Source organism: Metabacillus sp. RB-C-LZQ-3-1 (assembly GCF_058315175.1).
Map to the genome: position 1 here is coordinate 1 of NZ_JBZFLI010000001.1, position 461,373 is coordinate 461,373.

A 461,373-nucleotide genomic window follows, 5' to 3' on the forward strand; every position below is an offset into this window, starting at 1 on the left:
AGAGGCTGTGGTTTTTTATTTCCAAGATTACAATGTAACTATGGGGAAGATGTTAGGAAAAAGGAGAGGTTGACGCAACGAAAAGAGGAATTGACGCGACCAAAGGAGAAAGACGCAATAAAAAGAGGAAATGACGCGACCAAAGGAGGAACCGACGCAACAAGGGACAAAATTGACGCAACCAAAGGAGAAAGACGCAATGAAAAGAGGAAATGACGCGACCAAAGGGGGAACCCGACGCAACAAGGGACAAAATTGACGCAACCAAGGGAGAAAGACGCAATGAAAAGAGGAATTGATGCGACCAAGGGGGAACCCGACGCAACAAGGGACAAAATTGACGCAACAAAGGTCAAAAATAGATGGAATAAACACTAATTTTAATTTTGAAGTAATATTTTATAATTTCTTATATATTAGAGGATTACGAAACACCACTATTGAAATAGTAAGGAAAAAGTAAAGGAGATAAATTACCATGATCGTGAAAGAAAAACAGCTACCAATTAAAATCAATAAGTTAGAGGCTTTGCTGAGAAGGATATCAGAACATCATCCTAATCGTTCAAAAATAGAAAGTGAGTATATAAAAAGAATGGCTGGATATAAAGGGGAAAAGTCACTTGAATATTACCTGAGTTTTCTCGATGAAGACTATTATATCTTTCATGATTTGAGATTGAAGGGTAAGAAGCATTTTTTTCAGATTGACGTTCTCATCTTAACTTCGAAATATATACTCATAATTGAATCAAAGAATATTACAGGTACTCTTATATTTGATCAGGAATTTAGCCAGCTTATTAGAGTATTAAATGGAATAGAAGAGGGCTTTCAAGATCCTATCAATCAGGTAAAGCATCAAGAATACCAATTAAAGAAATGGCTTTTCGATCAAGCTCAACTCGAACCCGAAATCGAGTCTTTTGTCGTTATTACCAATCCGAATACAATAATTAAAGGAGTAAATGGAGATTTAGCAACTAAGTTAAAGATCATTAAAGGGTCAAATTTAATATTTGAAATAGAAAAATTAAATAAGATCAACAAGCTGAATAAAAAGATGACTCATAAACAATTATGTCTTCTATCAAAATTGCTTGTTCAACAGGACATTCCAAATAACCAAAATATTCTTAGAGAATTTAATATTGACCCAAAAGATATCTTAACAGGTATATACTGTGATAGATGCAAGAAGATGTCTATGAGTAGAACAAATGGTAAATGGTGTTGTGCACATTGTCAAAAGACATCAAAGTACGCTCATCTTCAAGCGATAAAAGACTACTATTATTTAATTGGTCCTTCAATTACGAATAAAAAATTCAGAATGTTTACTAACCTCAAATCAAGAACAACCTCATACAAACTACTATCTTCACTAAACTTTAAATCCTCTGGGACTACTAGTAGTACCATATATCATATTGAAATTTAAAACCGACTCAAAAATTTCTTCCAACCCTTGTATATTTTCCCTCCTACTGGAAAAAATGGAATGTATAAAGAATGGAGGGCTTATGAAATGAAACGAGTGATATCGTGTTTAACGTTTATAACAATGCTTCTTTCTGTAACACCTATGGCTTTAGCTAAAGAATCAACAACTGTCGAGCTTGCAGATAAAGCGAAGTCTGCTGTTTTAATTGAACGGGATACCGGAACCATTTTGTATGATAAAAACAGTGATGAAAAACTTCCTCCAGCAAGTATGACAAAGATTATGACAATGCTTCTAATTATGGAAGCGCTAGATAAAGAACAAATTAAATGGGATGAAAAAGTTCGTACAAGTGAGTATGCTGCTTCAATGGGAGGATCACAAATCTTCCTAGAGCCTGGTGAAGAAATGACTGTTGAGCAAATGCTAAAAGGAATTGCAATTGGATCAGGAAATGATGCATCTGTTGCAATGGCTGAAAAAATAGCTGGATCTGCTGAGGAATTCGTTAACATGATGAATAAAAAAGCAGATGAATTAGGCCTGAAAAATACACATTTCAAAAATCCAACAGGATTACCGGAACAAGATCATTACAGCTCTGCCCATGATATGGCCTTAATGGCAAAAGAACTATTAAAATACGAAGAAATTACGAATTTTACTGGAAAATATGAAGACTATTTACGTGAAGGAACTGATAAAAAGTTTTGGCTAGTAAATACAAATCGACTCGTCAAGTTTTATCCGGGAGTAGATGGTGTAAAAACTGGCTTTACAAATGAAGCGAAATATTGTTTAACGGCAACAGCTAAAAAAGACAATATGCGTGTTATCGCTGTTGTTTTTGGAGCAGATACACCTAAAGACCGTAATGCACAGGTTACCAAAATGCTAGATTATGCATTTAGTCAATATCAAACACATCCTTTATTTGAAAAGGATCATGTCTTATCTCAAGTAGAAGTAAGTAAGGGCAGTGAAAAAAAAGTAAGCCTAATGACATCAGAGCCAATATCAGTTCTTACGAAAAAGGGTGAAAAGGTTGATGATGTCACACAAGAGGTATTAATGAAAAAGGATATAAAGGCCCCTGTTAATAAAGGGGATGAGCTTGGGACTCTTCAATTAAAGAAAGATGGCAAAGTAATTGCAGAGAGCAGACTTGTTGCTGAGAAAGATATTGATGAAGCAAGCTGGTGGACGATGTTTAAGCGAGTTATGAGCAATTTTTCAAAGGCTGGCTAATGATGACGAAATACCACTAGTTTTGTCATTGGGCAGGAAATTAACAGCTAGATCAAGAATAGACTCTTATCCAGAATTTAAGGAGGGGTAAAACCTTGAGTCTAGCGATTGAACTTGATGTAAAAGAATCTGTACTATGTATACGACTCTCAGGTGAGCTTGATCATCATGCAGCAGAAGAATTACGCTCAAAGGTGACTGAAACTTTAGCAGCAAATCAAATTCAACATATTGTACTTAATCTTGGAGAATTATCATTTATGGATAGTTCAGGATTGGGAGTCATCTTAGGAAGATATAAGCAAATTAAAGCAACAGGTGGAGAAATGGTTGTATGTTCGATTTCTCCATCAGTCAAGCGATTATTTGATATGTCAGGTTTATTTAAGATCATTCGATTAGAAGAAGATGAGCTTAAAGCGCTTCAGACTTTGGGGGTGGCATCATGAAAAACGAAATGAACCTTCAGTTTTCAGCGCTAAGTCAAAATGAATCGTTTGCAAGGGTAACGGTAGCTGCTTTTATTGCACAATTAGATCCAACAATGGATGAGTTAACCGAGATTAAAACAGTAGTGTCAGAGGCTGTTACGAATGCAATCATCCATGGATATGATAATGATCCAAATGGTATTGTCTATATTTCAGCTACTCTAGAGGATGGAATTGTTCAATTAACGATCCGTGATGAAGGGGTAGGTATTGTGGATGTGGAAGAGGCGAGACAACCTCTTTATACGACAAAACCTGAGCTTGAAAGATCAGGAATGGGCTTTACGATTATGGAGAATTTTATGGATGAAATAACAGTCGAATCATCTGAAGCAAAAGGAACGACAGTTAGATTGATAAAACACTTATCGAAAAGTAAAGCGCTATGCAATTAAAGGGAGACTTGCTATGGATGTGGAGGTCAAGAACGATCAATCGAATACACAGTTAAAGGATCATGAAGTTAAGGAGTTAATTCGTCGCAGTCAAGAAGGGGACCAAGAAGCACGAGACTTAATTATTCAAAAAAACATGAGGTTAGTGTGGTCTGTTGTCCAGCGTTTTTTAAATCGTGGATATGAACCTGATGACTTGTTTCAAATTGGGAGCATTGGATTACTAAAATCTGTTGATAAATTTGATTTATCTTATGATGTTAGATTTTCGACCTATGCAGTACCAATGATTATCGGTGAAATCCAACGATTTATTCGTGATGACGGTACAGTGAAAGTAAGCCGTTCTTTGAAGGAATTAGGAAATAAAATCAGACGAGCACGAGATGAATTGTCAAAAACAATGGGAAAAGTACCAACAGTTGCTGAAATTGCCTCCTATTTAGATATTGCTCCTGAGGATGTTGTACTAGCACAGGAAGCCGTTAGAGCACCTTCATCAATCCATGAAACTGTCTATGAAAATGATGGAGATCCCATTACATTGCTCGATCAAATTGCTGACAATACGGAAACAAAGTGGTTTGATAAAATTGTCTTGAAAGATGCCATTCGGGACTTAGACGAACGAGAGAGACTCATTGTTTTTCTCCGTTATTATAAAGATCAAACTCAGTCAGAGGTAGCCGACCGGCTCGGTATTTCTCAAGTACAAGTTTCAAGACTTGAGAAAAAGATATTACAGCAAATGAAAGAAAAAATGAATCAATTATAAAGTGAAATTTCTATCAGTGGGGGTCTTACTGCCCTCTAAGAGTGGGATAAAAAAGAAGAATTAATGATTATCACTCCTTAAAATTTCAAGGAGGATAATGTTTATTCTTCTTTTTTTTGTGTTCTATTTCTCCGCTTTGTCTACTACCCCTTCGTATTTTACTACGATCAACCAATGGTAATTGTTGGACTTTCTTACAGGATTGCATGATTAAAATTAAGGCAAAGCATACTACATATACAATCACAAATTTTACTTGATGCAAAGAGGTAAAAATGCTTCATCTATTACAATCATTAGGAAGTGAATCTTGATGGATAAGACGGTATATATTAGACTTCGTCACCGAATTCAAGTACATCCTAACGATGTCATCACGATTGATAAAGTTGCACTTATAGTCGGCGATAAGGAGTTGACAGAAAAGCTAAAAAAGATTGTGATTCATAAAGTCCAGCTAAGTGATAAAAATATGGTCGTCATTGATGTTATGCAGGTCATAAAAGCAATACAAAAACATGACAGCCAAATAGAAATCCAAGCATTAGGATCGAACCAAACAATTGTAGAAATCCTGTACAAAAAAAAGAGGCTATCCCCTCTTTTGTTTTGTATCGTATGGCTTTTGCTTTTTATTGGAGCAGGGTTGGCGATAATGAACTTTCACGAGGATGTAAGTATGCAGGCTGTTCATCAACGTATATACAAAATTGTGACGGGAAGAGAGAATGATCAGCCGCTCATTTTACAGATACCTTATTCAATAGGTCTAGGATTAGGAATGATTTTGTTTTTTAATCACTTATTCAAAAAAAGAATTAATGAAGAACCAAGTCCCTTAGAGGTAGAAATTTTTAATTATCAACTTGATTTAGACCAATACGTAGCGATGAACGAAAATAAAGAAAATATAAACAAGAATGATGATGATGTTAAGTAGCCTTATTCTTATAATTATCGGATTATCCGGGGGGCTTGTTGTTGGTTCAGGTTTTGTCGCATTTTTAGCCGTATTAGGAATTATTCCTAGGCTTACACAATTAACAAAAACATATCAGTTTATCCACGTTTATGAGTGGGCGATTATATTAGGTACGGTATTAGTAGGGTGGGCTAGCTTAAGGAATAGCATGCTATTTCAATCTGAGATTTGGCTTATTCCAATCGGTCTCTTTTGTGGAACTTTTATAGGAATGTTAGCGGCAGCCCTAACAGAAGTACTTAACGTTTTCCCTATTTTAGCTAAGAGAATTGGGTTAGGAGAAAAAATTATTGTTTTGTTAATGGCGATTGTCCTTGGGAAAATTATTGGTTCATTATTTCATTGGATGTATTTTGTGAATCATTAAGGAGGTAAGAGCATGGTAAAAATGAAAGAGGATTATAAGAATAAAATTAGAGATTATCAGCCAAAACCACCATATTTTATGAATTGCTTTAAGGCATTTCTAATTGGTGGATTAATTTGTTTATGTGGCCAGGGAATACAAAATTTTTATATGAACGTTTTTCACTTTTCAGAAAAAGATGCAGGAAATCCAACAGTTGCAACACTTATTTTAATATCAGCTTTACTAACAGGTTTTGGTGTTTACGATAAGATTGGGCAATTTGCAGGTGCGGGCTCAGCGGTACCTGTTACAGGGTTTGCTAACTCTATGACAAGTGCAGCAATTGAGCATAGAAGTGAAGGTCTTGTGTTAGGGGTTGCAACCAATATGTTTAAGTTAGCTGGAAGTGTGATTGTTTTTGGTGTTGTAGCTGCCTATATAGTCGGAATGATTCGTTATTTCTATGGACTAGCATTTTAAGATGGGGTGAAGAAATTGAAACTAACTGGAAAACAAACATGGCAATTTGAGAACCCATTATTTATTCATTCAAGTGGGACGGCAGTTGGTCCTAAAGAAGCGGAAGGACCACTTGGGCAATATTTTGACATAAAACATAAAGAACTTCACTGTGGAGAGGATAACTGGGAACTAGCAGAGCGAAGATTAATGGAACAAGCAGTTGAGCAATGTCTTACAAAAGGGAATAAAACAAAAGATGATATCGATTTATTTTTAGCGGGAGATTTGCTAAATCAGAACGTTACAGCTAATTATGTAGCGAGACATCTTAGTCTGCCTTTTCTCTGTATGTTCGGTGCTTGCTCAACTTCTATGGAAACAGTAGCAATTGGCGCAGCGTTAATAGATGGAGGGTTTGCTAGTCAAGTAATTGCTGCAACCAGTAGCCATAATGCAACAGCAGAGAGACAGTTCCGTTATCCGACAGAATATGGGGGACAAAAACCTGATACTGCCACCTTTACAGTAACTGGTTCAGGTGCAGTTTTGATAAACAAAGAAGTAAGTAATATTAAAATCACCTCTGCGACGATAGGGAAAGTAGCAGACTTAGGAATAAAGGATCCATTTGATATGGGTTCCGCAATGGCACCTGCAGCTGCTGATACGATTGCACAACATCTTAAAGACTTAAACAGAACCCCTGATGATTACGATCTTTTTTTAACAGGAGATTTGTCCGGTGTTGGGAGTCCAATTGTAAAAGAACTTCTAAAGGAAGAAGGCTATGATGTTCATGATAAGCATAATGATTGTGGATTAATGGTCTATCGGCCAGATCAACAAGTTTTTGCAGGTGGTAGTGGATGTGGATGTTCGGCTGTCGTGACATACGCTCATATCTTTAACGAACTAAAGGCAGGAAATTTAAAACGAGTTTTTGTTGTAGCAACAGGTGCATTGCTGAGTCCAACAATGATTCAGCAAAAAGAATCAATTCCAACAATAGCACATGGAGTTGTTTTTGAAAGAGCTGATGGGGGAGTGAGCAGCTAATGGAATATTTGTTAGCATTTGTTGTTGGAGGAGCTATTTGTGTTATTGGTCAAATATTATTAGATGTATTTAAGCTAACCCCAGCACATGTCATGAGCTCATTTGTCGTTTCAGGGGCAATATTAGATGGATTTGGTCTTTATGATAAATTAATAAAATTTGCTGGTGCTGGAGCAACAGTACCTATCACAAGTTTTGGTCACTCTCTCCTTCATGGAGCAATGGAACAAGCTAAAGAGCATGGCTTTATTGGTATAGGTATTGGTATATTTGAATTAACTTCAGCGGGTATATCGGCAGCGATTTTGTTTGCGTTCATTATGGCACTTATCTTTAAACCGAAAGGATAGGTCAACATTGTCAGAAAAAAGAAGGGTCATCATAGTTACTGATGGAGACGAATATGCTGCAAGAACAATTGAATATGTGGCAGCCAAAATAGGTGGGCGAACCATTTCCAAATCCCAAGGGAATCCTACTACTTTAAGTGGCTCCGAAATAATTGAGCTTATTCTTCAGGCTAAAAATGATCCTGTCTTTGTCATGTTTGATGATTGCGGTTTATTAGGAGAGGGGGCTGGTGAAGTGGCATTAAAATATGTTGTTGAACATCCCCGGATTGAGGTGCTGGGAATAATTGCAGTAGCGTCGAAAACACATCAGACAGAGTGGACGAGAGTTGATGTTAGCATTGACAGGTTTGGTGAATTAACCGAATACGGAGTAGATAAAAGTGGACTAAAGGACCTTGAACTTGGAAGAATAAGCGGTGATACAGTCTATTGTTTAGACCAATTAAAGGTGCCGATAGTTGTTGGAATTGGAGATATTGGAAAAATGGCAAGAAAGGACAGTGTGAAAATTGGATCTCCGGTCACAATGAAAGCTGTTGAGCTTATACTAGAAAGGAGCGGATATGATGTCAAAAACGGAAGCTAAACAGTATCCTATCTCGACAAACTTAGCGGAAAATGAACGATTTTTTACAGAACACGTTGGACTGAATACGAGCTTTGATTTAGGTGTTCGAAAATTAACTATTTTAGACTTTCAAGTAAATATGTATTATTTGAATGGACTTTGCGATACGAATTACATTACGCAAATTTTAAAGAATGTCACGTTAATTAATGATAGAGAAGTAAATCACACCAAATTCAAGGATATTTTAGAAAATAGAATTGTTAACCAATCAGTTCAAAAAATAAAAACCTTAGATGAAGCTGTTGATCAAGTTCTATCTGGGCTGATTGTTTTTCTTTTCGAAGGATCTGACTATGGATTAGTCATTGATGTAAGGAGTTATCCTGGCAGACAACCTCAAGAACCAGATACGGAGAAAATTGTTCGTGGAGCAAGGGATGGTTTTGTTGAAAATATTATTGTTAACACAGGCTTAATTCGCAGAAGGATTAGAGATGAGCGTTTGCGATATGAAATGATGAAAATTGGTGAACGTTCAAAAACAGATGTTTGTCTTGCTTACGTTAAAGATGTCGCAGATCCCGGGCTAGTTAAAACCATAAAAAAAGAGCTTGAAACAATCAAAATTGATGGAATTACGATGGCTGATAAAACCATTGAAGAATTCTTAGTTCGACAGGGCTATAATCCGTATCCTTTAGTAAGGTATACAGAAAGACCGGATGTAGCGGCTAATCACTTATTAGAGGGACATGTATTAATCATTGTGGATACATCGCCAAGTGTTATAATCACACCAACTACTTTGTTCCATCATGTCCAGCATGCTGAAGAATATCGCCAGGCTCCTGCAGTTGGAACCTTTCTTAGATGGGTTCGTTTTTTGGGAATAGTGGCATCAATATTTCTTTTACCATTATGGTTTCTATTTGTTTTAGAACCTTCATTATTACCTAAAGAAATCGCTTATATCGGTCCAAATGAAGAAAAAAATATTCCGGTCGTTATCCAAATATTTTTGGCTGATTTTGGTATTGAGTTTTTAAGAATGGCTGCAATACATACACCAACCTCACTTTCCACTGCAATGGGTTTAATAGCTGCGGCGTTGATTGGTCAAATTGCCATTGATGTTGGACTGTTTGTTCCGGAAGTTATCTTATATGTAGCAATTGCAGCAATCGGTACATTTTCAACACCAAGCTATGAATTAAGTGTGGCAAATAAAATGGCAAGGTTATGTCTGTTGATTGCAGTTGCAGCCTTTAAGTTAGAGGGCTTTGTTATTGGATGTACACTTTTTATCCTTTTACTTGCAAGAATACGATCACTAAATACTCCCTATCTATGGCCGTTTCTGCCATTTAATGCGAAGGCCTTCTGGCAAATTATCATCAGAACATCTGTACCAGGTGCTAAGCTAAGACCAAGCATTGTCCATCCTCAAAACGTAAAAAAACAACCAGATTAGGGAAAAGTGACATTGAAAGAACCCCTCTTTTATGATATTGTATGTTTAATTTCATACAGAATTTTCATAACAGACAGTTAATAGCCAGCTGGTGTTAACTGTCTTTTTCCTTGTACTATCAGAAAGTTAAATTAGGCTTTTGCCCTGGCGACAAGCCAAATTTTTCTTCGCTATACCGCTAATCGTGACTTAAATGATTGGTAAGCAAAATATATAAACGTAATAGCCTAGTTGTAGAAAGAGGGGATACATTTTGTTCTTACATGGTACTAGCAATATAAATGAAAAAGGACATTTAGAAATAGGCGGAGTTGATACCATTCAATTAGCGAAAGAGTATGGTACACCTCTTTATATTTACGATGTAGCATTAATAAGAGAACGTGCTCGAAGCTTTAAAGAGGCGTTTGAAAAAATGGGTGTTAAAGCACAAGTTGCATATGCTAGTAAAGCATTTTCATCAATTGCCATGTTTCAACTAATTGCTGAAGAAGGCTTATCATTAGATGTTGTTTCCGGCGGAGAATTATACACAGCAATTGCTTCTGGATTTCCTGCATCAAGAATTCACTTGCACGGAAACAATAAAAGCAGAGCAGAGCTTAAAATGGCATTGGACCATCAGGTAGGCTGCATCGTTGTAGATAATTTCTATGAGATCGAATTATTAGAAGAATTAGCTGCAGCATCCGATCAAAAGGTAGCTGTCCTGCTCCGTGTAACTCCTGGTGTTGAAGCACATACACATGATTATATTACAACAGGACAAGAAGATTCAAAATTTGGATTTGGTTTGTTAAATGGACAAATTGAAAAAGCAATTGAAACAGTATTGAAATCTAGTCAAATTCAATTATTGGGAATTCATTGCCATATTGGTTCCCAAATATTTGATACAGCTGGATTTGTTCTTGCAGCAGAAAGAGTTTTTGAGAAAATCAAGGAATGGAAAAACCAATTTTCTTTTGTCCCAGAAGTTGTTAATCTAGGGGGAGGCTTTGGTATTCGCTATACAGCTGAAGATGAGCCGCTTCCAGCTACTTATTATGTTGAAAAAATCGTTGAAGCTGTAAAAACACAAGTTAGCGATATGGGGATTGCAATGCCTGAAATATGGATTGAACCAGGTCGCTCACTTGTAGGAGATGCGGGAACAACATTATATACAACAGGATCTACGAAATCAGTTCCTAACATTAGAGACTATGTCGCTATTGATGGTGGAATGAGTGATAATATTCGTCCAGCATTATATCAAGCAAAATATGAAGCAGTTTTAGCGAATCGTGCGTTAGAAAAGCATGATGTCCCAGTTTCAATCGCTGGAAAATGCTGTGAAAGTGGAGATATGTTAATTTGGGACTTACCATTACCAGAGGTAAAGCCAAATGATATTTTAGCTGTATTCTGTACAGGTGCATATGGCTATTCAATGGCTAATAACTATAACAGAATCCCACGACCGGCAGTAGTATTTGTTGAAAATGGTGAGGCACAACTTGTAGTGAAAAGAGAGAGTTTTGAAGATCTGATTGTTAATGACCTTCCATTACAATCAAAAGTGATCAATAAATAATGAAAAACGAGAGTAGTGGAATCCACTACTCTCGTTTAATTTTGTGCGTATTTTTGGTGTCTAGCTCCAGGCGATAGGCAGGCGCTTTGCGATTTTCTTATTAAGCTGATTGCTCATTATTCGTAAAGATGGAGATAATCGCATTCCACAAAGCTATGAAAAACTCTTTTACTTGCTCTAAGAAGGTTTGACCTTCTTCTGAATTAAGAAAATTTGAAATTTTATCTCTTGCCTGATCAAGCTGGTCACCAACTTGGTTCCAGTCAATATTAATATCCTTCATTTTATTAAATAGCTCAATTAAACTATTAATATCTTCCTCAGATAGTGTAATTCCTAATTCATTTGCTGCATTTTCAATCATTGTTCTTATTTCTGCATCTGTTTCAGGCATGCCATTTTGAGCTATCTCATCTTTGATTTTTGCCATTAGTGCGGAAGCATTTTCAGCGCCAACTTCATCACCAAGTTTTGCTGTTGTGACAAGTTCTTCATTTGCAACCTGTTTTACATCTTCTGGTATAGCTTCCTCAGAAGAAATTTCATAGGCTTTAATTAGGCCAGTTAAAGCAGCAGTACCCGATACTTCAAAAGGAGCAGTAACATAAATGGCTGCATCTTTAACACCGGCTGTCATAAGTGCATTTAAATACATTTCATCTGTTACCCAGTTGATATTTTTAGTTTTGACCTCAAGACCCGAACCTGCTTCTTCAATCGTAATGCTTGTTGATGAAATAGCTTTTGTCCCGATCGTAGCCTTAGGGATATAATCTCCTAAATATTGATGCTCTTCTTCATTAGAAACTGTAATTATTTGATCATCTTCTGTTGCATTCATTTCCTTTAAAATCGTTTGTTTTTGTTCTTCTGTTAAGTTTTCACCGAGGGTGATGATCATATCCCCAACTACCGCATCCGCATAAGTTAAGGATGGAAAAGCAATTAACAGAAAAGCAATGAAACTAAATATATATTTCTTCAATTTAATGCCTCCTTAAACAATAAAACAATGAACTCTTCACATCTATTATAGAGCTTTTTGCTAAATGTCAATACATACTAAACAGAATTTAAGAATATCTTAAGATAATTTATTTGCGATCTATTTGGTATTCCTCCCTTGAGTATAGTAGAATAGTTAAGTATTCATGTCTATTAGACGTACAAAACGTATTGGAGGTTTCATACATATGAAAAAAGCGCAAATTACAATGGAAAACGGAGATGTTATGACTTTCGAACTTTTCCAAAACGAAGCACCTGGAACAGTTGCTAACTTTGAAAAGCTTGCCAATGAAGGGTTTTATAATGGTTTGACTTTTCATCGAGTTATTCCCGGTTTCGTAGCACAAGGTGGTTGTCCACATGGAACAGGAACTGGTGGTCCTGGCTACACAATTAAATGCGAAACTCAAGGTAACCCGCATAAGCATGAAGCAGGATCACTTTCAATGGCACATGCTGGTAAGGATACAGGTGGTAGTCAATTCTTTATTGTTCACGAACCACAACCTCACTTAAACGGAGTTCATACTGTTTTTGGTAAAGTTACTGATAATCTAGAAGCGGTTTATAAAATTAAACCAAATGATGTGATGAAAGAAGTAAAAGTTTTTGAAGAATAAAATCTGATAAATAAGGACTGTCCTCGAAATGGGCGGTTCTTTTTATTTAGCGTTTGTAACGGGTTTGTTGAGTTAGAATCTTTTTATTAATAAAAAAAGTACATAAAGATTGCAACATTCACATTATACGGATAAAATATAATTTATAATTTCATATTTCGTTTTACATTCTTCGGGGCAGGGTGGAATTCCCTACCGGCGGTGATGAAGGGAAGAACCTTCTTAGTCCGTGACCCGTTAACATTGTTGTTAACGGTGGATCTAGTGAAAATCTAGAGCCGACAGTGAAAGTCTGGATGGGAGAAGAATTGCGTGAATTTTTTTTGCGGTGTATCTACGTCTTTTTTTTAAAAAAATAGACATATGGATACTCTTATTTGACATACTCAAATATCAATTTCTGACAATAACCAAGCCCCTAGTCTCTTTGACAGCGGGCTTTTTTGCTTTGCATAAAACATGCAAAGCAATGTAAACGTAAATATGACAACAATCTATTAGGAAGGAGGAATAATTTTGTTTACAGGAATCATCGAAGAGATAGGCACGATTGAAGGTGTACAAAGCTCAAAAGAAGCAATTGTTTTTACAATAGGAGCGAAGCAAATTCTTAAAGATGTCTCCCTAGGAGATAGTATCTCAGTTAATGGAGTATGCTTAACAGTCACGCAATATACAGCATCTTCCTTTTCGGTTGATGTGATGCCAGAGACGGTTAGAAGTACATCATTGTCACAATTAAAAAAAGGTTCCCCGGTAAACTTAGAAAGAGCAATGGCTGCGAATGGAAGGTTTGGGGGTCATTTTGTTTCCGGTCATGTTGATGGTATAGGAAAAATCATAAAAAAACAGCAAGTGTCCAATGCAGTTTATTATGAAATTCAAGTTTCAGAAGAATTAACAAGTACATTGATTCATAAAGGTTCTATTACAGTGGATGGAATAAGTCTTACAATTTTTGGGCTGGAGGATCAAAAAGTTGTGATTTCGATTATTCCTCACACTTTAGGGGAGACCATATTAGGTACAAAAGGTGTTGGCGATATCGTTAACATTGAATGTGATTTGGTTGGGAAATATATCAAAAAATTTGTTTCTCAACAAGAAAGTCCCAAAGGCTCTTCATTGAGTAAATCGTTTTTAGAAGAAAATGGCTTCGCTTAATGTGAAAACTAGATCGTTTTCTTTGAACTATAACTGATGTATCTAAACTAATAGCCTTGAAATGAAACATATATGAAGGGAGTTATATCATGTTCCATACAATTGAAGAGGCGATAACAGATTTAAGAGAAGGTAAAGTAGTCATTGTTGTTGATGATGAGGACCGCGAAAATGAAGGGGATTTTGTTTCACTAGCAGATAGAGTGACTCCAGAAGCGATTAATTTTATGATAAAGCACGGTAGAGGGCTTGTATGCGTCCCGATAACTGAAAAGCAGGCGGCTAAATTAGATCTCTCTCCAATGGTCACTCATAATACTGATCCACATGGTACAGCTTTTACAGTTAGTGTTGATTACAAAACAAATGCAACTGGAATCAGTGCCTTTGAACGTGCAGACACAGTAAGAGCACTTTTATCTGAAGACTCAAAGCCATCAGATTTCAAGAGACCAGGTCATACTTTTCCATTAGTTGCAAAAGAAGGCGGGGTTCTCCGTCGTGCAGGTCATACTGAAGCAGCTGTAGATTTGTCTCGCCTATGTGGTGCAAAGCCTGGTGGAGTTATTTGTGAGATTATAAAAGAAGATGGCACGATGGCAAGGGTACCAGACCTGCTTGTCCTTGCTAAAGAGCTTGACTTGAAGATCATTACGATTAAAGACTTAATCAAATACCGGAATCGTAGAGAAAAATTGGTCAAAAAAGAGGTTGAAATTGATTTACCAACTGAATTTGGTTCATTTAGAGCAATTGGTTATTCGAATGCATTAGATGAAAAAGAACATATTGCTTTTGTAAAAGGAGATATTAATCCTGATGAAGAGACTTTAGTAAGAGTCCATTCAGAATGCTTAACAGGAGATGTCTTTGGATCTTACAGATGTGATTGCGGTCCTCAATTACATGCTGCTCTTTCTCAAATTGAGAAAGAGGGTAAGGGTGTGTTACTCTACATGAGACAAGAAGGTAGAGGTATTGGTCTTATTAATAAAATGAGAGCTTATAAGCTTCAAGAACAAGGGTATGATACCGTTGTAGCAAACGAAAAATTAGGTTTCGCTCCAGATTTGAGGGATTATGGCATTGGTGCGCAGATTCTAAAGGACTTAGGAATTGAAAAAATGAAGCTGCTAACGAATAACCCGCGAAAAATTGCTGGACTTGAAGGATATGGCCTGACAATTGTCGACAGAGTGCCGATTGAAATGCCAGCAAGAGAAGAAAATGAGCATTACTTAAGAACAAAATATGAAAAATTAGGTCATTACCTACATTTTTAATAGAAACTTGGAGGAATAAAAGATGAAAACATTTGAAGGTCATTTAATTGGAAGTGGATTGAAAGTTGCAATCGTTGTAGCACGTTTTAATGAGTTTATTACATCTAAACTATTAGGCGGAGCTGAAGATGCGTTAAAAAGACATGGTGTTGAAGAATCAGATGTAACAGTTGCTTGGGTTCCTGGTGCATTTGAATTACCGCTTGTTGCAAAAAAATTAGCAGAATCCGGTAAGTACGATGCGGTTATCACTTTAGGTACTGTCATTCGTGGTGCAACAACACACTATGATTATGTTTGCAATGAAGCAGCAAAAGGAGTTTCACAAGCTTCATTAACAACAGGTGTGCCTGTGATCTTTGGTGTACTAACAACTGAATCAATTGAACAAGCAATTGAAAGAGCTGGAACTAAAGCTGGTAATAAAGGTTATGAAGCTGCAGTAACAGCGATAGAAATGGGAAATTTATTAAAGACTCTTGAATAATTTTCCTAAAAAAGTGTTTAAAATCGTCAAAAAACTGTATATAATGATTGAGTAGCAAAGGATAAATTTGAATCATATTTATAGTTGTAATACTTAAATTTTTGGCTAGGTCAAGTTTAATTAAAGCCAAGTTTTTTGTACGGTTTCAAACACTTTTGCTTTCGTCTTGAAAGCTATTTCGTTAATGAGGGGTATCTATGTTAATTCGCTTTAAAAAAAGTTTTGAAAAAATTGCGATGGGTCTTCTTTCTTTTATGCCGGCTGAAAAGGACTTAAAGCAATTACAACAAACAATAAAACAATATGAAACATTAGATGAGTGGCAATTGTTTTTATGGAAGCAAGACGAAGATATCATTGGTGCTATTGGTGTCGTTTTTAAAGGAGAAGACACTGTTGAAGTACAACATATTAGCGTAAATCCTTCTCACCGGCAACAAGGAATTGGTAAGCAAATGGTACATGCGGTAACAGATCTCTATAAAAACAAAACAGTTGTTCCAAATAACGAAACGGAATCATTTTTTGAAAAATGTAAAGAATGTTAAAAGTAGTCGCTAATTTGTAATGGGCAGGCTTACAATGCCCTATCCTATGTTCAGTTAATTTTTGAAGATAAGATAGGGTGCGTAAGTCTGCCTTTTCTAATAGTTAGGATTCAAGTTTATTTGTTTTTACAGACCGATTTTTTTTTCTTTTTTCTAATTGATACAAACGTTCATTAATGACGTCAGTCCGATTACGTCTTATATGTTTATGAATTAATTCTTTATTTGTTAAATTGCTTTCTACTCCCCATTCCAACCCTTTTCTATTACATAACATTATGCACTCGTCCATTAACTCTTTATTTACTATTGGAAGGTTGATACTTAAATAAGGCAGATGATTTTGTATTTCATTTTTTCTTTTTTGTAGTAATTGGATTAGGTGATCATTATGTAATCCTAACTTTTCAATTTGTTCCTGTTCATTTTCCAGAATGGCAATGGCACTAGAAATCATTTTTAATGCTCCGTTAAAATTTCCTCTTCTGTGATGATAAAGAGCAACGGCTATTTGAATCAACCCGACCCAGTACTTCTTTCTATCTTGTGGAGCATCTTTTTTCCAATGCTCTTCAAGTACTTCATGGCATTCAAAGTAATCCCGATCACAATGAAAATGCAGTAAGTAATCAATATAAGCACGTTCAAACATTCTAATATAACCCCCACATGTTAATTAATTCATAATGTTAGTTTATCATAATACTCCCCACAGATTTGGTTATGCGCAGACAAAAAGAGGTTGCTGATTCATCAGCAACCTTTTTTCCTATTACAACCAAGCAGCACCTACGATAATTAATAAAATGAACAGTACAACAATTAACGCAAATCCTGCGCCATAGTTAAAACCATGATCACCCATGTTGTTATTCCTCCTTCAAGTTTAGCTTTTATACACTTGTAATATATGAGTGAAATCGTAAAATGTATGGGCTGGTGTCTATCTTCTGAAGTGTTTTTAGGTAATCTTTGGATGGAAACTGACACTGTACAAGGTTACACGGCAGAAATAACTATTGGATATGATGAAAATTTACTCTATACTATATGGTGGCTAGTAGTAAGAATGGTGGGATAGAAATTGCAATATCACGTAAAAATAGACGCATTTGAAGGACCTTTAGATTTATTACTTCATTTAATAAACCGACTAGAAATTGATATTTACGATATTCCTGTTTCAGAAATAACTGAGCAATATATGTTATATATTCATACAATGCAGGAGCTTCAACTTGATATTGCCTCCGAATATTTAGTTATGGCAGCTACGTTGCTTTCAATAAAAAGTAGGATGTTGTTACCAAAGCAAGAAGAAGAACTATTCGAGGATGAATATGGAGAAGAACCTGAAGAAGATCCACGTGATGAGTTAATGAGGAGATTAATTGAGTACCGTAAATATAAAGAAGCGGCAGAGGATCTAAGATCTCTTGAAGAAGATCGTTCTCAGGTTTATACGAAAGCACCAAGTGATTTAAGTGAATTTGTTACAGAATCACAAGCACATATAGATTCTTTAAATGTATCCATTTATGATATGCTAGGTGCTTTTCAGAAAATGTTACGAAGACAGAAAATTCAAAAGCCAGTTCAGACCAAAATTGCGCGCCAAGAGATTCCAATTGAAAAAAGAATGGAAGAAATATTAGTTGACTTACGATCAAAACCTGGTAGAAGGAAATTTCAAGAATTATTTCCTTCAAATAGTAAAGAACATTTGGTTGTAACGTTTTTGGCAATCTTAGAACTGATGAAAACACATTCAATTGTAATAGAACAAGAAAATAATTTCTCAGACATTTATATCATGGGGAGTGAGTCTTAAATGACCTTAGGTGTGATTGAGTGGAATTCAATCGTTGAAGCGTTACTATTTGCTTCAGGTGACGAGGGTCTTTCCCTTAAACAATTAGCGATGGTTTTAGAGTTGGAAGAGCAAGAAGTAGTTGATATCATGACAGAGCTTGCAGAGAATTATAAGCAAAAGGATCGAGGAATTGAGCTTGTGGAGGTTGCGGGGCATTATCAACTTACTACAAAAAAGGAACATGCTATGTACTTAAAGAAGTTAGTCGAATCTCCTGGAAATGGATCTCTTTCACAAGCTGCATTAGAAACATTAGCCATTGTGGCATATAAACAGCCAATCACTAGGGCGGAGATCGAAGAAATTCGTGGAGTTAAAACAGAAAGACCCATTCAAACTTTAGTTTCGAAAATTCTTATAAAGGAAATTGGACGAGCAGAAGGAACGGGACGTGCAATATTGTATGGAACAACTAAGGAGTTTCTTGAATATTTTGGTTTAAAATCTATAGATGAACTCCCGCCGCTACCAGAAAAAGCTGATAATGAATTTGAGCAAGAAGAAGCAGATCTTTTCTTTGAAAAGTTTAACGAAACGTTAGAAGACTTAAACTAAACACTGTCAATATTTATATGCTAAACATGCAAAAAAGGCTGACTTAGAAAAATATTTTTCAGGTCAGTCTTTTTCTGTGAATCGACAATATGATGTAATTGTAAAAAGCTTTATTGTCATGAAAAAAGTAATTCGTCCTAATGTGAATTTCGTTTTATAACTAAATCCAAAGAGGTGTAGATGCATGACAATGACAGTGTTGAGAGTTGAAACGGAAAGAGTGGCATTTTTTTTAGAAAGCATTGTTAAACAGCTAACAGAATATGTAAACTCCATTACGATCCATTATTTAGAAAAAGAAGGGAAATTTGATAAGTCGTATCTATTAGAGTTATTAAAAACAACCCGAAGGCTGCTAGTTTTTTGTGAAGAAGGTCTTGATGCATGCTATAGCATACTTAAAAGAGCCACTATTGATGAAGATTATATGAAACAGGTACTGGAGAAAATATATTTTCAATGTATTGAAAGGTTTTTTCACCCAAAGAATGATGTCTGGTATGAAAATAGTCGAAGTGCCTATTCTAACGATCACTGTATTATGTTTAGAAAAGCAGTTCCTTATTCGTATGCTGAGTTTATTTTTTCGCTAGAGTCAGATTTTCAAATGATTCGAGACGAAATGGAACACAGGGTCCTTTCACAATTTTAATTTTTCATTCATAAGCTTTGTCCACGTGCATAAACTTGTACAAAACGAACGAGTAAGGGACGTGGATGCTTTATGCTGCACATGAAGAAAGTGACAACTGGGATCATCATCACGATTTTATTATTAGGCATTTTACCTCAACAGTCCTCTGCTATTGGTGTAAGTGCTCAAGCGGCCATTTTAATAGATCAAGAATCAGGTAGGGTGTTATATGAGAAACAAGCCCATCAAAAGATGAGGATAGCAAGTATTACAAAAATAATGACCGCAATCCTTGCGATTGAATCTGGAAAATTAAATGAAATGGTGACAGTAAGTGAAAGAGCACTTCAAGCAGAAGGCTCATCCATTTATTTGCAAAAGGGTGAAAAGATAAAGCTAGAGGATTTAGTGTATGGGCTTATGCTGAGGTCTGGAAATGATGCTGCTGTAGCCATTGCAGAACATGTTGGAGGTAGTCTGGAAGGATTTGTCTTAATGATGAATCAAAAAGCAGAAGAAATTGGAATGACAAACACGATGTTTGCAAATCCTCATGGATTAGATGATCATGAAAATCATTATTCAACAGCGTATGATATGGCGATATTAACTAAGTATGCTATGGAAAATGAAACCTACCAAAAGATCTCAGGAACAGAAACACACCGGGCACCAAATCCTAACGAAAAATGGGATAGAGTTTGGCACAACAAGAATAAACTTCTAACAACACTCTATGAGTACAGCACTGGTGGAAAAACAGGATATACTGTTAGAGCAAAAAGAACATTAGTTTCAACAGCTTCAAAGGATGGCTTTGACACCATTGTTGTTACGTTAAATGATCCAGATGATTGGGAAGATCATATGAATCTACATAATTATGCATTTAATAATTATGAACTTGTCAAACTAAAGAATGAAGGAACGCTTGATGGGATTGAAAACGAGTTTTATAAAAAGAATGTATTCATTGACCGGAATGTTCTTTATCCACTCACAAAAGAGGAACAAGAAAAAGTAAGAATAGATATTTCTTTGCAAAAACCCCAAAAAGAGTGGAAAGATAGTGAAAAGGTACCGAATGTTGTAGGTGAAATGAACATTAAGGTTGAAGAAAAATCCATTGCCAACATTCCAATTTACTTTGATAACGGAAATGTAGAAAAACCAAAAGGGTCATTTTGGAACATTTTTAGAAATATCTTTTTTGCATCAGTGGGGGTAAATCATTATGGTTAATATCATTTGGGTGATGTTAACTGTTATAGGTATTGTATTCGCGATGTTTAATGGAACAATGGATGAAGTAAATGAAGCAATATTTAAAGGTGGAAAAGAAGCCGTTACGATTGCTATCGGGTTTATAAGTGTTTTAGTTTTTTGGCTCGGGTTGATGAAGGTTGCAGAACAAGCTGGTTTGCTGGAGAAATTGGGTAATTTATTTAAGCCGATTGTAACAAGGTTATTTCCAGAGGTACCACCTGAACATCCAGCTATGGGGTACATGCTATCAAATATGATGGCAAATCTTTTTGGGTTGGGAAATGCCGCTACTCCTCTTGGTATTAAAGCGATGGAACAGTTAAAGGTGTTAAATGGTGGATCTGATAAAGCGAGTAGGTCAATGATCACTTTCTTAGCTATTAATACATCAAGTTTAACGTTAATTCCTACTACGGTCATTGCAATCATGATGACCTATGGATCTTCATCACCTACTAGTATTGTTGGGCCTACATTAATTGCAACATTTTTGTCAACATTAGGAGCTATTTTAATAGATCGTTTCTTTTATTATAGGCGAAAGAGAAAAGGGTGATCGAATATGGGGCTCATCGGCGTTATATCATTATGGATTATACCAGTTATCATCGGTTTTATCCTGATTTATGGCACCATAAAAAAAGTGCCAACATATGAAGCATTTGTAGAAGGCGGTAAGGAAGGAATTAATATTTCGTTTTCCATCATTCCTTATTTAGTAGGTATGTTAGTAGCGATTTCCGTTTTCCGTGCATCAGGTGCGTTAGAGTTTTTAATGGATTTTATGAAACCAGCTCTTGAGGTATTAAATATTCCTGCAGAGATTGTGCCGTTAGCATTTATACGGCCGATATCGGGGACTGCTGCATTAGGATTGACATCTGACATTATTGCAACGTATGGACCAGATTCGTTTATCGGCATGCTTGCTGCGACAATGCAGGGTAGTACAGATACAACGTTATATGTCTTAACAGTATATTTTGGAGCTGTTGGAATAAGGAAAATGGGGGATGCACTAAAGGTAGGGTTGTTAGCTGATCTGGTAGGGATTATTGCAGCGATTGTCATCGTAACAATTATGTTTTCATAGAAGTTTTATTAAAACTTGGCAGAAGCCAGGTTTTTTTATTTTATAAAAAAGAGGAATTGTATAACTATCATGATGTAAATTACAACATCCTAAAAAATTATGGTATGATGGTTAAGCACATTTTGACAGATGAAAAAATGACAATTTTATTGTCGATACTTGTGAAAAAAAATAGAAAGCAGTAATATGTTATCGAGGTGAACGAGATGGAACGCTTACAGAAAGTAATTGCTCATGCTGGGATAGCTTCAAGAAGAAAAGCAGAGGAATTAATTTTAGATGGAAAAGTAAAAGTGAACGGAAAAGTTGTAAAAGAACTAGGTATAAAAGTAACCGATCAAGATCGAGTTGAGGTGGAGGGAATCCCCCTTGAAAGAGAAGAACCTGTTTATTTGCTTCTATATAAACCAACAGGTGTTATTTCTGCTGTAAAGGATGATAAGGGCAGAAAGGTTGTTACAGACTTTTTTCCATATATTAAGCAAAGAATTTATCCGATTGGAAGACTAGATTATGATACATCTGGCATTTTGTTATTAACAAATGATGGGGAATTTGCGAATATTCTTATGCATCCTCGTTATGAAGTAGAAAAATCATATGTTGCAAAAGTAAAGGGAATTCCATCTAGAGAGAAGATTAAACAGTTGGAACGAGGAATTCAACTTGAAGATGGGAAAACAGCTCCTGCACAAGTAAAGGTTTTGTCAGTTGATAAAAGGAAACAAACAAGCATCATTGAATTGAAGATTCATGAAGGGCGCAATCGCCAGGTTAGACGTATGCTAGAAGCAATCGGCCACCAAGTAGTAAAACTAAAACGAGAAAAATTCGCATTCCTTAATTTAAATGGACTAGCAACAGGGGATTCTAGAGAACTTACACCACATGAAGTAAAACAGCTAAGAGCACTTGCTCAACATGGGAAACAATCACAGTAATTTTCACATAAACTTCAAAATATGAATTATTCCAAGTATTTGGATAGTGTTATAATGACCTAGAATGTTCAAGGAGTAGGGGAGTATGTAAATGAAGAAAAAACGTTTACTTATGCGCTCTATCATATTAATTTTATTAATTGGTGCATTGGGATATACGCTATATTCAAACTTTTTTGTTAGTAAGGAAAAGGTGAAAGAAGGGTCAAAAGCTCCTGATTTTGTCTTAACAGATTTAGAAGGAAATGAACATCAGCTTTCTGATTATAAAGGTAAAGGTGTTTTCTTAAATTTTTGGGGAACTTGGTGTAAACCGTGTGAACGTGAAATGCCTTATATGGACAATCAATACGAATATTATAAAAATCAAGGTGTTGAGGTTTTGGCTGTAAATATTGCCGAATCGAATATTGCAGTCCAAAGCTTCGTAAACAAACATGATTTAACTTTTCCAATATTGCTTGATAAGGACCGCCAAGTTTTAAACGCTTACGGAGTCGGTCCATTACCGACGACCTTTTTAATCAATCCAGAAGGTGAGGTTGTTGATATTACGTCGGGAACTTTAACAGAGAGAATGATTAGAGATTATATGGAACAGATTAAACCTTAAAATGGGGAGTTTTTAAAGGCATGAATAAGGTCAATTGTGAGTGTGGTCATGTAAATCCTGAAGGAACAATTTTATGTGAATCATGTGGAAAGCCAGTAGGTGATAAAGAGATAAAAGAATCAAAGCACTTATTGGATATGAGATATGAAGGATCGGCTAGACGCTCTCAAACGTATAAAAAAACCTTCATCGATAAAATATGGAATTTCTTTTCATCAGTAAAAGTCGGTGTTTGGTTGATCTTTTTAACATTACTTGCTTCTGCATTAGGGACTGTATTTCCACAGGAGTTTTATATTCCTCCCTCTGTGACTGCAAGTCAATTTTATAAGGATGAATATGGCATACTTGGACAACTATATTACGAGTTAGGTTTTCATAATCTATACGGCTCATGGTGGTATATGATACTAGTTGCATCAATTGGTATTTCTCTTGTGATTGCCAGTTTGGATCGATTTGTACCTTTACATAGAGCATTGAAAAAACAAGGTGTGACAAGACACCATACTTTTATGAGGCGGCAACGCTTATTCAGCTCAACGAAAACAAATGAGTATGATCTTGAATTACTAAAAAAACGTCTTGTATCTCGCCGCTATCATGTTCGTGAAGAGAATGGAAATCTATTAGCTGAAAAAGGTCGATTTTCCAGGTGGGGTCCATATGTGAATCACTGTGGTCTTATAATTTTTTTAATTGGAGCCATGTTAAGGTTCGTACCAGGTATGTATGTTGATGAGGTGCTTTGGGTTAGAGAAGGTGAAACAGCCGTTATCCCAGGTACGGAAGGGCGATACTATCTAGAAAACAAAGACTTCATTATGGAAGTATATGAGAAAGATAAAGAAGATGAAGTGTTTGAAGATGCGATTTCGCGTGTAGGTGATGGAAGTGTTGTGAAAAATTTCCAATCAAATGTTGTTCTCTATGAAAGAGAAGGAGAAATTGTTCACGGGGCTGAGCCAAAGTTAAACAAAGTAAAAGAAGAAGAGATTAGGGTAAATGAACCATTAAAATTTGACTCCTTTTCTCTTTATCAAGTTGACTATAAATTAAATGAATTAAATAAAATGACGTTTAGTTTAATAGATAAGGAAACAGAGAAAAGCTTTGGTCAAATTGAGGTAGATCTTTTAGACCCGCAAAAAGAATATGATCTTGGTAATGGATATAAAGTGGAAATATCTACATACTTACCAGATTTTTATTTTGACGAGGAAGGGGTACCGGCTACCAAAACCCGAATTCCGGATAATCCAGCTTTTGTTTTCAAAATGTTTACACCTGAGACCCCTGAGGGAGAATCAAGCTTCGTTGCGATTCAGCAAACCATAGAACCTTCAGGTGAAAATAAATATAAGATGAAGTTTGAAGGGATCGAAACTAAGGATTTAACAGCTTTAACAGTGAGAAAAGATTTAACTTTATGGGTTCTTGCTTTAGGTGGAGCTATATTTATGATAGGTGTGATTCAAGGAATGTATTGGAATCACCGACGTATTTGGATCAAGCGACATGAAGATGAAATTTTAATTGCCGGCCATACAAATAAAAATTGGTATGGATTATCAAAAGAGATGGAACTAGTAGTTGAAGGTACTTCACTAACGATTCCAAAAGATCAAAAAGAAAAAGAATAGGTTAAAGGAGGGAAAATTTTGGCAACACTGAGTAGTACATTTCTTGAAATTGCCTTTATCATCTATTTAATTGCCATTTTCTTATTTGGTGGTTCAATCCGGGATAAACGTAGTAAATCTAAAAAAATAAGCAAATGGACAAATGTTGCAATGGCAACTACTATATTAGGGTTTGTATCACAACTTGCCTACTTTATTACAAGATGGATTGCATCCGGGCATGCACCAGTTAGTAATTTGTTTGAATTTACAACAGCGTTCGGGATGATGCTTGTTCTTGCTTTTATTATCTTGTTCTTTATCTATAAAGTATCGATTTTAGGTTTATTCACTCTCCCTATAGTTGTTTTAATTATTGCTTATGGTAGTATGTTTCCTACTGATATAAGTCCGTTAATCCCATCTTTACAAAGTCATTGGTTGTATATCCATGTAACAACCGCTGCATTAGGACAAGCCATCTTAGCAATTAGTGCGATTGCTGGAATTATCCATTTAGTGACGGTTGTTGACCAGACTAAATCATCAAAGAAGACATTTTGGCTAGAATTTATTATGTATATTTTAGTTGTAACATTAGGATTTATTATTGTGACAAGCACGTTTAGAGGTATGGATTATCAAGCTGATTTTAACTGGATTGATAAAAATGAACAAGAGGCAGTAATGACATTTAATTTACCAGCCTTAGTTGGCCCGCATAAAGGGGAACTAATCACGGAAGGGAAATTTGAACCATTGGCCGAAATGCCTGCCATTATCTCTGCAAGAAAGCTAAACACAGTAATATGGTCAATTATTGTCGGTTCTATATTATATGGTCTTCTACGTTTAACTTTACGTAAGCGATTGGCTGCAGTTATTAAGCCATTTACGAAAAATGTAAATCTTGACCTCGTTGATGAAATAGGCTATCGCTCGGTAGCAATAGGCTTTCCTGTTTTTACTCTTGGAGCCTTAATTTTTGCGATGATTTGGGCGCAGATTGCATGGACAAGATTTTGGGGTTGGGATCCGAAAGAAGTATGGGCACTGATCACTTGGTTATTTTATGCAGCTTATTTACATCTCCGCTTATCTAAGGGCTGGCATGGAGAAAAATCTGCATGGCTGGCCGTAGTTGGATTTGCCATCATTATGTTTAATCTTATCTTTGTTAACTTAGTGATTGCTGGCTTGCATTCCTATGCATAAAATGTGGAAATCTAATTCCTAGTTTAAGAGTAGATAAAAATGTGTGACTAGCGTACAATTAGTATGACACTGCTATCAAAGCCTTCACTCTATGCAGTGAAGGCTTTTTGTGTTTATCTAATGCATTTATTTGTATACCGATTGTACAAACTCTATTGGAATTGTAGAAAAAGGACCATACAAATCAAAACAGGATCGCTGATAAGTAAATAGAACATGACTTTACATAATACATACTGAAGCTACCTTAGAAAAACTTAATTATTAAGGAGGGTTCTTATTATGGAAGAGAACCAATTTGCAAGAATTTTAGTTGTAGATGATGAGGACCGAATTCGTCGTCTATTAAGAATGTATCTTGAAAGAGAAAATTATGAAATTGAGGAAGCAGAGAATGGTGATGAAGCTATAGAGCTTGCTCTAAAAAATGAATATGATTTAATCATGTTAGATGTCATGATGCCAGGAATTGATGGGGTAGAAGTTTGCAAACAATTACGCGAAAAGAAAGCAACGCCTATTATTATGCTGACAGCAAAGGGTGAAGAAGCAAATCGAGTTCAAGGTTTTGAGGCTGGTGTTGATGATTATATTGTGAAGCCATTTAGTCCTAGAGAAGTTGTTCTACGAGTAAAGGCATTACTCCGTAGGTCTTCACAAACATCTTTTTTAAAAACAGAAACAAAAGCCAAGAATGTCATTGTATTTCCTCATTTATCTATTGATCATGATGCACACCGTGTAACAGCTGACGGAACGGAGGTAAGCTTAACTCCTAAGGAGTACGAGCTTTTATATTTCTTAGCTAAAACTCCTGATAAGGTGTATGATCGTGAAAAACTTTTAAAAGAAGTGTGGCAATATGAATTTTTTGGGGATTTACGAACAGTTGATACTCATGTAAAGCGATTGAGAGAAAAATTAAGCAAAGTTTCACCTGAAGCTGCCAAAATGATCGTAACAGTTTGGGGAGTTGGCTATAAGTTTGAGGTAAGCCATACATGATATTATGGAGAAGTGTAGTGGGTAAGTTATGGGGAACGATTATTTTGCTCGTTTCCTTTGTTTTATTTGTGTTAACAATTTTAATGCTTGAATTTATTGAAAATTATCATGTAGGGAAAGCAGAGGATGAGCTTACACAACTTGCTACAAAAGTATCATTGATTATCGAAAGTCATGAGGACCAAGAACTTGCAAGATCGATTTCATGGGAATTAACTGATAATCTTACCCATATTATTATTGTAGAAAATGAAACAAATTATTGGATTTCACCAATTAAAGATGAAGAGCTTCCACATTTAACGATGGAAGATATCGAAAAGGATGCTGAGCTGTCAATTCCATTAACAGAGCAGCAAAAAGTTAGCAAACGAACAAATCTCGAACAGCCAAATGATGTTTTTGCGAATGGTGAAGATGAAGTTCTAATCGTAGGGGTCCCTTATAAGGTTTCAGAAACTGAGGATGGAGCTGTGTTTATTTCTCAATCTCTTAAAGCTGTTCATGAGACAACAAAGGAAACAACAAAGTATATTATTCTTGCAGCAGGGATTGCAATTATTTTAACAACAATCTTTGCATTTTTCTTATCCACGAGGATTACATATCCATTAAGGAAAATGAAACAGGTTGCACAGGAGTTAGCAAGAGGAAAATTTGAATCGAAAGTTCCTATTATGTCTAACGATGAAATTGGAGAATTAGGTATAGCTTTTAATCAAATGGGGAAGCAGCTTAAATTTCATATAAATGCTCTAAGTCAGGAAAAAGAACATTTAACCAATATTTTAAGCAGTATGGCTGATGGTGTTATTACATTAAATATTGATGGAACCATTCTAGTGACAAATCCACCAGCAGAAAGGTTCTTAAAAGCGTGGTATTATGAACAAGGTTTAAACGTAGAAATAGGTGGTGAGCTTCCTTCTGAGACGAAAGAGTTATTCCAAAGAGTTGTGAATACAGAAAAAGAACAAATGCTTGAAATCACCATTCAAGGGAGAAGCTGGGTTATATTAATGACACCATTATATAATCAATCACATGTTCGTGGGGCTGTAGCGGTACTTCGTGATATGACAGAGGAGAGAAGATTAGACAAACTCCGTAAAGATTTTATTGCTAATGTTAGCCATGAACTAAGAACGCCTATCTCAATGCTCCAAGGCTATAGTGAAGCGATTGTTGATGATATTGCAAGCACAGAAGAGGAAAAAAAGGACATTGCAAAGGTTATTCATGATGAATCTTTACGTATGGGAAGGTTGGTCAATGACTTATTGGATTTAGCAAGGATGGAAGCTGGGCATATAACGCTAAACTTGGAAGAAATTACATTAGGTGATTTTGTTGAAAAAGTGAGTAGAAAGTTTCAAGGTCTTGCAAAAGAAAAAGATATTTCTCTTCAAACAAATGTACAAATTAGTGAACCCTTTCATGTTATAGACCCAGATCGGATTGAGCAAGTTCTAACCAATTTAATCGATAATGCAATACGTCATACAAGTGAAAATGGTTCAGTTACAATTGAGGTCAAAGACCATTCGAATGGTGTGGTGATTGATGTGAAAGATTCAGGATCAGGAATCCCGGAAGAAGATCTGCCATTTGTCTTTGAACGGTTCTATAAAGCTGATAAGGCAAGAACTAGAGGAAGAGCTGGTACAGGGCTAGGTCTTGCGATTGTAAAAAATATAGTTGAAGCACATAAAGGAAAAATCAGTGTTCACAGCAAATTAGACGAAGGAACGACATTTAGCTTCTTTTTACCTCGAAAAAACCTAGAATCTGAATAATATTGACGAACAATCTTGTTCCATGCGAAACAAAATTTGAATGAAAAATTGAAAGCTTATTATCAGAAGTTCTTTATTGATAATAAGCTTTTATAAAATCTGAGCTTCATTTTCTAAAAGATTAAATCCTTGCAGCAATTATTTATGATTAAAATTATGGAGTGTGATCCAAATGAATTTGTATACCCGAACTGGTGATAGTGGAAAGACAAGTATTATTGGAGGACGTGTAGATAAGGATCATTTACGTGTAGAAGCATATGGGACGATTGATGAGGCGAATAGTTTTATTGGTCATGCTATGACGTTACTGACAGAACCGATTTTTCAAGATATCTATCAAGAACTTGAAAAAATTCAACATGAATTATTTGATTGTGGGGGAGATTTAGCTGTTGTAAAGGAAAAGTATCCTTATAAAGCAACAGAAGAGATTATTGGCTTCTTAGAAGAGCGTATTGACCACTACGTAAAAGAGGCTCCACCGCTGGAAAAATTCATTTTACCTGGTGGAAGCAGTGCTGCTGCAGCTATCCATATCGCAAGAACTGTCACAAGAAGAGCAGAAAGATGTACAGTTTCTCTTCAAAAAGAAATGGAAATAAATGAAGTTGTACTTAAATATTTAAACAGATTATCAGACTATCTATTTGCTATTGCTAGAGTGGTTAATCATCGTCTAGGAGTATATGATGTTGAATATGAGCGTAGTGCTCTTGTTTTTAAAACAAAGCCAAAAAAAGATTAGCAGTAATAAATTGCCTTTGATTTTCTTCTTCAAACGTTATATGATAATGAAAATCGTTAGAACCTTGCTAGTAAATGGTTCTAGCGATTTTTTAAGTATGAGAATTAAAAATTTATAGATAGTTGTATAAGTTTTTTATATAAATTAATCTAATAGATTTACCAACAATATGGTAAAGTAGAAGTTGGTTGTTAGTGATTGTTACATAAATATTTCAAATATATTTCAACATTATGAAAGTGCAACTTTACGATTTTCTTTTCGACTAAATTAATGAACGGAGGGTTATCATGGAGGATACCTTTCACCGACTTTATGAGAAATATCATCACGATCTTTTTCAGTTTTTGTTTTATATGGTGAAGAATCGTGAACAGGCTGAAGATCTAGTTCAAGAGGTTTATATCCGTGTTTTGAAATCATATGATCGTTTTGAAGGAAGAAGTAGTGAAAAAACCTGGCTTATCTCAATCGCAAGGCACGTAGCAATCGATTGGTTTCGGAAGCAGAAAACGATTCGGCAAAGGATATTAGAACGGTTTGAATGGGATAATCATCAAATTGAAGATGATGGACAGCCACTTCCTGAAGAAATAGCCATACAAAATGAACAGGTTCAATGGATATATCGTGCTTTGAATGTCTGCTCGATTGATCAACGCGCAGTTGTAATTTTACGATACATTCAGGAGATGTCAATCACCGAAACAGCGGAAATTTTAGGCTGGACTGTAAGCAAAGTTAAAACTACTCAACATCGTGCTATTAAGCAATTACAAAAACATATGATCGATTTTTCAGAAAAGGAGGGACTTTCGATTGAAAAAACGGGAGTGGAATGAGGAGCAACTTGAGCAATTATTACAACAATTACCCTCTGTTAAAGACAAGCAAAATCAAAGCGATCTTTATCAAAGCGTCTATTATAAATATCAAAGCAGAAAAAAACGACGTACTTGGATTGCTCCTACAGTTGCCACGGTTGCTGCGTTATTTATTTTTGCGTTGATATCTCCATTTCTTTTTCAAGGGGTAACAAACAAGAGTGAAGAAAGTGCAATGGATATGGCATCGACTTCCTCTTCAGATTCATCAAAAGCTGAAAACGATTCTCAGACAGAAATGAGGGTCACTGAATCATCTATAGCTGAAGATAAAAGTAATGAAAATGTTGGCCTTCACCAAAAACTTATTGAAAATGAACAAGAAACCTTTGTAACTGATGCTGACGATTCGGAGAAAATTATAACAGTTGGACTTACAGATGAAGATTCACAGAATATTATTCCGATTAGTTTTGAGGAAGAAGCAGGTAAAGAAGAACTTGATCAAATAAAAGCTTTCAAACCTGAAAAATTTGTTGCACAATTTGGGCCACTAGTTTTAGGCTTGAAGAATACAGATCTAGAGGAAGAAAATAATGAAGAAATAATTATTAATTATAAAGCTGATAAAGGTAGTATTACAGGATCTGGTTCTGAAATTGCTTATAGAGAGTCAATTATTGAAACATTTAGGTGGCTTGGCTATAAAAAGGCAAATTTGTTTACAAATGGAGTAGAAGGTATTGAGTTTAGTAATTATGGTCAAGAAACTGAATTAGAAATAACAGAAACGAGAAATAAAGCTTATCTTGTTTATCAGTACGATGACTCAAAAGCAAAATTATTAGTCCCATCACGAGAATCATTGCAATCTATAGAAGAGGCAATTAGCATCATGAAGAAGGGAATCGATGAGCAAGAACTAAAACCATCTATTCAAAATAATATTGGTGAAATAGTAATTACCGAAGATGGTGAGCATTTAGAAGTTTGGTTTACAGAAAATGCCAATATCGAAAATAATGAAGAAAGCATTATTATGCTTGAATCCATTTTATTAACAGCAAAAGATTTCGGTTATGAAACGGTTCAATTCAATGGCACAAAAGCAAAAGAAATAGGTGTTATGGATGTTACAAAACCACTAGAGGTGCCTTTTTCACCTAATCCAGTTAAAGAAGACGAATAAAAAGAGACTCGGGTCTCTTTTTTTATTTTACACATTTTTTCGTATAGTAAAAAAATAAAGTAATATACTACACATGTTCTTTTTAAACAATTTCTCTATCTAGTAACCCTAAGTAAATATTAGAGTTATGTTGAGTTTGTTCCTAAATCCAACGAACTATTCAAGAAAAATATTGTATATGCTCAACTAAAATGGTAAATCCTTAATTTTGTACTTGAATTTACCAACTTGATTTCTTAGTTAATCAGAAAACAGCCAAAAAACGAAAATGGGGGAAAAAGAATGCTAGGGAATAAAAAAAAGTTCATGTGGATGCTAGGCATATTATTTGGTTTGACATTAGTTGGTAGTCATAGTGTAAAGGCAGAATCAGATGTGGAAGAACTGGAGAAAACTTGGATTGAACCTGTTGAAGGAATAATAACAGATACATTCGGAACACGTAATGGAAAACATAAGGGAATTGATATTGCTGCACCTGAAGGAGAACAAATTGTCTCTGTGTCAGATGGTGAGGTAGTGAAATCTTATTATTCAAATACATATGGGAATGTAGTCTTTATTAGGCATCCAGAGGGATATGAAACAGTTTATGCCCATTTAAGTAAAAGAAACGTCAACAATGGAGATAAAGTAGAAAAGGGACAAGCTATCGGTATTATTGGAAATACAGGAGTTTCAACAGGTACACATTTACACTTTGAATTACATAAAGGGGAATGGACATTTGAGAAAGAGTATGCATTAGACCCTTTATTTGTTTTTGAAGAAGAGGAAGGATCGACGGCTTATTCTGACCAACAACAAAAAGATCATCTTAACGAATCAATTGAAACGAATGCACAAGCTAATTCGTCAAAGGCTTCAACCAAAAATAACAGAAATAATCTCCGAAAAAGAGTGATAACAGTAGCGAAAGGTGATACCTTATGGGGGTTATCAAATGCATTTAAAGTTTCCGTTACGTCCATAAAAAAATGGAATAATCTTAGTGATGATGTGATCTATCCACATCAGGAACTAACAATTTATATAAACAATAGTGAAAATTACGTTGTACAGCCTGGGGATACAATACAATCAATTGCTACAGAATTTAGTACCAGCCCCGAGGCCATTAAGAAGATTAATGAAATGACTACCGAATTAATTTATCCTGAGCAGGTATTAGTGATTAGTAAGAAATAATTAGATATGATCAAGAAAAAAGATGGCTTGGAACCGATCCCATATCCTCATTATACAGACTACATGTTTCTGTATAATGAGGAAAGTGAAATCAGTTCTTAAACAGCCATCTTTTTACATATCGTTATTCAAATTTAAGAGCATCCCCATCAAATTTCTCGTCAGAAATTTTAATAGAATCAGTTGGACAACCCTCAAAAGCATCCATCATATCCTCTTCAAGGGCTTCAGGTACTTCAACAATCCCTTGATTATCGTCTAACGTTACAAATGCGATCCCTTCATCATCATAATCATAAATATCCGGTGCTGCAGCCCCACAAGCACCACATGCAATGCATGTATCCTTATCAACAATCGTATATTTTGCCATTACACAAACCTCCTGAAAAAATCATACCATATTTTTATTATATGGTAGTACTGATTAAATGAGTGAATTCCTATTGAAAATCATCATTCTCTCTTTGCCCTACATGTTATTGTAAATCGGATTTTTCGACTTTTCAATAAAAAACTCTTCAGATATCTCTTTGAAGACTTTAATTTCCACAACTATTTGACAAAACAATCGCAAATAGATTAGTGATAACGAGTAAATTTGCTGATCGAATGTCTAAAAATTTGTTAAAATAATACTTGTAATCGAATATTGTCAAACATTGTAGGGTGGTATAATGAAGCTAGATTATTTTCATACGGTATTGCTTATTTGTATAAACCAACTTAATGGAGAAAGAACTGCCTCCGCTATTTATCATTTACTTAAAGGGAAAAAATCTTCACAAACGATACAAGATGGCAAACTTTTTAATCTGTCCCATCTGTTTGGATTATTCCCCAAACTCTCTAGAAAACAAACAGATACCGCATGGGAAATACTCAATCAAAAAGAACTTATTGACATGTTACCCGGTAATCTTTGCTTCATAACACCCAAAGGGAAAGAAGTTCTTATGAAAAATCTTAAAGAGACACCAATACCTTCTTCCCTAAATGGGTGGAAATATGGTGATTTAAGCAGAGTATTTTGGCGGCGATTATCTATACTTGTTCAAGTAGTCTCAAACTTGTCTTATGGAAGGAAAGGGTATTTGCCAATAACAAAAAATCATGAGGACTTACAGTGGGTAAAAGAATTTTTAAGGCAGACCAGTGTATCGAAGGAAGAATTAGCAACAAAACTTTATGATGAATTAAAACAGGTTTTGCAATTACATTCAGCAAAAGAAGCAACAATTTTTGTTCAAAGATTAACATCCTCAATGAAAATTGGGCTAACATTTGAACAAATAGCATATAAGCATGATGAGGATCCAATTTATACGTACTTATTGTTTTGGAATGTCATTCATACCATTTTACAATTATTGCAGCACAGTCAGGAGAGCCGTTTTGACATTCTGAATCAAATAATAATGGATAAAGCTAACACGGACGCATTGACGACATCTACTAAGGTGACAAGGGCATATGTTTTGCAAGGGAAGACAATCTCTGAAATTGCCTCTATAAGAAATTTGAAGCAAAGTACGATTGAAGACCACATTGTCGAATTGACCTTACATGATCCACTTTATTCTCCAGCGTTTTTTTTACAAGACAATGACTTTAGAAAAATAATGGAAGCAATTGATAAGTTACAAACACATCAGTTAAAAAAAGTAAAAGAATATTTAAATCATAAATATAGCTATTTTCAAATTAGGCTAGCGTTTGCACTAAGTGGGAGGGGAAAATGATTCACCAACTAGATAACATACTTTTTTCAAATTTTCATCACAAGCATTTTCGCACAGGACAGCGAGAGATCATTGAAGCCGTATTGAAAGGAAAAGATGTTGTTGCAATGCTTCCCACTGGTGGCGGAAAATCACTCTGTTATCAACTGCCAGGTTATGTATTACAAAGACCAATTCTTATCATTTCTCCATTACTGTCTTTAATGGAGGATCAGGTAGAGCAAATAAAGCAGAGAGGTGAAAAAAACGTTGTAGCTTTAAATAGTACAATTTCTGCTTACAAAAGAAAACAAATTCTAAAACAATTAAAAAAGTATAGGTATATCTATGCTTCTCCGGAAATTCTTCAATTTGATTATGTGATAGAGGCATTAGTAAAAGCGAATATTGCGCTATTTGTTGTTGATGAAGCTCATTGCATTTCACAGTGGGGCCATGATTTTAGACCGGATTATTCTAAATTGGGGGAGCTAAGGGTAAAGCTTAATCATCCTCCTTGCTTAGCATTAACAGCAACAGCAACAAAGCAGGTTTTAGATGACATCCACCAAATCCTTCGATTAAATCGTGATGTTGAAACATTTATTTACTCAATTAATCGTCCTAATATTGCAATCTCTATAGAAAAGCATCACTCAATAGACGATAAAATAAATCGGCTACAACAATTGGTTCACACCTTTAAAGGTCCAGGTATCATTTATTGCTCAAGTAGAATATGGACAGAAAGACTTGCACAAATTCTTATCGATTCGGGGATCGACCAGGTGGCATACTATCACGGTGGAATGGAGCAGGAACAACGAATTCTGATACAACAGCAATTTTTGTTTGATCAATTAAAAATCGTATGTTGCACAAATGCTTTTGGGATGGGAATAAACAAAGGGAATATTCGGTATGTCATTCATTTTCATTTTCCTTCTCAGCTCGAATCCTACATGCAAGAAATAGGAAGAGCGGGACGTGATGGTCAAAAGAGTGTTGCAATCACTTTAATAACAGATGCAGATTATGAAATACCAAAAACGTTAGTTGAATCTGAGTTTCCGTCATTCGAAGACTTAAGCAGAACGATCCATTATTTGCAAAATAAGCACGAACCTTCCTTTGAATTCATCCAACAGTGGTGTGGATTAACAGAAACACAATGGAGATATGTTGAACATGTTTATGACAAGCTTTTAGATAGATCCATGACTGCAGAGCAGATGGTTTCAACGATTTGGGAGGAAATAGAAAATAGAATCGCGATGAAACATCTTAAGTTGACTGAAATGTGTATGTGGTTAAATACTAAAGGTTGCAAACGGAAAAAACTGCTTGCCTATTTCGATGAAAACTATGTTGATCATATTGACAATTGTTGTGATGCTTGTGGGATTGATTTTGACTGGTATTATGAAGAACAGAAAAGTAATGAAAATGGGCAAGCAATAAATTGGCAAGAAGAATTAAAGTTGATTTTTGGCAAGGCGAGTGATTAGAAGTTGTTAAAAAAACAAAATGAGTTAATTAAACAATTAACAGATAAGCAAATTGTTCAAAATTTATATTTCACCCAATTTTTACTAATTGTTATTTCTATTATCATAGGGATATTTTTATTTCGAGATGTACAAGATTTCTTACACCTTTTTCATTTACGTGATTTTCGTTTTATTTATTTTGGAACAGGTACTGCTTTATTGGTCATTATTGTAGATTTTATCATCTTTAAATTAGCACCAAAGGATCTTGTTGATGACGGCGGAATAAATGAAAAGCTTTTTGAGAAAAGGTCTATTCCACATATTACTTTTTTAACAGCATTAATTGCCGTGTCAGAGGAGATTTTGTTTAGAGGTGTGATTCAATCTCATTTTGGAATTTGGATTGCTAGTCTCGTTTTTGCCGTATTACATTTTCGATATCTTTCAAGATGGCTCTTATTTTTCATGGTAATGTCAATTAGTTTTCTATTAGGTGTTGTATATGAGATGACAGAAAACCTCTATTCAACGATTTTAGCTCATTTTTTGATTGATTTAGTCTTTGCCATTCAAATAAGGGTGCAATATGTAAGAGGGGTGAAAAATAATGGGTGATGCTGAAAAACGTCCAGATCAAGCCGAGGGCTTAAGAACAAGAATGATTGATGAATACAAACAAGAGTATGGAAAATATCCTCCTCGAAGTGAGATTCATAAAGGTTCAGACAAAAAGAAAAAGTTAAAAATGAAATACCCGATTATTAGTATTTTGGCTTTGTTTTTTATCCTCCTTCCCGTGTTTTTCTTATCAATGAATCTTTATTATGGCTCAAAAGAAGATCAAAGTTCGGGTGAAGAAACGATTGTTGGTGAAGAAAGAGTGTATATTTCAAAAAATCAACAATCTAATGATCAATCGTTAGAAACAACTGAGCGACAGAATAGCACTGTGGATGTTGAAATAGATTCAGAGGAAAACACTGAGGAAACTAATGTTGACGTAGAATTAGAGGAATCCTCATCAAATTTAGAAACAACTCAGAAGCAAAATGATGCAAAAGTTGTAAACTCATCAAGTTCTTCCAATGAATCAATTCAAACGGAAGGTAAAGATCAGGCAGATCAGTATAAAGAAATTAAAACACATAGAGTGGCAGCTGGAGAAACGCTGTTTAGCATTGCGATTAAATACTATAATAGTCGATCAGGAGAAGACATAATTAGAGAATATAACCAATTTGCCGGGAATGAGATTTTTGAAGGTCAAATTTTAAAAATTCCAATTAAATAAACAAACGTACTTAATGAAATAGTTCATAACTATATGGACGACCTCATACAATGATAATACATAAAGTATCGTTGTACGAGGGGAAGTGAGCATGATCGAACCAAGTATCCAACTTCTAAAAAACCATACTGATGAGCCTACAAAACAAATGCTCGATCATTTAGTTGACCGCAAACGAAAATATGAAAAATATAAAAACAAATGTTTTAATGCTCAATTTTTTACGTTCGTTTTAATAATGGCCTATATCGTTTATCTTTACGCTTTTATTATTAAACCAACCGGCGGTCAAATTGATGTTGTTTTTTATATGATTTTTGATAATGAAATTCATATTTTTTTTATATTGCTTATTGTAGGCGGTTATGCAACTGCTCAGTATTTTAAGAAAAAAGAAGATAAAGCTGAATCAGAATATCATAATCTAAGGTGTGAAGTGATTAGAAAAAGTACAGATCTTTGGCCTCAGCCAGCGCAATGGAAAAATAGACATGAGGTCTTTACCATGATGAAAAGAGAGTTTGATATCAATTTATTTCATGAAAGTAAGTAGGTACCTTGTTACATCCCTTCTTTCCATTTGTAGAAAAGGAGGGAATTTTTGTATATAATAGTCCTAATGCTTTTTAAAGGAAGAAAAGAGGTGATGGTGCTGGGAACAATAATCCAGGTCTTGTTTGTTATCGCATTGGGATTCGCGCTTGTGATGTTAATCATCATGCTTTTGAAAGCAAAAGAAAATCGTGTATCGATTCACCATATAGAATTTGATAATTTTCCGATTCATATAGATTCTCTAAAGATCTTTTTTATATCTGATATTCATAGAAGAACTGTGACAGATCAATTATTAGAAAAAATACCTGATAAAGTTGATGTTGTCATGATTGGTGGCGATTTTACAGAATCAGGTGTTCCGTTTTCTAGAGTTGAGCAAAATATACGGGCTCTAAGAAGTCTTGCACCTGTCTATTTTGTATATGGAAACAATGATTATGAAGTTGACCAAAAAAGCTTTGAGGATATTTTAGAAAAAAATAATGTACATATACTAAAAAACTCATATAAAGAGCTGTCATCATCACATAGCGGCAGAATTGTGTTATTAGGTATTGAAGATATCAGCAATGAGAGAGATCGATTAGATCTAGCCTTACATGACCCAAATCAAGTAGAAACTGATTTTAAAATATTATTAAGTCATAATCCGGATATTTATCACAAGATTAATCAAAATGATCGTATTTCTCTAGTGCTAAGTGGGCATACTCATGGTGGACAAATCCGCTTTCTTGGTTGGGGATTTTATAAAAAAGGAAGCTTCCAATCACTAAGAAAAGCAAAGCTATTAGTTAGCAACGGGTATGGAACAACTGCTTTACCATTAAGGTTAGGTGCTCCTGCAGAAGCTCACTTTCTTCATTTATCGCGAAAAAAATCATTATAAGTAGTTTTATCCATGCTTTGTTATACGACAATTACCATGCTAACTTTAGCATGGTTTATTCAATTGTTATACAAAGTTTACGCAAAATAAAACTTTCGTTATAATTTTTATATAGTGTTAGGGGGGCGAATCATGTCAAAGCACGAAGGAAAATACAATATAAAGGCCGTTTCAAAGTTGCTTGGCATCCAAGCTGGAACATTAAGAGCCTGGGAAAGAAGATATAACATGATTGCACCCATTAGAAATGAATCAGGTCACCGCTTATACACTGACGAACATATCAAAATACTTAAATGGTTGATAAGTAAAGTAAATAAAGGTTTCACAATTAGTCAAGCTGTAAATTTACTTGAAACAAATCAAGTTCATTTATATGAAAGTTCTGAGATAAATGTAGAAGGCGCCTTAATAGATCGATCATTGAGCTTAGTGGACGAGCTATTCCATGCTCTTTTTCAATTTGATGAAAATAAAGCGCATGACCTTTTAAATAAAGCATTTAGTCTTTATTCAGTTGATAAAGTTGTGATTGAAATATTAGGTACATTATTAGTGAAAATTGGGGACAAGTGGGAGTCTGGGGAAATGACAACTGCCCATGAACATTTTGCATCTTCTTTTATACGATCACGGATAGGAATGATTTTACACACATTACCAGTAGATGGTTTCTTGCCTAGAGTGATTGCTGTTTGCGGTCCTAATGAAACCCATGAATTAGGCTTATTAATTTTCACTTTATTTTTAAGAAGAAAAGGTTTTAAAGTCATTTATCTAGGTGGAAGCATTGCAGAAGGGGATATTGACATCGTATTAAAGGAAGTAAAGCCTGAATTCTTATTTTTATCATGTACATTGGTTAAAAATTTAAAAAAGACATTAGAACTTGTCGATTATCTCTCAGTCACATTTAATCAATTAAAAATAGGGTTAGGTGGTAAGGCATTTGGTAAAGAAACCTCTTCAATAGTTGAACCATATGAGAGTTATTTAGTAGGTGATGACAAAGGGCAATGGGAAATGTGGCTCAAGGAAAAATTGGGAGTTTAAACAAGTGGAAAAATATCCATGTACATTGAAGAAAAATTTTGAACCATCTCATATAAAAATCATACTATGATCAATATAGAGCGGTCTCACGGCAGGAGGGTATGGGATGCGGCTAGAGCGGCTGAACTATGATAAAATAAAAATCTTTTTAACGACAGATGACTTACGAGACAGAGGATTAACAAAAGAAGATCTATGGAAAGACTCATTAAAGGTTCACCAATTATTCAGGGACATGATGAACGAAGCAAGTGTTGAATTAGGGTTTGAGGCACATGGTCCTATCGCTGTTGAGGTTTATTCACTTCATGCTCAAGGGATGGTAATCATTGTCACAAATAGCCAAGAAACCGAAGAATCTGAAGATGATTTTTCGGATGAATATATTGAGATGCAGGTAAAGGTTGATGAAAGCTTTGATATCATTTTTGAATTTGAATCTTTCGAAGCATTAATTCAACTTTCACGTTACACCTATCACCACAACATTCATGATGGCGTGGTCATTTATTACCAAGATCGATATTACTTATTATTAAATGATGAACAGCCGGTTAATATTGATGATCTTGTTTCGATATTAGCTGAATATGGCAGTCCCTCTACTTTAACAGTCCATAGATTAAAGGAATACGGAAAAATTCTTTTAAAGGAAAACGCAATGGCCGAAATATATCATTATTTTTTGGAAAAGTAAAAATTACTTGGGTGGGTTTAACCTTTTGTCTTCATTATTAAAGAGACTTAATATCTGGTTAAATTCACCTTTTTTTACTACCAGAAAGGATAAAAGTTTTATGGATGATAGGATAAGATAAAATAAAGGACTGATAACAAGTGAAGCTTTTCTAATCTATATGATAATCAATGAATTGTTTTCAAGATTAGATTAAAACCTATATCCAAATTATGAGTTTCGTAAAACGTTTTTATGTTTTATGAAATTGTGATAATTATCGTTTTTCTGCTTTGCATAAGAGCCTTGAAAGTGTATACTATGTCATGAAAGGTGGACATTCTTTCATTTACTGATTAGATTTAGGAGGTTAACTTTAATGGTAGCCGAGAAAAACACCGATGCACAAAATGATAAATTAGATGTGTTAAAATCAACCCAAACGGTGATACATAATGCCCTTGATAAACTAGGGTATCCTGAAGAAGTATATGAATTATTAAAAGAACCGATTAGATTAATGACAGTGAAAATACCAGTTCGTATGGATGACGGATCTGTGAAAATTTTCACAGGTTACCGTGCTCAACACAATGATGCTGTTGGTCCTACAAAAGGTGGAATAAGATTTCATCCTAATGTAACAGAAAAGGAGGTAAAAGCACTTTCTATTTGGATGAGTTTAAAATGTGGAATCGTTGATCTTCCATATGGTGGAGGTAAAGGTGGAATTGTTTGCGACCCGAGAGACATGTCCTTTAGAGAGCTGGAACGTTTAAGTCGTGGCTATGTCCGTGCGATTAGTCAAATTGTTGGTCCAACAAAAGATATTCCTGCTCCTGACGTCTTTACTAACTCACAGATTATGGCTTGGATGATGGATGAATACAGCCGTATTGATGAATTTAATTCCCCAGGGTTTATCACTGGTAAACCGCTTGTATTAGGAGGATCACATGGCCGTGAGTCTGCTACAGCAAAGGGTGTAACGATATGTATTCGGGAAGCTGCAAAGAAAAAGGGAATTAATCTTGAAGGTGCAAGGGTTGTTGTACAAGGTTTTGGAAACGCTGGAAGCTATCTTTCAAAATTTATGCATGATGCAGGGGCTAAAATCGTTGGGATATCAGATGCATATGGCGGTCTGCATGACCCGAATGGCTTAGATATTGATTATCTATTAGACCGTCGTGACAGCTTTGGTACAGTAACAAAGCTCTTCAACGATACAATTACGAATAAAGAATTACTTGAGCTCGACTGTGATATTTTAGTACCTGCAGCAATTGAGAATCAAATTACAGAGGAAAATGCTGCAAATATTCGTGCAAGTATCGTTGTAGAAGCAGCAAACGGTCCTACAACCCTTGAAGCAACAAGAATTTTATCAGATCGTGGAATATTGTTAGTTCCAGATGTCTTAGCAAGTGCTGGTGGTGTAACCGTTTCTTATTTTGAGTGGGTTCAGAACAATCAAGGTTACTATTGGACCGAAGAAGAAGTAGATGAAAAGCTTGAACAAGTGATGGTTAAATCATTTAATAATATTTATGAAACAAGTCAAAATCGCAGGATTGATATGCGTTTAGCTGCCTATATGGTAGGAGTTCGAAAAATGGCTGAAGCGTCAAGATTTAGAGGCTGGATTTAAAGCTATGTTAAAGAATAAGAGACGGTGACTTTAGTGTGTCTAGCTAATTTATTCAATTTTAGTTCTGTAAAAAGTACTAAGAAATTGTTTAATGGCTTGATGTTACTAAGAGTCAGTCTCTTTTTTGTTTTGATAAGATGAAACACCCATCATTGGAGGACTTCCTGCCCGTTAGAGTGGGATAAAAGAAATGCTACTTACATAAACCTATAAATTTTACAAAAATCGGGTATTGGAGTGAATGGACTTGATTAAAGAGGAAACAATTATTGTTGGGGGCGGTCCCTGTGGTTTATCAGCTGCAATTGCCCTTTCAAAGTTAGGAAATAAGCCATTAGTTATTGAAAAGGGAAATATTGTAAATGCGATCTATCATTATCCAACACATCAAACGTTCTTTAGTTCGAGTGAAAAATTAGAAATTGGTGATGTCCCATTTATTACTGAAAATCGGAAGCCTGTTCGAAATCAAGCATTGGCATATTACCGGGAAGTTGTTAGAAGGAAAGAATTAAGAATTCATGCTTTTGAAAAGGTTAATAAGGTCGATAAAAAAGCTGATCAACAGTTTGTTGTGACAACAAATAAAGAAGTTTATGAGGCGAAACAAGTTGTTATTGCAACAGGGTACTATGATCATCCAAACTTATTACATATACCTGGTGAGAGTTTGCCAAAGGTATTTCATTATTTCAAAGAAGCCCATCCATATTTTGATAAAGATGTAGTTGTGATTGGTGGTAAAAATTCCAGTGTTGATGCAGCTTTGGAGCTAGTAAAAGCAGGTGCAAGAGTAACGGTTTTATACCGTGGCAGTGAGTATTCTCCAAGTATTAAACCATGGATCTTACCGGAGTTTGAATCACTAGTTAGAAATGGAACAATTACAATGGAATTCCAAGCCAACCTTCTTGAAATATTTGAGGATTCAGTTGTATATAATGTAAATGGAGAAACAAAAACAATTAAAAATGATTTTGTCTTTGCGATGACTGGATATCATCCTGATCATGAATTTCTAAAGAAAATGGGTGTTAAAATAGATCCAGAAACAGGAAGGCCAGCTTTTAGTCCGGAAACAATGGAGACGAATATAAAAGGGATTTTTATTGCAGGTGTTATTGCAGCGGGGAACAATGCAAATGAAATCTTTATTGAAAATGGCCGTTTTCATGGGGAATTAATTTTTGAGGCTTTACGTAATAATAGATAATGATAGAGAGAGATACCAGCATCTCTCTCTAATCATTATGTTGAAAAAATCGATTCGAGCTCATCTCTTTCAGTTGTCGTTTCAAGGGCAATCATTAATTTAATTCTTGCTTTTTGGCCATTTAAACCATTGCTGAAGATTAAGCCCATTTCTTTTAATTGTCTTCCCCCACCTTCATAACCATAAACATCTTGAGCAATCCCATTAAAGCATCTGGAAACAAGAACAATTGGTATGTTGTTTCCTAAAAGGCTTTTTAAGCCAGGTAACATCATTGGAGGGAGATTTCCTTGTCCTAAAGCTTCAATAACTAAACCATCTGGATTTAATTGCTCAATCCCCTTTAAAAGACTGCTATCCATTCCAGCAAATGCTTTAATCAAAAATACATTTTTATTTAAGGTAGATACATGTAATGCTTTATTCGAAATAGGTGTGTGGTGAAAGAATACACCTGCTTTATTGACTATGCCAATTGGGCCGTATTGTGGACTTTGAAATGTTGCTATATTGCTAGTATGAGTTTTTGTCACATTTTTTGCAGTATGAATTTCATCATTCATGACAACAAGAACTCCCATGGAATTGGCATGATCTGACACTGCTACTTTAATGGCTGAGAGTAAATTATAAAGTCCATCAGAACCAATTTCATTGCTGGACCTCATTGCACCTGTTAAGACAACTGGTATTGTTGATGAAAGTGTTACATCAAGAAAATAAGCGGTCTCTTCTAATGTATCAGTTCCGTGCGTAATTACGACTCCATCTAAGAGTTTGGTTTTGCTCTCTTCTTCTATAAACGTTTTTAGATGAAGCATGTTTTCTGGTGTTATATGTGGTGAAGGTAAATGAAATAATTCTGTCGTTATGAGATTGATATCTGGTAATTCTTTAAGGTGATCCATGAGGGGATTCGTTTTCCCCGGCTTTACTTCTCCAGTTATATGGTCCTCTTTCATTGAAATTGTACCGCCTGTATGAATAAGTAATATGTTTTTTTTCATGATGCCAAGCTCCTTCAAAAAATAGTAAAATTCTTGTATTTACGACATTCTGACATTTTCAATTTTACGATATCGTGATACGATAAATAAAGTGAATTCTATCATATTATTAATTTTGTATAAATAGTAAATAATAGGATCATAAAGTTATTAATGGAAAAGAGGCCTGTGAATGATTGCAATTATTTCTGCGGGCATTGCCCCAGGTCTTGCCTTATTAAGTTATTTTTATTTGAAAGATCAGTACGAATCTGAGCCTGTACCTTTAGTACTGCGCTCATTTATTTTTGGGGCTTTGCTCGTTTTTCCAATTATGTTTATCCAATATGTGTTGGATGTTGAAGCTGTCTTTGATTCACAGTTTTTATATACCTTGGTTGCTGTTGGTTTTTTAGAGGAATTTTTTAAGTGGTTTATATTATTTTTTACCATTTATCAACATATCCATTTTAATGAACATTATGATGGTATTGTTTATGGGGTGGCAGTATCTTTAGGATTTGCTAGTTTAGAAAACATTTTATATTTATTTGCAAATGGTGTTCAGCATGCATTAGGACGTGCAATATTACCTGTTTCAAGTCATGCTCTATTTGGTGTTATTATGGGCTATTATTTAGGGAAAGGTAAGTTTACTGTTCGGAAGCATCGTCCTAAATGGATAGTAATGTCATGTACAATTCCAATTTTATTGCATTCTATTTATGATTCAATCCTTTTAAGTTATCTAAACTGGGAATATACTATGGTCCCATTTATGTTATTTCTTTGGTGGTTTGCTCTTCACAAAGCAAAAAAAGCAAGAATTAAATTAATTGATAATAAGCTACCCTAGGGTAGCTTATTTTTTGTTACAAAGTATGAGTACTAGAAAAATTAAGGTTTACTTTACAGGCTAAGTGGCAATCAAGTATTTCCTATGATCTTTGAAAATGGTTAATCGTTTTTAGATGAATAAAATACCAAAGACTACAAAAAATACATTTAAGCAACTACATCTACTTGAGGAGGCAGCAACATGAAAAACATGCGCATAATGATGATGGTTGTCGTCATGACGTTTACTACAATCACATATCAGTTTTTTTCAGAACATATCCCTGCGGCACATGCTTTTTCAGAACAAATCATACAAAGAGGTGCAACGGGTAGTGATGTAATCGAATTACAAGCAAGATTACAGTATAACGGGTATTATCATGGACCAATTGATGGAGTTTATGGATGGAGTACGTATTGGGCGGTAAAAAACTTTCAAGATATGTTTGGTTTAGAGGAAATTGATGGATTAGTTGGTCAGAAAACGAAGGATATGTTAGCTAGATCAACAAAATTCTATCGTGATTTTGTCTACAAACAGATTAACCAAGGGAGAAAATTTACTCACTATGGTGGAGTCCCATTAGATATTCAATCAGCACCAACAGAACAAGAAATACAGAAAGCTAGACAAATTGCAGAGCAAAGAAGATTAGAGCAAGAAAAGCAATACAAAGCTCAGGCAAATAATCAACAACAACTAAAACAACAAGAGCAGCAAAAGCAACAACAAAATCAGCAACAACAACAGCAACAACAACAGCAAGAACAGCAACAACAACAGCAAGAACAGCAACAACAACAGCAAGAACAGCAAAAGCAACAACAAAATCAGCAACAACAACAGCAAGAACAGCAAAAGCAACAACAAAATCAGCAACAACAACAGCAAGAGCAGCAAAAGCAACAACAAAATCAGCAACAACAACAGCAAGAACAGCAAAAGCAACAACAGAATCAGCAACAACAACAAGAGCAACAAAGACAACAGCAAACCAATCAAAATGAGCAAGCTCAACAGCCCGCACAACAAGAAAATGAAGCCAATCAGCAACAAAAGGATTCTACAGCCGTTAACATGCCAGGTGGATTTTCTCAAAATGACATACAACTAATGGCAAATGCGGTTTATGGAGAAGCAAGAGGTGAACCATATATCGGTCAGGTCGCTGTCGCTGCGGTTATTCTTAATCGTGTAAATAGTCCAACATTCCCTAATACAGTTTCAGGAGTAATCTTTGAACCTCTCGCATTCACTGCGGTTGCTGATGGACAAATTTGGTTAACACCAAATGAACAGGCAAAGAAAGCCGTCCTTGACGCAATAAATGGATTTGATCCTACTGAAAGTGCTCTCTATTATTTCAATCCAAATACAGCGACAAGTTCTTGGATTTGGGGAAGACCACAAATTAAACAAATAGGGAAACACATTTTTTGCAAATAGAAGGGGTGACGACTTATGATACGTGGAATATTAATAGGTGTTTTATCAATAGCAGTTATCGGTTCCGCATATTGGGGATATAAAGAACATCAAGAGAAGAATGCGGTCCTCATTCAAGCAGAAAACAATTACCAGCGAGCATTTCATGATTTATCGTATCGAGTTGATCAGCTACATGATAAGATTGGTGCTACGCTAGCGATGAATACAAGACAGTCTTTATCTCCAGCACTTGCAGATGTCTGGAGAATAACATCAGAAGCACAATCTGATGTTGGTCAACTTCCATTAGCATTAATGCCTTTTAATAAAACAGAAGAGTTTTTAGCAGGAATAAGTGACTTTAGTTATCGAGCAGCTGTTCGTGACCTTGAAAAAGATCCATTAACAGCAAAAGAATATGATACCCTTAAATCCATGTATTCAAGAGCAGCAGATATACAGAAAGAACTCCGTAATGTTCAGAACCTTGTATTGAATAATAATTTAAGGTGGATGGATGTTGAGCTCGCTTTAGCATCAGGCCAGAAACAGGCAGACAATACGATTATTGACGGTTTAAAAACAGTAGAAGAAAATGTGAAAGGCTATTCTGAAACTGATTTTGGGGCAACAAAAACATCGACAAATACCAAAGCGGGTTTTGATAAGTTAGAAGGTAAGGAAATAAGTAAAAAAGAGGCTGCAACGGTAGCAAAGAAATTTGCTGAAAACGATGTAGCTGATATCAAAGTAACCGAAAACGGTGAAGGATCTGATTTTGGTTTTTATAGTGTGTCAATGGATGACAAGGAGCAGAAAGTCGATATTAATATGGATATTACTAAAAAAGGTGGACATCCAATTTACTTAGTTCAAAATAGAGAAATTAAAAATAAAAAAATCAGTCTTAATCAGGCTACAGAACATGCAAGTGACTTTCTAAAAAAACATGGTTTTAAAGATTTAGATCTTTTCGAAAGTGCGCAATATGATAATATTGGTGTTTTCTCATTTGTATCAGTTATAGACGGTGTAAGAATTTATCCAGATGCCATTCGAATGAAAGTAGCTTTAGATAATGGTGAGGTGATTGGTTTTTCAGCGAGAGACTATCTTGCCGCACACAAACAGAGGGAAATTCCAAGTCCTAAGATTTCAAAAGAAGAGGCTTCAAAAATGCTAAATCCAAGTCTAGATGTTCAAGAAGATCGATTAGCAATCATTCCAAATGAATTTGGTGAGGAAGTTCTCTGTTATGAATTTCTAGGAACGATTGAAAATGATACGTATCGAATATTTATAAATGCTGAAAATAGTAGAGAAGAAAAAGTGGAGATGTTAAAAAATCCAGAACCGATTTTCCAGGAAATTTAAGTAATCAAAAAGGATACCCATTCAAGAAAATAGGGTATCCTTTTTGATTTAAACGAAATTAGAAGTTATTTCATTAATTTTTTTATGACCGCATTTTTCGGTATATATAATATCGATTTGTCTCTTGCACATCGGATTTGTCCATGCTTTAATAAGTAAGAGAGTACTTAGAGAGAGTGATAATGTGCTGAAAATTGGGGATGTCATTTCTTTAGAAACCAAAGGTGAAAAATTAGAAAAATTAAGATGTAAACTTGTTGAAAGAAAAGGTAATAAGCTTTTTATTGATTATCCCATTAATGTAGATACAGGCCGTACAGCTTTTTTAATCATTGGAACTGAATTGAACGCTTCATTTGTTTTAAAAGATAATGTCTATCGATTTCAAACCGAAGTAACTGGTCGTTCCAAAGAAGATATTCCAATGATTTCCTTGACTTATCCTGGTGATGATCAGTTAGTAAGGATACAAAGAAGGCAGTTTGTCAGAATTAATACGAACTTGGATATTGCGGTACATCCTATAGAGAATGAGTTTCAAGCTTTTACTGCGGTTACATCAGATATAAGTGCTGGAGGTACAGCTCTCCTTCTTCCAAAATCGACAAGCCTAAAAAAAGGTCAAGAAATTTTGATTTGGTTTGCTCTGCCTTTTCAAAAAGATCAAATGGAGTACATAAAGGTAAAAGGGAAGATTATTCGATTTATCCCGGCAGATCACGAGGTATACGTGAAAGCTCCTATCCAATTTTTAAATATTAATGAAGAAACGAGACAAACCTTACTTCAATTTTGTTTTAATCAACAAATTCAATTACGTAGAAAAGGTCTAATAAAAGAATAAAAATCGGTATTCTTATCCATACTAGTAAGAAAATACCGGAGTTGAATCGTAATGGAACGAGTTGAGCGTATATTAATTAAATTAATAGTTATACAATTCATTGCATTAGTTTGTTCACAGCTTTTAATTCAAAATACGAATGTTCAACCTTATCTATCTCGTGTTGTTCAGTATGAGGGTGTTAATAAAATTACGATAACTGAATGGCTAGAAACATTTAGTCAATAACATGATGCAGGTGTCTTTTTAGCCTGCTTCATTTGTTTGTCTATTATTATAAAAGGCTTTGTTAATTCTTGTTGTTTTTGGACACGTTACAATGATTGAAAGTACTTGAAGAGAATTTAACAGACATAATTTAACTGTTAATATTAAAATGTTATAAGGTAGGTAGCCAAATATGTTCTCATTATACGAACAAGGGAAAACTACTAGACTAAAAACCTATTTGGAGGAAATATGAAATTGAAAAAAATATCAGTTGCAATTGATGGACCTGCTGCAGCAGGAAAAAGTACAGTTGCTAAAATAATTGCAGAGGATTATTCATATATATACATAGATACTGGTGCAATGTATCGTGCACTAACGTATAAAGCAATCCAAGAAGGTGTGGACTTAAAAAATGAAAATCAAGTTGCCGATGTGCTTTCACGCATAACAATTGAGCTTTTTCCTTCTGATGATGGACAAATTGTCATGGTTAATGGTGAGGATGTTACCGGTGTAATACGTACAAACGAAGTAACAAACAATGTATCCTATGTTGCCATGCATCCATTGGTTAGAGAAGAAATGTTAAAGCGACAACGCCAGCTGGCTTCAGAAGGTGGCGTAGTAATGGATGGACGAGACATTGGTACACATGTATTACCAGATGCAGAACTGAAAATCTTTTTACGTGCTTCTGTCGAAGAAAGAGCAAAAAGACGACATGATGAAAATGTGAAAAAGGGATTTGCTTCAGATCTCGAACTGCTTAAACAAGAAATTGCTAATCGAGATAAACTTGATTCGGAAAGAGAGGTTGCACCTCTAAGAAAGGCAGAGGATGCGATAGAACTTGACACCACTGCTTTGTCTATCCAACAAGTCGTAAAAAAAATAGAAGACTATATAGAAGAAAGGCTTTGATAACGTGTCATTATATCCTTTTGCAAGGTCAGTAGTTGCAGGTATTTTAAAATCAACATACCGAATAAAAGTTGAGGGATTGGAGCATTTCCCTAAAGATGGCGGGGTGTTGTTATGTACGAATCATATTAGTAATTTTGATCCTCCTGTAGTAGGAGTAACAGCGCCAAGAAAAGTATTGTTTATGGCAAAAGATGAACTTTTTAAAGTTCCAGTATTAAAACAATTATTAAATAATTTTGGGACATTTCCTGTAAAACGTGGTGGAGGAGATCGCGAAGCGCTTCGAGCAGGACTTAAGGTGCTAAAGGATGGAAATGTATTAGGTTTATTTCCAGAGGGGACAAGAAGTAAAGACGGAAAGTTGGGAAAAGGACAACCAGGTGCAGGATTCTTTGCACTTCGTTCTACTGCTGCTGTTGTTCCATGTGCTATAATAGGACCATATAAATCATTTCGTACACTTCGGGTTGTCTATGGTAAACCTATAAACATGGAAGAGTATCGAGGGAAAAAAATTAGCGCAGAAGAAATGACGAATATCATCATGGAGGAGATAAACAACCTATTGCAAAAATAAAAGAAAACGGAGACTTCTTGCTTGACAAAAAGTAACATTTATTAGAAGTTTAAAATGAAGGATTTTTTCATTTTATTTTAGGGGAAGTAAAACTCTTATATTTTTTAATAAAATGAAATCTTACATATAGTTAATCAAAAGTCGCGCAGGTTTTGACAAGGAGGTAATTGAGATGGTAGAAGAATTAAACAGTGTTCAAGTTGAAACACCTGAAGTTGGTGATGTCGTGAAAGGAATCGTGACAAAGGTAGAGGAAAAACAGGTAATTGTAGAAATTGAAAATTGTAAGCATTCTGGTATCATTCCAATCAGTGAGCTTTCAAGCCTACATGTTGAAAAAGCTTCTGATGTCATAAGCGAAAATGATGAACTTGAATTAAAAGTCTTAAAAGTTGAGGAAGAAGCTTTAGTTTTATCAAAAAGAGCTATTGATGCAGAAAAAGCATGGGATGAATTAGTAAAAAAATATGAAACGAAAGAAATATTTCATGCTGAGGTAAAAGATGTCGTAAAAGGCGGACTTGTTGTTGACCTGGGCGTGAGAGGTTTTATTCCGGCATCATTAGTGGAAGCACACTTTGTAGAAGATTTCTCAGAGTATATGGGTAAAACTCTCTCTCTTATCGTAGTAGAATTAGATAAAGAGAAAAATCGTGTGATTTTATCACATCGAGCTGTTATTGAAAAAGAGCAAAATGAAAAAAAATCTGAGCTTTTAGATTCTATAAAAGTCGGATCTACAATTGAAGGAACTGTCCAACGCATAACTGATTTTGGAGCATTTGTAGATATCGGTGGTATAGACGGACTGGTTCATATATCACAGCTATCACATCAGCATATAGATAAACCATCTGATGTAGTGCAAGAAGGACAAAAAGTTTCTGTTAAGATACTTGCTGTCGACCGTGATAATGAAAGAATTTCTTTATCAATCAAAGAAACATTACCTGGACCTTGGGCTAACATTAAAGAAAAAGTTCAAGTTGGTGATGTTGTTGATGGTGTTGTGAAGCGTCTAGTTTCTTTTGGAGCGTTTGTTGAAATTCTTCCTGGTGTCGAAGGGCTTGTTCATATTTCACAAATATCCAACAAGCATATCGGAACTCCACATGAAGTATTAGAAGAAAATCAACAAGTTAAAGTAAAAGTTTTAGACATAAATGAATCTGAACAAAGAATTTCATTAAGCATCCGTGAGCTTGAAGAAACAACTAAGGCTACAGATGAAGATGTTAGCCAATATCAAGCCCAGGAAGATACAACTTCCGGTTTCCAATTAGGGGAAATGATTGGTGATCAATTAAAAAAATTAAAATAAACGGTGATAAAGGTGAGTAAAAGAGCACAAAGGAAGATTGAGCATATTCAACATGCCTTGTCTACTGGACAACAACTTACGAATGGACTTGATGATATAACCTTTGTTCATCAAAGCTTACCAAACATGTCTGTTAATGATATCGATTTATCCTCTAAAGTTGGCGAACTTTTTCTAAGTTCGCCTCTTTTAATAAATGCGATGACAGGCGGCGGTGGTGACGATACAAGGATCATCAATGAAGCACTATCGAAGGCTGCAGGTGAGACGAAAATTGCCGTAGCTGTTGGTTCTCAAATGTCTGCTATAAAAGATAAGAGTGAGATACCCTCATATGAAATTATGAGAAAGGTTAATCCTAAAGGAATAATCTTTGCAAATCTAGGAAGCGAGGCAACTGTTGAGCAAGCAAAAACGGCAGTAGACATGCTTGAAGCAAATGCATTACAAATACATTTAAATGTCGTTCAAGAGCTTGTCATGCCTGAAGGAGATCGGGATTTTACAAATGCCCTTAAAAGAATTGAAAACATAACAGAAAGTATTTCTGTACCAGTTATTGTAAAAGAAGTTGGGTATGGGATAAATCGAGAGATGGCATCTAAGTTGCTTGAAGTTGGAATTTCTGCCATAGATGTTGGTGGTTATGGAGGCACAAATTTTTCGAAAATAGAAAACCTTCGCAGGCAACGGGTTCTTTCTTATTTTAATCAATGGGGTATTTCAACAGCGGCTTCTATTGCTGAAGTACGTAGTTTAAATCAAGACATACCGATCATCGGTTCAGGCGGTATTCAAAATGCTCTTGATGTAGCTAAAGCAATAGCATTGGGTTCATCAATGGTTGGTGTTGCAGGATATTTTTTGAAAATCTTTATTGAAAAAGGCTATGAAGATTTAGTACAAGAAATTAAGTATATGTTAGAAGGTCTAGCCATCATTATGACAGCACTAGGTGTAAAAAATATTCAGGATCTTCAACATGCACCACTGGTTATAAGTGGACAAACACACCATTGGTTAACCGAAAGAGGGATAGATACCAGTAAATATAGCAGAAAATAATACAGACGAAAGAGGAGAACCTTTTCCATATTGGTTCTCTTCTTTATTTTTAAATACAATTAATTTGGCTCTAATATACATTTCTTTATGAATTATTTATTTCGTTTTCTTGCTGCTTCTGGGCCTTCCAATGTGGTTGCTCCTGGATAATTTAATGATTGATCTCGATCTGACTCAACTCGCTTGCTTTCCCTTAACTTTTTCTCCTGTCGGTCTTTGCCCATTGATTTTACCCCCTTTTATGTTTATATTTCATTTTTTGTTTATTTTCTTCTATTCATGACTACTATTTTTTACTAATTTTCGATTAAAGCTAATGAGAACTAGCCATAATGGGAATAGTAGGAGGAGTGAGATGGAAGGAATTATTTTTTATTGGATCGCGTGGTTGGCCTGGATTGTTACAACATTTATGATGGACAAAAAAAAGAAGCGATTGAAAATTAGTATCTTTATTTTAGTCTCCATTTTGTTGAGTAAATGGCTTTTAGTTGTTTCAACTTATTCTATTAATGTGACATTGTTGCTTTTCTTGCTTTTAGGGTATTATCTCGCAGTGAATGAAAAGAAATTTAAAGTGATTTCTTTTTATATAACTAGTTTAACAATTACATTTGCTTATGCAGGGATCATGCTTTTTAGAGTTTATGATCCAGTATGGTTTATCATAGATTTTCGCATTATTATTAGCGGGATCATAGGAGTATTAGCTATTTATTTAGGCCGTACAACTGTTCAACAATTTTCTCTGTACTTTATCGCCATTTGCCAAGGAGAATTCCTCTATTGGATCGTACTTAGTCAATTTCATGAGGTGATAACGTTTGGGACAGAAGCATTTTTAGATATGTTGTCAATTGGCTGTTTCGTGATCTATTTATGGTCGGTTATACAACATCTCATACTAGTTATTGAAAACACAATATCAAAGTTGCAAAAACCAGCAAAGGAGAAACAAGGATAAAATGAATGAATATACATTTCCAGTATTATTCGGCGTGATTGTCGGTGTTCTTACAAGGTTGCATATGTTAAGAACCGATTATCGGCAATATCCAACATATTTACATGGGAAAATAATTCATGTTGCCCTGGGGTTTATCGCGGCTGGTTTAGGAACGGTTGCTGTACCGTCGATTATGGAGGAAGATTTTACAGCGATTACTTTTTTAACTCTTGCCGCTTCACAATTTCGTGATGTTAGAAATATGGAGAGAAATACATTGACAGTGTTAGATGATTATGAGTTAGTGCCAAGAGGTAATACATATATTGAAGGAATAGCCATTGCATTTGAAAGTAGAAACTATCTTGTTATTTTCACTTCATTATTTACTACTTTTGCCTATCTGGTCATTAATGTGTATGTATCAATAATCGTTGGAATTATTTGTTTTTTAATATGCCGTAAATTAATGTCAGGCAGTAGAATAAAGGATCTTGTAGATATTGAATTTGTAGAACCTCATTTTGAAGGTGCAGGTTTGTATGTAGGTAATATTTATATTATGAATATTGGAATACCAGATAAACAAAAAGCAGTTTTAAAATATGGAATGGGATTTGTATTAACACCCAAAAATGAAAATGCCCGAACAACAATTGCCAATCTAGGTCAACGTCAAGCAATCCTACATGATGTTTCAACAGCATTGGGGGTCGTGCGTGATTCTGGTGAACCTTCATTGGTTCCTTTGGCCAAAAGGGATTTAGGAGATGGGCGCCTCGGGGTGTTTGTTCTTCCACAAGACCGTGATGTTGATAAAGCTATGAGAGTTATAGGAGAAGTACCTACTCTTGAAAATGCTATTAGAATGCCATCTGAAGCGAAAGCTAATCGTCGAGGAGGGGTATAAGTGAGTGAGTTGGAAAAATATATATTGGCCATTATAACAACAGATGCAACAAAGGCTGCAGGAGGGACAGCAATCTTTATTTGTAAGACAAAAGAAGAAATGAATTTTTATGCGAAAAACCTTGAGGCAATATTAGACGGTATAGCACATGGTATCGGAGATGATATGTATGTCATCGTTAAACACTAAGTTGTTAAATTGAGGAATGTTTGATAATATATAAAAGTTAAGCCCTTCTTGTTTAAAATAGAAGGGTTTCTTTTATACTATCAGTCGATATAAAATTTAATGGATTTGATGATAGGATAAGAAAAACTAACTCTTTTGCCATTAGGAACATGCAGACAAGTCAAGTTTTTCTTATAAGAGATTATTTTTTTGCATTGAAGTGATAGTTGTTTATTATTCGTGAAATAAGCTAATGACTACATATATGGAGTTTCGTTAAACGTTATTTGGTATTGATATATGTCTCAAGCTAAACGGTAAGAATCAATTCAAATCCTCTAGTAAAGGAACATCACCATAATGTTGCTCTTATTTGTGCAAAATGAGTTTATATAGTCAGGGAAGGTGTATTGTATGGCAAAACCAGTAATTGCAATTGTAGGAAGACCGAATGTAGGGAAATCAACCATTTTTAACCGAATTGTCGGTGAACGTATTTCGATCGTTGAGGATATCCCTGGTGTCACAAGAGATAGAATTTATAGTTCCGGAGAATGGTTAAATTACCAATTCAATATTATTGATACAGGCGGAATAGATGTCGGAGATGAACCTTTCTTAGCTCAAATACGTCATCAAGCTGAAATCGCCATTGAAGAAGCAGATGTCATTGTATTTTTAACAAATGTAAGAGAAGGCGTTACAGCAGCAGATGAAGAGGTTGCAAAGATATTATATCGCTCAAATAAACCAGTTGTTCTAGCTGTTAATAAAGTCGATAATCCAGAAATGCGCGCAAATATCTATGACTTCTATTCATTAGGTTTTGGAGAGCCATTTCCTATCTCAGGTTCACATGGTCTAGGGTTAGGGGATTTGTTAGATGAAGTGGCAAAGCATTTCAAAAACATGGGTTCAGAGGATTATGATGATTCAACCATTAAATTTTCTCTAATCGGACGTCCTAATGTCGGGAAATCATCACTTGTTAATGCAATTTTAGGCGAAGATCGAGTAATAGTTAGTGATATAGCAGGAACGACCAGAGATGCAATAGATACAGTTTATAAATATGAAGGACAAGAATTTGTAATCATTGATACAGCTGGTATGAGGAAAAAAGGGAAAGTTTATGAAACAACAGAAAAATATAGTGTTTTACGTGCATTAAAAGCTATAGATCGTTCAGATGTTATATTAGTTGTGATTAATGGAGAAGAAGGCATTATTGAACAAGATAAACATATAGCTGGATATGCTCATGAAGCAGGTAAGGCAGTTGTTATTGTAGTCAATAAATGGGATGCTGTTGAAAAAGATGAAAAAACAATGAAGGAATTTGAGGCAAATATTCGTGATCATTTTAAATTTTTAGATTACGCACCTATTGTTTTCTTATCGGCAAAAACCAAGAAAAGAATTCATACCCTAATGCCACACATTATTCTAGCTAGTGAAAATCACTCAAGACGTGTCCAAACAAATGTGTTAAATGACGTAGTGATGGATGCTGTCGCAATGAATCCAACACCTACACATAAAGGAAAACGACTAAAGATTTTCTATACTGCGCAAGTAGCAGTAAAACCGCCTACTTTTGTTGTTTTTGTCAATGATCCTGAGTTAATGCACTTTTCATATGAACGATTTTTAGAAAATAGAATTAGAGCAGCTTTTGAGTTTGATGGCACGCCAATTAAGATCTTTGCCAGAGAAAGAAAATAAACATTTAAATTAATGATGAAGAAACTGACATAGTGAATATAATTATGTTCTGTATGTTAACATACGCACTATGTCTTTAGATTGAGCCATCTTATTTATAGATAAAGGGCGTGAGTTTATGGAGCAAATAACTATATTAGGTGCAGGGAGCTGGGGAACAGCACTTGCTATTGTATTAGCTGATAATGGACACCATGTCAAACTTTGGGGCCATCGTCCTGAATTAATTCAAGAGATAAATGCTACGAAAAAGAATGAAAAGTATTTACCAGGTGTAGAACTTCCATCTAATATTGAAGGATATTCAAATTTTAAAGAAAGCTTGATGGATGTTAGAACAGTTGTGTTAGCAGTACCAACGAAAGCAATCAGAGATGTATTGAAAGATATGCAAAAAGTTTTAAAGAAGCCTGTCACAATTGTTCATGTAAGTAAAGGGATTGAGCCGGATACTTTAATGCGTATTTCCGAAATTATTGAATCGGAAATGCCTGGGGAGCTATTAAAAGATGTCGTAGTCCTTTCTGGACCAAGTCACGCTGAAGAAGTTAGTCAAAGGCATATTACAACAGTAACATCTTCTTCAAAAAATATGAAAGCGGCTGAATACATACAAGATCTTTTTATAAATCAAAACTTCAGAGTCTATACTAACCCTGATATTATTGGGGTTGAAATTGGTGGAGCCCTTAAAAATATTATTGCATTGGCTGCAGGAATAACAGACGGACTTGGTTATGGGGATAATGCAAAAGCGGCGCTTATTACTCGTGGTTTAGCAGAAATTGCGCGTTTAGGCAGCAAAATGGGTGGAAATCCTCTAACATTTTCTGGACTAACTGGGATTGGGGACTTAATCGTTACTTGTACAAGTGTTCACTCAAGAAACTGGCGTGCAGGTAATTTGCTTGGAAAAGGACATAACCTAGATGAAGTTTTACAAAACATGGGAATGGTTGTTGAAGGTGTCAGAACAACAAAGGCTGCCTATCAATTAGCCAAAAAATATGAAGTGAAAATGCCGATTACTGAGGCTTTATATGAAGTGTTATTCAATGGGAAACCTCCAAAGGAAGCTGTGGATGCCTTAATGGCTCGAGTAAAAACTCATGAAATGGAAGACCTTGTGAATATTATGGAGAATCGTTAAATGATGTGACATTCCTCAGTGTTATTGCATAAAATAACAAGAACTAAAAACATAGGAACACTATATCCTATAAGGTATTTTCTGCTTGCATAAAGTGGTTGGTAGTTTGTAACCTCATAAACCTAAAAGCCAGTTCATTAACCGGCAATACTAAAGTTTAATGGCGATAATAGGCATTAGAGGATACAAAACCTTCTTCTACCGCATAAAATGCATCGTAGTCAAATAAGAGTTGTTCTTATTGTTGGGTACTATTTAGTCGGTTACCTTTAGCTGAAGTAAAGTTCGTCCCCTCTTTACTTCAGTTTTTTTATATTTTATCCTGGGGTTATGTTATGGATTTTGTTAGGGATCCTCCGATTTTGGACAAGCCTATAGATTTGTAATATAATCAACGATGAGATTAAGAAAACTGCCAATTTGCTAAAATAAAAGCGTTTTAGTTCTTCGTATTAAACTACATATTGTTATAAAATATGAACGGACCGAAAAGATGCAGTCGTTTAAGAAAGACGTTGCGATAAGAGTTGTCTATGAGGAGGAATGGTGATGAGTCCGGCGTTAATGAAGATGTGGATTTCATTTGCATCAATGGGATTTATGTTTATCTCAATCATACTCATCTATTTAAGTCGTTTTAAGCTGAAAGGTGTTTTGAAAGCTATTGTGACAATTTTAGCCTACATCTTTATGATTCTAGCAGGAATTATTATTGTATTTGTTGTGTTTACTGGACCTGTTTCAGAATAAATATATGATAAAAGGAAGTTATTTTCTATGAAATTGTCAAATGTACTCGTGATCATGCTAAGCTGTATCTTATTATCTGGATGTTTATATCCTGAAGAAAAGCTTAAAAAAAATACTATACCTTATAATGATCAAATTCAAGCAGTACAAACCTCAGTTGATCAATATCAAAAAGACTCAAATGGGTTATTACCTATAAAAACAAGAGATATGTCAACACCTATTTATCAAAAATACCCGATAGATTTTTCTGCATTAACTCCAAAATATATGGCAGAGCCACCTGGCACGGCCTATGAAAGTGGAGGTATTTATCAGTATGTCTTAGTGGATGTAGAAGAGGACCCAACTGTTAAATTGATTGATTTAAGGATGGCTGAAGAAATTCATGAGCTAACTGTTAAACTGAATGTTTATCGTCAGGCAAATGGCTATCCCCCTTTTAAGGATGTTATTACAGATGATATTTATACATTAGATTATGAAAAGCTTGGCTATAAGGAAGATCCAATGGTTGAGAGCCCTTATTCAGGTGAATTATTACCCCTCATTATTGATAAAAATGCCCAGATTTATGTGGATTATCGTATTGACTTAAATCGAGCTATTAAAGAGCATGAACATAGTTTTAAACCAGGTGATGATATACTTGAAATTCTAGTTGATCAATACCAATTTGTACCTGCTTACTCCCTTCCGTATACGATAGATGAAAAGGGAGAGCCTGTTTTTCAAACGAAGGAACATTAATTTAAAAATTTTAGTCATGAACCCTTCTTTAGAGAATAAACTCTAAAAGAAGGGTTTTCTTTTTCGCTTTTTTATTATCTATTCCCAATAAGGCGATACTCGAAAAAAATTTCGAAACAAAGTCATAAATAAATAGGACAATGTCATACATATATAGTGTCCTATAAGAAAACGGATAAGCTTTATCCCAATATTGTATGATCGGGAGGGGATCACTTGGAAAAAGTAGATATTTTCAAGGATATCGCTGAACGAACTGGTGGCGATATATATTTAGGAGTAGTTGGTGCAGTACGAACAGGTAAATCTACTTTTATTAAAAAATTCATGGAATTAGTCGTACTACCTAACATTGACAATGAATCTGACAAAGCAAGAGCTCAAGATGAGTTACCGCAAAGTGCTGCTGGTAAGACCATCATGACTACTGAGCCCAAATTTGTCCCTAATCAAGCTGTTTCCATCCATGTTGATGAAGGACTTGATGTCAATATTAGATTAGTAGATTGTGTAGGCTACACGGTACCGGGAGCTAAGGGTTATGAGGACGAAAATGGACCTCGTATGATTAATACACCATGGTATGAAGAGCCAATACCTTTTCATGAAGCAGCAGAAATTGGAACTCGTAAGGTCATTCAAGAGCATTCTACACTAGGATGTGTTATCACAACTGATGGATCGATTGGTGACATTCCTCGTAAAGATTACTTAGAAGCTGAAGCAAGAGTTATTGAAGAGTTAAAAGAAGTCGGAAAACCCTTTATTATGATTATTAATACGGTACACCCGCATCATCCTGAAACAGAAGCCCTTCGTCAAGAGTTAAACGAAAAGTACGATATTCCTGTTTTGGCCATGAGCGTTGAAAGCATGAGAGAAACAGATGTTATCAATGTTCTAAGAGAATCTTTATACGAGTTTCCAGTATTAGAGGTAAATGTGAATTTACCGAGCTGGGTTATGGTATTAAGAGAAGATCATTGGTTAAGACAGAGCTATCAAGAAGCTGTTAAGGATACTGTGAAAGATATTAAAAGATTAAGAGATGTTGATCGAGTTGTTGGGCAATTTAGTGAGTATGACTTCATTAACCGAGCAAGTTTAGCGGGAATTGAGATGGGGCAAGGTATTGCTGAAATTGATTTATATGCTCCAGATGATTTATATGATCAAATTTTAAAAGAAGTTGTAGGAGTCGAAATTCGTGGGAAAGATCATTTACTTCAATTAATGCAGGACTTTGCATATGCGAAGGCTGAATATGATCAAGTGTCTGATGCGCTGCGAATGGTGAAGCAAACAGGTTATGGTATCGCAGCTCCAGCACTAGCTGATATGAGCTTAGATGAGCCTGAAATCATTCGCCAAGGTTCTAGGTTTGGAGTTAGATTAAAAGCTGTTGCACCATCTATTCATATGATCAAAGTTGATGTAGAATCTGAATTTGCTCCAATTATCGGAACAGAAAAACAATCAGAAGAGCTTGTTCGATATTTAATGCAGGATTTTGAAGATAATCCACTATCAATTTGGAATTCAGATATTTTCGGCCGAAGCTTGAGTTCAATTGTCCGAGAAGGTATTCAAGCAAAACTATCGTTAATGCCAGAGAATGCACGCTATAAGTTAAAAGAAACTCTTGAAAGAATAATCAATGAAGGCTCCGGTGGATTAATTGCGATCATCTTATAATGATTAGACCTCTGAATAAGGGGTCTTTTTTTATATACTTCCAAAAACATAAAAAAATTATAGGTACTATTGGAAAATGAAAAATTTCTATAATTGGGCTTGCACAAGCAGTTTTTTTATTGAAAAAACTATGGTTTTTTGGAAAAATAAGAACGAATGATCGCTATAAATGAGGTAAGCCTTGATATCATTGGTTTTTTTATTTTGTTACCTCTTGATTCACCTGAATGATTATGTTAATCTTTTTACAGAAATTCTTTTCTCTATTGGTCGATTCTTCCTAAATATCCAATCTTCATGATGAAAATGATTGAATTATGTAGGAAAATCGTTTAAGATAAGCGTGTTGCTAATAAAATCATGTTTTATCATGTATACAATTGATGAAAACTGTGAAGAAATGAAGACTAATAAGAGTTCCATCCCTTTGGGAGGAGGTGAAAGGCATGAATAAAACAGAACTTATCAACGCAGTAGCAGAAGCTAGTGAGTTATCTAAAAAAGACGCAACTAAAGCAGTTGATGCTGTTTTCGATACAATTTTAGATGCACTAAAAGATGGTGATAAAGTACAACTTATCGGTTTCGGTAACTTTGAAGTTCGTGAGCGTGCGGCTCGTAAAGGTCGTAATCCACAAACTGGTGAAGAAATTGAAATTGCTGCAAGCAAGGTGCCTGCTTTCAAACCAGGTAAAGCACTTAAAGATGCTGTTGCAGGAAAATAAGTTTGATTTGTCATGTAATAACTATTACATACAAGCTTCTTTTCAAAAGCCCCTTTTTTAAGGGGCTTTTCATTTGGGTGAATATACCTTAACTATCTTATTCTAAGTGGGATTGTTCTTCTATTCTTTATCAAAACAGTCCTTTTCTAACCAAAGTACTGAACTCCTCGTTTCAATACCTGCTTTGCTTTTCATATGATGAATATGCTAGAATCTGTATCAAATAAATGTCAGGAGGATGACAATGGCGGAAGTAGATCATGGCAAAATTGAACAAGCTGTTAAATTAATTCTTGAAGCAATTGGTGAAGATCCGTCCAGAGAAGGTTTAGTCGATACTCCAAAAAGAGTAGCTAAAATGTATGCTGAGGTATTTAGTGGCCTAAATGAAGACCCTGCGGAACATTTTAAAACTATTTTTGGAGAAGATCATGAAGAACTTGTGTTAGTAAAAGATATCCCATTTTACTCAATGTGTGAACATCACTTAGTCCCTTTTTATGGAAAGGCACATATTGCATATATCCCTAAAGGCGGGAAGGTAACTGGATTAAGTAAACTTGCCCGAGCAGTAGAAGCTGTAGCAAAAAGGCCACAACTTCAAGAAAGAATAACCTCTACAATAGCAGACTCTATTATGAATTCACTAGAACCACACGGAGTCATGGTAATTGTTGAAGCTGAGCATATGTGTATGACGATGAGAGGTGTGAAGAAACCGGGATCAAAGACAGTTACATCTGCAGTAAGAGGGATATTCCGGAAAGATGAAGCATCTAGATCAGAGGTTCTATCACTTATTAAAGGATCATAAAGTGCCGATATCATATCTATTATACGAACTTTTTTATAGGCTTTCTCTATTAGAAAATGGTATGATGTATAAGAGAATACATATCGTTAATCTGTAAAAACAGGCAGGTGTTAGGATGAATCAAAAAAATGATTTTGTTGTCATTAAAGCAATTGAAGATGGTGTCCATGTTATCGGCTTAACAAGGGGATCCGATACGAGATTTCATCATTCAGAGAAACTTGATAAAGGTGAAGTAATGATCGCCCAATTCACAGAACATACTTCGGCTATTAAAATAAGAGGTAAAGCCCAAATTCAAACGGGTATTGGTGAATTGGAAAGTGATTCACGCAAATAAGTTTGTCTTTCTATACATGCCTTTTTAGGGGAAAGGTAAACAATGGTGACTGTTTAAAAACGCTTGACTTCAATTAGATGGGGAAACATAAAATATTCAATAATAACAGAGTGGTTAATAAAAATTTGAGCGTGTAAGTGAAAGCAAGCGTTTTGCACAGTCTATAATAGGATATTTGATGATAAGATAAAGGAATAAACGTATTTAAAATACCAATTAATCTTGATTATGGTATAATGGAATATGTTTATATTTACGCAATCATACATATTTTAAAATCAAGTGCTAATACCATATAAGAAAAGTGGAGTAGAGGTCATTGGAAAATAGTTGAAAATATGTCTCCTTTTCCACATATGGCAGGTTTTTACTAGTAAATAAATCTCTTTAGAAACAAAGAGCAGGCTAGTGATAGTAGAATAGAGATAGAATGTTAAATTGGGGACAAGGGTGATATATTTGCAGGACTTAGAAATACACTTAGCAAAATTGAAGAAAGAACTAGAAGAGAAGCTCGAACATCCTTTTTTAGTCAAGCATTTACCTTCACCCAATATAGATGAAGATAAATTGCTACTCTTGTATGCGATTTTTGATGAGATAGACCTTTCAAAAGAATTAAAGAAGAGCTATATTTTGACGGCTATGCTTGTTCAAATTGCCCTTGATACACATGATGCTGTTACAACCAATCATAATATTAAATCCGACGAGTTCGTACAAAGACAGTTAACAGTATTAGCTGGTGATTACTTTAGTGGTTTATATTATTTATTGCTTTCTGAGGTAAAAGACATCAAGATGGTTCGTACGTTAGCAATGGCCATTAAGGAGATTAACGAGCATAAAATTAAATTGTATCATGATCCTCACCAAAAATTAACATCTGTGATGGATAGTCTTCAAGTTGTTGAAACAAGCCTATTTCAGCATGTTGCCGATCATTTTAAGCTTAATTCTCATAAGGTTTTTAGTATTGAGTTTTTAACCTATAAAAGACTATCTCATGAAAAATTTCAACAGGTTAATGGTTGTATAGAAAGAAGCCACTTTTCGTTGAGTTATTTAACAGATGCTTGTAATGTGTATTTTGAAAAGACTATTTCACTTCTTAATACAGGATTTTTAAGAGGACCTGTTATTAGGGATCTTTTATTAGATCGTCTTCATTCAATCCGTTTTCACGATGCATTACTACACGAGAAAAAGACAGTGGAAGAAGGTTTATAATATGGGTCAGTCAAAAGAAGAAAGAGTCCATGGAGTTTTTGAGAAAATTTATGAAAACTATGACCAAATGAATTCGGTTATTAGTTTCCAACGTCACAAAGCTTGGCGAAAAGAAACAATGAAACGAATGAATGTAAAAAAGGGACAATCAGCATTAGATGTATGTTGTGGTACGGCAGACTGGAGTATTGCCCTAGCGGAAGCTGTCGGTCCAGATGGAAATGTTATTGGCCTGGATTTTAGTCAAAATATGCTGAAGGTAGGTCAACAAAAGGTAGAACAACTAGGGTTGAAAAATATAAATTTGATACATGGAAATGCAATGCAGCTGCCTTTTGAAGATCATAGTTTTGATTTTGTTACAATTGGATTTGGGCTCCGAAATGTTCCTGATTATATGCAAGTATTAAAAGAAATGAATCGAGTATTAAAACCAGGCGGAAAAGCGGTTTGCTTAGAAACATCACAACCAAATCTGCCGGTATTTAAACAATTTTTCCATCTGTATTTTCGCTATATCATGCCGCTTTTTGGAAAAGTTTTTGCAAAAAGTTATAATGAATACTCATGGTTGCAGGAATCCGCACGCGACTTTCCAGGAATGACAGAACTAGCTAATATGTTCAAAGACGCAGGCTTCACCGATATTCAAGTAAAGGCCTTTACTGGCGGTGTAGCAGCCATGCACCTAGGAGTAAAAGCAAATGAAGAAAATAGGTAAAATGAGGGGTATGACCACTTTTGTATAAAAGAGTTTAAAGTGATACACATCAACAAACTCTTTTTTTGTAGTGGTCATTCATCTTTATATGGTCCTCTTTACATAACAATTAATCGGAGTTTAAGGTGAATAGTATGAAATTAAAAGCAATGTACTCTTTTTTAAATAATGACCTTAATATAATTGAACAAGAACTAGAGAAAACAGCTATTTCAGAATATCCATTATTGCGGGAAGCGAATTTAGAATTACTAAAAGCAGGTGGTAAACGAATTCGACCAGTTTTTGTTTTACTGTCTGCTATGTTCGGAAACTATGATATTAACAGAGTTAAACATGTAGCCGTTGCGTTAGAAACAATACATATGGCTTCACTTGTTCATGACGATGTTATTGATGATGCGGAATTACGAAGAGGTCAGCCTACGGTAAAATCAAGATGGGATAATCGAATCGCAATGTATACAGGTGATTTTCTTCTAGCAAGGTCATTAGAAGTGATGACAAATATAGATAATACTGAAGCACATAAAATCCTATCTAAGGCAATTGTTGATGTTTGCTTGGGGGAAATTGAACAAATAAAAGACAAGTATCGTTTTGATCAATCACTTCGCACATATTTAAGACGGATTAAACGAAAAACAGCTCTTTTAATTGCGGTTAGCTGTCAATTAGGAGCCATTTCCTCAGGTGCATCAGAGGAGATACATCGGAAATTATATTGGTTTGGGTACTATGTGGGCATGTCATTTCAAATTACAGACGACATTTTAGATTTTACTTCTACTGCCGAGGAACTCGGAAAGCCTGTTGGAAGTGATCTTTTGCAGGGGAATATAACATTACCAGTTTTATTTGCTCTTGAAGATCCATCTATTAAAAAGGAAGTAGAAAAAATATCAATGGATACGACTCCAAATGAAATTGAACCAATACTAGAAATGATATTATCTTCTGGAGTCATAGAAAAATCTGCTCAAATAAGTGATCGTTACCTCCAGAAAGCCTTTCATATATTAGAAGAGCTTCCAAAAAATCGTGCAAGGTCTACTTTATATAGCATTGCAAAATATATTGGAAAAAGAAAATTTTAAATTGTTTGTTCAATATCTCCTCCCCATCATTGCAATCTTATACCTTACATGATATTATTTTCTTGGGTATGAAAGCCTATACATAATTTTCTATGGGGTGGAGAATATATTATGGAAAAAACATTTTTAATGGTAAAGCCTGATGGGGTTCAACGCCATCTAATTGGGGAGATTGTAAGCAGGTTTGAAAGAAAGGGCTTACAGTTAGTTGGAGCAAAGTTGATGACAATTCCTGTTGAGCTAGCAGAACAGCACTATGGAGAACATAAAGGTAAACCATTTTATGATGATTTAGTACAATTTATCACATCTGGACCGGTTTTTGCTATGGTCTGGGAAGGTGAAAATGTTGTGGAATTAACTCGTAAAATGATGGGGAAAACCAATCCTAAGGATGCAGAACCTGGAACAATACGCGGTGACTACTGCATGTATGTAAGCAAAAATATCATTCATGGATCAGATTCTAAGGAAAGTGCTGAAAGAGAAATAAGCTTATTCTTTAATGAAAATGAACTTGTAAGTTATGATAAAGCATTAAATAGTTGGATTTACTAGCAAATAGGATTAGAGAAACCTGGCTTATCGCCAAACCTAATGGTGAAAGCCATAGTTTTTCTGATACTATCATCCATAAAAATTCTATACTTTCTGATAGTGTAAAAAGAGGGGTTCGAATGATAAAATTCGAATCCCTTTTTCTTTTTCAAACAAGTTTCGCCCTTTTTCTTTAAAAATTGAGCAAATTCAAACAAATTTGAGCTATACTATATTGTATTATTAAATTATGATTTTTGGGCAAGTATTAGGAGAGTAGGAAATGATTGACCAAGATTATGAATTATTCATAAAGAATATCAAAAGAAAATCGGGAATTGATCTTTCGCTTTATAAAGAAGCACAAATGAAAAGAAGACTACAATCACTATATGAAAAGAGAGGATTTACAAGTTTTAATGATTTTTTTGAGGGGATGTCTAAAAATAGTGAATTATACTATGAATTCTTAGATCGAATGACAATTAATGTTTCAGAGTTTTTTCGAAACTATAAAAGATGGCAAGTTCTTGAGGAGAACATTCTGCCAGCTCTTTTTGAAAAAAACGGTAATATAAAGGTTTGGAGTGCTGCCTGTTCAACGGGTGAGGAACCTTATACAATTGCTATGATATTATCAAAGTTTATGCCCATTTCAAAAGTAAAGGTTCTGGCAACCGACATCGATGAAAATGTTATTGCCAGAGCAAAGCTTGGAGTTTATCCTGAGCGTTCCCTAAATGAAGTACCTGAAGATATGAAAAAGAAATATTTCAAAAAAGAAGGCACTAATTACGTGGTTAGTGAAGACATTAGGAAAACAGTACAATTTAAAAAACAAAATCTACTATCAGACCCTTTTGATTCTAATTTTGATTTAATCGTTTGTCGCAATGTTTTAATTTACTTTACAGAAGATGCTAAAGAGATATTGTACAAAAAATTCAGTCAAGCATTAAAAAGGGATGGCATCTTTTTTGTTGGTAGTACCGAGCAAATTTTTAATGCTGATCGTTTTGGTTTTAAATCTGCAGATACATTTTTTTATCAAAAGAAGTAAAAACTTGCTATTTTATTTAATAAAGTTATGTTATATTTATACTTAAAAGCGTTAGTGCGTTGAAGGGAGAGAGAACAATGAGATATTTAACAGCTGGAGAATCTCACGGGCCTCAATTAACTGCAATTGTAGAAGGTGTACCGTCAGGACTAAATTTAACAGCAGAAGCGATAAATATTGATTTAGCAAGAAGACAAAAGGGTTATGGTCGTGGAAGAAGGATGCAAATTGAAAAAGACCAAGTCCAAATTTTAGGTGGCGTAAGACATGGAAAGGCACTAGGTTCTCCAATTTCTTTAGTTGTTGAAAATAACGATTGGAAACATTGGACAAAAATTATGGGAGCTGAGCCAATTTCTGCAGAGGAAGAGAAAGAAGTAAAACGCCAAATTACTCGTCCGCGTCCTGGACATGCAGACCTAGTCGGAGCGATGAAATATGGTCACCGTGATATGCGTAATGTACTTGAGCGCTCTTCAGCACGTGAAACGACTGTCAGGGTAGCGGTAGGAGCATTAGCAAAACAAATTCTAGCAGAGCTAAACATTAAAATTGCTGGTCATGTGCTTGAAATTGGCGGAGTCCGCGCTGAAAATACAAATTATCGTAATATTGATGATTTAATGGCGGTAACGGAAGAATCTCCTGTAAGATGCTATGACCGTGAAGCAGAAACAAAAATGATGGAAGCAATTGATAATGCAAAGGCAAATGGTGACTCTATTGGTGGAGTTGTCGAGGTTGTCGTGGAAGGTTTACCTGCTGGAATTGGAAGTTACGTACATTATGATCGTAAGCTTGATAGTAAAATAGCTGGCGCTATTGTTAGTATTAATGCATTTAAAGGTGTTGAATTTGGAATCGGATTTGAAGCAGCTCGAAAATTTGGCAGCCAAGTTCACGATGAAATCATCTGGTCTGAAGAAGAGGGTTATACGAGAAAAACAAACCGTCTAGGTGGTTTTGAGGGAGGCATGACAACTGGAATGCCTGTTGTTGTCAGAGGTGTAATGAAGCCAATTCCAACACTTTATAAGCCGCTGCAAAGTGTAGATATTGAAACAAAAGAACCATTTTCAGCAAGTATTGAACGTTCAGACAGTTGTGCAGTACCAGCAGCAAGTGTAGTGGCTGAAGCTGTTGTAGCTTGGGAAATCGCGAATGCAATCGTTGAACAATTTGGTGTTGATCGTATGGATGTAATTAAAGAAAACGTTGAAGCAATGAGAAAACATACGAGGGATTTCTAATGAAATCAGTTAACATTAAAACAACAGATTCGGAGTACCCTGTACTTGTTGGGGAAAATGTAATAGATGAAATTACGTCCATCCTTAACGATTTAGCACCATCAAAGGTAATGATTGTAACGGACACAAATGTTGATAAGCTATATGGCGAGGATCTGTTTAACAAGATTGATCCTCTTTTCCCAACCTATAAATATGTTATGAAAAGTGGTGAAGAGGCTAAATCTTTTGATGTGTTTTACGAGCTTCACACTTTTGCATTAAAACAGCAGTTAGATCGTAAATCTGTCATTCTGGCATTCGGTGGCGGCGTTGTTGGTGATTTAACAGGATTTGTTGCAGCAACTTTTATGAGGGGAGTACCTTATATACAAATCCCCACAACCCTTTTAGCACATGATAGTGCTGTTGGAGGGAAGGTTGCTATTAACCATCCAGAAGGGAAAAATATGATTGGTGCATTTTATCAGCCTAAAGCTGTTGTTTATGACAGTCGGTTCCTGCAAAGCTTGCCAGCTGAAGAATTGAGATCTGGCTTTGCTGAGGTAATCAAACATGCATTAATTCGAAGTGAATCATTATTTCAATTTTTAAGAAAAGAAATACATGATTTAAGTGATGTGAATAATGAGAGACTAGAGAAAATGATTCTTGATGGTATTAAAATTAAGGCAGATGTCGTTTCAAAGGATGAAAAAGAATTAGGGCTTAGGGAAATTTTAAACTTTGGCCATACTTTGGGTCATGCAATTGAGGCTGAAGCTGGTTATGGAAAATTATCTCATGGAGACTGTGTTGCAACTGGAATGTTATTTGCTACTTGGCTTAGTATGAAATCGTTAAATGTTTCATTGCCATATACAGAATTGAAAACTTGGTTTAAGCAAATAGGCTTTCCGACGACAATACCGGATTCTCAAAAGACCGAAAATTTAATCAAGAGAATGGTCAAAGATAAGAAAACTAAGGCTAATCAAATTAAAATGATATTGCTTCATAAAATTGGGGAAACGACAACCTTGACATTTGCAAATGAAGAACTTCATTCGTTGGTAAATGAATGGAGATCGATCGAATAGGAGGAAGACGCTTGATTAGGGGGATAAGAGGAGCTATCACTGTAACCGAAGATAATGAGCAGCAGATTCTACAAGCAACTGACAAGTTGTTAAAGGAAATGATCAATAAAAATAAGATTCAACCGGAAAATGTGGCACAGGTTTTAATAACGGTAACAGAGGATCTTATATCAACTTTTCCTGCAAAGGCATTAAGAAATCTTGAAGGATGGACATATGTCCCAGTTATGTGTATGCAAGAGATTCCAGTTGAAGGAAGTTTAAAATTGTGTATTAGAGTCATGATGACTGTAAACACAGAGATTAAGCAAGATAAAATCAATCATATATATCTAGAGGGTGCAACAGTCCTTCGACCAGATTTGTCTGTTTCCTCTTGATAATTATTTGAAAATTTGAAACAGTATAATATCAATCTTGACAGGTTAGTAAGTTTTGTAATAACATGTTGGAGAAGATTGATTAGTAGATGAGTAGAGAAGTTATGAGATTAGGGTAGCTGAGAATGAGTGAGTTTAGCTGAGGTTTTATTAAAAGGCACAAGTCTACCCAAAAACCATTCGTGTTTTTGGGTTTTATTTATATTTTTCATTTGTAACTATTTGAAAATAATAAATATTGTGCAAACACAATCTTCAAAGTACATAACCTCCTAAATGCTCGTTCTCCAAAAATTATTGGAGGAGTGAGTTATATTGAATTTTTCTTCTTTTTCCACATTTTGTGAAGATAGCAAGCATTATCGTACAATCCCCATTGTGAAAAAATATATTGTGGACACCTTCACACCAATTCAATTATTTCAGTTATTTAAGGAAGAAGCGGTTTATTTGCTTGAAAGTAAAGATGCTGAATCAGATTGGTCCAGATATTCTTTTATTGGCTTAAACCCTTTTCTATTTATCGAAGAAACTCATGGAGAATTTTCATTATTAAATGAACAACGAAAGACGATCGCAAAGTCTAATTCCATTACTCAAACGTTTAAGGAGCTTCAAAAGCAATTGTCTATTAAATTACCAGAATTAGACATCCCTTTTGTTGGCGGTGCAGTTGGCTATATCGGTTATGACACAGTTTCCATCCTAGAAAAGGTTGAAAAGCATAGTATCGATGATTTGAATCAACAAAATTGTATGTTCTTTGTATGTGAAACAGTTATAGCCTTTGATCATCAAGAGAAACAGCTCTATTTTATCCACTATGAGCGAGTTAATGGAACCGAAACTGAGGACCATTTAAAGGCTACTTACGAACTAGCAGAAGCAAAGCTAAATAAATATGTGAGCATGCTCAAGCAAAAGCCTCAAATAGAAAAAATGCCGCAAGCTGTTTCGGAACAATATGATCTGAACTTTGATGAGATTAAATCAAACTATGAGAAATCAAAGTTCTTACAAGATGTAGAAAAAGTAAAAGAATACATCCGAGCTGGTGATATTTTTCAAGGAGTGCTTTCACAAAGATTTGAAATTCCAATTTCAACAGATGGTTTTTCTCTATATAGAATATTGCGGATCGTGAATCCATCTCCTTATCTTTTCTATATTAGAATCAATGATACAGAGCTAGTTGGAAGCTCACCTGAACGATTAATCTATATTCAAAACAAGCATTTGGAAATTCATCCAATAGCAGGTACAAGAAGGCGAGGGAAAACTGTTGAAGAAGATTTGTACTTTGAGGATGAACTTAAAAATGATGAAAAGGAAAAGGCAGAACATTATATGCTAGTTGATTTAGCTAGAAATGATCTTGGCAGAGTTGCAGAATACGGTTCTGTAAACACGCCAACATTAATGGAAGTTGGCCGCTTTTCTCATGTTATGCACTTAATCTCAAAGGTAACAGCTCAACTTAGGGATGATATACACCCAATGGATGCACTTCTATCATCTTTTCCAGCTGGAACCGTTTCTGGTGCACCTAAAATACGGGCTATGCAGATTATCCAGGAGCTTGAACCGACTGCAAGAGGCAGTTATGCTGGCTGTGTAGCATATGTAGGTTTTGATGGGAATGTTGATTCATGTATTACGATTAGAACGATAACTGTGAAAAATAATGTTGCCTATGTTCAAGCAGGTGCCGGTATTGTTGCAGACAGCGTGCCAGAGCTTGAATGGAAGGAAACATGTAATAAAGCAAGTGCGATGTTAAAGGCTATACAATTAGCTGAAAAAGTCTTTTCTAATGAGGGGGAGAATCGTGATGAAAGAGCTGCTAGCAAAATGTATTGAGGGAAAGACATTAACCGAAAGACAAGCTGAAGATGTAATGGACTTAATTATGACAGGAGAGGCAACCCCAAGTCAGATTGCTAGTTTAGTATCTGTTATGCGACTAAGAGGGGAAACAGTTGATGAGTTGGTAGGTTTTACAAAATCAATGAAAAAACATATGTCTCCCTTATCGTATAAAAGTGAAGTCATCGACACATGTGGAACCGGAGGAGACGGAGCTTCTACTTTCAATATTTCTACTGCTGCTGCTATTGTTGTATCTTCCTTAAAGGTGAAGGTAGCAAAACATGGAAACAGAGCAGTTTCTTCTAAAAGCGGAAGTGCTGACGTTCTTGAAAAATTAGGAATAAATATTCAAACATCAAAAGAGGAAGCAATACAAAGCTTAGATGAACGACATATGAGCTTTCTCTTTGCACCAATGTTTCATTCCTCAATGAAGCACGCGGTAGCTCCAAGACAAGAACTTGGGTTTCGGACGGTATTTAATTTATTGGGGCCTCTTTCAAATCCTGCAAATGCTAAACGCCAAGTTATAGGAGTATTTTCGACTGAATATGCTGAGAAAATGGCAGAAGCATTAAAACGATTAGGTGCAGAGCACGTATTGCTAGTTACAGGAAGAGATGGATTAGATGAAATTTCAATTACAGCCCCAACAGATATAGTAGAACTGAAAAATGGCGAGATTACGCGATATGTTCTTCAACCAGAGGATATGGGCTTGAATACTGGTTTTTTAGAAGAAATCCAAGTAGCTAATTCAGATGAGAGTGCAAAGTTAATTGAAGAAATCCTAAAGGGAAATGGACCTGTAAGTGCAGAGAATATCGTAGTATTAAATGCTGGTGCAGCTTTATATGTAGCCAATCAAGTTCCTACATTAGATATGGGTGTGATTTTAGCGAAGGAAGCTATTAAAAATGGATCAGCTTACAATCAATTAAGATCATTACGTCATCAGCAGGAGGAGCACTATGCTTGAACAAATTCTTAATACAAAAAAAGAAGAAGTAAAATCATTAATCATACCAAAAAACGAAGAATTACCTTCTCGTTCTTTTCTAGAAGCATTAAAAAATCCAAATCGCCGGCTGGCATTAATCGCTGAAGTGAAAAAAGCATCACCTTCTAAAGGATTAATTAAAGCGGATTTCCATCCAGTTAGCATTGCAAAAGCATATGAACAAGGGGGAGCGGATTGTTTATCCGTTCTTACCGATTCACCGTATTTTCAAGGGAAAAAGGAATACCTTACAGAAGTGAAAAAAGCTGTGAATTTACCTGTTTTAAGGAAGGACTTTATTATTGACTCTAAACAAATCATTGAAGCGAAGCATATTGGAGCAGATGCTGTATTGTTAATAGGAGAAGCGCTTGAGCCATCCTTATTAAAGGAATTGTACATTCATGCAGAAGAATTGGGATTAGATGTACTTGTTGAAGTGCATGATCAATATCATCTTGAACAGGTGTTAAATGTAATAACTCCGAAAATTCTCGGAGTAAATAATCGGAACCTGAAAACCTTTGAAACGAATATTCAGCAATTGAGCGGGATGGTTTCATCTATTCCAAATGGGACTCTTCTAGTCAGTGAAAGTGGAATCTACACGAACGATGATTTAGACCTAGTCCATCAATTTGGGGCAAAGGCTGTTCTAGTGGGAGAATCCCTAATGAGAAAAGATAACCAAACGAACGCAATCAAGGAATTATTTGGGGAACAGATTTATGGATAAACCAGTTATTAAGTTTTGCGGTGTTCAAAGTTTTAGGGATCTTACTGTTGTTTGTCATTCAATAGCTGATTATATCGGATTTATTTTTGCTGAAAGTAAACGAAAGGTAGATCCGGAATCTGTAGCGGAGTGGTTAAAAGAAGTAGAAACAACAAAGAAGGTTGTTGCTGTCTTTGTTAATCCAACTGATGAAGAGATAGACAACGTTTTGAAGCATGTTCCAGTTGATGTAATTCAATTTCATGGTAATGAATCAGTTGATCAAATCACAAGAATTCGTCATTCCTTCAATGGCTTACTATGGAAGGCGCTTCATCATCATGACAAAACAATTGAAGACATGGAAAAATATCAACCGGTTGTAGATGGGTTTGTCATTGATTCCAGAATCAAGGGTCAATGGGGAGGAACTGGTGTAAGTTTTGATTGGAAGGCAGTACCGACCTACATTGACTTTGCAGAGCTATATAACAAACTTTGTTTGATTGCTGGTGGTGTGAATGAAAGAAATATTAGTGAGTTATTATTACTTCAACCTCAAGGAATTGACCTATCGAGTGGAATTGAAATAGACCAAAAGAAGAGCAGCGAAAAGATCCAACTGATTGAAGAAAGGGTGTTAAAGTATGTCAATATATCCAGATAAAAATGGTCGATATGGGGATTTCGGTGGACGTTTTGTTCCTGAAACCTTAATGACACCATTAGCAGAAATCGAACAAGCGCATAGAGACGCAATGAATGACCCTGCTTTTTTAGAAGAATATCATCATTTACTAAAAGAGTATTCTGGTAGACCAACCTCCATTACTTTTGCTGGAAACGTAACGGAAAAATTAGGTGGAGCAAAAATCTATTTAAAACGCGAAGATTTGAACCATACTGGAGCACATAAAATTAATAATGCAATTGGTCAGGTTTTATTAGCGAAACGAATGGGAAAAACAAAAGTTATTGCTGAAACAGGAGCAGGACAACATGGTGTTGCTACGGCAACTGTTGCTGCAAAATTTGGCATGGAATGTAAAGTATTTATGGGGGAAGAAGATGTAAGGAGACAAGAGTTAAATGTTTTTAGAATGCAGCTTCTGGGTGCTGAGGTAATCCCGGTAACAAGTGGTAATAAAACATTAAAAGATGCTACAAATGAAGCGATGCGCTACTGGGTACAACATTGTTCAGATCATTTTTATATTATCGGTTCTGTTGTAGGACCGCATCCTTATCCATATATCGTCCGAGAATTTCAGCGTGTGATTGGAGATGAAGCAAAGGAGCAATTTTATAGCATTGAAGGATCACTACCAACAAAGGTAGTCGCATGTGTTGGTGGCGGGAGTAATGCAATTGGAATGTTTGCCGCTTTCTTACCAGAAGAAGTTGAATTAGTGGGAGCTGAAGCAGCAGGTAAAGGCGTTAATACTGATTTACATGCGGCAACAATCACGATGGGAACAAGAGGAGTTCTACACGGCTCATTAACGTATCTTCTTCAAGATGAATTTGGTCAAATAATAGAACCATATTCCATATCAGCAGGATTAGATTATCCTGGAATAGGACCTGAACATGCCCATTTGGCAAGTACAGGCCGTGTGAAATACGAGAGTGTTACAGACCAGGAGGCATTAGATGCATTGGAGCTTTTAGCGAAAGAAGAAGGGATATTAGCAGCAATAGAATCAGCTCATGCCCTATCAACTGCCTTTAGCCATGCAAAGCAACTGAATAAAGACGAAAGTATTCTTATCTGTTTATCAGGAAGAGGAGATAAGGATGTTCATACGTTAATGGCTCATTATAAGGAGGTAGGAAAAGAATGACCCTTTTTAAACAGTCGGTAAATGGTCAATTATTTATTCCATTTATTACTGCAGGTGACCCACATTCTGAAGTGACTGTCGATTTAGCGATCGCTCTTCAGGATGCTGGAGCATCTGCGATTGAATTAGGTATCCCATATTCTGATCCTGTTGCAGATGGACCAGTTATTCAAAAAGCATCTAGTCGTGCTTTGAAAAATGGGATGAACATTATAGAAGCAATGAAGCTAGTGCCCAAAATGAGAAAAAAAGGCTTAAACATCCCAATTATACTCTTTACGTATTACAATCCTGTGTTACAATTAAATCAGGAATCCTTTTTCGCTTTACTGCGGGAAAACACAATAGACGGTCTATTAATTCCTGATATCCCATTTGAAGAAAGTGAAGAACTAAGACGAAAATGTAAGGAACACTCTATTTCTTTTATTTCTTTAGTAGCCCCTACATCATCAAGTAGAATCAAAATGATAGCAGAGGCAGCAGAAGGTTTTATTTATTGCGTATCATCTTTAGGAGTAACTGGTGTTAGAAAAAACTTTGATGAATCAATAACATCATTCCTGGAAGAAGTAAAAAGCTATAGTTCTGTTCCAGTTGTCGTTGGTTTTGGTGTATCTTCAAGAGAACAAGTAGACCAACTTTCAAGTATTTGTGATGGAGTTGTTGTCGGAAGTGCTTTAGTGCGAGAAATTGAACGTCTTCAAACAACTCTATTAGAAGATAGCAGTCGTCAACAAGCAATTGAAGAATTTAAAGAGTTTGCCAAGACATTTGTGTTGGTAAATTAGTGAAATTGCTTAAATTGAAATGAAACTTTATGATAGTAAGCAATAGCGTGTCCTACATATCTATTAAAATGGTGCGCGAATATTTGTTTACTTATTTAAATGAGGTGTTTACATTGCATGTAAAAAAACAGTTATTAAATTTAAAACCTTATCAGCCAGGTAAGCCAATCGAAGAAGTGAAAAAAGAATTCAACTTATCAAACGTTGTAAAATTGGCCTCAAATGAAAATCCTTATGGTTGTTCACTAAAAGCTAAACAAGCAATTGTAGATGAGCTTGAGCAGTTAGCGATATATCCTGATGGATATAGTGCTCTTCTTCGGACGAAGTTAGCAAACCATTTAGGTGTGAAAGAGGAAGAATTGATTTTTGGAAATGGGTCTGATGAAGTTGTTCAAATTATTTCCCGTGCTTTGCTTAACCAAGAAACGAACACAGTAATGGCAACACCAACATTTCCGCAATATAAACATAATGCTGTGATTGAAGGGGCTCAAATAAAAGAGGTTCCTTTAATTGACGGTCATCATGATTTAGATGCAATGCTAAAACAAATCGATGAAAATACAACAGTTGTTTGGGTATGTACTCCTAATAATCCTACGGGTACATATATAAATCGTGAAAGTTTACTAGATTTCATAAACAAGGTGCCAAAACATGTATTAATTGTTGTTGATGAAGCCTATTATGAATACGTAGTAGCAGAGGATTACCCGCAAACAACGGAGTGGATCCATGATTATCCTAATCTTATGATCCTTCGCACATTCTCAAAAGCATACGGGCTTGCAGCATTACGCGTCGGTTATGGTATTGGGAATGCAGAATTAATACGCAAAATTGAACCTGCTAGAGAACCTTTCAATACAAGCAGAGTTGCACAGGCAGCTGCTATAGCAGCATTAGATGATGCAGAATTTGTAGCTGAATGTCGTGTGAAAAATAAAAAAGGCTTAAAGCAATTTTATGATTTCTGTGAAGAGCTAGGGCTTGAATACTACCAATCGGAAGGGAATTTTATTTTAATCAATTTTAATCGAGATTCTGACGAGGTGTTTCAAGCTTTACTGAAAAAAGGATATATCGTTCGATCAGGCAATGCTCTCGGTTTTCCTACACATTTACGTATAACAGTTGGAAATACCCAGCAAAATGAAGAAATCATTGATGCATTAAAAGAATTTGTTCAATAATGATGAAGAGGGTGCTAGTCCAAAATGGCGTATGCTAAATAGTACCCTCTTTTTCTAGAATTTAAATATTTTACGAATAGCCTCAATGATGACAGCCCGAAAAAAGGTGATTACAAAAATGGTTAAAAAAGTTTATTTAATAGGTCTTGGATTAATCGGAGGCTCAATTGCATTATCCATTAAACAAAAAGATCCATTTATCCATATTATTGGTTTTGATATTAATATAGAACAAGCTAACCTAGCAAAAAGAATAGGTGCCATTGATGAAGTAGCTACAGAGCTATTTCCTGACCTTTCAGCTGTTGATATGATTTTCCTTTCTACACCTGTTCAACAAACAATCAATATTATTGAACAGCTTAAATCACAGGACTTAAAAAAAGATGTTATTGTGACAGATGTAGGTAGTACAAAGGTGAAAATTGTAGAGAGTGCAAATAAACATTTGAATGGGAAAATAAAGTTTATCGGAGGGCATCCAATGGCTGGCTCTCATAAATCAGGAATTTTAGCAGCAAAACCACATTTATTCGAAAATGCATTTTACATATTAACTCCTTCTAAATATGTAACCCCCAATGATGTACAAAGCTTAAAAAATGTCCTAGATGGAACAAAAGCTAATTTTATTGAAATGACGCCTGAGGAACATGATGAAGTAACGGGAATTATTAGTCATTTTCCTCATATTGTTGCGGCTAGTTTAGTGTATCAGGCAAAGAATCATGAGGAAGAATTTCCGCTTGTAAAGAGATTAGCTGCTGGTGGATTTCGTGATATTACAAGAATAGCATCAAGTAATCCTTCAATGTGGCGTGATATTTTACTTCATAATAAAGGTCCCTTATTAAACCTATTCGATGAGTGGATTTTAGAAATGAAGAGGATCAAAGATTATGTTGCGAAAGAAGAGGCTGAAAATCTATTTACTTATTTTCAAAAGGCAAAACAATACCGTGACGGGCTCCCGGAAAAGCAAAAAGGGGCTATTCCTTCCTTTTATGATTTATATGTGGATGTACCAGATTACCCGGGGATTATATCAGAGATAACTGGATATTTAGCGAAGGAAGAAATTAGCTTAACAAATATCCGGATTATTGAAACACGTGAAGAAATATATGGTGTTTTAAGGTTAAGCTTTCAAACCGAAAAGGACCGCGAGCGCGCCATTGATTGTATTAATAAATATTCTTCTTATGAAACCTTTATGACCTAATGATAATAAGCAGTAAAAATATTTCATATGAAAATGATCCAATAAGATTTTTTAAAATGAGGTGGAATCATGGCAGATGTAAAAAAACTATCGAAGATCAATCAATTAACAGGTACAATCGAGATTCCAGGTGATAAATCTATTTCTCACCGTGCTGTTATGTTTGGATCGATCGCGAATGGGAAAACTGAGATTTCGAATTTTTTAATGGGAGCAGATTGCCTTAGTACTGTGTCTTGTTTTCGAAAAATGGGTGTAGCAATCGATATTCAAGAAGGCCATGTTACCGTTGAAGGAAATGGCTTTGCGGGTTTAAAAGAACCAACTGACATATTAGATGTTGGTAACTCTGGCACAACGACTAGGTTAATGATGGGTATACTGGCTGGAGCACCTTTTCATTCTTGCATTATTGGTGACGAGTCTATTGCCAAAAGGCCAATGTCTCGTGTAACAAACCCATTAAGAATGATGGGAGCAATAATTGATGGAAGACAAGATGGACAGTATACACCATTATCTATTAGAGGTGGAAGTTTACAAGGAATTAACTACACCTCACCAGTTGCAAGTGCACAAGTAAAATCAGCCATTCTTCTAGCGGGGTTAAATACAAATAATGAAGAAACAAAGGTTACTGAACCTCATAAATCAAGAGACCATACTGAAAGAATGCTAAGAGCATTTGGGGTTGAAGTAAAAGAAGACGAAAATTCTGCTTCTATTACAGGTGGACAAACCTTACAAGCGACAAATATTTTCGTACCAGGAGATATTTCTTCTGCTGCATTTTTCCTTGTTGCAGGAGCTATTGTTCCTAATAGTGAAATTTTATTAAAAAATGTTGGAATCAATCCAACAAGAACCGGTATTCTAGACGTTTTAGAGAAAATGGGAGCTACAATTGAAATGACTCCTAAAGAAGGTCACACATTTGAACCTGTAGCAGATATCCTTATCAAAACCTCTTCATTAAAAGGTACAACAATTAGCGGAGATCTTATTCCAAAATTGATTGATGAAATTCCTGTTATTGCTCTGTTAGCTACACAAGCTGAAGGACAAACAATTATAAAAGATGCTAGTGAATTAAAAGTTAAAGAAACAAATCGTATTGATACAGTTGTTGGTGAATTGAAAAAAATTGGGGCATCAATTGAAGCAACTGACGATGGTATGATTATTACAGGCAAAACAAATTTAACAGGTAACGCTACAGTATCCAGCCATGGTGATCATCGAATTGGAATGATGCTTGCAGTTGCTTCATGTATAACTGAAGAGCCAATTGAACTTGAAAATATTGGAGCAATCGATGTTTCCTATCCTACATTCTTTGAACATTTAGATTTATTAGCGAAATGATTTGATAAGGCCTTTCACATTCTAAGTGAAGGGCCTTTTTATTATTATTTCAGATGCAAATTTTTAAAGCATATCGTTCTCTATCATGACATAAATATTCGTTTTTCATCATAGCTTGTCTTTAAGAGGATGAAAGGAGGGGCGAATAAATGTGTTATATTATGGACAGAGTTGGAATATTAAAGAAAGGTCGAATTGAACAGGCCACACTGCTAGTAAATCATAATAAAATAGAATTTATCCGCCAGTCGATGGATAATATCAAGTTTATGAGGATGGACTTAAGTTCGTATTTGATCACCCCTGGCTATGTAATGCTCGATTTTTCTCTTCATTCATTACTTCCTTTTCAAGACTTCAAGCAAAGTATTACACAATATTTAAAAAAAGGGTGTACATCGCTTTTAACAGTGGTTGATGTTCATTATGAAAAAGAGTTAGTTTCAAGTGTAAAGCAAAGAAGACATTTAATGATTAATTCGCCTATTGATTATTATATGGGCATTAAGCTTTCTTTAAAGACCTTAAACCAGTCAGTCTTGAGAAAATGTAAACAGCAACAGATATCAATCGTTTTTATTGAGATTAATAAGGATGATAGACTAGATGCGAAATCTTGGGGGTGGATACGAGATGCGATGTTTTCTAACCCGATCACACTTATTCCCTATACGAGGGACAAAACATTGTCTCCCCTTAAAAAACATAGACTCTTACAGGATTGGAATCGTATCATGAGAGAACACCGTCTTTCTTCTTTGGATGAATTTTTAGAAGAAGGATCACCTCTTTCAAAAGACGTATTAATGAAATTAGGGATCTATCCAGTGAAAGGGGATATTCGAGTAGGGAGTAAATTAAATTATAATTTGTACAGACTAGATGAACTTAAATTCCATACTAATGGGAAACCGATTATAAATCAAAATGAAATCTTACCAACCTTCACTTCCCATAATGGTAAGCTTATTAACATTAATGGTGATATTTCTTTTCTCCCAGGAAAAGGTGAAGAATGTTTTATTTCCATTTCAGGTCGTTTTATGCCACAATCAGCCTCGTTTTGATGTATGATATAGACATAATATAATATATTTGCAAAAGAAACATAAAACCAGCTTTGGTTAAGAAAGGATCGTTTATGTTTAATCAAGTATTAAATGAAGCAATTAACCTCGTAAATAAAGGAGAAACAGAAGAAGGTCTGACTCTTTTAGAAAACATAACACCTACATTACATGATGAAGAAAAGCTTCAATTAGCAGATCAGTATTATCAATGGGGCATAATTGATAAAGCACATGAAATGATTGAAGAACTTCATTTTTTATATCCTGATGAGGTTCAAATTACTTTGTTTTTAGCAGAGCTAAAAATTGACCTTGAAAATGAAGAAGAAGCCATTGAACTTCTCAATAGGATTTCTAAAGATCATGAATCTTACCCCCATGCTTTACTCCTGTTAGCAGACTTATATCAAATGCAAGGACTTCCTGAGGTTAGTGAGCAAAAATTAAAAGAGGCAAAAGATATATTGCCGCAGGAACCAGTGCTTGATTTTGCATTAGGGGAGCTTTATTTTCATCAAGGACAATATAAGCATGCTATTCCATACTATCAAGAGCTTTTAGCAGAACATAACATCATATCAGGTGTTAATTTACATCAAAGATTAGCTGAGTGCTTAAGTGCAATTGGCCAGTTTGAAGAGGCACTTGACCATTATAAAAAAACAGTAGAAGATCAAGAAGATGCAGATACACTCTTTGGTTATGGTTTTACTGCTTATCAAGGAGGATTCTACAAAACAGCAATACAGCAATTATTAGCCTTAAAAGAAGCGGATCCACATTATTCATCACTCTATTTATATTTAGCAAAAGCTTATGAGCACGAGGGTTTACTTGAAGAAAGTCTTGATGTGGTTCAAGAAGGTATAAAAGTTGATGAATACAACAAAGACTTATACTTATTTGGTGGAAAAGTAGCGATAAAAGTTGGACAAATTCAAACTGCAGAAAGTCTGTTACGTGAATCCCTGGCAATCGACCCTGGTCATATTGAAGCAGCGATCACATTATCCCATATCTTCTTGCAGGATGAACGCTATGATGATGTCATTGAACTTATCACCGAAATCAGAAAGTTCGATGAAGATGATCCTCAATTTGAATGGAATTTAGCCCGAGCTTATCATCAAAAAGAAGAATATACACAGGCATTAAAACATTATGAAGTTGCATATACTTTTTTCAAGGATCAACGAGATTTCTTACAGGAATATGGCTATTTCTTGTTAGAAGAAGGAAGAAGAGAGCAAGCGAAGGTGATTTTTCAAGAAATCCTAAAACAGGACCCTTCGAATGTCGAAATCGGTGAGATTTTGCTACAATTAGAAGATGAGTTTTAAGGGAAAAGAGAAGGATTTTATTTTTATTTTGTGGAATTATCAAAGTAAGAATAAACTAAAGCTGCAGAGGAGGGAATAGTATGGTGGCCCCTGTATCTGTCCATGAAAAGAAAGACTTCATCAGGTGGTTTCTAAACCATTATCAACTTAAAAGAAGAGAATGCGTGTGGATTTTAAATTATTTAATGAGCCATGATACTCTAATGGAAAAGGTTCATTTTGTTGAGCAAGCTCAATATTGTCCAAGAGGAATTATCATGTCAACGCATTGTGTTGAAGAAGTTCCATTCCGCTTTTATAAAGAAAATGTCATGACAACTGATGCTGAAAAATCCTTTCATGATATAAGACTCAATAAAGAGGAAGAGCTTTTTATTCAGCTTAATTTCAGATCTGCTTATCAGTCACCACAATACGCAGCAGTCCTTGAATCAAATCCGTTTATGCCAGAGCATCTAAATGAAAATGAAAAAGATAAAGAAATAGCAGAAAAGATACTCGAACATTCGATTCAACGATTTCAAAAAGAAAAGCTTCTTCAGTTAATTGATGAAGCACTTGATCAACAAGATAAAGAAACTTTTCAATTGTTAACACATCAATTAAATCAATTAAAAAATAAATAGCGTATTATAAGGGTAACTTGCAAGAAGTTGTCACTTAGGTAATAGATAAGATAGATGTGCCTATGCTGATCAACTTCCTATGAGTTACCTTTAATTTTGCTTTTTTAAAAGTTCTTATAACCCAAAACTATTTTGCACGATTGAAAGGACGGGGTGTTCTTATGCGGCGATGTTCGTGAGGCCGCCCCCCCCCTCGGTAAAGGAGCAACTTGGAGCCGAAATCAACCATTGGTAATATTGATTACTTTTTTCGAAAAGGTTTACAAAAAAGAAAGGAGCAATTTTTTACACTCTTACTTTTCTAACAAATTTAACAATTTTTCGTACAAGCTTTATAATAAGAATGTAAAAGGATTACAATAGGGAGTTGAAGAGAATGAAATGGGTTTCTAATGATGTAGATTTATATAATCAAGCTAAGGAATATGTCGATACGGCAATTGTTCCGTTAATGGCAGTTTCAATCGAGTCGGATTTTAAGAACATTGTTTCAAAAGGAGAATTTATTAGTCTGGTTAGTACAGATCTTGAAAGACAGTTAAAGGGAAGAGTATTTCTGTTTCCAACGTATTCTTATTTAAAAAAATCAGAAAATGTGATTGAAAATTTGATAGAGTGGAAAACTGAATTACAACACCAATTTAAACATGTTTTCTTTTTAACAAGTGATGAGAAATTAAAAGAAGTTAAGAATACACAAATGGAGGGAGAAATAATATGGCTTCCATCAATGCCTCTTGAACATATGGATGAAAATCTAAAAAGAAAGCTGTTACAAGATCAAGTCGAACAAATTTTGAACATTTTATTACAATCTTGGAACAAATCATAAAAACCTTTTCATTTCCAGATTTAGAAATCAGGATTTTATTGACCTCATGAGAAGATTGATATATCATGAGTATGTCCTAGTTTTATATATCATTTCCGTATGTCCGTAACGGACAGAGCTTAAGATAGAGGGGGGAAAATGATGAGCGAGAAAAAACATCGAGTTTCTAGACGTCAATTCTTAAACTATACGCTTACTGGTGTAGGCGGTTTCATGGCGGCAGGTATGCTTATGCCAATGGTCCGCTTTGCACTTGACCCTGTGCTCCGACCAGCAGAGGAAACCGATTTGGTTCAAGTTGTAAAGGTTGACGAAATCACGGAAGAACCTCAACGCTTTGACTTTAAAATCAAACAAAAAGATGCTTGGTATGAATCTGAAGAAACAAAATCAGCTTGGGTTTATAAGGAAGGCGATAAAATTACAGCCCTTTCACCAATCTGTAAGCATCTGGGATGTACAGTAGGTTGGAATAATGATCCAGCAAATCCGAACAAATTTTTCTGTCCATGTCATTACGGGTTATATGACAAAGACGGTACAAATGTTCCTGGAACACCGCCTCTTGCACCGCTTGATGTTTATACGCATGAAGTTAAAGACGGATATTTATTCTTAGGTAAAGCAAAACCACGAGGGGAGGCGTAATCAATTGCTTAACAAAATTTATGATTGGGTTGACGAACGTTTGGATATTACGCCTATGTGGCGCGATATTGCTGACCATGAAGTTCCAGAGCACGTAAACCCTGCACATCATTTTTCTGCCTTTGTATATTGCTTTGGCGGATTAACGTTCTTTGTTACCGTTATCCAAGTTCTTTCTGGTATGTTTTTAACTATGTATTATGTACCAGATATTAAAAATGCTTGGGAATCAGTTTTTTATCTTCAAAATGAAGTAGCTTTCGGACAGATTGTTCGTGGTATGCACCATTGGGGAGCTAGTTTAGTAATCGTAATGATGTTCCTACATACACTTCGTGTCTTTTTCCAAGGCGCATATAAAAAACCTCGTGAATTAAACTGGGTAGTTGGTGTACTTATTTTCTTTGTTATGCTTGGACTCGGTTTAACAGGTTATTTATTACCATGGGATATGAAAGCATTATTTGCTACAAAAGTTACCCTGCAAATTGCAGAATCTGTACCATTAATTGGACCAACAGTTAAGACATTGTTATCAGGACATCCGGAAATCGTAGGTGCACAAACACTTACTCGTTTCTTTGCTATCCATGTCTTTTTCTTACCTGCTGCATTATTCGGTCTAATGGCAGCTCACTTTATCATGATACGTAAGCAAGGTATTTCTGGTCCACTTTAAGATTAACAAAAATACATGTTTAATCATGTGTAATTACATTTTTATCGGAAACCACCTTAGTAAGGAGGGGAAATCATGCATCGCGGAAAAGGTATGAAATTTGTCGGTGACTCTCGTATTTCAGCTGAGAGAAAGCCTAACATTCCGAAGGATTATTCGGAATACCCAGGGAAAACGGAAGCTTTCTGGCCGAACTTCCTCCTAAAGGAGTGGTTAGTTGGTGCTGTTTTCTTAATTGGTTTTTTATGTTTAACAATAGCCCATCCGTCACCGCTTGAGCGTGTTGCAGATCCAACGGATGCAGGTTATATTCCATTACCAGACTGGTACTTCTTATTCTTATACCAATTGTTAAAATATTCATTTGCATCTGGTCCATATACTGTTATTGGGGCAATCGTCATTCCAGGACTTGCATTTGGTGCATTAATGTTAGCACCTTTCCTAGATCGAGGACCTGAACGTCGTCCTGCTAAGCGTCCTGTTGCAGTTGGTATGATGATTCTAGGTGTAGCTGCAACATTTTTCTTAACATGGGAATCTGTTGTCACACACGATTGGGAAGCTGCAGCTGAACAGGGGAAAATTAAGGCTGAAGCAGAAATTGATAAAGAATCAGAAGGATATGCAATTTACCAGGAGCAAGGATGTATTTCGTGTCACGGTGATAATCTAGAAGGTGGAGCTGCTGGTAAAGCGCTTGTCGACAATGGGTTAGAACCTGATGCTATTGCAGATATTGCTAAAAATGGTCAAGGCAGTATGCCTGCTGGAGTTTTCAAGGGTACTGATGAAGAATTAAAAGTGTTATCAGAGTTTATCTCTGGTGTAACTTCAAAATAAAAGCTGACATTTGTCAGCTTTTTTTTGATAATATCTTTACATGATTTGATTGTATACATAGATGAAAAATAATATTAAGTCTGGTGTGTGGAAATTATGAGAGTGTTCCAATATCTATTAGGACAGAGGCCAATCATATTTGTTATGTTCATTATTAATTTGTTTGGGACCATTTATGGATATTATTGGTACAGATTTCAACTAGCAGATACACCTGCTCATTTTTATTTATTTGTCCCGGATAGTCCCACAGCAAGTTTGTTTTTTCTCATAGTTCTATTTGGATTCTTATTTAAGCGGAATTTACCCCTTATTGAGGCTTTAGCAATTGTCACCTTATTTAAGTACGGTATATGGGCTGTCATTATGAATCTTCTAGTATTAGCTGTAAATGGAACTCTCCCATGGGAAGGATACATGTTAATTGCTTCACATTTTGGAATGGCTGTTCAGGGATTGCTGTATGCCCCATATTATCGATTTAAAGCATGGCATTTAATAGTAGCTGCAATTTGGACCTTACACAATGATGTCATAGACTATGTTTTTGGAATGATGCCTCGATATAGTGTATTAATGGATTATATAAATGAAATAGGGTATATGACGTTTTGGTTAAGTATAGTTTCGTTAGGAATTGCTTACTATTTAGTCATAAAAAATCGATCAAAACAATTAGAATTGGGCTAGGTCTTTATTTACAAGACTTTTTTAAAAGGCTGTTTTCGTAAAAATTGTAGCTTTTGAATAAGATTATAAATTGATAGTGGAACGGAGCGGAAGACAATTGACTCCTGCAGGAAGTAGAGGAAAGGCTTGAGACCCTGGAGGCTAAGCCAAGGAGGCTCAGCTTCCTCCATGGCGAATCTTGTGTCTTTAGCGCAATGGAACGAACTTATTTTCACCTTTAACTGTATTAAAAAACGACAAAGTATCGAAAACATTCTTTTCAAAATAACAGAAATGCTTTCGAAAATAGCTTTATGGAAATAACTGTTCTTTTACATACCAAATAATTTATTTTATATACAAAAATAGTTGGTCTAACCTTGTCCCAATGAACATACGTTTTAATAGATGTTCTAGGGGGGACAAGGATGAAGAAATTATTAATCGTGGTTATTTTTAGTATGCTGCTCATTCATATAAAACCAGTAAATGCAGATGAATCATATGACTGGAAATCACTTAATGAGATAGCTGATACAGCCTTACAACTAGCAAAACAAGAACGCTTTAATGAGTCTGCCCAATTACTTGAGTATTTCGCTGTAAAATTTGAAGAAATTCCAATTGATCGACAAGTTCTATCTCTCGATCATTATCGAACTCTTTCAAATACCCATCAAAATGCACAAGAGCTCTTATTGGATGATAAAGCGAGTACAACTGAAAAGGTAAGATCCTTAACAAAGTTTCGCTTAGTTGTTGATGCAATGGTTTCTGAGCATCAACCATTATGGAGCTCGATGGAAACGTCCATAATGGAAACTTTTTCTCAGATGAAAAGCGATGTACAAGAAGGGGATAACCAATCTTTTCAGCATGATTTTAATGAATTTTTAGCACTCTATGAAGTGATATATCCTAGTATTCAAGTCGATCTAGATATGCAACGAATAAAACGTATGGATGAGCATATTTCAGTTGTAGAAAATCAACTTTTTCAAGAAATTCCAGAAACAAGTCAAGCAAAACAACTGGCCGTAATGGAGGAAGAATTAAAAGCGATATTTGAAAGAGTAAAAGAGGATGAAGCAGATCCATCATTATTATGGGTTATGATTTCAACTGGAAGTGTCATCTTGCTGGCACTATCATACGCTGGTTGGAGGAAATATCGAGGAGAAAAAGAAAAATTAGCTAAACGTGAAAAAAATAATAGTAAAGATTAAAACATAAAGTTTTTTGAAAAAAGAGTGGGAATACCACTCTCTTTTTATGTGTTTATTGGTTATCTTGTTAGTGGTTTTTTATTTTCATCTAACGTAAACCCTTCACCGAGTACATCATGAACATCGCTTACGGCAACAAAAGCATGAGGGTCCACAGAAATAATAACATTCTTTAGACGAACGATTTCATTTTTTCCAACAACACAATAAAGGACATTACGATCTTGTTTTGAAAATGATCCTTGTCCTTTTAAAATTGTAACACCCCGATCCATCTCCTTCATAATTCTAGCAGATATTTCGTCAGGATGATTTGAAATAATTGTAGCTCCTTTAGCAGCGTAAGCCCCTTCTTGCATAAAATCAATCACTTTAGCACCAACAAAAACCGCCACAAGTGTATACATTGCTTCTTTATAAGACAAGTATGCGATCCAAGATAAAGTGATAACACATAAATCAAATAAAAACATTGTTTTCCCCATGCTCCAGCCAATATAACGATGTGTCAATCTAGCCAGAATATCGACACCACCTGTTGTCCCTCCGTATCGGAAAATTGTTCCCAAGCCAATTCCTAACGAGACACCAGCAAAAAGTGCAGCCAATGTAAGGTCATCTTTTAACGGCATATGAATTTGATATCGTTGGAAAATCCATAAAAAAACAGATAAACTAACAGTTCCGATTATTGTGTAAACGAAGGATGTTCTTCCTAATACACGCCAACCAATAATAAACAGGGGTATATTCAAGACCAGGTTAGAAATAGATGGATCTATCTTAAAAAGGAAATAAAGCAAAAGCGTAATACCAGTAAATCCACCTTCTGCTAGATTATTTTGAATGTTAAAATGTACAAGTCCGAAACCAAATATACCTGAACCAATTAAAATAAAAATAATGTTTTTCATTCTAAGATCTTGCAGCATATGTCACCTCCGTAATACTTCACAGCGTAAATATTATAGTTGATAGAATGTCAAGGTGCAAATTTTGAGAAATTCATGACGAAATAATTGTAAAATTAAGATGTATTAGCTAACATTGAATAGAAAAGAAGAGGTGATAAATGTGGAGAATAAATCAATGAAGGACCTTCAAAAGGAAGTAGATGAATACATAGGTCAGTTTAAAGAGGGGTATTTTTCACCATTAGCCATGATGGCTAGAATAACAGAAGAGGTTGGAGAGCTAGCTAGAGAAATAAATCATTCATATGGTGAAAAGCCAAAGAAAGCGTCTGAAGAAGAAAAAAAGATTGAAGAAGAAATAGGAGATGTTTTGTTTGTCCTTATTTGCTTAGCTAATTCTTTACATATAGATTTAGAACAGGCCCATAATCTAGTGATGGAAAAATTCAATACTAGGGACAAGGACCGTTGGACAAGAAAAGAAAATTAAAGGAGTTTTAGAAATGGCTGATATTAAAATTGTTATTGCAGGAGCTCGTGGGAGAATGGGAAGTGAAGCTGTCAAGCTTGTGGAAGAAACTGAACATTTTCATTTAGTTGCGGTTGTAGACCATAAGCACGAAGGAATGAGACTTAATCAACTTGATGGTTTTAATGTAGATGTTCCAATTTATACTGATATTGATAAGTGTTTTTTTGAGACAAGCCCAGATGTATTAATTGACTTAACGACACCAGAGATTGGCAAGGTACACACAAAAAAGGCATTGGCTCATGGAGTACGCCCGGTTGTTGGAACAACAGGATTTTCTGAGGAAGATTTAAAGGAGCTGCAGCAACTAACAGAAGAAAAAGGGATCGGTGCCATTATTGCACCTAATTTTGCAATCGGTGCAATATTAATGATGAAATTTTCACAAATGGCAGCGAAGTATTTTCAAGATGTAGAGATTATTGAACAGCATCATGATCAAAAATTAGATGCTCCATCTGGAACTGGATTAAAAACAGCTGAAATGATTTCAGAAGTGAGAGAAGAAAAACAGCAAGGTCATCCAAAGGAACATGAGATCTTACCAGGAGCACGCGGTGCGAATATGAATGGTATTCGTCTTCATAGTGTTCGCTTGCCAGGTTTAATCGCACACCAGGAGGTTCTTTTCGGCGGAGATGGTCAAACATTAAAAATTCGTCATGATTCTTATAACCGTGCTTCATTTATGTCAGGTGTTAAATTAGCTGTTGAGAATGTAATGAAGATTGATTTACTCGTATATGGACTAGAAAATATTATTGAATAAAAAGGGGAAAATGTTCATGAAAATTGCATTAATAGCTCACGATAAAAAGAAAAATGATCTTGTTCAATTTGTTATGGCGTATCAGCCGATTTTTAAAGAGCATGAACTGTTTGCTACAGGGACAACCGGCTTACGTATTCAAGAAGCTAGCGGCTTATCAGTTCATCGTTTTCAATCGGGGCCGCTTGGGGGAGACCAGGAAATTGGTGCATTGATCGCAAAAAATGAAATGGATATGGTTATTTTCTTTAGAGATCCATTAACAGCACAACCGCATGAACCTGATATATCTGCATTAATTCGTCTTTGTGATGTTTATTCAATACCACTTGCGACAAATATGGGAACAGCGGAGGTTTTAGTTCGTGGGTTAGACCGTGGGGACTTCCAATGGCGAGAAGTGATTCATGAAAAGAGTAAATAAACTGAAAATAACTAAAATAAAAAGTTTTTATACTATGTAACAAGGAGAGGGAAATGAGTAATCAATTAGATTTCCTTGCGTTCGGTGCCCATCCTGATGATGTAGAAATCGGGATGGGGGGTACAATCGCAAAGTATACCCAAAAAGGATTAAAGGTAGGAATATGTGATTTAACAAAGGCTGAGCTCTCGTCAAATGGTACAATATCAATTAGACAAGAAGAGGCAAAACGTGCAGGAGAAATTTTAGGCATTTCAAAGAGAATTCAGCTGTCTATTCCAGATCGAGGCCTTTATTTGGATGATTCGTATATAAAAGAAATTGCAGAAATCATTAGAACATATAAACCGAGAATAGTTTTTGCGCCGTATTATAAAGATCGGCATCCAGACCATGGTAATTGTTCACGTCTTATTGAAGAAGCAGTGTTCTCTGCAGGGATAAAAAAATATCAGGATAAACTAGGTTTAGCTGCACATCGTGTACAGCATGTGTATTTTTATATAATTAACGGATTTCATAAACCGAATTTTGTTGTTGATATATCAGAGACAATTGAGCGCAAATTAAATAGTTTACGCGCCTATAATAGTCAATTTAATAAAGTAGGCGAATCAACTGATACACCATTAACAAATGGATATATTGAAGCTGTAGAAAGTAGAGAAAGGCTATTTGGAAAAGAGGTTGGTGTTACGTACGCTGAAGGGTTTTTAACAAAAAAACCAATCCTGCTTTCTAATGATTTAATAGGTGACGAATAATGAAAAAGAAACTAAAAATTGGAATTACTTGTTATCCATCTGTAGGTGGTTCAGGTGTTGTGGCAACAGAGCTTGGAAAATTATTGGCTGAAAAAGGGCATGAAGTACATTTTATTACATCTAGTCTTCCTTTTCGACTTAACAAAGTGTATTGCAATATTACGTTTCATGAAGTAGAGGTTAATCAATATTCTGTTTTTAAATATCCACCTTACGATTTGGCTTTAGCAAGCAAAATGGCTGAAGTAGCAAATCGAGAGGATTTAGACTTGTTACACGTGCATTATGCAATTCCTCATGCTATTTGTGCATATTTGGCCAAACAAATGGTGAAAAAAGATTTGAAAATTGTAACAACACTTCATGGCACTGATATTACAGTACTTGGTTATGATCAATCACTGGCCGATATGATTCGATTTGGAATTGAATCTTCAGATCAGGTTACAGCTGTATCAAATGCATTGGTTAACCAGACATACGACCTGTTGCATCCTGATAAAAAAATTGAAACAGTCTACAACTTTATTGATGATCGTGTATATTTCAAACAGGATGCTATCCATTTGAAAAAAGAGTACAAAATTGATGAAGATGAAAAGGTTATTATACATGTATCAAATTTTAGAAAAGTAAAACGAGTTCAAGATGTTGTTTACGCTTTCCAAAAAATACATAGAAAAGTGAAATCAAAACTTCTCCTAGTTGGTGATGGTCCAGAAATGACTTATGTGAATCGGCTTGTGAGGGAATTAGGTCTTGTTGAACATGTATTATTTCTTGGTAAACAAGATAGCCTGGAAGAATTGTATTCAATTAGTGATTTAATTCTTTTGCTATCAGAGAAAGAGAGTTTCGGCTTGGTCCTATTAGAAGCAATGGCATGCGGTGTCCCTTGTATTGGAACTAATGCAGGTGGCATTCCTGAAGTCATTATTGAAGGAGAAACAGGATACACTTGTGACATTGGTGATATTGAGACAATAGCTATTCGAGCTATTCAAATCCTTTCTGATCAAGACTTACATAATAGAATGGCGGAAAACGCGGTATATATAGCTAAGGAGCGTTTTCATTCAGATAAAATTGTTTCTCAATATGAATCAATTTACTATGAGTTAATAGAAGGTGTAAATAATGGAGACTCCATTTGATGAAGCCAAACCGATTTTAGAAAAACTCCATCAATCTGGCTTTGAGGCCTATTTTGTTGGTGGAGCGGTCCGCGACTTCCTATTAGGAAGAGAAATTGGAGATATAGATATTGCGACCTCTGCAAAACCAGAGGATATTAAAAAACTTTTTCATAAAACAATTGATGTTGGAGCAGAGCACGGAACAATTATTGTTCTACATCAAGGAGAGCAGTATGAAGTAACGACATACCGTATGGAAACAGACTATGAAGATTTTAGACGCCCTAACTCTGTCCAATTTATTACATCCTTGAAAGAGGATTTACGTAGAAGGGATTTTACTATTAATGCAATGGCTATGGATGTAAAAGGCGAGATCTTTGATTATTTTCATGGTAAAGTTCATATGAAACAAAAACTTATTCATACTGTTGGTTTACCATCAGAAAGGTTTACAGAAGATGCTTTAAGAATGCTCAGAGCCCTAAGGTTTGTAAGTCAATTGAATTTCACATTATCTTCTGAAACAAAAGTAGCAATAAAAAATCATGTTCAACTACTTGATGTGATTTCAGTTGAAAGAAAAACGGCTGAAATTGAAAAGCTTTTAAGAGGGGATAACGTTAAAACCGCCATTAATCTGTTAATTGAGTGCAAGGTTTTAAATTATTTACCTGGTTTAGTTGGAGGAGAAAGACAATTGAAAAAGCTTTCTTCCTTTCGATTTAACTTTCTAACTTCTAGAGAAGAACTTTGGACAGTATTGACTTTATATATAGAACCATCGTCAGTTGACGTATTTTTAAGAAAATGGAAACTATCAAATAAATTAATAAAATCAGTACAAAAAAACCTTTATTTTCTTGATTTACTTTTGCAGAAATTAGAATGGACAGATTTATTATTATATGAGGCTGGTCCTGATACAGCAGTTTCTGTTGAACGGATCCGGTCTATTTTAGTCCATCCTAAAACAGTAAATGCAAATATAAATAGAGTAAGTTCATTGTTTGAACAACTACCCATAAAAACCAAAAAGCAATTAGCGATAAATGGTCATGACCTTATCCTTTGGTTAAATAAAGAAGCAGGACCTTGGGTGTCACAAACGATGGAAGAGGTTGAAAAAGCGATTCTTACAAAGAAAATAGAAAATAATAGATTAGAGATAAAGGAGTGGCTTTTAACATGCAGTCAGAACTCCGATCAAAATTACTAGAAGCCTTTTCAAATGCTGAAGGCGGTTTTGTATCAGGTCAAAAGCTTAGCGAATATATCGGTTGCTCAAGAACAGCAGTATGGAAACATATTGAAGAACTAAGAAAAGACGGATACGAATTAGAAGCAGTACGGAGGCTAGGTTATCGTATTACCAAAAAACCGAATAAAATTAGTGGAAATGAAATTAAAATTGGGTTAAAAACGAAAAAGATGGGGCATTATGTTCATTTTGAAGAGACTGTATCGTCTACTCAAAAAATAGCTCAAACGTTAGCGAATGAAGGAGCGGTAGAAGGAACAATTGTTGTTGCCGAACAACAAACAAAAGGTAGAGGAAGAATGGCAAGGAATTGGTACTCTCCAAGCGGAACAGGAATTTGGATGAGTCTAATAATAAGGCCTAACCTTCCTGTTCAAGCTACTCCACAGCTAACCCTTTTAACGGCAGTAGCTATCGTACAAGCTCTTGAAGAGGTCACTCCATTAAAGCCTGACATTAAATGGCCGAACGATATTTTAATTAATGGAAAAAAGCTAGTTGGTATTTTAACTGAATTACAGGCCGAGGCTGATCAAGTTCATTCGATTATAATTGGAATTGGGATAAACGTAAATCAGGCCTTAATCGATTTTCCAGAAGAGTTACACCCTATTGCCACATCCATTCATCTGGAAACTGGTGAACTTTGGGATCGTGCCCGTTTGATTCAAGAAATACTATTGAAATTTGAAACACTTTATTCAATCTATTTATCACAAGGTTTTCGACCAATCAAATTGCTTTGGGAGGGGTATGCCATTAGCTTACATAAACCGATAAGGGCTAAAACGATAAATGGTTCTGTGGAAGGTAAAGCTGTTGGAATTGATGATGCTGGAGTTTTATTAATTGAAACAAGTGACGGCTCAGTAAAACAAATATATTCGGCAGATATAGAACTTTAATGACATGTAAAATTGATACTTTGTGATGTATCATAATGGTTTTTAGCAAATTTTTCTGCTATACTTTTTCTTGGGTAGTATCTAAAGCAGAACTACACCGTTAAAAGAAAATAAATGAGCAATACAATGCTTACAAATGGTAATAATAACAACTGATATTCGTAAATTTAACCTGCCTTGATCCATTAGTGGACTAGGACAGAGGGATGAATTCGACTATAAAAACTTTTAATCCTTCTTTCTTTGTCGATAAGAAGGATTTTTTATGTTTATGAATAACACGTAGTGCTGTGCTACTGTACTTTTATTTCAACTAATTTTGAGGTCATTCATCTTCTCTCCTTAGTTTTTCTTTTAATGTACTACCCAACAATTTTGTTGATAGGGAGCCTTTAATTAGTGAGCTCCACCTATTGAATAGGAGGGAAAATAATGAAAACAAGACAAGATTTTATGAAAATGAAAGAAAGCAAAGAGCCGATTACAATGCTGACGGCATATGATTTTCCTAGTGCTAAACAAGCTGAACTCGCAGGAATTGACATGATACTTGTAGGAGATTCACTAGGTATGGTTGTCCTAGGTTATGACTCTACAATACCTGTAACAGTCAACGATATGATTCATCATACTAAAGCTGTTAAACGAGGGGCAAAAGACACATTTGTCGTAACTGATATGCCGTTTATGTCCTATCATCTTTCTAAGGACGAAACAATGAAAAATGCAGCTAGAATCATGCAAGAAGGAGGAGCCGATGCTGTTAAAATTGAAGGTGCAGATGGTGTAACTTCTATAATTGAAGCGCTTACTTTCGGGGGTATACCTGTTATTTCCCACTTAGGATTGACTCCGCAATCTGTGAATGTACTAGGTGGTTATAAAGTTCAAGGAAAAAGTGCGGAAGCTGCAAGGAAGCTAATAGAGGATGCTAAAAAATGCGAAGAAGCAGGTGCGATTGCTCTCGTATTAGAGTGTGTTCCACAACAATTAGCAGATGAGATCACAAGATTATTATCCATTCCGACTATAGGGATTGGAGCTGGGCGCAATACTGATGGTCAAGTATTAGTCTATCATGATTTGGTAGGCTATGGTTCAGGATATGTTCCTAAATTTGTAAAACAATATGCATCAATCTCTGAAACAGTACAGACCTCAATTAATCAATATATATCAGATGTGAAAAACAGATCATTTCCTGAGGAAAAGCATTCCTTTAATATGAAAGAGGAAGTATTGCATAGCATATATGGAGGAATTGGCAAATGATTGTCGTCGAAACGAAGCAAGATCTTAAAAATAAAATTTTTAGTTACCAGCAAAATCATCAATCAATAGGTTTTGTCCCTACAATGGGTTTTTTACATGAAGGTCATGTGAGGCTAATAGAAGAGGCGAGGAAGGCAAATGATATTGTTGTTTTAAGTATTTTTGTTAACCCTTTACAGTTTGGTCCTACTGAAGATTTTGATGCATATCCTAGGGATGCAGAACGTGATGAAGAAATTGCAAAACAAGCAGGTGTAGATGTGGTCTTTAGACCCCAAATAGAAGAAATGTATCCAGATGAGCCGTCATATACTGTTTTTGTTCGCAACCGTGTAGATGTTCTATGTGGAAAATCCAGAAAAGGACATTTTGATGGCGTAGCTACCGTACTGACAAAGCTTTTCCATTTAGTTCAGCCCAATCGAGCTTATTTTGGAATGAAGGATGCCCAGCAGGTTGCTGTCATTCACGGGTTAATTGAGGAATTTCACTTCCCAATTGAATTAGTTCCTGTCCCAACTGTTCGAGAAGAAGATGGCTTAGCCAAAAGTTCTCGTAATGTTTATTTAAGTGAAGAAGAACGGAAACAAGCAACAATTCTATTCAGAAGCCTAAAAAAGGCAGAAGCGGCTATTTTAAATGGGGAACGAAAGAAACAGGCAGTTGTCGATCTTATCTCGACTATGATAGAGGCAGAATCATCAGGTGTTATTGATTATGTTGAAGTATTATCCTATCCGCAATTAAAGGAAATAGAGGTAATTAGCGGTAGAATCATTATTGCATTAGCGATTAAGTTTACAAATGCAAGGCTAATTGATAATATAACGATTGAAGTTTAGAATTCTAATAAAACAATCGTTGATGATATAGATAAGAAATTCGATTGGGGGAGAAATATATGTTTCGTACAATGTTAAATGCTAAAATTCACCGTGCACGTGTAACAGAGGCTAATTTAAACTATGTTGGCAGTATTACAATAGATCAAGATATTATTGATGCAGTAGGTATGGTACCAAATGAAAAGGTACAAATCGTTAATAATAATAATGGCGCTCGCTTTGAAACATACATTATACCAGGTGAAAGAGGAAGCGGTGTAGTTTGTCTTAATGGTGCGGCAGCTAGACTTGTCCAAGAAGGAGATGTCGTTATCATTTTAACTTACACAATGATACCTGAAGAGAAAATTGCCTCACATCAGCCAAAAGTGGCTATCATGGATGAGCATAATAAAATTGTTGAAATTCTAGGGCAAGAACCGGCAGCTACAATTCTATAAAGAAAAAGACCTAGTTCATAATTGACTCTTTCGTAGTGGTCGTCAGGAAAGCTTACGAGAATGTCTATTATGGATAGGTCTTCTTTTATTTTTGTCATAATTCCTATCAAGTATTTTAAGCTATTCTCTTTTTTGTTTTTCTCCATTTTTGAAAAGTTATTCAAAACTCATTCAGATTAGGGTAAACTATTACAACAGGTAAAGTGTTAAATCGAAGTTTCGATTTATATCAGAAAAGCAGCTTTTTGAATCAATTGAGGTGTTTAATATGAAAGGCCAACGCTACGTTGTTATTGACTTAGAAACAACAGGAAATTCTCCTAAAAAAGGAGATAAGATCATACAAATTGCAGCAGTTGTTATTGAAAATAATCAAATTGTTGATCGTTATATGAGTTTCGTTAATCCATTACAGAATATTCCCTTATTCATAGAACAATTAACAGGGATAACGAACGAGATGGTCGAGGGTGCACCAACTTTTGATGAAATCGTACAAGATATCCATCATTTACTTAAGGACTCATATTTTATTGCACATAATGTTTATTTTGATTTGTCATTTTTACAGGAAGAATTCCTGAGATGTGGCTATCAGTTTTCCGGACCGATAATTGATACTGTAGAATTGTCTAGAATGACTTATCCAACTGAGAAAAGTTATAAACTTTCCGATCTTAGTGAAGAGTTTAATATGGATCATGAAAACCCGCATCGAGCTGATAGTGATGCAGAAGCAACAGCCATATTATTTTTACATATTATGAAAAAGTTAACTCAGTTGCCAATCATAACACTTCAACAGCTTTCAAAGCTTTCTAGGTCATTCATTAGTGATATAGAAGAAATTTTGGAACAAATCATTTCAGAAAAACTGGTTAGATTAGATCAACAAACAGGTCCTGATTTTGAAATTGTTCGGTCTTTGGCCATAAGAAAGAGAATAAAACAAAAAGATGTAATAAATTCTTCCAATATTTCAAAAGAAGAATTATTGGATTTTTTTTCAAGTAAAAGTGATGATCTGAAAAGGATTTTACCGTTATTTCATGAAAGAACCGGTCAAATTAAAATGATTGAAGAGATCATTGATTCGTTTATGACCCACCAGCATATTTTAATTGAAGCAGCAACAGGTATTGGAAAAACAATAGCTTACTTAGCTTCTGCTATTTTTTATTCTTTACAAGAAAAAAGACCTATTGTGATCAGTACGTATACAAATAACTTACAAATGCAAATAATGGAGCGGGAAATCCCAGTTTTAAAACAACTATTACCAGTATCTTTCTCCGCAACAGTACTAAAGGGACAGAGCCATTATTTATGCCTGCAAAAATTCGAGCAATCTTTAAAAGAGCTTGATGATAATTATGATTTTATTTTAACGAAGGCACAAATATTAATTTGGCTAACCGAAACGGTAAATGGAGACTTAGATGAATTAAATTTACCGTCTGGCGGTAAAACAATGTGGGAAAACCTTCATGTAGACCATTCATCCTTTTTAAATAATCCTTTTCAAGATTATTGTTTTTATCAACAAGCGAAGGAAAGTGCTTTTTCAGCAAATATCATTATTACAAACCATGCCATGCTTTTAGCAGATCTAGAACGTGATCAAAGGGTTTTACCATCGTATCAGGAAGTAATAATTGATGAAGCTCATCACTTTCATAGTGTGGCAACAGAACAGCTTGGAGTAAGATTTCATTATTTAGATCTTCACTACTTAATAAATCAACTTGGATTCACTCATTCAACGGGACTGTTAAAGAATTTTGTAAAAATCCAAAACAGACATGAATTGTCACCAACGTTTTTTAAAATCGATGAGTTACTATTGCAATTACAAGAAGAAAGTCACCAATTTTTCGCTGGGTTACATTCTTATGTATTAAAACACAAAAAAGACAATCCCTTAAATAGAGCATCCTATCGATATCTTCCTGATAAGGAGAATAACCGAACATGGAATTCTTTATTAGAATTGGCGAAAAGACTTCAATTCATGATTAAAGATATCATTCATTTAATGGAAAAAGAAAATCAAGGAATTGATGAATCCTATATGATATCAAAACCAATTAAAGAAAAGTTAGTACTGGAAGCCTTTAAACGAAGCATTTCATCGTTGTATACTTATAAAGATTATTTTGACTTTTTATTTTTTGATCAGGATTACTCGGTTGTAAGATGGATTGAAATTGATACAAAAGGCGCAAAAAATGCAGTTTCTATATATGCACAACCGATTGAAGTAAAAGAGTATTTAGCAGATCAATTTTTTTCACACATTCAAAGTGCAATCTTAACATCAGCAACGCTAACGATCAAAAACTCTTTTACATACATGCTACAAACAGTAGGACTGTCAGATTTTTACCCAAAACAGCTGCAAATTAACTCTCCTTTTAACTATAAAAAACAGGTGAAAATGTTTATCCCTAGTGATATGCCAAATGTTAATGATGTTACACTTGAAGAGTATTCAGAAGCAATTGCTGCTCATATTAGCACAGTTGCCCAGATTACGGAAGGAAAACTTCTTGTGCTGTTTACTTCCTATGAGATGTTACGAAAAACATACGGGATGTTAAAGGAAGATGTTACACTTGAAGATTATATGATTATGGGGCAAGGTACAGGAAGTGGAAGTCGCAGTAAGTTAACGAAAAATTTTCGTCAATTTGAAAAAGCTATTTTATTAGGGACAAGCAGTTTTTGGGAAGGGGTTGATTTTCCAGGTGATCATTTAAAGGCGTTAATGATTGTTCGTCTTCCATTCGCGTCACCGGATGAACCAACTGTTGCAGCTACATGTCACCATTTGGAAAGTAAGGGAATTAATTCTTTTTATCATTATTCACTTCCTGAGGCTATACTGCGTTTCAAACAAGGGTTTGGTCGATTAATTCGAAACGAAAAAGACAAGGGAATTTTGTTTATATTAGATAATAGGATTCTGACTACAAAATATGGAAAAGATTTTATAGCATCAATTCCAAAGCTTGAAAGCGAAAATAAACCTATGCACCTTTTAACACATGCTATCGACGATTGGTTAAAGTGAAACTTTCATCATTAAGGGGTTCTTCACCAGTATGATGGTTAGTTGAACCAATTGGACCTTTACTGGCAAGTTATTCCCCACCAAAAAACTCAAAAGCTTGAGCAAGGGTCTTACTGCCAATTAAAGAGTGGGATAAATGAAAAAAATGGCTGATACAAGTATCAGCCTAATAAAATGTGGTGTGAGTTAGGAGAAATTTATTTTCACGGTACATGTTTACACTTTATAATAAATCAATGTACAACAATGTATAGGTTGTTGTATTGTTATTGTGTCCAGAGAGATCTGACATATAAGTTACAATATTTGTGTTAGGCAGGAGGAATATGACATGGAAAGCAAAATTGAAATTGTATCTACGGTAACCGTGGATCATTCTGATGATTTATATAAAATTGTTGATTTACTAAATAGAACGTTAAAAAGGAATGATTTAATGTTTGGTCTTGCTCTTGATCAAGATGATAAATCTAAAGCTGTGTTTACAATATATCGTACATAAGGATGTAAAAACTATGGAGAGAAAAGTTGGAATATCAATATTTATCATAACCGTTTTGATCATATCCGGAATTTGGATTTTAACGTCAAGCTATTTAACAGCAAGAGAACAGTATGAAGAGGGCCATGAACAATCGAGACAATTTGCTATAAAAGAGGCAAATCTTAAAACGATTGATGAAATTAAAACATATAGCGCTGATCAAAAATATCATGTTATCACAGGTACAAACAGTGAAAACCAGAAAGTATATGCTTGGATATCTAATATTGATAAAGAAAAAAAAATTTTAGTTAAGAAACAATCTTCCGGGATAACAAAGGAAGAGGCATTAGAGACTGTGTATCAAGAGCACAATCCTGCTGAAATTATCAGCGTCCAGCTTGGTATGGATGAAGGAATTCCAATTTGGGAAGTAAAATATCAAGATGAATCAGAACGATACACCTTTGATTTTGTCAATTTTTATGACGGGAAAATTATCAAACATATGGCAATAAAAAATTCTTGAGATTTAAATTATCCGAAAGTTTCGGCTTATCCTCGTTTTATTGCGGCTCCTTACAAAAAAACGTATAATATTACGATGGAAAGTACATAAAAGAGTTATACATCGTGCTTGATGGAGGGAATAAGTGTGAAAACAACAATTGCAGAAGTTGGAAAATATGTTGGACAAGAAGTAACGATTGGAGTTTGGCTGGCTAATAAGCGCTCCAGTGGAAAAATTGCTTTCCTTCAACTTAGAGATGGTACAGGATTTATTCAAGGTGTCGTCGTAAAGGCTGAAGTAGAGGAAGAAGTATTTCAAAAAGCAAAAACAATTACTCAAGAGACATCATTATATATATCAGGTATTGTCAGAGAAGATGAGCGTTCACCATTTGGTTATGAACTAGGAATAACCGATATACAAGTAATTGCAGAATCTGTTGATTATCCTATAACACCGAAAGAGCATGGTACAGAATTTCTAATGGATCACCGTCACTTATGGCTTCGTTCAAAACGACAGCATGCTGTAATGAAAATTAGAAATGAAATCATTCGTGCGACATATGAATTTTTCAATAAAGAAGGGTTTGTAAAGGTAGATCCTCCTATCTTAACCGGCAGTGCACCTGAAGGTACTTCTGAGTTATTCCATACAAAATATTTTGATGAGGATGCATATCTTTCTCAAAGTGGACAGCTCTATATGGAAGCAGCTGCTATGGCTTTAGGTAAGGTTTTCTCATTTGGACCAACGTTTAGAGCGGAAAAATCCAAAACACGTCGTCATTTAATTGAGTTTTGGATGATTGAACCTGAAATGGCCTTTTATGAATTTGAGGATAACCTCCAGGTACAAGAAGCATATGTTTCCTTCTTAGTTCAGAATGTATTGGAAAATTGTTCTCTTGAATTAAAAACATTAGGAAGAGACATCTCAAAGTTAGAAAAAATTAAAGCTCCATTCCCTAGAATCACATATGATGATGCCATCAAATTCCTTCATGAAAAAGGGTTTACTGAAATTAAATGGGGAGATGATTTTGGGGCACCGCATGAAACAGCGATTGCAGAAAGCTTTGAGAAACCAGTGTTTATTACACACTACCCAACTAGCTTAAAACCGTTTTATATGCAGCCTGATCCAAACCGTGATGATGTTGTATTATGTGCGGATTTAATTGCACCTGAGGGCTACGGTGAAATTATTGGCGGATCTGAGAGAATACACGATGCTCAACTTCTTAAGCAGCGCATCAATGAACATAAGCTTGATGAACAAGCATATGATTGGTATCTTCAATTAAGACAATATGGTTCTGTCCCACATTCAGGATTTGGGTTAGGTCTTGAAAGAACTGTGGCTTGGCTAAGCGGTGTGGAGCATGTACGTGAAACAATTCCATTCCCGCGTTTATTAAATCGACTTTATCCATAATAATGAAAACTGACTTCTTTTTTAAGAGTCAGTTTTTTCGCTTTTATATTTCCTAAAATGGGAATAACAACCGAAGCTAATTGTATACATTGTGGAGATTTGTCATGGTATACTACCATAAGGTGAGGGGTGTTTTTATGAATAAAGAGCAATTTATTGATCTCCAAGAAACAGGGAATATATCGATTCCAGTTATCTTGTTAAATTACTATGCAAAATTAGGACTAAACGAACAAGAGCTTTTACTTTTATTACAAGTAAAAAAATTCAAAGAAAGCGGTAACCAATTTCCTACTCCAACAGAACTTTCAGAGCATATGTCCATCTCAACAGCAGAATGCACGTCCAACCTTAGAAGTTTAATACAAAAAGGTTTTTTAATGATTGAGGAAAGTCAACAAGAGTCCATTTTGTTTGAATATTACTCATTAAAGCCGCTATGGGAAAAACTATATACTTATTTAATGAATGAAAACAACCGAAAAGTCCAAGAGCAAAATAAAAAAGAAGACGAAAGCCTTTATACTATTTTTGAAAACGAATTTGGTCGTCCGTTATCTCCTTTTGAATGTGAAACTCTTTCTATTTGGATTGATCAAGAAGATTATGATCCAACTATTATTAAAGCTGCGCTAAGAGAAGCTGTTATGTCAGCAAAACTGAATTTTAGATATATAGACCGAATTCTATTTGAGTGGAAGAAAAACGGTATTCGGACGATCGATCAAGCAAGGAACCATTCAAGAAAGTTCCGCCAACATCAAGGAAATTCAAATAATAAGCCAGATCAGCAAGAGGAGTATCAAAGAAAGGTACCTTTCTATAATTGGCTTGACAATTAGAGAATTATTTTTTATTGATAGAAGGTGAAAATGATGTTAACAAAAGTACAAATCCGAGAATGTTTGGATACGATAGGTGACATGTTTCCTGATGCACATTGTGAATTAGTACATGAAAATCCTTTTGAATTAGTCATCGCTGTTGCCTTATCAGCCCAATGTACAGATGCATTGGTTAATAAAGTAACGAAAGACTTATTCAAAAAATATAAAAAACCTGAAGATTACCTAGCAGTTTCACTTGAAGAACTACAATCAGATATAAAATCAATTGGATTGTATAGAAATAAAGCGAAAAATATTCGAAAGCTATGTGAAGCATTGCTTGAACATTATAATGGTGAAGTACCAAATGATCACACAGAGTTAACAAAACTTGCTGGGGTTGGCAGAAAAACAGCGAATGTCGTCATGTCTGTTGCATTTGGTGAGCCCGCGATAGCAGTGGATACTCATGTAGAGAGAGTGAGTAAGAGACTTGGTATATGCAGGTGGAAGGACTCTGTTTTAGAAGTAGAGAAAACACTAATGAGGAAGGTACCTAAAGAAGAATGGTCAGTTACACACCACAGACTTATCTTTTTTGGTAGATATCATTGTAAGGCTCAATCGCCTAAATGTGAGGTTTGCCCATTATTACATTTATGTAGAGAGGGTCAAAAGCGAATGAAAAAGGAAAAAGCATCGAATGCAAAGTAAAAAGATGATGTGGAAAATTCCTTCTCCCTTTCATTACCCACCTTTTTATACTAATAAAGAGTATTTTCATCAACTAGATAATAAAGATATAATCCAGATCCTATCAGACGAACCTTTTTATTTTGATATGTTATTTTTTCTAGATGAAAAACTAGAATTCCATCCTTGGGAAGATCCTAAGGGTTTTGTTTCGCTTGTGTTTGATGAATGGAAAAAGGTAAAGGGAATAGCAAGAGAAACATTTAAGCAAAAAGGAAAAAATGAAAAATCGGAACGATTACTTGTCCATTGTCTTTCTCTCTTTATTATTTGTTTATTTTGGTTAAATAAATCTCCTGTAAAAGGACTTCATTCTTCTTATATGGTACTATCTAATTTGCAGAGAAAGCCTGTAAACTGCGAAGAACGACTATTATTTATTATATCTAAACCGACCCAATATCATGCGTTTATACAGCTCGAACAACTTTTTAGTGAGTGTGAAAAATTGTTTGCAAAGGCAATCGCATTAAAACAGATTTAAAGAGATTATTCGTTAGGAATAATCTTTTTTTGTGCGTAGAAATTTTAAAGGTAAAAAAGAAGAACCAATCAAGGATTGGTTCTTCAAAGCAAATGTCTTTTACCTATTGGCCTTCTTCTTGTTCTTCACCATCTTCATTACTTCCATTATTACTTCCGTTATTATTTCCGTTTGTGTTGGAAGGAGGGACCGTTGTTTCTACATCAGGTAACGTTGGTGTTTCACCACTATTTTGATCTTGGTTATCTTCGGCAGGTTGATCACCTTGGCCATCCTCTTGGTTATTATCTTCTGTATTGCCATTTTGATTGTTCCCGTTATTCCCATTGTTTCCGTTGTTACCTTCCTCGCCTGTCTGTGGCTCTTCAACAGATTCATCTTCAGGTAATTCTGGTACATCAACCTCAGGCTCTGGAACCTGTACCTTTGTCGCTGCAGCATCACTGCGATTATTTTTATCATTATCACTTACCGCGACTACTTGGTAAGAATAGATTGCTCCAGGTATAACGTCAGTAATTGTAAAACTCTTGTTCTTTGAATTGTCTACAACTTGATAAGGTCCCTCATCAATGGATTGTTTTACTTCAAATGTAACATTCTCTGTATTACTGTATTCCCAGTTTACACTGATGGAGTTTGTAACTTGATCATAATTGATCGATAAATTTGATGGTTTTTCAAGTTTTTCATATTTTTTTGATACCTTAGTTGGCTCAGATCCTTTAACAAAATACTCATACGTTATTCTGCTAGCTGGAGTGTATTTACTAGCTAAAACAGCAGGATTTGAGCCTTTTTCGATCGCTTTTTCAACAACACTGCTTGGTTGTTCAAAATCGGATTTGTCGTTACCTGCTATTTCTAAGAATACCTCTCTAAACATCGCTCTCGCCAATCGTTGGTCAGTTGAATCCAGGTATACTTTCTCACTATCTTTCGAAATATTATATCCAGTCCAAACTGCTGCTGTATAGTTTGGGTTGTATCCAACAAACCAAGCATCTTTTGCAGCTCCAGAAGGAACATTGTATTTTGCTTTGTCTTCTTCAGTAAAATTCGTTGTACCTGTTTTACCAGCTATATTTACACCGGATATTTGAACAGATTTTCCTGTGCCGTATTCCACAACAGATTTCATCATATCAGTAACCATAAACGCTGTATAATCACTCATTGCTGGTTCTGGATCTGGAGCAAGACTAATTTCTGTTCCGTCACTTAACACAATTTTCTTAACTGCATGTGGTTCATTATAAATCCCGTTGTTACCAAATGCACTGAAGGCACCAGCCATTTGAAGGGGAGAAACCCCCTTAGAAAATCCTCCAATAGCATATGGTTCATAAATTTCATCTAGCGGGATACCTAAACCTTGGGCAAATTTTTGTGCTTTTTCTAACCCGACTTCTTGAAGTGCTTTTAAAGCCGGAATATTTCTAGAATCAGCTAATGCATCTCGAATGGACATTACCCCTTTATAGCTACGATCCCAGTTATTAATAGGAGTTCCATCACTATATGTGTACGGTTCATCAACAATTTGTTTGTAAGTTGACCACTTTTCATGCTCAATAACTGGCCCATAATCTAAAACAGGCTTTATGGTTGAGCCTGGTTGGCGTCTAGTATCAGTAGCATAGTTATAGCCGCCAACTGGCTGATTTCGGCCGCCGCCAATAGCACGAATTTCTCCAGTCTTTGTATCGATTAAGGCGATTCCTGCTTGAAGTTCGTCATCAGGGAAATTTACAGCATCTCCATTTAAAACATTCTCAACAGTATCCTGTGCATCAGGATCTAGTGTTGTATAAATCTGTAATCCTGCAGATCCTGCATCAATATCTGTTTTTTCCTTTACTTCTTCAATTACTTCTTCTACAAAAGCATGGTATGGATTAGCTTTTTCACTATCTTCAATCACAGTTGATTGAACGGGAATACTTTTTGCTTCTTCTGCTTCAGCTTCTGTAATGAACCCGTGTTTTGCCATTAGTGTTAAAACAATATTACGTCGTTTTTCAGCACTTTCCGGATTTGTTCTAGGATTATAGTTATTCGGACTTTGCGGAATACCTGCAATCATTGCTGCTTCATGAAGCTCTAATTCACTTAAGTCTTTACCATAAAATGATTCCGCTGCTTGTGCCACACCATAGACATTGCCTGGAAAATAGATTTTATTTAAATACATTTCAAGTATTTCTTGCTTAGAATATTTCTGTTCCAGTTGAAACGAAAGCCATAATTCTTGCACTTTACGTGTAATGGTTTTTTCTGTTGTTAATAGAGAGTTCTTAATAACTTGCTGAGTGATTGTACTTCCACCTTCAGCTCCAAACCCTTCCTGAATATTGGCAACAAGAGCCCCGCCAAGACGTATAATGTCAACGCCATTATGATCATAAAATCGAGCATCCTCTGTAGCTAAGACAGCATTTTCGAGAACTTTAGGAATATCTTCGTATGGAACATAGGTACGCTTAACTTGCCCGAATTCGGTAATTTCCTCACCATTCATATCGTATATTTTCGATGAAAAAGAATCTTTTAGTTTTTTATCATCTAAAGGAGGTGCTCCTGCAACCATCACAGCAAATGTCACACCACCGGCCAGCATACCAACAATTCCAATTGCTAATAAACTGATAAGGATTTTTTTCCATAAGCCGGTTTTCTGCTTTGTGTTTTTCTTAGAACCTTGTTGAGCCTGATTTCTTCTTCGTTCTTCACGACTCTTATATTGTTCAGACATGTAATACCAACCTTTCATTATAGGCTTTACGCATTGCTTTCTTTGATCAGATCAATTTGTTTTAATTTAAAGATCTTTAAAAATATAGTTTATCTATAATCTTAATATAGTCAATCCTTGCTTGATATCCGGTAGGGATGATATGGCCGTTTTCGTTTAATTCTTTTATTGTTATGGATTTTCTACCGCCATTTAGCTGCCGATCCCAAAATGTTAACAGATGTTTAGAATCCAAATAATAAAATTGATTGAACGCAGATAAAATAACAAAACAAATCCCGTTTTGATTTAGGACATTTTTCATATGTTCAATTTGATGAGCATGAAAATTTTGGAGTGGAAAAGATGTTTTGTTTTTAGTTTCCTTTGCTTCAAAATCAATATATTTTCCACGATAAATACCGTTATAATCTGTTGTTGAACTCTGCTTAAAATAAGCTTCTTTTATCACTGCAGCACTTCTTCTAGGATAGTCTACATTCACAATTTGTACAGGTGTTGGTTTTTTATGTATGACAGCTACTTGATTTTCAAGATAATATTTATTCGTTTCGTTTAAATCATCTTCAAGTGACATACCTCGGTTACTGTAGGTAATAGAAGGTGGCTGTTTTTTCTTTTGTTCAACCTTTGGCTGATAAGGCTTTCCGTTAGGATAACGAAAAATCATATTTTACCTCCTCTTTAAAACTACTACCTATCATACCAAAAAAAATGAAAAAGGAATGATAAAAAAGTTTCAATTTTGTTAATGCGTACATACTTCTTCATTTGGAAACGATAAAAGTATGAGGAGTGTACATGATGAAAAATGCTAAAAAAATAGCTGAACTTGAAATTAATGAACCGTTAATACTAACTCGTATTCATCAAAAAATTGAGATCCATAATCGTGATAATATTGCGAGAACAAGTGCCTATGAAAAGTTTTATTTTAAACACCCTGAGATTAAATGGGCATTTCTAGCAAGCATGGTATCCAGAAATGCAGGTTGGAATATGACAGATCTAGAAGGTTACTGGTTTCGAAAGGCGCTTAATCAAGAAAAAAGAACCTTATTGTTTATGACATATGAACGTGCAAATTGGCTAATCTTTCAGGATGCATATCCACAATTGCTTCTTTATGAGTATTCAAAACTGTATCAAAAGTCTTTATTTAAACTTCTTTTACATTTTGATGTTTCACAATTTATGGTAGGAGAATGGGAATTCTTTTGGAAACATCAAAAACTTGATCGCTTAATGACAGCTCTTATCATTAACGAACAAAATGTTATACAGCAACCAATTATGAACCAGAACTTATATAAACGAAAGGTCTTTCATTCGGCCCCATATATACTTCAGGATTTGCTCCATTTCAGTACGGTCATTTTTCCAAGTTTGCAAGGAAAATTATTTGGATTTTCTGTAAATAACTTTCAAACCCTAACAAATCGAATTGATTTAGGCAAAAGGTTAGGGTGGCTTTTGTTTCATTCAGGCTTATATCAGCAGTTTGAGGCTTTTGCAAAAGCCGTTCCACATACAGGCTCAAGATATGATTATGAAAAATTCTTTCCCGAAAATAGAAGAAGGGAAACACCTTTATTACGGGCAGCATACCCAATCGTTTCACATTCATTAGACGGATTAAGAGAAGATTGGTTTCATGGGCAAAGTACAAAAAAATGGTTTAAGGAAAAGAAAATACCTAGAAATTATGAGTTAACAGATTGGTTTAAACATAAACAGGACCAATTACATCTATTAACTTTGTTACAGGAATATTGGAGAAATAGATAAAGTTAATAATTAGAAAACCATTGAGTGTCGCGAATTCCTAAGTTTTTATTGTGTTACCTCCTATAATATTCCATATTTAAGTATAAAAAAGCAAGGCTAAATGCCTTGCTTTAGTGCTATTAAGTAGAAGGACGATTCGGACCATCTAATTTTTTGTCCGTAGGAATTTTTGTTTTGTCTTCTGCCATTTGTTGTTTCCCTTTAGGTTTTTTTGCCATCTATAGCACCTCCCACCATTATTTTGTGCGATCCTAGTCATTTCCATACAAGTCAAAAGTAGTTGTCGAAATATGTACATTTTCACTTTCTTTGCCGAATAGAAACTAGTTTTGTCAAGCATGGAGGGGGGAAGGATTAAACGCCGAATACATAGCGATAGAGGAGGGAGAATGATGAATAATATGATTGAAAAAAGTGTAATTGAAGAAAAATTAGCAGAGTTAGAATATGAGTTATTAAAACTAGAGATGGCTTTAGAAAACAAAGTAACTTCAACAATCACTGAGAATAAAATAATGGAAAAAGCTAATCAGATTGATCGTCAGTTAACAGCAGTTTCAAATGAATCAATTACCAACAAAGCACATCATAAACAAGATCATTATAAACAATATCAGTTCCCTATCGCTGCATCAAATGCTTAATAAAGTCAAAAAAGTGTATTATGGGAGAGAATTTGATATGATAAGCTTGAGGTGAAAAAATTGAGCTATATAAATCTGATCAAATCCTCTCAACATCTGTTAGAACTTTTACAAGAAAGCAAAGAACGATTCAAATCTTTTCAAGAAAAACCTGAAAAATCAGAAGCGTATTTTTATAATCAAGTAAAACCAAATTTTGAGATGATGAAAGATAAATCGAACGTATGGGAACAGCTTGCATTAGAATGGATAAAGAAGGAAAAACCAAAATATATCCATCCTTCTCAAATTGAATCAGCGGTGGAAAATGTAGAACAAGTTATTCTTCAATCGTTTTATAAAGACATAAATAAACAACGGTTTAATAACCTTCATCATTCTGTTGAATATTTATTAAATAATATCATGAATGAGATAGAAGAAAAGGGCGCCTCAAATTGAGTACGTCCTTTTTATGTCCATTATTATTCATCAATTTTAACACTTACTGGACGTTCGGTTTCTGTACCTACAGTTTTTATATCATAACCTACACGTTCTGTTTCTTTAGCTGCAACTTCCTGTCCGTGTTCGGGAATTGTAGGAGCATGTCCTTTTTCTTTATGATTAAAATGTTTACCTCGTGCCATTTCGTAACCTCCTTTACATGATTCTTTCCTAATATGAGCTAATGAAACGATATTCATGTATGAACAATAATAAAATAGTTTGAACTCATTTAATAACCACATTCTTACGTATCACGTAATAGGCAAATGATTCATATGATAAAGTAACTTTAATGAGTCATTGGGAGGTTATTCTCATGCAACAAGCATATCCATATTTCAATAGAAGATCACGGAGAAGACAAAATGAGTACTTCCAAACGTATCCATATTATGAACAGCAATCAGTTGGATATAACCCGCAATACATGAATCCAATGTTTTCTCAACCAGAATTTCCGTATCATCAAAACGGATTTCAACAAACATACCAATCATATCAACAACCCTATGGAGGCGGTGCTCCTTATAACGGAAATGTCGAAAATAACTTTATGAATCATCCGTACCCTACACCATATCCTAAGCCTATGCCTTATTTTAAGCAACCTCACCCTAGTGGACTTCAGAATGTCTTATCACAATTTAAAAAATCTGATGGTCAATTAGATATTAATAAAATGATGGATACAGCTGGTCAAATGATGAATGCTGTTAATCAAATGGGCGGACTATTTAAAGGAGTCACATCAATGTTTAAATAGTGTAAAGTTTTTAATAGGAAAACAAAGGGACTGTCCTGTCAAGACATTCCCTTTGTTTCCATGATTACCTGAGGTCTTTATTCGTATATTTTTTGGCAAGGAGTTCTTTTACTTCACGGTAAGATAGTCCAGATTGTGCATTTAACCTTTTAACTTCCTCTACATTTGTATTTGAGTATTGTTTTGTACTAAAATGTTGCATGAGATTCATTACCTCTTTGTTTGTCTTCCATCCGTTCTTTTCTCACCCTTAAAGCAAAATTTGCTGTTTGAAGATTGGAAATAGCGATGGAGTTTTCTGGACAAGCAAACTCGCCATTTTGATGAGACTTTAATTGATCAATGAGAACACTAATGACATCTTCAACTTGACAGCCATTAATACCTTCACGATCTATAGCCCCAGTTTGGAATTTAATATTAATGTAGTGATTGCTGTTTCTATTCATATGGACCTCCTCAGCTATATTAGCAGCTCATACACTTCATTTAGCTGATTACCTCTTATAAAATCCTGCTCATTGAATGCATATTTTATTTCATCAGGCAAAACATTGTTTAGAAATTGAATCTCATCTTCATCAAGAATCCGGACAAAATCCAATTCAGAGTGAAAATCCCCATTCGCTAATTTTGTTGTAATTCTCTTACATACAGAGCTTCTATCGTAGTTCGACAATGCTTCTCTTAAGTAACCGAGGGTAAAATCCATTATAATCATTCCTTAAAAAAATTTTCAAACGTAGCTGTATCTGAACCATTAGTTGCATAAGGGTTATCTTCTGTAATGTTATCCTTGTCCAAGTTCGTTTTAATAACGAGAGAAGGAGAAGGAGATGCCTCAGCTATTAATCGGTCATCAAGCTCTTTAAAATCAGGTAGTTTTTCACATTTCTTCGTCATTATCTTTGCACCTCCTTTTTTATTGTGTGATTTGAATCGTTTTTCTCTCACGACAATTTTTGGATTTTTTTATACGTGTAAAACAAAGTGATTGAGTCATCATAAAATAGGAGGTGATGATATTGAGAAAGAGCATACGTAAAGATCGTCAAGCGACAACTTCAGCCAGGGATTTAGCAAAAGATCCGACTCCTGAAGAAAATCCAAAGTATGGAAGTAAATCTCATAAAAATAGTTAAAGAAATAAAAAACGCCCGCTCTCATGTCGGTTATTATTTTCCAACGAGAGTCGAGCGTTTTTCATTCGGTTTCAAGTGCAACCTATTTACGAAACTTTGTTATACATTGTAGAATAATTACATAGAGTCATCCTCAAGAAAAATTTGTTTTGATTTTTTGGGAATTGTAACAAGCAAAGATCCATTTCTATATTTGGTTTTTATCTCATGCTCTTCCACCTTATAAGGTAGAACAATGGTCTTTGATAAACTATCAAGCGACGAGAAACTTCTAAATGTTGAAGAATTTTCGTTATATTCGTTAATTTCCTCGCGATTTGTAATGGAAATGGTCAGATATTGATCAAAGAGCTCAAGTTTTATTTGCTCTTTTTTTACAGGTGGAATTTGCATATCAATAACGCAAGTTTGATCCGTTTCGTAAGTATTAACATCTATTGATTTTTGCGGAAAAGAACCTTCAAACAACGAATCAAATTCATTCATAAATTGTTTAATCGGTTCTGAACGAAAAAAATGATCAACTATTTGAAAAAAATCCAAATGGTCGAATTGAGAATCAAGTTGATTGTTAGTTGGCTCATTTTTCTTTCTCATGATTACGCCTCCTTACCATGGTATGTCAGAGTATTATATGTGGAGAAAGTTTGAAATGTTATTCGATTGTAAAAAAATACCTTTTTGTAAATTTAATGTAAAGGGAGATAAATGATATGCTTAGATCGATTTTTGGAAAAAAAGAAAAAAGAACAGTTGAAGCTTTATATGCACCAATAACTGGAACTGTTATAGAACTTGAAAATGTACCAGATCCTGTGTTTTCCCAAAAATTAATGGGAGAAGGAATTGCAATACAACCTTCAGAAGGTAAAGTTGTAGCACCAATTGATGGACAAGTTATTCAGGTCTTTCATACAAAGCATGCAATTGGCTTTCGCTCGGATTTAGGAATAGAATGGCTTATTCATATTGGGCTTGAAACAGTGAATTTAAATGGTTTGGGTTTTGATGTGACCGTCAAAGAAGGACAGAGGGTAAGAGTAGGGGATCCAATAATGACATTTGATCTTAGAATGATTAGTGAAAAAGCCGCTAGTACTATTACACCAATTATTATTACTAACTCTGATATTGTGAAAAATATTGAGTACCAATCAAGTAAAAATGTGATAAAAGGATCAACACATATTGCAAATGTGCATCTTAAATAAAATACGACTTAACCGAAAGCAGATTCATTCTGCTTTTTCTTTTTGGAACGGAAATTTAGATATAGAAGTCTATTTCTAAACAATACCACTTTATTTACGAACGTTTATTCGCTAGAATAGAAAATAAAAGCTACATACTTCTAAAAGGTAGTGAAAGAAAATGGAATTTAGAAAATCATTAGAAAGCATTCTTCATGTATTAAAAACGAATCATCAATTTAATGAACAAATTGTACATTGGCATACCATTCCAGCTAAAGAGGCTGAACTTGTAAATCTTCCAATCGAAATTGATAAACGTTTAAAAAATGCACTGGAAAATAAGGGGATATCAAAGCTTTATACACATCAATTTGAAGCCTATCAGTTAGCGGAACAAGGTAAAAACTTAGTTGCTGTAACGCCTACAGCATCAGGGAAAACACTTTGCTACAATCTTCCTGTTTTACAACAGATCATAAGAGATGAAAAGAGCAGGGCACTTTATTTATTTCCTACAAAAGCATTAGCACAGGATCAAAAATCAGAGCTAAATGAAATCATTGAAGAAATGGGTGTTCAGGTTAATTCTTATACATATGACGGGGATACCTCACCAGCTATTAGGCAAAAAGTAAGAAAAGCAGGTCATATTGTCATTACAAACCCTGATATGCTCCATTCTGCTATTTTGCCTCATCATACAAAATGGGTTTCGCTTTTTGAAAATCTAAAATATATAGTCATTGACGAACTGCATATTTACAGAGGAATATTTGGAAGTCATGTTGCGAACGTTATTCGCCGGCTAAAACGAATTTGTCAATTCTATGGAAGTAACCCTCAGTTTATTTGTACGTCTGCAACGATTGCGAATCCAAAAGAATTAGCAGAAACCCTGACAGGAACGAACATGAATCTAATTTCTAAAAATGGTGCACCTGCAAGCAAGAAACATTTCATCTTTTATAATCCTCCAATCGTTAATAAGCCACTTAACATTAGAAGAAGTGCAACATTAGAGGTGAGAAGGTTAGCGGGAGAGTTCTTGAAAAATAAAATTCAAACGATCGTGTTTGCTCGTAGTCGTGTTCGAGTTGAAATTATATTAACGTACTTACAAGAATTAATAAAAAACGAGCTTACAAAAAAATCGATCCGGGGATATCGCGGAGGATACTTGCCAAAGCAACGCAGAGAAATTGAAAAAGGACTGCGAGATGGAGAAGTATTGGGAGTAGTAAGTACAAATGCACTTGAATTAGGTGTTGATATCGGAAGTCTACAAGTATGCATAATGACAGGCTACCCAGGAACAATTGCAAGTGCGTGGCAACAAGCGGGAAGAGCTGGAAGAAGACAAGGTGAGGCCGTCATTTTAATGGTCGCAAGCTCTAGTCCTCTTGACCAATACATTATTCAAAATCCTCGTTATTTCTTTGAGCAAAACCCGGAAACGGCCATCATTAACCCCGATAATTTAGTTGTACTAGTAGACCATTTAAAGTGTGCAGCATTTGAATTGCCGTTTAGGGATGGTGATACATTTGATGGGGTGGAACTAGAAGATATATTACAATTTTTGGCGGAGGAACGAGTGTTGTATCACAACAATCAAACCTATCATTGGATGAACGATTCTTTTCCAGCTCACAATATTAGTCTTCGTTCAGCCTCACAAGAAAACGTGATTATTATAGACCAATCTGATATTGCAAATGTAAAAGTGATCGGTGAAATGGACCGTTTTAGTGCTATGACTCTACTTCATGATGAAGCGATTTATTTACATCAAGGTGTACAATTTCAAGTTGAAAAACTAGATTGGGAAGAGAAGAAAGCATTTGTTAGAGAAGTAGATGTTGATTATTTTACAGATGCAAACCTAGCTGTACAATTAAAAGTACTTGAAGAGGATCTAACAGTTGAAAAAAACAATGCTGTTTTTGGTTATGGGGATGTAACGGTACAGGCAATGGCAACGATCTTCAAAAAAATAAAATTTGATACACATGAAAACATTGGTTCAGGGCCGATTCACTTACCTGAAGAGGAACTTCATACAAATTCCGCTTGGATGAGCTTACATTCCAGTATGATAGAACATTTGGGTGAAAAACGTATAGAGGAATCTTTGATAGGTGTAGCACATGTAATACAACATGTTGCACCTTTAAAGGTGATGTGTGATCCTTCTGATTTACATGTTGTCGCCCAAATAAAGGCGATTCATAATAGTAAGCCAACGATTTTCCTTTATGATCGTTATCCAGGTGGAGTAGGTCTTTCGAAAAAAATTTATGAAACAATGGAGCCTGTTCTATTGAAAGCAATGAAAATGATTGAGCAATGCCCATGCTATGCAGGCTGTCCATCATGTATTGGTGTTGAAGGCTCCTCTGAAACGATGAAAAAAGACGCTTATTTTCTTTTAAGCATTTTAAAGGATGAAGCAAATGTCATTAAAACATAAACTAAATCGATTAAAAAAACATGTCATACGAGAAGAAGCAGAGGTAATATCTGATAGCCTCCCTAAAGATCCTATAAACGAGCAATGGGAGGAGTATCAAACATCTGTTTTTTCTTATGATAGTCAATACTGTTTGGTAAGAGAGGTTGTATATCCGCTTGATTACCAGCACGGGCATTATAAATTAAGTGAATTTAAAGAAATTGTGACAAAATGGAATGAAAGTGAATTGAATCACCCGCTTTCTTCCAAACAACATTATCCCAGTGATTTGTTTTTCTTTGATACAGAAACAACAGGATTAGGTGGGGGAACAGGAAATACGATATTTTTATTAGGGCAAGCTCAGGTGCTGGATGATTGTGTGATTGTGAAACAACACCTGCTACCAAAACCGGGAAATGAAGTCGCTCTTTATCAAAGTTTTTTACAAGGAATTAATAGTAAAACCCTTGTTACGTATAATGGTAAAGCTTTTGATTGGCCACAGGTAAAGACAAGGCATACTCTAATTCGAGAGCAAGTTCCAAGTCTTCCTCCCTTTGGTCATTTTGATTTATTTCACGCAGCACGAAGACTTTGGAAAAATGAATTGGAATCAGTTAAACTTTCAAAAGTGGAAAGTGATATATTAGGAATTCATAGAGAAAATGATATCCCTGGATTTTTAGCACCGATGATCTATTTTGAATTTGTTAAACAACAAAAACCAGAAATCATAACAGGAGTATTAAAGCATAATGAAATAGATGTATTATCACTTATTACGTTGTATATTCACCTTTCAACGAAATTACTGAATATTAATAGTAAGACAACGAGCGCAGAGCACTATGAAATTGCAAGGTGGCTAGAATACATAGGTGATAATAAATCAGCACTTCATGCATACACTTCATTTGTTAAAAAAGAATCAGCACAAGAACCTAAAGCAAAATTAGCTTTATCACTCCTTTACAAAAAGCAAAAAAATTGGAAGCAAGCTGTGTTGCTTTGGCAAGAAATTTTGAGTGATTCTAATTCAAAAGAGGTATCTTTAAAAGCATTATTGGAATTAGCTAAATATTATGAACATCAGGAGAAAAATTTTATAAGAGCATTAGAGTATACTGAAATGGTATCTCAACTCATATTAGAAAGTAGCGAGTTAAATAGTTTAATAGAAAATGATGGAATAAAAAAAAGGAAAGAAAGAATTAATAGGAAATATCAAAAAAATATTACCCGGGGAAGCGCAGAAATTGAGTAATTTCGCCAATTTTTTGACAAAATCATGAATTTTTTCGAAAGGTATAAATAAGAATTGTAGGTTTATAGGGAACGATGTAAAATAAGGGACTGTAGTTATTTTTTTAAAGGGGAGAAGAATAGCAGTGTATAAAAGTGTTTTATACTTATTTTTCATCGTCATCGTGTTAACAATCGTCATTCTTACTAATTTTAAAGACAGCTTTTTTACATTTCTATAAAAATTAGGTTTTTGTATTAGTACATGTATATACCTTTCATCATAGGCTAAAAGTGTAAGACACGATAAAAAGATGAAAGGAGAATGTTACATGCATTGTAAACCAAAAGTAATGGCACCGATTGTACACCCAACAAAATGTTGTGTAAACAATACGTATTCTGAAACAATCGTACCACACATCCATCCACAGCACACAACAACTGTAAACCATGAGTTCTATAAACATCAACACTATTTCCCTCAAACACAATCTGTACAAAATGAGGTTACACATCAACACTTTAACGTGTATGGTCCAACACCAGGATTTGGACCAGGACCAGGAGCAGGTCCAGTTCCGCGACCAGGTTTCGGTCCAGGGCCATTCTTTAGATAACACAAAGGAACTGAGGAGCTGAAGTTCAGCTCCTTTCGTGTTTATTTCAGAAAGCATGACAAATTATGCCATAGGGAGTTTTTAATCCATTAGTTTGTCGACAGGTAAGGAAAAAGTATTATATTTAATAATCAACTAACATTTCCGTTATAATAAGAGAAAAAGTTCGTATAATGATATAGGTGATCGGATGAAGGTTCTAACGATTTCAGGTTATAAATCCCATGAATTAGGTATTTTTAAGAATGACGATAAAAGTGTGGATTATATTAAAAAGGCAATTGAAAAGCCTTTGCTTGGATTTTTAGATGAAGGATTAGAATGGGTGCTCATAAGTGGTCAAATGGGAGTCGAGTTATGGGCAGCAGAAGTAGTTTTTGAGCTTCAATTACACTTTCCTGAGTTAAAACTAGCCATTCTTACCCCATTTCTTAACCAAGAATCGAAATGGAATGAAAGCATCAAAGAATATTATGATTTTATTATTTCACAGGCAGATTTTGTGGACAGTATTACCAAAAGGGAGTATGAAAGTCCTTTGCAATTTAGACAAAAAAATCAATTTCTAGTAGACAAAAGTGATGGATTATTGCTTGTCTATGATGAGGAAAAAGAAGGATCTCCTAAGTTTTTATTAGAAATAGCAAAGAAAAAACAACAGGTAACATCATTTATGATCAATACAATTAATTTCTTTGATTTACAAAGTGTTGTTGAAGAAGAAACAATGAAAAACAGTGATTTTTGGTAAAAAATATACGTAATTTACTAAAAATTAAAGACAATGAAATTGACAATTCACATAATTTCTGAAAAAATATAGGGTGATGACTTCGCTATAATTGAGGTGAAAGATATGCTTTCAGATAAAATAAAATTAACTGCTAAAGAAATTTTAGAAAAAGAATTTAAAACAGGTGTTAGAGGCTACAAGCAAGAAGAGGTAGATAAATTTTTAGATCTAGTTATTAAAGACTATGAAACATTTCACCAAGAGTATGAGGACTTGCAGCAAGAAAACTTACGTTTGAAAAAGCAGTTGGATGATACATACAAAAAACAAACACCTGTTCAAACAAATACTACAAACTTTGATATTTTAAAACGATTATCAAATTTAGAGAAGCATGTGTTTGGCAGTAAACTGTACGATTGATCCACCAATTATTTCCACTTGTTTTGTGTACCATGATTAGGTATACTAATGATACTGTTTCGTTAATAACGTTCAGGTAATCGCTGCAGTCTTTAGGATTGTAGAGGAAAGTCCATGCTCGCACGGTGCTGAGATGCCCGTAGTGTTCGTGCCTAGCGAATTCATAAGCTAGGGCAGTCAAGATTGATTGGCTGACGGCAGGGAAAAAGCCTAAGTCCATTTGGATATGGCTTGACTACCTTGAAAGTGCCACAGTGACGGAGTCTTGCGAGAAATCGTAAGAGTGGAACGAGGTAAACCCCACGAGCGAGAAACCCAAATTATGGTAGGGGCACCTTCTTGGAGGAATTTGAACAAAGAGAAGGACAAAAGCATTTCTGCTTTTGTAGATAGATGATTACCACCTGAGTACGAGGCTAAGCCGCTTGTAGTACGATGGAACAAAACATGGCTTATCGAACGTTATTGAAATCAGTATCATTTGATAAAGAACAGGGGCTGATCAAATCAGCTCCTTTTTATTTGTCTAGGAAATTATAAAATTTTTGAACTGTCCAAGGCGCTTGCGCTTTTGTTCTTAGGTTATTTTGTTAGTTAGACTTGGATATTTATGAAGAAAATGGTCGAGGATATATAATGATTGACTTGAAAAAAGCTACATAAGGGTAGGGTTGGTAATGAAAAATTTAACATTAATCGCAACCTCGGCAATGGGACTAGAAGCCATAGTTGGGAAAGAAGTAAAAGATTTAGGGTATGAAGGCAAAGTTGAAAATGGAAAGGTTACTTTTGAAGGAGACGAGTTAGCGATCTGTCGTTCTAATCTTTGGCTTCGTACTGCAGATCGTATTAAAATAAAAGTCGGCGAATTTCAGGCAAACACATTTGATGAATTATTTGAAAAAACAAAGGCATTGAATTGGGGAGATTATCTTCCTGAAAATGCTGAATTTCCCGTTATCGGAAAATCGGTAAAATCGACATTAGCTAGTGTTCCTGATTGTCAAGGCATAGTCAAAAAAGCGATTGTGGAAAAATTAAAATCACACTATAATACTACAGGGTGGTTTAAAGAGGATGGACCCTTGTATCGTATTGAAGTTGCATTATTAAAAGATGTTGCAACAATTACGATTGATGCAAGTGGCGCTGGTTTACATAAACGCGGATTTCGAATTGAGCAAGGTGGTGCTCCATTAAAAGAGACATTAGCCGCTGCGCTTGTCCTTCTAACAAGATGGACTCCAGATCGACCATTTGTAGATCCTTTTTGCGGTTCTGGTACGATTCCGATTGAAGCAGCACTTATCGGTCAAAATATTGCACCTGGATTTAATCGTGAGTTTGCCTCTGAAGCCTGGGAATGGATCGGAAAAGAAAAGTGGGAGTTGGCACGACAAGAGGTTGAAGATAAAGCGAATTATGACCAACAACTAGATATTCTTGGCTCTGATATTGATCATCGAATGGTCAATATTGCGAAAGGGAATGCAGAAGAAGCAGGTTTTGGGGACATAATTTCATTTAAACAAATGCAGGTGAAAGATTTTACGACAACAAAAGAATTCGGTGTAATAGTCGGGAATCCCCCTTATGGAGAACGATTAGGAGAAAAAAGAGAAGTGGAGCAAATGTATAAGGAGATGGGGCAAGCATTTTCTAAACTAGACACCTGGAGTATTTATATGCTTACTTCTCATGAAGGATTTGAACAGTTTTATGGAAAGCCTGCAACAAAGAAACGAAAACTTTTTAATGGCTTTATTAAAACTGATTACTATCAATACTGGTCTGCCATTCGACCTCCACGAAATAAATAGAATTTGTTTAACAATAAATAATAGGATACAACAATTCAAATGTCCTTGTTATACTATTTTAAAAGGAGGTGGCTTAGTTTGTCATCATTATCAGATATTTTAGGTCCTAAGTATTTTGCTCTTGAAGCAGCACGTGTGGACGCTAGCCCAACAGAAATCATTATTACGAATGATGGAGGAAATACATATTATATTGTAACTCCTGACAACTTAACGGATGAATTAATAGATCAGGGGTTTAAAAAAGTAGAAGAGTAGGCACTACTGATAATTTCTCTTGATATACTTAATATTCAATATAGTATAGAAACCGCACTTAAAAAGAGATTCAACATAATGTTTGAGTCTCTTTTGCTTTTATGATCTAACCCTCCTAAAAAATTTATTCCTTATCGACTCTAGAGAATAAACATTCTTCAATTTGTAAATCATATAATTTATAGAAGTTAAATTTCTAAATAATGGAATAAATTTGTGATTATGGATTAAATATAATTATCCATATTATTCTCTAAAGAGGAGGGGGAGAGATTTGTACGAAAACCAGGAGTTTCACTTAATAAATAAGGCTCTACTTTCAACTAAAAAATCATTAGAGGATGCAACCGGGAGTGAATCAGAGGCCGTTCTTCAAATTGGTCAAGCTAAAGAAGATATGATTCGGGCATTATCCCACATTACATCTATTGACCATCAATTAATTTTCGAAACAATGCTCGATCAAGATAAAGATTTCAATAATGTGTAGCCATTGTTGGCTGCCTCTTTTTTTTTACTTAAAAAATAGAGTTCGATATATAGCAATTGACTTTTTACCTATACAATAAGATAATTATTATTTGCGATTAATTTGAAATTTGTAATATGGAGGTAGCGTCTATGGTGACATCACGTTTGCCTTTTACCATATCAAAGGATGAGAGCTTTTACCAAGCCTTAAGCAATTGGATTGGAGATGTGTTTTACGACATCCTTCCTGAAAAAGGGTTTGAGTTAAGAGATGAACAAATTTTTATGGCTTTTCAGCTAGAGAAAGCATTTCAGGAAAAAAAAGTCATGTTCGCAGAAGCAGGGGTTGGTACTGGAAAAACAATCGTATACTTGCTTTATGCATTATCTTATGCTAGATATACAGGTAAACCGGCAATTATTGCTTGTGCAGATGAAACATTAATAGAACAACTAGTAAAACAAGAAGGCGATATTGCTAAACTATCTAAACATCTCGATATCAGGATGGATGTTAGATTAAGTAAAACCCATAGTCAATATTTATGCTTAAACAAATTAGATGATATCATCCAGCAAACTGGAGATGAAAAATACGTAGATCTTTATCGATCACTTCCAGATTTTGTCTATGAAAAAGGCGGGATGCAGCAATTTACTGCATATGGAGATCGTAAAGAATACGGGCATCTTTCTGATGAAGAGTGGGAAAATATAGGCTGGGACCCTTTTCAGGATTGCTTTACATGTTCGCAGAGACACCGCTGCGGTTTGACATTATCTCGTGATTATTATCGAAAAGCAACAGATATCATTGTTTGCTCTCATGATTATTTTATGGAACATATTTGGACATATGAGTCTCGTAAGCGAGAAGGACAAATACCATTGCTCCCGGAATATAGCAGTGTAGTATTTGATGAAGGACATCTTTTAGAATACGCGGCTCAAAAGGCTCTAACGTATCGAGTAAAACAGAGTACCTTGCAAATATTCTTAGAAAGATTATTGCAGAATGAAATTCGTGAAGAGCTAGCCTATTTAGTTGAAGATGCACTTGTAATCAATGATATGTTTTTTGATGATCTACAAGACTGTACAAGCATTGTCGAAGGGTCTAACCGATTACGTATTGATCGTAAAGGTAAGCTTCAACAAACAGCCCAAAACTTACATTCTAAATTATCTGAGATTAGTGAAGCACTCGTTTTTGAAGGCGAATTATACACAATTGGAGAATACGAGTTGAAAATTGTTGAAGAATTCATAGACCAAATGGAATATTCTTTAACGTTATTTAATAAAAACACAAATGCAGTTAGTTGGGTAGAGGTAAAGAATAGTGATTATACATTAGTTATTATGCCTCGTAAGGTTGAGGAAGTTTTAAAAGAAAAAGTTTTCTCGAAAAAGATACCAATTGTTTTTTCATCTGCAACATTATCTGATAATAAAGCATTCGAATTTATCGCGAGTAGCTTAGGAGTTCATGATTATTTATCATTTTCAGTTGATTCTCCGTTTGATTATGAAGAGCAAATGAATATCCAAGTTTTGAAAAAGGAAAAAGCTGAGGATAAATTCGAGTTAACAATTCAAGAATTGACGAAAACTGAGGGAAGAGGATTAATTCTTTTTCGTTCATTAAATGAATTAAAGTGGTTTAAGAAAAAAGTTTCAGAAACAAGTTTTCAGTATCCTGTCCTATTTGAAGGAGATAAGGAAATCAGTTCTTTAGTGAAGGAATTCCAAGAAAATGAACATTCAGTACTTTGTGCAGTACATCTTTGGGAAGGTCTCGATATTCCAGGTCCTTCCTTATCAAATGTTGTAATTTGGACATTGCCATTTCCACCTGATGACCCTGTATTTGAAGCAAAAAAATCGGATAAACGAGACCCTTATAGAGAAGTAGACATTCCGTATATGTTACTAAGATTAAGACAGGGAATCGGAAGGTTAATTCGTACAAGTAGTGATCAAGGCTCAATCACTATTTTCTACACGGAAAAAGAACAAGATGTTTTGACAATGGTTGAATCAGTTTTGCCTGTAAAACCGTTAATAATAGAATCATGACATAGGTTCTTCCTGCTAGATAGAACATCTAGCAGGGGGAACGGGTCTTTAATATAGTCTGTTTTTATCTGTTCATTCATAGAATAAACCAATGTGAATACATACCTAAAAACATTAATATTCATTATGGGAGTGAGAAAAGTGAGTCGACTAGAAAAAGAGTTTTTAGATTACATACGAAAAATGCAAGCTTATGAAGAAGCGATTAATGTCATGTATTGGGATTTGCGAACAGGTGCACCAAAAAAAGGAGTTCAACAACGATCTGAAGTAATTGGCATGCTTTCAACAGAGGCATTTGAAATGCTGGTTTCTGATCAAATGAATGAATACCTTACAGCTTTGTCAAAAGAAGGGGTTTATGAAAACCTGAAATTGATGACGAAAAAAGCGGTTGATATTCTAAAAAAAGAGTACATCAAAAATAAGGTCATTCCAAAAGAAGAATATCGAGAATATGTAACTCTATGCTCTAAGGCTGAGTCGATCTGGGAAGAAGCAAAAGAAAAGTCAGATTTTCAACTGTTTGCTCCTTATTTACAAAAATTGGTTGATTATAATAAAAAACTAATCGATTATTGGGGTTATGAAGGAAACAAATATAATGCTCTTTTAAACGAGTATGAGCCAGGAATTACTGTAGAAACATTAGATCGAGTGTTTTCACAGGTCCGTGATCGTATTGTTCCTCTAGTAAAGAAAATTTCAGAATCTTCCATAAAGCCAAATACAGGTTTCATCTTTAAAAAATTTACTAAAGAGAATCAAAAACAGCTTAGCGAGTTTTTGTTAAAGGAACTTGGTTATGATTTTGAAGCAGGTAGATTAGATGAAACCGTACACCCATTTGAAATAACCTTAAATCGGAATGATGTAAGGGTAACAACAAAATATGATGAGTATGATTTCCGTACAGCTATTTTCGGGACAATTCATGAATGTGGTCATGCAATCTATGAGCAGAATATATCACAAGAATTAGAAGGAACGTTATTATGCAGCGGAACATCAATGGGGATTCATGAGTCACAATCTTTGTTTTATGAAAATTTTGTAGGCAGAAACAAAGGTTTTTGGCGCCGCTATTTTGAAAAGTTAAAAGCCTATTCTAAAGACCAATTTAGTGAAGTAACTCTAGATCAATTTTATGAGGCAATTAATGAATCAAAGCCTTCTCTAATTAGGATTGAAGCAGATGAATTAACATATTGCCTTCATATCATGATACGGTATGAAATTGAAAAAGCATTGTTTAACGAAGAGGTCTCTGTTGAAGAGCTTCCTCGTATTTGGAATGAGAAATATGAGGAATATTTAGGCATTATACCTTCATCTGATGCTCAAGGTGTATTACAGGATGTTCACTGGGCAGGGGGAAGCTTTGGTTATTTTCCTTCCTATGCATTAGGATATATGTATGCAGCCCAAATAAAAAAAGCTATGGTAAAGGATCTTCCTAATTTTGATGAGCTTATCGAAACAGGTCAATTTAAAGAAATAAAGGATTGGTTAGCCTATAAAATTCACCAATTCGGCAGAACTAAACAGCCGCTAGAGATCATGAAGGATGTAACAGGAGAAGAATTAAATGCTCAACATTTAGTTGAATATCTTGAAGAAAAATATAAAAAGATTTACCAATTATAGTAGTTTATCTGTTGTTTTACGAATATTCACATAACAAAATGAAATAAAGTTCGTGTTTTTTATTGAAAAACTCTTGAAATAAACGAAAATATTGTTATAATTCTAGTTAATTGCATAGCACTCATATAATCGTAGGGATATGGCCTACAAGTTTCTACCGATCAACCGTAAATTGTTCGACTATGAGTGGAGTTACTTGTTGTTTTTTATGAACTTTTTATATCCTTGGATATAAAAAAGACGACATGCTTCACTTTTAGTTGAAGCATGTCGTCTTTTTTTGTTTTGGTAGAAAATATTTAGAAAATAAAATTAAGGGATAAAACGTTAGGAGGATACTTAATGAGGCTACTAAGAGAAAAAATCGAAAATGAAGGTATAGTTCTTTCTGACGGTGTTTTAAAAGTTGATTCATTTCTTAATCATCAAATTGATCCGGTGCTTATGAAAGAAATAGGATTCGAGTTTGCTAGACGATTTAAAGCCGAAGGAATAACAAAAATTGTCACAATTGAATCTTCCGGTATTTCTCCAGCAGTGATGGCTGGATTAGAGATGGGAGTAAAAGTCGTCTTTGCTAGAAAAAGAAAATCTTTAACACTAACTGACCAATTACTAGTCTCGTCTGTTTATTCGTTCACAAAACAAGAAGAAAATAATATTGCTGTTTCTAGTCAATTTTTGAGTAAAGATGATCGGGTCCTAATCATTGACGATTTCTTAGCGAATGGTGAGGCAGCAAAGGGGCTTATCGACATTGTCAATCAATCCGGTGCAGCGGTTATGGGTATAGGAATTGTGATTGAGAAGTCTTTCCAAAAAGGAGCAAAAGAGATAATGGATTTAGGCTATAGAGTAGAATCTTTGGCGAAAATAGCTTCTTTAAAAGAAGGGCAAGTTAGTTTTGTTGAACAGCTTGAGGAGGTAACAATATGAAACAGACAGCTAAAAATATTTCATTAGGGATTCAGCATGTACTGGCTATGTATGCTGGTGCAGTAGTTGTACCATTAATTGTTGGTAGCGCAATTGGGTTATCCGGCTCTCAATTAACGTATTTAGTTGCAATTGATATTTTTATGTGTGGGATTGCAACGTTTTTACAGGTTTGGAAAAATCGCTTTTTCGGAATTGGTTTACCTGTTGTATTAGGTTGTACATTTACGGCTGTTGGCCCAATGATTGCAATTGGTAGTGAATATGGTGTTTCTTCTATTTATGGAGCTATTCTTATCTCAGGGTTAATTGTTATTTTAATCTCATCTATATTCGGAAAATTAGTGAAGTTTTTCCCTCCAGTCGTAACTGGTTCTGTTGTTACCATTATCGGGATCACGTTAATCCCTGTTGCAATGAATAACATGGCAGGTGGAGAAGGAAGCCCAGATTTTGGTTCATCTGAAAATCTGTTTTTAGCATTTGGAGTACTTATTTTAATCATTCTATTAAATCGTTTCTTTAACGGGTTTGTTCGAGCAATTTCTATTTTAATTGGCATCATTGCAGGAACGGTTGCTGCAGGCTTTCTGGGAATGGTTGATTTACAACCGGTCCAAGAGGCATCTTGGTTTAATCTAGGAAAGCCGTTTTATTTCGGAACACCTACTTTCGAATTAGCACCTATTATCACAATGACCATTGTAGCAATTGTTAGTATGGTAGAGTCTACAGGAGTGTACTTTGCTCTAGGTGATATTTGTAACAAAAAAATTACTGAAAAAGACTTGGCAAGAGGATACCGTGCTGAAGGTGTTGCTTATATGTTAGGTTCGATCTTTAACGCATTTCCATATACTGCTTTTTCCCAAAATGTAGGTCTTGTTCAAATGTCTGGAATTAAGACGAATCGAGTGATTTACATTACAGCAATCATGTTAATTGGTTTAGGGTTAGTTCCTAAAATTGCTGCATTAGCTACAATTATTCCATCCTCTGTATTAGGTGGAGCAATGGTCGCAATGTTTGGTATGGTTGTAGCCTATGGCATTAAAATGCTAGGACAAGTACAATTTGCTTCACAAGAAAATTTACTGATCGTTGCGTGCTCTGTAGGATTAGGTCTAGGTGTAACAGTTGTACCTGAAATGTTTGCAGGTCTTCCGGAATCAGTGAAAATTTTAACAAATAGCGGTATTGTGGCAGGAAGTGTAACAGCGATTGTATTGAATATTATCTTTAACATTATCCCATCTACTTCAAAACAGAAACAAACAGACAATACAGTTATTCAAAACCAAGCTTCATAATAAATGTGCTTTCTTTATATTCATTCTTAGCATATGAATATAGGGAGAGCACTTTTTTTGTTTTTTACTTATCTTCAATCAAGGATTTATGTAGAAAAACAACGAGTTTGTGCAATACTGATGAAAACTTAAAAAGGAGGCGTTAGTGATGAAGGATCATGATAAAGTTAAGTCCTTAAGCGAATATCAATTAATGAAACAATTAAAAGAGGATAAACATTATTTATTAGAAGTAGCAGACTTATCAGAGCTATCGGACCCAATACAAACTCAAAATGCAATTAATGAAAGTGAAAAGCAGCGAATTCAAACGACAGTGAAGAATATGTCTCAGTTATGTGGCTGGGTTCTATCTGACCACGTTGTGATGAGAAACGGTATAAAACTTGTATTTCATCATCCGGATGATTCAGAGAAAAAGGAGATTGTAATTCAAACGGATGAACAAAACCGGCTATTAATTACCACAGATGAGGAAGGTTTCTGTTAAGCATTACTTTTTATAGAATATTTGTCATGAAGGATAAAGGATATAAATAAAATTTAGAAAAAGTAATCGTAGGGAGAAAAGGATGAGAGTAAAAGAGCTGAAAGTTTCGAAACCACTTACAGTAGATATGTTTATCCAATTAACAAACCTGGCAAATAAGTTTGAATCGGACATTTATATAATAGGACCAAATTATAAAATTGATGCGAAGAGCTTAATGGGACTATTATCGACATTAAGAATTGAAGATGAAATTACCATTCTAACTGGTGGGGAAGATGAGGAGGAAGCAATAAAAGCTTGCATACAGTTTTTTAATTAAATATTTCGTAGATTTTATTCACCTTGTCCTTAGGTGTTGAATACTTTATAGAAACAACGATATCGAGGTCAGGTGAATGACATGAAAAAAAAGCTCATGAATTGGCTTAGTAAAAGAAAAAAGGTTCATGAAGAAAAAATGAAGAAGCTTGGAAAATGCCCTGATTGTCGTGGATATGGAGTTGTCATCGTACCTATGCACTACGCTGGAAGTAGTTTAGAGTGTTATAGATGTAATGGAACAGGAAAATATTCAGAATGGGATAAAAGTAATTTAAAGGACGGTTCCTTATAAAACCTAAACATCGGAAGGGCTTTCTTGTTGTTATACTCCCAGAAAGAAAATCGAAAACAACAAAGGCTGTCGCGATACTGCGTCAGCCTTCATTCTTCTTTTTTCCATGCATTATTTTTCTAAAAGTCGTTCTTTTTGGTCTTGGTATTCTTCTTCAGAAAGAATGTCTAAATCATAAAGCTCTTTTATTTTCTTTAGCTTGTCAAAATTGTCAACAGCAGAGTCGACTCTTTGGTTTTTTATTTCTTCAACTTTATTTTCAATCATTTCTTTCATTTCAAAAGCAATCTCTTTTTCATGTTTAGAAAACTCAATTGTTTGAACGTGCTTTTCGCTATTATTATCAATTGTTCCGCAATCTAAAATGATACTTCCATTTGAAGCAAATCCTGGTTCTTTTAAAGTAACACTCGCGATGTTTTTATATTGTAGTAATTTTACTTTATTAAATTTACCGAGAAATCCGTTTTGGATAATTTCTATACTATTTTGATACATGTAGATCGTTGTTTTGCTTCCTTTTTTAAATATATATTCTTTAAATGCTAATTCAGCCACCGTTTTTCCCCTTTTCCTTCGTTCTTACTTTTCCAAAGTGATGACACATTAATCTGATTTTATTTTACATAATTTTTATCTAAATTTCACTGCTTTTCCAATTAAAATTTCGTAACGATTATTAAAAAGTAAAAAAATTGTCTTAACAAATGTTTAAATGTAAAGCTTTAGAAGATATTAAGGAATAATAAGGAAAAATGAGGTGATCATATGGATTTTCTTCGAGGAATAGCAGAGTGGAAGCATGCAAGAGTAAAAAAAGTACGAGCTGATATGGAATCTTTAGGAAGATGTCCTAATTGTAGAGGAAGAGGCTTTACATCATCTTTCACAAGTATGTATTTACCAACCTATGATGCTATTTTTGATTGTCCAGGCTGTAATGGAAGCGGTCTATTTGATGATTGGAACGGCAACAATGTTTAGGCAAATTCAAAGGAATGGCCATATAGTTATTATGGTTGAATTTAGGTCACTAGACTAGCATAGGATCTTTCCATTTGAGTAAAAATAGATGTGCTTGAGAAAAAAGTGAGGGGGAGATCGTCAGGATGAAATGGCAAAAGCAGCTTTTATCAAAATTGCAGGAAAGATGCGGAAAAAAATAGCACTTGCGATTGACACTTCAACTAAACAAACGAACACATTATTAATCCAGAATATTGTTAAGCTTTTTAGTGAAGTTGCCCCTAATTCACTTCTAGTGCAAGCTGATTTTAAGATCAGGAAAATCACACCAATAAAAGAAGATCAAATTACTTATTACACACACGGAAAATCGTCTTATACAGAAGTGTTAGAATGGGCAGGTCAAGAACATATTGATACCCTTTTCTATATCACAGATGTAACAGGATATTTTTATGAAGAATTAGAAGTAAATAATGAAGTATTTTGGTTAGTTCCTGATGAATTTATTCCAAAGGTCCCTTTTGGAAAAGCGATAAGAGTGGCTTGAAAGAAAAAATGATGAGGCTGGAGATGAACTTCAGCCTCAGGTTGATGTCCAGAATAAAGGAGAGTATGAGATGACGGTGGATCTGATAGAACAATTCACTGCTAAAAACGGTGAACAGGTTATTCTGAGGCCTGTTCAAAGTGAAGATGCAGAACAAATCATTCATGCAGTTGCACAAATAATTGAATCTGGAACGTATATTCAAAAAGAAGCCCCGCGCAGTCTAGAAGAAGAGCAGAGCTTTATTGATAAAATGGTACAGTTAGATAACATGTATATTGCTGCAGTAATAAATGATGAAATAGTGGGGATTGCTCGCGTTATTAGAGGAGAACTTGAAATGAAACGACATATTGGTTTATTCAGAACATGGTTAGTCAATTCAGCTCAGGGAAAAGGAATTGGCTCAAAAATTATGAGTTACACGATTAAATGGTGTCAGATCCATCAACTACATAAGTTATGTTTAACGGTGTTTGCTTCAAATGAATTGGCACATAAATTGTATGAACGATTTGGTTTTATACAAGAAGGTGTTCAAAAGGAGCAAGTGAAAATAAATGGAAGCTATGAGGATGAAATTTTAATGGCTTATTTTTTAGAGAGGAAAGAATAAGGGATTTAATCCAATTATTCCTTCTTTTAGACAAGGTATTTGCTAATAGGAATAATATATTCTTAGGGAAGAGGTTTTGGTGACATTTCCAGAATTTTCAGAGGTGAGTATTCCTAGTGAATGTTATATAATGAAAGTGCACAACAACAACTCCTTTAAAACGTTAGCTTTTCCCCATTTCAAGGGAAAGGCTTTTTTTATACAAAAATATAGAATTTGAACTTGACAACAAGCCAAGTTTTTTAAATTCTGGATAATTTTAGTTTTTTTGGTCAAAGTAACATTAATCATAATGTTACTTTTTTTAGAAATATGAGGTGAAATGACATTGGCCTATATTTTATCGGTAGGAAAATCTGTTCCTCGATATGAAACCAAACAGGAATCAACTATAGAATTTGCGAGAGAAATATTTGAGGAATCTTTTAAAGATTTTGACCGTCTTTTACCTGTATTTAAAAATGGTGAAATAGAAAAACGGCAATTTTCACAACCGATTGAATGGTATAAAAAGCAGCGTACATTTGAGGAAAAAAATGACTTATATATTAAAACCGCAGTCAAACATGGTATAGAAGCTGTGAATAATTGCCTTACAAATCAAACATTATTACGTAAACAAATTGCTTATGATGATGTTGATGCTCTCTTTTTTGTCAGTACAACAGGGTTATCAACTCCAAGTATAGATGCTAAATTGATGAATGCCTTGCCTTTTAAGGAAACAACTAAGCGAATCCCAATTTGGGGGCTGGGATGTGCTGGCGGTGCCTCAGGATTGTCTCGAGCTTATGAATATTGTAAGGCATATCCTGACGCAACGGTGCTCGTTATATCAGTAGAATTATGCAGCTTAACCTTTCAACGAGATGACAGGTCAAAAAGTAATTTAATAGGTACATCACTTTTTGCCGATGGTGTTGCATGTACTTGTGTGGTAGGAAGTAAAGTTGACTGGAAGATAAGATCTAACATAAAAGCCATTCCCAAAATACTTGATTCAAGGTCAACATTTATGCGGGATTCTGAAGATGTTATGGGATGGGATATCAAAAATAATGGACTTTATGTTATTTTTTCACGCGATATACCTTCAATTATTAAAAAATGGCTCCGTCCACAGGTGATTGATTTCTTACAAGAAAATGAAATGGATATAGACGAAATAAACCATTTTATGGCCCATCCGGGAGGAAAAAAAGTACTAGAAGCATATAAGGAGGGATTGGGCTTTACAAACAAACATTTACATATTTCAAAAGAAGTATTAATTAATCATGGGAACATGTCATCTGTAACGGTCATGTATGTTTTAGAATTATATCTTGAAAGGGAACTGGGGAAAGCTAAAGAATATGGGCTAATTGGTGCGCTCGGGCCAGGATTTAGCTCAGAAATGCTGCTTGTTCAATGGGAGGAAAGTTAAGAATGTTCTACATAATCTTTTTTTTTCTTATAGCACAAAGGATAACGGAACTGTTGATTGCAAGGAAAAATGAGCAGTTAATGATCAATAGAGGGGGAATTGAGCATGGCAAAGACCATTATCCTTATATTGTGTCATTGCATGTCCTTTTTCTAATATCCTATTTTTTGGAAGTGCAAGTTTTACAAAGAGAATTAACAGAATTATGGTATGTAATTCTCCCAATTCTATTTTTCACTCAAGTAATTAGGTATTGGGCTATATATTCATTGGGGAATTATTGGAATACGAAAATAATCATTATTCCAGGTGATGTGGTTATCTCAAGGGGGCCATACAAATTTATCAAACACCCGAATTATATGGTTGTAGCTGCTGAGATTTTATTCCTTCCATTATTATTTCATGCTTATATAACAGCTATTTTATTTACCATATTGAATGTTGTCATGATGACGATCCGGATACCAGCTGAAGAACATGCTTTACAAACATATACAAATTATGAAGATGTTTTTTCTAATAAAGCCAGATTTTTACCTGAAGAATAATACCGACAGATTTTTCGAAAAATAAAAAAAGTTATATTGAAAATGATTATCATTGATGATAGAATGAATTTATATTGAAAATCATTCTCAAAAATATGGAGGTCTACTGCGAATATGACGATGTTATTTGTCGGTTGTACCGTTGTTACGTATAGCGTGTTAATTGGTTACATATTAAAAAATATAGATACACAAAAAGCATAAAAATATATATTTATGAACTTGACATTCATTATATAAGTATTTAATAAAGTTCTTTTTCATTTTAAGCTCACAGTTAATTACTGTGGGCTTTTCATCTTTTTTCAACTTCAGAACAAAACGATAATAGATAATTTGCATATAATTCTGTAAAATGAAGGTAACAAAATGTATGTGCCAAGTGAAGGGGATTAACATGACAACTGTTGTAAAATCAAAACAATTAATGCAAACCATTATCAATCTTCATGAAAGAATACATGAAAAGGATCATGAAAATGCCAATAAGTTAGTCGAAATGGCTCATAAGCTTGACCAACAAAAGCTGTATATTGCTTTTGCAGGCCATTTTTCTGCAGGGAAATCATCCATGATCAACAAACTTTTAGAAGAGCAAATCTTACCAACAAGTCCGATTCCGACAAGTGCGAACCTTGTTTTATTAGAAAAGGGGATTGAACAAGTCACGTTATATTCTGCAGCAAAAGAGAGTATAGAGTTATCAGGTGACTATTCAATTGAACAAGTGAAAGAGTACTGTAAACAAGGCGACGATATTGAAAGGATACGGATAAAGAAGCCCTATCAGAACTTAACAGAAGATGTCGTTATTATGGATTCACCTGGTATTGATTCCACAGATGCCGCACATAAATTATCAACAGAATCAATGCTGCATCTAGCAGATGTTATTTTTTATGTAACCGACTATAACCATGTCCAATCAGAAGAGAATCTTTCATTTATTCGTGAAATGAAGGATCGAAATAAAATGATCTTTTTGATTGTGAATCAAATTGATAAACATGAAGAGAAAGAGATACGTTTTGATACTTTTAAACAAAAAATTGAAGGATCTTTTGCAGAAGTTGGATTACATCCACAAGACGTATTTTTTACAACTCTAAGAAACGACAAGCATCCATATAATGAATTAGAAAAAGTAAAAGAGTTAATCAATGTTGTAATTCATGAAAAAAATAGGTTTTTAGATCAAAATATGTCACTAGCTATTACTCAGGTTGTTGAGGAACATCTTGAAAAATATGAGGAACAAATTGACTTAACAGAACAAAACGAGAGTGAAATCCGTAAACAACTAGAGGAATATACAGTCAGAAGGAATGGTTACCTTGCTTCGATAAAGCAGGAAGAAGAAAAAATGGATCAGCTTCAAATTGATATAGAAGAGAAAGTATCGGCGATATTAAAAAGTGCCAACCTAATCCCATATGAAACGAGGGAAAAGGCAGCAGCTTTTATTGAATCCGCTGATCCTTCTTTTAAAATAGGTTTTCTTTTTTCGAAAACAAAAACGGAACAAGAGCGTGAAAAGAGAAAAAACGAATTATACGATAGTTTGTTAAAAAATACGGAAACTCAAATAGCTTGGCATTTTATTTCATTACTAAAAGAGTTTATTCAAACATATGAAATTCATGATCCAAAGCTTATACAGGAAGCTCAATCATTTTCTATTAATGTCTCACAACAAATTGTATCAGATGCAGTAAAAGCTGGTGCTTCTTATAATAATCAGTATGTTTTGACCTATTCCTCTGATGTAAGTGATTTGATAAAAAAGCATAGTAAGCTCCAAGTTATGAGCTTATTAAAAAAGATGATGGATGTGATAAACAGAGAACGTCAAGATCAAATGGCTGAAATAAAGGAGAAGGTAAATCAAGAGAATGGTAAGATTGAAAAATGCCAAGAGATTTTACGTAATTTCGATAAGTTTAGTCAATATAACAAATCATTACAAAATATTAGTAAAGGAATATCTACTAAAGAGTTAGACGAGGAAAAATGGTTAACTGAGCATCATTTATATAAAGCAACAACAAAATCTATTCAAATCCAAGAAAAGAAAGTAGACGAAGAAGAAGCTAGTGAAAGTCATTTATCAAATCAGCTTACCAATTCCCGATATCACAATCGAGATGTATTTATAAAGAGTGCAGAACAGGTTGTCAAACGGCTTGAAAATATTCAAGGATTTAAGCAATTTACTGATTCACTCGAGGGTAAGATTAACAATTTCAATAACCGATCCTTTACTGTAGCGCTATTTGGTGCGTTTAGTGCAGGAAAGTCATCTTTTGCAAATGCGTTAATAGGAGAAAGGCTCTTACCGTCTTCACCAAATCCTACAACAGCAACGATAAATAAAATTGCCCCGCCAACATTTGAAAAGGCTCATGGTTTAGTTGAAGTTAAACTGAAATCAAAAGAGATGCTAATGAAGGAAATAATCGATAGTATACCTTCATTACATAATAAGGGGATTACAATAGAAAACGTTACTGAGAACTTACAGAATTTTCAAGGGCAACATATAAATGAAGCCGACCAAATAGTGAAGTATCAAAAGGCGATATTGGATTATCAATCCCTAGCATCTGAAGGGCTAATCGTTCAAGCGGATACACACACTTTTAAGGATTTTGTCGCAAAGGAAGAAAAGGCATGTTTAGTTGAAGAGGTTATTGTTTATTTTGATTGTCCAATTACAAGAGCTGGGATAACATTAGTGGATACGCCTGGGGCGGATTCCTTGCATAAGCGACATACAGATGTAGCATTTCAGTATATTAAAAAAGCAGATGCGGTTTTATATGTGACCTATTACAATCACCCTTTCTCAAAAGGAGATCGTGAATTTTTAAGACAATTAGGAAGGGTTAAGGATTCCTTTACATTAGATAAAATGTTTTTCATTATCAATGCTGTTGATTTAGCCAAAAATGAAGAAGAAGTTAATCTGGTTAAGTCATACATTAGAGAGCAGTTCTTAAAGCATGAGATAAGAAACGTTCGACTTTTTGGGGTATCTAGTTTAAACATATTATCTAACAAAGTAGAAGAAGAAAAAGATTATCTCGACTTTCAACAACAGTTCAATACTTTTATCAAAGAGGAATTAACAAATACTACCCTTTTATCAATCAAAGAAGATTTAAAACGCTGTAAAGAAAGAATAAAATCCCTAATACATGCTGCTGAAATGAGCGGGCTTGAAAAAGAGAAAATTAGAGAAACTCTTATACAAGAGCAAATTAGTGTTAATAATGAACTAGCAAATTTAACGCCAGACCATATTGTCACATCGGTATCACAAGAAATCGAAGAGTTAATTTTTTATGTGAAGCAGCGCTTATTCTTTCGTTTCAATGACTTTTTTAAGGAAAGCTTTCACCCGAGCATTTTTCACCAAAATTCGGACATCCAACAAGCATTACAAACTTGTCTGGAAGAGTTAGTAAGAACTGTAGAATTTGAATTAATCCAAGAACTTCAAGCTACATCGTTAAGAATTGAAAAGGTTATACAGAAGACCTTAGAAAGTGAGTTTAGTCGAATCGTACAGCTCATAAAGAAAAAGTCACAAAGTGTAACATTTGCGTCAATTGAATTTTCCGAAATACAAACACCAACTATTTCTGTTGAATTTTCCGAAAGTATGATTTCAACTTTTTATCCAGCATTGAAGTTATTTAAAAATACAAAATCCTTTTTTGAACGTAATGAAAAGAAAGTAATGGCTGAGGACTTATCTAAACGATTTGATGCACCAGCATCTGTTATTTTAAATGAATATGTAAAAGAGTTTTCTGATTATTATAAGGATGCAATCGAATCCGCTCATAATATACTTTTACAAGAAGTAAAGGAACAAACAAAGGAAGGGTTTGCTGCTTTGCTTGATATCCGTCATGAAGACACTGGTCATTTAAAAACAGAGTTAGAGAACATCACAGAAGTTGTTCAATTATTAGGTGAGAATAATCATCCAAAACATTAATTTTATGATACAATTTACTGATAAAACATAAAGCGTGCAGGGGGAAAAGGCTTGGATTTAAAAGCGTATCAAGTTTGTGCAACGTGTATACATTTTGAGGCGATTCGAAAGGATAAAAAAATGATGTATTACTGCAGACGTTTAAAATATGAAACGAAGCCGACTTATTCGTTTAATTGCTGGATCCCTAAAGAACACGTCAAAAGGTTAATGGAAAAACGAGGTGGAACCACATGAGTAACGTACATGAAGCTATAACACAGCATAGTAAAAATCAGCATCAACACATTCAAACATTTTTAAAGTTAGAAGCGAAAAGAGAATCATTAATTGAAGAAGCGGTTTTTTGTTGTGTAAATTCTTTACCATTTGAAGTTGAACAAATTAATCAAGTAACATCTGAAATGAACAGGTTAGCATCAGGAGGTATTGTACCGACGCGTAAAAAAGTTACAAAGGAAATGGTACAGGAATTTGTGGAAAGAAAATATGGAAACTGATTATTCATTGGTAAGATTCTAATTCTGTTAGACATTACCAAGACCCTTTTCGGATTCAAAAAGCATCTCTGTGCAAAACTATAAATGTTTTTCTGAATTAAGGAAAGGTGAGGATATTATGGGACGTACAAAATTAGGTAATGCAAATGCACAGCGTAACAATAATAAAAAGAAAAAAAATGATTTTAATACTGAATTTGCTTCATATGCACAACATGAGGCATTAAAATTAAGTAGTAAAAATAAAGACTAATCAATAAAAACCTGTAGAGATTGTTTCTCTACAGGTTTTTTGTCTAAGCAAAAATAGAATTTACTCGAAGTACCAAGTACAACCTCCGGCGATTTATGTTATACTAGCCTTTGGTTAATGATAGGTAATAACTAAAGGACCGATTGTGAGGGTTAAAAATGAAAAAAGATCAGCATTTATTAATAGTAGATGGGATGGCATTGCTTTTCCGTTCGTTCTTTTCAACATCTGTTTATGGTCAATTTATGATTAATAGTAAAGGAACTCCGACAAACGCAGTAAATGGTTTATTAAAACATTTATTTGCTGTTATTGAATATACAAAACCAACACATGTAGTTTGCTGTTGGGACATGGGGAGTAAAACATATCGTAATGATTTATTTACCGATTATAAAGCGAATAGGCCTGAGGCCCCGATTGAACTACAGCCGCAGTTTGATTTAGCCAAAGAAGTTGTGGAAGCACTCAACATTAAAAATATCGGGATAGAAGGCTATGAAGCTGACGATTGTATTGGAACATTAACGAAGAAATTTGAAAAAGATATGAAAATATCAATTATTACAGGGGATAAGGATATTCTTCAATTATTAAATGATCAAGTGGATGTATTAATTTTACAAAAAGGAATAGGTAATTATAAGCATTACACAAAGGAATTATATGTTGAAGAATTTGCAATTGAGCCACGCATGCTCATTGATGTAAAAGCATTAATGGGAGATTCAAGTGATAACTATCCTGGTGTTAAGGGAATTGGTGAAAAGACAGCTTATAAGCTTATTTCACAATATAGATCGATAGACGAATTACTTAAAAGCCTTTCAGAGCTTACAAAAGGGCAAAAGACTAAAATTGAAAATGATTTAGACATGCTACATCTTTCAAGAAAATTAGCTGAAATTAATTGTCAAGCTCCATTAGAGTGTTTATTAGACGATTCGCTTTTATTTATAGATGAAGAAAAAGCTCTTTCCATCATAAAAGAACACGAATTACGAGGAGTCCAGTCTATGCTTAAAAATTTAATGGTTATACAAGAAGAAGCAATCTAAAGTTTATCGATATCATTTAAAACATGAATGGAAGAAAGATCATCCTCCATTCATGTTTTCTGTTACATATGAACAATTATTTTGTATTCTTTTTCTTTGCAGCATTTTCTAGTTTACTTTTAGGCTCCATTGAGAATTCTGTATCAGCTGCTAGACCTTGTGGATTGACACTTGGAGCTTTTCTACCTCGATTATTTCCTCTTTTTTCACTACTCATATGATCGCACCTCCAATTATATTATGACCTACTACCTAAAAAATACGAATAAATAAATGTGAGAAATGAAGGAAAGAGTGGAAATAAATCGAAAAGAATGATGAAAAAAGATAGAATTTGTCGACATTTTTAGATAAGATCGAATTAGTACAACATTAACAAAGGATGAATCAAAATATGTTTCGGTCGGTTAGAGAGTATGTTGATTACTTAATTGGTAAAGGATTTGTATTAGGGGAGGATGCAAACGGATTTATCGAATTTGGTCAACAGTATACAGATACAGTAGATGAAGTCGTTATTATTGCCATAGAATTGACATTAAAAATTCAAAAGGAATTTGATGGTTCTTTTTTTATATCACTTTTAGAGAATTTTAAAGCGGAGAAAATTGTTAATCGAAAACAAGCATTACTTCATATAAAATCTTTAAATTTAATATGATACCCTAAACGATATTCTATTTAATAAAGATGAGATGAAAATAATGTTCTTTATTTCATCCCATCTCGCATTTCAATTTTTACATACTATGTGTTTGTTTTATATTTTGTTTGAAAGGAAAAACCTTAGGAAGTTCGGTCATAATCATGGCCATAAAAATGAAGCAGCATCCGATGAATCCGTAAATTGACAGTCGTTCCTCTAAAACAAAATACGCTGTTAATGCAGCAAAAACCGGTTCCATTGCAAAAATGATTGCAACTCTTGCAGCTGACGTAAACTGTTGAAATTTTGTTTGAATATAAAAGGCAAGTGCAGTTGCAAAGATTGATGTGATAAACAACGCAAAAATGACGTCTTGATGTAATATTTGGTTAATTGAAATTGTTGGCTTCTCAATTAAAAAAGAACTAAGGAAGCTCAGGAAAGACACTGTGAATAATTGAATAATCGTTAAGGGCAATGCTGGGTGTTGGTCAGTGAATTTACTCGTAAACACAATGTGAAACGCGAAGCCAATTGCACATATAAAAACAAGTAGGTCTCCAAAATTTATTTGTGATAAACCTGCTAATGTTAAAAAATAAAGTCCAACAGTTCCGATGCTTGCTCCAATAAAGACAATGAGCTTTGCTTGCTCTTTTAAAAAGAAGATGGCAAGGATAGGAACAATCATTACACTTAATCCAGTAATAAATCCAGCCTTAGAAGATGTAGTATAAATAAGACCCACTGTTTGAAACGAATAGCCAATAAATAAAAAGAAACCTAAAAAAATCCCTGCTTTGATCAACTCGGTCGAAAAAAACGATCTCCCACTTTTCAAAACAAACAAAGAAAGGATAATGGCTGCCAGCAGGAATCGAATTCCATTAAATAAATTTGGTGGTAAAAATTGAATCGCATTTTGTACAACAACAAAGGTCGCTCCCCAAATAAAAGCAACAAATAATAAACTTCCATCTGCAAACATTTTTTTCATTTTAGTCACGCTCTCAATTATCTTGAATTATTGGTTAAGTATAGCATTTCTTGCAAGTTGATCTGCAACTTTGTTTTCTTTGCTAGGTATCCATTTTAAGAAGAATAAGTCAAACTGTTTAGATAACTCAAGGATTTTCTCCAACAGTGGTGAATATTGGCTGTTTTTCACAAACTGTTTTTCTACTGCTCGATCCACTAATTGTGAATCTGTTCGAAAGGAAACAACTTTATATTCATTTTGAATACAAATTTCCATTCCTTTAATCACAGCATGATATTCTGCCTCATGATTTGTCATCAATCCTAATGGAATTGAAAACTGTTCTGCTTTTCCATGTCCTTTAATAAAAACCCCAGCACCAGAACGACCAGGATCACCGGCACTTGCCCCGTCAACATATACTTCTATCAACAAATTTCCTCCTCGTCTTTAATCTTTAATTAAATAGAAATCGATGGTAAAATAGGTACCATTGGTCTGCATGATATAAATAATAATTTTATTATTGCTTAATCATTGTGATAAATCGAATATGATTATAGCATATTGATTACATTAGTTAATATAAAGATTTACTTTTGGATTACCGAATTCTTAGAAAAAAATGATTTTTTCATAATAAATTAAAATTCATGTTCAGGAGTGAACGTAGTTGAAATATCGAATCGAATGGATATATCAGACAAAAAATAAGCATCAAACTGAATTAACTTCTGATTATCTTACATTAAAAGAAACAATTATTATTTCTGAAGATATGCTACAAACCGGAAGAGCCAAGGATCTCTCTTTTACTTCGGAGGACGGTCAGACATGGAATCTTAAAGAGTTGAAGAAATTAAAAGATATTGTAAAAGATGAGCCACATGATGTTGTAGCATATTTTGATGGAGGATTTCATAAAAATACTAAGCTAGCCGGCTTTGGTGCGGTGATTTATTATACTCAAAGTGGAAACCGTCATAGAATAAGAATGAATGAAAGAGCAGATGAAATTGAGTCTAATAATGAGGCCGAGTATGCAGCATTTGATTACTTAGTTAAAGTTCTTGAAGATTATGGCATAACAAGACAAAAGATAGTATTTAGAGGTGATTCCCAAGTGGTTTTAAACCAACTATCCGGGGAATGGCCTTGTTATGAACCAGAGTTCAATATTTGGCTTGATCGAATCGAGGATAAATTAAAAAAGCTAAAAATTACTCCCAAATATGAACCTGTGTCAAGAAAGGAAAATACTGAGGCAGATAAACTAGCAACCCAAGCGTTAGAAGGTATTGAAATTAAAAGCAAAATGACAATGGATGAAGGCGTTGAGGTAGATGAGTAAAAAACAAACTTTACAAGAATTAAGTGAAATAATTGACACATACTGCTCAAATTGCTTATTAAAAAAGCATTTTAGAGAAGAGTATGGTAAAACATATGCACATACTTTTTGTATAAAAAGCTGTACAGTCGGGGAAAAGATAAAGAATGTTGGTAAAAAATTAATCTAAAAAAATCCGCCAATGCGGATTTTTTTTAAGTACTGTGAAATTGCTTTCTTATAGTTTCTTTATTTATTGCTTAGCTTCTGATAATTGATGCTGACATTGTTCAAGCAGTTGCTGTTGTTGTGTTAGAAAGTCCTGGTCAAATCCAGTTTCTGCAGTTCGATTCATTAGGTCTTTTGCATCATTGATTGCATTCTCAGCATTTTTAATTGCTTCCGGATCCATTTGCATAGTTGCTGCTCCAACCATTTTTTGTGCCGCTTTTACAGATGCTTCTAATTGTGCGATTTCATTCATTCCACTAATTAAACCTGTGTGATTGATTTGGTCCATTTTAACCACCTCCAAAGATAGTTTTTGTTTCTTATCATAAAATATTCGTTAAAAAAAACATTCCATTTTTTTATATCACAATTTAAATTGTCGTGTTAAAATGAAAATAGATTAAAATTTTGTAAAAAAATAGAACGTTTATAAAACATTTTTACTAGGAATTGTCGATTATTAACATTAGGGGAGGGTGAAAGGTCTTGTCAAATGCTCCATTAGATTCATCAATTAAAGAAGCATTTCAGGAAATATATAAAGATATTGATAAATTGGTCTTTATAGCGAACAATGCAAATGTGTTCAATCATCACGAAGTTTCACGTATTGAAAAATGCATAAAGCAAAATGTAAAAGCAATTGAGTATATAATGATTAGTCAAAAGTCATTATAAAAATAGAAAAAAAAGAGGTGGAAACATTCCAACCTCTTTTTGTATAAGTTTGTTTATGGTTAAATCACAGATATAAACTTGTGATTATAACTTTGTAACGTTAGCAGCTTGTGGTCCACGGTTACCTTCAACGATTTCAAAAGAAACCTCTTGACCTTCTTCTAATGATTTGTAACCTTCACCTTGAATAGCTGTGAAGTGTACGAATACATCGTCTCCACCTTCAACTTCGATGAATCCGAAACCTTTTTCATTATTGAACCATTTTACTTTACCGTTTTGCATAGTACTTAATCCTCCTAATACTGTAGCACAGGTGGTGCTAAAAAAAATTTTATCAATTAAGAATAGGATATGTAAGGTCTAGACATGTTGTGAAATCGTAGGTTGTAACCAATATATACTCATCTTAATGATAATTTCACTATACACTAATCTAAAGATATACGTCAAGGTAAAGTAGCATATTTTAACATAACTTTCTGAAACTTTTGTTTAAATGATTTATTATAGATTCATATGTACAAGCATATAATGGCTACAACTGGGAGGGGTGGTCTCTGTGAGAAGAATTCAGGCAGATGATATCGATATTTTTGTAACGTGTCACCGGAGGATAGATCACATAAAATTTAATGAAATATGTAGTTTAATTTCACAGTTAACTGGTAGTCTTGATTGTTTAAAAAAATCTTCTGTTATATTAATTCAAGGGGATGAAGATTATTTTGTCGTCGAACGAATGAATACAGATACGTATACATTACACGTACAATATGCTATATCTAGACAAAAAGTATATAAAATAAATGAAAATCAGACAATAAGTTAAAGTAAAACTAGTTCCCTTTTTTGAAAAAAAGTTTATAATAATGGTATTACGATATGTAGCTTATATTTAGCTGCACCTAAGATGGATTTTACATATTGATCTGTCTCATTAACTTTTAAAGCTGCATTGGCTATCTTGAAGGGGGAACCAAATAATGGTAGAAAAGACTTTTACAATTACAAGTGAAGCAGGACTTCACGCAAGACCAGCAACTGCTCTAGTAAATGCAGTTAATTCATTCACTGCAGATGTAAACTTAGAAGCAAATGGTCGTACAGTGAATCTAAAATCTATTATGGGTGTAATGTCACTTGGTATTTCTAAAGGAACGCAAGTGAAAATTTCGGCAAGTGGAAGTGACGAAACAGCAGCATTAGAAGCTGTGGAAAGAGCAATCACAACTGAAGGTTTAGGAGAATAAACAAAAAAAGAGCGACATTTTTAATGTCTGCTCTTTTTTTGAATTTATCATGTGCTATTTTTCTCTCGTTTTATCTCTTTGGTCTTTATTTCGTTTATTTCCTTTACTATTGTCACCCGCTAGATGTTCCTCTGCAAACTCCATTTGATTTGCTCCGTTTTTTGGTGAGTTTTGATTACGACTTCCTTTGTTCACTTTTTTTGTCATATTAATTCCTCCTTGACAATAAAACCAATTGATTGCATGTATATTTTTTTCCTAGGAAAAAAATATATGCATCAAGGAGAGAAGTTTATAAACAGAGTAAGAAGATTAATGATGTCGATGCGGTTTTTAACTTACTCTTCGATGGAAAATTTCTTTATCTTTCCAGTTCTACTTTTCTGTTCTGTGATGGGATGAGTTTTTTATGAGAGTTTTTTGAGTGATATACCCACCCAGAAAAGGATGAAACAATTTTTAGTTCCTTATTTAACATGACAATAGCCATATAAGGATAGTGGTTATTATGTCTAAAACGGAGATCAATCCAACGAACTTCATATCCGTATGGCTGTAAGACATATAAGGCATGAACGTGCTTGGAGTTAGCAAGAAAGTGTTTTACATTACGATCCTTTAGTGATGACTGAATATAAGGGCATGATGGATCATGTTTTTTAAAATTGTGCTTCCAAGTAATTGTTTGTTTTTTGACACGACCCGTTTTATAAGAATGATCTGTCTCAATAACAAAGTCCCATTTCCACAGGGAGATTGTAGGGATGATTGAACAGGTAGTAATTAATTCAGAACTATTTGCAATGATCGTTTTTATACGGCGGGAGACCAGATAACGTATCATAAGATAAATTGCAATTGCAAGGTAACCAATTAAAAATACATGACCAGGCGAATATTGAAAGAGCCAACATGTAAAGCCTATCAAATGAACAAGAATGATAAATGGATCGAATAATGGGATAAAATTCAAAGATAACCATCTCTTTGTGAAAGGACGGCCAGCTTGAGTGCCGTACGCATTAAAAATGTCAAATAACACATGGATTATAACGGCTAAAAAAGTCCAAAAAAGCAACGGTAAAAAAGGGATCGGACGAAATAGAATGAATATGATAAATGAGATCAATATAGACCACATAAGGATGGCTGGAAGAGAGTGGGAGATTCCTCTGTGGTGCTCGGTATACATGCCATTCCCTTTTAGGATTTTGATTCCATAATCAAAATCAGGTGCATTGGAACCGATGACAGTTCCTACCATAACCGCTGATGCTAGCTCTGGATTAGTTGCTACATTTGGGTCTAAATAAGCGAGACCTGCTATTCCAAATCCCATGGTAATATGTGTACTTGTATCCATGTTTTGCCCCCAAGGTTTTTGATAAACCCATTCATCCATTTATGAAAATTAAGTCTATATAAAATATTTGGCTTATCAACAAGGGTGAAGGGAGCCTATCAAGCCTCCCTATGACAAAAAGCGGAGATTTCCTGCACAATCTTATTCTAATAGTTAACGGAGCCTGCCATTACATGTTTATCTCTAATATAAGCAGATTCTTTGATCATATCATTCACAATAATGTCAGCTGAATGAGGTATATTTAATTTCTTTATATTGCTTTTCATGTTTAGAAGTTTTTGGTCATCTATTAAAAGGTTATGAACTTCATCGCATATATCTTCTATTTGATTAATAATAATTGCAGATTGATTGTTTTCGAAAAAATGAGCATTTTCTTTCTCTTGACCAGGAACGGGTTTAAAAAGGACAACCGGGACTCCAATTGCAGTTGCTTCTGTTAATGTAATCCCACCCGGTTTGGTTATCATACATGAAGCAATTCGATAAAGCTCATCAACACGTTCTACATAATTTAAAACCTTAAATTGTTGTGGATAGTTTTTACCTAAAGAATCTAGTGATTCTTTAAGTAGCTGATTATTCCCGCATACGACTACAATTTGTAATTGCTTATTTTTTGATAAGAAGGCTTGGCATAATTCTTTTACATTCTTTAAAACACCATGAGCTCCTGCCATAATTAGCAGCGTTTTCTTGGAGGGATCTAAATCATATTTATGATAAATGGGGTTTAAATCCATTTTCATTTCAAATTGTTTGCGAATTGGAATTCCTGTTACCTTTATACGATTTGGATGAATTCCCAGTTGTAATAATTTTTCTTTTACATGATTTGTAGCAACGTAGTATTTATCAATATTTTCATGAACCCATATTCTGTGTAAGCAAAAGTCTGTTAACACATTAAATGTCGGGATAACAGTTCCTGTTTTTCTTCTATATTCCGGGACGACAATCATTGGAAAGGTATTGATAATCATATCAGGTTGTTCACTTGTTACGATTTGGTGCAATCGTTTATGTCCCATTTTAAAATAAAGGTTCATCATTCGCTTATTATAAATTTTGTCGACCCCGTAATAAAATAGACGATAGAATTGTTTCCCAATTGAGAAACTCTTTAAATATAAATATTGAGTAATTTCAGAAAACACTGGAAATGATTCAGAATACAGATTACATACAATAACTTTTTTAAATCCAAGCTCCTTACATTTTTCTTCTAACGTTTTGGCAACTTGAACATGGCCATTTCCATATTTTGCAGTTAAAATTAACACCTTTGAATTTGGATTCAACATTTTCACCTCAATCTAATCAGAAACAGATCAATACACATTAAAAACAGTTCATATTCGATGGATATGAAAATATGAACTGAATTTGTCTTAAAGATTACCATATAAATGTTACTATTTTATAAAGCAATTATTAAGTATTTCTTAAGATGTAAAGTTGTTATTGTAAAAATATTGAAATTTAAAACAAACTCCTTAAAAACCTTTACTTAGAAACGTTTTAGTCCCAATTATAAGGTGTTTCTTGGTAAACATAATAATTGAGCCAGTTCACAAAAAGAAGATTTGCATGTGATCTCCAACATTGGATCGGTCTATTTTTAGGATTGTTGTTGCGGAAATAATTTTCTGGAATATCAATTTCTATCCCTTTAGCTAAGTCCCGCTCATATTCATCCTGAAGTGAAGTTAATTCATATTCAGGATGTCCTGTTAAAAAGATTTGCTTTTCATCTTTTGACATAACTAAGCATACCCCGGCTTTTTCTGAATAGGAAAGGATCTGTAACTCAGGAATTTGTTCAATTTCCTCTTTTAATACATCCGTATGTCTTGAGTGTGGAACATAGTACAAATCATCGAAACCTCTTAACAACTTTACAGTTGGATCTACAACTTCATGCTCGAAAATACCAAAGCATTTTTTTTCCAATTTATATTTATTTACGCCATAATGATGGTAAAGTCCTGCTTGTGCCCCCCAACAAATATGAAGAGTTGAGGTAACATTTGTTTTGGTCCAATCCATAATTGTTTGCATTTCCGGCCAATAGGATACTTCATCAAATTCCAAATGTTCAATAGGTGCTCCAGTAATAATCATTCCATCAAATCGTTTATGCTTGATGTGTCGGAACGTAGTATAAAATTCTTTTAAATGTTCAATAGCTGTTGTTTTTGATGTGTGAGTCTCAGGACGTAAGAAGGTAATATTTAGTTGTAAAGGTGAATTTCCTAATAACCGTAATAATTGAGTTTCGGTTTTTTCTTTTTCAGGCATAATGTTCAAAATAATAATATTTAGAGGACGTATATCCTGAGAGTAGGCTCGTTTTTCATCCATTATGAAAATATTTTCTTTTTCAAGAATTTCTTTTGCTGGTAAATGACTTGGAATATTAATTGGCATTAACATACACCCCCGAAAACATAGTTGAACTTTTTGACTATACAATAAAGAACCAGACAGTCACTGATTCTTTATTATAGAAAGTTTAGAAAAATAATTCAATTTATATATTTCAATAAATAACCATTTTATTAGATAATTATTAATTATAACGTAAATAAATGTTATTCTGAGTTATTTAATAAGTATAAAGTATGGTAAAGTAATCTTAATATTGAAAAAAAGAGTGAAAAAATTTAACTTTTGTCATCATTGGGAGGAATAATGTTCGATCCAACGGTATTCGATAATTTAAAGGTTGTTATTGAAGGATATATTTATGAAATGGATATGGATCATCAGATATCTGTAACAGATCGCAGTGACATTATCGATTTAGCAACGATGTCTCGAAAATACTCTATCTCTTTTAAAGGAATTAAGAAAAAAAGAAGAATGGCTAAGCTTCAGATTGAAATGCCACATCATGAATTGTCTGGTGAACTTCTTCAAACATTACTAAAACCAGGTTGTATTGTAAAACTCTTTTTTTTGGAAACGCAAAATTCGAAGGAATATGATGAAATTTTATATAAAAAATTGAAAAAAAGTTGGGGTGATCACCCTGTTACATTGTTCTTAACAAAAGAACTTACTGCTACCTCTTATATCTATCATCACAAATATCAGGTGGAATTTCAAACTTCTTTTGGTGAGGATGATTTAGAGGAATTAGTAAAAATCGTAGATCATGCAATTGCTTTACTTGGTTTACCATCAAAAAAATCCTGAAATAAAAGGCTGGTGATCGTATGAGTATTTATGATTTTGAAGTAGAAACAATTAAAGGGGAGAAAAAGATTCTCAAAGAATATAAGAATAAAGTTTTATTAATCGTAAACACAGCAAGCAAATGTGGTTTTACTCCACAGTACAAACAACTTCAGGAGTTATATGAAGAATTTAAAGAGCAAGGATTTGCGGTACTTGGATTTCCTTGTAATCAGTTTATGGGTCAAGAACCTGGCAACCATAATGAAATTGAACGTTTTTGTGAAATTAATTATGGTGTGACCTTTCCTTTGTTTTCAAAAATCGATGTGAATGGAGAAAATGCTCATCCGCTCTTTACTTATTTATCGATTGAAACGCCAGGACTCTTAGGAAGTAAAGCAATTAAATGGAATTTCACAAAGTTTTTAATTGATTCAAATGGTCACCCTGTTGAACGGTTTTCACCGAATACAAATCCTAAACAAATAACGCCACATATCGAGAAATTGCTAAATCAAAAATAAATAGTTGTATGTACTTAAAGGACAGTCCTTTTGAGGCATACTTATTGGATGAAAAATCAAGACTGTCCTTTACAAACACGTTTTTAACTAGAGCACTAAAAGGTATTGAATTTGATTTCCCGGAAGTGCTGTAATGTGGTGAATGCTATAGCCGATACTAATAAGCTGGGACAATGTTTCAGCACAGTTTTCTCTTGGTGGTTCAGTAGGGGCATGAAAACTTGGATACATTTGGTGAAATGTATTATTTTCGAAACAATGTAATAAAATTACATGCCGTCCTATCCATGCCTGCCCAATCATTGTTTGATGATTCCTGCCCTTCATCTGTTTTGCTCCTTTGAGTTTGATAAAATATTATATGAACCTCAGCTAGTCAAACGTTCTTCATCTTTAAGCTATGATATTAAAAGGAAAGGCAACGATCGAAATGAATCGAAAAAGTATTATTGAAAACATCAAGTGTTATGTATATAAACAGTTAGAACACGAGGGAACTGGTCATGATAAATGGCATATTGAAAGAGTAAGAAAGCTTGCAATACATATAGCTGAAAAAGAAAAAGCAAATCTCTTTATTGTCGAATTAGCTGCCCTGCTTCATGATTTAATAGATGACAAACTGAAAGATACGATTAAAATAGATCTCTATGATGTTGATGATTTATTAAAGAAGTATCATGTTGAAAAAGATGATAGAGTTAAAATATTAACGATCATCGATTCGATTAGCTTCAGAAAGAAAGTCAATTCGGATGAATTAAGCCTTGAAGGGAGAATTGTTCAAGATGCAGATCGGCTCGATGCAATAGGGGCAATCGGAATTGCTAGAACATTTTCCTATGCAGGTTCTCAAGGTCATATCATTTATGATCCAGAAAAGAAACATACAACCAATGCTATTCAGCATTTTTATGATAAGTTACTCAGGATATTAGACTTGATGAATACTGAAACAGCAATACATTTAGCTAAGGAAAGACATGTGTTTCTACAAAAATATTTAAAACAGTTTTATGCTGAGTGGGATGCTAGTTTTGAGAATGAAGGAACAAGAAAAGGTATATAATGCTTGCTCCTTCAAAAAAATTAATATGAAGGTATTTTTTTAGCTCCAAGATATCGATCCTGCCAATATGGATCGGAGAGGAGACTAATCGTGACCCCTTTCGAAGAACTAGTGTGAACAAACTCTCCGTTCCCTAAATAAATTCCAGCGTGTGATGGGCCTGGTTTATAAGTTTCAAAAAAAACAATATCACCAATGCCTACTTTTTGAACGGGCTTAGCAAAGTTCCACATTTCATTAACAGTTCTAGGGATCAAGACATTAGCCTGATTAAACACATATTGAATAAATCCACTACAGTCAAAGCCAGCAGGAGTCGTTCCTCCCCAGACATAATTGGTTCCAACAAATGATTTCGCGATAGATGTCACTGAGTTTTGTACCTTTGTATTATGAACAGTTTTTACTTTAACTGATTGTAACGTTTTCCCTTTTTTATTTCGGTTGGTTGAAATGTGAAGTTGTGTAGAAGCATCCAATTTTCCTGTAACTTCAAGATTGTTTATCTTTTGATATTCTTTAACTGCTGCTAACGTTAGAGGACCAAAAATTCCATCTAATGAACCTTTGTAATAGTTTAGAGCTTTGAGCTTTGTTTGAAAGGATGTAATTTGTTTATTTTGATCGCCGAATTTTAGGGTGATTGCAGGGGTAACTGCTACTAGCTTTGAGAAGGTTTTTTCATCAATCACTCCGTCTACTTTTAAATGATGTAATTGTTGAAACTGTTTAACCGCATTTTCTGTCTTTTTTCCAAAAATCCCATCAATGCTTCCTTGATATAACATCAGCTTCGCCAATTTTTCTTGTAATTTAGTAACAGTATGACCTGTATGCCCATATCTAAAAGTATGGGATTTAACAATCGGTGATGTAGAAATAGAATGATAATCAAAGATTTCTCCAGCTTTCACAAGAGAAGTTCCGCTAAATATTACTCCTGCAGCAACAGATGAAATGACAATTGCTTCCTTTGCAGTGCTTGATAAAGACATTCAACTCTCCCCTAACATTTGAAAATTAATAAACAAGTGTAAGAAAATGGATGATATCCCTAAAAAATACTATCGTTGACAAAATATATGCCAACCAAGCTTCCCTTCTTTTTTGAGTTGACAAGTTAAAATCCTATGAATAGCATGTGTGAACAAGGCTATGTTACAATATCATTACGAAAATAATAAAGGAGTGCCCAAAATGAAGATAAAGTCTATTGAACCTACTCCAAGTCCGAATACAATGAAGGTTCTTTTATCAGAGGAGCTTCCTTCTGGAAAAAGCAATAATTATAAAAAAGATTCAGCGGATGAGGCACCGCAAATCATAAGAGATATTCTTGCAATAGAAGGGGTTAAAGGCGTTTATCATGTTGCCGATTTTCTCGCGGTTGAAAGAAATGCAAAATATGATTGGAAAGATTTGTTAGCACAAGTTCGCCAAGCTTTTGGAGAAGAATTGACTGAAGGTGCAGCAGGTAATGAAAATAACGAAGAAGCATTTGGTGAGGTGAAAGTATTTATCCAAATGTTTAATCAAATTCCAATGCAAGTCAAATTGACAGATGGAATGACAGAGCAACGTTTCGGATTACCCGATCGATTTAAGGAAGCTGTCTTTACCGCTCAAAAATCAAAAGAAAATGTTGTTTTAGATCGCCAATGGAAAGAACATGGTGTTCGATATGGTGACCTCGAGGATATTGGGAAAGAGGTTGTAGATGAAATAAATGCTGCTTATTCTGAGAAACGTCTTGAAAATTTAGTTAAAGCTTCGGCAGAAAATAAAGAAAAGACAAAAATACAACCTCGCAAATCATATAAAGTAACGCTTGAGATGTTAGACAGTGATGATTGGACTGAAAGATTCGCTCATTTAGATCAAATGGATCCTACAGAAGAGGATATCCCTGTTTTAGAAAAAGCATTAAACGATGAAAAAGCTTCAATAAGAAGGCTTGCTACTGTTTATTTAGGAATGATTGAAAAGCCAACTGTTCTACCATTGCTATATAAAGCCTTAAAAGATAAAACGGTTACGGTAAGAAGGACAGCAGGGGATTGTCTTTCAGACATTGGTGATCCTGCAGCAATGGAAGAAATGATGAATGCTTTAAAAGACAAAAATAAATTAGTTAGATGGAGAGCAGCCATGTTTCTTTACGAAGTAGGGGATCAAAAGGCACTGCCAGCATTAAAAGAAGCTGAAAATGATCCTGAGTTTGAAGTTAGCATGCAGATCAAAATGGCAATAGAGCGTATTGAAGGCGGAGAAGAAGCTAAAGGGTCAGTTTGGAAGCAGATGACAGAAAGTCGAAAAGGGTAAATTTAATAGAACAACCAACCATTATGAGTGGTTGGTTGTTCTATTATGTTCGTATTTGCAATGAAAAAAGCGCTATAGTATTCTTAAAATACATGTAAAGGATTTGGAGGGATTAATTTATGTCAATGGCATACGAAGAATATATGAGACAAATGGTTAAACCTATGCGAGCAGAATTAACAAATGCCGGGTTTGAGGAATTGACAACTGAGGAAGAAGTAAAGCAATTTATGAAAGAAGAGAATGGAACTGTTCTTGTTGTTGTAAATTCTGTTTGCGGGTGTGCAGCTGGCCTAGCAAGACCTGCAGCTACTCAAGCTGTCCTTAATGCTGAAAAAAAGCCTAATAAGCTTGTTACAGTATTCGCAGGACAGGATAAAGAAGCAACAGCAAAGATGCGGGAATATTTTGAGGGCTATGAGCCATCTTCACCATCAATGGCCCTATTGAAAGAAGGAAAAGTCGTCCACTTTATTCCACGTCATGAAATTGAGGGGAATTCCATCGAGGCAATAATGCAAAACTTAGAAAGTTCATTTGAAAAATACTGCTAAAAGGATGCTCTTGCATCCTTTTTATTATAGATAATATAGGAGATATACATAATGATTGTAACAACGTCTGGAAGACCTGATGACAAGCTAACGCAATATGCAAGGCATATTGCTGATGTACTTGATACTTCTTTTTATAAGCGGAACAAAAGATCTGTAGCCGACATAAAAAAGGAAGTTTTGGATCATGTCATTGTAGTGGGAAAGAATCGGTTAGAATTACACTTTTTAAATGAAGATAGTCCATTGTTTTTTCATCCTAATTCAGCTGTGTTCAGGATTAAAAGATTAATGAAAGGTGAGGGAGATCCCTTTTGTGAGGCGTGCAATTTACAACCTGCTGATAAGCTTTTAGACTGCACATTAGGGCTAGGATCTGACAGTATCGTCGGGAGTTATATAGTAGGAAAACAAGGATTAGTAATGGGAATTGAAGGAAGTAAGATTATGTCTTATCTCGTTCATAATGGCCTTAAACAATGGGAAACAGGATCGACGTTAATTGACGAGGCTATGAGACGAGTTGTTGTACTTCATCAAGATCATTTAGCATACCTTAAAAGCTGTGAGGATCATTCATTTGATGTCGTATATTTTGATCCAATGTTCGAGGAAACGATTGAAGGCTCTACTGGAATTACACCTTTAAAAAACATTGCTAACTATTCGCCATTACTAGTTGAAACAATAACTGAGGCAAAACGTGTGGCCAAAAAAAGAGTTGTTTTAAAAGATCACTGGAAAAGTACAAGGTTTGAGCAATTTCAGTTTAAAGTGAAAATTCGTAAATCGGCAAAATTCCATTATGGAGTTATAGAATTATCCTAATAGCAGATGATAAGACAGTGGAGGTGTATTCATTTGGCAAAAAGAAAAGTTGACCCATCAAGAGCAGGTCTTAGCTCTCCAAACGTAGAAGGGCAAGGAACAACAGCAAATGAAACCAATGGTCGTCAGGTAGATTCTGCACGAAAAAAATCAAAAAGGTCTTAAAAGAAAGGGTGCTCTTTCATAAAGGGCACCCTATTCCTATGTATTAATCTGTAATTTCTACATAAATAAAATATGCAAGTGTAATAAACGAAAGTATGACGAACAATGTATCGTAGCTCATTTTAGATCCTCCTATTGATTATTCTTTACTATTTACCTGTATCCATTATTTTAAACGTTTTCTTACGACATTAAAAGGAGATGTTGTAATATTTTAAACACAGATTTTTTTGGAAATTTGTCATGAAATTGTTATATCTTAACATATCACTCTATGATAAGATATTCATATATTCTTAATGTTGGAGGAGCCCTGCTATGAACAAATGGTTACGTAAATCTCTTGTTATTCTCTTTTCAATTGCAACATTTGGTCTTGTTACACCACCTGCTTCATTAGCAGCAGTTCAGGATAAACCGACAGAAGATTCTGTTTCAAATTCTACCATCTCGAGTGAGGATACGAAACAAATAGCTGAAACACATTTAGATGTTAAAGAAGAGAAAGCGCTCACAAATGATGAGCTTTTGTCTAATATTCTCTTGGAAGCAGAGCAAAAGTCTTTTGTGAAATTTGGAGATAAAATTGGAAATGTTATTGAAGATGAATTTAAACAAGTAATCTTTCCTAAAATGGAAGAAGTGATTACATATTATTTAAATGTTGAAGATGATGAACTTTTTCAGCATATTGAAATATCAAAACCTTCTGGTGGAACTGGAGAAAAAATATTTCACATTTATCATTCTCAAACAGGGGAAGATTTATTACGATTTCATGTTCGCAGAGAAAATCGACCTTTAGAAGGTTACTGGTTTAATTTCCATTACCATACTTACCATGATTCTTTTCAGTCACATAAAGACTTAGGTAGTATTTACTGGGATAAAAATACTCCTCCAAATTGGATGAGCTTTCATTAATAGATTGACTAAAGTAAAGAGTATGCACATGATGCATGCTCTTTTTATTTGTTCCTTAACAAATAGTATTCGTATATCAATACATTCTAGATGAATTAAGTGAGATATGTTAATATTTTAATATAATGATATTCGTATAAAATATAGGCTCCTAATATTACCTCGAAAAAATATATATGTATTCCACAAATGTTTATTTATCAAAAGAGAGGAAGTACAACATGAGAAAGGCAATTTTTCTTCTATTCATCTTCCTTATTTGTATTCCTTTTTATCATCTTGCCAAAGCTTTCCCGGAAGGGAGGCCTCTTTCCACCTATCAATTTAAGACAACAAAGTTTACACTCACGAAACCTGTTGTAAAAGAATTGATATTATTGCCAAATTCTGACTTCCCGGAAAAAGAAGCGATCAAGATGATAAAAAATATTCAAAAAGTAGATGATGATATCTTATTGCTAGCAGCGGAGGAAAGTATACAAGTTAAATTATTTACAGGTTCCTTAACAAATATAAATGGATTAAAAGGCTTAAAAAATATAAAACCAAGAGGCTATGGGGAAAATGATCCAAACTGGGATGTTGTTCCAGGAATGAGTGAAGATCGTGTTGTTTATGCAAAAATTGGACATAGTGAATTTGGCAAAGGGCATGGTTCAATCTGTTTAGAGCTACATGAATTTGCCCATGCAATTGATCGTTATGTCTTTCATTATGTGCGTTTTGATCCGGTGTTTATTAATATTTGGAAGCAAGAGGTAGACTTCCTCTTTCCTTTCAATAACTACTTCCTACAGTTTCCTGAAGAATATTTCGCAGAAGCTTTTGCCATGTATTACTATGATAAAAATAGTAAGGATGTCCTTAGCGAAATCGCTCCTTTAACTTTTAAATATATTCAGTCATTAGAAAATAAGGCGTATGAACAGCAAAACAAATTATATGTGAATTCCCAATATTAAATGGTAAAATATACGAAGGATTACAAGTAAGGGAAGTGTAAAAATGAAGCAGTACTTAGATTTATGTAAGCATGTTCTTGAAAATGGTGTAAAAAAAGAAGACCGTACAGGTACGGGGACTATTAGTACATTCGGATATCAAATGAGATTCAATCTCCAAGATGGATTCCCGCTTATCACAACAAAAAAGCTTCATACTAAATCAATCATCCATGAGCTATTATGGTTTTTAAAAGGTGATACGAACGTAAAGTATTTACAAGAAAATGGCGTAAGAATATGGAATGAATGGGCTGATGAAAACGGTGAGTTAGGGCCTGTTTACGGACATCAGTGGAGAGCATGGCCTGCACGTGATGGTTCTACGATTGATCAAATTACAAATGTAGTAGAACAAATTAAAAACAATCCTGATTCAAGAAGGCTAATTGTTTCTGCTTGGAATGTTGCAGATGTAGACAATATGGCATTACCTCCTTGTCATTGCTTTTTTCAGTTTTACGTTGCTGAAGGAAAGCTTTCTTGTCAGTTATATCAACGCTCCGCTGACGTATTTCTAGGAGTCCCTTTTAACATTGCTTCTTATGCATTGTTAGTTCATATAATGGCTAAAGCAACCAATTTAGAGGTAGGAGAATTTGTGCATACCTTTGGAGATGTGCACATTTATACCAATCATATTGAACAGGTGAAAGAACAATTACAAAGAGAACCACGCTCATTGCCAACATTAACAATCAACCGTGATGTAACATCGATTTTTGATTTTACATTTGAAGATTTTTCAATTGAAGGTTATGATCCCCATCCTCACATAAAAGGAGTTGTTAGTGTTTGATTTCGTTAATTGTTGCAATGGATCAACATCGACTAATCGGAAAAGACAATCAATTGCCATGGCATATTCCTCAAGATTTAGCCTATTTTAAAAAAGTAACAATGAATCACAAAATTATTATGGGAAGAAAAACATTCGAATCAATTGGAAGACCTCTTCCGGGACGCGAAAATATTATTTTAACAAGGGATAAAACATATACTCAAGAAGGGTGTACGATTTTGCATTCTATTGATGAGATCATTGGAATGTCTACTCATTCGGATGAGGAATTATTCGTGATCGGTGGAGCGGAGATCTTCAAAGAAATATTACCGGTAAGTGATCGTCTATACATTACTAAAATTGATCATGTGTTTGAGGGCGATACTTATTTTCCTAATATAAATGAAACTGAATGGAAGAAGGTTTCCGTTGAAAAGGGGATTAAGGACGAGAAAAATCCTTATGATTATCAATTTGTTGTTTATGAAAAGATCAATAAAGTGGAAAAATAATTTTGAACAATGTTGGTCATTCAACACTAAGCCATTCTTTTTAACCAACAAAAACAAAAAAGCAGGACAAGCCAGTGAATCTGGTTTTGTCCTGCTTTTTGATTACTTGCTTTATTAAGGTAAAAGATAGAGTAAAACAGAAAAGTAGTGCAGAACAGTTCCTGCAAGGACAAATAGGTGCCATACTGCATGATGGTATTTGAAACCACGCCACACATAAAATATAGCTCCAATTGTGTATAAAACTCCTCCAATAACGAGAAGGATGACACCGTTTAATGGCACATTTGAGATGATATGATTCCAAGCAAAAACGATTAACCATCCCATAATGACGTACATGATTGTTGAGAAGAAAAGGAATTTTTTCACAAAAAATGATTTGAAAATTGTTCCGCCTATTGCGAGTCCCCAAACAATCCCAAATAATGTCCAGCCGACCCAACCTTTTACCGCAATAAAAAGGAATGGAGTGTATGTTCCGGCGATAAAAAAGTAAATTGCCGAATGGTCTAAAACCTCAAAGAAATCTTTCGCTTTGCCTTCAGGAAAACTGTGAACAAGGGTAGATGCTGTATATAATAGAACCATTGTAGCTCCGAACAAGGTAAAGCTTACAACATGCCAAGCTGTTCCGTGTAAAGAAGCAAAAACAATTAATATCACCAATCCCGCAATGCTTAGTAACCCACCGATACCATGTGTAATTGAATTTGCAATTTCTTCCCCTTTTGAAAAGGTATGTGTATTTGCCATTTCTTGCTCCTTTCAACTTATAATAATGTCATTTAGAATAACTAGATTTTTTAAAGCAAAACTGTTTAAGATGATTGACGTAAAGTAAGAGATTCCTGAGGAAGCTCACCGCTATTCATACAGAAAACGATCATCCTCTTGCTGCAATCAACCATTCACGATACTAGTTATATAGCCAACTTAGATTGCAAAAACCGCATAAAATCAATCAGTTAATTTATCTATTATATCACTTGATCATATAAAATACATAACTTATCAGTATGCTATAATTAAAAACATCAGCGTTATGTATAATTTTAACACCTCTAAAGCGTTTGGTGTGTAAATATTAATGTCTTATCTAACAAGTATTTCTTAAAAAAATGTTAATTTTTATAATATTTCCTTTAAATTTTGAATATTCATGATATAATTTCAAATTAACAAGCAGTTGAAAGGACCGTGACAATGAAACAAGCTATCAATGATTTGCACAATGTTTATGTAGAAGATATTTTAAAAGCACATCATCTCCTAAAGGATGTTGTGACACATACACCGTTACAAAAAAATGAACAACTCTCTGAAAAATATCAATGTAACGTATACTTAAAGCGTGAGGATTTGCAAGTAGTTCGTTCTTTTAAAATCCGTGGAGCGTTTAATAAGATTAAGCAGCTAGATCCTGATGCTACTGTAAATGGCATTGTTTGTGCGAGTGCAGGGAACCATGCACAAGGTGTGGCATATTCGTGTAGACAATTGAAAATTCATGGTAAAATTTTTATGCCCTCTACAACTCCAAGACAAAAGGTTTCACAGGTTGAATTATTCGGAAAAGAATTTGTCGAGATTATCTTAACCGGAGATACGTTTGATGATGCGTATCAAAATGCTGTTGCTTGCAGTGAACAAGAAAAACGTACATTTATTCATCCATTTGATGATACTGAGGTCATTGCTGGTCAGGGAACTGTTGCAGTTGAGATCTTAAACGATGCCGATGTTGAAATCGATTATGTTGTTGCAAGCGTTGGCGGCGGCGGACTTATTTCAGGTATAGGAACATATTTTAATTCGATATCACCGTCAACGAAAATTATTGGTGTTGAACCAGAAGGTGCCCCAGCTTTATATCAATCAAGAGTTGAAAATAAAGTAGTGTCCCTTGATAAAATAGATAAATTTGTAGACGGTGCAGCAGTCAAGAAAGTTGGAGACAAAACGTTTTTAATTTGCAATGATGTTGTGGAAGAAGTGCTATTGGTCCCTGAAGGAAAAATTTGTACAACCATTTTAGAGCTATATAATGAAAATGCCATTGTTGCAGAACCTGCAGGTGCTTTGTCCATTTCTGCGCTTGACTTCTTACGGGATCAAATTAAAGGGAAAAATGTTGTATGTGTTGTTAGTGGCGGAAATAATGATATTGGAAGAATGCAGGAAATTAAAGAGCGTTCAATGATGTATGAAGGGTTACAGCATTATTTTATTGTTAATTTCCCACAACGTGCAGGTGCACTTCGAGAATTTCTTGATGAAGTTTTAGGTCCAAATGATGATATTAATCGTTTTGAATACACAAAGAAAAACAATAAAGATAAAGGCCCAGCGTTAGTAGGAATTGAACTAAAACAAAAAGAAGATTATGAACCACTTCTTCAACGAATGAAGAAAAAAGGATTTTTCTTTACAGAAGTTAATAAAGATAGCAATCTTTTTCATTTACTTATCTAACATTTATACACCCTAAAAAACTTTATCTTAGACAAATTTAGACAGACTTCTCTATTGGATTGGGTTATAATAAAGGAAACGGGTAAAAAAGAGGATTGATAACTTGTTATTCAAAAGCCTAGAGTTCAAGTTAATGAGTGGACAGAAGGTAAAAATTACTGATATTCCAGTATTGGAGGAAGATAACAAATACTGTTTCATGCTTCAAATCCGTTTACAAAAACTTATAACATTAATCCATGCACAAAGAAATCCAAAGACTATTTATTCTTTTAAAGATTATTTGAAAAAACTACTAAAATGGCCTGATTATGAGGCGATATTTGGTAGCAATGTTCTAAAAAACAATGCTTAGAAGAAAGGGAGCCATAAATTGGAATGGCTCCCTTTCCTATTCCAATATACTAATCATTGATTATGATGTAATTGACTGTATAATTAAAGATAGTATTTCTAGGGATGTGATGGTTTGACCAAAATAAAAATTGTAACAGATTCAACAATTGACGTTAGCAAAGAATTATTAGAAGAATACAAAGTGACGATTGTACCGTTATCGATTACAATAGATTCTAAAAATTATATTGATGGTGTTGATCTTACACCAGATGTGTTTATTGAATTGATGAGTCAATCCAAAGAGCTGCCAAAAAGCTCGCAGCCACCTGTTGGCGAATTTTTAAACATATACGATGAGTTGGGGAAAGATGGAAGTTCTATTATATCTATTCATATGACAAAGGGGTTAAGCGGAACAGTACAATCAGCTGAAGCAGCAGCCCAAATGTCTTCTTCTGATGTAACAGTGATTGATTCTATGTTTATTTCAAAAGCATTAGGTTTTCAAGTCATTGAATCGGCAAAAATGGCTCAAAATGGTTCAACAAAGGAAGAAATTCTAAATAGAATTGAAGAGATTCGGAAAAGCACCAAATTATATGTATGTGTAGACACACTTGAGAACCTTGTAAAAGGTGGTCGAATAGGTCGAGGAAAAGCGCTTATAGGATCTCTTCTTAACATAAAGCCGATGGCTAAATTACAAGACGGTGTCTATACCCCTGTCGGAAAAGTAAGAAATCATTCACAGGCTGTAAAATATTTAGCGAAGCAATTTGCTGATGACGTAAAGGGGAAAACTGTTAAAGCAGTAGGGATTGCTCATGCAGACGCCTTTGAATTTGCGAACAATTTAAAGAAAGCTGTAACTGAAAATAGTCCGAACAGTATAGTGGATATATCTTTTACAACCCCAATCATTTCTACCCATACAGGTAGAGGGGCAGTCGGGTTTATGTTCTATGCTGAATAAATAAAGAAATGGCGATTTTGTATGATCCTTCAAGCTATTTGAACGATCAATATGAAGTCGCTTTTTTCATGAGGGATATACCTGGCATTAGATGAAAAACATCTCCGAAGGATAGGCACTCAAAAGAATTAATATTCATAGAAATATCATAAGTCATGTAATAATGCCGTCCTAATCACTGTATCAGTTTATTTTACATACGGCTAATACTTGAGGGGGTGTTTAAAATCGGTAAAAAAGTGTTGTTTTTTGGAGACTTTGGAATTGATGATATTGTTGCACTATTATTTGCTTATTATAGTAATGAAATAGATATAGTAGGGATTGTAGTGGATTATGGAAACATCTCTAAAGAAAATGCTACAATAACGGCTAGACATTTAAGAGAAATAACAGGTTTAGAAAATATCCCCATTATCGGAGGTGCTGTAAGGCCGTTAACAGGTGAGGAACCGACTTATTTTCCTGAGATCCATGGAGAATATGGTCTAGGGCCAATTACGCCTGATTTAACAGAACCAATTCCTGAATTGGAAAACTTTCATGAAATTGTTTCTGTTATCGAATCGTATCCTGATGAGATCGTGATTGTCAGTGTTGGGAGATTAACTTCCCTAGCCACTGCAGTTGTCCTCTACCCCACTCTTCTCGCACAAGTTAAAGAGTTTTTTATTATGGGGGGAGCATTTCTGTACCCTGGAAATGCTACACCTATTGCAGAAGCAAATTTTTATAGTGATCACTTTGCAGCGAATTTAGTTTTAAGCAAAGCACAGAAATCTAAAATTTTTCCTCTAAACGTTACGAGTTATGCAATAATTCCTGACAATTTTATTGATGATTTAGATAAACATTTTAAAAGAAATGGTGATCGAGCAGGGATGTTGTTAAAGCCCATGATCGAATACTATACAAAATGGTATCAAAAAAGGGATCCTTCTATTACCGGAGGGCCCTTACATGATTTGTTAACAATTTGGGCTGTAGCAAATAGTCATCACTTTGAGTTTCTTGAAAAACCAGTCAAAGTTAGTACAGAGAGTGATGATGCACGCGGTCAGAGTATAGGCGACTTTAGACCTTTTAAAGAGCTTGCTGATTATCCTACTCACTTAATAGCAAGTAAATTTAATCGAGCATTTTTTTTAGAAGATATTTATTATACTTTTAAACAAGTAAAAAGGTAATAGGCAGGTCATAAAATCTTCACACTATTTAACTTTAACTTTCTAGACAATTTTGGTAAAATCTTTTTGTTAAAGAGAAAGCAGGGTGAAGACATACATGTCCAAACAAAAGAATTTCTTAGTTTTCATAATAGGTTCTTTCTTATTGGTTTTAACTGCGTGCGGAAATCAATCTCCAATTAAAGATCCATTAAATTATGAAGTACAATCATTTAGTTATTTGAATCTGGAAAATGAGTCTGTTTCATTGGATGAGCTTAAGGGGACAGTATGGGTAACAAATTTTATCTTTACAAATTGTGAAACAGTATGTCCTCCAATGACAGCTCATATGAGTGAATTGCAAAAGAGGATGAATAATGAAGGGGTAAACGCTAGGATTATATCCTTTAGTGTAGATCCTGAGAATGATACTCCTGAAAAAATCAAGGAGTTCACAGCACCTTATTCTATCTCATTTGATAATTGGGATTTTCTAACAGGTTATTCACAGCAGGAGATAGAAGAATTTGCAAGAAAAAGTTTTAAAACTATTGTTCAAAAGCCTAAAAACAATGATCAAGTCATCCATGGTACTTCTTTTTATTTAATTGACCAAAATGGTGTTGTCATGAAGGACTATAATGGAGTGGAAAATCCCCCATATGAACAAATTATTAAAGATATTAAAGCGTTACAGTCAAAAAATTGATTCATAAAGGTCAGGTCTCACATAAAACACACAAATATAACACTTTATTTAAAAGCTGTTAGCTGTAAATTGTGTTCGTGATATCTGACCTTTCCTATTTAAGGAAATTGATAAGATTCTGATCATTTTTTGATGATGTGAAAAGTATTTTCCGGACATAAATACTCAGTCTAAAACGAAATACATATCCATGTTATAATAGGTTTTTAGACTTGATGACAGGGTGATTTTATGATTCGAAAAATAATTACCATTAGTATATTAAGCTTATTCATGACAGGATGTATGTCTGAATCAATGTCAAAGCTTGAAACTAAGCCAGTTTCTCTTATACAAAAAGAGGAGCCATCAGAAGAGTTTATCCCAAAAACAGTGAAACTTGTTGCTCTAGGGGATTCCTTAACAAAAGGAATTGGTGATGAATCAGAACAAGGTGGATATGTTGGAAGAGTAACAGATATGCTTGACCAAGAGGAAGAAATCAAAGAGGTACAGGTTGATAATTTTGGAATTAAAGGTCATAAAACGACGAACCTGCAACAAAGATTAAAAGAAGAGGAAGTTGTCCAAGCACTGAAGGAAGCGGATATAATTATCATGACGATTGGTGGTAATGACATTATGAATGTAGTTCGTCAAAATATCTTCTCCTTAGACTTTGAACCTTTTCGTAATGAACAAGCAGACTTTGAAAGAAGACTAAATGATATTTTCACAACAATTCGTAGTCTTAATTCAAGTGCCCCGATCATTTTCGTAGGACTCTACAATCCGTTTAAATTTATGTTGCCGAATTTGACTGAAATTGATCAAATAATTGACGAATGGAATAATGCATCAAAACAGATGATAACTAGTGACGAAAACGGGGTATTTGTTCCTGTAGATGATATATTCTCATCTCAAATGGACCATAGGCTGCTTTATAAAGATGAGTTTCATCCAAATAAGAGCGGGTATACTTTAATGGCAGACAGAATTTATCAAACTATGACAGATGCAGACATTACCATGAAGTTTGTTGGAAGAAATGAGTGATTTGATGAAAAAATGGAAGACGTTATTTCTTGTTCTTGCTGGTATTAATTTAATCTTTTTAATTCTAGTTGTATCCTTTTTATTTATGCCAGTTGACCAACCTCAACCAAGAGAAAAAGGAACAACTCAACAAGTAGATGGAAAAGAAACAATTCCTTTTCTAATTCGTACTGAAAAAAGCACGTTAACGAAATTAGTAAATCATTATTTGGAGAATGAAACAGACCAAGAAAACTTAAAGTATTATGTAAACCTAGAGGATAAAGTGAATGTTTATGGAGTGATTAAGGCATTTAACAAAGATGTTGACATGAAGCTAGTTCTTGAACCAAAAGTGAAAGATGATGGAAATGTTCAATTGCTTGTGAATGAATTATCGATCGGCCAACTAAAGCTTCCTGTATCTTATGTATTAAAGTACATGAACACTTACTATGATCTTCCTGAGTATGTTGTTATTGATTCAAAAGAAAATCTTATTGACATTCATTTAGATCAATTAACATTTAAAAATGGATTAAGCGCCAGAGCAGAGACATTCAATCTTGTGGAAGATGATATTACATTTACATTAAATGTTCCATTACCTTAAGGTCTAACCAATGTTAGGCCTTTGTTTTACTATAATGAAGTTTAAAAATTCTTATAGATGATCTTATTAGGAAAATTAATGCTTTCGTCATTAGAACTAAATACAAATTCAAGGTAATAAATGGTACAAATTACCCTGCAGGGTTAGGCTAGAATGATCATGCTAAAACATGTATAATTAAAGGATACTATGTCGAAAAAAATGAAGGTCGTACTTTTATAGATTGTTAGAATATAAGTCTCTACACGAGGCTCTGTTCCCTTATCTATTTAGAGAGGAGGAGCGTAATGTTCTGTATAAACTGTGGAGCAAATATTGCAGAAAAGACAGCGAATTATTGTTCGAATTGTGGTAAAAGATTAGAAGAACAATTTCATCCGGCATCTTATAAAAAAAAGAAAATGTTTGTTTACTTAACCCCTTTATTAAGTTTACTACTTGTTTCCTCTGGGCTTATTTTGACGTATACATATGAGTCAAAGGTAAATGCTACTGTTCTAAATTTTCAAGAAAAAGCTGAAAAAGCCGCTTTAGCTGGTGAATATAAAAAAGCACTATCCTATATTGAGTCTGGCCTTTCATATCGAAAAGATTATCAAGTGTTAGCAAAAGAAAAAGAAATGATTGAATCAATTATAGATTTAGACGAAGATCTGAATGATGTTGAACAAAAAATAATGAACGAACGTTTTGATGTTGCTCAACAGGACATCAACACAATAAAAAAACAAATTGATACATCAAGCTCACCACTGTTTGTGAAACTGTCCTATGAAATTGATCAGGTGGAAACTAGTGTGAAGGTTGGTGCGATGAAAGAAGAAATAAATCAACTGTCATCAATAGATGAACTAGCAGATAAACTATCTACTCTCTATTCGATGGAAATTCAAGAAGCTTCAGAAATAAAACAACAAATTTATATGAAAATGGTGAGTATAAGCGAATCAGAAGCAGAAAAAAATCTTGAACACAAACATTTTAATAAAGCCTTAAATTCTGTTGATGAAGCATTACAATATGTTGTTAACAATGAAAAATTATTATCATTAAAGGATCGAATAATTGAAGAGAAGACAGCATTTGAAGTAGCAGAGCAAGAGCGAATTAACAAGGCATTACAAGTTGCCCAAATGGAAGAAAAGTTGAACCTCACAAAAGCTGTAGAGTTAGTGGAGGCGAAAATCAATGTTGATAAATATGGTGATGCCTATATTCAAGGTTCAGTTAAAAATAATGGTACCGAAAGTGTTCATTCAATTGTGATTGAATTTAATGTTTTAAATGAAAATGGTTCAATTCTTGAAGAAGGCAAGACAAATGTTTTTCCAAACAAATTAAAGCCTGGTGAAAAAGGCGAATTTGAGCATGTATCATATTCGACGAAAGAAAAAGTAAAAGTTGAAATTACAAATATTTCATGGCTTTTAGAAGAGAAGAAAGGATAATCTATGAAAAAAAAGATAATAATCAGTTTCATTGTATCCCTTCTAATTTGGCTTGCAGGCGGAATAGGCTTTTTCTATATTAAAGAGCATACCGCTGCAAAGGTTTACTCAGAATCAACGATTTTAAAGCAAAATAAGGATGTAAATAAGTATCAACCGCCACTTGAAATAAAAGAAATAATTAGAGAAGCTCAAAAAAAAGTTGTGATGGTTGAATTAGAAGATGGGTCAGTAGGTTCAGGATTTCTATACAATCATAAAGGAGATATTATAACTAATGCACACGTAGTTAATGGAGCTAAGCAAGTAAAAATTCGAACAACTGATGCAATGGGATATGATGGAGAAGTTATAGGGATTAGTATTGAAACTGATGTTGCAGTAGTAAGGGTTAAGGGTTTAGAAAACGTTGAACCATTAAAGTTGTCACCTAATACAACGCTCGAATTAGGTGATGAGATTTTAGCTTTGGGAAGTCCATTAGGTTTTCAAAACACCGTAACAACAGGAATTATTAGTGGAACCGACAGAGAATTGGATGTGGAACCGTATAAATATGATAATGTTTATCAAATTTCGGCTCCAATTGCTCCAGGCAACAGTGGTGGTCCTCTAATTGATCGGAAAACAGGGAATGTTGTTGGAATCAATTCAGCACGAATCGAACAAGGAAGCATCGGATTTAGTCTTCCAATTGGTACAGTGCTGCCATTAGTTAATAGCTGGTCAGAGACTCCAATGAAAAACCTACCAATCGTAGAAACAGTTGACGCTATTGATGAAATAGATGAAAATAAGATCATAGAAACTTCAGAGTATCTTGTAAGCTATTTTATTGATAGCATTAATTATCAAGATTTTGTAACAGCTTATTCACTCTTGGGAAGTGATTGGCAAACAAATATTGATTATCAATCATTTAGAAATGAATATTTGAATATCCTTTCAATAAGAATAGATGAACTTAAAACGACTAAAAATGAGGATAAAGTTCTTGTGGAAACAGTTTTATCTATTGTGGAAGAAACAAATCATGTGCAAAAAAACGTGTCAAAAAAGGTGAATTACGTGGTAGCTTTTGAAAATGACCAAGCTAAAATTATTTCTGAGGAACAGAAAGAATAACCAGAATATAGTCATAAAAATAGAACATGATTAATATGGGGGTTCATTGTATGAGAAATAAATTTATGATCTTTGCACTTGCAGCGATTCTTATTTCGTTTATTTTTGGTGGAATTGCTTGGCAGGAACTAGTTGCGGAAAATATGGATGATGTCTATTTAAATCTTGCATACAGTACGATGTGTTTGAGTGTTGCATTTTATTTATGGCATATCAAGGATGAAAAATCAAAATCATAGGAATGAAAACTGAGAGGATCATAACCTCTCAGTTTTTCATTATTATGTTTTAAGAACCTTCTTCTTCTGTTTCAACTTCTTCTGTGCTATCTTCTTCAGTTTCTTCTACATTTGTTTCTTCTTGTTCTGTATCATCTGTGTTGTTACATGCAGCCATTAAAAATACAGCAAGTAATGATGCTCCAACTTTTAATAATAAGCTCTTATTCATTTTAATTCCTCCCATGTAACGATTAAATGATTATCTTTGAGCCCGTTGCTCAATCTAATAATAATGGAAAATGAGTGGGAGGATACTGATTTTACAAAAATTGAACAGTATCTTAAAAAATTAATATTAGATTAAAAGTCTATTAATAATATTTACAGAAAATTTGTGTAAATCTAGGAAAATTAGTCCTTTTTAAACACTACTTCTCGGACAGAAGTCTTGAAGAAGCTTTTAGGATGAAACCTACATATATTTTATGCTGTCTGGTAAAAATGAAGATAGAATCATAAAAGAAAGGATGAGAAGATGAAGAATCAAAAATTAAGTTATGAGTCAGATGGAAAAATGGGAAAGAACAAAGAGAAAAAACAACAAAATAAGGTTGGAAACAGAGAACAGACATTTTTTAACACTACACAAAATAGTGAATAATAGAGGATGGTTAGAGAAGTAATGATGTTCTTCTCTACATCATCCCCTTAAGAATGCTACTGATTAATTTGGGCTCTTTTAATAAAAGAGAGTTCGTCTTCAATTAAGCCACACGTTCCACACTGAACGCGATAATCCGGTCCCTTATAGGAGATGTGAAACGGATCTAATGCAGATTGATCGATTTCTTCCATAATATCTCCAGTTTGAGGATTTAATTTTACGGATTTTACTTGCTGTTGAATTATATTAAATCTAGTTCGATTTGTTTTACAATTTGGACATAAGTATGGTGACGACATAACATCATAACCTCCCATGCAATTTTTTTTATTATTCACAACTTGGTTAGATTTATGTAAAAAAGGATGACTAGAAAAAGTCATCCTCACTTATATTTTAGTTTATTAAGCTTTTAATAATTTATTAAATAAGATAATAAAATTCTTTATATCTTCCTCACTGAACTCGTTAAATTTTTCTAATAAGAAATCTGTTTTCTTCTTTTCAAATAAGAAAAGTGTTTTTTTTCCTTCTTCAGTAAGGTGGATGTCCACAATTCGACGATCCTGAATAGAGCGAACACGGTCGATCCATTTCTTTTCAAATAAAGAGTCTGTTATGGCTGTAATATGGGATGCTGACACATTTAACATTTTAGATAAATCGGAAGACTTTTTTGGACCAAGCTCATATAAAGTTTTTAATATAAAAAACTCATTTCTTGACATTTCGTTATCATAAACGAGATTCATTTCTTGACGTAATTTTCTATAAACATTTCGCATTAATGCTTCCATTTCATACATTTTTTCCTGACGATTATTCAACTTTTTTCCTCCGTACTAACAAAGTATCCTTTTCATTAGACTAAGGAAGTTCTTTTGATGTGTCAAGAGGGACCAATGCATGAAATGTGTAGAATAAAGCAGTTTACTTTCTAAGCTTCAATGCATGCTATATAATAAAAAGCATTAGTTAATAAAAGGTAGGGTGATTAAAATAATGAGCAATAATCATAAATTAGAATTAGCTACATTTGCGGGCGGATGCTTTTGGTGTATGGTTCAGCCTTTTGATGAATTACCTGGTATTGAAAGTGTTATATCAGGCTATACAGGGGGAGATAAAGAGAATCCAACGTATGAGGAGGTTTGTTCAAATACAACTGGACACTTGGAAGCTGTCCAAATTACATTTAATCCAGATATCTTTCCTTTTGAAAAGCTATTGGAGCTATTTTGGCAGCAAATAGATCCAACGGATGAAGGCGGTCAATTTTATGATCGTGGAGAATCTTATCGGACAGCGATTTTTTATCATTCAGAAGAACAAAGAAGACTTGCTGAACAATCTAAAGAAAATCTGGAAAAAAGTAAGAGGTTTTCTAAACCAATCGTAACCATGATTCGTAAAGCAAAGCCGTTTTATCCAGCTGAGGATTATCATCAAGATTTTTATAAAAAGAGTACGGGGCGTTATAAACAATATCGTACAGGCTCTGGACGAGATCGATTTATTGAACAACATTGGAAAGATAAAACTTTACTAAAAGCTTCATTAACACCTATGCAGTATGAAGTAACACAAAATAATGGAACAGAACCTCCGTTTCACAATGAATTTTGGAATCATGAAGAGGAAGGAATTTATGTAGATATTGTTTCTGGAAAACCTTTATTCAGCTCAAAGGACAAATATGATGCGGGATGTGGTTGGCCAAGTTTTACAAAACCAATCCAAGAGTTAGAAGTCGTTGAAAAAATAGATACATCACACGGTATGGTTCGTACGGAAGTAAGAAGTAAAACAGCTGATTCACACTTAGGTCATGTATTTAATGATGGACCAGGTCCAAGCGGTTTAAGATATTGTATAAATTCTGCTGCATTAAAATTTATACCAAAAAAAGATCTAGAAAAAGAGGGCTATGGAAAATATATTAAATTATTTGAAGTGTAGTTAAAAAGGCTGAGTTTAAGCCTTTTTATGATTTATCGTGTAGACAAGAAAATATGGATTACGTAATATAGGGATATATTGGAGATAAGGGAGTGGATTTTGTGGCTGTTTTAGGTTTTGAACATGTTGGAATTCAAGTAGCAGAAATTCAGCGATCGATTTCTTTTTATCAAGAGGTGGTCGGCTTAGATCTGCTGGATCAATTTATACATACAGATGGGAAAATGAAATTGGCATTTTTAGGTGTTAATGACCAAATCATTGTCGAATTGATAGAAGGGTATAATCCTGACTTACCTGATGAAGGAAAAGTTCATCACATTGCGTTTAAAGTAAAGAACATTGAAGCTGAGAAAAAGAGATTACAGGATGCAAATGTGGAATGGATCTTTGAAGATATTACTGTATTACCAAATGGTGCAAAGTATATATTCTTTCGAGGACCTGATCAAGAATGGATCGAATTTTTTGAAAAATAATGAAACCAAACCGTGCAGTTAAAACTAGCGCGGTTTTTATATGGTCAAAAAGTATCTTAACCAGTTCTAGTATGATTTTCAAAATATGTTTTTTACCCAGAAAATGGGCGAATGCACATACAATACAACCTATCCGCGGCATAATGTAAAGGGAATCAAAAATAACTTATGGGGAGTGAATTAAGATGCATTGCTATTATGATCAAGGATATCCATATGCTGGCGGTTGCGGTTATGGCAGCAGCTTTGTATTAATCGTAGTACTTTTCATCTTATTAATTATTGTAGGTGCAGCTTACATTAACTAATTAAATGACGTATCTTGGAGCCCAATAATTAGGGCTCCTTCTTTTGTTAACTCAAAATAAAATTAGGTTGACATAACTGTCAGCATTCATTACCATATTGTAGTAGATATGGTAAAGGGGGATTTAAATGAATTGGGATTTGTTAGCGGATGAAGTAATAAACGGAAAATTAATATCAGAGACTGAAGCTTTATCAATATTAAAATGTCCAGATGAGAATTTGTTAAAATTATTGGATGGTGCATTCAAGGTTAGAAGGCATTATTATGGGAAGAAAGTAAAGCTAAATATGATTATAAATACAAAATCAGGAATATGTCCTGAAAACTGCGGGTATTGTTCGCAGTCAACTGTATCAACAGCAACTATTCAGAAATATAGAATGCTAGATAAAGAGACAATCTTACAAGGAGCAAAGCAAGCACATCATCTTCAAGCAGGAACCTATTGCATTGTAGCCAGTGGAAGAGGACCAACTAACAAAGAGGTGAGCCATGTTGCGTCTGCTGTTGGCGAAATAAAAGAAAAGTATGGGATAAAAGTTTGTGCATGTTTAGGGATGCTTAAGCCTGACCAAGCAAGAATATTAAAAGAAGCCGGAGTCGATCGATATAATCACAATGTGAATACTTCAAGAGAACATCATACTGCTATTACAACTTCTCATACATATGATGACCGAGTGAATACAGTTAATCTTGTAAAAGAAAGTGGAATCTCCCCATGTTCTGGTGTAATCGTTGGAATGCGTGAAACGCTTCAGGATGTCGTAAATATGGCATATTGCTTAAGAGAACTTGATGCAGATTCTATTCCAGTTAATTTCTTACATGCTATTGATGGGACTCCTCTAGAAGGAACAGATGAATTAAATCCAAGATATTGCTTAAAAATTCTTGCGCTATTTCGTTACATAAATCCAACGAAGGAAATCAGAATCTCAGGTGGACGTGAGGTGAATCTTAGATCACTTCAACCGCTGGGCTTATTTGCTGCTAACTCAATATTTGTTGGAGATTATTTAACAACATCTGGGCAAGAAAGTACTGCAGATCATAAAATGCTAGAAGACTTAGGCTTTGAAATAGATTTTCAGAATTAAGAAGTCCAAAGCAAATTTTAGAAGAATAGCTCGAGCTTTCCATCTACTTTAGGGATTGCTAGAGCTATTTTTTAAGCTTAAATACGATTTTATAGTGACCCACTATACAGGATAGAAATAACATACATATGAGAGGTTATGGTTTCATTCTTTTCGCGAACAAGCTATAATAATAAAATATTGTCAACAGGGGGAATGACGTATGAAATCTTTTTATCACTATTTAATGAAGCATCGTCATCCTAAGCCAAAGGATGAACTTTCTAAATTTGCTAATGATGCATATGTTGACCACGGTTTTCCAAAAAACACGGATAATTATGACGAGATAAGCTCCTATTTAGAAATGAATGGTCATTATTTAAAGAGTATGACTGTTTTTGATGATGCTTGGGAAAAGTATCAAAATGAAATTTTAAAACGAATTTAATTATGGCATACGATGATATCATTTAAAGATACATCCATGCTTTTTATTACCAGAAGCTTTAAAAAATGATTAATGATAGTTATAAGAAATAACTAAGGCATTCGCTATCAGGAATTGGCGACAGGCCTTAGTTTTCTTGTTTTTTTTATGTAACTATAGGTCTACAACGTTTCCAAAAGAGCCCATGACGAATTAAAAAATGCAGCATATACTATCTTATCCTTACAATCACGACAAAGGAGAGATGAAAAAGTGAAAAATAATCATAAAAATAAACCAAAATTTAAAATCGGGGATATTGTCGTGATTATCATGTATGGAACGGTCGGAACAATAACAAAACTTCATCTAGTAGACCAGCAATTCGCCTATGAAGTCAATCATGGGGATATGTTATATTATGAAAATGCACTTCAATTATTTTCAGAGTATGATGGTACTGTCATTGAAACAGAAAAGATTAGTATTGACGTTCTCTATCAAATTGGTGATATTGTGTTAGTAAAAGGATATGGAAGTTCATTGTTTAAAATTGTTGGAGTAAGAACGGAAGTTTGGAGATATGCTGATGATGGATGGGAAGAATTAACCTATGAGTTAACAAGAATGTCTGATGGAGAATGGTTAGAGGCAACCGAAGATGAAATGAGCCTAATGATAAGCAATCAAGAGGCTGAAGAGTTTCGGCAAGAAGTTCATTTGCATCACACAATTACTGATGAAAGTCGTTACTATGCTTCATTGATCCATCAATATATTGGACTTGAACGATCAAGTGATACTGGCAGCGCAGACGACCTAAGACGATTGATCGATGAAATGCTAGATATTTATAATGATTATAAAACACTCTACAACCTTTTTAAAGACCAAGAATATTTAGACATGATGAATCTGGTAATTAAAAGCTTATCAAGATACAAGGATATAGATTCGATCCATTAATATGACAGAGAAAACAATAGAAAAATAAAATAAGGAATACAGAAAAAAAGGATTCCATAAAATAACCATTTAAGGACATTTTGCAATAATCGATCAAATCCATTTCCATCAATAAACTCAAGAATACTTTGTTTCTCTAAATTCTCTGCTTTCCTTACGATTTTTGTATTTGCAACCTCATTTATCATCCTATTAACCCCATTTCTTTATATGCTTGTCTATCTAAAACTATCTATATGTCATGAATTCATCTTTATTCCACTTACTTTTTATACTCATCAAAAAAAATCTTCACCTAATGTTGCATATGTCCCTGAGTATGGACATAAAAAATAGAAGGGGGGCGATATTGTGAAGGAAATTGAAGTAATTATTGATACAGAGGAGATTGCGGAGTTCTTTTACAATGAGCTCACAAAAAGAGGGTATGTTCCAGGAGAAGAAGAACTTGGAGAGCTTGCTGATATAACATTTGATTACCTTCTGAACAAATGTATCATTGATGAAGATTTAGAATTTGAAGACAAAGATTAGACCAAAATAATAGAAAGAGGATGTCTCTTAAGGTACTAAGCTCACAAACTATATATAGCGTGGTCATTCAGCTATATATTAGAGACTTGAGCTTAAATCCATCAAAAAGTGACATCCTCTTTTTATTTGCATTTATTTTAATATAGACATAACTGTTACATTTTTTAGTTGATGATGTTGTATACACTAATTAATGACTTCATTATGGATAGGTCACGCTTAACATCTTTTGTAATATCATGAATATCTGCTTTCCCTTCATTTTTCCAAGATTGAATTTGTGAGAATTTCGTATACCAATCTTGTTTTTTGGGAAAATGATGAGGGACATTCTCCCATACTTGAGTAAGTGAAGGGCTAATTATTTTTTGTTGATCCTTGTTCAGCGAAAATTCATGTGGCCAATAATCTGAGCGAGATCCTGAATGCTCATGTTTCTTGGCAAACTCAAAAATGGAAGAGTATACTGGCTTTGAAAAAAGAATGTGATAAAGCTTTTTACCAATCTGAATTCGAGTCTGAACAGAATGAAAGTTGCGGACCTCAACCCCCGCTAATGAATATTTCCGTAAGAATGAATATTTTTTATAAGGGAAGATAACATGGGTAAAGCCTAGTGCTTCTTGCATGATATATGTGAATGTCTGAAGAACTGACTGTTTAGTGTGGCTTAATGACATGAGATGTTTTTCAACATACTGTTGCTCGTTTGTAATTAACGCATACGAAAGGTCCTTAGACGTTAATTTGTTATTTAAAAAAGAACTCCAAATTGGAATCATAAATTTCGAGACAGAAAAAGAAGGTAATAAATGGAAATAGGATGTTTTATCCTCTTTGCTTTTTTTATATAAAAGCAGTTGTGGAAAAGCATCATGAAAAATCAATGCGTTAGCGCGTTCTAGAAATTGAAAAAGACTAACTTGTTGAGAATGAGACAGAACAGAAACAAGGAGAGAACTTTTTACATCTGTCATATTGTATCCGCCATTGCGTGAAACCATATGAGCTAGGAATGCCCAATGGACTTCTGGACATTCAGAATAAAATGAAAGGTAAGCTTTCGTACGAGTTATATTATTTTTATTTGCTAAGTCTGTTGAGGTCTTTATTTTGTTTATGAAATCCTTCTCTTTTTGAGTTAAGATAAGCAAAGATTTTTGAGAAAGTATAGCTTGTAATTCTTGCTCAATTGCCAAGTTTGTTATATCACAGCTTTGTTCATACATATTTTTCATTCCTTTATAAAAGCAATAACCTGGGTTTATTACTATTTGTATGGATATAAAAATAAAAATGTGAAACTTTTGTTTGTTCATGTCGTATATAAAGGAGAATCAATAATCTAATCCTAAAAAAGAGAGGGATTAACCATGTTGAAAAAGATCCTAAATTCATTCATATTAAATAAACATTCCCATTCTTATCGAAAATATAGTTCAAGCGACTTTAAACGACGAGGCCATAAGCATGTTCATCCATCAAAATATGGACATCATTATTATAAGAAAAAACGCGGCTCTAGTAGTTTTTTCAGCTCTTATAGCAGCTAAATGAAAGTCTTATTTAGGAAATGGATCGAGCATGTAGAAAAACCGTTGGCCCCTTTTACTACTGTCGAAAATAAATATGTCATAAAAGAAATACTTGGAAAAGGGAGCTATGGTTTTACGTATCTAGTAGAAGATGAACAAAAAAATCAAAAAGTACTAAAACAATTAAGAAGATATAAGAGGCTCGATCATTCAGGAGTTAAAGCGTTTGAACGAGAAGCAACGATATTAAAAGATTTTCAGCATCCCGCTTTTCCTCAATTTTTTGAAAAGTTCGAGGATAAGAGCCAAAAAAGATTTATTGTCATGGAGTTTAAAAAGGGAAAAACGTATGAGCAATTAATCTTTGATGACAAAGTTCAATATACTGAAGAAGAAGCATTAAAAGAACTTTATCAAGTACTGAAACTTGTCAAGATTATCCATAATAAAGGGTATGTTCATCGGGATCTTAGAATCCCTAATATCCTAAAATGTGAAAATACTCATTACATTATTGATTTTGGCTTAGCTAGAAGAGTAACAGATAAGGTTGATAAGGAAGAAAAACTAAATCGCTTAGATAAAAGATTATTTAGAGAGAACACCTTTAAAAGTGATTTTTACGCTTTAGGACATTTCTTATTATTTCTACTTTATTCCTCATATGAACCTGAAACAAATAAGAAAAAAACATGGGAAGAAGAATTATTAATTTCAAGTCAATGTAAAATAATTTTGCGGAAAATGCTGCAAATAGATGCAGCTTACAATGGTATTGATCATTTGATTAATGATGTGGAAAAGTGTCTTAATTAGGGAGGAAAAATTAATGTCATTTTTTAATAAAATATTAGCTAGTGTCGGGATTGGATCTGCAAAAGTTGATGCAAAGCTTTCAGATTCAACTATAAAAGTTGGGGATAAGGTAGAAGGAATAATCGAAGTTAAAGGCGGGAATATCGAACAATCAATTGATGAAATTTATTTAACGATTAATACAAATTATGAGAAAGAAGAAGATGATAAGGTTGTTCACAAACAGGCGGTTATTGCTACTGTAAAACTTAATGAACCATTTGTCGTTATGCCTGGTGAAACAAAAACAATTCCATTTACATTTCAGCTTCCGTTAGATACACCATTGACTCTAGGGTCAACGAAGGTGTGGCTGCAAACAGGAGTTGATATTAAAGGTGCGATAGATCCAACAGATCGGGACATGGTCAACATCCATCCACATCATTTAGTAGAAAAAACGCTAAAAGCATTAAATGAGCTTGGATTTACACTGAGGAAAGTGAAAAATGAAGCAGCTTCCTACAAGGTAAGAAAAAGACTGCCATTCGTTCAGGAATTTGAGTTTATTCCAACATCAGGTTCATTTTACCGGAAATTAGATGAAGTAGAACTCATGTTTTCTCTTCTTGATGAAACAAGTCTAGAGGTAATTGTTGAGGTTGATCGAAAAGCAAAGGGTATTACTGGACTATTTTCTGAAGCACTAGATTTAGATGAATCATTAGTGAAATTTACTCTTCATGAAGATGAAATAGTCAATATAAAAGAAATTATCGAGGATATCTTAAGCAAACATAGTTAATAAAATATATTTTTTAAAAGCAATTAAAGTGTTCTGAATCATGCATATACTTTAATTGCTTTTTATTATTTATCAAAAAAGGAGGTAGGAAAAAAGAATTATTTTTTGTAACAAATGACTAGATCCTTCCGTTATAAATATATTAAAATATTTTTATTTATACTATTAGAATTTAAGGTTGATAGTATAAGAAAAATTAAGGCTTTCGCCATATTTTCTACTATTTAAATTGAGAAGGGGTAAAGGGATGAAGGAGCAATATACATCACTGTCAAGAACCAGGTCGAGTGAGGGGAAAAAGCGGAGAAGATTAAAAAAAGTGTACCGAAGAATACTTACAATGATTTTCTTTGTCATTATTGTGTTATCTGTATTTCATTACATAAAGCCTGACAAACCCATTGAAACAATCATGACTCATGATCTAAAAGAAATAAATGGTCACAAAGAAAAAGAACTTGTAAATCAAACAACGGCAATCACAATAAGTGCTGCTGGTGATTTTACCTTAGGTAGAGATGAAAGTTATGATTATCAGGGATCATTCGTTGACGTTGCAAACCAAAATGGCTTACCTTATTTTCTGGAAGGAATGGATTCTCTTTTTTTAGAAGATGATTTTACAACCGTCAACCTTGAGACAACTTTGACCGATTCAACTGAAAAGGCAGATAAAACGTTTCGGTTTAAAGGAGATCCCGGTTATGCGGATATCTTGAAAATGGGCGGGATTGAAGCTGTTAATTTAGCAAATAATCATATATTTGATTATTTAGAGCAAGGGTATAAGGATACAAAGGAATCACTAGAGAAGGCGAATATTGGATACTTTGGCTATGGAGACCTCTATATGACAGAAGTAAAAGGTGTAAAAATCGGGGCATTAGGCTATGAAGGCTGGCAGGATACAAAAGAGATCAGGTCTCAAATTAAGGAGGATCTTGATAATCTGAGAGAACAAGGTGCTCAAATTGTGTTAATTCATTTTCATTGGGGAGATGAGAAGCAGTATGTTCCAAATGAAACGCAAATTTCACTAGCAAAATTCAGCATCGATTCAGGGGCAGATTTAATCCTTGGTCATCATCCCCATGTTATCCAGGGGATTGAAGAATACAAGGGGAAATTTATCGTATATAGTTTAGGGAATTTTATGTTTGGCGGAAATAAAAATCCAGCTGATAAGGATACATTTGTATTTCAGCAAAAATTTTATATTGAAAATGGGATTCTTAGTGAAAAGAAGGAGATTAGTGTTCTTCCATTTTCGATTTCTTCTGTCACAACACATAATGATTATCAACCTACATTATTGACTGGTACGGAACATGACCGAGTAAAAGAAAAAATAAAGCTATATTCTAATCAAATATCTGAATCAGATTGGGTTGTTTATGAGAAAAGTTTGTACTCCTCTGAATAAAACTTGAATGAAAATTTATTCTAATCAGTCGTACTTAACAAAAGATGTAATTTAGGTATAATAGAATAAGTGAGTAAAATAGACAAGCGTTTTGTTACATCCAAACGTTCAAGTCTTAAAGTAAATGCTAGATTTAATCTTTGAAAGTGAGTGTTCATAATGGGTCGTAAATGGAATAATATTAAAGAAAAGAAAGCTTCAAAAGATGCGAATACCAGTCGTATTTATGCAAAATTTGGTCGTGAAATATACGTAGTAGCAAGACAAGGTGAACCAGATCCTGAAGCTAATCAAGCATTAAAAGTTGTTCTTGAACGAGCAAAAACATATAATGTTCCAAAAGCAATTATAGATCGTGCGATTGAAAAAGCAAAAGGTGGAACCGAAGAAAACTATGATGAGCTTCGTTATGAAGGCTTTGGGCCAAATGGTTCAATGGTGATTGTGGATGCATTAACGAATAATGTGAATCGTACCGCTTCAGATGTTCGTGCTGCATTTGGTAAAAATGGTGGAAATATGGGAGTGAGCGGTTCAGTAGCTTATATGTTCGATGCAACAGCTGTTATTGGGATTGAAGGGAAATCTTCTGATGAAGTTTTTGAAATTCTAATGGAAGCTGATGTTGATGTTCGAGATATTATTGAAGAAGATGATTCTGTCATTGTTTATGCTGAACCAGATCAGTTTCATTCAGTTCAAGAGGCTTTTAAAGCAGCAGGAATAACAGAATTTTCAGTAGCTGAGCTGACAATGCTTGCCCAAAACGATATTACTCTTGCGGAAGATGCAAAGGCTCAATTTGAAAAAATGATTGACGCCCTAGAAGATTTAGAAGATGTTAGACAAGTTTATCACAATGTAGATTTAAGTGAATAATTTTAAAAGCAGACCCTTGTTATGAGATGAAATAGCAGAAGGTCTGCTTTTTTTATATAACAGGCATTTTAACCCAATCTAAAAAAATTGTAAAAACCTATTTACATTGACGTTACGTCAGCCTTTATAGTTGATTTTGAGGGGTGAGCAGATGGAATATACAGTAAAAAAGTTAGCAAAAATAGCTGGAGTTAGCTCTAGAACATTGCGATATTATGATGAAATTAACCTTCTTAAGCCGGCAAGAATTAATTCATCCGGGTATCGCATATATGGTAAATCTGAGGTTGATCTATTACAGCAGATTCTATTTTATCGGGAGCTGGGAGTGGATTTAGAAACTATTAAGAAAATCATTACATCGCCATCTTTTCAACATATAAAAGCCCTTAATGAACATTTAGAAAAGTTAGTGTCTAAACGTAATCAATTAGACGAACTGATTACAAATGTAAAAAAAACAATTGCAACAGTGGAAGGGAGATTAACAATGTCAGATCATGAAAAATTTGAAGGCTTTAAACAAAAATTAATTGATGAAAATGAACAAAAGTATGGTCAAGAGATTAGACAGAAATATGGGGAGGAAGCTATAAATCAGTCCAATCAAAAGATAAAAAATATGAGTCAAGAGGAATATAATGCTATTGAAAAATTGTCTTCAGAGGTTCTTTCTACCTTACATGAAGCCTTTGAAACAGGAGATCCAAGCGGAGATCTTGCACAAAAAGCAGTTGATTTACACCGACAGTGGGTTAGTTTTTATTGGGATAAATATTCAAAGGAGGCACATGCTGGTTTAGGTCAAATGTATGTTGATGATGAACGTTTTACAGCTTATTATGACAAAGAAAAACCAGGTGTAGCAAAATTCTTACGTGATGCCATTTTGATTTATACGGGGATGGATAAAGGCAATTGAGTCATGAAAACCTCCGGGAAAGGAATGTAAAGGGTCCGTTTTCGGGTGCATTTTTAATAAATGACGTGTAAATTGGTGCACGTCATTTTCTTTATTTATCAATTGTAATAAACATTTTTGATCGTTCTGATTGACAATTGACATCATTTTTATGATGAACAACAATCATTGGACAAATAATAAAACCTGCCAAATTAACTGTCAATGTGACGGCAGAATAAGCTGTCAATTTTAATGTTTTTTAATTCCTAAGTGGTTCGGGTTGATGGAACAAATGGCATTTGTTATAAAACTATTTCTTCTATTTTTTATAAGAGGTTTGACATTCATCGTCTTAATGAAGACCATTTTCTTCGTTTTCCAAAAGGGATTTGGTCATCATCGACCTTATAAAGAAAACTCACCATATGCTGTGAGTTTGTACATTTTAAGATACCAATTGCCCTGTCTAACATTTGTCATTTCGGCTTTAAATTTCAGAAAAGCACCTCAAAACGGAACCTTTTAAAAGGAATGTAAATAGTTTTTTTAGTTAAACTAATAACTGTTTCAAAAAAAATTTTCGGAGGTCTTTTATGTCAAAGAAAAAGAACACACCTTCAGTAGAAGTAGATCAAAAAAAGCTAGTGGATGATAAAGCGAGAGCTTCCCGAGAAAATAACTTTGAGGATCAGCACATTCGACGCGTAACGCAAAATGGAGCAGATGGTCAATAGGAATATTAGGCATGATAAGGGAATGAAATGAGGTGAAATAGATGTCAAAAAAGCATCACAATAGTCCTGAACAAAAAGCGTTAATGGCTAACAAAAATAAAGATACTGAATTAGGAAGTGAGTATGCCTACAAGTCAAAACCAGCTCCAGGACATAGAGAACAATCAAAGCATAAAAAAGTTTAAATAGTTAGAAAGGAATAAAGCTCAAAATAGGTCAGATCTACTTGATCAAAAAGGATGTAGCCCTTTCATAAATTGAAGGTCTGTGTCTTTTGTTAGTAGATTTGACCCTTTTTACTATAAAAAATACATACTTCAAGGATAGGTATGATTCATCTTTCAATTACTCTCATTTTATGGCATGATCGTTAATAATTGCTATTGAAGAAGTGGAGGAAAGAATTGAATGAAAATACTGGTGGTAGTTGCTTTTCTTTTATTTAGCTTCTGCGCGTTCTTTTATTCCGTAGATTTTTTTTCTATGATCGACACAAATATAACCTTGTTTTTTGAACAAATAAGATTACCAATTGCTACTGAGCTATTTTTGTTCATAACAGATATTGGCTCGATTAAGTATGCTTTGCCAATATGTATTGGGGTTGCTATCTTTTTTTTAGTAAAACGAAAATGGCATGATGTTGTTTGGTTATTTCTCCTATTCTATAGTGTAAGACAGGTGAATTACTTTCTTAAAGAATTATTTCTGCGGGAACGTCCATCATATGATGCCGTTTACCAGGCAACACATTATAGTTTTCCTAGTGGACATTCTATGAATTCTGCAGCCATCTACGGTTTTTTATGTTATTTAGTCATTTCTCATTTTGTTAAATCGAATAATCTGAAGATATTTGTATTAATTATAACGATCCTCCTTGTAACTTTAATAGGGATAAGCAGAATATATTTAGGAGTTCATTTTATGACAGATGTGCTAGCTGGCTGGAGTGCAGGATTTATTTGGCTTATGCTTTTTATAACAACAAAAAAAAATTTCGACAAAAAAAACAGTTTTTATAGAAAGGAATCCTTCAGGTGAGTGGCTAATAATAGTAATAACACTACTTAGCGGAGGAGAGAGAGACCGTGTATTCCTTACTATTAAAAAAACGAATCACTTCGTATGATGTGACCATTTTTCAGACGCCGAGGTTTGGAGATAAAAAAGGGTATCAAGATGTTTATCGTTTTATGATGGAGGGAAATAATCACAAGGATGCCTTACATAAGGTTTTTCAAACCTTCAATGTTGCAGACAGAATGCCAAATGATTACAATGCTAGATATTTGAGTACAGGGGATATCGTTCTTATAGATGAGGGGAAAAAGGGTCAATTTTATTACAAGCTATACCCTCAAGGCTGGAAAAAAATAAATCGCATTCAAGTTAGATAAGCAAAATGACGAACGGGTACTTGATCATCTTTTAGATGATGCCCTTTCGTCACTTTACTTGCCGCTATGTTCAATCAAATATTGTTACCAGGCCCATTTTTCCTCTTTCCAGAAGAATGTTCCTTTGCATGAGCTGTTTCCTCGGCTTCTAAAACAGCAGGTGAGATATGGTTATTTTTTTTAGGTGTATTGCGATTTCGATGTTTTTTCCCCATGATGACATCCCCTTATATTTCATTTGTTTTATTAGTCGCATGTGTTTTTTGTTTTCTAGGTTTTTTTGATTCATGTGGTTGTGTTCCATTCCTGGAACCTGGGTTTGTTTCATTCGCATATTGAATAGCCTGCTCTAATTTTTTCTTCATTTGTTTCCCTCCTAAAGAGATTACGATTTTATCTTGTCCTATTGTAAAAAAGGTATAACTGACAATAAATGTATGACATATTTTTTTTCTTTAAGAAAATGGTAATATTGAAAAAATTTAATTGTCATTAGTGGATATGATATAGTAAATTGATTAATGGTTTTATTATTTTTGCTGGGAGGTCAAAAAAATGAGTATACATATTGGTGCAAAAGAAAATGAAATAGCTGAAACAGTATTATTACCTGGAGATCCGTTGCGGGCAAAGTATATTGCCGAAACTTTTTTAGATGATGTAACTTGTTACAATGAAGTTCGTGGGATGCTTGGTTTTACTGGTACATATAAAGGTGAGAGAATTTCTGTTCAAGGAACAGGAATGGGTGTTCCCTCAATTTCTATTTACATAAATGAATTAATGAACAGTTATGGTGTACAACAATTAATACGTGTTGGTACTTGTGGAGCAATCCAAAAAGATGTAAAAGTTCGAGATGTGATCTTGGCGATGAGTGCATCGACAGATTCTCAAATGAATCGTCTTACATTCGGTGGAGTAGATTATGCTCCAACAGCAAACTTTGAGTTATTAAAGAAAGCATATGATGCAGGGCTTGAGAAAGACCTAAACTTAAAGGTAGGAAATGTTTTTACAGCAGATATGTTTTACAATGATAATGCTGAACATGAAAAATGGGCAAAATACGGTATTTTAGCAATCGAAATGGAAACTGCTGCTCTTTATACATTAGCTTCCAAGTTTGATCGCAAAGCATTATCAGTGTTAACTGTAAGTGATCACATTTTAACCGGAGAGGAAACTACATCTGAAGAACGTCAAACAACGTTTAATGATATGATTGTCGTTGCTTTAGAAGCAGCTATTAAAAAAAGTTAATAAATCATATAATCTTCGAAAAAAGTATGCATTTGCATGCTTTTTTCTTTTTAAACATTTTAATGTTTTTCTCCTCCTCAGTTTTTGTCGAAAAGAAAACAAGGCTTTTTACGTTTTAAACACTAGGTAGAAAGGTAAAGATGAAGGTAGCTACTTAAATATCATTTCTTTAGCTTGTATTTAGTGTTAAAATAGCTTTGTTATCGATCAAGAATAGGGTGGTACTATGTTTTATTTTAAATGGAGCGTTATTTTACTATTACCAATTGCTCTTTCAGGTTGTACAGATTTTCCTAAAACAATGCCTTTTCTCAGTGGTCAGCCAGGGCAAAACTACACACAAACTGAACAAATTGAGAATGCGGAAGAAGAAATAAGGCCACAGGATGTAATAGATGAAGATTTTTTATTAGAATCTGAATATTTTAACCAAGTAAAACAAGTGAATGGCGACAATATCATTGAAAATCCGACAAATTTACTCGTTATGGTAAATAAAGAATATTCACTTTCTCCAAATTATGAACCAAGTGATTTAGTTGTACCTAATGTTGAGTTCTCTTTTGGAGATGCAGATGTTCCGCAAAAATATATTAGAAAAGAAGCAGCAGATGCGTTAGAAGAGCTTTTTCAATTAGCTGAAAAAGATGGAATTGAATTATTTGCCGTATCAGGATTTAGATCATACTCTCGACAAGAAGGGCTTTTTAATGTAGAAATGCAGGATAAAGGAGAAGAATATGCATTGCAAGCTGTTGCATTACCTGGACAAAGCGAGCATCAAACAGGACTAGCTATGGATGTGTCAAGTCGAAGTGTGAATCTTGAGATTACGGAAGAATTTGGTGAAACAAAGGAAGGAAAATGGGTGCGAGAAAATGCCCATCGTGCAGGGTTTATTATCCGTTATCCTAAAAATAAAGAATCACTGACAGGCTATCAATATGAACCATGGCACCTCCGTTATGTAGGAAAAGAAAAGGCAGCAATCATTTATGAAAATGACTTAACATTGGAAGAGTTTTTTCAAAAAGTAAAAAAAATATAATACGGAGTTAAGACATGAGTAAAAGTTTGGGCAAACTACAAAAGGATCTAGACATCCTGTTCATTGGGTTTAATCCAAGTTTGGTTTCAGGAGAAGTAGGGCATAATTATGCAAATAAAAATAATCGTTTTTGGAAAATTCTATTTGAAGCGGGTCTAACAGAACGAATTTATCGTCCTGAAGAAGATGGAGATTTACTCCAAAAGGGTTATGGCTTTACAAACATTGTCTCAAGGCCGACGCGAGCAGCAGATGAAATTACACAAGAGGAATATCGTGAAGGAAGAGAAATCCTAAAACAAAAAATAGCTTTCTACAAACCGAGAGTCGCTTTTTTTGTTGGAAAAGGTGTTTATCTTCAGTATAGTAAATGTAAAAAAGCAGATTGGGGTAAACAACAAAAGAGCATGGTAAAAGATGTGATAGATTTTGTTGCACCCTCTTCAAGTGGATTGGTTAGAATGAAAATTGACGATATTGTGGCGATATATAAAGATGTAAAACCGTTATTAAAAAAGTAAGAAAAATTAGCACAATAAACCACTAATATATAAGGGGAAGGAAATTTTCTTCCCCTTATTTTTGTTTATATATTTACCAAAATAGCAATCCACCTAAAATAATTCCAGTAATAAAGCCTAATCCAATACCATATGCTGGTCCATATCCATACGGACCGTAAAAGCCATATCCAAACCCACCTCTTTGAATCCGTGGTTCAATAAATACTTTATTCGGTGTAACACGACAAATTCTGCCAACATGGACTCTGCCAGTTCGATCAGTGATTCTTACATCTTTTCCATAATAACGACAGCAAAGATCGTAATAATGCTGTGACATGGTTATCCCTCCTTAGCTTATAGTCTCAATATTTTATGAATGTGGCCAAGGGGGGATTGTACTCATAACCATTTTTACATGATTTAGACTGTTAACCTAGCAAAAAAAATCCGATAGGATAACTTTTCTTTGTACTCTAATGTTAATTGCTCATGCTTTGATAATAAATCAAAGGCTGTCTGCGGAGTTGAGTCTGTGATATGAAATTCTGTGGTAGGTTCTTCAATGTTAATAGAAGGAAAGTCATCTTCAGATTGGATTTTAAAAATGGTAAGGCCATATTGCTTGAAGACTTTTTCCCATTCTTCGATGGATAAAATAGCAGGAAATCCATAAAACGAGGTAATCTCAGCATATTCTGAATCTAATAGTGGTTCTTTTTGTACCATTTCTATGGCGATGATGACACCGTTTTGTTTTAAAATTCTTTTTAATTCTATTAATGTATTTTCCAGTTTTGTGAAATTTAAGACAGACTCACATAAGATGATATCAACTGATTGATCTGACAATGAAGTTGATGATAGATCTTCTTGTAAATATAAAATGTCGCTAAGACATTCCATGTTCCGTTTTTTTGCATGTTTAATCATTAGAGAATCAAAATCAAGGCCAATAACATCATAGCCTAATTGATATAGATAATAGCAAGTTTGTCCGGTTCCACATCCTGCATCAAGTACAATATGATTGATCGGAAATTGCTCTTGGTCAAAGATAGCTTTTGTTAAAGATATTCCGCCAGGGTGTGCTCCACCTATACCGAGTTTAGATAGCATTTGTAAGTAATTCAAATTTCCCCCTCCATTCTGATCCTTCATTTTATGTTGAATCAGGATAGTGGGTGATTATATACAATGGAATAAGCTATGTTTTTCAAAAAGAATTTTAAGTTTTGGTTTAATGATTTTATGAATTTCTGCTCTATATAAGAATTGAAGCGATCTTTTAACATGCAATGTATGAATATATCGATCCACTTGATCATTTATATAAGTTGAAACTTGATTTTGGTAAAAAAAGATTTTTTGGTTAATTTTAAAATCAATTTCTTTTATTAAAGATAATGAAAAATGAATCATATCAAATTCAGTTTTACCAATGTAATCTGCTATGTGCATAAGAAAACCTCCTTGTTGCATTTACATTTGTGTAATAAACTTTACAATAAATTAATAAAAAAGTATCGTGCTTTTTGTCGAAAGAAAAGTTTCTTTTTACTTTTAGGCTTAATATTAATTGTTTGTTTTTTTATAGGGGGCTTTAAACAAAAACTGTATAGGATGATCATGGATCGTAAGGTGCGAGCATCCTGGTGAGGAAATTAACCATTCCCAAAACTTATTACATAGCAAAAAAGTTTACGAAAACAGTATACTTTTCGTAGTTATTTATGAATGAGGTATCCCTTATTATATGATGTCAATAGCTATAACGTTTCCACTTTAAGTAAAAAATAATATCACATTTTTACATTTTCACAAATTAATTGACGTTTTCATTTAGCTTAGACATAATAAGTACATACATAAAGGTGGTGCATAGTAGTCGTGAAAAACAGCAAATTACTAATTTCAGTAATTGTAACAGCAATTATTTCAGCAGGAGTAACATACAATGTTGTTAAGCCTAATGGAAGTATGCTAAGTGCTCAAGAGGACGACCCTTTTGGAAAATTAAAATCAACCTATGATATTCTTCAGTCAAACTACTATAAAGAAGTGGAGACAGATAAACTTGTTGAGGGTGCCATTAAAGGAATGGTTGAATCCTTAGAAGATCCTTACTCTGTTTATATGGATGTTGAGGAAGCGAAAAGCTTCAATGAGAATATCTCTTCTTCTTTTGAAGGAATTGGAGCCGAAGTACAAGAAAGCAATGGAAATATCATGATTGTTTCTCCTATTAAAGGATCTCCAGCTGAAGAAGTAGGCTTAAAACCAAAAGATATTATTCTTAAAGTAGATGACAAATCTGTTGAGGGCCTTTCTGTTAATGAGGCGGTCATGAATATTCGTGGAGAAAAAGGGACAAAAGTTAACCTCCTTATTCAACGTGCCGGAGTTGGAGAACTTACATTTACGATTACAAGAGATACGATTCCTTTAGAAACTGTTTATTCAGAAGTAATGGATGACAATATTGGAAAAATACAAATTACAAAGTTTTCTGAGACCACTGGAAAAGAATTAGCTAATGCCTTAGAAGAGTTACAAAATAAAAATGTAAAAGGCTTAATTCTTGATTTAAGACAAAATCCAGGTGGGTTAATGGATCAAGCTCTTCTTATGTCAGACTTGTTTGTGCCAAAAGGAAAAAATATCATGCAGGTAGAGGATAGAACTGGCGCCAAGGAGATTTACAAGGCAGAAAACGCAAAAGATGTTGACCTTCCAATAACCGTTTTAATAGATGGTGGTACAGCGAGTGCAGGAGAAATTATGGCAGCAGCTCTTAACGAGTCAGCAGGAATACCACTTGTTGGAGAAAAAACCTTTGGAAAAGGGACGGTTCAAACCGCAAACGCATTTGATGATGATTCATCAGTAAAATATACAACAGCTAAATGGTTAACGCCTGACGGCACTTGGATTCATGAAAAGGGAATTGAACCTACAGTGAAGGTGAAACTTCCTGAATATGCAAATTTACCTTATATTAATCCAGACAACGAACTAAAAGTTGGTGATTCAAATGCTGAAGTAAAAGCTGCCCAACAAATGCTGAAGGCACTTGGATATAATGAAGTAAGTGACAAAGGGTATTTTGATGAAGCTATGGAGAAAACGGTAAAACAATTCCAAAAGGAGAATGAACTTACTGTAAATGGTGTCATTACAAAAGATACAACGATTAAGTTAATGGAATTAATCCAGAAAAAAATTCAAGAGAATGATACACAATTAGAAAAAGCTATATCCGTTTTAAAAGAAAATATGTAAAAAAACAGCTTATGCAAATTGCATAAGCTGTTTTTTTGAATGAACTTTATAGCCATGTTGAAACTTGATCAAGCTCTAAGCGATTGCTTTGGTGGGCAGGCTTTGCAGCTTTTCCAATTGAAATTAACATAATTGGAACATATCTTTCAGGTATGGAAAACTCTTGAACAAATTGATCTTTATTAAACCCGCCGATAGCACAAGTGTCATACCCTTTTGCTTTTGCGACAATCATTAGTTGCATTGCAGCAAGGGAAGCATTTGAAAAAGCGGCATCCCTTGCAAAAGATTTGTCCGTATATGCACGGCTAATCTGACCTGCAAGAGTGTCTTTTATTTCCGGTTTTAGATGGCCTGCCTGTACTAGCGGATCATAAACTGGGTCAGTATTTTTATTTGCTTCTAAATCTCCTAAGATGGCAACGACAGCAGATGATTCTACAATTTGACTCTGATTATAGGCGATTGGTAATAATTTTTGTTTTGCTTCTTCACTATGAAATACTGTGAAATGCCAATGCTGCAAGTTCCAAGCAGATGGGGCCTTTGTTGTGTATGTTAATATTTCACTTAATTCCTCTTTTGAAATTTTGGCAGTCTTATCATAATGACGAACAGAAGTGCGTTCGTTAAAAACAGTCATGATTTCTTCAGCATATGTTGTATTCATGAAAATCCTCCTAAGTTGAATTTGGTCCATGTATGTTTTATACTAAAAGTAATATACTAACTTTTAGTAAGTTATTTTCTCATCTACCAATGATAATGGAACTGATTAGATGAGTCAAGAGATATGAAATAAGGGGAGATCTGTGTGAAAATAAATCTGTGTCCAAAATTGGAAACGGCATTTCGACTTTTGGGTAAACGGTGGATTGGTATTATCATTCACGTATTACTTGATGGACCAAAAAGGTTTAAAGACTTAACAGAGATTATTCCTAGTATTAGTCAAAAGATGCTATCTGAAAGGCTAAAAGAATTGGAAAATGAAGGTCTTGTGGAAAGAATTGTGATAGATGAAACTCCAGTAAAAGTGATTTATCAATTAACAGACAAAGGTAAGAGTTTAGAAAGTGTTGTAAAAGAAATTGGAATATGGGCAGATACGTATTGCTCCCCTCAAGGAAGGAAGGGAGAACAAAATGAATAGAATTGTTATCATAACTGGAGGAGCAAATGGAATTGGGAAAGAATTAGTCCTTCAATATGCAAGAGAGAAGAACAAAGTTATTATTGCAGATGTAAATGAACAGGCTGGTAAAGATTTAGAACAATTTTGTATAGAGAAGTCTTATGACGTTATGTTTGTTAAAACAGATGTTTCGGATGTAAAAGAAATTGAACATTTAATAAAATCAGCGGTTGATCATTACGGCACCATTGACATCCTTATAAATAATGCAGGATTGTCAAAATGGAAATCACCATATGAGCTTACAGTTGATGAATGGGACATAGTACTCAACACGAATTTGAGAAGTGTAATGTTTGCTTCAAGAGAAGCTGCAAAGGTAATGAAGGCTAATGGAAAAGGCGGGAAAATAGTGAATATGGCCTCAACAAGAGCCTTCATGTCAGAAGAAAACTCAGAGGCTTACGCAGCTACAAAAGGTGGTATTGTTGCACTCACACATGCTCTTGCAGCATCATTTAGTCAAGATCGTATTCAAGTAAATGCGATCTCTCCTGGTTGGATTGAAACAAAGGATTATGACTCTTTAAGAGAGATTGACCACTCTCAACATTTTTCTAAACGAGTAGGAAAACCATCAGATATTGCCAAAGCTTGTTTGTATTTAACAAGTGAAGATAATGATTTTGTGACAGGTATTAATTTAATTGTTGATGGCGGAATGACGAGAAAGATGATCTATGAGGAATAGCTGTTAATTGAGAAAAGTTATGACATTTACCTATTTTATAGGTTAAAGCCCACTCAAAACCCTTCCGATATGAATATTTATTAGTGTAGGTATTTATAGGAGGAGGTAAAAAGATGGGACCTTATATGATGAGAAGTGATTTTCGCAGACCATACCCGGACGGCAGATTTTTTTTCGGTGCACCTTTTGTTGGTGGACTTTTAGGCGGATTGGTTGGAAGTGCAATTATAAGACCAAGACCATTTTATCCTTATCCACCTTATCCGTATTATGGTTATGGTTATCCATATGGTGGTTATCCGTATTATTATTAATATAAAAACTACCTGCTTTCATTTAGCAGGTAGTTTTTATATTTTTGATCTTTAAAAAACTTAATGGGAAATGTCTATTTCAGATAAACTATTTTCAGTAAGCTTAATAAATTGAATTTCGATTATATTGTCTAAATATCTGGCCTTTGTGCCTTTTCTTCTCACTGGAGATGGCAGCATGAATTTTGTTTGTTCCGAATCTTTAGGGTAGTTCATGACAATTAGTTGATGAGTGGTATGTTGTAATTTTATCTTTCCTTTATCCAGATCACTTAAAGGAAGTTTTACATAAACATAATCATTTGTTTCGAATATATCGGGTTTTCTTTCATTCATCGATTGCCTTTGGGGAAATTCTCCTTGAAATGGAAACCCTTGAGAAAGGTCACCGCCGAATACATTCTTCATCACTTGCTGGATATAGTTTTCTACTTCCTTTGGATTCATTTTATTTATATGTTTTGAAAAACCAGATCGATCAAATGGAAATTGTTTATCCCATGGAAACATAACACCACTTCCTTTTACGTTTCAATTTATATTTTATGATATGCAAATAGATAAAATGGGTTAGAGTGCGTATCTGTTGTAGGACATGATCTAACATGTTTATAATGGGATTTAGATAAACACATTACAGCTTTGAAGTGAAAAGAATAGTGAGGTAAAAAAATGAATACTGAAGCAAATACGTATAAGAAAGGACTGTTTTACACTGCGTTTTCCTATATACTATGGGGAATTTTGCCGCTATATTGGAAACTAATACAGGATGTCACGTCTGAAGAGATATTGGCACATAGAATTTTCTGGTCTTTTTTGTTTATGTTAGCCCTTCTAACTATCTCTAAGGAATGGCCAAATGTATTGAATGTTTGCAAAAAAATGACAAAAAATCCGGGTTTAATTTTACTGCTCTTTTTATCTTCCGTTTTAATAAGTATTAACTGGTTTGTATATATATGGTCTGTGAATCATGAACGTTTGATTGAAGCAAGCTTAGGTTATTACATAAATCCACTAATAAGTGTTTTATTAGGAATGATATTTTTAAAAGAAAAATTAAATCTTTGGCAAAAGATATCTTTTGTCATTGCAGGTATTGGTGTTTTATTTATGACATTTCATTACGGTCATATTCCTTTTATTGCTTTGACCCTTGCCTTAAGCTTTGGACTTTATGGATTGACGAAAAAAATGACGAAATTAAGCTCTGGAATTGGACTAACGTTTGAAACAATGGCCGTTACACCAATTGCAATTATTTATCTATTCATATTAGCCTCAAAAAAAGAGATGGTCTTTTTACAATTTGACCTCGTAACAAATTTACTCTTAATAGGTGCAGGGATTGCAACAGCTGTGCCATTACTGCTTTTTGCGAGTGGGGCTCAGCAAATACCGTTGTTTATGGTAGGTGTTTTGCAATACATAGCACCCACAATTACGTTAATAATAGGAATTGTATTATATAAGGAACCTTTTACGACGGTTGAAATGATTACATTTTCATGTATATGGACGGCCTTATTGCTGTTTACGCTTTCCAATTCTAGGTTTATGAAAAATGCTTTACTAAAAAGTAAGAAACCAAATTCTGTTGAGATGTAGGAGTGAACCACATTGGAAAGCATTGAATTATTAGAAGCCTATAAATCACTTTGGTCAAACCGTACATTACAAATTGAAGAAAACCCAGCCCATACATTAAGAAATGCAATTAAAAAGGAGTTAAAGGATGAAATGACCCATCCAAGACTTCGCAAAACACCGCATGAAAAATTCTATTTATCAGTGAAAAGAATTATTGATTCCTCATTACATGACAAACAAAAAGTTAATCTCGTTAATTATCATCTGCGAATTTTAGAAGAGCTAAAACAGGGAGGTTCTTTATGAAAACTATTACTAAACAAGACGTACAAGCGTATTTAGATCATTTTTTAAATAAAGAAGTATATATTCACCTTGAAACAACAACAGGATCTTATTCAGCCCATAAAGATGAAAAAAATATGACTGTTGTTGCTTTTATTCGAAATACAAAAGTGACCTATCATCAAGCAAAAATAACAGGAAACGGTCCATATCGAATTGGTTTAAAATTAGAAGAAGGTTGGATTTACGCAGAAGGATTAACAGACTGGGTTTATAATGATGATGGCCAATTGCTAACCGCAGGACATAATTCAGAAGGACAATTAGCAATTGCATTACAAATTAGTGAGAAGCCATTTAAAAATTAATAAGAAAATGTAATTTTACATTTTGTTAAATTACATTTTAAAATATGATCGCAAGAGGAGAATATATATGAAGGAACATGTTCTAGTTATTTTACCACATCCTGATGATGAAGCTTTTGGAGTTGCTGGATTGATTGCTCAAAAAAGAAAAGCTGGGATTCCTGTTACATATGCATGCGGTACTTTAGGTGAAATGGGAAGGAATATGGGTAGCCCGCTATTTGCAAATCGAGAAATGCTGCCTCAAATTCGCAAAAAAGAGTTAATTGATGCATGTAAAGCGTTAGATATTCAAGACTTACGTATGCTAGGGCTTCGAGATAAGACTCTTGAATTTGAAGATGATGAGCAAATAGCAGATCTTTTTGAAAAGATCATTGATGATGTTCAACCATCTCTTATTGTTACCTTCTATCCTGGACATGGAGTACATCCTGATCATGATGCCTGTGGTGAAGGAGTTATCCGGGCATTGAAGCGTAAACCAATAGAAGAACGACCAGTGACATATTGCATGGCGATAACGAAGAACAGATTTGATGTAATTGGTTATCCTGATGTTGAGATTAATGTGACAGATGTAGCAGATATTAAAATGAATGCATTAAAAGCTCATCGCTCGCAAACAGAGGGAATGCTAAAAACAATGGAAGAAAAGTTTTTAAACAAAGACCCTGAGGTCATGCATTGGTTTGAAAAGGAAGTATTTTATACGTATAAATGGAATGATTAATTAACTTTTAATAAGCAAAAAGAGTGTCTTAATATCAGAGACACTTTTTTTGTGCTTTATCCCGCTCTTAACGGGCTTTAAAACCCCCACCTCAAGCTTCTGAGTTTACAAAGAAGGTAGGTGGGGGGATAACTGCCCGTTAAGGTCTTATTGGTTCAACTAACCATCAGTACGGGATGAAGAAAAAACCCACTGATGGAAGTTTCGCCTTATTTTTGAATAAGTGTAAATGCAACTTCATTTCTTCGCTGAATGATATAAAGCCTTATAGATAAACCAATTGCTCCTGCTGCTAGCCCAGAAATAAGGCCAATCCAGAAGCCAAATGCATCTAGTGAGGTATAGGTTGCAATGATGTATCCAACAGGTAGTCCAATTACCCAATAAGAAATAAGAGCCATGAGGAATGTGACGTTCACATCCTTATATCCTCTTAAAATACCTTGTATAGGTGCTGCGATGGCATCCGAAAGCTGAAAAAATATCGCATAAATTAAGAAATCCTGTGTTAATTTTAACACTGTGTGATCAGCAGTATAGATAGACGCTACTTCAGGTCTAAAGAAATATATAAGTGCTGCAGACATAAGTGATAAAGTAATGGCCATACAGATTCCTAAATAACTATATGCCTTTGCATCCTTAATCCTTTTCGCTCCAGCCTCATGTCCAACAACAATTGTAAGAGCTAGAGAAATGCTTAAAGGCAGCATATAAAGAAATGAAGCAAAGTTCATTGCTGCTTGATGCGAAGCAATTGTGATTGTGTTATATTGACTCATTAATAATGTAACAGCTGCGAAAATGCTAGTTTCAAAGAATATGGATAAGCCAATCGGCACACCTATTTTTAAAATTTCTTTCCAAGCTGTTAACGAGATAGGGAAAAGTGTTTTAAATATATTAAAGTCTTTAAACGGTGACTGCTTTCTTATAATTAAGATGGCAATGGCTGTAATACACCAATAAGTAATAGCAGATGCAACTCCTGCTCCTATTCCCCCAAGTTTTGGAAACCCAAATTTTCCAAAAATAAATAAATAATTAAAAACAAAATTAATAGGTAAAGAAGTAAGAGTAATCATCATTGTCACTCTTGTGAACCCAAGTGCGTCAATAAAACATCTTAAAACTGCATATAGAAATAATGGGAAAATTCCTAGAGATAACGAAATTAAATACCACTTTGCGATATGACGAACCTCTTCTTCTAAGCCCATATTTTGTAGAATAGGGTCTAATGTTAAAAATCCCAGTATTAGAATAATGATAGAAATTGCGATGCTCACATATAGTCCCTGTACAACCATGAATGGAACATCCTTCGTCTTTTTGGCTCCAACTAATTGTGCAACAATTGGAGTCACTGATAATAAAATTCCGCTTAGACCTGTATAAACAGGTACCCATAGGCTTGACCCAATGGCAACCCCTGCTAAATCATTAGGAGAAACTTTACCTGACATTGTTGTGTCAAAGAAGTTCATCGAAAATAAACCGAGCTGGGTGATTAGAATTGGAAACAATATACTTGAAAGATACATAATTCTTTTCTTACTAAAAACGTTTGATTTCATTGCTACATCCTCATTTCAAAAAGATACCTAGAGAATTATAACATGAAATTTACAGAAGGAATGTTATTTTGGCTGGTTATCAGATTTACGGGATTCCCCTTTAAACATTTGATAGTAAAAAAATCCTAATGAAATCACGCCTAAGATACTAAATGTATATTGTAAGATCTTTTGAGTAATCATTTAAACGCCTCCTACCATTAGTATGGATGTTTAATTGGAAAAAATACACAGAGTCAACGATTCATAATTATTAATATTTGAAAGAGAATACTAAATAGGAGGAGGGAGAAATTTGGATAATACTCAAGCATTTACATCAATTAAGAATCACATTGCTTTTCATTTGAATCAAATTATCGAGGAAACAGAAACGATGCGGAATTCCCTAGATGAAAAAGAATACTGCTTGCTTTGTGAGCTAGCTCATATTCGGGATCGCTTTAATGAAATTCAATCTTCAGCTTCATTCTTTTACTTAAAGGCATATATTGAAAAATTCACAAATGAATACATAGAATTAGCAAAAGCGATTCAACATTTGTCAGAGAGAAGACATGGTGCTCTTATTGTTGTTGAAAGACAAGAACCAGTTGACCAACATATTCAAGGAGGTATTCCTTTAAATGCCAATATTTCTAGTCGTCTTATAGAAAGCATCTTTTATCCGGGAAACCCACTTCATGATGGTGCCGTGTTAGTAAGGGGAGACTATCTTATCTCAGCGGCAAATGTTTTACCATTATCCAAACAAGATTTTGGCGGAGAAAAAGTAGGGACAAGGCATCGTGCTGGAATTGGACTAACAGAAGTAACAGACGCACTTGTGTTGATCATTTCAGAGGAAACAGGTAAGATGTCCTTTGCTCTTGAAGGAACTCTTTATCCGATTATCTCACCTGAATCTACACTCCATTAAAAAGAAAGACAAAACTGAACTGTTTCGTGTAGCGAAACAGTTTGTTGAATGCTATAGTTTATTTATTAAGATATGTGGAAGAAGATGAATAAAATGTGGAAGAACAAGAATGTTTGGATATTATTAATCGGTGAGCTTGTAGCAGGATTAGGATTATGGATGGGGATTATCGGGAACCTAGAATTTATGCAAAAACATGTTCCTTCTGATTTTATGAAATCCATCATTTTATTTTTAGGTCTATTAGCAGGTGTAATAGTTGGCCCTCTTGCAGGAAGAGTTATTGATATGAATTCAAAGAAAAAAGTGTTAATTTACTCTGGGATCGGGAGAACACTTAGTGTTTTGTTTATGTTTTTGGCCTTAGAATATGAGTCAATTGTTTTTATGATCTGTTTTATGGTTTGTATACAAATAAGTGCTGCATTTTATTTTCCTGCTCTACAATCAGTTATTCCATTAATTGTTGAGGATAAGGACTTAATACATTTAAATGGAGTTCATATGAATGTATCCACAGTTTCCCGAATTGCTGGTACAGCTCTCGCAGGTGTTTTACTTGTTGTGATGAATATTGAATTTCTATATATTGGATCGATGATTGCTTACGCATTCATACTTATGTCAACTTATGCATTGAATGTTGAAGAAACAAAAGAAACTAAAATGATAAAAAATAAATCTAGTAATTTCAAAGAGATCTTTCCTGTACTAAAAGCGACACCGCTCGTTATGTCTGCACTCTTTTTAACAATTATACCTATCTTGTTTTTAGGTGGATTCAATTTAATGGTTATTAATATTAGCGAGCTTCAAAATGATCCTGCGATAAAAGGGCTTCTATATACAGTTGAAGGAATTAGTTTTATGATTGGAGCATTCTTTGTGAAAAGAATGACACATTTCATTCAGCCTATTAATCTAATGTTTATTTTTGCCTTTGTGATCTCCATAGCTCATTTATCATTGTTTTTTAGTGATATCAAAATCATGTCTCTCATTTCCTTTGCTATCTTTGGGCTTGGGGTCGGGTGTTTCTTCCCGATTGCAGCGACCATTTTTCAAACTAAGATTGAGAAGGAATTTCATGGTCGTTTTTTCTCGTTTCGAAATATGTTAGACCGTATTTTGTTCCAACTTGTTCTTTTAAGTACAGGAATATTATTAGATACAATCGGAATTAAATATATGGTGATTATTTTTGGGGTTGTTTCTTTAATGGCAGTGATCTATTTTGGTATAAGAAACTTTCTCTACCATCCAAGAGAGACTGCTACAAGTAATAAAAATAATATGTTGTAGAACATGTGGTCAGAACAATGGTTTCTGGCCATTTTTGTATTTTCAGAACGTACAGAAACCTTATTGACTTGACACTTGGCGACAAACAAAGTTTATCTACCAAATAGAAATGAATAAAATAAATGAAAGAATGATTGTCTATCTCTGTAATATTTTGTATAGTAAATAGGAAAGTTATGTATTTTTTCACATGTTTCTTTATAAAATTGTAGTTTTATGTCTGTTAATCTATTAAACTAGGTTTATGATGAGTAGGAGGTAATAGTAGAAATGAAACAAAAAATATTAGGATTGACAGCAACAGCTGTTGTTGGGTCTTCATTATTTGCTTCAGTCGCAGCAGCTGATGAAAAAGTTAAGGTGAAAAGTGGTGATACACTTTGGGGGTTGTCTAGGCAATATAACACAACAGTTGACAATCTTAAACAATGGAATTCATTAAATAGTGATTTCCTTCAGGTTGGACAAGTTTTAAACATTCAAGCTACATCCACACATAAACAAACAAGTACAACAACAAATAATACTTCTGCATCAAAAACAACACAAAATAGTACATATACTGTCAAAAGCGGTGATTCATTATGGGTTATTGCAAGAGCACATAATACGTCAGTGGCTGAACTGAAAAAACTAAACAATTTGACAAGTGATCTAATCCGCATTGGTCAAAAATTAACAGTTAAAAAGCAAGCTGTTCAATCTATACAAGATAAAGAAGAAAAAGTGACGGAATCTAATACAAACCAACAGGCAGCAACAGGCGCAGTCTCTACATATAAAGTGAGTCCTGGTGATTCTTTATGGAAAATAGCAAATAAATTTAACATCACAATTGCTGAAATTAAAGTAGCAAATAATCTAAAGTCAGATCTTATCAGAGTTGGACAGGTATTAAAAATTAACGGCGACAAAGCGATTACTCAAGATACAACCAACACTGTCTCTCAGCCTGCGCAATCACAAACACAATCATCAAAAGTTGACAAAATGATTAGTGAAGCCAAATCTTTAATGGGGACTCCTTACCGCTGGGCTGGAAATACACCAAGTGGATTTGATTGTAGTGGCTATATTTATTATGTTCTAAATAAAGTTACATCTGTGTCCCGCTTAAGTACAGCTGGGTATTGGGATATCATGAAATCAGTTAATAATCCTGCAGTAGGAGATTTTGTCTTCTTTACAACATATAAGGCAGGCCCTTCACATATGGGAATTTATTTAGGAAATAATGAATTTATTCATGCGAGTAGCTCTGGTGTTACGATTAGCAATTTAAATACTTCGTATTGGAAAGAGCGCTATCTTGGTGCAAAACGTTATTTATAGAATCCACTGGATTCTATTTTTTTTTGTCAAAATGATAGGATCTGGATCAAATTATTAAAAAGGGAGATTCGTAAACTTTGATTACATAATAGCTTTTTAGTATACTCATGAAGGTAGAAACGATCGAAAAAGGTGTAAGAAGGAAGGACTATAATGACTAACTTAGAATCTTATCAATTACCAAATGACATTCAAAAATTAATACAAAATAGATCTAAAAGAGTACTGCATGAAGGTGATGAACTATTGATTGGAAAGGGTGGATATACTCCGTCTAATAACTCAATATTATATGATGCAATGATTGCATTAGCTCTTGGGAAAAATGTTTTATTAAAAGGTCCAACAGGTTCGGGTAAAACCAAACTTGCTGAAACCCTATCAAACCTTTTCCATCAGCCCATGCATAGTATTAACTGTTCTGTGGATTTGGATGCCGAAGCGTTATTAGGCTTTAAGACGATTGAAAATAATCAAAATGGCACTTCAATTGAATTTGTTCCTGGGCCTGTCGTAAAAGCAATGAAAAAAGGTCATCTCTTGTATATTGATGAAATTAATATGGCTAAACCTGAAACTCTTCCTATATTAAATGGAGTATTGGATTATAGAAGAATGATTACAAATCCTTTTACAGGTGAAGTAGTGAAATCTCATGAGCATTTTGGAGTAATTGCAGCGATTAATGAAGGATATGTTGGAACAGTCCCATTAAATGAAGCGTTGAAAAATCGTTTTGTTGTCATTGAAGTACCATATATTCAAGGAAATCAATTACAATTAGTGCTTGAAAACCAATCAAGACTTACAGAGCCAGCATTAATCAAAACCTTTACAAAGCTATCTGCCGATTTATTAGGCTTAGTTCAAAATGGACAGGTTTCAGAAGAAGCAGCATCAATACGTGCACTAATTGATACATGTGATTTAGCTTGCTATCTCCCACCAAAACGTGCCGTTGAAAGAGGAATTGTTGAAAAATTAGAAGATGAAAGAGAAAAAGCAGCCATTAGAAATGTGGCTGAAACTCTATTTGAGTGAGGTTTTTGTTTTGAGATTTATTAAGTTCAACGATCAACAAGTTGATTCATTTCTTTTCATGGAATTATCTGATCTTGCAAAAGGACTCACCAAGAACAGTGAGCTTGAAGTAGATTATAGTGTGCAATCCTACCTAGATCCATTTGAAGGAAAAATCTATGTAAGCCATTTTTGGGATCATCGTGAAAGGTCTGAAACAGAATTAGCATTAAAAAGTGATATCTATCTACGAAGTATAGGAAATTATTTTTATACAGATTTTCGTGAACTAGGCTTATTTATCGAAAAAGTACGACCCCTAAAGCTTAGCAGCTTTGCTAAACAACTATGTATGTTACTAGAAGATATTCGACTGGAAGAGCTATGTGTGAAAGAAAGACCTGGGACAAAAACTGCATTTCAACTTAGAAAAAGGTTTTATCGGAAACATTTCCAAAGTCAACTTATCATTCACAAAGAACGTAGTATTTTAACAGATGCTTTATTTAACGCACTATATCTTATCTTATCAGCTGAATCAACAATTGAGCAAGTACCAGACTTATCAGAAAATCTTGATCGAACTTTACCTTTTATCCAAACTCAAATCTTTCAAGTATATGAAGCCTCATCAACATCTCATATCATTAATATAGTCTTAAATATAGTGGATATTTTAGAATTGGTTTTAGAAAAGGACATGCTTAATACGTATTTTTATTTAGCTGAGCTTCCATATGAATCGATAAGATCTTCTAGTCTTTATGATGAGTTAAAGAGAAAATCTAAATTAAAAAATAAAGATACATTAGAGGATGCAAAAAAAGGTGATGAAGATGTCCATAGTGACAAACTTCCCACCTGGCATAGTGAAACAAGCAAGCCAACCAAGAGCTTCTTACAATTTGATTTGGAGCAAGGAACAAACACAACGATAAACGGTGATGGTGCTGTTCGTGAAGGTGATGACGCTGATCAAGCTCTTGCTATGGTTCAAGGAACATCAGGGAAAGCAAAACGAAATGACTATTCAAAATTAGAAGCAATGGAGGCACAAAAAGAGGAAAGATCTAGCGCAGGTGAGCTTGCATATGGGAAGGAAAACAAATACGCAGTTCCTGTCTTCATTCATTCAAAACCTCCGTTGGCAGATGAAATCGATCAATATAAGCAAGACCGAAATGATATTCTCCTTTTTCAAAAGAAATTAAAATTGATGATTCAAAAAACACTAGAACATAAGAGAACATTTCCAAGGTCAGATCTTCACATTGGCAGATTAAATAAAAAGCTTTTAAGATTATTAACAGATGATAATCCAAAGCTATTCTATAAAAAACAGGAGACGTCTCCAGATATTGATGCAGTATTTACTTTATTGGTGGATTGCTCTGCTTCAATGTTCGATAAAATGGATCAAACAAAGTTAGGAATTACGCTCTTTCATGAAACACTAAAGTCTGTAAAAATTCCTCATCAGATTGTTGGTTTCTGGGAGGATACAAATGAATCGTCAAAAACCCGTCAGCCGAATCATTTTCATTCGGTTATTTCATTTAAAGATTCATTACAGAAACAAACAGGACCTGAGATTATGCAGCTATCTCCAGAAGAAGATAATCGGGATGGATATGCGATAAGACATATGACAGAGCAATTAATAAAAAGAAATGAAAAACAAAAATTTCTACTCGTGTTTTCTGATGGAGAACCAGCAGCAACTGGTTACGAGCGAAATGGGATTATTGATACACATGAAGCCGTGTTAGAGGCTAGAAAGTTAGGGATTGAAGTAATGAATGTCTTTTTATCAACAAGTGAGGTTGATGAAACGACTAAAAAAACAATCCAAAATATTTATGGAAGATATAGTGTGTTTGTTGAAAAAATTGAAGAGCTCCCGGAGCAATTATACCCGCTATTAAAACGATTGTTATTAAAAACAATTTAGTAGGATATGCTAAAAATATGGAAAAGGACAAAATCTTATAATATCTTTAGAGGATATTAAGATTTTGTCCTTTTTATATAGCAATGATTAGGGTGGTTTATTTGGAGAAATTGTGTAACGGTTTTGGTCTTAATGAACCTTCTTTGTTTTTTTAAATAAGCACAAGAAAATGTGCACTATTTACATTAAAATAATAAAAATTGTACTTTTTTTCCAAGGAATTGTAGTATGATAATAGTAAGAGAGAAAAGATATTGATTGATAATTTAAATTATTAAAAAAAATGGTAGCGCTAAGCAAAGATAATGGAAAAAGGACCAATTTTTTTTTAATTTTTCAATCAACTATCTTGGAATGTGTAGCTACCAATGTTAAAATAGTATTGGAAGCGTTTTAATATCATACTACTATACTCGTAAGAGTGGTTAATATCGTAGGATAATATTTATCCTTCCTACGAATCAGAACATTTTTTCTGATCACTTATGAATTGTTGGGGGTAATGTTAGATGGCAGTAGGCACAAACAAGCGGAAATTCCCTTGGGAAAACTTCCATGGTCCAAACCTCGGCTATATCATGGAACAATATGATCAATATAAACTTGATCCAAATTCTATTGATATAGAATTAAAAGAAATATTTGATAAGTGGGGTTCTCCTTCTTTACAAACTAATTTAAATAATCAAGTAACATTAGCTGAATTTGAAACCATTTCAGCTGATAAAATGAAAAAAGTAGCTGAAGCAGTAAAGCTTGTGACAAATATCCGTAGATATGGTCACTTAAATGCTGCGATTTATCCTTTTGAGGATACCTATGAGAAAAATGAATTTTTACGTCTTGAAGAGTATGATTTAACTGAAGAAGATTTAAAGGATATACCGGTACATCTTCTATGTGAGGATGCACCTCCACATGTTACAAATGGACTTGAGGCATATCAATACTTAAAAGAAGTATATAAAAGTTCAATCGCTTTTGAGTTCAGCCATGTACATAATTACGAGGAAAAAACGTGGCTTCTTAAAATGGTAGAATCCGGGAATATTTTCAGGGATTTGTCTAAAGAAAAGCGGATTTCTATTTTAAAGAGATTAGCAGAAGTAGAAGGATTCGAACAATTTCTGCATCGAACATTTGTAGGGCAGAAGCGATTCTCAATCGAGGGTCTTGACATGCTCGTTCCTGTGCTTGACGAATTAATTGCTAACGCGATACAAGCAGGTACAGATACGATTAACATTGGAATGGCACACCGCGGACGATTAAATGTTTTGGCACATGTCCTTGGAAAACCATATGAAATTATCTTTTCAGAGTTTCAACATGCACCAAATAAGGAATTAGTACCGTCAGAAGGATCAATTGGCATTAACTATGGGTGGAGTGGTGACGTAAAATATCATCTTGGTGCAAATAAGCAAATTAAAGATGACAGCATTGGTCGTGCTAAAGTAACTTTAGCTAATAACCCAAGTCACTTAGAATTTATCGATCCAATTGTTGAAGGATATACTCGTGCTGCACAAGAGGTTCGTACAGAGAAAGGCTATCCGAAACAAAGTGTCAATGATGCGATGGCAATCTTAATTCATGGTGATGCGGCATTTCCAGGTGAGGGGATTGTTGCAGAAACTCTAAATTTAAATAAACTAACTGGCTATCAAACAGGTGGAACGATTCATATTATTGCGAATAATATGATTGGGTTTACTACTGAAAGTCGAGATTCACGTTCAACAAAATATGCAAGTGATCTTGCAAAAGGATATGAAATTCCAATCGTACATGTAAATGCCGATGATCCTGAAGCATGTATTGCAGCTGTTTTTATCGCAATGGAGTATCGTAAAAAGTTCAAAAGTGACTTCTTAATTGACCTCATTGGTTATCGTCGCTTTGGCCATAATGAAATGGATGAACCATCAATGACACAGCCGCAACTTTATGAAAAAGTTCGCAAACATCCTACTGTTCGTGAATTGTATGCTAGATCTCTGGAAAATGAGGGTGTTGTTGGTTCAGAGGATGTTCAGAAGATAAATGAAGAAGTACAAGCAACACTAGAGAAAGCGTATAAAAAGGTTCCAGATAAAAAAACTGCTCAAACATACGAAATTAAATTACCGAAATTTGTTAATAGTGGACTACCTTCGTTCCAAACAGCTGTTAACAAGGATAAATTGATTAGATTAAATGATGAGTTGGTAAAATGGCCAGAAAACTTCAGTGTTTTCTCTAAACTGCAAAGAATTTTAGAAAGAAGAGCAAAAGCACTTAAAGAAGAAGGAAAAGTAGAGTGGGCTCTTGGCGAGGCATTGGCTTTTGCATCAATTCTTACTGATGGAACACCAATTCGCTTAACTGGACAAGATTCGCAGCGTGGTACATTTGCACAAAGACATATCGTTTTGCATGATGTAAACACTGGAGAGTTTTATTCACCATTACACAAACTTTCAGATGCTAAAGCATCATTTGCTATTCATAATAGTCCATTATCCGAAGGTTCGGTTATTGGCTTTGAATATGGCTATAATGTATACGCTCCAGAGACATTAGTATTATGGGAAGCACAGTATGGAGACTTTGCAAATGCCGCTCAAGTATTCTTTGATCAATTTATAGCAGCAGGTCGTGCAAAATGGGGACAAAAATCTGGTCTCATTATGCTATTGCCACATGGCTTTGAAGGTCAAGGGCCTGAACATTCAAGCGGAAGATTAGAGAGATTTTTACAACTTGCTGCAGAGGATAGCTGGCAAGTAGCTAATTTAACAAGTGCTGCACAATATTTCCATATTTTACGCAGACAGGCTGATTTATTAAAACGCGAAGAGGTAAGACCACTTGTGATCATGACGCCGAAAAGCTTGTTAAGAAATCCACAAACTGTTTCAGATTTAAATGAATTATGTGAAGGTGAATTCAAGCCTGTTATTGAACAGCCAGGTCTTGGTACATCTCCGGAAAAAGTAAAAAGACTAATTCTTTGCACAGGAAAAATTGCAACAGATTTAACTGATAAGCTTAACACATTAGAAGGAAATCAAGATTGGGTTCATATGTTGAGAGTGGAAGAACTGTATCCATTCCCTAAAAAGATAATCCTATCAATATTAGAAAACCTAACTTCTCTTGAAGAAATCGTTTGGGTTCAAGAAGAGCCGCAAAACATGGGGGCTTGGACCTTTGTTGATGCAAAACTGAGAGAGATTGCACCAGAAGGAATTCCTGTGAAGTATATTGGAAGAAGAAGAAGACAAAGTCCTGCAGAGGGTGATCCTAATATTCATAAAAAGGATCAAGAACGAATTGTGACTGAAGCATTTACTTGGAAAAAGTAATATCGACCATTTATATTAATTGACTTAATTAAAAAAATGCAGAACTTGCTCATAATCAATAGGTCGCTTCAATTTGTATCAGACGAATTAGCGAAACTCTACAAAAACGCAAAAGTGCTCAAGGGGGAACCAACAAATGGCTGAGATTAAAGTACCAGAATTAGCAGAATCTATTACAGAAGGAACAATCGCTCAATGGTTAAAACAACCAGGAGATGTTGTTGAGAAAGGTGAATATCTTTTAGAGGTTGAAACAGATAAAGTAAACGTTGAATTAACTGCTGAATTTTCTGGAGTTTTAAAAGAGCTACACAAAGAATCAGGTGATACTGTTCAAGTTGGAGAAACAATCGGGGTAATTGATGAGAGTGGAGAAGCTTCTGGATCGCAACCAGAAGCAGCAAAACAAGAAGCACAACCATCAGCGGCTGTACAACAAGACGATGTTGAAGCAAAAGCAGAAGAGAAAAAACAACGACCAATCGCTTCACCTTCAGCACGAAAGCTTGCGAGAGAGCGTGGTATTGATTTACAACAAGTACAAACAGCAGATCCTCTTGGACGAGTAAGAAAACAGGATGTTGAGTCATTCTCAGGACAAAATGTACAAAACCAACAGCCTCAAGCTGAAACGCCAAAACCGGCTGCTGCACCTAAAACTGCCGTATCTGCTCCAGAAGATGTACCTGGAAAACCAGTTGAGCGAATCAAAATGTCTAGAAGACGTCAAACTATTGCAAATCGCTTAGTAGAGGTACAGCAAACTGCAGCGATGTTAACAACTTTTAATGAAGTGGATATGACAGCTGTTATGGAGGTTCGTAAACGTAGAAAAGACAAATTCTTTGAACAGCATGATGTTCGTTTAGGATTTATGTCATTCTTTACAAAAGCTGTTGTTGCAGCATTGAAACAATTCCCGTTATTAAATGCTGAAATTCAAGGAAACGAAATTTTGATGAAAAAATTCTATGATATTGGTATCGCTGTTTCTGCACCTGAGGGATTAGTTGTTCCAGTTGTTCGTGATGCAGATCGCTTAAACTTTGCTGGAATCGAAGGTGAGATTTTAAATCTAGCAAAGAAAGCGCGCGACAATAAACTAAGCTTAAGTGATCTACAAGGTGGAACATTTACGATTACAAATGGGGGAGTGTTCGGTTCACTATTATCTACCCCTATCCTTAACGGTCCACAAGTAGGGATTCTCGGCATGCATAAAATTCAATTGCGTCCTGTTGCAATTGATGAAGAAAGAATGGAAAACCGTCCTATGATGTACATTGCTCTATCGTACGATCACCGTATTGTGGACGGTAAAGAAGCTGTTAGTTTCCTAGCAACAGTTAAAGAATTACTAGAAGACCCAGAATCATTATTACTAGAAGGCTAAGCTAAGCTAAAAGAATGAAAAGGTTGGCACTGAAAGATTTGTGTCAGCCTTTTTTTGCTGCTAAGGAAACTATAAAATGCCTCGAATTGTGACTAAGCGCTTTGACATACAGCTCCAGCGCCCAGCCAATTTAGAATTAAAAGGCAAAGAACGCCTTCTCTTCCTAATCGTCTTATTTACCCGGGGCTGATCAAGACATTTGCGCTTTTGTACCTTTAAAACCGATAATGACAGAATAATCAAATAATAATATTATGTAAACTTAAGGAGTGCAAGAATATTTTTAAAATATAATTTAAATTATGTTAGTAAAATGTTAAAATGTATACTTATATAATGTTTGTTATAGATGGATAGGAAAAATTAGGGGAAGTCCTTTTTTGTACTATCAGAAAGTATAAAGTTTGATGGATGATAGTATAAGAAAAACCAAGGCTTTCGCCATTTTGACTTGCACTCATAGAGTATAAGTCATCTGAACAGCAAAATACGCTTGCTAAGTAATGCTATAGCGACAAGCAAAGTTTTTCTAAATATTCAATAGAAACAAACAAGTCTTCTTTTGAGGTGATGTTGTGAGTAATTCAGTTGAACAATGGTCCTCCAAAATCTCGTTTGTGCTTGCTGCTGCAGGTTCTGCGATAGGTCTTGGTGCGATATGGAAATTTCCATATGTTGCAGGAACGAGTGGAGGCGGTGTTTTCTTTCTAATCTTTATTTTATTTACCTTGTTAGTCGGGTTGCCGCTATTACTTGGTGAATTTATAATTGGGAGAAGTACAAAAAGTGATGCAATTTCAGCATATAAACAAATTGCACCAAATTCTTCTTGGCATTTAATTGGAAGACTAGGTGTAATTACTTGCTTTATATTATTATCTTTTTACAGTGTAGTCGGGGGATGGATCCTCATCTATTTAGTTAAAGCTGTAACAGGTAATTTAAGCGGGTTAACTGAGCAAGAGTATGGAGAATTATTTGGAGCAAGTATTTCAGATCCTGTTTTGACGGTTTTTGCCCAGTTAATTTTTCTTCTAATTACCAGCTTTGTCGTGTCAAAAGGTATATCGAATGGAATTGAAAAAGCTAGTAAAATTATGATGCCTGCACTTTTTATTTTATTTATTTTCCTTATTATCAGATCCGTCACATTAGATGGTGCAATGGAAGGCATTATCTTTTTCTTAAAGCCAGATTTTGCGAAGGTGACTTCTGAAACAGTTTTATATGCGATGGGTCAATCTTTCTTTGCGTTAAGTGTCGGAGTTTCTGTTATGGTCACCTATAGCTCTTATTTATCCAAAAACGAGAATCTTCCGCAATCTGCTGTTTCAATAGTAGGGTTAAATTTATTGGTAGCTTTACTAGCTGGGCTGGCAATTTTTCCAGCGGTATTTTCTTTTGGATTAGCACCAGATGCGGGTCCTGTTTTATTATTTAATGTTCTTCCAACCGTTTTTAATCAAATGCCATTTGGAAGTATCTTTTTGGTTGCCTTTTTATTACTATTCTTATTCGCAACATTAACATCTGCGTTTTCAATGCTTGAAATTATTGTTGCCCCAATTTCCAAAGGTAATAATAAGAAAAGAAAGCTGTTTTCATGGATTGTAGGTATATGTATCTTTGCGGTAGGAATTCCATCAGCATTATCTTATGGAGTCCTTTCAGATACCACCATATTTGGAAAGTCTATTTTTGATGCAGCTGATTTCCTAGTAAGTAATATGTTAATGCCATTAGGTGCACTATTAATCGCGATTTTTGTTCCGTTAAAAGTTTCAAAAAAGGACTTGCTTCATGAGCTTAAGCAGGGCTCGACTATTGGTAGAAAAGTGTTTATGTGTTGGTATCTACTATTAAAGTATGTTTCACCAATTGTTATTATTGTTGTATTTTTAGATGCTATAGGCATTATTTAATTTGAACGAAAAGGGTAACTCAAGCTAAGAATTTATCTTGAGTTACCCTTTTTCATATTTTCCTGTTCCTTATTAAAATGGTTTCCATCTTACTTGCTGTGCCACATGAAAACGTCTTTCGACTTCTTTCCAATTGACAACATTCCACCAATTATCTACGTATTTCTTTCGATCATTTTTATATTGAAGGTAATAAGCATGCTCCCATACATCTAACGGGAGAAGCGGGATGACATCCCATTGACCTAAGTTTTGGTGTTTTTCAGCTTGCAGGATTTCTAAGCGTTGTGCTCTAGGAGACCAAACTAAAATAGCCCATCCAACTGCCTCTACATTTTTGGCTGCTTCCGAAAAATGTTGTTTAAATTGTTCGAAGCTGCCAAATGATTGATTGATTTCCCGCATTAACATCCCAGCAGGCTTTCCACCACCATTAGGTGTCATAACGGACCAAAAGATTGTGTGTAAGTAGTGACCAGCACCATGAAAGGCTGCTTCTCGTTGCCAATGTTTTATCAAATCATAATTTCCTGTTTTCCGTGCTTTTTGCATTTCTTTTTCTGCTTTATTTAATCCATCTACATAACTTTGATGATGTTTATCATGATGTAAACGCATAATCTCCTGATGAATATATGGTTCTAATGCATCGTAATTGTATGGTAATGGCGGAAGGGTGTGACCTCCTATAGGAACAGGTTTCGTTTGATTTTGGATTCGATCTTGTTCCTGTGGTTCCTCGCGATGGTCTTCAAAATACGACTCGAATGTTGTAAATAATTCATCCGCACGTCGATAAACATCTTTAGGATCCAGATCCGAAGTTTCATTTAGTTCCAGTTGTAATTGGAAAAGGTCATTTTTCCATGACTCTAAAATTGTGACATCATAATTTCGTGCTAATTCAGGAAACGATTTTTCGTAACTTTTTAAAATATCATCACACCATTTTTTCATAGATGTAATGTATTGTTCTGACATGTTAAATCCCTCCTAGACATCAGTCCTAGACAATATATGCATAAAGAATGAAAGGGTTGATGATTTTCTTTGTTTAATAAATCTCCTCTTATTGTGTAGATTTTATAAAGACCTAACCTAAGCCTAATTATAGGCATCAAACAGAACTTGAATTTATTTTTTCCCTATAGTGGGCCATGGCTAGCAAAGGGAAAATATAATTGTAGCTATGATAATGAATATAAAATTGTCCAGGTAGTCCAATGCCGGTTGGATATGATAATGCAGCTTGTGAAAATGATGCAGGGTCAAGTAAATGAGCGATTCCTTTGTGTACAGAATGATGTTTATATGCATGACTTTGAATCAAGGCATCTAGAGCCCAAGAGGTTTGTGACGGTGTACTATATGGAAGTGGAGTATATTTCTTTCTTTCACTACTAATGCAAGATTCTCCCCACCCGCCATTATCGAGCTGAACTGACTCCAACCAATGAATAGCTTTTTGTATAGTTGGTGAATTCGGAGATACACCTACAGAGATCAACCCGGTCACTGCTGCCCATGTGCCGTAAATATAGCAAACACCCCAACGGCCATACCAAGAACCATTTTCTTCTTGATTATTCTCCAACCATTGGATGGCCGATTTAATACTTGGATGATGTTTCGTGAGCCCGGCATAGTTACCTAAAAACTCAAGTGTTCTACCAGTTAAGTCAGGTGTAGAAGGATCAATAGCAGCATCCTTAGCATTTTCTAAGGGGATTAAGGTAAGAAGCTCTAAGTCAGTGTTTTTTTCAAAAGCACCCCAACCGCCATCAGCATTTTGCATCGAGAGGAGGTAGGTTACTCCTCTATACCAAGCATCACGGACCATTTTATTTTTACTAGCTGTGCGAGTGATTGCACGTAGTGCTGCGGAGGTATCGTCATTATCTGGATTCATCGAATTATTATGTGAAAACCCCCATCCGCCTGGAGGAATATTCGGATTATGAATTTTCCAATCTCCTTTTTTAGTATGCTGTTTAGATAGTAGATAAGATGTGGCCAGATGAATCGTATCTTCTTGTTCAGAGACATTCGCTTCTTGTAAAGCGTAACTAAGTAAGGCTGTGTCCCATACAGCAGATGTAGAGTTTTCTAGGTGAATACCATTACAAGTTGTGGAAATTAATTGTTTTAAACCATTAATAGCATTTAATATTGTGGGAGAAGTTTTGCTATACCCTAGAGAAAGGAGGGCAAAAATCATAAAAAAAGTAGCACTTGCATAGCTGTATAAAGTACCATCATTCTCGATCCTTTTTAACATATACCTTTCAGCTTTTTGATAGCCTAAGCGGTGTAAATATTCTGGTAGTGTTAATAGTTTTTTCATTTCGTTCATAAACATTGAATAAGAGCGAGAATCATTATAGAAGTGATGAGAAGAAGGTTGTTTGAACAAGTGGTTGATCATTGGCGTATAAGCGGATTTTATAGTGAATTTTTTATTTGCTGCAATCATCATAGGGATAAAGTGAATTCTAGCATAACTGCTAAATTGGTAGAAGTTAAAAGGGAATGATTTCGGGATAAGTAAAAATGTCATCGGTACATAAAATAGTGTAGGCCATGGATAAAGTCCGTTTACGGCAAGCATCCATTTTGTCATAAAATGGGCATTGATTAACCCGCCTTTTTCTAAAATAAAATGTTCAGCTTTTTTTAATGCAGGATGATCTTGTGTTAAAAACCCCGAGAACAATAAAGCACTGTAAGCTTGAATGGTTACTGATAGATGACCCTCCTTTTCATCAGGATAGGTTTTCCATGTTCCTTCATCCGTTTGGGTTGAAAGCAACCTTTCCGTCAACTCCTTGATTAGATCTTCTTCATTTTTTATTTCCAGAGCTCTGAGCGTGATAATCATAAAGGCATCAGTCATTAATCCACCTTTAAAACAAAATCTCCAGGATCCATCTCTTTTTTGTGTGTTTTTTATTTTTTCAAGTATAGAAAAAATGAATTGATCAATCTGGTTGTTCGTCAACATTTTTATTCTTCACCTCATCATAGGCTATGCTGAGAATAGTTTGTATATGTTTGCTAAAGGTGAAGATGAATCGTAATGTAAATAGTATATAGGCAAACCTATACTACTTTTAAAATATCATGTTGAATTTATCTTAGAAAACGAATAAATTTACTTCAAAAAATAGTTCCTCTGCATTGATTGGCATTTTTAAAAGAATTAGATAGAATAGAACATATGAATGTGAAAGGTGGATTTGTTTTGATACATAAAACATGGCAAGATACGAAGGCAATAAAAAAAGTAAAATGCGTCCATACAAACGCAGCAAAATACATGGTTGACCGTGCTTTAACTGCTGGCAAAGAGTATGATGTTCAAAATGAGACAGAAGAATTTTATTTTGTAATCGACAATACTGGTAAAGTTGGCGGTTTCTACAAAGAATATTTTGAAGTTGTGGCTAACTAATCAGAAGAAAGGAATGGAACAACATGTCCATTCCTTTTTATATGTTTATTTTTACGATGAATTTACGACAATTTGACTTCCTTGTTTTTATTATTATAATTGATAATGATAATTAAAGCAGGGAGGAAGCTCTCCATTGAATTCAAAAGCAAAATTAATCCTTCATCCAGTGAGAATGAAAATAGTTCAAACATTAATAGGAAAAAAAGAGTTAAATGTTCAACAGATGCAAGCCAGATTAAAAGAAGTTCCTCAAGCTACTTTATATCGACATCTTAATAAGCTTTTAGAAGCTGAAGTCATACAGGTAGTTAAGGAAAACCAAATTCGCGGAACAGTTGAAAAAATTTACTCTTTAAAAGAACATGAACAATCAAATATAGAAGACGTTCAAAAATTAAGCAGAGACGAGCATTTACATTTATTTTTAACTTTTATGACACATGTGTTAGGTCAGTATGAAGCCTATTTACAACAAGATGAAATTGATTTAGTTGAAGATGGGGTTAGCTTTAGACAAGCTATGATCTATTTAACTGATCAAGAACGTCAAGAATTTTTTACTGAACTTTCACAAGTTTTTATGAAAGTAATAGAAAATGAACCAACAAGTGAGAGAAGGGCCCTCAATATTTCTACTATTATGATTCCTGATCCAAAAAAATAGTTTTATCTCTCAAAAAATTTCACTTATAATAAAATAACATAAGAAATACCTGTACATTTATTTAAGGCCAGTAAGAAGGGAAAATGACATTATGAGTGAACAAACGTATATAATCAGAGATGCAAATTTAGAAGATCTTCAAAAAATTGTTGATATTTATAACACGTCCATACCTGGTAAACTTGCTACAGCAGATTTAGAAGAAGTAACGGTTGAAAGCAGATTAACCTGGTTTCATGAACATAACCCGCATCATAGACCTTTGTGGGTTTTAGAAGAAGACGGTGTTATTGTTGGTTGGTTAAGCTTTCAGTCATTTTATGGGCGACCAGCTTATGATGCAACGGCAGAAGTTAGTATTTATCTTGATCCTTCTGTACATGGAAAAGGGTATGCTCGTGTTTTAATGAATAAAGCTATTTCTGAATGTCCAAAGCTAGAAATTAAAACATTACTAGCATTTGTTTTTGGACATAATGCACCAAGTATAAAACTTTTTGAACACTATCAATTTGAGAGATGGGCACATCTTCCGAAAATAGCGAATATGGATGGCGTGGAAAGGGATTTGGTTATTTTAGGTAGAAGAGTTGTCGAATAAGGATTCTAAGGGGAAAATTAGTTTAGAGAAAAGGAAATATGTTAAAAAGGATACAAGTGTTCATTTTGTATCCTTTTTTACTATTAGAAAGGAATTCACCATTTACTTGGTTAGGTAAATATATACGAATAGTTAAGCAGTTAAAACAAATACTTCATATAGTATAGAAAATGTTAAAGTAAAGAGAAGGTGGATTCATGCGATACGTTTTATTGACTCATAATGATCTAGATGGAGTGAGTTGCGGGATTCTTGCAAAGCTGGCATTTGGTGCACATGTAGATGTACATTATCATTCAGTGAATAGCCTTGATTATCATGTAGAACACATGATGAAAGAGCAAAATGAATCAAAGGAAACAAGTAAAATATACATAACCGATTTATCTGTTAATAAAGAAAATGAAGCGAGACTAAAAAAATTTGTTCTTAGCGGCGGGCTTGTTCAATTAATCGATCACCATAAAACAGCATTGCATTTTAATGAATACGATTGGGGCTATGTTAAGGTAGAAGATTCTGAAGGTATGCTGGCTTCTGCAACATCATTATTTTACCATCACCTTGATGAACATAACTTACTTGAAAAACGACCTGCTATAAGTGAATACGTTGAATTGGTCAGACAATATGATACGTGGGAATGGGAAAGAAAGAAAAACATAAAAGCTAAGCGTTTAAATGATCTTTTCTTTTTGCAATCGATTGATGAGTTTGAACAAAGTATGATAACAAGACTTTCTAACCAAGACCATTTTTCTTTTGATGAGTTTGAAGAAAAATTGTTAGATATTGAAGAGAGGAAAACAGAACGTTATATAAAAAGGAAAAAGAGAGAATTAGTACAAGCTTTTATAGGTGACAAATGTATGGGGATTGTTCATGCAGAATCATATCATTCTGAATTAGGGAATGAATTAGGAAAGGAACACCCTCATCTTGATTGTATTTCCATCATAAATATGGGAAATAAAAAAATTGGGTTTCGAACGATTCATGACGAAATTGATGTATCTGAAATTGCTTCAAAATATGGTGGAGGGGGTCATGCTAAAGCAGCAGGTTGCTCATTAACTCAAGATGCGTATAAAGAGTTTATTGAAAAACCGTTCCCATTAAAACCTTTAAAAATAGATAGTCCTCATAATAAAATGAATATCAAACAGCATTGTTCATTATATGAAAACTATGAGAAAGATCAATATTTATTATATAAGGATAAAGAAGACATTTGGAAAGTGGAAAAAAATCATCAACAGCTATCAAATCACTTTACTTCTTATGAAGATGCAGAAAGATTTATAAAAAGATCATTCTCTGTGTTCCTTTCAAAGGACGAAAAACTTCTTCATTATTTAATCGACTCCTATGATCAAGAAAAAATCGAAAAAAGATAAAAAGCAAAGCGATTTTTCGCTTTGCTTCTTTACACTATTGATGATAGTAAAGAAAACTAAGGCTTTCACCAAAAAGGCATTGAGATAAGCCAGTTTTTCAGAAATAAGAATTGTTATGAGGCACTCGATTCCAATTGAGTTACTTCTGAGCAATGAACCAAGATGATTTCATCTAAAACCGAGCCCAACTTTTTAAGTTCATAATAGCCGCTTGCATAAGAATAAAAAATCTCATATTGCTCATTGTTATAGATGACAATGTTCAAAAATAATCACCCAATTCCTTTCATAACTATGTATTCTCTTTTTTACCCCAATTGATGAAGTGTAAAACTAGTCTTTTAGACCTGTTTTAGGTTTGTGTATTTTTTAATCAACGACTATATAGGCAACCATAGGCACACTATGACCTTCATGTGAGTGGGTGTCACAAATTAGGCGGTATGTTCCTTCTTCTTTAAAGTGTAGAGGTATCACAGTTTCTTCTCCCTTTTTAACAGTGCCTTTAATATTTGTTCCTTCAATATAAAAAGGATGTTCATCCCCATTTACGCCAAAAAGCTCTAATGTTACGTCTTGATTCTTTGGAATGACGATGGTACCAGGATCCCAGCGATAAGCCTCTATTTTTTTTCCATCAGCAGTTGTCGTTGCAAATTCTGCAGTAATCATATTGAATGTCATGTCCTTATTTGATGCTTGACTACTTTGAAACGTTGGAGCTGCTTCGTTTGTAAAAAAGTATAGGCTCCCCATTAAAATGGCAGCCACGACAAAAAACAGCCACTTTTTCCGAATAAATACGAACCTCATGATTTCTCCCCCTTAAAGCATGTCTACAATATTTATATGATGGGAAAGCAGGAAACTTGTCTAAATTTTTCTTTATTTTTTAATTTCCAATAATTGTTGGACTTTTTATGTAATTTTCTCTTTTAATTTATTTTTTTCTATGGTATATTAGTTGAGCGATGAGCTGAATTGTGTAAGTCGAATAACATGCCGAAAGGCTAAATGCACGATGTGGCGTGCAGTTTTCGCCTCAATACGCAAGACGTCTTTTATAGACGTCTTTTTATTTTGCTATTTTTTAGGGTAACTTGAAACATTCTACCGTCTATCATAAGCTAAAACTAGCAAGCATTTAAGAAAGAGAGGTAGTTTTGTGAAACAATCTATTTTATTTATTGGAGCTGGCCGAATGGCAGAGGCGATTATAGCTGGCATAAAAGCTAACAGTTATGATCAGGTAAACTCTATTTACGTTGCAAATCAGAAAAATATCGAAAGACTTCAGGAACTGGCAATAAAATATCAAGTTAAACCAATTAATAAGCTAGAAGACATGGTTGAGAAGGTAGACATGATCGTACTAGCAATGCCACCCTCAGAACATGAGGAGGTATTGAGGAAGCTAAAGCCTATTATTACCTCACAGTTTGTTGTAACTGTTGCAGCAGGAATTAGTCCTTCATACATGGAGAATTTACTACCAAAAGGTACGGCTGTAGGCTGGATAATGCCGAATACTGCTGCAATGGTCGGACATTCGATTTCGTTATATACATATGGAACATCAGTAAGTGAACATAATTACTTACAAATGGAGTTATTGGTCAAATCTATTGGAACCTCGCAGTACTGTACAGAAGAAGAAATTCACGATTTAACAGCAGTAACAGGCAGTGCACCTGCTTTTCTTTATCTATTTGTTGAATCTTTAATTGAGCAAACAGAAAAATATGGTGTTTCAAAGGATACTGCTGAAAAGTTGGTCAAAGAAATGGTGATTGGTTCTGCAGAAATGCTTAAAGGAAATATGTCTCCAAAGGAGTTAAGGGAGCAGGTAACAACACCAGGAGGAGCTACAGAGGCAGGCCTAAATGTATTAAGAAACAGAAAGTTTCATGAGAGCCTTCAAGAGGCTATTATTGCAACGAATAAGAAAGCAAAAGGTAAGATATAAAAAGCAAAAATCCCATGTTAATCATGGGATTTTTTTTTGAAATGTTGTTGATAATGAAATTATTCCTTTTTCTTGCTTACTGCAGAAAAGTTTTCCAAAACAGGTAATGTACGCTCGTCTTCAACCATTGCGTGTCCACACAATGGACAGTCCGGATTTTCGTTTGATTTAAAATTATCCCTCATCCAACCATTACATTCATTTGAATCACAAGTCCATATTTTTAAGTTAACCTCTGGTGGCTTTTCGACTTGTTGTTGAAATCTCATATCAACACATCCTTCAGTAAGGAGATTTAGTACTACATACATTATACACATATTTTCAAACAATATGTATAACTGTTAACTAATTCCTTTAAAATGCGAAAGAAATGTCTGACAAGCTTTACAAATTATAAAGCTTGCTCAGACTATTGAGTTTTTATTCAACTTCTTTTAGTTCTGAAACGTTTACCTGTGTTCTTTCCTCAAGTGGCCCTCTTAGATGACATGTTACCATCTCTTGGTCCTCTAGCAATTCGTCAATCCAAACAGAAGCACCATTGTACATGACTTTTATGTCCGCAGAAGATGATAGAATCTGCTTTACACGATTAATATCCAACTCAAAAACCTCCTAAAATTAATCATTTTATTTTTGTCTGGATTCATTGTTTTTATACAAATGAAGGAAAATATGATCATTCATTCCAACATTTTTTATCATGGACATTTTTAGAGAACACAGAAGATGGACTGACTTATTTTTTGAGAAAAGGGCTGATCTTTTTTAATGTCATTGAACGCCAGATCCATTCTACTGGACCTTGGTGAAAATACGACAACCAATATTTGCTTACAACCAATTGGAAAAGAAAAAAGACAATGGTTATGATAAGACCTTCAGTTAAACTGATATTGTTATATAGATTAAACATCCTAAAGAAGCTGATTAGGAAAATAGACTGAAAAAGATAATTTGATAAGGACATCCTCCCAACAAAACTTAGCGGGTACAATGCTTTCTTTACAAATGGATGATCAAAGAAAACATAAATACTTGTTACATACAAAATAGCCAAGACAACACCACTTGCACTTGTCATACTATATAGGATGTTTGGCCAAAAAATTAGTGCCAGCACATTTAAAATTAAAAAACCAATACTCATATATAAACTGATTCTCCACCATAATGAAACTCTTTTTATATTTGAAGGATTCCTTTCATATATTTTTTCCTTGCCAATATATAAACCTAATAAAAACCATGCAAGTACTGGTACAAAAACGAAAGGATATTGATACAGAGTAGGAATTATTTCAATCTTCAATCTATACCAAACCCAATCAAAATAAGAGGATTCTTTATAAATTGAAACGTAGGTGGAAAGCATACTGGAATAATCATTCGATTCTAGTAGTGAATTAGTTGAAATAAGTGTATTCAAGCTTATAAATAAATGATAGACCGTTAACAATGCAGCTACCCAACATAAAATCCATTTACTTGGAACTTTATAAAATAACACTAAGATTATACTTGTTGCAGCATAAACATGAAGAATATCTCCATACCAAAAAAAGATCAGGTGTATCATGCCGATAAAGAAAAGGATGATCATTCTTTTAATAAATAAGATCATATTAAATTCTTTATGTAAAAATAGGTAAAAGCCTAAACCGAATAGAAAAGCAAAAATTGGATAGAACTTCATTTGGATAAATAACTGATAAAAAAGATGGATAATGTGATCAATGCCTTCAAAATGAGGGCTAATTCCGTACATGGTTTCAAAAAACACTGGAGAATAAAAGCTTTTCATATTAACCAAGAGGATACCAAATAGAGCAAATCCTCGGATTATATCGATGAGTAATATTCGATTTTGAGCCTTCATATTCTTTCCTTTCTATCTAAATATGGCATAAAAAATAACCCTTCAACAGAACATAATGATTAAGATATAAGTAAAGGTGGTATCCAAATACCATGGATATGGATCTAATATGGAAAAGTGTTGTGATCTTTGTAGGTGGTACGATCCTTCTTAGAATTGCTGGTCGGAAGTCAATTTCCCAAATGACTCTTTCACAGGTTGTGATTATGGTTGGGATCGGATCACTGCTGGTGCAACCACTTGTAGGTAAAAATGTATGGTCTACATTAGTGGTGGGACTTACTCTTGTTTTAACCTTAGTAATAGGTGAGTATAGTCAGATTAAATCTGATAAGCTAGAAAAGTTCATTTCGGGAAAAGCAAAAGTACTGATAAAAGATGGCAAATTACAAACAGACCAATTGAAAAAACTACGCTTTTCTGTTGACCTTCTAGAAATGAAACTAAGGCAATCGAGTGTAAGTAGTTTGAAAGATGTAAAATATGCAACATTGGAGCCGAATGGACAGATTGGGTTTGAATTAAAGGAGAATAAAAAGCCTGCAACAAAAGAAGATATATCGTCTATTATGCAGGAAATTCAACACCTAAAACAACTTATGGGAATAAATCCAATGAATCAAACCACAAATAACGAACAAACAATGCCTACTTCTTCGGAAACAACCATATTTACTGAGGTTGTTAAAAATAAACATAATCCACAACCCCCCCAAAGATTGCAGTAACATACACAAAGTACTGTATTATTTTATCATGAAAAACCCACCAATTAGAAAACCACTAAATAAAATAAGGGAATTGAAAAAGAGAAATATTACAAAATGTCTTACCATTAAAAATTATATCGAGGGTAGCAAAAGTCTGATGAAATTCAGAAGATAGTACGGGAGATTGGACACTTGTCCTATCTCTTCAAATTTTTTCGAATGGTTTTTTGAAAATTAGCCAAACTAACATGGGAAAAAATAATAAAATTGGAGGAAAACTTCATGTTAAAAAAGCTAATTTTAGCAACTTTCATGTTTTTAATAGCAATGCCTACTGTTACACATGGTCATATCAAAACCTTTAGAGAACCGCCATTCGAGTTTTATAAAGTGTCAAAAGGCGATACTTTCTGGTACATAGGAAAACGATATGGAGTAGACTATCGAAAATTAATGGAATTAAACCCATCAGTTGAGCCAAGAAATATGCATATAGGGGAAGTTATTCGCCTGAAACCTTCTGCTAAGAGTGTCAGTTCCTTTCAGCAACAAGTTGTTCAATTAGTAAATCAAGAGCGTGCAAAAGCTGGCTTACGACCATTAACACATCGTGCAGATGTGAAAAATGTTGCACAGAAAAAAGCAGAGGACATGATTAATTCGAATTACTTTTCACACACTAGTCCTAATTATGGTTCTCCATTTGACATGTTAAAAACTTTTGGAATTAGCTATTCTTATGCAGGTGAAAATATCGCAAAAGGCCAAAAAACGCCACAAGAAGTCATGAATGCTTGGATGAATTCTTCAGGTCACCGCGCAAATATCTTAAAACCTGAGTTTGATGCTATTGGGGTTGGTTTTTACCATGGAGCATGGGTGCAAATGTTTATTAAAGGCAGATAAATATATAGTTAAAAATCCTCCTTCTCTCGAAGGAGGATTTTTTCCGTCAAATAGGAAGCTGCTCCTCAGTAGATGAGGTTTGCTTGTGTCGATTTATGGAAGTTTTTGTCTAATCGAAAATAAATTTAAATAATCGAAGATAAATCTGAAAAAATCGACAATATATTCTCATAATCGAAGATATTTCAAAAAAATCGAAGATAAATCCCAAACAAAATGAAGAGAACAGTCACGTCTCATCAGTGACTGTTCAAAACATTATCTTATTTAAATACATCTCGACCATCGGCACCTACAGAGTCGTCTGTATTAGTTCGAGAATTAATTTCTTCATCATTTTTATAGATCCCGTGTGATGGTTGTTTTGATCCAAGATATTTTGCCTTATGTTTTGCTTCAGATTTAATGAACTCATCAAAGTTTTCGTTTACCATAAGTTTCACTCCATTTCATTTCAAAAGATCTCTTTTATATTGTCCAATTAAGTCATTTTCATAAGAAAAGAGCAAGCGCACTAATAAGCCTAGAGCAAATTATTAGGAGGTGTTCTATGCTCTAATTCCAAATTACTAGACCCTTGAGGCAGTGCAGTCTAAAATCGAGACGTCAATCTCCACGACTGCACTTTTACATCCTTTTCGATTTAAGGATAGGCAGTAGATCAAGACAGAAAAAGAGCATCGCTACATGCGATGCTCCCAGCCATTTATATTTAATTAAAATCTTCCAGTTCCGCCACCTAATTGTTGCTCAGCAAATGATACTAAGCGTTTAGTAATTTCACCACCAACAGATCCATTTGCACGAGATGTAGTTTCAGCACCAAGGTTTACACCGAATTCATTTGCGATTTCGTATTTCATTTGGTCGATCGCTTGAGAAGCACCAGGTACTACTAATTGATTTGAATTATTGTTACGGTTGCTTGCCATAATAAATCCATCTCCTTCTCTAAATGTATTGTTTGGTGGGTTAGGGTGGATTTGCACCATCCATTAACCATCTAGGTTAACCCTTTAATAAAGTTATTGATTTATAATTGTTTTATCTTTTATTGATATTTAATATTGCTCGATACAAATTATTTATTCAATGAAAGATAAAGAAAGTTTTTCCATCAGAAAATGGGTAATAGGTTAAGGTTGAGGAATACTAGTAAACGAAATTATATAAGGAGGGACTTATTGTGCCTACCGTGGAATTAGAAAATGGAAAAATACTTGCTTATGATGATATTGGAGAAGGGATGCCCGTTCTGTTCATTCATCCACCTGGAATGGGAAGACATGTGTTTTATTATCAACGAAAACTCGGACATAAAATGAGAGTTTTACTACCCGATTTATCAGGCCACGGTGATAGCTCTCGAATTGACGCGAATACCGTTTCAGTGAAAAACTATGGAGAAGAGCTGATTTCCCTGTTAGATAAATTAGAAATCGATCGTGCAATTATATGTGGATATTCGGCAGGGGGAATGATTGCACAATATATGAGTATCCATTACCAAAATCGAATAAATGGACTGATTTTGTTCGGTGGGTATCCAACCGTATTGGATCCATTATTTAAAATGGAGCATAAAGCGGGAATGTTCATAGTCGAACGTCAACGTAAATTCCTTAGTAGAATATTAGCTATAAGCCATACAAAAGAACCGAAGTTAAGAAAATTGCTCTTTGAACATATGGGAAAAGCACAAATTGATGTGTGGTCCAGATATTATTTTGAGGTAATGAATGATAACTTAATCAATGAACTGAAAAATATCTCAGTACCGGTATTAATAATAGACGGTTCAAAATCTGATTTAACAAATAAATATCATTCTTATTATAAAAAAAGATTAAAACAACTTCGCGTTGTGGTGATTAAGAAAACCAATCATCAGGTGCCCACAAAAAGATGGGAGATTGCCAACAAAGAGATTGAATTATTTTACGAAAAAATAAAATTTAATGCAGGAAAAGAAGAATAATTGCTTAATTATATAAGTTAGTGCTTCTTTACTTTTAAAAAAATTGTCTTCCTTGCAGGAAAGCGCTAACAAATTGTTCTGATAAAATGGACCAGGATAAACTGGCATACATAGAAAACTGTAGGAAGAATGAGGAGAGAGATTGATGAAGGTTGTAAAAGAATTATTTGGAGAACTTAAGGGTGAAAACGTCTACTCTTTCACATTAGAAAATAGTAGCGGTATGAAAGTATCATGTATTACGCTTGGGTGTATTATTACGGACATTAATGTGCCTGATAAGGACGGGAAATTGGAGAATGTAGTACTTGGATTCGATAATATTGAGAGCTATATACAAGATTCTCCATATTTCGGTGCTGTTTGTGGACGTGTGGCAGGAAGAATTAGTAACGGAAGGTTTGAATTAGACGGTCAAACATATGAGCTGCCAAAAAATGATCAAAACAATCATTTACATGGTGGCCCAGAGGCCTTTGATCAAAAGCTTTGGGATGCAAAAGAAATCAAGGAGAATGGCGTAATTGGTGTAGAATTTTTATATATAAGCAAAGATGGTGAAAACGGCTATCCAGGAAATTTATCTGTAAAAATTACCTATACATTAAATGAGCAAAATGAGCTTATGATCTCTTATTCTGCAACAACTGATAAGAAGACCTTGGTTAATTTAACGAACCATAGTTATTTCAACTTAAGCGGGAATATAAAAGATGATATCCTGTCACATAAATTACAAGTGAAAAGTAACAAAATTCTTGAATTAAATGACCATGTCGTACCAACTGGTGAATTCTTAGATGTAGCGAACACACCTTTTGATTTTAGAGAGGAAAAAAAGATCGAAGAGGCTATATCTTCTAACCATGAACAAATTAAACTTGTTGGACAAGGTATAGATCATCCATTCCTTTTAAATGACCATCATAATGGAGAAATCACGTTAATGGATGAAAAAAGTGGACGGAAACTTATTGTGGAAACAGATCAACAAAGTGTTGTCATCTACACAAGTAATATGATGGAAGATACGTTTGACATAAGAGGGATAAAAGCAAGAAAATACTTAGGGGTTTGCTTGGAAACTCAAGGTCTTCCTGATTCCATTAATCATCCCCAATTTTCACCTTGTATTTTAAAGGCGGGAGAAGAGTACAATACGTCAACGATATATAAATTCACTGTTTCTGAATAAAGAAATAAACCCCACTCAAAATTTGGTGGGGTTTTACCTAATCTCCATATGGATATGGAACATGGATGCTGTCAACTGTACCTGGCTCATCCTGTATGGTGTTTATTGATTCCATATATTCTTCAAACTCTTCTCTTATTTCTATAGGAGCACCTTCTTTTAAATGCCAATTACCAGGTTCATCCACGAAAAAAGTACTTTTCATAAATTTAGGTTTTTTGATAGGCATATGATCCCTCCAGATTTCTTGTTATCTGTAGTTTTACCTAATCTAGAGAGATGACTCATCCTTATAAAAAATGAATCAATTTTGTTTTACTTACTTAAAGTTGTTTCTTTTTCCTTTTTTTCAGGCGACTGATCTTTTTCTCTCATCAAACTTGATTTATTGAAAAATTGTGCAAAATAACCTGTAATTTGCCGGTAGTTTTCTTCAATTTTCTCAACAACATAACTGATTCTTTCAAAAATAGTCGCTTTTAAGCTATCCAATTCCCTCGATGTTTTTAAATTGATGGCCTCTTGGTGATCGAGACGTTCTAAAATAGTTTTATGAAAAGATTCTTGAATTTCAATTGTAGATAAAATTTGATCGTTAATTTCCTTTTGGCTAACTAATTGCTCACTTACGTTTGAATGCTGTTCTCTAAATTGATCAATTCTTTGTGCAAGCTGATTTATGGCTGTATCTTGAAGTGTAAGCTGGTCAATAATCGCCTGATTTACTAAACCTTCTTCTTCATATTTTTTAATGATTTCCTGATTAAATGAATCAATAGCTGCAAATTTTTTGAGAAACATTTCGTAAGCTTCTTCCTGTTTATTAATATTTTCAAGCAATGGAATTGTTCGTTTTTCTTGATCTACAAGTTGTTTTGTTAATTGATGATAATGTTGTTGTTGTTCATGCTTTGTTTCATGAAGTAATGTATTTAAATTTGTTGAAGCATTTTTGAGTTCACCGTTCATGTTCTGTTGATTTTGAATAAATTCCTGTAAGTAATTCCTTCGAAACACCTCTTGATTTGATGTTGCTCTAACCTGCTTTGGCTGTTTGTATAGAAGAGGATTTTGTTGATTTTTTATATAAACCAAAAAACTCACTCCTTTCACTCTTCATTTGAAATGATGTTAATATCATATGTGATAGCCCTGATATTTGATCAGTTTTTTTATTGAAAATTTGAAGAGTTTGCAAAAAGAAGGACATACTACAAAGGAATTTACGTAAAGGTGGTATGAGAAATGAGTATGGAATGGTTTGATCGTGTTAGTAGTGAGCTGCAAGAGCATTTGGAATCGATTTGTGAAAAATACGACCAAGAAGGGCAAATGTCAATCGATCGTGGTGCAAAGCATCCTAGGATTGAATTTTTTGTTGAAACAGAGGATGATGACCGGGAGTATTTTTGTACTTTGTTCTTCGATCCTTATAATGAAGAATTTTATATCGAAACATTTGATTTGGAATACGAGCAAACCTCAAGAACAATTCTAACCGACATTGAAGATATTATTGAAGCAGTTCATGAAAGCTTCCATATGTACATAAACGATGAAGAATTTGAGGACGATGAGTTTGAAAATGAAGATTATGATGAAGCGTACGACGTAGAGGAAGGAAATATTCTAGAAGAAATTGATGTTGAATGGGAAACACCAGAGGTAACGGCGTTTATGTATGATGATGAAGTAGAAGTCACATATCAATTTGGAATTGTTCAAGAAACAGGAGATGGGGTATTACGACGTGTGAATCGCATTAAAACAGAAAATGATGATATGATAAAAGATGAAACGAATTTTATTTTTAGTAAGGAAGAAGCCAGTACCATTATTGCGATGATTGCAAGTCATATGGATTCATTATCTGAATTTGATTTACAATGAAACCAACACATATATAGAAGATGTTTTAAATGAAATCATTCATTTTTAGCATCTTTTTTTGTTATTTAAGGAAAATAATCGTTTCAGATAGTGAATTTTGGTATGCTTGCAATATTAAAAAATATAATCAGTACATATAGTATATGTAGGAAATTTTACTGCGGTATCGAACTAGTAGTAGATGGGTATGAAAGGCGGGGTTAAATGGATTCTTTTGAAGAAAGTAAAAAATTAGAACAAGATAGAATCAATAATATTTTACATAAAATGAAAAATGATCTAGACATATTAAGTGAGCAAACCTCTTCTGTTAAGACAGATATTGTCTCAATTCGTAAAAACTTTTGGGAAGATGTGACGGTAAATCTTGATGATGCTGTCGAAGCTGGTGAAACAGCAACAAGCATCAAACAACAAGCAGAGTTTTTATCTGAACGAGAACATCGCCACAAGCATCTATATCGGGATCTGAAAAACCTTCAAAAGTTAATAGATACTCCATATTTTGCGAGGATTGATTTTATTGAAGAAGGTGAACAGGTAGTAGAGAGCATCTATCTTGGAATTGCTTCTTATATTGATCGAGAATCAGATGAATTCCTTATTTATGATTGGAGGGCACCAATTTCCAGCCTCTACTATGATTATTCGTTAGGGAAGGCAGAGTTTAAAGCTCCAGGTGGTGTCATTAAAGGTGAACTTACCTTAAAAAGACAATTTATTATTAAAAATGCTGTGATTGAAGGCATGTTTGACACAGGTATTACAATAGGAGATGAATTATTACAAGAAGTATTAGGAAATCAATCTAATACACAAATGAAAAGTATAGTAGCAACTATTCAACAGGAACAAAATCTAGTGATTCGTAATGAAAAAGGAAAACTATTAATTGTCCAAGGCGCTGCTGGGAGCGGAAAAACATCTGCAGCTCTTCAACGTGTAGCATATCTGCTGTATAAATATCGAGAAACCTTAGAGGCCGAAGAAATCCTTTTATTTTCACCAAATCTTATGTTTAATAGTTATATTCGGAATGTATTGCCAGAGCTTGGTGAAGAAAATATGCAACAGACCACCTTCCAACAGTACCTTCAGCATTCTTTAGGAAAAGAGTATGAGGTAGAGGATCCGTTTACACAAATGGAATACATGCTTACAGCTAAAGGTGAAAAGGAATATGAATTAAGACGACAGTCAGCAATGTATAAATCTTCTTTTCAATATATGAAATTAATTAATCTATATCTTGAGTTTTTAAGTAGTGAAGGATTAATTTTTCATGATATTAAGTTTAAAGGGGAAAAGTTATTTTCTGCAGACCAATTGACATCCTATTTTTATTCCCTAAGCAAAACCATTTCTATACCAAATCGCTTAAAGCTTTTGACAGATTGGCTTCTTAGTGAACTAAAAGCTGTCGAGAAAAAGGAAAGAAACAAGGCCTGGGTAGATGAGGAAATTCAATATTTAAGTAAAGAAGAATACCAATTTTATTATGAAAAGCTCAGCAAACAAAAACGATTTACACAAGATACATTTGATGATTATGAGAGAGAGCAGGAAATGCTTAGAAAATACGTTGTCAAACGTCATTTAAGCCCTATTAGAAAGCTAATCAAAACTCATATGTTTTTAAACATAAAAAAAATGTATGAGCAATTTTTTGAGCTTGACCCGAATGTATTACTTGGTAAAGATAGCTTAAACCTCCCAATGAATATGTGGAAACAGATTTGTTCTTTTACGTTAGGGAAGCTCAATGAAGATCGTCTTCTGTATGAAGATGCAACACCTTTTTTATATTTCAGAGAAAAAATACTCGGCTTCCAAGTGAATACAAGGGTAAAGTATGTGTTTATTGATGAGGCACAGGATTATTCAGCTTTCCAATTTGCCTTTATTAACCATCTTTTCCCAAATGCAAGATTTACTATATTAGGGGATATGAATCAAGCTATATTTGCCCATAACTCCCAATCAGGAATAGATGCTTTATCAGAGCTTTTTCCTAATGAACGAAGTGAGACCATTATCCTTAATAAGAGCTATCGTTCAACAAAACCGATTATAGAATTTACACGTGAGCTTTTAGTTGGCGGAAATAAAATTATCCCATTTAATAGAAATGGAAAGAAGCCTGTCGTAATAGAAAAAAATAATCAAGAAGAATTGGTTAAAGAAATTATTGAAAATGCTCCATTCTATAAAGATTACCAGACAGTTGCGATCATTTGCCAATCAGCAAAAGAAGCCGAAGAAGCTTATAAGCAATTAAAACCACAACTGGAGGTCCAACTTGTAGATAAACGCAGTAATGAATACCATGAAGGGATTGTCATTATCCCTGCTTATTTAGCTAAAGGTATTGAGTTTGATGAGGTGATCATTTTTAATGGTTCTAACGATGTGTATGGGGGAGAAGAGGTTAGAAATCTTTTTTATACTGCTTGTACAAGAGCTATGCATGAATTGGTTATCTATTCCATTGGTACAGTCACTTCATTTATAGAAAATGTTCCAGGTCATCTCTTTACAAAGGAGATGAAGTGAAGATGAATGAGGGGGATATGAATATTCTTGCCCATCTCCCATATATAAAAGTGAAGAGGACTATTGAAGATAACGTACAAAATCATAAAGAGGAAGAACATATCATAGAGTTGTCATCGTATGGAATTCAAACGACATATGACACTTTTTTACTTGAAGAGGTTTTAGATATCTCGTACCGAGACTTTTCACAACATTTAGGTCTTCTTTACCTTCATACAATAAAGGGTCTGTATTCATATACTGTCAAAACGAATCCACAATCATTTATAAGGGAATTTAAGAAAATAAAACAGATATAAAAAATTCGGGACAAATTCTAAGTGAATTTGTCCCGAGTTATGTTTTAATCCTTTTGTTTTCCTTTTGCTTTATTTTTTATAAAAAGTGAAAATTCTTCTTTACTGACATTGGATTTCATCGCTTCTTTAACTAGTCGGATAATTTCATCATCGCAAAGGTATTTATTTCGATCTGTCAAAAGATCCGCCCCCGTACAAATGTTTATAAAGCCACATATTCTATACCCAAAAGGATAAAGGATGAAACATAAATTCAGAAAAATATTTTAACTATTTATAATAAAGTTCATGGAGCAAAACTTTTCCTTTTCATTTATCAAATGTCTTTAAGAAAGTTAGGAGCTTTTCCATCCAGTAAAAATTATGGTCTGATTGACTAAATGAGTGCTCACTAATAAATTCTATGGCCTTTTTTTGTTTATCATCTAGTAACTGAAATTGTTTTATAAGTTCTTTGTTATTTTTAGCCTTCCTATATTCATCCCAACGTTTTTTCTCTTCATTTATTGAATCTTCTAAATAAATAGCTGCTTTAACTGGGTTTATATATTTCAACAGAAATATGGATATGTATAGATCTTCAATATTTGAAAACTTTTTGAAATTGTTGTAGATCTCTTGTTCAAGATACTGTCTTCCCTCATCTGTAATCGTGTATAAGGTTTTGTTAGGGCGATTTTCTATATGAATGGTTTCGACAGGCTCAATGAATCCTTTTTTCTGTAATGTCTCAAAATTATAATAAAATTTTCCTTCACTTATTTTATCAATTGGTAATGTATCGAGTAACAGTTTCTTTAATTTATAAGGGTGGTTATTTTCATCGGCTAAACTTCCTAGTATAAATAACGAAAGAGACAAGGTACATTCTCCTTTCTGATGATTCATCTAATAAAACTCTTCTATTTTATCATATCAATGCACACCGGCTCAGCCCTTCTTTGAATACTTCAATTGAGTTATTCCTTTCTTAAAAATATTTTTCAGGAAGAAGTAGGAAGAAAGCCCCCATTAAGAGTTAAACAAAAAATTATTTTATAACTAATTACTCTTTTTATAATACTTTAATTAGAGTAGTGTAAAAAGAGTAATTGACATGATGTTTCTTTAAAACCTTATTCAACATTTAAATTTAGGGCAGGTTGTGAGTTTTTCATTTTAAAGGAGGAATATGTATGTATACAAAGCAAGAAATCATTCCAATTAATGAAATTCCAAATTTTCAATCACGTGCAGAAGAATTTTTTCCTATTGAATGGTATAAGGAAATGCTTGACCATCATCCTGTTTATTATCACGAAAAGACGGATACATGGAATGTGTTTAAATATGAACATGTTAAAGAAGTGTTAAGCAACTATGAAATCTTTTCAAGTGAGGGGAATAGAACAGCCATTTTTGTTGGAACTAATAGCACCGAAGGAAAAAATTCCCCTATTAATATGACACGTTTGGACCCGCCTCAACACCGAAAGAGCCGATCATTATTAGCTGCAGCTTTCACTCCCCGCAGCTTGAAGATCTGGGAACCGCGAATTAAACGGATTGCAGCTGACCTTGTAGAAGACCTACCTGAAAACTCTACAGTTGATATTGTCGATGCATTGGCTGGCCCTTTACCTAGTCTCGTCATTACAGATTTATTTGGGGTACCTGTACAAGATAGGAAAAAGTTCAAAAAATGGGTTGATATCCTTTTCCAACCTTACGATAAAGAAAAGCTGGAAGACATTGAACTAGAAAAACAAAATGCGGCAAAAGAATATTTCCAATATCTCTATCCGATCGTTGTTCAAAAACGTTTGGACCTTTCAGATGATATTATCTCTGACTTAATCAAAGTGGAAGTAGATGGCGAAAGGTTTACAGATGAGCAGATCGTGCAAATGACAATGTTGATTTTAGGCGCAGGAGTGGAAACAACTAGCCACGCGATTGCCAATACATTCTATTCATTGCTCTATGACAATGAGTCACTATATGGAGATCTACGAAATAATATTGATTTAGTACCAAACGCAGTTGAGGAAATGCTCAGATATAGATTTCAAATGTCAAGAAGGGATCGTACGGTTAAACAAGACAATAATTTATTAGGGGTTGATTTGAAAAAAGGAGATGTAGTCATTGCCTGGATGAGTGCGGGCAATATGGATGAAAAGATGTTTGACAATCCTTTCTCCATTGACATTCGCCGTTCAAACAATAAGAAGCATTTGACATTCGGGAATGGCCCACACTTCTGTTTAGGTGCACCACTTGCCCGATTAGAGATGAAAATAGCACTTGAGACGTTTTTACAAAAGTTTTCTCGTATCGAACCAGTAGAAGGTTTTGAATTAGAAAAATGTTTAACCGGATCTGCTACGGGTCAGTCTCTAACTTGTCTACCGATGAAAGTTTATAAGTAAGGGCTTATTTGACAGGGTATGGGTCGAGGTTTGAATCCCTCTTGGATCATCATAGTGAGAAGCTTCAATTCCTTGGTTGCTAAGGGATTGGAGCTTTTTTGTTATTTTAATTTAGCACTTCTTTTAGTTACATATAATTTGTCTATCTTATATTTTACTATATGTATTTATGCCCTATCGATAAGTGTTATTAACAAGTCTAGAGGGACGAAACCTGAGATTCTAACCCTATCTCTTTCTTCAGCAAGCGGGCCAGATTGTTTCATAACGAATAAGGAAATTATGTTAAAATTAGGAAGAGGATGTGAAGTTAACTTCTTATACTATAGAATTAATGAGTTAAATTCAAGACTGTATTTTTGGAGGAAATGTTTTTGAACTGTATATAAAAGGTTTAAATTTTTATTTAAGGAGATTTTATGAAAAAAATTAAATTGTGCATTTTAATTTTAATTTTGACAATGACTTTATTTGGATGTAATTCAGCATCTTTAAAGGGACTACTTTCAGAAAAGGAGGACCAGTATTCGCTTTATGTTATTGGAGATGAATTGGATGGTTCAGAATTTGAAGAAAGAGATATAAATAATGTGTATTCTATTTTGAACGCATCTTCTTTAGAAGTTGCACAAAAAAATTACCCGTCTTTAAAAATTGAAACATCACCCGAATATATAGTATTTGATCATAAAGAATTAAAGTATAGAACTAGTCATTTTGAAGAACTAGTTTCATTTTTGGAAAACAATTAGCAGCAACCGACCTTCAACAAACGAATCGCTATTTTTGAACAGGAATAGTGACTTTGTATAAGCCACAAGTTGAGATATCATAGGCAAAGGTTATGTTAAAATTAGGAAGAAATATTGAAGAAATGTAGGCAATAAAATAGGGAGGGGTAACGTGGAAAGAACTTTAGTAAGAACTGCAATATATTCATTCTTTATATCTTTCTCTTTGATGTTAGTATCGATACAAAGGGAAAAACATACAACAGATGTAAATGGTATGGGTTCAGTGGAAACAACTCCTTATCCAGAGTTTTTCTTTATGATTTTAAAATCCTCCATAATTATAACTTTCATTATTGTTATATTTGTATTTTTGTACAAAAAATATAAAAGATAGATTTTAATGACTGCCAGATTATTTATGAATGTAAAACTTCTTTAATCAAATAACACTCTTCAACAAACGAAGCGCTGTTCTTGAATAAGGACAGACGCTTTTTTAATATATTTGTTTTTAGAAGGAATAGATTAACATATTATAGAACTGTTATGGAAATTATTTTTTATGGAGGTTATTATAATGCCACCACCAAAACATATTGTTTCAGCTGCTACTATTGTAATTAACAAAGAGGATAAAATATTATTGATTAAAGGACCAAAAAGAGGATGGGAAATGCCAGGTGGACAGGTTGAAGAAGGAGAATCCTTGAAAAACGCAGCAATTAGGGAAACTAAAGAAGAAACAGGAATAGATATTGAGGTAATAAAATTTTGTGGAGTGTTTCAGAATGTAAAAAGTTCCATATGTAATACATTATTCTTAGCTAAGCCGATAGGTGGCGTTTTAACCACCTCTTCTGAGAGTTTAGAGGTAGGATTCTATCCTATTGAGAAGGCGTTAGAAATGGTTACTTGGAAGAATTTCACACAAAGAATAGAATATTGTTTGGACAATGAGTTGCATCCATTTTATATTGAATTTAATAATTAACTTACATAGATTTAATAACCTACTTCAACAATAGAAGCGTGGTTTTAGAAGATCTATCTCTACGAATATTCTCCCATAATAAGTAAATGATTATCCAGTTGGATTAATAGTAACCGCTTTAGAAAAAGAGAGTGAGGAAACTCCCTATTATTCTTAAAATCTAAACTTCGTGTAAAATATCTATTAACACAACTAAGATTTAGTAGTTAAAACGCCTTAAATCCTTGATAGTAATGGAATTGAGGCGTTTTTTTATTAGATCAAGAATGAACGATAAGTGTTATTAACACGTCTTGAGGGATGAAACATCAGGATCTTAACATATCTCTTTCTTCCGCAAACGAGCTATTTAGTTTAATAAAATGGTAAAATATAGATAATTAAAACTGGTTTATTAGGGAGAGAAAAATGGGATTTATTTTTACATTCTTTAGTACATGGAGATCAATAAGCAATTTCTCTTTCTGTTATTAATTTAAACCTCTTGCAATTTTAAACACCGAGCATTAAATATCGAACTTTTAGAGTAGCTAATGAAAAAAGTATCCTTGTGAAATTTTTACATACTAAATCATAAAGTGGAACTAACACGTTATTACGTATAAGCTAGAAAAATGTTTACCTTTACCCCGTATCTTTTTATAACTGACGTTCGTTTATAAGTTAGAACGTGCTGAAGGAGTGATTGTTGTGCATACCAAACAATGTAAGGTTTCAGAAGATTTTCTGAAGAATAATAATAGATTTTCTGAAGAACAGCTTCATGAAATTTATCCTAAATTTCACCGATACTGCCGATTTTTATCCCAAAATAGTTGGGATGGAGAGGATCTCGTACAAGAATCTTTGATTAAGGCTTGGCTTCGTTATAAGCACCGACCTGAAATATCTACGGCATTACTTAATAAAATTGCTCGAAATGAATGGATAGACACGGTACGAAAACGAAGGAAAGAGTCTCTTGAAGCTATTCCTGAACTTGCTTATGATGAATCAAAACAAATTGAAAACCGGTTTGAGGCTATTCAAAAGCTTATGAATAAATTAACACCGAAGCAGGCTGTTATGTTTGCCTTAAAAGAAGGATTTCAGTTTCAATTATCTGAAATTGCCGAGCTATTAAATACAACCGAAACTGCTGTTAAGGCTACCATCTATCGGGCAAAACAACGAATGGAGAAGCAGGAACAAAAGGGAACAAATCCCCTTATAGAACAGTATTGGGAAATGGAAGAACATGAGGAAATTGAAAGATTACTTCACGAATCCCTCAAAACTCAAGACCCGTCTGTACTTATTAGTTCTATTCCTTTTATTGAATCTTTAAGAAAGGATACAAGCTCAATTTGCTCCATGTACAAATCACAACACTTCAACTTTCATTCAAGCACAGTCTACATGGCTGCATAATAAGAGGATTTTTCCTATAAGTTGTTTCTTATTAGTAAATGAAGTAAGGGAGGAAAAGTAAAATGAATATGATTCCGTATGTTATTGAACAATCGAGTCGTGGGGAACGTTCATATGACATATACTCAAGGCTGTTAAAAGACCGAATCATTATGATTGGAGAAGAAATAAATGATGCTGTTGCCAACAGTGTTGTTGCTCAGTTGCTATTTTTAGCAGCAGATAACCCTGACAAAGACATTTCTATTTACATTAATAGTCCCGGTGGCTCAACATCAGCAGGGTTTGCTATTTTTGATACGATGCAATATATAAAACCTGATGTAAGGACTATTTGTACTGGGATGGCTGCATCCTTTGGTGCCATGCTATTACTTGCTGGCGCAAAAGGGAAACGACTTGCCCTCCCTAATAGTGAAATTATGATTCACCAACCTTTAGGTGGGGCTCGTGGTCAAGCAACTGAAATAGAGATATCTGCAAAACGAATTCTTAAACTACGAGAGCATATCAATGAAATTATTTCAGAACGTACAGGTCAACCAGTCGAAAAAGTAGCTAAAGATACGGACCGAGACTATTTTATGAGTGCTGAAGAAGCTAAAGAATACGGGATTATCGATGAAATAATCAAATAAAACCAAAAAGAGTTTGGACCTTAAAGCTTAATACTTCTTTACAGGTTCTATATTAGCGACAAGGAAAAAATAATATTTTATATAATAAACATTCTCATGGCTTATATCTCCATCTGGTGAGGATGTTTATTTTTTTGTATCTGTGACCACACATTGTCAGATGTCAGGTTGAAGAGCTTTTAAAATGAATGTAAAAGAAGTTATAAATCATTAAAGATTAAATCAACCACGGCAAGCACAAACTAAACAAAGTTAACATTAAAAAAAATCTTTGGTTACATTTAAAATAGAGGTGTGACTTTTGAAGCTTTTTATTGGTGTAATATTATAATTGCTGGAGTAGCTTTTTTAATGATAAATATGTAGTTTCTTGATTACAATAGCTTTAAGTCCTTTTTCAAAAACATACTGGAAAAATGATTTAATAGTTACATCTTCTCAATCATTAATAATTTCGGGATTGATTGTACTTTTATTTTAAGGTTTTATTCGACATAGAATCAATGCTCGCATAAGACCATCCAACCGAACCAGATTAAAAACACTTTCAAAGTTTTATTTGATTCCTCACAAAAATGTCTTAGGGCATGACATATATTTAAATACATAGAGTTTAGTTTAATAATCTTAATTTTTTTTATAAAACAAACTTCAAAACCTTAAAAGGATCTATGTATTCACTTCCAATATATTTATATTTTCTTTCTATTATATCAACCTTTAATTTCATGTTTAATATGAATTGTTATTAACTAATTCATAAATATCTTTATAACGTACTCTATTACATAGAACAAAGTTCTAGTTACATCTATAATTTAAAGCTTATATTTTTCACTATATGTATAATAAAATTTGAATCATTATCTTCAACGAACAGGGCGCTATCCTCCTAATTAACTGGAACTTTTTTTGGTTGTATTCCGTATAGTTTAAAAAGGGAAAAATTATCTTGGGGAAATATGTTAATAGTATTATAAACAAACTCTTGTTTGCGATGGTAAGTTGCAGTAATTGTAAAATGAACAAAATATTTAGTTTCAATAAAGGGGAACCAATTATGTCAAAAACCAAAAAGTTAATGGGTAGCATCTTGTCTGCAGCTGTTGCATTAAGTGCTTGCAGTGCAAAGGAAGAAATAGTAGTACAAGAGGAACCGACATTTTCTGATGATGAAATAAACTCTTCAACGTACACCGATGAAGAAGTAGAAATTGAAGATGAAATTGAATTAGATCATTTACAATCTCAATATCCAGGTATGGATTTAGAAGCTATGGAAAATTACATGGAAGAAAACAATCTGGACTATAATGAAGAAGAGCTGACTGACTTTTTAGATGATATTTATGAAAATGGAGAATCTACCATAACGTCAAACTATTATACTAATGAAAGCTCGTTTCCTTGGTGGATTTTTCTTGTTGCAAATGTAACAAAAACAAAGCCAACAGGTAAAGTTACACTAACAAAGTCAGCTACATCTGCACCATCAACAGTCAAGTCTGTACCTAAGCAGAGCACAAATGTTACTACACCACTTTCATCTAGTGGTACAAAAAATGGTTCAGGTTTCGGTTCCAGCAGCACTTCTACTGGTTCATAAATATAAGTTCCTAAATATAACGGGATGCTTGTTTAATATTACTAGATTCTTCGTACTCGTTTGTCTTAATTAATGGCAGCAGCTTCTTGCTTCATTTTTTCATTCCACTTTAGGATCGTCCGTATAAAATCATTTTTGCTAGAGAAGTACAGAAAAACCATACTTTTTTAGTTGTTTATGCCGAGAGAAACCCTTCGCTTGAATCAAACGAAAATCAAAAGTGAAAATTTCTACTTTAGAGAAGAGGTAAATATGTTAAATAGAGAGGAAGTTATTGGTTACTGTTTGGGGATGGGGAATACATATGAAGATTATCCGTTTCGTGATAAGAATTGGACACTGATGCGACACGTAGCAAATAAGAAGGTGTTTGCATGGATTTTTGAAAAAGAAGGTTATATTTGGATCAATGTAAAGTGTGAGCCAGGTTTTCTGAACTTTTGGCGTGAGATATACAATTCTGTAGTTCCGGGATTCCATTTAAATAAGGAACATTGGAATTCGATAATTCTTGACGGTACTGTACCAGTAGAAGAAATATATGAAATGATAAAACAAAGCTATATGTTAACTAAAGCAAAGTAGGTGTCAAACATTACTACATATAACTCCATACTCTTATTAAATTGCTAGCAGATCTTATGGAGGTTATCTCAAGCTGATCGTATCAATGAAAAGGGAGAGGTATTAATGACTTTTGAATTGATTATCTGAATGATCATCTGTGCGTGCCAAGTAAGAGAAGCACCTGAAGATGGTGTAGAGGTTCTAGGTTACGCTAGTTGTGGCCAGCTTCCATAAGGAGGTTTTTCTTATGGTGCTAACATTACTTTACTCGAAAAAGACAAGTGAATGAAAAACGCATGGAAGTTTTTCCATGCGTTTTTGTGTGTTCAATCTATTCTTATTTAAATCTCTATTTTAAGTGTAAGTTCATTTCTCCACAGTATCGGTACTACTTGATGGCTATACGATTATTAGGATTTAGTATTCCAAATTAAACATGTGCAATATTCATTAATAGGGGAATAAGAAAGCTCCCCCAAGCCATCGTAATAATCGCTGCAAAAATCATTGCCAGGGACGAAAAAGTAGCTTCTTGTTCACCATATTCCATTGCTTTTGAGGTACCGACACCATGAGCACTCATGCCAAGTGATAACCCTTTTGCAATCGGTGATTTGATTGCTAACCATTTCAATGTAAAGGGACCGATGATTCCTCCGCTTATTCCTGTAATGATCACAAAGATTGTTGTTAATGTAGGGATACCGCCAATTTCTTTCGACACTTCAATGGCAATCGGGGTGGTAATTGACCTTGGTAAAATACTTATTAGAAAGTTAGTTTTTAAATGTAAAAGAATCGATAATACAAAAGTAGAGGAAATAGCAACTAACGTCCCTACTGTAATACTGACAATAATCGTACCGATATATTTTTTAATTAAGTGAAAATGCTTGTATATCGGAATCGCAAACGCAACGGTTGCGGGTCCTAATAAATTTGTTAGTACTTTTGCTGAGTCCATATAAGTATCAGCAGAAATACCCAACAGATGAATCAACACAATAATCAAAATCGGACAAAGTAATAAAGGATGTAAAAATGGAAGCGTCCATTTTTTATTCGTTAGCTTTATTAGTTTATAAATGATGATCGTTAACACTGTCAAAAAAATAATCCTCATTTTACAGCACTACTTTGCTTTTTCTGGATAAAGTCTGCGGTGAAGGCTGTGACTGCCATCACAATAAATGTACTAACAGCAATTATTAATACCAATTCAAGCCCTTGCCAACTCATGATTTCATCATAATTGACAATTCCCACTGCAGAGGGAATAAAGAAAAGCAATAGTTCTGCCAATAAAAAGTTGGCCCCTTTATCAATCCATTCTAACTTCACTACTCCTGTAAATAAAGCAAGTAACAAAAATCCTAAACCAATCATTGAAGCAGGTAGTGGAATTGAAATGATTTCCTTTACACCTGCACCTAAAACAAAGAATAAAGATATAAATAGGATTTGAAGAAAAATTGTAACTAGTTTCATTTATGATAACCCTCCCTTGTATAGGAAGGAGCAAACCAAGCCCCTCTTTTAACCAGTTCATACTCTGGTCTATGGAACATGGTACTACGCTTTTTGCCATTCGTAAAATACATAATAACTATTAAAGTGATAACTAAAAGTTATAGCAGGATTAGAGAAAGAATTCAATTAACCGCTTCGCAGCATAGGATAGATATTTATCCTTTTTGGTTATGACAGCTAAGTTCCATGGTGTAATAGGTTCAATATCAATGATGTTCACATGCTTATTCTCAACACGGTTACAAATCGATTCAGGTAGAATCGTTACGCCTAAGTTGGCTCCAACCATTTCAGACATTAAATCCCATTGCGAGCTTTTAAATAAAATCTTAGGTTGAAATCCTGCACGAATAAAATTGTTCCACATAATATCATGAAGGGCAAAATCCTCGTGATAAAAAATAAATTCCTCATCCTTTAGTTCCTTTAGATGAATGAGTTTACGATCTGCTAATGGGTGCTGATTATGGATTAACAATTTCATCTGATCTTCCACGATCGGATAAATATGAAACATTTCCTCGTCTACCGGAAGAACAGCAACACCTAATTCGATTTCACCTTCCTCCACAGATTTAACAACCTTTGCACCGCCATATTCGGTAATATTAATTGAAATATTCGGATATTGCTTATGAAACTCTGCCATGACACTCGGAAAATATAAACTCCCAATAATCGGAGGGATTCCCACACGAATAGAGCCCCGTTGTAATTCTGTTAAGTCATTTAAAATCGTCGTCATTTCATCAATTTGGGATAGAATTTTTTGAGCATATTGCATAACGATAAACCCGGCATCTGTTATTTCGCTTGTCTTATTTGAACGAACAATTAAGGTCATATCTAATTCATCTTCAAGACTTTTAATCATTTTGCTTAATGCAGGTTGCGAAATATGAAGTGCTTCAGATGCTTTCGTAAAATTTTTATATTTGGCAGCTTCTAAAAAATAAAGTAATTGTTTAAACTCCAACCATACACACCTCCACCTATAGTATAAATGTTTCTGCCTTCATTGTTAAAATTCAAAACTGACTAAAGTGTTGAAGCTATGATTGGGAACTCACCAAAGCTCGGGTAGGAGGGGGCGGGGTGAATCCCACTCAGATCATTAGATTGAGAAGCTTCAATTCCTTTGTAAGGTGTTGTTTTTTATTTTTATTAGTAATCCCATTAGATCATTGTCCCTAAACAAGAATAAACACAATCAATAAATTTCTTAGTGGCAGGAGATGAATTTTCTGACAAGCACCCTCTTCATAACCAAGATAAAATATCATTTAAATATTTCAACTATCCAAATAACCCTTACAAAGTCTCGATGAAGTCTGCATGTGTCTGTAAATCTTCAAACTTTATCCCTTATCTCCAATTTAGAAAATATCCCTATTTATTTCACCATAAAGAATCCAATCTATAATTTTCCCCTAAATAAGACAATCTATATACCTTTTGATCTAATACAACTAAGAATGTAGAAAATAATTAAAGAATATTTTACACAGTGTCCAATGAGAAATGATATTCATAACAAATATAATTAGTTCAAGAAATTAAACATACGAAAAAATAGGAGGTTTCAAAATGAGGTAATAAATACTGGACAAACATTAAAGAAATTTATTAATGGACAATGGGTAGAATCTTTAAGACTCCCGGACCTCCCGCGGAAAACGAACACCTGCATAGGAAATCACCAACTAAATATTACAGAGCTAAAAGCTTAAAAAAGGTAGATTGGGGTTGATGAATGTGCAAGCAATGGATCAAACACAGAATTTGCAAAAGACGGATGAGAAGTACCTTTGGCATGCAATGCGAGGGGCGTCTCTAAACCCTTCTAATTTGATTATCACCAAAGCAGACGGAGCATGGGTGACCGATATCGATGGTAATTGTTATTTAGATGGTATGTCTGGCCTTTGGTGTGTAAACGTAGGCTATGGTCGAAAAGAACTTGCAAAAGCTGCATACGAACAACTTGTGGAAATGCCATATTTTCCTCTCGCACATAGTCATGTTCCAGCTATTAAACTAGCAGAAAAACTGAATGAATGGCTTGGGGACGATTACGTTATTTTCTTCTCTAATAGTGGTTCAGAAGCCAATGAAACAGCGTTTAAAATTGCCCGACAATATCATCACCAAAAAGGGGACCATAATCGTTATAAGTTTATTTCACGCTATCGGGCTTACCATGGTAATTCAATGGGAGCTCTTGCAGCAACGGGCCAAGCGCAACGAAAGTACAAATATGAACCACTAGGTCAAGGATTTCTACATGTCGCACCACCTGATACGTATCGCAATCCAGAAGATACTCAAACATTAGAAAGTGCAAATGAAATTGATCGTGTCATGACATGGGAATTAAGCCAAACAGTAGCTGGTGTCATCATGGAACCGATTATTACTGGCGGTGGAATTTTAATGCCTCCTGATGGCTATATGGCAAAAGTAAAAGAAATTTGTGAGAAGCACGGTGCGTTGCTTATTTGTGATGAAGTAATTTGTGGATTTGGCCGGACAGGGAAACCGTTTGGATTTATGAATTATGGTGTCAAACCAGACATTATTACAATGGCAAAAGGAATTACAAGTGCATACCTTCCTTTATCAGCAACGGCTGTTAAAAGGGAAATCTATGAAGCCTATACTGGAAGCGAAGACTATGATCGTTTCCGGCATGTTAATACATTCGGCGGGAATCCTGCTGCTTGCGCCTTGGCTTTAAAGAATTTAGAGATTATGGAAAATGAGAAACTAATAGAACGCTCTAAAGAGTTAGGGGAACGCCTTTTACTCGAACTTGAGGATATAAAAGATCATCCAAATGTAGGGGATGTTCGTGGAAAAGGACTTCTTTTAGGAATTGAACTAGTAGAGAATAGGCAAACAAAAAAACCAGCAAGTATTGATAAAGTGAATAAGGTAATTAGCATATGTAAAGATAAAGGGCTAATTATTGGGAAAAATGGGGATACAGTTGCAGGGTTCAATAACATTTTGCAGTTATCACCACCATTAAGCATTACAGATGAAGACTTTACATTTATTATAAAAACATTGAAGGAAAGCATCATCCAATTATAGTTCCTATAAGCTTCCTTAACTAAAAAGAGAAAATAGAACGATGGGGAAGATTCTCCATCGTTTTTCCTATATGTTTATAGCCAAATCCTAGGATGTAAAACTTGAAGAGATGGATATTAACTAAAACTTTTACCGAAAACCCATAAACCTGGAAGAGCATTTTGAATTTTTTTAACTTGATCAAAAGAAAGGGATTGAATCGAAGTAATACAAATGGTAATATACTACTTAATTAATAGTATAACATATTAATTAAATTAAGGATTAATAGTATAACACAATAATTTGCTGTGAAAATTTAAATAGTCAAAGGAAAAAGGAGGTTGGAAGTGAATAGAAAAGAAATCGTTTATGTAGTTTCTGATTCGGTCGGTGAAACAGCTGAGTTACTGGTAAAAGCAGTGGCTTCTCAATTTAGTAGGGAAGATGTAGAAATCAAACATATTTCCTATGTAGACGATATTAAGGATATTAATAATATTATTACTGCTGCGAAATATCATAATTCCATTATTGCCTATACGATCGTCATACCGTCATTAAAGCAATATCTTGATGAACAGGCATCGGAAGCAGGAATTCCTGCCATTGATTTAATGAATCCGCTTATGGAAGTGTTTATTCAAAAATTTCATACAGAACCTGTCCGGCAGCCAGGATTAATGAGGAAATTGGATGAGAACTATTTTCGTAGAGTAGCAGCGATAGAATTCGCTGTAAAATATGATGATGGTCAAGATGTTAGGGGAATTAAGCATGCAGATATTGTCTTAATTGGAGTTTCTAGGACTTCAAAGACACCACTTTCAATGTATTTGGCCCATAAACGGTTTAAGGTGGCAAATGTACCTTTAGTGCCAGAAGTAGCACCTCCTAATGAACTTTTTGATATTCCGAAAAACAAATGTGTTGGATTAATCATAACGCCAGATAAACTAAATGAAATTCGCATAGAGAGGTTAAAAAATTTAGGTTTAACAACGCAAGCGAATTATGCGAATTTAGATCGGATCCTTAAAGAATTAGACTATGCTGAAAAAATTATGAAACGCATTGGATGTCCTGTCATTAATGTTTCAAATAAAGCAATCGAAGAGACAGCTGATCTAATCCTAGCAATGTTAAAAAAGAGAGGGGATGTAATCCATGGATAAATTTGTTTATATGTTTGATGAAGGTGATAGTGGAAAAAAAGAACTTTTGGGAGGAAAGGGTGCTAATTTAGCTGAAATGACCAAAATTGGTTTGCCTGTTCCTTATGGCTTTACCATTACAACAGAGACCTGCAATACATATTATGATGCAGGGAAATCAATCTCACCCGAGGTTGAATTTCAAATTTTAGAAGCGCTTACGATTCTTGAAGAAAAAACAGGTAAAAGACTTGGAGATCCTTCAAATCCATTGCTAGTATCCGTAAGGTCTGGTGCGGTTCATTCGATGCCGGGAATGATGGATACCATTTTGAATCTTGGAATAAATGATGAAACGGTCGAGGGATTGGCAAATCTGACAAATAATCCGCGCTTTGCTTATGATTCTTACCGGAGATTTATCCAAATGTTTAGTGATGTCGTTCTAAAAATCGATAGTTTTTATTTTGAACAATATTTGGACGAATTCAGGGAAGAGAAAGGATATAACTCAGATCCTGAAATGAATGCAGAAGATTGGAAAGAGGTTATTAAAGGATACAAGGAAATTGTCGCTAAACATTCGACAGGGACCTTTCCAGAGAATCCAAAAGAGCAGTTATTCCTTTCTATTCGTGCTGTTTTTGATTCTTGGAATAATCAACGTGCTATTGTATACCGTCGTCTACAGAACATTCCCGACCATTTAGGAACAGCAGTGAACATTCAAAGCATGGTTTTTGGAAATATGGGCACCAATTCAGGCACTGGAGTAGCTTTTACACGTAATCCATCTACAGGGGAAGCAAAGCTTTACGGTGAATATTTGATCAATGCACAAGGTGAGGACGTTGTGGCCGGAATCCGTACCCCTCAACCAATTGTGTCACTTCAAGAAGAGATGCCAAACGTATATCAGCAATTTATTAAAACATGTCACCTCCTTGAAAAGCATTATAGAGACATGCAGGACATTGAGTTTACTGTAGAACGGGGTGAACTTTTTATTTTGCAAACACGTACTGGAAAAAGAACAGCTCAAGCTGCGATTAGAATAGCTGTTGAATTAGTAAAAGAACAAATCATTAATAAACAGGAAGCGATTCTGCGTGTAGACCCTGATCAACTTAACCAGCTGCTCCATCGTCGAATCGATGAGACATATGAAAGAAAACAATTAGCGAAAGGTCTGCCAGCTTCTCCGGGTGCAGCAACAGGAGAAGTTGTGTTTGATGCAGATGAAGCTGAAAGATTAGCAAAAGATGAAAAAAAGAAGATCATACTTGTTCGTCCTGAAACAACTCCTGATGATATTCATGGAATTGTTGCTGCAGAGGCAACTGTCACAAGCCGAGGTGGAATGACAAGCCATGCAGCAGTTGTTGCAAGAGGTATGGGAAAAGCATGCATATGCGGCTGTGAATCATTAAAGATTGATCTAAAGTCAAAGCAATTCAAAGTAGGAGATAAGATCGTAAAACAAGGTGATATTATTACGATTGATGGTTCAACTGGTGATATCATGTTAGGAGAAATACCAATGATTGAACCACAGCTATCAGATGAGTTTCAATTGTTGCTTTCTTGGGCAGATGATGAAAGAAAACTTGGTGTTAGAGCAAATGCCGACAATCCAGTTGATGCCAAAAAAGCTTTTGAATTTGGAGCAGGCGGCATCGGGTTATGCCGGACAGAGCATATGTTTATGGATGCTAGTCGAATCCCGATTGTTCAAGAGATGATACTTGCAGAAACACATAAGGAACGCGAGCATGCATTAGCTAAGTTATTGCCATTGCAACAAGAAGACTTTGAGGGGATTTTCGAAGCCATGCAAGGCAACCCTGTGACCATTCGTTTATTAGATCCTCCTCTTCACGAGTTTTTACCGGATAAGGAAGAACTGTTAGTTGAGTTGACCAAGCTTCAATTAACAAATTCAAATCCTAAGGAGTTACAAGAGAAAGAGCGGCTTTTAAGAAAAGTACGTCAACTGGATGAATTCAATCCAATGCTAGGTCATCGTGGATGCCGTTTAGGAATGATCTTTCCGGAGATTTACGTGATGCAAGCGAAAGCAATTTTTTACGCCATTTCTAAGGTGACCGAAAAAGGGATCGATGTAAAACCAGAAATCATGATTCCATTAGTTGGCCATGTGAATGAGTTAAAAGAAATGCGGCAACTAGTGATTAATGCAGGAGTGCAAGTTGAGGCAGAAACAGGGAAAACATTTAACTACCTCATTGGTACGATGGTAGAAGTACCACGAGCAGCCTTAACAGCGGATCAAATTGCTGAGGAGGCAGACTTTTTCTCATTTGGAACAAATGATTTGACCCAAACAACATTTGGATATAGTCGTGATGACGCAGAGGGCAAGTTCTTGCAAGCATATATTGAAAATAAAGTACTTCCATCAAATCCATTTGTAACACTCGACAAAGAAGGAGTAGGTAAACTAGTTGAAACTGGTGTAAAGCTTGGAAGGAAAATTAAGCCTGGATTAAAAACAGGGATTTGCGGAGAGCATGGCGGTGAAAAGGATTCAATCCAATTCTGCCATGATGTAGGATTAGATTACGTAAGCTGTTCACCATACCGTGTACCTCTTGCACGCCTTGCAGCGGCCCAGGCTAAGATTAGACATGAAAAGAAACAGTATCAACTTCAACTTCAAATATAATATAGTAATAATTTATCCCTTCAATTTGCTAATTGAAGGGAATTTTTACGTTCAGTTTTAGTTAATTTCTTCACAAAAAATATAAAGATCTTTCTTGAGATATGTAGTTATATCGATTAAAATTCATCGTAATATTATATGCTTTTAAGCCCCTCCAACATAGTATAAATATAATGCCTGAATATGAAAGTGATAACGTTTAGTAAAAAAGGAGTTTTTTTCATATAATAGAAGAAATTTAAGTAAAGAAGGGTATAACATGAGTGTCACACTAGCATTATTTGCAGCTTTTTTTGCTTCACTAACAGGGATACTGGCTAAAATTGGGATGGAGAATGTGAATTCAAATTTAGCGACAGCAATACGTACAGTGATTGTGTTAATAATGGCGTTTCTAATTGTTTTGATCACAGGCCAGCTTTATTCAATAACTGTTATTTCTACTAAAGCACTAATTTTTATTCTATTATCAGGGGTTTCAACGGGAATATCATGGTTGTTTTTCTTCAGAGCACTAGCAACGGGAGATGCTTCGAAGGTGATACCTATTGATAAATCAAGTGTGGTATTGACGATTATTTTATCGGTTGTGATTTTGGGAGAGCAAGCTGTCCCGCATATTATGGTTGGAGGAGGACTAATTGCTGTCGGGACTTTTGTGTTAATTGGTAAAAATGAAGAAAAGAAACGATTTACAGGTTCTCAAACGTATATTACATATGCTATTTTAGCGGCTGTATTTGCTGCATTAACTGCAATATTAGCAAAGGTCGGAATTGAAGATGTTGATTCAAATGTTGCCACTCTTTTAAGAACGATTGTGATTTTGTTATTTTCATGGGCAATCGTATTTTTCAAAGGAAATCATAAGGAAATAAAAGAAATTACATCAAAAGGTTATCTCTTTTTAATTCTTTCAGGAGTGGCGACAGGCTTATCATGGCTTTGTTATTTTGCAGCTTTAGCTATTGGAAAGGTTTCGGTGGTCGCACCAATTGATAAGGCTAGTGTTGTCATGACAATGATTTTAAGTTTTGTGATTTTAAAGGAGAAAGTAACAAAACATAAGGTCATAGGAGGGATCGTTATTACACTTGGAACAATTTTATTGATTTTTTAGCTTTTTCCTCTTAACCAACATTATCATAACAAATTTTGTGTTAATACTTATTTTTCCTTAACCGCCAACTAGGTGTGTATAAAATCAACTGTTGCCTTGTTTCTAATAAAGAAATCATGTGCAACAAGATATTTTGAATATATTTTTAGAATATCTTTATTTATGTCTAAAGATTTCATTTAAACTTCATCTATTAATAAGTTTTGTTTTATTACTTCCTAACTATTTTTTGTATTCAAGTTAAAAAGCCAGGTAGAAAATTTATTATAATAATGAGAAATAAATAAAATTGATCCCAAACAATTAAATGGTCATGTTGGAAATGGAACATGTACAATGCAGCAGATTGTTGCTCGGATGGACAATTAAATGTTAAGTGATTACCATCCGGTTAGTGATCGCTATTTTGTAAACACAGGATTAATAAGCTCTATAAGTAGTGATTAGGATAACAAGCACGCGGCAATTAGCAAGCAAACTGAATAAAATAAATTGAATATGAAAAAATAAAAGAACATTAGTTAAAAGAGGGGGGGGAATATGGAAAATATTCATTTAACTTCTTCGGAAAAAGGTTATTTATGGGTTAATTATATGGTTGATAGCATGGCAGTTTGTTGTTTGAGCTATTATTTGGAAAAATGCGAGGATGATGAAATTAGAGAGGTTATATCTTATGCATTAGATATATCTAGAGTCCATGTGGAGCTTATAAGTAAGATTCTTAGTAAAGAAAACCACCCAATACCAATTGGTTTTACAAATGAAGATGTAAACTTGTCCGCCCCAAGGTTATTTTCAGATGAATTTGTTCTTTTCTATTTGCATCAGCTGGCAAATTTAGGGTTGACCTACTATTCAAAAACTCTTGGGATGACAGCCCGTGAGGATGTTCATAATTTTTATAAAGAATGTATAAGTTCTTCCACTGAATTAAATTCAAGGACAAAGGATTTATTACTATCCAAAGGTTTATATGTAAGGCCCCCTTATATTCCTAATGAATCCCAACCAGAAATGATTCAAAAAATAGGATATTTAAAAGGTTTTTTAGGAGAAAAACGAGCATTAACCTCTTTGGAGATAGCGAATCTGTTTTTTAATTTGCAGACGATTGAGGTTACAAAAACCTTACTGACTGGCTTTACCCAGGTAGTTGAATCAAAGGATGTAAGAGACTTTTTAACAAGAGGAAAAGAAATTAGTACGAAAATGATAAAAGAACTCAAATCCATATTAGAAAACGAGGAGTTGTCAAGTTCAACCCCTTGGTATACATATGTTTCTGATTCGACTCAATCGCCATTCTCTGACAAACTTATTATGTTTCACTTTGCAATTGTGAATGGTGGTGGTATCGAACAATATGGGTTTAGTTTAGCTTCAATGATGCGCAGGGATATTGGTGCAAAATATTATCAACTATTAGCAGAAATGATGACATTTGCTGATGATGGTATGAATTTAATGATTAAAAACAAATGGGTTGAGCAACCTCCTATGGCTGTTAAACGGACAGATTTAAAAAATATTTAATCTCACATTATAAGAATAAGTTAATTCAAGTTAAACCAGACCGTCAAAAAAGGACGGTTTTTTGGTTTTTATTCTAAGGGAACCACTTAGTTATTCCAACCTGCACCATTTATCACGTCGGAACCCCTAAATGAATACTAAAATCCCCCAATTATATTTGTTGCTAGTTTAAAAGGGTATATTAATCCTTCCATCAAATACCTGAAGATCAAACTTCGTTCACATAAGATTCCAACATATCTAATATCTTATTAGTAACTTTACTCCATATTTATGTCACTTTCAAAGATTTGACTTATACTATAAATAATATTCCTTTAAAAGGATGTGAAACTTATGGTTGAAAAAATACCCGTTTGGAAAAATATTAGAAAAATACAGGCTTTCCCTAAAGAAACGAAAAAAGATCATCCATCAATTGTAGCCCACCGAGGAGCTTCAGGCTATGCACCCGAAAACACAATGTCTGCTTTTGAGAAAGCTTTACAAATGAATGCTAATTATTTAGAGCTTGATATACAAATGACGAAAGATGAAAAATTAGTTGTCATCCATGATCCAACTGTTGATCGAACAACAAGCGGAACAGGTGAAGTACGACAATATACATATAAAGACCTTAGAAATTTAGATGCAGGGGGCTGGTTTCATAAAAGATTTTCAGGACAATATATTCCGACCCTTGAGGAAGTCATAGAAACTTATAAAAATAAAATAGGGTTACTAATTGAAGTAAAGAATCCAGGAATGTATCCGAACTTAATTTATAAGCTTGAGGAAGTATTGAAAAAATGTCAGGTTGATTGTCCGAGGAATGATGAGGTTATAGTGCAGTCGTTTGATTTTGAATGGTTAGAGAGATTTCATAAAAGTTTGCCTCAAATACCATTAGGTCTTTTGGTAAAGTATCGAATTCATGGAGTATCAAAAGTCCAATTAAGAGATTGGTCTTCATTAGTACAGTATATTAATCCGAACAAAGCGCTAGTAACAAAAAAATTGGTCAAAAGAATTCATGCGTATCATATGAAGGTTATGCCATATACAGTGAGAGATAAAAAGTCAATAAAAGGTCTTTTAGATGCTAAAGTAGATGGAATTATTACCGACTTTCCGGATTATATCATTCATAAATAGAAAAGGCATTCAGGGGTTATCCCTGAATGCTCAAAGATTTTCTTGTTGTTGACCAATTTCTTTTTCTGCAATAATCGAATTTGCTACTTCTTCTTGTTTATGTTTATTTACGGAATCTCCATCAATATTTTTTTGATTTGGAAAAGTACTATCATTTTGTATTGTTATTTTTTCTTCTGTTGGAGCATTCGTTAAGTATTGCTCTTCCTTTCGCATAAAAAAGGCCTCCTTCTTTTTATTATCCTTATCCTTTTCAAATGACCGAAATCTATACAAAGAAAAACCAAAATTAATTTTCTTCGATTTAGTAGAGAAGAATTTGTGGAAGCGCTACAAAAGATAATATAATAGTAGAAACTCGTCTTAAAACAATCTCCATTATTTACAAAATGACCGACAATTAATAAATGGTATAATACAAGAGGGCTGACAATTGAAGAATTTCACTTGTCAGCCATTGTTTTTGCTTAGGAATTTATAAAATTCTTGTACTGTGGATAAGTGCAATGCATCCAGCTTAGAAGCACAGGATGTGCAAGTGCAGTCTTGAAGATTGATGTCGCGCTTTTATTCTTATTTATATTGCTCAAGCATTGAGAAAAAGTCTTTTACAAATTTGTAGAAAACCTTTTCTGAAGGAGCAAGATCTCTTTTTTTCGAAACAATAATTCCTACTGATCTTCTGACCAGAGGGAGTTCAATTGGCACCTTTACAGTAAAGCGGGGGATGGATTCGTGAAACGTACTTTCTGGTAAAAGTGTAACACCCATTCCAGCTGATACTAAGCCTTTTATGGCGTCCAAATCTTCACCAACCGAAAAGATGTTAGGAACAAAACCTGCTTGTTTACACGCTTCTACAACAATTTCCTGTAGGATGTAACCTCTTGGAAATAAAACGAATGAATCGTTTCGTAGTTCATTCAGAAGGATACTTTTCCTTGAGGCAAGTGGATGTGATGACGGCAATAGGGCCAGAATGCTTTCTGTAAATAAAATAGAACCTTCAATATCTGGATTGTTTTGTGGTACAGGTCCTAAAAAAGCTAAATCTATTTCACGATTCACAACCGAATCAATTAAGAAATTATAGGAGCCCTGCCGTAAATGGAAGGCAACATTCGGGTGTTTGTCTTTAAAGGCTGATATAACAGTAGGGAGCAAATGACTCGCAAGACTTGTTGGAAACCCAATCTTAATCGTTCCTCTTTCTGGATCCAAATACTCATCAATTTGTTTTTTTGCATAATCAATTGCCTTCATGGCTGTTTTAGTATGTGTAAGAAACACCTTTCCAATTGGGGTAAGCTTAACGTTTCGCCCTTCTCTTTCGAATAAGGTAACACCTAATTCTGATTCAAGGTTTGCTATTTGTCTGCTAATAGCAGACTGAGCGACATGTAAATATTGTGCAGCTTCCGACACGTGTTCTCGCTCTGCTACTTCCATAAAATATCGTAATTGACGTAATTCCATTTTAGGCCTCCGATCATATATATATCGAAATTAGATTGATTTAATCTAAATTATATATTGTTAACATTAATTTTGAAAGATATAATGTAATTATCTGAAAATTATCGGGTGTAAGATTATCTAACGGGGGGAGATATACATGACTTACAATCAAATACCTAAAGCACAAGGTCTCTACCGTCCTGAATTTGAACATGATGCATGCGGTATCGGTTTATACGCTCATATTAAAGGCCATGCTACACATGATATTGTAAAAAAAGGACTAAATATGCTTTGTCAACTAGATCACAGGGGTGGACAAGGCAGTGACCCACTAACAGGTGATGGCGCTGGTTTAATGGTGCAAATCCCTGATGCGTTCTTCAAAAAGGCTTGCAAGGAAATGACTCTTCCTGAAAAAGGCCGTTATGGTGTGGGGATGATGTTTTTCTCAAATGACAATTCTGAGCGCCAACAAATTGAAGAGCAGCTTAACAAATTTATTGAAGCTGAAGGTCAGACACTTTTAGGATGGAGAGATGTACCAGTTAATGCAGAAGAGATTGGACCAGTTGCAAGAATGAGCTGTCCAGTTGTTCGCCAAGTATTTATTGGGGCAAATGAATCAATCCAAGACAATATTACATTTGAACGTAAATTATATGTCATTCGTAAACAAGCAGAAAATTGGGCTAGAGAACGTGAACTGCGTTTCTACTTTACTAGTCTTTCAAGCAGCACAATTGTATATAAAGGACTTTTAACACCTGAGCAAGTTGATGCGTTCTACTTGGATTTACAGGATGAAGATTTTGTTTCAGCATTTTCATTAGTACATTCACGTTTTAGTACAAATACATTCCCGAGCTGGGAAAGAGCACATCCAAATCGCTATTTAATTCACAACGGTGAAATTAACACGTTACGTGGAAATATGAATTGGATGAAAGCGAGAGAACAGCAGTTTGTATCAGAAGCTTTCGGTGAGGATCTTGAAAAAGTACTTCCAATCCTTGATGCCGATGGCAGTGACTCATCAATCCTAGATAACGCGTTTGAATTTTTCGTGTTAGCAGGACGTAAGCCGGCACATGCTGCAATGATGATGATTCCTGAGCCTTGGACTGAGAATCCTCATATGAGCCCTGAAAAAAGAGCTTTTTATGAATATCATAGCTGTTTAATGGAGCCATGGGATGGACCAACAGCTATTTCATTTACAAATGGAAAGCAAATTGGAGCTATTCTTGACCGTAACGGACTTCGACCAGCTCGTTACTATGTAACAAAAGACGATTACATCATTTTCTCTTCTGAAGTCGGTGTTATTGAAGTAGATGAAAAAGATGTTCTGTACAAAGATCGTTTAAGCCCAGGTAAAATGCTTCTAATTGATTTAGAGGAAGGGCGTATTATTTCTGATGAAGAGATTAAAGACGAAATGGCTAAAGAAGAGCCATATCAAGAATGGTTAAACGAGCAGCTGATTAAGCTTGATGACCAATCAAAAGTTTTAGAAGAAGAAGTTGTGACAGATATTGCTGAGCGCCACCGTGCTTTCGGATATACGTATGAAGATATCCAAAAATATTTACTTCCTATTATTACAGAAGGAAAAGATCCACTGGGATCAATGGGGAACGATACGCCATTAGCAGTATTATCAGATCGTCCTCAATCATTATTTAATTACTTTAAACAATTATTTGCACAAGTTACAAACCCGCCAATCGATGCAATTCGTGAGCAAATTGTAACATCTACAATGACTTTACTTGGAACTGAAGGCAATATTCTTCACCCTACAAAAGAAAATGCACGTAGAATTCAATTAGATTCTCCTGTACTTTCAAATGACCAATTAGCACAATTACGCTTAAATCTAAATCCAGGATTTAAGAGCAAAACAATTCAAGCTTTGTTTACTGAAAATTTAGACAAATCTGTACAAGAATTATGCGCTGAAGCGGATGAAGCAATCGAAGATGGTGTAAATATTCTTATCATCTCTGATCGTGGAATGAATTCAGAAAAAATGGCAATTCCTGCGTTATTAGCTGTAGGTGCACTTCATCAACACTTAGTTCGTCAAGGAACACGTACGAAAGCCAGTCTTGTTATCGAATCAGGTGAGGTCAGAGAAGTACATCACTTTGCCGCCTTAATAGGTTATGGTGTCGACGCTATTAACCCTTATCTTGCATTTGCAACTTATAAGGAAGCAGTGTTAGATGGCAGCTTATCTTATAGCTATGAAGAGGTTGTTGCGAAATATATCAAGGGTGTTACTGAAGGTGTCGTAAAGGTAATGTCTAAGATGGGTATTTCAACAGTTCAAAGTTATCGTGGAGCACAAATTTTCGAAGCTGTTGGGATCAGTCAAGATGTGATTGACCGTTTCTTTACTGGAACAGCATCACAGCTAGGTGGTATTGATCTTGAAACAATCGCAAAAGAAACAGTTTTACGTCATCAAGAAGCTTATTCTGAAAAAGTTGACAAGGTATTGGATTCAGGAAGTGACTTCCAATGGAGAAAAAATGGGGAGCATCATGCATTTAATCCAACAACAATCCACACATTGCAATGGGCATGCCGTAAAAATGATTACAGCCTATTTAAAAAATACTCAGATGCTGCGAACGAAGAAAGAATTGGTTTCTTACGTAACCTATTCTCATTCAACAGCAATCGACCATCAATTTCAATTGATGAAGTAGAATCTGTAGATTCAATCGTAAAACGATTTAAGACAGGTGCGATGTCATTTGGTTCTTTAAGTAAGGAAGCACATGAAACACTTGCGATCGCGATGAACCGTCTTGGCGGTAAAAGCAACAGTGGTGAAGGTGGAGAAGATCCAAACCGTTTCGTCGCTGATGAAAATGGAGATTTACGCCGCAGTGCAGTAAAACAAATTGCATCTGGTCGTTTTGGTGTAAAGAGTCACTATTTAGTAAATGCTGATGAGCTTCAAATCAAAATGGCTCAAGGAGCTAAGCCTGGTGAAGGTGGACAGTTACCTGGAAATAAAGTATATCCTTGGGTTGCTGATGTTCGTGGATCGACACCTGGTGTGGGATTGATTTCACCACCTCCTCATCATGATATTTACTCTATTGAGGACTTAGCACAGCTTATCCATGATTTGAAAAACTCTAACCGCGATGCGCGTATCAGTGTTAAACTGGTTGCCAAAGCTGGTGTTGGTACAATTGCAGCTGGTGTTGCAAAAGGTGCAGCTGACGTTATTGTCATTAGTGGTTATGATGGCGGAACAGGTGCTTCTCCGAAAACAAGTATCAAGCACACTGGTTTACCATGGGAGCTTGGCTTAGCTGAAGCACACCAAACATTGATGCTTAACGGTTTACGTGATCGTGTTGTATTAGAAACAGATGGTAAGTTAATGACAGGGCGCGATGTAGCATTAGCTGCGATTCTTGGTGCTGAAGAATATGGCTTCGCAACAGCTCCGCTTGTTGTAATGGGTTGTATTATGATGCGTGTATGTCATTTAGATACATGTCCAGTTGGTGTAGCTACTCAAAATCCAGAGCTTCGTGATAAATTTACTGGAGATCCGGATCATATTGTAAACTACATGCGTTTTGTTGCTCAAGAAGTTCGCGAAATCATGGCAGAACTCGGCTTCAGAACGATGGATGAAATGGTTGGTAGCACAGATGTACTAGAAGTTAGTGAACGTGCGAAAGCTCACTGGAAAGCTAAACACCTGGATTTATCAACACTTTTATATCAGCCGGAAGGTGCACGTACAGCTAGAATCAAACAAAACCATAAAATTGATCAGTCTCTAGATATGGTTGAAATTTTACCAAAAGTTGAAGCATCTATTGCAGCAGGTACACCGATTGATGCATCATTTAACATTAAGAATATTAACCGTGTAGCTGGAACAATTGTTGGTAGTGAAATTTCTAAACGCTATGGTGAAGAAGGATTACCAGAAGATACAATCACTCTGCGATTTACTGGATCTGCAGGCCAAAGCTTTGGAGCATTCGTTCCTAAAGGTGTAACAATGCACTTAACTGGTGATGCGAATGACTACATCGGAAAAGGACTTTCAGGCGGTAAAATTATCGTTAAACCTTCAGATGACTCAAGCATTGTAGCAGCTGATAATGTGATTATCGGAAATGTTCCATTCTATGGTGCAACAAGTGGTGAAGCATATATTAATGGTCGTGCAGGTGAACGTTTTGCTGTTCGTAACAGTGGCGTAAATGTCGTTGTTGAAGGTGTTGGAGACCACGGTTGTGAATATATGACTGGTGGCCGCGTTGTTATCCTAGGTGAAGTTGGGAAAAACTTTGGTGCAGGTATGTCAGGTGGTATTGCTTACGTACTTGCTGATGATAAGGAAGAATTTAAAGCAATATGTAATGATGAAATGATAGAGTTTGAGAGTTTAGTAGATGCTGAGGAAATTGATTTCCTAAAAGAGCTGGTCCAAAATCATTTACATTATACGAACAGTCCAAAAGCTCGATTCGTTTTAGACAACTGGAATGAGACACTTCCTAAGTTTGTTAAAGTAATTCCAAAAGACTACAAGCGTATGATGAATCGTATTGCTGAACAAATGGAAGCTGGACTTTCAAATGAAGAAGCAATCATGAGTGCGTTTGAAGCAAATGCAAAATCTGAGAAAAAAGGTTCAGTGACAAAACCGTCACGTTCCAAGGCAGTAGTACAGTAGAAAGGGGAGAGGAAGATGGGGAAAGCAACAGGATTTTTAGAGTTTAAGCGTGAAGAGGCAGCAGAACGTGATCCTCTCAAGCGTTTAAATGACTGGAAAGAGTATTCAGCTCCTTTCTCTGAGGAAAAGTTAAGCAGACAAGGAGCACGCTGCATGGATTGCGGCACTCCTTTCTGTCATATTGGAACTGAGATTAATGGTTTCACTTCAGGATGTCCAATTCATAACTTAATTCCTGAGTGGAATGACTTAGTCTATCGTGGTAGATGGAAGGAAGCACTTGAACGTTTATTAAAAACAAATAACTTTCCAGAATTTACAGGAAGAGTATGCCCGGCACCATGTGAAGGTTCATGTAACGTAGCGATTTCTGACCCGGCCGTTACGATTAAAAACATTGAAAAAGCTATTATCGATAAAGGTTTTGAAAATGGATGGATTACTCCGCGTATTCCTGAAAAACGTACAGGTAAAAAGGTAGCGATTGTTGGTTCTGGCCCAGCTGGTTTAGCTGCAGCAGATCAATTGAACCAAGCCGGTCACACAGTCACTGTTTATGAACGTGCTGACCGTCCAGGTGGATTGTTAACATACGGTATACCTAACATGAAACTTGATAAAGGTATTGTTGAACGTCGTGTAAACTTACTGACTGAAGAAGGTATTATATTTGTTACAAATACAGAAGTAGGAAAAGACATTACAGCAGATGAGTTACGTGCACAACATGACGCTGTGATCCTATGTGTGGGTGCTCAAAAGCAACGTGACTTACGTATCGAAGGTCGTGAAGCTAACGGAGTTCACTTTGCAATGGATTATCTTACAGATGTAACAAAAAGCTATTTGAATACAAATTTTGAAGATGGTCAATTTATCAATGCTGAAGGCAAAGATGTAATTGTCATTGGTGGTGGAGATACAGGCGCAGACTGTGTGGCAACTGCACTTCGCCAAAATTGTAACAGTGTTGTTCAGTTTGGTAAGCACCCTAAATTGCCAATGTCCCGTACAGTTGAGAATATGTGGCCAGAGGCTCCGCATGTCTTTACGATGGAGTATGCGTACGAAGAAGCAGAAGCAAAATTTGGTGAGGACCCACGTCAATATTGTATCCAAACTACAAAGCTTGTTTCAGATGAAAATGGAAACCTTAAAGAGCTTCACACAATCCAAATGGAGAAACTTAAGGATGAACAAGGCTTATACTATTTCAAAGAAATTCCAGGTTCTGAAAAAGTATGGCCAGCTCAATTAGTTTTCATTGCGATTGGATTTGAAGGTGCAGACCAACCTGTTCTGCAACAATTTAATGTAGATCAAACTGCACGCAATGTTGTAGCAGCTAAATATGGCGATTTCCGCACAAACATTGATGGTGTATTTGCTGCTGGTGATGCGCGTCGTGGTCAAAGCTTGATCGTATGGGCAATCAATGAAGGTCGTGAAGCTGCTCGTGAAGTAGATCGTTATTTAATGGGCAGTACTGTCTTAGTTTAAATCTAATCTAAAAAAAGGATCAAAGCATTTCTATGCTTTGATCCTTTTTTGTTATGTCATCATATTTTATAAAAATAGTGAGGATGATGGATAAGAAGAAATTCCTATTGGACGACTTAGGACATTTTTAGTAAAATTAACAATTGGTATAAAAATAAAAATATGAAATAATAGTGAAAATAACCTATATGTTTAACCAACAACTAAGGAGCAGTTTATGTTAAATAAATATAAAATTTTATTCTTTTATGTTCTATTCAGTTCAATATGGATACTTGCTACAGACAATATACTAGTCCTATTAAACATACCAAAGGGGACTTTATTAATATTTCAAAATATAAAAGGGTTCTTATTTGTTCTTTTAACTAGTATCTTTATTTTTTATTTAGTGTTGAAGAGAGAAGCCTATTTAAATGAGAAAGAAGAAAAAAACAAGTTAAGCCTCTTAATTAATTCAATGGTTGATTTTGTGAATTTTAAAGATGGAGAGGGCCGCTGGACTAAAGCAAATGATTTTGCCCTTCAATTATTTCAAATAGAGAATGTCGATTATGTTGGGAAAAAGGATTCTGAACTAGCTGAATACACAGAGTTTTATGCTGATGCATTAAGGTATTGTGAAATATCAGATGAACAGGCATGGTTAAAAGGCACAAAAAGCAGATGTATAGAAGAAATATCGATGCCGGATGGTAGTGTAAAGACCTTTGATACAATTAAAATTCCCAGTTTTAATGAGGACGGCTCTCGAAAAGAATTAGTTGTTATGGGAAGAGATGTGACAGAACGAGTTCTAGCTGAAAAGAAACTAGCAGAGAGTGAACAAAAGTACAAATCCTTATTTGATTTTAATCCTGAGTTAGTATATATGATTGATTTAAATGAAGACTTGCAGAGGTAAATGAACACTTTTATCGCTTTACAGGATATACAAAAGATGAATATGTGTTTAAACCAATATTTCCGCTTATTTCAAAGAGAGATCGCCGAAAGGTTTATCAGTCATACAAGCATATTATCAACCATAATCAATCTTTTACAAATGAAGAGATTGAAATTATCATGAAAAATCAAACAACGAAAATATTGCGTTGTACGTCAGTACCCATGATAATTAATGAAAAAACAGTCGGAATTATTGGATATGCCGTGGATATTTCAAAAGAGAAAGAAACAGAAAGGCTTCTTCGCAAAACAGAAAAATTATCAGTTGTCGGAGAGCTCGCGGCAAGTGTAGCACATGAAATTCGAAATCCGCTAACCTCTTTAAAAGGGTTTGTACAGATGTTGCAAAAAACGAATAAAGAACAAGAGTTTTACTATCGAATTATGTTAGATGAGCTTGAAAGAATTAACATCATTTCAAGTGAGCTGCTTGTACTTGCAAAGCCTCAAAAAATTCAGTTTCAAAAAACGAATATTAATCATTTATTAAAGGATGTTGGATCATTACTTGAATCAGAAGCAAATCTTTATGGAGTGACACTAGATATTCAAGTGAATGAGTGCCTCCCTATTATTGATTGTGAACCACATCAATTAAAACAACTTTTTATTAACATAATAAAGAATTCAATTGAAGCGTCATCAAAGAATGTACATGTTTCACTTGAATTAAAGGATCAACATACAGTAAAGATCCTCTTTAAGGATGACGGATGTGGAATCGATAAAGAGCGATTAAAGCATTTAGGAGAACCTTTTTATTCGATGAAGGAAAAAGGAACTGGACTAGGTTTAACGGTAAGTTATCGTATTGTAGAGTTTCATAAAGGAAAAATCTCCTTTAGAAGTTCAGTAAATCAAGGGACAGAGGTTGAACTTCTTTTACCTATCCATAAATAAACAATACCCTAAGGATTTCCTTAGGGGTTTTTGTTTTCAATTAAGTTGTTTTAAAGCAAGTTAATATGTTTGCGTTACGTTTTATCATCACGATGTCGTTTACTTTTGTCATCACATCTTTTCCCGATTTTCGTATATTGTTAGGAGAAACCGAAAAGGAGCTGTTAATATGCTGCCATTATACTATTATCCAATATATTATGGTACACCTTTCTTTAATGGGGCTGGAAACATAAATGGAATTCAAGCTTTCCATATGCCTTTAAATAGACAATTTCCACAGGTAGACCCTACGATGTTTGAACAATCGGCTAAATCCATGCAAACCTTAATGAAAGATGCGAGCTTAGTGTTAAACAAGCTTGCTGAATCAAAGGATTTTGCTACAAAAGTCATGTATGCAGCACAACAGTCGAATATGAAAGAAGTGGATGAGTTAATAAAATCAACCGGCATTAAATCGCAGGTGAAAACATCCTTTAATCCAGATGGTATTCATATGAATTTATCCTCATCGATTGGTGAGGCAGAATGCTGTCATTTGACAATTGCATTAAGATGGTTATAGTTGTTGGGAATAAAAACAAATAGAAAAAGCATAAGAAGAATGGATGGTTAAATAATAAGTATCAATCAATGCTAAAGGAGATATAAAAGTGAGAAAAACATCCATTATTCTATCCATTCTTTTTGTATGCTTGGTTGGTGCAATTGCTTATTTTACAATCGTTGGCATTGAATATGCATATGTTCCGCCAGATTCAAATGTGAATACGAAAGAAAGCCATTCACTTAACGGAGTACGTCAGTTGGCAAATGTACAGAAAGAAACTGATACCGAATTAATTAAAGCTGGAAAAAATCTTTTTTATGAAGAAACTTTTGGGAATGAAGTGTTTTTTTCAGATATTATGGGAATGTTCGACGGAGCCTTTACAATTCCAAATATAGCAAGGGCAATCATTAAATTAAATGGAAAAGGAACAGACAACCTTCAAGTACCCGCTGCTAAAACGGTTAAGGTTGGGGATATGACAATTAAAAAGGGTGAATTAATTGATACAGGCCTTGATGTACCAAAAGGAGCGTTGGTTCCTCTCGGAGTAAAATTAAAATATGAAGAAGGGAAAGTAAAAGCTGGTATTAGTTGTGCGGTTTGTCATGCTTCATTAGATAATAAAAAAGAGGTCATTCATGGAATACCAAACACTGATTTAAATATAGGTTTACTTGTTGCATTAGCTACAAATTCAGCTTCATATTTTACACATACTGAAATGGAAAGTATACAAGCTTTTATTAGGTCAACTGATCGTACCGTCCAAAGTACAGAGGGGAAGGAACTAGCGTTACCTGATGTTGAAACACTTGAGGAGTATGTCGATCAGGAAGTATTAAAGTGGCCAAGAGGTGGAAATGACACGTCAATTGATTTTAAAAATAATCCAGTACAAACTCCAGATGCTTTTACATTAGGTGATCATCCATATGGTTGGAGTGGACAAGGGCAGATAGGACCTTTTAAAGGATTAAGCGCAGCTATAAATAATGCACATGCACAAAATATGGATGCTGTTTCCCAGATGGCGATTAGTAAAGAAGTATTAGGAATTGATAAGGAGCTATATATCGCAATACTATTACAAAATGCAGCAAATAAAAAATATCGTTTTGATCCTAAATCTGGTGTAAAACCTTCAGAATTTTTAGCTGAAATAGATCCTACACCTGGTGTAGATGGAGTTCTTGAATTAATTCCTGCTCCCACGTATCCGAGAATATCTTTTTTGACAAGTGTTGGCCTAATACCAAATTCAAATGGATACCGTGCTTGGGAACAAATAAATTCAATGTCAGCATTTATGAACAGCTTAACGTCACCGCAAACGAATCTTAAACTAGAGGAAAAAACAGTTACCGACGGTAAAGCGGTGTTTGAAAAAGCAGGATGTATCAAATGTCATGCAGGTCAATATTTAACAAATAATCAATTAATATCTCCTAAGGAGATTGGGACAGAAGGCTCAAGGGCAAAAGCATTCAAAAAAACAGAAAAGTTTTTTACAAATCCAGCTATATATGATCCGGAAACACCTGTACCACTTCCAAAAAATCCGATTGTACATGATATTCCTATATCAGATAAACAGGAAAAACAATTAAAAAGAAGCTGGGGACATAATGGTTCAGAAGGGGCCTACAAAGTTCCAAGTCTTCTAGGGTTATACTGGAGTGCTCCATACTTACATGATGGCGGAGTTGCAGTTGGACAAGACCTTACCGAAGAAATTGGGGTCACGAACACATTATTTAAAGGGAAAAAAGCTGATCCACAAAACAGTCTTTTAGCCTTAATTGATTCGGAACTGCGACATAAGGTAGTTCAAGCGAATGCAAAAGATCAAAAATTAAAAACTGCACATGTAAGTGGCAAAGGCCATGAATATTGGGTTGATCAATCTACTGGCTTTACAAAAGAGGAGCAGCAGGCTCTAATTATGTATTTACTAACAATAGCCGATCAAAGTGAAAGAAGTAAAAACAAATGAGGGCGGTCACATATCAAGGGTTTATGGATATAAAAGTTAAAGATATGCCTAAACCGGAAATCAAAAACAATGACGATATCATTGTAAAAGTAACACATACATCAATTTGTGGATCAGACCGCCATTTTTATCATGGTATGATTCCAAGTATGGAAAAGGATTATATTGTCGGTCATGAAGCAGTAGGAATTGTCCACGAAATTGGCTCGGACGTTCATCATGTCAAAATAGGTGATAAGATCGTTATTCCTTATAATATAGCTTGTGGTCAATGTGTAAATTGCAGAAATAAACTTGAAAGTCAGTGCTTACGATCCAACCAGGATGGCGAGATTGGAAGTTGCTATGGTTGCTCAAGAATATTTGGAGATTATAGTGGAACACAAGCAGAGTATGTTCGTGTACCCTTTGCAAATTTTGGTGTCTTCAAAATACCTGAACATAATGAAGTTGCTGATGAGGAGTTATTGCTTTTATCAGATGCTTATTCCACAGCCTATTGGGGAGTTAATCAAGCTGGAGTAAAAAGTGGTGACACTGTTATTGTTTTAGGCTGTGGTCCAATTGGACTGATTACACAAAAGATTGCATGGTATAAAGGTGCAAAAAGGGTTATAGCTGTTGATCATGTTCCATATCGACTAGAGCATGCGATCAAATGGAACCATGTAGAAGCATTTAACTTTCAAGAAAATATAGAGCTAAAACATCATCTAAATGAAATAACAGAAGGTGGAGCAGATGTAGTCATTGACTGTGTCGGTATGAGTGGGAAAATGAAACCAATAGAAATAATGGAAACGGCTCTTAGGCTTCAAGGAGGTGCATTAGGTGCAATTGAATTTGCGAGTCAGGTAATACGCATAGGGGGAACTATTCAGTTAGTGGGAATATATGGAACTAGGTATAATCAGTTTCCATTAGGTGATTTTTTTGCAAGAAACATTACCTTAAAAATGGGACTTGCTTCAGTTATTCACCTGATACCCTTTTTATATGATCTCCTGCAAACAAAACAATTACAGCTGAATGATGTTATAACCCATCAACTTCCTTTGGAAGAAGCGGAGCATGCCTTCAGAATTTTCAATTCACATAAAGAAAATTGTTTGAAGATTATTCTAAAACCTTGATAATACAAGAAAAACAATGATATTTATTGGTAAAAGCTTCGAAAGGTACATATTCGACGTGGGTAAAGAATAAGTACAATATAAATGATTATTTTAATTATGAATCATTTAATCGAGCAGGAAAGAAGGTTTGATAAATGGCGAATCATTTATACCAAGTAGAAGTTGATCATCCAATACAGTCAATTTGGAACTTTGTAAGTGTGATGGATCATTGGGCGCCACTCGTGCCGGGATATTTAGAGCATGAGATTTTAAGTGATAATGAATCAACCTGGAAATTTAAAACAGACTTAGGGGTCATTAAAAAGAAAATACATCTAAAAGTTGACATTACGAGCTGGATTGAACCAAGAAAGGTGGAGTTTACCTTAACAGGAATTAATGAAAAAATTTCTGGAAAAGGGTACTTTGAAGCAGAATCGCAAGGACCAAATAAAACGTTGATGTCTGGGTTTCTAGACATTACACCTGAAGGAACATTAGCAAAAATGATTAATTCAAAGTTGGAAAAAAATCTAATTGAAATTACAGAGGAATTAACAGAAGCGATTGTCGCAAAAATTGATGAAAAAGAAAATGTCTTTCGATAAAATATGATGGATCAATTAATTGCTATAATTGAAGCCGAATAAGGGACGAAAGCCCCCATTCGGCTTTTTGTAATAATTTAAATAATGATCGGATAATTTGAAGGGTATTGAAAAAATTGTCGAACTGCGAGAGAAATTCCTTTTGCAATATTTGTGGTCATAGTATAGATAAGGTGTAAATTTGTATGGAAAAGAGTTGAATGATCTACTGCATCCTTTTCTAGGACGACCCCCATAATACTACAATCCCCGATTGATGGAAATTGTTTGCCTAAACCCTCACCTGGACGCAAAGGCCCATTCTTAATCACAATTGATTGAACCATATTTTTAGATCCAATAACACTATCAATTGCAATGACGAAGCTATTTGGAGGGAAACAGGTCTTAGTATATTCACTTATTAAGTTAGTGGCATCTAATGGGTATTGAAGGTTTCCTAATACCGATAAATGATTTGGGAATTTATGTTGTAATAAAGTACCTACAAAAGGACCAAGGCTGTCACCGTTTATTTGATTGGATCCAATTCCAATTACATAGATATGTTGCGTCGTTTTAGGGATATGGTGAAATATAGCATTTCGAATTAATAATGGGGCAATCTTATGGTTATATGGAATAACCCCATGATGTATGAAATTTCCGTTTTCTTGTCTATGAGCTATCAACCTTTTCCCCTCCAAAAACAATTCTTTCTCTCTAATATTGTTACGTAATGTATTCTTTCTTGAGGTTCAACAATCCTTCTAATAAAGATAAGAAAATCTGTTTGTTAAACTAACAATTTTTTACAGGTCCCATATTAATCAAAAGAGTATTGTGCTTCTTAAGCTTAGGATTGGTATACTGGTAGAAAGACTTTAATTCTAGGAGGAGAAGTTGTGAAAATTGCATTTATTTCTGATATTCATGGGAATGCTGTCGCACTTGAAGCGGTATTAGAGGATATTCGAAAGAAGAACATTGAAAAAATATGTGTCCTTGGTGACATATGCTATAGAGGTCCAGAACCAAAAAAAGCTTTAGAACTTGTTCGTTCATTACAAGCTGATGTCATAAAAGGAAATGCTGATGAATGGGTTGTGAGAGGGGTTAAACAAGGAGAAGTTCCTGAAACGGCACTTGAAATGATGAACAAGGAGCGTGACTGGATCTTTTCTAAGCTTGAATCAACAGACATCGAATATTTATCTCAACTACCAACAGAATTAAAACTAGTTGAGCAAGGAATCGATATCTATGCGTTTCATGCAACACCTGCTAGTTTATTTGAGGTGATTCCCCAAAATGCAGAAGACATCTTGTTACAAGATAAAGTATTGTCAAAACAAGATTCGGCTATTTATCTTTATGCTCATATCCATAAACCTTATATTCGTTATTTAAATGGGAAGGTGATTATGAATATTGGCAGTGTAGGACTACCATTTGACGGGGTTACAAAAGCATCATACGGTCTCATTAGTATTCATGAGACTGGATTTAGCACATCTATCGAACGTGTTGATTTTGATACTGAAAAGGTTATGAAACAATATATTGAATCGAACTACCCAAATACAGAAATGATGATACAAGTTCTTAAGAAGGCAAGTATTTAACGATTTTATTTCTCGGGAAAGCGCAAAACTTGACAGAATCAAACATTATTGTCGTAACCTGTTGCATTTAGACGATAAAGGGCAATTTCACAATCAAATTATATAGTGTAATGTGGGACTGGAATATTATCCGTCCCACATTTTAAAAATGCTTATATTCTATCGATTTGTGCTACTCAATCCACTGAACGATTTCATTCATTTCTTTTCTCGTTTTTGGGCGCGGCTCTTTAGAACGATATCCAAAAGCAGCCATGACAGAAATGGCTAAATGGCCATCTTCTAGAAGTCCTTCTTCTTCAAGAATTTCTTGTACCTTATCAAAATTAAATCCTTCAATCGGGCAAGAGTCAATACCGATTAGAGCTGCTGCAGTCATCATATTTGCTAAGGCAATATATGTTTGTTTTCCTGCCCAGTCCAACATCGTCCGTTCATTTTCAAGTAAGTTTAGATCTTCCTCTTGGAATTCTTTATAACGTTCCTTTATTTTGTCAAATAATTCTGGAGGAAACTTTTTAACATTAAGCATTTGATGTTTCACATAGTCTGAATCATATTTTGTGTCTTTAATCGTTCTAGCAAGAATAATCACAAAATGACTTGCAGTAGGTAATTGTCCTTGAGCTCCCCATGATACCTGTTTTAACTTTTCTCTTAATTCAGGATTTTGAACAACAACAAATTTCCATGGTTCATATCCTACTGAACTCGGTGATAATCTAGCTGCTTCTAATATGTACGCAAAGTCATCATCTGATATTTTTTTCGTAGGATCAAATTCTTTGGTTGCATGACGAAAACGAAATGCATCAAGAACTGCTTGTTTTGTTAATGTATTTTCTTCCATTAGGAAAAAGCCTCCTTTATTCGTTAAAATCCTATACGTTGCTAGTATAGGAGATCATTTGATAAAAGAAAAATAGTATGCTCATAAACACTTATGATTTTCACGGGTTGTTTTCTACGAATTCATAGAGCATATTAATTTCTTCTGTATGTGAAACTCCTTCATTTGATGGTGTTTCAAGTACAAAAGGAATAGTTGAAAGGAAATCTAATTGGAACAATTTTTTAAAAACATCACTCTTAATATGTCCATTCCCAAAAATATTTGCATGTCTATCTTTCCTGGATCCATATGGATATTTGGAATTGTTCAAATGTATCACTTTAAGAGCATCAAAGTAACCTAGATCAATGGACTTTTCCAAAAACTCTGGATGGGTGTCTCCACTCCAAAGACCGCTTGCAAATGCATGGCATGTGTCTAGACAAAACCCGATCTTTTCTGGATAATCTGCGAGATTTCTTATTTGAACAAGTTCTTCTATTGTCGTACCAAGTGCACCTGAAGTTCCAGCGTTATTTTCAATGAGCAGCTTGCATTCTCCTTTCCATTGTATTAAAACTAGATTTAGCATCTCAATCATCAGTTGATAGCTTGAAAGGAGGTTATTTTCATCGATAAGATGTCCAAAATGAACGACAACACCTATCGATCCACAACTCTCAGCAATCTCTAAATCATTTAATAAGGATGCAATGATTATTTCTTTTTTATCCAGAGCTGGAGTTAGAGAAGTTGGGTAAGGTGTATGGGCAATCGAAAAAAGATCATGTTCTTTGCAAAATGTAGAGCACCGTTTAGCATCTTCTTGATCAAACTCTTTCACTGATAAACTCCTTGGGTTTTTGGGGAAATATTGAAATGCTTTTGCACCTATGTTTAAAGCTTGCTTAGCAGCAGCAAAATATCCGTTTTTAATACTTACATGACAGCCGAATTTCACATACCTCATCCTAACCTTTGTTTTATTAAATTTTCATCTTCTTATTATTTTTAAAATAAATAACTTTATGCTGAAATAAAATAAAAGTACATGGTGTCAATCATAATATTTGTTATTTAAATACATAACTATTAACCTTATTAAGTAATGGTTTATTTTTAATAGAGGAGGGTTTTTTTGGAATCTCAGCAAACAAATGTAGAGGCTAAAGTAGTACATAAAGAAAAGATTTGGACACGTGATTTTACCTTGATTTGTTTTTCAAACTTTTTTATTTTCCTTGGTTTTCAAATGACTTTGCCTACAATTCCTCTCTATGTGGAAGAGTTAGGGGGGAATGACCAGTTAATTGGGGTAGTTGTCGGTATTTTTACCTTTTCAGCTTTATTAGTCAGGTCCTATGCAGGTCATGCTCTAGAATCAAAGGGAAGGAAATTTGTGTATTTAACCGGTTTACTGATTTTTATTCTTGCGGTCGGATCCTATGGATTCTTTCCTACAATTGCCTTTTTATTTTTTATGCGGTTTATTCAAGGAATTGGCTGGGGCTTTTCAACAACAGCATCTGGTACCATTGCAAGTGACATTATCCCACCGAAAAGACGCGGGGAGGGTATGGGATACTATGGGTTATCGGGAAACATCGCACTAGCCTTTGGGCCATCATTGGGATTAACCTTAGCAGGAGTATTATCGTATAAGCAATTATTTATCATATGTGCTGTCTTAGGGTTAATAGCGTTCCTTCTATCATCAAAAATCCGCTACAAAACGATTGAAAAAACACAGCAAGTAACAAAAAAAGAAAAGTGGGACTTCTATGAAAAAAGTGCTTTGAAGCCAGCACTATTGTTATTCTTCATTACTGTAACATTTGGAGGGATTGCTTCATTTCTTCCTTTATACACAGCACAAAAAGGAATTGCTGGTATTCAGTGGTATTTTCTGGTATTTGCTTTAGCGTTGATGGCATCTAGAACGTTTGCAGGTAAATTATACGATTTGAAAGGACATCGTGCTATTTTTATTCCTGGGACTGCCCTTATTGTTATTGCAATGATTTTATTAGCTTGGCTTTTCAATACAACTGTACTGTTAGTTGCAGCTGTTTTGTATGGAATAGGTTTTGGTTCAGTTCAACCTGCTTTACAAGCATGGTCAATTGAGAAAGCACCGATTCACAGAAGAGGTATGGCAAATGCAACCTTTTTCTCTTCCTTTGATCTTGGCGTTGGGATCGGTGCATTGTTATTTGGGCAAATTGGTCACTTGTTCGGCTATCATACGATCTATTTAGTTTCTGCTTTTTCTGTTTGCATTTCGATTATTTTATATGTATATCTACTTTCTAAAGAAAGATCCGAAATGTAAGATAGTCTATCAATTAATTCGAAATATATTGTAAGATAATCTGACAAACAACTTTAAACGTATGAATTTTCTGTTAATATGATAGTAATAGAACATACAGAAAAGGTTGTGAACAATATGACAATCAGAGAAATAAGAGATAATATGATTAAAAAGGTAGCGGAAGATTTTAAGATTACTCCTGAACAAGCGGCAGAACTTATTAATAGCAGCTTTGAAATAGGGGAACCAGAGTGATGAAATAGGATCATTAAGAGGGTAAGATATTCTCACATTTGATCATAGCAAACTATATGCAAAGATAAAAGTGAAAAGGAGACATCTGAAAGTGGATGTCTCTACATCATTATGGGCATTTTTTGTTGTTATATTTTGTTACATTGGAAAATGAGCAAAAGTCTTTCCAAAAACTATAACGTAATATTCCAGGTTAAAGAAGTTTGATCCTATGTGTAACCTGTTATTAGTTTAGATACAAAAGACGGAATATTCCTAAGAAGCAAAATATTCCTTTAATATTTCTTGTTAGAAAACGGTTACTGTTGCTAAAGTATTCATGACGAAGCAGTACGTAAAAATTATCATTCATAAGAGGGGATTCATTTGGAAAAAAGTTTGTCATACCGTGATAAAAAAGTAATGTCAATGGGGACAGTATGTGAAATTACAGGATTATCTGAAAGAAGAATCCGTTACTATGAAGAAAGAAAACTAATTTTTCCTGACCGCACTGCAACTGGTTTTCGTAAATACTCTTTTTCTGATATTGAAAAACTAATGGACATCGCGGAAAAAGTTGAAGAAGGCGTTCAAACTGATGAAATACGGAGAGATTATCGAAAAAAGGAAACAGATGCTGAATTAAAGAAAAAGATGATTAGAGGACAACTAAATTCTCATTTCCAAAGAGGTGGCTTTAAGTAAGTAATTATTGCTCTAGGAACGGATATAGAAATGAAGAGTGTCGTAAAGATGTCCAATCATTTTTTATTCTAGATTAGAAGACTGAAATTTTTATAATAGGTATGTGCCTAGCTCTCCTCTTAATAAGATAAACAGAGAAGTAGTATGGAGGTGAGGGCATGGCTGTTGTTAAGGCGACTGATGCAGATATTGATTTATTAGCGAGATTACTTCGAGCAGAAGCTGAAGGGGAAGGCACACAAGGGATGCTTCTAGTTGGAAATGTAGGAATCAATCGGATTCGATCGGACTGTTCGGATTTTAAAGGTTTACGTACAATTCCAAATATGGTGTATCAGCCGCATGCATTTGAAGCAACCCAAAAGGGCTATTTTTACCAAAGGGCAAGGGACAGTGAAAAAAGACTAGCTCGTAGAGTGATAAATGGAGAAAGGTTTTGGCCTGCAAAATATAGCTTATGGTACTTTCGTCCACCTGGTGATTGTCCACCTCAATGGTACAATCAGCCTCTAGTTGACCGTTACAAGCTTCATTGTTTCTATGAGCCAACTGCAGAAGAATGTGAAAATATCTATAATACTTTTTAGCTCGCAAATAAGAGGATAATGACGGTTAGGGGTTTCCTTCGTCATTATCCTCTTATTTGTGTTTAATAACCTGTCATTTATTTTTAATCAAGATGCTCGACAAAATTCAGCAAATTATTAAGTGTTTTTAAAAGTGCAAAAAAACCGAGTCGAATTTTCTTTTTTTATTCGACACACAAGGCAAAATAAGACAAATAATCTCTTTTTGTGTTCATTTACCAACTTTACATATGGTCAATCTGTCCATTGCAGAAAAACATCCGTAAAATCTTTTTGTAAACTTCGTTATTTCCGTATAATGTTCAAATGTGATAAACTTATTTTCAGAAAAATAGCAATTGGGAAATAATTTTGGAGGTATAGCAGTGAAGTTTACATTATCAACTAAAATGGGTCAATTTCAGCCATCAATCTTTAGTGAACTTGCTCAATATAAAAAACAGAAAATGGCGGAGGGAAAACCTATCATTGATTTAAGCATTGGAAGTCCTGATTTAGCGCCTCCATCTTTTATTATGAAAACAATATCAGAAGAAGTGTTAAAAAAAGATCAGTATGGCTATTCTTTGTCAGGTACAAAAGATTTTAATAAGGCGGTTTCTTCCTTTTATAAGAAGAACTACAATGTGAGTTTAGATTTCGATGATGAAGTCCTTTTATTAATGGGATCACAGGATGGGCTTGTTCATTTTCCAATGGTTTTTGCAGATCCTGATGATGTCATTTTAGTACCTGATCCCGGCTATACAGCGTACGCAGCTGGAATTGCAATGGCAGGTGCAAAACCGTACTTTATGCCGCTGAAAAAAGAGAATCATTTTTTACCAGATTTACAGATGATCCCGGCAGAAATAGCGAAAAAAGCTAAAATCATGATTTTGAATTTTCCAGGAAATCCTGTGCCTGCATTGGCAAGTAAAGAGTACTTTAAAGAAGTTGTTGAATTCGCTAAGAAGTTCCAAATCATTGTCCTTCATGATTTTGCATATTCTGAGCTCTATTATGAAGGCAATAAACCTATAAGCTTTTTGTCAATTGAAGGAGCGAAGGAAATAGGTGTTGAGATGTCTTCTTTTTCCAAAAACTATAATATGGCTGGAACACGAATTGGATATCTAGCTGGAAACAAACAAATTGTCCAAGCAATGAATCAATTAAAAAGTAATTTAGATTATGGTGTTTTTCTCCCTGTTCAACAAGCGGCGATTCATGCACTTGAGGAAGGAGAAGCCTTTTGTCATGAAAGTAGAAAAGTATATGAAGAACGTCGTAATGTACTAGTTAATGGTTTGCAAGACATAGGGTGGAATGTGACAAAACCTGATGCAGGAATGTTTATATGGGCAGAAATTCCAAAAGGCTGGAGTTCAATGGATTTTACGTACGCACTAATCGATCGTGCCAATGTTGTAATGACACCTGGACATGCTTTTGGCCCTAATGGGGAAGGGTATGTTCGGATTGCGCTTGTTCAAGAAAAAGACAAATTAAAAGAAGTTATAGCTTCTATTCATAAGGCGAATATCTTTGCATGAACAGCAGATGCAGGTTTAGTCACAAGATGAAAGTTCCACTTTTCAACTTAAATCGACCAATTTTGGTGAAATTAACAAAAATATTACAAAACTCCTAATCAAGCTTTAATAAATCCTAGTAAACTTTTTGTGTTGATACTAAAATTAGGAGGTTTACTAGGTTGAATTTTGCTCACATTATGAAAAAAACAATTGTTGCAGCTGCTTCATGTGCACTCCTTCTTTCTCCATTTCAAACATTTGCAACTAGCCAGGTAACGAAATATGATGATGAAGGCGGACAAGGTCTTCATGTTGAATTACTTGGCAGGTATTCAAGCGGAGCCGGAATTGCTGAGGGTGGCACAGAGATTGTTGCATATGATTCAATTTCACATCATGCTTATTCAGTTAATGGTTCGGCAAAAGCAGTAGATATTATTGATTTGAATGTTTTAAACGAAAATGTTAGAGAAATCCCGCGTTTAAAGCAGATTACGTTATCGGATTTAGGAGTAGCTGCTTCTGATGTAACAAGTGTAGCGATTCATCCAGAAGGAGGATATATTGCTGTTTCAGCACCAGCAGCCAACAAGGTTGACCCTGGATTTGTTATTTTCTTGACCACAGATGGAAAATATTTATCACATGTAACTGTCGGTGCATTACCAGATATGCTCACATTTACACCTGATGGAACCTATGTGCTTGCAGCCAATGAAGGAGAGCCGAGTGATGATTATCAAACCAATCCAGATGGTTCAGTTAGTATGATCGACGTTTCAAATGGAGTGGATGAAATAACAGATGATGATGTCACAAACGTGCAATTTGAAGATGATGTAATTCAAGAGGGTGTAAGAAAAGTTTCAGAATCCGCGACATATGCTCAAGACCTTGAACCTGAATACATTGTTGTTGATGATAATAGTAAATATGCTTATGTGACATTACAAGAAAATAACGCAATTGCAAAATTAGATCTGCAAGCAAAGAATTTTGTACTTGTAAAAAGTCTGGGATATAAAGATTTTTCTGCAGGTGAAAATAAATTAGATGCTTCGAATGATGACAATGAGATTAATATAACAAATTGGCCTGTGTTATCGATGTATCAACCAGATGGAATGGCATCATATACTGTAAATGGACGAACATACATATTATCAGCGAATGAAGGGGATGCCCAAGATTATGATGGTTTTTCAGAGGAAGTAAGAGTAGCGGATTTACAAGATTCTTATGAATTAAATGCTGATTTATATGAAGGATATACCCAAGAACAACTAGACCAGATGATTGAAAATGGACTTTTTGATGATAGCCAACTTGGAAAACTGAACTCAACTACTTCTGCACCGAAGAATGTAAATGGTAACTATGAAGCGATTTATGGGTATGGAGCAAGATCATTTTCAATTTGGAATGCAAATTCATTAGAGTTAACGTATGATAGCGGTTCTGATTTCGAGAAAATTACTCAGCAGGTGTATGGTGAGGATTACTTCAATTCTAATAATGATGAAAATAATTTTGACTCTCGCAGTGATGATAAAGGACCAGAGCCTGAAACAGTAACAATTGGAAATGTTCAAGGTCAAAATTATGCATTCATTGGCTTAGAGAGAGTCGGCGGAATCATGGTCTATAATATTGAAAGCCCTGAAACACCATCATTTAATCGATACTTCTCAAGCAGAATCTTTCATGGTAAGGGGGATGTAACGGCGGCTAGCGGAGATGCTGCTCCAGAAGGATTAACATTTATACCGGCAAATGAAAGTCCAATTGGTCAAAATATCCTTTTAGCAGCACATGAAGTCACTGGAACAATCGCTGCATATCAAATTGGAATAGAAGTTGAAGAGCCAGAGGAAACTGAGAAACCTAATGTACCGAATGCTGAAGATAAACCTGAAGCAGAAGAGCCAGATGAAAATCAACAACCAACAACTGATGATGGCTCATTAGAGCAGAGTGATGATGAAAATGACAGTAGTAATAACATTGATAAAGAAAACGTTCTAACAGAGGAAAAAGAAGAAGTCATTCAAAATAAACCTGAATCAGCAAATCAAACGGCAAACCAAAATATTACAAATAAACAAGAAGAAACCGAGAAAGAAGATAGTGATAAGGGTTTTTCATTACCTAATACAGCTACCAACAACTTTAATGCTCTTCTTATAGGAGCAATATGTTTGATTTTCGGTATAGGGTTAATTGTGCGGAAAAAGTTTTTCGTAAAAGAATAGAAGGGGAGAAAGAGCGGGAGATAATTCCTGCTTTTTTAGTGCCTTGTAGAGGATTTACCAGCTTTTGGTGGTTTTAGTAAAACCTATATAAAAATAATGTTTATATTGGTCTAAAATAATATTTTTATTGATTATTTTGAATCTTTTGTCGAAAAACAGTTGTTATCTCCCTCATGAAAGTTATAAAATAGAGAAATATAGAAACTTGAATGAACATACTTTAATATGCTCAGAAGTTGTGTTTACGAAGATAAATTATTTGATTGGGAGAGTTAAACATGATGACAAAAACAAAGATCGACGTAACTTTAAGTAAAACAATGAAGGAAAAACCACAATCAGATCAATTAGAATTTGGACGTGTATTTACAGATCATATGTTTGTAATGGATTATAGCCCAGCTAAAGGTTGGCATGATGCAAAAATCGTACCGTATGAACCTATTTCCTTAAGTCCTGCTTCTATGGTTTTCCATTATGGGCAAACAGTTTTTGAAGGATTGAAGGCTTACCGTACACAAGATGATAAAGTGTTGTTATTTAGACCGGAAAAGAATATGCACAGATTGAATTTATCAAATGAACGTCTATGTATCCCGCCAATTGATGGGGAATTTGTTATTGAAGCTTTAAAACAGCTTATAGCAATTGATAAGGAATGGATTCCAACAGCAGAAGGAACTTCTTTATATATTCGTCCATTTATTATTCCAACAGAATATTATCTAGGAGTTGCACCTTCGCAATTTTACCGTTTTATGATCATTCTATCTCCAGTAGGCTCTTATTATAAAGAGGGAATTCACCCTGTCAAAATCTTTGTTGAAAATCATTATGTACGTGCAGTTGAAGGTGGAACAGGTAAAGCGAAAACTGGAGCAAACTACGCAGCAAGCTTAAAAGCTCAGGAAGAAGCAGCAAAAAGAGGATATTCACAGGTATTATGGTTAGATGGTGTTGAGAAAAAATATATTGAAGAAGTAGGAAGTATGAACATTTTCTTTAAAATTAATGGTGAAGTTGTCACTCCTGCTCTAAATGGAAGTATTTTAGAAGGAGTGACAAGAAATTCAATTATTGAATTATTGAAATCTTGGCAAATTCCTGTTTCAGAGCGAAAATTAGCAATGGAGGATGTATACGAAGCCTATAAAAACGGCCAGCTTGAGGAAGCATTCGGTACTGGCACTGCAGCGGTTATTTCTCCTGTTGGTGAATTCTTATATAATGACCAGAAAATCGTTATTAATGATGGTCAAACAGGCGAATTATCCAGAAAACTGTATGATACGTTAACAGGTATTCAGAGAGGTACTCAGCCTGATCCATTTAAATGGGTTGTAGAAGTAAAGTAATTTCGAAAAGACCGTTTTTTGATGTATGCCCACATTTCATCACTCTTAAATTTCTATAACATGTTGTTTTTTCTTAAAGATGTAAAAAGTTGAAACTTTTTACATCTTTTTTTCGTCTTACACGTAGATTAGATAATGGCAAAAGAAAATTTTAAAATCTAAGGGAAAATTTAACAATTTAGAAGGATATTTTGATAAAATATGAAATATAAATGTAATGATTGTAAAATTCGTCATGTCATTTATAATATTTTTATAGTTTTAGAAAATTTAAATGGGAAATGTGGGAGTGCAATGAGAAAAAAATATGTATCGGCAATGATTCTCTTATTGATGATGGCAGGCTGTAGTTCAAATGTAGCAAATGGCAGTCAAGAAGAAGGACCACTACCTGTAAGTAAAATGACCACACATCTATCACAATTATCTGAGAAAAAAGTAGAGTTTGCAGTGAATTTGTTACACCCAAAAACAAAAGATATCCTATATTCCTTTATTCCAACCGTTAATGAGAATCAAGATGAGTATAAAAAAGAAATTGCCCAGCTTGCAGATGATTTAGCTAAAAAACTGGACCAGGCAATGGTCCCGGCAAAATATAATAGCAATGGTCAACTAACTGGTGGAAAAAGTCGAGTGCTTTTAGATGAAAGTAAGCTAGTTGATATGCTTCTTAATGTTCGTCCGCTAGACAAAAGTTTAGACCTGCCATTAGAAATAAATGACCCGAATGTTACAGTTGAGACTGTTAAAGGTGTAAATGAAGTAGTCATCGGAAGTTATAAAACGTCTTTTAATCCAAGTGTAATAGGACGTTCACAAAATATATTATTATCAGCAAATGAAATTAACCAAATTGTGTTAGGACCAGGGGACCGTTTTTATTTTAATCTTGTTGTAGGAGAGCGGACAGCAGCTAGAGGATACCAAAAGGCGAAAGAGATTGTAAATAAAGAATTTGTTGAAGGAATTGGTGGTGGTATTTGCCAAACGTCTTCTACATTATATAATGCTGTTGCAGAGGCTGGCTTGGAAATTATTGAGCTTCATTCCCATTCAAGGTCAGTTGGGTACGTTCCGGCAGGGAGAGATGCTACTGTTTCTTGGGGAGGCCCGGATTTTAAATTCATGAACAATAAAGATTTCCCAGTTATGATCAAAACAATTGTGAATACACAATCGGGTTCAATTGAAGTTCAAATTTTAGCCTCAAAACAAAATGCTGCAAAGGTATAAGAAAAAGAATATTGCTTTGTTGGAAAAACTGGTTGAGAACCTCATGCCAGTTTTTTTGAATGTTCTTCTATATTAACTAAGTAAAAACTACCTTTTCATTAAACACTCTCCCATAAAAACTCTTTTTATAGTACGATAGTGAAAGAGTGCTAGATAGAAAGGAATAATTAAAATGTCTTATAAAATGATTGTTTTAGATTTAGATGATACATTGCTTCGTGATGATCATACGATCTCAACTCGGACAAAAGAAGCTTTAATGAAAGCACAAGAACTTGGAGTAAAGGTTGTGTTGGCTTCTGGGCGTCCTACATATGGGATGAGACATATTGCTAAGGAATTGAACTTGGGAGAATACGGAAGCTTTATCCTTTCTTTTAATGGAGGGAAAATCATTAACTGCTCATCAGAAGAAGAAATGTTTAGCAGCACATTAAGCCCGGCAGCTGTCAAACAGTTATATGATCTTAGTGTTAGAGAGGGAGTTTATATTCATACGTATATTGGGGACGAAATAATTACCCAAGATGAAAATCCGTACACAGATATTGAAGCAAAATTAACAGGCTTATCTATTAAGATTGTTCAAGATTTCGTAAATGCTGTTAATGAACCTGTTGTGAAGAGCTTAATGGTGGGACCGCCTGAACAATTAAAGGAAGTAGAGAAAAAACTGCAAATAGAGCTTGAGAAAGAATTTAGTATTATGCGCTCCAAACCTTATTTCTTAGAGTTTACAGAAAAAGGTGTTACAAAAGGGACAAGCTTAAATCAATTAATTCAAGCTTGTGGAATAAAGCGGGAGGAAGTTATAGCTATTGGCGACAGCTATAATGACTTGTCAATGATTGAGTTTGCAGGTCTTGGTGTCGCAATGGGAAATGCCCCTGATGATATTAAAGAGATAGCTAATTTTGTTACAGATACCAACATGAATGATGGTGTTGCAAAAGTGGTAGAGGAATACATTTTATCAGCTTATCAAGTAAAAGCATAAAGTGAAACTTCGATCAGTTACGGGTTTCCTCATCCCGAACTGATAATTAGTTAAACCAATCGGACCTTTACGGGCAGTAAGACCCGCCTACCTTCATTGATAACGAAGCTTGAGGTGAGGTGGGGGGTTATAGCCAGTTAAGAATGGGAAAAAAGAAAGAACTTTATAAAAGTTTTAGCGATGACTAACTAACTAGTTAGTCTCTTTTTTTGCTCATTTTTCAGCTGAATCACCTTTTCTTCCGATTAAGCTGAAAATTACTCAAAAATATTGTTAGAAAAACTAACATATATATAATATTCTAACCCCTTCCAATGTATAATTTATCTAATCTAAGGTAGGGGAGCATTTGGGAATTACGAAAAATGTAGATTGTTGTTAGATTTTATAACATTTTGATTGGTGGCATTTGTTTGTGAGGGGGAAAAGTCATTTGGAAATTTTAATAAAGAACGCAGAGATCATTACAATGAATAACCAAGATGCCATTGTACATGGTGACATCTTAATTAAAAATGATCGAATCGTTGAAATCAACGAAAAAATTGAGCATATGACAGCTGATAAAGTGATTGATGGAACCGGTAAAACTGTCATTCCAGGTTTAATTCAAACTCATATTCACTTATGTCAAACATTATTTCGGGGCCAAGGAGATGATTTAGAGCTTTTAGACTGGTTAACGAAAAAAATATGGCCATTAGAGGCCGCACACGATGAAGAATCCATTTATTATTCAGCGATGCTGGGATTAGGGGAATTAATACGTAGTGGAACAACATCTATTATCGATATGGAAACAGTTCGCTATACAGAACATGCGTTTAATGCGATTGCTGAAAGTGGAATTCGTGCAACTGCGGGGAAAGTGATGATGGATCAAGGGGAAAATGTTCCACAGATTTTATTAGAGAATACGAATCAGTCCATTCAAGATAGTGTAGATTTACTGGAAAAATGGCACAAATATGATAATGGAAGGATACACTACGCTTTTTCACCTCGATTTGTGATTTCTTGTACAGAATCAATGCTTACACAGGTGAGAGACCTGTCTGAAAAATATCAAGTTATGGTCCATACTCATGCCTCTGAAAATCAAAAAGAAATAGAAATTGTAGAAGCAGAGCGTGGAATGAGAAATATTGTGTATTTAGATCATATAGGTTTAGCAAATCCGAGACTTCTTTTGGCCCATTGTATATGGTTGGATGACACTGAAAAAAGAATTATTCGCGAGAAGGGTGTAAAAGTGAGCCATTGTCCTGGTTCAAATTTAAAACTTGCTTCTGGGATTGCAAATACACCTGAAATGCTTGAAAATGGAGTCTTTTTAAGTCTAGGTGCAGATGGAGCCCCTTGTAATAATAATTTGGATATGTTTAATGAAATGAGACTAACTGCATTAATTCAAAAACCGGTGCATGGTCCTACAGCAATGGATGCTAAGAAGGTATTGCGTTTGGCTACAATGGGTGGAGCTGCAGCAATGGGGATGGAAAACGAAATTGGTAGTTTAGAAGTCGGGAAAAAAGCAGATCTTGTTTTATTAGATTTAAATGATTTTCATACGTATCCTTCATTAGACGTGGATCCAATTTCAAGAATTGTTTATTCGGCTACAAGAGCGGATGTTGACACAACTATTATTGATGGAAAGATTGTGATGGAAAACCGGCAATTAAAGACGATTGATAAACCAATTGTATTAAAAGAAGCCAATCAGTCTATTAAACGGTTAATCCGGCGAATTTCAAATGTAAATACATCAATCAGATAATTGGATAAATACCGATAAGTGAAAAAGGAGGGAGAGGGTGCGAACAGATATCTATGAAATTCTTGATGCGATCTCACAAACATCTGATAAAAAAGTACTGACCACAATAGTTGATGTTGAAGGATCTGCCTATAAAAAAGCAGGATCCATGATGTTAATAGATGAAAAAGGAAAGCAAACAGGGTTATTAAGTGGTGGATGTTTAGAAAAAGATCTTCTCGGAAGATCAAAAGATTTAATGATTAATCAAGCGTCAGCCATTATGACTTATGATTTATCGGCTGAGGATGATCTCTCCTGGGGGCAGGGTATCGGCTGTAACGGGATTATTAAGGTGCTGATTGAGTCCATATCCCCTTTATTAACCACCCATTTAATAAAAGTAAGGGACTATATCCAAAAAGGTCAATCAGTCACTCATGTAAAAAGGCTAACAACAGATGGAGTTGTCACAGGCTACCTATTTTTTACTGCAGCATCAGAGTATTTTGGGCAGTGGAATGGAGAAGTGCCAAACATACAAAAGTTAGCAGTAAATAAATTAACGTTTTCTCAAGAAGTGATTTACTATAAACAAGAAATACCTGCAAGGCCAAGGTTGTTTATTTACGGTGCTGGTGCAGATGCAAAACCACTTGCTCATCTGGCTTTCTTAGCTGGATATCAAGTGATTGTGGCTGATTGGAGACCCGGACTTTGTCATAAAGATCATTTTCCTTTTTCATCCCAAACGGAAGTTGTAACGCCTATTGAATTTATTGGGAAATTCACCTTTTCAGACCTAGATTCCATAGTATTAATGACACATCATTTTCAAAAGGATCATGAGTTAATTAGATTGTTGTTCAAAACACGAATTGGTTATTTAGGAATCTTGGGATCAAAGGATCGAGCAAGAAGATTATTTAAGGGATTAGCTCTTCCTAGTTGGGTTCATTTTCCTGTTGGCATAGATATCGGAGCTGAGGGTCCACAAGAAATTGCCATCAGTATCATGGCTCAATTGATTCAGATAAAAGCGAAGAGGAGGGATGTCAGTGTCGTATGAACATATTGTCGGGATCTATTTAGCAGCTGGTCATAGCTCAAGAATGGGGACCTGTAAATTATCATTACCACTGGCAGGGGATCCGCTTGGAACCATAGCATTAAAAGAAATTGTCCAATCTAAAATCAATTCATTAATCATTGTAACAAAAGATATACAAACATCTTGGCTACGATCTGTCGAATCATTACTGACAAGCTCAGTTCATTGGGAAAATATCATAAGTTTACAAGCTCATTTAGGTCAATCCTATTCACTTCGGACTGGAATTCAACGGGCAATCCAGATTGGTGCAGATTCGGTTGTTATTTTTTTAGCTGATCAACCGTTTATCACCTCACATATGATCAACCGCCTCATCCATCAATCAAAAAAAGCGAAGGATTTTGTAGCAGCATTTGATGGTGAACATATAAAACCTCCTATTTTATTTCATCAAAAAGCATTCCCATATTTGTTATCCGTTCATGGTGATCAGGGGGCAAGAAGTTTATTAAAAAAAGGAGTATTAAAAGGAATAAACGTACACGTAGATCCAGCAAATTTACTGGATGTAGATACAAAAGAGCAGTATGAATATTCTAAAAGTGTTTTTTTACCATAATTTTTTCTGCGTAATCTCTTTCTGCCAGTATAGGAGTCAATTTTAGAACTCAACATAGAATCGAGGTGCTTTTAAATGACGAATCAAGAGCTCACACAATCAAAATTTGACATGATCGTAAAACAACCAGTATTAATAGAAGATGCGCTCATCCAAAAGAACGATTCTCAAGCGGTATTTGTAGGAGGTGGAACATTACTACAATTGCACTGGGAATCAGGTACCCCCCTCCCTCATACGTTAGTCGATCTTTCATTTCTCAACCATTTAAAAGGAATTACATGTCAAGAACATGGTGATACCTCAAATGTGATAATAGGAGCTTTGACAACCATTGCAGAGTGTCTGTCACATCCTCTCATTGTCAAACATGCTCCATTACTCGTTGAGGCTTGCCGCAACATTTCTGCCCCAGCAGTTCGAAACAGAGCGACAATTGGGGGGAATGTTGCCAGTCTAGTTGGTGATTCAATCCCTGCACTTTTAGTTTTAAACGCAAAAGTAAAAATAGCCATTAAAGACCATATTTATGTCATGACTTTATGGGATTGGCTAAAGATCAACCATCAGCAACCCTTTTTATTACTTGAGATCATTGTTCCATTTTCTGTTAAAGGGACGAAAGACTTTTATCGAAAGGTCGGTAGGAGAGAAGCGTTTATCCCTTCATTACTTTCTATAAGCGGACAATGGAAAAAAGATGATGATGGTAAGCTGCAATTTATTCGTTTAGCGGTTGGTGGAGGAAGCCATCGTCCGGTCAGGCTTGAAGGAGTGGAACTGATTTTAAAAGGGGAAACAATAAATAAAAAGGTTTTATATCAAAAAATATTAGATGAATTTCAATCATATTCAGATCCATTCATATCTGAGGCATATAGAAAAAAGGTTGCAGCAAACATCATGATGGCAGAATTAGGAACTGTTTTAGGAGAGGAGGGATAAGGTGGAGTTAAAGAGAGAAAATTTTGGGGATAAATGGCGAGTACGACCAGATGGCTATGACAAAGTAACAGGATCATTAAAATATTTAACAGACTATACCTTCCCTAACATGCTTTATGGGAAAGTACTCCGAAGTTCTTTTCCACATGCAAAAATACGATCAATTTCTACTTATGAAGCTGAACAATTAGATGGAGTAAAAGCAGTCATCACGTATAAAGATGTTCCAGGTATGAATCGTTTTGGACTTATTTTCCCCGATCAGCCTGTCTTTTGTGAGGATGTTGTCCGTTATGTAGGTGATGCAGTAGCAGCAGTAGCGGCAACTAGTGAGGAGATCGCGGAAAAAGCCCTTTCTCTAATTCATGTAGACTATGAACCACTTGAAGTCATGGATAGTCCGGAAAAATCGCTTAGTAGTTCAAGTATACCATTACACCCAGCAGGAAATATTCTTCATCGTGCCAGCTATAAGAGTAGTGAGCAAGTGTTAAAAGAGCTCCAAAATTGTCCTTATGTTGTGGAAGATACTTATGAAACTCCTAGACAAATGCATGGTTATATGGAAACAGAGGGGGGAGTAGTTGTTCCTGAAGAGGGTGGTAAAATAACGGTTTATGCAGCGACCCAACATGGTTTCAAAGACCGTATGCAGTTAGCCAGAATTCTATCAATTCCTGAAAGCCTCATACGTGTCATCTCAAGTCCCATTGGTGGTTCATTTGGCGGGAAAGATGAGTTGAATATTCAACCATACGCAGCTTTACTCGCAATAAAAACAAAGCAACCTGTGAAACTTCATAATAAACGGAGTGAATCAGTTAGAGCAGGTATTAAACGCCATCCAATGAAAATAAAAATGATCACAGGTGCAAATCAAGAGGGGAAATTAGTCGGCCACTATGTCAGAATTGTGGCAGATACTGGAGCTTATGCTACGCTTGGTCCAGCTGTTTTGGATTTCGCTGTCGAGCATGCTACAGGACCTTATATTTTTCCGCATGTTGATGTAGAAGGTGTTTCAGTTTTCACAAATAATGGTATAGCTGGGGAATACCGCGGATTTGGAGGAAACCAAGTAACTTTTGCTTTAGAATCCCAGATTGAAAGATTAGCAGAGCAAATGGAGATCGATTCGATCAAATTCCGTGAGATGAATCTTAGAGATGCGGATGATCTTGGTCCCTTAGGGCAACGTATCGTAAAAAACGATGGAGCAAAATCAGTTCTTTCTATGATAAAGAATTCATCAGTCTTAACTGATTCACCAAAGGAACATCCACATAAGATAACAGGTAAAGGCATAGCAATTACGATGCATGGCGGTGGTCTTGGATTTGGAAGGCCCGATCCGTCTGGTGCACGACTTTCCTTAACAAATGATGGGAAAATCGAAATTGCATTTGGATTCGAAGAATTTGGTCAAGGGTTAATAGCATCAATTGAAATCATGTTAATGGAGGCACTAAATTGCAGCAAAGAAGATATTAAAATCGTAATTGGGGATACGGATCTCGTTCCTTCATCAGGCTCTTCAACGGCTTCAAGATCAACAAATATGATTTGGAATGGAATTCAAAAATTAAAAGCACCTTTTATGGAAAAGGTGTTGGATTTAGTTGCCGACTATACGAATACAACAAGAGATCTTCTTTATTTAGGTGAAAAAGGCATATGGAGAAGAGGAAAACGAAATCAATTTGTCTTAAGTTATCGAGAGCTTGCAAATAATGCAAACCCTTCTCATGTTACGTTTCAAACACACTTTCATTTTCCGACAACACCTGATGCTGTTATTGGTGGACATTATTTATATAGCTTTGCAGCTGTTGCGGCAGAAGTTGAAATTGATCAATTAACAGGCAAAGTAAAGGTGACAAGAATGGATCATGCCGTTGCCGCTGGACCTGTAGTCAATCCACTTGGTTATTTGGGACAAATTGAAGGTGGAGCTGTCATGGGATTAGGATTTACTTTATTTGAAGATTCAGTGATGGAGAATGGGCGTTATCATACTGAAAATTTTGATTCCTACTTATTACCAACAATAAAAGATATTCCAACTGAAACAAACGTTATGGTAGATGAATCTTTAATGGAAGGAGATATTTTTGGTCCAAGAGGTGTCGGTGAAATTGGAACAGTAGCAATCGCACCTGCAATAACTGCAGCGATTCATCAAGCCTGTGGGATATGGGTAAAAAAACTTCCGCTTTCTTCAGAAGAAATATTGGATGCCCTTATGGATCTTTCTTCACCAGGTAATGAACAGGGGGTGTATTAAGTGATGGAGAGTGTTGAATATAGTAAAAAAACAAATGAAAAAGAAGTGGAATTAACATTTGATTTAAATGGTGAAACAACGAAATTAATTGTACCCGCTGTCTATCGGCTAGTCGATATTCTCAGGAAAGATCTACAATTAACAGGTACCAAAATTTCCTGTGAAATTGGACGTTGCGGAGCTTGTTCTGTTTTGCTAAATGGTCAGGTTGTAAATTCATGCTTAGTAATGGCCTACCAGCTGAAAAATTCGAAAGTGGAAACAATTGAATACATTTCAAAAAACAGTTTGCATCCTATTCAACAGGCTTTCTTGGAAGAAGGAGCTCTGCAATGCGGGTATTGTACCCCTGGAATGATCGTAGCACTAACAGATTTGCTAGGGTATAATGCTGATCCAACTGATGAAGAGGTATTGGAGCATTTATCAGGAAATCTATGTCGTTGTACAGGGTACACAGGTATTCTTCGCGCAGTCCGGCGTTATAAAACAATTTATACAAATAAAGGATAATAGAATCGATTAAAATTTTTGAAATGGAGAGTGATGACTTGTGATAACAATACATGAAGTGAATGAGCTTTCTAAAAAGGACTTCGTTTTAATGTTCACCTGGATATTTGATCCGAAAATTGTTGAGCAAGTTTCAGAATTACGTCCATTTCCTTCTTATCAATTTCTTCATCTAGCATTGAAAAAGTTAGTGAAAAAATCATCAATTGAACAGAAACTATCATTGTTACAATCGTCTCCTGATTTTATAGAATTGATTACCAATGGAAGCTCTCAAAAGGCAACTCTTAAGCAAGCAGGTCTTCAATCATTATCATCAAGAGAATATAAAAAATTTGTATCACTGAACAATAAATATGAAAAGAAATTTGGTTTTCCTTTTGTTATTTCGATTCGAGGACATAATAAAGAATCGGTTTATGATGCACTTAGAAAAAGAGTTAAGCAAAAAGAATATGAGGAAGTCTTAACCTCACTTGATGAATTATTTCGGATTTATTTTTATCGATTAAGAGAAACCATTCAAAATGAAGAAAGCTATCAATTGGATCAAAAGTTAATGTAAAAGAGTAGGATAGTAAATATTCCTAAGAAGCCGTTCAGTTCATTGAACGGTTTTTATAGTAGAAAGCAATTTTTATCAGGTATTTTTCTGTATCTATTTACAACTTGTTTAAATCTCTGTAAGCTATTGTTTGAATAGTAAGAGTTTTTTAAATTAGGTAAAGAGATATTGGAGGAATAAAAGTGATTAAAGCAATTTTCTTTGATTTAGATGATACGTTACTTTGGGATCAAAAAAGTGTAAAGGAAGCATTTGTTGCAACATGTGAAGTAGCAAAGCAACAATATGGAATTGATCCGGTGGAGCTAGAGGAAGCCGTTAGAAAAGAAGCTCGTGGGCTTTATTCCTCATATGAAACCTATTCATTCACTCAAATGATTGGAATTAATCCTTTTGAAGGTCTTTGGGGGAATTTCTTAGACGACGAAGAAAATTTCAAAAAAATGAAGGAAATTGTTCCAACCTATCGGAAAGATGCTTGGACAAGAGGTCTAAAAGCATGTGGAATTGATGATCCTGAATTTGGTCAAAAGTTAGCAGAGGAATTTCCTGCTCAAAGAAGAAAAAATCCATTTGTCTATGAGGAATCGTTCTCAGTATTAGATCAACTAAAAGAAAATTACCGATTATTGTTATTAACAAATGGTTCACCAGATTTGCAAAATACGAAATTAGAGATTACTCCTGAACTTGTGCCTTATTTTGAACAAATCATTATTTCTGGAGCATTTGGCAGAGGAAAACCAGATCCAACCATTTTTGAGCATGCATTAGAAAAGATGAACCTTTCCAAAGATGAAGCGATCATGGTAGGAGATAATTTGATGACAGATATCCTCGGAGCATCAAGGATTGGAATGAAATCAGTCTGGATTAATCGTCATGATAAAGAAAGAAATGAAGTAAAACCAGATTATGAAATTACTCATCTTGAAGAGCTTTATCCAATTCTTGACGAGTTAAATAAGTAATGAGATTGGCTAGCAGCTAGTTAGTAATGGATTTTTGTTTGTAACCAAACAGAGAATCCATCACCCCAAATCTAATTACTTGATTAAAACAATCTAATCCATTTATAGTAAGAAATGTAAACCAACATGTGCCGGCAAAGAGGGGGAAGGGTATTGTTATTATTCATTGGGGGAATTGCACTTATTTTATTGATAGGCTACCATTTAGTACAAAGATTAAAATGGAACAAAAATGTTCCCTGTGTTGATGTCCAACACCATGATCAGTCAAGTCAGATCGTTGATGTTCGGGATTATAATAATCTATCCGAAATGACCGTTTCGGGTGCAATAGTGATACCAATCCCATATTTAAAACGATATTATCATGAGATACCATCGAAGAAGGTCCATCTAATTGCAGGAAATCAGCTTGAAAAAAATATTGGTGTTCGGTTTTTACAAAAAAATGGATTTGATGTAACTGGTTATAGTCTAGCAGAGTGCACATGTTCGAATCATTCTAAGGACATAGTTTTATAAAGTGAAACTTCTATCAGCAGGGGGTTTATCCCCCACTGATAGTTCGTTGAACCAAACGGATCTTTATGCAGTTATCCCCCGTCTATCTACTTTGTAAATCAGAGGCTTGAGGTGAGGATCTTACTGCCTGTTCAGAGTGGCATAAAAATAATGTTTATGAGAGTGGGAGCTTCTAAAGCTTCCACTCTTTTGTATTTGATATCACTTTCCAACAGATAGCTTTTCATTTTTTAACATGGTATAGTATGGTTCGGAATAATCGAGTATAAGAAAAGCAATGTTGTGTGAGGAAAAAAACAAATGAAATCTACAAATCTTTATATAAAACTATGGCAAAAGTCATTACGTGCAGAAATAATGCAACTAAAAAAATATGGGAGTACGAAATATCCTTTAAAGAATGGACAGTTAATGTCAAGTGGAGATACTTTTACATATTATTTTGAATCAGTCATTTCTTTAAAGATACCAGTTGGTTCTACGATCAAAATAGAGTCTGGAAATTTAATTATAAATGGCAGAATTTTATCATCCGAAGGGAAAAGTGTCATTCTTTCCTTAGAAAAATCCTTAGGACATCGGCTTTTTGATTTATATTTGCTTCATGACCCTTGGGAGTTATTAGATCAGCTCCACGATCGGCTTGATGAGATGAGAGAAAGTAAGCGAAAGCGAGCAAGAGTAAAAAGGTTAATGAATCCTACAAATGAAGCCAAACATCCAAAAGATAAGATAAAATCACCTGTTCACGAACTTATGTTACGCAGTAAATATAATCCAGTGACATTTGTATGGGGTCCTCCAGGAACAGGTAAAACGTATACACTTAGTCGAGTGGCTGCCAATAAGTACAACAAAAAAAACTGCGTTTTAGTTTTATCACAAAGTAATCAAGCGGTTGATGTTCTGATGAAGGAAATATCCCGATTTATTCACAAAAAGGGTTTATTCAGAGAAGGTGATCTATTACGGTATGGATCACAATCCATACTAAATGCAGATGCCAACTTAACAACAAATGAACTGATTCAAAAGAGACATCCCGATTTAGCAAACCAAAGAGCTGAACTATATGAAGAAAGAAGATTAATGAAAGTAACCTTAGCTGAATCATACAGTCGAAGGGACTCAGAGCAGCTTCTTGAAATTGAACGTAAATTAACAAATATAACGGAAAAAATTCGCCAAAAGGAAATGGAACTTGTACATGATGCGGAAATAATAGGAACAACTTTATCAAAAGTCGCAAGTGACCCAACCATTTATGAAAAAGAATTTGATGTTGTCATGGTTGATGAAGCTAGTATGGCGTATATACCTCAAATTGCATTTGCTGCTTCGTTAGGTAAACGGATCATTGTTTGTGGAGATTTTAAGCAACTGCCACCGATTGCAGCAGCCAAACATCCTCTTGTTGATGAATGGTTAAGAGATGATATATTTCATAAAGCAGGAGTGGTTGATTGGTTGGAGGAAAACAATCCTAAGGCTATGCATCCCCATCTGTTTCTATTAAAAGAACAGCGTCGAATGCATCCTGATATTTCTTCTTTTACTAATAAATATGTGTACAATTCCCTTGTAGGCGACCATGAAGGTGTTAAAAAGTCTAGGCATGCAATTGTTGAGAGAAAGCCATTTGCAAATTGTGCATCAATTTTATTAGACAGTAGTTTTACGGGAATGCACTGTGTAAGTGAAAAATCATCTAATTCAAGATTTAATTTATGGCAATTACTTTTATCTTTTCAAGTGATTCATGAATCCTTTGTTGCTGGATCAAGATCCATTGGGTATGTAACACCTTATCGAGCTCAAGCTGCATTGATGGAGGCGTTATTAAATGAATTATATTCAGAAGAGTTGGTCGAAGCAGATATTATTTCTGCAACTGTTCATAGGTTTCAGGGAAGCGAGCGTGATGTAATGGTATTTGATACCGTTGACAGCTTTCCTCAAGAGCGTCCGGGCATGCTATTAATTGGAAAGGATAGTGAGCGGTTAATCAATGTCGCAATGACTAGGACAAGAGGGAAGTTTGTTCATCTTGCGGACCATCATTTTATCCGAACAAAAGTATACAGAGGGAAAACAATCCGCCAGCTTGTCGACCATCAAATAGCTAGGAACCAAAAGATTTCTCCACATCAGATTGGGACTTGGATTAAGCATCAGCATTCACGGGTTACATGGTTACACGCAAAAAAAATAGAATTTGTAAAGAAAGATATCCTTCAAGCACAAAAATCAATCATGATAGGAATCCCATCAAAGAAGGATCTCCCGATAGAATGGAAAAAAATATGTGACGAAAGAAAATCAACTGTTACTTTCACATTAGTAGCTAGTAATTCAGTATCAGGTGTTCAATATGATCAATTCATAAAAAGGAATGTTCCATTTCCATTTATTATCCTTGATCAGAAATATCTATGGTTAGGAATGCCATATGAACTTGCAGAACATGTAAATCCTCCTTATGTAGCAGTTCGCGTTTTCTCTGAGAAATTGATCGAGTACGTCTTTGATCAATTAATTGATTAGCATTCCTCTGCTATTATACAAAAAAGAATTGGCAAGCTTGACAGCGGTCAAATCTTTTTTTACTATTTAATTAGATAATATGAACATATATGCATATTCGAATATATAATAAAATGTAAGAGGTGAAGTCAATGGACGAATCAAAAAACAGAGAACAACAGGATCAAGATCAACTTGACGAGGAAACATTATTTATCGTTTCGCAAACATTTAAAGCTTTAGGGGATCCTACTAGAATTAGAATTCTCCACTTATTGTCACAAAAAGAACATTCAGTTAATGAAATAGCGGAGAAACTTTCTTTATTGCAATCGACTGTTTCACACCAACTAAGGTTTTTGAAAAACCTAAGGTTGGTCAAATATAGACGTGAAGGGACTACACTATTTTATTCTCCTGATGACAATCATGTGATGAATGTCCTGCAGCAAACCATTCACCATGCGCAACATCATTAATCCCTCATTGGAGTTGAGAGAAATGAATGAATACAAAGTAAAAGGATTAACCTGTGCGAATTGTACAAGAGAACTACAGGAAGAAATTAACAAACTCCCCTCTGGCCAAACAGCTTCATTAAGTTATAATACAGGTCGGCTTAAAGTGGATAGCTCTGTGGACTTAAATAGGGTGAAAAGGATTTTATCTTCAGACGGTGCTTATATTGAAGCAGAGGATCATCAACATGAACATCAGCATCATACTGGTGTAAATTGGATTGTTCTTTTATCCATCTCAGCATTTCTTTATATTACCGGGTTTATCACAGAGTATTTCTTTCATGAATATGTCGCAATCGGCATGTTTCTTGCTGCAACGGCATTAAGTGGCTATCAAACATTTATAAAGGGTCTGAAAAATTTAAGTAAATTAAAATTTAATATTGAAACATTAATGACGATCGCTTTAATTGGTGCATTGGGGATAGGTGAGTGGAAAGAAGGAGCATTAGTTGCGATTCTGTTTGGATTGAATGAGTATTTAGAAGGTTTAGGAATGCAGAAGGCGAGAAAATCTATGGAAAAGCTTCTTGAAATTGCTCCAAAAGAGGCAACAGTTCTAGCCGATGGAAAAGAGCGTATTGTTCCCATTACCTCGTTAGATGTAGACCAAATTGTACTTGTCAGGGCTGGAGAAAAAATCCCTTCTGATGGAATTGTGGTTGAAGGGAAAAGTTCTGTAAACGAAGCTGCGATCACAGGCGAGGCCATGCCTGTCGAAAAAGCAATAAACGAGCCAGTTTATGGAGGCAGCATAAATAATGAAGGAATCTTAAAGATAAAAATCACAAAAGCCTATGAGGATTCTTCACTTGCGAAAATCCTTCATCTTGTTGAGGAAGCACAGGAAACGAAGACACCAACGGAATTATTCATTAATAAATTTGCTAAATATTACACACCACTTATCATGATCATTGCAGCATTTGTCATGCTTATTCCTCCATTATTATTGAATGGTAGTTGGGGTGATTGGTTTTATCAAGGTTTAGCCGTGTTAATAGTTGGTTGTCCTTGTGCATTAGTCTTATCCTCGCCGATCGCAATTGTATCAGGGATTACGAAAAATGCTCGGAATGGAATTCTCATAAAAGGTGGAGTATTCCTAGAACAACTAGGGAAAATTACAACGATTGCTTTTGATAAAACAGGAACATTAACAAAGGGAGAACCATATGTAGAAGATTATATTGCATATGATCCTAATTTCCTGCAAATTGCTGCTTCCATTGAAAAAAACTCTTCACATCCGATAGCGAAAGCGATATTGAAAAAAGCAGAAGGGATATCGTATCTAGAAGTAGAAGAATTAACGACTGTAACAGGAAGCGGAATGGTAGCAATAATAGATGGAGTAACCTATTTTCTTGGTAATGAAGCACATATGCATGAGGCAGACTTTCAACAAGATGTGAAAAAACAAATCGGCTATTATAAAGAAAAAGGCATGACCATCGTTATATTGGCTACAAAAGAAGAGGTACTTGGCATTATGGGGATATCTGATGAGGTTAGAGAGGAAAGCGCTAATGTTATAGAAAATCTTCACGCTGTCGGAGTTCAACATACGGTTATGCTGACCGGTGATCATGAAGCAACTGCAAAAAAAGTTGCAGGCAAAGTAGGGGTAAAAGCTTATTTTGCAGGTTTACTGCCTGATCAAAAGGTAGAAAAAATAAAAGATCTGTCCAAACGTGAAAAAGTTGCGATGGTTGGAGATGGCATAAACGATGCTCCTGCACTTGCTACAGCTGATTTAGGAATTGCTATGGGGAAAGGAACAGACAGTGCCATTGAAACAGCTGATATTGTCTTAATGCAAAATCATCTTGGAAAATTGCCGAACGCGATTAAATCAGCAAAAAAAGTGAACAATATTATTAAACTAAATATTGCATTAGCCTTAGGATTAAAACTAATTGCTTTGCTCCTAACAATTCCAGGACTTTTAACACTTTGGATTGCAATTCTTTCTGATATGGGCGCAACAATTCTAGTCACCCTTATTAGCTTAACCGTTTTATATGATCAAAAATAATATGTAAAAAGGATTGGGTAACCTCTTTTCGTTACCCAATCTTTTTTGCATTTCTACAGGGAAACTCTTGTTTCAGCTGTTTCAAATCCGATTGAAGTTGTTAAGTCAACAACGTCTATAGAAATAATGGCATGATCATATTCAGATATATTTTTGATGCCATGATCTTGTAAAGAAAAATTCAATTCATTCGTTTCATGTGATGTTACTTCATACAATTCAAATGATTGCTTTTCATTTTGATGATCAATTAGCTCCAGGTTTAAGCGGTATGCGATATTCTCTCTTGATGGAACAGAAAAGCGTATTGTTTGGTTATTCCATTTGACTAACTTTGGTGATTCTAGTGTTCTGGATGAATCAATTGGTATTCCTGTTTCCTTTTCAATAAAGGCGTGCAGCTTCTTGTTCTCAAGAACATTAGGAATTTCCTGATTTTCATGCTGTGTACGTAAGTAGAAAATTTCATTCGAATAAATTTCATCTGAATCTAGTTGACTAGTAGCTCCGTATAAGAGAACATAGTCATCTGCAATAATTTCTTGAGGATATATCGCGTGATAACGCTCATCATAATTCCAAAAGGCATCCCATCTCATGTCTGAAACATCAATCCCTCTTATTCTTTGCCACTTAGAGAATGGAAAATGATGAGAAGGGAAATAATAATAGGCAAAATGATGTCCGTACTCATGTGATAACGTTTCGCGATACTCTAGAGGGTTTTCAAATTGATTTCCCTGATATAAAACAATTGTTTTTGTAAGAGAGTGATAACTTCCTTTTGTGTTTGAATTCGAATGTGTCCCACCTAAAATTTTTACTTCATTCAATTCCAATAATTCCCGGCCGTGTTTGTTTAATAATAGCTCTTCATACAACTCTTTCAATTTTTCTTCATCCCAAGAAGATGTGTAACTCTTAAAATAAATTCCTTCAGGGGATAAAAAAGAGGCAAAGGAGCGGCTATCGACATCTGCCGTTTCAAAGCTAACTAAAAGAGGGAATGATAATAGTAATATAATGAAAATTTGTTTAAAACGGTTCATTTATATCACATCCTTCAGCTAATTTTACCATGAATAGTAGATTTGGTAATTGGTATCATTTGCTTGCAAATAAAGAGAATATTGAAAAATAGTAGTGATGAGATTGATAGAATTTGTCGAGAATGAGAGAAAAGATCCTCAAGAAAATTTTTTAAGAATAAATTTTTAAAAAATAGTTTTCAAACAGAGGAATTTCATGTATGATATAAATAATCAGAAAATACTGAATTAAAAGAAAAAAATAAAAGGTGAGGTGCTTTAAATGAATTATTTCAACATTCCGTTAGAAAATCTTCTAGAAACAAATCCTTTTGTTCACTATTTACAGGTAGGGGATCTACAACACACATCAGAAAGTGAAATCATTTTAAAGCATTTACACGACTTACCAAATGATTTTATGGAAATGACCTTATTTGATATAGATGGATGTGGGTGTGTTTATACATTCTCACATATCACGGAACATATAGAAGGAAAAATGGCGATCCAAGCTGCAGTGTTTAAAAAATTATAAAATGAAACTTCCATCAGTGGAGGTATTACTGCCCGTTAATAGTGGGATAAAATGAAAAGGAGTGACTCCTCTATTGTCACTCCTTTTCGTTTATTTCGCTTCCTTGGGATTGTAATTCTTTTATTATTGACGACCTATCAAATTGCTCAATAAGCCTTATAAAAACCTCTGCTGTCATAATAGCATCATTTAATGCATGATGACGTTCGCGTTCAGGGATATCAAACCGTACAACGAGATCATCCAAATAATTGCGCATTCCTTGAAATTTTTCATTCGCAATAAGATGTGAATCTAGGAAACCTACTGAAAAATCGGGAAAATTCCATTGTTTCATATTGGTTTTCAAAAATTCAATATCAAAGGTGGCCGGATGGGCAACAAGGATACTTCCTTTACAATAATCCAGGAATTTAGACATTCCAACCGGAAACGGTTCTGCTTTGTTTAATATTTCTTCAGAAAGACCTGTAAGATCCTGGATTCCTTTTGGGATTCTGCCAATTGGCTTAATGATTGTATAAAAGGCCTCATCATATTGTATTTGAAAGTTCTTTACCTTTATTGCACCGATTGAAATGATTTCATCACCCATATTTGGGAAAAATCCGGTTGTTTCTAGATCAAAGATCGTAAACGTACAAGAAGAAAGGGATTGATTCATCAGTCCATGTTGGCTGTCTAGAAAGGCTTCAATTGATTGACTTGCAATATTATATGAAGGTAATTGGGCCATTTTTTTAATATGGTATTTTAGGTAATAATGATCCCAAAGAAAATACTTTATAACTTTAATATCATCTGGCAAGCTGACTACACCACCCGGTTTCGATTAAAGCTAATTTTTGTTACTTGCTGCATTCGATGGGCAACCTGTAACGCTTCTTTCAGCTTCATTCGGTCCTCTTTTGTTAGTTCATTAATGTGAATCTCGTTTGATACATCATGCTTGTTTTCTAATTCCTTAAGATTTTGTCTAAGTCTAAAATAATGCAAATAATGAAAGGCTGTTTTAGCATTTTCTACATCACGTGGGTGCATAGCTTGTAAGTTTTTTAAAGCATTAAGCCTTTTGATTGTACTTACTTCATTAACCCCATACTTAATTGCATTAATTCGCGTTGAGTATATGATCTGTGTAAGACCTGTTTTTTTGACATTTATTTTTTTGTTTTTTTGTTTCAGATTCATGATTCCAAAAGGGTGAGCGGAAATTTTAAAGCGAAGGGCATCTTTCATTAATAGCTGCTGCAATGTTTTGGAATGTTGAGCTTTTTCATTTAGGAACGCTCTTACTTCATCCGCTAAAGAGAAATCTCCATAGATAGGCCTGAAATCATAGAACATTGTAAAGTTTTGGATTTCCTGTGCATCAAGCTCATTCTTCCAAGTTTGAATATCTGTTTTCCATTGCGATACTGATTTTCTCCATTTTTCCTCTTTCGCCATAATTCCGCCCTTACATTCCGGAAACCCGAGCTTAAAGAGGGAATGATTTAATTTTTTTGTGAATGTAATAAAATATTCTTCAATCCATTTCCGGTTTGGTAAATGCTCATAATTGGCTAAAATCATTCCATTATCTTGATCAGTTCGAAATCCTTGCTCATTTCTTGCTTGACTACCCATAATAATAAAGCAGTAGTTAATAGGAGGTGTGCCATATCCCTGGACCTTCATCTCATTTTCAGTTAGCTTAATCATTTGTCGATGAAGATTATCATTATAGTTTGTTATCATTTCAGAGACTTCATAAGCATAGCTTTCTTTTTCAACAAGCTCTTGTACAAAGGCATGTAAGGTTGTATTCACTATAGGACCTTGCTTAACTAATGAATCTAGTGTTTTTGAATACTTTACATTATAGGTCAGGTCTAAATAGCTGGAATTCTCGAGGTTTAGAAATGATCGGGGTGACAAAACACCGATTACTTTTTGATTATTGAGAACAGGAATATATTCACTATTTTTATTTTTAATAAATGATAAAGCTTCAAATGCAAATGCATCTCCATCAACATATATAGGTGTTGAATTCATCCAATCGCTAACAACATTTGATGCTGGAGATGTTGATGCATATTTAATGATTTCATTGTACGTGATAATGCCCAACATTTTAGCTGAATCCTTGCTAACAATTAATCCAGAACTATTTTTCTCTTTTAGGATTTGTGCTGCATGACTCATCGTAATATGTGGCTGAACAAAGACCGGTTGATCCATAAGTGTTTTTACACGTGTTTTAAGTAGATGAACATTTTCTTCATCATCTTCTTGTGATGCTTTGTTTTTCATTTCATCATATAAAGATTTTGTTCTTTCCCCAATACTTCCCCAAATAACCTTTGAAAACTCATTGTTTCTTGTCATTATTTCAAAGAAATGCCGTTTATTTAACTTGAAAACGGAACAATTCTCAAGTGCTTGAACAGAAAAGTTTAGTTCACCACTTGTAAACATGACCATCAACCCAATGATGTCTCCAGGGTAATAATATCGGAGAGATAATTGTTTTCCATTAGTTTGATGAAGAATATTTTTCGCTAATCCAGATACAAGAAAATAAAGATCAATTTCTTCGGCAGCCTCATCTTCATGAAAAATAAATTCGTTTTTCGAAAAATATGTTTGGGAAGCTTTATCTGTCAATTCCTGAAGTTGGATATCCGTTAATAGTGAAAAAGGGTAGTAATCTTTCAAAAGATGCTTAAGTTCTGACATTGCCAAGTTAGACACCACCTATATAAATCTTGTATACTTTAACGGTAACATACATAAGGGCTTAAATGAAAGCAATGTGAGAGTATTCATACATGACAGTAAAGAAGGGAGCAGATTATGAAAAACAAGTTATTTCTACCAGTCTTCTGTTTCGTCCTCATCCTGTTAGCAGGCTGTGGTACAAAAGAGCAGGAAGGAACAGGGGAAAAGCCACTTCAAAAAGTTGAGGAAAATCCGATCGCAACGATTACGATGGAAAATAATGATGTAATAAAAGTTGAACTTTACCCGAATATTGCCCCAAACACGGTAAATAATTTTATTTCGTTAGCTAATTCCGGATTTTATGATGGACTGATTTTTCATAGAGTTATTCCGGGCTTTATGATACAGGGAGGAGATCCTGAAGGTACCGGGCTTGGTGGACCGGACTATAGTATAAAAGGTGAATTCTCTTCTAATGGCTTTGAAAATGAAGTAAAGCACGAGCGGGGGGTTATTTCTATGGCACGGGCTCAAGATCCGAATTCAGCTGGTTCACAGTTTTTCATTATGGTTGCTGATGCTACTCACCTAGATGGCGATTATGCAGCTTTTGGGAAAGTAACTGAAGGAATGGAAGCAGTTGATAAGATCGTAAGTGTTGAGACAGACGGACAGGACAAGCCAATAGAAGAACAGAAAATAAAAGAAATCACAGTTGAAACATTTGGAATTGAATATCCTGAACCGGAAAAAGTAGAATAATGGTTTAGGAAGTAAGGGTTGCTTTATCATTCGAGCAGTCCTTTTTGGATTTGAATAAACATAAGATTCCGAATAATTCCATTCGTATTGACCCATTCATCTCGTTAAGATAAGTTATAATAGGATAACAATGATCGGGGGCTTTATATGGAATTTATAAAAAAACTCGTTTTTGTTTTAATTGGACTTATCTTAACCTCATTGGGCATTAAAATTTTATCAGACCATCACCTAACATTTGGTGGAACAGCTGGTATATCAACAATTTTCTCATTTCTATCTCCATTCTCGTGGGGAACACTCTTTTTTATTGTGAATCTTCCTTTTTTCTTTATGTCCATTCGGGAGCTTGGAAAATGGTTTACGATTTCAAGCTTATTATCAATAACAGGCATTTCATTGCTTCGTGAATGGTTTGATCAAATAATACCTGTTTTTGAAACCAATATGGTTTTTGCTTCACTTATCTCAGGTCTTCTCATAGGAATTGGTGTGACCTTTGTATTAAACAACGGGTCTTCATTAGGCGGTATCCACATTTTAGGATTGTATATAGATAAAAAATTTGGGATTAATCGAGGGATTGTTTTATTTGTTTGTGACTCTATGATTATCTTATTTGCGCTAGCTTTAGTTGGCTGGGTAAGTGCTATATTCTCTATTATATGTATTTTTATAGCAAGTAATATTATTGGACGATATAAAAAATCGCCTATTAAAGTGATGAATCGCGATCAAGAGAACACGGTAAAAAGCCATGCATAAAGATTGGAAACATTTTAATCTAGTTTTTTTGTCTTTTCTCAACTAATCTAATAGAAAGAGAGTGAGGGAGACATATGAACTATCTTACAGTGAATCAGATTACAGAATCTCAAGCGTCAACTGAAGCAATAAAATATTTAAGAGAATTATGGTACGCGATAGTCGAAGGACATTTTTCGATTTCAAGTAATTTTAATATGTATAAATATCAAATGTTACACTTGCAAGCATGTGCTCCAAAAGATTGGAAACTTGAATGGAATGGTATTCACTTTACCTTGGAAAAAGACTTTCAACATCATGCTAAAGTAACCATCATGTTAAAACCAAATGGTACAGTTCAATATTATTTTTCTTAAAAACCTAGGAGCTTATTCTAGGTTTTTTTGTTGATGATTTTATAATAGTTCTTTGAAAAAAATTAAAGTTGATTGGAGTATAAATCAATTTTTCATAAAAACAAAGAGTGTAAAAGCAGCCTGACATAAAAAAATGAATAATTCGATTTCGTTAGTGGGATTTTAAATTTGGCTTTAAAAAATGACTATGAGGGGGTATTACCTTGCAAAGCCAAATGAATCAAGTAAACATCGGTGCTCATGAAATTATGGAATGTCATGAAGTATTAAGTTGTATGATCAATGGAATTAACCAATTCCAGCTCCTACAGCCGCATTGTCAGGATCAAAATTTGAAAAATATTCTTCAAAACCAGCTTTCATTTATGACAAACGAGTATACGACTTTTGTCAATGCATTACAGCAAAAAGCAAATCAAAGTCAACTTCAGTCTGTCCAAACAACTTTTAAAACAACGCCAATGTACGGTATAAAAATGAATAGTGTACCTGAAGCTCCTAATGCATCCGTTAATCAACTGAATGACCGCGATGTAGCTTCTTTAATGTTAGGCACTCACAAATCCGGGGCTGTAGTAAAAATGCATGCTTCATTAGAACTGACAGATTCCCAATTGAGAGAAATGATGATTCAAAGCGCTAAAAATTGTGCAGACCAAGCGTATGAAACATGGATGTATATGAATCAAAACGGATATTATCAAGTACCAACTTTTGACCAAGCTACAACAAATGCAATGATTAACAGCTACCAACCAAATGCACTTTATAGCAATCAACAACAAACATATTAAAACGGGGGAATAAATACATGCACACACAACAACATGCCATGCAGCAAATTAATGAATGCCGACAAATCGTTCAACAACTTATTCAGCAAACACAGCAAGGTACACAGCTATACAAGCAAATGCTGCAACAGGAACAACAAAATGTACAAATGCTGCAGCAATTAATGCAAAAAGAACAACAAGCTACACAAGTTATTCAACAGAGCCTGCAAGGACATAATCAAGCATTGCAGCAATGTCAGCAAATTTTAAATATTTGCAACCAAATGCAACAGGAAATCTCAGGCGGAGTATACATGGTAAATGAGCAATTACAACCGCACAGCCATGTTCAACAACAAATTCCTAACTATCGTCAATTCCAGCAGCAAAATAGACAATTCATCCAACAGTAATATATATAAGGGTTAGCGAATATTCGTTAGCCCTTTTTACATGGTCATTTTATAATATCCGTCATTTGACGTACAAGTAAAAATCAACTATAATTTATCTTGAAGTCGAGATATTTAAATATAAGATAATAAAAAATGGAAAGGACGTTCTTTATGAGTATTAAACCTTTAAAAGGGATTCATCATGTCTCAGCCATTACTGCAAATGCAAAAGCGAATTATCAATTTTATACAGAAGTGTTAGGACTAAGATTAGTTAAGAAAACAGTAAATCAAGATGATACATCTGTTTACCATTTATTTTATGCAGATGAGCGCGGAAATCCCGGAACAGATTTAACCTTTTTTGAAATACCTCGTGCCGGTCGGACATATCCAGGTACAAATAGTATTTCAGCGACATCCCTTCGTGTTAAAAATGATGAAGCTCTTGATTACTGGAAGAAACGATTTGAGGAGTTAGAAGTGGATCATGATGATATTCAAGTCGAAGCTGGCCGATCTACACTTTCTTTTCGGGATCCTGAGGGTCAACGGCTAATTTTAGTATCAGATGAAACAAATGTTGGAGTTCCAGGAGGTAAACCGTGGGAAAATAGTCCGGTTCCTACTAAAAATGGGATTGTCGGACTTGGACCTGTCGTGCTTACAGTATCCCGTCCTGAACGAACAATTCGAGTATTAACAGATTTAATGGGCTTTAAGGAAAAGGAAGGATATATAAGAAAAGAAGATCAAAAAAAAGTTCGGATTTTTGAAACAGGTGAAGGCGGGACAGGTGCTGAGGTTCATATCCTAGAAGATTCTGAACAAAACCGCGAACGACCTGGAAGAGGAAGTGTCCACCATGTTGCTTTTCGGGTTGAAGATGAGGAAGAGCTGAAAAAATGGATCGAGCTCCTAAAGAATAGTCATTTACCAAACTCAGGATTTGTTGAACGCTATTATTTCCGTTCATTATATTTTAGAGAACCTAATGGAATTCTTTTTGAATTAGCAACAGATGGACCGGGGTTTGAAGGAGATGAAGACTTCGAACATTTAGGCGAAAACCTAGCCTTGCCTCCTTATTTTGAATCGCAACGAAAAGAAATTGAGGCGAAATTAAAGCCATTAGATACAAAAGAATAATAAAAATATGTTAGATAGCAGGAAAAGAAATTAGTAAACAAAGGTTCTCTGAAGTTAAATAAAAAAATAGAAGTTATCCCGTTTTCACATCCAAAATGTTTGTGAGGAAAAGGGATAACTTTTTTATATGCTATTAATTGGCTCTAAGCATTCTTTTACGTCATGAGCAGGGGAGTTAACAAGATCTGAAACTTGATATGATTCCATTAACCCTTCGTCATAAGGAAGGAGTAATGATTTTAAATGATCTACTTGATGAAAACCAGGATCTAGCCAAGTGTCATAGGAATCACGAGGCAATATTACGGGCATTCGATCATGTACATCTTCTGTTATTTTATTAGCTTCTGTTGTCAGGATTGTACAAGTGAACAAAGGATATTCACCTTGCTTCCAGCATTCCCATAAGCCTGCAAAAGCAAAAGGTTTTCGGTCCTTCATAACAAATCGATAAGGCTGTTTTTCTTTCCCGATCTTCTTCCATTCATAAAATCCATCGCTAATAATTAAGCATCTTTTTTTTATGAAAGGTGTTTTAAAACTTACTTTTTTATCAATCGTTTCTGAGCGGGCATTTATCATTTTATAGCCGATCTTAACATCTTTTGACCAAGGAGGAACAAGTCCCCAACGCATAAACGTTCCAATCCGCTTTTGGCCATTTGAACCAATGACAAAAATATTTTGTGACGGAGCGACATTGTATCGATACGAAAGTTCTTCTTGGATCAGTAAATCAAATTGTTCTTCTATAATCGATTGTTCGGTCGCTAATGAAAATCGCCCACACATGGTTATGACCTCCATAATAAGTTTATAGGTATATTTTATCGGATGGTAATCAAAAAAGGAAATAAAACTAAAATCATAACCATGGCATTTACCTATAACGTTAAAGGAAATGATGACATATAGTATATAAACCGGTTCTGGAGGTGATATTATGGGCGGCGCAGGCGGTTATGGATACGGAGCAGGATTTGCTCTTATCGTCGTATTGTTTATTCTTTTAATCATCATTGGAGCTTCTTATGTTGGTTACTAAAAGGTAAGAAAAAGGCGACCCAGGAACTTGAAAAAGAACTTGGATCGTCTTTTTACTTTTTTCTTTAGGATAAAAACTCATAGGTTGAGGAAATTAAATAATAGATCTTAAAAAGGAGATCGGTCAACCTATGATGAAAAATTTTTACTATTTGCTTTTTTTATGGATTATCTTTTTATACTCTCCTGTTTTCTCTAGTACGACAACTGCAATGGAGCTAAAACCAGAAGGTGTAACTCGATTGCAATCTGTTATAACAGAAGATCCATTATTAAAAGGAGCTATTGCAGGTATTAGCATACGGTCAACGACAACTGGTGACATTTTATATTCCTATAATGGAGAGACAAGCTTAACACCAGCATCCAGTTTTAAACTATTTACTGCTACTGCTGCTTTAGCAACGCTAGGACAAAATTATACATATCTAACTGAAGTTAGCACAGATGGAAAATGGAATGAAAAAGGAGTAGTAAAAGGAAACCTTTACTTAAAAGGCAGGGGTGATCCTACTCTAACTGTAAAGGATCTTAATATATTGGCAAAACAATTAAGAAAAAAAGGAATCCGGACAATTGCTGGAGATGTAATTGCTGATGATACTTGGTACGATAAAGTCCGATATTCCATCGACTTACCTTGGAGCGATGAATCGGCTTATTATGGTGCTCAAATATCGGCCTTAACGGTTTCACCTGATAAAGATTATGATGCTGGTACCATGATTGTACAGGTAATCCCAAGCAAAAAAGGGAAAAAGCCAAAGACGACATTAAGTCCTAATACAGATTATATGGTCATTCATAATAAATCAATAACAACTGAACCAGGTAGTAATGAAACATTAAAAATAACACGTGGTCATGGAAAGAACGAATTGGTTATTGAAGGAACAATACCTGAGGATGGTTCAATAACGAAAGAGTGGATTTCTGTATGGGATCCAACTAAATACACAGTTGATCTATTCAAAAAAGAGTTAGAGCGCGAAGGTATACATGTGAAAGGTGATTGTTATATAGGTAAGGCCCCGGATAAAACTTTAGAAATAGTCAGTCATAAATCAGAGCCATTATCTGAAATTCTGATTCCATTTTTAAAGTTAAGTAATAATACAATAGCAGAAATGCTAGTTAAAGAGATGGGAAAGGTCACACAAAATCTCGGTTCTTGGGAAGCAGGACTGGAGACAGAAAAACGTACGTTAACTCAATTAGGAATCAATATCCATAATATGGTTTTTAGGGATGGTTCAGGAATATCACATCTAAATACAACACAGGCAAATACAATTACTCAGTTGTTATACAGAGCCCAATTACAAGACTGGTTTCCTGTGTTTTATAAGGCACTACCTGTCGCAGGAGAAAAGGAAAAATTAATTGGCGGGACTCTTCGCAATAGAATGACAAGTCCTCCACTTAAACATAAGGTAATAGCAAAAACAGGCACTTTAACGAATGTAAGTTCAATATCAGGATATATGCAAACAAAAAGTGGCGAAAACGTCATATTTTCAATTGTTTTAAATCATTTGCAAAATGATGAAGAAGGTAAAATAGTAGAAAATAAAATTCTTTCCATTATGTTAAATGACCTTGAGTAAAAGCAAAATTTTTGAACTAACTAACATTCTTTGAAATAATTGAGGAAAAGAAGGGAGAGATCATTTAATGAGGGTATTTGTTGTTGGAGCAAACGGACAAATTGGACAAAAACTAACGGATCTATTAAATAGTAGTCAGGAACATACCGTTTTGGCAATGGTTAGAAACCAGGATCAAAAAGAGGAATTTAACAAAAAAGGCATTGAAACGATTGTTGCTAATTTAGAGGGAAGTGTTGCTGAATTACAAAATGCAATGAAGGGCAGTGACGCTATTGTTTTCACTGCTGGATCCGGTGGTAGCACAGGAGCAGATAAAACTTTACTAATTGATCTTGACGGAGCAGTAAAAACGATGGAAGCAGCAGAATTGGCCGGTATTGATCGATTCATCATGGTTAGTGCCCTTCAAGCGAATAATCGAGAAAATTGGAATGAAGCAATAAAGCCTTATTATGTGGCAAAGCATTATGCAGATCGAGTGCTTATGCAATCTAATCTAACATACACCATAATCCGTCCAGGCGGGCTATTAAATGAAAATGGAACAGGAAAAGTTTCGGTCGGGGAACATTTAGAAAGAGGTTCGATTCCACGTGAAGATGTTGCAAAAACGATTGTGGAAGCTTTAACTAATGATCATACAAAGAATCGTTCCTTTGATTTAATATCAGGAGACGATCTGATTTCAGAAGCTTTAAATAAGCTTTAAGCATCTCAAATGAGGTGCTTTTTCTTTTGCTTCTAAATCATCAAATGATTGTCTTTCTTAAAAATGGGTAATATAAACATGTAAGCATGGCTCGGATAAATTTATATTGAGGGGGAAGAAGAATGAAACTGACTCCAGAACAACGAATTCAATTACATGGATTTAATAATCTAACAAAATCGTTAAGCTTTAATATGTATGATGTGTGCTATACCAAAACAAGGGAAGAGAGAGAGGCATATATCGAATACATCGATGAGCAGTACAATGCAGAACGTTTGACGAATATTTTAAAAAATGTAACAGAGATTATTGGAGCACATGTGTTAAATATCGCGAAACAAGATTATGTTCCACAAGGAGCTAGTGTAACGATTTTAGTTTCAGAAGGTCCTGTTGTGGAAGTCCCGACAGAGTCATATGATGAATCTCCAGGTCCACTACCAGAAGCGATTGTAATGGGACTGGATAAAAGTCATATTACCGTTCATACATATCCCGAATATCATCCAAATGAAGGGATTAGTACATTCCGAGCAGATATTGATGTTTCGACATGTGGAGAAATATCACCACTTAAGGCATTAAATTATTTAATCCATTCTTTTGATACTGATATCCTCACAATGGATTATAAGGTGAGAGGATTTACAAGAGATATAAATGGGGAAAAACTGTTTATCGATCATGACATAAGTTCGATTCAAAATTATATTCCCGACGATGTTAAAGATGAATTTGATATGATTGATGTAAATATTTATCAAGAAAATATCTTTCATACGAAATGTAAGCTCAAAAAATTCGACTTAAATAATTATTTATTTGGATATACGAAGGATACGCTTAGTGAAGAAGAACAAGTACAAATTACGGCAAGTCTAACAAAAGAAATGGACGAAATCTTTTATGGGAAGAATATCAAATAAAAAGAAAAGGGATTGAAAACTAGCCTTCAATCCCTTTCGCTAATATTTTATTATGCTTTTGCAGCTTGAAGTTGAAGAGAAACTTTGATTTGATCTCCAACAAGAACGCCGCCAGCTTCTAATGGTGCATTCCAAGTTAAGCCATAATCGCTACGCTTAAGCTTTCCTTCTACACCAAAACCTGCTTTTTCATTTCCCCATGGATCAATACCAGTTCCTTCAAATGTAACGGCAAATGTTTCGGATTTTGTTACACCGTGTAATGTTAAATCACCAGTTACGTTGTATTCATTTTCATCTGTTTTTTCAATAGATGTTGATGTAAATGTCATAGTTGGATGGTTTTCTACATCGAAAAAGTCAGCAGAACGTAAGTGGTTGTCACGATCCTCGTTACGTGTATCCACACTTGCTAAGTCAACAGTAAAAGTAATATCAGCAGTTGTTAAATCAGTTGGATCTGCTTCAATTTCAGCATTAAAGCTTTCAAATCCACCTTTAACTGTTGCAAACATCATGTGTTTAACTGAAAAATCAACTCCGCTGTGTGTTGGATCAAGATTCCATTTTGTTTTTGTCATTTTTTTCTCCTCCAATAAAATAACTTAGTTTAAAATATCTCAACTTAAAGATTTCTAACTCCGAGATAAATTATATTACGGAAAAAACGGAAAGTCAATGAAAATGTAAGGGGGGAATCATATATTTCAGTGATAAAAATCACATTATAAAAAAATTCATTGTTTTCTGAACAAAATGTGAAGCCTATTGTATTACTTAGAAAAAGGGAGTATGATAAAAGTGTAGAAAGTTAGTGAAGTACTTCACAAACTTTCGAAAAGAAGCTAGCTAGCTTAAATTTTTAACTAAGTATGTGAAGGATTTCACAAAAATAAGGAGATGTTCATCCATGAATTGGTTAAGAGGACCGAAAATGGCGATTATATGGACAGTTTTAAGGGTTTGGTTAGGGGTACAATGGCTTGAAGCGGGTATTCATAAAGTAACAGATGGATTTGATGCAACAGGGTTTTTATACGGAGCAATCGAAAAAGCAAGTGGCGATCATCCTGCCGTTCAAAGCTGGTATGCTGTATTCCTAGAAGAATTCGCACTACCAAATATACCACTATTTAATTTATTAATACCATGGGGAGAAGTGTTAGTTGGAATTGGGTTAATTTTAGGTGCAGCAACAGTACCTGCACTCTTAGCAGGCGCATTTATGAACTTAAATTTCCTTTTAGCAGGAACAGTAAGCACAAATCCGATCCTTTATACAGCAGCAGTCCTATTATTAATGGCGGGTACAGCAGGCTATTTCTACGGAGCCGACAGATGGATTCTACCAGCTATAAAGCAAGTAATTGAACGCAAAAGACATAATAAAAAAGACAAACATCATCGTGAACATATTCCAGTTCATTAAAATACTAAAACAAAAAGGATAGCTTAGCTATCCTTTTTGTTTTTTTAGGATAATGATTTCGAGAGTAATTTCTCTATTTTCTCGTTTCTATTTTGTTTCTCTTCATCAGTTGAAAGATCATACTTCTTTAGCAAATGAAATACTTCATTTAAATCAGTTTGACTAACATCCGTTAATAAAAATTGAGTACATTTTTCTACTAACTCTTTACCAAGAAATGATGATTGATCCTGTAATTTTTGTTTAACATCTTCATGTGAATGATCGATTTTACAAGTACCCATAATGATCATTTAGCCTCCAATATGCGACATTTCGATTTTCTTTCTTTTGGTTGTTCCTTCACTTCGTTCAATTGAATATTGATCTTTTCTGCCACGCCATATTGCTTTAATATGCTCTGCAAGCTCTTCATCTGTTTTGGGTGATCGAATTTGCTCGCGTAAATCATGACCCTGTGAGGCAAACAAACAAGTATATAAAGAACCACTAGCTGACAAACGCGCTCGATTACACGTAGAGCAAAACGCATCTGAAACAGAAGAAATGACACCAATCTCTGCATCTGAACCAATGTAGCGATAACGGCTTGCTACTTCACCAGTATAGTTTGGATCAATCGGCTCAAGCGGCATGACTCCGTGAATATCATCAATGATTTGTTTTTTAGGATAAACATCCTTTAAATTCCATTGATTTGTATTTCCAACATCCATAAATTCAATAAATCTTAAAATATGTCCTTTTTCACGGAAATACTGAGCCATCGGGATAATTTCGTGGTCATTCATCCCGCGTTTAACAACCATGTTGATCTTTACCTTTAAACCAGCTTCAGCTGCAGCGTCAATCCCGTCAATAACAGATTTAACCGAAACGCCACGGCCGTTTATTTTTCCAAATACATCATCATTGAGAGAATCAAGACTTATTGAAACACGTTGTAATCCTGCAGCTTTTAATTCTTTTGCGTATTTAGGTAAAAAATAACCGTTTGTTGTCATGGCAATATCTTCAACGCCATCTATCTCGTTTATCCGCTCAATAAGGGTAGACAAATCCTTCCGCATCAAAGGTTCTCCACCTGTAATACGAATTTTTTTTACTCCAAGTGATTGGACAAAAACTTTCGTTAACCGTTCGATTTCTTCATAAGAAAGCAATTCATTTTTCTTTAAAAAAGGAAAGTCTGGTCCAAATATTTCTGCTGGCATACAATAGGTACAGCGGAAATTACATTTATCTGTAACCGATATTCGCAGGTCACGGAGGGGGCGATCAAAGTAATCATTTACAGAATGATGTGTCGTCAATACGATTCCTCCCTTACATATATCCTTCAACAATCCGTTCTGGATGGGAATAGACATTAAATGAAGATCCTCTGATAAAGCCTACAGCTGTAATGTTTAAATCATTTGCAAGCTTAATAGCTAGATCAGTTGGAGCAGATTTTGATAGAACAATTCCAACTCCAATTTTTGATGCTTTGATAAGTACCTCAGAAGAAATTCTACCACTAAATACAATTATTTTATCACGTACTGGAATTTCATTCAAAATACTATATCCATATAATTTATCTAACGCATTATGTCTGCCAATATCAGATCGGTTAACAATCATGTTTTCAGGTGTACATAATGCAGCGTTATGTACTCCGCCTGTTTCTTGAAAAACGATACTGCTATCCTGCATCTCTTTCATTAAAGAAATGCACTGTGAGGGAGTCAGTGTTTGTTTACTCATCGAGGTTTTGGATGTTTTTAAATCATTCTGAAAGTAAAACTGTCTGCTTTTACCACAGCAAGATCCAATAAATCTCTTAGAATAATATTGCTGATTTGTTGTGACATCGGCTTGAATCTTGACATAAGCATAACCGGTATCTTCATCTATTGATAATGACTCAATTTCTCGATAAAAACGGATAACACCTTCTGATGCTAAAAATCCAACAACCATTTCCTCAAAATGAGTAGGGGTACAAACCATTGTTGCAAATTCCTCATTGTTAACAAAAATCGTTAAAGGAAATTCAGTAACGATATTGTCGGTTGTATCAAATAATTTTCCACCTGAGTATTTACGGATTTTTTGATTAATGCTCATTTTTATGTCCATTTTCCATCTCACCTAAATTTTAAGATACCTAAAATATAAACATAATATCTAGACATTAACAAGTACGAAAGTTTGTCATATATGATAGCGGAAGTGGTGAAAAGATTAGAATAACTTGGCTTATCGCCAAGTCCTAATGGCGAAAGCCTTAGTTTTTCTTATACTATCATCCGTAAAATCTTATACTTTCTGATAGTGTAAAAAATATTGTTGCAGAATAATAGATTCCATGTTACTATTTCGATACAAAGTTCATGATATTGTAACATTTTGCTCCGAGATAGCGATCCTGTCGTCGGTTCAAATTGTTCCATAATTGAAAGCGATTAACTGTTGGTCCGATAGTAGCGAATCCTGCTTGAAACTAACCGTCAATTACCTTTTAGGTAGGAAAAATGGCTATTTTTCTATCTGTTTAAGGAGATTGGCGGTTTTTGTTTTGCAATTAGAAAGTAAAAAACAAGTGCTGTTGCCATAAGTTGGCAATAAGGCAAGTTTTTTAATGATGTACGTTAAGTTTCAAGGTGTCTTAAAGTACATTCAAGCCATAAAACATCTTGTTTGTAAGAGATATAGATGATGCTTTTTTAAAATGAGGGGATGACTACATGAAAAAGACAAAAAATCGTTGGTTAATTGCTGCATCAGCAGTAGGGATCCATATTTCCATTGGGTCTGTTTATGCATGGAGTAACTTTACAAATCCACTAATGGAGGAGTTTGGCTGGAGTGCTTCACAAGTCCAATTAACATTTAGTATTGCTATTTTATTTCTTGGCTTATCTGCAGCTTTTTTAGGACACTTTGTTGAAAAATATGGTCCAAGAGCAGCTGGTTTACTTGCAGCTGGATTCTTTGGAGCCGGAATCCTCGGAGCCGGTTTAGCCGTTCAATTAGGTTCTTTGCCTTTTCTTTATATTACATACGGAGTTCTTGGAGGAATCGGTCTTGGTGTAGGATATATCGCACCAGTATCAACCCTAGTAAAATGGTTCCCAGATAGAAGGGGATTAGCAACAGGACTTGCGATCATGGGATTTGGATTCGCAGCAGCGATTGCTAGTCCTGTGATGGAAGCACTAATCAATTCAGTTGGAACAGCAAACACATTTTATATTTTAGGGATTTCTTATTTAATTATTATGACATTATCTTCGCTTTATTTAGAGAAGCCAGCTGAAAATTGGGTTCCAAAAGGAATTGAAGCAAAAGGTAAATCAGGAAATTCAAGAATTAAAGAGGATTTATCACAGCTAACTGCTAATGAAGCGGTAAAAACAACGAGATTTTATTATTTATGGATCATGTTGTTTATTAATGTGACGTGTGGAATCGCGATCTTATCTGCTGCTAAGCCTTTAGCGGAAGAAAGTATTGGGCTTACAACTGCAGAAGCAGCAGCGCTTGTCGGTATTTTAGGTATTTTTAATGGTTTAGGTCGTCTGGGTTGGGCATCTATTTCTGATTATATTGGTCGCCCAAATACATATACAACTTTCTTTGTATTGCAAATTGTTTTATTCGCACTATTGCCACATACGACAGAAGCATTTTTGTTCCAGGTTATGTTAGCTATTGTGTATACTTGTTATGGTGGAGGATTTGCTGCTATTCCTGCTTACATTGGAGATATCTTTGGAACAAAGCAATTAGGTGCCATTCACGGATATATCCTAACTGCATGGGCTGCAGCTGGATTAGCTGGTCCAATGTTTGCTGCTTGGATGAAGGATACAACAGGAAGCTATGGAACAAGCTTAACCTTTTTCTCAGGTTTGTTCGTAGTTGCCTTAATTGTATCTATTGTAATCCGTAAAGATATTAACAGACTTCGCAAGCAACAAGCAACGAGTTCCAAAAACTCCATTGCAGGATAATAATACTTCCACAAAGCATAAAGGTATGGTAAAATACCACATGCTAAAACCTCTAGTGGGTAGGAGGATATTATGAACAAGTACGAAGCAGAATTTAGTAATATCGTGCGCTCTTTCCGCAAAAAGCATATGGGAAAAGGCCCAAGTAAAATTACAACAACATTTTGTAAAAATTGGGCAATATGTGAAATGGAAGGCAATTTATCACCTGTTGAAAGATTTATTGCCAGTGCGGATGAAGGAAAGCAAGCGTTACGATCTGCAAGAACTGAAATGGTTAAACAAATGTACAAGAAAAACCCTCCTATAGAGATGGAAGAGTTTTTAGGTTGTAAATTTGTTGATTTATTTGTAGATATCGATATTGACAGAGACTTCGGAATGTCCATCTTTGTCTTTGATGAAGATTTACAGCAAAAGTTTAATAAATAATGGAAATGTCGAATGCCTTAAGAAAAGTTTTTTCAATCAAGGTCTCCATTCAAACCTTTTTAACTAAAAATTGTTTAGTAATTAGTTCGTCTAAACATTCAGGTTACGTATTAAAATAAAGATAACTGGTATGGCACTTAGTAGCGACCCTGCAAAAGACTAACCACCGTTTTACTCTGCACCTTTCATTGTAAGAGTCTACGGTGGTTTTTTCTATATCGAATCATTTATCCGATTTTTCACTTGCATTTTTGTCTATTAACAAAGATTTTTTGTTTAATAGATTCCTTGTACATTAATTATTTGGGTTGAAAGGTGGAGGGATAGGAGTGGTCCCAAAGACGCTCGTGCCTAGGAAGCTCAGCGCCCTCCTAGGAAAACGATGTTCCAGATCAATTCTTTCAATACTAATTACATAGCAACAAAGTTTTTGGAAAACAACCTACTATATGAATTTTAAAGATTAGGAGTGATTCAAATGGGAGAGACAAAACATCAAGGACCTATAAAGGCAACAAAAACACCACAGCCTAAGCACTGGGTTAGTCCAATTCCGTTTGGTCTAGGGAAAGTCAAGCCCCACCATTTTAGAGATACAATGAAAGTAGCATGGGATAATAAGGATAATATAGGATATGCCACACGCATCTTGACACAAGGTGTTTGTGATGGATGTGCCTTAGGTGTTTCTGGTTTACAAGACCAAACATTAAAAGGGCCGCATATGTGTACAACAAGAATGAATGTTCTAAGACTGAACACAATGCCTGCTTTAAATGAAGAAATTGTTCATGCCGACATTGATGAATTACGAAAATATAGCAGTACTGAATTAAGGAAATTAGGTCGTATTCCATATCCGCTTATTCGCCGCAAAGGGGAGAGAAAGTTTTCACGTATTACATGGGATGAGGCCATGGATATCATTGCGAATAAAATGAAGCAATTGGATCCAAAGCAGTATGCATTTTATTTAACATCAAGAGGTATTACGAATGAGTCATATTATGTTGCTGGTAAAGTTGCTCGATTTTTAGGGACAAATAATATCGATAATGCATCACGTATTTGTCACTCGCCTAGTAAAACAGCCCTAAAGCGTTCAATTGGTGTAGGTGCTTCAACTGCCAACTACCAGGACTGGTTTGGCACTGATGTCTTAATGTTTTGGGGAAGTGTGGCTTCAAATGCTTCACCAGTCTCCACAAAATATATGCTTGAAGCGAAAAAAAGAGGAACAAAAATTATCGTTGTTAATCCATATAGTGAACCTGCGATGGATAAATATTGGATCCCATCAAATATGGAATCAGCTCTTTTTGGAACCAAATTAGCTGATGATTTCTACCAGGTTAATATTGGAGGAGACATTGCCTTCATGCATGGAATTATGAAGCATTGGTTTGAGATGGAAGAAAAACAATACGGATCTGCTATCAATCATGAATTTGTTCAACAGCATGTCAATGGATATGAGGAATTAAAAGCTCATGTTATTCAACAATCATGGGATGAAATCATAAAGTCATCAGGGATTTCAAAAGAAAGAATCATTGAATTAGCAGAGCTTTTAGCAAAAAGTAAAAATGCTGTATTTGCCTGGGCTTTAGGGTTAACCATGCATTCCTTTGCAACAGATAATATTTCACAAGTGGCAAATCTTGCCCTATTACGTGGCTACCTAGGCCGCAAAAATAATGGACTCATGCCATTCCGTGGTCACTCTTCGGTTCAAGGTTCAGGAGAAATGGGGGCAGACCCATTCGTCCTGCCAGGAAGCGGGTTTGATGAAGAAAATATAAAACGAATCGAACAGATTTGGGGATTTGAATTACCTAAATGGCAAGGCGATATCGTTGGCGTTACGTTAGAAAACATTGTTCTACCAGAAGATCATGAGCGAAAAATAAAGCTTTATTACTTATCAGGAGGTAATTTCCTAGAAACGATGCCAGATCCTGAGTTTGTTGAAAAAGCTTTATCCGAATTAGAAATACGAGTGCATCAAGATATTATTTTGAATACATCTACACTTGTTGATGCAAAAGAGGCAGTGATTGTTCTTCCAGCAAAAACGCGCTATGAACAAGAAGGCGGCGGTACATCCACTTCAACAGAACGAATGGTGTATTATTCACCTCAAATTGAAGGGAATAAAAATGAGATAAAAGAGGCTCGTGCAGAATGGAAGATTTATATTGATCTTGCCAAACGTGTTAAACCTGAAACCGCGCATTTTGTAGACTTTAAATCAGGACAGGAAATTCGTGATGAAATCGCCATTGCAAACCGCGACTATGATGGAATTCAACACTTGAAAAAACAAGGAGATGTTTTCCAATGGGGAGGAGCTTGGCTGTGTGAAGGGGGAGTATGTCCAACACCGGATGGCAGAGGCAACCTTATTACTGTAGAAATTCCTGATTTAGGAAAGAAAGAAGGACAATTTGTCGTTACTTCTCGCCGTGGTAAGCAATTTAACTCAATGGTTTATAAAGAAACAGATCCATTCAACGGTGCAGATCGTTATGATGTGTTAATGAATGCAGAAGATGCTAAACAATTAAGTATTGCAGAAGGAGAAGGCATTGTTGTCTACAATGGCTTTGGTGTCTTCCAAGGAAGAGCAAAATTTGTTGATATTGCAAGAGGTAACCTTGAAGTGCATTTCCCGGAAGGTAACTTTTTATTACCTAGAGGGAGATATGAAAAATTCGCTGGGATTCCAGATTATAATATTACAGTAACAGTGGAAAAAGCAGATCGATTCAATGCACGTAAAGATGTTCAATATTTAGAAAAACGTGTTGAGGATTTAGAGGTGAATGCACCGGTATAAGACACTTAGTAGGCAGAACATTCATTGTTCTGCCTATTTTGATGATTCTTGATCATCCCCAAGAATAGATAGTTGAAGGGCAATTAACTTCTTTTGGATAAGTAGTAAGTTTTGCCTCATTTTCACTTTAAGAAGTTGATCTTCAACCCCCATGGTCTTTAACTTATCTAATTCTTGAAGAACAGATATAAATAAATGTGTCACTTCATTATGTTTGATAATAAGGTTCATTTTATCGAGATTTTTTTGGCTATTCATAGGCTCTCCTTTAGACTAAAGTTTAAAGAATTTTTGTTACACAAAAGTATACATTCCTCAAATACGCCATTTTCAGTAAAAGTTGTCATCATCACACTGTGGGACTTCTGTCTTTAGTAGCCTCTAATCATAATATTTCTACATTTGGATAAAATATCCTTTTTTATTCTCGTAATCAACTAAGCTTTCATAAACCTAATTTTGGTTCATTTTTATCATTTCTTTAAGATATGAAAGTAAGAAAAAGTACAAGCTTCAAGGTGGTTGTACAAGAGTAAGTTTTCTAATCGATATATGATATGGGGGATAAGTCTGAAAGAGATGGTAGGGATTACCTAAAATGAGGAAATAAAGGAGATGCCAGAAAGCATACTTACATTACTGTCTTCTGGGGAAACTCAAATGGACAACTGTGAAGGATGTAAATATAGGAATTGACACATATCATTAACTGAGAAAGTTGATTTGCATGCACTAATGAAAAATACTGATCAAGCCTTATACCTTGCGAAATCAAAAGGAAAGAACAGATTTCAATTTTTTAAGACAATTTGACACTTTATCATATGCAGTCCGTTCAGTTTCGTTTTACTTTAAAGGAATTTTTAAAAACGTTGCTGAACGGGCATATTTCTACTTTAGTTATTCTTCATCATTAATTTCACCATCACCAATTTCATCTTCTCCTGGTGCATCATCACATGCAACGACAGATGTGGCAAGGAAAGCTGCTAGTAAAAGAACTAGAAACTTTTTCATTAGATAAGTCACCTCTTTCTTGAAAAACTTTCATTTATTTTTCCCAAAGACAGTTTTGATTATGTACTTTAAAATAAGTTTTACTTTTTTTGTATGATCCGCAAGGTTAAAAAATATGATGAGCATATAAGGAAAACAAAGCTTTCATTACTAATTCTTGTCAACAAGCTAAGTTTTACTAATTTTTAAAAAAGGAGAGAGAAATGCTCATTTTTATTGGTTTTGCCATTTTATTTTTAATTCTGTTATTTATTCTTGGTAAATCTTTTAATAAAAAGAAAATGATTCAAAGCTACTCTGTTCAGAATTTTATGCAAGTAGAAAATAAGGATGAAGAAGATAGTAAGAAGGAATCTATCATTGAAAAGGTGAATGATTTTTTTGACGAGCATAAGGACGAATCGCATAGTGAGAGTGATGGAGATGATGTTGGAGATGAGTAAAACATGTTTTATGATGTGAATGCTTACATTTTTTCATATCCATTTATGGACGATCATGATAAAATAAAGAAGTTCTTATACATATGGGAGGATACGAATGGACGCTATTGCCAAAAGATACATAGAATTATATCTTTATTTTTCTGAAGAATTAGGCCGGTTTTTAACCGATTCTGAGCAGGAATTTTTAAAATGGCTTGTATCAAGTGAATAAGATCCATGGTGAAAGGGTTAACAATTCCAAGGTGTTAGCCTTTTTATTTTTAAAGTATTCATTATCGTTCATTTATCTAAAATATGAAACTTTTTATGAATCGTATACGTATAGCATGTTATAAACATATCCAATTTAAGAGGAGAGAATTAATTGAAAAAGATTACGATGATTATTGCCATTATTACATTAATGCTAAGTTCGGCTTGTTCTTTAGTAGATGAGGTAAGTCGTTCTGTTGATTATGTGGATGAAACAAAGAGTTATTTAACCTCAGTAAGTGATTTTGCCGAACAAGCACCGGAGTTAATACAGGCGGCAGCGACAGACGAGGCTGCAAGAGAAGATCTTGAAAATCAACTTACTTCCTTACGGGGACAAATTGAAGAGTTTAACAATTTAGAAGCTCCAACAGTCGCCGAAGATTTACACCAAGATATCGTGACCCAAAATGAAGCAGCTTTAGAAAAGATTGATCAGGTTTACCAGGATGGAGAGGTTGTGGTTGAGGAGCTGCAAAACTCTGAAATCATCCAAACCTTACAAGACCTAAGCTCTCTTATGAATGCAGTAGAAAAGTTAGAATTATAGATATAAAACATAGGAGCTAGGCCAGTTTCTACATGAATGAATGTAGAGGGTTTAGCTCCTTATCCTATTCACTAAACTTTTCTTTTTTTTATATTTAGTATAAGATATATTTATGTGATACTATGACCAAGTCATAATTTAATATATTTTCTCATCACCTATTAAACAATTTCATATAATTAGAGAATTATTTTTCACAAGAGGAGAGACTTTTCATGAGAAAGAGAGTTGTTATAACAGGTATTGGGGCAGTTACACCTTTAGGTAATGATGTTCAAACCACCTGGGAGAATGCTAAAAAAGGTGTTTCAGGAATCGCAGAAATGACGCGAGTTAATACAGAACCTTTTAATGTGAAAGTAGCAGGTGAAGTAAAGGACTTTTCTCCACAGGACTATATTGATCACAAAGAAGTTCGCAGAATGGCTAGATTTACGCATCTTGCGATAGCTGCTAGTAAAATGGCGATCAAAGATGCTGGGGTCGAAATTGGGAAAGATGTTTCTCCAGAAAGAGTAGGGGTATGGATTGGTTCAGGAATCGGTGGACTTGATGAATTTGAAGAACAGCATAAACGATATTTGAGTAAGGGACCAAAACGGGTAAGCCCATTTATTATTCCTATGTTTATTCCTGATATGGCTTCAGGAAGAGTGTCGATTGAGCTAGGTGCCAAAGGTATTAACAACTGCTCAGTTACGGCGTGTGCTTCAGGAGCAAACTCTATTGGTGATGCCTTTCGAGTGATTCAAAATGGCGGGGCTGATATGATGGTGACTGGAGGTTCTGAAGCGTCGATCACAGAAATGACGATAGCGGGATTTTCAAACATGACAGCATTATCAACAAATCATGATCCAGCAAGTGCAAGTCGTCCTTTTGATCAAAATCGAGATGGCTTTGTCATCGGGGAGGGATCTGGCATCTTGATCCTTGAGGAGCTTGAACATGCTTTAGCACGTGGTGCAAACATTTACGCTGAGCTAGTAGGGTATGGAGCAACAGGTGATGCCTATCATATTACGACTCCAGCTCCAGAAGGAGAAGGCGGTCAAAGAGCGATGAAGCAGGCATTAGAAGATGCGAATATCTCACCTGATCAGGTCGATTATATTAATGCACATGGTACTAGTACGTATTACAATGATTTGTATGAAACAAAAGCGATAAAGACTGTTTTTGGAGAACATGCTTATCGTCTTTCTGTTAGTTCCACAAAATCGATGACAGGACATTTATTAGGGGCCGCAGGCGCAGTTGAAGCCATCTTCTCTGTATTAACAATGAAAGATGGAATCATTCCGCCAACGATAAACTATGTAACTCCTGATCCTGAACTAGATTTAGATTATGTTCCAAATCAAGCAAAAGAGGCAAGAGTTAATGTCGTATTGTCGAACTCATTAGGGTTTGGTGGTCATAATGCAACATTATTATTTAAAAAATACGAGTAAAACATGTTATCCTAGCACGCCAAACAATTAATATGGCGTGCTTTTTTAATTTTAATTAGTGATTACTTTTCATTAGGATAATCACAATATTCAATGATTGTCCCTTCAGTATCTGCTGGATTTAAATAGATTAATCTTCTTCCATGCTTATTCGTTCGTAAACTATTTTCTAGAATACGGATCCCTTGTTCTTTAAGATCTTGTATCGCTTTGTCCAAGTCATTTACTTTATAAGCAATGTGGTGGACACCTTTCCCTTTTTGTTTAATAAATCTTGCAATAGGAGAGGTTGAATTATTGGTAGGTGCCAATAATTCGATTCTATTACCATTTACATCTATGATGGCAATTTCACTTTCTACTCCAACCACTTCACTTTTGTAGCGATCAATGAGTTCTCCGCATAATATATTCAGGTGGAAATCAATACTTCTTTCTAAATCACGAACAGCGATACCAATATGATCTAATTCCTTTTTCATGAACCTACTCCTTACTTTTTCCTTTTTCTCATTTCTTCTGTTACGACAAAAGCAAGTTCTTCATTACCGTATAACGATAGAACATTCAGAAGAGTTTGGTCAGGAATATGTTCTGATTCTTCCTTTGGTACAGTTAAATCGATCGTTTGCTTTAAAGCATAATTAGCAGGTTGATCAGGGTATGCTAGCAAATATACTTCAGTTGGATCAAGGTCACGATTCACACACCATTGAGCAAAAATAAGAATCATCATTTGCTCATCTTTTTGATAGTTTTCAATAATTTTTTGTTCTACTTCTTTAGAATTCAATTAAAAAATCTCCTTTGTTAGATATACAAACATTATAACGAATTACTTTTTGTTTTCCTACTTTGGGAATCTTTTTAAAATAGGCATTCACCCTTGTAAGATAATCTACATAGAGTAAGGTAAAGGTGTTGAAAGGGTGATTAGATGACAGGTATAGTTCGTCATTATTATGCAGGTGGAAATACAGCGAAGGGTTTTTATAGTTTATATGATTCTGTATTAGAAGGATTAGAGCAATTATATATTTTAAAAGGCGGTCCAGGAACAGGCAAGTCTTCTTTGATGAAGAAAATAGGTCGACTTATGGAAGGAAAAGAACTGGATGTAGAGTATTTGCATTGTGCTTCAGATAACAATTCGATTGATGGAATCATCCTGCCGAATTTGAAAATTGGAATTGTTGATGGAACTGCACCACATGTCATTGAGCCTAAAGCGCCAGGTGTGATTGAAGAATATGTAAACCTTGGTGTTGCGTGGGATTCAAGGATACTTGTAGAGAATAAAGGAGAAATCCTAGCTCTTAATCAAAAGATCTCTGAGAAATTTAACCAAGCATATGAGACATTTGCCGCTTCATTACGAGCTCATGATGATATTGAAGAGATCTATATTTCCAATATGGATTTTTCAAAAGCGAATCAATTAACAGAGGATATCATTTCGTGTTTTTATGGAGAACGGTCACTTGAAAAGGAATCAAAAGTTCAGCATCGCTTTTTAGGCGCAGCTACGCCAAATGGAGCTGTTGACTTTATACAAAATCTTACAGAAGATATCGAAAAACGCTATTTTATTAAAGGAAGAGCTGGTTCTGGAAAATCAACGATGTTGAAAAAAATAGTGGCAGCTGGCGAAAAACGCGGTTTTGATGTTGAAGTCTATCATTGTGGATTTGATCCTAATAGTCTTGACATGGTTATACTCCGTGAATTAGGTATAGCTATTTTTGACAGCACGGCCCCACATGAATATTTTCCTGATCGTGAATCAGATGAAATGATAGATATGTATGAAACATGTATAACACCTGGTACTGACGAAAAATATGCTGAGGATATTGCAAGAACAACGAAAGCATACAAAGATAAAATGAAAGAAGCAATTTCTTATTTAGCTGAAGCCAAACGTCTACGAGATCAATTGGAATCGTATTATATTCAGGCTATGGACTTTAATAAAATTGATCAGATAACAAGGGAAATCATAACTAAAATAGAATTATTTATTTCAAATAGATAGGCTAAATAGGGGCAGACTGAAGTGACTGTCCCTATTTAATATTGAAAAACCGCTGATACATTTGCTTCGATATCAATTTTGTTGCTTTGAATAGGTGGAGCTGCTTGGGATATAGATTCTGATGCAAGGGCTAAGGAAAATGGTCGAGGTGGGGGAGTACCTGAAATTTCAGTAACTTTAACCGGAATATTGTTAATGTTTACCCCAATTTGCTCTCCAAGCATTATTGCTTTTTCAGTTGCATTTTTCATTGCTTGTTGCAAAGCTTCTTGGTATATGACTTCTCGATTTGAAACATCGAAGCGGATGTTTTCAGCAATGTTTGCTCCTGCAGCAACTACAGCTTCATACACCGATCCAAGATTATTTAGGTTTCTTACTGTGATCTCAAGAGTATGTTGTACTCTATACCCCGTCAGGACAGAGGTTCCTTCCGTAAATTCATAGACTGGCTGGATTGTATAAGAAATGGTTTGAATATCATTCGTTGAAATGTCTATTTTGTTTAATGCTGAAAGGACATTGTTTGAGATTTGAGCATTTTGCGTTTGGGCAGTATCAACTTCTTTTGATTCCGTGACAATGCCAATTTGAATGATAGCTATGTCTGGGGCAACACTTATTTTTCCGCTCCCTTCAACAGACAGCCGGCCGCGTTCTGGTGATGTCACTCTTGTCATTGGGAGAGGGGACCTGAAATAAGGGATCGTATAATAGGACATGTTTATCACCCTTTCGATTAAATGCCTTTACATATGAAACAAACAAAGAAATCCGATCATTATTTCATGAATTACTTGCATGAACTTACCTATAAATGGCAAGATAATAAAGTAATCGTATTATATGTACGTGTGAAAGGAGTATTTATTCATGGATAAAATTGAAGTAGGAGAAATATTTTCAATTACAGATGAAAACAATGAAGAACATGAGGTCGAGGTGCTTGCTGCAGTAACAATAGAGGGGACAGACTATGTCGCAGTAGGTTTTGTTGATGATATCCGTGATGAAACCGATGAAGATATTGATGTATTTTTTATGAAGCTCGATGAAGAGGGAGATTTATCCCCAATTGAAAGTGATGAAGAGTTTGAAAAAGTCTCATCCGTTTTCGATGATATTTTAGATGAAGATGAATAATCACACGGAATAGGGAGAAGGGAATCTCTCTATTCCAATTATTTTTTCACCATTAATCGTATAATTTCATTATCGATGACTGTATAGCCAAGTCGATCAAGATGTTTTCGAATTCCGCTACGTTCCCATGTAATTAAAAGAGAATGCTTCAATGCATGTTTTGGATAAAAAATCCCAATCCTCGTTAACTCATCAAATGAAACTCCTTTTTGTACATATTTTGCAATCATTTCATCACGCTGATCAATGATTGCAAGATATCTCGTCATCGCTTTATGAAACTCCTCTTTATTGAAAATACCTTTTTGATGTCCGGTAATATAGTATTTTGCATCAAGAGAAAGAAGTCGATTTGCTGATGAAATAAACTCTTCAATACACCCATCTGTTCCATTATACCAAGGCCCAAACGATGTCATATCATAATCACCTGTGAATACAATCCCTAAATCAGGAAAATAAGGACAGCTAAACCCTTTTGTATGTCCAGGGGTATGTAAAAAATAAACATGAACATCTCCAAATGAATATTCTTTTTCATAATCATAAAATCCATTAATCTCAGAGAGACTTTTTATCCAATGTTCTGGGATCTCCTTTTGCCATTTCTTTACACCTTCAGGACCCCATTCTTGAAAAATCCCATTTGCTTTTGATACACCATCGATTGTTAATGGCATTTGGTATTCAATTCGATTGATCCATTTTTCAGTACCTGAAAAGAGAACATTATGACATGTGTGATCAGGATGATAATGTGTATTGATAACTAAATCAACACCTGATTGTTCTTTAAGATCTTTTAAAAGGGTTATATCCGCACCTGTATCAATTAACACTTTTTCACTAGTGCTATCAATATATAGGCTTCTTGAATAAGGAACCTTACTTTTATTAGGACCTTCAATTAATTTTATCTGACCAATTTGTTGCATGACATCACCTCAAGATATGAATGAATACTCATTCATAATATCATACTCAGAATAAAATGAAAACCTACATGACTAGACTGAGCTACACTTGTCGGGAAATCCGAATTGAATAGTTAAGTGGCAATATAAAATACAAATCGAAATAAATTGCGTTTCCAGTACTTAGTGAATATAAGAGTGCAGCGATCACAGCACCTGAACTGGTCAGCCTCATGGTGTTCTATTACATTTTGAATCTTGTTATAAATCAATCCTTTTTATTGAATAAAAATTAGGGAAAAGTATGTTGGATTTTTCTAATAGGGGAGGTAATCTCTCATACCAATTTGACCGGTTTATTTTGTCTGTCTTCATTTATTCAGGCTTGCCAATTGGCGGTTTTGCTTTAATATTCCTATATTTTGTTTCTAAATCTAGGAATTAAGTAAGGGGTTTCAGGTCTTTCACTTACATGTAAACAGTATAATAGTATGAAAATTCATAATAGTAATGCTGAATATGCTTGGTCATGGTACAATTGAGATGACATATATTCCATATTTATCCTTATAGTATTCAACGGAGATAATCTCTCACTACGAAAACTAGCCTTACCAGTCAACCTGTCACTGTGTAGGGCTATTTGTGTAAAAAGGAGGTGATAATCGTGTTGGAGTGGTTAGAGCTTCTTGTCAAATTGTTAGTTGCTGCTGCCACACTTTTTTCTTCCATCACGCTAGGATTAAAAAATTTAGATGAATTAAGAAGAAAATCAAAAAAGAAAAGACGCTTTCCATAAGGAAAACGTCAAGAAAAAAGGTTCTTACGAATAAATTATAATACAAATCATAACAAAAGGTGCGAAAAAAATTAAAAATATTGCAAATTTTTTGTTGGATGCTAAAGGAAATATGGAATTATGTCACCTGAAAATAAAGGAGGAATCATTAATGAGTAAAGTAGGTTTAATTCCTTTTACCATTCAATCTGTATTAAAAGATACAAAAATTATTCCACCTGGTATTGAATTAATTAGTGCACCTATTGCTTGGGAGCATGGTTATTCCGGTAATGGAAGTGTAATTGCTGTTCTTGATACAGGGTGTGATTCCAATCATTTCGAGCTTAAAAACCAAATTATAGATGGGTATAATTTTACAACAGATGATCAAGGAGATCCAAAAAATATAATGGATTATAATGGGCATGGCACCCATGTGTGTGGAACAATTTGTGCGGAAGAAAATGATAAAGGTGTGATCGGCGTTGCGCCAAAAGCAAAGCTACTTGTTTTGAAGGTGCTCTCAGGCCAAGGCTATGGAGAAACAAAATGGGTGACCGATGGTATTCGTTATGCAGCAAATTGGCGAGGACCGGATGGTGAGCGCGTAAGAGTTATCTCAATGTCATTAGGAGGCAGAGAGAATAGTCCAGAGCTTCATAAGGCAATTCAAGAAGCAATTAGCCAGGAAATTCTTGTCGTCTGTGCTGCAGGTAATGAAGGGGATGGGAATGATGAGACAGATGAGTTTGCATACCCGGGAGCATATCCAGAAGTAGTACAAGTAGGATCAGTCAATTTACAAAAGGAGATTTCAGAATTTAGCAATTCAAATAATGCCATTGATCTTGTAGCCCCAGGTGAAGAAATATTATCAACATATCTTAATAACGAATTTGCCGTCTTATCAGGGACATCGATGGCAACCCCACATGTTTCAGGAGCCGCTGCTCTTATTATTGAGCAATGTGAAAAAGAATTCGACCGTCCACTAACTGAGGCTGAAATTTACGCTCAACTTATTAAAAGAACAATTTCGCTGAATTACAGCCGACGCTATCAAGGAAATGGGGTGTTAAATTTAGATTCAGACTTCGTTTCAAAAACAGAACCTCTGCAAACAACGGCCACTAATTAGGAAATCCGTAATTGTGAAAACCCCATCAAGATAGATTTATCTCAGCTCAGTTTTTCTGTACCACGACGAGGAGCATAAGGATTGGAAAGCCTCACCAACTTAATATTCAAAAAAAGGAATGTTCATTTCATTATGGACATTCCTTTTTATAAGGAGAAGGAAGTATAAAATTTTGTACGTAGTTATTGTATCTAGCTCTAGTGGCTTTTTTTTATGACATACAAAATCTTAGATTATTCTAGCCAAATAAGATATGATAAATATTTATAAGAAAAAATGAACGAAGGAGTTAGTTAAATCCTATGAAACTCGTATCATGGAATGTAAATGGAATTAGAGCTTGTGTGAAAAAAGGATTTTTAGAATATTTTCATGAAGTTGATGCAGATATATTTTGTATCCAGGAAACAAAAATGCAGGAAGGACAATTAACTTTAGAGCTTGAGGGCTATCATCAATTTTGGAATTATGCCCTTCGAAAAGGGTACTCAGGGACAGCTGTTTTTTCTAAGAAAAAGCCTTTAAGTGTTTCATATGGCGTCGGGGAAAACGAGGAAGAACCTGAAGGTAGAATCATAACTTTAGAATTTGATGGCTTCTACTTAATTACGATGTATACACCAAATTCAAAACGCGACCTCTCAAGACTCGGGGAAAGACTAGAATGGGAAGAAGATGTTCGTGACTATATTTCAAAGCTGGATCAAGTGAAGCCTGTTATCTTATGTGGTGATCTAAACGTTGCACATCAAGAAATTGATTTGAAAAATCCTAAATCTAATAAAGGAAATTCCGGGTTTACTGATGAAGAACGGGAGAAAATGTCGCTTCTTTTAAATGAAGGTTTCGTTGATAGTTTCAGATATTTATATCCAGAGAAGAAAGATGTGTATTCTTGGTGGTCATACATGAGCAAGGTCAGGGAAAGGAATATTGGCTGGAGAATTGACTATTTTATTGTATCCAACAAGCTGCAAGATCGTCTGGTCGATTCACAAGTACACTGTGACATTTTAGGAAGTGATCACTGTCCTGTTTGCCTGGAGGTCGATCTGTAAAACATAAGATAATTGGATATACTATAATTATAGAGGATTGTGTGAATGGAGGACAAGTATTGTTAAAGGATCGTGTACAAAAGTTATTAGATCAATTTGGATCAGATTTTGAATTATTTGAGGAAGAAAAAGAATATTTAGAAACGAATCAATTAGTTCCTAACAATCAACAGTATGTAGGTGTAAAAGTAGATGAGCCAACTTCCAGATTTCTTGATGCTTACATTGAGAGGAGCCTTAAAGAAACTGATGAGCTCATTAGCACGGAGTCGGGAAGTTTTTTAGAAAAGCCATTAAGCTACCTTAAGGATAACATGGCCGAATTTATCTATATTGAATCAGAATGGTTTGATATTATTGGAATAGATGCTATTTCTTTGGAAGTAGATGATGTATTTGGCACTTATGAGGCGATGTTTGGTCTTAAGCTTAAGAAAAATGAAGAAAAAAAGATTAGAGTACATGTAGAAGAAATGCTGATAGGGGAATCACCAAAGTATAATTTAATGTTTAACCAACAAGATGGCTTATGGGATATGAATCTTACATTAGATCATATCAAAGGATTTGTGGAAAAAATGACAATCGGTGAGGTACTCCGGTTTATTTATAAGTTCTTATTTCAATTGGTTGAACAGACAGAAAAAAGATAATCTTTATGAAAACGGAAATGTGCTTAAAAAAGTCATTTCCGTTTTGTATTTTTTAACCAATTTATTCACTTAGGTAAGAACAGCAATAATCAACAACTGTACGTGCTTTTACCTGAAATGTTTCATTTGCTGGAACATAAAAGACACCTTGTCCATCAATTGTTTTCCAATCTTCGCCTGCTAATTTATACTCTAATTGACCAGAGACTATATCCATTTCCTCTTTCACATTCGTAGAAAATTCATATTCGCCAGGTTGCATAACTCCTAGTGTTTTCTTCGTTCCATCAGCAAATAAAATCGTTCTACTAGATACATTTCCCTCAAAATAGAGATTTGCTTTCTTTTCAATTGTAATATTCTCAAATTTAGCCATTAACCTACATCCTCTCAAAGTATTCTAGTTCAATTTATCACAAAATTTAGAATAGTGGTATAAAAATGTATGTTACGAAAAATGGTAACGTAATAGTTTGATTAAGTGATAGATGTTAGGTAAAATGAACAGTATTGTGGATTTTTAAAGAATGTATGTTAGGAGAAGTTGAATTTGGATAGCTTTAATATGCAATTTTTATATTGTGTTTTTATTATTTCACTAGGTTATATATTAAAAAGAGGAAATATAATAAAAGAGAAAGATGGAGAAGGCTTATCAAGAATTATCTTTAACCTCACTCTACCTTCATTAATCATCATTACTTTTTCTGATATAACATTAGAATCATCCTTATTTTTACTCATTTTAATTGGTTTTCTTTATGGGATTTTGATCGGAGCTATCGGTCTTTTTTTATTTCGTAAAAAGCAAAGAGATGTAAAAGGAATGCTCGGAATGATGATTCCTGGCTTTAATATTGGCCTTTTTGCTTATCCTCTTGTTGAGGTTATCTTTGGAAAAGAGGGGATAACCTATTTTGGAATGTTTGATGTGGGGAATGCCTTTATTGTATTTGGGGTAAGCTATTTAATTGGTAGCTTTTTCTCAAAAAAAGAAGAAGTAAAATTTGACTTAAAAACAGTTGTTTTAAAGATGACAAAGTCAATTCCGCTTATGACATATATTTTTGCTGTTATCGTCAATTTACTAGGATTAACATTGCCTTCAGTCGTACTAGATGTAGCGGGAATTATTTCTGCAGCTAATATGCCACTATCATTATTGCTTTTAGGTATCTATTTGAATTTTACATTTGATAAAAGCTATGTAAAGTTAATGCTACAATATTTAAGTGTAAGATATGGTGTAGGCTTGCTCTTAGGTTTACTTTGTTTCTTTCTCTTACCATTTGATGAGATGTTTAAATATACGATACTGCTAGGTCTTTTACTTCCCACATCTGTTTCGGTCTTACCTTATTCAGTAGAGTTTGAATATAATCAAAAATTTGTTGGAACATTGTCTAATTTGACGATGGTTATTAGTTTTATTTTATTATGGTTGTTAGCGAATCTTTTTGTATAATGCCAAATTCCTACTTACCTTTAGGACTTTATTCTGGTAAAATCATTTTAATAGTGTGACTGCAAGAAAGAAAGAAGGAAAGGCTCCATGGAATTATTTTTACAGCAGCATTGTAAGGATATGCTGAACTTTATAGAAGAGCTAGTGAATATTGATAGTGGTTCATATCATAAACAGGGTGTAGATCAAATCGGAGAGATTCTAAAGGAATGCTATGAAGAGCTAGGATTTCATGTTAAGGTCATCTCGCAAAAAGAATATGGCAATCATTTAGTTATTGAACATAAAGACGCAATCGATCCTAGTATCGTTATTCTTGCTCATATGGATACTGTCTTCCCAAAAGGAACCGTACAGGAGAGACCGTTCAGAATTGAGGGGGATCGTGCATATGGACCAGGTGTGATTGATATGAAATCAAGCCATGCAACAGTTTTATATGCGATAAAAGCGTTAATGAATGCAGGGGAAGAAGGCTTTAAGCATATTAAAATTGTCCTTAATAGTGAAGAAGAAATTGGCTCACCAACCTCAAAGTCTCTTATTGAAAAAGAAGCAAAGAATACAAAATATGCGCTTGTCATGGAACCGGCTCGGAAAGATGGTTCATTAGTCTCTGCACGAAGAGGGAAGGGAAATTACACGCTTATTGTTGAAGGGAAAGCGGCGCATTCAGGAATTGAACCGGAAAAGGGAAGAAGTGCAATTGAAGAATTAGCACATAAAATTATTCAATTGCATGAGCTCTCAGATCATAAAAAAGGAATTAGCGTAAACGTTGGGCTCATCGAAGGCGGGTCAAGCGCTAATACGGTTTCAGACCATGCTGAGGCACAGATCGATGTCAGGATGAAAGAAATCGAACAAGTAGAGATCATTGAAGAAAAACTGGAGAAAATTTGTTCAACGACAGAAGTTGTAGGAACAAAGATCATGCTTGAAGGGGAAATGAATCGACCCCCAATGGAAAAAAACAAAAAAACTCGTGCTTTGCTAAGATTGATTCAAGATGTTGGAGACGAAATAGGTATTGAAATAGAAGATACAGCAACAGGTGGCGGCTCTGATGCATCCTTTACTTCTTCCTTAGGAATTGCCACAATTGATGGTCTTGGTCCGATTGGTGGAAATGCACATAGTGACAAAGAATATTTAGTAATTCCTAGTCTTGTCGAAAGAACGTTATTACTAGCGACAATCATTAAACGTTTAGCTGAAAAACAGAAAATGTAAGAGCGGCAAACCGATTGTGGTTTGTCTTTTTCTATTTATGAAAAAAAGAATATTATGTTAAACGAACGATATAATAGAATGATAGAACTATGTAAGAAAAAAAGTAATCGTTTTTTTCAAATAGGGGTAGAGGAGGAATTTTTTATGATTAATGTGGCCATGTTAAGTAAGTGGCATGTTCATGCGGTAGATTATGCTAGGGAAGCCAGAGAAAATGAACATATCACTATTAAAGTAGTCTGGGATGAAAAGGCTGATAGGGGGAAAAAATGGGCAGATGAATTAGGTGTTGAATTTGAACCTGATCTTATGAAAGTACTTAATGATTCTGCAATTGATGCCGTCATAGTTGATACACCAACCAATTTACATAAAGAAGTCATCATCCTTTGTGCTCAACACAAAAAACATATTTTTACAGAAAAAGTATTGGCACTGACTGTTGAGGATTGCCATGAAATTTTTGATGTAGTTAACAAACATCAAGTTAAGCTAATGCTCTCTCTACCAAGGCTTACATCAAGTTACTATTTATATGCACAACAGGTATTAGATAAAGGTTTATTAGGTCAACTAACTTCGATCAGATGTCGCTGTGCTCATAATGGAGCTGTACCATTTGATGATCATCCGCATGGCTGGTTACCTAAGCATTTTTTTAATAAAGAGGAATGCGGGGGAGGAGCTTTGATCGACTTAGGTGCACATCCAATCTATTTAACGAATCGGTTAGCAGGTGAAGCTAAAGCAGTTACAGCTAGATTACAAAAGACGATGGGACATGAGGTAGATGATAATGCCGTTGTTCTTGTTGAATATGTATCTGGTGCATTAGGAACACTTGAAACAAGTTTCGTATCACATGGCTCACCATTCCAACTCGAGTTATATGGAACGGAAGGCTGTTTACTAATAGAAGAAACAAAAGCCTATCTCAACTGTAAGCAGCTAGGAGAAAAGAGAATAAATGTTGAAAATATGCCTGCACCATTGCCGATGCCACTAGAACAATGGGCAGAACATATCCTTTTTGACAAAACCCCTTCGATTACAGTAGAAGATATGGAAAGATTAACATTGATCAACCAGCTAGCAAGCGCGTCAAATCAACAAAAAGGGAAATAATTCTTTAGAAATGAGTTAATAGCCTAAACATCTTTATAGGATGTTTGGGCTATTATTTTTGAAAAAGAAAAGCATAAAAGAACTAGTTCTGACAAATTCACCCAAAAAATAGCCGGGTCTAATATATTGTTTAATGGAATCTAAGATGATATATTGGGTATAACAACTATACTAAAAGGTGAATAACTTATGAAAACTCCACTTTATGAGCAAATTTATGATTACATTATCGATCAAATAAATAAGGGCTTTTTAAACTACGGTGATCGAGTTCCATCTGAAAAAGATCTTTCAGATAAATTCAAGGTAAGCCGAATTACCTCGAAAAAAGCGTTAGATTTATTAGCTCAACATAATATCATTGAAAGAATAAGAGGGAAGGGCTCTTTTGTCTCAAAACAAATTGATGAAAGAAAAAGTGACTCAATAAACACTTCAAAGTCAAATGGAAATGGAAAACGATATACATTCGCTTTCATTATTCCGGGTTTTTCTGATAGCTTTGGAACGAAGATGGTGAAAGAAATTGAGAATGCATGTACAGCGAAGAATGCAAACCTAATCATTAGACAAACACATGGTAAAATTGAAGAGGAAGAAAAGGCGATAAAACAATTAGTAAATGATTCAGTTGATGGACTAATTATCTTTCCAGTGCACGGAGAAAACTACAATGTCGAGCTACTTAAATTAAGTCTTAAAAATTTTCCGCTCGTTTTAGTCGATCGCTATTTAAAAGGAATTCCGGCGAGCTCAGTTTGTACTGATAATCGATTAGCAAGTGAGCAGCTTACCAATTATTTATTCACAAGAGGTCATAAAAATATTGGTTTTATATCATCTTCACCTGTTGGAACATCTGCGATTGAAGAAAGAGTGCAAGGGTTTCAGCTGGCTTATTCAAAACAAGGGATTCAATTAAAACAAGAGTTTATGTTGTTAAACCTACTTAACAGTCTTGAACAAACAAAAGACAATAAAAGCTTGTTCGAAATAAATTACGAAATCATAAAAAAGTTTGTCCTTGCTAATTCGACAATTACTGCTTTTGTCGCCTGTGAATATGATTGGGCTTTATTGATAACAAAAGTATTACATGATTTAGGTCATCATGTACCAGATGATTATTCAATTGTTTGTTTTGACTCACCAATACATCCTTATAAAAGTCCTGACTACACTCATATCAAACAAAATGAAGTAGATATAGCAAATAAGGCGGTTGATATATTATATAAGCATATTTCAATGGGGAAGAAAGACCCAAACCATACAGTCATTGATTTTACTTTTCTCGAAGGGAATTCAACTAAAAACCTAGTAAACACATAAGATAGATAAAAATAAGGGGGTAACCATTTGTGGTTACCCCTTTATTTTTAATTTGAAAACTTTACAAAAATATTGTTGACATGCTAAATATAGCTTGTTAATCTAACAACATACCATTAATAATAAGTTTAACAAGTTGTTATATCATTTTATCTTATTTTTAAAAACGTAAAATGTAAGCGCTGTTATTTATTGGTGGTACATACAGCTTTGTATTGACTAAAAGAAATGTGAAGGGGAAGGGAGGACAGGAAAGGGAGTTTTTCTTGTACTAAAAGCATTTCATATCAAATGGGGGGATTGGAATGAAAAAGAAGGGGAAGTTTGGATTTTTAACATTCGTATTACTTATGTCTTTTTCACTGATCATTGCTGGCTGTTCGTCAAACTCTAGTTCATCTGAAGGCAAAGAAAATGATGGGAAAACAACGGTTACGTTCTGGCATTCTATGACAGATGTTACAGGTGAGGCTGTTGAGGAAGTTATAAAGGCTTTTGAAGAAAAACATCCAGATATTAAAATAAATGCTGTTTATACTGCGAACCAAGGGGAAGGGCAAAACGAAAAATTATTAACAGCTGTATCAGGAGGAAATCCGCCGGATGTTGCTTATTTTGATAGATTTGAAATTGGTTCTTGGGCTGCTCAAGGGTCATTGGAGGACTTGACTGAACTTGCTGAAGCAAGCGGTGTGACAAAGGATATGTATTACCCATTTGCTTGGGAAGAAGCAAGCTACGATGGAAAACTTTATGGTTTACCTACTTCTACAGACTCACGTTTAGTCTATTTTAACGTAGATCATTTTGAAGAGGTTGGATTAGACCCAAATAATCCGCCTAAAACAATTGCAGAACTGGAGGCAGCAGCCGAAAAGCTGACCATAAAAGAGGGAAGCAGATTCCAACGAATTGGATTTATTCCTTGGTTTGGTCAAGGCTGGTTATATGGTTGGGGCTGGGCCTTTGGCGGAGAGTTTTTCAACCCTGAGACAAACACAGCAACAGCAAATGATCCAAAAGTAGTTGAAGCATTACAATGGATGGCAGATTATGCTCAAAAATATGATGTGGAAGATATAGCTGGCTTTACAGATTCACAGGGGACAGGTGCGATGGATCCATTTTTAACTGGACAACTAAGCATGAAAGTAAGTGGTCCTTGGGAAGTTTCTGCCATCAAAAAATTTAAACCTGACTTGAACTATGGTGTATTCCCAATGCCAACTCCAACGGGTGAAAATCATACAACTTGGTCTGGTGGCTGGTCTGTCGTTATCCCTAAGGGAGCGAAAAACAAAGAAGCTGCTTGGGAATTTTTGAAGTTCTTTAGTGGTGAAGAAGGACAAAAAATATTTAGTGGTATTTCAAGAGACTTTTCTGTTATTGATTCTGTCAATGAAGAACTTGGATATAAAGAAGATCCAATCCTAAAGGAATTTGTTGAGATTTTACCCGTTTCACATCATCGGCCTGTTATGACGCAAGGTTCTCTTTATTGGAATGAATTAGCTAGTGCTGTTGAAAATGCAACAAGAGGAAATGGAACACCTGAGGAGCTGTTAACGAAAGTAACGGATAAGGTCAACAAGGAGCTCAATAAATAAGAGGCGGGGGAGAACTTTTTCTCCCTTGCATTTGATAGATAGGGGGTAATCATTGATGAAGAGCAATCCGGTAAATCAAACGAGTACTCAAAATGTTCCGATTTCCACAAGGCGAAAAAATATAGTTGCTAACTTGGCAGAGTATAAATACGGTATCTTATTTGCATTACCTTGGATTCTAGGACTGATCATTTTTTATGCCATTCCTTTATTTTCTTCTATCTACTTTAGCTTTACAACGTATAGCATTCTTCAACCGGGAGAATTTATAGGACTTCAAAACTATAAGGATTTATTTCACGATACTCTGTTCTGGAAGTCGGTTTATAATACGGTCTATTTTGCTATATTTTTTGTCCCTTTAAGTATTATTTTTGGGGTTGCATTAGCGATGATGTTGAATATGAAAGTGAAAGGTATGGCCATATACAGAACGATTTTTTTCTTACCAACTCTTGTTCCGCATGTAGCTCTTGCTGTGTTATGGATGTGGCTGCTTAATCCGGGATTCGGACTTGTTAATGGTTTATTGAACATGATTGGTATTGAAGGACCAGCATGGCTTGGTAGTGAAACATGGTCAAAGCCATCTCTTATTCTTATGTCTTTATGGGGAATTGGGCAGGCAGTGGTGATTTATCTTGCAGGATTAGGTGATATACCTGAGGACTACTATGATGCAGCAGATGTGGATGGAGCAAATTGGTTTCAGAAAACGATTCACATTACTTTACCTCTATTAACTCCTGTTATCTTTTTTAACTTGGTTATGGGAATTATTGGGGCATTTCAGCAATTTACGTTACCGTACACGCTTACTCAAGGTCAAGGGACTCCTGCAAATTCGTTAACCTTCTATGTGATGTATTTATATGACAACGGATTTAAATTCTTTAAAATGGGCTACGCTTCAGCAATGGCTTGGATTTTGTTTATTATCATTATGGCTTTAACGGCAATCGTATTTATTACCTCTAAGAGATGGGTTCATTATCAAGGAAAATAGGGAGGGAAGTATATGGATGGAACAACAAAGAAACACGTTTCTCGAAGTCTAGCACATATAGTACTAATTGTTGCATCTTTCTTTTTTTTAATTCCGTTTATATGGATGGTGTCAACCTCACTGAAGCCACTGGACCAAGTTTTTACCTTTCCGCCTGAGTGGATTCCTAAACCTGTTCAATGGAGTAACTATATTGATGCAATGAACTATATTCCGTTTTTCACCTATTTAAAGAACACAGTTTTGATTACAATATTTAGTACTCTCGGTGCCGTGTTATCCTGTCCAATTGTTGCCTATAGCTTTGCAAAGTTAAAGTGGCCGGGTAGAAATATTCTTTTTATCATTACGATTGGTGTCATGATGATTCCAGGACAAGTCACAATGATCCCGCTTTTTCTATTATTTGAGAAGTTAGGGTTAGTCGGAACACCATATCCTTTAATTATTCCGGCATTTTTTGGGATCCCGTTCTATATCTTTCTATTAAGACAATTCTTTATGGGGTTACCTGATAGTTTAAGAGAAGCAGCAAAAATTGATGGTGCAGGCGAGTTTAGAATCTATTGGCAAATCATGCTTCCGCTCGCAAAACCTGCTGTCTTAGCGGTTGGCTTATTTCAGTTTATGGCTAGTTGGACAGATTTCATTGGTCCATTACTATATTTAACAGATTCGGTTCAGTACACACTATCTCTTGGACTTCAACAATTCCAGAGTCAAAAAGGTTCTGAATGGGGATTAATGATGGCGGTTTCAACAATGATGACCGTTCCTGTCATTATCTTGTTCTTCTTTTTACAGAATACCTTTATTAAAGGTATTACATTTAGTGGTATTAAATAGATTAGAAGATGGAGGAGAAAAAGATGAAAAGACAAATTGGTATGAGAATTCCACCTAAGCTTGGAGCAGAAGGGATTGAATCATTAGCAAATTGGGCGTCAAGTATAGGGATCGATGTTATCGATGTCCCTTATTACAATGAGGAGGTGAAAACGACTTTAGAAAAATCGGGATTAGAGGTAGGCTCGATAGACGGTGTAGGGGCAGTAGGTCAGACGAAACTTTTAAGCTCAGACGATAAGGTACGAATGCAGGCAGTTGAGTCAATAACGTCTCAATTTCGTGAGATTTCTAGGTTAGGTGGTCGTGTTATCTTTATGTGTTTAGTACCAGAAGATATGACGATTTCAAGAGAGAAGGCGTATTCGATATGGAAGGAAACTTTTCCGGCTATTGTAGAAGAGGCGGAAAAAGAGAACCTTTTTATTGCTCTTGAAGGATGGCCAGGACCTGCTCCGTATTATCCAACATTAGGAACAACACCAGAAATGCTAAGAGCCATGTTTAACAAGATTCCGTCCAAACATTTCGGGCTAAATTACGACCCTTCACATCTAGTGAGGCTTGGTATTGACCATTTGCGAGTACTAACTGAGTTTGGTGATCGAGTGAATTACTGTCATGGGAAAGATACGGAAATTCTTCACGAGGATTTATATGAATATGGCATTTTACCAGCATCATTTGGTGCAAAGTATGATTTCTCTGAAGGTTCCTGGCGCTATACAATACCAGGTCAGGGAGAAGTTAATTGGGCAAAGGTAGCGGTTCGATTAGAAAAAATTGGATACCAAGGTCCAATTAGTATTGAGCTGGAAGATCACCGTTATTGGGGATCTATCGAAGCAGAACGCGAAGGGATTATTAAGGCAAAAGAACATCTATCTATCTATTTTAAATAATATTTTTAGGGGGAGTATCAGATGTCAAAAACAGTAAGAGTAGCAATTATTGGTTGTGGTGGAATCGCAAATGGGAAGCATATGCCTAGCTTGAAAAAATTAGAAACAGTTGAGCTTGTGGCATTTTGTGATGTAGTTGTAGAGCGAGCTGAAAAAGCAGCACAAGAATATGGTACAAAGAATGCAAAAGTATATGAGAATTATAAAGAGTTATTAGAAGATGAAACAATTGAAGTTGTTCATGTTTTAACACCAAATGACTCTCATGCAGAAATCACAATCACTGCTTTAGATGCAGGAAAGCATGTCATGTGTGAAAAGCCAATGGCAAAGACGTCTCAAGAAGCGAAGGCCATGATAGAAGCGGCAAATCGCTCAGGCAAAAAGCTTACGATCGGGTATAATAATCGCTTCCGCCCTGATAGTCAGTATTTACATAAGGTATGTGAGCGCGGAGACCTCGGTGAAATTTATTACGCAAAAGCACATGCTATCCGCCGTCGTGCTGTTCCTACATGGGGTGTTTTTCTTGATGAAGAAAAACAAGGTGGCGGACCGCTCATTGATATTGGTACACATGCACTTGATTTAACATTATGGATGATGAATAATTACAAGCCAAAATCTGTTATGGGAAAAACGTATCATAAGCTAAGTCAAAAAAGAAATGCAGCAAATGCTTGGGGACCTTGGGATCCTGAGAAATTTACAGTTGAAGACTCGGCTTTTGGTTTTATCACAATGGAAAATGGAGCAACCATTGTATTAGAAGCTAGTTGGGCATTAAACACCTTGGATGTGGATGAAGCTAAATGTTCACTAAGTGGAACTGAAGGCGGAGCTGATATGAAGGATGGATTAAGAATTAATGGCGAAAACTTCGGAAAACTTTATACGACAAATGTTGACCTGGGACCTGGTGGAGTCGCATTTTACGATGGCAATGTAGAATCAGATGCAGATTTAGAAGCGAGAATGTGGATTGAGAATATTCTTTATGATACAGAACCAGTTGTTAAACCTGAGGAGGCGTATGTAGTAACGCAAATATTGGAAGCCATCTATGAATCTGCTAAAACAGGTAAAGCAGTTTATTTTGATGAAAAAACTGCCCTCATGTCTAACTCATAAGAAAAGGAGGACCACATGAAAAAAATTAAACTCGGTTTTATCGGCACAGGTGGCATTGCGCATTTGCATGCAAAACAAATGCTGGACGAAAAAAATGTTGAAATTTCGGCAATCGCTGATCCTAGTACTCATAATAGAGAACGCTTTCGTACAACGTTTCATCTAACAGATGTTGATCAGTACTCTGACCATGAAGAAATGTTAGAGGAAGTTGCTTTAGATGCTGTTGTGATTTGCTCTCCGCATACACTTCATAAACAGCATGTCGTTGATGCCTTAGAGCATCAATGTCATGTGTTAGTTGAAAAGCCAATGGCTTGTTCTATGGAAGAATCCGCTCTTATAATTGAGTTAGCCAAAGAAAAGGGGAAAATTCTCCAGGTTTCTTATCAAAGGCATTTTGAGCCGTCATTCTTATATATCCGAAACGCCATCTCAGAAGATGTTATCGGTCAGCTGTCATCTGTATCAGCCGCTCTTTATCAGGAGTGGGGCCATCTTTCTAAAGATACGTGGAGACAGGAGCCTGCTTTATCTGGCGGTGGGATGCTGATGGATTCTGGTAGTCACATTATTGATGTTCTTTTATGGACGACAGGATTAAAGCCGCTAGAAGTAAAGTCAACCGTTGAAACACATGGTTGTCCGGTTGAATTAGATTCTGTTTCTACGATTAGATTTGAAAACAATGTTGTTGCAGGACTAACCATTATTGGAAATGCTCCTTGTTGGCATGAAACCTATGTATTTTGTGGAGATCAAGGAGCGATCTTTTTTGATAATGGAAAAATAACGGTTCGAAAATTAGGTGAAGATCCAATCATTCCAGTATTGCCTGAACAAAAAACAAACTCAGATAAAAGTTTTATCAGCTCAATTGTAGGTGAACATGAGGTAATGGTGCCTGGAAGCTTTGCGAAAGAGGTTGTGAGATTAACAGAAAAAATCTATGAAAATGCCGGCTATCATCCTTATTCGATTAAGAAGGAGGGATCATGATGACACAAGTGATTCAAATTGGAATCATTGGTAGTGGCGGAATTGCAGCAGCTCACGCTAGAGCTTATAAGAAAATGCCTGAGGTGAAAATTGTAGCTGTTGCTGATGTAATTCCCGGTAAAGCAAAAGAATTTATTGAAAAGCTTGATCTTGTGGATGCTAAAGCATTTGATGATCACAGGGAACTTCTCAATTTAGATTTAGATGGAGTAAGTATTTGTACTCCAAATGTCGCTCATCACCAAACAACAGTGGATTCATTAACTGCAGGCAAGCATGTGCTAGTTGAAAAACCGATGGCTGTTACATTACAGCAAGCAATTGAGATGGTAGAAGCATCTAAAAGAGCTGATCGCATGCTTACAGTAGGCTTTCAACCAAGATATGACCCTAATATGCAAGCGGTAAAAGAGCTAGTTCAATCAGGTCAATTAGGAAATGTCTATTATATCCAAACAGGTGGCGGACGCCGTCGCGGAATGCCGGGTGGTACGTTTATCAATAAAGAGTTAGCGGGTGCAGGTGCGATGGCGGACATCGGATGCTATTCATTGGATTTAGCGCTAAACACACTTGGTTATCCAAAACCATTGACGGTTTCAGCTTATACTTCAAATCATTTTGGAACAAATCCACTTTATCATCAGGCGGCAAATAAATTTGAAGTAGAGGACTTTGGTACAGCCTTTATTCGTTTAGAGGGAGGGATCGTCCTAAACTTTAAAATATCGTGGGCCATGCATATGGATTCACTTGGGCCAACCCTGTTTTTAGGTACTGATGCTGGATTGAAATTAACGCCGGCAGGAAGCGGGCCATGGAGCGGAGTTTGGGATGGAGGTATAGGAGAAATCAGCTTGTTCCATGATATAAAAGGGCACCATGTTGAGACAGAGATTCCAGTAAAACAGCATCAACTTGACATTTTTTATGAAAAAGTCCGGGATTTTGTTGTTTCAATAAAAGAAGGGAAATCAGCTCCAATACCCGGTGAGCAGATTGTAATTAATCAAGCAATTATAGATGGGATCCTGCGATCTTCTGAAGAGGGTAGAGAGGTTTCAATCGAGATTCCAGATTTTAAATAGAAAGTATGCGGAGAGAAAGAGGGATCTTTCTCTCTTTGTATTTGTAACTGAGAATGTGCGGTTTTTGTCGAAAAAAGTCTAATCGAAAATAAATTCTGAAAATAGCAAATAAATCTTCATAATCGTTGATATAATGATAGAATCGAAGGTAAATCCAAATAATCGTAAATAAACCCCACATGCCCCGTATTATTTGTTTGTTTTTCAAGCCTAGAAAGGGAGATGAAACATTATTAAAGCAGAAGAAATATTATCGACCAAAAAGATTCTCATGTTCTTTGTACCTTTAGGATTATCAGCCAGTTTAGTTACGTTTTCTCATATGATCATTAATGGAACATTAACAAGGGGAAATGATGCGGAAGTCATTATTGCCAGTTATGTTGTTGCAATGAGCTTGTTTGGAATCACGGAACGTTTGGGGGTATTGCTGCGAAATGCTTGCTCGGCATTAGTTCGTGACAAAGTTTCATTTCATGCGATGTCAATTGTAAGCGCTTATGTTGTGTTAGGATTAATGCTGGCTACAGCTACAATTGCTTTTACACCTGTAGGGGAATGGGTTTTTTCAACATTTTTTGGAGCAGATCAAAGCATGATTACGCAAATTGTTGGTGTGTATCAGGTTCTTATTTTTGTTACCTTCTTTTCAGCAATAAGATGTTTGTTTCAAGGTGTAATCATTCTAAATAGACAAACAAAATGGCTGACAATTGGGATGATGATCCGTTTGCTTGTCATGTATCTTCTTTCTTTGTATTTTATTCAGACTGGAAATATCGATGCTAGAACAGGTGCCATTATCTTTTTATCAGGAATGATGGTGGAGAGTCTGATTAGTTTTCTAGAGGGAAGAGTCCTTGTGAAAAAAATGGCGGATAAAGATCCAACACATTCCATTCGAACGAAGAAACAGATTTTCCAATTCTATCATCCACTTATTCTTTCTTCATTAATTATCGTTATGGTTGGACCTGTGATTAACGCCTTTTTAGGGAAAACAAGTGAAATTGAATTAGCGATAGCGTCCTATGCAATTGCTTTAAGTATTACACAATTATTTTTAAGCTTTTTTACATATACGCACCAAATTGTCCTGACATTTCACAAAGATCATCCCCAAAAGGTACAACAGTTTACATTTATGATTGGATTTCTTCCGACGATTATCTTAGCCATTTTTTGCATGTCCCCATTAGGGGCGATTTTTATTGAACATGTTTTAGGAGCAAATGATCGGCTTGTTAAGGCAAGTCTTGAAAGTCTATATGTTTTTATGCTCATGACATTAGCTTTTCCGTTTATTGATTATTGCAATGGTTTACTAATGGTAAGAAAAAAGACAAAAGTAATGGTTTTCTCACAATCGACTAATCTTATTTTTACATTTTTGGTTCTTGTTTTTGCTTCAGCGATTGTTCCCCATTGGAATGGAAGAATTGGCGCTATGGCTCAATCTGTTGGCATGCTTTCAGAACTTTGTATGTTAGCCTTTATTTTATACAGCGGAGGTAAAAAGAATAAAAAAGGTCTAACCCAGCTTCATCATACGGAAAAGAATTTTGTAAATGGTTAAATCATGAATTTTTTGAAAATTGCCATGAAACTGATAACGCTTACATATAATGACCTCAGTAGTATGTTTGACCAAAGGTTAAAAAATTCTACTGGGAGGGATAAGCATGCATGCTGTATGGTTAGCCGTAATTGGTACAATCGTATTTTGGTTAGGCTATCGGTTTTACTCAAAGTTTGTAGCTGAAAGAATTTACCGACTTGATCCAAACTTTGTCACACCTGCACATGAGTATAACGATGGTGTAGACTTTGTCCCAACGAAAAAGTCTGTTTTATGGGGACATCATTTCACCTCAGTTGCAGGTGCGGCACCTATTGTAGGACCTGCGATTGCTGTATACTGGGGCTGGCTTCCTGCCTTGCTGTGGGTCTTATTAGGTACTGTTTTTGCTGCTGGTGTTCATGATTTCGGAACATTGGTGCTGTCTGTACGTAATAAAGGCCAATCTGTAGGAACTTTAGCAAACAAGTTAATTGGGAAGCGAGCGAAGTTATTATTTTTATTCATAATTCTTATTCTAGTATTAATGGTAAACGCTGTATTTGCTTGGGTGATTTCGAACTTATTCATTAAGTTTCCTGCAAGTGTAATCCCTGTGTTTATTGAAATTCCGCTAGCTATTTGGATCGGGTATGCGGTGTACAAAAAGAAAGGAAGCATGCTGATTCCATCTATTATTGCTCTTGTAGTGATGTATGGGTCGGCTGTATTAACAAGTAAAGTGCCAGCTTTACAAATTGATTTAGTGAAATATTTCGGAGGTGCAGAGGCTACTACTCTATTTGGTCTAAACGGTGTTTCTCTTGCTTTTTTTGTATGGATTGTGATTTTAATGGTTTATTGTTATATCGCATCAACTCTGCCAGTTTGGAAGCTATTGCAACCGCGGGATTATATTAATTCACATCAATTAGTCGTTGGGTTGGTCATCATGTATGGAGGGCTTTTATTTTTAAACCCTGAAATAACTGCACCGATTACGAATCCAGAGGCGACCGATAAATCGTGGTTCCCATTACTCTTTATCACAATTGCATGTGGGGCGATTTCAGGATTCCACGGACTTGTTTCATCTGGTACCTCATCAAAACAGCTAGATAAAGAAACAGATGCAAGGTTTGTTGGGTATTTAGGTGCCGTTGGGGAAGGATTTTTAGCTCTCATTTCCATTATTGCTTGTGTAACGGTTTTTTCAAGTGTCGGAGAGTTTAAAGAAGCTTACAGTTCATTTGGAGCAGCAAATGGAGGCGGTCTTGGAAACTTTATCGCGGGTGGTGCACAGCTTGCTACAGGAATAGGGATCCCGGCAGATATAGCTGGAACGATTATTTCTATTATTGTCGTTAGCTTTGCGGCTACAACGCTTGATTCGTCTGTTCGTCTCATGAGATACATCATAGCTGAATTAGGTACAGAGTATAAGGTACCTTCATTAACCAAAACACATGTTGCCACATCAATTGCAGTTGTTTCAAGTGCTGCGCTCGTCTTATTACCAAAAGGTCCAAATGGTTTTGGTTCTGGCGGATATTTATTATGGCCATTGTTCGGAACATCCAATCAATTGCTAGCCGGAATTAGTTTACTACTCGTTTCAATTTGGCTAAAACGCCTCGGTCGAAACTATCTTGTTACGTTTATCCCAATGGTGTTTATTTTATTTATGACGATATGGGCAATGATTCAACAAGTAGTCTTTGAATGGTCAGGATTAGGTGCTACTGATATGAATCTATTGTTGTTTATATTCGGAAGCATCATCTTAGTGTTTGCGATTTGGATTGTGTTAACAGCCCTTAAGGAATTAACGAAACGAGACACCCCTACAAACCTATAACTTGCAACAGAGGGAGCCTATTGAAAAACAGGTTCCTTCTCTTTTTAAGGAGCTGAAGGGTTATGAATTTAACAACGATAAAAAAACTTATTCAACTATATGATGACATTTTATCTGTTCAACATAAAACAGAAGTAGCAAGAGAAATACGAGATGAAGATGATTTATTTCTTTTTTTATGTTTATCAGAGACTCTCGGACTGCCAAATCCGGCATTTTATTATACATTAGAGCTTTATCCTCATATGATTGAGAAATTTCATGATTGGCATCTGAGAATGGGAATGGAGAAGTCCCCTTTAGATGGCTTACGTTGTTGTTAATGTAATAAAGGAAAGGCGGTATTCAGCATGAAAGAGAAGATATTGTTTATAGGAGGAAAAGGTGGGGTGGGGAAATCGACAAGTGCAGCGGCGATCGCATTAATGCTAGCACAGCAGCAAAAGAAAACATTGTTAGTTTCAACAGATCCCGCACATAATGTTGGGGATATTTTTCACCAAACACTAAAAAATCAACCTATAGAGGTTTTTCCTCAATTATTTGCGCTGGAAATTGACCCGGCAATTGAAACGAAAAACTATATAAAAACCGTAAAGGAAAATATTCGCGGTGTTGTGAAATCTCACATGGAAAACGAAGTGTACCGTCAAATTGATGCAGCAAGCTCCACACCTGGTGCTGAAGAGGCATCGTTATTTGATAGAATCGTGTCGATTATTCTTGATGAAGGAGAAGAGTATGATCATATTGTGTTCGATACAGCTCCTACAGGACATACGATTCGGTTATTAACACTTCCAGAGCTAATGAGTGTTTGGATAGATGGTATGCTTGAGCGAAGAAAAAAACGGAATGAAACATATACACAATTACTAAATGATGGTGAACCAATCGAAGATCCAATCTTTCAAGTTCTTCAAAATCGCAAAAAGCGTTTTATGAAAGTCCGCCATGTTCTATTAGATCAGGCACAAACAGGCTTTATTTTTATTCTAAATCCTGAACGGTTATCTATTCTTGAAACCTCTAAAGCGATCGACATGCTTGCAACTCATCAGCTCAAAGTGAAAACATTATTTATTAATAAAATTTTAACTGAAAGTGATATTGGTGAGTTTTGGAAAAAAAGACAGCAAACAGAACATAAATATATAAAATGGGTTGAAAAAGAATTTGCTAACCAAGAAAAACATTATATTCCATTGTTTGAAACAGATATTCATTCTCTTAGTTTATTAAAGGAATTCGCTCAATATTTAAAAGAGCATATACCGACTTAACCGAAATGGAGCAAGAATGCTCCATTTTCTATTAGTTAACATAATTAAGTTATTTTAAACTTACAGAAATGCGTTTTTCTGTAAAGAAAAAGAAAAAAGGGATACACTAATAATAATTGGAGGGAGAGCATGGATCGTTTAGATGATTATATTCAACAGGGAATTCACGGACCACGTGAAATTAATCCAGATGAACGTCGAAAGTTTTTAGGAACATTGCGGGAACGCGCCGTCGTTGTTCTCACAAAATCACAAGTGAGAGAACCAGGAACATATAAAGAGGTCGAAAATTTAATGGCAAAAAACAAGGAAGCAACGCTATTCCTTAATGGTAATATGAATTATTCCTATCTTTCTGATTATATAAAATTAGCGGATAAAGTCGGCAATAAATTTGTGATGTCAACTAATAAAGAGCATGATAGTGATCTAGGTCTTGTGCTAGCGTATGATCATGCAGTAAATATAGAGGATATCTACATAACAAATGACAACGAAAAAGATCAAGAGGAACAGCATGACGAAAACAGTTTATTTCGTTTCTTTAAAAAGTTTTTTTAAGAAAATATCTGAGCTATTATAAAAACCCACATTTGTCCTAGTTCATTTTTTAGAATCCATCCGTAGTATATGGAAACAACCTATGGATGGAGCTGAAGAAAATTGGCAAAAAGATATAGAGGAAAAACATTAACGTCTTTACCATCAAGGGGAAGAGGAACTTGTCCATTGTGTGGAAAAACAAGAATTAAGCTTGTCTACCCGCATCGAACCGAAGCAAATGAGCTTATAAAGGTTTGTAAATTTTGTAGAAATAAGTAACAAAGCCAATATTTATGTGTTGGCTTTTTGTTATGGCTGAATATTTGGTGATTTATCTAAATAATCAAAATACTTATATTCGATTATAACGGTCATTTCCGCGAATAAGATAGTAGTAGGCAGTACATCATCTGTTCTCAATAGTATAGGGGGGAAATCATGAGCTCAATACAAGCGAATATGGCAGGTAGCATATGGAAGATTCTTGTTGGTATTGGTGACAAGGTAGAGGCAGGTCAGGAAGTTGTGATCTTAGAATCAATGAAAATGGAAATACCAATAGCCGCTGATTCAAAAGGGGTTGTGAAGAAAATCTTGTTTAATGAAGGAGATTTTGTTAATGAAGGTGACTCGTTAATCGAACTAGACTAGAAAGGGGTAAATGCTTTGAAATGGCCACAAGCTGTGACGATCAAAGAGGTCGGTCCGCGTGATGGACTGCAAAATGAAAAAACATTTATTCCTACAATGGATAAAGTGAAGTGGATTAACCAATTGTCACAAACAGGTTTATCATATATTGAAGTTACCTCCTTCGTGCACCCTAAATGGATACCAGCATTAGCGGATTCAGAACAGGTTGCTAAAAGCATTACTCGTGAAAAAGGGGTAACTTATGCAGCCCTTGTACCGAATGAGAAGGGACTTGAAAAGGCTTTAGAGTCAAACATTGATGAAGTGTCTGTCTTCCTTTCAGCAAGTGAAACACATAATCAAAAAAATGTAAATAAATCAATTGAATCTAGTCTGACAATCTTACAATCTGTTATTCAGAATGCAAAACGCTCAGGAAAATCTGTTCGAGGATATCTTTCTACCGTATTTGGTTGTCCCTATGAAGGGAAAATATCTCATGAAAAAATCCTGAAAATATGCGAAAAATTATTTGAAATGGGTGTATACGAACTATCACTTGGTGACACAATTGGAGTTGCAACACCTAAGCAGGTGCAAGACTTATTAACTGAAGTATTAAAAAGGTTCCCTGCAAAGCAAATAGCCATGCATTTTCATAATACAAGAGGAACAGCGCTCGCTAATGTAACCGCTTCCTTAGATGCGGGTATTACCGTTTTTGATAGTTCATTAGGTGGACTTGGCGGCTGTCCTTATGCACCCGGGGCATCTGGAAATGTCGCAACAGATGACCTCCTTTATATGCTCCAAAATATGAACATCCAAACAGGAGTTGATACACAAAAGCTCCACAAAGCATCCGTCTTTATCCAAGAAAAAATCGGCCGGCCTTTATCTAGTCATAGTTTGCTAGTTCTTCAGAATAAGTGAAAGCTATAAAGGAGGGAATAAAATTGTCGCATGATAAAACATTGGAAGAGCGCATTCAGAAAATTAAAAAAGGAGGACAAAGCAAATATCACGCAAAAAATAAAGAAAACGGAAAGCTATTTGTACGAGACAGGCTTGAATTATTATTAGATGAAGGATTAACAGTAGAAGACAGCCTTTTTGCGAACTGTCAACATGATGCCTTCCCAGCGGACGGTGTTGTAACTGGAATCGGAAAAATAAACGGGCAAACAGTTTGTGTGATGGCAAATGATTCCACGATTAAAGCTGGATCATGGGGAGCAAAAACGGTTGAAAAAATCATTCGAATACAAGAAACGGCTGAAAAGCTTTTTGTTCCGATGATATATCTCGTCGATTCCGCCGGAGCTCGAATTACAGATCAGGTTGACATGTTCCCAGGCAGACGCGGTGCAGGGCGGATTTTTTATAATCAGGTAAAACTTTCCGGGAAAATCCCGCAAATTTGCTTATTGTTTGGCCCTTCTGCTGCTGGGGGTGCATATATTCCTGCTTTTTGTGATGTTGTCATTATGGTGGAGGGAAATGCCTCCATGTATCTCGGCTCACCGCGAATGGCTGAAATGGTCATTGGTGAAAAAGTCTCCTTAGAAGAAATGGGCGGCGCAAAAATGCATTGTTCAATATCAGGATGTGGTGATATTTTGGCAAAAACAGAGGATGAAGCCATTACACTTGCACGTCAATACCTCTCATACTTTCCTGCAAGTTATCAAGAAAAACCACCAATCGTTGACGGAGTGCCTCCTAAGTCATTTGAACAAACAATCGAAGAGATCATTCCAACAAATCAAAATGCACCTTTTAATATGTACGACCTCATAGAGAGAATCGTTGATGAGGAATCATTTTTTGAAATCAAGCCATTATTTGCCCAAGAGCTTATTACAGGACTTTGCCGCATCAATGGCCAATCGATTGGCATCATTGCCAATCAGCCTCGTGTTAAGGGCGGTGTGCTTTTTCACGACTCAGCCGATAAGGCTGCAAAATTTATTTCCCTATGTGATGCCTTTCATATTCCATTGCTATTTTTAGCAGATATACCGGGATTTATGATCGGAACAAAAGTCGAGCGAGCGGGTATTATTCGCCATGGCGCTAAGATGATTTCAAGCATGGCAGAGGCCACTGTACCTAAGATATCGATTATTGTCAGAAAGGCATATGGCGCAGGATTATATGCAATGGCAGGTCCAGCGTTTGATCCGGATTGTTGTTTAGCTCTGCCAACTGCATCAATTGCCGTTATGGGGCCAGAAGCAGCTGTAAATGCTGTTTATGCGAATAAGATTGCTGAGCTTCCTGTTGAAGAGCGTGCTCTATTTATTCAACAAAAGCGCGAGGAATATCGAGAAGACATTGATATTTATCGATTAGCATCTGAAATGATTATAGACGGGGTCATTCCATCGAATTCATTAAGAAATGAATTGCTTGTCCGTTTTGAAGCATATATGTCAAAGTATATAATCTTTTCAGACAAAAAGCACCCTGTTCACCCTGTATAAAAAAAGATAATAGACATCTAGAATGAAAGGGTTTGAGAGGATGGATTTTCAATTAACGAAGGAACAAGAGATGATTCGGAAGCTAATACGTGATTTTGCTGACGCCGAGGTTGCACCAGGGGCAGATGAAAGAGATAAAACCGGGTTATTTCCAAAGGGGATTTTTGGAAAGTTAGCTGACCTGGGTATGATGGGTTTACCTTTTCCAGAGAAATATGGTGGGGCAGAGGCAGATACAACCTGTTTTGCGATTGTTGTAGAAGAATTAAGCAGAGTTTGTGCATCAACAGGAATCACTTATTCTGCTCATATTTCATTAGGTGCAGCACCTATCTACTTATTTGGAACAGAAAAACAAAAAGAAACCTATTTAACTCCACTATGTAAAGGAGAATACCTTGGGGCATTCGGTTTAACAGAGCCAAATGCCGGTTCTGATGCAGGTGGGACACAAACAACTGCCACATTAAAAAACGATCACTGGGTGATTTCTGGCTCCAAATGTTTTATTACAAATGCTAGCTTCGCAGAACATGTAGCCATCACAGCTGTGACAGATCGATCCAAAGGTACAAACGGGATAAGTGCCTTTTTAGTACCAACAAATGCAAGCGGGTTTACAGTTCATGCTAATTACGAAAAGATGGGCTTGAATGCATCGAACACAACCGAGCTTATTTTAGAAGATGTGACGATTCCCAAGGAGAATTTACTTGGTGAAGAAGGAAAAGGATATAAGCAATTTTTAGCGACCCTTGATGGCGGGAGAATAGGAATTGCTGCCATGGCGGTTGGAATTGCACAAGGTGCTTATGAAAAGTCGTTACAATATGCAAAAGAAAGAAAGCAGTTTGGAAAAAGCTTGTCAAAATTTCAAGCCATTCAATTTAAGCTTGCTGATATGGCGATGCATATCGAGGTAGCAAGAAACATGGTGTATAAAGCTGCATGGCTTAAAGACCAAGGTAAGGTTTTTAAAAAGGAAGCGGCTATGGCAAAATTATTTGCCTCTGAAATGTGTATGAAGGTATGTGACCAGGCAATTCAAATTCATGGAGGATACGGCTATATGAAAGAATATCAGGTAGAGCGGTTTTTTCGTGATGCGAAATTATTGGAAATTGGAGAAGGAACATCAGAGGTTCAACGAATGGTTATTGCCCGGCAAATTGGGTGTTAGCACATAGCGGAGAGAAAGTGAGGTGGAACAGATGTTTAAGAAAATCCTAATCGCCAATCGCGGGGAAATTGCCGTGCGAGTGATAAGGACATGTAAGAGGCTAGACATTAAGACCGTTGCAATTTATTCAGAGGCAGATCAAGATGCACCACATACAAGGCTGGCGGACGAAGCTTATCTTATCGGGGGGCCACGTGTCACAGACAGTTATTTGAAGATTGATAAGATCATAGAAATGGCGAAAAGTTCTGAAGCGGAAGCAATTCACCCTGGCTATGGCTTTCTTTCTGAAAATCCTGAGTTTGCTAGAAGGTGTGAGGAGGAGGGACTTGTGTTTATAGGACCTTCTCCCGATGTCATTACATCTATGGGGAGCAAAATTCAAGCTCGGATTACCATGGAAAAAGCAGGTTTGCCGATTGTACCTGGTATTCAAACACCAATTCCAACTGCGGATGAAGCAGTAAAAATTGCGAGAAAAATTGGTTATCCAATAATGTTAAAAGCCTCTGCAGGTGGCGGAGGAATTGGCATGCAAATTGTAAGAAATGATAAGGAAATGATCAATGCTTTTGAGGGGAACCAAAAGAGAGCAAAGGCGTTTTTTGGGAATGCAGAGATGTATCTTGAAAAATATATTGAAAGCCCGCGACATATTGAAATGCAAATTTTAGCTGATTCTTTTGGTCATACCGTGTACTTAGGAGAAAGAGAATGTTCGGTTCAACGTAGGCATCAAAAAATAGTAGAAGAAGCACCATCAGTATGTCTTGATAATGAACTGAGAAGAAAAATGGGGGAGGCCTCCATTCAAGCAGCTAAAGCCATCGGTTATAAAAATGCTGGGACGATTGAGTATTTAGTTGATGAAAACGCAAATTTCTATTTTTTAGAAATGAACACACGATTACAGGTGGAGCATCCTGTGACAGAAGAAACGACAGGAATTGATTTAGTCGAACAACAGCTTCGTATTGCATCGGGAGAAGTATTATCCTTTGGCCAAAATGAGATAAAGTGTAATGGTCATGCAATAGAAGTACGGGTTTATGCAGAAGACCCAGTCACATTCTACCCTTCTCCTGGAATGATAACAAATCTTAGTCTACCGAAAGGAGAAGGGGTCAGACATGAGCTAGGTGTTCATGGCAATTCAAATGTAACTCCATTTTATGATCCGATGATTGCAAAGCTTATTGTAAAAGCGGAGAACAGGGAACAAGCACTTATAAACCTTGATCGAGCACTGTCCAATTACAAGGTAGAAGGAATCAAAACAAATATCCCTTTATTGAGGAAAGTGATTACACACCCTGCCTTCCATAAAGGGGATACAGCAACAGATTTTATAGAAAAATATATAAAAAATTAAGGGGGTGAGCATATGGCAAAAGCTGCTTCACTCAGTAAAATAGCAGAAAATATCGCAAAAATCACCTTAACACGACCCAATGCAGCTAACTCCCTTTCTAGGCAAATGGTAAGTGAACTTGACAGCATCTTACATGAAATAAAATCGGATTCAGCGGTAAGATGTGTCATCATAACAGGACAAGGAACGAAAGCTTTTTGTGCTGGAGCAGATTTAAAAGAGCGAGCTTCAATGACTGAAAAAGAGGTGAGACAGACTTTAAATTGTATTCGGCAAATGATAGAACATATTGCGTTATTGCCTCAGCCAGTCATTGCTGCCATAAATGGCGCAGCACTTGGGGGTGGAACAGAGCTTGCCTTAGCATGTGATGTAAGAATTGCTTCAGAACAAGCTATTCTTGGATTAACGGAAACTTCACTTGGCATCATTCCAGGTGCGGGAGGAACACAACGTTTGCCTAGATTAATTGGATTGGGGAGAGCAAAGGAATTAATTTTTACGGCAAGAAAAATAACAGCACAAGAAGCACTGAAAATCGGTTTAGTAGAGTTTGTCGTTAGTGCGGACTCTCTTGAAGCAGAAGCCGTTTATTTAGCCAAACAAATTGTCGAAAATGCTCCAATAGCCGTTTCTCAGGCAAAATTCGCTATTGATAAAGGACTTGAAGTTGATTTACAAACTGGACTTGCTATAGAGAGAAAAGCATACGAATTAACGATTCCAACAAAGGATCGGAAAGAAGGATTACAAGCATTTAAAGAAAAGCGAGCGCCAAACTATACAGGTGAATAAAACGTGACACGATTTGTAGATAAAATGTAATAAGTGTCATCGAAAGGTTATGATTTTGTATTTTTTAAACAAGCATAAGCCCTCAGATAGTGAAATATATTTTATTGAGAGCAAATCTTACAAACTAATCATTGATGCTTTTTTCTTGTAAGTGATCAAAAATGAATCTTTTTAAAGCTCCAATATTGAAACAGGAGGGCAATCATATGAAGTGTAAAAGCTGTAATGGTAGTAAACATTTCAATTGCAAAGACTGTTCTGGTGAGGGGTTTAGACTTGTGGGTAACCAACCGTGCATTACCTGTGACGGTCAAGGGTTGATTGCATGTGCCACGTGTGAGGGACAGGGGAAAGTTGGATTTTTTAAATGGTTAAAATCTAGTTAACTAGAATGTCGTTTATAAAAAAGGGTGAATGGAAATGATGGCTGATCACATTTCACATTCACCTTTTTTATCGTCCAGGCAATGATAAAATTTTTGTACTGTGGATAAGCGCGCCGCATCCAGCTTCGAAGCTCAGGATGTGAAAATGCAGTCTATACGACAGGACGTCGCGTTTTTGACTGCCAGCGCCTAGCCCCTCTAGGGTCTAGTCACAAATGAATTGTAGACAAAGAACGTCTTCTATTCATTTGCGTCTTATTTGCCCGAGGCTATTCAAGGCGCTTGCGCTTTTGTTACTAAGAGCTAATACTTTGTTTTATTTCATTCGTAACAACTTTCATTTTTATTGTTGACCAGTTCATACGATAAAAACGTACCATCACCGTAATCCCGAAAAGAGCAAGATAAGAGTACAATGAAATCCATGCGCCGACACTGGATAACTGAAGGGTAAAGGTGAGAACATAGCTTAATGGAATAAAGAATACCCATCCTAATACAAGTGATGTTTTCAATAAGAAAGAAGTATCACCAATCCCTCTTAATCCGCCGGCATAGAAGTTTAGTAATCCATCAAATAATTGAAGAAAAGCGGATATCATAATAAGCTTTCCAGCCAGCTCATATACCAATGGATCACTTGTATAAATCTTTGCAATTGGTTCGGCAAGGAAAAATTGGAGAACCCCTAGTAATAATAGAAAAATACTTCCTAAAATGGCTGTATTTGTCCCTGCCTTTCTCCCTTCTAAAGGCCTGCCTTTTCCAATTTCCTGGCCGACTAAAATGGTTGCGGTTGAACCAAAGGCAAATGCAGGCATAAAGCCAAGGCTCATGACACTAAGTGCTACTTCATTCGCAGCTAAGGCATGGGTTCCTAATCTTGTAACAAATGCGGTAAACACAAACATAGCCATACTCATTGAAAACTCCTGGAATCCTAGTTTTGAGCTTTCTTTAAAGATAAGGGCAGATTCTAAGCGGTTAAATGGGACAATAGTTCTGGTTTCGAATGTAGTGTGAAGTTTAATAAAATAAACATATGCACAAATGAGAAACGTCACAATCTCTCCCGTTAAAAAGGCAATCCCTGCACCTTTTAATCCTAAATCAGGCATTCCAAGATTACCGTAGGTTAACCCATATGTAAGGAAAATCATGATCAAATTTCCAATAATCGCACTGATCATAGGTGTTCTTGTATCACCAATCCCACGTAAAAAGCCATGGAATACAAAGACAAAAACGGAAAAAATCATTGCAAAAAAGCGAATTTGTAAATAGCTTTCACCTTCAATAATCATATCAGTAGAACTTCCCATCACTCGAAAAATGTCCCCGGGAAACAAAAGCCCTACAAGAAGGATTAGAATACTTGCAATCATACATAAATAAAAAGCGATATAAGTTCGTTCTACTCCTTTTTTCATTTGATTGGAACCGTAATTTTGTGCAACTAAATAATTGACTGTATGACCAATTCCGGAAAAAATCGCCCAAGCATTATACATAATAATGTTGGAAACTCCGACAATGGCAATTGCGAGTGCACCTAATTGCCCAACCATGATGAGGTTGATTGTTCCTGTCAGCGTCATGGAAGCAAACGACGCGATCGAAGGAATAGCTAACAGCAAAATCTTTTTCCAATCTTTCATCATACGCGTATCCCTGCTTTCCAAAGTTATCTATTTTATTTTAATGAGGAAAAAGATTGTTGTCTATCTATTTTTGAAAGCGATTTCCTCCTTTGTTTATAAAAAATTTTAAACATTGAATTAAACAAATCTACTCGCAAAGAAGGCTATATGTAATTTTTATAGAATATATTGTATTGTAAGTAAGGGCACTTTTCTATAGGTGTTGTTTTTTATAGGTTTTTTGCAAATAGATTGTTTAGGTTGATTGGAGCGGAAATCAACCTTTCCCTATACTTATTACATAGCAACAATCTTATGAAAACTGCCTGTAGTTTGTATTTTTAGAAAGGGGAGAAGTAAATGACTACTACATATAAATCAAGAGAAGAAGTACCAGATCATGAAAAATGGGATCTGTCTGATCTGTATTCAAACATAGACGAATGGGACAAAGATTATCAATCCATTTCTAAAAAAGCGGAGGAATTAAAAAACTTTGATGGAAAGATCAATGATGGTCCATCCCTTTATTCTTTTTTAAAGAAACAGGAAGAATTATCTTATGCCTTTAATAAACTTTATGCTTATGCCATGCTTAAAGTGGATGAAGATACAAGGCAAACAAGTTCTCAATCATTATTAGACCAAGCAAAACAATTGAGTGTAAAGGTAGGCTCCTCAACTTCGTTTTTTATGCCGTTTCTTTTAAGCCTACAAGAAGAAACATTGAAAGCTTATATTGCATCAGAGCAAAAGCTCGATTATTTTGAACAAGATTTATGGGAATCTTTTCGCTATAAAAAGCATGTATTAAGTAAAGAGCAAGAAGAAATTGTCTCAAAACTAGGGGAGGCACTTTCAGCTCCAAGTAATACATTCGGTATGCTGAGCAATGCGGATATAAAATTTGGAGAAGTCACAACCGACAATGGTGAAAAAGTCGAGTTAACAAGAGGAATGTATGCAAAGCTAATAGAAGATGAGGATCGAAACAAGCGTAAAGAAGCATACAAAGCATATTATCAGCCATATGTTCAGTTGAAAAATTCAATTGCCTCCACACTTTCAGCAGCGATCAAAAATAATGTAACACTGGCAAAACTGCGTCAATACCCATCTGCATTAGAAAAAGCATTATTCGGTGATAATGTCCCAAAAGAGGTATATGTAAACCTTATAAAGTCTACAAAAGAACATTTATCATCCTTGCATCAATATTCAACCCTTCGTAAACAAACATTGAAGGTTGATGAATTAAGACAATATGATATGAGTGTTCCGCTTGTAAGCGGTGTGAAGCAGGTGATTTCATATGAGGAAGCGTATGATATCATGTGCAAAGCACTTTCTCCTTTAGGTGAGGATTATATTGATACACTCAAGGAATTTAAACAATCACGTTACCTTGATGTAAGAGAAACACCTGGAAAGCGATCAGGTGCATATAATTTAGGCGTATATGGTGTTCATCCGTTTATTCTTTTGAATCATCAAGATGATCTTGATAGCTTGTTTACATTAGCTCATGAATGCGGCCATGGAGTACATAGTAAATTAAGCTCTCTTCATCAGCCGCAAATCACGGCCAGATATAGTATTTTTGTGGCTGAGGTAGCATCAACAGTCAATGAAGTTCTGCTGATCAACTATTTATTAAATACTGAAACAAACGTTGATATACGAAAGCATTTAGTCAATCATTTTATTGATCAGTTCAAAGGAACATTCTTTACACAAGTAATGTTTGCAGAGTTTGAAATGAAAACACATGAATTAGCTGAACAAGGTCGCCCATTAAATGTTGATGTATTTAATGAAACGTATGAAACACTGTTTAGAGAGTATTATGGTGATGAAGTCGTATTTGATGAAGAGGTAAAATACGGATGGTCAAGAATTCCTCATTTTTACCGTCCATTTTATGTGTATAAGTATGCGACTGGTTTTGCTTCTGCGATCCATATCGCAACCAAAATTCTTGAAGGTGATCAAAATACACTCACATCATATCTGGATTTCCTGAAAAGCGGAAGCTCTGATTATCCATTAGAATTACTAAAGAAAACGGGTGTAGACTTAACATCATCAGAGCCTATTGAAAATTCACTTGAAAAATTTAGTGAGTTAGTGAATGAACTTACTTCTTTATTACAATAAACGAAAAAAACAGAGATGACCCTTTAATCATCTCTGTTTTTTGTTTAAATTCTTTTAACTAAGATTGCTTCCCTCATTTTGTCTAACGCTTCTTTCCCTTCCTTGCCTCGCTTCAACAAGATGTTTACATACAGAACGTCAATTAACGTTAATTGTGCTATTCGTGATGACAATGCCTCTGAACGATATTCTGTTTCATCTGATACAGTAAATAAAGGAATATCGACCGCGGCGCTTAATGGTGATTTGGCATAGTTTGTGATCGCAATCATCTTTGCGCCGGTTGATTTCACAATATTTAAAATGTGAAGGATATCTTTTGATGATCCTGAGTGGGAGATAAAGACGGCACAATCCTTTTCCGTCATTTGTGATGCAGCCATGAGCTGGAAATGAGTATCAATGACAGCATGCACTTTTAAGCCTGTCCGTATTAACTTATGATAGGCATCAAGTGCAATAATACTCGAACCGCCACTTCCGAAGAACTCTATTGTGTTAGCACCGATTAGGCTATCCACCGCTAATTGTATCTGCTCTTCATTTAAGACCGAGAGTGTATCTTCAAGCGTTTTCATATTTGAACGAACAACTTTTGTTGCAATCGTATCTACACTATCACCCTCACTCACTTTTTCATGAATATCCTGAAGAGGGGAGACGACTTCTGAAGCTAGTGCTATTTTCATGGCCTGATAACCCTTATAGCCTACTCGTTTGCAAAAACGAAAAACAGTTGAATCTGCGACTTCTAAATCCTCAGCTAATTGATTAATGGAAGAATGAATAATCTTATTAGGATTTTTTAAAATATAATCGGCAATTTTTCTTTCCGTCACACTAAACTTTGGATAAAGCTTTCGAATCGTGACTAGACAAGGATCTTGAGACTTTTTCATTATGCTTCACTCCTGATAGGGCTTTCTTTTATTATACTAAATTTCAAAGAAAGAAAAAATATTTTTCTGGATACGCTTGCAAAAAGAAATTTTTTTCTTATAATAGAACTATCAAGAAAATTTATTCCGCAAACAGATAGGATGATAAGACATGCAAATAGGAATGATAGGCTTAGGAAAAATGGGATATCAATTATCTCTTAATTTAGTAGATAAAGAGTATGATGTCGTTGCCTTTGATCTAAATCAAGAATCTATGAAAAAAATTTCTTCTATGGGAGTGAAAACGGCTGATTCAATTGAACAGCTTGTTAGTAAACTATCAAAACCAAGAACAGTTTGGCTAATGGTTCCCGCAGGAGAGGCAACACAATCTGTTTTTGAACAAATGCTCCCACATTTAGAAGAGGGAGATCGGATAATAGACGGTGGAAACGCTCATTATAAAGATTCATTAAAACGAAATGAAATATGTGAATCAAAAGGAATTTACTTTTTTGACTGTGGAACAAGCGGCGGAGTAGATGGTGCTCGAAATGGAGCTTGTACAATGATCGGTGGAAATGAAGAGGTATTCAAAGAAATCGAACCTATCTTCCAAGATATCACGGTTGAAAACGGTTACCTATATTCTGGAAAAGCTGGGAGCGGCCATTTTCTAAAAATGGTTCATAACGGAATTGAGTACGGAATGATGCAAGCGATTGCTGAAGGTTTTGATTTACTTGAAAAAAGCCCTTTTGAGTACGATTATGAAAAAGTTGCACGAGTGTGGAATAATGGGTCTGTGATCCGTTCGTGGTTAATGGAGTTAACTGAAAACGCATTCTCTAAGGATGAAAAGCTAGATGGTATCAAAGGGATTATGCATTCATCTGGTGAAGGCAAATGGACAGTTGAAACAGCTTTAGATCTTCAAACTGCTGCTCCAGTCATCACAATGGCTTTAATGATGCGATATCGCTCATTAGAGGAGGATACCTTTACAGGAAAAGTAGTGGCGGCATTGCGTAATGAATTTGGCGGCCATGCTGTAGAAAGAAAATAAAATTGGTTGGAAAAAGAAAAGCTATAAGAAATCGAACTTGTTACATCATAGAAAGGTAGTGACAGATATGTCAGATCAAATGTTAATATTAGTCGCTTTAGCAGGCATTTTTCTTCTTTTATTTTTAGTCATTCGTACAAAATTACACGCGTTTGTTGCGCTATTATTAGTAAGTTTAATTGTAGGTATTTTAGCAGGTATGCCTTTAAATGACGTTGTTACTTCGATGCAAAATGGAATGGGCGGAACCCTCGGGTTCGTAGCTGTTGTCGTCGGTTTAGGGGCTATGTTTGGACAAATGCTTGAGGTTTCAGGTGGAGCTGAGCGTCTTGCCCAAACTCTTGTGAAAAAATTTGGTGAAGATAAATCACAATGGGCATTAGGTGTAACAGGTTTTCTTGTTGCCATCCCGGTATTCTTTGATGTTGGATTTATTATTTTAGTACCAATTGTTTATGGATTAGCAAAGAAAACAGGAAAATCTCTTTTATATTATGGAATTCCTTTATTAGCGGGATTAGCAGTCACTCACAGCTTTATACCGCCAACACCTGGTCCAATTGCGGTTGCGGATTTAATTGGAGCAGATCTTGGTTGGGTTATTTTATTCGGGGCAATTGCCGGTGTACCAGCAATGATTTTAGCAGGACCGCTTTTTGCAAAATATATTTCGAAAAAATTACATGTTGTTGTACCAGATTATATGAATCTTGAAGAAATTGAGTATGATAAAGAACTACCAAGCTTTAAATTAATTGCATCATTAATCATGATTCCTTTAGTATTAATTTTACTGAACACGGTTTCAGGTGTATTATTAGAAGATGGAAATATAGTTCGTCAAATTTTAACATTCTTAGGTCACCCATTTGTGGCACTTACGATTGCAACAATTTTAACATTTATTTTCTTAGGTACAAAACGTGGATATTCTCGTCAAGAAGTACAAGATATTGCTACGAAAGCTTTAGAGCCGGCAGGGATCATTATTTTAGTTACAGGTGCTGGTGGTGTATTTAAGCAGATTTTAATTGACTCAGGTGTAGGCGAAGTACTTGGTGAAATGATGGCAGGCTCTCCGTTGCCACCAATTTTGTTAGCGTTTTTAATTGCAGCAGCTGTACGTGTTGCACAAGGTTCTGCAACAGTATCAATGGTAACAGCTGCAGGATTAATGGCTCCACTTATTGAGCTTTTAGCTCTGGAAGGACCAGTTTTAGGTTTACTCGTTATTGCAATCGCTTCAGGTGCAACTGTTCTATCACATGTAAACGATTCAGGCTTCTGGTTAGTTGGCCGTTACTTTGGATTAAGTGTAAAAGACACATTGAAATCATGGACTGTGATGGAAACGATCATCGGTTTAGTTGGTGTCGGAGTTGCATTAATTTTAGGGATTTTTATTGCATAATTTCGGATGAGGGACAACCTATTAGGGTTTTCCCTTTTCTCTCATTTTAGGAGGAATTTTCATGAGTAATTATATGATGGGTGTCGATATAGGAACAACAAGTACAAAAGCTGTTATTTTTAATAAAGAAGGGAAAGCAATCAGTCGCTATGGTGTAGAGTATCCTCTACATACACCAACACCAGCAACAGCTGAGCAGGACCCAGAGGAAATTTTTCAAGCTGTGTTAACGGTGATGAAAAATAGTTTGCTAGAAGCGAATGTTTCTGGTGATGAAGTTCAATTTGTATCGTTTAGTTCAGCAATGCATAGCTTAATCGTGATGGATAGCGAAGGAACTCCACTCACTCGTTCGATTACATGGGCTGATAACAGAAGTGCGGAATATGCGGAAAAACTAAAAAATGATTACAATGGTCATGAAATTTATTTGCGTACAGGTACACCGATTCATCCGATGTCTCCTTTAGTTAAATTATTATGGTTGAAAAATGAGCATAGTGAATTAATGCAACCGCAATATAAATTTATCTCTATAAAAGAATATGTGTTTTATCGTTTATTTGGTGAGTATGTTATTGATTATTCCATTGCATCAGCAACAGGTATGTTTAATTTAGAAAATTTAGATTGGGATGAAGAAGCACTAAAGGTTGCAGGCGTAACAAAAGGTCAGCTATCAAAACCTGTTAGTACAACAGATACGATAAAAGGATTATCTCCTGAATTCGCAAAATTGACAGGACTTCCAGAAAATACTCCTTTCGTAGTTGGCGCAAGTGATGGAGTTCTTTCAAACCTTGGTGTAAATGCCATTGAACCAGGTGTTGTTGCGGTAACAATTGGGACAAGTGGTGCGATCCGTGCGGTCACAGATCGACCTGTGACAGATCCGAAGGGCCGTATTTTTTGTTATGCCCTAACCGATAAGCATTGGGTCATTGGTGGGCCAGTAAATAATGGCGGAATGATTTTCCGATGGGTTCGTGATGAATTAGCAAATGCTGAGGTTGAAACAGCCAAACGTTTAGGAATTGATCCATATGAAGTGTTAACAAAAATAGCCGAGACAGTACCACCAGGATCAAATGGACTACTATTCCATCCGTATTTGGCAGGAGAAAGAGCGCCTTTATGGAATGCAAATGCTCGAGGCTCTTTCTTTGGATTGGGAATGCACCATAAAAAAGAACATATGATTCGCGCTGTCCTTGAGGGTGTAATGTTAAATCTTTATAGTGTGCTTTTAGCTCTTGAAGAATTAATTGGGACTCCTACGCGCGTTCAAGCAACTGGAGGGTTTGCTAGGTCTGTACTTTGGAGACAAATGCTTGCCGATGTATTTGATCAAGAGGTTACGATTCCTGAAAGCTTTGAAAGCTCATGTTTAGGTGCTATTGTTTTAGGAATGTACGGCTTTGGTGAACTCAATTCATTAAGTGAAGTAGAAAAAATGGTAGGATCTATTCATTCACATCAACCAAATAAAGAAGCAACAGCTGCCTATCGCGAGCTAATGCCAATATTTATTAGACTTTCAAGACTGTTGGAAAATGAATACGATGAGATTAGTGCGTTTCAACAGAGATTTTCATAATACATTAAGGATTTAATGATATAAAAACGTTGAGTAAAATTTGATACTCGACGTTTTTTATTATTCTTTTTTCATCAATTCATATTGCCGTTTTGATAGTTGGAATAAGATGGCCTTTTCAAGGAACATTTACTGGCTTCTTCACGTAATGCCGGTGCGTAATAACTTAACTTTTTAATAAAATAACATGTTTCCGGAAAATGATGTTCAAGGAAGCGAAGAGTTGATTTATTTAGGATCGTATTTTCTTTATATTTAATCACCATACGATAAATAAACCTGCTCATTTCAATGGTCGTTTTACCCACATCGTTTGCAAATTCTTTCTGCCGAGGAAAATTAGGTTCTTTAAATCTCAAATAACCTTTTAAATGGCGATTTTGAATTATAAAAGCTTGATAACTGCTAATATAGACCTCTGCTTGTCTAGTTGCCATCAATTCGATTGGGTCAAGTAAGTTTTGAAAAAGAAGCACGTGGCCTAATTGATCCTCCAGCCATAAGTCCATTAGGTCAACTAAGGTTAGAGGAACAGGTTTTTTCCCTTGGACTAAGAAAGTTAAAATACGCAGGTACTCTTGATTCTCTGCAAGTGTTCCATTTAAATATGTAGGAGACAAATTTAAATTCACCTTATTATCAATCCGAAGTGATTGCAGTTTCCCTTCAAATTCATAATAGCCTTTTGCGACTTGCAATGCTCTTTTAGCAAAGTAAATCATCTTTTCATCAGTATGTTGAACTGTTCTTGGAATCGAGTGTAACATGGAGATGAGTTCACCAAACAAATGAATATACTGCTGTGATGTATTGACATATTCAGCCTCACTCACAGAGAGATGATCCCTCACAAAATAAGCATGATCTTGTAGAACCTCTAACCAAAATAAATGCTCATCCCAAATAGGTATCAAATTGGTTGTCATCTTTTCCCACCTCTATTATATAGACTCTTTTCTTACAACATTTAAAAAGTCATTCTTTTTCAGTACTTAAAACAGTTATTGGTTTTATATTTATGACAGAGGAGGGGCAGAAATGAATTTTTGATCATATTTGGCTATTTATCATGAGATTTACATAACATACCCAAAATTCCTCAATCTTGGAAAATGAAATATATGAAAAAATGAGAAGAGGGTTCTGGATAACATGTGGAACACAAAACTCTTTATGATTTCCATAACTCTCTTGCCTTGGCTGCTGTTCACTATGAATGAAAAATATTTTTATCGAAATCCATATAGTGATTGATGTTACATGCGTTTTTGCCAATAATTTTAAAAGCTCCTCTAAACGGTTAGTCTAAAAAGCAGGAAGACAGTAGGCTCACGGTGAATGTATTAAGTAAGAAACCATAAGGAGGAGTTTGACTATGCCGCATTTATCACTCACAACTTGGAGTCTTCATCGAGAACTAGGACCGTTAAGATGGACGTATTGGGATAAAAATGAAAAAACACATAAAACGAAGATCGAACAACAACCGGAAAATACGACATTACTTGAATTGCCAGCTATTTTGGTCAAACAACAATTTCAATCATTAGAAGTCTGTCATTTTCATTTTCCAAGTCTCGAGAAAGATTACTTGTTTCAGTTGAAACATTCATTTGAAACGTCAGGAATGAATTTTCATTGTTTACTAGTCGATTATGGTGATATTAGCTCTTCTGATGAAAATAGACGTAAAGCTGATATAGAATATATAAAAAATTGGGTTGATATTGCTTCAGTCGTTGGTGCTAAAAGCATTCGAGTCATTGCTGGGGAAGCACCTCCCACAGATATACAAGCATTAAAACGTTCAAAGGAGAGCTTGAAAGAAATAGTGGCGTACGCTTTACCAAAACAAGTCCGTGTTGTAACTGAAAATTTTAAACCGCTTTCTTCTACAAAGGAAAACTGTATTGAATTACTATCTGACAATGAGTTAGGACTTACAGTGGATTTTGGTAATTTTAACAAAGATGTGAAATACGATTCGATAAAGAATCTAATGCCATATGCTGAGTCCGTGCACGCAAAAGCAAATTATGATCAACATGGAATAATCGATGAAGATGAGTTTCGTCAATCATTAGATATAGTGGCGGAGCATCGTTATAATGGTCCGATTACATTAGTATATGATGGACCTGGTAACCTTTGGGAAGGTATTCAACGAGTTAAGGCTGTCGCTAAGGAATATTTATAAATAGCGGAATAAAGTGGTGAGGATATAGATGAAGTGTGCTCTTGTTATTGGAGGTTCTGGCATGTTATCAAAGGTTTCACTTTGGCTCGCACAACATTACGACCGTGTGTATGTCATAGGAAGAAGTGCCAAAAAGATGAACCATCTTCAAAGTCAAGCAGATCATCCAAGCAAAATCATTCCTGTCTATGTCGATTATACAAATGACGAACAATTCGTAGAAAGTATTCATAGCCTTTTAGGAAACTGTCACATTGAGTTAATTGTTTCGTGGATTCACTCTACTGCACCTAGGGCACTACAAACACTGCTCAATATGGTAGAAGAGGAAGGACAACCTTTTCATGTTTACCACGTCTTAGGTAGCAAAGCCAATTTATCAGAAATAAAAAAGAATTTATATCTATCAGAGTTATGTACATACCATCAAGTTCAATTAGGATTTAAAAAGGAAGGACATAGTCTTAGGTGGCTAAGCCATGATGAAATTAGCCAAGGTGTGATCGACTCCATTAAAGAAAAGAAAGAAGTAAATACGATAGGAACACTTTCATAAAGACAAAAGATTAAATGAATACCTAGAAACACCGACATTAGCCTATACCCTATTACCCATTCTTGAATAGAATGTAACGATTTTAAAAAGAATGGGGAGAGGAAAAATGTCTAAGTCGAAAAAAGAACAAGTAATTAGAGTAGACAATTTGGTTATTCATGCTAAAGAAGTAAAAATCATTACTGAAAAAAAACATGACCATGATCATGATGATGACCGTCATGAAAGAAGAAGAGATCCATGGGGAATGTTGTGGGGAAGAAGACCGCTAGTAGAAAGTGAAGAAGATCGGGATGACGATAAATAATTTAGTTGAAGGCAATTGAGACGGGGAAACTCGTCTTTTTTGTTATTTAACAAAAATAGTGAAAATTCCGATTGAATTTTTATTCAACTTACTGTATAAATATATATATAGATACATAGAAATACATGATGATTTAGAAGGTGAATAGAATGAATTATACGTATTCAAATGAACTTCCTTCTTTTGAACAATTTGTTCAGTTGCATGAAGCGAGTGGATTAATAAAAAGTAAAAAAGGAACATATACAAGAGAACAATTATATCAAGCTGCTGAGAACAGCTGGTTTCATATATCAATTTATGATCAGGAAAAATTGATTGGATTTGGAAGAATGATATCAGATGGTGTGTATCAAGCATTAATTTGTGATGTCATGGTAGATCCAACATACCAAAATCAAGGATTAGGGAAACAAGTGATCGAGCAGCTTCTTAAAAAATGTAAAGAATCTGGAATCCTATCAATTCAGCTCTTCTCTGCAAAAGGAAAACAACAATTTTATAAAAAGTTAGGTTTTGAGGAAAGAGAGCAGGATGCACCAGGAATGTCCCTCATCCTATAGAAAGTTCAGTGAATAATAAAAACACTGATCTTTTTTTTTGTTAAAAATTAGTACCAAGTACTAATAACAAGTGTTAAAATGGAAAAAGATACCTATAAGTGGAGGGGTTACATGATTGATATCAATGAAGTAAAAGAAATGATCCAACATCGCTATCCATTTTTATTAATTGATAAAATTGTCGAAATACAAGCAGGCATAAAAGCAATCGGGATAAAAAATGTCACGATAAACGAAAGTTTTTTTAATGGTCATTTTCCTGATTATCCTGTTATGCCAGGAGTACTCATTGTCGAAGCTTTAGCTCAAGTGAGTGCGATTGCAATGCTAACGAAAGATGAATATAAAGGTCGATTAGGCTTTCTAGCGGGTATTGATCAATGTCGTTTTAAGCATCAAGTAAAACCAGGAGATCAATTAATTCTAGAAGTTGATATAATCCGAATTAAAGGGGCATTCGGAAAAGGGAAAGGAAAAGCAACTGTTGATGGAAAACTTGTGTGTGAAACAGAGATCCTTTTTGCTTTTGGTGAATGAATTTTTAGAACCGTAGGGTGGCGATATAAATTGAGTTGGGAAATTTCGCTCATTAGACATGGAAAGTCAGTGTTGAATGAAAACCAAAAGAAAAATTGCGAAGAGTTTGAAGAATGGGTTCATAGCTATAATTTAAGTGGGGTGGTCGAAGAAAAAGACCTTCCACCTTCTACTCTTCAAAAGGTGGCTCATGCTAAAGTTTTCATTACAAGTGATTTAAAAAGATCAATAGAATCTGCTAAGTTATTACGAAATAATGTACTTGTTATGACAGATACCTTATTCCGGGAAGTAGAATTGCCTATACCTTCAACAAAATTAGGCAATATAAAACTAAATCCGCAAGTATGGACCGCGATATTAAGATGTTTATGGCTTTGCGGCTATTCGAATAGATGTGAATCGTATGAGAGTGCAAAGGAAAGAGCAAAAAAAGCAGCTGTTCAATTAATAGAATATGCTGAAGAATATCATTCGGTTGTCGTTGTTGGCCATGGCTTTTTTAATCTATTACTTGCAAAAGAGCTTTTAAAAAGGGGATGGAACGGACAGAAAATAAAAAGCACAAAGCATTGGAGTATTTCTAGTTATACATATAAGGCCACCAATTACATGTAATTGATGGCCATATCAATATTTGATTCATTTTTATTATTAATCATAATCATTCCATAAAGCTACTTTATAAATTGAAAAATATCCCCATAAGAGAATAGATAATAACAGTTGAAAAGAGAATGGTCATATGGACTAAGGAATAAATAAACATTGATTTTGCCCATTTCTCAGAATCCATCCTTTTATAACCGAAAACACTTAAAATAAGCCATGCAACACTTAAAAGAAGTGCTACTAACATAAGACCAGTGCTTAAAGAATGAAAAAGAAAACTTATACCAATTAATACAATTAAATAAAGGTTCGTTTGTAAATATGTTCTCTTAACTCCCTTTACAACTGGCAACATAGGTACATTTGCAGCCTTATATTCATCGTGTTTCCTTATTGCTATGGCATAGAAATGCGGCATTTGCCAAATAACAGTGATGATAAACAACCCAACAATAGCAGGATGTGAAATGTCTGGATACATAGCCGCCCATCCAATAAGAGGAGGCATTGCACCTGAGATACTCCCAATTTCTGTATTGTAAACTGTTCTCCTTTTACTCCAAATTGTATAGGGGAAGATATAAAAAAATAAACCTAGGAATCCTAGAAATGCTGCTAAAGGTGTTGTAAATGCAAGTGCTATTATTCCGAAAAAAGTCATGAGGATACCGATCCACAGTACAATTTTAGGTCTAATCTCTCCCGTTACAGTAGGTCTGTTTTTTGTTCTCTGCATGATAGAATCGATGTCCCGGTCATAAAGATTATTGAAAGCGCCTGCTGCCCCAATTACTAAGATAGAGCCGATTAAAGCTAAAATGATATCAGGTAATTTCTCAAAAATGCTTATTTGATAGGTATACAATGACAATGTTAATCCGGCAAACATGGGAATCAGGTTAGATTTAATAATTCCTGTTTTTATCGTTTGTGCCAATATTTTTGACAAAGTTTTTTGCTGGTTTTCTTCCTCACCCATTATTTTCTTTTCCCCTTTTATTTAATAGAAAGTTATTTGTATATTAGGCTGTTTTCGCAAGCCTTGTTGCTTTATAAAAGTAATGTGAATGTTGTTAAAGGATAATAAACAACAATCTATTACAATAGAGCCGTATTTTAAAAAGCTATTGTGAATCTTTTGGATACTAAATAGAATATAAATACTACATGGTATATTAATTCTAGATGGTATGATTGTCAAGAAAAAGGAGGATGGAGAATGGGTAGACAACGATTATCGCAAAAGGAGCGAAAAGAGGAAACACGGAAGTTACTATTAGAATCAGCTGTTGAAATCTTTGCTGAGTTGGGCTTTCACGGTGCGTCAGTTGAGAAAATTGCAGAACATGCTGGATTTAGTAAGGGTGCAGTGTATGGTCATTTTGATTCAAAGGAAGAGTTATTTTTGGGCCTCTTGGAACAACAAATGAATATACATATTAAGAATGTTCATCGATTAATAGAACAACAATATTCACTTTCAGAAATTATTGATCAAATGGAAGAGTACTTTTATATGGTGAAAGAGGAAAACCGAACGTGGAGTATGCTTAATATGGAGTTTCTTCTATATGCAATGCGAAATGAATCTGCTCGAAAACAATGGTCTGAAATGATCACGAAATCAGTGGGGCAAATTTCCAAATCTATCGAAATATTAATGGCGAAAGAGAATCATGAGCTTACTCTTTCATCAGTAGAAATGGCATGGACAATTGTTTCGTTAGAAAACGGAATGTCCATTTTCCACTTCATTACTGAGGATAATGTTCCATTGGGGCTATATGGAAAGGCATTGAAGAATTTGCTTCTCTCCCCAGAAAAAGAGCAATAGAGAAAGTTCTAAAATTTTCATAAACATAGTATCTTTAATATGGTAATATTTACAATATATATAAATAATGGAGGGATCATACCCGAAAAAGGAGAACTGAATGAATAAACATGTCCCTGCAATTATATCGATTTTTCTTCTTTTCTTCATTGTTGCATGTAACGGAATGAATCAACAGAATATTGTTTCCTCCAGTGAAATAACAGAAAGAGAGGATTTTTTCCTTTCGACAACAACAGAGCAATCCTTTGTATTTGATTTTCATACAGATAATTCGTATAAAGAGGTATCTGTTTGGGTTGAAAAGTACGAATCTGGAGCATATGTCGGAGAAATAAACAGAATCACCTCAGAAATAGGAAAAGAAGGAATGCTCATGTTTACCACGTCAAAACTAATAGAAGAAAACAATAATGAATCTCTATTTACAGTTAGTATTAAGAGTGAGGATGGTTCAGCAACAGGTTGGAGCCCAGAAATGATAGATGAAGAAAGAGCTGTTTGGGGTCCAAATCCATCTGAAACTATACCGATTAAGGGGCAAATGGTGCTAGCAAGCATTAGCTATGTTGATGATAAAAATGAGATGCGAACATTTTCTCCGGATTTTTATGATGAAATTGATCATCATAAAGAAGAGTTGAAACAGTATCAATCCGTTTATCTTTTTAGGTGTGAATTTAAATAATAGTTATATTGATAGCTTCATATAAAGGATAACAGGCCATTATTAAAATTTTTAGGGACGTGTCCACAACAAAGGACATTCCATACATAGTATGAAACAAGGTCTTACTGTAAAGGAGAAAAATAATGCCATGTTTCATTAAAAATGTAACGATAGAAAGTGTTAGCGGCGGGATTGTAAATTTCGGTGATTCGAATTCCATATCTCCTAAAAGTGTTGAAAGGTCCACTTCAGGTTCGGGAGGCGGAGGAACCGGAGACTTTCAAGTGGTGATAAACGGGAAAAGCATAACGAATAGTTCAAGCCAATATACTGAAAAATAAGAAGGCACTTTTGATAATGTGCCTTCTTATTTTTTACTATTTACTCATCATCTCTAAATTTTTTTCGATCTGGTATGATTTCTTCTGATATTTCTGCATGATATCGTAAGTTACCTATTCTTCCTAAATCTTCTTTTTCATGAAGAGTATGATTCAATAAATATCGATGGAAAAACATCTCGAATAAAGCAATACCGATAGCTGATACCAATGACGCTAAAAATACATTTGTCGTTGATAAGGTAATGTTTGCTAAGTAAAACCAAGTAATAAGCATGGCGATTGCAAAATCAGAAATAGTCGCTGTTATGTTCGTTGTTCTTGGTAATAAAATAAGGTCACCAAGAAGATAAGAAACAACGCCAATGATTAACGTTAAGACAAATACATCCCCAATCGAGTATTGAAAAAATAAACCTAAAATCAACATTAACATTAAGAAGGTCGCAACTGCTTTTATCAGAAAGGCTTGAATATGATTCATCTATTATTCCCCCTCACTTTTTCATTATTACTATTTACTCCCTGCAAAAATCTTATGTAAGAAATTGTATCCAATTGGATAAAAGCCATTACAGTAATCAATACTAGTTTAGAAAAGGGTGGAATTTTTGGAGGTGAGGCATTTGAAACAGCTTACAATGAAAGAACTTTCCTTTATAGAAGATGAAATTAGAGCGGAAGAAATATTAGGTAAAACAATCAACTGGTGTGCTTCTCTTTGTGATGATCAAGCTTTAAAAGAAGAGTTAGAACAAATGGCTGAACAACATCAATTAAACGTAGCTGCTTTATCACAATACTTTAACCAATCAAAAATGATTCAATAAAGGAGTGGGAACATGCCAAACAATATGGAAGGACGCGGATTAACAGACCGAGAAATGGTACAGCTTTGTTTGGAATTAGAAAAGGGAAGGTGTAAAAGCATCAGCAGTACGATGTTAGAGGCATCTCATAAGGAACTCCGAAATATATACACAGATTGTCTTGAAAAGGCAAAAAACAATCATTATCGTCTTTATGAAATAATGGATGAAAAAGGCTGGTACAAAACAGAGTTGGCAACAACAGAACAAATGGTGAAGGTGCAGGAATATATGCAAAATAATTTACATCCAGATCACCAATTTTGAGAAAACATGAAAGAAAGAGTAGATATCTACTCTTTTTTGATGAACCTCAGTAGTAAGCAATTGGACAAGATGAAGATCCGATTTGAACTGAATGATCTTCGGAAAAATTTGTTGGGTGATATCCGTTATAATAGGATTCTTCCTGATACGTAGCAAATGAAGAATAGGCAGGAAAACTCCAAAAAGATGTTAGAGACCTTAAAAAGGTATAAGGATGAAAAAACACATTGACACTCCTCTCTTTTTATCTTCTATAGTGTATGGCCTATTTAAGAAATGGGTGCTAGCCATACATGGTTTTATCACCTTTGGACATAATGAGAAAGAATTCATGTTATTCAAGATGTTTGAATAAAAAGGGGTGTGAACATGAAAAAAAATCAAAACAATGAATCAGCTAAAGTTGCTGGAAAAATGTATGAGGTGGAAGATTACCAAGCAAATGATACATTATCTTCAGGGTTAGCAACAACACATGAGCAAGTATCAGATGCGTATATGGAAGGCGAAGTAAACGCTGTAATTGATGATGTTGATGGTGAAGATGTTCAAGTGAAAAGAGAGGGCTACAAAAATCAGTAAAAAATGTAGAAAGAGGTTCAGAACGAAATTTGTTCTGAACCTTATTTATTTGTGTTCTGATTATTTTTGTAAATATTTTACAAAAATAAAGGGTATAATATAAATAGGTATATGGATGCGAACCTCTATCTGATGAAGATCCCGGGAAGTATTCATTGAAATTTTATGAGAGAAGGTAATGAAAGTTTGCGCCAACCAAAGGAAGTCTTATTATGGAGTATTGCATTCCCAGGTTTCGGCCAGTTCTTAAATAAGAAATATGCAAAAGGAATAATTTTAATCGTACTGGAGTTTGTTATCAATATAAACGGAAATTTTAATACGGTCATTATTCATAGTTTTTATGGGGATATACAAGAGGCGATTAGACAAACGAACTTTCAATGGCTTTTGTTCTATCCTTGTGTATATTTTTTTTCAATATGGGATGCGTATAAAGATGCTGGCGGTGGGAGAGAGAAGTTTTCCTACATTCCATTTGTTACAAGTGCTTGGGCAGTGACAATTGGCCTTATCTATTCTACAAGTGGAGAAATTGGGAATATTTTCGGCACCATTTGGTTTCCTATGATGTGTGTCATTCCTGGTATTATTGTTGGATGGATTGTGAAAAAAATATTAAAAAGTAGGAATTAAACACTTTTTCAATTCATGCTTTTGTAATTGTAATTGGCAGATTGATCGAACAGTTAATAAATGGTGGCATTTGGTTCCTATAACCTAGACATGCTTTCTCATACTAGTAGAGAAGATCATGTAAAAGGGAAAGGGGAGAATATGATGTTTTATCATGTAAAGGAATTGCAATACAATGCAAAACCAAGTGAACCAGATCCTGTCTATGCAAAAAAACTGCAAGAGGTCCTTGGTGGTCAGTTTGGTGAAATATCTGTTATGATGCAATATCTGTTTCAAGGATGGAATTGTCGAGCAGAAGGGAAATATCGAGATATGCTTTTAGACATTGGAACAGAGGAAATGGCCCATGTTGAAATGCTTGCCACAATGATTGCTCAATTATTAGATGGCGCACCTGTTCAAGACCAGGAGGAAGCGGCGAAGGATCCAGTTATTGAAGCTGTTTTAGGTGGAATGAACCCCCAACATGCGATAGTTAATGGTCTTGGAGCCCAGCCTAACGATAGTGTTGGTTATCCTTGGACTGCCCGTTACACGATTGCAAGTGGAAATTTATTAGCAGATTTTCGAGCAAATTTAAATGCGGAATCTCAAGGCAGGTTGCAAGTATGTCGCCTATATGAAATGACAACAGATCCTGGAGTTAGAGACATGCTTTCGTTCTTAATTGCCCGTGATACAATGCATCAAAACCAATGGATGGCAGCGATTGAGGAAATCGAGCAAACACAAGGTTCAATCGTCCCAAGTAATTTTAATCAAGAATATGAAAAGCAAGAAGTATCTTATTCATTTATGAACTTCTCGCAAGGCGAGGAAAGTAGCGAAGGTAGCTGGGCAAATGGATCAAGTTTAGATGGACAAGCAAACTTCGAGTATGTCCAAAATCCTGTAGCAATGGGACAAAAGCCAACTTTGAATCCAGGTCCTGCCTCTTTACATGGGACAAACCCTAAGGAGTTAAGAATAAAACAAGGACTAGGGAAAATGGAACCACTAAAATAATGATAAAAATGTGGACAGCCTCCTTAAATAGGGCTGTTCACAATTAGAAAGGAGAATTGAGATGGAGAAAGATCATTTAGGTAGAAATTTAAGTCTAAATGGAAATAGAAAAGAAGAACATCTAGAAATCAGTACAACCGGTTTTGGGTTAGAATCAGTAATAACATCAACTTTAGCTGATAAACAAAAAAATTCAAAAAAAGTACCTAGTCGTGCTAAAAAAATGTAATTGCTCCACCATATTGAAATTCGACGGGGAGCAAGTTTTCATATGTAAATGATTCAGCCAAAATTTCGTATTATCGAAAATCTTTCATATCTTCAAGCAAATCTGTAGAGTTAACACCTTCTTCAACTACTAACTTCAAGTCTTTTTTAAATGGTAGGGTATATAATGAAAGGATAGAAGTTGCGTCATATTTTCGATCGTCACTATGAATCCATATGTCGAAAGGATATTTTGACGCAATTTTGTTTAATTTTGGTATTTGATCTTTATCGGATAATTTAAAATGAATGACCATGTCATCAACCTCCTCCTTTTAGAATTATAATTTAATAATTCTAAATTGCAAGAAAAATTAGGTATTTTTAATGTTAAAAATATGAGTCTACCAAAATGTACCTGTTGATCAACCTCCGTTGTCAATGGACCAAATGATATTATTATTCCAACTTTTCTAAGGTGGATATTTCATTGAAATTCATCCTGATGTTGACTATAATCGACAGTAAGAGACATTTTTCTCACATACCTTTTTAACGATACATTAGAGTATTCAAAAATGCAACACAATGCCGTGAACGCATTTTTTTAAGTCACTTATTTACGGAAATATAGAAGAGACAGGGGAAAGAAAATGCGTTTAGTGAAATTAGATCACTGTCAATCCGGAATTAAATTAGGCAGATCTATATACAGTGAAAAAGGAAAAATTCTTTTAACTAAGGGTACGGAACTCACTGAGAGTTTTATTAAAAGATTGAAAAACTTAAATATTTATACAGTTTACATAGAAGATAAAGCCTCGGAGGGAATTGACATTGTTGAATCAATACCAGCAGAACTTTTAAATGAAGCAACAAATGTCATTACAGAAGGGTTAGAAACAATTGCAGAATTAAACGGAACAAAACCTACACTCCAAGCAATGATTGAGACAGATAAAACAGTACGAACTTTTCGAAACATCTTTAAAGATATTATGACATCCTTAATAGACAATCCTACTGTCCTTAATTTACTTGCCACAACAAAGATACACGAAAATCATGTTTATACACATAGTTTACATGTCACGATCTATTCATGTCAGCTTGCGATAAAAAATGGTTTGCCTGCTAAACAGATCGAGGAAATCGGTTTAGGTGCATTATTACATGATATAGGCAAGATTTTTGTGCCTCCAGAAATATTAAATAAACGAGGAAAACTTAATGAAGAAGAATTCCTGCATATGAAGGCACATTCAGAATTGGGGTTTGATATTCTTCGAAAGGTACATGAAATACCATTGGTTGTTGCACATTGTGCCTTGCAGCATCATGAAAGAATCGATGGGAAAGGTTATCCAAGGGGAATCAAGGGAGACAAAATTCACCCTTATGCGAAAATTTTAAGTGTAGCTGATGTTTTTGATGCTGTAACAAGTCATAGAGTTTATCGATCAGCTATGTTGCCCCATCAAGGAATGGAATTACTTTATTCAGGTAGTGGAACACAATTTGACACAAAGCAATTAAGGCTGTTTAAAAATTGTATTGCGATCTACCCGCAAGGACTTACAGTTAAATTAAATGATGGAAGAGCAGGAATTGTTACGAAGTATCATTTCCATTCAGTAGGAAGGCCGATTATTCGAATCATTAAAGATGAAGAAGGCCAAGACATTTCTCCATATGAAATTGACTTATCAGAGCATGGGAACTTGACTTTGGAAATTGTAGAGGCAGATGCATTGTTATAATGGGAAAATGACTTATAAACTTATGAAAAGTAAGCTTATAAGTCATTTTTTGTTTTAAAAAATATAAAAAGAATGACTTAGAGAAGGTAAAAGTCATTCTTAGTATTTTAGATGGTTACTTTTCATCATTAGGAGGTATAATGCATCCATCATCAGTGCAAACATCTTGAACCGAAGTTGTTAGATCTTCAAACACTGGTTTTTGATGCTCCTCTTCCCAAACCTTTTTAAGTGCACCTGAGAATGTTTCGGGTGACTGGGCACCTGAAATCGCATATTTTTGATTGATTAGAAAGAAAGGCACACCTTGAATACCATATTGCTGTGCTTGTCTTTGATCATTTCGTACCTCTTGTTCATAATCCGCTTCGTTTGATAAAACTTCTACTGCTTTTTCTCTATCAATTCCTGATTCTTCAGCAATAACAGCTAGTGTGTGGATATCACCAACATTTTTAGATTTCGTAAAGTACGCTGATAATAGATTTTCTGTTATTTCTTTATCATTTCCGATTGTTTTAGCATACTTTGCTAATCGATGAGCATGAAACGTGTTTGTCGGCTTCATATTTTCATAATCAAAAGCTAACCCAAGTTCAGCTGCTTGTTCGATTATGCCTTTGTTCATTTGCTTCATTTGTTCTGCAGTAGTACCGTATTTTGCTGCTAATGCTTCATATATGCTTTGTTCAGAATGTGTTGGTGCATGTGGGTCTAATTCAAAACTTTTATATTCTATTTCTACTTGATCCTTATGTGGGAAATGTTCAAGTGCTGCCTCTAATCTTCGTTTTCCAATATAACAAAATGGACAGACAAAATCAGACCAAATTTCAATTTTCATTTTAGGTCACCTCTATGTTTTAATGAAGCTATTTTAGCAATATGGTCATGAACGATGCAAATAGTTGAACTTATGTATCATCTATGGCTTGGAAATGAAGGATCTTTGAAATACTCTGTGGCATGTTTATTGGAACGAATATGCAAGACTCCTGTGGGTGCTCATTATAGGCACCTGGGTACCTCCTGTAGTGGAAATCACCTGTTTAGAACACTTTTATAAAGCAACAAAGATTGTGAAGTCAGACTTTAATCGACACTTATTTCGTGAAAAAAGTCAACTTCTGCGCTTACCCAGGAAATGTTTCAACCTTTATGGCATATTTAATGTTCCAGAACAATGAAATGCTAACAGAATTTAAACAAACGTTTAATTAACTATTAAAATCAATAAAATAAGAATATTCTTCAAATTAGGGTTGCAGTTCATTTGAAATATGGTATGATATAGGTAATTCAAAAGGCTATGTGTAACTGGCGAAACACGGATTACCGTGAGGGAGCACATAGTGTCGAAGCCGTTCGCCTGGGCAAAGGTAAGGGAGATAAATCCCTTGCCTTTTTCTGTTTAATAGGTAGGATGTTTATGTCGATTTATGATATAATTCCATTATCCTATTAAAATAAAAATATTCATAAAATTTTAAAAACACCCGAAAAGAGGAGAGTTCAATGAGTACAACAACATTAGAAAAAGTAAAAACAATTAAAACCTTAAACAATATTGCCGAAGTTGGTTTAAACGTTTTTAGCAAAGGCAACTATGCGATTGACAATGATAGTGAAAATCCTGATGCGATTGTTTTACGTAGCTATAATATGCACTCAATGGAATTTGCAAACAATTTAAAAGCTATTGCTCGTGCTGGTGCGGGAGTAAATAATATTCCTGTTGATAAATGCACAGAGCAAGGAATTGTCGTTTTTAATACACCAGGTGCAAATGCAAATGCTGTTAAAGAAATGGTTTTAACTACACTTATGGCTTCTTCTCGTAACCTATTCGCTGGTGTTGCATGGACAAAATCATTAGAAGATGAAGGAGATCAAATTCCGAAGCTTGTAGAAGCAGGAAAGAAACAATTTGTCGGAAAAGAGATCAAAGGGAAAACACTTGGTGTTATCGGTTTAGGTGCAATCGGTGCACTTGTCGCAAACGATGCACTAGGGTTAGACATGGACGTAATTGGTTTTGACCCATTCATTTCCGTTGATACTGCTTGGAATTTATCTCGTAAAGTACAACGTGCAATGAGTCTTGAGCAATTATTTGCAAACTCTGATTACATTACAGTTCACGTTCCATTAACTCCAGATACAAAAGGCATGTTCAATGAAGAAACATTCGCGATTATGAAAACGGGTGTTCACATTTTAAACTTCTCTCGTGGAGAGTTAGTAAATGAAGAGGACATGAAAGCAGCTCTTGAGAGTGGGAAAGTAGGAAAATATGTAACAGATTTTCCAAATGAAAATGTGTTGAAAATGAAAAATGTCGTTCCGATTCCACACTTAGGTGCTTCAACGAAGGAATCTGAAGAAAACTGTGCAATTATGGCTGCTCGTCAAGTGAAGGATTTTTTAGAGACTGGAAATATTAAAAACTCTGTAAATTTCCCAAATGCGTCACTACCATACACTGGTAAGCGCCGTGTTGCGACATTCCATAAAAATGTTCCAAACATGGTTGGCCAAATCACACAGGCGATCTCTAGCTATAATTTAAATATCGCAGACATGGTGAACAGAAGCCGTGGGGATTATGCTTACACGATGATCGACATCGACAACGAAGTAAACGGCGATATTATTCCTCAACTTGAAGAACAAATTACAAAAATTGAAGGAATTGTAACAACTCGTTTAATTTAATATATCTGATTGTTTAAAAGACTGCTGTTGATAAAACAGCAGTCTTTTTCTGTTTCCTAAAAAAGAATTGAATTCCTGTTACAGAGAAGGCTAAGCATATAAGTTTGTTTCTGAAGTTTAAATTGTTACTATAGAATCGTAACTTAATGAAGAAAGGAAAGTAGAAATGTCAAATATACAAATTCCTGTTTCAGTCTTAAATTTAGTTCCTATTCGTGAAGGTCAGGATAGCAAAGCTGCGGTCGAATCAATGGTTGATTTAGCTCAGGCAACAGAAGCGATGGGTTATTCTCGTTATTGGATTGCTGAGCATCATAATACATCAACATTGGTAAGTTCAGCGACTTCCATTTTAATTAAACATACATTAGAACATACAGAAAAAATTCGCGTTGGATCAGGCGGAATTATGCTGCCGAATCATTCACCATTAGTTGTAGCAGAACAATTCGGAACAATGGCAACTATCTATCCTAATCGATTGGACTTAGGCCTTGGTCGAGCACCTGGCACAGATATGATGACAGCTAGTGCCTTAAGAAGATCACAAAATGATTCAGTCTATACATTTCCTTATGATGTGAATGCATTGCTCACATATTTTGGACCTTTAGAAAAACAAGATTATGTTAAGGCATATCCTGGAGTTGGAACGGACATCCCAATTTATATTCTTGGTTCGTCAACAGATTCAGCTTATTTAGCAGCAAAACTGGGCTTACCATATGTGTTTGCTTCACATTTTGCACCAAGATATATGGAAGAGGCCATTTCTATTTACCGTAGTCGTTTCCAACCATCTGAATACTTAGACAAACCATATATGATGGTTTGCTTAAATGTTATTGCAGCAGAGAGTGATGAAGAAGCAAGAAGAGAGCAAACGACGATGCAGCAATTTTTCCTAAATGTGGTGAGAGGTACACAAAATCCGTTGCAACCGCCAGTAGAAACCATGGAAAATATTTGGCAGCCACATGAAAGAGAAATGGCACTTTCAATGTCGAGTGTCACACTATTAGGTTCAAAGGATTCAATTAAAGAACAACTAACAAGTTTTCAAGAAAAATACAATGTAGACGAAATCATGGCTGTATCATATATTTTCGATCCTGAAAAACAAAAACGCTCATATGAAATATTAAAGGAAGTTGTTGATGGGAAATAACAAGTAAAGCAAACCTATTTCAAGGTTTGCTTTATAAATATCGGAAAAAATAAACATGATGAAAACCATGAGTACCTGGTGTCATATATGGTACTTGCCATAGGCCTGGAATCGTTGCCGGGTGTGTATGGCCAGGAAAATAATAATGAGCATAACCGTAGCCATTGTAACCAGGGTGAAGGCCTGTTACGATTGTATATCGCATCGCTAACTCCTTTACTCGTAATAACTTATAGTATGAAAAAAGCGTGTAAACTGGTAACAGTTTTTTACGCTTTTTTTGGTAGGAATAGGATATCGCTTGGGATGTATGTGATAACGGTCGATTTTTAATTTGTTGCATAATTAGGCTTGAGGAGAGGGATACATGACTTCTAATTTACAAGTAAGAGTCATTTTAGACCATTAGGTGGAACAATCATTTAAACTGCCTTTGGAATGAGGGTCTTTTGATCGTGACATTTTGTATTTTCCTTACCCTAGCAACTCTTATCTTCCTGTTTTTGCAAAAGCGATTGATGGTTAAGGCTAATACTGGAAAAACAAAAAGCAATAAGAAGGTCGTAATTAAATGGCAAAGCAATCTAGATATCTGTAAGTTTTTAATGTTTACTGAATATCATTTTACACTTAAGAGCAAATAATGTGAGATTACAAAATAGTTGTATGAAACGATGGCTTAAACATGAACTTGGGTGTTGAAGCTTTAAAGCTTATTGCACAGGAGCATACTTGACCAATCTGGCCCATCATGTTACCATAAGGTCACATAACAAATATGTGACTAAAAGGTAACATGTGACACAAATAAATCTGACGATAGGAGAGGGAAATGGAAGAAGAACTTTCCAGTGTTTTTAAAGCGTTGGGACACCCGATTCGCAGGCAAATACTTGATATTCTTAAACAATCACCTAAAACAACAGGTGAATTAAATGAATCGTTTCCAGAAGTTACAAGATATGCGATTATGAAGCATTTAACGATTTTAGAAGAAGGAAAATTGATTCTTACACGACGTAAAGGCAAATATAAACTAAATTATTTAAACGCTGTCCCCCTTCAAGAAATGTATAATCGTTGGGTCGGAAAGTATATGCAATCAACAGCAAATTCACTAATAAATCTACGGTCAATCGTAGAACAAAAAGGAGACGTACAGAATATGACAGATGTGAATAAGGATTTTCAAATTGAACAAGAAATATTTATTGAAGGAACTCGTGAAGAAGTGTTTGATGCACTTACAAAAAAAGTTGAGGATTGGTGGGAATTTCGCTTAGCCCCAAAACAAGTTCAATCTCATTTTACGTTCGACCCTACTCCAGGAGGTCAATTTATGGAAAGATGGGGAGAGAATTCTGGTGCAGTTTGGGGGACAGTTTACTTTGTAAATGCGCCAGAGGAAATACGTGTACAAGGTCATTTAGGAATGCAAGGAGCCGTAAACAGTGCATATACCTATAGACTACTTGAAAAAGATGGAGGAACACTACTTCAGCTTTCACATACTGCATCAGGAGTCATCCGTGAAAATTGGGAGGAAGACCATAAGAATGGTTGGGAATATCTCCTTGGAACATTATTGAAAAATTACGTAGAAAAAAAATAATAGACATAAGCCGGAGGAATTCAAGATGGTAGATGTAGTAACAGATATAGAAATCAATCAACCTATTGATGTTGTTTCAAACTATGCCGCAAATCCAGCTCATGCACCAAAATGGTATGTGAATATTCATTCTGCAGAGTGGAAAACACCAAAACCTCTTACAATTGGAAGTCAAATTGCCTTTAAAGCGAACTTTCTAGGAAGAGAACTAGCGTATGTGTACGAAATTGTGGAGTACGAACCAGGAAAAAAATTAGTGATGAAAACAGCAACTGGGCCATTTCCAATGGAAACCACGTATACATGGGAAGAATTAGACAAAAATCGGACGAGGATGATCTTACGGAATAAAGGAATTCCTAGTGGTTTTTCTAAGCTTTTTACTCCTTTTATGTCAATGATGATGAAAAAAGCAAATAATAAAGACTTAAAGAAAATAAAAGAAATTCTTGAAACATAGCGACTCATAGGAACATCCATTTCTTTAGGGATGTTCCTATGAGTCATTTTACTACAAAGAATTTAGAAAAAATAATAGAATGAAGTAAGTGTTATCATGTAGTCATAAATACCTAATTGATATACATAGTAACTATTAGTGTAAGGAGGAAAACGTATGGAGATCGGCATTAGTACATTTGTTGAAACAACACCGGATGTAAAAACCGGTAAAGTTATAAGTCATGCGCAACGAATTCGGGAAGTTGTTGAGGAAATCATTTTAGCTGACCAAGTAGGATTAGATGTTTTTGGTGTCGGTGAGCATCATCGGGAAGATTTTGCAGCATCAAATCCTGCGATCATCTTAGCGGCGGCTGCCCCGCAAACGAAAAACATTCGATTAACAAGTGCTGTAACAGTTCTTTCCTCAGCAGATCCTGTTAGAGTATTTCAAGACTTTGCAACACTCGACGGAATTTCCAACGGTCGGGCTGAAATTATGGCAGGGCGCGGCTCATTTATTGAATCATTCCCATTGTTTGGCTATGACTTAAAAGACTATAATGAATTATTTGAAGAAAAGCTCGAACTTCTTTTAAAAATCAGAGATTCTGAGAAAGTAACTTGGAGAGGTGGTCACAGGCCAGCAATTCAGAACAGGGGAGTGTATCCTAGACCCGTTCAAGATCCGCTTCCAGTATGGATTGGAAGCGGAGGAAACTCTGAATCAGTAGTTCGTGCCGGAATCCTTGGCTTGCCATTAGTGTTGGCAATTATTGGAGGAAGTCCCCTTCAATTTGAGCCGCTAGTTCAATTATATAAAAAGGCTGTCGCACATGCAGGCCATGACATCTCAAAACTATCTGTTGCATCCCACTCACACGGCTTTATTGCAGAAACAACTGAAGTGGCAGCGGATAAATTTTTCCCTTCCACACAACAAGTGATGAATAAACTAGGAAGAGAACGCGGGTGGGGTCACTATGACAGAGCAAGCTTTGATGCTGCAAGAAGCCTAGAAGGTGCACTATATGTAGGAGACCCTGACACAGTTGCAGAGAAAATTATCCACCTTCGCAAGAACGTAGGCATAACTCGGTTTATGCTCCATGTACCTGTAGGATCAATGCCACATGATGATGTGATGGGAGCAATTGAGTTATTAGGAAAAGAAGTAGCACCAAGAGTTCGTGAAGAAATCGCCCAGTGGGAAGCTCAAGGTGGAGAGAAATAACAATCCTAGCAAAAAAGCACTTCGTAACGAAGTGCTTTTTTATGTAGAACGATTATTTATTTTCTAGTTCCTTTATTTTTTTGTTTTTCATTTTCAGCTTTAAAAGCTGATTCTGTTTCATGATCATTTCTTTGTTGCTCAATACTTGAATTTTGAATTCCTTTTTTCACTTAGGAGACACCACCTTTCAAAGTATCGAAATAAAATTCATGTTTGCTTTCATTATTATGGTAATTTTTGAAAAGATTATACGGTTATAGAAAATAAATTACAAAAGGATTTTTTGTTGTAAGTCAGTTAAAATTTATTGAAAAACAATAAATATTAACTTAAACTGATGGTAGTGAAAAAAATTGATATGGAAAATGAGGGGAGAAAATATGACAACATTATTATTTTTCGGAATAATTGCCATCATCATAATGATGATCTTTAAAAATCAAATATGGAATGTTTTTGGTGAAAGAAATCCGCTTGTAAAAAGATTAGTAAAAGGAAAGTGGTTTCAAAATCATTGGTTAGCAGGATTGAGTTTATTTGGAATAAATGCAGGTTTGTTTTTTCTAACAATTGCACTATTGTATTTGCTTATGTATTTGATGATTCCATATATTCACTTGGGTATCATGGCTTTGGCTGTAATTGCAAGTCTCTATGTCTGGATTGTAATCAATAAAGCTTGGAATGGAACGAAAAGAAATCGATTAAAACTGGGTGCTGTGGGAAGTAGTTTTTACTTTTTAGTAACTATAGTTTTTGTCTATATGATCATGACTTTAGAGCCTCATTATCCTGGTGAAGATACATTTATGAGGTTTATTGGCTTATTTTTTGCTGCGTTTGTAACAACAGTTGCCTTTTTCACATGTTTTATGATGACAGGGTTTTCGAAAATTAAGAGAAATGCCTAAAATTAGCGGGTAAAAATGAGCGTCGCGCACACTTATTTTCGATTCTTGCTTCTTATTAACAATTTTCAAAAAATATTTAATGATTTTGACGATATATTTTCGATTTTCAAAATTTATTTACGATTAGATAAAATTCGACAAAATTAGAGTGAGTTCATTCCTCTTAAAATGGTTGTAAGTTCCAATTTTTTAAAATAAAATGTTTATATGGACATATATTCATATTTAGGAGGTGTTTTAACTGTACGATACAATCATAATAGGAGCGGGCCAAGCTGGACTTGCTGTTGGATATTATCTAAAGAAAACGTATCAACACTTTATCATTTTAGAAAAGGGCGATGAAGTAGGAGAGAGTTGGAAAGAAAGGTACGATTCATTGGTTTTATTTACCCCTCGCATGTATAGTTCATTACCTGGTATAAATTTTGACGGAGAACCACAAGGCTTTCCGACAAAGGATGAAGTCGTAACTTACTTAAAAAATTATGCAGAAACATATGATATACCCATTCAATTTCAAACTGAAGTGGTGAACGTAACAAAAATGAACAGACATTTTTTAGTAAGAACACAAACAAATGAATATGTCGCTAAAAATCTTGTTGTAGCAACTGGTCCATTTCAAACACCAACGATCCCAAAACTATCAGCAAAGTTATCAAAAAGCATAAACCAATTTCACTCATCAGATTATAGAAATCCCAATCAATTGGGCAATGGAAATGTCCTCGTAGTAGGAGGAGGAAATAGCGGTACACAAATAGCAGTTGAATTATCAAAGGAAAGAGAGACCTTTTTAGCTGTTAGTAAAAAATTAAGTTTTCTCCCTTTAATCCTTGGAAATAAAAGCATATTCTGGTGGTTTGATAAAATAGGAATCTTAAAAGTAACAAACAAATCTTTGATTGGGAAACTCATTCAAAAAAGAGGTGACCCTATATTTGGTTTTGAATTAAAAGAGGCCATAAGACAAGGGGAAATCACGATTAAAAAACGTGTAATTGATGGGAACAAACACCAAGTTGTTTTTGAAGACTTAACAACACTGGAAGTTCGCAATATTATCTGGGCTACAGGTTTTAAAGCGGTTTTTCCTTGGTTGAAAATAGATGGTGTATTGAATAAGGATGGAAATGTCATCCATAAGCGAGGTGTCACAAACACCAAGGGGTTGTATTTTATCGGTCTATCATGGCAATATCGCCGTGGCTCTGCCTTACTACAAGGGGTTGGATCTGATGCAGAGTATATTGTTGGAAAAATAAACAACCATTCATAATTAGTAGTGACATGACGATATGATCATTTGAAAGTACACTCCCTTTCCAACTGCATAGGATAGTTTTAGAACCTATGAAGGGATTGAGAAAATATGTACTTTGTTCCTTATGTGTATCCAAATCATTATCCTTATTATGTTGCTTCACCGTTTGTTAACTATAGAGGGTATTGGAATGATCATGGAATCAAGGAAACAAACAAATTGAATAGAAGAGTGCCGAAAGTAGACTATGGAACAAAACCATTTGTTGTAAATATTAATAAAGCAACAAAGCAAAATAATACATTTCGTACAGCGTTATGGACAGGAAAACATTTGCAGGTTACGTTGATGAGTCTCAATGTTGGCGAGGATATTGGATTAGAAATCCATCCGAATGTTGACCAATTCTTACGTATTGAACAAGGGCAGGGATTTGTTCAGATGGGGAAAAGCAAAAACAATTTAAACTATAAACGAAATGTATATGAGGATTCGGCCATTATGATTCCTGCAGGTACATGGCATAATCTCACAAATACAGGTAATTCTCCGTTAAAACTTTACTCTATCTATGCTCCGCCTAACCATCCATTTGGTACTGTTCATGCTACCAAAGAAGAGGCATTAGCCGAAGAAAACAACAGACAGATATTTGATAATCGTTTTTGTGAATAAAAGAAAGTGTGCTCACTTGCGTTTCTTCTTATAAAGAACCGCTTTTTTCTTTTTAGTGTCTTTTTGTAAAAAGGATTAGTGTTTTTTATCTTGCCATAGCTATAACAATTCCTTCATACTAAAGTCAATAGAAAGATAGAAAGAGGTGCAGGATCGTGTCTGTCGTTAGAAATAAGGCAACTAAAAATAAAAAACGTAAAAAAGAAATAACCTTCATCCAAATTCTTCGGCCCGCCTCTTTTATCATCATTGGTTTGCTCATTGTCCATATTTACTATTTATCGACAATTGATCAATTGCTTCCACAAATAATGAAAATATATATGGAACTTATTCATTTTGTCCAATCAATCCCAACATCGATTTTACTGATCATCGGGTATACACTGTTTATTTTTTATATGGGTTATATCGTAGGGAAAAAGACGAAATCATAAAAAGGAGATTACATATGCTGTGGCTATTATTATGTATTATTGGTTTGTTAGGAGGAATGCTTGGAAGCCTTGTGGGACTTGGCGGCGGAATTATCATTGTTCCGGCTTTATTATATATCGGAAATTATACAAGCCTTTTACCTCCAATAACACCACAGTTTGCGGTTGGAACTTCCATTATCATTTTAATTGTGACAGGTCTTTCTTCAACAATTGCGTACATGAGGCAAAAAGCGGTCTATTTTAAAGCAGGGTTGATCTTTTTTATTGGCAGTGGGCCTGGAGCTTATGTAGGAGCTCTTGTAAATAAAGCAATCGAACTGAATCTTTTTTACATATGCTTTGGTCTATTTATCATCCTCATTTCTATTCTGTTAAGTATTCAAAAATATTTGGAGCCTAAATCAAAGCAACTAGGTTCTGTACAAAATTTTGAAGATGAACATGATGTCCATCATGCATTATATTTTCACCCTATTTTAGCGGTTGTGATCGCTTTTTTTGTTGGGATATTGTCTGGTTTATTTGGAATAGGAGGAGGTTCCCTTATGGTACCAGCAATGCTGCTATTTTTCCGATTCCCAGCTTCAGTTGCAGTAGCTACTTCAATGTTTATGGTGTTTTTATCATCGATTATTGGTTCGATTGCACATATTCAACTTGGTAATGTCGAGTGGCCATGGGTATTGGGATTGGCACCAGGAGCTTGGATTGGTGCTAAGCTTGGGGCTTATGTCAATCGTCGACTCAAAGATGGAACAATTATTTTGATCTTAAGATTGATTTTAGTTGTGGTAGGGATCCGGTTGATTTTTCAAGGGGTATAAATATTGTAAGTTTTTAAATTCCTTTAGGGCTTATCCTTAAAGGATTTTTTAATATCAATACAAAACATCACAAAAATAGATAAATACTATTAAGAACGGACAGACTATAAAATAATAATTTACATATGAAAATGAAAAACCTCAGTTAAAGCTTTAGTAGGAGGGAAAAAAGTGAAGGTAGGTTTAATCGGTTTAGGTAAGATGGGTTTAAATATTAGTAAAAATTTAATTGACCACGGCCATGAAGTTGTTGCGTTTGATATTAATGAACAAGCCGTTGATGAGATTAAACAATATGGAGCTCAAGGTACATCTAATTTAGAAGAACTAGTACAATCACTTGATAGCCCTAGAATTGTATGGTTCATGGTCCCACATAATGTTGTTGATCAGGTTATTAATGACTTGAAACCACTGCTCTCAAGCGGGGATATCGTCATTGAAGCGGGAAATTCCCATTATAAAGAGTCAATGCGTCGATATGATGAGTTTAAAGAAGTAGGTGTTAGCTACCTGGATTGTGGGACGTCAGGCGGAATGGAAGGCGCTCGAAATGGAGCAAACTATATGATCGGCGGGGACAAGGATGCCTGGGAAATTGTTGAACCAATCTTCCGTGACACCGCAGTTGAAAAAGGATATTTATATACAGGAAAATCAGGTAGCGGCCATTTCTTAAAAATGGTTCACAATGGTATTGAATACGGTATGATGGCAGCGATTGGGGAAGGATTCGAGGTCCTTGAAAAAAGTCAATTTGATTATGACTATGAGAAAGTCGCAAGAGTATGGAGTAATGGCTCTGTCATTCGATCATGGTTAATGGAACTAACCGAAAATGCATTCTCGAAAGATGCTAAATTAGATGAAATAAAAGGGGTTATGCACTCTTCCGGTGAAGGAAAATGGACTGTAGAGGAGGCCCTCGATCTTCAAACAGCAACACCTGTTATTGCACTATCATTAATGATGAGATATCGCTCTCTGGAAGCAGATACGTTTACTGGTAAGGTGGTTGCAGCATTAAGGAATGAGTTTGGCGGACATGCAGTGGAAAAAAAGAAGTAATAAAAATGAGAAACATTCAAATCCCGGTATACCAACGTAATGGTATACCTTTTTTTAATACTTTGCATTTACCCTATGGTCATACTTCTCCCTTATACGTTTTATATCTTCTCTTGGCGGGAGGCCGAACATACGGGAATATTCACGGCTGAACTGTGATGGACTTTCGTAACCTACTCGAAATGCGACATCAGCAGCATCTTTTGACTCGGATAATAATAGGCGTCTTGCTTCCTGTAGTCTTAGTTGCTATTGGAATTGAATCGGTCTCATAGCAGTGATCTCTTTAAAGTGCCTATGTAACGAAGAAACACTCATATTTGCTAATTCGGCAAGTTCCTCAATTCGAAGAGAGCGGTCAAAGTTATTCATGATATGGTTAATAATGTCTCTGATACGAGAGGTTTCGCTTCCTAATAAATGGTTGATGATTTATAAAAGTGGTTGGACGGAAAAATATTAGTATGGAAAAATTAACCTCAAATGTTTGACAATTTACTTTTATAAGGTGTATAGTGATTATATTAACTTAATAGTTTGATAATTTCTTATCAAGAGAGGTGGAGGGACTGGCCCTTTGAAGCCTCGGCAGCGGACTTTTATAAGGTACTGTGCCAATTCCAGTAGCATTTTGCTAGAGATAAGAAGAGATAGGTATATTGTTGTTGGTGATCCCCTCTTCTTATTTTAGAAGAGGGGTTTTTGATTTTTTTTGAGGGATGTTATTCTCTACAGTTAAATCGATAGGGTGTTAATCTATCTTTTTTTCCTAGTTTACATAGATGGATAGGTTAACGATATACATAAGAAGGTTATGCTGTAGGTATTAATTTCAACTATATTTTAAGGGAGAGAGATTTATTATGACAAAAACATTAGTAAAAGCTCCATTTAGAGCAGACCATGTAGGAAGTTTATTACGTCCAGAGAGAATTCATAGGGCAAGAAAGGAATTTCATGAGGGGATTCTTTCTGCTCAACAATTACACGATATTGAAACAGAGGAAATCAAAAAAGTAGTAGACAAGCAAATCGAAGTAGGATTAAAAGCAGTTACGGATGGTGAGTTTCGACGCAGATTTTGGCATACAGACTTTTTAGAGCATCTATATGGTGTCGAGGGCTATGTGCCAAGCCATGGATTTAAATTTAATGGTGAAGAAACGGAAAGATACGATGTTCGTGTTATTGGGAAAATTTCATTTAACCCGGATCATCCACATATTAAGGAGTTTATTGAATTTAAAGAAATCGTAGGGGACCGTGCAGTTGCAAAACAAACAATTCCTAGTCCAAATCAGTTATTTAATGCCGGTATCCGTAATCTGGACATTTATCCAGACATTGAAGATTACACAAATGATGTCATTCAAACATACCGTGATGCAATTAAAGCATTTTATGATGCCGGCTGTCGTTACTTACAGTTAGACGATGTGTACATTGCTGGTCTGAATGCACCTGAAATTCCATTCAATGATAGCGGCTATTCACGTGAAGAATTAATTGATTTAGCATTACGTGTTGTAAATGGAGTTTTAGAAGATAAACCAGAAGATCTCGTTATCACAACTCATCTTTGCCGTGGTAATTACCGTTCAACCTGGGCATTTGAAGGCAGCTACGCTAAAATCGCTCCAACATTATTTGCCAAGGAAAAGGTAAACGGATTTTTCTTAGAATATGATGATGATCGTTCAGGAGATTTCAAGCCTTTAGAACACATCCCAAATGGAGGACCTCAAGTCGTTCTTGGTGTTTTCACATCGAAATATGGTAAGTTAGAGGATAAAGAAAACATTAAAGCTCGTGTAGAAGAAGCAACAAAATATGTACCATTAGAGCAATTATGTATTAGTCCACAATGTGGCTTTGCTTCTACTCATCATGGAAATATCCTAACAGAAGAAGAGCAATGGGAAAAGTTAAAGTATATCGTAGATATTTCCAAAGAGATTTGGGGATAATAAAGAAAGCGAACATCACCACTCGATGTTCGCTTTCTTTATTATGATTCAATTTTATAGTAATATTAAAAGCTATTTAGAACTTACATATAATCATAAACAGAATCTTCAAAATAGAGCCAGTGATAATATTCAATTTGTGCATCTGACATTTCTGAAATTTGTTTTTCACTGAATTTTTGTTTGTCTAATAAATTTTTCACTTTTGAATCTCTGGCTACTTTGCTCATTTTAAATCCTCCTTATGTATGAAAACCAAGAATAAATCTATTGTTGTAAACGCTTTCTTTAACTTCTTGATTTTATTATATATCTCAAATTGAGATAAAACAAATATCAATTTGATATGATTTTTCGAAAACTAATATAGAATTGTTATTTATCGTTAAAGACAACTGTGGATATATTAAAAAAACTTGTCTTTCGGTAAAAAATAATGGCGATTTTATGGTCATATAAAAAATCGCCTTTGGCTTTTTACCAAGGCGAATTTTGATAAATTCTCTCCAATTAATAAAACAATCATTTCATCCCATAAAGTCCATATTTAATAAGATCATTAATGATTTCAGCCATTTCCTTTGGTGATTTATCCATTCCATTGTTAAGCCATGTCTTGGTTGCATAAATGCTCCCGCTTATAATGAATGTGCTTAAATACTCAGAGAGATCGTCACTCATATGTTTATCAGTTTTAAAGTTTTTCATAAAGAAATCCTGGGCAAAAATCATTACTTTCTTTTGAAATGTCGTGTCTATATTTTCGTTGAGGAGAGTTTGGCATACTTCATGCTTAGAAGCGAAGTATTCTAACAACTTTTCGATCATCTGGCGATCATCTTCATCTTTTTCAAAGTTACATTGGCTTAGATAGCCGGTCATATCGTTAATAATTTCGTTTTCGATTTTGTCAAGAAGATCAAATTGATCGGTGTAATGGGAATAAAACGTAGATCGATTAATATCAGCTTGTTCACAAATCTCCTTAACTGTAATGGTAGAAATCTGCTTTTCCTTTAGATGCTTCATAAGACTATCCTTTAAGACCATTTGCGTATATTTTTTACGACGATCTAGCTTTGAAGCAGACATAGTCATCACCTTTTTCATTTGCGATTTCCAACACTTTTCATGAATGTGTTGTTCAAATAACGGATGTATCTAAACTGATTGTTGAATAGCCAACACCGTGTCAATATAATGATAGAGTGAACAAGAAAATATAGCAAGAGAGGGTGGAAATTTATAAATATCACAACACATATTATTAAACACAAAAAAGCAGTTGTTATCACTTTCATGATCCTTAGTATCATCTGCTCTCTAGCAACATTAACTGTATCGGTAAACTATGATATGACAGATTACTTGCCAGAGGATGCTCAGTCAACAATCGCGATGGAGATTATGGAGGAAGAGTTTGAGGGAAGTGTTCCGACGAATCGGGTCATGATCAATGATGTGACCATCCAGGAAGCTCTTGCTTTTAAAAAGGAACTGGCAGCCATAGATGGTGTATCAGATGTTACATGGTTAGATGACGCGATTGATATAAAAGCTCCACTCGAAATGGCTGATGAAGAGGTTGTTGAAACCTATTATAAGGATGGTAAAGCGTTATTTTCGTTCAGCATTCGTGATGGGGATGAAGTAGCGATTACCGATGAAATTTATGACCTTATTGGTGAAGAAAACGCTATGGCAGGGGAATCTCTTAATACGGCTACACAACAAAAAATGGCTGGAACAGAATCAATGTATGCAGCGGCTTTATTAGTTCCGATTATTATCATTATTTTAGTTGTTTCCACAACTTCCTGGGTTGAACCATTATTATTTTTAACGGCCATCGGTGTATCAATCTTAATTAATATGGGTACGAATATCTTTCTTGGTGAAGTTTCTTTTGTCACTCAATCGGTTGCCCCAATCTTGCAGCTTGCTGTATCACTTGATTATGCTATTTTCCTGCTTCATAGTTTTTCAGATTATCGAAAGAGAATAGCTGATCCTCAAGAAGCAATGCAGCTTGCAATGAAGAAATCTTTTTCTGCGATCACGGCTAGTGCGTCAACCACATTTTTTGGGTTTATTGCATTATCCTTTATGAACTTTGAAATTGGTTCTGATTTAGGGATCAACCTAGTAAAAGGGATTTTGCTTAGCTTTATAAGTGTAATGGTCTTCTTACCTGCACTTACTCTATTGTTTTATAAATGGATAGATAAAACCCAGCATAAGCCACTACTTCCTGGCGTAAAGAACAAAGGAAATGCTGTGATAAAATTGAAGATTCCAAGCTTGCTTCTAGTCTTCTTACTAATAGTACCGGCATTTCTAGCACAAAGTGAGACGGATTTTATCTATGGTATCGGGGACCAACCGGAAGAAACTAGAGCTGGAAGTGATTTGGCGAAAATAAAAGAAAACTTTGGTGAAAGTACACCACTTGTGTTACTTGTGCCAAAAGGAGATATTGCCAAAGAAGAGGAGTTAGTCCAAGAGTTAGAAAGCATTAAGCATGTGTCTAGTGTTCTAGCTTATGTCAACACGGTCAGCACGGCAATTCCTCCTGAATATTTGGATCCATCTGTAACAGAGCAGTTTTATTCAGAAAATTATTCTCGAATGATTCTTCAAACAGAAACGAAAAACGAGGGAGAAGAGGCGTTTCAGTTAATCGAACAAGTCCAAAATACGGCAGAAAACTATTACGATAATGTCTATTCTGTTGGAGAAAGCGTGACATTGTTTGACATAAAAAATACGGTCCAAAGTGATAATAAATTGGTGAATTTTTTGACCATTATCACAATTGCACTTGTCCTGATCGTCACGTTTAAATCGATTTCAATTCCTATAGTGCTCCTTCTGACGATCCAAACAGCTGTTTGGATTAATCTCTCGGTTCCATACTTTACGGATTCTTCATTAGTTTATGTCGGGTACTTATTGATTAGCATTATTCAGCTTGCGGCGACAGTTGATTATGCCATTCTTTTAACAGATTGTTATAAAGAGTATCGAGAGGAAATGTCTGCACTTGAAGCGATGAAGAGAACAGTTGATGAGAAGATCTTCTCAATTGGAATTTCAGGTGCTATTTTATCGAGCGTAGGGTTTATATTATGGATAACATCCTCAAACCCGATCGTTTCTTCAATCGGATTACTGCTAGGAAGAGGGGCACTGCTTGCCTTTATTATGGTCGTTTTCTTCCTGCCGGCTATGTTCATGGCTTTCGATAAACTAATAACCAAAACAACGTGGAAAGCACATTTTTATAAGGAGGGAAATGATGAAGAAAAGTATAAATAAACTTCTACTTGTCTTGACAACAACCATTATTGTTATACCTTCTTTACCTGTATCAGCTGCAACAGACGACAGCAAATCAAATAGTCATTCTTCTCAAGAATCAGGAGAAATTTCATCAAAAGATGAAGTTGTCTATGCAAAGCTAAGTGCCACTGGAGAAAGACAGGAGGCGTATGTTGTCAACATTTTAGAGATAGAAAAGCCGGGTGAAATCGTTGATCATGGACCGTATACGAGTTTGAAAAACTTAACAGACTTAACACAGTTAGAACAAAAAGAAGATACGGTCGAATTTACCGCTGATTCAAAGGGGAAATTTTATTATCAAGGTAATATGAAGGAAGAACCATTGCCATGGAACGTTTCCATTATTTATTTATTAGATGGGAAACAAATGAATCCTGATGAATTGGCAGGAAAAAAAGGGCATGTACAAATTGTGATCAATACATCTGCAAATGGTCAAGTAGATCCGGTGTTTTTTGAGAACTACCTAGTGCAAATATCTCTCTCCCTCAATACAGACATTTACAGCAATATCGAGGCACCGGATGGGATGATTGCAAATGCAGGAAAAAACAAACAAGTAACATATACCGTCATGCCTGAAAAAGAGGAAAAGCTAACACTTGAAGCTGATGCTCTCGATTTCGAGTTAGATGGGATCGATATCACAGCCATTCCATCATCTATGCCAATTGATGCACCAAATATTGATGATATGACGGGGGATATGGAAATCTTAACAGATGCAATAAATGACATTAACAATGGAGTTGGAGAATTAAAAGATGGAGTAACGGAACTAAATAATGGAGTGAATGAGCTGCGCGACGGTTCACAGCAGTTTAAAGATGGAATGTCGGCAATAAACGGGTCTTCTACAGAGCTGATTGGTGCTTCCAAAAGCATTCAGCAAGCACTGGAAACGTTGAATACATCTCTTGGTATCAGCTCGGAAGAAATGGGCCTTGATGATTTGAAGAAACTAGAAGAGGGCCTTGGCCAAATTTCAGGTGGACTAAGAGAAACTGTTAAAGGCTTAAATAGCTTTAATGAAAGTTACTCCAAAGCATACAATGAGTTAAATCAAGCAATGGAGGCTATTCCTGAACACGAGATTACGGAAGATGAAACTAGACAGTTATATAGTAGCGGGGCAGATCAGGAAGTACTAGATCATTTACTTGAAACATATACTGCTGCACGTACGGCAAAGGGAACCTATTTGGCTGTAAAAGAAGCATTTGATGCAGTAAGCTCGACATTAAAACAAGTTAATGGTTCTTTAACAGAAATGGCGAACAATCTTGATACGATGTCAAACGGTATTTCATCTTCACTTGATCAGATGGATGTAGCTTCATCATTTGCACAATTACAGGAAGGAATTAATAAATTATCTGCCAACTATAGTGAATTCCATTCAGGCTTAGTAGATTATTCAAGCGGTGTAAGTCAGTTATCCAGCTCCTATGCTAAGCTGCACACTGGGATCGGAGAGCTTTCTAAAGGAACAGGTGATCTAGAAACTGGTGTAGGCAAGCTTCATGACGGAACAGATGAACTGAATGAATCTACTCGTGATTTACCTGATCAAATGAAACAAGAAGTCGATCAAATGATCGCTGACTATGATAAATCTGATTTCGATGCAGTTTCCTTCGTATCATCCGAAAATGAACATGTAAACTCCGTTCAATTTGTCATGAAAACAGAAAGCATTAAAAAAGAAGAACAAGAAGAAACTGAAAAATCTGCAAAAGAAGAAAAAGGATTCTGGGCTCGTTTGAAGGGTCTGTTTTCTTAATTGAAATGTGGGACAGGTACTCTGTCCCGCATTTTTTGATTGGGGACAAGGAACCTGTCCCCAAGGACCACCAAAGGACCATCTTTTTCATTTTCCTATTGACCCTTTTCCTCATGAACCATAGAATAGAAATAATTAAAATTTTCTCAATTTTTAATAATAATTCAGGAAAATATAAGACGGACCAGACTTCTCACAGTCATACTCCCGCAAACAAAGACAATAAAAAGATAATTGTCGATCTCATATGAAAAATAGTTTTCTCTTATAATATAAGTATTTCATCTCAGTCTAGTCGTTGTATAATAAAGAGAGAGAGTTGTGAAAGGGGATACAAACAATTGCATACAAAACACTTAGATTTATTAGCACAAAAATATGATTGTGAAGAAAAAGTTGTGACTGAAATTATTAATCTTGAAGCGATCCTCAATCTGCCAAAGGGGACTGAGCATTTTGTTAGTGATTTACACGGAGAGTATCAAGCCTTTCAACATGTATTAAGAAATGGTTCAGGAAAAGTAAAAGAAAAAATAGAAGACATTTATAAGAAGGTATTAACAGAAAAAGAAATTAAAGAATTTGCTACATTAGTGTATTATCCTGAAGATAAAATCAAATTAATGAAGGATCATTTCAGCAATGACCAAGAATTACACCAATGGTACACGGTTATCATTGAGCGGATGATTAAGCTGATTTCATATGCCTCCTCCAAATATACACGTTCAAAATTAAGAAAAGCATTGCCTAGTCAGTTTGTTTATATAATAGAGGAGCTCCTATATAAAACAGACGAATTCACGAATTTTAAGGAGCCTTATTATACAAAGATTGTTCAGCAAATTATTTCCCTTGGACAAGCTGATAAACTCATTATCGGTCTTGCCTATACGACACAACGGTTGGTTGTTGATCATCTTCATGTCGTCGGGGATATTTATGATCGTGGACCTGAGCCTGATAAAATTATGGAAGCCCTTATCAATTATCATTCTGTTGATATTCAATGGGGAAATCATGATGTTCTATGGATCGGTGCCTTTGCAGGTTCTAAGGTTTGTTTAGCGAATATCATCCGAATATGTGCGAGATATAACAACTTGGATATCATCGAGGATGTTTATGGAATCAACCTTAGACCTCTTCTAAATCTAGCGGAGAAATACTATGGAGACAATCCAGCTTTTCGACCGAAAATCCAATCAGATGATAAAGTCACTGAGCAAGAACAATTACAAATTACAAAAATTCATCAAGCGATTGCGATGATTCAGTTTAAGCTTGAAAGTCCTATTATCAAAAGACGTCCTAATTTTAATATGTCAGAAAGACTTTTACTTGAAAAAATAGATTATGAAAAAAACGAAATAACAATTCGCGGCAAAACCTATCCTTTAGAAAATCCATGTTTTGCAACCGTCAATCCCGAGCAGCCTGACCAACTATTAGAGGAAGAAAAGCAAGTGATTGACAAACTCTTATTTTCTGTACAGCATTCAGAAAAGCTTGCTCGACATATGAATTTCCTAATGAAAAAAGGCAGTCTTTATTTAAAATATAATGGAAACTTATTGATACATGGCTGTATTCCTTTAGATGAAGAAGGAAATATGGAAAAAATGGTCATTGAAGGGAAAACCTATGCAGGACGTGAATTACTAGATGTGTTCGAGCATTATTTACGCTATTCTTTTGCACATCCCGAACAAACGGATGATCTTGCAACAGATATGGTCTGGTATTTATGGACAGGAGAATACTCTTCCCTCTTTGGAAAAAGAGCCATGACCACATTTGAGCGTTATTTTATAAAGGATAAGGCAACACATAAAGAGCAAAAGAATCCATATTACTATTTACGTGAAAATGAAGACATCTGCCGTAAAATTCTTTTAGAATTTGATCTAAACCCGGATCAAGGACATATCATTAACGGTCATACACCTGTGAAAGAAATTGAAGGGGAAGATCCAATCAAAGCAAATGGAAAAATGATTGTGATTGATGGAGGCTTTTCTAAAGCCTATCAATCAACAACAGGAATTGCCGGGTATACCTTGTTATATAATTCCTACGGCATGCAGCTAGTTGCCCATCAACATTTTAATTCCAAAGACGATGTGTTATTAAATGGAACAGATGTTTTATCCGTCAAAAGAATAGTAGATAAAGAGTTAGAACGGAAAAAGGTGTTAGAGACAAATGTTGGCGAGGAATTATTACAGGAAATCTCGATTTTGAATAGTTTGATGGAATACCGATATATGAAGTGAGTGCAAGATGTTGAATAGGAAGGGGATAAGATATGGATCTTATTCCCTTTCTTTTCATGAGTAAATATAAACGTACAATACATAGAATAGATTGATAGAGGAGGACAAGAAATTGATGGATAAGGTCGCAAGGAATCAGGTGGAAAAAGCGTTAAGAAAAAGCATTGACAATCAAGACATCGCTGGTGCAAACATTTTAATTTTAAAAAAAGGTGAAGAAATCTTTTACCATGAGGATGGTTATGCTGATATAGATGCAGGAATTCCAATCAAAAGAGACTCTATTTTTCGCTTATACTCTATGACAAAGCCGGTCACTGCAGCTGCAGCCATGATTTTAGTAGAACGTGGAGAAATGGAGTTGTATGAGCCGGTCAGTCAATTTTTAAATGGGTTTAAGCATCAGGTCGTAGATAGGAATGGTAACTTAGTACCTGTTGACCGGGATGTTACACTCCATGATTTACTTGCAATGACGTCAGGGTTAGTCTATGGCGGAGAAGACCGGGCAGGAAAGGACACAAATTCCTTATTTGAGGAGATTGATCGTCGGCTGTTAGGTGATTCTCCAATGGGAACAGTAGAAGCAATGAACGAATTAGGTCAATGTGCACTAGCATTTCAGCCTGGTACATCTTGGCAATATGGAACCTCTGCTGATGTATTAGGGGCTGTGATTGAAGTCGTAAGCGGACAGAGGTTTGGAGAATTCTTGGAAAAAGAATTATTTGATCCGCTAAAAATGAAAGATACAGGATTCTGGCTTCCTGAAGAAAAAAGATCCCGTCTCGTGAAAGCGTATGCAGATACAGAAGATGGAGGATTAGAGCTTTATACTGGCAATCATTTAGGGATCGTTCATCAAATGGACCGAAATCCTGCCTTTGAATCTGGTGGAGCAGGTTTAGTTTCAACTGTTGACGATTATGCTAGATTTGCTAAAATGCTGATGAATCAAGGTACATTAGACGGTGCTCAAATACTACGGCCGAAAACAGTCAACTATTTAACATCAGCAACATTACATCCCAATCAGCAGAAAAGCTTTGAGTTATGGCAATCACAAGGCTACAGCTATGGCAATCTGATGCGCGTCTTAACAAACCCAAGCCAATCTGGGACTTTAGGGAGTCTGGGGGAGTACGGTTGGAATGGCTGGCTCGGCTGTTATTTCATTAACTGCCCAAACAATGATCTTACGTTTCTATTTATGATGCAGAAAAAAGATGCCGGGACTACAACTCTATCGAGAAAATTACGGAATATTGTTTTTAGTTCTTGTTGTCAATAAGTATAAGTGCGAACACTTTGTTTCCCTCCTCGTATAGAGGAAGTAGGGAATAAATCTTTGAGGAGATGTATTTATAATGACTAGAGGATATTTGTTCAAATTATGAGCTGATATCCTCTTTTTTTGTAACAAATTAAAAGTGTAAAAAGGTAATTGGAGTTATATGTTTTTTTCTACTTTCAATTAAAGTAATACAGTGAGCTAATCTCTCTATCCCAGGTTTTATTTGATTCTCATTCACTTGAGAGATGCTTAATCGAATAAGGTTTTCCTTTTTATATTCTGGTAAAAACATTCTAGAGGCATTGTCAACATATATATTCTGTTCGTTTAACTTATGAACGACCTGTTTTGCTGTTATATTCTCAGGCAATCTGATGGAAAGATAGAATCCTGAAGTCGGTTTAGTAAAATGGGTATTTGCAGGCAAAAATAATTCACAGGCTTCTTGAAGAATTTGCATTTTACGGCTGTATAACCCTTTAATTCTTTTAAGATGACTATGAAACATCCCACTTTTTAAATAGATTTCTAGTGCACCTTGAGATAGTGCTGAACTATTAAAATCCGAGCTGAATTTATATCGTAAAAAATTGTTAATCATGATTGTAGGAAGTACGACAGAAGCAATCCTTAAGCCTGGGAGAAAAATTTTTGAAAAGCTTTTAAGATAAATCACTCTCCCAGAAGGATCAAAAGAAAACAAAGGATCTGATTTTGCATTTGGATCAAGGTCTCCTAAAAAATCATCTTCTACAATATATACATCGTATTTCTCCGCTAACTCAACGATTTTTTTCTTTTCACTATTCGTGTAAGAGTGTCCAAGAGGATTGTGAAACCTCGGAATCATATAGAAAAATTTAATATCATTATTTCGAAACATGTATTCCAGACGATCAAGATCAATCCCTTCCATTGATAACTCAATTCCAAATGTAGTAGCTTGGTGCAGATGAATAGATTCAATAAATCCGAAATAAGTAGGTTGTTCAATGAGAATATTATTTTTTCCATTTGGAAATGGCATCGAAACGAGTAAATTAAGGGCTTGCTGTGAGCCAGATACAACGAATACTCGTTCAGGTTGAGTGAAAACCTGTAAATTCTGCAAATATTTCACTATCTGTACTCGTAATGAGTATAGCCCTTGCTGATCAGAGTATGTAAAGAGCTCTTCTTTATAGTGTTCAATCGCTTGATTTATGCAATGTTGAAATTCAAGATAAGGCATCACGTTTTTATCTGGACCAGCAGAATAAAAATCAATTGCTTCATGTTCTTTCGTTGCCTGTTGGAATTCATTCACCACATAGTAGCCGCTTTTAGGAACAGAATAAATAAAATGCTCTTTTTCAAGTTCGGCATATGCTTTAATGACTGTATTTTTGCTGCATGAAAATTGCTCAGATAACTGACGAACAGAAGGGAGTTTACTGCCTGCTACGAGTGATCCATCTGCTAATTGAACCTTCATTTCTTCGATTATCTTATTATATTTTGAACTCATATCTTGCCCCTTTCCTTTAACTGTACCAGGACAGATGGGGATAAAAGTGATTTATTTTTTCTGTGTGTACCCATTATGATGATAATTATATCAGAACTGTTATTGGATAAAAATTGAAAATGGTTTTAGATATTACACGAAATAAAAAGATAGGGGTAGATAAGATGCAGAGAGAAAAATGTGGATTGCTATTGGGGTTAGTAGGTGTGATTTGTTTTAGCTTAACGCTCCCTTCAACAAGTATTGCAGTAGAGTATTTTGGAGCTACGATCGTCGGTTTAGGAAGAACAGTTGTTGCTGCTATTTTAGTAGCTTTGGTCTTGATTGTCCGAAAAGAAAAAGTACCTTCGCGTCAGCAATTCAAAAGTTTACTTATTGTTGCTTTTGGTGCAGTTTTAGGATTTCCTCTCCTGACTTCTTGGGCAATGGGGTACGTGCCTGTTTCTCATGGAGCTGTGGAATTAGCACTATTACCGCTAGCAACAGCCGGATTTGCCATGTTTAGAGCAGGTGAAATCCCTTCTCTGAAATTCTGGATTTCTAGTATAATCGGCTCTTTAGCTGTTATTGTATATGCCCTTCATCTCGGTTTCGGTCAATTACAATATGCCGATTTAGCTTTACTAGCAGCAGCGCTTATATTAGGACTAAGTTACGCAGAGGGCGGGAAATTATCGAAGGAATTAGGCAGTTGGCAAGTGATTGCATGGGCCATTATGATCGGTGCTCCATTTTTCATCATTCCAGTTGGGCTAAACCTTACAATTGAAATGCTCCATGCCCCTATACATGCTTGGATAAGTCTTATTTATCTCTCGGTTGTTAGTCAATTTCTAGCATATGTGGCTTGGTATAGTGGAATGGCTATGGGTGGAATAGCAAGAGTTAGCCAGATTCAATACTTTCAACCATTTTTAATGATTCTATTTGCCACAGTATTTCTTAATGAATCCATTACATTGTTCACAATTGTAATCGCAGCGATTGTTGTCTTTTCTGTAATATTTGGCAAAAATGCTCCCGTATCAAAAGAAGGAACTGTTCAAAAGACCGCAAAATAACATCCTTTTTTAGAAGTACCATATCAAATCTTGTTAAAATAAAGGGTGAGTTAGTCTAAGAAGATGAAACAAGCAGGATACTTAATAGAATTAATGGTAAAATTGGGAGTATGAAAGACTTGATAAAGAATATAAACTAGTTGTATTCAATTTAATGGATATTTATATTAAAGATTGGAAGTGCAAAACAATGGATTTCAAAACAGTTATGCAGGAGCTTGAAGCCCTTGGTAAGGAACGAACGAAAAAAATGTACATATCCAATGGTGCGCACGAGCCGCTTTTTGGAGTGGCTACAGGGGCTATGAAACCAATCGCAAAGAAAATAAAAATAAATCAACCTTTAGCTGAAGAGCTTTATGCCACAGGTAACTATGATGCAATGTATTTTGCAGGCATTATTGCAGACCCAAAAGCTATGACTGAGTCGGATTATGATCGCTGGATCGATGAAGCATATTTTTATATGTTGTCCGATTATGTAGTGGCAGTAACTTTATCAGAATCAGACATTGCACAAGACGTTGCTGATAAATGGATAGCAAGTGGTAAAGAGTTGAGAATGTCAGCGGGCTGGAGTTGTTACTGCTGGCTCTTAGGGAACCGCAAGGACAATGAATTTTCCGAAAGCAAGATTTCCAATATGCTTGATATTGTAAAAAATACGATTCATGATTCACCAGAACGAACGAAATCAGCAATGAATAATTTTCTATACACCGTGGGGATTTCATATTTGCCTCTACATGAAAAAGCAATTGAGACTGCAAAGGAAGTAGGTATAGTAGAAGTCAAACGGGATAAGAAAAAAAGCAGTCTCCTAAATGCTTACGATAGTATTCAAAAAGATCTTGATAGAGGGAGGCTTGGTTTCAAACGCAAATATGTAAGATGTTAATAGATAGTTTGGCATCGGGTTCGATCTAAATAGGGTTGATGCTCTTTTTGTTGAAGTTTCTAAAAATTGATGAGGGGTGGTCCTTGATGATAAATAGTAGAATGAATCCAAAGGTTGATGAATTTTTAAGTGCAGCCACTAAGTGGAAGGAAGAATTTGAGAGGTTAAGAAATATTGTTCTTGACTGTGAGCTGACCGAAGACTTTAAGTGGATGCATCCTTGTTATACGTATCAGAAAAAAAATATCGTTTTAATACACGGATTTAAAGAATATTGTGCGCTTCTGTTTCACAAGGGAGCATTGTTAAAGGATCCCCATGGAATTTTAATCCAACAAACAAAGAATGTACAGTCAGCACGCCAGATTAGGTTCACCAATCTTCAAGAAATAATTGAAATGGAAACCATTTTGAAAGACTATATTTATGAAGCCATTGAGGTTGAAAAAGCCGGTTTGGAAGTGAATGTTAAAAAGAAGACAGAATTCACAATTCCAGAAGAACTTGAAAATAAATTCGATGAACTCCCTGACTTGAAAGCTGCTTTTGAAGGTTTGACACCGGGACGACAAAGAGAATACATTTATTATTTTTCTAATGCCAAAAAATCAGCCACTCGAGAGTCTAGGATTGAAAAATATAGGCAAAAAATTCTCAATGGAAAAGGATTAAACGATTGCACTTGTGGACTATCCAAAAGAATGCCTAACTGTGATGGCTCGCACAAGTCTATTCGATAAAAAATCAATAAAACAAATGGTAAGATATTTCCACACAACGCGGATCTTCTTTTAAGATCGCAGGTAACCATAATTTAAAAACAAAAAAGGATTAGCTAGAGTATAAGTAAACTCACTTAATGGGAGGATCAATCATGTTAGCTTTAATAGAAAAAGTTGAAGATGGTCACATTGCTCGTTTCGATCGCCCACTTAAACATTCCGTAGAAAATGTATGGGCTACTCTCACTCACAATGATAAGTTAGGTAAGTGGATGCCTAATCTTCAAGTAGTAGACCTTAGGAATGGTGGTACGATTAGATTTAATATGAATGATGGAACAGGGAATTCCTTTGACATTAAGATTAGAGATTTTAAAGAAAATGAAGTTCTTGATTACGAATGGGGTGACGGGTGGGTACGTTTTGAATTACATCCTAAACCAGAAGGCTGTTTATTAGTTTTAAAAGAATATATCAATACAATAAATGATCATACCCCAAAAGATTTGGCTGGATGGCATGTTTGCCTTGATGTATTGACTGATTTATTAAACGGGCATTATCATTCTGAATTTCCTAAAGCTAATTGGGAGAAATGGCATCAAAAATATGTGTTTCTGTTAAAGAATTAAGTAACTAGACAATTCCATATTGAACAAATGAGGAGCTATCCTTGAATAAAAGGGCAGTGCTCATTTACTTTTAAAGGACACTTTTAATTTATAAGAATGAATTCTCAGAAGATCGTCATTGGAGTCGATCTTTTTTCTTTGTCACAGTTTCATATAGGAGAGTTCCTATTTTAAGCACGTTTGAAACCCACTTTTTATTGATAATATTTTATGAATTGGAAGAAAATATTGTCATAGGAAAGGAGGGATTCCGAATGTCTTTGAAAATACGGTTAACAAGATTGCTCGTTATGTTTGGGGTGATTTTCGTTATGATAACTCAAGGTTCACTTGAAGTATATGCTAAATCCGGCGTCGCCACACAGCCTATAGAGACAGTGAAAACGATCGAGGTTAAGTTGAACGATGACTACTTTGATCCTAAGGTTATTACTATTCAGAATGGAAAAACGACAAAGTTGATATTAAAAAACGAAGGTAAGAAAGAGCACACCTTCACTGTGGGACCTCTCAATATTGATACTGAAGTCCAGCCTGGAAAAGAAAAAACCATAACCGTGAACCCGAAAAAGCCCGGTACATATGAATTGATATGCCGATACCATTTACAGGAAGGAATGGTTGGGAAAGTAATAGTCAAATAAAAAGCAGGGCCTTTTCGGGCCTGCTTTTTGCACGTTTATTCTCGCATTGCTCCTGCCTCTCGGGAAGTCATAGCACCTTGTCCTTGGCTAACATCTTTTTTAATTTCTTGTTTTACTTTTTGTGCATCAGTTCCGGATAATTCTGATTTCATGGTAGAACCTAAATTCATTTTAGCTTGTTGGTTCTGTTGCATACAAGTCCTCCCTTGATTTATTGTTTAACAATCTTATTATTCACATAACCACTGAGTATATCCCGAGGATTGAATGAAAGACAAACAATAAAGGAGTGTGCAGTGGGGAAGGTAAGATAATTTGCTTATACTACATTTAATTAAGAATTTGAAAATTTCGCCTGAATTTCTTTTAAAAACATTTCAGATGCAACGGAAAAAACCTGATGCTTTTTCCAAACAATATTTAAGCCAGATTCAAGTCTTGGCTCTAGCGGTTTAAAACAAAGATTACTATCACTAGAGGTATTCACGATTTTATCAAGGGTTATTGCATATCCAATGCCTTCTTCAACCATAATGGCTGCATTATATGCAAGATTGTATGTAGTCACGACGTTTAATTTATCGAAATCTTCACCAAACCAATCTGCAAATTCATTTTTAGAATATGTCTTTTTCATCGCTTGTCGTGAACAGATTAGCGGAACATTTAATAAATCCACTGCTTGAATAGTATCTTTTAATGCAAGAGGACTGTCTTTCCTCATAACAACGCCCCAAACATCTTTGGCAGGAATATTGATATAGTTGTATTTTGATAAATCAGCTGGTTGAATTAAAACACCAAAGTCAAGTAATCCCTTGTCAAGCCGTTCAGTCACATCGTCTTCGTTTCCGCTGTAAAGATGATACCGTATATTTGGGTAGCTCAACTGTAAATCCTTTACTACACGTGCAACCTGTTTCATGGTGTCAGTTTCCCCACCGCCTATGTAAACATCACCACTTATTGTTTCTTCCATTGAACTAAATTCTGCCTCTAATTTATCAACCATATCAATGATTTCTTCTGCTCTCTTCCGAAGGAGTATTCCTTCATCAGTGAGAATGATACTGTGACTACTGCGAATAAATAGTTTTTTTCCTAATTCCTGTTCAAGGTCTTTTAATTGTCTAGACAAGGTTGGCTGTGTAACATGCAAAAAATCTGCAGCACCCGTAATGCTTCCTTCTCTTGCAACAGCAAGAAAATATCGCAAAACTCTAATTTCCATATTCACTCCTCCTCTATATTGTACTAGTATATATGTTTCAGAAATGCCCATCAAGCATATCTGGATATAAGATATAAGTAATTGGCATATAGGGAAGACACAGCTAGAATAAATAACAAAGGGTAAAAACAACAGCAGGAAAGGATGTTATGTGATATGTCTACTATTCAACATAAAGTTGTTGTCATTATGGGTGCATCAAGTGGAATTGGAGAGGCAACCACCAAAAAATTGGCAGAAGAAGGAGCAAAATTAGTCATTGCAGCTCGTCGAGAAGATCGTTTAAAAGCTCTTGTTGAAACATTGCCAAACGCTGATATTTCATACGCTGTTGCAGATGTTACGAATAATGATGATGTTCAAGCAGTAGTTGATTTGGCAGTCGAAAAATATGGTCGGGTAGATGTACTCTTCAATAACGCTGGAATCATGCCGCAATCACTTCTTTCAGATTTGCGCGTGGAAGAATGGCGTCAAATGTTAGACATCAATATCATGGGTGTTTTAAATGGAATAGCTGCGGTGTTACCTATCATGCAAACACAACAATCCGGTCATATTGTGACAACCGCCTCCGAAGCAGGACATGTAGTTTTTCAACAAGGTGCTGTTTATAGTGGAACAAAGTTTGCTGTTCGTGCCATTATGGAAACATTGCGCCAAGAGGAAAGAAAAAACAATATTCGCAGCACACTAATTTCTCCGGGAACGGTAGACACTGAACTTCATCTAACCATTAGTGACCCTGAAAGACGTGAATGTATAGAAAATCTTCAACGTGAGGTTGGTTTACAATCAGGTGATGTAGCTGATGCCGTTGCGTATGCCATTAGCACACCTCATACGGTTAATGTAAGTGAAATTCTCTTAGTTCCAGTCAAATAAGTTGACTAATGGTTGTTACCATCAATAGGAGGAAATTTATGACTCACAAATAGAAAGTTTGGTTTATCACAGGTGCTGGAAGTAGAATGGGCGTAGATGTCGCAAAAGCTGCTCTTGCCGCAGGTTACAAAGTCTTCGCCACTGGTCGTAATACCGAAAAAATAACCAACGTTCTTGGTGATGACGAAAACCTGCTGGTCTTAAAAATAGACGTCACCAGCCTGGCTGATACAGAGGCAGCCGTCAAAGCTGCAGGAAATGTTTGAATTAAATAAATTGCCCCATTGATTTTTGGGGCAATCTCTATTTAAGGGCACATTTTTTTGAAGATAGGAGTTGTTTTTATTTGGCTAAACAAAATAAGTTGTTGATTTTTATATTAACAGTGGGGGTTTTCGGCATCTTAAATACGGAGATGGGGGTTATTGGATTATTGCCTTCCATTGCTGATCACTTTGATGTCAGCATATCAAAAGCAGGATTGACGGTGAGTCTTTTTGCTCTTGCTATTGCTATATCTGGACCAACGATGCCGTTATTGTTTTCCGGGATCAATCGAAAGAAGGTCATGTTACTTGTATTAGGTGTTTTCGTTGTGGGAAACATCGCATCCGTATTTGTAACTAACTTTACCCTTCTATTAATAATTCGTATCGCGTTAGCTCTTTTCCATCCGGTTTATTGTTCCATGGCATTTACTGTAGCCGCTTCCTCAGTAAAACCTGAAGAAGCTCCAAAAGCTGTTTCAAAAGTATTCATAGGGGTATCTGCCGGTATGGTAGCCGGGGTCCCAATTGCAAGTTTTATTGATAGTGTTATTTCGTATGAAATGGCGATGGCATTCTTCGCTATAGTTAATGCAGTTGTATTGGGTGCTACATTGATTTTTGTACCATCTATGCCTGTTGAAGAAAGACAATCTTACGGTGAACAACTTGCTGTATTAAAAAAATCCATTGTATGGGTTTCTATAGTAGCTGTCATTTTATTAAATGCCTCTGTATTCGGGGTGTATAGTTATATAGCTGAATATCTGGAAACAGTTACAAATATGTCTTCGAATTTCATAAGTTTAACTTTATTCGTTTTCGGTGGAGCTAATATTATTGGAAACATCGTTGCAGGAAAGGTACTCACTAATAGTCCTATTAAGTCCATCCTATCTTTTCCTTTGTTATTGAGTGTAGTTTACATCCTTTTATTCTTAACTGGAGCGTTTGCTGTGCCTATGGTAATGATCACTTTCCTATGGGGAATATTGGCTGGAGGAATTATGGCTAATATTAATCAATATTTAATTTCATCTTCAGCCCCCGAAGCGCCTGATTTTGCAAATGGATTATTTATTTCAGCTTGTAACGTAGGAACAACAGCGGGTGCATTTGCAGGCGGGTTATTTATATCACAAATGGGTACACAATACGTTGTATTAGTGGGAATTTTATCGTTACTACTAGGTATGATATTTATTTTACTAAGAAACTATAAAGATAGTCCTAAAACAAATCAACTTGCTAGTTAAGAAAAAACGCAACTAATTGGATACTTAAATTAATAGTAGAGCAACGCTGTCATAATGGCAGATTTTTATTATGCTATTTTCTAAAAGGATTGTTGTTTTTAATAAGTTCTTTATAAAAAACTTATTAAGTTGATTGGAGCGGAAGGTGCGAGACGCCTGTGGAAGTAGAGGGACAGATGAGATCCCACAGGCGCTTGGGCCGAGGAAGCTCACCGTCCTCCCCACGGAAAGCGAGCATCCTGGAGCTCCAATCAACCTTTTCTAACACTTATTACAAAGCAACAAAGTTTGCGAAAACTGCCTTTTATTAAGGGAGCAGGTGCATTCATTAAATATAGGGTGTCCATTAAGACTAATATATTAATAATGGAAGAAACCTAAAAATATTGCAAATAAACCTAAAAAGTATGGCATTAAAAATAATTTTGAAAACCCTTACAATATTAGAGACAGGGGGGATGTGAAAAGTGAAAAAACTCAAAAAGCTTGCCGTTTCACTTGATTCTATTTTTGAATGGATTTGTTTAGTTGCACTTGCACTTATGACGTTTATTGTGACACTACAAGTGGTCACTAGGAAACTATTTAATTTTGTTTTCTTTTGGTCCGAAGAAATAACATTGCTTCTAATGGTTTGGTTTGCGTTTATGGGAATTGCAATTGGTTTTAGAGAAAAGTTCCATATTGCAATGGATGCCCTAACAAATGTGTTTGGTGAGAAGTTTAATAAAATATGGAATATCGTAATAGATATTGCCATTTTTGGATTTGGAATTTATTTAATCATAAGTGGATGGAATTTTACATTAGAACAGCTGCACACCACACTTCCGGCAACCGGATGGACAAATAGCCTTTATTATATCGTCATGCCGATTACAGGTATCATGATATGTATTTACAGTTTTTTATCAATAATTGGAATCGATACAAGAAGACATCAGAGTTTAGAGGAGGAACACTAAAAACATGACAATGACGACAATTGCTACGATCATATTAGCTGCTAGTTTTATCATCATGTTGCTTTTACGTTTTCCGATCGCATTGACGATAGCGGGTTCATCATTACTTACCATTATGTATTTAGATGTTCCTTGGGTTGTTGTCGGGCAAAGGATGATTAATAGTTTAGATTCTTACACATTAATGGCAATTCCCTTTTTTATTCTAGCAGGAGCGATTATGAGTGAAGGGGGTTTGGCTACGAGACTGATTAACTTAGCTCAATTATGCGTCGGGGCTGTTCGCGGGGGATTAGGGTTAGTTACTTGTATAGCATGCATGTTTTTTGGAAATATATCAGGTTCAGCTGCAGCAGATGCCTCTTCTGTCGGATCTGTTTTAATTCCAGCGATGAAAAAACGCGGGTATAATCCGGAATTCACAGTAGGATTAACAACATCTGCAGCCATTCAAGGGGTTGTCATGCCTCCAAGCTATAATATGATTTTATATGCTGTAGCAGCAGGCGGGGTGTCTGTATCCTCCTTGTTTCTAGCTGGTATTATCCCATGCCTTATTTTATTGGCAGCATTAATGACAACAAGTTATGTAATTGCAAAAAAACGGAAATATCCAAAGGGTGAACCAATCCAATTAAAAGAAGTGCCAAGAGTGATTAAAGAAGGATTGCTTTCCGTTATGATGGGTGTTATTATCCTTGGGGGAATTTTCAGCGGCTGGTTTACAGCGACAGAAGCAGGAGCAATTGCTTGTGTTTACGCCTTTATTATCACTTTCTTTGTCTATAAAGATATACCATTATCTCATACGGTTATTGTCTTAAAGAAAACATTCCGTACCGTTTCAATGGTACTCTTTCTAATTGCTGCTTCAGGTGCATTTGGATGGGTTGTGTCGTATTTGCAAATCCCTGGAATGGTAGCAGATTCATTTTTAGGATTTACCGATAATCCTATTCTTATTTTACTTATGCTCAATATTTTATTGTTAATTCTCGGGGCACCTATGGATATGGCTCCATTGATTTTGATCATGACCCCAATTTTATTTCCAGTTGTAACATCACTCGGTGTTGATCCCGTTCATTTTGGGATTATCATGATTTTAAATCTTGGCATTGGCCTGATCACTCCACCTGTTGGAACCGTGTTATTTGTTGGTTGTGCGATCGGAAAGACATCTGTTTGGAAGACAAGTAAAGCATTAGTCCCATTCTATCTAGTGATGATAGCAGTTTTACTCTTACTTACGTATGTACCAGAAATCGTGTTATGGTTACCAAATCAATTAAGTCAGTAGTTTTATAGTGATCTAGTTTCTTATCATAAAGCTTAGTGAACATTGAAGGACTTTTGATACAAAGCTAAAGATATTACAAATTTTCATAAAAAATACAACATTCAAAATTAAAGCGCTTTCAATTATACTAAGTACTGCATAGAGTTATAAATTAACTATAACAAGGGGAGATCAACGTGAAAAAAAGTCCAAAGTTTTTAGGTGGTTTATTATCTGTCTTTTTACTTGCTGGTATTGCAACAGCCTGTAGCGGTGGCGAACAGCAAGCAACTACAAGCAATGCGGGTACCGATGACAAAGCTGGGAAAAAACCAACTTATACATTTCGGCTAGCAGAAACACATGCACCAGACTATCCAACGACGTTGGGGGATAAAAGATTTGCAGAACTTGTGAAGGAAAAATCGGATGGTCGAATTCAAATTGATGTATTTCCATCTGCCCAATTAGGTGAGGAGAAAGCGGTCGTTGAACAGGTACAACTGGGTGCAATTGATTTTACACGTGTAAGTTCTGGAATTTTGGGTGGCTTTAACAAGGATTTCGGTGTTTTCAGTTTGCCATACATCTTTGATAGCCAGGAGCATATGTGGAACTATTTAAATGGAGAAAATGGACAGTCACTATTAACTAGTTTAGAAGCCTCAAAAATGAAAGGATTAGCCTATATGGATCCAGGTTCCCGCAGCTTTTATACGAAGGATGAAGTAAAAAGTCTTTCAGATTTAAAAGGGAAAAAAATACGTGTTATTCAAAATGAAGTAAATGTTGAAATCATGGATGCATTAGGGATCAACGCAACACCGATGGCGTATGGAGAAGTTTACAGTGCCATTCAAACTGGAGTAATTGATGGAGCTGAAAACAATTATCCAAGCTACTATTCTTCTAAACACTATGAAGTAGCACCATATTATTTTGTTGATAAACACCAACGAGTGCCAGAGGTGTTATTAGTAAGTACCACTACTTGGAATAAATTAGATAAAGAGGACCAAGAAATCATTGAGGAAGCAGCAAAAGAAACAGTTCAGTATCAAATAGAAGAATGGAATAAATATGAAAAGGAATCAGAAGAAAAAGTAAGAGAAGCAGGATCAACGATAACGGAAATAGAAGATATTAAGCCTTTCCAAAAAGCAGTGGAACCTGTAATTGAAAAATACCGTACAGAATACAAGGACGTATTAGATGCTATTGATGCTGCCAGATAAAAAAGGTGATGTTTCCAATCTCTTGGAATGAAATTTTATAGACCTTCCTAAAACTTTACCTTTCACTCTATCCATAGATGTGAATAACATAGAGCTAAAAACATATTATATGGAAAAGAATTTTGTTAATCTAATAGAGTAGAGGAAGGGGCGAAATCTTGTCTCTTCCTTTATTATTTAACAAATTAAGTTTCATTGTATTTTGGGATATGAGGTGGAAAATGTGAAAACTTTAGTTAAACGAGTAAAAACTCTGTTGCACTATTTATTATTAAGAGATTCTTCTTTAACGATAAAAATGCTCGTTTATTCAGCCCATCTCGTAGTTATTCCCATGATTGCAGTTGGGGTTGTAGCATACCACCAATCTTCTGATGTATTGGAGGAAGAGGCAAAGCAATATAGCTGGCAAATTATTGAGCAGGTGAAAAAAAATTTAGAGTATTATTTTTTAGATTTTGAAATTTCTATGCTAAGAATAACCAATCACCCTGACATGAACCACTTTTTAATGATGACAACTAGAGATGAAATAGAGGAAAGTGGAATTCGAAGCAAGGTTCAACAAGTCCTGTATAATGCAGCTTATTCACGTCGTGATGTCACAGGAATTACAGTTATATTAGATGATCTTCAAGTGATTGATACAGCTGGAGTAAAGGAATATTTGCCGGCTGATAATGTAAAACATGAATATTGGTATAAAGATGTACCACAAAATGGAGAATCAATTATTATTAGCCGTTTTATTAAATATCAAGGACGGGATGAACCGGTAATATCAATTGTGAAAAGACTAATAAGTCCTCGGACGCTAAAACCAGTTGGGATGATTATAACAGATATTAATTTTAATCGGATTAGTGAAATTACTGAGATGGTAACGATGGGAAAGACAGGTTATATGAGCATTTTGGACTCACAAGGTCATTATGTATATCATCCTGATATACACGAATTAGGTCAGAAAGCCAAATTTAATTCGTTAGAATCCATATTAGAAAATCAGTCTCATGGATCCTTCATATTAGACAATAAGAAGAGGGAGCTTTTGACGTATAGTTACTCAAGTAATCTTGGATGGACAATGCTTACTCTAGTCCCATACAATGAACTGACACAAGGCAGTCAGATCATTCGGAAGTCAATTTTTTGGGTTACAATCATTGCACTGATCATTACTTATTTAATAGGGATTACCTTTGCTTCTAGTATCATTCGCCCAATTAAACGACTTCAGAAATTCATGAGGAAGGTCGAAACAGGTGATTTTGATGAGCAAATCGAAGTTGTTTCGAAAGATGAAATAGGGATGCTTTATCAAGGCTTTAACCGTATGGTGATCCAGTTAAAGCAACTTTTGGATGAAATTTATGATACAAAACTAAAAGAAACCGAAATGAATTTACGGCAAAAGGAAATGGAATTACATGTATTACAATCTCAATTGAATCCTCATTTTTTATATAACTCATTAGAAACAATTCGTGGAATGGCACTAGAAAAGGATATGGACGATATCGCGTCAATGAGTGCTGCCTTATCGAGATTATTGCGTTATAACCTTAAGGAATCATCTCAATTGATCACAGTAAAAGACGAGCTTGAAGTTTGTAAACTTTATCTTCAAATTCAAAAATACCGATTTGAAGATCGGCTAGATTTTTCAATTGATCTTCCTGATTGGGCTCTAAAGCAAAAAATACCAAAATTCTCCCTTCAGCCAATCATTGAAAATTGTATTCATCACGGTGTAGCCCTGACGTTCAATCAAACTATTATTCAAGTAAGGGCGTTAAAAGAAACAACCGACTCTATTATTCTTGAGGTAGAGGATAATGGACCAGGTATGGATGAAGCTGTTTTGCAAATGATCCATCACGATCTACAATTTAAAGATATAACAAAAGGCGGTTCCCAAATAGGAGTGGTAAACGTGCATAGAAGGATTGAACATTTATTTGGATCTGAATATGGGCTATGGATTGAAAGTGAATGCAAGAAAGGAACAAAAGTTTCTATCAGGTTGCCGATGGAAAAAGAATGGGAGTAAAGGAGGCGATGTAATGTATTCAATTCTGATAGCAGATGATGAAAGATGGGTAAGATCCTCACTTAAAAAAATCATTGAACGGATAGAACTGCCATTTAAGGTATCTTATGAAGCCTCACATGGTTTGGAAGTCATAGATTTTTTAAAGCAGAATCATGCTGATGTTATTATTACAGATATTTGTATGCCAATTATGGATGGCTTGCAATTGGCTCAAACTATTCATGAACAACAGTTTAATACAGATATTATTATTGTAAGCGGGCATGATGAATTTCAATATGCACAACAAGCAGTAAAATTAGGTGTTAGAGACTATTTACTTAAGCCGGTACTTATTGAAGATGTGTCCGCCATTTTAACTAAGATTAAAGAGGAACGCATTTTCAAAAAGCTGCAGGAGAAAAAAGAACAGCAGCAAGAAAATTGTCAAATGATTCCCTATGAAGAACGTTCAACCATCGAAAAAGTGATCACTTTTATACACGAGAAAATGCCAGGTGAGGTAACCCTCCAAGAAACAGCATCCGCCGTACACTTAAATTCAAGCTATTTAAGCTCATTATTTAAAGAACAAATGAAGATGAAATTTATGGACTATGTTATGAAGGTAAGGATGGAAGAGGCTCAAAAGCTGCTCATCAAAACCTCATTACGAGTATCTGAAATAGCAGATCGCTTAGAATATAATGATATCGCTTACTTTAGCAATACATTTAAACGCATATGTGGAACAACCCCCTCAGAATATCGGAGGTTACATAAAAGAATTACATAAATTTAATTACAATAACCCCTTAATAGTTGCAGGTAGTGAGCCGGGTACACGTTGGCAAAGTGAACAAGTATTGTTTTCCAAGTTAAAAATTCTTTTTACTGAACTTTTAAATAGTGTTTACTACGATAATGTTAAATCAGACACTCATAATGGAAATGTTCTATTATAAGTGTCTGACTCATATTAATTATTCCGGACGATATTTTTCTACTCGAGAATCGTTAATTACTCCATCCCAGTTTAAGCCAAAAGTGAAGTCATAAGCATTTCCTTCTGTATCAACGTGTACCTCCATATCATGTGGAACATCTTCATATTGCTCTTCTACAGTCTGCATGTTAGCTGGCATTTGGAACGGCAGAAGCCCTGAAGGTTCAACGTTACCTGAAACGATATCAAGTATAGCTTGGTCCTGGACACCAAAGTTTACTAGAATTCCATCGACTTTACTTTCAAATTCAGCAAGTACTGACGGAGTACTCATGTTGATTGAAACAATGACAGGCTTGTCACCCATTTTCTCTTTTGTTTCAAGTACAAGATCCAGATCTTTTGTATTTGCAGCTGTTACTGTTTTGCCTTTGTAGGATCTATTTGTGAAATCTTCTGTTGGATGTCCGCCAGCTATACTTACCTCTCTAGCATATTCAGCTGTATATTGACCGTATTGTAAGGTGATTGGTAAATAACCATTTCCACCATTATTGCGATCTTCAACAGAATAACCAAGTCCGCCATCTGGACTTTTGATTCCAATTAATGCAAAGTCCGCTGCATTAGGATCATTTGTTACATTAAAATATTTTTTTACAACATCAAGATTAAATGGAACTTCATAATAACCCGGTGTAACTCCTCCACCAAAGCGAGCTTTCACAGGAGGGTACCAGCGTTCAGGTACATAAGCTGTTAACTTTTTATTATTTTTTGCTTGCAGTGGTAACACATGATCTTTGTTCTTTAGCATAATAATCGACTTGAGCTGTGCTTCAAAACCTGCTTCCATAAATTCCGCATGACCAACTGTCTCAGCTGTCTCTTCGACATCAAGATAAGGGTTTTCGAATAAACCTACTTGGAAAACGTTTTTTAACAATCGAACTGCTGATTCCTCAAAACGATTGCGCATAAATTCTTCTCCATGCTCCTCAACACCCATTTGATAAGCGGCTATAATATCATCAGATTCATCAACACCGCCAAATTGGTCCACACCGTTCATAATAACTTTATAGAATCGTTCTGGAACGGTAAGATGTTCAACACCCCATGAGGTTCCGTAACCGAATTTCTCCATATCATCAATTTCATAACCAATATCCTCAGTGATTCCCCAGTCTGTCGTAATGACTCCATCATAACCATATTTATTTCTTAGAAGATCATTGATCATATATTTACTATATGAATTTCCAACGTTTTCTCCATATTTAGTATCTTGATTCCATGAAATTGTATAGTAAGGCATGATTGCGGAAACTGAACCGGTACCACCTTTTAAGTCAAATGCACCTTTTAAAAATGGAATAAGATGTTCATCAAAGTTGTTCCCTGGATAAACGGCGTATTTTCCAAATGGATAATGCGCGTCACGGCCAGCTTCACCAGATCCGCCGCCAGGCCAGTGTTTGGCCATTGTATTGACACTTGTGTAACCCCAAGCATTAGCGATTTCATCTTCTCCGCTAGATGTTTGGAATCCATCAGCATAGGCTCGAGCCATGTCTGCTGAGAGGTTCGGATCTTCCCCAAATGTACCCGGGAACCGGTACCAACGGGGATCAGTGGCAATATCAATTTGTGGGGAAAGTGCGGTTGAAATTCCAAGTGCACGATACTCATTTGAAGCAATTTCACCAAATTCCTCAATAATCTCAGGATCAAAGGTAGCAGCTAATCCAATGGACTCTGGCCACATCGAAATATCTCCACCAGCTCCAGCATTATACTCTGCACTAGAATCTGAACCGTGGCGTGGATCTGAACTGTTATTTAATGGAATACCTAACCCCAATCCTTCAGCCAAGGCTTGAGCATTATTGTTCCATTGTGCAGCAGTCTCTGGACTTGCAACACTTGTAAACAATACATGACGAAGATTATCATTAACAATATAACTTCTCTGAGCTTCAGTTAATTCAGCGGAATCAATCCTTTGATGCGAGCTGTACAGCATTAAACCGGAAATTTCTTCTACTGACATTTTAGAGGCTAAATCTTCAGCTCGCTCTTTAACAGATAGCCGCCAATCTTCATAATCGTCTAATTTATTATTTTTGTTTAGATCCTTAAATGCGTATCCATTCCGAATAATATAATCTACTCCAGAGTTCCCTGAATAACCTAAAGTCGGGCCGTCCCTATTAGCAACATAATTTATTTCACCTGATTCAACAACAGACCATTTTCGTCCGTTATCTTTTGATAGTCCGGCACCTTTACCGTTATGATTAAGATTAGCACTGCTTCCAAAAACCGGACTTTGCATTCCAAGTACAAAGGCTGCTATGGACGCAACACTTATGACTCTTTTAAAACCTTTATTCATGTTTTACCCTCCTTATATCATTTTAAAAATCATGTGATTTGTCTGTTAAATTTCAGGTAATGTTTTTATTACCTTAATTTACAGTAAATAGGTAGTGCTTCCTTAAGAGATCAATCCGTGTAAGCGCAACTTTAGTTAGTTATTTTTTCAGTAGAGTAAGAAATACATGAAGGTATCTTTTTTTATAAAGGAGTATTTACAGCATGGAATTGAAGATCTTAAGTATTTTCTACTATCCCCTCCTTAATCATGGAAGCGCTTACTAACTTATTGTAAAGTATAATTTGCTGTATCTTTTAAAGAATTAGTAGCACTTTTTTAAGAATATCTGGATTTTTTCAACATACAAAATGAGACCAATAATTATTCCAGGGAAGATGGCTGTTAAGAAAACGATAAGAAAGCTACATAATGAAGGATTACCTTCACCATCTTATCTTGACGATTTAATAACATCATCCACTTTTTCTCCTTTTTCTGATAAATTAATGCTATTTCATAAGATCGATATGTTTACAATAAAAATTAGAACCTTTGGTAATGCTGCAGCCGTAAATGGAAGACGTGACATTGGACTTTATTATGCGAATTCGTTGATGGAAAATTCAAATTTTGTTCATCAGGCAGCGCAAATTATGATCGAGAGAGGCTGGTTTGAAGAACCACCTAGTGCAGCAGATAGTAATTAAGGGGACAAAAGGTTAGTGAAGGAATCCAAAAGAACATAATATTATGGAGGATAGCTTTTCAGGTTCGGCAATGACTAATCAGAACGGAATGCTTGAGTCAGGGTTTAATAAGATTGCTTCGGCAATCTTTTTTTGCGTTTAGTTCCGAAAGCCACATTGTAAATACAGCTAATGGTAGACGATTAACAGAAAGTGGTTTACCGATAAAATTGCTAAAACTCAGCTACCATTTTTTGTGTTATGTTATAAATACAAAATACAGATGAGGTGGTAGATTTAGAGATTACGTAGGGATGAGTAAAGGTGGATTTGAAAGCGTTTTAATGGAATGTTTATTTTTTGAAATGAGGGAGAGGTAAATATGGAAAAAAATTATACAGATATAAATTCCAAAACTTTCGACAAGTGGGTTGAGGAAGGATGGGAATGGGGGCAACCAATTAGTCACGAAATTTTTGAAAAAGCCAAGAAGAATGAGTGGTTTGTGCTATTATCACCTACCAAACCTGTACCGAAGGAATGGTTTTGTGAATTGAGGAATGCCGAAATACTAGGCTTAGCTTCTGGAGGCGGTCAACAAATGCCTATATTTTCTGCCTTAGGTGCAAGGTGTACAGTATTAGATTATTCAGAAAAACAATTGCTAAGTGAAAAAGAGGTAGCGAAAAGAGAAAATTATGAGATAAAAACAATCAGAGCAGATATGACAAAAACATTGCCTTTTGAGAATGAATCATTCGACTTGATTTTTCATCCTGTTTCCAATTGTTATGTTGAGGATGTTCTTCCTATTTGGAAAGAATGTTACAGGGTGTTGAAAAAAGGAGGAATCCTATTGGCAGGATTAGATAATGGTTTTAATTATATTTTTAATGATGAAGAAACAACTGTAACCTATAAACTGCCATTTAACCCTTTGAAGGATAAGAAACTTTATGAGGAATCAATAAAAAATGACTGGGGAATCCAATTTTCACACACCATTGAAGAACAAATTGGGGGACAATTACAGGCAGGTTTCGTACTTACAGATATATATCAGGATACAAACGGTTCAGGTAATCTGCATGAATTCAATATTCCAACGTTTTATGCTACAAGAGCAATTAAGAAGTAAGAATATAATGGTTGCAAGAGTTAAAGATTAGGTTGCTCAGGCGGCCTTTTTCTTATTGAGCTAAAGGTTCAGGATAATAAAGCAAAGAAACAAGAGTTAATAAAAAAGTACCTAATACATAAAAACATTTTTTACTTTTCCCGACTTCTTCATCATTATTTTTTGTTGTAAATACAACAAATTTAGGTTAAGTTTAACATATGGTATTTTTATTACATTTGCAATAAAAACATGAACTAAGGAGCTCATTATGAAGGAAATTCTTCGTGAAATTGGAATGATTGCCAGGGCATTAGATTCTATAAGTAATATCGAATTCAAAGAATATGACCTTACAAAAGGACAATATTTGTACCTGGTGCGAATATGTGAAAACCCGGGAATCATACAAGAAAAGTTGGCTGAAATGATAAAGGTAGATCGAACAACAGCAGCACGTGCTATAAAAAAACTTGAAATGAATGGCTTTATTGAAAAGAAAGAGGATAAACATAACAAGAAAATCAAAAAACTCTTTGCTACATTGAAAGGGAAAGATGTTTATCCGTATATAAAAAGAGAAAATGAATATTCCAATATCGTTGCATTAAAAGGATTTTCCGAAAGGGAAGAAGAAACCATATTCACACTTCTTCAAAGAGTGAGGAAAAATATAGAGAAGGACTGGGAATTTGTAAAAAAGGGCAACAAGAGAAATTATTGATGATATATAAAGGAGCGACATATGTTAATGACCATAAAGATAAAAAAGTGTACCCTTGAAGATTCACACCGACTTCAAGAAATTAGTTATGAAACTTTTAATGAGACATTTAAGCATCAGAATTCACCCGAAAATATGAATGCCTATTTGGAAAGGGCATTTAGCTTAAAACAACTAGAAAAAGAATTATCCAATATTTCTTCACAATTCTTTTTTATTTATTTTCATAATCAAGTTGCCGGGTATTTAAAGGTCAATACCAATGATGCTCAATCTGAAAAAATGGGTGATGATGCACTTGAAATCGAAAGGATTTATATAAGAAGCAAATTTCAAAAACGTGGACTTGGCAAATATCTGTTAAATAAAGCGATGGAAATTGCGGTAGAACGTAATAAAAAGAAAATCTGGCTAGGTGTATGGGAAAAAAATGAACATGCTATTGCTTTTTATAAAAAAATGGGGTTTGTTCAAACAGGAGCCCATTCTTTTAATATGGGTGATGAAGAACAAACGGACTTTATCATGACAAAATCACTCCTATAACTTTTTTGAAAAGGTGGATTATGATGTATATACCTAAACATTTTAAAATTGATGATGAAGAAGTAATGTATGATTTTATTGAAAAATATGGATTTGCAACCTTATTTTCTCAGCATAAAGGAGAGCCTTACGCTACTCACCTTCCCTTGATGTTAAATAAATCTGAAAAAACTTTATATGGTCATTTTGCACGTCCGAACGAACAATGGAAGGATGCTGAAAACCAACAAGTCCTTGCGGTTTTCCAAGGTCCACACTGTTATATTTCCCCTACTTGGTACGAAACAACAAAAGCAGTACCTACTTGGAATTATGTGTCTATTCATTTATATGGAAAGATGGAGATTATTGAAGATCGCAAGTTAATATTTGAATCTTTAAATGACTTAGTAAATAAATATGAAACCCCTGATAGTCCATACAATTTAAATGATGTTGAAGCTAGTTTTATAGAAGGAATGAGTAAAGGAATTGTAGCGTTCAGAATAAACATCACAAAAATTGAAGCAAAAGCTAAATTAAGTCAAAATCATCCTGTTGAACGTCAAGAATTAATTATTAAACATCTAAAGAACACTTTTCATCAAGATAATATACAAGTAGCAAATCTAATGAAGAAGAATCTACATAAATAAAAGTGATTTAAATAAAGAGAGAATAAATTATTTTAGGCTACAACTGTAAGACTTGAATGAAAAAACGGCTATTTAAGCTGAAATAATCGATATGATAATGCTTAAGGAGTGATGTTATGCTTTTATCTGAAAATCTATTTTTAAAGCCTTTTCGTTTATCTGAGGCTGAAGATTTGCTTCAGCTTCAGATAAGAAATAAAGAGTTTTTTGAAAAGTTCGCAATGGTTCGTCCAACTTCATTTTATTCACTTGAGCACCAACAGCGTTTAATAAAAAAGTGGGAAAATGACATTGAAAATGATATAGAGTATCAGTTTGGTATTTTCCATAAAAATACGAATAAACTGATTGGTATAATTAGTCTATTTCAAGTTATACGAGGTTCTCTTCAAAGCGCTTTTATCGGATATTTTGTTGATAAAAACTATAACGGTATGGGATTCGGAACTGAGGCTGTAAAATTAATTGTTGATTATGCTTTTAAACAGCTAAATTTACATAGAATTGAAGCTGGTGTAATGCCTCATAATATAGGTTCAATACGAGTCTTGGAGAAATCTGGATTTCATAAAGAAGGATTAGCTATAAAAAATGTGAAAATTAATGGAAAATGGGAAGATCATCAAGTGTTAGCTATTATAAATCCACATGATTAAATCGTTTATATAAAAACCAAGTAACACTTTACTTTTTCATTTACCGGGCTGGTTAGTTCAATAATAATGATATTGGATCATTATGGATATAGATTGGATGGGGGGGTTCTAATGGTAATCAGAGAAATAAAAGCTAATGATGCTGAAAGCTTAGTGAGTTTAATTAAGCAAGTTGAAAGTGAATCCCAATATATGCTTTTTGAATCAGGTGAAAGAAGTATTGATGCTGCACAACAAGAAAAAAGAATAGAAGCTATGAAAAAAGAGGGTAATTCGACTATTTTTGTTGCTGAAGAAAATGAAGAATTAATCGGGTACTTAATGGCTATGGGTGGCAATGCCAATAGAAATAAACATTCTGTATATCTTGTAATTGGTATCTTAACTCAGTATAGAATGCTTGGTATAGGAACAAAGCTATTTAAACAATTAGAGGAGTGGGCAAGTGAACATGGTGTCCATCGATTAGAATTATCTGTTGTAACTCGTAATGAAGCTGGATTGCGGTTATATAATAAAATGGGATTTGATATTGAAGGAACAAAAAGACATTCGCTTTACATTGACGGCGAATTTGTAGATGAGTACTATATGTCTAAACTATTATAAAAAATATCTGTTCATCTAAACCAGCTAATAGTTTGTCAAATATTATTCTATAAAAAAGATTAATAACATCATGATTTGTTCAATACCAAAAAAACCCTGCTTCCAGCTTGTAATAAAAGGTTCCGTTTTGAGGTGCTTTTCTGAAATTTAAAGCCGAAATGACAAAAGTTTAGACAAAGCAATTGGTATATTAAAATGTAAAAACTCACCGCATATGGTGAGTTTTCTTTATATGGCCTATAAAGAGCAAATCGCTTCGGAAAAACGGAGGAAATGGTTTTTATAAAGTCGATGAAGACCAAATCCTTTCGGAAAAACGGAGGAAATGGTCTTCATAAAGGTGATGAAGACCAAATCTCTTCGGAAAATCAGGGGAAATGGTCTTCATAAAGGTGATGAAGACCAAATCTCTTCGAAAAAATAGAAGAAATAGTTTTATAACATATGCCATTTGTTCCATCAACCCGAACCACTTGGGAATTAAAAAACATTAAAATTGACAGCTTAATCTGCCGTCACATTGACAGTTAATTTGGCAGTTTTTTTATTTGTACAATGATTGTTGTTCATTATAAAAAACAATGTCAATTGTCATGTCAGTACGATCAAAAATATTCATTACAATTGATAAATAAAGAAAATGACTTTGCACCAATTTACACGTCATTTCTTATGTCATTTATTAAGAATGCACCCGAAAACGGAACCCTTTAAGCTTGTAATTGGAAGGCATTTGTATTTGCTATATCTTTAACTGAATTTCTGCTTTTTAGTAAGGTGAAAATCCAATGTACAAATACCTATAAAAATATTGTTTGAAAAGGGATCTAAATAAGAGCAATGAGTAAATATAATTATTGTATGTTTAAACTTATTTTATTAGCTTCTACAAGAATATTTTTTATTAATGATTCAACTGTTTGACTGTTAGCTAATCTTGGACTTTGACCAGACCAAAGTGACACGAATTCTTTATTTTTTTGATCAATAGAAGTCTTCCTGATATCCTGGGTTAGTATATTAAGAATTGGGAAATCTGGTAAAAATCTTTCGTGCCTCTGCATTTCTAAAATAAATTTATTTTTTATTCCTCTTGCCCATTTACCAGAAAATGAACGAGTTAATATAGTGGTGTCTTCTGTAGCATTAAGAATAGCCTCTTTATGAACCTTATGTGCTCCACTTTCATGACAAGTCAAGAAAGCCGTTCCCATTTGTACACCCTTTGCACCTAGACATAAAGAAGCCATTAATCCTCTTCCGTCCATAATTCCTCCAGCAGATATAACAGGAATGTTTACATTATCAACAACCTGCGGGATAAGTGACATTAAACCGACTAAACTCTCCTGGTACCCATCGAAAAAGTTCCCGCGATGTCCACCTGCTTCACTACCTTGAACAACAACAATATCCATGCCTGCTTTTTCATTTTCAACTGCTTCTCTAACAGTAGTAGCCGTTCCCACCAGAGTTATGTTATTTTTTTTTAATTCAGCAATGACTTTCTTAGAAGGAATGCCAAATGTAAAGGAACAAATAGGAATCTTCTCTTCAATTACAACATTTAATTGGTCTGTAAACGTTTCAAAAACAGTATGAAAATTAGGAATTTCAAAGCTTTCATTTTCAGGTAAATTCAGTTGTTTACGTATAGGGTTTAATATCTTGTTAACTGATTTTACTTCATCCTCTATAACATCATATTCATCGGGAACAAAAAGGTTTATTCCAAAGGGGTTGGATGTTAACTGTCTTATTTCCTTAATTTGTTCTCGCATCTGATGTGGTGTCATATAACCTGCACCAATCATTCCTAGTCCTCCAGAATTTGAAACCTCGGCTACTAATGTAGATGTTGTTACTCCGCCAGCCATAGGAGCTTGTATAATCGGATACTGAATTTGTAAAAGTTTTATCATTTCATTCTTTAGCATAAATCTCACCTCGTGATTTGAATACATCCTTTTATTGTATTGATTCGTAATATTCTCTTTTAAATTGAGTTCCAAATAAATGAAACAGTTAATCTATTTAAAGCATATCTGTTTTTTGATATATTGAAAAATACATAATAATGATAGTTGCTATCAGATAATTTGATGACAAAAAGGCAGTTGGGGGAGAAATACAATGGATTTGCATACATTAAAAATTTTTCAGACTGTTGCTAAGACGGGAAGTATATCTCAAGCAGCAAGAGAACTTCAATATGCACAGTCAAATATCACAATGAAAATACAGCAGTTGGAATCGGATCTTCAAACAACCCTTTTCTATAGACATAATCGCGGGACTAGATTAACAGCAAAAGGAAGCTTGTTGCTAACATATACAGAAAAAATATTTGATCTTATAGAAGAAACTCAAAATATGATGACTGATGATCAAACACCTAGAGGGCCGTTAATTATTGGCTCAATGGAAACAACCGCAGCAGTTCGATTACCAAGCGTACTATCAAAGTATCATAGAGAATTTCCTGAAGTTGATCTAACCTTAAAAACAGGTTCTACTAAGGAAAATATTCAAGGGGTTCTTCAGTATGAACTTGATGGAGCTTTTGTAGCGGGACCTATTCATCACCCCGAACTGATTCAAAGGGAAGTATTTGAAGAGGAATTGGTACTCATAACTGATCCCAAACATCCACCTATATCTTCTATTAAAGATATTCAAACAAGGACTATGCTTGTATTTCGTACTGGATGTTCATATCGGGAAAAGCTTGAACAATGGTTACACCAAGAGAGGGTAATACCAAATAAGGTAATGGAATTTGGCACCTTGGATGCAATCATCGGCTGTGTATTTGCTGGACTAGGACTAAGTATGCTGCCACTGAGTGTTGTTGCAAAGCATATACAAGAAGGAACCCTTAGATATCATTCAATTCCGAATCAATACGGAAAAGTTAAAACAATATTTATTTATAGAAAGGAAAGATATGTACCAGCGACTTTAATTAAATTTATAGATACCTTAAGTGATTAAGGTATTAAGTACTTCATAGATGGCAAACGGGGGGGGAGTTGCATTAAAAAAGTGTGAAGAATTTATTTTCCTATAATGGTTCAAACTACTTTTGTGTGATTTGGGGTTGTATGATGTGGTTCCATTATCATGCAACTCTACAGTTGCTTATGCTTGACAAGCAACCGTGGAGTTGCATATAATCAACATATGGATTGGGACAAAGAAGCAATATTCAAAGCACTTAGCGATTCGACTAGGCGGCTTATATTAGATGAACTTTCCGAACGCAACGAGCTGACGTTGTATGAACTTACGGCACGTCTCGTTATGAAACACAACCTTTCCATTTCGCGACAGGCAATCGCTAAACATCTTAAAACATTAGAAGATGCAGGGCTCGTCATATCAAAACGAAATGGAAAATATCGAGTACTTATGTTTAACAAAGAACCACTTAAAAATTTACTGAAAGGGTGGGTAGACTAATTTTATAACTATTGACGATGTATGAGTTTTTCTATTTATAGCCAGAGTTTTAGAAGTGGTCCATACATCGCAAATATCAAAGGAGGCCAAAATATGATGAAAATCATTATTACAAGTATATTCGTTCAAGATCAAGATAAAGCATTAGACTTTTATACAAAAACGCTTGGCTTTGTAAAAAAACATGACGTTCCCAGCGGAGCATATAGGTGGATAACGCTTGTTTCTCCTGATGAACAAGACGGTACCGAGCTTTTACTAGAACCTAATGATCACCCTGCTGCAAAAGAGTATCAACAGAAGCTATTTGCTGATGGCATTCCAGTCACAATGTTTGGAGTTGCAGATATTCGCAAAGAGTATAAACAATTAGTAGAAGAAGGCGTAAAGTTTACGATGGAGCCAACAGAAATGGGCAAAGTCACAATAGCTGTCTTCGACGATACATGCGGAAACCTTATTCAGATGATAGAGCAGAAGTGACGTTATAAAAAAAAGAACTTAGTTTCTAAACGAAACTAAAGGTAAGTTGAAGAACGGTGAAGTGTTAATTCAAAAATTAAATAACTTTATGTTCACCCTAACCTAAATTTAGGTCGGGGTTTTACAAATTTAAGGTATAAATTTGAAATAGTTCAATTAAACGATCAAGTATGTTTCTTCAAGAAAAACAAAGGGAATTAGCCCGAATAACCATGGATGTAGAAATATTAATCAAAGAAATAAGATAGTTTAGAAAAGGGCGGTCCTTACAGAAAGAGCTGCTCTTTTAACAACTAAAAGTACTTCTGGTAGAAGTCTTTTCTATGCTTACCACCTAACTGAGCAAAAATGGGATCCGCCATTAAGCGTATAAGCAATCCTAGTACCTCATAAACATAAAATCTCACAGTTTCTTTAAATCATCATTTAATTTCCGTGCTTGATTTTTAAAGTAAAGATAAAATGCAACCCAAAAGATCGTATAGACAACAATGGAAATTAAGAGTGTTAACAAAATATTCATCATATTAAATGGGAACCATCCGATCGTGAGTGCCAAGAAAAGGTAGAGGATCGTGACGGTTAAAAAATGAAGAATGGTCTGTTGGGAAAGTTTCAAATTCCTATTTTCAAAGTACAAAGGACTGACTGTAAAAAACCAGCCGCAGAAAATAGAACCTATGGAGTTTTTTTAAAATAATGGACCATCTATCATTTCCAAGCCACCGAAAAGGATATTCAAATTGGTGATTAAAACCGCAATAAAGCCCCCGAAGAAAATACCGATGAAACTACGGATAATAAAAGTTTTCATGCTACTTTCCTCCTATTCAATTTTAGAACATCTTTAATCGCAGGGACATAGGTACGAGACACATATTCTTTCTTTCCTGATTTGAAGTAAACGCAGAGTGTACCATTGAATGATGCTTCAAAACGGCTCAATTGATTCAAATTGGCGATAACGGATTTAGACAGGCGGATAAATTTTTTAGAAGGGAGCATGGCCTCGATCTCATATAATTTTTCTTTCAAAATAAAAGAATCTGTTTCCGTTACGGCGATAATATGTTGCATGTCTCCCTTTTTTCCAATCAGGAATTGTTGTTCCCTCCCATAAATAAAGTCTATGAGTTCCTGTATATTTTCATCCAGCTCAGGCCCTTCGATGATAACTCTCGTTTCTTTAAGTGTTTTGTCAATATTAAGTGAAAGTTTAAAATTTCAGACACCTCTTTTCACCTAAAGTATATCGATTCTGCTCTCGATGTCTGTCAATAAATGTTCATTTTATTTCATCCTCTCATAGCTTTCTAATCAAATTGTATGATGAAAATCCTTTCAAGTCTGTGCAATTCCAGTAAGTGGAAGGGAAATGAGGGTAACCTGTGGAAAACAGCTGGTGACTTACATAAAAGGGATCCCATCCTCCATTTAACGAATACAACCATTTGTTGAGGTAGCTATAAAGCAAGTCATAAATGGATCGAGTTTGTCTGGAATGATCAAATGAATAAGATTAGAGAAAGACGCTACCTTATTAGGACAGCTTGATGAAGATTGCTATATAAAAAAATCAATGATCGCAATGGTGAGGGTAAGTAGGAGTGTTGTTTAAAATATTGCCATTTCTCCCGATAATTTCGGATACTTTAACGGCTTCATTAATAAGATTTAACAATCCAGACAATTATAAATGAGGTGTGAGGATTTGAACGTAAATACAATTGAATTTGCTAAGAGTAAAGATCTTGCAGACCCGTTGGCTATTTACAAAAATGAATTTTATATCGGGGATAAAATTTACTTAGATGGGAACTCACTAGGACTTCTATCAAAACGAGCAGAGAAATCTTTAATGAATGTGTTTCAATCATGGAAGGAATACGGAATTGATGGATGGATGAAAGGGGATAACCCGTGGTTTTATCTTTCACATAATTTAGGGAAACAGTTAGCTCCGCTTGTAGGTGCAGATGACACTGAAGTAATCGTAACAGGCTCGACAACAGTTAACATTCATCAGCTTGTATCCACTTTCTATCATCCTACTAAAACTCGAAGCAAAATATTGGCTGATGACGCAACGTTTCCATCGGATATATACGCTTTGAAAAGCCAAATCCTACTGAAGGGGCATGATCCAAAAGCCGCTCTTATTCAAGTGAAAAGCAAGGATGGATTTTTATATGAAGACGAGATTATCAACCAAATGACAGAAGAGATTTCTTTCATTTTTTTACCAAGTGTCCTTTATAGAAGCGGGCAAATTTTAGATTTGGAACGGCTAACGAAGGAAGCACATAAACGTGGTATTTTAATTGGTTTTGATTTATGTCATTCGATTGGTGCAGTCCCTCATGAATTAAGTCGTTGGGGTGTTGACTTTGCTGTTTGGTGCAACTATAAGCATATTAATGGTGGTCCTGGTGCTGTCGCTGGATTGTATATCAATCAAAAGCATTTTGGTCACTCACCAGGGATTGCTGGTTGGTTTAGTTCGAAGAAAGAAGTCCAGTTTGATATGAACGATGACCTTGAATTCGATACTGATGCAGGAGCCTATGAGATTGGAACCCCGCATGTTTTAAGTATGGCGCCATTAATTGGAGCATTAGACATGTTTAATGAAGTCGGAATAAATAATATTCGTAGGAAGTCACTAGATTTGACGAATTATTTAATCGAATTGATTAATCTTGAGCTGATACAATTTCAATTTAAGATTGTAAGTCCACTAGAAGAAGAAAAACGTGGTGCCCATATTTTACTAGAACACGAGCATGCAGCAAGTATTTGTAAAGCTTTGAAAAGTCAACAAATCATCCCTGATTTCAGAGCACCTCATTACGTCAGAATTGGGCCTGTTGCCCTTTATAACTCATACTATGATATATGGAAAACAGTTCAAGTATTAAAGACAATCATGGTAGAAGAGCAATATAAGAATTTTGAAAATAGTAGAGAGATTATTGCATAGGGAGGCGGAAGAATGCCAGATAAATGGATTGATATTTCTCAACCACTAAAGAATGATATGGCACATTGGCCAGGTGATACTCCATTTTCTTATGAGGTATTATTTCATAAATGGCAAACAGGATCAGTCAATGTTGGGAAAATCGTGACGAGTTTACATACAGGGACACACATTGATGCACCTTTTCATTTTTTAGATAATGGAACCACTGCAGCCGATTTAGACATTAATCTTTTTATTGGTCCATGTCTAGTTATTGATGTTTCTAAACTTGATTTGATCGATGTTGATGTATTAAAAAAAATTGATATAAAGGGTTCGGAACGAATACTGCTAAGAACATCAGCTATAAAAGATCTGAACGTTTTTCCAGAACGAATTCCTATTCTAACAATAGAAGCGGTTGATTATTTAAAAAGCAAGGAAATAAAATTAATTGGAATTGATTTACCTTCCGTTGATCAAATCGATAGCAAGGAATTACCAATTCATCATCGGATAAATAAGCATGGGATGTACATTCTTGAAAATATACGGCTTGACCATATTATTCCAGGTACATACGAATTATCTGCGCTTCCGCTGCCAATTGAACACGGGGACGGTAGTCCGGTTAGAGCGGCTGTTAGACCATTAGGATGTCAAGAGAAAGGGAAGGGTGGGCTGAAAGGATGAAAAGACCAACAGATAATGAGAAAAATATCGAAACAAACTTTAATGAGAAAATGACATATGGTGAATACCTGCAGCTTGATACACTTCTTTCTAGTCAAAAAAGACGATCGGATCATCATGATGAAATGCTGTTTATCGTCATTCACCAGGTAAGTGAATTATGGATGAAGTTAATCCTTCATGAAATTACAGCAGCAAAACAAGATATATTGGATGAGAACTTACAAGTTAGCTTTAAAAAACTTGCCCGTGTTTCACAAATTCAATCTCAGATTATTAAAGCTTGGGATGTTCTGTCCACACTAACCCCTTCAGAATATCTTGAATTTAGAGGGGAGTTAGGAAGCTCTTCCGGGTTTCAGTCCTTCCAGTATCGGTTAATCGAATTTGCTCTGGGCAACAAGACTGATTATATTTTAAAAATCTATAAAAAGGATCCAAAGCTATCAAAAGAACTTATTGAAGCTTTTAATGAACCAAGTCTGTATGATATTTCAATAAAAACCTTACATCGCAGGGGCTTTGAGATATCTGAAGCTGTACTAAATCGTGATGTTACGAAACCATACCAGCATGACATAAGTGTTCAAAAGGCGTGGACTACGGTTTATCAAAATACAGCAAGGTACTGGGATTTATACCAACTTGCCGAAAAACTTGTCGATATAGAAGACAGCTTACAACAATGGCGTTTTAGGCATATGAAAACGGTAGAAAGAATTATTGGCTTCAAAATCGGTACAGGTGGTTCTTCTGGTGTGAATTATTTAAAACAAGTTCTGGATCAAAGGTTTTTCCCTGAGTTATGGGATCTGCGTACTGAATTATAAAGCTAAAGCATACAAAAAAAGCTTTTGTACTTGATACAAAAGCTTTTGCTATGTTATATTGTATGAATTTTTACATATAGTCGTAAACAGAATCTACAAAATAGAGCCAGTGATAATATTCAATCTGTGAATCAGACATTTCTGCGATTTCTTTTTCATTGAATTTTTGTTTGGCTAATAATGCCTTCACTTTAGATTCTCTCGCTAATTGGCTCATGTTCAATCCTCCTTAAAATTCAAAAGCAATGGATGTTGTTAAAGTTTTCCTTGATTTCTTAATTTCATTATATATCTCAATTTGAGATCAAACAAATATCAATTTGAGATGATTTTTCAAGAAATGATATAGAATCGTTATTTACAAATAGATTAGGAGAGTTGGATGATGAAATATTCAAAAAATTAAAATTACTTATTGACATTCACCTATTATGAATATAGAATGAAACCAATTAATAAACACGCGTTCACGGAAGAGGGAAGATACTTTGAAGAGAAATAAAATGAATAGCACACAAATAGCCCAGCTTGCAGGGGTATCAAGAAGTACGGTAAGCAGGGTGATCAACAATTATCCAAGCGTTCCACCAGAAACCAGGGAAAAGGTGATGAAAGTCATCAAAGAATACAATTACTTCCCCGATATGTCCGCACAGGTTCTTGCTGGCAAAAACATGAGAAATATTGGGTTGTTTATCATTGATAAAGGTAGTGTATCAAGTGATCCAACCAGCAATATGCTTATTGCTAGTGTGATAGAGGAAGCGTCATCTCATGACTACTATGTCCTAACAAATATTATCAGAGATTGTAAATCTCCCAAAAACATAGAACGCGTGAAAACAGTTTTTTATCAAAATCGCATTGATGCAGGTATATTTATGGGAGCTGATAATCACGAACCTTTTATCGAAGAGCTTATTGCTGAAGGATTTATCATCGGTATTGTCGATCAGGATTTGCCTGGACGTGATGAACCTAATCGGATTGTGTATAGCTTTGATAATGAAGAAGGGGCCGAAAAAGCGATTGATTATTTAGTTAGTCTTAATCATCGAAACATCGGGATTCTCAACGGTGATCTACGAAGACATGCCGGATCGGCCAGGTATGAAGGCTTTCTTAAAGCTATGAAACATCATGGTCTACCAATTAGAAATGAATGGATCCTGCAGTCAGATTTTAGCAGCACCAATGGCTATCACACGATGAAAAACTTTTTACAAAGAAAGACTGAATTACCTACAGCGTTTTTTGCAGCTAACGATAGTATCGCATTTGGAGCGATTCGGGCTCTTAATGAAAAGCACATTCATGTTCCATCAGATCTATCAATAATTGGGATTGATGATCATGTATTAAGTAAGTTATATCATCCACCTCTAACAACGTTTAAAGCAGATTTTACCTCGATGATGCAAGGCTTAACAAATGATGTGATTAAAACGATTGAACACACAAATAAAAAGGGGATTAAAGTAACAATGAGTTCTGAATTGATTGTCAGGGAATCATGTCGTTCTCTATAATCTCCTTCGTTCCCTCCATTTTCACCTAGAATTTTTCCGAAAATAAAATGTATGCGTTTACCTAACTGTTTGGGGATAGAATTGTCATCATTTTTTATGGCGAATTGTGAACGCGCGTTTATAAGATGCGGTCAAGACTTTAAAGGGGGTGTCTGATTTAAAAACATTTCATTAAAATCATCCGTTCCTGTTTTCGTTTCTGGGGGAATTTTTCATTAAAACAAGGGGGTTTAATCGTGAAGAAAACCGTTTCAATGTTTTTGATTTCATTTCTTGTTATTATGTTGGTCCTTTCAGGTTGTTCAAGTTCCGGTTCCTCGTCTTCATCAACATCTAATGAAAACTCCAAAGAATTTACATACTGGTATCCATGGGGAGGGGATTCTGAAAAATGGGATAAAGAAAGAATTGCAGATTATGAAGAAGAAACAGGATCAAAGGTAAATGCAGTATACGTTCCTGACGGGATTACGAATGGAAAGCTATTATCGGCCATTTCCGGCGGGAATCCGCCTGACTTAGTATTAGGGGATGGAAATGACTATCAACTTGCATACAGTCTAGCATCCCAAGGTGCATTAGAACCTCTGGATGAATATTTAGAAAAAGCAGGCTTTGATGAGAATACAGTTCTTGATGGGTTTCGCGATTTAATGAAACTGCCTGATGGTAAAACATACATTCTTCCACAAGATTCTAACGTTAATCTGCTTTACTATAATGTTGACATGTTTGAAGCCGCGGGATTAGATCCTGAAAATCCGCCAAAAACAATTGAAGAGCTTGATAAGGCAGCAGAAAAGTTAACAAAGGTAAAAGATGATGGAAGCTTTGAGACGTTAGGCTTTATTCCTTGGATCGATGCAGGGGAGGATCCATATACATGGCCATGGGCATTTGGGGCAAACATGTATGATACTGAAACCCAAAAGATAGCATTAAATGAGCAGCCTATGATTGATGCATTTAAGTGGATGGATAGTTATGCAGTGAAATACAACCCGGAAAAAATCAAGTCTTTCACGTCTGGATTTGGGGGGGCTTTTTCTCCAGATCACCCATTTATGACTGGAAAAGTAGCGATGACAGTGAGTGGTAACTGGTTTGCAAATGCTCTTAAAATTTACTCTCCAGATACAAAGTATAAAGTTGCACCGATTCCTAGCCCTCCAGGTGGAAGAAAAGATTCAACTGTATTTGGAACAAACGTATTTTTCATTCCTAAAGGAGCGAAAAACCCGCAAGAAGCCATCAATTTTGCTTTATATGGCAACCAAGATAAAGTGTTAGCGGATAATATCAACATCTGGCGCTCGATCTCAATTTGGAAAGAAAAATCAGATGCCATCACATGGGATAATGACCATGTTTATGAAACCGTGTTAAATGTTGCAGATTCTCCAGATTCCGGTCACCCTGCATTAACCTCTGTAGCCAGCGAAATGGGCGATGAAATTACAAGCATTCGCGACGATGTTATCTATAATCATGCAGACCCGGCAGAACTCCTTCAGAAATCTCAAGATAAATTACAAGAAAAGCTGGATAAAAAATAAAGAGCAGTACCGGATTTTGCTTCGGCAGAATCCGGCCCTTTAAAAAAGGTAAGGAGGGAGACTTATATGAAGATGACACTCCCAGCTGAGGAATCAAAACACCAACGCACTATTCTTCCAAATCAAAAGCAGGTGAGACCACTAACAAGAGCGAACAAATATATGAATAAGTTTCTTGTCTACTTAATTTTAATTTTATTTTCTTTAGCGTTTGTTGTGCCATTTCTTTGGCTGATCTCAGGCTCTTTAAAGGATAGCTCAGAGCTTTTTGCCGATCCGCCTGTTTGGATCCCAGAGGTCTTAAATTGGTCGAATTATAAGGAAGCGTTCTCGGCTTTTCCATTTTGGCTCTATTTAAAAAATACCCTCATCGTTGTGGTGTTTACATGTATTGGGGCCGTTCTATCAAATTCGTTGATTGCTTATGGATTTTCTAGAATTGAATGGAAATATCGAGATGGCATATTTATTATTGTTTTGGCAACATTAATGCTTCCTTTTCAGGTTATTATGATACCTTTATTCCTCTTATTTAAAGAAATTGGATGGATTGGAAGTTTCTATCCTTTGATTGTTCCGCACTTTTTTGGAAACGCTTTTTTTATCTTTTTATTAAGACAGTTTTTTAAAGGAATACCGAAAGAATTATCTGAAGCAGCGAAAATGGATGGAGCTAATGAATTCACTGTATATTGGAAGGTTATTTTACCTTTATCCAAACCAATCCTAGCAACAGTTGTCATCTTTCAGTTTATTGAAGCATGGCGAGACTTTTTAGGGCCACTTATTTTCTTAAGTGATAATAGCCGTTACACACTTTCTTTAGGAGTTCAACAAATTATGTCGCAAAACGATCCAAGATGGGGCTTACTTATGGCTATTGGTGTTGCAATGACATTACCAATCATTATTATCTTTTTCTTCCTCCAAAGATATTTCATCGAAGGGATTACGTTTACGGGAACGAAAGGATAGAACAGGGTCAGCAAAGAGAAGTGCGGTTCTTGGCCAAGGGAAATGTCCATTATTGGGGTTATGAAGGCCAAAAAGAAGTCGGGTGCTTTGTAAAATGTCTATCATCGTGGGTATGAAGACCAAAAAGAAGTCGATTTCTCAGAGAAGTGTCCATCATCGCGGTAATGAAGACCAAAAAGAAGTCGAATGCGTAGAGAAGTGTCCATCATCGTGGTAATGAAGACCAAAATGAGGTCGCATGGCCGAAGAAGTGTCCATCATTGGGGGTATGAAGACCAAAATGAGGTCGCATGGCCGAAGAAGTGTCCATCATCAGGGTTGTGAAGCCAAAAAGTAATCTATAAGCCAAACCAGGTTTCATATAGGAGAAAAAAGTTCTTAATCGCTAGCAAAGACTCTTTTAAAAAAGGGGTGTTAACTTTATGAACACACAAAAAAGAAATTTGAGAAATGGTCTGCTTTTCATTTCTCCTTGGATATTCGGTTTTCTCTGTTTTACAGCTTATCCTATGTTTAGTTCTCTCTATTATTCGATGACGGAGTATAACTTAATTTCTGATCCTATTTTTGTCGGATTGGATAATTATAAGCAACTTTTATTTGAAGATGAATTGTTTTTAACAGTGTTAGGAAACACCATGTATATGATCTTTGTCGGATTAACGATAACGACAGTGGTGACCATCTTTATTGCGATTCTATTAAACACGAAGAATATTAAAGGAATTTCCTTTTTTAGAGTTGTTTTCTTCATTCCAACACTTGTTCCTTTTGTTGTTCTTGCGATTTTATGGATTTGGGTATTGCAGCCTGATTCTGGTGTAGTGAACTCGATTCTTGGTATTTTTGGGATCGATGGACCTGGGTGGTTTTCAAGTCCGAAATGGGCGAAGCCAGGTTTTATCATGATGTCGATTTGGATGTCCGGGAATATGATTTTGATTTATTTAGCCGCCCTAGGTGATATCCCTAAATCTTTGTATGAGGCTGCTTCTATTGATGGTGCTAATGTAATGCAAAAAGTCTTTCATATTACATTACCAGGATTAAGACCAGCCATTCTTTTTAATTCCATAACTGGCATGATCGCAGTTTTTCAATCCTTCGCAGAAGCCTTTATTATCACCGACGGAGGACCAGACAACTCGACACTGTTCTACTCGCTCTATCTTTATCGAAATGCTTTTCAGTACTTTAATATGGGCTATGCCTCTGCACAAGCATGGATCCTACTAATTATTGCTTTAATCATGACATTGACCTTTTTTAAGCTTTCGAAAAGATGGGGATTTGAGGATTAAATTTACGACTACATGTGAATGACAATGGATCATCCATTGTAAATATAAATGACCTTTATAAAGGAGAGGAAAAATAATGTCAAATAAAACTCAAGCTCAAAATGGTGTGTTAGGAACAAATGTGATTGCTCAAATTGGAATTTTGGTTCATGATATCGAAAGAGTATCACAGGCATATGCGGATTTCTTTGGAGTGGAAAAGCCACAGTGGAGCTGGACTGATACAGTGGATAAAGCTCAAACAGAATTCGAAGGTGAATCATCTGAAGCTCGATCAAAATTAGCATTTTTCGATATGGGATCTCTTCAGTTGGAACTTATTGAACCTGATCAGCATCCTAGTACCTGGAGAAACCATCTTAATGAACATGGCGAAGGACCACACCATATTGCCTTTATTATTAATGGGATGAAAGAAAAAGTTGCCTTAATGGAATCGAAAAATATGCCGCTAGTCCAAAAAGGGGAATATACAGGTGGACGCTACGCTTATATGGACACGTTCAAGGATTTGAAAATTATGTTAGAGCTTCTTGAAAACGATAAATAGGGGGAAGCAGATTTGAATCAAATTGAGAATTCTAACCTAGTGAAAATTGGTTTAGTCGTGGACGATATCCATGCTGCTGCTAAAAACTTTTCGGAGCTATTTGGAGTTGAGATGCCCGAGATCATGTTGCCACCTGAGGAGTATTCTCCTGACCCGACAGGTGAAACTTATACTGTGTTTCGCGGGGAGCATGTACCGGCGCGAGTTAAATTAGCGAATCTGCAAATGGGACCTGTCACAGTTGAATTGCTGGAGCCGCTTAATGAAGATAGCCCTTATACAGAATTTAAGCAAAAGCACGGCCAAGGGGTGCAATTTATTACCTTTACGATCAATGGCTTTGAAGAGCATATTCACTTTGTTGAGGAAAAAGGGATTCCTATCGTACATAAAGGAGAATACGGATCTGGACGTTATTGTTTCTTTGATTCGGTTCCGCAACTAGGTGTCATGTTAGGTCTCCAAGAATTAGGACGTAAAACAGTAAAGAATATATAAAGGAGGTAACTATGAAATTATTCATTACAGGAGCAAACCGAGGACTTGGTCTTGCACTGACAACTGAGGCTGTCAAAAGGGGACACAGTGTTTTTGCAGGGGTGAGAAACCCGGTTAATCAAACAGACCAGTTGAATCATCTAAGTTCTCTTTTTCCTAATCAGGTTTTTCTTCTTCAACTAGATGTCGCGGATGAAGCAACCTGCCAAACTGCTGCAGAAAAGCTAACAGCAGAAAACATCACTCTTGATGTGATCATAAACAATGCAGGCATATTAGATGAGCGTTCAAAAACGATTGAAGAAATAGATATTGATAAGGTGGAGCAAACCTTCAATATTAACCTTTTTGGTCCAATGAGAGTTGTTAAACACTTCTTGCCACTACTTTCTAAAGGACCTGATTCGTCAATCATCAATATTTCATCTGAAGCAGGAAGCTTTCAAAATGCATATGGAGGAGATTATCCTTACGCTCTTTCGAAATCCGCGTTAAATATGTTTTCTGAACAGCTTAAAAAGTATCTGGCTAATGCTAAGGTGTCTGTTTTTGCTGTCCACCCCGGCTGGATCAAAACAGACATGGGTGGAGAGAAAGCACCTGGAACACCCGAGGAATCTGCTAGGGGTATATTGAATATTATTGAGAAAAAACAGAACATATCCGGTCATGCAACCTTTATAAATTTTAAAGGAGAACCAATGCCTCAATAAAAAAATGGCCCTCAAACCTTGTTTGGGGGTCAAAAAATGAAGGACAGGAGTGGTTGAAATGAAAAGAATCGTTGCCCTTTTAGGTGATTACTATCATCCGAGAGAAAGGAGTAAAGCATCCTTAAACAAGGCATTAACTTTACTATCTGAAACTGAAAACATTGATTATGCAGAAATTCACACGAGTCAGTTAGAAGAAGAATTGGAGAACAAACCTGATGCCGTCATCTTATTTAAAGAAGATCGTCTTAATCCAACTGCCGAAAAGGTGGACACCTGGATGACTGAGGAGATCGGGAAAGCGATTGTGAAATATGTCGAACAAGGCGGAGGCTTTTTAGCATGGCACTCAGGTCTTGCTTCCTATGATATACATAGCAGCTATACGAATATGTTAAAAGGACATTTTGAATACCATCCTGATGAACATGCAAAAGTACAATATCGTAGTGTTGAAGGAAACGAAGCTTTTGGACCAGTTTCATTTGAGCTTTTAGATGAGCATTATTTTGTTAACGTACAGGAAGAGGAAACAAACGTCTTTTTAACATCGGAATCTGTAGATGGGCATTCGATTGCAGGATGGTTTCACGATTATGGGAAGGGACGAGTTTGCTGTGTCACGCCTGCTCATAATGAAGAGGGATTGCTTGATGATGATTTTCTAAAGCTTCTTGCAAAGACGATTGAGTGGGTAAGTAAGGGGAGATAAAGTGTTTACTATTTTACGAATTTGATAAAAACGATGAACCTGTTATGAAAGAAAGGATCGTTGTGTTTTTTTACTCATTTTTGCTTTTTTAAGGAATACAATGAGTAAAAAACAGAGGATGGGATCACGATGCCCAATTCGTTACCAGTAAAGGTGAAAAGCGTTAGAATTAGCAATGGCCCGAACAAAACGGTCTTTTATCCCCAAATCATGAATATGAAAAATCACCAATTACAGAGGTTTATCAATCAAACGATTGTCTACCAAACACAACAGCTAATCGATCAACAGGTTGGAAATATGCCGTCAACAGTTGAAGAAATGCTAGGAAGTTATGAAATCAAAAACAATCAACGTCAGGTCTTGAGCTTATCTCTCTCCAATTACACGTATCATTCTCAAGCTGCCCATGCGATGACGTATATTAAATCTTTAACATTTGACCTTATAAAAGGAAAGCTTTGTGAACTTAAAGACTTGTTTAAACCGGGAAGTGATTATGTAACTAGACTTTCTGCGATCGTTCAAACACAAATTAAGCAGCGGGATATTCCGGTGATCAACGGTTTTACCGCAATCAAGCCTAATCAGGATTTTTACATCGCAGATAAAGTTCTTGTTCTATATTTTCAGCTATATGACATCACACCATATGCTTTTGGTTTCCCGATGTTTCCAATTTCTGTATATGATATACAGGATATTATTGATGAAAATGGGCCGCTTGGGCGAATGGCTGTTAATCATTAAAAATTGTTGTACTAGATTACTTGAATAGAAGGTTAAGGATGAAGGGATACCCAAAAAAGGAAGTGGGGGGTATCTCTTTTTGTATAGATAAAGGACATATTAACGTTATGATTGGTATAATGAAGTTCCATAAGATTAATTTGGAGGAAATAACCGATATGCTTATGATTCGAAACGTAAAACATAAGGATTTACCTGCTCTTTTAGTTATTGAACATCTTTGCTTTCCAAAAGGTGAGGCTGCGACTGAAGAAGCATTTAAAGAGCGAATTCATATTATTGAGGATAGCTTTTTTGTTGCTGAAGAAGCTGGAGAAGTTGTGGGATTAATTAATGGGCCAGTCACTCAAAGCGCATTCATAACAGATGACTTATTTCAAACAATAAAGCCAAATCAAGCCATTGGTGGTCATCAAACGATCTTAGGATTAGCAGTGGCACCAACTTATCAAAACCGAGGTGTTGCAAAAGCATTACTTTTACACTTTGAAAAAGACGCAAGAGCGAAGAAACGTGAAACGATCACCCTCACTTGTAAAGAGAACTTGCTTTCCTTTTATGAAAAACACGGTTTTGAAAATTGCGGATTATCGAACTCTGAACATGGTGGAGAAGTTTGGTATAACATGAGCAAAAAATTACTCTAAATAAGATTTATATTTTCCATTAGAGGCTTCGTGTTATGTTACAATACACTAAACATTTAGAATTATGTGTACCTTTTCCCTGCAAAATAAAGAGAAGGTATGATTGATATCATATCTCCTCTAAAATTTTATTAATCTATTCATTTAACACAGTTTGAAGTGTTTCTATATTTTTCTCCATGATACTGAAATAATCTTCATTATTTTTAATGTCTTCTTCTGTAATTGATTCAAGATTATGAAGGGTTAGCGACTTAGCCCCAATTGCGTCTTGAATGACTTTTGCCACGTTAGATTGTACATTTTGTTCAAATAAAACGTATTTCAAATGATGTTCTTCCGATTCTTTAATAATTCCAGTAAGTTGATGTTGGCTCGGTTCTTGAGAAGGAGAGAGACCAGCTATTGAAATTTGTTGGATACCATACCTTTCCTGCCAGTAACCATAAGCAGCATGAGAAACTAAAATGTATTTTGTCTTTGAGTTTTCAAGAGTGTCATGAAATGCTTTATCTAGATCAGTTAAATCAGCTTTTAGCTTCATATAGTTTTCTTCGAATATATCCTTTGACTCCGGTTTTATTTCTATTAGTGCATCTTTAATATTTTCTGCTAGTTTAATAGAATGTATTGGGTCAAGCCAAACATGTGGATCGTGATCACCATGATGATGTTGATGTCCATCTTCGTGAGCATGTTCGTTTTCATGTGTGTGTTCATCTTCATGAGCATGTTCATCTTCATGTGTATGCTCATTTTCATGCACATGTTCTTCATCTGTTTTTAATAATTCGATACCTTCTGCTGCTTTTAATATTTTGACGTCTTCCTTCTTTAAGGTCTGTTCTGCTTTTTCTGCAAAGCCTTCTACACCAGCACCTGAATAGATGAATAAATCTGAGTCAGCTATGTTTTTCATTGTTTTAACTGTTGGTTCATATGTATGAGCGTCAACATTGGGAGGGTAGACACTAGTTACGGTAACCTCATCGCCACTAATTTTTTTTGTGAAATCCTCTAATGGGAAAATGGTTGTATATACCTCTATTTCACGATCATCCCCAGCATTACTGTTCGTAGCGTTTGTTGCTGATTGTTTTTCTTGATTGCCACAGCCTGTTAATAGTAGGCCTACGGAAAGCATCAAGGTTAATAAATAAGATCTCGTTTTCATTGTTACAACTCCTAACATTTTTTTGCAATGACACTTTTTTGATAGAAAAATTAAATCGTAATCATTACGTTTTGTATTGTACACACGAAACTTAACCTTGTAAAGAATTATGATAAAAATATTTATCCAGCATTAAAAAAGTGAGGAAATAATACAACTGGTTTCTAGAAGAAAAGTCATTTGAAGTGCTTGATAAAAGGTATCTCAAAGTTGACTATAAATAAGTAAAAGATTATAATTAATTCAAATCGTAAACGTTACGATTTGAATTAATGTTGAGGTGAATATAATGAAACCAAATATACATCCTGACTACCAAAAAGTTGTATTTATGGATACGAACAGTGGGTTTAAGTTTTTAACAGGTTCTACAAAAAAATCAAATGAAACAATTGAATGGGAAGATGGAAATACATACCCGTTAATAAAGGTGGAAATTAGCTCTGACACTCATCCATTTTACACAGGGGTACAAAAGTTCACTGATACAGGCGGACGAGTGGACCGTTTCTTACAAAAATATAAAATGAAGAAGAACTAAGTATTCGCATTTATAAGTAAAGGATGTTTGTGTTGATGAATGATAAAATGATGGAGATCTTTGCAAAAAGTATTGTTGCTTCTCTTCCAAGAAAGAAAAGAAGGTTATATCAATTTATTGAAAGTGTAGAGGAAAGCTTGGCTCAGCAATCAAAAACAAAGGAGCAATTTTTAACTCTTCTAAAAGAGCATTCTCCACACCATCAAGCAGCCAGTCACTTTCATATGACAATTGATGAAACTGTCATGCTTATGCATCAGATTGAAGATGAAATAAACTTAAAACTCGAAGAGAAAATTAGTAGATACAAGTGGATTGATTATACCGATCAACTAAACACAAATAATGAATGTGAGAAAAAATGTTACCTTGTTATTTTTTGATAAGAGAAGATGATTCTTTCATGTGAATCATCTTCTATTTTTTTATCAATTAAATATGGTTAATAGGAATAATTTCGATTTGCGTCTGATATATATGTAGAGCGATGGATAAGGAGGGAAAGGAATGGGGAAAATACCAGTCTTTATTTTAAGCGGCTTTTTAGGTAGTGGAAAAACGACTCTTTTAAAGCAATTACTACATGTATGTAATGAAAGGAAAATAAATCCTGCGGTCTTAATGAATGAAATTGGAAAGACAGATACTGATGGAGAAAGTATAACTAGGATGTTAAAAAATAATCATCTAGAAAAATTACTTGATGGGTGTATGTGTTGTAATAAAAAAAGTGAAGTAACTGAATGTCTAAAAACACTTCTTATTCGTAAACCGGACGTGCTATTTATTGAATTAACAGGGGTAGCGGATCCGGAAGAGGTTGTTGACTCTATAACAGAGCCTGAACTTCTCAATCTTATTCAATTAGAAAAAGTCATAACTATCGTGGATGCAGAAAATATTCTTTCGTATAATAATGTGTTTGAGTCCGACCGTGATCTCGTAAGAACAACAAGAAAACAAATAAAAGTGGCCGATTTTCTTATTGTTAATAAAACTGATTTAGTATCGGATGTAAAGAAGAAAAAGGTAGAAAGGCTATTAAAGAAAGAGAATTCATCAACACCCATTATCCAAACAACATTTAGTAAAGTAGATATTAACGACATATTCTCAAGTAATAGTTCAGGTATGAAGAGGTTGAACATGAAAAGAATAGGTGAAATAACAGATGAAAAGGCTACAGTTTCATCCTTTTCTCGAATAAAAAGCATCTCTCTTCCACTGAGAACACATACAACAAGAAAACAAATTGAAAAGTTCTTGAAGAAATGGAGAAGGGAATTGCTCCGGGCAAAGGGGTACATTCCTGTAAGAGAAGGTACATACTTAATGCAATGTGTCATGAATCGTGTCAATTGGGAACCTTCGACATTTAATGGTGAATGCTATTTAGTCATGATTGGAGTCGATCTTGATACCAAAGGAATTAAACAAGATTGGGAAAATTCATTTAAAGAGCCTGTATACACTGAAAAATAAAGATACAAGGACTTGGCTTAACTTAAAAGAGGGGCCAGTTGGCTCCTATTCTTAATTGGATTTTAGGTACAAGTTTATACAAAATATTGATCACATAATATTTTAAGAGATAGATATATTGTTTATGTGAAAAATAAGTAGGTGACTTAAGCATGAGGTCTAGTGCCAATCATTATTTAAGCGAATTAATAGGTTTTATTTTTCTTGGATTTTGCATGTTGCTTTTCTTTTTTCATGAAGGGATGAAGCTTAGTATAACTTTTTTTTCAGATTCTTTACTAACCTTCAATGTGGTATTTATTAGTATTTTGCTAGAAGCGTTACCCTTTGTCTTAATTGGTGTTGTGATTTCGGGAATCATTCAAGTTTTTGTCTCAGAAGAACAAATAAGGAAATTCATCCCTCGCAACAAGTTTCTAGCGATCATCATGAGTTGTCTAGTGGGTGCCTTATTTCCTGCCTGTGAATGTGGAATTGTTCCAATTGTTCGCAGGCTAGTAGGAAAAGGAATGCCTCTCTTTGCTGGTGTCGGATTTTTGCTAACAGGACCATTAATTAATCCTATTGTCATTTTTTCTACCTATATGGCTTTTGGCGAGGATACAAAAATGGCTTTACTACGAATGATTATAGGTTTGATCGTTGCTCTTTTCATCACTGCCACTATCTGTATACTATTTAAAAATAATCAACTAAAAATAACGAAGGATTCCTTTAGATCTGAAGTTCAGGAAAATGAGAAGCAACCATTACCAACGAGATTAAAGGCTATGATCGAACATGCTATTGATGAATTTTTTGATATGGGAAAGTTTTTGATTATTGGGGCTATTTTAGCAGCTTTAGTTCAGACTTTTATCTCTACAAAGTCGATACTTGATCTAGGAGAAGGTTTATTAGGATCAACTCTCGTTATGATGGGTCTTGCCTATCTATTATCTTTATGCTCAGAAGCAGATGCATTTATAGCTGCATCATTTGACCACCTTCTACCCAATACCTCTTTACTTGGCTTTTTAATTTATGGTCCAATGCTAGATTTAAAAAATACGATTATGTTAATGTCTGTCTTTAAATTACGGTTCGTCATTACATTAACGATCCTCATTACGGTTACCGTACTTGCTGTTTTATTACTAGCCCACCCATTGATATAAAGGAGAGTCGCTTCATGACCCTACAAAAAAGACAAGCAATAAAAGCACTTATTTTATTGCTATTTGCCAGCTTTATTTTCATTTTGCATAAAACCGGTGATATTTCATACTTTATACATCCAAATTACCTTCATTTTAGTCAAATCGCTTCAGTTATTTTCTTGATTCTTTTCTTCTTTCAAGTTCCCCGTATTTTTAGACCAACGGAAGATGAGTATGATCATATATATTGCGGTCCGTGGGGGTGTTATCATGAAGAAGATGGGCTTTCAATTAAAACAATGTTGTCAATTGGCATCATTATGATTCCCCTTTTATCAGGCTTCATTATGCCTTATAAAATCTTTGGGGCTGATGAAGCACTGAAGCGGGGCATTCAATATTCCGATCTAGATCATAAGCTAACTAGTGATGATGAGCTGGCTCTTGGCGGTATTAAAAGTCTTATGAGGCAGCCTTTTATTCGATTGGATGATAAAGGATTTTCTGATTATATAGGGATAATATCTGAATATCCTGAGGTTTTTGAGGGAAAAGAGATAGAGATGGAAGGGTTTATTGTAGAGGATCAATACTTGGCCAAAAAACAAAAAGTAATTGCTAGATTTCAGGTTACCCACTGTATAGCTGATGCACATGCGAGTGGATTTATTCTTGAGAATAGCAATGAGTTTCACTTAAAGGATAATTCTTGGATTCGAATGAAGGGGATATTGAAGCTAAGGAAGGAAAAGCAACAATACATACCTGTCATTTATATCAATAATTTTGAAGAAATTGATACACCAAAAAGACCTTATATTTTTTCATAGTCATTTTTTATACAAAAGGGATGTTATTTATCAGGGGGGATGTTACCAAGCTTAATTTTTTGACACCGAAAGCTAACCTTTTGAACAAATTCTCGAAAAGCAATTCTAGGTCTCCTGGAGGTGGTGATAAACGATTTAGAATCGAAGGCAAAGGAAGGCGAACCTGCGATTCTAAATTGTCTTGTTAGCATAGGCTGACCAGGAGCTAGCGCTTTTTGTTTAATTCCTTGATGATTTAATCAAACTCTTTAAATTTCTTTGCAGGGAGAGGCTGAGGTCTGCATTCTTCATCTGAATAAATTCGACTTTCATATGCCCTGTCCTGCCCAATATACTTGCCTGAATAAGCAGGGCCGTCCTGATCAAGCTCTGCAAAGACGAGTTGACATATCCTTCTTCCGGAAGTTAACTCAATTGGCACCTGATTTGCATTGTACAATTCCAACGTGATATTTCCTTCAAATCCGGGATCCACCCATCCTGCATTTTGAATGAAAAGCCCAAGTCTCCCAATTGAACTTCTTCCTTCAACGAATGCGGTTAAGTTATTTGGAAGCTTAATCCACTCAAGAGTTGTACCAAGGATAAATCCATTGGGAGGAATAAGGATTTTATCTTCGTAAAACTCTTTATACACAGCAGCTTTTTCTAATGAAAGGTAAGGAACTGAAGTTTCATCAATAGCTAAAAAGTGGTTACCTAAACGCAGGTCTACAGAAGCTGGTTGAAATTGTGTTTCAGTTATAGGATGAATTTTCAGCTGACTTTCATCTAATTTTTTTTTAATAGATTGAATGGAAAGAATCATTTTTATGTACCTCCGAGTTTAATATGACAGAGTAGAATACCTTCCTCTTAATAAGCGTAATCATTACGGTTTGTGATAGGTAAATATAATCTAACATTTATTTAAGATCTGAACAAGATCTTCTAATAATTTTGTTATGTCATGTTGCAATATATTTCAAAAGGGAAGGAGGAGAAGATATATTTGAAAGGAATTTTAGTAACGCGTAACACCATCTAATAGTATACATTTGAAGCAGTTTTGATTATAATGACGTAGAAAAATATCGCAAAGCTTGGCGAAATGAGATTTCATAACGAAATTTAAATTAAATTATTCATACTAGGTAGTGCTGAAGGAAGAAGGAAAAGAAAATGAAAGTTTTCAATTTGGTTGTACTTCCGCATAATCAAATTAATATTCACAGGAGGAGTGATGGTTTTAAGTTTGTAAGGAACCTTACAGTCTTAATCGAACCCTTTGTGTGAAAAGTAAAACTTATATTGTAATTTTATTCCTCGTGAATATATTTTGTAATTATCACATCTTTTCTTGAAGGGGGATGTTCAAATGAAAGTAATATTACCATTTGCAATAGCCATGCTCGCACTTACAGGATGTTCTGCATTAGCAAATGATGGAGCCAGTGAATTAAAATGGTTTGAAACGAAGGAGGAAGCAATTGATTATGGTATTAAAGAAGAAGAGATGAAAAAAGAAGATGTCATCGGAGAAGTAATTGAAAATGAAGAAACATTTGTTATCTATAAAAAACAATTAGATGAAGGTTTAGGAGTGGGGGTTTCAAGCATCAGTGTGAAGAATGGACAGTTTGCTTGGTATCATTCTGATCAAGATGTTCTTGTTAGAAATGATAAAGCCAAAAAATATGCTTCTCAAATTAGCTGGGGAACAACAACACAATCTGGAAAAATTTTTACTGTCTATACCGGTATAAGTGAAAAAGAAAATCCGATCATTAGAACAGAAACTAGTGAAGTAAGTCCCGAAATCGACAGCAAAACAGGAATTTATTTCTATATAGAGCCTACCAAATGAGTCTCAAGTTCCTTTACCGATATCTCATAAGGAAATAGATGGACAATTCGTTTTATCTTCAAAAAAAATATATTGTGAAGGACAAAATGATGAGGAAACAGATGGTCTGCATACTGATTTTTCAGTTGGAAAGTATTATTTATGGTCCCGGTTACTTTACATAACTAGCAATGCTCAAAAACAAAAACTAATAACCTATTTACATTTTTTACACATATACTAAAATGATTATATTTTATTATATGAGAGGAGTAAGAAATGGGACTTATAGATATTTATTTACAAAAAAACGGCAAGAAACGATCCGATGTATGTAATGAAACTGGAATGAATCATCGAATGATCACAAGTGAAAATAAAAAAAATGTACGTACTTATTCAGTTAAAACGATCCAAGCAATTGCTAAAGCAGTAAATAAAAGTGAAGGATTAGTGATTGACGAATTATTAAAATTGGAATCCGAAAAAGCTATTTTTGAAGTTTATAATACTGAAGATTTACTTTTAGCACTTAATCATAAGGAACCTTATATAGCAATCAAGGGTGAATATAAAGCTGAAATGGAGGAGTTCGCTAAATCACAACTTTCAGAAACTGAAACGTTAGGGGTAGAGTTAGGTTCTGCCGGATTATTAAATATCTTAGCAGAAGGTTTTTATCAATTGACGAATCTGTTTAGCAATAAGGATGATAAAAAGAAAAAAATTGAAAGTCAATTACGCAAATATAAAATAAAAAAAGTCAATGAAAATGAGTTCTTACTGTATTTACGACAAATTGATTATTAATCATTCATTCAGATTATTAAATTATCAAATCTAAACCTTAAATCCAGTTACCTTATTTAATTTTAATATTAGCACTTCCATCAGCACCTGATTTAACATAGGAATTTGCATATTGGCAACAATTTCTGACACCTTAAAGGGGTACAAACAGACACTATTTTATAACAAAATCGTCATATCCCTAAAAAGAAACAGCTCAATTCTGTTACAGAATTGAACTGCTATAAACGTGCTATTTACTGTTTTATACTCTTAAACCGAACCTGTGGTGCTTATTGTAAGACGTTTTTCAAATGATTAATATTAATTTTTAAATGACACATCTTATAACTCTTTCCTAAATGTCCCCTCAAAAAGAGATTCTTTCAGCGGTCTGCGATCACTTGGGTGTTCACGCTCCTGAAGATTTTCTGGCAGAGCTTCTTTTTCACCTTGATACCCAATGGCAATGACAGCTTGAAGTTCATAATCCACAGGTACATTTAAGACTTCGCGAGCTTTTTCTTTTTCAAATCCTCCCATAGCATGGGTGATCAAACCTTTGCGATTTGCTTCTAAAGCAAGAAATCCCCATGCTGTACCCGCATCAAAAGCATGCCACGCGTTGATTCCTCGTTCAGATGTGGTTTTTGACACGATGACAGCTAAAACAGGAGCTTTTTTACACCATACCAGGTTGCCTGGCATAATAAAAGAATGGAATTTTTCCCGGTCTTCTTTCTTCCGGGCGATAATAAATTTCCAAGGTTGAAGATTTGAAGCAGATGGAGCCCAGCGTGCTGCTTCAAAAACACTGAATAGGTCCTCATCAGGAATTTCCTTTTCTAAAAATGATCTTGGAGACCAGCGATTTAGAAATTGAGGAGATATGTCAAAATTGGGTTTGCGGTTTTTTGAGTCATTTATCATTTTTGATCCTCCTTACTAAATTCACTATTAGCCTACCATTTTTTACCTTAAAAGAAAACTTTTATGGTTATGTTACGAACAGGATGTTTGGCTTTATGAAAGATTTTGCTGTGCTATATTAAATAGTTTCGAAGGATTAATCAATTATTTGTTGAAAATGATTATAGTGGAAATGAGTTATATACATTTTGAGGAGGGATGAAATGGAAAAAGGCGTAGAAAAAGCTTATGACCAGCTTGCAAGTGATTATGAACATCATGTTGATACGAAAAATCCATATAATATTTATTATGAAAGACCAGCAATGGTTAAACTCCTTCCGGCAAGTATAAAAAACAAGAAAGTTCTTGATGCTGGCTGTGCTGCCGGCTGGTATACAGAGCAGTTAATCAAGCTAGGTGCGGAAGTGGTTGCAACTGATATAAGTAAAGAAATGGTGGCTGCCACTCAAAGACGTGTTGGAAACAAAGCAAAAGTTTTGAACCTAGATCTTGAAAAAGAGCTTCCTTTTCAAAATGAATCTTTTGATGTCATTATTAGTTCACTTGTCCTTCATTATATTCACAATTGGGACCAAACCTTTCGTGAGTTTCAAAGGATGTTGAAACCTGGAGGCATCTTTCAATTTTCAATCCATCATCCATTTATGGATATTGAACTCTCCAAAAATAAAGAATACTTTTCGACTGAGCTGATTATTGACCAATGGGAAAGACAAGGAAGATTAATAGATGTCCCATTTTACCGTCGGCCCATGAATGAAATCTTGAACAAAACTTTTAAGTATTTTTCAATTGAAAGCATAATTGAGCCCCAGCCCATACTAGAATTTAAGTCACTAGATCCAGAGAAATATGAGAGATTAATGAAAAATCCACATTTTTTAATCATAAAGGCCTTAAGGAAAGTGTAACTGTTTAGTGTTCAATCACCGAACAGTCTTTTTTAGTTTTTGCTTATATACTAATGATTTCTTTGTTGAAATGGATAACAGCTGGTGCCGTTTTTAATGGAGTATCAATGGTTGAAAAAATCAATAAAGGTGAACTTGCTTTTAGTCATGCACGGGTGAATAGAAGAATATCGATAGAAGATAAGGAGTTTTATTTTCTGGTATGTTAATCTCTCCAATCGATAAGATCGATTGGAGAGATTACCAGCTTAAGCTTGAAGAACCATTGTTGATAGGAGGAATAGTAGATGCGATACCTAATGGGGGTTGATGGAGGGGGAAGCAAAACATACACAGTTATTACGGATGAATACGGAAATAAAGTAGGGGATGGCCTATCTGGGAGAGGAAATCATCAAGTTGTAGGTATTGAAACTGCATTGATGAATATAAAAGAATCCATTGATAAAGCTTTGGCTTGTGCAAGACTTACATATAAAGATATTTCATTCACACAATTTGGCCTTGCAGGAGCTGATCGTGAAAAAGATTTTTCTATACTGCGGCCTGCTCTGAGTACATTACCATTTGAAACGTGGGATTTGGTGTGTGATACATTTGAAGGTTTAAGAATTGGCAGCGAGAATAACATTGGGGTTGTCCTTGTATGTGGCAGCGGTACAAATGCAGCAGGAAGAAATAAGGAGGGCAAGGTTATACAAACAGGAGGTTTTGGATATTTTTACGGTGATGCTGCTGGTGGCACACATATGGCAAAAGAGACATTTCGTTCAGCCGTGAGATCTTGGGAACTTCGGGAAATTCCGTCTGTATTAACAGAGAAAGTTCCAAAGTTTTTTGGGTTTCAAACGATGGAACAGCATGTTGATGATTTTTTAGACCAGGATATCTATGATGTGCCAGGAGAACTAACCATTGTGTTACATGAAGCTGCTGATGAAGGTGACCTCCTTGCGATTCAAATATTAAGGAATACAGGAAAAGAGTTAGGGATTGCTGCCAACTCTGTCATTAAGAGGTTGGGTAAATTTGAAAGCGATATCATACCGGTCGTATTAGTAGGATCTGTTTTACAAAAGGCTAGAAATCAACATTTACTTCAATCATTGAAATCAACAATTGTAAGTGAAAATCCAAATATATCATTGATCATACCGGACATCGAGCCTGTATATGGTTCAATTCTTCTTGCGATGGATCATTTAGGAATTGAAGCACGTGAAGATGTCTATCAAAAATTTAGAGCATACAGGAGGAAGTAAGAAATGAGAAAGAAATTGAAAGTAGCCGTAATAGGCGGAGGCTCCTCATATACCCCTGAGCTGATTGAAGGTTTTATTAAACGATATAATGAATTTCCTATAAATGAGTTGTATTTAGTAGATATTGAGGCAGGACGAGAAAAGCTGGAAACGGTTGGTTCACTCGCTAAGCGGATGATTGAAAAAGCCAATTTGCCAATAGATCTCCACATGACATTTGATCGGAGGAAAGCTATTAAGGATGCGTCATTTGTCTCAACACAAATTCGGGTAGGAATGCTTGATGCCAGATCCCGTGATGAAAAAATCCCGTTAAGATATGGGTTTTTAGGACAGGAAACAACAGGGGCTGGCGGTTTTGCTAAGGCGTTAAGAACAATCCCGGTTATTTTGGATATTTGTAAAGATATTGAGGAGCTTTCTCCTGATGCGTTTTTATTAAATTTTACAAATCCTGCGGGGATCGTGACAGAAGCGGTAAATAAGTATACAAAAGTTAAAACCATTGGATTATGCAATCTACCAATCGGTACCAAAATGTCGATCGCAAAAATGATGGATGTGGATGTTTCAAAAGTTGATATTGAAATGGTCGGAATCAACCATTTGAATTGGACGACAAAAATAAGGGTTGAAGGAAAGGATTTGACCAACGAAATCTTGGGCGTTTTTTCTGGTGCAAAAGGTGTTTCTGTAAAGAATATACCAGAAATCGAATGGGATCCTGAGTTCATTCAATCAGTTGGGATGATACCATGCGGTTACCTTAGATATTACTATATGAAAGATCAGATGCTGCAAAACCAATTAGATGATGTTGAGACAAAAGGTACAAGGGCAGATGAGGTGAAGCGAGTGGAAGAGGAGCTCTTTGAACTTTATAAAGATCCTCATTTAAATCATAAGCCAGTACAGCTTGAAAAACGCGGGGGGGCCTATTATTCGGAAGCAGCTGTTCAACTTATGACATCAATTTATAACAATAAAAAAGACATTCAAATTGTCAATGTAAAAAACAATGGAATTATACCATGTCTTCCGGATGATGCTTCAGTAGAAGTGAATTGTGTCATTGATTCTGAAGGTGCAATTCCATTACAGCTTAAAACAGCATTACCCCCCCATATTCGCGGTTTATTACAGGTGGTAAAAGCATATGAAGAACTTACGATAGAAGCAGCCGTTCATGGTGACTTTAACTCAGGGTTGCAAGCATTAACAATCCATCCGCTTGTAGGTTCTGCAGAACCAGCTAAAAAGATTTTTATGGATATTTTAAAAGAAAATAAGGAATTTCTTCCTAATTTTAATGTTGAACAGCAGTAGTTATAAATAATAGTAGGATGGAGGAATGGCAATGGCATATCAATCGATATCAAAAGGGAATCCGACGAAGGGTTATTGCGCTTTTACATTTGATGATGGCCCAAGCAAACAACCATTGGAAGCATGGCTGGATGCACTTGAACAGTTTTCCGCACCAGGTACATTTTTTTTCACTGGTGAATGGATCGACAAACACCCAGATAAAGCAAGAATGTTGATCTCACGCGGTCATGAACTTGCATCACATTCCTATCACCACAGGCGAATGTCTGAACTATCAAAAGACGTTTTTTTGAAGGAATTGAAGGAAACGGAATTGGCCTACCAAGAAGCAACAGGTAAGCCGTGCCCGAATTTTTTTCGATTTCCATATCTAAATTTTAATGAGGAAAATCTCCATTGGCTTTCAGAATGGGGATATCACAGTATTACGGGGAATGATACTGGTGATTGGGCAGGTCTTCCTGCACAAAAAATCATAAATAATAGCCGAATGTTTCTGTATAACGGTTCGATCCTCGTTCTACATAGCAACGACATTACAAAATCAACTCCACAAGCGGTAAAAAAGCTTTTTCGCAATGCAAGGAATTGGGACTTAAAACCAGTGAAAATTTCAGATTTATTAAAAGGAACGGACATATTACCAGAATATAGATCGTGGAAAATTTCAATTGAAGTCCCTGTATCTGACCCTTTTTCACCAGTTGAATGGACAAAAATACAAAGTGCTGAAGATATACAAAAGCTGGCAGCCGAGACAATAGAATGGGGGCTGGACAAAATGCCTTCAGATAATGGAACTGAAAGAAAATGGATAAACCACCTATCAGAACCTATCAAAGCGAATAAAATCGTTGAAGATAGGGAATTGTTTGCAGGACTTATGAAAGCAGACGAATTTTGGGGGTATGTCCGTTTCGGAATAAACAAAGAGGAATTGGTCGTATTAGATTTTGGATTTAGGGAAGCACAAGCTGACACATTGGTAGATTTACTGCGTTGGGCAGCAAAAATAGCAAATGAAGCCGAGTGTTCTAGTATAGTGGCAAGGCAAGACATGCGAAGAATTCATAAAATGTGTCAGCAAATGGGATGGAACTCAGTGATTGAAATGGATGAAATCGTAATGTCACCTGTCACATGAACGCTGTAAAAAAGCTAACTGACAAGAAATTGATAAAAGATGGAAAAGGGTTTCCGATAAGAAATCCTTTTTATTTTACCTTTTCATAGTTTAATAACTTCCGAAATAATTCCGAAGAGTTCATAACCGTAATGCCATTACCCTCCAATTTCTGAAGAGACTGAACCCTCTTTTTATCACTCGCGCTTCCTACGGCATCTTCTACAACTGTTACAGAAAAATTTTCACGAATAGCACCGTTTGCTGTTGCAGTTACACAGCCTTCAGTAAATACTCCTACAATGATCAAATGTTTCATATTTTTCTCTCGTAAATAAGAGACAAGCTCTGAATTCGTTAACGCATTCGCAGCATTTTTAGGAAAGTAAAGATCATTTATGATTGTTAAACGTTCATCCAGCTTAGCACCTTCGCTTCCTTTAATGGCTGAATTTTTTCTTAACCAATTTGAAATAACTTGCTTGGTTTCAAATTCATTTCCTATATAGATAACAGGGATATTCAAATGATCAGCTTCTATAATGATCGAGTTAATAGATGATAGCATTGGCTTGATCTGATGCTTTGCTACTGGCATTCGGGCTTCATCACTTATAAAATCATTTTGAATATCAAGGATAAGTAATGCTTTATTCATGATCGAGCTCCTTTCATATTTACCAACATTTTTTGTTTTCATGATCTGTTTTACGGAACCTACCTTTTTATACGCTGTTAAAAAGTGAAAGGTTTCACTTATTTAAAACAGTATTTGCTGTGATCTTATCTTTTAGAGAAAAAAATATAACTTACCTTTTGAGCATAACAGCCCGGATAGACATAGCTGATTACCTTGAATTGGAACCAAGTTATTTTTTAACTGTTTGATGTGTTAGCACCGAACAGTCTTTGATTAAGAAATAAATGATGATTTAAATGGGGTAGAGTATGTAGATTTTTTAATGAAAAAAGCAATGCGAAAGGCATCCTTCCTCATTGCTTAAGAAAACTATTTATTTTCAACTAGGGAAATACGATGTAAAGCATACTTTACTGCTCCTACATATTCATTAGTCGCTCTTTGGCTTACAGCAGCATTTGGAGTAAAGTTTTCGAAACCATGATAACAGCCAGGATAGAGATGAAACTCAACATCGACGCCTGCTCTGCATAGACGAGTGACATAGTCGAGTGTCTCGTCCCGGAATGGATCAAGTTGACCAACACATGTGTATGTGAATGGCAGGCCAGAAAAATCGGTTTCCCGTGCAGCTGCTGCGTACGGTGGTACATTGTCCGTTCCGTTTTCACCATTTAGATACATGCTCCAGCCTTTTTCGTTTAAGTCATGATTCCAGACCATATGACCTGTAATTTCAAGGCTTGACGGTGAATTATTGCGATCATCAATCATTGGATATAACGGCATTTGAAAGCATATCTCTGGTCCTTTACGATCTCTTGCTAAAAGGGAAAGCCCTGCCGTTAATCCGCCGCCTGCACTTGCTCCTCCAATTCCGATTCGTGTTCGATCGACACCGAGCTCGTCAGCATGTTTCGCAAACCATTGCAGAGCTGCATAACAATCCTCTAACGGTGCTGGATATGGATGCTCAGGAGCAAGACGATAGTCCACAGATACAACGACACAATTAGCCTCAAGGACATAGCGCTGACATAATAAGTCATCACCCTCTGGATTTCCCAAAACATAGCCGCCACCATGAATCCATAAGAAACCAGGTAAAGTTTCCGACTTTTCTTTAGGCTCATAAATTCGAACACGTAAAGCTGGGTTATCATCTGGACCAGGAACGATTTGATCATAAACCGAAACCGATTCATCGATAGGAATACTTACCGAACCATTTACTTCGGCCAAAAGTTTCCTTGTCTCAGCAATATTATCCAAGTGAAATTGCGGGAATAATGCTAAACTTTCTCTCAATTCCGGATCTATTCGCGTATTCATCCTTCAATCCCCTTTACATTTTTATCATTTGGAAAAGCATACTCAAATTAAATAGCTTTAAACAAAAATAATCAGCAAGTACATTTAATCATTTTTTACATGATGCTGCTCTGTGATTGAAGTTTTTTATTTCCCCAGGTTGTTTAAATGAGACATTTACTTATTTAATTTTGCTTTACATACCACTAGAAGTCATATTAATTCATAAAATAAAAGAAATACTATGTATTTAAAGGCATCCCTCCCTGTAGGCTTGACAACGCTTTCATTATAAAAATTTACCAAAAAGGAGGGTTTTAGTCAATTGAAAATTTAGAATATTAGGGATATGTAGGGGGACGTAAATGGATCAACTCAGTATGATGAAATTAGGAATTCAGGTATATTAGTAAACGATGCTTTTTTCGTTCGCTTTCAATTTAAATGAAAGATGAATATTATTTTGATAAAGTGATAAAAAATCAATTTTCTTTATTAATAATCTAATAGAAGATTTGCTGTCTTACTCCAAGCATATTGGAGAGCGGATAGAGGTTATTCAGCCTATATAAAGTTAGGAAGAAAAACACTTGAATTGATCACAGCGATTTACGAATCGGCAAGCTTTGGAAAAACAGTAAAACTTCCTTTAAAAGAAGACAGTCCGTTTTATACAAGAGAAGGCTTATTAAAATATTCTGTTCAGTTTTACGAAAAAAGTACATCCATTGAAAACTTTAGCCATAACGAGATTACTACTTAAGAAAGTATGTTAAAGAAATCAAATACTGTTTGAATAATAAAACACTCACAAATGTTGATATATCAATGTTTTGAGTGTTTAATTTATTTTTTATTATTTCTACAGTCACTTCCTCACTAAAACAAAATGACATACTTTAAAAATAATTCCATCCTTAAAAATTTTATATGTCGATTTAACTTTGTTTTCAAAACATAAGTGAAAATAGGAAACATTCGCTCCTGTCCTTTTATATAGAAAAATCTTAAAAAGATCGAATAAATCTGCGTGTATTAAGCAATCTATACATGTTAGAACCCAAATATTAGGAGGGAAAATAATGACAGTTGTAAAACAAGTAAAAACAACATTAGCTGGATTAAAAAGTGCACAAGCTAGTTTTGAAACATTTGCATTAGGTACTGAAAATCAACAAGCTAAGTCTCTTTATGAAAATGCAGCTAAACAAACACAATCGGTAATTGATAGTATCGAACCACGTCTTCAGGAGATTGAAGCGGAAGAACCACAATATAAGCAGTAAACACATGCGGGGTTGGTTTTTAGAACCAACCTTTTTTCAACTTGGTTCTTCAATACTTTCATAGTAAAGACTTATAACAAATACTCTTCTTCCTATAAAGCTGATGACTTATCAACACTATTTGAAAACATAGCCTTCAACAAAAGAATGAGGTGTTTCAAATGAAACAAAGAATCATAATATTTTCCTGTATCATGATCATCATGATGGTTGTTTCAGGATGTAACAATACAAATAACACCAGTGAACATAATAAAACGAATATAACAAATATTTCATATGAACAGAAAAAAGATGTCAATACAAGTGCTGATGTTGAAAACCTGCTGATGGAAGAAAAAGAAGTTCATAAAGCTATAGCAGTTAGTACTGATAAGAAAATTCTGATTGCTGTAGAAATCAATCAAATGGAACGTTTTCGTTTAGAGGATATTGAAAAACGTTTAAAAAAAAGGATAGAGGATCAATATCCAAAACATGACGTAGATTTATCTAGCGATAAAAAAATCTTTCTGGAGCTTGAAAAATTAAAAACGAAAATGAATGAAAATAACTTGAGTAAAAAGAAAATAAAAGAAGAACTGAAAAGAATTAAAAGCCTTTCAGAGGAACTCACATAAAGAGGGTGAACCTATGTCTAATAATAAAAAGAAAAACTTAACACCTGTTCAACAGGAATACCAAAAATTTCAAGATGAACGTGAAGTAAAGCGTCCAGTCATAAAAAACTGTATAAAGGCTTTTTTTGTAGGCGGGGTTATTTGTATTATTGGTCAGGCGATTCAAACATTTTTTATTTACAATTTTGATTTTACGGAACAAACTGCTGGGAACCCAACAGTTGCAGTCATGATTTTTATTTCGATGCTGTTGACTGGCTTTGGTGTATATGATCGTCTTGCTCAATTTGGCGGGGCAGGTTCAGCAGTTCCGGTTACTGGATTCGGAAATGCAGTTATTTCAGCAGCTATTGAACATAGAACAGAAGGGTTTGTCCTTGGTGTTGGAGGAAATATGTTTAAGCTCGCAGGTTCTGTCATTATGTTTGGTGTGTTTTCAGCATTTGTTATTGCTATCGTCAAAACCATTCTAGTTCAATGGGGTGGTCTATGATGTTATCAGGACATCGTACGTGGCTATTTAAGAACGAACCAGTTATTGTTTCAACAGGTACAGTAGGCGGACCATTTGAAGCAAGAGGAAAAATACCAGAAGATTTTGATCTATTGCACGAAGATATTTGGTTAAGACAGGACTCATTTGAAAAGGCGCAAAAAGTATTAATAGAAGAGGCCTGCCAAAAAGCAATGGAAAAAGGCGGAGTTCAAAAAGAACAGGTTCAATTTTTTCTTGGGGGAGATTTGATTAATCAAATTACTCCAACAAGTTTTGCAGCAAAAACATTTGAAGTCCCTTATTTAGGTTTATTTGGTGCATGTTCAACATCGATGGAAGGCTTAGCATTAAGTGCTTTCATTTTAAATTACGGGGGCTCAACATGTTTGATGACAGGTGCCTCCAGCCATAATGCTGCGACAGAAAAACAATTTCGGTACCCAACAGAATATGGAGGACAAAAACCTCCAACATCACAATGGACAGTGACTGGTGCAGGAGTCGCATTGTTAAAGGATAAAGGCGACGGTCCTAAGGTTACATCCGCTACAATTGGCCGAGTCATTGATATGGGTTTAACAGATCCATTTAATATGGGAGGGGCTATGGCACCTGCAGCAGTTGATACCATTGAAGTACATCTTAAGGAACGAGGAATTGATCCTTCCTATTATGATTTAATTGTTACGGGTGATCTTGGTCATATTGGTCGTGAAGTTTCATTAGACCTCTTAAAAAAGCATGGGATTAAGATTACTGAAGAACAATTTCAGGACTGCGGTCTAATGATTTATCGAGAAGGACAACCAGTCCTTGCTGGTGCAAGTGGTGCCGGATGTTCGGCCAGTGTAGTCTATGGTCATTTGCTAAACCGCATGAAAAACGGCGAATTCAAGAGGATGCTGGTCGTTGCTACTGGTGCATTGCTTTCTCCTCTTACATTTCAACAAAAGGAAACAATTCCTTGCATTGCACATGCAGTTTCAATTGAAATAGGAGGTCAAAAAACATGATCTTTTTCTGGGCATTTGTCATTGGCGGGTTGATTTGTGTGATCGGACAAATCATGTTTGATGTTTTTAAATTAACTCCTGCACACACTTTGAGTACATTAGTTGTCATTGGTGCGCTTTTAGATGGCTTTAATCTATACGAACCATTGATTGCATTTGCTGGAGCAGGTGCAACGATTCCTATTACGAGTTTTGGAAATTCCCTTGTGCATGGGGCAATGCAAGAAGCAGAACAACATGGTTTAGTTGGTGTTATTACTGGCATGTTTGAAGTGACAAGTTCAGGGATTTCAGCAGCCATAATTTTTGGACTGATAGGTGCTTTTCTATTTAAACCTAAAGGATAAAGAGGTGATAAGATGACGGTTGGCTCACAAGTTAAACAGTGTTTATCAAATGTAAAAAGCATTGAGGCAAGTTTATCAGGTCTTGCCATTACCTCTCAAGATGAAGAAACAAAACGGCTTTTTCATGAAATGATGATGGTAATGAATGAAGTAAAGTCAGATTTAAAACTTCGTGTTGGTGAATTGGAAAGTGAAGAATTTCAATACAAAGGATTTTAAAAAGATGTAAGAGGTGAAAGACATGCTTAACTGGGTTGACATAATGTTAAGAGCATTTCTCTTTGTAGCCGTATTGTTTCTCATTACGAAAATTCTAGGGAAGAAGCAGTTATCAGAGTTATCGTTTTTTGAATATGTAGTAGGAATTACAATTGGTAGTATTGCCGGGGAAGTCATTATGGGACTTGAACGTAACATTTGGCATGGGGTGTTAGCCATCGGTATTTTTGGCGTTATCCCCTTTTTAGTAGATATAATTGCATTAAAGAATAAAAAGTTTCGGGATTTTGTCGAAGGGAAGGGTACGGTTTTTATAAAAGACGGGAAAGTCATGGAAGATAATTTAAAAAAAGAGAGATATACAGCAGATGAATTACTTGAGCTTCTTCGTAAAAAGGATGTATACAAAGTTGCAGACGTTGAATTTGCTGTTTTAGAACCAACGGGTGATTTAAGTGTACTGTTAAAAAAAGAAAATCAACCTATAACACCGAAAGATCTTGGTTTATCTACTCCTGCTGAAAAAGAACCACAAACGGTCATCATGGATGGTGAAGTATTAGATGAACCACTAGCAACTGCCGGGAGAAACAGACGGTGGCTTGAAACGGAGTTAGACAAATTAAATGTAAGTATTGAGAATGTATTTTTAGCCCAAGTGGATACATATGGAGAGTTAACAGTTGACCTATTTGATGACAAAATCAAAGTGCCTGCTCCGCAAGAAAAACCATTATTATTAGCAATGATCAAAAAGTGTCAAGCAGATTTAGAACTGTTTGCCTTAGCAACTGAATCTGAAAAGGCAAAGGAAATGTACCAAAAAAATGCCTTAAAAGTTGAAAAAGTAATAAACAAATTGACACCATATCTTAGAAATTAGCTGGGGATTTGTTTCTAAACCCTTATTTTTATATAAAAATGGTTGTTTCCAATTAGTGTTCCAAAATAACCAAAAATGATCTTTCAGAATATGACTATTCATACCAGAGATAGTCATATTCTATAAGGCAAAATTACAAGCAAAGTAGCATATTCAATGCAGTGGGAATTTTTTAAGTGTCAGGTATCGTAAATCAGTGCAACTACACCCCTGTCTTCGCCATTCAAGCTTGCTCCTTGTTCAATAAGTATTCCCTTAGGACATTCGTTGAACATAAGATATATCTGAATGGTCAATAAGAAAGGGGAATGTTAAAAATGAGTCATTTCTATCCTTATCACAACTCATATTTTCAACCATACCATTATAGTCAGTTTCCGCAATATCCTCAGTCAGAGCTTTGGGCAGAACAGTTTATAAAAAAACCATTATATCCTCATTTAAAGCCACAAACATTAACATCAATTGATCCTTTTGTTAAATACGGATTAAAAGAGGCGAAAGCAACTTCATATGTGCATGCATTACAAGAAGTTGCTGCGATGTCTTATTTACTTGGGAAAGGTATGGATCCGCAAACAGCATATTTAACAGTTGAATCCTGGGAAATAAATGAAGCATTTTAAAACATGATTTAAGTATTTATACGTTTTTATTAAGTATTTGTTATGACTATCTAAATAAAAGAGTCCCAATTTCAGAAATCTCCTTGATTATTCAGGGAGTTTTTTCTTTGTTTAAGTGGAAAAAAGTAACCCAGCTTACGTGTTATATTATCAATAAACTGTTAAACGGCATTGACTCATATTTTTTAATTTACAAAAAATTGTATGTGGTAATAAAGACTAAAAAATTTCATTATGTACATATTATAGTTGTCATTTACTACTTTTAAAAAAGGGGGTTATACAATGAAATACAAGTGGCAGCTCTCTGTTGTGTCTGCTGTGCTTTCAGTCAGTGTTTTAACTGCATGTAATTTAGGTAATAACGAGATGAATGAGCCAGATGAAGTTAATTATAGTCCAGTTCGATATGACCGTGACAATAATATAAATGATAATAACAGGGATATTGATCGAAGAGACAATAGAGACCTTGATCCAACTGATGTAAGGTTTGATAATGATCTTGACTTTAATAACAGAGGCAGGGGTCCAGATTTAGATACTGATCCTAGAGATGTACGTAGACAAGGTGAACCTGATACGCCATTAAATATGGATGAAGAAGAACCAGATTTAGATGAAGAACCGTCTGAAGAACGAAGAGGGAATTAACATAAAATTAAAAGAATTTGTTGAACGTTTAATAACCATGTAAACCAATAAATAAAATATAAAAGTACAAAGTAATATCGTTAAATCAAAAACTATGATTAAATTTACATGAGATCGTAATATTCACAAAAACACTCTTTTAAAAACAGAGTGTTTTTGTAAATATTACATTTTTTAGGTCTATAAACCGGTATTTTCTTCTAAGTCTAGCTAGGATTGTTTTATCGAGACAAAATCCAATCATCAAACATTTTTAGACAAATGCTTTTTCAGTACCACAACAATAAATAGATTTTTTATCACTTTTTAATATGAATGCAAACAAATAAATTGAAAAATAAAAATATTCTATATATACTTAGTTTAGGCTATAAACTATCTCATGTAGATGAAAGGAGTTTGGCACATGGTAGATTCTTTAAATAGTACAACAACATTACATAATGGTGTGAAAATGCCATGGATTGGTTTAGGAGTGTTCAAGGTACAAGATGGTGAAGAAGTAGTAAATTCCATAAAAGCTGCCCTTGAAGTCGGGTATCGAAGCATTGACACAGCAGCCATTTATAAAAATGAAGAGGGCGTAGGAAGAGCAATCGCTGAATCAAATGTTCCTCGAGAAGAATTGTTTATTACGACAAAAGTTTGGAACGCAAATCATGGGTATGAATCAACATTAAAAGCATTTGATGAAAGTATGGAGAAATTAGGTTTAGATTATTTAGACCTGTATTTAATTCATTGGCCGCTACCATCTCAAGGGAAGTATGTAGAGACCTGGAAGGCGCTTGAAAAGCTGTATAAGGATGGACGTATTCGCGCAATTGGCGTAAGTAACTTTAAAATTCATCACCTTGAAGAGATCATTGCACACTGTGAAATTAAACCAATGGTCAATCAGGTTGAATACCATCCAAGATTTAATCAAAGAGAACTTCACGCGTTTTGTAAAGAGAATGGAATTCAGCTTGAAGCGTGGTCTCCGTTAATGCAGGGCGGTCTTCTAGATGATCCCGTCTTAGTGGAAATCGCCGAGAAATATAATAAATCGACGGCTCAAATCATTCTCCGTTGGGATTTGCAAACAGAAGTTGTCACGATTCCAAAGTCGACAAAGCCTCATCGTATTGCTGAAAATGCAAATATATTTGACTTTGAACTTTCGCAAGAGGATATGGATAAAATCAATGGGTTAAACCAAGATAAACGTATGTTCGCCGATCCTGATGAGTTTAATCGAGTATAAAATTTAAAGCGCTATCATTTATAGATTATTAGTTGAATTGGAGGGTGTTCTCTCATGACCTTGATAGAGAATCCGATATTAAAGGGGTTTAACCCCGATCCTTCTATAATAAGAGTTGATGATGAGTATTATATAGCGACATCCACATTTGAATGGTTTCCCGGAGTACAGATTCATCATTCAAGAGATTTAAAGAATTGGAAATTAATAGGACATCCGTTAACTCGGAAAAGTCAGCTTGATATGCTCGGTAATCCTGATTCAGGCGGAGTTTGGGCGCCATGCTTGAGTTATCATGACGGAATTTTTTATTTAATCTTTACGGATGTAAAAAGCCATATTGGACCGTTTAAGGATACGCATAATTATCTTGTTACAGCTACGGATATTATGGGGCCTTGGTCGGAGCCTATATATCTAAACAGCAGCGGGTTTGATCCTTCATTATTTCATGATGACGACGGGAAAAAATGGCTGGTCAATTTAGTGTGGGATCACCGTAAAAGGAAAAATTCTTTTGGCGGAATTTTACTACAGGAATATTCCACTGATGAGGAAAAGCTTGTAGGACCGATTTACAATATTTTTAAAGGGACTGAACTTGGACTTACAGAAGGGCCTCATCTTTATAAGCATAATGGCTATTATTATTTGGTCACTGCTGAAGGAGGAACAAGGTATGATCATGCCGTAACTGTGGCACGTTCTACATCCATTTTCGGACCTTATGAGGTAGATCCATTAGGTCCGGTTCTTACATCAGCTGGAAAACCAGAGCTTGATCTGCAAAAAGCAGGTCATGCCAGTATTGTTGAAACACAAGCGAAAGAACTATATATGGTCCATTTAACCGGACGTCCTTTAAAGCCTTCAATGAAATGTACTCTTGGAAGAGAAACGGCTATTCAAAGAGTAAAATGGACGGAGGATGGCTGGCTTAGGCTTGAAGATGGCGGAAATAGTCCTCTTGTAAAAGTAAAAGCCCCAGATCTACCGGAGTTTCCATTTGAAGCTGAACCGGAAAAAGACGATTTTGATAAAAATGAACTAAGCATTCATTTCAATTCTCTTCGTGAGCCAGTAACTGAAGAGTGGGCAACTCTAACAGAAAGACCTGGTTTTCTAAGAGTTAGAGGCAGAGAGTCATTTAGTTCTGCCCATAGACAAAGCCTGATTGCCCGCAGACAGCAAGCATTTTCAGTAACAGCGGAAACCATGATTGAATTTGAACCTGACACACACCAGCAGATGGCGGGACTAGTCTATTACTATAATCAAAAAAACTATTATTATCTTTGGGTTAGCAAGGACGAGGACCTAGGTAAATGCATTGGCATTATGTCCAGTGATCAGGGACAATATGATGAACCACTAGAAGCACCAGTTTCTATAGAAGGATGGAATCAAGTCTATGTAAAAGCTGCGATTAAGTATGAAGCTTTGCAATTCTATTACTCAATTGACGGTCAAAACTGGAATACTATTGGTCCGGTTTTAGATGCTAGCAAAATATCAGATGATCATGTTGAATTAAAGAAGGAAGGTGTTTTGCTAGACCAAGGATTCACAGGTGCTTTTATTGGTATCTGTGTCCAGGATTTAAGCGGCCAAAGAAAACACGCCGATTTTGATTATTTTTCATACCGTGAACATGATCACAAAGATGAAAACGAATAAGTGATGAAAATAGTGAAAATCTGAAGTTGGGTTTATCTATGCAGAAATAACCTGCCTTTGAGCTTTGAAAGAGCAATTGGGTGAGGTTTGTAATCCCGATAAGGAATCCCTTAAATGGAAAAAGACTGTTTTAACACCGAACAGTCTTTTTCCTTTATGCCTTTTCTCCTTTTTATCAACAACAATGGTTTTTAGACTATTATTTCACGAATAAGCTGTTCAACCACAGGGATATCAGCAGGTGCCCATTTTAATGACTCGAGATTTTCCCTTTTTAACCATATGAAAGCTGAATGCTCACTTGCACTAGGTTGACCGCTAACAATTTTACATTTAATCGAAATCAGGTTAATGATAAAGCGATCGTATTCATGAGTATGATCATGGAATAGATCAACGGTTTCAATAGTACAGTTTAGTTCTTCTTTCATTTCCCTAGCTAAAGCAGAATAGATATCTTCATCTTTCTCGACTTTTCCTCCTGGAAACTCCCACATATTTGGCATAGACATTTGAGGAGACCTTAAGGCACAGAGTATTTCGTTATGATCATTTTCGATAATGGCGGCTACTACTTTTAACGTTTTTTTCATGATACCCCCAGCTAATCTCTGATTAATATGGTTATTTTATCAATGAATTAGTGATGCTCTCAAATTACTTGCGCCATTTTCTAAATAACCCTTTAAACAAGTTAACATATAGACCCAGCCTTCCTTTTGTCCCAGCATTTTGTTTACAATTTCAGGGTCATCTTCTTTAAAACCTGTTTCTTTCACTTCAATATGTGTGCTCGACTGATCCAACTCATTCAGTGTAATGGTTACAACCGTTTCTTCATCAGATTCTCCACCCCATGAAAACACGATTTTATGATTCTCCTCGACTTCTAACACATTCATCATGCCTTCCGCTCCATATTCATCATATCTCAATATAATGGACTTACCTTGCTCCCATCTTTCGGAACTCGATGAGAACCAATAATTCCCGATCTTTATTGGGTCTACTAGAGCATCAAACACTTCATTCACCGGCTTATGTATGTTCATTTTTGTGATTATTTGTGTATTCATATCGAAATCAACTCACTTTCGGATTATTTACTATTTCTCCTATTAGATCCTATGGTGCTTTTTCTTTGATATTAATAAGTATACCATTTCAAGATGATTTATAGTCTCATTTAACTAGGTTAGTCTAATCCATATGCCTTTTCTTATTTGTGATTCAAAAAGAAAAATAAAACATGTTTAAAAGGTTTTCGACGATCTAAAATACAGCAGAATAGCCGTTTTCGCACTCTCCCAATATAGGATTGTTAAAATTTTTTTGTAACTATTAAAATTTTAGTTGAAAAGTTTTATAAACATGTTATGATTTCTATGGTGGAATATTATTCATTAATAATATTTTGGTATAGTTTATGACAGGGCTTATTTTTTTGCTAGATGAGCAAACGCTTACAAGGGAGTGGATCCATCTATGGAAGTTGATAACAATACCCAAGTATTTAATTTAGCTAAACGTACAGCAGATATGCTAGTGAAAATGTTTGGCAGCCGTTGTGAGGTCGCTGTTCATGACTTCAAAGATTTAAAAAAATCTCTCATTTACATTGCAGGAAGCGTAACGAATCGAAAAATCGGCTCACCTATTACAGATCTAGTGTTAACAGAGCTTAGGAAACAGCCATCAGAAGTGGAGGATATTGCAAATTATAAAACTCAATCACGAAATGGTACTGTTATGAAATCCTCAACTATATTTTTGCGTGATTCAAAGGATAATGTAATTGGAGCACTTTGCATTAACTATGATATTTCACAGGTGATGATTAGTGCAGCAGATATCGAACAATTTCTTGCTTTTGATGACAAGCAAACAAAGTCAGAAAACTTTCATTCTACTGTTCAAGATGTGATTCACGATATGGTAGAGCAAGTATTATCGGGTTTTAAGAAAGCGTATACACAATTAACCCTTGAAGAAAAGATAGAGTGTGTGCGGTTGTTGGAGGAAAAGGGAACTTTCTTAATCAAGGGCTCAACTGAATATCTGGCAAGAGTTCTAGGAGTTTCAAAGTTTACGATTTATAATTACCTTCAAAAAATCAGGACACAAAATGAGTATCTTCTAGAGGAGTCTAGTAAGTAATAGAAATAATTCTAAACACAAATTATTTAAACATAAGGGGAAGGTATGAATGGAAATTATTAAAGGTACTGGATTATTATTGTTAGTTTTAGCTCTGTTTAGTTTATTTAGTTATAAAGCCCCGAAAGGTATGAAAGCGATGACCGCTCTGGCAGGTGCAGCCTGTGCAGCGTTTCTTGTTGAGGCATTTCAGTTATATGTTGGCGGTGATTTGTTAGGGATTAAATTTCTTGGTGAAGTCGGTTCAGCTGCGGGAAGTATGGGAGGAGTTGCTGCGGCAGCCCTTGTAGCACTTGCAGTTGGTGTCTCACCTGTGTATGCTTTATTACTTGGAGTTAGTTGTGCTGGTCTTGGATTACTTCCAGGATTTATAGCTGGATATTTAGTTGCATTCCTAGTAAAACTGATTGAGAAGAAAGTTCCAGGTGGTTTAGATCTGATCGTCATTATTTTAGTATGTGCACCTTTTGTTCGCTTAATAGGTGAATTCATGAATCCAGTCGTAAATGCAACACTCCTAAATATCGGTGGAATTATTACCGAGACAGCTAATAGTAATCCTATTATGATGGGGATTATTTTAGGCGGCGTCATTACAGTCGTTGCAACAGCACCGCTTAGCTCAATGGCTTTAACTGCGATGCTTGGACTTACTGGAGGTCCTATGGCGATTGGGGCACTAGCAGTATTTGGATCATCTTTCATGAACTATGTACTTTTTGATCGCATGAAATTTGGCGACCGTAAAACAACTATTTCTGTTGCAATTGAACCATTAACTCAAGCCCATATCATCTCAGCTAATCCTATTCCAGTGTATGTAACAAACTTTGTAGGCGGAGCATCTGCTGGTGTCATTATTGCTTTATCTGGATTGATCAATAATGCAACAGGAACAGCGACACCTATTGCTGGGTTAGCCGTTATGTACGGATTCAATGATCCGATGAAAGTAACTCTTGTTGCATTATCCTGTGCAGCCGTAGGTCTGTTATGCGGGTATTTAGGATCGATTGTCTTTAAAAACTATAAAATAAAAACCGTTGATAAACTTGAAGAAGCTTCAGCAAAAGAAGAAGCAGTAGCATAAAATAGTTAATAATGAATTAACTATATATAAGAAAAGGAGAGTTTCTATGAAATATCGTTCGGCTTTTGACATAATTGGTCCAGTAATGATTGGACCTTCCAGCTCTCATACAGCTGGAGCGGCACGGATTGGACGGGTAGCACGTACATTATTTGAAAGGCAGCCGAAAAAAGTCATTGTGTCCCTTTATGGTTCCTTTGCTAAAACCTATAAAGGCCATGGAACAGATTTAGCTCTGGTAGCTGGACTATTAGATTTCGATACATTTGACGAACGTATCCCAAATTCATTGACTATAGCAGAAGAGCTAGGGATGGAAGTTATTTTTCAGGAAGAAGAGGCAGTAACAGAACATCCAAATACTGTGAAATTAAATCTGTTTGATGATAAAAATGAAATGGAGATTATCGGGATCTCTGTAGGTGGCGGCACAATCGAAATTACTGAGATTAACTCATTTAAATTAAAATTATCTGGAGATCCGGCCATTCTCGTTATGCACCGCGACCGATTTGGAATCATCTCAATGGTAACTTCTATTCTATCAAAATATGAAATTAATATCGGTCATATGGAAGTTGCTCGTAAAGAAAAAGGCGATAACGCGATTATGGTCATTGAGGTCGATCAAAAAATTGAGGATTCCGTGATA

General features: G+C 35.1%; 504 protein-coding genes, 1 other RNA gene, 2 pseudogenes and 4 riboswitches (1 of these 511 only partly in view). Of the genes and pseudogenes, 402 read left to right on the top strand and 105 right to left on the bottom strand.

Going from position 1 to position 461,373, the window contains the following annotated elements; genetic code table 11:
- From AC4GZ8_RS00005 to lysA, 14 genes are all read left to right on the top strand, one after another.
- Nucleotides 1-216 (top strand): hypothetical protein (locus tag AC4GZ8_RS00005; protein WP_491079756.1); only part of this gene is annotated, 216 nt, incomplete at its 5' end.
- 262 nt (nt 217-478) lie between these two features.
- A complete protein-coding gene (locus AC4GZ8_RS00010) occupies nt 479-1,441 on the top strand; it encodes a nuclease-related domain-containing protein (protein ID WP_491079757.1) in 963 nt (320 codons plus the stop codon).
- An 87-nt stretch (nt 1,442-1,528) separates the two neighbouring features.
- Nucleotides 1,529-2,692, top strand: a complete 1,164-nt coding sequence (locus AC4GZ8_RS00015) for a D-alanyl-D-alanine carboxypeptidase family protein (RefSeq protein ID WP_491079758.1) — start codon at nt 1,529-1,531, stop codon at nt 2,690-2,692.
- A 95-nt stretch (nt 2,693-2,787) separates the two neighbouring features.
- Complete coding sequence (gene spoIIAA, locus AC4GZ8_RS00020) at nt 2,788-3,141, top strand: anti-sigma F factor antagonist (RefSeq protein WP_491079759.1); 354 nt, start codon at nt 2,788-2,790, stop codon at nt 3,139-3,141.
- Nucleotides 3,138-3,578 (top strand): anti-sigma F factor, encoded by a 441-nt coding sequence (gene spoIIAB / locus AC4GZ8_RS00025; RefSeq protein WP_491079760.1) that lies wholly within the window; start codon nt 3,138-3,140, stop codon nt 3,576-3,578. Before spoIIAA ends, spoIIAB begins: the two co-directional genes overlap by 4 nt.
- Before the next feature lie 13 nt (nt 3,579-3,591).
- The gene (sigF, locus tag AC4GZ8_RS00030) at nt 3,592-4,353 is read left to right on the top strand and encodes an RNA polymerase sporulation sigma factor SigF (RefSeq protein ID WP_491079761.1); all 762 of its coding nucleotides are present in this window, start codon (nt 3,592-3,594) and stop codon (nt 4,351-4,353) included.
- A 313-nt stretch (nt 4,354-4,666) separates the two neighbouring features.
- On the top strand, nt 4,667-5,293 hold the full coding sequence (locus AC4GZ8_RS00035; protein ID WP_491079762.1) for a stage V sporulation protein AA: 627 nt from the start codon (nt 4,667-4,669) through the stop codon (nt 5,291-5,293).
- Complete coding sequence (locus AC4GZ8_RS00040; protein WP_491080386.1) at nt 5,277-5,702, top strand: stage V sporulation protein AB; 426 nt, start codon at nt 5,277-5,279, stop codon at nt 5,700-5,702. The genes AC4GZ8_RS00035 and AC4GZ8_RS00040 overlap by 17 nt, the downstream gene beginning before the upstream one ends.
- A gap of 12 nt (nt 5,703-5,714) precedes the next feature.
- The gene (gene spoVAC, locus AC4GZ8_RS00045; RefSeq protein WP_491079763.1) at nt 5,715-6,164 is read left to right on the top strand and encodes a stage V sporulation protein AC; all 450 of its coding nucleotides are present in this window, start codon (nt 5,715-5,717) and stop codon (nt 6,162-6,164) included.
- A 15-nt stretch (nt 6,165-6,179) separates the two neighbouring features.
- Complete coding sequence (gene spoVAD, locus AC4GZ8_RS00050; protein ID WP_491079764.1) at nt 6,180-7,202, top strand: stage V sporulation protein AD; 1,023 nt, start codon at nt 6,180-6,182, stop codon at nt 7,200-7,202.
- Nucleotides 7,202-7,552 (top strand): stage V sporulation protein AE, encoded by a 351-nt coding sequence (gene spoVAE / locus AC4GZ8_RS00055; RefSeq protein ID WP_026558937.1) that lies wholly within the window; start codon nt 7,202-7,204, stop codon nt 7,550-7,552. Before spoVAD (AC4GZ8_RS00050) ends, spoVAE (AC4GZ8_RS00055) begins: the two co-directional genes overlap by 1 nt.
- 7 nt (nt 7,553-7,559) lie before the next feature.
- Entirely contained in the window at nt 7,560-8,141 is a 582-nt protein-coding gene (gene spoVAEA, locus AC4GZ8_RS00060) for a stage V sporulation protein SpoVABEA (RefSeq protein WP_491080387.1), read from the top strand.
- Nucleotides 8,119-9,597, top strand: a complete 1,479-nt coding sequence (locus AC4GZ8_RS00065; protein ID WP_491079765.1) for a spore germination protein — start codon at nt 8,119-8,121, stop codon at nt 9,595-9,597. Before spoVAEA ends, AC4GZ8_RS00065 begins: the two co-directional genes overlap by 23 nt.
- Before the next feature lie 253 nt (nt 9,598-9,850).
- Nucleotides 9,851-11,173 (top strand): diaminopimelate decarboxylase, encoded by a 1,323-nt coding sequence (gene lysA / locus AC4GZ8_RS00070; RefSeq protein ID WP_491079766.1) that lies wholly within the window; start codon nt 9,851-9,853, stop codon nt 11,171-11,173.
- A gap of 100 nt (nt 11,174-11,273) precedes the next feature.
- Here the strand turns inward: lysA and AC4GZ8_RS00075 are convergent, their stop codons facing one another.
- Nucleotides 11,274-12,158 (bottom strand): DUF1002 domain-containing protein, encoded by an 885-nt coding sequence (locus tag AC4GZ8_RS00075; RefSeq protein ID WP_491079767.1) that lies wholly within the window; start codon nt 12,156-12,158, stop codon nt 11,274-11,276.
- A 208-nt stretch (nt 12,159-12,366) separates the two neighbouring features.
- Between AC4GZ8_RS00075 and AC4GZ8_RS00080 the strand changes: the two genes are divergently transcribed.
- The 5 genes from AC4GZ8_RS00080 (at nt 12,367) to AC4GZ8_RS00100 (ending at nt 16,283) form a co-directional block, all read left to right on the top strand.
- Nucleotides 12,367-12,801, top strand: a complete 435-nt coding sequence (locus AC4GZ8_RS00080) for a peptidylprolyl isomerase (RefSeq protein ID WP_491079768.1) — start codon at nt 12,367-12,369, stop codon at nt 12,799-12,801.
- 164 nt (nt 12,802-12,965) lie between these two features.
- Nucleotides 12,966-13,113: riboswitch (FMN riboswitch) on the top strand.
- A gap of 204 nt (nt 13,114-13,317) precedes the next feature.
- On the top strand, nt 13,318-13,965 hold the full coding sequence (gene ribE, locus AC4GZ8_RS00085; RefSeq protein ID WP_491079769.1) for a riboflavin synthase: 648 nt from the start codon (nt 13,318-13,320) through the stop codon (nt 13,963-13,965).
- Nucleotides 13,966-14,054: 89 nt separating this feature from the next.
- Nucleotides 14,055-15,248, top strand: a complete 1,194-nt coding sequence (locus AC4GZ8_RS00090; RefSeq protein ID WP_491079770.1) for a bifunctional 3,4-dihydroxy-2-butanone-4-phosphate synthase/GTP cyclohydrolase II — start codon at nt 14,055-14,057, stop codon at nt 15,246-15,248.
- Nucleotides 15,249-15,270: 22 nt separating this feature from the next.
- Entirely contained in the window at nt 15,271-15,735 is a 465-nt protein-coding gene (ribH, locus tag AC4GZ8_RS00095; RefSeq protein ID WP_491079771.1) for a 6,7-dimethyl-8-ribityllumazine synthase, read from the top strand.
- Nucleotides 15,736-15,932: 197 nt separating this feature from the next.
- Entirely contained in the window at nt 15,933-16,283 is a 351-nt protein-coding gene (locus AC4GZ8_RS00100) for a GNAT family N-acetyltransferase (protein WP_491079772.1), read from the top strand.
- A 103-nt stretch (nt 16,284-16,386) separates the two neighbouring features.
- Here the strand turns inward: AC4GZ8_RS00100 and AC4GZ8_RS00105 are convergent, their stop codons facing one another.
- Both AC4GZ8_RS00105 and AC4GZ8_RS00110 read right to left on the bottom strand, forming a co-directional pair.
- Nucleotides 16,387-16,935 (bottom strand): DUF309 domain-containing protein, encoded by a 549-nt coding sequence (locus tag AC4GZ8_RS00105; RefSeq protein WP_491079773.1) that lies wholly within the window; start codon nt 16,933-16,935, stop codon nt 16,387-16,389.
- Nucleotides 16,936-17,055: 120 nt separating this feature from the next.
- Entirely contained in the window at nt 17,056-17,148 is a 93-nt protein-coding gene (locus tag AC4GZ8_RS00110) for a YjcZ family sporulation protein (RefSeq protein WP_226526600.1), read from the bottom strand.
- Nucleotides 17,149-17,367: 219 nt separating this feature from the next.
- Between AC4GZ8_RS00110 and AC4GZ8_RS00115 the strand changes: the two genes are divergently transcribed.
- The 16 genes from AC4GZ8_RS00115 to AC4GZ8_RS00190 all read left to right on the top strand — a co-directional run bounded on the left by AC4GZ8_RS00115 (nt 17,368) and on the right by AC4GZ8_RS00190 (nt 32,845).
- On the top strand, nt 17,368-18,114 hold the full coding sequence (locus AC4GZ8_RS00115) for a segregation/condensation protein A (RefSeq protein ID WP_491079774.1): 747 nt from the start codon (nt 17,368-17,370) through the stop codon (nt 18,112-18,114).
- Entirely contained in the window at nt 18,115-18,711 is a 597-nt protein-coding gene (scpB, locus tag AC4GZ8_RS00120) for an SMC-Scp complex subunit ScpB (RefSeq protein WP_491079775.1), read from the top strand.
- A 184-nt stretch (nt 18,712-18,895) separates the two neighbouring features.
- Nucleotides 18,896-19,363, top strand: a complete 468-nt coding sequence (locus AC4GZ8_RS00125; RefSeq protein WP_491079776.1) for a DUF3907 family protein — start codon at nt 18,896-18,898, stop codon at nt 19,361-19,363.
- A 72-nt stretch (nt 19,364-19,435) separates the two neighbouring features.
- The gene (locus AC4GZ8_RS00130) at nt 19,436-20,587 is read left to right on the top strand and encodes a D-alanyl-D-alanine carboxypeptidase family protein (protein ID WP_491079777.1); all 1,152 of its coding nucleotides are present in this window, start codon (nt 19,436-19,438) and stop codon (nt 20,585-20,587) included.
- Nucleotides 20,580-21,167: a nucleoside recognition domain-containing protein gene (locus AC4GZ8_RS00135; RefSeq protein ID WP_491079778.1), complete on the top strand. Its 588-nt coding sequence runs from the start codon at nt 20,580-20,582 to the stop codon at nt 21,165-21,167. Before AC4GZ8_RS00130 ends, AC4GZ8_RS00135 begins: the two co-directional genes overlap by 8 nt.
- Nucleotides 21,168-21,173: 6 nt before the next feature.
- Nucleotides 21,174-21,704 carry a spore maturation protein gene (locus AC4GZ8_RS00140; RefSeq protein WP_491079779.1) on the top strand — a complete coding sequence of 177 codons (531 nt, stop codon included), beginning with the start codon at nt 21,174-21,176 and terminating at the stop codon, nt 21,702-21,704.
- A 206-nt stretch (nt 21,705-21,910) separates the two neighbouring features.
- A complete protein-coding gene (gene rluB, locus AC4GZ8_RS00145; protein WP_491079780.1) occupies nt 21,911-22,645 on the top strand; it encodes a 23S rRNA pseudouridine(2605) synthase RluB in 735 nt (244 codons plus the stop codon).
- A 91-nt stretch (nt 22,646-22,736) separates the two neighbouring features.
- Nucleotides 22,737-23,258, top strand: a complete 522-nt coding sequence (gene resA / locus AC4GZ8_RS00150) for a thiol-disulfide oxidoreductase ResA (RefSeq protein ID WP_491079781.1) — start codon at nt 22,737-22,739, stop codon at nt 23,256-23,258.
- A 20-nt stretch (nt 23,259-23,278) separates the two neighbouring features.
- Nucleotides 23,279-24,901: a cytochrome c biogenesis protein ResB gene (gene resB, locus AC4GZ8_RS00155; protein WP_491079782.1), complete on the top strand. Its 1,623-nt coding sequence runs from the start codon at nt 23,279-23,281 to the stop codon at nt 24,899-24,901.
- A gap of 18 nt (nt 24,902-24,919) precedes the next feature.
- Nucleotides 24,920-26,095, top strand: a complete 1,176-nt coding sequence (gene ccsB, locus AC4GZ8_RS00160) for a c-type cytochrome biogenesis protein CcsB (protein ID WP_491079783.1) — start codon at nt 24,920-24,922, stop codon at nt 26,093-26,095.
- A 282-nt stretch (nt 26,096-26,377) separates the two neighbouring features.
- Complete coding sequence (locus AC4GZ8_RS00165; RefSeq protein WP_491079784.1) at nt 26,378-27,100, top strand: response regulator transcription factor; 723 nt, start codon at nt 26,378-26,380, stop codon at nt 27,098-27,100.
- Complete coding sequence (locus tag AC4GZ8_RS00170; RefSeq protein ID WP_491079785.1) at nt 27,097-28,896, top strand: ATP-binding protein; 1,800 nt, start codon at nt 27,097-27,099, stop codon at nt 28,894-28,896. The genes AC4GZ8_RS00165 and AC4GZ8_RS00170 overlap by 4 nt, the downstream gene beginning before the upstream one ends.
- Nucleotides 28,897-29,068: 172 nt before the next feature.
- Complete coding sequence (locus AC4GZ8_RS00175) at nt 29,069-29,644, top strand: cob(I)yrinic acid a,c-diamide adenosyltransferase (RefSeq protein ID WP_491079786.1); 576 nt, start codon at nt 29,069-29,071, stop codon at nt 29,642-29,644.
- 290 nt (nt 29,645-29,934) lie between these two features.
- A complete protein-coding gene (gene sigX / locus AC4GZ8_RS00180) occupies nt 29,935-30,486 on the top strand; it encodes an RNA polymerase sigma factor SigX (RefSeq protein WP_491079787.1) in 552 nt (183 codons plus the stop codon).
- A complete protein-coding gene (locus AC4GZ8_RS00185) occupies nt 30,464-31,657 on the top strand; it encodes an RsiX family anti-sigma factor (RefSeq protein WP_491079788.1) in 1,194 nt (397 codons plus the stop codon). Before sigX ends, AC4GZ8_RS00185 begins: the two co-directional genes overlap by 23 nt.
- Before the next feature lie 282 nt (nt 31,658-31,939).
- Entirely contained in the window at nt 31,940-32,845 is a 906-nt protein-coding gene (locus tag AC4GZ8_RS00190; RefSeq protein WP_491079789.1) for a M23 family metallopeptidase, read from the top strand.
- A gap of 124 nt (nt 32,846-32,969) precedes the next feature.
- Here AC4GZ8_RS00190 and AC4GZ8_RS00195 read toward each other — a convergent pair whose 3' ends face one another.
- Nucleotides 32,970-33,218: a ferredoxin gene (locus tag AC4GZ8_RS00195; RefSeq protein ID WP_491079790.1), complete on the bottom strand. Its 249-nt coding sequence runs from the start codon at nt 33,216-33,218 to the stop codon at nt 32,970-32,972.
- A gap of 304 nt (nt 33,219-33,522) precedes the next feature.
- Here AC4GZ8_RS00195 and AC4GZ8_RS00200 point away from each other — a divergent pair, with 304 nt between their 5' ends.
- From AC4GZ8_RS00200 to AC4GZ8_RS00245, 10 genes are all read left to right on the top strand, one after another.
- On the top strand, nt 33,523-34,587 hold the full coding sequence (locus tag AC4GZ8_RS00200) for a YpbB family protein (RefSeq protein ID WP_491079791.1): 1,065 nt from the start codon (nt 33,523-33,525) through the stop codon (nt 34,585-34,587).
- Nucleotides 34,584-36,074 (top strand): RecQ family ATP-dependent DNA helicase, encoded by a 1,491-nt coding sequence (locus tag AC4GZ8_RS00205; RefSeq protein WP_491079792.1) that lies wholly within the window; start codon nt 34,584-34,586, stop codon nt 36,072-36,074. Before AC4GZ8_RS00200 ends, AC4GZ8_RS00205 begins: the two co-directional genes overlap by 4 nt.
- A 3-nt stretch (nt 36,075-36,077) precedes the next feature.
- Nucleotides 36,078-36,674 carry a CPBP family intramembrane glutamic endopeptidase gene (locus AC4GZ8_RS00210; protein WP_491079793.1) on the top strand — a complete coding sequence of 199 codons (597 nt, stop codon included), beginning with the start codon at nt 36,078-36,080 and terminating at the stop codon, nt 36,672-36,674.
- Complete coding sequence (locus tag AC4GZ8_RS00215; protein WP_491079794.1) at nt 36,667-37,350, top strand: LysM peptidoglycan-binding domain-containing protein; 684 nt, start codon at nt 36,667-36,669, stop codon at nt 37,348-37,350. The genes AC4GZ8_RS00210 and AC4GZ8_RS00215 overlap by 8 nt, the downstream gene beginning before the upstream one ends.
- 91 nt (nt 37,351-37,441) lie before the next feature.
- On the top strand, nt 37,442-37,903 hold the full coding sequence (locus AC4GZ8_RS00220; RefSeq protein ID WP_491079795.1) for a YpbF family protein: 462 nt from the start codon (nt 37,442-37,444) through the stop codon (nt 37,901-37,903).
- A 48-nt stretch (nt 37,904-37,951) separates the two neighbouring features.
- Nucleotides 37,952-38,797: a metallophosphoesterase gene (locus tag AC4GZ8_RS00225; protein ID WP_491079796.1), complete on the top strand. Its 846-nt coding sequence runs from the start codon at nt 37,952-37,954 to the stop codon at nt 38,795-38,797.
- A 132-nt stretch (nt 38,798-38,929) separates the two neighbouring features.
- A complete protein-coding gene (locus AC4GZ8_RS00230; protein WP_491079797.1) occupies nt 38,930-39,850 on the top strand; it encodes a MerR family transcriptional regulator in 921 nt (306 codons plus the stop codon).
- A gap of 106 nt (nt 39,851-39,956) precedes the next feature.
- Nucleotides 39,957-40,547: a genetic competence negative regulator gene (locus tag AC4GZ8_RS00235; protein WP_491079798.1), complete on the top strand. Its 591-nt coding sequence runs from the start codon at nt 39,957-39,959 to the stop codon at nt 40,545-40,547.
- 358 nt (nt 40,548-40,905) lie between these two features.
- Nucleotides 40,906-42,177 carry a Glu/Leu/Phe/Val family dehydrogenase gene (locus AC4GZ8_RS00240; RefSeq protein ID WP_491079799.1) on the top strand — a complete coding sequence of 424 codons (1,272 nt, stop codon included), beginning with the start codon at nt 40,906-40,908 and terminating at the stop codon, nt 42,175-42,177.
- Nucleotides 42,178-42,418: 241 nt separating this feature from the next.
- On the top strand, nt 42,419-43,390 hold the full coding sequence (locus AC4GZ8_RS00245; RefSeq protein WP_491079800.1) for a YpdA family putative bacillithiol disulfide reductase: 972 nt from the start codon (nt 42,419-42,421) through the stop codon (nt 43,388-43,390).
- A 35-nt stretch (nt 43,391-43,425) separates the two neighbouring features.
- Here AC4GZ8_RS00245 and AC4GZ8_RS00250 read toward each other — a convergent pair whose 3' ends face one another.
- Nucleotides 43,426-44,397 (bottom strand): asparaginase, encoded by a 972-nt coding sequence (locus AC4GZ8_RS00250; protein WP_491079801.1) that lies wholly within the window; start codon nt 44,395-44,397, stop codon nt 43,426-43,428.
- A 172-nt stretch (nt 44,398-44,569) separates the two neighbouring features.
- Here AC4GZ8_RS00250 and prsW point away from each other — a divergent pair, with 172 nt between their 5' ends.
- The 9 genes from prsW to fni all read left to right on the top strand — a co-directional run bounded on the left by prsW (nt 44,570) and on the right by fni (nt 52,963).
- A complete protein-coding gene (gene prsW, locus AC4GZ8_RS00255) occupies nt 44,570-45,232 on the top strand; it encodes a glutamic-type intramembrane protease PrsW (protein ID WP_491079802.1) in 663 nt (220 codons plus the stop codon).
- A gap of 219 nt (nt 45,233-45,451) precedes the next feature.
- Nucleotides 45,452-46,663 carry a spore cortex-lytic enzyme gene (sleB, locus tag AC4GZ8_RS00260; protein ID WP_491080388.1) on the top strand — a complete coding sequence of 404 codons (1,212 nt, stop codon included), beginning with the start codon at nt 45,452-45,454 and terminating at the stop codon, nt 46,661-46,663.
- A 15-nt stretch (nt 46,664-46,678) separates the two neighbouring features.
- Nucleotides 46,679-48,019: a germination protein YpeB gene (gene ypeB, locus AC4GZ8_RS00265; RefSeq protein WP_491079803.1), complete on the top strand. Its 1,341-nt coding sequence runs from the start codon at nt 46,679-46,681 to the stop codon at nt 48,017-48,019.
- Nucleotides 48,020-48,203: 184 nt separating this feature from the next.
- Nucleotides 48,204-48,863 (top strand): flagellar brake protein, encoded by a 660-nt coding sequence (locus AC4GZ8_RS00270; RefSeq protein ID WP_491079804.1) that lies wholly within the window; start codon nt 48,204-48,206, stop codon nt 48,861-48,863.
- Nucleotides 48,864-48,914: 51 nt separating this feature from the next.
- Nucleotides 48,915-49,091, top strand: coding sequence for a YpfB family protein (locus tag AC4GZ8_RS00275; protein WP_491079805.1), 177 nt, complete (start codon nt 48,915-48,917; stop codon nt 49,089-49,091).
- Nucleotides 49,092-49,328: 237 nt separating this feature from the next.
- The gene (gene cmk / locus AC4GZ8_RS00280) at nt 49,329-49,997 is read left to right on the top strand and encodes a (d)CMP kinase (protein ID WP_491079806.1); all 669 of its coding nucleotides are present in this window, start codon (nt 49,329-49,331) and stop codon (nt 49,995-49,997) included.
- 4 nt (nt 49,998-50,001) lie between these two features.
- Nucleotides 50,002-50,577 carry a lysophospholipid acyltransferase family protein gene (locus AC4GZ8_RS00285; RefSeq protein ID WP_491079807.1) on the top strand — a complete coding sequence of 192 codons (576 nt, stop codon included), beginning with the start codon at nt 50,002-50,004 and terminating at the stop codon, nt 50,575-50,577.
- Nucleotides 50,578-50,749: 172 nt separating this feature from the next.
- Entirely contained in the window at nt 50,750-51,898 is a 1,149-nt protein-coding gene (gene rpsA / locus AC4GZ8_RS00290) for a 30S ribosomal protein S1 (RefSeq protein ID WP_491079808.1), read from the top strand.
- 3 nt (nt 51,899-51,901) lie between these two features.
- Nucleotides 51,902-52,963 carry a type 2 isopentenyl-diphosphate Delta-isomerase gene (gene fni / locus AC4GZ8_RS00295; protein ID WP_491079809.1) on the top strand — a complete coding sequence of 354 codons (1,062 nt, stop codon included), beginning with the start codon at nt 51,902-51,904 and terminating at the stop codon, nt 52,961-52,963.
- A 92-nt stretch (nt 52,964-53,055) separates the two neighbouring features.
- On the opposite strand, the gene AC4GZ8_RS00300 is transcribed toward fni, so the two are convergent.
- Complete coding sequence (locus AC4GZ8_RS00300) at nt 53,056-53,187, bottom strand: YpzI family protein (RefSeq protein ID WP_078432765.1); 132 nt, start codon at nt 53,185-53,187, stop codon at nt 53,056-53,058.
- Between the two features lie 131 nt (nt 53,188-53,318).
- Between AC4GZ8_RS00300 and AC4GZ8_RS00305 the strand changes: the two genes are divergently transcribed.
- The 37 genes from AC4GZ8_RS00305 (at nt 53,319) to ypjB (ending at nt 88,225) form a co-directional block, all read left to right on the top strand.
- Complete coding sequence (locus AC4GZ8_RS00305; protein ID WP_491079810.1) at nt 53,319-53,927, top strand: YphA family membrane protein; 609 nt, start codon at nt 53,319-53,321, stop codon at nt 53,925-53,927.
- A gap of 1 nt (nt 53,928) precedes the next feature.
- A complete protein-coding gene (locus AC4GZ8_RS00310) occupies nt 53,929-54,819 on the top strand; it encodes a YIEGIA family protein (RefSeq protein WP_491079811.1) in 891 nt (296 codons plus the stop codon).
- Nucleotides 54,820-55,008, top strand: a complete 189-nt coding sequence (locus AC4GZ8_RS00315) for a capping complex subunit for YIEGIA (protein WP_491079812.1) — start codon at nt 54,820-54,822, stop codon at nt 55,006-55,008. It begins immediately after the preceding gene.
- A 393-nt stretch (nt 55,009-55,401) separates the two neighbouring features.
- The gene (gene der / locus AC4GZ8_RS00320; protein ID WP_491079813.1) at nt 55,402-56,712 is read left to right on the top strand and encodes a ribosome biogenesis GTPase Der; all 1,311 of its coding nucleotides are present in this window, start codon (nt 55,402-55,404) and stop codon (nt 56,710-56,712) included.
- A gap of 118 nt (nt 56,713-56,830) precedes the next feature.
- The gene (locus AC4GZ8_RS00325; protein WP_491079814.1) at nt 56,831-57,862 is read left to right on the top strand and encodes an NAD(P)H-dependent glycerol-3-phosphate dehydrogenase; all 1,032 of its coding nucleotides are present in this window, start codon (nt 56,831-56,833) and stop codon (nt 57,860-57,862) included.
- Nucleotides 57,863-58,411: 549 nt separating this feature from the next.
- Nucleotides 58,412-58,612 (top strand): DUF2768 domain-containing protein, encoded by a 201-nt coding sequence (locus tag AC4GZ8_RS00330; protein ID WP_491079815.1) that lies wholly within the window; start codon nt 58,412-58,414, stop codon nt 58,610-58,612.
- Between the two features lie 27 nt (nt 58,613-58,639).
- Nucleotides 58,640-59,362 carry a YphF family lipoprotein gene (locus tag AC4GZ8_RS00335; protein WP_491079816.1) on the top strand — a complete coding sequence of 241 codons (723 nt, stop codon included), beginning with the start codon at nt 58,640-58,642 and terminating at the stop codon, nt 59,360-59,362.
- Between the two features lie 216 nt (nt 59,363-59,578).
- Complete coding sequence (gene spoIVA / locus AC4GZ8_RS00340) at nt 59,579-61,057, top strand: stage IV sporulation protein A (protein ID WP_491079817.1); 1,479 nt, start codon at nt 59,579-59,581, stop codon at nt 61,055-61,057.
- A 446-nt stretch (nt 61,058-61,503) separates the two neighbouring features.
- Nucleotides 61,504-61,782, top strand: a complete 279-nt coding sequence (hbs, locus tag AC4GZ8_RS00345) for a non-specific DNA-binding protein Hbs (protein WP_034332307.1) — start codon at nt 61,504-61,506, stop codon at nt 61,780-61,782.
- 244 nt (nt 61,783-62,026) lie between these two features.
- Entirely contained in the window at nt 62,027-62,596 is a 570-nt protein-coding gene (folE, locus tag AC4GZ8_RS00350; RefSeq protein WP_491079818.1) for a GTP cyclohydrolase I FolE, read from the top strand.
- Nucleotides 62,597-62,711: 115 nt separating this feature from the next.
- Nucleotides 62,712-62,936, top strand: a complete 225-nt coding sequence (gene mtrB / locus AC4GZ8_RS00355) for a trp RNA-binding attenuation protein MtrB (protein ID WP_491079819.1) — start codon at nt 62,712-62,714, stop codon at nt 62,934-62,936.
- A gap of 450 nt (nt 62,937-63,386) precedes the next feature.
- Nucleotides 63,387-64,166 carry a heptaprenyl diphosphate synthase component 1 gene (locus AC4GZ8_RS00360; RefSeq protein ID WP_491079820.1) on the top strand — a complete coding sequence of 260 codons (780 nt, stop codon included), beginning with the start codon at nt 63,387-63,389 and terminating at the stop codon, nt 64,164-64,166.
- A 1-nt stretch (nt 64,167) separates the two neighbouring features.
- Complete coding sequence (locus tag AC4GZ8_RS00365) at nt 64,168-64,887, top strand: demethylmenaquinone methyltransferase (RefSeq protein WP_491079821.1); 720 nt, start codon at nt 64,168-64,170, stop codon at nt 64,885-64,887.
- A gap of 134 nt (nt 64,888-65,021) precedes the next feature.
- Complete coding sequence (gene hepT / locus AC4GZ8_RS00370) at nt 65,022-65,984, top strand: heptaprenyl diphosphate synthase component II (protein ID WP_491080389.1); 963 nt, start codon at nt 65,022-65,024, stop codon at nt 65,982-65,984.
- A gap of 111 nt (nt 65,985-66,095) precedes the next feature.
- Nucleotides 66,096-66,542 (top strand): nucleoside-diphosphate kinase, encoded by a 447-nt coding sequence (gene ndk, locus AC4GZ8_RS00375; protein ID WP_491079822.1) that lies wholly within the window; start codon nt 66,096-66,098, stop codon nt 66,540-66,542.
- A gap of 262 nt (nt 66,543-66,804) precedes the next feature.
- Entirely contained in the window at nt 66,805-67,581 is a 777-nt protein-coding gene (locus AC4GZ8_RS00380) for a CheR family methyltransferase (protein WP_491079823.1), read from the top strand.
- Between the two features lie 77 nt (nt 67,582-67,658).
- Complete coding sequence (gene aroC, locus AC4GZ8_RS00385) at nt 67,659-68,831, top strand: chorismate synthase (RefSeq protein WP_491079824.1); 1,173 nt, start codon at nt 67,659-67,661, stop codon at nt 68,829-68,831.
- The gene (gene aroB / locus AC4GZ8_RS00390) at nt 68,831-69,910 is read left to right on the top strand and encodes a 3-dehydroquinate synthase (RefSeq protein ID WP_491079825.1); all 1,080 of its coding nucleotides are present in this window, start codon (nt 68,831-68,833) and stop codon (nt 69,908-69,910) included. The genes aroC and aroB overlap by 1 nt, the downstream gene beginning before the upstream one ends.
- A gap of 11 nt (nt 69,911-69,921) precedes the next feature.
- A complete protein-coding gene (aroH, locus tag AC4GZ8_RS00395) occupies nt 69,922-70,290 on the top strand; it encodes a chorismate mutase (protein WP_491079826.1) in 369 nt (122 codons plus the stop codon).
- 315 nt (nt 70,291-70,605) lie between these two features.
- A complete protein-coding gene (gene trpE, locus AC4GZ8_RS00400; protein WP_491079827.1) occupies nt 70,606-72,150 on the top strand; it encodes an anthranilate synthase component I in 1,545 nt (514 codons plus the stop codon).
- A complete protein-coding gene (gene trpD / locus AC4GZ8_RS00405) occupies nt 72,119-73,138 on the top strand; it encodes an anthranilate phosphoribosyltransferase (protein WP_491079828.1) in 1,020 nt (339 codons plus the stop codon). Before trpE ends, trpD begins: the two co-directional genes overlap by 32 nt.
- Complete coding sequence (trpC, locus tag AC4GZ8_RS00410; RefSeq protein ID WP_491079829.1) at nt 73,131-73,895, top strand: indole-3-glycerol phosphate synthase TrpC; 765 nt, start codon at nt 73,131-73,133, stop codon at nt 73,893-73,895. Before trpD ends, trpC begins: the two co-directional genes overlap by 8 nt.
- On the top strand, nt 73,888-74,541 hold the full coding sequence (locus AC4GZ8_RS00415) for a phosphoribosylanthranilate isomerase (protein ID WP_491079830.1): 654 nt from the start codon (nt 73,888-73,890) through the stop codon (nt 74,539-74,541). The genes trpC and AC4GZ8_RS00415 overlap by 8 nt, the downstream gene beginning before the upstream one ends.
- A complete protein-coding gene (gene trpB, locus AC4GZ8_RS00420; RefSeq protein WP_491079831.1) occupies nt 74,522-75,718 on the top strand; it encodes a tryptophan synthase subunit beta in 1,197 nt (398 codons plus the stop codon). Before AC4GZ8_RS00415 ends, trpB begins: the two co-directional genes overlap by 20 nt.
- Entirely contained in the window at nt 75,715-76,509 is a 795-nt protein-coding gene (gene trpA / locus AC4GZ8_RS00425) for a tryptophan synthase subunit alpha (protein ID WP_491079832.1), read from the top strand. The genes trpB and trpA overlap by 4 nt, the downstream gene beginning before the upstream one ends.
- A 113-nt stretch (nt 76,510-76,622) precedes the next feature.
- Nucleotides 76,623-77,705 carry a histidinol-phosphate transaminase gene (hisC, locus tag AC4GZ8_RS00430; protein WP_491080390.1) on the top strand — a complete coding sequence of 361 codons (1,083 nt, stop codon included), beginning with the start codon at nt 76,623-76,625 and terminating at the stop codon, nt 77,703-77,705.
- Nucleotides 77,706-77,823: 118 nt separating this feature from the next.
- Nucleotides 77,824-78,927, top strand: coding sequence for a prephenate dehydrogenase (locus AC4GZ8_RS00435; protein WP_491079833.1), 1,104 nt, complete (start codon nt 77,824-77,826; stop codon nt 78,925-78,927).
- Between the two features lie 69 nt (nt 78,928-78,996).
- Entirely contained in the window at nt 78,997-80,292 is a 1,296-nt protein-coding gene (gene aroA / locus AC4GZ8_RS00440) for a 3-phosphoshikimate 1-carboxyvinyltransferase (protein WP_491079834.1), read from the top strand.
- A gap of 149 nt (nt 80,293-80,441) precedes the next feature.
- Nucleotides 80,442-81,359 (top strand): hypothetical protein, encoded by a 918-nt coding sequence (locus AC4GZ8_RS00445; protein ID WP_491079835.1) that lies wholly within the window; start codon nt 80,442-80,444, stop codon nt 81,357-81,359.
- A 74-nt stretch (nt 81,360-81,433) separates the two neighbouring features.
- Entirely contained in the window at nt 81,434-82,702 is a 1,269-nt protein-coding gene (locus AC4GZ8_RS00450; RefSeq protein ID WP_491079836.1) for a tetratricopeptide repeat protein, read from the top strand.
- Between the two features lie 80 nt (nt 82,703-82,782).
- Complete coding sequence (locus AC4GZ8_RS00455; protein WP_491079837.1) at nt 82,783-83,328, top strand: ReoY family proteolytic degradation factor; 546 nt, start codon at nt 82,783-82,785, stop codon at nt 83,326-83,328.
- Between the two features lie 376 nt (nt 83,329-83,704).
- On the top strand, nt 83,705-84,160 hold the full coding sequence (locus tag AC4GZ8_RS00460) for a YpiF family protein (protein WP_491079838.1): 456 nt from the start codon (nt 83,705-83,707) through the stop codon (nt 84,158-84,160).
- 141 nt (nt 84,161-84,301) lie between these two features.
- Nucleotides 84,302-84,808, top strand: a complete 507-nt coding sequence (locus AC4GZ8_RS00465; protein WP_491079839.1) for a Rieske (2Fe-2S) protein — start codon at nt 84,302-84,304, stop codon at nt 84,806-84,808.
- Nucleotides 84,809-84,812: 4 nt separating this feature from the next.
- Complete coding sequence (gene qcrB / locus AC4GZ8_RS00470; RefSeq protein WP_491079840.1) at nt 84,813-85,487, top strand: menaquinol-cytochrome c reductase cytochrome b subunit; 675 nt, start codon at nt 84,813-84,815, stop codon at nt 85,485-85,487.
- A gap of 75 nt (nt 85,488-85,562) precedes the next feature.
- Nucleotides 85,563-86,330, top strand: a complete 768-nt coding sequence (locus AC4GZ8_RS00475) for a c-type cytochrome (protein WP_491079841.1) — start codon at nt 85,563-85,565, stop codon at nt 86,328-86,330.
- Between the two features lie 96 nt (nt 86,331-86,426).
- The gene (lhaT, locus tag AC4GZ8_RS00480) at nt 86,427-87,020 is read left to right on the top strand and encodes a lipoprotein heptaprenylglyceryl N-acetyltransferase LhaT (protein ID WP_491079842.1); all 594 of its coding nucleotides are present in this window, start codon (nt 86,427-86,429) and stop codon (nt 87,018-87,020) included.
- A gap of 407 nt (nt 87,021-87,427) precedes the next feature.
- Nucleotides 87,428-88,225 (top strand): sporulation protein YpjB, encoded by a 798-nt coding sequence (ypjB, locus tag AC4GZ8_RS00485; RefSeq protein WP_491079843.1) that lies wholly within the window; start codon nt 87,428-87,430, stop codon nt 88,223-88,225.
- Nucleotides 88,226-88,284: 59 nt separating this feature from the next.
- Here the strand turns inward: ypjB and AC4GZ8_RS00490 are convergent, their stop codons facing one another.
- On the bottom strand, nt 88,285-89,157 hold the full coding sequence (locus AC4GZ8_RS00490; RefSeq protein ID WP_491079844.1) for a YitT family protein: 873 nt from the start codon (nt 89,155-89,157) through the stop codon (nt 88,285-88,287).
- A gap of 157 nt (nt 89,158-89,314) precedes the next feature.
- Here AC4GZ8_RS00490 and AC4GZ8_RS00495 point away from each other — a divergent pair, with 157 nt between their 5' ends.
- The 17 genes from AC4GZ8_RS00495 to AC4GZ8_RS00575 all read left to right on the top strand — a co-directional run bounded on the left by AC4GZ8_RS00495 (nt 89,315) and on the right by AC4GZ8_RS00575 (nt 105,056).
- Nucleotides 89,315-89,629 (top strand): nucleotide pyrophosphohydrolase, encoded by a 315-nt coding sequence (locus AC4GZ8_RS00495; RefSeq protein ID WP_491079845.1) that lies wholly within the window; start codon nt 89,315-89,317, stop codon nt 89,627-89,629.
- Between the two features lie 13 nt (nt 89,630-89,642).
- On the top strand, nt 89,643-90,440 hold the full coding sequence (gene dapB / locus AC4GZ8_RS00500) for a 4-hydroxy-tetrahydrodipicolinate reductase (protein WP_491079846.1): 798 nt from the start codon (nt 89,643-89,645) through the stop codon (nt 90,438-90,440).
- A gap of 16 nt (nt 90,441-90,456) precedes the next feature.
- Nucleotides 90,457-90,864 carry a methylglyoxal synthase gene (mgsA, locus tag AC4GZ8_RS00505; RefSeq protein ID WP_491079847.1) on the top strand — a complete coding sequence of 136 codons (408 nt, stop codon included), beginning with the start codon at nt 90,457-90,459 and terminating at the stop codon, nt 90,862-90,864.
- 53 nt (nt 90,865-90,917) lie between these two features.
- On the top strand, nt 90,918-91,628 hold the full coding sequence (gene bshB1, locus AC4GZ8_RS00510; RefSeq protein WP_491079848.1) for a bacillithiol biosynthesis deacetylase BshB1: 711 nt from the start codon (nt 90,918-90,920) through the stop codon (nt 91,626-91,628).
- On the top strand, nt 91,628-92,782 hold the full coding sequence (bshA, locus tag AC4GZ8_RS00515; RefSeq protein WP_491079849.1) for an N-acetyl-alpha-D-glucosaminyl L-malate synthase BshA: 1,155 nt from the start codon (nt 91,628-91,630) through the stop codon (nt 92,780-92,782). The genes bshB1 and bshA overlap by 1 nt, the downstream gene beginning before the upstream one ends.
- Complete coding sequence (locus AC4GZ8_RS00520; RefSeq protein WP_491079850.1) at nt 92,766-93,983, top strand: CCA tRNA nucleotidyltransferase; 1,218 nt, start codon at nt 92,766-92,768, stop codon at nt 93,981-93,983. The genes bshA and AC4GZ8_RS00520 overlap by 17 nt, the downstream gene beginning before the upstream one ends.
- Nucleotides 93,953-94,930 carry a biotin--[acetyl-CoA-carboxylase] ligase gene (locus AC4GZ8_RS00525; protein ID WP_491079851.1) on the top strand — a complete coding sequence of 326 codons (978 nt, stop codon included), beginning with the start codon at nt 93,953-93,955 and terminating at the stop codon, nt 94,928-94,930. The genes AC4GZ8_RS00520 and AC4GZ8_RS00525 overlap by 31 nt, the downstream gene beginning before the upstream one ends.
- Before the next feature lie 432 nt (nt 94,931-95,362).
- Nucleotides 95,363-96,202 carry a 3-methyl-2-oxobutanoate hydroxymethyltransferase gene (gene panB, locus AC4GZ8_RS00530; RefSeq protein WP_491079852.1) on the top strand — a complete coding sequence of 280 codons (840 nt, stop codon included), beginning with the start codon at nt 95,363-95,365 and terminating at the stop codon, nt 96,200-96,202.
- Entirely contained in the window at nt 96,199-97,044 is an 846-nt protein-coding gene (panC, locus tag AC4GZ8_RS00535) for a pantoate--beta-alanine ligase (protein ID WP_491079853.1), read from the top strand. Before panB ends, panC begins: the two co-directional genes overlap by 4 nt.
- A gap of 59 nt (nt 97,045-97,103) precedes the next feature.
- A complete protein-coding gene (gene panD / locus AC4GZ8_RS00540; protein ID WP_491079854.1) occupies nt 97,104-97,487 on the top strand; it encodes an aspartate 1-decarboxylase in 384 nt (127 codons plus the stop codon).
- 268 nt (nt 97,488-97,755) lie between these two features.
- Nucleotides 97,756-100,560, top strand: coding sequence for an ATP-dependent DNA helicase DinG (gene dinG, locus AC4GZ8_RS00545; RefSeq protein WP_491079855.1), 2,805 nt, complete (start codon nt 97,756-97,758; stop codon nt 100,558-100,560).
- 331 nt (nt 100,561-100,891) lie between these two features.
- Nucleotides 100,892-101,062 carry a YpmA family protein gene (locus AC4GZ8_RS00550; protein WP_491079856.1) on the top strand — a complete coding sequence of 57 codons (171 nt, stop codon included), beginning with the start codon at nt 100,892-100,894 and terminating at the stop codon, nt 101,060-101,062.
- A 13-nt stretch (nt 101,063-101,075) separates the two neighbouring features.
- Nucleotides 101,076-101,573, top strand: a complete 498-nt coding sequence (locus AC4GZ8_RS00555) for a cell wall elongation regulator TseB-like domain-containing protein (RefSeq protein ID WP_491079857.1) — start codon at nt 101,076-101,078, stop codon at nt 101,571-101,573.
- 126 nt (nt 101,574-101,699) lie between these two features.
- Nucleotides 101,700-102,992: an asparagine--tRNA ligase gene (asnS, locus tag AC4GZ8_RS00560; RefSeq protein WP_491079858.1), complete on the top strand. Its 1,293-nt coding sequence runs from the start codon at nt 101,700-101,702 to the stop codon at nt 102,990-102,992.
- Nucleotides 102,993-103,129: 137 nt separating this feature from the next.
- The gene (locus tag AC4GZ8_RS00565; protein ID WP_491079859.1) at nt 103,130-103,834 is read left to right on the top strand and encodes a DnaD domain-containing protein; all 705 of its coding nucleotides are present in this window, start codon (nt 103,130-103,132) and stop codon (nt 103,832-103,834) included.
- A gap of 33 nt (nt 103,835-103,867) precedes the next feature.
- Nucleotides 103,868-104,533 (top strand): endonuclease III, encoded by a 666-nt coding sequence (gene nth, locus AC4GZ8_RS00570; protein WP_491079860.1) that lies wholly within the window; start codon nt 103,868-103,870, stop codon nt 104,531-104,533.
- Complete coding sequence (locus tag AC4GZ8_RS00575) at nt 104,523-105,056, top strand: YpoC family protein (RefSeq protein ID WP_491079861.1); 534 nt, start codon at nt 104,523-104,525, stop codon at nt 105,054-105,056. Before nth ends, AC4GZ8_RS00575 begins: the two co-directional genes overlap by 11 nt.
- A 103-nt stretch (nt 105,057-105,159) precedes the next feature.
- On the opposite strand, the gene AC4GZ8_RS00580 is transcribed toward AC4GZ8_RS00575, so the two are convergent.
- Nucleotides 105,160-107,811 (bottom strand): transglycosylase domain-containing protein, encoded by a 2,652-nt coding sequence (locus AC4GZ8_RS00580; RefSeq protein WP_491079862.1) that lies wholly within the window; start codon nt 107,809-107,811, stop codon nt 105,160-105,162.
- Between the two features lie 76 nt (nt 107,812-107,887).
- Nucleotides 107,888-108,478, bottom strand: coding sequence for a Holliday junction resolvase RecU (gene recU / locus AC4GZ8_RS00585; RefSeq protein WP_491080391.1), 591 nt, complete (start codon nt 108,476-108,478; stop codon nt 107,888-107,890).
- Nucleotides 108,479-108,612: 134 nt separating this feature from the next.
- On the opposite strand from recU, the gene AC4GZ8_RS00590 reads away from it, so the two are divergent.
- Nucleotides 108,613-109,599 (top strand): DUF2515 domain-containing protein, encoded by a 987-nt coding sequence (locus tag AC4GZ8_RS00590; protein ID WP_491079863.1) that lies wholly within the window; start codon nt 108,613-108,615, stop codon nt 109,597-109,599.
- 119 nt (nt 109,600-109,718) lie between these two features.
- Here AC4GZ8_RS00590 and AC4GZ8_RS00595 read toward each other — a convergent pair whose 3' ends face one another.
- The gene (locus tag AC4GZ8_RS00595; protein WP_491079864.1) at nt 109,719-109,817 is read right to left on the bottom strand and encodes an acid-soluble spore protein SspM; all 99 of its coding nucleotides are present in this window, start codon (nt 109,815-109,817) and stop codon (nt 109,719-109,721) included.
- A gap of 171 nt (nt 109,818-109,988) precedes the next feature.
- Between AC4GZ8_RS00595 and AC4GZ8_RS00600 the strand changes: the two genes are divergently transcribed.
- Together AC4GZ8_RS00600 and AC4GZ8_RS00605 are read left to right on the top strand one after the other, a co-directional pair.
- Nucleotides 109,989-110,243 (top strand): hypothetical protein, encoded by a 255-nt coding sequence (locus AC4GZ8_RS00600; protein ID WP_491079865.1) that lies wholly within the window; start codon nt 109,989-109,991, stop codon nt 110,241-110,243.
- Nucleotides 110,244-110,303: 60 nt separating this feature from the next.
- Nucleotides 110,304-110,684 carry a DUF1798 family protein gene (locus tag AC4GZ8_RS00605; RefSeq protein ID WP_491079866.1) on the top strand — a complete coding sequence of 127 codons (381 nt, stop codon included), beginning with the start codon at nt 110,304-110,306 and terminating at the stop codon, nt 110,682-110,684.
- Nucleotides 110,685-110,707: 23 nt separating this feature from the next.
- On the opposite strand, the gene AC4GZ8_RS00610 is transcribed toward AC4GZ8_RS00605, so the two are convergent.
- A complete protein-coding gene (locus AC4GZ8_RS00610) occupies nt 110,708-110,872 on the bottom strand; it encodes a hypothetical protein (RefSeq protein ID WP_491079867.1) in 165 nt (54 codons plus the stop codon).
- Nucleotides 110,873-111,048: 176 nt separating this feature from the next.
- Between AC4GZ8_RS00610 and AC4GZ8_RS00615 the strand changes: the two genes are divergently transcribed.
- Nucleotides 111,049-111,495 carry a YppG family protein gene (locus tag AC4GZ8_RS00615; RefSeq protein WP_491079868.1) on the top strand — a complete coding sequence of 149 codons (447 nt, stop codon included), beginning with the start codon at nt 111,049-111,051 and terminating at the stop codon, nt 111,493-111,495.
- 64 nt (nt 111,496-111,559) lie between these two features.
- On the opposite strand, the gene AC4GZ8_RS00620 is transcribed toward AC4GZ8_RS00615, so the two are convergent.
- The 5 genes from AC4GZ8_RS00620 to AC4GZ8_RS00640 form a co-directional block, all read right to left on the bottom strand.
- Nucleotides 111,560-111,697, bottom strand: a complete 138-nt coding sequence (locus AC4GZ8_RS00620; RefSeq protein WP_491079869.1) for a hypothetical protein — start codon at nt 111,695-111,697, stop codon at nt 111,560-111,562.
- Nucleotides 111,684-111,944 (bottom strand): Acb2/Tad1 domain-containing protein, encoded by a 261-nt coding sequence (locus AC4GZ8_RS00625; RefSeq protein WP_491079870.1) that lies wholly within the window; start codon nt 111,942-111,944, stop codon nt 111,684-111,686. The genes AC4GZ8_RS00620 and AC4GZ8_RS00625 overlap by 14 nt, the downstream gene beginning before the upstream one ends.
- Nucleotides 111,945-111,958: 14 nt before the next feature.
- On the bottom strand, nt 111,959-112,207 hold the full coding sequence (locus AC4GZ8_RS00630) for a sigma-G-dependent sporulation-specific acid-soluble spore protein CsgA (protein WP_491079871.1): 249 nt from the start codon (nt 112,205-112,207) through the stop codon (nt 111,959-111,961).
- Nucleotides 112,208-112,212: 5 nt separating this feature from the next.
- Complete coding sequence (locus AC4GZ8_RS00635) at nt 112,213-112,398, bottom strand: hypothetical protein (protein ID WP_491079872.1); 186 nt, start codon at nt 112,396-112,398, stop codon at nt 112,213-112,215.
- Nucleotides 112,399-112,754: 356 nt separating this feature from the next.
- Nucleotides 112,755-113,234, bottom strand: a complete 480-nt coding sequence (locus AC4GZ8_RS00640) for an Hsp20/alpha crystallin family protein (RefSeq protein WP_491079873.1) — start codon at nt 113,232-113,234, stop codon at nt 112,755-112,757.
- 116 nt (nt 113,235-113,350) lie between these two features.
- Here AC4GZ8_RS00640 and AC4GZ8_RS00645 point away from each other — a divergent pair, with 116 nt between their 5' ends.
- The 17 genes from AC4GZ8_RS00645 (at nt 113,351) to AC4GZ8_RS00725 (ending at nt 128,930) form a co-directional block, all read left to right on the top strand.
- Nucleotides 113,351-113,848 (top strand): PTS sugar transporter subunit IIA, encoded by a 498-nt coding sequence (locus tag AC4GZ8_RS00645; protein ID WP_491079874.1) that lies wholly within the window; start codon nt 113,351-113,353, stop codon nt 113,846-113,848.
- 160 nt (nt 113,849-114,008) lie between these two features.
- Nucleotides 114,009-116,300 (top strand): DEAD/DEAH box helicase, encoded by a 2,292-nt coding sequence (locus AC4GZ8_RS00650; RefSeq protein WP_491079875.1) that lies wholly within the window; start codon nt 114,009-114,011, stop codon nt 116,298-116,300.
- Nucleotides 116,284-117,549: a ribonuclease H-like domain-containing protein gene (locus AC4GZ8_RS00655; protein ID WP_491079876.1), complete on the top strand. Its 1,266-nt coding sequence runs from the start codon at nt 116,284-116,286 to the stop codon at nt 117,547-117,549. Before AC4GZ8_RS00650 ends, AC4GZ8_RS00655 begins: the two co-directional genes overlap by 17 nt.
- 310 nt (nt 117,550-117,859) lie before the next feature.
- Nucleotides 117,860-118,147, top strand: a complete 288-nt coding sequence (locus tag AC4GZ8_RS00660; RefSeq protein WP_491079877.1) for a CotD family spore coat protein — start codon at nt 117,860-117,862, stop codon at nt 118,145-118,147.
- 190 nt (nt 118,148-118,337) lie between these two features.
- On the top strand, nt 118,338-118,898 hold the full coding sequence (locus tag AC4GZ8_RS00665) for an SLOG family protein (RefSeq protein WP_491079878.1): 561 nt from the start codon (nt 118,338-118,340) through the stop codon (nt 118,896-118,898).
- A 105-nt stretch (nt 118,899-119,003) separates the two neighbouring features.
- Nucleotides 119,004-119,303 (top strand): cell division regulator GpsB, encoded by a 300-nt coding sequence (gpsB, locus tag AC4GZ8_RS00670; RefSeq protein ID WP_491079879.1) that lies wholly within the window; start codon nt 119,004-119,006, stop codon nt 119,301-119,303.
- A gap of 68 nt (nt 119,304-119,371) precedes the next feature.
- Nucleotides 119,372-119,763, top strand: an RNA gene (rnpB, locus tag AC4GZ8_RS00675) — RNase P RNA component class B.
- A 217-nt stretch (nt 119,764-119,980) separates the two neighbouring features.
- Complete coding sequence (locus AC4GZ8_RS00680) at nt 119,981-121,123, top strand: THUMP domain-containing class I SAM-dependent RNA methyltransferase (RefSeq protein WP_491079880.1); 1,143 nt, start codon at nt 119,981-119,983, stop codon at nt 121,121-121,123.
- 78 nt (nt 121,124-121,201) lie between these two features.
- The gene (locus AC4GZ8_RS00685) at nt 121,202-121,381 is read left to right on the top strand and encodes a hypothetical protein (RefSeq protein WP_491079881.1); all 180 of its coding nucleotides are present in this window, start codon (nt 121,202-121,204) and stop codon (nt 121,379-121,381) included.
- 274 nt (nt 121,382-121,655) lie between these two features.
- Nucleotides 121,656-121,871: a hypothetical protein gene (locus AC4GZ8_RS00690; RefSeq protein WP_491079882.1), complete on the top strand. Its 216-nt coding sequence runs from the start codon at nt 121,656-121,658 to the stop codon at nt 121,869-121,871.
- Nucleotides 121,872-122,002: 131 nt separating this feature from the next.
- Entirely contained in the window at nt 122,003-123,931 is a 1,929-nt protein-coding gene (locus AC4GZ8_RS00695) for an ATP-dependent DNA helicase (protein ID WP_491079883.1), read from the top strand.
- A gap of 126 nt (nt 123,932-124,057) precedes the next feature.
- Nucleotides 124,058-125,578, top strand: coding sequence for a carboxypeptidase M32 (locus tag AC4GZ8_RS00700; protein ID WP_491080392.1), 1,521 nt, complete (start codon nt 124,058-124,060; stop codon nt 125,576-125,578).
- A 101-nt stretch (nt 125,579-125,679) separates the two neighbouring features.
- A riboswitch (purine riboswitch) is annotated at nt 125,680-125,781 on the top strand.
- A gap of 139 nt (nt 125,782-125,920) precedes the next feature.
- Nucleotides 125,921-126,514 (top strand): xanthine phosphoribosyltransferase, encoded by a 594-nt coding sequence (locus AC4GZ8_RS00705; protein ID WP_491079884.1) that lies wholly within the window; start codon nt 125,921-125,923, stop codon nt 126,512-126,514.
- The gene (locus AC4GZ8_RS00710) at nt 126,511-127,824 is read left to right on the top strand and encodes a nucleobase:cation symporter-2 family protein (RefSeq protein ID WP_491079885.1); all 1,314 of its coding nucleotides are present in this window, start codon (nt 126,511-126,513) and stop codon (nt 127,822-127,824) included. The genes AC4GZ8_RS00705 and AC4GZ8_RS00710 overlap by 4 nt, the downstream gene beginning before the upstream one ends.
- 148 nt (nt 127,825-127,972) lie before the next feature.
- Nucleotides 127,973-128,314 (top strand): hypothetical protein, encoded by a 342-nt coding sequence (locus AC4GZ8_RS00715; protein ID WP_491079886.1) that lies wholly within the window; start codon nt 127,973-127,975, stop codon nt 128,312-128,314.
- Nucleotides 128,315-128,396: 82 nt separating this feature from the next.
- Nucleotides 128,397-128,636: an HPr family phosphocarrier protein gene (locus AC4GZ8_RS00720; protein WP_491079887.1), complete on the top strand. Its 240-nt coding sequence runs from the start codon at nt 128,397-128,399 to the stop codon at nt 128,634-128,636.
- Between the two features lie 81 nt (nt 128,637-128,717).
- Entirely contained in the window at nt 128,718-128,930 is a 213-nt protein-coding gene (locus tag AC4GZ8_RS00725; protein ID WP_491079888.1) for a methionine aminopeptidase, read from the top strand.
- Between the two features lie 111 nt (nt 128,931-129,041).
- Here AC4GZ8_RS00725 and AC4GZ8_RS00730 read toward each other — a convergent pair whose 3' ends face one another.
- Nucleotides 129,042-129,488 (bottom strand): SHOCT domain-containing protein, encoded by a 447-nt coding sequence (locus tag AC4GZ8_RS00730; protein WP_491079889.1) that lies wholly within the window; start codon nt 129,486-129,488, stop codon nt 129,042-129,044.
- Nucleotides 129,489-129,698: 210 nt separating this feature from the next.
- Between AC4GZ8_RS00730 and AC4GZ8_RS00735 the strand changes: the two genes are divergently transcribed.
- The 10 genes and pseudogenes from AC4GZ8_RS00735 to AC4GZ8_RS00780 all read left to right on the top strand — a co-directional run bounded on the left by AC4GZ8_RS00735 (nt 129,699) and on the right by AC4GZ8_RS00780 (nt 138,856).
- Nucleotides 129,699-129,914 (top strand): methionine aminopeptidase, encoded by a 216-nt coding sequence (locus tag AC4GZ8_RS00735; RefSeq protein ID WP_491079890.1) that lies wholly within the window; start codon nt 129,699-129,701, stop codon nt 129,912-129,914.
- A gap of 125 nt (nt 129,915-130,039) precedes the next feature.
- Nucleotides 130,040-130,446: pseudogene (locus AC4GZ8_RS00740) on the top strand (VWA-like domain-containing protein).
- Between the two features lie 70 nt (nt 130,447-130,516).
- Entirely contained in the window at nt 130,517-131,062 is a 546-nt protein-coding gene (locus AC4GZ8_RS00745; RefSeq protein WP_491079891.1) for a GNAT family N-acetyltransferase, read from the top strand.
- Between the two features lie 328 nt (nt 131,063-131,390).
- The gene (locus AC4GZ8_RS00750; RefSeq protein ID WP_491080393.1) at nt 131,391-132,488 is read left to right on the top strand and encodes a type III polyketide synthase; all 1,098 of its coding nucleotides are present in this window, start codon (nt 131,391-131,393) and stop codon (nt 132,486-132,488) included.
- Nucleotides 132,489-132,490: 2 nt separating this feature from the next.
- The gene (locus AC4GZ8_RS00755) at nt 132,491-133,039 is read left to right on the top strand and encodes an isoprenylcysteine carboxyl methyltransferase family protein (RefSeq protein ID WP_491079892.1); all 549 of its coding nucleotides are present in this window, start codon (nt 132,491-132,493) and stop codon (nt 133,037-133,039) included.
- A 397-nt stretch (nt 133,040-133,436) separates the two neighbouring features.
- Nucleotides 133,437-137,045, top strand: a complete 3,609-nt coding sequence (locus AC4GZ8_RS00760; RefSeq protein WP_491079893.1) for a dynamin family protein — start codon at nt 133,437-133,439, stop codon at nt 137,043-137,045.
- A 51-nt stretch (nt 137,046-137,096) separates the two neighbouring features.
- Complete coding sequence (locus tag AC4GZ8_RS00765) at nt 137,097-137,282, top strand: hypothetical protein (RefSeq protein ID WP_491079894.1); 186 nt, start codon at nt 137,097-137,099, stop codon at nt 137,280-137,282.
- On the top strand, nt 137,279-137,545 hold the full coding sequence (locus AC4GZ8_RS00770) for a DUF2533 family protein (protein WP_491079895.1): 267 nt from the start codon (nt 137,279-137,281) through the stop codon (nt 137,543-137,545). The genes AC4GZ8_RS00765 and AC4GZ8_RS00770 overlap by 4 nt, the downstream gene beginning before the upstream one ends.
- A 118-nt stretch (nt 137,546-137,663) precedes the next feature.
- On the top strand, nt 137,664-137,798 hold the full coding sequence (locus AC4GZ8_RS00775; RefSeq protein ID WP_491079896.1) for a hypothetical protein: 135 nt from the start codon (nt 137,664-137,666) through the stop codon (nt 137,796-137,798).
- Between the two features lie 158 nt (nt 137,799-137,956).
- Complete coding sequence (locus tag AC4GZ8_RS00780) at nt 137,957-138,856, top strand: 5'-3' exonuclease (protein WP_491079897.1); 900 nt, start codon at nt 137,957-137,959, stop codon at nt 138,854-138,856.
- A gap of 76 nt (nt 138,857-138,932) precedes the next feature.
- Here AC4GZ8_RS00780 and sspL read toward each other — a convergent pair whose 3' ends face one another.
- Nucleotides 138,933-139,073 carry a small, acid-soluble spore protein L gene (sspL, locus tag AC4GZ8_RS00785; protein WP_491079898.1) on the bottom strand — a complete coding sequence of 47 codons (141 nt, stop codon included), beginning with the start codon at nt 139,071-139,073 and terminating at the stop codon, nt 138,933-138,935.
- Nucleotides 139,074-139,250: 177 nt separating this feature from the next.
- Between sspL and AC4GZ8_RS00790 the strand changes: the two genes are divergently transcribed.
- Nucleotides 139,251-139,517 (top strand): DUF6123 family protein, encoded by a 267-nt coding sequence (locus AC4GZ8_RS00790; protein ID WP_491079899.1) that lies wholly within the window; start codon nt 139,251-139,253, stop codon nt 139,515-139,517.
- A gap of 79 nt (nt 139,518-139,596) precedes the next feature.
- Here AC4GZ8_RS00790 and AC4GZ8_RS00795 read toward each other — a convergent pair whose 3' ends face one another.
- Together AC4GZ8_RS00795 and AC4GZ8_RS00800 are read right to left on the bottom strand one after the other, a co-directional pair.
- Nucleotides 139,597-140,499, bottom strand: coding sequence for a DMT family transporter (locus AC4GZ8_RS00795; protein WP_491079900.1), 903 nt, complete (start codon nt 140,497-140,499; stop codon nt 139,597-139,599).
- A 27-nt stretch (nt 140,500-140,526) separates the two neighbouring features.
- Nucleotides 140,527-140,913 carry a reverse transcriptase-like protein gene (locus tag AC4GZ8_RS00800; RefSeq protein ID WP_491079901.1) on the bottom strand — a complete coding sequence of 129 codons (387 nt, stop codon included), beginning with the start codon at nt 140,911-140,913 and terminating at the stop codon, nt 140,527-140,529.
- Nucleotides 140,914-141,154: 241 nt separating this feature from the next.
- Between AC4GZ8_RS00800 and AC4GZ8_RS00805 the strand changes: the two genes are divergently transcribed.
- Both AC4GZ8_RS00805 and AC4GZ8_RS00810 read left to right on the top strand, forming a co-directional pair.
- Nucleotides 141,155-141,832, top strand: a complete 678-nt coding sequence (locus AC4GZ8_RS00805; protein WP_491079902.1) for a ribonuclease H family protein — start codon at nt 141,155-141,157, stop codon at nt 141,830-141,832.
- Nucleotides 141,825-142,001, top strand: a complete 177-nt coding sequence (locus tag AC4GZ8_RS00810) for a zinc-finger domain-containing protein (protein WP_491079903.1) — start codon at nt 141,825-141,827, stop codon at nt 141,999-142,001. Before AC4GZ8_RS00805 ends, AC4GZ8_RS00810 begins: the two co-directional genes overlap by 8 nt.
- A gap of 63 nt (nt 142,002-142,064) precedes the next feature.
- Here the strand turns inward: AC4GZ8_RS00810 and AC4GZ8_RS00815 are convergent, their stop codons facing one another.
- Nucleotides 142,065-142,331 carry a DUF2564 family protein gene (locus AC4GZ8_RS00815; protein ID WP_491079904.1) on the bottom strand — a complete coding sequence of 89 codons (267 nt, stop codon included), beginning with the start codon at nt 142,329-142,331 and terminating at the stop codon, nt 142,065-142,067.
- A gap of 197 nt (nt 142,332-142,528) precedes the next feature.
- Between AC4GZ8_RS00815 and AC4GZ8_RS00820 the strand changes: the two genes are divergently transcribed.
- A complete protein-coding gene (locus AC4GZ8_RS00820) occupies nt 142,529-142,720 on the top strand; it encodes a hypothetical protein (protein ID WP_491079905.1) in 192 nt (63 codons plus the stop codon).
- Between the two features lie 84 nt (nt 142,721-142,804).
- On the opposite strand, the gene cspD is transcribed toward AC4GZ8_RS00820, so the two are convergent.
- Nucleotides 142,805-143,005: a cold-shock protein CspD gene (gene cspD / locus AC4GZ8_RS00825; protein WP_026562601.1), complete on the bottom strand. Its 201-nt coding sequence runs from the start codon at nt 143,003-143,005 to the stop codon at nt 142,805-142,807.
- 277 nt (nt 143,006-143,282) lie between these two features.
- Here cspD and AC4GZ8_RS00830 point away from each other — a divergent pair, with 277 nt between their 5' ends.
- Nucleotides 143,283-143,552 carry a hypothetical protein gene (locus AC4GZ8_RS00830; protein WP_491079906.1) on the top strand — a complete coding sequence of 90 codons (270 nt, stop codon included), beginning with the start codon at nt 143,283-143,285 and terminating at the stop codon, nt 143,550-143,552.
- Between the two features lie 154 nt (nt 143,553-143,706).
- Nucleotides 143,707-143,973 carry a phosphocarrier protein HPr gene (locus tag AC4GZ8_RS00835; RefSeq protein ID WP_491079907.1) on the top strand — a complete coding sequence of 89 codons (267 nt, stop codon included), beginning with the start codon at nt 143,707-143,709 and terminating at the stop codon, nt 143,971-143,973.
- A 54-nt stretch (nt 143,974-144,027) separates the two neighbouring features.
- Here the strand turns inward: AC4GZ8_RS00835 and AC4GZ8_RS00840 are convergent, their stop codons facing one another.
- The 4 genes from AC4GZ8_RS00840 to metA form a co-directional block, all read right to left on the bottom strand.
- Nucleotides 144,028-144,180, bottom strand: a complete 153-nt coding sequence (locus tag AC4GZ8_RS00840) for a hypothetical protein (protein ID WP_491079908.1) — start codon at nt 144,178-144,180, stop codon at nt 144,028-144,030.
- A 154-nt stretch (nt 144,181-144,334) separates the two neighbouring features.
- Nucleotides 144,335-145,336 (bottom strand): metal-dependent hydrolase, encoded by a 1,002-nt coding sequence (locus tag AC4GZ8_RS00845; RefSeq protein WP_491079909.1) that lies wholly within the window; start codon nt 145,334-145,336, stop codon nt 144,335-144,337.
- 146 nt (nt 145,337-145,482) lie between these two features.
- Entirely contained in the window at nt 145,483-146,640 is a 1,158-nt protein-coding gene (locus AC4GZ8_RS00850; protein WP_491080394.1) for a diglucosyl diacylglycerol synthase, read from the bottom strand.
- A gap of 220 nt (nt 146,641-146,860) precedes the next feature.
- The gene (metA, locus tag AC4GZ8_RS00855) at nt 146,861-147,769 is read right to left on the bottom strand and encodes a homoserine O-acetyltransferase MetA (RefSeq protein ID WP_491079910.1); all 909 of its coding nucleotides are present in this window, start codon (nt 147,767-147,769) and stop codon (nt 146,861-146,863) included.
- Nucleotides 147,770-148,033: 264 nt separating this feature from the next.
- Between metA and AC4GZ8_RS00860 the strand changes: the two genes are divergently transcribed.
- Both AC4GZ8_RS00860 and AC4GZ8_RS00865 read left to right on the top strand, forming a co-directional pair.
- Nucleotides 148,034-148,540 (top strand): hypothetical protein, encoded by a 507-nt coding sequence (locus AC4GZ8_RS00860; RefSeq protein ID WP_491079911.1) that lies wholly within the window; start codon nt 148,034-148,036, stop codon nt 148,538-148,540.
- A 20-nt stretch (nt 148,541-148,560) separates the two neighbouring features.
- Nucleotides 148,561-149,046 (top strand): glutathione peroxidase, encoded by a 486-nt coding sequence (locus tag AC4GZ8_RS00865; protein WP_491079912.1) that lies wholly within the window; start codon nt 148,561-148,563, stop codon nt 149,044-149,046.
- Between the two features lie 87 nt (nt 149,047-149,133).
- Here the strand turns inward: AC4GZ8_RS00865 and AC4GZ8_RS00870 are convergent, their stop codons facing one another.
- Nucleotides 149,134-149,373 carry a hypothetical protein gene (locus AC4GZ8_RS00870; RefSeq protein WP_491079913.1) on the bottom strand — a complete coding sequence of 80 codons (240 nt, stop codon included), beginning with the start codon at nt 149,371-149,373 and terminating at the stop codon, nt 149,134-149,136.
- A gap of 103 nt (nt 149,374-149,476) precedes the next feature.
- On the opposite strand from AC4GZ8_RS00870, the gene AC4GZ8_RS00875 reads away from it, so the two are divergent.
- Nucleotides 149,477-150,115, top strand: coding sequence for an HD domain-containing protein (locus AC4GZ8_RS00875; RefSeq protein WP_491079914.1), 639 nt, complete (start codon nt 149,477-149,479; stop codon nt 150,113-150,115).
- Between the two features lie 20 nt (nt 150,116-150,135).
- Here the strand turns inward: AC4GZ8_RS00875 and AC4GZ8_RS00880 are convergent, their stop codons facing one another.
- Nucleotides 150,136-151,110, bottom strand: coding sequence for a C40 family peptidase (locus AC4GZ8_RS00880; protein ID WP_491079915.1), 975 nt, complete (start codon nt 151,108-151,110; stop codon nt 150,136-150,138).
- A gap of 202 nt (nt 151,111-151,312) precedes the next feature.
- On the opposite strand from AC4GZ8_RS00880, the gene AC4GZ8_RS00885 reads away from it, so the two are divergent.
- From AC4GZ8_RS00885 to AC4GZ8_RS00920, 8 genes are all read left to right on the top strand, one after another.
- The gene (locus AC4GZ8_RS00885; RefSeq protein ID WP_491079916.1) at nt 151,313-152,437 is read left to right on the top strand and encodes a conserved virulence factor C family protein; all 1,125 of its coding nucleotides are present in this window, start codon (nt 151,313-151,315) and stop codon (nt 152,435-152,437) included.
- Nucleotides 152,438-152,556: 119 nt separating this feature from the next.
- Complete coding sequence (locus tag AC4GZ8_RS00890) at nt 152,557-152,991, top strand: BrxA/BrxB family bacilliredoxin (protein ID WP_491079917.1); 435 nt, start codon at nt 152,557-152,559, stop codon at nt 152,989-152,991.
- 51 nt (nt 152,992-153,042) lie between these two features.
- Nucleotides 153,043-153,819 carry a class I SAM-dependent methyltransferase gene (locus tag AC4GZ8_RS00895; RefSeq protein WP_491079918.1) on the top strand — a complete coding sequence of 259 codons (777 nt, stop codon included), beginning with the start codon at nt 153,043-153,045 and terminating at the stop codon, nt 153,817-153,819.
- 33 nt (nt 153,820-153,852) lie between these two features.
- Nucleotides 153,853-153,984: a YuzL family protein gene (locus AC4GZ8_RS00900; protein WP_491079919.1), complete on the top strand. Its 132-nt coding sequence runs from the start codon at nt 153,853-153,855 to the stop codon at nt 153,982-153,984.
- Nucleotides 153,985-154,302: 318 nt separating this feature from the next.
- Entirely contained in the window at nt 154,303-154,908 is a 606-nt protein-coding gene (locus AC4GZ8_RS00905; protein WP_491079920.1) for a YpjP family protein, read from the top strand.
- 221 nt (nt 154,909-155,129) lie between these two features.
- Nucleotides 155,130-155,870 carry an anthrax toxin lethal factor-related metalloendopeptidase gene (locus AC4GZ8_RS00910; RefSeq protein WP_491079921.1) on the top strand — a complete coding sequence of 247 codons (741 nt, stop codon included), beginning with the start codon at nt 155,130-155,132 and terminating at the stop codon, nt 155,868-155,870.
- A gap of 43 nt (nt 155,871-155,913) precedes the next feature.
- Nucleotides 155,914-156,708 carry a thymidylate synthase gene (locus AC4GZ8_RS00915; RefSeq protein ID WP_491079922.1) on the top strand — a complete coding sequence of 265 codons (795 nt, stop codon included), beginning with the start codon at nt 155,914-155,916 and terminating at the stop codon, nt 156,706-156,708.
- On the top strand, nt 156,705-157,205 hold the full coding sequence (locus tag AC4GZ8_RS00920; RefSeq protein ID WP_491079923.1) for a dihydrofolate reductase: 501 nt from the start codon (nt 156,705-156,707) through the stop codon (nt 157,203-157,205). Before AC4GZ8_RS00915 ends, AC4GZ8_RS00920 begins: the two co-directional genes overlap by 4 nt.
- Nucleotides 157,206-157,319: 114 nt before the next feature.
- Here AC4GZ8_RS00920 and trhA read toward each other — a convergent pair whose 3' ends face one another.
- Entirely contained in the window at nt 157,320-157,961 is a 642-nt protein-coding gene (trhA, locus tag AC4GZ8_RS00925) for a PAQR family membrane homeostasis protein TrhA (RefSeq protein ID WP_491079924.1), read from the bottom strand.
- A gap of 450 nt (nt 157,962-158,411) precedes the next feature.
- Between trhA and ilvA the strand changes: the two genes are divergently transcribed.
- The 10 genes from ilvA (at nt 158,412) to ypmT (ending at nt 167,312) form a co-directional block, all read left to right on the top strand.
- Nucleotides 158,412-159,680, top strand: a complete 1,269-nt coding sequence (gene ilvA, locus AC4GZ8_RS00930) for a threonine ammonia-lyase IlvA (protein WP_491079925.1) — start codon at nt 158,412-158,414, stop codon at nt 159,678-159,680.
- Between the two features lie 103 nt (nt 159,681-159,783).
- The gene (locus AC4GZ8_RS00935) at nt 159,784-160,035 is read left to right on the top strand and encodes a DUF2535 family protein (protein ID WP_491079926.1); all 252 of its coding nucleotides are present in this window, start codon (nt 159,784-159,786) and stop codon (nt 160,033-160,035) included.
- A 114-nt stretch (nt 160,036-160,149) separates the two neighbouring features.
- On the top strand, nt 160,150-160,992 hold the full coding sequence (locus AC4GZ8_RS00940; RefSeq protein ID WP_491079927.1) for a DegV family protein: 843 nt from the start codon (nt 160,150-160,152) through the stop codon (nt 160,990-160,992).
- A gap of 218 nt (nt 160,993-161,210) precedes the next feature.
- The gene (locus AC4GZ8_RS00945) at nt 161,211-162,179 is read left to right on the top strand and encodes a nucleoside hydrolase (protein WP_491079928.1); all 969 of its coding nucleotides are present in this window, start codon (nt 161,211-161,213) and stop codon (nt 162,177-162,179) included.
- Nucleotides 162,180-162,276: 97 nt separating this feature from the next.
- Nucleotides 162,277-162,870: an SCO family protein gene (locus AC4GZ8_RS00950; RefSeq protein ID WP_491079929.1), complete on the top strand. Its 594-nt coding sequence runs from the start codon at nt 162,277-162,279 to the stop codon at nt 162,868-162,870.
- Between the two features lie 231 nt (nt 162,871-163,101).
- Nucleotides 163,102-163,908, top strand: a complete 807-nt coding sequence (locus AC4GZ8_RS00955) for an SGNH/GDSL hydrolase family protein (protein ID WP_491079930.1) — start codon at nt 163,102-163,104, stop codon at nt 163,906-163,908.
- A 4-nt stretch (nt 163,909-163,912) separates the two neighbouring features.
- A complete protein-coding gene (locus tag AC4GZ8_RS00960; RefSeq protein ID WP_491079931.1) occupies nt 163,913-164,500 on the top strand; it encodes a YpmS family protein in 588 nt (195 codons plus the stop codon).
- A 287-nt stretch (nt 164,501-164,787) separates the two neighbouring features.
- Nucleotides 164,788-165,948: an FxLYD domain-containing protein gene (locus AC4GZ8_RS00965; protein WP_491079932.1), complete on the top strand. Its 1,161-nt coding sequence runs from the start codon at nt 164,788-164,790 to the stop codon at nt 165,946-165,948.
- Nucleotides 165,949-165,951: 3 nt separating this feature from the next.
- Nucleotides 165,952-167,073, top strand: coding sequence for a S1C family serine protease (locus AC4GZ8_RS00970; protein WP_491079933.1), 1,122 nt, complete (start codon nt 165,952-165,954; stop codon nt 167,071-167,073).
- A 50-nt stretch (nt 167,074-167,123) separates the two neighbouring features.
- Nucleotides 167,124-167,312, top strand: coding sequence for a protein YpmT (ypmT, locus tag AC4GZ8_RS00975; protein WP_491079934.1), 189 nt, complete (start codon nt 167,124-167,126; stop codon nt 167,310-167,312).
- 49 nt (nt 167,313-167,361) lie between these two features.
- On the opposite strand, the gene AC4GZ8_RS00980 is transcribed toward ypmT, so the two are convergent.
- Nucleotides 167,362-167,523, bottom strand: coding sequence for a hypothetical protein (locus tag AC4GZ8_RS00980; RefSeq protein ID WP_491079935.1), 162 nt, complete (start codon nt 167,521-167,523; stop codon nt 167,362-167,364).
- 306 nt (nt 167,524-167,829) lie between these two features.
- On the opposite strand from AC4GZ8_RS00980, the gene AC4GZ8_RS00985 reads away from it, so the two are divergent.
- Complete coding sequence (locus tag AC4GZ8_RS00985) at nt 167,830-167,955, top strand: hypothetical protein (protein ID WP_491079936.1); 126 nt, start codon at nt 167,830-167,832, stop codon at nt 167,953-167,955.
- Between the two features lie 56 nt (nt 167,956-168,011).
- On the opposite strand, the gene AC4GZ8_RS00990 is transcribed toward AC4GZ8_RS00985, so the two are convergent.
- The gene (locus AC4GZ8_RS00990) at nt 168,012-168,257 is read right to left on the bottom strand and encodes a DNA alkylation repair protein (RefSeq protein ID WP_491079937.1); all 246 of its coding nucleotides are present in this window, start codon (nt 168,255-168,257) and stop codon (nt 168,012-168,014) included.
- A gap of 105 nt (nt 168,258-168,362) precedes the next feature.
- Entirely contained in the window at nt 168,363-168,785 is a 423-nt protein-coding gene (locus tag AC4GZ8_RS00995) for a MarR family transcriptional regulator (protein ID WP_491079938.1), read from the bottom strand.
- 175 nt (nt 168,786-168,960) lie between these two features.
- Here AC4GZ8_RS00995 and msrB point away from each other — a divergent pair, with 175 nt between their 5' ends.
- The 6 genes from msrB to yodN all read left to right on the top strand — a co-directional run bounded on the left by msrB (nt 168,961) and on the right by yodN (nt 173,181).
- Complete coding sequence (msrB, locus tag AC4GZ8_RS01000; protein WP_491079939.1) at nt 168,961-169,917, top strand: peptide-methionine (R)-S-oxide reductase MsrB; 957 nt, start codon at nt 168,961-168,963, stop codon at nt 169,915-169,917.
- Between the two features lie 101 nt (nt 169,918-170,018).
- Nucleotides 170,019-170,396 (top strand): VOC family protein, encoded by a 378-nt coding sequence (locus AC4GZ8_RS01005; protein WP_491079940.1) that lies wholly within the window; start codon nt 170,019-170,021, stop codon nt 170,394-170,396.
- A gap of 185 nt (nt 170,397-170,581) precedes the next feature.
- On the top strand, nt 170,582-170,704 hold the full coding sequence (locus tag AC4GZ8_RS01010) for a YjcZ family sporulation protein (RefSeq protein WP_491079941.1): 123 nt from the start codon (nt 170,582-170,584) through the stop codon (nt 170,702-170,704).
- Nucleotides 170,705-170,831: 127 nt separating this feature from the next.
- The gene (gene bioB / locus AC4GZ8_RS01015) at nt 170,832-171,806 is read left to right on the top strand and encodes a biotin synthase BioB (RefSeq protein WP_491079942.1); all 975 of its coding nucleotides are present in this window, start codon (nt 170,832-170,834) and stop codon (nt 171,804-171,806) included.
- Between the two features lie 202 nt (nt 171,807-172,008).
- Entirely contained in the window at nt 172,009-172,236 is a 228-nt protein-coding gene (locus tag AC4GZ8_RS01020; protein ID WP_491079943.1) for a YozE family protein, read from the top strand.
- Between the two features lie 312 nt (nt 172,237-172,548).
- Entirely contained in the window at nt 172,549-173,181 is a 633-nt protein-coding gene (yodN, locus tag AC4GZ8_RS01025) for a germination protein YodN (RefSeq protein WP_491080395.1), read from the top strand.
- On the opposite strand, the gene AC4GZ8_RS01030 is transcribed toward yodN, so the two are convergent.
- A complete protein-coding gene (locus AC4GZ8_RS01030; RefSeq protein ID WP_491079944.1) occupies nt 173,178-173,369 on the bottom strand; it encodes a hypothetical protein in 192 nt (63 codons plus the stop codon). The genes yodN and AC4GZ8_RS01030 overlap by 4 nt on opposite strands.
- A gap of 163 nt (nt 173,370-173,532) precedes the next feature.
- Here AC4GZ8_RS01030 and AC4GZ8_RS01035 point away from each other — a divergent pair, with 163 nt between their 5' ends.
- Complete coding sequence (locus AC4GZ8_RS01035) at nt 173,533-173,715, top strand: YozD family protein (protein ID WP_491079945.1); 183 nt, start codon at nt 173,533-173,535, stop codon at nt 173,713-173,715.
- Between the two features lie 164 nt (nt 173,716-173,879).
- On the opposite strand, the gene AC4GZ8_RS01040 is transcribed toward AC4GZ8_RS01035, so the two are convergent.
- Entirely contained in the window at nt 173,880-174,944 is a 1,065-nt protein-coding gene (locus AC4GZ8_RS01040) for a DUF2515 family protein (protein WP_491079946.1), read from the bottom strand.
- Nucleotides 174,945-175,268: 324 nt separating this feature from the next.
- On the opposite strand from AC4GZ8_RS01040, the gene AC4GZ8_RS01045 reads away from it, so the two are divergent.
- The 9 genes from AC4GZ8_RS01045 (at nt 175,269) to AC4GZ8_RS01085 (ending at nt 182,190) form a co-directional block, all read left to right on the top strand.
- The gene (locus AC4GZ8_RS01045; RefSeq protein ID WP_491079947.1) at nt 175,269-176,066 is read left to right on the top strand and encodes a serine/threonine protein kinase; all 798 of its coding nucleotides are present in this window, start codon (nt 175,269-175,271) and stop codon (nt 176,064-176,066) included.
- Nucleotides 176,067-176,079: 13 nt separating this feature from the next.
- Nucleotides 176,080-176,850 (top strand): sporulation protein, encoded by a 771-nt coding sequence (locus AC4GZ8_RS01050; protein WP_491079948.1) that lies wholly within the window; start codon nt 176,080-176,082, stop codon nt 176,848-176,850.
- 412 nt (nt 176,851-177,262) lie between these two features.
- Entirely contained in the window at nt 177,263-178,273 is a 1,011-nt protein-coding gene (locus AC4GZ8_RS01055) for a CapA family protein (RefSeq protein ID WP_491080396.1), read from the top strand.
- A gap of 159 nt (nt 178,274-178,432) precedes the next feature.
- The gene (locus tag AC4GZ8_RS01060; RefSeq protein WP_491079949.1) at nt 178,433-179,152 is read left to right on the top strand and encodes a YebC/PmpR family DNA-binding transcriptional regulator; all 720 of its coding nucleotides are present in this window, start codon (nt 178,433-178,435) and stop codon (nt 179,150-179,152) included.
- A gap of 151 nt (nt 179,153-179,303) precedes the next feature.
- Nucleotides 179,304-180,074: a MerR family transcriptional regulator gene (locus tag AC4GZ8_RS01065; RefSeq protein WP_491079950.1), complete on the top strand. Its 771-nt coding sequence runs from the start codon at nt 179,304-179,306 to the stop codon at nt 180,072-180,074.
- A 575-nt stretch (nt 180,075-180,649) separates the two neighbouring features.
- Complete coding sequence (locus AC4GZ8_RS01070) at nt 180,650-180,790, top strand: hypothetical protein (RefSeq protein ID WP_491079951.1); 141 nt, start codon at nt 180,650-180,652, stop codon at nt 180,788-180,790.
- A gap of 41 nt (nt 180,791-180,831) precedes the next feature.
- Nucleotides 180,832-180,975: a hypothetical protein gene (locus AC4GZ8_RS01075; RefSeq protein WP_491079952.1), complete on the top strand. Its 144-nt coding sequence runs from the start codon at nt 180,832-180,834 to the stop codon at nt 180,973-180,975.
- Nucleotides 180,976-181,198: 223 nt separating this feature from the next.
- Nucleotides 181,199-181,834, top strand: a complete 636-nt coding sequence (locus AC4GZ8_RS01080) for a phosphatase PAP2 family protein (RefSeq protein ID WP_491079953.1) — start codon at nt 181,199-181,201, stop codon at nt 181,832-181,834.
- 47 nt (nt 181,835-181,881) lie between these two features.
- Nucleotides 181,882-182,190 (top strand): YodL domain-containing protein, encoded by a 309-nt coding sequence (locus AC4GZ8_RS01085; RefSeq protein WP_491079954.1) that lies wholly within the window; start codon nt 181,882-181,884, stop codon nt 182,188-182,190.
- A 74-nt stretch (nt 182,191-182,264) separates the two neighbouring features.
- On the opposite strand, the gene AC4GZ8_RS01090 is transcribed toward AC4GZ8_RS01085, so the two are convergent.
- Together AC4GZ8_RS01090 and AC4GZ8_RS01095 are read right to left on the bottom strand one after the other, a co-directional pair.
- Nucleotides 182,265-182,405: a hypothetical protein gene (locus AC4GZ8_RS01090; protein WP_491079955.1), complete on the bottom strand. Its 141-nt coding sequence runs from the start codon at nt 182,403-182,405 to the stop codon at nt 182,265-182,267.
- 12 nt (nt 182,406-182,417) lie between these two features.
- Nucleotides 182,418-182,555 carry a hypothetical protein gene (locus AC4GZ8_RS01095; RefSeq protein ID WP_169908218.1) on the bottom strand — a complete coding sequence of 46 codons (138 nt, stop codon included), beginning with the start codon at nt 182,553-182,555 and terminating at the stop codon, nt 182,418-182,420.
- Between the two features lie 190 nt (nt 182,556-182,745).
- On the opposite strand from AC4GZ8_RS01095, the gene deoD reads away from it, so the two are divergent.
- The 3 genes from deoD to AC4GZ8_RS01110 all read left to right on the top strand — a co-directional run bounded on the left by deoD (nt 182,746) and on the right by AC4GZ8_RS01110 (nt 185,022).
- The gene (gene deoD, locus AC4GZ8_RS01100; RefSeq protein ID WP_491079956.1) at nt 182,746-183,453 is read left to right on the top strand and encodes a purine-nucleoside phosphorylase; all 708 of its coding nucleotides are present in this window, start codon (nt 182,746-182,748) and stop codon (nt 183,451-183,453) included.
- A gap of 226 nt (nt 183,454-183,679) precedes the next feature.
- Nucleotides 183,680-184,501: a M15 family metallopeptidase gene (locus tag AC4GZ8_RS01105; protein ID WP_491079957.1), complete on the top strand. Its 822-nt coding sequence runs from the start codon at nt 183,680-183,682 to the stop codon at nt 184,499-184,501.
- Nucleotides 184,502-184,515: 14 nt separating this feature from the next.
- Nucleotides 184,516-185,022 (top strand): mismatch-specific DNA-glycosylase, encoded by a 507-nt coding sequence (locus AC4GZ8_RS01110; RefSeq protein WP_491079958.1) that lies wholly within the window; start codon nt 184,516-184,518, stop codon nt 185,020-185,022.
- Between the two features lie 73 nt (nt 185,023-185,095).
- Here AC4GZ8_RS01110 and AC4GZ8_RS01115 read toward each other — a convergent pair whose 3' ends face one another.
- The 3 genes from AC4GZ8_RS01115 to AC4GZ8_RS01125 form a co-directional block, all read right to left on the bottom strand.
- Nucleotides 185,096-185,344, bottom strand: coding sequence for a hypothetical protein (locus AC4GZ8_RS01115; RefSeq protein ID WP_491079959.1), 249 nt, complete (start codon nt 185,342-185,344; stop codon nt 185,096-185,098).
- An 83-nt stretch (nt 185,345-185,427) separates the two neighbouring features.
- The gene (locus AC4GZ8_RS01120) at nt 185,428-186,138 is read right to left on the bottom strand and encodes a class I SAM-dependent methyltransferase (protein WP_491079960.1); all 711 of its coding nucleotides are present in this window, start codon (nt 186,136-186,138) and stop codon (nt 185,428-185,430) included.
- Nucleotides 186,139-186,192: 54 nt separating this feature from the next.
- A complete protein-coding gene (locus AC4GZ8_RS01125; RefSeq protein WP_491079961.1) occupies nt 186,193-186,465 on the bottom strand; it encodes a hypothetical protein in 273 nt (90 codons plus the stop codon).
- Between the two features lie 420 nt (nt 186,466-186,885).
- Between AC4GZ8_RS01125 and AC4GZ8_RS01130 the strand changes: the two genes are divergently transcribed.
- On the top strand, nt 186,886-188,286 hold the full coding sequence (locus AC4GZ8_RS01130) for a S41 family peptidase (protein ID WP_491080397.1): 1,401 nt from the start codon (nt 186,886-186,888) through the stop codon (nt 188,284-188,286).
- A gap of 46 nt (nt 188,287-188,332) precedes the next feature.
- On the opposite strand, the gene AC4GZ8_RS01135 is transcribed toward AC4GZ8_RS01130, so the two are convergent.
- On the bottom strand, nt 188,333-188,956 hold the full coding sequence (locus AC4GZ8_RS01135; RefSeq protein WP_491079962.1) for a nitroreductase family protein: 624 nt from the start codon (nt 188,954-188,956) through the stop codon (nt 188,333-188,335).
- 144 nt (nt 188,957-189,100) lie between these two features.
- Here AC4GZ8_RS01135 and AC4GZ8_RS01140 point away from each other — a divergent pair, with 144 nt between their 5' ends.
- The 3 genes from AC4GZ8_RS01140 to ymaG all read left to right on the top strand — a co-directional run bounded on the left by AC4GZ8_RS01140 (nt 189,101) and on the right by ymaG (nt 190,486).
- Nucleotides 189,101-189,439: a winged helix-turn-helix transcriptional regulator gene (locus tag AC4GZ8_RS01140; protein ID WP_491079963.1), complete on the top strand. Its 339-nt coding sequence runs from the start codon at nt 189,101-189,103 to the stop codon at nt 189,437-189,439.
- The gene (locus AC4GZ8_RS01145; RefSeq protein ID WP_491079964.1) at nt 189,432-190,172 is read left to right on the top strand and encodes an SDR family oxidoreductase; all 741 of its coding nucleotides are present in this window, start codon (nt 189,432-189,434) and stop codon (nt 190,170-190,172) included. The genes AC4GZ8_RS01140 and AC4GZ8_RS01145 overlap by 8 nt, the downstream gene beginning before the upstream one ends.
- Before the next feature lie 113 nt (nt 190,173-190,285).
- Nucleotides 190,286-190,486: an inner spore coat protein YmaG gene (gene ymaG / locus AC4GZ8_RS01150; protein ID WP_491079965.1), complete on the top strand. Its 201-nt coding sequence runs from the start codon at nt 190,286-190,288 to the stop codon at nt 190,484-190,486.
- A 60-nt stretch (nt 190,487-190,546) separates the two neighbouring features.
- On the opposite strand, the gene AC4GZ8_RS01155 is transcribed toward ymaG, so the two are convergent.
- On the bottom strand, nt 190,547-190,996 hold the full coding sequence (locus tag AC4GZ8_RS01155) for an Hsp20/alpha crystallin family protein (protein ID WP_491079966.1): 450 nt from the start codon (nt 190,994-190,996) through the stop codon (nt 190,547-190,549).
- 162 nt (nt 190,997-191,158) lie between these two features.
- On the opposite strand from AC4GZ8_RS01155, the gene rarD reads away from it, so the two are divergent.
- From rarD to bshB2, 4 genes are all read left to right on the top strand, one after another.
- On the top strand, nt 191,159-192,097 hold the full coding sequence (gene rarD / locus AC4GZ8_RS01160) for an EamA family transporter RarD (protein ID WP_491079967.1): 939 nt from the start codon (nt 191,159-191,161) through the stop codon (nt 192,095-192,097).
- Between the two features lie 12 nt (nt 192,098-192,109).
- Nucleotides 192,110-192,385 carry a protein YoyC gene (gene yoyC, locus AC4GZ8_RS01165; RefSeq protein WP_491079968.1) on the top strand — a complete coding sequence of 92 codons (276 nt, stop codon included), beginning with the start codon at nt 192,110-192,112 and terminating at the stop codon, nt 192,383-192,385.
- The gene (locus tag AC4GZ8_RS01170; protein ID WP_491079969.1) at nt 192,382-192,732 is read left to right on the top strand and encodes a YojF family protein; all 351 of its coding nucleotides are present in this window, start codon (nt 192,382-192,384) and stop codon (nt 192,730-192,732) included. Before yoyC ends, AC4GZ8_RS01170 begins: the two co-directional genes overlap by 4 nt.
- Before the next feature lie 67 nt (nt 192,733-192,799).
- Nucleotides 192,800-193,465 (top strand): bacillithiol biosynthesis deacetylase BshB2, encoded by a 666-nt coding sequence (bshB2, locus tag AC4GZ8_RS01175; protein ID WP_491079970.1) that lies wholly within the window; start codon nt 192,800-192,802, stop codon nt 193,463-193,465.
- Between the two features lie 209 nt (nt 193,466-193,674).
- Here the strand turns inward: bshB2 and AC4GZ8_RS01180 are convergent, their stop codons facing one another.
- Nucleotides 193,675-195,042 (bottom strand): MATE family efflux transporter, encoded by a 1,368-nt coding sequence (locus tag AC4GZ8_RS01180; RefSeq protein ID WP_491079971.1) that lies wholly within the window; start codon nt 195,040-195,042, stop codon nt 193,675-193,677.
- Between the two features lie 295 nt (nt 195,043-195,337).
- Between AC4GZ8_RS01180 and cdaS the strand changes: the two genes are divergently transcribed.
- The 8 genes from cdaS (at nt 195,338) to AC4GZ8_RS01220 (ending at nt 208,231) form a co-directional block, all read left to right on the top strand.
- On the top strand, nt 195,338-195,961 hold the full coding sequence (gene cdaS, locus AC4GZ8_RS01185; RefSeq protein WP_491079972.1) for a sporulation-specific diadenylate cyclase CdaS: 624 nt from the start codon (nt 195,338-195,340) through the stop codon (nt 195,959-195,961).
- A gap of 93 nt (nt 195,962-196,054) precedes the next feature.
- Complete coding sequence (locus AC4GZ8_RS01190; protein ID WP_491080398.1) at nt 196,055-197,263, top strand: MFS transporter; 1,209 nt, start codon at nt 196,055-196,057, stop codon at nt 197,261-197,263.
- A gap of 270 nt (nt 197,264-197,533) precedes the next feature.
- The gene (locus AC4GZ8_RS01195; RefSeq protein WP_491079973.1) at nt 197,534-198,595 is read left to right on the top strand and encodes a C40 family peptidase; all 1,062 of its coding nucleotides are present in this window, start codon (nt 197,534-197,536) and stop codon (nt 198,593-198,595) included.
- Between the two features lie 150 nt (nt 198,596-198,745).
- Entirely contained in the window at nt 198,746-199,636 is an 891-nt protein-coding gene (locus AC4GZ8_RS01200) for an ATP-binding protein (RefSeq protein WP_491080399.1), read from the top strand.
- Between the two features lie 10 nt (nt 199,637-199,646).
- Nucleotides 199,647-201,566: a vWA domain-containing protein gene (locus AC4GZ8_RS01205; RefSeq protein ID WP_491079974.1), complete on the top strand. Its 1,920-nt coding sequence runs from the start codon at nt 199,647-199,649 to the stop codon at nt 201,564-201,566.
- 509 nt (nt 201,567-202,075) lie between these two features.
- Nucleotides 202,076-204,916 (top strand): 2-oxoglutarate dehydrogenase E1 component, encoded by a 2,841-nt coding sequence (sucA, locus tag AC4GZ8_RS01210; RefSeq protein WP_491079975.1) that lies wholly within the window; start codon nt 202,076-202,078, stop codon nt 204,914-204,916.
- Nucleotides 204,917-205,052: 136 nt separating this feature from the next.
- Nucleotides 205,053-206,309, top strand: coding sequence for a 2-oxoglutarate dehydrogenase complex dihydrolipoyllysine-residue succinyltransferase (gene odhB / locus AC4GZ8_RS01215; protein ID WP_491079976.1), 1,257 nt, complete (start codon nt 205,053-205,055; stop codon nt 206,307-206,309).
- Nucleotides 206,310-206,884: 575 nt separating this feature from the next.
- Complete coding sequence (locus AC4GZ8_RS01220; protein WP_491079977.1) at nt 206,885-208,231, top strand: sodium-dependent transporter; 1,347 nt, start codon at nt 206,885-206,887, stop codon at nt 208,229-208,231.
- Between the two features lie 72 nt (nt 208,232-208,303).
- Here the strand turns inward: AC4GZ8_RS01220 and AC4GZ8_RS01225 are convergent, their stop codons facing one another.
- Nucleotides 208,304-209,212, bottom strand: coding sequence for a superoxide dismutase (locus AC4GZ8_RS01225; protein WP_491079978.1), 909 nt, complete (start codon nt 209,210-209,212; stop codon nt 208,304-208,306).
- A 136-nt stretch (nt 209,213-209,348) separates the two neighbouring features.
- Complete coding sequence (gene shc, locus AC4GZ8_RS01230) at nt 209,349-211,232, bottom strand: squalene--hopene cyclase (protein ID WP_491079979.1); 1,884 nt, start codon at nt 211,230-211,232, stop codon at nt 209,349-209,351.
- A gap of 240 nt (nt 211,233-211,472) precedes the next feature.
- Between shc and AC4GZ8_RS01235 the strand changes: the two genes are divergently transcribed.
- The 4 genes from AC4GZ8_RS01235 to AC4GZ8_RS01250 all read left to right on the top strand — a co-directional run bounded on the left by AC4GZ8_RS01235 (nt 211,473) and on the right by AC4GZ8_RS01250 (nt 214,347).
- Complete coding sequence (locus AC4GZ8_RS01235) at nt 211,473-211,682, top strand: DUF6501 family protein (protein ID WP_491079980.1); 210 nt, start codon at nt 211,473-211,475, stop codon at nt 211,680-211,682.
- A 136-nt stretch (nt 211,683-211,818) separates the two neighbouring features.
- Entirely contained in the window at nt 211,819-212,349 is a 531-nt protein-coding gene (locus AC4GZ8_RS01240; RefSeq protein WP_491079981.1) for a helix-turn-helix domain-containing protein, read from the top strand.
- Between the two features lie 91 nt (nt 212,350-212,440).
- The gene (locus AC4GZ8_RS01245) at nt 212,441-212,950 is read left to right on the top strand and encodes a GNAT family N-acetyltransferase (RefSeq protein WP_491079982.1); all 510 of its coding nucleotides are present in this window, start codon (nt 212,441-212,443) and stop codon (nt 212,948-212,950) included.
- A gap of 197 nt (nt 212,951-213,147) precedes the next feature.
- Nucleotides 213,148-214,347 (top strand): DHH family phosphoesterase, encoded by a 1,200-nt coding sequence (locus AC4GZ8_RS01250; protein WP_491079983.1) that lies wholly within the window; start codon nt 213,148-213,150, stop codon nt 214,345-214,347.
- Between the two features lie 113 nt (nt 214,348-214,460).
- Here AC4GZ8_RS01250 and AC4GZ8_RS01255 read toward each other — a convergent pair whose 3' ends face one another.
- Nucleotides 214,461-214,613 carry a hypothetical protein gene (locus AC4GZ8_RS01255; protein ID WP_491079984.1) on the bottom strand — a complete coding sequence of 51 codons (153 nt, stop codon included), beginning with the start codon at nt 214,611-214,613 and terminating at the stop codon, nt 214,461-214,463.
- Nucleotides 214,614-214,716: 103 nt separating this feature from the next.
- Complete coding sequence (locus tag AC4GZ8_RS01260; protein ID WP_491079985.1) at nt 214,717-215,160, bottom strand: cupredoxin domain-containing protein; 444 nt, start codon at nt 215,158-215,160, stop codon at nt 214,717-214,719.
- Nucleotides 215,161-215,512: 352 nt separating this feature from the next.
- Between AC4GZ8_RS01260 and proC the strand changes: the two genes are divergently transcribed.
- Nucleotides 215,513-216,313: a pyrroline-5-carboxylate reductase gene (gene proC / locus AC4GZ8_RS01265; RefSeq protein ID WP_491079986.1), complete on the top strand. Its 801-nt coding sequence runs from the start codon at nt 215,513-215,515 to the stop codon at nt 216,311-216,313.
- A 59-nt stretch (nt 216,314-216,372) separates the two neighbouring features.
- Here proC and AC4GZ8_RS01270 read toward each other — a convergent pair whose 3' ends face one another.
- From AC4GZ8_RS01270 to AC4GZ8_RS01280, 3 genes are all read right to left on the bottom strand, one after another.
- The gene (locus AC4GZ8_RS01270; RefSeq protein ID WP_491079987.1) at nt 216,373-216,582 is read right to left on the bottom strand and encodes a cold-inducible protein YdjO-related protein; all 210 of its coding nucleotides are present in this window, start codon (nt 216,580-216,582) and stop codon (nt 216,373-216,375) included.
- A 154-nt stretch (nt 216,583-216,736) separates the two neighbouring features.
- Nucleotides 216,737-216,919 carry a small, acid-soluble spore protein, H family gene (locus tag AC4GZ8_RS01275; RefSeq protein ID WP_491079988.1) on the bottom strand — a complete coding sequence of 61 codons (183 nt, stop codon included), beginning with the start codon at nt 216,917-216,919 and terminating at the stop codon, nt 216,737-216,739.
- Nucleotides 216,920-217,055: 136 nt separating this feature from the next.
- The gene (locus AC4GZ8_RS01280) at nt 217,056-218,195 is read right to left on the bottom strand and encodes a DUF418 domain-containing protein (RefSeq protein WP_491079989.1); all 1,140 of its coding nucleotides are present in this window, start codon (nt 218,193-218,195) and stop codon (nt 217,056-217,058) included.
- A 92-nt stretch (nt 218,196-218,287) separates the two neighbouring features.
- On the opposite strand from AC4GZ8_RS01280, the gene AC4GZ8_RS01285 reads away from it, so the two are divergent.
- Together AC4GZ8_RS01285 and AC4GZ8_RS01290 are read left to right on the top strand one after the other, a co-directional pair.
- Nucleotides 218,288-218,923: a DUF421 domain-containing protein gene (locus AC4GZ8_RS01285; protein WP_491079990.1), complete on the top strand. Its 636-nt coding sequence runs from the start codon at nt 218,288-218,290 to the stop codon at nt 218,921-218,923.
- Between the two features lie 264 nt (nt 218,924-219,187).
- Nucleotides 219,188-219,811 (top strand): CAP domain-containing protein, encoded by a 624-nt coding sequence (locus AC4GZ8_RS01290; protein ID WP_491079991.1) that lies wholly within the window; start codon nt 219,188-219,190, stop codon nt 219,809-219,811.
- 263 nt (nt 219,812-220,074) lie between these two features.
- On the opposite strand, the gene AC4GZ8_RS01295 is transcribed toward AC4GZ8_RS01290, so the two are convergent.
- Together AC4GZ8_RS01295 and AC4GZ8_RS01300 are read right to left on the bottom strand one after the other, a co-directional pair.
- A complete protein-coding gene (locus tag AC4GZ8_RS01295) occupies nt 220,075-220,245 on the bottom strand; it encodes a hypothetical protein (RefSeq protein ID WP_491079992.1) in 171 nt (56 codons plus the stop codon).
- A gap of 282 nt (nt 220,246-220,527) precedes the next feature.
- Nucleotides 220,528-220,743, bottom strand: coding sequence for an alpha/beta-type small acid-soluble spore protein (locus tag AC4GZ8_RS01300; protein WP_491080400.1), 216 nt, complete (start codon nt 220,741-220,743; stop codon nt 220,528-220,530).
- Between the two features lie 254 nt (nt 220,744-220,997).
- Here AC4GZ8_RS01300 and AC4GZ8_RS01305 point away from each other — a divergent pair, with 254 nt between their 5' ends.
- Nucleotides 220,998-221,789, top strand: a complete 792-nt coding sequence (locus tag AC4GZ8_RS01305; RefSeq protein WP_491079993.1) for an alpha/beta fold hydrolase — start codon at nt 220,998-221,000, stop codon at nt 221,787-221,789.
- A gap of 145 nt (nt 221,790-221,934) precedes the next feature.
- Nucleotides 221,935-222,984 carry an aldose epimerase family protein gene (locus AC4GZ8_RS01310; RefSeq protein WP_491079994.1) on the top strand — a complete coding sequence of 350 codons (1,050 nt, stop codon included), beginning with the start codon at nt 221,935-221,937 and terminating at the stop codon, nt 222,982-222,984.
- 37 nt (nt 222,985-223,021) lie between these two features.
- On the opposite strand, the gene AC4GZ8_RS01315 is transcribed toward AC4GZ8_RS01310, so the two are convergent.
- Both AC4GZ8_RS01315 and AC4GZ8_RS01320 read right to left on the bottom strand, forming a co-directional pair.
- On the bottom strand, nt 223,022-223,213 hold the full coding sequence (locus AC4GZ8_RS01315) for a hypothetical protein (protein WP_491079995.1): 192 nt from the start codon (nt 223,211-223,213) through the stop codon (nt 223,022-223,024).
- 86 nt (nt 223,214-223,299) lie between these two features.
- Nucleotides 223,300-224,079 (bottom strand): hypothetical protein, encoded by a 780-nt coding sequence (locus tag AC4GZ8_RS01320; RefSeq protein ID WP_491079996.1) that lies wholly within the window; start codon nt 224,077-224,079, stop codon nt 223,300-223,302.
- A gap of 150 nt (nt 224,080-224,229) precedes the next feature.
- Between AC4GZ8_RS01320 and AC4GZ8_RS01325 the strand changes: the two genes are divergently transcribed.
- The 3 genes from AC4GZ8_RS01325 to AC4GZ8_RS01335 all read left to right on the top strand — a co-directional run bounded on the left by AC4GZ8_RS01325 (nt 224,230) and on the right by AC4GZ8_RS01335 (nt 227,729).
- Nucleotides 224,230-224,874, top strand: a complete 645-nt coding sequence (locus AC4GZ8_RS01325) for a hypothetical protein (protein ID WP_491079997.1) — start codon at nt 224,230-224,232, stop codon at nt 224,872-224,874.
- Nucleotides 224,875-225,078: 204 nt separating this feature from the next.
- Entirely contained in the window at nt 225,079-227,427 is a 2,349-nt protein-coding gene (helD, locus tag AC4GZ8_RS01330; protein WP_491079998.1) for an RNA polymerase recycling motor HelD, read from the top strand.
- Between the two features lie 2 nt (nt 227,428-227,429).
- Nucleotides 227,430-227,729 carry a hypothetical protein gene (locus AC4GZ8_RS01335; protein WP_491079999.1) on the top strand — a complete coding sequence of 100 codons (300 nt, stop codon included), beginning with the start codon at nt 227,430-227,432 and terminating at the stop codon, nt 227,727-227,729.
- A 44-nt stretch (nt 227,730-227,773) separates the two neighbouring features.
- Here AC4GZ8_RS01335 and AC4GZ8_RS01340 read toward each other — a convergent pair whose 3' ends face one another.
- Entirely contained in the window at nt 227,774-227,908 is a 135-nt protein-coding gene (locus tag AC4GZ8_RS01340) for a hypothetical protein (RefSeq protein ID WP_491080000.1), read from the bottom strand.
- A gap of 130 nt (nt 227,909-228,038) precedes the next feature.
- Nucleotides 228,039-228,617, bottom strand: coding sequence for a PadR family transcriptional regulator (locus AC4GZ8_RS01345; protein WP_491080001.1), 579 nt, complete (start codon nt 228,615-228,617; stop codon nt 228,039-228,041).
- Nucleotides 228,618-228,904: 287 nt separating this feature from the next.
- Here AC4GZ8_RS01345 and AC4GZ8_RS01350 point away from each other — a divergent pair, with 287 nt between their 5' ends.
- From AC4GZ8_RS01350 to AC4GZ8_RS01385, 8 genes are all read left to right on the top strand, one after another.
- Nucleotides 228,905-230,140: a cytochrome P450 gene (locus AC4GZ8_RS01350; RefSeq protein ID WP_491080002.1), complete on the top strand. Its 1,236-nt coding sequence runs from the start codon at nt 228,905-228,907 to the stop codon at nt 230,138-230,140.
- A 419-nt stretch (nt 230,141-230,559) separates the two neighbouring features.
- A complete protein-coding gene (locus AC4GZ8_RS01355; RefSeq protein WP_491080003.1) occupies nt 230,560-230,892 on the top strand; it encodes a hypothetical protein in 333 nt (110 codons plus the stop codon).
- A gap of 151 nt (nt 230,893-231,043) precedes the next feature.
- Entirely contained in the window at nt 231,044-231,268 is a 225-nt protein-coding gene (locus AC4GZ8_RS01360) for a hypothetical protein (RefSeq protein ID WP_491080004.1), read from the top strand.
- Between the two features lie 183 nt (nt 231,269-231,451).
- Nucleotides 231,452-231,865 (top strand): NUDIX hydrolase, encoded by a 414-nt coding sequence (locus AC4GZ8_RS01365; RefSeq protein ID WP_491080401.1) that lies wholly within the window; start codon nt 231,452-231,454, stop codon nt 231,863-231,865.
- A 690-nt stretch (nt 231,866-232,555) separates the two neighbouring features.
- Nucleotides 232,556-233,275 carry a sigma-70 family RNA polymerase sigma factor gene (locus AC4GZ8_RS01370; RefSeq protein WP_491080005.1) on the top strand — a complete coding sequence of 240 codons (720 nt, stop codon included), beginning with the start codon at nt 232,556-232,558 and terminating at the stop codon, nt 233,273-233,275.
- A gap of 62 nt (nt 233,276-233,337) precedes the next feature.
- A complete protein-coding gene (gene clpP / locus AC4GZ8_RS01375; RefSeq protein WP_491080006.1) occupies nt 233,338-233,913 on the top strand; it encodes an ATP-dependent Clp endopeptidase proteolytic subunit ClpP in 576 nt (191 codons plus the stop codon).
- Between the two features lie 1,060 nt (nt 233,914-234,973).
- Nucleotides 234,974-235,519: a hypothetical protein gene (locus AC4GZ8_RS01380; RefSeq protein ID WP_491080007.1), complete on the top strand. Its 546-nt coding sequence runs from the start codon at nt 234,974-234,976 to the stop codon at nt 235,517-235,519.
- Nucleotides 235,520-235,771: 252 nt separating this feature from the next.
- A complete protein-coding gene (locus tag AC4GZ8_RS01385) occupies nt 235,772-236,104 on the top strand; it encodes an MmcQ/YjbR family DNA-binding protein (protein WP_491080008.1) in 333 nt (110 codons plus the stop codon).
- Nucleotides 236,105-236,516: 412 nt separating this feature from the next.
- On the opposite strand, the gene AC4GZ8_RS01390 is transcribed toward AC4GZ8_RS01385, so the two are convergent.
- The 3 genes from AC4GZ8_RS01390 to AC4GZ8_RS01400 all read right to left on the bottom strand — a co-directional run bounded on the left by AC4GZ8_RS01390 (nt 236,517) and on the right by AC4GZ8_RS01400 (nt 238,592).
- Nucleotides 236,517-237,188, bottom strand: coding sequence for an LrgB family protein (locus tag AC4GZ8_RS01390; RefSeq protein ID WP_491080402.1), 672 nt, complete (start codon nt 237,186-237,188; stop codon nt 236,517-236,519).
- 17 nt (nt 237,189-237,205) lie between these two features.
- Nucleotides 237,206-237,574 (bottom strand): CidA/LrgA family protein, encoded by a 369-nt coding sequence (locus AC4GZ8_RS01395; RefSeq protein WP_491080009.1) that lies wholly within the window; start codon nt 237,572-237,574, stop codon nt 237,206-237,208.
- A gap of 151 nt (nt 237,575-237,725) precedes the next feature.
- Entirely contained in the window at nt 237,726-238,592 is an 867-nt protein-coding gene (locus AC4GZ8_RS01400; RefSeq protein WP_491080010.1) for a LysR family transcriptional regulator, read from the bottom strand.
- A 779-nt stretch (nt 238,593-239,371) separates the two neighbouring features.
- Here AC4GZ8_RS01400 and AC4GZ8_RS01405 point away from each other — a divergent pair.
- The 6 genes from AC4GZ8_RS01405 to AC4GZ8_RS01430 all read left to right on the top strand — a co-directional run bounded on the left by AC4GZ8_RS01405 (nt 239,372) and on the right by AC4GZ8_RS01430 (nt 248,324).
- Nucleotides 239,372-240,712: an aspartate aminotransferase family protein gene (locus tag AC4GZ8_RS01405; protein ID WP_491080011.1), complete on the top strand. Its 1,341-nt coding sequence runs from the start codon at nt 239,372-239,374 to the stop codon at nt 240,710-240,712.
- A 329-nt stretch (nt 240,713-241,041) separates the two neighbouring features.
- Entirely contained in the window at nt 241,042-241,866 is an 825-nt protein-coding gene (locus tag AC4GZ8_RS01410) for a pyruvate, water dikinase regulatory protein (protein ID WP_491080012.1), read from the top strand.
- Entirely contained in the window at nt 241,859-244,531 is a 2,673-nt protein-coding gene (gene ppdK / locus AC4GZ8_RS01415; RefSeq protein ID WP_491080013.1) for a pyruvate, phosphate dikinase, read from the top strand. The genes AC4GZ8_RS01410 and ppdK overlap by 8 nt, the downstream gene beginning before the upstream one ends.
- 259 nt (nt 244,532-244,790) lie before the next feature.
- Entirely contained in the window at nt 244,791-245,651 is an 861-nt protein-coding gene (locus AC4GZ8_RS01420) for an EamA family transporter (RefSeq protein WP_491080014.1), read from the top strand.
- 540 nt (nt 245,652-246,191) lie between these two features.
- Entirely contained in the window at nt 246,192-247,187 is a 996-nt protein-coding gene (locus tag AC4GZ8_RS01425; RefSeq protein WP_491080015.1) for a DUF3231 family protein, read from the top strand.
- A 336-nt stretch (nt 247,188-247,523) separates the two neighbouring features.
- A complete protein-coding gene (locus AC4GZ8_RS01430; protein ID WP_491080016.1) occupies nt 247,524-248,324 on the top strand; it encodes a glycerophosphodiester phosphodiesterase in 801 nt (266 codons plus the stop codon).
- 30 nt (nt 248,325-248,354) lie between these two features.
- Here AC4GZ8_RS01430 and AC4GZ8_RS01435 read toward each other — a convergent pair whose 3' ends face one another.
- Both AC4GZ8_RS01435 and gltC read right to left on the bottom strand, forming a co-directional pair.
- On the bottom strand, nt 248,355-248,540 hold the full coding sequence (locus AC4GZ8_RS01435) for a hypothetical protein (RefSeq protein ID WP_491080017.1): 186 nt from the start codon (nt 248,538-248,540) through the stop codon (nt 248,355-248,357).
- Nucleotides 248,541-248,897: 357 nt separating this feature from the next.
- Entirely contained in the window at nt 248,898-249,800 is a 903-nt protein-coding gene (gene gltC / locus AC4GZ8_RS01440; protein ID WP_491080018.1) for a glutamate biosynthesis transcriptional regulator GltC, read from the bottom strand.
- Nucleotides 249,801-249,939: 139 nt separating this feature from the next.
- Here gltC and gltB point away from each other — a divergent pair, with 139 nt between their 5' ends.
- From gltB to AC4GZ8_RS01480, 8 genes are all read left to right on the top strand, one after another.
- Entirely contained in the window at nt 249,940-254,508 is a 4,569-nt protein-coding gene (gene gltB, locus AC4GZ8_RS01445; protein WP_491080019.1) for a glutamate synthase large subunit, read from the top strand.
- A 15-nt stretch (nt 254,509-254,523) separates the two neighbouring features.
- The gene (gene gltD / locus AC4GZ8_RS01450) at nt 254,524-256,008 is read left to right on the top strand and encodes a glutamate synthase small subunit (protein ID WP_491080020.1); all 1,485 of its coding nucleotides are present in this window, start codon (nt 254,524-254,526) and stop codon (nt 256,006-256,008) included.
- 217 nt (nt 256,009-256,225) lie between these two features.
- On the top strand, nt 256,226-256,912 hold the full coding sequence (locus AC4GZ8_RS01455; RefSeq protein WP_491080021.1) for a PAS domain-containing protein: 687 nt from the start codon (nt 256,226-256,228) through the stop codon (nt 256,910-256,912).
- A 44-nt stretch (nt 256,913-256,956) separates the two neighbouring features.
- Entirely contained in the window at nt 256,957-257,856 is a 900-nt protein-coding gene (locus tag AC4GZ8_RS01460) for an ATP-binding protein (protein WP_491080022.1), read from the top strand.
- Between the two features lie 169 nt (nt 257,857-258,025).
- Complete coding sequence (locus AC4GZ8_RS01465; protein ID WP_491080023.1) at nt 258,026-258,424, top strand: YuzC family spore coat inner layer protein; 399 nt, start codon at nt 258,026-258,028, stop codon at nt 258,422-258,424.
- An 88-nt stretch (nt 258,425-258,512) separates the two neighbouring features.
- Nucleotides 258,513-260,405: an electron transport protein gene (locus AC4GZ8_RS01470; protein WP_491080024.1), complete on the top strand. Its 1,893-nt coding sequence runs from the start codon at nt 258,513-258,515 to the stop codon at nt 260,403-260,405.
- The gene (locus AC4GZ8_RS01475) at nt 260,402-261,538 is read left to right on the top strand and encodes an alcohol dehydrogenase catalytic domain-containing protein (protein ID WP_491080025.1); all 1,137 of its coding nucleotides are present in this window, start codon (nt 260,402-260,404) and stop codon (nt 261,536-261,538) included. Before AC4GZ8_RS01470 ends, AC4GZ8_RS01475 begins: the two co-directional genes overlap by 4 nt.
- A 137-nt stretch (nt 261,539-261,675) precedes the next feature.
- Nucleotides 261,676-262,131 carry an SRPBCC family protein gene (locus AC4GZ8_RS01480; RefSeq protein ID WP_491080026.1) on the top strand — a complete coding sequence of 152 codons (456 nt, stop codon included), beginning with the start codon at nt 261,676-261,678 and terminating at the stop codon, nt 262,129-262,131.
- A 77-nt stretch (nt 262,132-262,208) separates the two neighbouring features.
- Here AC4GZ8_RS01480 and yyaC read toward each other — a convergent pair whose 3' ends face one another.
- Nucleotides 262,209-262,802 carry a spore protease YyaC gene (gene yyaC / locus AC4GZ8_RS01485; protein WP_491080027.1) on the bottom strand — a complete coding sequence of 198 codons (594 nt, stop codon included), beginning with the start codon at nt 262,800-262,802 and terminating at the stop codon, nt 262,209-262,211.
- Nucleotides 262,803-263,015: 213 nt separating this feature from the next.
- On the opposite strand from yyaC, the gene AC4GZ8_RS01490 reads away from it, so the two are divergent.
- Entirely contained in the window at nt 263,016-263,735 is a 720-nt protein-coding gene (locus AC4GZ8_RS01490; protein WP_491080028.1) for a metallophosphoesterase family protein, read from the top strand.
- 172 nt (nt 263,736-263,907) lie between these two features.
- On the opposite strand, the gene AC4GZ8_RS01495 is transcribed toward AC4GZ8_RS01490, so the two are convergent.
- On the bottom strand, nt 263,908-264,585 hold the full coding sequence (locus AC4GZ8_RS01495; RefSeq protein WP_491080029.1) for an NAD(P)H-dependent oxidoreductase: 678 nt from the start codon (nt 264,583-264,585) through the stop codon (nt 263,908-263,910).
- Between the two features lie 100 nt (nt 264,586-264,685).
- Nucleotides 264,686-265,528 carry a deoxyribonuclease IV gene (locus tag AC4GZ8_RS01500; protein WP_491080030.1) on the bottom strand — a complete coding sequence of 281 codons (843 nt, stop codon included), beginning with the start codon at nt 265,526-265,528 and terminating at the stop codon, nt 264,686-264,688.
- A 177-nt stretch (nt 265,529-265,705) separates the two neighbouring features.
- Here AC4GZ8_RS01500 and AC4GZ8_RS01505 point away from each other — a divergent pair, with 177 nt between their 5' ends.
- The 20 genes from AC4GZ8_RS01505 (at nt 265,706) to AC4GZ8_RS01600 (ending at nt 290,081) form a co-directional block, all read left to right on the top strand.
- Entirely contained in the window at nt 265,706-266,899 is a 1,194-nt protein-coding gene (locus AC4GZ8_RS01505) for an MFS transporter (protein ID WP_491080031.1), read from the top strand.
- 603 nt (nt 266,900-267,502) lie between these two features.
- Nucleotides 267,503-267,823, top strand: coding sequence for a MerR family transcriptional regulator (locus AC4GZ8_RS01510; RefSeq protein WP_491080032.1), 321 nt, complete (start codon nt 267,503-267,505; stop codon nt 267,821-267,823).
- A 158-nt stretch (nt 267,824-267,981) separates the two neighbouring features.
- Nucleotides 267,982-268,410, top strand: coding sequence for a cell wall hydrolase (locus tag AC4GZ8_RS01515; protein ID WP_491080033.1), 429 nt, complete (start codon nt 267,982-267,984; stop codon nt 268,408-268,410).
- 365 nt (nt 268,411-268,775) lie between these two features.
- Nucleotides 268,776-269,945, top strand: a complete 1,170-nt coding sequence (locus AC4GZ8_RS01520; RefSeq protein WP_491080034.1) for an LL-diaminopimelate aminotransferase — start codon at nt 268,776-268,778, stop codon at nt 269,943-269,945.
- A 161-nt stretch (nt 269,946-270,106) separates the two neighbouring features.
- Nucleotides 270,107-272,179 (top strand): choice-of-anchor I family protein, encoded by a 2,073-nt coding sequence (locus AC4GZ8_RS01525; RefSeq protein ID WP_491080035.1) that lies wholly within the window; start codon nt 270,107-270,109, stop codon nt 272,177-272,179.
- A gap of 281 nt (nt 272,180-272,460) precedes the next feature.
- Nucleotides 272,461-273,534 (top strand): branched-chain amino acid aminotransferase, encoded by a 1,074-nt coding sequence (locus AC4GZ8_RS01530; protein WP_491080403.1) that lies wholly within the window; start codon nt 272,461-272,463, stop codon nt 273,532-273,534.
- A gap of 294 nt (nt 273,535-273,828) precedes the next feature.
- The gene (locus AC4GZ8_RS01535) at nt 273,829-274,770 is read left to right on the top strand and encodes a VanW family protein (RefSeq protein ID WP_491080036.1); all 942 of its coding nucleotides are present in this window, start codon (nt 273,829-273,831) and stop codon (nt 274,768-274,770) included.
- Nucleotides 274,771-274,942: 172 nt separating this feature from the next.
- Nucleotides 274,943-275,767 carry a Cof-type HAD-IIB family hydrolase gene (locus AC4GZ8_RS01540; protein WP_491080037.1) on the top strand — a complete coding sequence of 275 codons (825 nt, stop codon included), beginning with the start codon at nt 274,943-274,945 and terminating at the stop codon, nt 275,765-275,767.
- 433 nt (nt 275,768-276,200) lie between these two features.
- Nucleotides 276,201-277,547, top strand: coding sequence for a 5'-deoxyadenosine deaminase (locus tag AC4GZ8_RS01545; RefSeq protein ID WP_491080038.1), 1,347 nt, complete (start codon nt 276,201-276,203; stop codon nt 277,545-277,547).
- 37 nt (nt 277,548-277,584) lie between these two features.
- A complete protein-coding gene (locus AC4GZ8_RS01550; RefSeq protein WP_491080039.1) occupies nt 277,585-278,595 on the top strand; it encodes an XdhC family protein in 1,011 nt (336 codons plus the stop codon).
- Nucleotides 278,585-279,199, top strand: a complete 615-nt coding sequence (locus AC4GZ8_RS01555) for an NTP transferase domain-containing protein (protein ID WP_491080040.1) — start codon at nt 278,585-278,587, stop codon at nt 279,197-279,199. Before AC4GZ8_RS01550 ends, AC4GZ8_RS01555 begins: the two co-directional genes overlap by 11 nt.
- Nucleotides 279,200-279,274: 75 nt before the next feature.
- A complete protein-coding gene (locus tag AC4GZ8_RS01560) occupies nt 279,275-280,144 on the top strand; it encodes an FAD binding domain-containing protein (RefSeq protein WP_491080041.1) in 870 nt (289 codons plus the stop codon).
- A 1-nt stretch (nt 280,145) separates the two neighbouring features.
- Nucleotides 280,146-282,428: a xanthine dehydrogenase subunit D gene (gene pucD, locus AC4GZ8_RS01565; protein WP_491080042.1), complete on the top strand. Its 2,283-nt coding sequence runs from the start codon at nt 280,146-280,148 to the stop codon at nt 282,426-282,428.
- A 3-nt stretch (nt 282,429-282,431) separates the two neighbouring features.
- Nucleotides 282,432-282,941: a (2Fe-2S)-binding protein gene (locus AC4GZ8_RS01570; protein ID WP_491080404.1), complete on the top strand. Its 510-nt coding sequence runs from the start codon at nt 282,432-282,434 to the stop codon at nt 282,939-282,941.
- Between the two features lie 40 nt (nt 282,942-282,981).
- Nucleotides 282,982-283,506: a 2-oxo-4-hydroxy-4-carboxy-5-ureidoimidazoline decarboxylase gene (uraD, locus tag AC4GZ8_RS01575; protein ID WP_491080043.1), complete on the top strand. Its 525-nt coding sequence runs from the start codon at nt 282,982-282,984 to the stop codon at nt 283,504-283,506.
- A gap of 182 nt (nt 283,507-283,688) precedes the next feature.
- Nucleotides 283,689-284,477, top strand: a complete 789-nt coding sequence (locus tag AC4GZ8_RS01580; protein ID WP_491080044.1) for an HAD family hydrolase — start codon at nt 283,689-283,691, stop codon at nt 284,475-284,477.
- A gap of 153 nt (nt 284,478-284,630) precedes the next feature.
- Entirely contained in the window at nt 284,631-284,999 is a 369-nt protein-coding gene (locus tag AC4GZ8_RS01585) for a rhodanese-like domain-containing protein (RefSeq protein ID WP_491080045.1), read from the top strand.
- A 300-nt stretch (nt 285,000-285,299) separates the two neighbouring features.
- The gene (locus AC4GZ8_RS01590; protein WP_491080046.1) at nt 285,300-287,543 is read left to right on the top strand and encodes a DEAD/DEAH box helicase; all 2,244 of its coding nucleotides are present in this window, start codon (nt 285,300-285,302) and stop codon (nt 287,541-287,543) included.
- A 131-nt stretch (nt 287,544-287,674) separates the two neighbouring features.
- Nucleotides 287,675-288,001, top strand: a complete 327-nt coding sequence (locus tag AC4GZ8_RS01595) for an ArsR/SmtB family transcription factor (RefSeq protein ID WP_491080047.1) — start codon at nt 287,675-287,677, stop codon at nt 287,999-288,001.
- Nucleotides 288,002-288,023: 22 nt separating this feature from the next.
- Nucleotides 288,024-290,081 (top strand): heavy metal translocating P-type ATPase, encoded by a 2,058-nt coding sequence (locus AC4GZ8_RS01600; RefSeq protein WP_491080048.1) that lies wholly within the window; start codon nt 288,024-288,026, stop codon nt 290,079-290,081.
- 53 nt (nt 290,082-290,134) lie between these two features.
- Here AC4GZ8_RS01600 and AC4GZ8_RS01605 read toward each other — a convergent pair whose 3' ends face one another.
- Nucleotides 290,135-291,130 carry a hypothetical protein gene (locus tag AC4GZ8_RS01605; RefSeq protein WP_491080049.1) on the bottom strand — a complete coding sequence of 332 codons (996 nt, stop codon included), beginning with the start codon at nt 291,128-291,130 and terminating at the stop codon, nt 290,135-290,137.
- A 262-nt stretch (nt 291,131-291,392) separates the two neighbouring features.
- Between AC4GZ8_RS01605 and AC4GZ8_RS01610 the strand changes: the two genes are divergently transcribed.
- Nucleotides 291,393-291,647 (top strand): hypothetical protein, encoded by a 255-nt coding sequence (locus AC4GZ8_RS01610; RefSeq protein WP_491080050.1) that lies wholly within the window; start codon nt 291,393-291,395, stop codon nt 291,645-291,647.
- Nucleotides 291,648-291,723: 76 nt separating this feature from the next.
- Here the strand turns inward: AC4GZ8_RS01610 and AC4GZ8_RS01615 are convergent, their stop codons facing one another.
- Together AC4GZ8_RS01615 and AC4GZ8_RS01620 are read right to left on the bottom strand one after the other, a co-directional pair.
- Nucleotides 291,724-292,455 (bottom strand): 3'-5' exonuclease, encoded by a 732-nt coding sequence (locus AC4GZ8_RS01615; RefSeq protein ID WP_491080051.1) that lies wholly within the window; start codon nt 292,453-292,455, stop codon nt 291,724-291,726.
- 5 nt (nt 292,456-292,460) lie between these two features.
- On the bottom strand, nt 292,461-294,371 hold the full coding sequence (locus AC4GZ8_RS01620) for a DUF294 nucleotidyltransferase-like domain-containing protein (protein ID WP_491080405.1): 1,911 nt from the start codon (nt 294,369-294,371) through the stop codon (nt 292,461-292,463).
- Nucleotides 294,372-294,488: 117 nt separating this feature from the next.
- On the opposite strand from AC4GZ8_RS01620, the gene AC4GZ8_RS01625 reads away from it, so the two are divergent.
- From AC4GZ8_RS01625 to AC4GZ8_RS01650, 6 genes are all read left to right on the top strand, one after another.
- Entirely contained in the window at nt 294,489-295,118 is a 630-nt protein-coding gene (locus tag AC4GZ8_RS01625) for a peptidylprolyl isomerase (RefSeq protein ID WP_491080052.1), read from the top strand.
- Between the two features lie 147 nt (nt 295,119-295,265).
- Nucleotides 295,266-295,883 carry a YitT family protein gene (locus tag AC4GZ8_RS01630; RefSeq protein ID WP_491080053.1) on the top strand — a complete coding sequence of 206 codons (618 nt, stop codon included), beginning with the start codon at nt 295,266-295,268 and terminating at the stop codon, nt 295,881-295,883.
- Between the two features lie 74 nt (nt 295,884-295,957).
- Nucleotides 295,958-296,242, top strand: coding sequence for a hypothetical protein (locus AC4GZ8_RS01635; protein ID WP_491080054.1), 285 nt, complete (start codon nt 295,958-295,960; stop codon nt 296,240-296,242).
- Between the two features lie 203 nt (nt 296,243-296,445).
- Entirely contained in the window at nt 296,446-297,036 is a 591-nt protein-coding gene (locus AC4GZ8_RS01640) for a spore coat protein (protein WP_491080055.1), read from the top strand.
- A 17-nt stretch (nt 297,037-297,053) separates the two neighbouring features.
- On the top strand, nt 297,054-297,431 hold the full coding sequence (locus AC4GZ8_RS01645) for a hypothetical protein (RefSeq protein WP_491080056.1): 378 nt from the start codon (nt 297,054-297,056) through the stop codon (nt 297,429-297,431).
- A gap of 153 nt (nt 297,432-297,584) precedes the next feature.
- The gene (locus tag AC4GZ8_RS01650) at nt 297,585-298,562 is read left to right on the top strand and encodes a ring-cleaving dioxygenase (protein WP_491080057.1); all 978 of its coding nucleotides are present in this window, start codon (nt 297,585-297,587) and stop codon (nt 298,560-298,562) included.
- A 123-nt stretch (nt 298,563-298,685) separates the two neighbouring features.
- Here AC4GZ8_RS01650 and AC4GZ8_RS01655 read toward each other — a convergent pair whose 3' ends face one another.
- Nucleotides 298,686-299,354 (bottom strand): SOS response-associated peptidase, encoded by a 669-nt coding sequence (locus tag AC4GZ8_RS01655; protein WP_491080058.1) that lies wholly within the window; start codon nt 299,352-299,354, stop codon nt 298,686-298,688.
- Between the two features lie 151 nt (nt 299,355-299,505).
- Between AC4GZ8_RS01655 and AC4GZ8_RS01660 the strand changes: the two genes are divergently transcribed.
- From AC4GZ8_RS01660 to speD, 4 genes are all read left to right on the top strand, one after another.
- Complete coding sequence (locus AC4GZ8_RS01660; protein ID WP_491080059.1) at nt 299,506-299,607, top strand: YjcZ family sporulation protein; 102 nt, start codon at nt 299,506-299,508, stop codon at nt 299,605-299,607.
- Nucleotides 299,608-299,737: 130 nt separating this feature from the next.
- A complete protein-coding gene (gene dacB / locus AC4GZ8_RS01665) occupies nt 299,738-301,213 on the top strand; it encodes a D-alanyl-D-alanine carboxypeptidase/D-alanyl-D-alanine endopeptidase (RefSeq protein ID WP_491080060.1) in 1,476 nt (491 codons plus the stop codon).
- Between the two features lie 67 nt (nt 301,214-301,280).
- Entirely contained in the window at nt 301,281-301,925 is a 645-nt protein-coding gene (locus AC4GZ8_RS01670; protein WP_491080061.1) for an SDR family oxidoreductase, read from the top strand.
- A 122-nt stretch (nt 301,926-302,047) separates the two neighbouring features.
- On the top strand, nt 302,048-302,854 hold the full coding sequence (gene speD, locus AC4GZ8_RS01675; RefSeq protein WP_491080062.1) for an adenosylmethionine decarboxylase: 807 nt from the start codon (nt 302,048-302,050) through the stop codon (nt 302,852-302,854).
- Nucleotides 302,855-302,904: 50 nt separating this feature from the next.
- On the opposite strand, the gene AC4GZ8_RS01680 is transcribed toward speD, so the two are convergent.
- Nucleotides 302,905-303,435 (bottom strand): YceI family protein, encoded by a 531-nt coding sequence (locus AC4GZ8_RS01680; protein WP_491080063.1) that lies wholly within the window; start codon nt 303,433-303,435, stop codon nt 302,905-302,907.
- Nucleotides 303,436-303,764: 329 nt separating this feature from the next.
- Between AC4GZ8_RS01680 and AC4GZ8_RS01685 the strand changes: the two genes are divergently transcribed.
- Nucleotides 303,765-304,283 (top strand): DoxX family protein, encoded by a 519-nt coding sequence (locus tag AC4GZ8_RS01685; RefSeq protein WP_491080064.1) that lies wholly within the window; start codon nt 303,765-303,767, stop codon nt 304,281-304,283.
- A gap of 44 nt (nt 304,284-304,327) precedes the next feature.
- Here the strand turns inward: AC4GZ8_RS01685 and AC4GZ8_RS01690 are convergent, their stop codons facing one another.
- From AC4GZ8_RS01690 to fdhD, 3 genes are read right to left on the bottom strand one after another with little or no spacing between them, the layout of a single operon-like run.
- Nucleotides 304,328-304,567 (bottom strand): hypothetical protein, encoded by a 240-nt coding sequence (locus AC4GZ8_RS01690; RefSeq protein WP_491080065.1) that lies wholly within the window; start codon nt 304,565-304,567, stop codon nt 304,328-304,330.
- 9 nt (nt 304,568-304,576) lie between these two features.
- A complete protein-coding gene (moaA, locus tag AC4GZ8_RS01695) occupies nt 304,577-305,653 on the bottom strand; it encodes a GTP 3',8-cyclase MoaA (RefSeq protein ID WP_491080066.1) in 1,077 nt (358 codons plus the stop codon).
- Nucleotides 305,610-306,407 carry a formate dehydrogenase accessory sulfurtransferase FdhD gene (fdhD, locus tag AC4GZ8_RS01700; protein ID WP_491080067.1) on the bottom strand — a complete coding sequence of 266 codons (798 nt, stop codon included), beginning with the start codon at nt 306,405-306,407 and terminating at the stop codon, nt 305,610-305,612. Before fdhD ends, moaA begins: the two co-directional genes overlap by 44 nt.
- A gap of 608 nt (nt 306,408-307,015) precedes the next feature.
- On the opposite strand from fdhD, the gene AC4GZ8_RS01705 reads away from it, so the two are divergent.
- From AC4GZ8_RS01705 to AC4GZ8_RS01715, 3 genes are all read left to right on the top strand, one after another.
- The gene (locus AC4GZ8_RS01705) at nt 307,016-308,284 is read left to right on the top strand and encodes an L-lactate MFS transporter (protein ID WP_491080068.1); all 1,269 of its coding nucleotides are present in this window, start codon (nt 307,016-307,018) and stop codon (nt 308,282-308,284) included.
- Between the two features lie 72 nt (nt 308,285-308,356).
- The gene (locus AC4GZ8_RS01710) at nt 308,357-308,716 is read left to right on the top strand and encodes a Na-translocating system protein MpsC family protein (protein ID WP_491080069.1); all 360 of its coding nucleotides are present in this window, start codon (nt 308,357-308,359) and stop codon (nt 308,714-308,716) included.
- 478 nt (nt 308,717-309,194) lie between these two features.
- Entirely contained in the window at nt 309,195-311,555 is a 2,361-nt protein-coding gene (locus tag AC4GZ8_RS01715) for an FdhF/YdeP family oxidoreductase (RefSeq protein WP_491080070.1), read from the top strand.
- 33 nt (nt 311,556-311,588) lie between these two features.
- On the opposite strand, the gene AC4GZ8_RS01720 is transcribed toward AC4GZ8_RS01715, so the two are convergent.
- The gene (locus AC4GZ8_RS01720; protein ID WP_491080071.1) at nt 311,589-311,813 is read right to left on the bottom strand and encodes a hypothetical protein; all 225 of its coding nucleotides are present in this window, start codon (nt 311,811-311,813) and stop codon (nt 311,589-311,591) included.
- Between the two features lie 962 nt (nt 311,814-312,775).
- Here AC4GZ8_RS01720 and AC4GZ8_RS01725 point away from each other — a divergent pair.
- The 3 genes from AC4GZ8_RS01725 (at nt 312,776) to fabF (ending at nt 315,274) form a co-directional block, all read left to right on the top strand.
- Nucleotides 312,776-313,015: a hypothetical protein gene (locus AC4GZ8_RS01725; protein ID WP_491080072.1), complete on the top strand. Its 240-nt coding sequence runs from the start codon at nt 312,776-312,778 to the stop codon at nt 313,013-313,015.
- Nucleotides 313,016-313,382: 367 nt separating this feature from the next.
- Nucleotides 313,383-313,820 carry a DUF6376 family protein gene (locus AC4GZ8_RS01730; protein WP_491080073.1) on the top strand — a complete coding sequence of 146 codons (438 nt, stop codon included), beginning with the start codon at nt 313,383-313,385 and terminating at the stop codon, nt 313,818-313,820.
- 215 nt (nt 313,821-314,035) lie between these two features.
- The gene (gene fabF, locus AC4GZ8_RS01735; RefSeq protein ID WP_491080074.1) at nt 314,036-315,274 is read left to right on the top strand and encodes a beta-ketoacyl-ACP synthase II; all 1,239 of its coding nucleotides are present in this window, start codon (nt 314,036-314,038) and stop codon (nt 315,272-315,274) included.
- Between the two features lie 62 nt (nt 315,275-315,336).
- Here fabF and AC4GZ8_RS01740 read toward each other — a convergent pair whose 3' ends face one another.
- Both AC4GZ8_RS01740 and yxiS read right to left on the bottom strand, forming a co-directional pair.
- Nucleotides 315,337-315,756: a VOC family protein gene (locus tag AC4GZ8_RS01740; protein WP_491080075.1), complete on the bottom strand. Its 420-nt coding sequence runs from the start codon at nt 315,754-315,756 to the stop codon at nt 315,337-315,339.
- A gap of 11 nt (nt 315,757-315,767) precedes the next feature.
- Nucleotides 315,768-316,067 carry a protein YxiS gene (yxiS, locus tag AC4GZ8_RS01745; protein WP_491080076.1) on the bottom strand — a complete coding sequence of 100 codons (300 nt, stop codon included), beginning with the start codon at nt 316,065-316,067 and terminating at the stop codon, nt 315,768-315,770.
- A gap of 144 nt (nt 316,068-316,211) precedes the next feature.
- On the opposite strand from yxiS, the gene AC4GZ8_RS01750 reads away from it, so the two are divergent.
- Nucleotides 316,212-317,309, top strand: a complete 1,098-nt coding sequence (locus tag AC4GZ8_RS01750) for a PRK06851 family protein (RefSeq protein ID WP_491080077.1) — start codon at nt 316,212-316,214, stop codon at nt 317,307-317,309.
- A gap of 35 nt (nt 317,310-317,344) precedes the next feature.
- Here the strand turns inward: AC4GZ8_RS01750 and AC4GZ8_RS01755 are convergent, their stop codons facing one another.
- Nucleotides 317,345-318,031 carry an SIMPL domain-containing protein gene (locus AC4GZ8_RS01755; RefSeq protein WP_491080078.1) on the bottom strand — a complete coding sequence of 229 codons (687 nt, stop codon included), beginning with the start codon at nt 318,029-318,031 and terminating at the stop codon, nt 317,345-317,347.
- Between the two features lie 151 nt (nt 318,032-318,182).
- Here AC4GZ8_RS01755 and AC4GZ8_RS01760 point away from each other — a divergent pair, with 151 nt between their 5' ends.
- Nucleotides 318,183-318,452, top strand: coding sequence for a DUF1292 domain-containing protein (locus AC4GZ8_RS01760; protein WP_491080079.1), 270 nt, complete (start codon nt 318,183-318,185; stop codon nt 318,450-318,452).
- 38 nt (nt 318,453-318,490) lie between these two features.
- On the opposite strand, the gene AC4GZ8_RS01765 is transcribed toward AC4GZ8_RS01760, so the two are convergent.
- Entirely contained in the window at nt 318,491-319,387 is an 897-nt protein-coding gene (locus tag AC4GZ8_RS01765) for an MBL fold metallo-hydrolase (protein ID WP_491080080.1), read from the bottom strand.
- Nucleotides 319,388-320,033: 646 nt separating this feature from the next.
- Between AC4GZ8_RS01765 and AC4GZ8_RS01770 the strand changes: the two genes are divergently transcribed.
- From AC4GZ8_RS01770 to AC4GZ8_RS01785, 4 genes are all read left to right on the top strand, one after another.
- A complete protein-coding gene (locus tag AC4GZ8_RS01770) occupies nt 320,034-320,165 on the top strand; it encodes a hypothetical protein (protein WP_491080081.1) in 132 nt (43 codons plus the stop codon).
- A 151-nt stretch (nt 320,166-320,316) separates the two neighbouring features.
- Nucleotides 320,317-321,285, top strand: a complete 969-nt coding sequence (locus tag AC4GZ8_RS01775; protein ID WP_491080082.1) for a S8 family peptidase — start codon at nt 320,317-320,319, stop codon at nt 321,283-321,285.
- Nucleotides 321,286-321,587: 302 nt separating this feature from the next.
- Nucleotides 321,588-322,343, top strand: coding sequence for an exodeoxyribonuclease III (locus AC4GZ8_RS01780; RefSeq protein WP_491080083.1), 756 nt, complete (start codon nt 321,588-321,590; stop codon nt 322,341-322,343).
- A gap of 59 nt (nt 322,344-322,402) precedes the next feature.
- Complete coding sequence (locus AC4GZ8_RS01785) at nt 322,403-322,996, top strand: branched-chain amino acid aminotransferase (protein WP_491080084.1); 594 nt, start codon at nt 322,403-322,405, stop codon at nt 322,994-322,996.
- 61 nt (nt 322,997-323,057) lie between these two features.
- Here AC4GZ8_RS01785 and ppnP read toward each other — a convergent pair whose 3' ends face one another.
- Nucleotides 323,058-323,372, bottom strand: coding sequence for a pyrimidine/purine nucleoside phosphorylase (gene ppnP, locus AC4GZ8_RS01790; RefSeq protein ID WP_491080085.1), 315 nt, complete (start codon nt 323,370-323,372; stop codon nt 323,058-323,060).
- 174 nt (nt 323,373-323,546) lie between these two features.
- On the opposite strand from ppnP, the gene AC4GZ8_RS01795 reads away from it, so the two are divergent.
- The 23 genes from AC4GZ8_RS01795 to AC4GZ8_RS01905 all read left to right on the top strand — a co-directional run bounded on the left by AC4GZ8_RS01795 (nt 323,547) and on the right by AC4GZ8_RS01905 (nt 347,438).
- The gene (locus tag AC4GZ8_RS01795) at nt 323,547-324,461 is read left to right on the top strand and encodes an AEC family transporter (RefSeq protein ID WP_491080086.1); all 915 of its coding nucleotides are present in this window, start codon (nt 323,547-323,549) and stop codon (nt 324,459-324,461) included.
- An 87-nt stretch (nt 324,462-324,548) separates the two neighbouring features.
- A complete protein-coding gene (locus AC4GZ8_RS01800) occupies nt 324,549-325,694 on the top strand; it encodes a M20 family metallopeptidase (RefSeq protein WP_491080087.1) in 1,146 nt (381 codons plus the stop codon).
- A gap of 144 nt (nt 325,695-325,838) precedes the next feature.
- On the top strand, nt 325,839-326,819 hold the full coding sequence (locus AC4GZ8_RS01805) for a Gfo/Idh/MocA family protein (protein WP_491080088.1): 981 nt from the start codon (nt 325,839-325,841) through the stop codon (nt 326,817-326,819).
- 189 nt (nt 326,820-327,008) lie between these two features.
- Entirely contained in the window at nt 327,009-328,151 is a 1,143-nt protein-coding gene (locus tag AC4GZ8_RS01810; RefSeq protein WP_491080089.1) for a GntR family transcriptional regulator, read from the top strand.
- Between the two features lie 305 nt (nt 328,152-328,456).
- A complete protein-coding gene (locus tag AC4GZ8_RS01815) occupies nt 328,457-329,758 on the top strand; it encodes an ABC transporter substrate-binding protein (protein ID WP_491080090.1) in 1,302 nt (433 codons plus the stop codon).
- A 55-nt stretch (nt 329,759-329,813) separates the two neighbouring features.
- Nucleotides 329,814-330,764, top strand: coding sequence for a carbohydrate ABC transporter permease (locus AC4GZ8_RS01820; protein ID WP_491080091.1), 951 nt, complete (start codon nt 329,814-329,816; stop codon nt 330,762-330,764).
- A 12-nt stretch (nt 330,765-330,776) separates the two neighbouring features.
- Nucleotides 330,777-331,610, top strand: a complete 834-nt coding sequence (locus AC4GZ8_RS01825; protein ID WP_491080092.1) for a carbohydrate ABC transporter permease — start codon at nt 330,777-330,779, stop codon at nt 331,608-331,610.
- A 23-nt stretch (nt 331,611-331,633) separates the two neighbouring features.
- A complete protein-coding gene (locus tag AC4GZ8_RS01830; RefSeq protein ID WP_491080093.1) occupies nt 331,634-332,512 on the top strand; it encodes a sugar phosphate isomerase/epimerase family protein in 879 nt (292 codons plus the stop codon).
- 21 nt (nt 332,513-332,533) lie between these two features.
- The gene (locus tag AC4GZ8_RS01835; RefSeq protein WP_491080094.1) at nt 332,534-333,643 is read left to right on the top strand and encodes a Gfo/Idh/MocA family protein; all 1,110 of its coding nucleotides are present in this window, start codon (nt 332,534-332,536) and stop codon (nt 333,641-333,643) included.
- A 15-nt stretch (nt 333,644-333,658) separates the two neighbouring features.
- On the top strand, nt 333,659-334,642 hold the full coding sequence (locus tag AC4GZ8_RS01840) for a Gfo/Idh/MocA family protein (protein ID WP_491080095.1): 984 nt from the start codon (nt 333,659-333,661) through the stop codon (nt 334,640-334,642).
- Nucleotides 334,642-335,730, top strand: a complete 1,089-nt coding sequence (locus tag AC4GZ8_RS01845) for a Gfo/Idh/MocA family protein (protein ID WP_491080096.1) — start codon at nt 334,642-334,644, stop codon at nt 335,728-335,730. Before AC4GZ8_RS01840 ends, AC4GZ8_RS01845 begins: the two co-directional genes overlap by 1 nt.
- Nucleotides 335,731-336,001: 271 nt before the next feature.
- Complete coding sequence (locus tag AC4GZ8_RS01850; RefSeq protein ID WP_491080097.1) at nt 336,002-337,306, top strand: multi antimicrobial extrusion protein MatE; 1,305 nt, start codon at nt 336,002-336,004, stop codon at nt 337,304-337,306.
- A gap of 106 nt (nt 337,307-337,412) precedes the next feature.
- On the top strand, nt 337,413-339,146 hold the full coding sequence (locus tag AC4GZ8_RS01855; protein WP_491080098.1) for a carbon starvation CstA family protein: 1,734 nt from the start codon (nt 337,413-337,415) through the stop codon (nt 339,144-339,146).
- A gap of 62 nt (nt 339,147-339,208) precedes the next feature.
- Entirely contained in the window at nt 339,209-339,469 is a 261-nt protein-coding gene (locus AC4GZ8_RS01860; protein WP_491080099.1) for a cory-CC-star protein, read from the top strand.
- A gap of 27 nt (nt 339,470-339,496) precedes the next feature.
- The gene (locus AC4GZ8_RS01865; protein WP_491080100.1) at nt 339,497-340,429 is read left to right on the top strand and encodes an ArsA family ATPase; all 933 of its coding nucleotides are present in this window, start codon (nt 339,497-339,499) and stop codon (nt 340,427-340,429) included.
- Between the two features lie 129 nt (nt 340,430-340,558).
- Entirely contained in the window at nt 340,559-340,990 is a 432-nt protein-coding gene (locus tag AC4GZ8_RS01870; RefSeq protein WP_491080101.1) for a YueI family protein, read from the top strand.
- Between the two features lie 102 nt (nt 340,991-341,092).
- Nucleotides 341,093-341,251 carry a hypothetical protein gene (locus AC4GZ8_RS01875; RefSeq protein ID WP_491080102.1) on the top strand — a complete coding sequence of 53 codons (159 nt, stop codon included), beginning with the start codon at nt 341,093-341,095 and terminating at the stop codon, nt 341,249-341,251.
- Nucleotides 341,252-341,410: 159 nt separating this feature from the next.
- Nucleotides 341,411-341,623 carry an acetyl-CoA carboxylase biotin carboxyl carrier protein subunit gene (locus AC4GZ8_RS01880; protein WP_491080103.1) on the top strand — a complete coding sequence of 71 codons (213 nt, stop codon included), beginning with the start codon at nt 341,411-341,413 and terminating at the stop codon, nt 341,621-341,623.
- A gap of 15 nt (nt 341,624-341,638) precedes the next feature.
- Entirely contained in the window at nt 341,639-342,538 is a 900-nt protein-coding gene (locus AC4GZ8_RS01885) for a hydroxymethylglutaryl-CoA lyase (RefSeq protein ID WP_491080104.1), read from the top strand.
- Nucleotides 342,539-342,561: 23 nt separating this feature from the next.
- Nucleotides 342,562-344,091 carry an acyl-CoA carboxylase subunit beta gene (locus AC4GZ8_RS01890; protein ID WP_491080105.1) on the top strand — a complete coding sequence of 510 codons (1,530 nt, stop codon included), beginning with the start codon at nt 342,562-342,564 and terminating at the stop codon, nt 344,089-344,091.
- A gap of 40 nt (nt 344,092-344,131) precedes the next feature.
- The gene (locus tag AC4GZ8_RS01895) at nt 344,132-345,271 is read left to right on the top strand and encodes an acyl-CoA dehydrogenase (RefSeq protein WP_491080106.1); all 1,140 of its coding nucleotides are present in this window, start codon (nt 344,132-344,134) and stop codon (nt 345,269-345,271) included.
- Nucleotides 345,272-345,302: 31 nt separating this feature from the next.
- Nucleotides 345,303-346,643, top strand: coding sequence for an acetyl-CoA carboxylase biotin carboxylase subunit (locus AC4GZ8_RS01900; protein WP_491080406.1), 1,341 nt, complete (start codon nt 345,303-345,305; stop codon nt 346,641-346,643).
- 12 nt (nt 346,644-346,655) lie between these two features.
- The gene (locus AC4GZ8_RS01905; protein WP_491080107.1) at nt 346,656-347,438 is read left to right on the top strand and encodes an enoyl-CoA hydratase; all 783 of its coding nucleotides are present in this window, start codon (nt 346,656-346,658) and stop codon (nt 347,436-347,438) included.
- 682 nt (nt 347,439-348,120) lie between these two features.
- Here the strand turns inward: AC4GZ8_RS01905 and AC4GZ8_RS01910 are convergent.
- A complete protein-coding gene (locus AC4GZ8_RS01910; protein ID WP_491080108.1) occupies nt 348,121-349,485 on the bottom strand; it encodes an MATE family efflux transporter in 1,365 nt (454 codons plus the stop codon).
- 339 nt (nt 349,486-349,824) lie between these two features.
- Between AC4GZ8_RS01910 and pepF the strand changes: the two genes are divergently transcribed.
- Nucleotides 349,825-351,621 (top strand): oligoendopeptidase F, encoded by a 1,797-nt coding sequence (pepF, locus tag AC4GZ8_RS01915; protein WP_491080109.1) that lies wholly within the window; start codon nt 349,825-349,827, stop codon nt 351,619-351,621.
- A 44-nt stretch (nt 351,622-351,665) separates the two neighbouring features.
- Here pepF and AC4GZ8_RS01920 read toward each other — a convergent pair whose 3' ends face one another.
- On the bottom strand, nt 351,666-352,520 hold the full coding sequence (locus AC4GZ8_RS01920; protein WP_491080110.1) for a MurR/RpiR family transcriptional regulator: 855 nt from the start codon (nt 352,518-352,520) through the stop codon (nt 351,666-351,668).
- Nucleotides 352,521-352,671: 151 nt separating this feature from the next.
- Between AC4GZ8_RS01920 and gnd (AC4GZ8_RS01925) the strand changes: the two genes are divergently transcribed.
- The 3 genes from gnd (AC4GZ8_RS01925) (at nt 352,672) to gntK (ending at nt 356,576) form a co-directional block, all read left to right on the top strand.
- Nucleotides 352,672-353,568, top strand: a complete 897-nt coding sequence (gnd, locus tag AC4GZ8_RS01925) for a phosphogluconate dehydrogenase (NAD(+)-dependent, decarboxylating) (RefSeq protein ID WP_491080111.1) — start codon at nt 352,672-352,674, stop codon at nt 353,566-353,568.
- Nucleotides 353,569-353,635: 67 nt separating this feature from the next.
- On the top strand, nt 353,636-354,979 hold the full coding sequence (locus AC4GZ8_RS01930) for a GntP family permease (RefSeq protein ID WP_491080112.1): 1,344 nt from the start codon (nt 353,636-353,638) through the stop codon (nt 354,977-354,979).
- A 55-nt stretch (nt 354,980-355,034) separates the two neighbouring features.
- Nucleotides 355,035-356,576: a gluconokinase gene (gntK, locus tag AC4GZ8_RS01935; RefSeq protein WP_491080407.1), complete on the top strand. Its 1,542-nt coding sequence runs from the start codon at nt 355,035-355,037 to the stop codon at nt 356,574-356,576.
- Between the two features lie 74 nt (nt 356,577-356,650).
- Here gntK and AC4GZ8_RS01940 read toward each other — a convergent pair whose 3' ends face one another.
- Entirely contained in the window at nt 356,651-357,502 is an 852-nt protein-coding gene (locus AC4GZ8_RS01940; RefSeq protein ID WP_491080113.1) for a DUF2935 domain-containing protein, read from the bottom strand.
- Between the two features lie 449 nt (nt 357,503-357,951).
- On the opposite strand from AC4GZ8_RS01940, the gene AC4GZ8_RS01945 reads away from it, so the two are divergent.
- The 6 genes from AC4GZ8_RS01945 to AC4GZ8_RS01970 all read left to right on the top strand — a co-directional run bounded on the left by AC4GZ8_RS01945 (nt 357,952) and on the right by AC4GZ8_RS01970 (nt 361,354).
- Entirely contained in the window at nt 357,952-358,773 is an 822-nt protein-coding gene (locus AC4GZ8_RS01945) for a sugar phosphate isomerase/epimerase family protein (RefSeq protein ID WP_491080114.1), read from the top strand.
- Between the two features lie 28 nt (nt 358,774-358,801).
- The gene (locus AC4GZ8_RS01950) at nt 358,802-359,329 is read left to right on the top strand and encodes a Rossmann-fold NAD(P)-binding domain-containing protein (protein ID WP_491080115.1); all 528 of its coding nucleotides are present in this window, start codon (nt 358,802-358,804) and stop codon (nt 359,327-359,329) included.
- A gap of 106 nt (nt 359,330-359,435) precedes the next feature.
- Entirely contained in the window at nt 359,436-359,636 is a 201-nt protein-coding gene (locus AC4GZ8_RS01955) for a hypothetical protein (RefSeq protein WP_491080116.1), read from the top strand.
- Between the two features lie 149 nt (nt 359,637-359,785).
- Nucleotides 359,786-360,199 carry a GNAT family N-acetyltransferase gene (locus AC4GZ8_RS01960; RefSeq protein ID WP_491080117.1) on the top strand — a complete coding sequence of 138 codons (414 nt, stop codon included), beginning with the start codon at nt 359,786-359,788 and terminating at the stop codon, nt 360,197-360,199.
- 111 nt (nt 360,200-360,310) lie between these two features.
- Complete coding sequence (gene fabZ / locus AC4GZ8_RS01965; protein ID WP_491080118.1) at nt 360,311-360,736, top strand: 3-hydroxyacyl-ACP dehydratase FabZ; 426 nt, start codon at nt 360,311-360,313, stop codon at nt 360,734-360,736.
- 30 nt (nt 360,737-360,766) lie between these two features.
- The gene (locus AC4GZ8_RS01970) at nt 360,767-361,354 is read left to right on the top strand and encodes a histidine phosphatase family protein (RefSeq protein WP_491080119.1); all 588 of its coding nucleotides are present in this window, start codon (nt 360,767-360,769) and stop codon (nt 361,352-361,354) included.
- Nucleotides 361,355-361,418: 64 nt separating this feature from the next.
- Here the strand turns inward: AC4GZ8_RS01970 and cyoE are convergent, their stop codons facing one another.
- Nucleotides 361,419-362,327: a heme o synthase gene (gene cyoE / locus AC4GZ8_RS01975; RefSeq protein WP_491080120.1), complete on the bottom strand. Its 909-nt coding sequence runs from the start codon at nt 362,325-362,327 to the stop codon at nt 361,419-361,421.
- Nucleotides 362,328-362,567: 240 nt separating this feature from the next.
- Between cyoE and AC4GZ8_RS01980 the strand changes: the two genes are divergently transcribed.
- The 3 genes from AC4GZ8_RS01980 to AC4GZ8_RS01990 all read left to right on the top strand — a co-directional run bounded on the left by AC4GZ8_RS01980 (nt 362,568) and on the right by AC4GZ8_RS01990 (nt 364,193).
- Complete coding sequence (locus AC4GZ8_RS01980) at nt 362,568-363,182, top strand: TetR family transcriptional regulator (RefSeq protein ID WP_491080121.1); 615 nt, start codon at nt 362,568-362,570, stop codon at nt 363,180-363,182.
- 100 nt (nt 363,183-363,282) lie between these two features.
- A complete protein-coding gene (locus tag AC4GZ8_RS01985; RefSeq protein WP_491080122.1) occupies nt 363,283-363,870 on the top strand; it encodes a YgaN family protein in 588 nt (195 codons plus the stop codon).
- 125 nt (nt 363,871-363,995) lie between these two features.
- Nucleotides 363,996-364,193 (top strand): spore germination protein, encoded by a 198-nt coding sequence (locus tag AC4GZ8_RS01990; protein ID WP_491080123.1) that lies wholly within the window; start codon nt 363,996-363,998, stop codon nt 364,191-364,193.
- A 40-nt stretch (nt 364,194-364,233) separates the two neighbouring features.
- On the opposite strand, the gene AC4GZ8_RS01995 is transcribed toward AC4GZ8_RS01990, so the two are convergent.
- The gene (locus AC4GZ8_RS01995) at nt 364,234-364,677 is read right to left on the bottom strand and encodes a YndM family protein (protein WP_491080124.1); all 444 of its coding nucleotides are present in this window, start codon (nt 364,675-364,677) and stop codon (nt 364,234-364,236) included.
- Between the two features lie 142 nt (nt 364,678-364,819).
- Between AC4GZ8_RS01995 and AC4GZ8_RS02000 the strand changes: the two genes are divergently transcribed.
- The 6 genes from AC4GZ8_RS02000 to AC4GZ8_RS02025 all read left to right on the top strand — a co-directional run bounded on the left by AC4GZ8_RS02000 (nt 364,820) and on the right by AC4GZ8_RS02025 (nt 367,784).
- On the top strand, nt 364,820-365,023 hold the full coding sequence (locus tag AC4GZ8_RS02000; protein ID WP_491080125.1) for a hypothetical protein: 204 nt from the start codon (nt 364,820-364,822) through the stop codon (nt 365,021-365,023).
- A gap of 12 nt (nt 365,024-365,035) precedes the next feature.
- Complete coding sequence (locus AC4GZ8_RS02005) at nt 365,036-365,329, top strand: spore coat protein (RefSeq protein ID WP_491080126.1); 294 nt, start codon at nt 365,036-365,038, stop codon at nt 365,327-365,329.
- A gap of 369 nt (nt 365,330-365,698) precedes the next feature.
- Nucleotides 365,699-365,911 carry a YozQ family protein gene (locus tag AC4GZ8_RS02010; RefSeq protein ID WP_491080127.1) on the top strand — a complete coding sequence of 71 codons (213 nt, stop codon included), beginning with the start codon at nt 365,699-365,701 and terminating at the stop codon, nt 365,909-365,911.
- 186 nt (nt 365,912-366,097) lie between these two features.
- A complete protein-coding gene (locus tag AC4GZ8_RS02015) occupies nt 366,098-366,547 on the top strand; it encodes a hypothetical protein (protein ID WP_491080128.1) in 450 nt (149 codons plus the stop codon).
- A 144-nt stretch (nt 366,548-366,691) separates the two neighbouring features.
- Nucleotides 366,692-367,555 carry a manganese catalase gene (locus tag AC4GZ8_RS02020; protein WP_491080129.1) on the top strand — a complete coding sequence of 288 codons (864 nt, stop codon included), beginning with the start codon at nt 366,692-366,694 and terminating at the stop codon, nt 367,553-367,555.
- Nucleotides 367,556-367,616: 61 nt separating this feature from the next.
- Nucleotides 367,617-367,784 carry a hypothetical protein gene (locus tag AC4GZ8_RS02025; protein ID WP_491080130.1) on the top strand — a complete coding sequence of 56 codons (168 nt, stop codon included), beginning with the start codon at nt 367,617-367,619 and terminating at the stop codon, nt 367,782-367,784.
- A 70-nt stretch (nt 367,785-367,854) separates the two neighbouring features.
- Here the strand turns inward: AC4GZ8_RS02025 and AC4GZ8_RS02030 are convergent, their stop codons facing one another.
- A complete protein-coding gene (locus AC4GZ8_RS02030; RefSeq protein ID WP_491080131.1) occupies nt 367,855-368,079 on the bottom strand; it encodes an HPr family phosphocarrier protein in 225 nt (74 codons plus the stop codon).
- Nucleotides 368,080-368,415: 336 nt separating this feature from the next.
- On the opposite strand from AC4GZ8_RS02030, the gene AC4GZ8_RS02035 reads away from it, so the two are divergent.
- On the top strand, nt 368,416-369,522 hold the full coding sequence (locus AC4GZ8_RS02035; RefSeq protein WP_491080132.1) for an HD-GYP domain-containing protein: 1,107 nt from the start codon (nt 368,416-368,418) through the stop codon (nt 369,520-369,522).
- A gap of 115 nt (nt 369,523-369,637) precedes the next feature.
- On the opposite strand, the gene AC4GZ8_RS02040 is transcribed toward AC4GZ8_RS02035, so the two are convergent.
- Complete coding sequence (locus AC4GZ8_RS02040) at nt 369,638-370,366, bottom strand: DsbA family oxidoreductase (RefSeq protein ID WP_491080133.1); 729 nt, start codon at nt 370,364-370,366, stop codon at nt 369,638-369,640.
- A gap of 459 nt (nt 370,367-370,825) precedes the next feature.
- A riboswitch (ZMP/ZTP riboswitch) is annotated at nt 370,826-370,904 on the top strand.
- Between the two features lie 133 nt (nt 370,905-371,037).
- Between AC4GZ8_RS02040 and AC4GZ8_RS02045 the strand changes: the two genes are divergently transcribed.
- Complete coding sequence (locus AC4GZ8_RS02045; protein WP_491080134.1) at nt 371,038-372,237, top strand: phosphoglycerate dehydrogenase; 1,200 nt, start codon at nt 371,038-371,040, stop codon at nt 372,235-372,237.
- Between the two features lie 166 nt (nt 372,238-372,403).
- Nucleotides 372,404-373,405 carry an LLM class flavin-dependent oxidoreductase gene (locus tag AC4GZ8_RS02050; protein WP_491080135.1) on the top strand — a complete coding sequence of 334 codons (1,002 nt, stop codon included), beginning with the start codon at nt 372,404-372,406 and terminating at the stop codon, nt 373,403-373,405.
- Between the two features lie 31 nt (nt 373,406-373,436).
- Here AC4GZ8_RS02050 and AC4GZ8_RS02055 read toward each other — a convergent pair whose 3' ends face one another.
- Nucleotides 373,437-373,610 carry a hypothetical protein gene (locus AC4GZ8_RS02055; RefSeq protein ID WP_491080136.1) on the bottom strand — a complete coding sequence of 58 codons (174 nt, stop codon included), beginning with the start codon at nt 373,608-373,610 and terminating at the stop codon, nt 373,437-373,439.
- A 627-nt stretch (nt 373,611-374,237) separates the two neighbouring features.
- Between AC4GZ8_RS02055 and AC4GZ8_RS02060 the strand changes: the two genes are divergently transcribed.
- The 3 genes from AC4GZ8_RS02060 (at nt 374,238) to AC4GZ8_RS02070 (ending at nt 376,692) form a co-directional block, all read left to right on the top strand.
- Nucleotides 374,238-375,017 (top strand): SRPBCC domain-containing protein, encoded by a 780-nt coding sequence (locus AC4GZ8_RS02060; protein ID WP_491080137.1) that lies wholly within the window; start codon nt 374,238-374,240, stop codon nt 375,015-375,017.
- Nucleotides 375,018-375,042: 25 nt separating this feature from the next.
- On the top strand, nt 375,043-375,477 hold the full coding sequence (locus tag AC4GZ8_RS02065; protein WP_491080138.1) for an SRPBCC family protein: 435 nt from the start codon (nt 375,043-375,045) through the stop codon (nt 375,475-375,477).
- Between the two features lie 156 nt (nt 375,478-375,633).
- Entirely contained in the window at nt 375,634-376,692 is a 1,059-nt protein-coding gene (locus AC4GZ8_RS02070; RefSeq protein WP_491080139.1) for an LLM class flavin-dependent oxidoreductase, read from the top strand.
- Nucleotides 376,693-376,748: 56 nt separating this feature from the next.
- Here AC4GZ8_RS02070 and AC4GZ8_RS02075 read toward each other — a convergent pair whose 3' ends face one another.
- Entirely contained in the window at nt 376,749-376,862 is a 114-nt protein-coding gene (locus tag AC4GZ8_RS02075; protein ID WP_491080140.1) for a biofilm-forming protein, read from the bottom strand.
- 210 nt (nt 376,863-377,072) lie between these two features.
- Between AC4GZ8_RS02075 and AC4GZ8_RS02080 the strand changes: the two genes are divergently transcribed.
- The 6 genes from AC4GZ8_RS02080 (at nt 377,073) to gnd (AC4GZ8_RS02105) (ending at nt 381,877) form a co-directional block, all read left to right on the top strand.
- Complete coding sequence (locus AC4GZ8_RS02080) at nt 377,073-377,603, top strand: hypothetical protein (RefSeq protein WP_491080141.1); 531 nt, start codon at nt 377,073-377,075, stop codon at nt 377,601-377,603.
- 241 nt (nt 377,604-377,844) lie between these two features.
- Nucleotides 377,845-378,885, top strand: coding sequence for a flavin-containing monooxygenase (locus tag AC4GZ8_RS02085; protein ID WP_491080408.1), 1,041 nt, complete (start codon nt 377,845-377,847; stop codon nt 378,883-378,885).
- Nucleotides 378,886-378,978: 93 nt separating this feature from the next.
- Nucleotides 378,979-379,545, top strand: a complete 567-nt coding sequence (locus tag AC4GZ8_RS02090) for a cupin domain-containing protein (protein ID WP_491080142.1) — start codon at nt 378,979-378,981, stop codon at nt 379,543-379,545.
- Between the two features lie 155 nt (nt 379,546-379,700).
- Entirely contained in the window at nt 379,701-379,982 is a 282-nt protein-coding gene (locus AC4GZ8_RS02095) for a hypothetical protein (RefSeq protein WP_491080143.1), read from the top strand.
- Between the two features lie 14 nt (nt 379,983-379,996).
- On the top strand, nt 379,997-380,809 hold the full coding sequence (locus tag AC4GZ8_RS02100; RefSeq protein WP_491080144.1) for a sulfite exporter TauE/SafE family protein: 813 nt from the start codon (nt 379,997-379,999) through the stop codon (nt 380,807-380,809).
- A 171-nt stretch (nt 380,810-380,980) separates the two neighbouring features.
- Nucleotides 380,981-381,877, top strand: coding sequence for a phosphogluconate dehydrogenase (NAD(+)-dependent, decarboxylating) (gnd, locus tag AC4GZ8_RS02105; protein ID WP_491080145.1), 897 nt, complete (start codon nt 380,981-380,983; stop codon nt 381,875-381,877).
- 54 nt (nt 381,878-381,931) lie between these two features.
- Here gnd (AC4GZ8_RS02105) and AC4GZ8_RS02110 read toward each other — a convergent pair.
- A pseudogene (locus AC4GZ8_RS02110) lies at nt 381,932-382,291 on the bottom strand (helix-turn-helix domain-containing protein); the annotation flags it as partial.
- Between the two features lie 131 nt (nt 382,292-382,422).
- Nucleotides 382,423-382,524: riboswitch (SAM riboswitch) on the top strand.
- Nucleotides 382,525-382,740: 216 nt separating this feature from the next.
- Here AC4GZ8_RS02110 and AC4GZ8_RS02115 point away from each other — a divergent pair.
- Nucleotides 382,741-383,844 carry a 5-methyltetrahydropteroyltriglutamate--homocysteine S-methyltransferase gene (locus tag AC4GZ8_RS02115; RefSeq protein ID WP_491080146.1) on the top strand — a complete coding sequence of 368 codons (1,104 nt, stop codon included), beginning with the start codon at nt 382,741-382,743 and terminating at the stop codon, nt 383,842-383,844.
- A gap of 83 nt (nt 383,845-383,927) precedes the next feature.
- On the opposite strand, the gene AC4GZ8_RS02120 is transcribed toward AC4GZ8_RS02115, so the two are convergent.
- A complete protein-coding gene (locus AC4GZ8_RS02120; RefSeq protein WP_491080147.1) occupies nt 383,928-384,074 on the bottom strand; it encodes a BH0509 family protein in 147 nt (48 codons plus the stop codon).
- Nucleotides 384,075-384,366: 292 nt separating this feature from the next.
- Nucleotides 384,367-384,954 (bottom strand): TetR/AcrR family transcriptional regulator, encoded by a 588-nt coding sequence (locus AC4GZ8_RS02125; RefSeq protein WP_491080148.1) that lies wholly within the window; start codon nt 384,952-384,954, stop codon nt 384,367-384,369.
- Between the two features lie 189 nt (nt 384,955-385,143).
- Here AC4GZ8_RS02125 and AC4GZ8_RS02130 point away from each other — a divergent pair, with 189 nt between their 5' ends.
- The 4 genes from AC4GZ8_RS02130 to AC4GZ8_RS02145 all read left to right on the top strand — a co-directional run bounded on the left by AC4GZ8_RS02130 (nt 385,144) and on the right by AC4GZ8_RS02145 (nt 392,539).
- Entirely contained in the window at nt 385,144-387,162 is a 2,019-nt protein-coding gene (locus AC4GZ8_RS02130) for an efflux RND transporter permease subunit (protein ID WP_491080149.1), read from the top strand.
- Nucleotides 387,143-388,972 carry a YhgE/Pip domain-containing protein gene (locus AC4GZ8_RS02135; RefSeq protein WP_491080150.1) on the top strand — a complete coding sequence of 610 codons (1,830 nt, stop codon included), beginning with the start codon at nt 387,143-387,145 and terminating at the stop codon, nt 388,970-388,972. Before AC4GZ8_RS02130 ends, AC4GZ8_RS02135 begins: the two co-directional genes overlap by 20 nt.
- 341 nt (nt 388,973-389,313) lie before the next feature.
- Nucleotides 389,314-391,248: a fructose-1,6-bisphosphatase gene (gene fbp / locus AC4GZ8_RS02140; RefSeq protein WP_491080151.1), complete on the top strand. Its 1,935-nt coding sequence runs from the start codon at nt 389,314-389,316 to the stop codon at nt 391,246-391,248.
- A 115-nt stretch (nt 391,249-391,363) separates the two neighbouring features.
- Entirely contained in the window at nt 391,364-392,539 is a 1,176-nt protein-coding gene (locus AC4GZ8_RS02145) for a serine hydrolase domain-containing protein (protein WP_491080409.1), read from the top strand.
- 133 nt (nt 392,540-392,672) lie between these two features.
- Here the strand turns inward: AC4GZ8_RS02145 and AC4GZ8_RS02150 are convergent, their stop codons facing one another.
- The gene (locus tag AC4GZ8_RS02150; RefSeq protein WP_491080152.1) at nt 392,673-394,049 is read right to left on the bottom strand and encodes an aminotransferase-like domain-containing protein; all 1,377 of its coding nucleotides are present in this window, start codon (nt 394,047-394,049) and stop codon (nt 392,673-392,675) included.
- A 164-nt stretch (nt 394,050-394,213) separates the two neighbouring features.
- Here AC4GZ8_RS02150 and AC4GZ8_RS02155 point away from each other — a divergent pair, with 164 nt between their 5' ends.
- The 5 genes from AC4GZ8_RS02155 (at nt 394,214) to AC4GZ8_RS02175 (ending at nt 398,006) form a co-directional block, all read left to right on the top strand.
- On the top strand, nt 394,214-395,110 hold the full coding sequence (locus AC4GZ8_RS02155) for a DMT family transporter (RefSeq protein WP_491080153.1): 897 nt from the start codon (nt 394,214-394,216) through the stop codon (nt 395,108-395,110).
- A gap of 190 nt (nt 395,111-395,300) precedes the next feature.
- A complete protein-coding gene (locus AC4GZ8_RS02160) occupies nt 395,301-396,008 on the top strand; it encodes a DNA alkylation repair protein (RefSeq protein ID WP_491080154.1) in 708 nt (235 codons plus the stop codon).
- Between the two features lie 86 nt (nt 396,009-396,094).
- Nucleotides 396,095-396,748 carry a YdeI/OmpD-associated family protein gene (locus tag AC4GZ8_RS02165; protein WP_491080155.1) on the top strand — a complete coding sequence of 218 codons (654 nt, stop codon included), beginning with the start codon at nt 396,095-396,097 and terminating at the stop codon, nt 396,746-396,748.
- A gap of 134 nt (nt 396,749-396,882) precedes the next feature.
- A complete protein-coding gene (locus tag AC4GZ8_RS02170; protein WP_491080156.1) occupies nt 396,883-397,362 on the top strand; it encodes an SRPBCC family protein in 480 nt (159 codons plus the stop codon).
- A gap of 254 nt (nt 397,363-397,616) precedes the next feature.
- Nucleotides 397,617-398,006, top strand: coding sequence for a cupredoxin domain-containing protein (locus AC4GZ8_RS02175; protein WP_491080157.1), 390 nt, complete (start codon nt 397,617-397,619; stop codon nt 398,004-398,006).
- A 35-nt stretch (nt 398,007-398,041) separates the two neighbouring features.
- Here AC4GZ8_RS02175 and AC4GZ8_RS02180 read toward each other — a convergent pair whose 3' ends face one another.
- Both AC4GZ8_RS02180 and AC4GZ8_RS02185 read right to left on the bottom strand, forming a co-directional pair.
- Nucleotides 398,042-398,200, bottom strand: a complete 159-nt coding sequence (locus tag AC4GZ8_RS02180; RefSeq protein ID WP_491080158.1) for a hypothetical protein — start codon at nt 398,198-398,200, stop codon at nt 398,042-398,044.
- Nucleotides 398,201-398,340: 140 nt separating this feature from the next.
- Entirely contained in the window at nt 398,341-399,237 is an 897-nt protein-coding gene (locus AC4GZ8_RS02185; RefSeq protein ID WP_491080159.1) for a LysR family transcriptional regulator, read from the bottom strand.
- Between the two features lie 156 nt (nt 399,238-399,393).
- Between AC4GZ8_RS02185 and AC4GZ8_RS02190 the strand changes: the two genes are divergently transcribed.
- From AC4GZ8_RS02190 to AC4GZ8_RS02225, 8 genes are all read left to right on the top strand, one after another.
- Nucleotides 399,394-400,122 (top strand): SDR family oxidoreductase, encoded by a 729-nt coding sequence (locus AC4GZ8_RS02190; protein WP_491080160.1) that lies wholly within the window; start codon nt 399,394-399,396, stop codon nt 400,120-400,122.
- 65 nt (nt 400,123-400,187) lie between these two features.
- Nucleotides 400,188-400,388 (top strand): SDR family NAD(P)-dependent oxidoreductase, encoded by a 201-nt coding sequence (locus AC4GZ8_RS02195; RefSeq protein ID WP_491080410.1) that lies wholly within the window; start codon nt 400,188-400,190, stop codon nt 400,386-400,388.
- A gap of 80 nt (nt 400,389-400,468) precedes the next feature.
- Nucleotides 400,469-401,644, top strand: coding sequence for an MFS transporter (locus tag AC4GZ8_RS02200; protein ID WP_491080161.1), 1,176 nt, complete (start codon nt 400,469-400,471; stop codon nt 401,642-401,644).
- Between the two features lie 467 nt (nt 401,645-402,111).
- Nucleotides 402,112-402,609, top strand: a complete 498-nt coding sequence (locus AC4GZ8_RS02205; protein ID WP_491080162.1) for a TRAP transporter small permease — start codon at nt 402,112-402,114, stop codon at nt 402,607-402,609.
- A 4-nt stretch (nt 402,610-402,613) separates the two neighbouring features.
- Nucleotides 402,614-403,909, top strand: coding sequence for a TRAP transporter large permease (locus AC4GZ8_RS02210; RefSeq protein ID WP_491080163.1), 1,296 nt, complete (start codon nt 402,614-402,616; stop codon nt 403,907-403,909).
- Nucleotides 403,910-404,085: 176 nt separating this feature from the next.
- Complete coding sequence (locus tag AC4GZ8_RS02215; RefSeq protein ID WP_491080164.1) at nt 404,086-405,123, top strand: TRAP transporter substrate-binding protein; 1,038 nt, start codon at nt 404,086-404,088, stop codon at nt 405,121-405,123.
- 223 nt (nt 405,124-405,346) lie between these two features.
- Nucleotides 405,347-407,176: a sensor histidine kinase gene (locus AC4GZ8_RS02220; protein ID WP_491080165.1), complete on the top strand. Its 1,830-nt coding sequence runs from the start codon at nt 405,347-405,349 to the stop codon at nt 407,174-407,176.
- A 13-nt stretch (nt 407,177-407,189) separates the two neighbouring features.
- The gene (locus AC4GZ8_RS02225; protein WP_491080166.1) at nt 407,190-407,954 is read left to right on the top strand and encodes a response regulator transcription factor; all 765 of its coding nucleotides are present in this window, start codon (nt 407,190-407,192) and stop codon (nt 407,952-407,954) included.
- Nucleotides 407,955-408,141: 187 nt separating this feature from the next.
- Here AC4GZ8_RS02225 and AC4GZ8_RS02230 read toward each other — a convergent pair whose 3' ends face one another.
- Entirely contained in the window at nt 408,142-410,502 is a 2,361-nt protein-coding gene (locus tag AC4GZ8_RS02230) for a glycoside hydrolase family 3 protein (protein ID WP_491080167.1), read from the bottom strand.
- Between the two features lie 350 nt (nt 410,503-410,852).
- On the opposite strand from AC4GZ8_RS02230, the gene AC4GZ8_RS02235 reads away from it, so the two are divergent.
- The 7 genes from AC4GZ8_RS02235 to AC4GZ8_RS02265 all read left to right on the top strand — a co-directional run bounded on the left by AC4GZ8_RS02235 (nt 410,853) and on the right by AC4GZ8_RS02265 (nt 415,457).
- Nucleotides 410,853-411,191 carry a DUF3231 family protein gene (locus AC4GZ8_RS02235; protein ID WP_491080168.1) on the top strand — a complete coding sequence of 113 codons (339 nt, stop codon included), beginning with the start codon at nt 410,853-410,855 and terminating at the stop codon, nt 411,189-411,191.
- Between the two features lie 361 nt (nt 411,192-411,552).
- Nucleotides 411,553-412,308 (top strand): class I SAM-dependent methyltransferase, encoded by a 756-nt coding sequence (locus AC4GZ8_RS02240; protein ID WP_491080169.1) that lies wholly within the window; start codon nt 411,553-411,555, stop codon nt 412,306-412,308.
- A gap of 250 nt (nt 412,309-412,558) precedes the next feature.
- Entirely contained in the window at nt 412,559-413,011 is a 453-nt protein-coding gene (locus tag AC4GZ8_RS02245; RefSeq protein ID WP_491080170.1) for a MarR family winged helix-turn-helix transcriptional regulator, read from the top strand.
- A 27-nt stretch (nt 413,012-413,038) separates the two neighbouring features.
- On the top strand, nt 413,039-413,557 hold the full coding sequence (gene paiA / locus AC4GZ8_RS02250) for a spermidine/spermine N(1)-acetyltransferase (RefSeq protein WP_491080411.1): 519 nt from the start codon (nt 413,039-413,041) through the stop codon (nt 413,555-413,557).
- A 23-nt stretch (nt 413,558-413,580) separates the two neighbouring features.
- Nucleotides 413,581-414,192, top strand: a complete 612-nt coding sequence (locus AC4GZ8_RS02255) for an FMN-binding negative transcriptional regulator (protein ID WP_491080171.1) — start codon at nt 413,581-413,583, stop codon at nt 414,190-414,192.
- Between the two features lie 116 nt (nt 414,193-414,308).
- Nucleotides 414,309-414,848, top strand: coding sequence for a GNAT family N-acetyltransferase (locus AC4GZ8_RS02260; protein ID WP_491080172.1), 540 nt, complete (start codon nt 414,309-414,311; stop codon nt 414,846-414,848).
- Between the two features lie 111 nt (nt 414,849-414,959).
- Nucleotides 414,960-415,457, top strand: coding sequence for a GNAT family N-acetyltransferase (locus AC4GZ8_RS02265; protein ID WP_491080173.1), 498 nt, complete (start codon nt 414,960-414,962; stop codon nt 415,455-415,457).
- Nucleotides 415,458-416,311: 854 nt separating this feature from the next.
- Here the strand turns inward: AC4GZ8_RS02265 and AC4GZ8_RS02270 are convergent.
- Complete coding sequence (locus AC4GZ8_RS02270) at nt 416,312-417,394, bottom strand: NAD(P)H-dependent flavin oxidoreductase (protein ID WP_491080174.1); 1,083 nt, start codon at nt 417,392-417,394, stop codon at nt 416,312-416,314.
- 196 nt (nt 417,395-417,590) lie between these two features.
- Between AC4GZ8_RS02270 and AC4GZ8_RS02275 the strand changes: the two genes are divergently transcribed.
- The 3 genes from AC4GZ8_RS02275 (at nt 417,591) to AC4GZ8_RS02285 (ending at nt 419,402) form a co-directional block, all read left to right on the top strand.
- Nucleotides 417,591-418,451, top strand: a complete 861-nt coding sequence (locus AC4GZ8_RS02275; protein ID WP_491080175.1) for a LysR family transcriptional regulator — start codon at nt 417,591-417,593, stop codon at nt 418,449-418,451.
- A 189-nt stretch (nt 418,452-418,640) separates the two neighbouring features.
- Nucleotides 418,641-418,919 (top strand): ArsR/SmtB family transcription factor, encoded by a 279-nt coding sequence (locus tag AC4GZ8_RS02280; protein ID WP_491080412.1) that lies wholly within the window; start codon nt 418,641-418,643, stop codon nt 418,917-418,919.
- A 96-nt stretch (nt 418,920-419,015) separates the two neighbouring features.
- The gene (locus AC4GZ8_RS02285) at nt 419,016-419,402 is read left to right on the top strand and encodes a VOC family protein (protein WP_491080413.1); all 387 of its coding nucleotides are present in this window, start codon (nt 419,016-419,018) and stop codon (nt 419,400-419,402) included.
- A gap of 403 nt (nt 419,403-419,805) precedes the next feature.
- Here AC4GZ8_RS02285 and AC4GZ8_RS02290 read toward each other — a convergent pair whose 3' ends face one another.
- The 3 genes from AC4GZ8_RS02290 to AC4GZ8_RS02300 are packed head-to-tail and all read right to left on the bottom strand — an operon-like array spanning nt 419,806 to nt 420,479.
- A complete protein-coding gene (locus AC4GZ8_RS02290) occupies nt 419,806-420,084 on the bottom strand; it encodes a DUF3021 domain-containing protein (protein ID WP_491080414.1) in 279 nt (92 codons plus the stop codon).
- Between the two features lie 9 nt (nt 420,085-420,093).
- Nucleotides 420,094-420,216 (bottom strand): hypothetical protein, encoded by a 123-nt coding sequence (locus tag AC4GZ8_RS02295; protein ID WP_491080176.1) that lies wholly within the window; start codon nt 420,214-420,216, stop codon nt 420,094-420,096.
- On the bottom strand, nt 420,213-420,479 hold the full coding sequence (locus AC4GZ8_RS02300) for a LytTR family DNA-binding domain-containing protein (RefSeq protein WP_491080177.1): 267 nt from the start codon (nt 420,477-420,479) through the stop codon (nt 420,213-420,215). The genes AC4GZ8_RS02295 and AC4GZ8_RS02300 overlap by 4 nt, the downstream gene beginning before the upstream one ends.
- 619 nt (nt 420,480-421,098) lie before the next feature.
- Here AC4GZ8_RS02300 and kynU point away from each other — a divergent pair.
- The 3 genes from kynU to kynA are packed head-to-tail and all read left to right on the top strand — an operon-like array spanning nt 421,099 to nt 423,887.
- A complete protein-coding gene (gene kynU, locus AC4GZ8_RS02305) occupies nt 421,099-422,382 on the top strand; it encodes a kynureninase (protein ID WP_491080178.1) in 1,284 nt (427 codons plus the stop codon).
- A gap of 12 nt (nt 422,383-422,394) precedes the next feature.
- Nucleotides 422,395-423,057, top strand: coding sequence for an arylformamidase (gene kynB, locus AC4GZ8_RS02310; protein WP_491080179.1), 663 nt, complete (start codon nt 422,395-422,397; stop codon nt 423,055-423,057).
- Complete coding sequence (gene kynA, locus AC4GZ8_RS02315) at nt 423,054-423,887, top strand: tryptophan 2,3-dioxygenase (protein ID WP_491080180.1); 834 nt, start codon at nt 423,054-423,056, stop codon at nt 423,885-423,887. The genes kynB and kynA overlap by 4 nt, the downstream gene beginning before the upstream one ends.
- A gap of 70 nt (nt 423,888-423,957) precedes the next feature.
- On the opposite strand, the gene AC4GZ8_RS02320 is transcribed toward kynA, so the two are convergent.
- On the bottom strand, nt 423,958-424,104 hold the full coding sequence (locus AC4GZ8_RS02320) for a BH0509 family protein (RefSeq protein WP_491080181.1): 147 nt from the start codon (nt 424,102-424,104) through the stop codon (nt 423,958-423,960).
- 271 nt (nt 424,105-424,375) lie between these two features.
- Here AC4GZ8_RS02320 and AC4GZ8_RS02325 point away from each other — a divergent pair, with 271 nt between their 5' ends.
- The 10 genes from AC4GZ8_RS02325 to AC4GZ8_RS02370 all read left to right on the top strand — a co-directional run bounded on the left by AC4GZ8_RS02325 (nt 424,376) and on the right by AC4GZ8_RS02370 (nt 433,118).
- Complete coding sequence (locus tag AC4GZ8_RS02325) at nt 424,376-425,416, top strand: LacI family DNA-binding transcriptional regulator (RefSeq protein ID WP_491080182.1); 1,041 nt, start codon at nt 424,376-424,378, stop codon at nt 425,414-425,416.
- Between the two features lie 236 nt (nt 425,417-425,652).
- Nucleotides 425,653-426,972 (top strand): ABC transporter substrate-binding protein, encoded by a 1,320-nt coding sequence (locus AC4GZ8_RS02330; RefSeq protein WP_491080183.1) that lies wholly within the window; start codon nt 425,653-425,655, stop codon nt 426,970-426,972.
- A gap of 66 nt (nt 426,973-427,038) precedes the next feature.
- Entirely contained in the window at nt 427,039-427,947 is a 909-nt protein-coding gene (locus AC4GZ8_RS02335; protein ID WP_491080184.1) for a carbohydrate ABC transporter permease, read from the top strand.
- A 422-nt stretch (nt 427,948-428,369) separates the two neighbouring features.
- The gene (locus tag AC4GZ8_RS02340) at nt 428,370-429,248 is read left to right on the top strand and encodes a carbohydrate ABC transporter permease (protein WP_491080185.1); all 879 of its coding nucleotides are present in this window, start codon (nt 428,370-428,372) and stop codon (nt 429,246-429,248) included.
- Between the two features lie 76 nt (nt 429,249-429,324).
- Entirely contained in the window at nt 429,325-429,798 is a 474-nt protein-coding gene (locus AC4GZ8_RS02345; protein ID WP_491080186.1) for a VOC family protein, read from the top strand.
- 12 nt (nt 429,799-429,810) lie between these two features.
- Nucleotides 429,811-430,296 (top strand): VOC family protein, encoded by a 486-nt coding sequence (locus AC4GZ8_RS02350; RefSeq protein WP_491080187.1) that lies wholly within the window; start codon nt 429,811-429,813, stop codon nt 430,294-430,296.
- A gap of 11 nt (nt 430,297-430,307) precedes the next feature.
- The gene (locus AC4GZ8_RS02355; RefSeq protein ID WP_491080188.1) at nt 430,308-431,009 is read left to right on the top strand and encodes an SDR family oxidoreductase; all 702 of its coding nucleotides are present in this window, start codon (nt 430,308-430,310) and stop codon (nt 431,007-431,009) included.
- Nucleotides 431,010-431,067: 58 nt separating this feature from the next.
- Nucleotides 431,068-431,721 (top strand): ThuA domain-containing protein, encoded by a 654-nt coding sequence (locus AC4GZ8_RS02360; protein ID WP_491080189.1) that lies wholly within the window; start codon nt 431,068-431,070, stop codon nt 431,719-431,721.
- A gap of 129 nt (nt 431,722-431,850) precedes the next feature.
- On the top strand, nt 431,851-432,471 hold the full coding sequence (locus AC4GZ8_RS02365) for a DUF3298 and DUF4163 domain-containing protein (RefSeq protein ID WP_491080191.1): 621 nt from the start codon (nt 431,851-431,853) through the stop codon (nt 432,469-432,471).
- Nucleotides 432,472-432,629: 158 nt separating this feature from the next.
- Complete coding sequence (locus AC4GZ8_RS02370; protein ID WP_491080192.1) at nt 432,630-433,118, top strand: GNAT family N-acetyltransferase; 489 nt, start codon at nt 432,630-432,632, stop codon at nt 433,116-433,118.
- A gap of 136 nt (nt 433,119-433,254) precedes the next feature.
- Here the strand turns inward: AC4GZ8_RS02370 and AC4GZ8_RS02375 are convergent, their stop codons facing one another.
- Nucleotides 433,255-434,292 carry a metal ABC transporter solute-binding protein, Zn/Mn family gene (locus tag AC4GZ8_RS02375; RefSeq protein WP_491080193.1) on the bottom strand — a complete coding sequence of 346 codons (1,038 nt, stop codon included), beginning with the start codon at nt 434,290-434,292 and terminating at the stop codon, nt 433,255-433,257.
- 289 nt (nt 434,293-434,581) lie between these two features.
- Here AC4GZ8_RS02375 and AC4GZ8_RS02380 point away from each other — a divergent pair, with 289 nt between their 5' ends.
- From AC4GZ8_RS02380 to AC4GZ8_RS02400, 5 genes are all read left to right on the top strand, one after another.
- On the top strand, nt 434,582-434,833 hold the full coding sequence (locus AC4GZ8_RS02380; protein ID WP_491080194.1) for a type B 50S ribosomal protein L31: 252 nt from the start codon (nt 434,582-434,584) through the stop codon (nt 434,831-434,833).
- A 35-nt stretch (nt 434,834-434,868) separates the two neighbouring features.
- Nucleotides 434,869-435,216: a hypothetical protein gene (locus AC4GZ8_RS02385; RefSeq protein ID WP_491080195.1), complete on the top strand. Its 348-nt coding sequence runs from the start codon at nt 434,869-434,871 to the stop codon at nt 435,214-435,216.
- A gap of 124 nt (nt 435,217-435,340) precedes the next feature.
- Entirely contained in the window at nt 435,341-436,315 is a 975-nt protein-coding gene (locus AC4GZ8_RS02390) for a CobW family GTP-binding protein (RefSeq protein WP_491080196.1), read from the top strand.
- A 152-nt stretch (nt 436,316-436,467) separates the two neighbouring features.
- Nucleotides 436,468-437,472, top strand: coding sequence for a permease (locus AC4GZ8_RS02395; RefSeq protein ID WP_491080197.1), 1,005 nt, complete (start codon nt 436,468-436,470; stop codon nt 437,470-437,472).
- Nucleotides 437,473-437,486: 14 nt separating this feature from the next.
- The gene (locus tag AC4GZ8_RS02400; RefSeq protein WP_491080198.1) at nt 437,487-438,284 is read left to right on the top strand and encodes a TIGR03943 family putative permease subunit; all 798 of its coding nucleotides are present in this window, start codon (nt 437,487-437,489) and stop codon (nt 438,282-438,284) included.
- Nucleotides 438,285-438,519: 235 nt separating this feature from the next.
- On the opposite strand, the gene dcd is transcribed toward AC4GZ8_RS02400, so the two are convergent.
- Complete coding sequence (gene dcd, locus AC4GZ8_RS02405) at nt 438,520-439,092, bottom strand: dCTP deaminase (protein WP_491080199.1); 573 nt, start codon at nt 439,090-439,092, stop codon at nt 438,520-438,522.
- Nucleotides 439,093-439,641: 549 nt separating this feature from the next.
- Between dcd and AC4GZ8_RS02410 the strand changes: the two genes are divergently transcribed.
- Both AC4GZ8_RS02410 and AC4GZ8_RS02415 read left to right on the top strand, forming a co-directional pair.
- Nucleotides 439,642-440,130 carry a hypothetical protein gene (locus AC4GZ8_RS02410; RefSeq protein WP_491080200.1) on the top strand — a complete coding sequence of 163 codons (489 nt, stop codon included), beginning with the start codon at nt 439,642-439,644 and terminating at the stop codon, nt 440,128-440,130.
- Between the two features lie 258 nt (nt 440,131-440,388).
- Complete coding sequence (locus AC4GZ8_RS02415; RefSeq protein WP_491080201.1) at nt 440,389-440,919, top strand: hypothetical protein; 531 nt, start codon at nt 440,389-440,391, stop codon at nt 440,917-440,919.
- Nucleotides 440,920-441,243: 324 nt separating this feature from the next.
- On the opposite strand, the gene AC4GZ8_RS02420 is transcribed toward AC4GZ8_RS02415, so the two are convergent.
- Nucleotides 441,244-441,828 carry a nitroreductase family protein gene (locus AC4GZ8_RS02420; RefSeq protein ID WP_491080202.1) on the bottom strand — a complete coding sequence of 195 codons (585 nt, stop codon included), beginning with the start codon at nt 441,826-441,828 and terminating at the stop codon, nt 441,244-441,246.
- A gap of 203 nt (nt 441,829-442,031) precedes the next feature.
- Here AC4GZ8_RS02420 and AC4GZ8_RS02425 point away from each other — a divergent pair, with 203 nt between their 5' ends.
- The 4 genes from AC4GZ8_RS02425 to AC4GZ8_RS02440 all read left to right on the top strand — a co-directional run bounded on the left by AC4GZ8_RS02425 (nt 442,032) and on the right by AC4GZ8_RS02440 (nt 446,477).
- Nucleotides 442,032-442,742, top strand: a complete 711-nt coding sequence (locus AC4GZ8_RS02425) for a class I SAM-dependent methyltransferase (protein ID WP_491080203.1) — start codon at nt 442,032-442,034, stop codon at nt 442,740-442,742.
- 287 nt (nt 442,743-443,029) lie between these two features.
- Nucleotides 443,030-444,004, top strand: a complete 975-nt coding sequence (locus tag AC4GZ8_RS02430; protein WP_491080204.1) for an N-acetylglucosamine kinase — start codon at nt 443,030-443,032, stop codon at nt 444,002-444,004.
- Between the two features lie 3 nt (nt 444,005-444,007).
- Nucleotides 444,008-445,330 (top strand): 6-phospho-beta-glucosidase, encoded by a 1,323-nt coding sequence (locus AC4GZ8_RS02435; protein ID WP_491080205.1) that lies wholly within the window; start codon nt 444,008-444,010, stop codon nt 445,328-445,330.
- 31 nt (nt 445,331-445,361) lie between these two features.
- Nucleotides 445,362-446,477, top strand: a complete 1,116-nt coding sequence (locus tag AC4GZ8_RS02440; RefSeq protein WP_491080206.1) for a polysaccharide deacetylase family protein — start codon at nt 445,362-445,364, stop codon at nt 446,475-446,477.
- 70 nt (nt 446,478-446,547) lie between these two features.
- Here the strand turns inward: AC4GZ8_RS02440 and AC4GZ8_RS02445 are convergent, their stop codons facing one another.
- Together AC4GZ8_RS02445 and AC4GZ8_RS02450 are read right to left on the bottom strand one after the other, a co-directional pair.
- A complete protein-coding gene (locus AC4GZ8_RS02445; protein ID WP_491080207.1) occupies nt 446,548-447,114 on the bottom strand; it encodes a cysteine hydrolase family protein in 567 nt (188 codons plus the stop codon).
- 351 nt (nt 447,115-447,465) lie between these two features.
- A complete protein-coding gene (locus tag AC4GZ8_RS02450) occupies nt 447,466-448,428 on the bottom strand; it encodes an alpha/beta hydrolase (RefSeq protein ID WP_491080208.1) in 963 nt (320 codons plus the stop codon).
- 574 nt (nt 448,429-449,002) lie between these two features.
- Here AC4GZ8_RS02450 and AC4GZ8_RS02455 point away from each other — a divergent pair.
- From AC4GZ8_RS02455 to AC4GZ8_RS02510, 12 genes are all read left to right on the top strand, one after another.
- Nucleotides 449,003-449,170: a hypothetical protein gene (locus AC4GZ8_RS02455; RefSeq protein WP_491080209.1), complete on the top strand. Its 168-nt coding sequence runs from the start codon at nt 449,003-449,005 to the stop codon at nt 449,168-449,170.
- Nucleotides 449,171-449,489: 319 nt separating this feature from the next.
- A complete protein-coding gene (locus AC4GZ8_RS02460; protein WP_491080210.1) occupies nt 449,490-449,693 on the top strand; it encodes a DUF1657 domain-containing protein in 204 nt (67 codons plus the stop codon).
- A 161-nt stretch (nt 449,694-449,854) separates the two neighbouring features.
- Nucleotides 449,855-450,313: a YhcN/YlaJ family sporulation lipoprotein gene (locus AC4GZ8_RS02465; RefSeq protein WP_491080212.1), complete on the top strand. Its 459-nt coding sequence runs from the start codon at nt 449,855-449,857 to the stop codon at nt 450,311-450,313.
- 13 nt (nt 450,314-450,326) lie between these two features.
- Nucleotides 450,327-450,806, top strand: coding sequence for a stage V sporulation protein AC (gene spoVAC / locus AC4GZ8_RS02470; protein ID WP_491080213.1), 480 nt, complete (start codon nt 450,327-450,329; stop codon nt 450,804-450,806).
- Entirely contained in the window at nt 450,806-451,822 is a 1,017-nt protein-coding gene (spoVAD, locus tag AC4GZ8_RS02475) for a stage V sporulation protein AD (RefSeq protein WP_491080214.1), read from the top strand. The genes spoVAC (AC4GZ8_RS02470) and spoVAD (AC4GZ8_RS02475) overlap by 1 nt, the downstream gene beginning before the upstream one ends.
- Entirely contained in the window at nt 451,819-452,169 is a 351-nt protein-coding gene (gene spoVAE / locus AC4GZ8_RS02480; protein ID WP_491080215.1) for a stage V sporulation protein AE, read from the top strand. The genes spoVAD (AC4GZ8_RS02475) and spoVAE (AC4GZ8_RS02480) overlap by 4 nt, the downstream gene beginning before the upstream one ends.
- A 12-nt stretch (nt 452,170-452,181) precedes the next feature.
- Nucleotides 452,182-452,388, top strand: a complete 207-nt coding sequence (locus AC4GZ8_RS02485; protein WP_491080216.1) for a DUF1657 domain-containing protein — start codon at nt 452,182-452,184, stop codon at nt 452,386-452,388.
- 22 nt (nt 452,389-452,410) lie between these two features.
- The gene (locus tag AC4GZ8_RS02490; RefSeq protein WP_491080217.1) at nt 452,411-453,271 is read left to right on the top strand and encodes a DUF421 domain-containing protein; all 861 of its coding nucleotides are present in this window, start codon (nt 452,411-452,413) and stop codon (nt 453,269-453,271) included.
- 317 nt (nt 453,272-453,588) lie between these two features.
- A complete protein-coding gene (locus tag AC4GZ8_RS02495; protein WP_491080218.1) occupies nt 453,589-453,897 on the top strand; it encodes a hypothetical protein in 309 nt (102 codons plus the stop codon).
- A gap of 285 nt (nt 453,898-454,182) precedes the next feature.
- On the top strand, nt 454,183-454,551 hold the full coding sequence (locus AC4GZ8_RS02500; protein WP_491080219.1) for a hypothetical protein: 369 nt from the start codon (nt 454,183-454,185) through the stop codon (nt 454,549-454,551).
- A gap of 406 nt (nt 454,552-454,957) precedes the next feature.
- Nucleotides 454,958-455,797 carry an aldo/keto reductase gene (locus AC4GZ8_RS02505; RefSeq protein WP_491080220.1) on the top strand — a complete coding sequence of 280 codons (840 nt, stop codon included), beginning with the start codon at nt 454,958-454,960 and terminating at the stop codon, nt 455,795-455,797.
- Between the two features lie 54 nt (nt 455,798-455,851).
- The gene (locus AC4GZ8_RS02510; RefSeq protein ID WP_491080222.1) at nt 455,852-457,474 is read left to right on the top strand and encodes a glycoside hydrolase family 43 protein; all 1,623 of its coding nucleotides are present in this window, start codon (nt 455,852-455,854) and stop codon (nt 457,472-457,474) included.
- 191 nt (nt 457,475-457,665) lie between these two features.
- Here the strand turns inward: AC4GZ8_RS02510 and AC4GZ8_RS02515 are convergent, their stop codons facing one another.
- Nucleotides 457,666-458,067: a (deoxy)nucleoside triphosphate pyrophosphohydrolase gene (locus tag AC4GZ8_RS02515; RefSeq protein WP_491080223.1), complete on the bottom strand. Its 402-nt coding sequence runs from the start codon at nt 458,065-458,067 to the stop codon at nt 457,666-457,668.
- 39 nt (nt 458,068-458,106) lie between these two features.
- Nucleotides 458,107-458,550 carry an SRPBCC family protein gene (locus AC4GZ8_RS02520; protein ID WP_491080224.1) on the bottom strand — a complete coding sequence of 148 codons (444 nt, stop codon included), beginning with the start codon at nt 458,548-458,550 and terminating at the stop codon, nt 458,107-458,109.
- Between the two features lie 409 nt (nt 458,551-458,959).
- On the opposite strand from AC4GZ8_RS02520, the gene AC4GZ8_RS02525 reads away from it, so the two are divergent.
- The 3 genes in view from AC4GZ8_RS02525 to sdaAB are tightly spaced (at most 49 nt apart) and all read left to right on the top strand, a layout consistent with a single transcriptional unit that may run on beyond the window.
- Nucleotides 458,960-459,631, top strand: a complete 672-nt coding sequence (locus AC4GZ8_RS02525; RefSeq protein ID WP_491080225.1) for a helix-turn-helix transcriptional regulator — start codon at nt 458,960-458,962, stop codon at nt 459,629-459,631.
- A 49-nt stretch (nt 459,632-459,680) separates the two neighbouring features.
- Nucleotides 459,681-460,721 carry a PTS sugar transporter subunit IIC gene (locus tag AC4GZ8_RS02530; protein WP_491080226.1) on the top strand — a complete coding sequence of 347 codons (1,041 nt, stop codon included), beginning with the start codon at nt 459,681-459,683 and terminating at the stop codon, nt 460,719-460,721.
- Nucleotides 460,722-460,767: 46 nt separating this feature from the next.
- A protein-coding gene (sdaAB, locus tag AC4GZ8_RS02535; RefSeq protein WP_491080227.1) for an L-serine ammonia-lyase, iron-sulfur-dependent subunit beta crosses the window boundary here: on the top strand, nt 460,768-461,373 show its 5' portion. The gene runs 54 nt beyond the window's last position; 606 of the gene's 660 nt are visible here — the first part of the coding sequence; its start codon is at nt 460,768-460,770; its stop codon lies beyond the right edge, outside the window.

Excerpts from the sequence above, each read along its gene's own strand:
- AC4GZ8_RS00660 (WP_491079877.1), top strand. The coding sequence starts at position 117,860 with ATGCATTGTAAACCAAAAGTAATGGCACCGATTGTACACCCAACAAAA.
- ymaG (WP_491079965.1), top strand. The coding sequence starts at position 190,286 with ATGGGACCTTATATGATGAGAAGTGATTTTCGCAGACCATACCCGGAC.
- AC4GZ8_RS02280 (WP_491080412.1), top strand. The coding sequence starts at position 418,641 with ATGGATTGGGACAAAGAAGCAATATTCAAAGCACTTAGCGATTCGACT.
- AC4GZ8_RS01595 (WP_491080047.1), top strand. The coding sequence starts at position 287,675 with ATGGACGAATCAAAAAACAGAGAACAACAGGATCAAGATCAACTTGAC.
- AC4GZ8_RS00680 (WP_491079880.1), top strand. The coding sequence starts at position 119,981 with ATGAAAAATTTAACATTAATCGCAACCTCGGCAATGGGACTAGAAGCC.
- AC4GZ8_RS01765 (WP_491080080.1), bottom strand. The coding sequence starts at position 319,387 with ATGCAACAAATTGGTCAGATAAAATTAATTGAAGGTCCTAATAAAAGT.
- AC4GZ8_RS00875 (WP_491079914.1), top strand. The coding sequence starts at position 149,477 with ATGAATCGAAAAAGTATTATTGAAAACATCAAGTGTTATGTATATAAA.
- AC4GZ8_RS00755 (WP_491079892.1), top strand. The coding sequence starts at position 132,491 with ATGTTCTACATAATCTTTTTTTTTCTTATAGCACAAAGGATAACGGAA.
- AC4GZ8_RS01815 (WP_491080090.1), top strand. The coding sequence starts at position 328,457 with ATGAAAAAGAAGGGGAAGTTTGGATTTTTAACATTCGTATTACTTATG.
- AC4GZ8_RS02285 (WP_491080413.1), top strand. The coding sequence starts at position 419,016 with ATGAAAATCATTATTACAAGTATATTCGTTCAAGATCAAGATAAAGCA.
- AC4GZ8_RS00575 (WP_491079861.1), top strand. The coding sequence starts at position 104,523 with ATGCAAAGTAAAAAGATGATGTGGAAAATTCCTTCTCCCTTTCATTAC.
- AC4GZ8_RS00175 (WP_491079786.1), top strand. The coding sequence starts at position 29,069 with ATGAATTTGTATACCCGAACTGGTGATAGTGGAAAGACAAGTATTATT.
- AC4GZ8_RS00475 (WP_491079841.1), top strand. The coding sequence starts at position 85,563 with ATGCATCGCGGAAAAGGTATGAAATTTGTCGGTGACTCTCGTATTTCA.
- AC4GZ8_RS00015 (WP_491079758.1), top strand. The coding sequence starts at position 1,529 with ATGAAACGAGTGATATCGTGTTTAACGTTTATAACAATGCTTCTTTCT.
- AC4GZ8_RS02400 (WP_491080198.1), top strand. The coding sequence starts at position 437,487 with ATGACCCTACAAAAAAGACAAGCAATAAAAGCACTTATTTTATTGCTA.
- AC4GZ8_RS00985 (WP_491079936.1), top strand. The coding sequence starts at position 167,830 with ATGAAGAATCAAAAATTAAGTTATGAGTCAGATGGAAAAATGGGAAAG.
- AC4GZ8_RS02340 (WP_491080185.1), top strand. The coding sequence starts at position 428,370 with ATGAACACACAAAAAAGAAATTTGAGAAATGGTCTGCTTTTCATTTCT.
- AC4GZ8_RS01060 (WP_491079949.1), top strand. The coding sequence starts at position 178,433 with ATGGGTCGTAAATGGAATAATATTAAAGAAAAGAAAGCTTCAAAAGAT.
- AC4GZ8_RS01195 (WP_491079973.1), top strand. The coding sequence starts at position 197,534 with ATGAAACAAAAAATATTAGGATTGACAGCAACAGCTGTTGTTGGGTCT.
- AC4GZ8_RS01705 (WP_491080068.1), top strand. The coding sequence starts at position 307,016 with ATGAAAAAGACAAAAAATCGTTGGTTAATTGCTGCATCAGCAGTAGGG.
- AC4GZ8_RS01820 (WP_491080091.1), top strand. The coding sequence starts at position 329,814 with ATGAAGAGCAATCCGGTAAATCAAACGAGTACTCAAAATGTTCCGATT.
- sspL (WP_491079898.1), bottom strand. The coding sequence starts at position 139,073 with ATGAGTAGTGAAAAAAGAGGAAATAATCGAGGTAGAAAAGCTCCAAGT.
- dcd (WP_491080199.1), bottom strand. The coding sequence starts at position 439,092 with ATGATTCTTTCCATTCAATCTATTAAAAAAAAATTAGATGAAAGTCAG.
- AC4GZ8_RS00125 (WP_491079776.1), top strand. The coding sequence starts at position 18,896 with ATGACAATGACAGTGTTGAGAGTTGAAACGGAAAGAGTGGCATTTTTT.
- AC4GZ8_RS01355 (WP_491080003.1), top strand. The coding sequence starts at position 230,560 with ATGAAAAAAATTAAATTGTGCATTTTAATTTTAATTTTGACAATGACT.
- AC4GZ8_RS01690 (WP_491080065.1), bottom strand. The coding sequence starts at position 304,567 with ATGGGTACTTGTAAAATCGATCATTCACATGAAGATGTTAAACAAAAA.
- dinG (WP_491079855.1), top strand. The coding sequence starts at position 97,756 with ATGAAAGGCCAACGCTACGTTGTTATTGACTTAGAAACAACAGGAAAT.
- AC4GZ8_RS01805 (WP_491080088.1), top strand. The coding sequence starts at position 325,839 with ATGATTAATGTGGCCATGTTAAGTAAGTGGCATGTTCATGCGGTAGAT.
- AC4GZ8_RS01155 (WP_491079966.1), bottom strand. The coding sequence starts at position 190,996 with ATGTTTCCATGGGATAAACAATTTCCATTTGATCGATCTGGTTTTTCA.
- AC4GZ8_RS00980 (WP_491079935.1), bottom strand. The coding sequence starts at position 167,523 with ATGAATAAGAGCTTATTATTAAAAGTTGGAGCATCATTACTTGCTGTA.
- metA (WP_491079910.1), bottom strand. The coding sequence starts at position 147,769 with ATGCCAATTAATATTCCAAGTCATTTACCAGCAAAAGAAATTCTTGAA.
- AC4GZ8_RS02320 (WP_491080181.1), bottom strand. The coding sequence starts at position 424,104 with ATGAGCCAATTAGCGAGAGAATCTAAAGTGAAGGCATTATTAGCCAAA.
- AC4GZ8_RS02025 (WP_491080130.1), top strand. The coding sequence starts at position 367,617 with ATGGAGAAAGATCATTTAGGTAGAAATTTAAGTCTAAATGGAAATAGA.
- AC4GZ8_RS01270 (WP_491079987.1), bottom strand. The coding sequence starts at position 216,582 with ATGAGATTTCAACAACAAGTCGAAAAGCCACCAGAGGTTAACTTAAAA.
- kynU (WP_491080178.1), top strand. The coding sequence starts at position 421,099 with ATGAGGTGTGAGGATTTGAACGTAAATACAATTGAATTTGCTAAGAGT.
- AC4GZ8_RS00275 (WP_491079805.1), top strand. The coding sequence starts at position 48,915 with ATGGAACGAGTTGAGCGTATATTAATTAAATTAATAGTTATACAATTC.
- AC4GZ8_RS00695 (WP_491079883.1), top strand. The coding sequence starts at position 122,003 with ATGGTGACATCACGTTTGCCTTTTACCATATCAAAGGATGAGAGCTTT.
- dacB (WP_491080060.1), top strand. The coding sequence starts at position 299,738 with ATGATGAAAAATTTTTACTATTTGCTTTTTTTATGGATTATCTTTTTA.
- AC4GZ8_RS02460 (WP_491080210.1), top strand. The coding sequence starts at position 449,490 with ATGACAGTTGTAAAACAAGTAAAAACAACATTAGCTGGATTAAAAAGT.
- AC4GZ8_RS00780 (WP_491079897.1), top strand. The coding sequence starts at position 137,957 with ATGAAAAAAGATCAGCATTTATTAATAGTAGATGGGATGGCATTGCTT.
- AC4GZ8_RS01940 (WP_491080113.1), bottom strand. The coding sequence starts at position 357,502 with ATGACAACCAATTTGATACCTATTTGGGATGAGCATTTATTTTGGTTA.
- spoVAE (WP_026558937.1), top strand. The coding sequence starts at position 7,202 with ATGGAATATTTGTTAGCATTTGTTGTTGGAGGAGCTATTTGTGTTATT.
- AC4GZ8_RS00640 (WP_491079873.1), bottom strand. The coding sequence starts at position 113,234 with ATGAGAAAGAAAAATGAGCCAACTAACAATCAACTTGATTCTCAATTC.
- AC4GZ8_RS01685 (WP_491080064.1), top strand. The coding sequence starts at position 303,765 with ATGAATTGGTTAAGAGGACCGAAAATGGCGATTATATGGACAGTTTTA.
- AC4GZ8_RS00335 (WP_491079816.1), top strand. The coding sequence starts at position 58,640 with ATGAAATTGTCAAATGTACTCGTGATCATGCTAAGCTGTATCTTATTA.
- AC4GZ8_RS01535 (WP_491080036.1), top strand. The coding sequence starts at position 273,829 with ATGAGAAAAAAATATGTATCGGCAATGATTCTCTTATTGATGATGGCA.
- pepF (WP_491080109.1), top strand. The coding sequence starts at position 349,825 with ATGACTACTACATATAAATCAAGAGAAGAAGTACCAGATCATGAAAAA.
- AC4GZ8_RS02430 (WP_491080204.1), top strand. The coding sequence starts at position 443,030 with ATGCGATACCTAATGGGGGTTGATGGAGGGGGAAGCAAAACATACACA.
- AC4GZ8_RS01345 (WP_491080001.1), bottom strand. The coding sequence starts at position 228,617 with ATGAATCATCAGAAAGGAGAATGTACCTTGTCTCTTTCGTTATTTATA.
- AC4GZ8_RS01300 (WP_491080400.1), bottom strand. The coding sequence starts at position 220,743 with ATGGCAAGCAACCGTAACAATAATTCAAATCAATTAGTAGTACCTGGT.
- AC4GZ8_RS02265 (WP_491080173.1), top strand. The coding sequence starts at position 414,960 with ATGGTAATCAGAGAAATAAAAGCTAATGATGCTGAAAGCTTAGTGAGT.
- AC4GZ8_RS02300 (WP_491080177.1), bottom strand. The coding sequence starts at position 420,479 with ATGCAACATATTATCGCCGTAACGGAAACAGATTCTTTTATTTTGAAA.
- AC4GZ8_RS01670 (WP_491080061.1), top strand. The coding sequence starts at position 301,281 with ATGAGGGTATTTGTTGTTGGAGCAAACGGACAAATTGGACAAAAACTA.
- resB (WP_491079782.1), top strand. The coding sequence starts at position 23,279 with ATGAATAAGGTCAATTGTGAGTGTGGTCATGTAAATCCTGAAGGAACA.
- AC4GZ8_RS00035 (WP_491079762.1), top strand. The coding sequence starts at position 4,667 with ATGGATAAGACGGTATATATTAGACTTCGTCACCGAATTCAAGTACAT.
- AC4GZ8_RS02190 (WP_491080160.1), top strand. The coding sequence starts at position 399,394 with ATGTCTACTATTCAACATAAAGTTGTTGTCATTATGGGTGCATCAAGT.
- AC4GZ8_RS00595 (WP_491079864.1), bottom strand. The coding sequence starts at position 109,817 with ATGGCAAAAAAACCTAAAGGGAAACAACAAATGGCAGAAGACAAAACA.
- AC4GZ8_RS00565 (WP_491079859.1), top strand. The coding sequence starts at position 103,130 with ATGAATAAAGAGCAATTTATTGATCTCCAAGAAACAGGGAATATATCG.
- AC4GZ8_RS00590 (WP_491079863.1), top strand. The coding sequence starts at position 108,613 with ATGATGAAAAATGCTAAAAAAATAGCTGAACTTGAAATTAATGAACCG.
- deoD (WP_491079956.1), top strand. The coding sequence starts at position 182,746 with ATGAGTATACATATTGGTGCAAAAGAAAATGAAATAGCTGAAACAGTA.
- AC4GZ8_RS00415 (WP_491079830.1), top strand. The coding sequence starts at position 73,888 with ATGGATAAACCAGTTATTAAGTTTTGCGGTGTTCAAAGTTTTAGGGAT.
- AC4GZ8_RS02275 (WP_491080175.1), top strand. The coding sequence starts at position 417,591 with ATGGATTTGCATACATTAAAAATTTTTCAGACTGTTGCTAAGACGGGA.
- AC4GZ8_RS00450 (WP_491079836.1), top strand. The coding sequence starts at position 81,434 with ATGTTTAATCAAGTATTAAATGAAGCAATTAACCTCGTAAATAAAGGA.
- AC4GZ8_RS01280 (WP_491079989.1), bottom strand. The coding sequence starts at position 218,195 with ATGAAGGCTCAAAATCGAATATTACTCATCGATATAATCCGAGGATTT.
- AC4GZ8_RS00240 (WP_491079799.1), top strand. The coding sequence starts at position 40,906 with ATGGTAGCCGAGAAAAACACCGATGCACAAAATGATAAATTAGATGTG.
- AC4GZ8_RS01350 (WP_491080002.1), top strand. The coding sequence starts at position 228,905 with ATGTATACAAAGCAAGAAATCATTCCAATTAATGAAATTCCAAATTTT.
- AC4GZ8_RS00725 (WP_491079888.1), top strand. The coding sequence starts at position 128,718 with ATGAAAAAAAAGCTCATGAATTGGCTTAGTAAAAGAAAAAAGGTTCAT.
- AC4GZ8_RS01530 (WP_491080403.1), top strand. The coding sequence starts at position 272,461 with ATGACAAAAACAAAGATCGACGTAACTTTAAGTAAAACAATGAAGGAA.
- AC4GZ8_RS01605 (WP_491080049.1), bottom strand. The coding sequence starts at position 291,130 with ATGAACCGTTTTAAACAAATTTTCATTATATTACTATTATCATTCCCT.
- AC4GZ8_RS01625 (WP_491080052.1), top strand. The coding sequence starts at position 294,489 with ATGAAAAACAAGTTATTTCTACCAGTCTTCTGTTTCGTCCTCATCCTG.
- AC4GZ8_RS00620 (WP_491079869.1), bottom strand. The coding sequence starts at position 111,697 with ATGCAACATTTTAGTACAAAACAATACTCAAATACAAATGTAGAGGAA.
- AC4GZ8_RS00650 (WP_491079875.1), top strand. The coding sequence starts at position 114,009 with ATGGAATTTAGAAAATCATTAGAAAGCATTCTTCATGTATTAAAAACG.
- AC4GZ8_RS02370 (WP_491080192.1), top strand. The coding sequence starts at position 432,630 with ATGCTTATGATTCGAAACGTAAAACATAAGGATTTACCTGCTCTTTTA.
- der (WP_491079813.1), top strand. The coding sequence starts at position 55,402 with ATGGCAAAACCAGTAATTGCAATTGTAGGAAGACCGAATGTAGGGAAA.
- AC4GZ8_RS01145 (WP_491079964.1), top strand. The coding sequence starts at position 189,432 with ATGAATAGAATTGTTATCATAACTGGAGGAGCAAATGGAATTGGGAAA.
- AC4GZ8_RS02410 (WP_491080200.1), top strand. The coding sequence starts at position 439,642 with ATGAAAGTAATATTACCATTTGCAATAGCCATGCTCGCACTTACAGGA.
- AC4GZ8_RS01990 (WP_491080123.1), top strand. The coding sequence starts at position 363,996 with ATGCCATGTTTCATTAAAAATGTAACGATAGAAAGTGTTAGCGGCGGG.
- AC4GZ8_RS02240 (WP_491080169.1), top strand. The coding sequence starts at position 411,553 with ATGGAAAAAAATTATACAGATATAAATTCCAAAACTTTCGACAAGTGG.
- AC4GZ8_RS02090 (WP_491080142.1), top strand. The coding sequence starts at position 378,979 with ATGTACTTTGTTCCTTATGTGTATCCAAATCATTATCCTTATTATGTT.
- spoVAC (WP_491080213.1), top strand. The coding sequence starts at position 450,327 with ATGTCTAATAATAAAAAGAAAAACTTAACACCTGTTCAACAGGAATAC.
- AC4GZ8_RS01760 (WP_491080079.1), top strand. The coding sequence starts at position 318,183 with ATGGATAAAATTGAAGTAGGAGAAATATTTTCAATTACAGATGAAAAC.
- AC4GZ8_RS02080 (WP_491080141.1), top strand. The coding sequence starts at position 377,073 with ATGACAACATTATTATTTTTCGGAATAATTGCCATCATCATAATGATG.
- AC4GZ8_RS02225 (WP_491080166.1), top strand. The coding sequence starts at position 407,190 with ATGTATTCAATTCTGATAGCAGATGATGAAAGATGGGTAAGATCCTCA.
- AC4GZ8_RS00165 (WP_491079784.1), top strand. The coding sequence starts at position 26,378 with ATGGAAGAGAACCAATTTGCAAGAATTTTAGTTGTAGATGATGAGGAC.
- AC4GZ8_RS02165 (WP_491080155.1), top strand. The coding sequence starts at position 396,095 with ATGATAAATAGTAGAATGAATCCAAAGGTTGATGAATTTTTAAGTGCA.
- AC4GZ8_RS02230 (WP_491080167.1), bottom strand. The coding sequence starts at position 410,502 with ATGAATAAAGGTTTTAAAAGAGTCATAAGTGTTGCGTCCATAGCAGCC.
- AC4GZ8_RS01920 (WP_491080110.1), bottom strand. The coding sequence starts at position 352,520 with ATGAAAAAGTCTCAAGATCCTTGTCTAGTCACGATTCGAAAGCTTTAT.
- AC4GZ8_RS02365 (WP_491080191.1), top strand. The coding sequence starts at position 431,851 with ATGCCCAATTCGTTACCAGTAAAGGTGAAAAGCGTTAGAATTAGCAAT.
- AC4GZ8_RS00665 (WP_491079878.1), top strand. The coding sequence starts at position 118,338 with ATGAAGGTTCTAACGATTTCAGGTTATAAATCCCATGAATTAGGTATT.
- msrB (WP_491079939.1), top strand. The coding sequence starts at position 168,961 with ATGAGCAATAATCATAAATTAGAATTAGCTACATTTGCGGGCGGATGC.
- bshB2 (WP_491079970.1), top strand. The coding sequence starts at position 192,800 with ATGAAGGAACATGTTCTAGTTATTTTACCACATCCTGATGATGAAGCT.
- AC4GZ8_RS01860 (WP_491080099.1), top strand. The coding sequence starts at position 339,209 with ATGAATTTAACAACGATAAAAAAACTTATTCAACTATATGATGACATT.
- AC4GZ8_RS00525 (WP_491079851.1), top strand. The coding sequence starts at position 93,953 with ATGCAGTCAGAACTCCGATCAAAATTACTAGAAGCCTTTTCAAATGCT.
- AC4GZ8_RS01910 (WP_491080108.1), bottom strand. The coding sequence starts at position 349,485 with ATGATGAAAGATTGGAAAAAGATTTTGCTGTTAGCTATTCCTTCGATC.
- ribH (WP_491079771.1), top strand. The coding sequence starts at position 15,271 with ATGAAAACATTTGAAGGTCATTTAATTGGAAGTGGATTGAAAGTTGCA.
- hepT (WP_491080389.1), top strand. The coding sequence starts at position 65,022 with ATGAAATTAAAAGCAATGTACTCTTTTTTAAATAATGACCTTAATATA.
- AC4GZ8_RS01435 (WP_491080017.1), bottom strand. The coding sequence starts at position 248,540 with ATGCGAAAGGAAGAGCAATACTTAACGAATGCTCCAACAGAAGAAAAA.
- AC4GZ8_RS01720 (WP_491080071.1), bottom strand. The coding sequence starts at position 311,813 with ATGAATAGCCAAAAAAATCTCGATAAAATGAACCTTATTATCAAACAT.
- AC4GZ8_RS00105 (WP_491079773.1), bottom strand. The coding sequence starts at position 16,935 with ATGTTTGAACGTGCTTATATTGATTACTTACTGCATTTTCATTGTGAT.
- AC4GZ8_RS01075 (WP_491079952.1), top strand. The coding sequence starts at position 180,832 with ATGTCAAAAAAGCATCACAATAGTCCTGAACAAAAAGCGTTAATGGCT.
- AC4GZ8_RS00720 (WP_491079887.1), top strand. The coding sequence starts at position 128,397 with ATGAGAGTAAAAGAGCTGAAAGTTTCGAAACCACTTACAGTAGATATG.
- AC4GZ8_RS00230 (WP_491079797.1), top strand. The coding sequence starts at position 38,930 with ATGTCAAAGCACGAAGGAAAATACAATATAAAGGCCGTTTCAAAGTTG.
- AC4GZ8_RS01480 (WP_491080026.1), top strand. The coding sequence starts at position 261,676 with ATGGCGAATCATTTATACCAAGTAGAAGTTGATCATCCAATACAGTCA.
- AC4GZ8_RS00810 (WP_491079903.1), top strand. The coding sequence starts at position 141,825 with ATGAGTAAAAAACAAACTTTACAAGAATTAAGTGAAATAATTGACACA.
- AC4GZ8_RS02100 (WP_491080144.1), top strand. The coding sequence starts at position 379,997 with ATGCTGTGGCTATTATTATGTATTATTGGTTTGTTAGGAGGAATGCTT.
- AC4GZ8_RS00100 (WP_491079772.1), top strand. The coding sequence starts at position 15,933 with ATGTTAATTCGCTTTAAAAAAAGTTTTGAAAAAATTGCGATGGGTCTT.
- AC4GZ8_RS01285 (WP_491079990.1), top strand. The coding sequence starts at position 218,288 with ATGGATATGGATCTAATATGGAAAAGTGTTGTGATCTTTGTAGGTGGT.
- AC4GZ8_RS02490 (WP_491080217.1), top strand. The coding sequence starts at position 452,411 with ATGCTTAACTGGGTTGACATAATGTTAAGAGCATTTCTCTTTGTAGCC.
- AC4GZ8_RS00195 (WP_491079790.1), bottom strand. The coding sequence starts at position 33,218 with ATGGCAAAATATACGATTGTTGATAAGGATACATGCATTGCATGTGGT.
- AC4GZ8_RS01880 (WP_491080103.1), top strand. The coding sequence starts at position 341,411 with ATGAGCTCAATACAAGCGAATATGGCAGGTAGCATATGGAAGATTCTT.
- AC4GZ8_RS00700 (WP_491080392.1), top strand. The coding sequence starts at position 124,058 with ATGGGAGTGAGAAAAGTGAGTCGACTAGAAAAAGAGTTTTTAGATTAC.
- AC4GZ8_RS01930 (WP_491080112.1), top strand. The coding sequence starts at position 353,636 with ATGTCAGATCAAATGTTAATATTAGTCGCTTTAGCAGGCATTTTTCTT.
- AC4GZ8_RS00300 (WP_078432765.1), bottom strand. The coding sequence starts at position 53,187 with ATGGGCAAAGACCGACAGGAGAAAAAGTTAAGGGAAAGCAAGCGAGTT.
- AC4GZ8_RS00140 (WP_491079779.1), top strand. The coding sequence starts at position 21,174 with ATGGGGCTCATCGGCGTTATATCATTATGGATTATACCAGTTATCATC.
- AC4GZ8_RS00955 (WP_491079930.1), top strand. The coding sequence starts at position 163,102 with ATGATTCGAAAAATAATTACCATTAGTATATTAAGCTTATTCATGACA.
- AC4GZ8_RS00610 (WP_491079867.1), bottom strand. The coding sequence starts at position 110,872 with ATGGCACGAGGTAAACATTTTAATCATAAAGAAAAAGGACATGCTCCT.
- AC4GZ8_RS01960 (WP_491080117.1), top strand. The coding sequence starts at position 359,786 with ATGAATTATACGTATTCAAATGAACTTCCTTCTTTTGAACAATTTGTT.
- AC4GZ8_RS02050 (WP_491080135.1), top strand. The coding sequence starts at position 372,404 with ATGTCAAATATACAAATTCCTGTTTCAGTCTTAAATTTAGTTCCTATT.
- ppnP (WP_491080085.1), bottom strand. The coding sequence starts at position 323,372 with ATGGCTAAATTTGAGAATATTACAATTGAAAAGAAAGCAAATCTCTAT.
- nth (WP_491079860.1), top strand. The coding sequence starts at position 103,868 with ATGTTAACAAAAGTACAAATCCGAGAATGTTTGGATACGATAGGTGAC.
- AC4GZ8_RS01040 (WP_491079946.1), bottom strand. The coding sequence starts at position 174,944 with ATGTATGAACAAAGCTGTGATATAACAAACTTGGCAATTGAGCAAGAA.
- AC4GZ8_RS02065 (WP_491080138.1), top strand. The coding sequence starts at position 375,043 with ATGGTAGATGTAGTAACAGATATAGAAATCAATCAACCTATTGATGTT.
- gpsB (WP_491079879.1), top strand. The coding sequence starts at position 119,004 with ATGCTTTCAGATAAAATAAAATTAACTGCTAAAGAAATTTTAGAAAAA.
- AC4GZ8_RS01715 (WP_491080070.1), top strand. The coding sequence starts at position 309,195 with ATGGGAGAGACAAAACATCAAGGACCTATAAAGGCAACAAAAACACCA.
- sigX (WP_491079787.1), top strand. The coding sequence starts at position 29,935 with ATGGAGGATACCTTTCACCGACTTTATGAGAAATATCATCACGATCTT.
- AC4GZ8_RS01030 (WP_491079944.1), bottom strand. The coding sequence starts at position 173,369 with ATGATAAATGAGGTTGCAAATACAAAAATCGTAAGGAAAGCAGAGAAT.
- gltD (WP_491080020.1), top strand. The coding sequence starts at position 254,524 with ATGGGGAAAGCAACAGGATTTTTAGAGTTTAAGCGTGAAGAGGCAGCA.
- AC4GZ8_RS01515 (WP_491080033.1), top strand. The coding sequence starts at position 267,982 with ATGGCTGTTGTTAAGGCGACTGATGCAGATATTGATTTATTAGCGAGA.
- AC4GZ8_RS01090 (WP_491079955.1), bottom strand. The coding sequence starts at position 182,405 with ATGGGGAAAAAACATCGAAATCGCAATACACCTAAAAAAAATAACCAT.
- AC4GZ8_RS01710 (WP_491080069.1), top strand. The coding sequence starts at position 308,357 with ATGAACAAGTACGAAGCAGAATTTAGTAATATCGTGCGCTCTTTCCGC.
- fabF (WP_491080074.1), top strand. The coding sequence starts at position 314,036 with ATGAGAAAGAGAGTTGTTATAACAGGTATTGGGGCAGTTACACCTTTA.
- spoVAC (WP_491079763.1), top strand. The coding sequence starts at position 5,715 with ATGGTAAAAATGAAAGAGGATTATAAGAATAAAATTAGAGATTATCAG.
- AC4GZ8_RS02175 (WP_491080157.1), top strand. The coding sequence starts at position 397,617 with ATGTCTTTGAAAATACGGTTAACAAGATTGCTCGTTATGTTTGGGGTG.
- AC4GZ8_RS02055 (WP_491080136.1), bottom strand. The coding sequence starts at position 373,610 with ATGCGATATACAATCGTAACAGGCCTTCACCCTGGTTACAATGGCTAC.
- ypeB (WP_491079803.1), top strand. The coding sequence starts at position 46,679 with ATGATACGTGGAATATTAATAGGTGTTTTATCAATAGCAGTTATCGGT.
- kynA (WP_491080180.1), top strand. The coding sequence starts at position 423,054 with ATGAAAAGACCAACAGATAATGAGAAAAATATCGAAACAAACTTTAAT.
- AC4GZ8_RS01425 (WP_491080015.1), top strand. The coding sequence starts at position 246,192 with ATGGAAAATATTCATTTAACTTCTTCGGAAAAAGGTTATTTATGGGTT.
- AC4GZ8_RS02035 (WP_491080132.1), top strand. The coding sequence starts at position 368,416 with ATGCGTTTAGTGAAATTAGATCACTGTCAATCCGGAATTAAATTAGGC.
- AC4GZ8_RS00245 (WP_491079800.1), top strand. The coding sequence starts at position 42,419 with ATGGACTTGATTAAAGAGGAAACAATTATTGTTGGGGGCGGTCCCTGT.
- AC4GZ8_RS00790 (WP_491079899.1), top strand. The coding sequence starts at position 139,251 with ATGTTTCGGTCGGTTAGAGAGTATGTTGATTACTTAATTGGTAAAGGA.
- AC4GZ8_RS02185 (WP_491080159.1), bottom strand. The coding sequence starts at position 399,237 with ATGGAAATTAGAGTTTTGCGATATTTTCTTGCTGTTGCAAGAGAAGGA.
- AC4GZ8_RS02485 (WP_491080216.1), top strand. The coding sequence starts at position 452,182 with ATGACGGTTGGCTCACAAGTTAAACAGTGTTTATCAAATGTAAAAAGC.
- fdhD (WP_491080067.1), bottom strand. The coding sequence starts at position 306,407 with ATGGACATAAAAATGAGCATTAATCAAAAAATCCGTAAATACTCAGGT.
- AC4GZ8_RS00795 (WP_491079900.1), bottom strand. The coding sequence starts at position 140,499 with ATGAAAAAAATGTTTGCAGATGGAAGTTTATTATTTGTTGCTTTTATT.
- gltB (WP_491080019.1), top strand. The coding sequence starts at position 249,940 with ATGACTTACAATCAAATACCTAAAGCACAAGGTCTCTACCGTCCTGAA.
- AC4GZ8_RS02375 (WP_491080193.1), bottom strand. The coding sequence starts at position 434,292 with ATGAAAACGAGATCTTATTTATTAACCTTGATGCTTTCCGTAGGCCTA.
- AC4GZ8_RS00080 (WP_491079768.1), top strand. The coding sequence starts at position 12,367 with ATGAAAAAAGCGCAAATTACAATGGAAAACGGAGATGTTATGACTTTC.
- odhB (WP_491079976.1), top strand. The coding sequence starts at position 205,053 with ATGGCTGAGATTAAAGTACCAGAATTAGCAGAATCTATTACAGAAGGA.
- AC4GZ8_RS00645 (WP_491079874.1), top strand. The coding sequence starts at position 113,351 with ATGCTTAGATCGATTTTTGGAAAAAAAGAAAAAAGAACAGTTGAAGCT.
- AC4GZ8_RS02005 (WP_491080126.1), top strand. The coding sequence starts at position 365,036 with ATGCCAAACAATATGGAAGGACGCGGATTAACAGACCGAGAAATGGTA.
- AC4GZ8_RS02210 (WP_491080163.1), top strand. The coding sequence starts at position 402,614 with ATGACAATGACGACAATTGCTACGATCATATTAGCTGCTAGTTTTATC.
- AC4GZ8_RS00310 (WP_491079811.1), top strand. The coding sequence starts at position 53,929 with ATGAATGAATATACATTTCCAGTATTATTCGGCGTGATTGTCGGTGTT.
- AC4GZ8_RS01125 (WP_491079961.1), bottom strand. The coding sequence starts at position 186,465 with ATGCACATAGCAGATTACATTGGTAAAACTGAATTTGATATGATTCAT.
- AC4GZ8_RS01310 (WP_491079994.1), top strand. The coding sequence starts at position 221,935 with ATGAAGGTTGTAAAAGAATTATTTGGAGAACTTAAGGGTGAAAACGTC.
- AC4GZ8_RS00465 (WP_491079839.1), top strand. The coding sequence starts at position 84,302 with ATGAGCGAGAAAAAACATCGAGTTTCTAGACGTCAATTCTTAAACTAT.
- AC4GZ8_RS01055 (WP_491080396.1), top strand. The coding sequence starts at position 177,263 with ATGACTCATGATCTAAAAGAAATAAATGGTCACAAAGAAAAAGAACTT.
- lhaT (WP_491079842.1), top strand. The coding sequence starts at position 86,427 with ATGAGAGTGTTCCAATATCTATTAGGACAGAGGCCAATCATATTTGTT.
- AC4GZ8_RS00960 (WP_491079931.1), top strand. The coding sequence starts at position 163,913 with ATGAAAAAATGGAAGACGTTATTTCTTGTTCTTGCTGGTATTAATTTA.
- rluB (WP_491079780.1), top strand. The coding sequence starts at position 21,911 with ATGGAACGCTTACAGAAAGTAATTGCTCATGCTGGGATAGCTTCAAGA.
- AC4GZ8_RS00770 (WP_491079895.1), top strand. The coding sequence starts at position 137,279 with ATGAGTAACGTACATGAAGCTATAACACAGCATAGTAAAAATCAGCAT.
- AC4GZ8_RS01850 (WP_491080097.1), top strand. The coding sequence starts at position 336,002 with ATGTTCTTTGTACCTTTAGGATTATCAGCCAGTTTAGTTACGTTTTCT.
- AC4GZ8_RS00760 (WP_491079893.1), top strand. The coding sequence starts at position 133,437 with ATGACAACTGTTGTAAAATCAAAACAATTAATGCAAACCATTATCAAT.
- AC4GZ8_RS01840 (WP_491080095.1), top strand. The coding sequence starts at position 333,659 with ATGAAAAAAATTAAACTCGGTTTTATCGGCACAGGTGGCATTGCGCAT.
- AC4GZ8_RS01080 (WP_491079953.1), top strand. The coding sequence starts at position 181,199 with ATGAAAATACTGGTGGTAGTTGCTTTTCTTTTATTTAGCTTCTGCGCG.
- AC4GZ8_RS01855 (WP_491080098.1), top strand. The coding sequence starts at position 337,413 with ATGCATGCTGTATGGTTAGCCGTAATTGGTACAATCGTATTTTGGTTA.
- ypjB (WP_491079843.1), top strand. The coding sequence starts at position 87,428 with ATGAAGAAATTATTAATCGTGGTTATTTTTAGTATGCTGCTCATTCAT.
- AC4GZ8_RS02170 (WP_491080156.1), top strand. The coding sequence starts at position 396,883 with ATGTTAGCTTTAATAGAAAAAGTTGAAGATGGTCACATTGCTCGTTTC.
- bshB1 (WP_491079848.1), top strand. The coding sequence starts at position 90,918 with ATGAGTAATCAATTAGATTTCCTTGCGTTCGGTGCCCATCCTGATGAT.
- AC4GZ8_RS00220 (WP_491079795.1), top strand. The coding sequence starts at position 37,442 with ATGATCGAACCAAGTATCCAACTTCTAAAAAACCATACTGATGAGCCT.
- AC4GZ8_RS00580 (WP_491079862.1), bottom strand. The coding sequence starts at position 107,811 with ATGTCTGAACAATATAAGAGTCGTGAAGAACGAAGAAGAAATCAGGCT.
- AC4GZ8_RS00745 (WP_491079891.1), top strand. The coding sequence starts at position 130,517 with ATGACGGTGGATCTGATAGAACAATTCACTGCTAAAAACGGTGAACAG.
- AC4GZ8_RS00215 (WP_491079794.1), top strand. The coding sequence starts at position 36,667 with ATGGGTGATGCTGAAAAACGTCCAGATCAAGCCGAGGGCTTAAGAACA.
- AC4GZ8_RS02245 (WP_491080170.1), top strand. The coding sequence starts at position 412,559 with ATGAAGGAAATTCTTCGTGAAATTGGAATGATTGCCAGGGCATTAGAT.
- AC4GZ8_RS00170 (WP_491079785.1), top strand. The coding sequence starts at position 27,097 with ATGATATTATGGAGAAGTGTAGTGGGTAAGTTATGGGGAACGATTATT.
- AC4GZ8_RS00950 (WP_491079929.1), top strand. The coding sequence starts at position 162,277 with ATGTCCAAACAAAAGAATTTCTTAGTTTTCATAATAGGTTCTTTCTTA.
- AC4GZ8_RS00615 (WP_491079868.1), top strand. The coding sequence starts at position 111,049 with ATGCAACAAGCATATCCATATTTCAATAGAAGATCACGGAGAAGACAA.
- AC4GZ8_RS01825 (WP_491080092.1), top strand. The coding sequence starts at position 330,777 with ATGGATGGAACAACAAAGAAACACGTTTCTCGAAGTCTAGCACATATA.
- AC4GZ8_RS00705 (WP_491079884.1), top strand. The coding sequence starts at position 125,921 with ATGAGGCTACTAAGAGAAAAAATCGAAAATGAAGGTATAGTTCTTTCT.
- bshA (WP_491079849.1), top strand. The coding sequence starts at position 91,628 with ATGAAAAAGAAACTAAAAATTGGAATTACTTGTTATCCATCTGTAGGT.
- AC4GZ8_RS00880 (WP_491079915.1), bottom strand. The coding sequence starts at position 151,110 with ATGTCTTTATCAAGCACTGCAAAGGAAGCAATTGTCATTTCATCTGTT.
- AC4GZ8_RS02380 (WP_491080194.1), top strand. The coding sequence starts at position 434,582 with ATGAAACCAAATATACATCCTGACTACCAAAAAGTTGTATTTATGGAT.
- panB (WP_491079852.1), top strand. The coding sequence starts at position 95,363 with ATGAAAACAAGACAAGATTTTATGAAAATGAAAGAAAGCAAAGAGCCG.
- moaA (WP_491080066.1), bottom strand. The coding sequence starts at position 305,653 with ATGTCTATTCCCATCCAGAACGGATTGTTGAAGGATATATGTAAGGGA.
- AC4GZ8_RS00715 (WP_491079886.1), top strand. The coding sequence starts at position 127,973 with ATGAAGGATCATGATAAAGTTAAGTCCTTAAGCGAATATCAATTAATG.
- AC4GZ8_RS01190 (WP_491080398.1), top strand. The coding sequence starts at position 196,055 with ATGTGGAAGAACAAGAATGTTTGGATATTATTAATCGGTGAGCTTGTA.
- trpA (WP_491079832.1), top strand. The coding sequence starts at position 75,715 with ATGACCCTTTTTAAACAGTCGGTAAATGGTCAATTATTTATTCCATTT.
- AC4GZ8_RS02500 (WP_491080219.1), top strand. The coding sequence starts at position 454,183 with ATGAAATACAAGTGGCAGCTCTCTGTTGTGTCTGCTGTGCTTTCAGTC.
- AC4GZ8_RS02115 (WP_491080146.1), top strand. The coding sequence starts at position 382,741 with ATGACAAAAACATTAGTAAAAGCTCCATTTAGAGCAGACCATGTAGGA.
- AC4GZ8_RS02450 (WP_491080208.1), bottom strand. The coding sequence starts at position 448,428 with ATGAATACGCGAATAGATCCGGAATTGAGAGAAAGTTTAGCATTATTC.
- fabZ (WP_491080118.1), top strand. The coding sequence starts at position 360,311 with ATGATTGATATCAATGAAGTAAAAGAAATGATCCAACATCGCTATCCA.
- AC4GZ8_RS01570 (WP_491080404.1), top strand. The coding sequence starts at position 282,432 with ATGGAGAGTGTTGAATATAGTAAAAAAACAAATGAAAAAGAAGTGGAA.
- AC4GZ8_RS01775 (WP_491080082.1), top strand. The coding sequence starts at position 320,317 with ATGAGTAAAGTAGGTTTAATTCCTTTTACCATTCAATCTGTATTAAAA.
- AC4GZ8_RS01780 (WP_491080083.1), top strand. The coding sequence starts at position 321,588 with ATGAAACTCGTATCATGGAATGTAAATGGAATTAGAGCTTGTGTGAAA.
- AC4GZ8_RS02155 (WP_491080153.1), top strand. The coding sequence starts at position 394,214 with ATGCAGAGAGAAAAATGTGGATTGCTATTGGGGTTAGTAGGTGTGATT.
- panC (WP_491079853.1), top strand. The coding sequence starts at position 96,199 with ATGATTGTCGTCGAAACGAAGCAAGATCTTAAAAATAAAATTTTTAGT.
- AC4GZ8_RS01540 (WP_491080037.1), top strand. The coding sequence starts at position 274,943 with ATGTCTTATAAAATGATTGTTTTAGATTTAGATGATACATTGCTTCGT.
- AC4GZ8_RS00040 (WP_491080386.1), top strand. The coding sequence starts at position 5,277 with ATGATGATGTTAAGTAGCCTTATTCTTATAATTATCGGATTATCCGGG.
- AC4GZ8_RS02495 (WP_491080218.1), top strand. The coding sequence starts at position 453,589 with ATGAGTCATTTCTATCCTTATCACAACTCATATTTTCAACCATACCAT.
- AC4GZ8_RS00235 (WP_491079798.1), top strand. The coding sequence starts at position 39,957 with ATGCGGCTAGAGCGGCTGAACTATGATAAAATAAAAATCTTTTTAACG.
- AC4GZ8_RS02395 (WP_491080197.1), top strand. The coding sequence starts at position 436,468 with ATGAGGTCTAGTGCCAATCATTATTTAAGCGAATTAATAGGTTTTATT.
- prsW (WP_491079802.1), top strand. The coding sequence starts at position 44,570 with ATGATTGCAATTATTTCTGCGGGCATTGCCCCAGGTCTTGCCTTATTA.
- AC4GZ8_RS01335 (WP_491079999.1), top strand. The coding sequence starts at position 227,430 with ATGAATGAGGGGGATATGAATATTCTTGCCCATCTCCCATATATAAAA.
- AC4GZ8_RS02125 (WP_491080148.1), bottom strand. The coding sequence starts at position 384,954 with ATGAAAAAGGTGATGACTATGTCTGCTTCAAAGCTAGATCGTCGTAAA.
- AC4GZ8_RS01045 (WP_491079947.1), top strand. The coding sequence starts at position 175,269 with ATGAAAGTCTTATTTAGGAAATGGATCGAGCATGTAGAAAAACCGTTG.
- AC4GZ8_RS00490 (WP_491079844.1), bottom strand. The coding sequence starts at position 89,157 with ATGCTGCAAGATCTTAGAATGAAAAACATTATTTTTATTTTAATTGGT.
- AC4GZ8_RS01645 (WP_491080056.1), top strand. The coding sequence starts at position 297,054 with ATGCACACACAACAACATGCCATGCAGCAAATTAATGAATGCCGACAA.
- AC4GZ8_RS00885 (WP_491079916.1), top strand. The coding sequence starts at position 151,313 with ATGAAGATAAAGTCTATTGAACCTACTCCAAGTCCGAATACAATGAAG.
- ndk (WP_491079822.1), top strand. The coding sequence starts at position 66,096 with ATGGAAAAAACATTTTTAATGGTAAAGCCTGATGGGGTTCAACGCCAT.
- AC4GZ8_RS02425 (WP_491080203.1), top strand. The coding sequence starts at position 442,032 with ATGGAAAAAGGCGTAGAAAAAGCTTATGACCAGCTTGCAAGTGATTAT.
- AC4GZ8_RS02270 (WP_491080174.1), bottom strand. The coding sequence starts at position 417,394 with ATGCTAAAGAATGAAATGATAAAACTTTTACAAATTCAGTATCCGATT.
- AC4GZ8_RS02260 (WP_491080172.1), top strand. The coding sequence starts at position 414,309 with ATGCTTTTATCTGAAAATCTATTTTTAAAGCCTTTTCGTTTATCTGAG.
- AC4GZ8_RS00330 (WP_491079815.1), top strand. The coding sequence starts at position 58,412 with ATGAGTCCGGCGTTAATGAAGATGTGGATTTCATTTGCATCAATGGGA.
- AC4GZ8_RS01110 (WP_491079958.1), top strand. The coding sequence starts at position 184,516 with ATGAGTAAAAGTTTGGGCAAACTACAAAAGGATCTAGACATCCTGTTC.
- AC4GZ8_RS01995 (WP_491080124.1), bottom strand. The coding sequence starts at position 364,677 with ATGAATCATATTCAAGCCTTTCTGATAAAAGCAGTTGCGACCTTCTTA.
- AC4GZ8_RS01070 (WP_491079951.1), top strand. The coding sequence starts at position 180,650 with ATGTCAAAGAAAAAGAACACACCTTCAGTAGAAGTAGATCAAAAAAAG.
- AC4GZ8_RS02130 (WP_491080149.1), top strand. The coding sequence starts at position 385,144 with ATGATCCTTAGTATCATCTGCTCTCTAGCAACATTAACTGTATCGGTA.
- AC4GZ8_RS00815 (WP_491079904.1), bottom strand. The coding sequence starts at position 142,331 with ATGGACCAAATCAATCACACAGGTTTAATTAGTGGAATGAATGAAATC.
- AC4GZ8_RS01050 (WP_491079948.1), top strand. The coding sequence starts at position 176,080 with ATGTCATTTTTTAATAAAATATTAGCTAGTGTCGGGATTGGATCTGCA.
- AC4GZ8_RS01830 (WP_491080093.1), top strand. The coding sequence starts at position 331,634 with ATGAAAAGACAAATTGGTATGAGAATTCCACCTAAGCTTGGAGCAGAA.
- AC4GZ8_RS02345 (WP_491080186.1), top strand. The coding sequence starts at position 429,325 with ATGTCAAATAAAACTCAAGCTCAAAATGGTGTGTTAGGAACAAATGTG.
- AC4GZ8_RS01455 (WP_491080021.1), top strand. The coding sequence starts at position 256,226 with ATGTTAAATAAATATAAAATTTTATTCTTTTATGTTCTATTCAGTTCA.
- AC4GZ8_RS01260 (WP_491079985.1), bottom strand. The coding sequence starts at position 215,160 with ATGAGGTTCGTATTTATTCGGAAAAAGTGGCTGTTTTTTGTCGTGGCT.
- AC4GZ8_RS02010 (WP_491080127.1), top strand. The coding sequence starts at position 365,699 with ATGAAAAAAAATCAAAACAATGAATCAGCTAAAGTTGCTGGAAAAATG.
- AC4GZ8_RS01475 (WP_491080025.1), top strand. The coding sequence starts at position 260,402 with ATGAGGGCGGTCACATATCAAGGGTTTATGGATATAAAAGTTAAAGAT.
- AC4GZ8_RS02060 (WP_491080137.1), top strand. The coding sequence starts at position 374,238 with ATGGAAGAAGAACTTTCCAGTGTTTTTAAAGCGTTGGGACACCCGATT.
- AC4GZ8_RS01900 (WP_491080406.1), top strand. The coding sequence starts at position 345,303 with ATGTTTAAGAAAATCCTAATCGCCAATCGCGGGGAAATTGCCGTGCGA.
- AC4GZ8_RS02255 (WP_491080171.1), top strand. The coding sequence starts at position 413,581 with ATGTATATACCTAAACATTTTAAAATTGATGATGAAGAAGTAATGTAT.
- AC4GZ8_RS00555 (WP_491079857.1), top strand. The coding sequence starts at position 101,076 with ATGGAGAGAAAAGTTGGAATATCAATATTTATCATAACCGTTTTGATC.
- AC4GZ8_RS01495 (WP_491080029.1), bottom strand. The coding sequence starts at position 264,585 with ATGGAAGAAAATACATTAACAAAACAAGCAGTTCTTGATGCATTTCGT.
- AC4GZ8_RS00600 (WP_491079865.1), top strand. The coding sequence starts at position 109,989 with ATGATGAATAATATGATTGAAAAAAGTGTAATTGAAGAAAAATTAGCA.
- bioB (WP_491079942.1), top strand. The coding sequence starts at position 170,832 with ATGAATTGGGATTTGTTAGCGGATGAAGTAATAAACGGAAAATTAATA.
- trhA (WP_491079924.1), bottom strand. The coding sequence starts at position 157,961 with ATGGCAAATACACATACCTTTTCAAAAGGGGAAGAAATTGCAAATTCA.
- AC4GZ8_RS02390 (WP_491080196.1), top strand. The coding sequence starts at position 435,341 with ATGGGGAAAATACCAGTCTTTATTTTAAGCGGCTTTTTAGGTAGTGGA.
- aroC (WP_491079824.1), top strand. The coding sequence starts at position 67,659 with ATGAGATATTTAACAGCTGGAGAATCTCACGGGCCTCAATTAACTGCA.
- AC4GZ8_RS01365 (WP_491080401.1), top strand. The coding sequence starts at position 231,452 with ATGCCACCACCAAAACATATTGTTTCAGCTGCTACTATTGTAATTAAC.
- AC4GZ8_RS00460 (WP_491079838.1), top strand. The coding sequence starts at position 83,705 with ATGAAATGGGTTTCTAATGATGTAGATTTATATAATCAAGCTAAGGAA.
- AC4GZ8_RS01810 (WP_491080089.1), top strand. The coding sequence starts at position 327,009 with ATGAAAACTCCACTTTATGAGCAAATTTATGATTACATTATCGATCAA.
- AC4GZ8_RS01800 (WP_491080087.1), top strand. The coding sequence starts at position 324,549 with ATGGAATTATTTTTACAGCAGCATTGTAAGGATATGCTGAACTTTATA.
- AC4GZ8_RS01135 (WP_491079962.1), bottom strand. The coding sequence starts at position 188,956 with ATGAATACAACATATGCTGAAGAAATCATGACTGTTTTTAACGAACGC.
- AC4GZ8_RS02135 (WP_491080150.1), top strand. The coding sequence starts at position 387,143 with ATGAAGAAAAGTATAAATAAACTTCTACTTGTCTTGACAACAACCATT.
- AC4GZ8_RS01650 (WP_491080057.1), top strand. The coding sequence starts at position 297,585 with ATGAGTATTAAACCTTTAAAAGGGATTCATCATGTCTCAGCCATTACT.
- AC4GZ8_RS01870 (WP_491080101.1), top strand. The coding sequence starts at position 340,559 with ATGGATCGTTTAGATGATTATATTCAACAGGGAATTCACGGACCACGT.
- cyoE (WP_491080120.1), bottom strand. The coding sequence starts at position 362,327 with ATGGGTGAGGAAGAAAACCAGCAAAAAACTTTGTCAAAAATATTGGCA.
- AC4GZ8_RS01725 (WP_491080072.1), top strand. The coding sequence starts at position 312,776 with ATGCTCATTTTTATTGGTTTTGCCATTTTATTTTTAATTCTGTTATTT.
- AC4GZ8_RS02385 (WP_491080195.1), top strand. The coding sequence starts at position 434,869 with ATGAATGATAAAATGATGGAGATCTTTGCAAAAAGTATTGTTGCTTCT.
- AC4GZ8_RS00655 (WP_491079876.1), top strand. The coding sequence starts at position 116,284 with ATGTCATTAAAACATAAACTAAATCGATTAAAAAAACATGTCATACGA.
- AC4GZ8_RS02515 (WP_491080223.1), bottom strand. The coding sequence starts at position 458,067 with ATGAAAAAAACGTTAAAAGTAGTAGCCGCCATTATCGAAAATGATCAT.
- AC4GZ8_RS00895 (WP_491079918.1), top strand. The coding sequence starts at position 153,043 with ATGATTGTAACAACGTCTGGAAGACCTGATGACAAGCTAACGCAATAT.
- AC4GZ8_RS01115 (WP_491079959.1), bottom strand. The coding sequence starts at position 185,344 with ATGTCACAGCATTATTACGATCTTTGCTGTCGTTATTATGGAAAAGAT.
- AC4GZ8_RS01325 (WP_491079997.1), top strand. The coding sequence starts at position 224,230 with ATGAGTATGGAATGGTTTGATCGTGTTAGTAGTGAGCTGCAAGAGCAT.
- gltC (WP_491080018.1), bottom strand. The coding sequence starts at position 249,800 with ATGGAATTACGTCAATTACGATATTTTATGGAAGTAGCAGAGCGAGAA.
- AC4GZ8_RS01465 (WP_491080023.1), top strand. The coding sequence starts at position 258,026 with ATGCTGCCATTATACTATTATCCAATATATTATGGTACACCTTTCTTT.
- spoIIAB (WP_491079760.1), top strand. The coding sequence starts at position 3,138 with ATGAAAAACGAAATGAACCTTCAGTTTTCAGCGCTAAGTCAAAATGAA.
- AC4GZ8_RS01865 (WP_491080100.1), top strand. The coding sequence starts at position 339,497 with ATGAAAGAGAAGATATTGTTTATAGGAGGAAAAGGTGGGGTGGGGAAA.
- kynB (WP_491080179.1), top strand. The coding sequence starts at position 422,395 with ATGCCAGATAAATGGATTGATATTTCTCAACCACTAAAGAATGATATG.
- AC4GZ8_RS00845 (WP_491079909.1), bottom strand. The coding sequence starts at position 145,336 with ATGGATACAAGTACACATATTACCATGGGATTTGGAATAGCAGGTCTC.
- trpC (WP_491079829.1), top strand. The coding sequence starts at position 73,131 with ATGCTTGAACAAATTCTTAATACAAAAAAAGAAGAAGTAAAATCATTA.
- AC4GZ8_RS02525 (WP_491080225.1), top strand. The coding sequence starts at position 458,960 with ATGGAAGTTGATAACAATACCCAAGTATTTAATTTAGCTAAACGTACA.
- AC4GZ8_RS00520 (WP_491079850.1), top strand. The coding sequence starts at position 92,766 with ATGGAGACTCCATTTGATGAAGCCAAACCGATTTTAGAAAAACTCCAT.
- AC4GZ8_RS01660 (WP_491080059.1), top strand. The coding sequence starts at position 299,506 with ATGGGCGGCGCAGGCGGTTATGGATACGGAGCAGGATTTGCTCTTATC.
- AC4GZ8_RS00865 (WP_491079912.1), top strand. The coding sequence starts at position 148,561 with ATGAGTATTTATGATTTTGAAGTAGAAACAATTAAAGGGGAGAAAAAG.
- AC4GZ8_RS01180 (WP_491079971.1), bottom strand. The coding sequence starts at position 195,042 with ATGAAATCAAACGTTTTTAGTAAGAAAAGAATTATGTATCTTTCAAGT.
- AC4GZ8_RS00905 (WP_491079920.1), top strand. The coding sequence starts at position 154,303 with ATGAACAAATGGTTACGTAAATCTCTTGTTATTCTCTTTTCAATTGCA.
- AC4GZ8_RS02360 (WP_491080189.1), top strand. The coding sequence starts at position 431,068 with ATGAAAAGAATCGTTGCCCTTTTAGGTGATTACTATCATCCGAGAGAA.
- AC4GZ8_RS01755 (WP_491080078.1), bottom strand. The coding sequence starts at position 318,031 with ATGTCCTATTATACGATCCCTTATTTCAGGTCCCCTCTCCCAATGACA.
- AC4GZ8_RS00110 (WP_226526600.1), bottom strand. The coding sequence starts at position 17,148 with ATGGGTGATCATGGTTTTAACTATGGCGCAGGATTTGCGTTAATTGTT.
- AC4GZ8_RS01980 (WP_491080121.1), top strand. The coding sequence starts at position 362,568 with ATGGGTAGACAACGATTATCGCAAAAGGAGCGAAAAGAGGAAACACGG.
- mgsA (WP_491079847.1), top strand. The coding sequence starts at position 90,457 with ATGAAAATTGCATTAATAGCTCACGATAAAAAGAAAAATGATCTTGTT.
- AC4GZ8_RS00010 (WP_491079757.1), top strand. The coding sequence starts at position 479 with ATGATCGTGAAAGAAAAACAGCTACCAATTAAAATCAATAAGTTAGAG.
- sucA (WP_491079975.1), top strand. The coding sequence starts at position 202,076 with ATGGCAGTAGGCACAAACAAGCGGAAATTCCCTTGGGAAAACTTCCAT.
- resA (WP_491079781.1), top strand. The coding sequence starts at position 22,737 with ATGAAGAAAAAACGTTTACTTATGCGCTCTATCATATTAATTTTATTA.
- spoVAE (WP_491080215.1), top strand. The coding sequence starts at position 451,819 with ATGATCTTTTTCTGGGCATTTGTCATTGGCGGGTTGATTTGTGTGATC.
- AC4GZ8_RS01610 (WP_491080050.1), top strand. The coding sequence starts at position 291,393 with ATGAATTATTTCAACATTCCGTTAGAAAATCTTCTAGAAACAAATCCT.
- AC4GZ8_RS01380 (WP_491080007.1), top strand. The coding sequence starts at position 234,974 with ATGTCAAAAACCAAAAAGTTAATGGGTAGCATCTTGTCTGCAGCTGTT.
- AC4GZ8_RS01590 (WP_491080046.1), top strand. The coding sequence starts at position 285,300 with ATGAAATCTACAAATCTTTATATAAAACTATGGCAAAAGTCATTACGT.
- AC4GZ8_RS01290 (WP_491079991.1), top strand. The coding sequence starts at position 219,188 with ATGTTAAAAAAGCTAATTTTAGCAACTTTCATGTTTTTAATAGCAATG.
- AC4GZ8_RS01395 (WP_491080009.1), bottom strand. The coding sequence starts at position 237,574 with ATGAAACTAGTTACAATTTTTCTTCAAATCCTATTTATATCTTTATTC.
- AC4GZ8_RS01620 (WP_491080405.1), bottom strand. The coding sequence starts at position 294,371 with ATGTCAGAACTTAAGCATCTTTTGAAAGATTACTACCCTTTTTCACTA.
- AC4GZ8_RS01895 (WP_491080106.1), top strand. The coding sequence starts at position 344,132 with ATGGATTTTCAATTAACGAAGGAACAAGAGATGATTCGGAAGCTAATA.
- AC4GZ8_RS01955 (WP_491080116.1), top strand. The coding sequence starts at position 359,436 with ATGTCTAAGTCGAAAAAAGAACAAGTAATTAGAGTAGACAATTTGGTT.
- AC4GZ8_RS01250 (WP_491079983.1), top strand. The coding sequence starts at position 213,148 with ATGCGATACGTTTTATTGACTCATAATGATCTAGATGGAGTGAGTTGC.
- AC4GZ8_RS02355 (WP_491080188.1), top strand. The coding sequence starts at position 430,308 with ATGAAATTATTCATTACAGGAGCAAACCGAGGACTTGGTCTTGCACTG.
- AC4GZ8_RS01295 (WP_491079992.1), bottom strand. The coding sequence starts at position 220,245 with ATGGTAAACGAAAACTTTGATGAGTTCATTAAATCTGAAGCAAAACAT.
- panD (WP_491079854.1), top strand. The coding sequence starts at position 97,104 with ATGTTTCGTACAATGTTAAATGCTAAAATTCACCGTGCACGTGTAACA.
- AC4GZ8_RS01315 (WP_491079995.1), bottom strand. The coding sequence starts at position 223,213 with ATGCCTATCAAAAAACCTAAATTTATGAAAAGTACTTTTTTCGTGGAT.
- AC4GZ8_RS00630 (WP_491079871.1), bottom strand. The coding sequence starts at position 112,207 with ATGGATTTTACCCTCGGTTACTTAAGAGAAGCATTGTCGAACTACGAT.
- AC4GZ8_RS01635 (WP_491080054.1), top strand. The coding sequence starts at position 295,958 with ATGAACTATCTTACAGTGAATCAGATTACAGAATCTCAAGCGTCAACT.
- sleB (WP_491080388.1), top strand. The coding sequence starts at position 45,452 with ATGACGTTTACTACAATCACATATCAGTTTTTTTCAGAACATATCCCT.
- AC4GZ8_RS02045 (WP_491080134.1), top strand. The coding sequence starts at position 371,038 with ATGAGTACAACAACATTAGAAAAAGTAAAAACAATTAAAACCTTAAAC.
- AC4GZ8_RS00455 (WP_491079837.1), top strand. The coding sequence starts at position 82,783 with ATGGTGGCCCCTGTATCTGTCCATGAAAAGAAAGACTTCATCAGGTGG.
- aroB (WP_491079825.1), top strand. The coding sequence starts at position 68,831 with ATGAAATCAGTTAACATTAAAACAACAGATTCGGAGTACCCTGTACTT.
- AC4GZ8_RS01630 (WP_491080053.1), top strand. The coding sequence starts at position 295,266 with ATGGAATTTATAAAAAAACTCGTTTTTGTTTTAATTGGACTTATCTTA.
- AC4GZ8_RS02150 (WP_491080152.1), bottom strand. The coding sequence starts at position 394,049 with ATGAGTTCAAAATATAATAAGATAATCGAAGAAATGAAGGTTCAATTA.
- AC4GZ8_RS00965 (WP_491079932.1), top strand. The coding sequence starts at position 164,788 with ATGTTCTGTATAAACTGTGGAGCAAATATTGCAGAAAAGACAGCGAAT.
- AC4GZ8_RS02180 (WP_491080158.1), bottom strand. The coding sequence starts at position 398,200 with ATGCAACAGAACCAACAAGCTAAAATGAATTTAGGTTCTACCATGAAA.
- AC4GZ8_RS00735 (WP_491079890.1), top strand. The coding sequence starts at position 129,699 with ATGGATTTTCTTCGAGGAATAGCAGAGTGGAAGCATGCAAGAGTAAAA.
- AC4GZ8_RS01560 (WP_491080041.1), top strand. The coding sequence starts at position 279,275 with ATGACGAATCAAGAGCTCACACAATCAAAATTTGACATGATCGTAAAA.
- AC4GZ8_RS00445 (WP_491079835.1), top strand. The coding sequence starts at position 80,442 with ATGTGTTATATTATGGACAGAGTTGGAATATTAAAGAAAGGTCGAATT.
- AC4GZ8_RS00635 (WP_491079872.1), bottom strand. The coding sequence starts at position 112,398 with ATGACGAAGAAATGTGAAAAACTACCTGATTTTAAAGAGCTTGATGAC.
- AC4GZ8_RS02335 (WP_491080184.1), top strand. The coding sequence starts at position 427,039 with ATGAAGATGACACTCCCAGCTGAGGAATCAAAACACCAACGCACTATT.
- AC4GZ8_RS00325 (WP_491079814.1), top strand. The coding sequence starts at position 56,831 with ATGGAGCAAATAACTATATTAGGTGCAGGGAGCTGGGGAACAGCACTT.
- ppdK (WP_491080013.1), top strand. The coding sequence starts at position 241,859 with ATGGATAAATTTGTTTATATGTTTGATGAAGGTGATAGTGGAAAAAAA.
- AC4GZ8_RS02020 (WP_491080129.1), top strand. The coding sequence starts at position 366,692 with ATGTTTTATCATGTAAAGGAATTGCAATACAATGCAAAACCAAGTGAA.
- AC4GZ8_RS00380 (WP_491079823.1), top strand. The coding sequence starts at position 66,805 with ATGATTGACCAAGATTATGAATTATTCATAAAGAATATCAAAAGAAAA.
- AC4GZ8_RS00200 (WP_491079791.1), top strand. The coding sequence starts at position 33,523 with ATGAAGCTAGATTATTTTCATACGGTATTGCTTATTTGTATAAACCAA.
- AC4GZ8_RS00495 (WP_491079845.1), top strand. The coding sequence starts at position 89,315 with ATGAAGGACCTTCAAAAGGAAGTAGATGAATACATAGGTCAGTTTAAA.
- AC4GZ8_RS02420 (WP_491080202.1), bottom strand. The coding sequence starts at position 441,828 with ATGATAAATGACTCAAAAAACCGCAAACCCAATTTTGACATATCTCCT.
- AC4GZ8_RS00365 (WP_491079821.1), top strand. The coding sequence starts at position 64,168 with ATGGGTCAGTCAAAAGAAGAAAGAGTCCATGGAGTTTTTGAGAAAATT.
- AC4GZ8_RS01680 (WP_491080063.1), bottom strand. The coding sequence starts at position 303,435 with ATGACAAAAACAAAATGGAATCTTGATCCAACACACAGCGGAGTTGAT.
- AC4GZ8_RS00435 (WP_491079833.1), top strand. The coding sequence starts at position 77,824 with ATGGTTAAAAAAGTTTATTTAATAGGTCTTGGATTAATCGGAGGCTCA.
- AC4GZ8_RS00065 (WP_491079765.1), top strand. The coding sequence starts at position 8,119 with ATGATGTCAAAAACGGAAGCTAAACAGTATCCTATCTCGACAAACTTA.
- AC4GZ8_RS01740 (WP_491080075.1), bottom strand. The coding sequence starts at position 315,756 with ATGAAAAAGGAATTAGATCATATTGGTATCGCTGTTCGTGATTTAGAA.
- AC4GZ8_RS01655 (WP_491080058.1), bottom strand. The coding sequence starts at position 299,354 with ATGTGTGGGCGATTTTCATTAGCGACCGAACAATCGATTATAGAAGAA.
- AC4GZ8_RS00970 (WP_491079933.1), top strand. The coding sequence starts at position 165,952 with ATGAAAAAAAAGATAATAATCAGTTTCATTGTATCCCTTCTAATTTGG.
- rpsA (WP_491079808.1), top strand. The coding sequence starts at position 50,750 with ATGGTAGAAGAATTAAACAGTGTTCAAGTTGAAACACCTGAAGTTGGT.
- mtrB (WP_491079819.1), top strand. The coding sequence starts at position 62,712 with ATGAATCAAAAAAATGATTTTGTTGTCATTAAAGCAATTGAAGATGGT.
- AC4GZ8_RS02465 (WP_491080212.1), top strand. The coding sequence starts at position 449,855 with ATGAAACAAAGAATCATAATATTTTCCTGTATCATGATCATCATGATG.
- hbs (WP_034332307.1), top strand. The coding sequence starts at position 61,504 with ATGAATAAAACAGAACTTATCAACGCAGTAGCAGAAGCTAGTGAGTTA.
- AC4GZ8_RS02295 (WP_491080176.1), bottom strand. The coding sequence starts at position 420,216 with ATGAAAACTTTTATTATCCGTAGTTTCATCGGTATTTTCTTCGGGGGC.
- AC4GZ8_RS01600 (WP_491080048.1), top strand. The coding sequence starts at position 288,024 with ATGAATGAATACAAAGTAAAAGGATTAACCTGTGCGAATTGTACAAGA.
- aroA (WP_491079834.1), top strand. The coding sequence starts at position 78,997 with ATGGCAGATGTAAAAAAACTATCGAAGATCAATCAATTAACAGGTACA.
- AC4GZ8_RS02505 (WP_491080220.1), top strand. The coding sequence starts at position 454,958 with ATGGTAGATTCTTTAAATAGTACAACAACATTACATAATGGTGTGAAA.
- AC4GZ8_RS00205 (WP_491079792.1), top strand. The coding sequence starts at position 34,584 with ATGATTCACCAACTAGATAACATACTTTTTTCAAATTTTCATCACAAG.
- AC4GZ8_RS00835 (WP_491079907.1), top strand. The coding sequence starts at position 143,707 with ATGGTAGAAAAGACTTTTACAATTACAAGTGAAGCAGGACTTCACGCA.
- dapB (WP_491079846.1), top strand. The coding sequence starts at position 89,643 with ATGGCTGATATTAAAATTGTTATTGCAGGAGCTCGTGGGAGAATGGGA.
- AC4GZ8_RS01245 (WP_491079982.1), top strand. The coding sequence starts at position 212,441 with ATGAGTGAACAAACGTATATAATCAGAGATGCAAATTTAGAAGATCTT.
- AC4GZ8_RS01430 (WP_491080016.1), top strand. The coding sequence starts at position 247,524 with ATGGTTGAAAAAATACCCGTTTGGAAAAATATTAGAAAAATACAGGCT.
- AC4GZ8_RS00090 (WP_491079770.1), top strand. The coding sequence starts at position 14,055 with ATGTTCCATACAATTGAAGAGGCGATAACAGATTTAAGAGAAGGTAAA.
- clpP (WP_491080006.1), top strand. The coding sequence starts at position 233,338 with ATGAATATGATTCCGTATGTTATTGAACAATCGAGTCGTGGGGAACGT.
- scpB (WP_491079775.1), top strand. The coding sequence starts at position 18,115 with ATGACCTTAGGTGTGATTGAGTGGAATTCAATCGTTGAAGCGTTACTA.
- AC4GZ8_RS02070 (WP_491080139.1), top strand. The coding sequence starts at position 375,634 with ATGGAGATCGGCATTAGTACATTTGTTGAAACAACACCGGATGTAAAA.
- AC4GZ8_RS02530 (WP_491080226.1), top strand. The coding sequence starts at position 459,681 with ATGGAAATTATTAAAGGTACTGGATTATTATTGTTAGTTTTAGCTCTG.
- shc (WP_491079979.1), bottom strand. The coding sequence starts at position 211,232 with ATGTTGACGAACAACCAGATTGATCAATTCATTTTTTCTATACTTGAA.
- AC4GZ8_RS00130 (WP_491079777.1), top strand. The coding sequence starts at position 19,436 with ATGCTGCACATGAAGAAAGTGACAACTGGGATCATCATCACGATTTTA.
- AC4GZ8_RS02145 (WP_491080409.1), top strand. The coding sequence starts at position 391,364 with ATGGATAAGGTCGCAAGGAATCAGGTGGAAAAAGCGTTAAGAAAAAGC.
- AC4GZ8_RS00910 (WP_491079921.1), top strand. The coding sequence starts at position 155,130 with ATGAGAAAGGCAATTTTTCTTCTATTCATCTTCCTTATTTGTATTCCT.
- AC4GZ8_RS01845 (WP_491080096.1), top strand. The coding sequence starts at position 334,642 with ATGACACAAGTGATTCAAATTGGAATCATTGGTAGTGGCGGAATTGCA.
- AC4GZ8_RS00890 (WP_491079917.1), top strand. The coding sequence starts at position 152,557 with ATGTCAATGGCATACGAAGAATATATGAGACAAATGGTTAAACCTATG.
- AC4GZ8_RS02435 (WP_491080205.1), top strand. The coding sequence starts at position 444,008 with ATGAGAAAGAAATTGAAAGTAGCCGTAATAGGCGGAGGCTCCTCATAT.
- AC4GZ8_RS01835 (WP_491080094.1), top strand. The coding sequence starts at position 332,534 with ATGTCAAAAACAGTAAGAGTAGCAATTATTGGTTGTGGTGGAATCGCA.
- AC4GZ8_RS01985 (WP_491080122.1), top strand. The coding sequence starts at position 363,283 with ATGAATAAACATGTCCCTGCAATTATATCGATTTTTCTTCTTTTCTTC.
- AC4GZ8_RS02440 (WP_491080206.1), top strand. The coding sequence starts at position 445,362 with ATGGCATATCAATCGATATCAAAAGGGAATCCGACGAAGGGTTATTGC.
- AC4GZ8_RS01385 (WP_491080008.1), top strand. The coding sequence starts at position 235,772 with ATGTTAAATAGAGAGGAAGTTATTGGTTACTGTTTGGGGATGGGGAAT.
- AC4GZ8_RS00840 (WP_491079908.1), bottom strand. The coding sequence starts at position 144,180 with ATGACAAAAAAAGTGAACAAAGGAAGTCGTAATCAAAACTCACCAAAA.
- AC4GZ8_RS01945 (WP_491080114.1), top strand. The coding sequence starts at position 357,952 with ATGCCGCATTTATCACTCACAACTTGGAGTCTTCATCGAGAACTAGGA.
- AC4GZ8_RS00710 (WP_491079885.1), top strand. The coding sequence starts at position 126,511 with ATGAAACAGACAGCTAAAAATATTTCATTAGGGATTCAGCATGTACTG.
- AC4GZ8_RS02120 (WP_491080147.1), bottom strand. The coding sequence starts at position 384,074 with ATGAGCAAAGTAGCCAGAGATTCAAAAGTGAAAAATTTATTAGACAAA.
- rarD (WP_491079967.1), top strand. The coding sequence starts at position 191,159 with ATGAATACTGAAGCAAATACGTATAAGAAAGGACTGTTTTACACTGCG.
- AC4GZ8_RS00860 (WP_491079911.1), top strand. The coding sequence starts at position 148,034 with ATGTTCGATCCAACGGTATTCGATAATTTAAAGGTTGTTATTGAAGGA.
- AC4GZ8_RS01750 (WP_491080077.1), top strand. The coding sequence starts at position 316,212 with ATGACAGGTATAGTTCGTCATTATTATGCAGGTGGAAATACAGCGAAG.
- paiA (WP_491080411.1), top strand. The coding sequence starts at position 413,039 with ATGACCATAAAGATAAAAAAGTGTACCCTTGAAGATTCACACCGACTT.
- AC4GZ8_RS01420 (WP_491080014.1), top strand. The coding sequence starts at position 244,791 with ATGAGTGTCACACTAGCATTATTTGCAGCTTTTTTTGCTTCACTAACA.
- AC4GZ8_RS01905 (WP_491080107.1), top strand. The coding sequence starts at position 346,656 with ATGGCAAAAGCTGCTTCACTCAGTAAAATAGCAGAAAATATCGCAAAA.
- spoVAD (WP_491080214.1), top strand. The coding sequence starts at position 450,806 with ATGTTATCAGGACATCGTACGTGGCTATTTAAGAACGAACCAGTTATT.
- AC4GZ8_RS00305 (WP_491079810.1), top strand. The coding sequence starts at position 53,319 with ATGGAAGGAATTATTTTTTATTGGATCGCGTGGTTGGCCTGGATTGTT.
- yodN (WP_491080395.1), top strand. The coding sequence starts at position 172,549 with ATGTATGGAACGGTCGGAACAATAACAAAACTTCATCTAGTAGACCAG.
- AC4GZ8_RS01095 (WP_169908218.1), bottom strand. The coding sequence starts at position 182,555 with ATGAAGAAAAAATTAGAGCAGGCTATTCAATATGCGAATGAAACAAAC.
- ypmT (WP_491079934.1), top strand. The coding sequence starts at position 167,124 with ATGAGAAATAAATTTATGATCTTTGCACTTGCAGCGATTCTTATTTCG.
- ilvA (WP_491079925.1), top strand. The coding sequence starts at position 158,412 with ATGAAACAAGCTATCAATGATTTGCACAATGTTTATGTAGAAGATATT.
- AC4GZ8_RS00990 (WP_491079937.1), bottom strand. The coding sequence starts at position 168,257 with ATGTCGTCACCATACTTATGTCCAAATTGTAAAACAAATCGAACTAGA.
- AC4GZ8_RS01065 (WP_491079950.1), top strand. The coding sequence starts at position 179,304 with ATGGAATATACAGTAAAAAAGTTAGCAAAAATAGCTGGAGTTAGCTCT.
- AC4GZ8_RS00775 (WP_491079896.1), top strand. The coding sequence starts at position 137,664 with ATGGGACGTACAAAATTAGGTAATGCAAATGCACAGCGTAACAATAAT.
- AC4GZ8_RS00915 (WP_491079922.1), top strand. The coding sequence starts at position 155,914 with ATGAAGCAGTACTTAGATTTATGTAAGCATGTTCTTGAAAATGGTGTA.
- AC4GZ8_RS00870 (WP_491079913.1), bottom strand. The coding sequence starts at position 149,373 with ATGAAGGGCAGGAATCATCAAACAATGATTGGGCAGGCATGGATAGGA.
- AC4GZ8_RS00135 (WP_491079778.1), top strand. The coding sequence starts at position 20,580 with ATGGTTAATATCATTTGGGTGATGTTAACTGTTATAGGTATTGTATTC.
- AC4GZ8_RS02160 (WP_491080154.1), top strand. The coding sequence starts at position 395,301 with ATGGATTTCAAAACAGTTATGCAGGAGCTTGAAGCCCTTGGTAAGGAA.
- trpB (WP_491079831.1), top strand. The coding sequence starts at position 74,522 with ATGTCAATATATCCAGATAAAAATGGTCGATATGGGGATTTCGGTGGA.
- AC4GZ8_RS00625 (WP_491079870.1), bottom strand. The coding sequence starts at position 111,944 with ATGAATAGAAACAGCAATCACTACATTAATATTAAATTCCAAACTGGG.
- folE (WP_491079818.1), top strand. The coding sequence starts at position 62,027 with ATGGCGGAAGTAGATCATGGCAAAATTGAACAAGCTGTTAAATTAATT.
- helD (WP_491079998.1), top strand. The coding sequence starts at position 225,079 with ATGGATTCTTTTGAAGAAAGTAAAAAATTAGAACAAGATAGAATCAAT.
- AC4GZ8_RS01105 (WP_491079957.1), top strand. The coding sequence starts at position 183,680 with ATGTTTTATTTTAAATGGAGCGTTATTTTACTATTACCAATTGCTCTT.
- speD (WP_491080062.1), top strand. The coding sequence starts at position 302,048 with ATGAAACTGACTCCAGAACAACGAATTCAATTACATGGATTTAATAAT.
- AC4GZ8_RS00190 (WP_491079789.1), top strand. The coding sequence starts at position 31,940 with ATGCTAGGGAATAAAAAAAAGTTCATGTGGATGCTAGGCATATTATTT.
- gnd (WP_491080111.1), top strand. The coding sequence starts at position 352,672 with ATGCAAATAGGAATGATAGGCTTAGGAAAAATGGGATATCAATTATCT.
- AC4GZ8_RS02030 (WP_491080131.1), bottom strand. The coding sequence starts at position 368,079 with ATGGTCATTCATTTTAAATTATCCGATAAAGATCAAATACCAAAATTA.
- AC4GZ8_RS02040 (WP_491080133.1), bottom strand. The coding sequence starts at position 370,366 with ATGAAAATTGAAATTTGGTCTGATTTTGTCTGTCCATTTTGTTATATT.
- AC4GZ8_RS00250 (WP_491079801.1), bottom strand. The coding sequence starts at position 44,397 with ATGAAAAAAAACATATTACTTATTCATACAGGCGGTACAATTTCAATG.
- AC4GZ8_RS01225 (WP_491079978.1), bottom strand. The coding sequence starts at position 209,212 with ATGTCAGAACAATACATTACATCTATGAAAAAATGGTGTGATGATATT.
- AC4GZ8_RS01010 (WP_491079941.1), top strand. The coding sequence starts at position 170,582 with ATGCATTGCTATTATGATCAAGGATATCCATATGCTGGCGGTTGCGGT.
- AC4GZ8_RS02235 (WP_491080168.1), top strand. The coding sequence starts at position 410,853 with ATGAGACCAATAATTATTCCAGGGAAGATGGCTGTTAAGAAAACGATA.
- AC4GZ8_RS01170 (WP_491079969.1), top strand. The coding sequence starts at position 192,382 with ATGAAAACTATTACTAAACAAGACGTACAAGCGTATTTAGATCATTTT.
- AC4GZ8_RS01950 (WP_491080115.1), top strand. The coding sequence starts at position 358,802 with ATGAAGTGTGCTCTTGTTATTGGAGGTTCTGGCATGTTATCAAAGGTT.
- AC4GZ8_RS00550 (WP_491079856.1), top strand. The coding sequence starts at position 100,892 with ATGGAAAGCAAAATTGAAATTGTATCTACGGTAACCGTGGATCATTCT.
- sigF (WP_491079761.1), top strand. The coding sequence starts at position 3,592 with ATGGATGTGGAGGTCAAGAACGATCAATCGAATACACAGTTAAAGGAT.
- cspD (WP_026562601.1), bottom strand. The coding sequence starts at position 143,005 with ATGCAAAACGGTAAAGTAAAATGGTTCAATAATGAAAAAGGTTTCGGA.
- AC4GZ8_RS02445 (WP_491080207.1), bottom strand. The coding sequence starts at position 447,114 with ATGAATAAAGCATTACTTATCCTTGATATTCAAAATGATTTTATAAGT.
- AC4GZ8_RS01020 (WP_491079943.1), top strand. The coding sequence starts at position 172,009 with ATGAAATCTTTTTATCACTATTTAATGAAGCATCGTCATCCTAAGCCA.
- AC4GZ8_RS02520 (WP_491080224.1), bottom strand. The coding sequence starts at position 458,550 with ATGAATACACAAATAATCACAAAAATGAACATACATAAGCCGGTGAAT.
- AC4GZ8_RS02510 (WP_491080222.1), top strand. The coding sequence starts at position 455,852 with ATGACCTTGATAGAGAATCCGATATTAAAGGGGTTTAACCCCGATCCT.
- AC4GZ8_RS02415 (WP_491080201.1), top strand. The coding sequence starts at position 440,389 with ATGGGACTTATAGATATTTATTTACAAAAAAACGGCAAGAAACGATCC.